Here is a 454,933-nt window from a genome sequence, read left to right as displayed (position 1 = left end):
TGGGACGACCCGGCCGCCGCGCACCGCGCGGCCCAGGACGCCCACACCGCCGCGCGCGAGCTGGCCGCGACGCACGCCGGCCGGGTCGGCGCGCTGGAGCGGCTGGAGCGCGCCGTGGAGGACGCCGACCGCAAGCGCACGCGGCTGGCCAAGGACACCGCGTCGTGGGAGGCCGAACGGGCCGAGGTGCTCGCCGTGGCCGCCGACCGCGAGGGCAGGCTGGCCGCCGCGCGCGCCGGGTTCGACTCGGTTGCCGAGCGCCGGGCGCACCTGCTGGCCCTCGGCGCGGCGCTGGACGCCGCCGCCGACGCGCGCTCGGCCGCGGCCACCGCCGAGGCGCGGGTCGCCGAGCAGCGCGCCGCCCTCGACGCCGCCGTGGCCGCCGCGGGCTTCGCCGACCTCGCCGCCGCGCTCGACGCCGCCCGCGAGGACGAGCTCATGGCCAAGCTGGACGACCAGCTCGCCGAGGCGCGCCTGCGCAAGTCGACCAACCTGGAGATCCTCGCCGACCCCGAGCTGTTCGGCGTGGACGGCGACACCGTCGTGGACCTGCCGCCGCTGGTCGAGGCCGCCGACGCCGCCCGGGTGCGTGCCGAGGAGGCCGTCGCCGCGGCACGGGTCGCCGGCGCCCGCGCGGACGCACTCGGCGAGCTGGCCGGGCGGCTGCGGGCGGCCTGGCGCGAACTGGTCCCGCTGGCCGAGACCTTCGCCGAGCTGGACGCGCTCACCGACGTGGTCAACGGCCGCGGCCAGAACACCGCGCGGATGTCGCTGCGCGCCTACGTGCTGGCCGCGCGCCTGGAGGAGGTGGCCATCGCCGCCACCGACCGGCTGCGCCGCATGTCCCAGGGCCGCTACGCGTTCGTGCACGCCGACGGGGCGGGCGCGCGCGGCACCCGCGGCGGGCTGGGGCTCGACGTGCTGGACGACTACACCGGCCGGGTGCGCTCGTCCAAGACGCTCTCCGGCGGGGAGTCGTTCGTGGCCTCGCTGGCGCTGGCGCTCGGCCTGGCCGACGTCGTGGCCGCCGAGACCGGCGGCGCGGTGCTGGACACGCTGTTCGTGGACGAGGGCTTCGGCGCGCTCGACGCCGACACCCTGGACGACGTGATGGCGATCCTGGACGAGCTGCGGGCGGGCGGGCGGGTCGTGGGGATCGTCTCGCACGTGGAGGAGCTGCGGCAGCGGGTGCCGGTGCGGCTGCGGGTCGGGAAGACCAGGGCGGGGCCGACGCTGGAGCTGGTGAGCGGCTGAACCGGCGCCGCCGCGGACAGGGGGGCCGCACCAGGTGTGGCGGCCCCGGGCAGGGCGTTGGAGCCCGGGACCGCCCGACCTGGCGCCGCGGCCGCTCGTGCCGTGTCCGGCCGGGACGCCCGCGGTGGTGGTGCCACCCGGGTGGCCGGCGGCGTGCAGGGTGCGCGGCCGGGTTCCGGGCGAATGGGACCTCCTAGACACTGCTGCGCCGTGACGGCCGCCACAAGTGCGTACCGCGGGCAAGCGGAGCGTTTCTCGCTCTTTACCCACAGGTAGCGGACGCATACTGTGAACATTCACACCCATTCACAGATGGCGGAACGTCGAAGGGCACTCGTGGACCAACTGGCCGACGCCCTGCGCCGGGGGCCGTTCCACACCGCGCTGCGCACGGCCATCCAGACGCGCGGGCTCTCCCTGGCCCGGCTGCGCGCGCACCTCGGGCGGATGGACGTGCGGGTCGCGGAGTCGACGCTGAGCTACTGGCAGCGCGGCGTGCGCCACCCCGACCCGCTGCACGCCCTGGGCACCGTGCGGGCGCTGGAGACCGTGCTGGGCCTGCCGCCGGACTCGCTGGTGGTGCTGGTCGGCCCGCCGCAGCGCGGCCGCGGCCGCAAGCCCAACGCCTCCTTCGCCGAGCTGATCACCGCCGGGCCGACGACCCGCGACCTGCTGCGCGAGCTGGGCGTGGACCCCGAACAGGTCAACGCCGACCTGGAGGTCCGGATGATCACCGAGCGGGTGACGATCGGGGCCGACCGCTCCCAGGGCAGGGTGGAGACGCTGAACGCCTCCGTCGCCCACGCCGAGGGCATCGACCGCTACGTCGCGGTCTACCACGGCGAGGTCGGCGGCGACGCGGAGAAGGTGCGGGTGAGCGCGGGCGACGGGTGCAGGCTGGGCCGCGTCCGGCGCGAGGCCCATGTCGTGGTGTTCGAGCTGGTCTTCGACCGGCGGCTGGCCAAGGACGAGACCGTGGTCCTGGGCTACACCGTCGAGGACGACACCGGCATGCCCTGCCCCGGCTACTACCGGCTCTTCCGCGCCCCCAGCGGCCCGTTCCTGCTGCAGTACCAGCTGCCGCCGGAGAACCTGCCCGCGCGCATGGTGCAGGAGGTGCGCAGCAGCGACGCGCTGCCGCCGTCGCTGTCCCGGGAGCTGTACTGCGACCGCGGCGGCGTGGTCAGCGCCTACTACCCGGGCATGGAACCGGGCATCGCGGGAATCGCCTTGGAGTGGGAGTGAGCACTAGGTTGATGCGGTGCGCTTCCTTCACGGCGATCCCGGCCACGACCTGACCTACGACGACGTCTTCCTGGTGCCCGGCCGCTCGGCCGTGGAGAGCCGCTTCGACGTTGACCTGTCCACATCGGACGGGACCGGCGCGACGATCCCGATCGTGGTGGCCAACATGACCGCGGTGGCGGGCAGGCGGATGGCCGAGACGGTCGCCCGGCGCGGCGGAGTGGTCGTGCTGCCGCAGGACGTGGCGGTCGAGGCGGTCGCCGACATCGTCGCCTGGGTCAAGTCCCGGCACACCGTGTGGGACACCCCGCTGGTGCTGACCGCGGGCGACGCCGTCGCCGACGCGCTGAACCTGCTGCCCAAGCGCGCCCACGGCGCGGTGATCGTGGTCGACGGCGACGGCAGGCCCGTCGGCGTGGTGGACGAGCACGCCTGCCACGGCGTCGACCGGTTCACCCGCCTCGGCGAGATCGCCGAGGACGTGCGCCCGCTGCCGCTGGACTCCGCGCCGCGCGCGGTGTTCGCGCACCTGGTCGAGCACCCGGCCAGGGTGGCCGTCGCGGTGGACGCGGGCGGCAGGCTGGCGGGCGTGCTGACCGAGAAGGGCGCGCTGCGCACCGAGATCTACACGCCCGCCGTCGACGGCGCGGGCAGGCTGCGCGTAGCCGCGGCGATCGGGGTCAACGGCGATGTCGCGGCGAAGGCGTCCGCGCTGCTCGCCGCGGGGGTGGACACGCTGGTGGTGGACACCGCGCACGGCCACCAGGAGAAGATGCTGGCCGCGCTGAAGGCGGTGCGGGCCATCGACCCCTCGGTGCCGCTGGTGGCGGGCAACGTGGTCACCGCCGAGGGCGTGCGCGACCTGGTCGACGCCGGTGCCGACGTGGTCAAGGTCGGCGTCGGACCGGGCGCGATGTGCACCACGCGGATGATGACCGGCGTCGGCAGGCCGCAGTTCTCCGCGGTGCGCGAGTGCGCCGACGCCGCGCGCGAGCTGGGCAAGCACGTGTGGGCCGACGGCGGTGTGCGCCACCCGCGCGACGTGGCGCTGGCGCTGGCCGCGGGCGCGGCGAACGTGATGATCGGGTCGTGGTTCGCCGGGACCTACGAGTCCCCCGGCGACCTGCTGCGCGACGAGGCGGGCCGCGCCTACAAGGAGTCCTTCGGCATGGCGTCCAAGCGCGCCGTCTCGGCCCGCACGCGCGCCGACAGCGGGTTCGACCGGGCGCGCAAGGGCCTGTTCGAGGAGGGCATCTCCTCATCGCGCATGCGGCTGGACCCGGCCGCGCCCAGCGTGGAGGACCTGATCGACGCGATCTGCTCGGGCGTGCGCTCCTCGTGCACCTACGCCGGGGCCCGCACCGTGGCGGAGTTCCACGAGCGGGCCGTGGTGGGCGTGCAGTCGGCGGCGGGCTTCGCCGAGGGCAGGCCGCTGCCCAGCGGCTGGTGAGCGGCCTGCCCCCGGCGGCTACATCGTGTGGTCCTCCAGCAGCTCGGTGACCAGGGCCGCGATCGGCGAGCGCTCGCTGCGGGTCAGCGTGACGTGCGCGAACAGCGGGTGGCCCTTGAGCTTCTCGATCACCGCGGCGATCCCGTCGTGGCGGCCGACGCGCAGGTTGTCGCGCTGGGCGACGTCGTGGGTGAGCACGACCCGGGAGTTGGTGCCCAGTCGGGAGAGCACCGTCAGCAGGACGTTGCGCTCCAGTGACTGGGCCTCGTCGACGATGACGAAGGCGTCGTGCAGGGACCGGCCGCGGATGTGGGTCAGCGGCAGGACCTCCAGCATCTCCCGGTGCAGGACCTCCTCGATGACGTCCTTGGAGGCCAGCGCGCCGAGGGTGTCGAACACCGCCTGCGCCCAGGGCTGCATCTTCTCGGTCTCGGAGCCGGGCAGGTAGCCGAGGTCCTGCCCGCCGACGGCGTACATCGGGCGGAAGACGACGACCTTGCGGTGCAGCCCGCGCTCCAGCACCGCCTCCAGGCCCGCGCACAGCGCCAGCGCGGACTTGCCGGTGCCCGCCCGCCCGCCGAGGGAGACGATGCCGATCTCCTGGTCGAGCAGCAGGTCCAGCGCGACGCGCTGCTCGGCGGAGCGCCCGTGCAGGCCGAAGGCCTCCCGGTCGCCGCGCACGAGCTGGACGCGCTTGTCGGAGGTGACCCTGCCCAGCGCGCTCTGCCCGCCCGCGTGCAGCCGCAGGCCGGTGTTGACGGGCAGGTCGACCTCGACGTCGAAGCCGACCGGGTCCAGGGAGTCCTCGGCGAAGAGGGCGTTGATGAAGTCCTGGCCGACGGAGAGGTCGGCCATGCCGGACCAGCCGGAGCTGACCACCTCGCCCGCCCGGTACTCCTCGGCGACGAGGCCGACGGCCGCGGCCTTGACGCGCAGCGGGATGTCCTTGGTGACCAGGGTGACGCCCGGTTCCTCGGCGGCCAGGTTCAGCGCGCAGGCGAGGATGCGGGCGTCGTTGGCGTCGGTGCGGAAGCCGGCGGGCAGCACCGACGGGTCGGTGTGGTTGAGCTCGACGCGCAGCGTGCCGCCGTCGTCGCCGACCGAGATGGGCATGTCGAGGCGGCCGTGCTTGACCCGCAGGTCATCGAGCAGGCGCAGGGTCTCCCTGGCGAACCAGCCGAGTTCGGGGTGGTGCCGCTTGCCCTCCAGTTCACTGATCACCACGAGCGGGATGACCACCGAGTGCTCGGCGAACCGGGTCAGCGACCACGGGTCGGACAGGAGCACGGAGGTGTCGAGGACGAAGGTGCGGGCTGGGCCGCCCTCCGCGTCGGACGACTCCCCCGCGGTGGTGCGGGACTGGCCTGAGGACTGGCTGGCAGTGCGCCTGGACGTAGCGGTCACGGCAAACTCCCTCGCGGACGCGGCACCGCGTCCACTCCTCGACGGGCCGGGCACCTGCCCCAGCGGGACCTACAACCGCGGTCCACGGGGGCCGGGTGCCTGCCCCCTCGCCAGTTCGCTCACGACCAGGGCCTCCCGGGTCGAACCGCAATGGTCACGGCCCGACACCACCAAAGCTACCTGCGAGGACCGACGATCGGCAGGCTGCCACACAGGTGGTTTCCGGTTTGTCCATCACGTGGTCGCGTGCACGCCAGGTGATCGCCCCAGGCAGCGCCCATTCTGGACACGTGACACGCAGGGTGAGCGTGGTCGTCACACGGTCGAGATGAGCACTCCGGCGTCAGCGCGACGTCAGCCGCGCAACCAGTCACGATGACTCGCACGCAGCGTTCGAGATGATCACCTAACGAGTAACGAGCAGGCCGCCGAGAACTCGAATAGGTGAACATGCTCAAAATCGGTAACACGAACGCGTTTTGGCCGGACGGCGCGATTGCGAACCTAGTAGCTTTGTCGGCGAACCCCAGATGCTCGTAATGCATGAAGGAGAAACACGTGCTGAAGAAGGCAGGATTCGTCGCTTCCGCCGCCATCGGGATGTCGCTGCTGGCCGCCCCGTTCGCCTCGGCCGACACCGCGGACTTCCCGGACCAGCCGGAGTTCGGCGACGCCGTTGAGCTGTTCACCGACGGTGGCGGCGCCCTGGGCTACGGTGCCGCGGCGGTCGTCGCCGGCGCCTACACCGGCGTCGCGCTGACCCCGGACCTGATCACCGAGTCCCTCTCGGACGGCATCTGAGTCGTGGGTCGCTGACCACACACGCCGAATAGCCCGCAGCGATCCTGCGGGCTATTCGGCTGCCATTTTCCTAAGAGCCGAAGCGCCGGTGCCGAATTCCGTAGGCACGCAGCGCGCGCAAGAAATCGGTGCGCCGGAAATCGGGCCAGTAGGCCTCGCAGAAGTGGAACTCCGAGTGCGCCGACTGCCAGAGCAGGAAGCCGGACAGGCGCTGCTCCCCCGAGGTGCGGATGACCAGGTCGGGGTCCGGCTGGCCTGAGGTGTACAGGTGCTCGGCGATGTGGTCGACCGTCAGCACCTCGGCCAGCTCCTCGATGCCGGTGCCCGCCTCCGCGTGCTGCTGGAGCAGCTTGCGCACCGCGTTGGCGATCTCGTGCCGCCCGCCGTAGCCCACGGCGATGTTGACCTCCATGCCGCTGCGGCCGTCCGCCCTGGTCCGCGCTGCCGCCGCGACCAGCCGCTCGGCGGTGTCCTTCGGCAGCATGTCCAGCGCGCCGATCAGGCGCAGCCGCCACGGCTGCCCCGGCTCGGCCAGCTCGTCCACGACGTCGCCGATGATCTCCAGCAGCGGCGCCAGCTCGGCGTCGGGCCGGTTGAGGTTGTCGGTGGACAGCAGCCACAGGGTGGCGACCTCCACCCCGAACTCCTGACACCAGCCGAGCAGGTCGGCGATGCGCTGCGCGCCCACCCGGTGCCCGTCGTTGACGTCGGTGAACCCGGCTTCCCTGGCCCACCTGCGATTGCCGTCGAGCATGACCCCGACGTGGCGCGGGACCCGCCCGCCGGTCTGCTGGAAGAGGCGTTTCTCGTAGAGGCCGTACACGACATCGGCAACGCGCCTGCGAAGACTCACGGCCTGCCAGCGTACCCCCGTCCGGTGCACACTGGACGACGTGCTCACCGCCTGGCAGGACCTCGCCGTCATCGAACGCCTGGTCCACGAGTCCCGAACCGTCGCCGTCGTCGGCCTCAGCGCCGACCCGCGCAGGCCCAGCCACGGAATCGCCCGCTACCTCCTCAGCGCGGGCCTGACCGTGCACCCGGTGAACCCGGGCATCGCGGAGTGGCAGGGCCTGCGGTCCTACCCCTCCCTGGCCGAGGTGCCCGGTCCGATCGACATCGTGGACGTGTTCCGGCGGCCCGAGCACGCGCCGGAGGTCGCCAGGCAGGCCGTGGCCGTCGGCGCGGGGGCGTTGTGGCTGCAGATGGGCGTCATCAGCGAAGAGGCGGCGCGGATCGCCGCCGACGGCGGCCTGGACGTGGTGATGGACCGCTGCCTGGCCGTCGAGCACCGCGAGGTCGCGGGCTGGTCCTAGGCTCAGGCGTACAGGGCGAACCAGATCGCCACGTAGTGGCACAGCGCGGCGAGCACGGTCGCGGCGTGGAAGAACTCGTGGTGGCCGAAGACCGTCGGCCACGGGTTGGGCCACTTCGTGGCGTAGAACACCGCGCCGACGGTGTAGAACAGGCCGCCGACGAGGATCAGCACCAGCGCCGCCACGCCCGCGTTGGCCAGCAGCTCGGGCAGCACGAAGATCGCCACCCAGCCCAGCGCGATGTAGATCGGCGTGCCGAGCCAGCGCGGCGCGTGCGGCCACAGCAGCTTCAGCGAGACGCCGAGGACGGCCCCGCCCCAGACGATGCCCAGGATGACGTAGCCCGTGGGCTGCGACATCGCCAGCAGGCTGAAGGGCGTGTACGTGCCCGCGATGAACAGGAAGATCATCGAGTGGTCGAGGCGCTTCATCCAGGTGTGCGCCGTCTGCGAGACCCACCAGCGGCGGTGGTAGAGCGCGCTCACCCCGAACAGGCCGAGCACCGTGGCGGTGTAGACCGACGTGGCCAGGGCCGCGACCGCGGAGACGGTGGAGGCGGCGAGGGCGATGAGCGCCGAGCCCGCCGCCATGGCGACGAAGAACGACCAGAAGTGGATCACGCCGCGCAGGCGCGGCTTGGTCGGGCGCGGTTGGTCGACGAGTGCGGCGGTCACGGCACCGAGGTTACGGCACCGTAGGCGCGCTGACCTGTGGCTGCGATCACGGGTGAGCGGGGGCTGGGCGTCCGGCCCCCCGCCGCCAGGTTATCGACTTGGCGAGGGGTGGGGACAGGTCCGGTTCAGGGGGCTGTGGACAGGGGTTTGCGGGCTTCGACCAGGACTCGGCGGCTGTGGGAGAGGAAGCTGCCGTGTTCGGTGATGTGGTCGTGCATGGCGCGCAGGCGGTCGTGGTGGCGGGCGACGGTGAAGTCGGGGACGGTCCAGATGACCTTGCGCAGGAAGTGGATGACGGCGGCGACGTCGAAGAACTCGACGCGACAGGTGGCCTCGGTGAGGGTGTGGACGTCGAGGTCGCCGAGGGTGCGCCGGCGGTCGTAGACCGTGGAGCGGGGTGGGGGCAGGGGGCCGAGGAAGAACTCGGAGAGTTCGCGGTTGGTGCCGTGGCCGATCTGCTGGGTGAGCACGGTGCCGCCGGGGCGCAGGACGCGGGTGATCTCCGGCCAGGGGGTGTAGGTGGGGTGGCGGCTGGTGACCAGGTCCAGCGAGGCGGTGCGGAAGGGCAGGGGCGAGTGCTCGGCGACCTGGACGACCAGCGCGCCGGGCAGGCGTCGGCAGGCCAGGGCGGCGTTGGGCGGCCAGGTCTCGGTGGCGAACTGGCGCGGGACGCGGGGTGCGGTCGCCACGACCTCGCCGCCGCCGGTCTGCAGGTCGGCGGCGGCGCTCGCGCGGGACATGCGGTCGGCCAGCAGGGCGGCGTAGCCCCAGCCGGGGCGCTGCTCGGTGGCGCGGCCCGCGAACCAGGAGAAGTCCCAGCCGTCGGTCGGGACGGACTCCCCCTCGGCGACGAGCTGCTCGAAGGTGGGCATCAGGCCTCCGCCCGACCGTGGGCGGCGGACATCAGCCGTCGACCAGTTCGCCTTCGAGCAGGCTCATCACGTAGACATCGTGCCACCTGCCGTCGCGGCGGAAGGCTTCGCGGAGCCTGCCCTCCTCCACGAAGCCGACCTTGCGGTAGACGTGCCTGGCCCGCTCGTTCTCGTCCACCACGGACAGCTCGATGGCGTGCAGGCGCATGAAATCGAAGCCGTAGCGGCACATGACGCGCATGGCGTCGGTGCCGTAGCCGCCGTTCCAGCAGTCCTTCTCGCCGATGTAGATGTCCAGCTCGGCGCGGCCGTGCTCGGGGGTGGCGTCGCGCAGGACGACGACGCCGATGAGCCGGGACTCGGCGCGGGTCTCGATGCCGAACACCGTGCGCTGGAAGCAGTTGGCCGGGCGGTCGGCCCAGCGCTTGCGGATGGCCGCGAGCGGCTCCGGGTAGCTCTCTTCCAGCCACCGCGTCACGTCCGGGTCGTTGTGCCAGCGCCAGACCGTGTCGGCCTCCTCGGGCTCGAACGGCCGCAGGCGCACGAGCTTCCCGATCAGCGACACGGCTTCACCCCTACAGGTCGGGTCCCTTGGCCCTCAGATCATCGACCTTCGACATCGCCGACCGCAGCTCATTTAGCCACTCGTCGGTGTGCTCCCCGACCAGGCGCACCGCCCAGGCCAGCGCGTCCGAGCGCGAGCGCGCGACGCCCGCGGCGACGAGGGTGTCGAGCACCTGGCGCTCGGGCTGGCGCAGCCGGGTCATCACCGGCACCGACAGGGTGGTGAACAACTCCTCGGTGCCGCCCAGGCGCGCGCCCCAGGCGACCTTGCGGCCGTAGCGGTGCTCGGCCTGGCGGGCGATCTCGATCCGCTCGTCGCGGGTCTCCTCGCGCCAGCGGCTGATCCGGCCGGACTCGGCGGCCGCGCGGGCGGCGTCGTCGGTGAACTCACCGTCGAGCGGGGACAGCTCCCCGATGACGGTGATCTCCTCCCGGTCGACGACCACATCGGGGGCGCCGGTGAACCAGGCGTCCGGCAGCCTGCCGGAGAACCAGGCCGCGGCGTCGTCGGCGGGCGGAAGGTCGGACTGCTGCCAGCCACCGCGCTGGCCCCATCGTCCTCGCATGGCGCACTCCTTGATTACATGATTACGTCGTTGCCGACGTTACGCCTGCGCACCGGAGCCGCGGGGTCCGTTCACCCAGGGCGAACGGTCAGGAGGGCGCGCAGCTCGTCGGCGGTGGTCACCGGCCGGTCGCAGACGTAGCCCCGGCACACGTACGCCGCCGCGCCGCCGCCCACCAGCGGCCGCTCGGCCAGCAGCGGCGCCGAGCCCGGCTCGCCCGCCACCACGACCGACCCGCCGGGCGCGTGCCGCACGGCCGCCTCGGCCAGCTCGCCCGTCCCCGCGACCGCGACCTGCACCGGACCCGCCGCCAGCGCCTCGGCGACGCCCAGCCAGTGGCCCGCGAACCGCGGGGCGCGGGCGGCCAGCGTCCCGGCCCGGCGCAGGGCGGCCTCGGCGGCCGGGCGGTAGAGGTCGGCCGAGCCGGTCAGCGCCGACGCGGTGAGCAGCGCCCCGGCCAGCGCGGAGGCCCCCGACGGGGTGGCGTTGTCGCCGGGATCACCCGGCCGCCAGACCAGGGCGTCGGCGTCGTCGGCGGTGTCGTGGAACGCGCCGGGGGCGTGCGGGTCGGCGAAGTGCGCCAGCGCGGTGTCCAGCAGCGCGGTGGCCGAGTCGAGCCAGCGCGGCGCGCCCGTGGCCTGGTGCAGGGCCAGCAGGCCGTCAGCCAGGCAGGCGTAGTCCTCCAGCACCCCGGTGGCGGTGCCCGCGACCCCATCGCGCGAGGTCCTGCGCAGCCGCCCGTAGACCAAGTGCAGCGACAGCAGCAGGTCGGCGGCGCGGGCGGCGGCGTCCACCCAGGACGGCTCGCCCAGGGCGCGGCCCGCCTCGGCGAGCGCGGCGACGGCCAGCCCGTTCCACGCGGTGACGACCTTGTCGTCGCGGCCGGGCTGGGGACGCCGCGCGCGGGCCGCCAGCAGCGCGGCGCGCACGCGCGCCCAGCGCTCGGGGTCATCGACCCGGCCGAGGCGCAGCGTGGACGCGCCCTCCTCGAAGGTGCCCTCCGGCGTGACCGACAGCAGCCGCGCCGCCCACGCGCCGTCGTCCTCCCCCAGAACCTCGGTGAGCTGCGCCGGGGTCCACACGTAGGTCAGCCCCTCGACGCCGTCGGTGTCGGCGTCCAGAGACGAGGCGAAGCCGCCCTGCGGGGTGGCCAGGTCGGCGAGCAGGAACCGGGCGGTGTCCGCGGCCACCTCGCGGTAGCGTGCCTCGCCCGTGCGGCGGGCCAGGTGGGCGTAGAGGCGCAGCAGCAAGGCGTTGTCGTAGAGCATCTTCTCGAAGTGCGGGACCACCCAGCCCGCGTCGACGCTGTAGCGGGCGAAGCCGCCCGCCAGCTGGTCGTTGAGGCCGCCGTCGGCCATCGCGCGGGCGGTCTCCTCCACGATGGACAGCGCCTCGACGGAGCCGGTGCGCTCGTGGTGGCGCAGCAGGAACTCCAGCACCATCGTCGGCGGGAACTTCGGCGCGCCGCCGAACCCGCCGTTGCGGCGGTCGTAGTCGCCCAGCAGGGAGGCCGCGGCGCCGGCGAGGACGTCGGCGTCGACCGGGGCGGGGGCCGGCGGCGCGGACTGCTCGCGCAGCGCCGCGACCACCTTCGCCCCCGACCCGCGGACCTCGGCGTCGCGGCTGCTCCACGCCTCGTGCACGGCCTCGAGGAGCTGGGTGAACGACGGCATCCCCGGCCGCGGGGTCGGCGGGGAGTAGGTGCCGCAGTGGAACGGCTCGGCGTCGGGGGTCAGGAAGCAGGTCATCGGCCAGCCGCCGTGACCGGTCATGGCCTGCGTCGCGGCCATGTAGACGGCGTCGACGTCGGGCCGCTCCTCGCGGTCGACCTTGACGTTGACGAACCACTCGTTCATCAGCGCCGCGGTGGCGGTGTCCTCGAACGACTCGTGCGCCATCACGTGGCACCAGTGGCAGGCCGCGTAGCCGACCGACAGCAGCACCGGCACGTCCCGGCGGCGGGCCTCGGCGAACGCCTCCGGGCACCACTCCCACCAGTCGACGGGGTTGTCGGCGTGCTGGAGCAGGTAGGGGCTGGTCGAGTCGCTGAGCCGGTTCGCCATGGGGCAAGCGTGCCAAATGCGGTGCCGTCCGGCCGAAGGTGCGCGACACTCGCGCCGTGCTGCTGACCCTCACCACCCGGATGACCGCGACCCGCGTGCCCGCGACCGACCTCGGCCACCTGCTGCACAAGCACCCGGACAAGGCGCAGACCTTCAGCACCTCCGCCGGTCCGGCGCACGTGTTCTACCCGCGCGCCGACGAGGACGTGTGCACGGCGGCGCTGCTGCTGGAGGTCGACCCGGTGGCGCTCTCCCGCGCGCACCGCGGCCGGGACACGGTAGTGGCCGACTACGTCAACGACGGCCCGTACGCGGCGGGGTCGATGCTGGCCGTGGCGCTGTCGCGGGTGTTCACGACGGCCATGAACGGCCGCTGCGACACCCGTCCCGAGCTGGCGGCCGGGCCGATCCCGCTGGCCGTGCGGGTGCCGTCCGCGCCCTGCCGGGGCGGGCACGAGCTGCCCGCGCGGCTGTTCGGGCCGCTGGGCTGGCGGGTCGAGGCCGCGCCGATCCCGCTGGACGCGCAGTTCGCCGAGTGGGGCGAGTCCCCGTACGTGGACCTGCGGCTGGAGGGCGAGGTCCGACTGGCCGACGCCCTGCGCCAGCTCTACGTGCTGCTGCCGGTGCTCGATGACGCCAAGCACTACTACGTCGGCGAGGACGAGGTCGACAAGTTGCTGCGCGCGGGCGGGGACTGGCTGGCCACCCACCCCGAGCGCGACCTGATCAGCAGCCGCTACCTCAAGCACCGCCGCACCTTCGTGCGCACCGCGCTGCAGCGGCTGACCGAGCTGGACGGCTCCCGCAGCGAGGACGCAGAGCGCGCAGAGCCCTCCGAGCACACAGAGCGCCCGCTGGCGGCCGTGCGCCGCGACGCCGTCGTCGCCGCGCTGCGCGAGGTGGGCGCGCGAACGGTGCTCGACCTGGGCTGCGGCGGCGGCGCGCTGCTGCGCGCGCTGGTCGAGGAGCCGTCGTTCACCGCGATCGTCGGCGCGGACGTCTCCCCGCGCGCGCTGGACATCGCCGCCCGCTGGCACGACCGGCTGCCCGAGCGCGTGCGCGAGCGGGTCACGCTGCGCCAGTCGTCGCTGGTCTACGGCGACACCTCGCTGCGCGGGCACGACGCGGCGGTGCTGATGGAGGTAGTCGAGCACGTCGACGCCGAGCGGCTGCCCGCCCTGGAGCGCTCGGTCTTCGGCGTCGCCCGGCCCGCGCACGTGGTGGTGACCACGCCGAACACCGAGCACAACGTGCGCTTCCCCGGCCTGGTCGGGCTGCGCCACCCCGACCACCGTTTCGAGTGGACGCGCGCGGAGTTCAGCGCCTGGGCCGAGGACGTCTGCGCCCGCTTCGGCTACACCGCGGCGCTGCGCCCGGTCGGCCCGGACGACCCCGAGGTCGGCCCGCCGACACAGCTGGCCCTGTTCAGCAGGACGGAGGACGTGTGATGGACCTGGCGATCCCCGACATGGCGCTGGTCGTGCTCATCGGCGCATCCGGCTCGGGCAAGTCGACCTTCGCCCGCAGGCACTTCGCGCCGACGCAGGTGCTCTCCAGCGACTTCTTCCGCGGCCTGGTCGCCGACGACGAGAACGACCAGAGCGCCTCCGCCGATGCCTTCGAGACCCTGCACTTCGTGGCGGGCAAGCGGTTGCGGGCCGGGCGGATCACGGTGGTGGACGCGACGAACGTGCAGCGGGAGGTCCGGGCGCGGCTGGTGCGCCTGGCGCGCGAGCACCACGTGCTGCCGGTGGCGGTCGTGCTCGACCCGCCCGAGTCGGTGTGCGTGGCGCGCAACGCCGAGCGCCCGGACCGCGACTTCGGCGCGCACGTCGTGCGCAGGCACCGCCAGCTGCTGCGCAAGTCCCTTCCCCACCTGGCGAAGGAGGGCTTCAAGCGGGTGCACGTGCTGCGCAATGAGTCCGAAGTGGAGGCTGCACGGTTCGTCGTCGAGCCGCTGCGCACCGACCTGCGGCACGAGAGCGGCCCGTTCGACGCGATCGGCGACGTGCACGGCTGCCGCGCCGAGCTGGAGGACCTGCTCGGCGAGCTGGGCTACGCGCTGGAGCGCGACGGCGAGGGCCGGGCGGTCGGCGCGCGGCACCCGGAGGGCAGGCGCGCGGTGTTCGTCGGCGACCTGGTCGACCGCGGCCCGGACACCCCCGGCGTACTGCGGCTGGCGATGGGCATGGTGGCCGCGGGCACGGCGCTGGCGGTGTGCGGCAACCACGAGCAGAAGCTGGCGCGCGCCCTGGCGGGGCGCAAGGTCACCGTCGCGCACGGGCTGGCCGAATCGCTGGCACAGCTGGAGAAGGAGCCCGAGGCGTTCCGCGTCGAGGTCGCGGCCTTCTGCGACGGCCTGCTCGCGCACTACGTGCTGGACGGCGGCAAGCTGGTCGTGGCGCACGCGGGCCTGCCCGAGCGCTACCACGGGCGCGCCTCCGGCGCCGTGCGCTCCTTCGCTCTCTACGGCGACACGACCGGCGAGACCGACGAATACGGCCTGCCGGTGCGCTACCCGTGGGCCACGGAGTACCGCGGCGCCGCGATGGTCCTTTATGGACACACGCCGACGCCGGAGGCGGAGTGGGTCAACAACACCATGTGCCTGGACACCGGCGTGGTCTTCGGCGGGAAGCTGACGGCGCTGCGCTACCCCGAGCGCGCGGTGGTCTCGGTGCCCGCGCACGAGACCTGGTACGAGCCCAAGCGCCCGCTCGGCGGCGCGGTCCGCGAGCCGGACTCCGTCGAGCTGACCGACGTCGTCGGCAAGCGGATCGTGGAGACCGGCTACGGGGACGTGACCGTGCGCGCCGAGCAGGCCGCCGCCGCGCTGGAGGTGATGAGCCGCTTCGCGGTGGACCCGCGCGCGCTCTGGTACCTGCCGCCGACCATGACCCCGCCGCCCGCCCACCGCGGCGGTGAGCTGCTGGAGCACCCGGCCGAGGCGTTCGCCGACTACCGGGAGCTGGGCGTTCGCGAGGTCGTGTGCGAGGAGAAGCACATGGGCTCGCGCGGGGTCGTGCTGCTGCGCCGCGACGGCTCGGGGGTCGCCCACACCCGCACCGGGCGCGCGTTCTTCGCCGACGCCGCCGAGGCCTCGGCCGTGCTCGCCCGCGCGGCCGAGGCGGTCACCGCGGCGGGCCTGTGGGCCGAGCTGGGCGCCGACTGGGTGCTGCTGGACACCGAGATCATGCCGTGGACGGCGAAGGCCTTGGACCTGGTCAAAGACCAGTACGCGGCCGTCGGCGCAGCGGCGGGGGCCGTGCTGCCCGCGGCGGTCGAGTCGCTGGCCGCCGCCGCCGAACGCGGCATCGATGTCGCCGACCTGCTCGCCAGGACCCGGCGGCGCGCGGGCAACGCGACCGCGTACCGCGCCGCCTACCGCCACCACTGCGCGGGCCCGGTGCGCATCGCGCCGTTCCAGCTGCTGGCCACCGAAGGCGCGACCTACCACGACCGGCCGCACCTGTGGCACCTGGAACTGGCCGACCGGCTCGTCGCCGCCGACCCGGAGACCTTCGCCACCACGCGCAGGCTCCTGGTCGACACCTCCGACGCCGACTCGGTCGCGACGGGGACGCTCTGGTGGACGGAGCTGACGGCGGCGGGCGGCGAGGGCATGGTGGTCAAACCCGCGGCGAACCTGGTCACCCGCGGCAGGCGGACCGCGCAGGCCGGGATCAAGGTCCGCGGCCCGGAGTATCTGCGGATCATCTACGGCCCGGACTACCCCGACCACCTGGACCGGCTGCGTGAGCGCAACCTCGGGCACAAGCGGTCCCTGGCGCAGCGGGAGTACGCCCTCGGCCTGGCGGGCCTGGAGCGCCTGGCGAAGGGGGAACCGCTGTGGCGGGTGCACGAGTGCGCCTTCGCGGTGCTGGCCCTGGAGTCCGAGCCGGTGGACCCGCGGCTGTGAGGACGACCATCCTGCTGACCGTGGTCGGCTCGCAGGCCTACGGCCTCGCCGGACCGGAGTCCGATGTGGACATGCGTGGCGTGTACGTGCCGCCGACGGAGGCGTTCTGGCGCTTCGACAAGCCGCCGACGAGCGTGACGGGGCCGGAGCCGGAGCGGCTGGACTGGGAGGTGGAGCACTTCTGCGCGCTGGCGCTCAGGGCCAACCCGACGGTCCTGGAGGCACTGGCCAGCCCGCTGGTGCGCGCGTGCACGCCGGTCGGAGCCGAGTTGCGCGGGCTGCTGCCCGCGTTCCTGTCGCGGCGGGCGGCGGACACCTTCGCGCACACCGCGCGCAGGCAGCTCGGCCGCGCGCTGGTCCCCGAGCGGCCCAAGCTCAAGCAGCTCATGCACGTCATCCGGCTCACCGAGGTCGCGCTGCGGCTGGTGCGCACGGGTGAGCTGTCGCTGCTCGCCGAGGACAGGGACGCCCTGCTCGCGGTGCGCAGCGGCGAGACCCCGCTGCCCGAGTCGGTCGCCCGCGCCCGCTCGCTGCTCACCGACCTCGCCGCCGCCGACAGCGGCCCCCTGCCCGCCGCACCCGACCGCGCGGTGGTGCAGGACTGGCTGGTGACGGTCCGCCGGAGGTTCCTGCCATGACCCGACCCCACCCGACCTGACCGACGTGGTCGCCACGCTGCGAGGCCCGCCGCTGTTCGCGACCGTCTCCGGCGCGCACCTGTACGGCTTCCCGCCGGTCGACTCCGCGGCTGCTGCTCAAGCCCACCGGCTACGTGCTGGAGCAGCTGCTCTCCCCCTTGTCGTCGGCACCGGGGACGTGCACGCCGAACTGGTGGCGCTGGCGCCCGCGCTGATCACCAGCGGGCACTCCCGGCACTACCTGGGCTTCGCCCGGAACCAGCGCAAGCTCTTCGCCCAGTCCGGCGAACTCAAGCCGTTGCTGTACGCCTTCCGCGTGCTGCTGACCGGCCACGCACCTCGCTCGCCGAGGTCCCCGGCGCACCGGTCGCGGCATGTCTCGGCGAGGACCTCGACCGGCTCGCCGCGATGCTGGTCGACGCCGCGGCGGGCAGCACGCTGCCCGCCGAGCCAACCGGGTTCGACGCGGTGGACGACCTGGTCGTGCGGGCCCGCCTAGGCCTTCGCCGGGGGCGGGCTGTCCGGGGCGTCGTCGGCAGGGGTGTCGAAGGACTGCGGGACGCGCTTGAGGTGCTTGGTCATCGAGCGGATCAGGAAAGCGACCGCGACGAAGAACAGAATGAGGATCAGGAAGCCCAGCGGGGAGGACTTGCCGAAGTCCTCCCCCTGGCCGCCGGGGTCGGCCGGGCCGGGGGGTGGCGGGGCGGGCTGCCCGGCGAGCGCGACCGTGCCCGCCGACGCGGGGTCGGCGGGCAGGTCAACGAAGAAGGTCACCAGGGCAGTTTAGACGGTGGCCCCGCTCACCCGAGCCGTGCACCGCGCGGTCGGACGGGCGGCGTCAGACGGCCGCCTTGGCCGAGATGCCGGAGAACAGGTCGTCCTCGGGGAGGGTGCTGTCGACCAGCGAGCGCACCAGCTCGTACTCCTCGTACGGCCAGACCTCGCGCTGCACGTCCAGCGGCACCGCGAACCAGCGGCTCTTGGGGTCGATCTGGGTGGCGTGGGCGAGCAGGGCGGCGTCGCGGGTCTCGAAGTGCTCGGCGCACTCCACCCGCGAGGTGACGCGGTGGGAGATGTCTCCGCGCTCGGGCTTCCAGTTCTCCAGCCACTCGCCGTAGGGCGACTCCAGGCCGCGGGCCAGCAGCGCCTCGTGCATCGCGACCAGGCGGGTGCGGGAGAACCCGTGGGAGTAGTACAGCTTCAGCGGTGTCCACGGCTCGCCCTGCTCCGGGTGCAGGTCGGGGTCGCCCGCGGCGTCGAAGGCCGCGACGGAGACCTCGTGGCAGCGGATGTGGTCGGGGTGCGGGTAGCCGCCGTTCTCGTCGTAGGTGACGATCACGTGCGGCTTGAACTCGCGGATGGCCCTGACCAGCGGCGGGACCGACTCCTCCAGCGGCACCAGGGCGAAGCAGCCCGCAGGCAGCGGCGGCAGCGGGTCGCCCTCGGGCAGGCCGGAGTCGACGAAGCCCAGCCAGCGGTGCTGCACGCCGAGGATCTCCGCCGCGCGCGCCATCTCCTGGCGGCGGACCGAGGAGATGTCGGCGGTGATCTCCGGGCGGTCCATGGCCGGGTTGAGGATGTCGCCACGCTCACCGCCGGTGCAGGTGACCACCATGACCTCGTGGCCGTCGGCGACGTACTTGGCCATCGTGGCCGCGCCCTTGCTGGACTCGTCGTCCGGGTGCGCGTGCACCGCCATCAGCCGCAGTGTCTCTGCCATGCCCGTACGGACCCCCTCCTGATAGACCCTCCGCCCCCAAAGCGGATACTCGCTTACGAGTAGTACGAACGCGCGTCCGCCTCTCCATTGTTCCCGGTGAGGCGCGGATCGGTGCAGGAGGGCCGTCGGTTGGGCACGTTGCCGGAAGGTCGCTACGGGAAGCGACCGTCTCGTCGCACTCCGCTCACGCGCGCGGTGATCGTGGCGGCGGCGCTGGCGGTCGGCATCGGGATCGCGTTCCTGGCCTACCTCAACCTGGGCTCGGCGCCCATCACCGCCGAGCGCGCCGGCTACGAGAGCCTGCCGGAGAACCGCATGCGCTTCGCCTTCGACGTCAGCCGGGACGAACCGGGCCTGCCGGTCGTCTGCGTGGTCCGGGTTCGCGAGATCAACGGCACGGAGACGGGCCGCCGCGAGGTCCTGGTGCCCGCGGGCGGCTCGCCGCAGCGCGTGGAGACCGTGATCACCGGATCGGCGGAACCGGTTACGGCAGACGTGTTCGGCTGCTCGTACCAGGTGCCGGATTACCTGTCCACCGAGGAGCGGCCAACGGGGTGAACTCCGAGGTGAATACCGGCTAATCGGACTTTTCGGGCGTCTTCGCACGTTCGTTCGTGCTACGCTCTGTCGACGCACGGCCCCTAGGAGGGCCGTGTTTTTTCACATTCCGGGTAGCGCGCGACGACCCGGGGCTGCCCGGCCCGCGCCCGCGGGCCCGGAGTACGACGAGGAGTTGGTGACCGTGAGCGACACCAAGGTGACCTGGTTGACCCAGGAGGCCTACAACCGGCTCAAGCACGAGCTCGACGAGCTCATCGAGAACCGGGCGGTCATCGCCGAGAAGATCAACACCAGCCGCGAGGAAGGCGACCTGAAGGAGAACGGCGGCTACCACGCCGCCCGGGAGGAGCAGGGCCAGCAAGAGGCCCGCATCCGCCACCTCCAGGAGCTCCTGCGCGGCGCGAAGGTCGGGGAGGCCCCCGCGGCCGACGGCACCGCCCGGCCCGGAATGGTCCTCACCGTCCGCTACGACGGCGACGACGACCACGAGAAGTTCTTGCTGGCCACGCGTGAAGAGGGCGGCAGCGAGGGCGAGTTGGAGGTGTACTCCCCCGAGTCGCCGCTCGGGAAGGCGCTGATGGGCGCCAAGGAGGGCGAGACCAGGGAGTACGAACTGCCCAATGGGCGCAACCAGAAGGTCGTGCTGGTCAAGGCTGTGCCTTACAGCAGCTGAAACGACTGGGTCTTCGGCGAGGCGGCTCCCGGGCGGGGAGTCGCCTCGTCGGCGTTTGCGGACGGAGGTTCGGCCCCGGCGGGACCTCAGCGGAGCGCGCGTTCCAGCAGGGGGCGGACTCGCGTCGGGACAGGAGTGGACAGGGCGATCGTCGTTGAGGTCCGGCGGACCCATTCGACGTCCACCACGCGGTCGATGACCCTTTGCAGGTCGTCGTTGTCCCGGGCAACCATGCGCACCAACAGGTCGCCCTGCCCCGTCGTCGCGTGCACCTCGCACACCTCGTCGATCGCTTCGAGCAGGGTCGCCACCTCGGCGCGCCGCCCCTGAGCGATCTCCAGCACCGCGAACGCCGTCAGCCCGTATCCCATCGCCGCGAGGTCGATGGCCGGGGGAAAGCCGCCCAGGACCCCGCGACGCTCCAGTCTGTCCAGTCGCGCCTGGACGGTTCCCCTGGCGACGCCCAGGCGGCGGGAGCACTCCAGCACGCCCAGGCGGGGTTCGTCGGTGAGCAGCAGGAGCAGGCGGGAGTCCAGCTCGTCAATCTCCACGGCGGCCTGCCTCCTGTTCAGGGTGTCCACTTTGCCGAGCCGATTCGGTCATTACCTAGTCAGGTTGTCCTGTGAACAAGCCGAGTGTTGCACAGGATGCCCGGTGCTCTCCATCCTCGGAGCTACCGCGAACGCCTAGGAGGATGCGATGACGGGGACGCTCGGCACCGGGATGGACGAGGTCAGCTACGACCAGTTGCGGCAGCTCGTCGGGCTGGTCGACTACGACGAGACGCGCGACCCGTTCCCGGTGAAGTCGATGGACGCCGTCGTCTTCGTGTGTGGCAACGCCACCCAGACCGCGCTGTTCTACCAGGCCGCGTTCGGGATGGAGCAGATCGCGTACTCGGGGCCGGAGAACGGCAACCGCGACCACAAGGCGTTCGTACTGAAGTCCGGGTCCGCGCGGTTCGTCATCAAGGGCGGGGTGACCCCCGACAGCCCGCTGCTGGACCACCACCGCGAGCACGGTGACGGCGTGACCGACCTGGCGCTGGAGGTCAGCGACGTCGACCGGTGCGTCGAGCACGCCCGGGCGCAGGGGGCGACGGTGCTGGAGGAGCCGCACGACGTCTCCGACGAGCACGGCACGGTCCGCATGGCCGCGATCGCCACCTACGGCAAGACCCGGCACAGCCTGATCGACCGCTCTCGCTACAACGGCGTCTATCTGCCCGGCTACGTCGCCAAGAAGGGCAACTACGTCAAGCCAGAGGGTGCGCCCAAGCGCGTCTTCCAGGCCGTCGACCACTGCGTCGGCAACGTCGAGCTGGGCAAGATGGACTACTGGGTCCAGTGGTACAACCGCGTGATGGGCTTCGTGAACATGGCGGAGTTCGTCGGCGACGACATCGCCACCGAGTACTCGGCGCTGATGAGCAAGGTCGTGGCCAACGGCAACCACCGGGTCAAGTTCCCGCTCAACGAGCCCGCGATCGCGAAGAAGAAGTCGCAGATCGATGAGTACCTGGAGTTCTACGGCGGGCCCGGCTGCCAGCACATCGCGCTGGCCACCAACGACATCATCGCCACCGTCGTGGCCATGCGGGCGGCGGGCGTGGAGTTCCTGGACACCCCGGACTCCTACTACGAGGACCCCGAGCTGCGCGAGCGCATCGGCGAGGTGCGAGTGCCGATCGAGGTGCTCAAGGAGCACCGCATCCTGGTCGACCGCGACGAGGACGGCTACCTGCTGCAGATCTTCACCAAGCCCATCGGCGACCGGCCGACGGTCTTCTACGAGATGATCGAGCGCCACGGCTCGCTCGGCTTCGGCAAGGGCAACTTCAAGGCGCTGTTCGAGGCCATCGAGCGCGAGCAGGAGCGGCGCGGGAACCTCTGACCGGTTGCCCGCCCAACCGGGCGGGCACTCAGCGGGCGCTCAGGTGGACCCGCCACTGCCCAGGTACGCTCAGTGGCGGGTTCACCGTCGTCTCACGTTAGGCACACACGATGGCTGTCGGCAGCAGGTTCGCGGGCGCGGCCTCCCTCGCGGGCGCCGTCCTCGCCGCGATGACCCTGACCGGCGTCGCCGTCTTCACCGTGCAGGCCGCGACCTGCGACGACTCCGGCCACTACGTGCGGGTCGACGGCCAGACCACCCTCGTCGGCGGCTGCCTCGACCCCGAGGACCTGCCCGCCGCCCCGGCCACCGAGCCCGCCGAGGAGCCCGGCGCGGGCGCGGGCTCCGGCGTCGACGGGCTGCACAAGCGGCCCTGAGGGCTCAGCGCTTCGCCACCGGCTTGAGCTTGTCGGTCTCCAGCGCCGCGGGTGAGTCCGGCGCCAGCTCCGCCTCCCCCTCCAGCGGCTCCAGCAGCTCCGAACTCCGGGTGATCAGCTCGCTGGTCCCGCGCAGCCGCGTGGCCAGCTGCTCGCGCAGCGCCGTCAGCCGCTCCACCTGGCTGGTCGCCGAGGCGATCCGGCGCTCGGCCTCGGCGGTCGCGTCGGCGACGATGCCGCGGGACTCCTCGGCCACCCTGGCCCGCTCGGCCTCGATCTCCTTGGCCAGCTCGGCCCGCTTGGCGGCCATGTCCTCGTCGAACTGGCGCTGGACCCGCTTGCGCTCGGCCTCGGCCTTGTCGTCCAGGTCCTGCCTGCGCTTGTCGGCGGCCACCGTCATCTCGACGGACTTCTGGCGCACCCCGTCCATGATCTTCTTGTGGTCGGTGTGCAGTTCCTGGTGCTGGCGGTCCAGGTCGGCGAGCATGCGGCGGTAGCGGTCGCGCAGCGACGTGCTGGCCTCCTCCGCGCCCGACCACGCCGTCTCGGCAGCCGCCCTGGCCCGCGCGGTGATCTCCGCGGCCTGGGTGCGGGCGGTCTGCAGGGTCCGCTCCGCGTCGGGGGCGTCGGAGGCCGACAGCTGGTCGAGGCGGGCGCTCAGCGCGGTGATCTCGCGGCGGGCGATCTCCAGCTCGCCGGAGACCTCGGCCAGCCGCGAGCGGGTCTCGTCGCGCTCGGCGGCGGCGCGGATGGCCTCGTCCTCGGACTGCCGCAGGAAATCGTCGACCTGGGTGCGGTCGTAGCCGTGGCGCACCACGGAGAAGCCCGCCGAGCGACCATCGTGCGGTGTGACCATGGTCGGGACGTTACCAGTGCGATCACCCGCGCAGCCCACCGAAACACCGCGCGCGGCAAGCGCGCTCGACACATCGCCCCGACCAGGGGAAACCACTACCAGTGAAACCCCTTCGTCAGGCGGGACAGGGCCTTGGCCGCCGCGGTCAGGTTGCGCTCGCCCTTGCCCAGGCGCAGCCTGCCGCCGCCGCCCGCCGCCGCGGAGTCGGGGAAGATCCGGTAGCCCTGGTAGGCCACGGCGTCGACCAGGCCGGGTGCGAGGGCGTAGGCGGCCTGGATCAGGTAGCCGGTGGGGGTCCCGATGTGCTTGGGGCGGTCGGTGAGCGCGCGCACGACCATGGCGGCGGCCTGGTCGGGCGACTTGGCCGGGAACGCGTCGTAGATCTTGGTCGGGCGGATCATCGGGGTGCGGACCAGTGGCATGTGGACGGTCGTGAAGGTGATCCCGGCGCCGTGGGTCTCGGTGGCGACGATCTTGCTGAAGTAGTCCAGCGCCGCCTTGGACGCCACGTAGGCGCTGAACCGCGGCGCGATGCCCTGCACACCGATCGAGGAGACGTTGACGATGTGGCCGAAGCGCCGCTCGGTCATGTGCGGCAGCAGGGCCAGGATCAGCCGGACGGGGGCGAAGTAGTTGATGGCCATCGCCCGCTCGTAGTCGTGGAAGCGGTCGTAGGACAGCCGCACCGAACGGCGGATCGAGCGCCCGGCGTTGTTGACCAGCATGTCCACCGACGGGTGGTCGGCGAGCATGGCCTCGACGGTCTTGGTGACGGAGTCCTCGTCGGTAAGATCGCACGGGTAGGAGTGCGCCTCGCCGCCTTGGGCGGCGATCTCGGTGCGCACCTCCTCCAGCTCTGCCTCGCGCCGGGCCACCAGCAGCGGGATGCCGCCCGCGGCGGCGACCTTGAGCGCGGTGGCCCTGCCGATGCCCGAGGACGCCCCGGTGATCACCACCCGGCGCCCGCGCAGCGACTCGCCCGCGGCGCGGGCGCGGAACGGGTCCAGGTGCTCGGCCCAGTACCGGAAGAGGACGTCGGCGTAGTCCTCCAGCCTGGGCACCTCGACCTCGGGGATGAGGGCGCGGGTCTTGGTCGCGTCGAAGCGGGGCGCGAAGGTCAGCGTGGTCAGCAGGACCGACGGGATGCCCAGCCGGTCCAGGCCCGCGTCGAGGGCCAGCGACACCCCGGGCACGTTCTCGGCGAAGCGCAGGGCTCCCAGCAGCGGCTGCGACAGCGCGCGGGGCAGCTCGGCGGCGACCCTGGGCGCGCCCGCGGCCCTGGCGAAGGCGTCGTAGACCTCGCGCGCGGACTGCGGGCGCGGGTTGACCAGGTGGAAGGTCCGCCCGTTGAGGCCCGGCTTCGGCACCAGCGCCGCCATCGCCTTGGCGACGTAGTCGACCGGGACGATGTTGGTGTCGCCGATGTCGGGGAAGACGACGGGCACCGCCTGCACCGCCTCCAGCCTGGTCAGGGCCGGGAAGAAGTAGTACGGGCCGTCGACCTTGTCCATCTCGCCGGTCTCGGAGTGCCCGACGACGATCGCCGGCCGGTAGACCCGCCACGGCACGGCCTTCTGGGTGCGCACGATCCGCTCGGACTCGAACTTCGTCCGGTGGTAGGCGGTGGCCAGGCGCTGGCCCGCGTCGAACATCTCCTCGGTGTAGCGGCCGCGGTAGTCGCCCGCGACGGCCACCGAGGAGACGTGGTGCAGGCAGCCCGCGCCCAGCTCGGCGGCGAGGTCGAGGACGTTCTGGGTGCCGCCCACGTTGGCGGCGATGCTGGTCTCGTCGTCGGCGGTGACGTCGTAGAGGGCGGCGAGGTGGACGACGTTGTCCACTCCGCGCAGGGCGCCCGGGTCCGCGATGCCCAGGCCGGGCAAGGAGACGTCGCCGGTCACGGTGGTGATCCGCTCGGCGTCGGGCCAGCCCCGGGCGGCCCGCTCCAGGCGTTCCCGGGACTGCTCGCGGACCAGCAGCCACACCCGGTCGGTGTCCGGCCGGGCGAGCAGCTCGCGCACGAAGTGCCTGCCGATGAGTCCAGTGGCCCCAGTGACCAGGTATGTCGCCATAGGACCGAGCATGCCTAACCGACGGGGACGGGTCCAGGCAGGTAGTCGGGATCGATCTGTTCGGCCAGGTCGCGGCCCGCCTTGGCGTTGGCCCACGCGCGGGCGTAGCGGGTGTGGAACTCCTCGGCCTGGCGCTGGTAGCGGGGCCAGTCCTTCTCGACGGCGTCCACCAGGGTCCGCATCCCGGCCAGCGCCGCGCGGTTGTGCGGCTCCAGCAGCCCGATGGGACGGACGTCGCCGCGCTCGGCGGCGCGCACGTGCTGGGAGCGCCCGACGCAGGTGAGCAGGTCCTCGCCGACGTGCTCGCGCAGGAACTCCAGGTCCTCGGCGTCGCTGATCTTGTTGCCGACGACGGCGATGCGCACGCCGAAGTCCGCGGCGTAGTCGCGGTACTGCTTGTAGACCCCGACGCTGCGCACGGTCGGCTCGCAGACCAGGAAGGTCACGTCGAAGCGGGTGAACAGGCCGGAGGCGAAGGAGTCGGCGCCCGCGGTCATGTCGACCACGCAGTACTCGCCGGGGCCGTCGACCATGTGGTTGAGCAGCAGCTCCACCGCGCCGACCTTGGAGTGGTAGCAGGACACGCCCAGGTCGGACTCGGCGAACGGGCCGGTCACGGCGAGCCGGACGCCGTCCACGGTGCGCACGCAGGCGTCGTAGACCGGGTTGTCCTCGTCCACGCGGACCAGCCGCGAGCCGCGGCCCGGCGGCGTGGTCTTGAGCATCTCCTCGGTCGAGCGGATGCGCGGGTTGTCGCCGCGCAGGTGCTCCTTGATCAGCGGCAGGTGCGCGCCCAGGGCCGGGTGGACGTGGTCCTCGTCGGCGCCGAGGGCGACGGCGAGGTGCTGGTTGATGTCGGCGTCCAGGGCCAGCAGGGCGGGCGCGGGGGACTCGGCGGCGAGATGGCGCAGGAACAGCGAGGCCAGGGTGGTCTTGCCGCTGCCTCCCTTGCCGACGAACGCGATCTTCACGGCGGACAACTCTCGTGCGGGGGCGGATGGTGAAGCCTAGTGATAGCGGTTTTCATTATCCATCGCAACCACACGATCGGGTGGAGTGGGTCGATCAGGGCATCGGGACCTGCGCGTTCGGCATCGATCGGTACTTGTCGAGCACCGCCTTGTCCTGCATCCCCATCCACTGGATGACCTCGGAGTAGGTCGCGCAGACCGTCTCCGGCCTGCCGCAGACCTCGCCCATGAACCGCTCGGTCGCCCGGGTGAAGCCGCCGCCGGACCACTCGTTGAAGTGGTTGCCGATGACCAGCGGCGCCCGGTTGCCGTCGAAGGCGGCGGCGTAGGCGGCCTCGTAGGTCCCCAGGGTCACCTCGGCGAACTCCTCGGCCCGCCCCGGCTCGTTCCTGGCCTGGTTCTGGATGTACCAGAGGTTGTAGTCCATCATGATCGTCTTCTTGTGGCCGACGCCCGGCACGCGCACCGTCGGCATCGGGAACTGCCAGATGCCGTGCTCGCGGAAGGGCCAGGCGATGCCGTCGGAGACGCCGCTGGAGTCGTAGCTCATCCCCCGCTTGGCCAGCACCGGCCCGTAGACCTCGCGCTTGCCCTCCAGGCACGGCGTGCGTCCACCCTGGACCTTCTTCGGGTCGAGCTTGAGCCCGTGCGCGCGGCCGTCGGCCACGAAGGCGAAGAACTGGTCCAGCTCGGAGTTCCACTGCGCGGTGTTCCACTCGCCGACGCCCAGCGCGGTGCCCTGGCAGAAGTGGCCGTTGTAGTGGGTGCCGATCTCGTGGCCCTGCTCGATGCCCTGGTTGAGGTCGGCGATGAGCGTGCCGACGTCCGCCGCCGAGCCGCCGAAGCCGATGGACGCCTTGCCGGGCCGGTGGCCGGGACCGGTGTACTCGGCGCGGCGGTCGTCGGTCAGCAGGTAGATGCCGGACAGGAAACCGGAGAAGTGCGCACCGTTCTCCTTGGCGATGCCCATGAACCGCTGCCAGTGCTCATGGGAGCCGCCGCCGTCGAAGGAGAAGAGCACGAACTGCGGCGGCTTCTCCCCCGGTTCGAGCTTGCGCAGCCACGGGTCTGGCGCGTTGGCCGCCTGGGGCACCGGGGCCGCGGCCACCGGGACACCGGTGACCTCCGGCCGGACAGTGCCGAGTACCAGCAGAACCACGAACGTCAGAATCAGCGCGACGCCGAATCCGATCTTGTCCCATCGCCTGCGGGTCATGCCGAACCCCTCCCCGATCCGTCCTCCCCGAACTACTTCCAAGACGTGTGTGATGGATGGCCGTTGCTCGACCACCCGTTGCACACCGTAGAACGAGAGTGTCCGTCACGGAGTTGTAGACACGGGCAGGGAATCACCGGATCGAGCGACATCTCCCCGCCCGGTGATCATGCGGGAACGGCGACCACGATGCGGTTGGACTCATAGCCGTCCGAGCCGCCGACCCACCGCCCGCCGCAGGTCACCAGGACCAGGCGGTGCTCGCCGGACTGGCCGAAGAGGGCCTCGGCGCGGGCGGGCAGCTCGTCCTTGCCCAGGGTCACGACCTCGCTGACCTGGTACGACCAGTTCTTGCCCGCCGGGTCGACAACGGACACGTGATCACCCACGCGGGCGTCCCACAGCTCGGCGAACGGTCCGGTGCGCCCGCGCCAGTTCACATGGCCCGCGAGCACCGTCGCCCCCTCGTCCGCGGCGAGGTCGGCGCCCCACCAGGTGGCCTCGCGCAGGCTCTCCGGCACCGGCAGCGTGGCGTCGGGGCCCAGCTCGGTGCGCACCAGCCGCGCCTCGCCGCCGCCCCGCAGGCGCACCGTGCCCGCCGCCTGGGACTTCGGCGCGGCCGGGCGCTCCGGGGCGGCGGCCTTGGGCGGCGACGACGGCTTGGGCGCCGCGGGCGCCGTCGTCGTCGTGGGGGCCGCGGCGGGTGCGGCGGCGGGCAGGGCGGCACCCGCCGCCCCCGCGGCGCTCACCGGGGGCGCTGGGGCCGCGACGGGGGTGCCCGGCACGGCGGCGGTCCCGCCGAAGAGCGCGGCGACCGCGGCCAGGGCGAGCGCGCTCACCCCGGCCGCGACCACCGGCCTGCCTCGCACGGCGATCAGTAGCCCCAGTCCCGCTGCATGCCCCGGCTGACCACCTCGCGCCTGCGGCGGGCCTGGTGGACCAGCAGGCCGAGCGCGGCGACGAGCAGCGCGGCCAGCGCGCCGATGCCCGTCAGCAGCCCGGTGGACGGGCCGCCGTCGCCGCTGGTCAGCGCGGCGGCGGCGGGCTCGTCACCGGCCGGGATCGTGCGCGGCACGGTGGGCTTGTTGGGCACGTTGGCCAGCTTCAGGGTCACCGTGTCGCCGGGCTCGACCACCCCGCACGCCGACGGCGGGTTGTCCGGGTCGAAGGCGTCGTCGTAGCCCGGCGGCGCGGCGACCTCCACGACGCAGACCTCCTGCGGGGTGCGCAGGTTGTCGACCTCGGCGGTGCCGTCCTCGCCGGTCACCAGCACCACGGGCTTGTCGTCGGGGCCGACGAGCGGCTCGCCGTCCTGGTCGAGGGCGGGCGAGGTCTTGTCCGCGCCCGTCAGCCGCAGCGAGACGCCCTTGATGGCCTTGCCGGTCTTCTTGTCGACCTTGGCGACGGCGACGCCGCCAGGCGGGGTCACCGCGGTGACCGCCTTGCTCGCCGTGAGCTCCTTCTCCCCGCCGGTGCTGACCACGCGCTGGATGTCGACCTGCACGGCCTGGCGCACGACCGGCCGCTCGGCCGGGCTGAGCAGCGACACCGAGACCTTCGGGTCCGGCCCGGTGGGGGTCACCTCCAGGGCGGCGGGAGTGCCGTCCGCGCCGGTGGAGACGGTCGCGGTGGTCTCGCCGTCGACGGTGGCGTCGGTCAGGGTGACGGTGATCTCGACGTCGGCCACGCCCCGGTCGCGGGCGTTGCGCACGTCGACGGTCCAGGTGTCCGGGGTGCCGATGACCTGCGGCGCGGTGGGCGCGGTCACGGCGGCGGTCCAGGGGCCGCGGTTGGCGGCGGCGTCGGCCTTGAGGTCGTCGACGGCCTTGCGCGCGCCCGCGGGCAGCTTGGACAGGTGGAAGGGGGCGTCGTAGGCGATCTCGCGGAAGCCGTTGGACGGGTCGAGCTGGCCTGCGTTCTGCGGGCTCGCCGTCCACGTGTGCAGCAGGTGCGCCAGGGCCGCGGCCTCGTCGCGGCTCTCGGTGGTGGTGTAGCGCAGCAGCAGGTAGGAGATGTCGGCGGCGACGTCGGCGGGCAGCGCCGTGCCCCACTTCGTCTTCAGCTGCTCGCCCGGCCGGTACTGCTCGTCGCTGTCCGGGGCGGTGTGGGCGTACTGCACGCACCACACCTGCTCGCCGTTGACGACATAGGAGCCGAGCCAGTCGTAGGCGTCCTGGTTGCCTCGGTAGGGCTGCGCCGGGGTGGTCCGGTGACCGAGCCCCTCCTTGACGGCCGCCGCCGCCGCGGGGGCGGTGACGACGGTGGTGACGCACGCGATGACCGCGGCGCTCGTCAGGGCTGCGGCCAGCCGGGCGCCGATCGGGGTCCGGGCCATGGGGTGGGGGCTCCTCAAGCGCCGTGGGCAAGAACAAAAAGACACACCTCGTACGAGCCTGGTTTCTCCGAGTGATCGACGCAATCCGCCATGGGGGCGACCTGGGCGGGCACGGAGTGTGTCGCGTTATCGTTTCGACGGCGCCAAGCCGATCGACAAGTACCGCCGCCAGGTGGGTAAAGTGGCTTTTACCCAGCGGGAACCAACTGGCTCGCCCGAGCGTTGAAACCCGTGAAGGCGCCATTCAGGCCCAGGAGGATCAGGTGCGTTCTACCAGCAATCCCGCGTTCAGGAACCTGCCGGTCGGCGGGGGCCACGCGGGCTTCCAGCCCCAGGCCCAGGGTTACGGCCAGCCCGGCATGCCGGGCATGCCCGGCGGTCCGGGCTACCCGGCGCCGCCCACCGCGGGCGACCGGCCCATGACCGTGGACGACGTCGTCACCAAGACGGCGTTCACCCTCGGCACCGCGCTGCTCACCGGCGTGATCACCGCCATCGCGGTGCTCAGCGGCAGCATCTCGCCGTACCCGCCGATGATCGGCGGTCTGATCATCGGCCTGGTGCTCTCGCTCGTCGTCATCTTCAAGAAGACCCCGAACCCGGGCCTGATCCTGGCCTACTCGGCCGCCGAGGGCGTGTTCCTCGGTGCGATCACCGGTGTGTTCGAGGCGCTCGTCCCCGGCATCGCCCTGCAGGCGATCCTGGGCACCGCGCTGGTGTTCATCACCATGCTGGTCGTCTACCGCACCGGCGCCGTCAAGGTCACGCCCCGCCTGACCAAGTGGATCATCGGCGCGACCGTCGCGGCCGCCGGTCTGATGCTGGTCAACCTGCTGCTGTCGTTCATGGGCATCGACCTGGGCATCCGCGAGGCGGGCCCGCTGGGCATCGGCATCAGCCTGCTGTTCATCGGCATCGCCGCGTTCAACTTCCTGCTCGACTTCGACATGGCCGACCAGATGATCCGCTCCGGCACCCCGTCGAAGTGGGCCTGGTACGTGGCCTTCGGCCTGATGACCACCCTGGTCTGGCTGTACCTGGAGATCCTGCGCCTGCTCTACATGCTGCAGAGCTCCGACTGACGCAAGCCCGTCCACGAGCCGAGAACGCCCGCCCCCGCACGGGGGCGGGCGTTTTCGCGTCCCGACTCCTCGTAGGCTGGTCCAATGGCAGAAGACACCGGGCGCTGGGGCTTTGAGACCAAGGCCATCCACGCGGGACAGGAGCCGGACCCGCGAACCGGGGCGGTGATCGTCCCGATCTACCAGACATCGACCTTCGCCCAGGACGGCGTCGGCGGGCTGCGCGAGGGCGGGTACGAGTACTCCCGCACCGCCAACCCGACCAGGACCGCCCTGGAGGAGGCGCTGGCCGCGCTGGAGGGCGGGCGGCACTGCCTCGCCTTCGCCAGCGGCATGGCCGCCACCGACGTCGCGCTGCGCACGATCTGCCGCCCCGGCGACCACGTCGTCCTCGGCAACGACGCCTACGGCGGAACCTTCCGCATCCTGGACAAGGTCCTGACGCTGTGGGGTGTGGAGTACACCGCCGTCGACCTGTCCGACCTCGCGGCCACCCGCGCCGCCGTGCGGCCGAACACCAAGGTCATCTGGTCGGAGACCCCGACGAACCCGCTGCTGGGCGTGGTCGACATCGCCGCGCTCGCCGGCGTCGCCGCCGAGGCCGGGGCGCGGCTGGTCATCGACAACACCTTCGCCACCCCGTACCTGCAGACCCCGCTGGCGCTGGGCGCCGACGTGGTCCTGCACTCGACCACCAAGTACCTCGGCGGGCACTCCGATGTCGTCGGCGGCGCGCTGATCACCAACGACAGCGAGCTGGTGGAGGGCCTGGCGTTCCTGCGCAACGCCGCGGGCGCGGTCCCCGGCCCGTTCGACTCGTGGCTGGTGCTGCGCGGGGCCAAGACGCTGGCCGTGCGCATGGAGCGCCACTGCGACAACGCCGAGCGCGTGGTCGAGGCGCTGTCCGGGCACCCGAAGGTCACCAGGGTCCTCTACCCCGGCCTGGCCGAGCACCCCGGCCACGACGTCGCCGCCAAGCAGATGCGCCGCTCCGGCGGCATGGTGTCCTTCCAGGTCGCCGGCGGCCAGCAGGCCGCGCTGGACGTGGTCGCGCGCACCGAGCTGTTCACCCTGGCCGAGTCCCTCGGCGGCATCGAGTCGCTGATCGAGCACCCGGGCAAGATGACCCACGCCAGCACGGCGGGCTCGCTGCTGGAGGTGCCCGCCGACCTGATTCGGCTCTCCGTCGGCATCGAGTCGGCCTCGGACCTGGTCGCGGACCTGCTGGCCGCGCTGGGATAGCGGCTTGGGCACCGAAAGGGCCCCGTGGACGGTGTCCACGGGGCCCTTTCGGCGTTCTGCGCTAGCTCACCACTGCTGGGGCGGCTGCTGCTGGCCGGGGTAGCCGCCCGGCTGCGGCTGCTGGGGCTGGCCGTAGGGGTTCTGCGGCTGGCCGTAGGGCTGCTGGGGCTGGCCGTAGCCCTGCGGCTGCTGGCCGGGGAATCCGCCGCCCTGCGGCTGCCCGTACTGCTGGGGCGGCTGCTGGCCGTAGGGGTTCTGCGGCTGCCCGTACGGGTTCTGCTGCGGCTGCTGGCCGAAGTGGCCGGGGCCGCCGTAGCCCGCCGGACCCGCCGGGGCGGCGCCGGAGAACAGGAACTGGCGCGCACCGGGGATGAGGCCCAGCGAGCCCGCCGCCGCGATCAGCAGGCCGAAGATCAGGAAGAAGATGACCCTGGCCGACTCGCCGCCGCCCTCGATCATCAGCAGGATCGCCGAGAGCAGCAGGGCCGCGCCGCCGCCCACCGCCAGGAAGTGCGCGTAGGAGCGGTTCTTCAGGAACAGCAGCACGCCGCCCGCGATGGCCGCGCCCGCGCCCACCAGGGCGAGGATGCCGTAGAACCAGTAGTAGCCGGGCAGGAACGAGCCCGCATCGCCGAAGTCGACCAGCAGCGTGATCGCCATGATCAGCGTCACCAGGCCCATGACCGCGATCGCGCCCTGCACGATCATCGGGATCATCGCCTGGGTGCCCGCGCCCGCCGCGGCGGGCGGGCCGTAGCCGGGCTGGCCCTGGGGCGGGTAGCCGGGCTGGCCCTGCGGCGGGCCGTAGCCGGGCTGCGGCTGGCCGTAGGGCTGCTGGTGCTGCTGGCCGTACGGGTTGTGCTGCTGCTGGTGGCCGGGGAACCCGCCACCGGGCTGCTCGCCGCCGGGCTGGGCGTACGGCGGGGTCTGCGGCACCGAGCCGGGCGCGACCATCTGGGTGTGGTCGGGCACCGGGGCGGGCGAGGCGCCCGCGCCGGGCCGCACGACCTGCGTGCGGTCGGCGTTGTCGTCAGTGCCGGCCGCGCTGCCCGCCGAGCCGCCCCCGACGTCGGGGAGCGACTGGCCGGGCTGGATGGCCTGGGTGCGCTCGACGCCGTCGGCGCCGGTGTCGGCGGCCGGGATCGGGCCCGAGTCCGGCGCCGGCCCGCCGGGCTGCCACGGCTGGTTCGGTGGCTGGGGAGCGCTCATCGGGTTTCCCACCCCTTATTGACCTGATTTGTTGCCTTGCGACGGCCACGCTATCGGATGAGGGTTACCCCCGCCGGGCTTGGGGCGATCACGCTCACTTGCCCGCGAGGAACCCCAGCAGGTCCTGTCGGGTGACCACGCCCGCAGGCTTGCCGTCCTGCAGCACCAGCGCGGCGTCGGCCGAGGCCAGCGCCGCCATCGCCGAGGTGACCTGCTCGCCGGAGCCGATGGTCGGCAGCGCGGGCGACATGTGCAGGTCGAGGCGGTCGGCCAGGGCGGCCTTGCCGGTGAACAGCGCGTCGAGCAGGTCGCGCTCGTTGACCGCGCCCACGACCTCGGCGGCCATCACCGGCGGCTCGGCGTTGACCACCGGCATCTGGCTGACGGCGAACTCGCGCAGGATCGCCACCGCGTCGGCCACGGTCTCGGTCGGGTGGGCGTGGATGAAGTCGGGCAGGCCGCCGCCGGTGGACTTGCGCCGGAGCACGTCGCCGACGGTGGCGCCGGAGTGGTCGGCGGGCAGGAAGCCGTACTGCGACATCCAGGAGTCGTTGAAGACCTTGGACAGGTAGCCGCGGCCGCCGTCGGGCAGCAGCACGACCACCACGTCGTCGGGGCCGAGGCGCCGGGCCAGGCGCAGCGCGGCCGCGGCCGCCATGCCGCACGAGCCACCGACCAGCAGGCCCTCCTCGCGGGCGAGCCTGCGGGTGATGTCGAAGGACTCCGCGTCGGAGACGGCGATGATCTCGTCGGCGACCTCGCGGTCGTAGGCGCTGGGCCAGAAGTCCTCGCCGACGCCCTCGACCAGGTACGGGCGGCCGGTGCCGCCGGAGTAGACCGAGCCCTCCGGGTCCGCGCCGATGACCTTGACCCGACCCTCGGAGGCTTCCTTGAGGTAGCGGCCGGTGCCGGAGATGGTGCCGCCGGTGCCGACGCCGGCCACGAAGTGGGTGATCCGGCCCTCGGTCTGGCGCCAGAGCTCGGGGCCGGTGGAGTGGTAGTGGCTGGCCGGGTTCTCGGCGTTGGAGTACTGGTCGGGCTTCCAGGCGCCCTCGATCTCGCGGACGAGGCGGTCGGAGACGTTGTAGTAGGAGTCCGGGTGCTCGGGCGCCACCGCCGTCGGGCAGACGACCACCTCTGCGCCGTAGGCGCGCAGCACGTTGCGCTTGTCCTCGCTGACCTTGTCCGGGCAGACGAAGACGCACTGGTAGCCCTTGCGCTGGGCGACCATGGCCAGGCCGACGCCGGTGTTGCCCGAGGTGGGCTCGACGATGGTGCCGCCGGGGCGCAGCGCGCCGGAGCGCTCGGCCGCCTCGATCATGCGGACCGCGATCCGGTCCTTCACGCTGCCACCCGGGTTGAAGTACTCGACCTTGGCCAGCACCAGCGGAGCGAGGCCCTCGGCCAGGTTGTTCAGCTTCACCAGGGGGGTGTCGCCGACGAGGTCGATGACGTGCTCGACGTAGTCCACCGGATGCTCCTTGTCTCACAGCGTGGAACCGCGCCCCAACCCTATCCCGCCTGCCGTCTTCGAGGCTGCCGTCAGCGCTGCCAGGTACAACAAAGCAGGGTGACGTGCGATTACCAGTCCGCACGGGGGCACAGTGGGTGCCTGGTGCGGGAGTGCCCGGCGAGAGGGGACGACGATGTCCGAGCAGGTGGCGCCGACGAAGGGTCTCGCGGCCGCTCTGCGCGCGGTCGCCGTCGCCATCGGGTCGGTGGGCGGGCTGTCCGCGGGGGCCTACGGACTGCTGAGCACCCAGTCGAAGCGGGCGCGGACGGTGATCGGGGTCCCGCGCGAGCGCCCGCACAACGCCGACGGCGTGTACCTGCCGAACGGCGCCGGTCCGGTGGCCAGGGGCGAGGCGCTGGTGTTCGCGGTGTTCGGCGACTCCACCGCGGCCGGGCTGGGCGCGGAGTCCGCCGACCGGCTGCCCGGGGTGGTGCTGGCCCGCGGCCTGGCCGAGGAGCTGGGCTCCGCGGTGCGGCTGGTGACCCACGCCGTCAGCGGCTCGCGGACCACCCACCTGGCGGGTCAGGTCGACGCCGCGCTGACCGACCCGCCGCACGTCGCGCTGGTCCTGGTCGGCGGCAACGACGTGACCGCGCGGCTGGGCATCGGCGAGTCGGCGGCGCTGCTGGCCGCGCAGGTGGACCGGCTCGTGCGGGCCGGGGTGGCGGTGCTGGTGGGCACCTGCCCCGACCTCGGCACGGTCCGGCCGCTCCCGCAGCCGCTGCGCGAGGTGGCCCGCCGCTACAGCCGGGCGCTGGCCAGGGCCCAGGCGAAGGCGCTGATCGGCTCGGGCGCCCGGGTCGTGCCGATGGCCGCGCTGCTCACCGCGCACTTCCGCGAGCGCCACGACGAGCTGTTCAGCCCGGACCGCTTCCACCCGAACGGGGCCGGGTACGCGCTGGCGGCCGATGTGCTGCTGGCTCCGCTGTGCGCGGCGACGGGCCTGTGGGAGGGTCGGACCGGCTGAGCCTTGCCCGGCTCGGTCCCGGAACCTAAGCTACCGCTTAGTAACCACCCGAGTCAGGAGTCCGCCATGCCCGAGGCCGTCATCGTCTCCGCAGTCCGCTCCCCCATCGGCCGCGCGGGCAAGGGCTCGCTGGTCGACCTGCGGCCCGACGAGCTGACCGCCCAGATGGTGCGCGCCGCCCTGGACAAGGTCCCGGCGCTGGACCCGAAGGACATCGACGACCTGATGCTCGGCTGCGGCATGCCCGGCGGCGAGGCCGGGTTCAACATGGGCCGCATCGTCGCCGTCCTGCTCGGCTACGACCACCTGCCCGGCTGCACCGTGACCCGCTACTGCGCCTCCTCGCTGCAGACCACCCGCATGGCGCTGCACGCCATCAAGGCGGGCGAGGGCGAGGTCTTCATCTCCGCGGGCGTGGAGGCGGTCTCGCGCGCGGCCAACGGCAGCTCCGACTCCTGGCCCGACACCCGCAACCCGGTGTTCGCCGAGGCCATGGCCCGCACCGCGGCGGTCGCCGAGACCGGCGCGGACTCCTGGCGCGACCCGCGCGAGGACGGCCTGGTCCCCGACGCCTACATCGCCATGGGCCAGACCGCGGAGAACCTGGCCCGGCTCAAGGGCGTGACCCGCGAGGACATGGACCACTTCGGCGTGCGGTCGCAGAACCTCGCCGAGGCGGCGATCAAGTCCGGCTTCTGGGCCCGCGAGATCACCCCGGTCACCCGCCCCGACGGCTCGGTGGTCGACACCGACGACGGCCCCCGCCCCGGGGTGACCTACGAGAAGACCGCCACCCTCAAGCCGGTGTTCCGCCCCGACGGCCTGGTCACCGCGGGCAACTGCTGCCCGCTCAACGACGGCGCCGCCGCCCTGGTGATCATGTCCGACACCAAGGCCCGCGACCTGGGCCTGACCCCGCTCGCCCGGATCGTCTCGACCGGCGTGTCCGGGCTGTCCCCGGAGATCATGGGCCTGGGCCCGGTCGAGGCCTCGAAGCGGGCCCTGGCGCGGGCGGGCCTGGGCATCGGCGACATCGACCTGGTGGAGATCAACGAGGCGTTCGCCGCCCAGGTCCTGCCCTCGGCCCGCGACCTCGGCGTGCCGGAGGACAAGCTCAACGTCAACGGCGGCGCGATCGCCGTCGGCCACCCCTTCGGCATGACCGGCGCGCGGATCACCGCGACGCTGATCAACTCGCTGCAGTGGCACGACAAGCAGTTCGGCCTGGAGACGATGTGCGTCGGCGGCGGCCAGGGCATGGCGATGGTGCTGGAGCGGCTGAGCTAGCGGGTGGGGCCCGCTCGCCTAGACGACGTACTGGTCGTGGCGGGCCCACAGCTCTTTCCACTCCTCCGGCGAGAGCTGTAGCCCGGAGTCGGCGACCTCGGCCAGCTCCTGGAAGTAGCGCTCCCTCGGCGAGCCCGGCGAGAACAGGATCAGCATGTCGGCGGGCTCGTCGGAGTCGTTGCGGAAGGCGTGCACCCCGCCCTCGGGGACGAACAGGAAGTCCCCGGCGGTCGCGTCGACCCACTTGTCTCCGTTGAACAGCCGCACGGTGCCGTCGACGACGTAGAAGGACTCCGAGAACGTCCGGTGGAAGTGCGCGGCGGGCCCGCCCGCGTGCGGCGCCATCTCCCAGCGGAACAGCCCGAAGCGCCCGTCGGTGACCTCCCCCGGCGCGACGAAGCTGGACGTCGTCGCGGGCCGCACCAGCTTCTCGACGCTGTCTGCGGGCCGGTAGACGGCGCTGACCTCGCCGGTGTCGCCGAGGAACGGGTTCGGGTTGTCGGCCGCGGAGTGCGTTCCGAGGTAGGACATGGGACCCCCTGTGCGTGGAAAGCTCACATTCTGCACCTCGGAACGCCCGCTCCCGGGACTAGACTTCCGGCGCGTGCGCACCCTGATGGCGTGGCTGCTCGGTCTCGCGGGCCTGGCGGCGGTCGGCTACGGCACGTTCCGGCCGTGGCACGACGGCCGCGCGGCGACCGAACTGCCGATCGCGGACCTGTTCTCCGGCATCCACCCCGACCCCTCCGCCCTGCTCGCCTCGATGGCGGTGCCGCTGCTGCTGGGCGGGCTCATCGCCCTCATCGGCCTGCTGCTGTCGGCCACGGCGCTGCGCGCGGGCGCGGCCGTGCTGCTGCTGGCCGTGCTGGCCTGGCTGTTCCAGTACGGCGGGATCGACGGGCTCCAGGTGGGCTACTGGAACACCGCGTTCGGCACGCTGCTGGTGCTGGTGTCGGCGGCCGTCAAGCCCTGACGGCAGGTGGACAGGATCACCTCGGCGACCGCGGCCGGGTCGTCGCCCATCGGGACGTGCCCGCAGCCGGGCAGCGGGACGTGGCGGGCCGAGGGCAGGATCTGCGCGCAGCGGCGGGCCTGGCGCGGCCACAGGATGCGGTCGCGCGAGCCCCACGCGATCGTCGTGGGCACGGCGGGCTCGGGGCTCATGAAGTAGTAGTCGCGCCCGCCCGCGGCGACGACGGCGTCGAAGCCGGGCGCGGCGGCCATCGCGGCCATGTCGGCGAGCATGATCTCCGCGGTCAGCCAGGACGTCTTGCCGAACAGCAGGCTGCCACCCGCGAACCGGGCCGCCCTGCGGCTGAACAGCGCCTGGTGCACGGCCGGGCCGAGCCGGGCGACGCGGCGGATTCCGGAGAGCGCCTGGATGGCGTAGGCGCGGTCGCGGGCGGTCCAGAACCCTGCCGGTGACAGCGCGGTGACCGAGCGGACCAGGTCGCGGGAGGCCAGTTCCAGGGCGAGCATGCCGCCCAGGGAGTTGCCCGCGATGTGCGGGCGGTCCAGGCCGAGGTCGTCGAACACCTCGGCCAGCGCCGCCACCGCGCCGGGCACGGTGTACGGGCGATCCACCGGCAGCATCGGGGACGCGCCGAAGCCGAACAGGTCGACGGAGTACACCTCGTGGCGCTCGGCGAGGCGGTCGATCACCGGCTCCCAGGCCTGCCAGCGGTGGCCGATCCCGTGCAGCAGCACCAGGGGCTCGCCCGCGCCGCGCCGGTCGTAGCTGACCTCGATCCTCGTCATCGCTTTCCCCTCACACGTCCAGCACGACGCGGCCGTCGGCCCGCGACACGCACACCAGCATCGAGTCCTCTTCGGATGGTCGGCGGCCCCGGTGCTCCACGCTCCCGGAGAGCACCCCGACCCGGCAGGTCCCGCAGAACCCCTGCCTGCACGAGTAGGCGAGGTCCGGCCGGGCCCGCCGCAGCGCGGCCAGCGCCGTCTCATCGGCCGCCACGGGCACGACCGGCCCGCCACGACCCAGTTGCAGCTCGAAGGGCCTGCCGTCGAGCACCGGCGGCGGCGAGAACCGCTCGACGTGCAGCGGTCCCGACCACGCCGCCTTCACGGTCTCGATCATCGGCACCGGTCCGCAGCAGTAGACCGCCGCCCCGTCGGGGACCCCGGCCAGCAGCGCGTCGGCGGTGGGCGGGCCGTGCTCGTCGTCGGCCAGGACGGTGACCCGACCGGCTTCCAGCGAGGCCACTTCGCCGAGGAACGGCATGGCCGCCCTCGTCCGTCCTGTGTAGACAAGACGCCAGTCGCGGGCGGCGGCCCGCGCCATCGGCAGGATCGGCGTGATGCCGATGCCCCCGGCGATGAACACGCACGGTCCCGTGCCCAGGAACGGGAAGGCGTTGCGCGGCCCGCGCAGCACCAGCCTCGTGCCCACGACCAGCCCGTGCGCCTCGGCCGAGCCCGCGCCGACCCGGCGCACCGCGATCCGGTAGGAGCGCCGCTCGCGCGGGTCGCCGCACAGCGAGTACTGGCGCAGCGTCCCCGACGGCAGCAGCACGTCGACGTGACAGCCGGGCCGCCAGGCGGGCAGCGCCGACCCGGCGGGGTCGGCCAGCACCAGGCTCACCACGCCGTCCGCCTCGGCGGTGACCGCGCGCACCTCGACGGCGAGGTCGCGGTCGACGGCGCGCACCGGCGGCTGCCCGCGCGTCCCGCGCGCCGAGAGCCCCCGGTAGGCCGCCACGACCGGGACGAGGGCGCGGAACAGCCGGTCCGGCCGGGCGCGGCCGTAGAGGTCGGGCGGCGGGGGGAGCACGGCGGTCACGACGCGGCCCGGGCCGCGGGTGAGGACGCCAGGTAGGCCACGGCCTTGGCGGTGTCGCCCTCCTGGCTCGGGTGGTAGCCGCGCGGCAGGTAGCGCCACACCGCGGGCAGCAGCTGCCCGGGGCTCGGCAGGCGGCCCGCGCGGGCGGCGCGCAGGTAGTCGCGCCAGCGCGGCCTGCCCGGCCGGGTCGGGTCGTGGGCCATCAGCCAGCGGGTCGAGCGGACGAACAGCCAGCCCAGCACCGGCGCGACGACCAGCATGGTGCGGATGCGGCGCGGGTAGCGGCCGTCGAGGTGCATGTAGAGGTCGTAGGCGACGCTGCGGTGCTCGACCTCCTCGGCGCCGTGCCAGCGCAGCAGGTCCAGCATGGTCGGGTCGGCGCCCGCATCGTCCAGGGCCGTCGAGTCGAGCACCCACTGGCCCAGCACGGCGGTGAAGTGCTCGATCGCCGCGACCACCGACAGCCGTTCCAGCAGCCACTGGTGGCGCTTGGCCGGGGTGCCGTCGCGGTCGGCGAGCAGCGCGCGGAACAGCCACTCGATCTGGGCGGTGAACCGCGCCGGGTCGACGCCGAGCGCGGCGAGGTGGGCGGCGGCGCCGTCGTGGGCGTCGGCGTGCACGGCCTCCTGGCCGATGAAGCCCAGCACCTCCTCGCGCAGCTTCGCGTCCTGGATGTGCGGCAGCGCCTGGCCGAACACCCGCACGAACCAGCGCTCCCCCTCGGGCAGCACCAGGTGCAGGGTGTTCATGGCGTGCGTGGTCACCGGGTCGCCGGGCACCCAGTGCAGCGGCACGCCCGCCCAGTCGAAGCGCACGTCGCGGGCCTGCAGGACCAGACTCTCCTCGGGGGTCATCGCGGCCTCCGTCACCGGGTCACGTCCAGGCGGGCGATGCGGCGCATCAGGCCCGGGGCCAGCCGGGAGGCGACCCTGGCCAGCCGCGCCTCCGGCGTCACCGGAAGCACCGCGACGCCGGTGCGCACCGCGCGCAGGATCTCGGCGGCGACCTTCTCCGGCCCGTAGCCGCGCCTGGCGTAGGCGGCCGTGGCCTTGCGGCGCAGCCGGTCCTCCTCGGCGGCGCCGGTCCCGGCGAAGCGGGTGCTGCCGGTGATGCCGGTGGCCACGATCCCCGGGCACACGGCGGTCACCGCGACGCCCTTGTCGGCCAGCTCGGCGCGCAGGCAGTCGGAGAGCATCAGCACCGCGGCCTTGCTCGACGCGTACGCCGAGAGGGTCCGGCTGGGCGTGTACGCCGCGGCCGAGCTGATGTTGACGATGTGCCCGCCCTCGCCGGACTCGGCCATCAGCGCGCCGAAGGAGCGGCAGCCGTGCACGACGCCGAGCAGGTTGACGTCGACGACCCGCCGCCAGTCCTCGGCGGTGGTGTCCAGGAAGCTGCCCGCCAGGCCGATGCCCGCGTTGTTGACGACGATGTCGGGCACCCCGTGCTCGGCGGCGACCTCCTCGGCGAAGGCGGCCATCGCCGCCTCGTCGGCCACGTCGACGGCATAGGGGTAGGCGGCCGGACCGATCTCGGCGGCCGAGCGCTTGGCGGCGACGGCGTCGATGTCGGCGACGACGACCTCGGCGCCCGCGGCGGCAAACGCTTGCGCGGTGGCCTTCCCGATGCCGCCGCCCGCCCCGGTGACCACGGCCAGCGCGCCGGTGAAGCCGGTCGCGCCCGCCCTGGCGCGCTGTAGGCCACGGGTGGAGGGCCTGCCGCCGACGTGCTCGACGAACTCCTCGACCATGCGGGCGACGACGTCCGGGTGCGAGACCGGCACCCAGTGCCCGGCGACGACCGGCCGCCGCCACAGCCGCTCGACCCAGCGCTCCAGGTCCTCGGCCAGCGCCGGGGTGACGAAGCGGTCGCGGGTCGGCACGAGCACCTGCACCGGCACCGCGGTCGGCCGGGGCCGCGGCCTGCCGAAGCGGGTCAGGAAGTTGGCCCGGTACAGCCGCACCCCGCGGGCGGCGTCGCGGCCGATGGTGGCGACCGGGTGCCCGGCCACCGGGGGCACGCCCTCGATCCTCTCCAGCAGCGCCGACCAGCGCGGGCCGATCAGCGTCCGCCAGGCCAGAGCGGGCAGCACGGGGATGTGGAAGGCGTAGATGTACCAGGAGTGCGCGAGCTGGCTGAGCACCGCGCGCAGGTTGGCCGGGGTGGGCCGGGCGAGCCTGCGGCGCATCCAGTGCGCGACGTGGTCCAGGCACGGGCCGGAGATCGAGGTGAAGGAGGCGATGCTCGCGCGCGCGGCGGGGTCGGTCACCGCCTCCCACGCCTGGATGGAGCCCCAGTCGTGGGCCACGACGTGCGCGGGCCCGTCGGCGACGGCGTCGAGCACGGCGAAGAGGTCCTCGGCGAGGCGTTCGGTGCGGTAGGCGGCGATGGCCCGGGGCGCGCTGGAGGCGCCCGCGCCGCGCACGTCGTAGCGCACGACGTGGTAGTCCTCGGCCAGCCGGTCGGCGACGCCGTCCCACATGCGGTGCGTGTCCGGGTAGCCGTGGACCAGCAGGACCGTCGGCGCGGCCGGGTCGCCCTGCTCGACGACGGCCAGCTCCACCTCGCCGGAGCGGACCGTCCTCGGCCTGGCGGCCAGGTGCCGGGCCGGGAAGCGCAGCGGTTCGGTGGCCATCGGCGACTCCTGGGCGTCGGGTCACCGCCCGCGGGCGGATGAAGACCGTGTTACCTGCCAATGGCGAACGTTACAACGGACATTGTCACGGTACAAGGGCGGCGCCGCGCCGGGGGTCAGGCCCGAGGCCCGTCGCCTCTTTTCGCCTTCTCCACGATCGCGACCAGCCGGTCGCCCATGACCTGCGGGATCACCCGCTGCGCCGAGCGGTCCACCGCGGCCGACAGCGCCGACATGACCAGCGGGTGCAGGCGGGAGAGGACGTCGGCGAAGTGCGGCAGCTCCTCGCCGCTGGGCAGCCAGTCCGGCCCCTTGGGGTCGAGCACGTACTGGCGGACCAGGCCGACCAGCAGGCCGGTGATCCGGTCGGTCTCGCGCTGCAGCTCCGCGGCCAGGGTCAGCGCCTCGGCCAGCGGGACACCCAGGGTGACCAGCTCGCGGCCCGCGTCGAGCAGCTTGGGGCTGGGCGCGACGAAGTGCGCGCCGCGGCGCTCCAGCACATGCAGCTCCAGGGCCCGGCGCACGGTCGCCGGGGTGATCTGGGAGCCGAACATGCGCACCAGGTCGGCCATGCGCACCACGGCGGGCTGCTCGTGCGACCACGCCGCGCCGGTCGCCTCCTCCAGGCCCAGCACGTCGGCCAGCGAGTGCCCGGCCTGCCAGGCGTCGAGCATCTCCTTGATCTGGGCGAAGGCGTAGCCGCGCTCCAGCATGGCCAGGATCAGCCGCAGCCGGGACAGGTGGGCGTCGCTGTAGATCGCGGTGCGGCCGCGGCGGACAGGCGGCTGCAGCAGCTCGCGGTCCTGGTAGACGCGCACGTTGCGCACCGAGGTGCCCGCCGCCCTGGCTAGGTCATCGATCCGGTACTCCGCCACCCCCGCAGCTTAGAGTGCCGGTCCGACTGCCGGGCGTTCGTCCACACCGGACACCGGCCAGCGCCTGCCTACTGCTGAGTCGGTTCCGAAAAGGACCAACAGACCTGCGCGGTTGGCGATCGACACACCAGAGCCGCCCGACGGCGGAAACCCTTGTGTAGCCGCCGGATGACACTCCGTTGACACAGCACTGCGTCAGCCCCGCCACAGCGCTGACGCAGGGTCGACACGCCGCTGATTGGTGCCCCCGACCGGATTCGAACCGGCACTACACCCCTTTTAAGGGGGCTGCCTCTGCCTGTTGGGCTACGGGGGCAGCCGCAGCCTAAGGCGCGATAGCGCAGCTCGGGATGGGTTTCCGCGGTTTCCCTCCGGCTGGCCCAGTCGCTTTGGACCGTTTGCCGTCAGCCCTTGGACACCCGAGCGAACTCCGCCTTCGGGTCGTTGATCTGACCCATGGAGATGACCTCGCGCCGGAAAAGGCCGCCCGTTAACCAGTCCAGGGTGATGCGGACCTTGCGGTTGAACGTCGGCATGGCCTTGACATGGTACGCGCGGTGCATCGACCAGGCGATGAAGCCCTTGGCCTTGAAGTTCATGATGTCGCCGACGCCCTGGTGCAGACCGAGGCTGGCCACCGAGCCGAGGTTCTTGTGGTAGTAGTCCTTGGGCTCGTTGCCGCGCAGCGCCGTGACGATGTTCTTGGCCAGCAGCCGAGCCTGGCGAACAGCGTTCTGGGCGTTCGGGGCGCAGATGGCCGTCGGGTCCTCCGGGGTGCGCGAGAGGTCGGGCACCGCGGCGCAGTCGCCCGCCGTCCAGGCGTCGGTCAGCCCCTCGACGCGCATCGACGCGCTCGCGCGCAGCCTGCCCTGCTTGGTCAGCGGGAGGTCGGAGTTGGCGAGCACCGGGTTGGACTTGACGCCTGCCGTCCACACGATGGTGTCGCTGTCGAACTCGGTGCCGTCGGAGAGCACGACGTGCCCGTCCTCGAACGACTTGGCGAGAGTGGACAGGTAGACCTCGATGCCGCGCTTCTCCAACTGCATCACGGTGTAGACGCCCAGGCTCTCGCGCACCTCGGGCAGCACCCGCCCGGCCGCCTCGACCAGCACGAAGCGCAGGTCGTCGGCGGAGATGTTCTTGTAGTACTGGGTGGCGAAGCGGGCCATGTCCTCCAGCTCGCCGAGCGCCTCGATGCCCGCGAAGCCGCCGCCGACGAAGGTGAAGGTCAGCAGCTTGCGGCGCAGGTCGGGGTCGAGCGTGCTGTCGGCCTGATCCAGTTTGGTCAGCACGTGGTTGCGCAGGTAGATGGCCTCGCCGATGGTCTTGAACGAGACGCCGTGCTCGGCCAGGCCGGGGATGGGCAGCAGCCGGGCGACCGAGCCGAGCGCCACGACCAGCACGTCGTAGCCCAGCTCCTCCTGGTGCCCGTCGCCCGCCTCGATGGTGACGACCTTGCGCGCGTGCTCGACCTTGGTGGCGCGGGCGGTGATCACGTGGCAGCGCTTGAGCGTGCGGCGCAGCGGCACGACCACGTGCCGCGGCTCGATCGCGCCCGCCGCGGCCTCGGGCAGGAACGGCTGGTAGGTCATGTGCGGCTGCGGGTCGATGACCGTCACCGACGCCTCGCCGGAGCGCAGCTTCCGCTGTAGCCCCAGCGCCGTGTACAGCCCGACGTATCCACCACCGAGGATCAGGATCCTGGTGGGCTCCGCCTTCGTTCGCGCCATACCTCAATGGTGGCACCGACCGGGGGCGCCCGCGAGGCGCCCCCACCTTGGTGTGACCGGTGTCGCGCCGCTGTTTTCGCAGGTGTGACGGGGATCGCGGCGCGGGGCGGGGCGGACGGGGGTCGGCGGCCGGTCAGCTACGGGATCGTTCAAGCAGGATCACGGCGAGTGCCATCGCGGCGCTGGAGAGTAGTGCGACGAACTCCACTCCCGGGGCGGTGCGGCCCGCGGGCAGGAAGCTCGCGCCGACGGCCATCAGCCCGACGGCGAGCTGGATCGCCGCGGCCCGGCGCAGCGGCGCGCGGAAGGCGGCCGGGCTGACCCTGGCTCCCGCGGGGAGCACGGCGGCGAACCCGCAAGCCAGGTGCAGGGCGTGCGCCAGCGGGACGAGCACAAGCACCGCCGCGGAGAACGGCTCCGGCGCACTGAGCGCCGCGGACGACGCCGCCAGCACGATCAGCACCAGCGGCACCGGCGAGGCGGGCAGCAGCGGGCACAGCAGCGCGAGCACCGCGGCGATCCCGTAGACGGGCGCGGGCGCGCCCGCCAGCACCAGGTCGGCGGTGATGGCCGCGCCAAGGAGTCCGACCGCCGCGCGCAGCCACAGCGCGCTGACCCCGCGACCGACCTCCAGCGCGTCGTTCACCGGCGCCTCCGCAGCCTGCGCAGGGCGTCGACCACGACGGGACCGGACCACCCGAGCACCGCGATCCCCTCGCCGCGCAGCGCTGCCGCCCTGGCCCGGTGCTCGGCCAGCACGATGCGGCGCACGACCGCGCCCCACTCGGTGTCGGGGTCGGCGACGAGGTCGGCGGGCAGCACGTCCACGGCGACCACGGCGACCCCGCGGTGGGCGGCGCGCACCAGGCAGTCGACCACCGCGTCGTCCAGCAGCGGGGTCAGGGCGATGACGACCGAGCCCGCGGGCGCCTGCCGGGGCAGCAGCACCGGCCGGGGCGCCCAGCCCGCCGAGCGGGAGCAGGCGACCAGCTGGTGGCGCAGGCGCAGCAGCTGGCGGCGGCCGACCCCCGGGGACAGGCCCAGCTGCGGGCGCCCGATGTCGATGAGCCCGACCCGGTCGCCCTGGCGCAGGTAGCCCGCGGCCAGCGCGACCGCGGCGCGCACCGCGGTGTCCAGGCTGCCGCCCGGGCGCACCGCGACGCCGTCGGCCGGAGTGGACCACTCGGCGATCTCGCGGCCGACGTCGACGCGCGAGTCCACGGCGAGCAGCAGGTCGGCGTCGGCCTCGGCGTGGTGCTCGCGCACGTGCGGCGTGCCGAGCGGCAGGCCGGTGGCCGCGCCCGCGCGCAGGGTGGCGCGCCAGTCGACGCGGCGGACCCGGTCGCCGGGCTGGAACGGGCGCACGGCCCGGTGCTCGGTGCCCTCGCCCGGCCTGCGGGCGCGGTGCACGCCGACGAGCCCGGCGGCGCGCGGGGGCAGCGGCCCGGGGCGCACCGGCTCGGCGGTGGGCAGCACGGTGCGCCTGCCCTCCGGTCCGGTGACCGGGCCGCTGATGAGCAGCGCGTCACGGCTCGCGGCCAGGTGGTCGGGGCGGACGTCGACGCCCTCCCCCCAGGCGTCCCAGCGCAGCCGCGTGGCGTAGCCGGGTGCGCTCGGCAGCAGGTGCACCGGCCCGGGACCGCGCGCGTCGGGCGCCGGCAGCCGCACCGCCATCACCTCCACACCGGGATCGGCCTCGACCTGGACGGTCAGCGGGCCGGAGTCGCCGGTCTCGACCGCGCGCGGCAGCCTGCCCGCGCGCACCTCGGGCACCCTGCCGGGCGGCACGGCCAGCGCGACCACGGTGCCCAGCAGCAGCGGCGCGCCCACGAGCACCAGGTCCACCCGGTGCAGCAGCACCCCGCCCGCGACGAGCCCGACTCCACCGAGCGCACCGCGCGCCAGTGCGTCGGTGCGCCGCCAGCCCGAGGTGCGCACCGCCTTGCGCGCGGTGATCCAGTCCAGGACCCGGTTGCTCATCGGCTGCTGGGCGGGCCCGGCACCGAGCCCAGCAGGCCGCTCACCACCTGCTCGGCGGTGACCCCGGAGCTCCAGGTCTCCGCGCGCAGGGTGAGCCGGTGGGCCAGCGCGGCGACGGCGCACTCCTTGACGTCCTCGGGCAGCACGAAATCGCGCCCGTCGAGCACGGCGAGCGCGCGGGCGACGAGCACCAGCGCCTGCGAGCCGCGCGGCGACGCGCCGACCTCGACGGCGGGGTGCGCGCGGGTGGCGCGGGCCAGGTCGACGCAGTAGCGCAGGACGTCCTCGTCGACCGGGACGCGCTCGACCCCGGCTTGCAGCGCCAGCAGCTCGCCCGCGCCGATGACGGGGGCGAACTCGGCGTCCTCGCGCTGCCGGGCCAGCCTGCGGCGCAGCACCTCGACCTCGTCGTCGGCGGGCGGGTAGCCGATGTCGACGCGCAGCAGGAACCGGTCGAGCTGGGCCTCGGGCAGCGGGTAGGTGCCCTCGTACTCCACCGGGTTCGCGGTGGCCAGCACGTGGAAGGGGCGCGGCAGGGCGAAGGTGCGGCCCTCGACGGTGACCTGCCGCTCCTGCATGGCCTCCAGCAGCGCCGACTGCGTCTTCGGCGGGGTCCGGTTGATCTCGTCGGCGAGCAGCAGCCCGGTGAAGACCGGCCCGTGGCGGAAGCGGAACTCGCGCTCGACCGGGTCGAACAGGAACGAACCGGTGAGGTCGGCCGGCTGCTGGTCCGGGGTGCACTGCACGCGGGCGAAGTCGAGGCCGACGGCGGCGGCGATGCCCCGCGCCATCAGCGTCTTGCCGAGCCCGGGAACATCTTCCAGCAGCACGTGCCCGCCCGCGAGCACGGCGGCCAGCGCCAGGCGCAGCGTGCGCTCGCGCCCCACCACCACCGCGCCGATGGCCTCGCGCACCCGCGCCGCCGTGGCGGCGACGGCGGCGACGGCGGCGATGTCCGTGGCATCCGGCGTGTCCGCGATGGACACAGCTGGTTCCGGGGGCACCGGGGTCACACGTCCTCCAGTCGGTCGAGAAGGTCGGCGAGCGCCCGCGGGGTGGGCATGGCCTCGCCGGTGAGCACGGCGTGGTGCCCGCCGAGCGCGGCCCGCGCCCTCGGGTCATCCACATCGGACAGATCGGGCCAGCGCTCGCGGAGGCGGGCGGCGGCGAGGGCGCGCAGGCGGGGCCGGACCCTGGTGCGGAAGCGGTCGGGGTCGGCGGCGGCCTCGGCCAGGCGGGCGGTCAGGGTGGCGGCGCGCAGCTGGGCCGGGGCGGAGTCGGCGCTGGGCACGGCCGTCCACAGTGGTTCGAGCGCACCGGAGAAGCGGGTGCCGACGGCGGTCAGCGCGGCGACCGGGACGCCGAGGGCCACCGCCCAGAACACCGGGACACCGCCCGGCCACGCCGCGACCGCGGCCATCGCCGCGCCCGCGAGCACGGCGAGGATGACGACCTTCACCGTGCTCATCGGGGCACCGCCGCGATGGTCTCCTCGATGCGGGCCAGCGCGGCGCGGGCCGCGGCGGCGTCGGCGGCGGTGGCGACGCGGGCGAAGCGGGCGCGGTGGTAGCGGGCGCGCAGGTCGGCCAGGGCATCGGGGTCGACGGCGTGGCCCGCCAGGACGCGGGCGGTGAACTCCGAGGCCGTCTCGGCCGCCGAGCGGCGGGTGCCGCAGGAGGCGGCCGCGGCCTCCAGGACGAGCCAGGCCGAGATCACCGCGTCACCGGGCGGACCGCCCTCGCGGACGGCCTGCGCCCCGCCGCGCACGGCCGCGCGCAGCGCGGTGGCCGTGATGGCCGCGTCGTCGGCGGGCGGGTCCGCCTCGCGGTCGCGGACCGGAATGGACGGGCGCGCGCGGCGGCGCCTGCCACCGAGGCCGAAGGACACCAGCACGCCGAGCGCGCCGAGCAGGACCAGCACGCCGACCACGGCCAGCAGCAGCCCGGTGCCGATGCCGCCGATCATGTCGATGACGGAGTCCGTGTCGGCGATGCTCTCGGTCTCGCGCCGCTCAACGGGCTCGGTCTGGTCGAAGCGCCACCCGCCGCCGGGGTCCGACGGGATGGCCGATCCCCCGGCCGCGGCCACCGCGGCGACCGCGATGAGGGCGGCGACCACCAGCACGACCCGGCGTCGGGGCGGGATGCGCGGCGGCCACATGGCAGCGAGCATGCCACGGCGGCCGCGGCGGGCGGGACGTTCAGCGGCGGCCGATCACGACACCACCGCGCCCTTGACGTAGGCGACGAACCCCGCGCCGACGGCGGGGGCCATATCCAGAATCCGGCTCGGATTCTTCGAGTCGCGGATGCGGACCCGCCCGGCTGCGGCGCGCAGTTCGACGCAGTCGTTATTCACACTGCACCTGCTTCTGCGCCATTCGCTGGAGACAGCGGACACCGCTCCCCCTATCCATGGTGAGTATCGGGACATAACGCGCCGATTATTCCGGTTCTGAACTCCTGTCTGAATCCGCTGCCCGGGTGCGGACGATCGCCCGGATGCCGGAGGTGGATTCCCGGTCACTCTGCGCCACCGATCAAATCATCCGTCCGTGCGCTGGACCAATTCAGCCTCGCCGAGAGGTGAAAGCCCAGGCAGCAGCGTGCTAGTTTGCCACCAGCCGTGCGGCGGTCGGCCACATGGCGACTCGCCGTCAGACGTTCAGCCGTATGGATGATCACCAGTTAGGCTGAGACCTGCTCCCCACTCAGCGGAGGACACCCCCATGGCCCGTCGAAGGCAGCCGGACCCCAAGGTGCAGCGCAGACGGCTCGGTGACACCCTGCGTGTCGAACGGGAGCGGGTCGGCATGACCCAGGCCGAGGCCGCGCGCGCGGTGGACTGGTCGCTGTCCAAGCTCCTGCGCATCGAGAACGCCTCGGTCGGCATCTCGACCTCCGACACCAGGGCCCTGCTCGCGGTGTACGGGACCGCCGACGACGTCGCCGAGGAGCTCGTCGCCGTGGCCAGGGAATCGCGACGTCCGTCCTGGTACGCCAAGTACCGCAAGGTGCTCAGCCCCGAGTACCAGACGCTGCTGTCCTACGAGGATTCCGCGATCGCGATCCGGCACGTGCACCCGTACCTGGTGCCGGGCCTGCTCCAGACCCCCGGCTACGCCCGCTCGCTGCTGGGCGCCGCGCACACCGGGGAGAAGCTCGACCAGCTCATCGCCGCCCGCGTCGACCGGCAGGCGATCCTGCACGAGGACCCCGGCCCGGAGCTGTCCTTCCTCATCGACGAGGGCGCGATGCACCGCATGATCGGCGGGCCGCAGGTCATGCGCGAGCAGCTGCGGCACCTGCGGCACCTGTCGGACCGGCGCAACATCGACATCCGGGTGATCCCGTACGAGGCGGGCGTGCACCTGGGCCTGTGGGGCCCGTTCGTGGTGATGGCGCTGGAGGGCTCCACGATCGTCTACGTGGAGAACGCGGGCGCGGACTACGTCGTGCGCGACGGTTCGCCCCGCATCGGCGAGTTCGCGGGCAGGCTGGCCGCCACCGCCGAGGTCGCCTACTCCGCGAGCCAGACCAAGGACTTCCTGGAGGACCGCATCGCGCACCTGGTGGCGAAGCCGACCGGTCCCAGGTGGTCGCGGGCCCGCTAGGCCATCGCGGCGCGCGGCTCAGGGCCGCGTGCGGCGCACGACGCGCGATGCCCTCGCCGGCGGCCTGACGGGCCGAGGCTGGCGCCTGCGCGGGGCGGGCCTGCACGGCCGCCGGGGCACCGCCACGGCGAGCAGCGGTTCGGCCACCACGGTGACGGCGAGCGCGACACCGGCCCCGACCAGCAGCGGCGGCCACATCCCGGAGTCGCTGACCCGCAGCACGACCAATGTCGAGATGACCGCCGCAATTGTCGACCAGACAACGACCACCGCTGGGCCCAATACCATTCCGGCCCGCTCACGCATCACATTGCCGATCCTCCCACAGCTCCGCCGAGGCCGCCCATTCCGGGCGGTCGGTTTTCTTCGGCTTTATTGACGGATTCTCATTTATGCCGGATTTCGGCGGCGTCGGCGGCGGTGGCCAGCACTTCTTCCACCATCGCGGGTGTGAGTTTCCCGGTGAAGGTGTTCTGCTGGCTGACGTGGTAGCAGCCGAACACGTGCAGCGGATCACCGCCGTCGTGGGCGGCGAGGGTGTGCCGCACGCCGTGGCCGAAGGCGGGCCGCGGCACCGGCACCCGCCAGAACGCCGCGAGCACCGGCAGCAGCGCCTGCCAGCCGAACGCGCCCAGCACCACCACCGCGCGCAGCGTCGGGCGCAGCAGCGCCAGCTCGGCCTCCAGCCACGGCCTGCACCGGTCGCGCTCGGCGGGCGTGGGCTTGTTCGCCGGCGGCGCGCACTTGACCGGCGCGGTGATCCGGGTGCCGTACAGCTCCAAGCCGTCATCGATGCGCGTCGAGGTCGGCTGCGAGGCCAGGCCGACGGCGTGCAGGGCGGCGTAGAGGACGTCGCCGGAGCGGTCGCCGGTGAACATGCGCCCGGTGCGGTTGGCCCCGTGCGCGGCCGGGGCCAGCCCGACGACGGCCAGCCCCGCGTCGGCGGGCCCGAAGCCGGGCACCGGCCTGCCCCAGTAGGTCTCGTCGCGGAACGCGGCGCGCTTGACCCTGGCGACCTCTTCGCGCCACTCCACCAGGCGCGGGCACGCCCGGCACCCGGCCACCCGCCGGTCGAGTTCGGCCATCGGCATAGCCGGACGCTACCCCGGCGATCACCCCGTAGGGTCGGCGACATGGCTCCCACGGACACCGCCGACGAGAAGAAGCCGGACCAGCCCGACCAGGCCAAGCCGGACCCGACCGACGACCTGGTCACCACGCAGCACGTGCTGGCGGTCGGCCGCCGCAAGCTCCGCTACACCGCCGACACCGGCCGCGTCGTGATCCGGCAGGAGGTGACCGCCGACGGGAAGTTCACCGGCCACGTGCCGAAGGCGTCGGTCTTCATGACCGCCTACACCCTCGACGACGCCGACCCGGCCACCCGCCCGGTCACCTTCGCCTTCAACGGCGGTCCCGGCTCCTCCAGCACCTGGCTGCACCTGGGCCTGTTCGGCCCGCGCCGGGTCGTCTCCGGCGACGCGGGCTCCCCCGCCGCGCCGCCCTACGAGCTGACCGACAACGCCGAATCCCTTCTTGCTCACAGCGACCTGGTCTTCATCGACCCGATGTCCACCGGCTACACCCGCCCGGTCGAGGGCGAGGGCGCCGAGGACCACCTGGGCTTCACCGGCGACATCGAGTCCGTCGGCGAGGTCATCCGGCTGTGGACGACCCGCAACGGCCGCTGGCTCTCACCGAAGTTCCTCGCCGGCGAGTCCTACGGCACCACCCGGGCGGGCGGCCTGGCCCAGCACCTGCAGCAGCGGCACGGGATGTACCTCAACGGCCTGATCCTGGTGTCCTCGGTGCTGGACTTCCGCACCCTGCGCTTCCAGGAGGGCAACGACCTCCCGTACGCGCTGTTCCTGCCGACGTACGCGGCCATCGCGCACTACCACGGCAAGCACGGCAAGCGCCGCCTCGCCGACGTCCTCGCCGAAGCCGAGGCCTTCGCCGCCCGCGACTACCCGTACGCGCTGGCGCAGGGCGCGCGGATGAGCGCCGAGGAGCGCGCCGCCGCGGTGGCCAAGACCGCCGAGCTGACCGGCCTGTCCGCCGACTACGTCGACCGCGTGGACCTGCGCATCGAGCACATGCGCTTCTTCACCGAGCTGCTGCGCTCCGAGCGCCGCACCGTCGGCCGCCTCGACGGCCGCTTCACCGGCTGGGAGGGTGACTACGGCCGGGAGCGGATGTCGGAGGACCCCGCGGGCGCGGCCATCACCGGCGCGTACACGGCGGCCATCAACCACTACCTGCGCGCGGAGCTGGAGTACACCAGCGACCTGCCGTACGAGGTCATCAGCTTCGACGCCTTCAAGGCGTGGTCGTACAAGGACTTCGAGGGCTCCCACGTCACCGTCACCGACCGCCTGTCCGCGGCGATGCGCACCAACCCGCACCTGAAGGTGCACATCGCCTCCGGTCACACCGACGGCGCCACGCCCTACTACGCCACCGAACACTCCGTCGCCCACCTGGCGATCCCGGACGAGCTGCGGGGCAACATCGAGATCAAGTACTACCCGGCGGGGCACATGATGTACGTCCACGAGCCGTCGCGGGTGCAGCAGTCCAAGGACATCGCGGCGTTCGTGAAGGCGGCCTCCGGGAGCTAGTCCGGCCGGCGCCGGGAGACCGGCGGTGGGTGGGACGTCTCGCTGGGCGGCCCCACCCACCTGCCCGCCGCGGGCCCGACAGGTCGCGGCGGGAGCGGGCCGCGTCACTCCTGCTCCGGGAAGTCCCGGGCCTTCAGCTTCGCCATGCGACCGTCCGGGTGGTGCCACACGATGCCCTCGTGGGCCGAAGGCGGCCAGGAGCCCCTTCACGCCGTCGAAGTCGCGCGGCGCGTCGAACACCGGATGCTCGCCGTGCTTGCGCAGTTCGTGCTGGCACAGCCCCTCCGGGTTCCCGTTGACCTCCGGGCTCGGCCTTGCCGGGCTTGACCTCGCGGCGCGCCCACCACCGTCCTCCATCGTCCAGCCGCACACAGGTCCCGTCCCACGTGCGCGTGGGGAGCCCCTCGCCGTCGAGCACCCACTGGCAGTCCGGGTGCACCTCGGGCAGGACCCGCTTCCGGTCGGCGGGATCGCGCTGGAACAGCGTCGGGATCTTCTTCGTCGGCTCTCCGGCTCGCTCGTAGCTGAGCCGCACTCTTCCGGCGGCGATCTCGCGGCCGGGTGCCGGCACCGCCGAGGTCGCGGCAGGCGCGGACCGGGCCACCCCTACGGCTTGCCCCGGGTGACGGCGTTCCAGGCGTCGACGATGCCGTGCCCGTGGAAGGAGTTCAGCTCCGTGGTGCCCGTGCAGGTCGCGGTGTACTCGGCGGGGCGGTCGACGTCGGCGTAGTCGACGGTGGCCGGGACCGGGCACGCCAGGGGGGCGGCGGTCGATTCCAGGATTCGGCGCACCGAGGCGGGGGGCATGCGGACGTCGTCGGGGCGGTAGGCGCCGAACTCGGCGACGATCAGGGCGGCGACGCCGGAGGCGTGCGGGGCGGCCATCGAGGTGCCCTGGAGGTATTGGTAGTAGCCGCAGGTCCCGTCGTCGCGGCAGGCCTTGCGGACGCCGAGCGCGGCGCCCTCGGTGGTGATCTCGCCGTCCGCGCCGACCGCGCCGTCGCGCACGGCGACCTCGCGCGGGTAGGCGGAGAGGATCAGGTTCTCGTTGGTGCGGTACCAGTCGGTGCCGAGCCCGTCGCGGAAGTAGCCGCCCGGCGCGGTCACCACGACGCGCTCCGCGCCGTGGTTGGCGTAGTCGGCCTTGGCCATCGTCGGACCGACGGCGGCGACGCCGATCGCGTGCTCGTTCTCGACCGGCAGCACGAAGCAGGTGTCGTTGTCGATCTCGCGGTCGTGCTCGCTGCCGGGCGGGAAGTTCGGGCTGTCGGCGTCGCGGCCGGGAGCGCCGAGGTCGGTGTGCTCGTTGCCCACGGAGACGATCATCGTGACGCCGCGGTGGTCGGCGTAGGCCATCGCGCGGCGCACCGCCCGGATCGCGATGCGCTGCTGGATGCGCTGATCAGGGGTGTCGGCGGTGCTGGATTCGCAGTGGTAGAGCCACGGGTCGATGTAGAAGCTCATGTTGAGCACATCGATCCCGGCGTCGGCGGCGTAGGTGATGCCGTCGATGACCGGCTGCAGGAAGAAGTAGCCGGAGTCCTGACCGCCGCGGATGTTCACAATGGACACATTGGGCGCGACGCCGGAGATGCCGAACCCGTCGGCGGGCGCGGCGATGGTCGCCGCGACGTGGGTGCCGTGCCCGTTCTCGTCCACGTCGGCCGGGTCGACGCAGCCGCGGGCCTCGCAGGGGCCGTCGATGGGCACGCCGTTGTCGTCGGCGGGCAGGTCGCGGGCGAAGTTGCGGGAGCGCTGCCGGTCGAAGTTCGCGGCGATGTCGGGGTGGGCGGCGTCGACCCCGGTGTCCAGGACGCCGACGCGGACGCGCTTGTCGCCGGGCTGCTCGGTGCGGGCCAGGTGGGAGCGGACCGCGGTGAGGCCCCAGAGTTCGGTGTCGAGGGGGTCCATGGCGGCTGCGCCGGGCCGGGGGTTGCGGCCCGCCCTCGCCAGGTGGTGCTCGCGCTCGACCGACCGCAGCGCCGGCGCCTTCGGCGCCTGCCCGATCGGCCTGCTCCTGGCGACGGCCTCCACCCCGGGCGTCTTGTCCACAATGGATGAAAGGTCCGCGCTGGCGGTCGCGGTGACCAGGCCTGCGGGCGCGTTGGCGCTGATCACCGTGCCGCCCGCCGCGACGACCGCGCGCACGGCGGGCCCCGGGTCGGCGCCCTCGGCCAGCAGCACGGAGTACTCCACGGGCGGCGCGGCGGCGGCGGGCAGCGCCGGGATGGCGGCGGCCACGGCCAGGACTACGGGGATCACGGCAGCGCGGGCACGCCTCACGCGGGACTCCTCGGCTCGGGGTACCGACCTTCGCAACGTGGCACGACGGCAGGTCGCCCGCCAAGTCGATCTACCCGATCGTGTGATCCGCCCCCGCCGCCAGAGGCGGTCGTGGCGTCCTCAGAAGACAGTCCGGTTCACAGCAGGGACAGGGCGATCCCGTCGAGGATGTCGTGTTCGGAGACGACGAGGTCGCTGATCGGGGTCTCGGCGAACAGGCGGTCGGCGAGGACGCGGAGGATGACGGCCCCGCCCGCGATGACGTCGACGCGGCCGGGGTGGATGACGGGGTTGGCGGCGCGCTCGTCGTGGGGGGCGCTGAGCAGGGTGGTGGCCAGGGTGGCGATGTCGGCGGGGGCGAGGCGGCTGAGGTGCACGGCGTCGGAGTCGTATTCGGGGAGGTCGAGGGCCAGTGCGCCCAGGGTGGTGACCGTGCCCGCGACGCCGACCCAGGTGCGGGCCTTGGCCACCGGGACGGCGGCGAAGGCGGGGGCGAGGGTGTCGGCGGCGAGGGCGTCGGCGGCGGCGGTCTCGGCCGGGGTGGGCGGGTCCGAGCGCAGGGCGCGCTCGGTGATGCGGACGCAGCCGATGTCGACCGAGCGCGCTGCCTCGACGGTGGCGGTGGTGCCGTCGAAGGCGCCCAGCACCAGTTCGGTCGAGCCGCCGCCGATGTCCACGACCAGGAACGGACCGTCGTCGGGGTCCAGGCCCGCGACGGCGCCGGTGAAGGACAGGCGGGCTTCCTCGTCGCCGCTGATGACCTCGGCGGGAGCGCCGAGCAGCTCGGCGGTCATGGCGAAGAACTCGTCGCGGTTGGCGGCGTCGCGGGTGGCCGATGTGGCGACCATGCGGACCTTCTCGGCGCCCTTGCGGCGCAGGATGGCGGCGTAGTCGGCGAGGGCGGCGCGGGTGCGCTCCAGCGCCTCGGGGGCGAGCACGCCGGTGGCGTCGACGCCTTGGCCGAGGCGGACGATGCGCATCTCGCGGTGGACGTCGCGCAGCCAGTGGCTGCCGTCGTCGCGGGTGGTGGCGTCGGCCACCAGGAGCCGGATGGAGTTCGTTCCGCAGTCGATCGCCGCCACACGGGTCATGGCCGCAGCTTAGTGAAACGCGGCCAGACGCGTCGGTGTCCGCGTGCGGACTGGGCCGGGGGCGGGTATCCGGCCCCCCGCCGCCAGGTTATCGAGGTGGTGGGGGCCGGCGCCGCTGGTGTTTTCGCGGGTGTGGACAACGAAGGCGTCGTGAGGTGGGGACAGCGCTGCCCCGCGACGCCGAAGCGTGGCGGGGCAGCGGTGACGTCGTGGAACCTGGCCTACGTGGCGGTGGGCGTCACCGAGATGCTGGGCGGCGGGGACGCCGACTCCGTGGTCTCGGACTCCGGGGCCGTGGGGCCGTCGGTGGGGTCCGGGGCGCAGGGGTCGTCGGCGGGTTCCGTTGTCGTGGTGGGGGTCGTCGTCTCCGCGGTCGTCGTCGGAGTCGAGGTCTCGCAGGTCGGCGACGGGGTCGTGGTGGTCGTCGTCGTGGTGGTCGTGCTGCCCCAGGACGGGTTGGGCGAGGTCGGGGCCAGGGTGGGCCTGGTCGTCGTGGGCTTCGGCGACGTGGTGCCCGTGGGCTTCGGGGTGGTCGACGCGGGGGGCTTGCTCGGCGGCTGGGTCGGGGTCACGCCGGGGGGCGGGACGACGCCGCTGTCGCCGTTCGACGGGGGGATGACCGGGACCGGGATCTGGCTGACCGGGGTCGTCGGCAGCGGGTGCACGCCCCTGGCGTAGGAGTTCGCCCAGAGGATCACCGTGCGGACGTAGCTGTCGGAGTTGTTGTAGCGGAAGATCGCCGTCGCCATCTGCCGCGGGTCCGACAGGTCCAGCCCGCCCGAGCACAGGTACTTCCCGGCGCCGAGGGCGGCGTCGAAGATGTTGTTCGGGTCGGTGAGGCCGTCGCCGTTGCCGTCGGAGGCGTAGCCCGCCCAGGTCGACGGGATGAACTGCATCGGGCCGACCGCGTGGTCCCAGACGGTGTTGCCGTCGTAGCGGCCGCCGTCGGTGTCGGCGATGGCCGCGACCGGGCCCGCGCCGTTGAGCTCCAGGCCGAGGATGCGCTTCACCGTGGTGCCGTTGGCGTCGGCTTTGCCGCCGTAGGCGTGGTTGGACTCGATGCGCCCGACGCTGGCCAGCAGCGGCCACTTCAGGTTGCAGCCGGGCGTGGTGGCCGCGAGCGTCTGCGCGGCGCGCATGTACGCGGTGAGCATGTTGCCGGGGATGCCCAGCGGGCCGACCGGGTAGCCGGTGCCGGGACCGGCGGTGAGGGCGAGCTTGTCGGGGTTGCCCGCCAGCTCCAGGATGCGCGGGCCGAGTTCGGCGTTCTCCGGCTTGGAGCCGTCGGCGCCCAGGGTCCTCGGGTCGTCCAGCTCCACGGGGGCGCTGTCCGCGGCGTAGGCGACATCGCCCGCGGTGCCGAGCCACGGCGCCGGTTCCCCGGCCACCACGGCCGGGACCAGCAGCATCGCGCCCGCCGCCGCCACCGCGCTGCGCCGCTTCCCCCGGTCGCCTCGCCGCTTGCGGTGCTGTCCGCCTCGCTTCACACCCACTTGCTCGGCCACCCCTCCGTCAAGTCCGCAAGTCCGCAAGTCCGCAAGTCCGCCACCATCAGGTGACCGCTAGCACTCTCGGCCACCTACCATGCCTCATCCGCTGCCGAGAGTCACCGAATCTCGGCAAAATCTCAGGTACGCCGCCCAAAGGGTCGGTTGCCAGTTGCCCTTTGGTCACCTGAGTTGTCATCTAACGCGCAGCTGAACACCCTGTTCCCGCCGGCCCGGGGGCCGTCACCGCGAGGCGCAGTCCCCCGTAGGCCACTCGTCGGCCAGACGGGCCAACGCCTCGTCGCCGAACGGGTTCACCCCCGTGCCCTTGGCCAGGGCGTGCGCGACGTGCACGTGCAGGCACTTGACCCGGGTCGGCATGCCGCCCGCGGTCACCTGGGTGCCCAGCGGCTCGATCGCGTCGCGCTCGGCGAGGTAGGACTCGTGCGCGGCCAGGTAGCGCGAGGACAGCGCGTCGTCCTCGGCCAGCCGGTCGGTCATCTCCTTCATCAGCCCCGTCGTCTCCAGGGTGCTCACCAGGGAGTTCAGCCGCGGGCAGGTCAGGTAGTAGAGCGTGGGGAACGGCGTGCCGTCGGGCAGGCGCGGGTCGGTCTGCACCACGCTCGGATGGCCGCCGGGGCAGCGCGCCGCGATCGCGCGGACCCCGCGCGGGGTGCGGCCGAGCTGCTCGGCGACGACGGCGATATCGGCTTCGGCGATCATCCCGCCATCTGCTCCCACAGGTTCTGGTACCACGCTTGATCGGGCACCGGCGCGGTCGGCGCCTGCTGGGCGCCGTCGCCGGGCAGTTCCACCACGTAGGGCACCTCGCCCGGCATGACGAACCGCAGCCGGGCGCGGGCCTCGGCCTTGATCTGCTCCGGGTCGGCCAGCTCGGCGCGGCGGCGCTCCAGCTCGTCGACCTCGGCGCGCAGGTCGGCCTGCTTCTGCTCCTGGATCTCCACGTCCGAGCGCTGCGACAGGTACGTGCGCAGCGGCACGGCCACGCTCAGCGCCAGCGCGCAGACCACGGTGACCAGGATCGCCGCACGCCGGGTGGTGGAGATCCCGAACGGCAGGCTCAGCTTGGCGATGCGCTGGGACAGGCCGCGGACCGTCCCGCGCGCGGACGAGCGCCGCGCGCGGGAGCGGTCCGGGCCCGCCACGTCAGGACTCCGAGGAGAAACGCGGGAAGGCGAGGTCGCCCGCGTAGCGCGCGGCGTCGCCCAGGGTCTCCTCGATGCGCAGCAGCTGGTTGTACTTGGCGACGCGCTCGCTGCGGGCCGGGGCGCCGGTCTTGATCTGGCCGACTCCGGTCGCCACCGCCAGGTCGGCGATGGTGGTGTCCTCGGTCTCGCCGGAGCGGTGGCTCATCATGCTGCGGTAGCCGTACTGGGTGGCCAGGCCGACCGCGTCGAGGGTCTCCGACAGGGTGCCGATCTGGTTGACCTTGACCAGCAGCGCGTTGGCGGCGCGGCGGGCGATGCCCTCCTCCAGCCGGTCGGGGTTGGTGACGAACAGGTCGTCGCCGACGATCTGCACGCGCTCGCCCAGCTCGGCGGTCATGCGCACCCAGCCGTCCCAGTCGTCCTCCGACAGCGGGTCCTCGATGGAGACCATCGGGTAGGCGTCGACCAGGGTGGCGTAGTAGGCCGACATCTCCTCGGCGGACTTGCGCGCGCCCTCGAAAGTGTAGGCGCCGTCGGAGAAGAACTCGGTGGCGGCGACGTCGAGGGCCAGCGCGATGTCGCGGCCGACGGTGTAGCCCGCCTTCTCGATGGCGACGACGATCAGGTCCAGCGCCTCGCGGTTGCTGCCCAGGTTCGGCGCGAAGCCGCCCTCGTCGCCCAGGCCGGTGGCCAGGCCCTTGCTCTTCAGCACGGACTTGAGCGAGTGGTAGACCTCCGCGCCCCAGCGCAGCGCCTCGCGGAAGGAGTCCGCGCCGATCGGCGCGATCATGAACTCCTGGATGTCGACGTTGCTGTCGGCGTGCGAGCCGCCGTTGAGGATGTTCAGCATCGGCACCGGCAGCACGTGCGCGTTCGGGCCGCCCAGGTAGCGGAACAGCTCCAGGCCGCTGGACTCGGCGGCGGCCTTCGCGACGGCCAGCGAGACGCCGAGGATGGCGTTGGCGCCCAGGCGGGACTTGTCCGGGGTGCCGTCGAGGTCGACCAGCTTCTGGTCGACGATGCGCTGGTCGACCGCGTCGATCCCGACCAGCTCGGGGCCGATCTCGTCCAGCACCGCGGTGACGGCCTTCTCGACGCCCTTGCCCAGGTAGCGGTTGGGGTCGCCGTCACGCAGCTCGACTGCCTCGTGCTCACCGGTCGACGCCCCGGAGGGCACGGCCGCGCGGGCCAAGGTGCCGTCGTCGAGCGCCACCTCCACCTCGACGGTGGGGTTGCCGCGGGAATCCAGGATCTCCCGTGCGCCGACCTGCTCGATGACAGCCACGTCTGCTCCTCAGAAAGCGTCCTTCGTGTCGGCACCGAGCCTAGCGGGACGCTTGTCCCGACAGTGCCTTGGCACGCTGTGACGATGTCGGGTGCGGTCGGTTGGCTCGCCGGTCACCTCAGGTTCGTCACCGTGTTGCCTGTCGAGGAACACGCTGTGTGCGCGTACTGTTGAGCGGACCATGAGCCAGGACGCCGAGAGCACCTTCGCCGCGTTCCGCCAGGCGGAGCACTTGGTCGAGCAGCGCAGGCCGCTCGACGCCCTCGCGGCGCTCGGCCCCGTGCTGGAGGCCGAGCCGAACTCCCCGTCGGTGCAGCTGCTCGCGGGCCGCGCCTACCTCGGCTCCGCGCAGCTGCGGCGCGCCGAGGCCGCGTTCGAGCGGGTCATCGAGCTGGACCCGACCGACCACTACGCGCGGTTCGCGCTGGCCAGGGCTCTGCAGCGGCAGAGCAGGCTGGAGGAGGCGCAGACCCAGCTGCGCATCGCCGTGGCGATGAACCCCGCGCCGGAGTACCAGGAGGCCTACGGCGAGGTCTCCGCGCGACTGGCGGTCGAGCGCGACCGCTGAGGCCCGGGGTGATCAGGGGCCGTTGACGCGGGAGTAGGCGTCGGCGCCGGAGTAGACGTCGCGGCCGTAGCGGGTGGAGCGGTTGTAGGTCAGGACCGCTTTCCACCAGCCCTCGCCGGTGGCCAGGTCGCCACCGCTGGCGCACAGGTAGCGGGCGGCGGTGAGGGTGGCGTCGTCGATGTTCTGCGGGTCGGCGGGGACGCCGTCGGCGGTGGCGCGTTGGGACCAGCGGGCCCAGGTGGTCGGCAGGAACTGCATCGGGCCGACGGCGCGGTCCCAGCGGGTGTCGCCGTCGAGGCGGCCGCCGTCGGTGTCGGGGATGGCCTTGACGCCCGGGGAGCCGTCCAGCGGGATGCCGATGATCGGCTTGGTCAGGCCGCCGTCGGGGTTGACCCGGCTGCCCGCGTAGTGGCCGTGGTGGGACTCGACGCGGCCGATGCCCGCCAGCGTGGTCCAGGTGATGTTGCAGCCGGGCACGGCGCGGTTGGTGGCCTGCTCGGCGTTGACGTAGGCCACCAGCGTGCGGGCCGGGATGTCGGTGATCGCGGCGAACCGGTCCGCCCAGGCGGTCAGCTCGGCGGGGGGCGGGGCCGGGCGGCCCTGCGGCGCCGCCGAGCCCGGCTCGACGTCCAGGGCGGCCACGGTGAACGTCGCGCGCTCGGAGCGGGGCGCGGGGCGGTTCGCCAGCTCGACGGCGACCAGCCCGGCCCCGCCGAGCACGGCGACCGCCCCCACGGCGGCGAGCCGCCGCAGGTTGCGGCGGGGGCGCGGGGTCCGGGGCGGGTCGGCGGTGAGCATGTCGGCCACGAACCCAGGCTACGTGTCCGCGGACCGCCGGGGGTGGCCGCGGGCCGGGCAGGGCCCGGTCCGCGCAGGTCAGGACTTCACGGCGCGCAGCGCGTAGAGCAGCGGTAGGCGCGGGGCGGAGTCGGGCAGCCGGTGCCAGACGCCGCCGACGCACTCCATCGACTCCCACCGCTTCCACGGGATCTCCGGGGTCTCGCGCAGCAGATCGATGCGCAGGCCCGCGCCGATCAGCGCGGTGACGACCTCGGCCAGGCTGTGCCGCCACTCGAAGTACCCGGGCGAGCCGGGCACGGTCGGGCCGTCGGTGTAGGTGTAGGTGCCGTCCACGGCGACCGCGCCGCGGCCGGGCAGGTAGTCGTCGATGACCGTCAGGGTCTCCTCGCCGGTCGGGATGAGCCCGAGGGTGTAGAGCACCGGGTGGAACTCCACGAGGTAGAGGAAGCCGCCGGGGCGCAGCAGTGCGGCGACCTGCTCGGCCCACTTGTCGACGTCGGGCACGAAGACCAGCGCGCCCTTGCCGGTGTAGACGACGTCGAAGCGCTCGCGGCCCAGCGCGTCGGCGGCGTCGAACACATCGGCCCGGACGTAGGAGATCGCGGGCTCAACACCCGCCGAGTCCGCCCGCGCCGCCTCGATCGACGCGCCGGAGATGTCCAGGCCGGTGACCCGCGCCCCGCGCTGGGCCAGTGCCTTGGTCTCGCTGCCGATGTGGCACTGCAGGTGGGCGACCTCGCGCCCGGTCAGCTCGCCGAGGTCGTCCCACTCGTGCGGGGCGAACCAGGCGGCGGGCTCCTGGGCGTAGAACGCGCTGGCCACGTGGATCGGCGTGCGCGCGTCCCAGTTGACCTCGTTGGCCCTGATCATCGCGGAGGTGTCCATGCCCATGATCTTGCCCGTGGAGACGCGGGGTCTCCACGGGCAAGATCCGCCTCAGCCCAGCGGCGGGATGTCCGGCGGGGTCAGCGCGGGCCGCTCGGCCAGCGCGTCGAGCGCGATGCGCACGGCGGTGTCCAGCTGCGGGTCGCGGCCCGCGGCGTGGTCCTGCGGGGTGATCGGCACCTCGACGTCGGGGTCGACGCCGTGGTTCTCCACGCCCCACTCGTAGCCCTGCATCCAGGTGGCGTACCGGGGCTGGGTGACGAGCGTGCCGTCGATCAGCCGGTACCTCATGTCGATGCCGACGACGCCGCCCCAGGTGCGGGTGCCGACGATCGGCCCGATGCCCAGGGCCTTGATCGCGGCGTTGACGATGTCGCCGTCGGAGCCGGAGAACTCATCGGCGACGGCGACCACCGGACCGCGCGGCGCGTCGGCTGGGTAGGTCTCCAGGTAGTAGTCGTCGCGGGCGCGGCCCCAGCCGACGATGCGCCGGGCCAGCTTCTCGATGATCAGCTGCGAGAGGTGCCCGCCGCGGTTCTCCCGCAGGTCGACCACGATGCCCTCGCGGCGCATCTCCATGCGCAGGTCGCGGTGGAACTGCGCCCAGCCGCTGGCGATCATGTCCGGCACGTGCAGGTAGCCGACCCTGCCGTCGCTGGCGGCGTGCACGTGGGCGCGCCGGTCGGCCACCCACGCCTGGTAGCGCAGCGGCTCGTCGTCCAGCAGCGGCTCGACCACCACGCGGCGCACCGAGCCGCCGTCCCTGGGGGTGACGGCCAGCTCGACCGGCTTGCCCGCGGTGCCGACCAGCAGCGGGGCCGGGCCGCGCAGCGGGTCGACCGGGCGCCCGTCGACGGCGGTGATCGCGTCGCCCGCGCGCACCGCGACGCCGGGGGCGCGCAGCGGCGAGCGGGCCCGCGGGTCCGAGCTCTCGCCGGGCACGACCCTGGTGATCCGCCAGGCGCCGTCGGCGTCGCGCTCCAGGTCGGCGCCGAGCAGGCCCAGCCTGCGCCTGCTGTCGCCGCCGGAGCCCGCGGGCATGACGTAGGCGTGCGAGGTGTCCAGCTCGCCCTGGACCTCCCACAGCAGGTCGACCAGGTCGTCGTGCGAGCCGAGGCCGTCCACCAGCGGGCGGTAGCGGTCCAGGACCGCGGTCCAGTCCTTGCCGCCGAGGTCGGCGCGCCAGAAGTGGTCGCGCATGAGGCGGCCGTTCTCGTCGAACATCTGGCCCCACTCCGCCGGGGGGTCCACCCGCACGCGCACGCGGCCGAGGTCGACGGTGACGTTGTCCTCGGAGCGGTCGTCGGAGTCGGCCTTGCGGTCGGCGGGGACCACGCGCAGGGCGTGGCCGTCCTTGACCACCAGGCGCTGCCCGTCGCCGCTGGGCCACACCTCGTCGAAGCCGTCGACCAGGGTGTCGATCTTGAGCTTGGCCAGGTCGAAGCGCTCCAGCACCGCGCGCGGCTCGGACTCGCCGAGCACGTCGAGGTCGTCGCCCAGGGAACCGGTGAGCGGGTCGCGGCGCCACAGCACGCCGCCCTTGGCCGCCCACAGCCCGGAGAAGCGGGCCGCGGGCACGGGGAAGGCGACGACCCGGTCCTCGATGCCCTCGACGTCCACGGCGGTGCGCGGGGTCTTCTCCTCGTCGCCGTCCTCGCCCTTGCCGTCGGAACCGTCCTTGCCCGACTTGTCCGAGTCCTTGTCCTCGCCGAAGGACCTGCCCTCGCGCAGCGGGGCGAACGGCGACGGGGTGGTCGCGGCCAGCGGCACCAGGTAGGGCCGGGTTCCGTTGGCGAAGGACAGGTCGAAGACGTGCACGTCGTAGATCGGGTCGAAGCTGCGCGCGGACAGGAACGCGATGTGCTTGCCGTCGGCGGTGAACGCCGGGTCCCAGTCGGCGAAGCGCAGCGGCGTGACGTCCACGACGGACAGGTCGGTGGTGTTGACCATCCTGATGTGGCGCAGCGGGTCCGGGCCGGGGTGCGACCAGGCCAGCCAGGCCGAGTCCGGGGAGAACACCAGGCCGGTCGGGTCGCCCTCGGTGGCGCGGGCGACCTCGCGGACGTCGGCGGTCCCGGAGTCCGCGGCGCCGACGAGCAGCAGCCTGCCGTCGTGGGTGGTCAGCCCGACGCGCTTGCCGTCGGGGGAGGCGACCAGCTCCAGCACCCTGCCCAGCTCGCCGAGGCCGACCCGGCGCGGGGTGGCGCCCGGCTCGACCCCGGTGGCCGGGGCGAACTCCAGGGCGTCCTCGCCGTCGACGTCGGTCACCCAGACCACGCGGCCGGTGTCGCCGAGCACGCGGGGCAGCCGCCCGCGCACGCCGTCGGCGACCGACAGCGCGCGCACGGGGCCGTCGCGGTGGGTCAGCCAGTGGATGGTGCCGCGCACCTCCACGACGCTGGCCCGCCCGGTCTTGTCCGGGCAGGCATCGGTCAGGTGCGGGCCCGCCGAGACGTGCTTGACCTGGCGCGAGACCCGCGGGCCGCCGAGCCGGATGTCGATCTCGCGGGGCGCGGCGTCGAGGTCGTCGTGCACCCAGATCCGCCCGGCCCGGTGGTAGACGACGCGCTCGCCGTCGGAGGCGGCGTTGCGGGCGTAGAAGTCGGTGTGCTCGGAGTGCTTGCGCAGGTCCGAGCCGTCGGGCAGGCAGGAGTAGAGGTTGCCGGTGCCGTCGTGGTCGGAGAGGAAGGCGATCCGGCCGCCGACCCACAGCGGGGACTGCAGGTTGCCGTCTACTTCGGACAGGATGCGGGTGAACTCGCCGTCGCCGTCGGCGTCGACCCAGATCTTGCCCGCCGTGCCGCCGCGGTAGCGCTTCCAGTGGGCGGGCTCGCGGCTGTAGACGCTGCCCATGACCACGGCGCCGTCGTCGGTGATGTCGACCTCGCCGACGTGGCCGTAGGGCAGGCGGGTCGCGGGCGAGCCGTCGGTGGGCACCGCGTACGCCCAGGTGCGCGAGCGCGACGCCTGCCCGGTGGCCGAGGTGGCCAGCACGTCGCCGCCGGGCGTCCAGCCGCGCACGGTGGTGCGCAGGTCGCCCCAGTAGGTCAGCCGCTCGCTCGGGCCGCCGTCGACCGGTGCGAGGTGCACCTCGGGCTCGACGTCGCGGTTGCTGCGCCAGGCGATGGACGTCCCGTCGCGGGACAGCCGCGGGTTGGCCGCGGGCACCTGGTCTGCCGACACGCGCCAGGCGCGGCCCCCGGTGACGGGCGCCAGCCAGACGTCGTCCTCGGCGACGAACGTGATCAGGTCGTGGCGCACATGGGGGAATCTCAGGTAGGCGTCAGTCACCCTGCCAAACTAGTCATCCGCGACGCTCCGCGGATGATGTTTACCGGCCCGCGAGACCGATGAGGCCCGTCAGCCCGGCCCAGACGTCGACCACGTGGCCCGCGCCGGCAGGCTCCGCCTTGGGGGTGAAGGGCGGGGGCAGCACCTGGGCCGAGGCGTGCGCTCCACCGAGGGTGACGAGGGCAGCGCAGGAAGCAACAACAACGAACATTCGACGCACGGAAACTCCCAAAACTGAGCGGTTGGGCCTCAGTGTGCGCCGGGGTTTAGCGGAATGAATCAGCCAAATGGCCGCTATTTGGGCCAGTGGGTGTGCCACTCGTCTCCGGTCATGCTGTCCAGGCCTGCCGCCTTGGCGGATGCCTCCGCGGCGCGGACGTCGCGCGCGAAGGCGCGGGCCACCGCGCGCAGCTCGCCCTCGGGGTCCTGGCCCGCGAGCTTGGCCAGCGCCGCGATGTCGAAGAGCCGCGCGCCCGGCGAGCCGCCGGCGGGCAGCAGGTCCGCGGGCAGGCCCGCGCGGGCGGTGCGCTGGGCGAGCTTGGCCGCCAGCGCGAGCGCGGGCTGCCCGAGCGCCACGCCGTCCACACTGGACTCGCGGCGCTTCTCGTCCTGCTTGAGCTCCTCCCAGCGCTTCTCCTGGGAGCGCGCGTCGCGCACGGCCGGATCGCCACCGGCGAACACGTGCGGGTGGCGGCCGACGAGCTTGTCGACCAGACCCGCGGCCACGTCGTCGACGCCGAACGGGTCGGTCGGGTCCTCCTCGGCCACGCGGGCGTGGAAGAGCACCTGGAGCAGCACGTCGCCCAGCTCCTCGCGCAGCGCGGCGCGGTCGCCGTCCTCGATGGCCTCCAGCAGCTCGTAGCACTCCTCGACCAGGTACTGGCGCAGCGAGTCGTGGGTCTGCTCGGCGTCCCACGGGCAGCCGCCCGGCGAGCGCAGCCGGTCCATCACCCGCGCGGCGTCGAGCAGGCGCGCGCCGGGGGTGGCATAGAGCGGGACGCCGTCGGCGAGCATCGTCTCGGCGAGCGGGACGGAGAGGTCGTCGGTCAGCAGGACGACTGAACCGTCGCCACCGCCACCGCCAACGCCACCGCCACCGCCATCACCCCCAGCAGCGGCGAAGACCGGGTCTACCCCGCCCGCGATCTCCACCCGGGCCGCCGACCGCAGCAGCGGCAGCGCCTCGACCGGGACCGTGCCGCCGCGGACCAGGACGACCGCGGAGTCGGTCACGGCTTGGCCGCGCCCTCGGCCATCGGCACCACGAAACCGGCCGTCTCGGCCGCACTGGGCGCCACGCCCATGGCCCCGATGTCCCACACGCCGTAGCGGGGGCTGATCGTGACGCCGACCTGGTCGACCAGCGGCTGCAGCAGGCGCGGGCCGAGGGCGGTGGCCAGCCGCGGGTCCTGCGCGGCGCTCGGGTCGGGCTCGGCGTCGGTGGAGCGCCCGGTGACCACGGCGACCACCCAGAGCGCCTGCTCGGCGCTCGGCTGGAAGCCGATGACATTGCCGACCGGGGTGCCGTAGATGAGCGTCCCGGCGATGCTGGGGTCCGCCGACGGGGTGAACTTCTGCGCGGTCATCGCCTGGCCGCCCGCCTGGATCTCCTCCTGGAAGACCGCCGCCGCCTGCTCGGGCCCGGCCGCGAGCCGCTTGGCCAGGTCCTCGGCCTTGCCGCGCAGCGACCCGGTCGGCTCCTCGGGCCCGCCCGGCGCGAGCACGATGTAGTCCATGGTGACCTCGAGGGTCGGCGCCGCCTGCTGGCCGAGCTTGAGCTGGAGCAGGTAGTCCTTGGCCAGGACGGTCGGGTCGATGACCTTGTTCACCGCCTGCTGCACGATGATGTCGGCGGTGACCGACCCGTCGGTGGGCAGCGGCTGCAGCGACTCGGAGAGCTGGCGGGACAGCTGGCCGACCTGGCCGGAGTCGACGGTGATCCCGTTGTCCCTGGCGTAGGTCTCCAGCAGCTCGTGGGTGACCAGCTGCTTGAGCACCGCGCGCGAGAGCAGGTCGAGCTTGCGCTGGTCGGCGAGGACCTTCGCGGCGGGCTCGGCCTCCACGGCCTTGCGGGTCAGCTCCTGGACCTGGTCCACCGTGATCGTCTTGTCGCCGACGATGGCCGCGGCGTTGACCTGGCTGGGGCCGGTCGAGCAGGCGCTGAGGACCAGCCCCACCACGGCGGACAGCAGCACGAGGCCGCGACGGCGACGGCGGGCGGAAGACATGGCAGCGGTCACAGTGGTGCAGCCTGCCATAACGGGTGACCGGCGATGACGACCACCCGTCCGGGTGAGGCTCGGCGGGACCGCTTGGACGGGCTGGGCGGGCTAGCCGACCGGGACCGGGCTGGCGGCCAGCGACTCCAGGAACTTCGCGCACCAGGCCAGCAGCTCGCGGTCGCGCAGCAGCGGGGCGCCCATCCGCCCGCCCGCCGCGCCCTCCGTCGGGCGGGGCACCGAGACGGTGTTGGTGACCGCCTTGTGCACGGCCCTCGGGTGCAGCCGCTTGAGCCGCACCAGCTGCGAGTCGCGCAGCGGCATCGGGGCGAAGCGGATCGCGCTGCCCTGGGTGACCGCCTCGGTGACGCCGTGCGCGCGGCACAGCTGGCGGAAGCGGGCCACGGCCAGCAGGTTGTCCACCGGCACCGGCGGCTCGCCGTAGCGGTCCACGAGTTCCTCGCGCACCGCGGCCAGGCCGTCGTCGTCGGTCGCGGCGGCGATCTTGCGGTAGGCCTCCAGCCGCAGCCGCTCCCCCGGCACGTAGTCGTGCGGCAGGTGCGCGTCGATGGGCAGGTCCACCCTGACCTCGGCCAGCTCGTCCTCGTCTTCGGTCCCGGGCGCGCCCGCGTGCTTGCGGAAGGCCTCGACGGCCTCGCCGACCAGGCGCACGTACAGGTCGAAGCCGACGCCGGCGATGTGGCCGGACTGCTCGGCGCCCAGGATGTTGCCCGCGCCGCGGATCTCCAGGTCCTTCATCGCCACCGCCATGCCCGCGCCCAGCTCGGTGTTCTGGGCGATCGTGGCGAGGCGGTCGTGGGCGGTCTCGGTGAGCGGGGACTCCGGCGGGTAGAGGAAGTAGGCGTAGCCGCGCTCGCGGCCTCGGCCGACGCGCCCGCGCAGCTGGTGCAGCTGGGCCAGGCCCAGCATGTCCCCGCGCTCGACGATCAGCGTGTTCGCGTTGGAGATGTCCAGGCCGGTCTCCACGATCGTCGTGCACACCAGCACGTCGTGCTCGCGCTCCCAGAACCCCTGGATGATCTTCTCCAGCCGGTCCTCGTTCATCTGGCCGTGCGCGGTGACGATCCGCGCCTCGGGCACCAGCTCGCGCAGCCGCCGCGCCGCCTTCTCGATGGAGGAGACCCGGTTGTGCACGAAGAACACCTGGCCGTCGCGCAGCAGCTCGCGGCGGATCGCGGCGCCGACCTGCTTGTCGTCGTAGGCGCCGACGTAGGTCAGGATCGGGTGGCGGTCCTCGGGCGGGGTGAGGATGGTCGACATCTCGCGGATGCCCGCCAGCGACATCTCCAGCGTGCGCGGGATCGGCGTGGCCGACATCGTCAGCACGTCGACGTGGGTGCGCAGCGCCTTGATGTGCTCCTTGTGCTCGACGCCGAAGCGCTGCTCCTCGTCCACGATCACCAGGCCGAGGTCCTTGTAGCGCAGCCCGGTCTGCAGCAGGCGGTGCGTGCCGATGACGATGTCGACGCTGCCGTCGGCCAGGCCCGCGACGGTCGCCTCGGACTCCTGGGCGTCGGTGAAGCGCGAGAGGCCCTTCACCGTGACCGGGAAGGAGTGCATCCGCCCGGCGAAGGTGTTGAGGTGCTGCTGGGCCAGCAGCGTCGTCGGCACCAGCACCGCGACCTGCTTGCCGTCCTGCACGGCCTTGAACGCCGCGCGGACCGCGATCTCGGTCTTGCCGTAGCCGACGTCGCCGCAGATGACCCGGTCCATCGGGACCGCGCGCATCATGTCGCCCTTGACCTCGTCGATGGCGGCCATCTGGTCGGCGGTCTCGGTGAACGGGAAGGCGTCCTCCAGCTCGCGCTGCCAGGGGGTGTCGGCGCCGAAGGCGTGGCCGGGGGCGGCCTGGCGGGCGGCGTAGAGCTGCACCAGCTCCGCGGCGATCTGCTTGACCGCCTTGCGGGCCTTGGCCTTGGTGTTCTTCCAGTCCGAGCCGCCGAGCTTGTTCAGCGAGGGCAGCTCGCCGCCGACGTAGCGGGAGATCTCGTCCAGCTGGTCGGTGGGGACGAACAGCCGGTCGCCGGGCTGGCCGCGCTTGGAGCTGGAGTACTCCAGCACCAGGTACTCGCGGGTGACCGAGCCGCCCGCCGGGTCCTTGACCGCGCGCTGGGCCATCTCCACATAGCGGCCGATGCCGTGCTGCTCGTGCACCACGTAGTCGCCGGGCTTGAGCGCCAGCGGGTCGACGGCGTTGCGCCGCCGCGAGGGCATCTTCACCGACATGTCCCGGGTGGACGTGCCGTGCCTGCCGCCGGTGACGTCGGCCTCGGTGAGCACGGCCAGCGCCCGGCCCGCGGCGGTGAAGCCGTCGTCCAGGCAGCCGCGCACCACCGTGACCAGGCCCTTGGCGGGCTCCCCGCGCAGGCCGTCCTCGGCGAACACGGCGGCCACGTCGACCTCGGCGAGCTGCTCGACGGCGCGCTGCGCGGTGCCCTGACCGGGCACGACCAGCACGGCCGCGCCGCCGGCGGCGGTGTGGGCGCGCAGGTCGGTGAAGGCGCGGGTGATGTCGCCGCGGTAGTTCTCCACCGGCTTGAGGTCGATGTGGTGGGCCTCGCCGGTGGTCAGCTGGCTCAGCGTCCACCACGGGTGCTCGGTGTCGCGGGCGTGCGCGGCGATGTCGCCGAGGTCGCGGTAGGCCGAGGCGCCGAGGTCGATGGGCGCCTTGCCGCCGCCCGCGGCGGCCATCCAGGAGGCCTCCAGGAACTCCTGGCCGGTGCGGACGAGGTCGTGGGCGCGGGTGCGGATCTTCTCCGGGTCGTTGAGCAGCACGTGCGCGCCCGCCGGGAGGACGTCGGTGAGCAGCTGCATCTCACCGGGGCACAGCGCCGGGATCAGCGCCTCCATGCCCTCGACCGGGATGCCCTCGGCGAGCTTGGTCAGCATCTCGTGCAGGTGCGCGTCGGACTCGTGCAGACCGGCCAGCGCGGCGGCGCGCTCCTTAACCGCGTCGGTGAGCAGCAGCTCCCGGCACGGCGGCGCGACGACCGAGCCCAGCTCCCCGGGCAGCGAGCGCTGGTCGGCGACGGCGAAGGCGCGGATCTCGGTGACCTCGTCACCCCAGAACTCCACCCGCACGGGGTGCTCGGCCGTCGGGGGGAACAGGTCGACGATGCCGCCGCGCACGGCGTACTCGCCGCGCTTCTCGACCATGTCCACCCGCGCGTAGGCCAGGTCGGTGAGCCTGATCAGGGTCTGCTCGAAGTCCGACTCGCTGTTGACCACCAGGTGCACGGGCGCCAGCTCGCCGAGACCGGGCGCCATCGGCTGGATCAGGCTGCGCACGGTGGAGACGACGACCTTGACCTGCCCGTGCTCGTGCTCCTCGGGGTGGGCGAGCCTGCGCAGGATCTCCAGCCGCCGCCCGACGGTGTCCGCCCGCGGGGACAGCCGCTCGTGCGGCAGCGTCTCCCAGGACGGGAAGTTGACGACCTTCTCCGGCCCGATCAGGTCACCGAGCACGGCGGTGAGGTCGTCGGCCTCCCGCCCGGTCGCGGTGACCGCCAGCACGGCCTTGTCCGCGGCGGCAAGCGCGGCCACCACGAGCGGTCGCGCGGCGACGGGCCCATCGATGGACAGCGACCCGGCCCCGGCCGCGTCCACGACGGCGGCGATGGAGGGGTCGTGCAGCACGGATTCCAGAAGCCCACTGAGCGGAGCCTTCGACACGGGGATTCCCTCTTCGGTGCGCGGACGCGGACAGACCCCTGCCCGGGACTGGCCGCCTCCGTCAGGGGTTGCGCACCCAGCCTACGCGTCACCCAACTGTGTCAGACGTCGAACCACCAAAACTAGCGTTTCGCGTTATGGGCTGTTTCGCATGCGGAGAAACAGTTCGGAACACGAAATACTACTGGTCAAGGCCGTAGAGAGACTGCAATCCGTACTCCCTCCTGGCTGGGATGCAACCTTCTCAGAGGACGCGGCGGGCGGCCGACGAGCAGACGGCCTCCTCACCGTGCGAAACGGCTCAGGCCATACGGCGCACTACGTCATCGAGTCCAAGCTCACGTCCGTCTCGAACTCGAACGTGATCAACCAGTTGCTCGCGGTGCGAGGAACCACCGAGTTGCCGGTCATCTTCGTGACCGAGTACGTCAATCCCGCGCTTCGCGCGGCTTGCCAGGACAACGGGTTCAGCTACCTCGACACTACGGGTTGGGTACACATCACTCACGAGAACCCGCCACTGCTGATCCGTCTGGACGGCGCACAACGGCCTCCGAGACCACGCGGCAACCAGGCGACGACCCGGTTGAACGGTCCGGCCGCGGGACGAGCAATCCGCACGCTGCTGGAGACGACCCCTCCGATAGGCATCCGAGAGCTGGCTCAGCTGGCGACGAGCAGCCCGGCCGCTGTGTCGAAGGTGATGCCCGCGCTGGCCTCCGCAGGCGCGGTCGAGAGGGACGAGACTGGAGCCGTCGTGCGCGTTCGACGCCGTTCGCTGTTGGAACGCTGGACGGCCGACTACCGCTTCACCAGCACGAACAGCGTCACGTTCGACTACCTCGCCCCACGGGATTGCCCCACCTGCTGGCGAGGCTGAGCGGCCGCGACGACATCTGTGTCACCGGTTCCCCCGCCGCACGGCACTACCTTCCGGTGTCGGCCACATCCGTGATTCCGGTGCTGTTGGCACCCGTGTACGCAGCAGACCCACAGACCCTCGCGGACCAGCTCAAACTCGTCCGGACAGGCAGGGAAAGCAGCAACGTGATCATCACGACACCGCGAGACAAGACACTGCTGGCCGTCCAAGAGTTCACCGCGTCCGGCCTGCCTGTAGCCCCGCTGGGGCAGGTGCTGGCTGACCTCCTCACCTTACCGGGCCGCTTCGCACAAGAAGCAGACCAACTTATCGACCACCTCGGCCGAACTGACCCGGACTGGAGCGAGTAGATGACCTATGCCGCCGAGTACATCGCTGCCCGAACCGTTCTGCTGGACGCACTCACCGCGCTTCACTAACACCTCGACAACCTGATCCTGGTCGGTGCACAGGCGGTGTACGTGCACACAGGCCAAGGCGATCTGGCGCAGCCACCGATGACGACGGATGCTGACCTGGCTTTGAACGCCTCCACACTCGCGGCCGACCCCGAGATATGCGCGGCGCTGGTGAGTGCGGGCTTCTCCGTCGGCGACAATCCGGGAAACTGGAGGTCGGAGAACGACATCGCGGTGGACATCATGGTCGTCCCCCACCAAGCGGCACCGCCAGGCGGGGAGCGCGCGCTGCCCGATTGGCAGGGCACGAGCGCCCCGCGGCCCGCATCACCGCCGGCCTGGAACCCTCCCTGGTCGACAACGCGCCGCTCCTGCTGACCAGCTTCAGCGAAGAGGACATCCGGGAGTTCACGTTGCGAGTGGCAGGTCCAGCCGCCTTGCTTGCCGCCAAGGCAGTCAAGATCGGCGAGCGGCTGAAGGACGCGGAAGCGGGTCGCGCGGATCGGGTGAAGGAGAAGGATGCCCTCGACATGTTCCGCCTGCTTCAGGCCACAGACACCGAATCACTGGTCGAAGCGATCACCCTGCACACCGCCGACCCGCATGCGAAGCCAACGACTCAGCGCGCCCTCCAAGTCCTGAAGGCACACGGAACAACCGTCTCCGGCGTCCTCCCGGCGCTCGCCACCACTGCCGCTGGGGGAGATCCGGTGGTAGCTCCGAGCTTCGTGGCCTTGGTCGACGAGCTTGTTGACGCGCTGTCCTCGGCCTGCCCGCAGCTCACGCTGGCGTGATCTTGAGGAGTTTGTCGTTCTCGCCGTTGGAGGTGGTCACGTACAGCGCCCCGTCCGGGCCGGTGCGGGCGGCGCGGAGGCGGCCGAAGGTGTCCTTGAACTCGTCGGGGATGGCGACTGAGGTGACGTCGCCCGCCTCGGAGAGGGTGAAGATCATCAGTTTGGCGCCGCGCAGGGCGGTGGCGACGAGGGCGCCGTTGAGGTCGCCCCACTGGTCGCCGTCGAGGAAGGTGACCGCGCAGATGGCTTCGGTGGTGTCGCCGGACTCCCACTTGGCGGGGACGGCGTCGGGGAAGCGCTGGAGGTCGGTCATGGGGACGTCTTCGTCGTAGCCGTCGACGGTGCCGCCCTGGGACGGGTCCCAGCCGTAGTTGCCGCCGGGGACGACGAGGTTGATCTCGTCGTTCTTGTCCGGGCCGTGTTCGGCGGTGAAGACCTGGTCGGTGCCGGGGCGCAGGGCGATGCCCTGGATGTTGCGGTGGCCGTAGGTGAGCACGCGGGAGGCGGGGTCCGGGTTGTCCTGCAGGGGCTCGCCGGTCTTGAGGTCGACGCGCAGGACCTTGCCGCCCAGGCTGGCGCGGTCCTGGGGGACCTCGCCGCGGGCGGCGTCGCCGGTGCCGACGAGCAGTTCGCCGTCGGGGCCGATGGTGGGGCGGCAGCCGGAGTGCCTGCCGGAGGAGGCGGTGGGCAGGCCGGTGACGAGTTCGCGGACGCGGGTCGCGGTGGTCTCGTCCTCGGTCAGGCGCCAGGTGACGACGCGGACGTCGGCGGGTTGGCCGTTCTCGGTGTGGTTCTGGCAGGTGGTGAACTCGCGCGAGGTGGCGAAGTCGGGGTGCACGACCAGGCCCATCAGGCCGCCCTCACCGCCGACGGCGACCGAGCCCAGGTCGGCCTTCAGCTCGGTGACCTGACCGCCGGAGACCAGGGCGAGGACTGCGTTGCGCTGGCTGACCAGCAGCTTGCCGTCCGGCAGGAAGCCGACGTCCCAGCCGTGGGTGAGCCCGCTGGCCACCTCCTCGACCACCAGCCGGGGAGCACCGGCCTGCGTCGGGGTCGCCGCCGCGCCCCCCGACGACGGCGCGGGGACGCGTCCCGTCTCGGCGGAGGAGGTGCAGGCCGACGCGGCCAGTGCAGCCGCCGCAACTACAACGAGAGCGCGCATGCCGTCCAGTATGTCCGGCTCAGCGTGTGGCCGCCGTCTCGCGCCGCCAGGTGCGCATCGCGGTTACGGTGACCGGCGTGCATCTCGTGCTGACGACCGACGGCCCGGTGGCCACCCTGACCATCGACCGCCCCGCCAAGCGCAACGCGCTCAGCTACGACATGTGGGCGGCGATCCCGGGCATCGTGGAGTCGGTCGCCGCCGACGAGGCGGTGCGGGTGCTGGTGATCCGGGGCGGCGAGCACTTCTCGGCCGGAGCCGACATCAGCGAGTTCACCTCCCTGCGCCGCGACGCCGACGGCGCCCGCCGCTACCAGGTCGCCATCCACGCGGCGACCTCGGCGCTGGTGTCGCTGCCCAAGCCGACGGTCGCGGCCATCACCGGCTTCTGCATCGGCGGCGGCTGCGAACTGGCCCTGGCCTGCGACCTGCGCCTGGCGGCCGACGACGCGCGCTTCGGGATCACCCCGGCGAAGCTGGGGATCGTGTTCAGCCTGCCCTCGACCAAGCAGCTGGTGGATGTCGTGGGACCGGCGTGGGCCAAGCAGATCCTGTACTCCGGCGAGATCGTGGACGCCGCGACGGCCCTGCGCATCGGCCTGGTGAACGAGCTGCACGCGCCGTCGTCGCTGGAGAAGCGGGTCGGGGAGCTGGCCGAGGTGATGGCCTCGCGCTCGCAGGTGACGATCAGGGGGGCGAAGGCGATCGTCGGGCGGATCGTGGAGGGAGCGGTGGCCGAGGACGCGGCGGTGCTGGCGCTGTACGAGGGTTCGGTGAACAGCGCGGACTACGCCGAGGGAGTCGCTGCGTTCCTGGAGAAGCGGACGCCCAGGTTCTAGAACCGCTTGGCGGCGGCGATCAGGAACGCACGTCGACGGCGAGGGGGGCGACGGGGTTCTTGGAATCCCGAACGGCACCGGACGCGACCTCGACAACGATCTCGATTGGCGCAACTGCTCCACGGCCACCTCGGGGCCGCCGATGTCCTGGCAGAGCGCGCTGTGCCCGACCAGCGCGAGGAGCGTGGCGGGCTTCGGGCGGGTGATCACGTTCCGCCGACCGATGCGGATGGCCACCCGCGCGGCGATCTCGGACTTGGGCACGCCACCGGCGTTCATGATCGCGCGGATGGTGTCGTTGGTCTGGAGCAGGCCCGGGATGATCAGCGGCGCCATCTTCGCGATGCCCGTCGCGTTCTGCGGCCGCCGTCGAGGCGTGCCTGCCGGGGCTCAGCCGAGCGCCATGGATCGGCGAGGACTGTGCGATGTCCTACACGCGCAACGCCGACAACGAGGTCGAGATCCTCTTCGGTGGCCACCTCGACGGCTTCGAGCTGATCGTCCCGGAGAACGCCATCGCCCGCCTGGCCGAGTCGGCCAAGCGGGCGATGGAGGAAACAGCCTAGGCGTCGCCGTCGAAGAGGCTCGTCACCGAGCCGTCCTCGAAGACCTGCTGGATGGCGCGCGCGAGCAGCGGGGCGATCGACAGCACCGTCATGCCCGGGAAGCGCTTGTCCTCCCCGATCGGCAGCGTGTTGGTGAAGATGACCTCTTTCGCGCCGCAACCGGACAGCCGCTCACGCGCGGGGCCCGACAGCACGCCGTGGGTGGCGGCCATGACGACATCCGAGGCGCCCTCGTCCAGCAGCTGGTGCACCGCCTTGGCGATGGTGCCGCCGGTGTCGACCATGTCGTCGATGACCACGCACAGCCGCCCGCGCACCTCGCCGACCACGCGGTTGGCCACAACCTCGTTGGGGCGCAACGGGTCGCGGGTCTTGTGGATGAACGCGATCGGGGTGCCGCCGAGGTCGTTGGCCCACTTCTCGGCGAGCTTGGTGCGGCCCGCGTCCGGGGAGATGACCGTGATGTTGTCGGCGGAGTAGTTCTCCTTGACGTAGCGGGAGAGCAGGGTCTGGCCGAAGAGGTGGTCGACCGGGCCGTCGAAGAAGCCCTGGATCTGGGCGGTGTGCAGGTCGACGGTCATGATCCGGTCGGCGCCCGCGACCTTGAACAGGTCGGCGATCAGGCGGGCGGAGATCGGCTCGCGGCCCTTGTGCTTCTTGTCCTGCCGGGCGTACGGGTAGTACGGCATGATCACGGTGATGCGCTTGGCCGAGGCCCGCTTGAGCGCGTCGACCATGAGCAGCTGCTCCATGACCCACTGGTTGATCGGCGCGCTGTGGCTCTGCATGACGAACGCGTCGCAGCCGCGCACGGACTCCTCGAACCGGACGAACGTCTCGCCGTTGGCGAAGTCGTAGGCCGACTGCGGGGTGATCGTGACGTTGAGGTGCTTGGCCACCTCCTCGGCCAGCTCCGGGTGCGCGCGACCGGAGAACAGCATCAGGCTCTTCTTGGGAGTACCCGACTTCGCGTTCATGACTGCCCTTCGCTCTCGTCCCGCTGCGCGTCCTTGGCCGACTGCGCGGCCTCGGCCGCCGCCGTCCCGGGCCGCATCCGCAGCACCCAGTCATCGATGTTGCGCTGCGGCCCGCCGCTCACCGCGAGCGCGCCCGGCGGCACGTTGCGCCGCAGGACCGTACCCGCCCCGCTGTACGCGCCGTCGCCGATCGTGATGGGCGCTACATACATGTTGTCCGACCCCATGCGCACGTGCGAGCCCACGATCGAGCGGTGCTTCTTGACCCCGTCGTAGTTGACGAAGACGCTCGCCGCGCCGATGTTGGACTGCTCGCCGATCGTGGCATCGCCCACATAGGACAGGTGCGGGATCTTGGACCCGGCGCCGATGTCGGAGTTCTTCACTTCCACAAAGGTGCCGATCTTGCCCTTGGCGCCCAGCGTCGTGCCCGGCCGCAGGAAGGCGAACGGGCCCACCGACGCGCCCGCGCCGATCTCGGACTCCGAGCCGTGGGTGCGCACCACCGACGCGCCCGCGCCGACGATCACGTCGGTGAGGGTGGTGTCCGGCCCGACGACCGCGCCTTCGCCGAGCGAGGTGGCCCCGCGCAGCTGCACGTTCGGCTCGATGACCACGTCGCGGGCCAGCGTCACGTCCTGGTCGATCCAGGTGGTGGCCGGGTCCACCACGGTCACGCCCTCGCGCATCCAGCGCTCGACGGTGCGCCGGTTCAGCTCCGCGCCCAGCTTCGCCAGCTGCACGCGGTCGTTGACGCCCTCGACCAGCCACGGGTCGGCGCACACCAGCGCGCCGACGCGGCGGCCGTCGCCGCTGGCGATGCCGAGCACGTCGGTCAGGTACAGCTCGCCCTGGGAGTTGTCGGTGGACAGCCGGGACAGGCCGTCGAGGAGCACCTCGGCGTCGAAGGCGTACACCCCGGAGTTGACCTCGGTGATGGCGCGCTGCTCGGCGGTGGCGTCCTTGTGCTCCACGATCCCCCGCACGGAGGCATCCGACGAGCGGATGATCCGGCCGTAGCCGGTCGGGTCGGCGACCGAGGCCGTCAGCACGGTGACCGCGTTGCCCTGCTCGGTGTGCGCGTCCAGCAGCGCGGCGAGGGTGTCGGTGTCCAGCAGCGGCACGTCGCCGTAGGTGACCAGGACGGTGCCGGTCAGCCCGGAGGGCAGCACCGACAGCCCGCACGCCACGGCGTGCCCGGTGCCGTCCTGGGTCTCCTGGACCGCGGTGGCCACCCCGTCGAGCGAGGCGAGGTGCGCGGCGACGGCGTCGCGGCCGTGGCCCAGCACCACCACCAGGTGCGCGGGCTTGAGACCGGCGGCGGCGCGCACGGCGTGCTCGACCAGCGGGCGACCGCCCACCGGGTGCAGCACCTTGGGCGTCGCCGAGCGCATCCGGGTGCCCTCCCCCGCGGCCAGCACCACCGAGGTCAGAGTTGCGGACATCGCACTCCCTAGCGTCGTGAACAGCGGCGGCGCGGGTCGACGCGGGGATTCCGGCGCGACTCCGGCCGGGTCACGATCCTACGTGGTCTCCGGCAGCGCCCACGCGGGGTCGTCGGCCTGCTCGTCGGGGGTGCCGACCACGTCGTCGGGCTCGCCCGCGCGGATGGCGACGATCCCGTTGCCACCGCGCCGCTTCGCCTGGTACATCGCCGCGTCGGCGCGGGCCAGCGCGCGCACCGCGGTCTCGTGGGGACGCAGCGCGACGACGCCGATGGACAGCGTCACCCCGTGCGAGAGGTCGTGCGGCAGGTCGGCCACGGCGGTGAGCGCGCGGCGCAGCGCGGCCTCGGCGGCGGCGAGCGGGGCGCCTGCCAGCAGCACGATGAACTCGTCGCCGCCGTAGCGGGCGACCATGTCGCTGCCGCGCAGCGCGTCGCGCATGGTGGCGGCCACGACGCGCAGCACGTCGTCGCCCTCGGCGTGGGACATGCGGTCGTTGACGCCCTTGAACCCGTCGAGGTCGACCAGGGCGATGGCCAGCGGGTGGTTGGTGGGGTTGCCCGCCAGCGCCTCCAGCCGCTCGTCCAGGGCGCGGCGGTTGGGCAGGCCGGTGAGCGGGTCCTGCAGGGCTTGGCGGGCGATCGCGCCGTGCATGCGGGACAGGCGCTCGTGCTCGCGGCGGGTGTTGAGGGTGGCGATGCGCGACTCGCGCATCTCCCACAGCTGGTTCTCCAGCTCCGAGGCGTAGTGCTCCAGGGCGCTGGTGGTGCGCTCGCCGCCGTCGGGCCCGGAGAGGCGGGCGTACTCGCGGATCAGGCACAGCCGCAGGGTCGGCTCGGAGGCGTCGTCGTACATGGCGCTGCGGGCGTCGTCGAGCACCGCCAGGGCCTCGTCGTCGCGGCCCTCGTACTCCAGGCACCGGGCCAGGGCGATCGCGGCGATGATCAGCTCGCGCGGGTAGTGCACGGAGTCGATCAGCCCCCGCAGCCGCTTGACGTGCACGCCGGAGGGGTGGGCCAGCGCCAGCGCCGCGCCGATGATCGGGTTCTGGTCGGCGGCGGGGCGGGTGGCGTCGCGCGGGAACAGCGACTCGCGGAAGGGCGCCTCGACGGCGACGGCGATCGCGGCGGCGGTGGCGAAGCGCTCGGCGGCGCGCTCGTCCTCGCCGATGCGCTCCAGCCGCAGCCCCCAGCCGATGAGCAGGCGGCAGCGGTTGATCAGGTGCACCGAGATCAGGTGCGGGCCCGCCGAGGCGCGGATGCACTTGTGCGCCCGGGTCATCACCTGGTCGGCGACCTCGTAGACGCCGAGCTGGGTGAGCACGCTGCCGATGTCCAGCAGCGTCGAGGCCATGATCATGTCCCAGACGCGCCCGCCGAGCATGACGTCGGGGGTGATGTCCTCGTCCAGCATGGCCAGGGCGACGGCGGCCTCGGTGAGCGCGGCGTCCTCGGCCCCGGCGATGAGCAGGCGGCGCCCGCGCAGGGCGTGCGCGTCGGCCTGGAGCACGACCAGGCCGTGGCGGCGGGTGTGGGCGAGCATCTCGTCCAGCAGCGGCTCGGCGGAGTCGGCGGTGTCGGCGTTGACCACCCGCACGGCGACCGCCGAGCGCAGCAGCTGGGCGACCATGCGCGGCTCGCCGCGGTGCTGGGCCTCGGCGAGGAGGCGGTCGACCTCGGTGGTGTGCCTGCGCCGCTCGGCGGCGGGGCTGGTCTGGATGATCGCGAGCAGTTCGCGGGCGCGCCCCACCAGCCAGGCGTCGGAGCGCTCCTCCAACGCGGGCAGGTCTGCCTCGTCCCGCTGCTCGGCGTCCACGTGCGTCGCTGCACCCCTTGGCGAGTTGGTGGGGGTTCCTCCGTGCTCCGCCGCCAGGATTCGAACCTGAACCATTGGAACCAAAATCCAAGGTGCTGCCATTACACCACGGCGGAACGCTCGGGCCCGGGGCCCGAACGCGGGCACCATCGTGGCACGGACAGGCGTCCGGGAGCACCAGGACCCGGGCGATTGGCCTCCGGTCGCGTCCGATCGGGTGTTACCGGCGTCACATGATCGTCGGCCGTGCGCACGCATCCGGCTCGGCCGAACGCGCTGCGTTCACCTGCGCGCGCGGGGCGCGGCATCCGGGTGGCAGGGACCACCGATTGCCATATGTCGTTCCCACCCCGTTTCCGCCTACGCTGGCGAAGGTTACGCAACCGTAGGCGAGGCTGCCCTTACCGGCGCCCGGCGCGAAAGGGAAGACATGACAGCCACCGTCGGCGCGGGCCCCCGGCCCATCATCGACGGCCAGCGGAACCTGGCCACCCGGATCGGCGTGTACGTCTTCGTACTGCTGCCGTTCGCCGCCCTCATCGCGGCCGTCCCGCTGGCGTGGGGGTGGGGCCTGACCTGGCTCGACGTCGCCCTCGCGGTGTTCTTCTTCTACTTCTCCGGCCTCGGGGTGACCGTCGGCTACCACCGCCTGTTCACCCACGGCTCGTTCAAGGCCAACCGGCCGCTCAAGATCATGCTGGCGGTCATGGGCAGCATGGCGGTGCAGAGCCCGCCGATCACCTGGGTCGCCGACCACCGCCGCCACCACGCCTTCTCCGACCGCGAGGGCGACCCGCACTCGCCGTGGCTGTTCGGCACCTCGCCGATGGCGCTGGCCAAGGGCTTCTGGCACGCGCACATGGGCTGGCTGTTCGACCACGACGTCACCAGCAAGCAGCGCTTCGCCCCCGACCTGCTCGCCGACCGCGACATCGTCCGGGTCAACAAGCTGTTCCCGCTGCTCACCGCGGCCACGCTGCTGCTGCCCGCGCTCATCGGCGGACTGCTGACCTGGTCGTGGTGGGGCGCGTTCACCGCGTTCTTCTGGGCCGGGCTGGTGCGCGTGGCGGTCCTGCACCACGTCACCTGGTCGACCAACTCGATCTGCCACATGATCGGCGAGCGGCCCTTCGCCAGCCGCGACAAGGCCGCCAACTTCTGGCCGCTGGCCATCCTCAGCTTCGGCGAGTCCTGGCACAACCTGCACCACGCCGACCCCACCTGCGCCCGCCACGGCGTGCTGCGCGGGCAGATCGACACCTCGGCGCGGCTGATCTGGCTCTTCGAGAAGTTCGGCTGGGCCACTGACGTGCGCTGGCCCACGCCGCAGCGGCTGGCCAAGATCTCGGCCAAGTAACCCGGGCCGGGCGGCGCGACTAGGCTGCCCGGGTGGAGCGGGGAGTCGGCCGAGCGACGCCGCGGGTACCGGAGCGGAGGTGCCCGGGGTGGCCCGCGTGCGCATGAGCGGCAGGGAGCGGCGCGAGCAGCTGCTCGACGTTGCCCGAGCCCTGTTCGCCGAGAAGGGCTTCGACGCCGCCTCGGTGGAGGAGATCGCGCACCGGGCCAACGTCAGCAAGCCGGTGGTCTACGAGCACTTCGGCGGCAAGGAGGGCATCTACGCGGTCGTCGTCGACCGGGAGATGCGCACGCTGCTCAACGGCATGACCGCGGCGCTGTCGGAGGACGCCCACCCCAGGCTGCTGCTGGAGCGCGCCGCGGGCTCGCTGCTGGACTACATCGAGGGCTCCACCGACGGCTTCCGCATCCTCGTGCGGGACTCGCCGGTGGCCACCTCGACCGGCACGTTCTCCAGCCTGCTCAACGACATCGCCAGCCAGGTGGAGCACATCCTCGGCGTGCAGTTCAGCAAGCGCGGCTACGACTCCAAGCTGGCCCAGCTCTACGCCCAGGCGCTCGTCGGCATGGTCGCGCTGACCGGCCAGTGGTGGCTGGAGGCGCGCAAGCCCAAGAAGGGCGAGGTCGCCGCGCACCTGGTGAACCTGGCCTGGAACGGACTGTCCAATTTGGAGGGCAAGCCCTCACTGAGGGAGCGTTCATGAAGCTGCTGGGGCCCGTCGAGATCCGCGGGCTCGCCGAGTCCCTCGGGGTGCGTCCGACCAAGAAGCTCGGGCAGAACTTCGTCCACGACCCCAACACCGTGCGCCGCATCGTCGCCGCCGCCGACCTCGCCGCCGACGACGTCGTGCTGGAGGTCGGGCCGGGCCTGGGGTCGCTGACCCTGGCGCTGCTGCCCGCGTGCGCGGCCGTGGTGGCCGTGGAGATCGACCCGGTGCTGGCGGCGCGGCTGCCCGCCACCGCCGCCGAGCACGCCCCGGAGCTGGCCGACCGGCTGACCGTGGTGCAGGCGGACGCGATGAAGGTCACCGAGCTGCCGGTGGCGCCGACGGCGCTCGTGGCCAACCTGCCCTACAACGTCGCAGTCCCGGTCGTTCTTCACCTGCTGGCCGCCGTTCCGACGCTGCGGCGGGTGCTGGTCATGGTGCAGGCCGAGGTCGCCGACCGGATGGCCGCGGGCCCCGGCGGGCGCGTCTACGGGGTGCCCAGCGTCAAGATCGCCTGGTACGCCTCGGCGAAGCGGGTCGCCACCGTGCCCAGGGCGGTGTTCTGGCCGGTGCCCAACGTCGACTCCGCGCTGGTCCTGCTGGAGCGCAGGGACACCCCGGACGCCGACCGCGAGGCCGTCTTCGCCGTCGTGGACGCGGCGTTCGCCCAGCGGCGCAAGACGTTGCGGGCGGCGCTGTCCGGCTGGGCGGGCTCCCCCGCCGCCGCCGAGGCCGTGCTCACCGCCGCGGGCGTCGACCCCGGCGCGCGGGGCGAGCAGCTCGCCGTCGGCGACTTCGTCCGGATTGCTCAGCGCGCCCATACCGGCCGGTAGTGGGCCGTTCGGGCCTCTCCGAGCACTCCGGGAGTGTGACGTTGCGAACGGTCCGGCTTAACCTGCCCTAACAGGCTTGCGCGACGGGCAGGACATCGGGTTAGCTCAGGTCAGCTATCCATCAGGAGCGGCCGAGAGACCTGGCTCTGTGACGCCGCAGCAACCACCCTCGCGGGCAGGTGCTACCGCCAGGACCGATGGAGGAGAACGAAATGGGCATCCTCACCCGCAGGCGGGTCATAGACGAGTGCAGGCGCACCGTGACCGGCTGTCGGCGAATGTGCGTATCCGGCTGATCCAGCCGAGTTCCGCCCCGCCGCCATCCCTTTAGGACACACCTCAGCCGCACCGCCGCGCGCCGACGCGCGCCGGGCCGCGGCACTCACGCCTGCCTGGAGCCAAGCCATGATCACGGTTGAGAACGCCACCAAGACCTTCTGGACCGACAGCGGCCAGGTCGTCGCCATCGACGACGTCAGCATCGACCTCGCCCCCGGCGCGATCACCAGCATCGTCGGACCGAGCGGCTCGGGGAAGTCCACCCTGGCCAGACTCGTCTCCCTGCAGGAGCGCCCGGACAGCGGCGTCGTCCGCGTCGAGGGCTACAACACCGCCTCGCTGGACCAGCGCCGCCTGCGCGCCGCCCGCCGCCGCATCGGCGTCGTCGGCCACGAGGAGCTGCTGCCGCAGCGCACCGCGGCGGGCAACATCGCGATGCCGCTGGAGCAGGCGGGCATCGACGGCCCGCAGCGCCGCGAGCGGGTCGGCAAGCTGCTGGACCTGATCGGCCTGACCGCGCGCGGCAACGCCCTGCCCGCCGACCTCACCGCGGGCCAGCGCGCCCGGGTGCAGATCGCCCGCGCCCTCGTCGGCGACCCCGGCCTGCTGCTGGCCGACGACCCCACCCACGGCCTCGACGGCGACGGCGCGGCGGGCGTGCTCGCCGTACTGGACCGCGCCCGCGGCGAGCTGGGCTCCACCGTGCTGGTCACCACCAGCGACTCGACCGTCGCGCGCCGCATCGCCGACGACGTCGCCCTGCTGGTCGACGGCCGCGTCGCCGACAGCGGCTCGGTGCTGTCGCTGATCCAGGACCCGACGAGCCTGGTCGCCGACGCGCTGCTGCCCGCCATCGACACCCCCGACTCGCTGCGCGCCCGCCACGACCGCATCGCCGAGGTCGTGCTGATCGGCTTCTCCGCCGTCGGCGCGCTGCTGCCGGAGGCCAGCGGCCGCTTCGGCACCGACGTCTCGGTCATCGGCGGCGGCCTGACCAGGGTCGGCGAGACCCCGGTGGCCCGCTTCCTGCTGGGCGTCTCCGGCCCGCAGGCGGAGTCGACGCTGTCCTGGATCCGCGAGCGCGGCGGCGTCGTCAAGCGCCCGGTGCGGGGCCCGGAGGGCATCGCGGCCTGACCCGTAGGCTGGTCGGGTGCTCGCTGTCGTCCCGCAACCGGTCACCGTCCGCGTGCCGTCCAAGGTCAATCTGCACCTGGCGGTCGGCGACGTTCGGCCGGACGGCTACCACGACCTGACCACCCTGTTCCAGGCGCTGTCGCTGACCGACGAGGTCACGGTGGCCATCGCCGACGAGCCCGGCGTCGAGGTGCTCGGCGAGGGTGCCGACTCGGTGCCGACGGGGCCGTCGAACCTGGCCTGGCGCGCGGTGCAGGAACTGGCACGCTTCTGCGGCCGCGACCCCGACGAACCCAGGGTGCGGGTGGTCATCCGCAAGGGCATCCCGGTCGCGGGCGGCATGGCTGGCGGCAGCGCCGACGCCGCGGCCACCCTCGTCGGCCTCGCCGCGCTGTGGCGGCTGGAGGTCACCCGCGACGACCTGGCGGGCCTGGCCGCCCGAATCGGCAGCGATGTCCCGTTCACCCTTTACGGCGGCACCGCATTGGGCACCGGACGCGGCGAGCGATTGGTGCCGGTGCTCGCCCGGCACACCTATCACTGGGTATTGGCATTCGACCGCCGCGGATTGTCGACTCCGACAGTATTCACCGAATTGGACCGCCTCCGCGTCGATGGCGACCCACCGCGCGCGGGCGCCGTCGAACCGGTCCTCGAAGCCCTTTCCACCGGCGACCCGCGCCAGCTGGCCCTGCTGCTGGGCAACGACCTGCAGGCCGCCGCGGTGTCCCTGCGCCCCGGCCTGCGCCGCACGCTGCGCGCCGGGGTGGGTGCGGGCGCGCTCGCGGGCATCGTCTCCGGCTCCGGCCCGACCTGCGCCTTCCTGTGCGAGGACGACACCGCCGCCCTGCGCGTGGCCGCCGAACTGGCGGGCGCGGGCGTCTGCCGCACCGTCCGCGTCGCCCACGGCCCGGTCCCCGGCGCCCGCGTCATCGGCGGCGAGGAGGCCCCCCGGCCGGTCCCGCCCGAGGTGCACGCCTAGGACCGCGGTGGGACGCCCGGCGGGCGCCCCACCGCGGGGTCGATCAGACGTCTTGCAAGCAGGTCATGTAGGTGAACCCGATGACTCCGGTGCTGTTGAACTTGATCAGAATCCACCCGTTGGCATTGGACACGCCACAGGCGGTGTACCGGTCACCCAAAGCGTAGTAATCGACCACACAATCGTACTGGTATCCCATCTGCGCGGTCGTGATAAGCGCAGCACTGTGCAACGGCTCCGTGCGAATGGGAAGGTTGTTGGCGATCGACTTCACTCGGCCGGTCGCACAGAAGTCAGAGTAGGCCGCCACTCCCACAGTGCCGCCGACCTGCGCAGATGCCATCGCAGGCTGGAGCGAGAACGCGGCAGCGACACCGAACACCACAGACAAAAAACGCACGGCGAAACGACGTGAAAACATTGAATAAATCTCCCCTCAGACGTCTGCGGATGCAGACGGAAGCGACGCTACCGCACCAGATACTCGCCCGACGGAATCGTCCCTCGAAATCATCCTGAAGGAGCAGCCGTCACCATCGCGGCCCGCTGCCTAGAACTGCCAGTGCCAGCCCTTGATGTCGGCGGGCAGGTTGTGCGGCCGGTAGATCAGGGTGCCGTGCTCGGCGGCGGCGTCGATGAGGATCTCGCCGTAGTAGCCGGAGTCGGTCAGGTAGAAGTCGTCGGACAGGTAGCGCGAGGGCGACAGGCACGAGGTGTTCAGCCCCTGGCCGATGACCTCGCCGTCGGCATCGACGGCGAGGAAGTCCTCGGCGCTCATCCACCAGCCCCAGTTCGGCTCGTACTGCTCGGTGGTCTGCAGCACGATGCGCGCGGCGAGGAAGTGGCCGCGGTTGGGCGGCAGGCTGCCCGGCTCGGTGCAGGTGACCTTGTCCACGCCGTCGAGCCAGAGCGTCGCGAGCACGGGGCTGCCGCTGGAGCGGATCTGGATCTGCCGACCGAACTCCGACGGGACCGTCTCCTCGGCGGCGGGGGTGCCGCAGCCGGCGAGGACGAGCAGCAGAGCGGCAGCGATGACGCGGGACATCTCGACCTCCAAGACAGCAAAACCAAGTCGTAGTTAGTCGGGATTCGCGCCATTGTCAAAATGGTCAACGGAGGGTATTCGAGCCATCGCCGAACGGTCTATTAACAGTGAAAAGCGGGTGACTGAAGCCACTCGGTAAGCTGGTGCGGTCTGTGCAAGCCCCGGCCGAAGGTGCGTGAATGGCCAACCTGGTCAATCTGGAGAAGGTCAGCAAGAGCTTCGGCGTCCGCCCGCTGCTCGACGAGGTCTCGCTCGGCATCGGCCGCGGCGACCGGGTCGGGGTCGTCGGGCTCAACGGCGGGGGCAAGACGACGCTGCTGGAGGTGCTGGCCGGCCTGGAGCCGCCCGACGGCGGGCGGGTGAGCCAGGTGCGCGACCTGCGGATGGCCGTGGTCACCCAGCGCACCGAGCTGGCGCCGGGCTCGACGGTGCGCGACGCGGTGCTCAGCGGGTTCGACGCCGAGCACGAGTGGGCCGCCGACGCGCGGATCAGGTCGGTGCTCGACGGGCTGGGGCTGACCGCGCTGGGGATGGACAGCTCGGTGGACACCATGTCCGGCGGCGAGCGGCGGCGGGTCGCGCTGGCCGCGGCGCTGGTGCGCGAGCTGGACCTGGTCGTGCTGGACGAGCCGACCAACCACCTGGACATCGAGGGCGTGCAGTGGCTCGCCGACCACCTGCTGGCCGCGGGCACGGCGCTGGTGGTCGTCACCCACGACCGGTGGTTCCTCGACACCGTGTGCACGCGCACGTGGGAAGTCGTCGGCGGGCGGGTCGAGCAGTACGAGGGCGGCTACGCGGACTGGGTCTACGCCCGCGCCGAGCGCGCCCGCCTGGCCGACACGCTGGAGGAGAAGCGCCGCAACCTGGCCCGCAAGGAGCTGGCGTGGCTGCGCCGCGGCGCCCCGGCCCGCACGTCCAAGCCGCGCTACCGCATCGAGGCCGCCGAGGCGCTGATCTCCGACGTGCCCGCCCCGCGCGACTCCGTGGAGCTGCTGGCCTTCGCCAAGCGCAGGCTGGGCCGCACGGTGGTGGAGCTGGAGGACGTCTCCGTCGACGCGGGCCCCAAGCCGATCCTGCGCGAGGTCACCTGGCGCATCGGCCCCGGCGACCGGGTCGGCCTGGTCGGGGTGAACGGCTCGGGCAAGTCGACGGTGCTGCGCCTGCTGGCAGGCGAGAGCGAGCCGAAGTCCGGCAAGCGCCTGCAGGGGCAGACGGTGCGCCTGGCGCACCTGAGCCAGGAGCTGCACGACCTGCCGCCCGCGCTGCGCGTGCTGGAGGCGGTGGAGGAGGTCGCCCGGCGGGTGGTGCTGGGCAAGCAGGAGATGTCGGCCTCGCAGCTGGCCGAGCGCTTCGGCTTCCCCGCCGCGCGCCAGTGGACCCCGGTCGGCGACCTCAGCGGCGGCGAGCGGCGCAGGCTCCAGCTGGCCAGGCTGCTCATGGCCGAGCCCAACGTCCTACTGCTCGACGAGCCCACCAACGACCTGGACATCGACACCCTGCAGCAGCTGGAGGACCTGCTGGACTCGTGGCCGGGCACCCTCGTGGTGGTCTCCCACGACCGCTACCTCGTCGAGCGCGTCTGCGACTCCGTGCACGCCGTGCTCGGCGACGGCGGCGTCACCCACCTCGTCGGCGGCATCGAGGAGTACCTGTCGATCCGCGCCCAGCAGCTCGCGGGCGCCGGGAAGCTCCCCTCCCCCGCCGGTCGGCACAACCCGCCCACCCAGGGGGCAGACCCCCATGGGTCCAAGCCCACCGGCGAGGACCGACAGTCTCCGGACGACAGCGCGGGCCTGCGCGCGGGCTCGGCCGAGCACCGCGCCGCGCAGAAGGAGCTGGCCCGCCTCGAACGCCGCCTGCAGACCCTGACCGACCGCGAGGCCAAGCTCAACCACGAGGCCGCCGAAGCCGCCGACCACGACCGCCTCGCCCGGCTCGACGCGGAATTGCGGCAGGTCGGCGCGGAGAAGGAGGACGTGGAGACGCGCTGGCTGGAGCTGGCCGACGCGCTGGAGTAGTGCCCGCGCGGGCAAACACTAGGCTGCGCTCATGAGCCGGTTTGTTGACCTGATGCTGGAGTCCGCCCGCGGTGAGCGCGGCGAGGCGAAGGGCATCACCACGGGGGAGCCGAAGGCACCCGTGCGCCACACCTGGGGCCAGGTGCACGAGCGCGCCGCGCGGATGGCGGGGGCGCTGGTCTCCGGCGGGCTCGCCCGGCACGGGGCGGTGGCGGTGCTGGCCGCCGAGCCGGTGTCGATCGCGCCCGCCGTGCAGGCGGTGTGGCTGGCGGGCGGCAGCATCACCATGCTGCACCAGCCGACCCCGCGCACCGACCTCGCCGAGTGGGCCGCCGACACCGTCCGCGTGCTGGCCATGATCGACTCGAAGCTGGTCCTGCTCGGCTCGCCGTTCGAGCCCGTCGCCCCGGTGCTGGAGGAGCACGGCGTCGCCTACCGCCTGCTCGCCGACCTCGAGGACGGCGAGCCGCTGGCCGAGCCGGTCGATGTCGACGAGGACGCGCCCGCGCTGCTGCAGCTGACCAGCGGCTCCACCGCCGACCCGAAGGCCGTGCGCATCACCCACGGCAACCTGTACAGCAACCTCACCGCGATGGCCGAGAAGGCCGAGCTGGACGTCGCCACCGACATCATGGTGTCGTGGCTGCCGCTGTTCCACGACATGGGCATGGTCGGCTTCCTGACCGTCCCGATGACCGTCGGCATGGAGCTGGTGAAGGTCACCCCGGTCGAGTTCCTGACCGGCCCGCTGCTGTGGGCCGACCTGATCTCCCGCCACGGCGGCACGATCACCGCGGCCCCGAACTTCGCCTACGCGCTGCTCGGCCGCCGCCTGTCCAATGTGGACGACGAGGGCACGTACGACCTGTCCTCGCTGCGCATCGCGCTCAACGGCGCCGAGCCGATCGATGAGGCCGCGGTGGCCGCGTTCGTCAAGCAGGGCACCCGGTTCAAGATGGACCCGAACTGCGTCTTCCCCGCCTACGGCATGGCCGAGACGACGCTGGCGGTGTCGTTCGCCCCACTGGGCACCGGCCTGACCCTCGACCAGATCGACGCCGACCTGCTGGAGTCGGACAACCGCGCCGTCCCCGACCCCGACGGCACGCGCGCCTTCGCCATCCTCGGCGAGCCGCTGCCGGGCCTGGAGGCCCGCATCGTCGGCGAGGACGGCGCGGTGCGCGGCGAGCGCGAGGTCGGCGAGATCCAGCTGCGCGGCGAGGCCGTCACCCCCGGCTACCTGACGGTGAACGGCCCGGTGGCCACTCAGGACGCCGACGGCTGGCTGTCCTCAGGGGACATCGGGTACCTCGTGGACGGCCAGATCGTCATCTGCGGCAGGCAGAAGGACGTCATCATCCTGGCAGGCCGCAACATCTACCCGACCGACATCGAGCGCGCCGCGAGCGTGGTCGAGGGCGTGCGCGCGGGCAACGCCGTGGCCGTCCGCCTGGACGCCGGGTCGCGCCGGGAGCGCTTCGCCGTCGTGGTGGAGTCCCGCTCGGCGGGCGACGCCGATGAGGAGAAGCGCATCAAGCGCGAGGTCGGCTCCCGGGTGTTCGAGGCGGTGAACGCCCGCCCGAGCGCGGTCCTCGTCCTGGCGCCGGGCACCCTGCCCAAGACCCCGTCCGGCAAGCTGCGGCGCGCGGCGGCGGGCCAGCAGCTCGCGGGCGGCCTGGCCGAGGAGGAGAGCTGACCGCCGCGGCGTTCACCGCCCGGCTGCGGGCCCTGGCCACCCCGGTGGACCAGGGCAGGCAGCAGGACCACTTCCGCACCGACGCCGAGTTCTGGGGCGTGCGGATGGGCAGCGTGTTCGCCTTGGCCAAGGAGTTCATCGGTCTCCCGATCGCGGAGATCGATGAACTCCTGCGCAGCCCGGTGCACGAGGTGCGCGTCGGGGCGCTGAGCGTCATGGGCAAGCGCGCCTCGGCGAAGAAGACCACCGAGGCCGACCTGGCGGCGCTCTACGCGCTCTACATGGCCCGCATCGACCTGATCAACACCTGGGACCTGGTCGACCTCTGCGCCCACCACGTCGTCGGCCGCCACCTCGCCGACAGGCCCCGCACGCCCCTGTACGACCTCGCGGCCTCCCCGGACTGGTGGAAGCGCCGCATCGCCATCTTCGCCACCCTGCACTTCATCCGCGAGGGCGACCTGACCGACACCTGGGCCCTGGCCGACCTCCTGGCCCACGACCCCCACGACCTGGTCCAGAAAACAGTCGGCGGCCTCGCCCGCGAGGCGGGCAAACACGACCCCACCCGCCTCCACACCTTCCTCGACACCCACGCCGCGACCGCCCCGAAGGTGATGCTCACCCAGGCGATGGAACACCTGGACCAGCCCACCAAAGCCGCCTACCGCGCCCGCCGCTGACCTCCTGGGCCGCCACCTGCTCACACTTGTCCACAGCCACGACTTCGCTGTGGATATGCCACTCCCCGCCTGGATAACCTGGCGGCGGGGGGCCGGGCACTCCGCCGACGATCATGCTCGGCAGGCCGCCCCCGAGCGGTGGCCGCCGAGCCGGCGGATGTCCAGCCAGCGGTCATCGCCGGGCCGTCCGAGACCGCGGCTGTCAGGGTGAGTCGAGGGTGGATTCCAGGCGGTCCAGGAACACGTCGACCGCGACCTCGTGGTAGCCGAGGCCGCCCGGCGGGGGCGCGCCGAAGGCGGCGTGGCGGATGTCGTCGGCGGTGAGGGTGTCGGCGCCGTCCAGGGTGGCGGCGGCCCGGGTGAGCAGGGCGTCGACCTCGGAGGCGGTGTAGCCGCGCCTGCCTTCGGGGACCGGCGGGAAGCGCGTCGCGCGGATCTCCTCGGCGGTCAGCGGGCTGGTGTCGCTCTGGCGCGGAATGGCCGCGATGGCGGCGGCGGCCCTGTCGAGCAGATCGTCTACTTCGGACTCACGATAGCCCCGGCCCACGGGGGACCTGCCGAAGCGGACGTCCTCGATGTCGGCGGGGGTGAGGTCGTCCTCGCCCGACTCGGTCGCCCTGACCCTGGCCAGGAACGCGTCGACCTGCGCCTTGTCGTAGCCCGCGCTGCCCGAGCGCGGCTTGCTGAACTCGAAGGTCATCTAGGCCTCTCGGCGGCGCAGTTCCGCTGTCCAGGCCGCCACCAGCGCGTCGACGGCGCGGGGGTCGTAGCCCTGGCCGACGAAGTAGGTCATGGTCAGCCGGAGCTGGCCGAGCTGCGCGGCTGTCGGCGTCTGCAGCGGGTCCTCCACCGCGGCCGACAGCAGCCGGGCCAGGCGCGCGACGTCGTTGGGGCGGTAGCCCCGGACTCCGGGCGGCGCGGGCGGCAGCGGCAGGAACGGCACGTCGGTTTCCGGAGGTGGCGGCGGGATGTGGTCCCGGCCATCTTCCGGCGGCTCAGCGCCGCGCACCGGCCCGAACCCGGGTCTTTCACCCGATCCGGGCTCCCGCTCCGCCAGCGCGGCGACGACGGCGTCGAGGAAGTCGTCGACCTGGTCCTCGTCGTAGCCCCGGCGCAGGCGCGAGGCCGAGTCGAACACCGCGTTGCGGACGTCGTCGGGGCTCAGGTCGGCCTCGCCCCGCAGCGCGGACTCGACCAGGTCGAGGAAGTCGTCCACCTGGTCCTCGTCGTAGCCGCGCCTGCCGAGGGCCGCGCGGTCGAAAGCGACCTCGCGCACCCGCTCCGGGGTCAGCGACATGCCCGTTCCTCTCCTGGTGAGAGGGCGAGTTTAGGGCACGTGGAAAGAGTTCTGGGCGGCGATGAGACCGTGCTGCACGAGCGCCTCCACCGCGTCGGCGCAGCGATCGATCTCCAGCGCCAGATCCTTGCGCTCGGTGGTCGAGAAGTCGCGCAGGACGAAGTCGGCCGGGTCCATCCGGCCCGGCGGTCGGCCGATGCCGAAGCGCACCCGGACGTACTCCTTGGTGCCCAGCGACTTGGTGATCGCGCGCAGCCCGTTGTGGCCGTTCTCGCCGCCGCCGAGCTTCAGCCGGACCTGGCCGAAGGGCAGGTCCAGCTCGTCGTGCACGACGGCGACCTGGTCCAGCTCGGGCTTGAAGAACTTGACCACCGACGCCACCGGCCCGCCGGAGACGTTCATGAACGACCGCGGCTTGGCCAGCACGACGCGTCGGCCCGCGAGCCGCCCCTCCAGCACGTCGGCGCCGGACTTGTGCGCCTTGAGCTTGCCGCCCATGCGCGCGGCCAGCTCGTCAACGACGAGGAAGCCGATGTTGTGCCGGTTGCCCTCGTACTTCGGCCCCGGGTTGCCCAGGCCCACCACGACCGCCGGTGCGTCCATCTCCACCCCTCAAGCATGGCGATGCCCCGGGCGCGTCTCGCACCCGGGGCATCGCGCGGAGGACTCAGTCCTCGGTGTCGCTCTTCGGCTCCTCGACCACACCGGCGCCCTCGGTGTCGATCTCGGCCTCCATCTGCTCGGCGGTCGGCGCGGCGTTGACCGCCACGACCAGCGCCTCGGCGTCGGTGACCAGGCTCGCGCCCTTGGGCAGCGTGATGTCGCCTGCCAGGATCTGCGTGCCGACGGCGGCGTCCTCGATGGAGACCTCGACGCCGTCGGGGATGTTCAGGGCCTCGACCTCGAGCTGCACGGTGGTCAGCTCCTGGTTGACCAGGGTGCCGCTGGCGGCCTCACCGGTCACGCTCACCGGGACGTCGACGGTGACCTTCTCGCCGCGCTTGACCAGCAGCAGGTCGACGTGCTCGATGTAGTTCTTCAGCGGGTGGTGCGTGACCGTCTTGGTCAGCGCCAGCTCCGAACCCGAACCCAGGTCCAGCGTCAGCACGGCGTTGTGCCCGTGCTCGCGGACCACGCGGGCGAACTCGATGGCCGGGAGGGACAGGTGCTTGGGGTCGGAACCGTGGCCGTACAGCACGGCGGGGATGCGCCCCGCGCGACGAGTGCGGCGTGCGGCGCCCTTGCCAAACTCCGTGCGCTGCTCGGCGGCCAGACGTACCTCGGACACGGTGGAACTCTCCTTGTTTACTCAAACGCGGCGGGGGCGCTGGGTTCTGGGCGCCTGCGGCGAAGGGGCGCGGAGAGCATGAACACGCGCGACTGGATTACAGCCGACCACGTCGATCACGCTGGCGCTTGGCCCGCCTCGCCGAGGCAACCTGGGTAGCTTACGCGCGGGGGTCGGGGCGGGTTCGGTGGGGGTGGGGACGGGGTTGTCCACAGGCTGTCCACAGGGTGGGGCTTGGGGGTGTTGACACGGTAGGGGCGTCGGTAGCGTGGAAAGACAGGGCTGGATCGACCCCCGGATTGGGGCGGGGCGTGTCCTGCGCGCGAGGGGTGGGGCAAGCAAAGTCGCTGTGCGCGGGACGGCAGGTGGTCCTGCGGCGCGGGCATTGCCTGGGAGCCGGCCACTGCGCGTGCGGAACCAGCCAGACCGACGGAGAGCCCGCGAGCGGCTGCTGCGGGATCAGCCCCGCGTGCGCGGGGACGACACACGATAAGGCTGACTCCAGCGTCACTTCTCGGCCACCGCCAGCCTCACCCCAACCGAAAGCCCCGGTGATCCGCGTGGCGGTGCGGATCACCGGGGCTCAAGGTCGAGAAGGCTAGCGGGGCAGGCCCAGCTTGCGGGAGCACGACGGCCAGGCGCCGTACCCGCCGCGGTCATCCCGCAGCTTCGTGGCGATGGCGATCTGCTGCTCGCGCGAGGCCTGGTGGGGGTACTCGGCGTACTGCTGGCCGCCGTAGGCGTCCCAGGTGCCCTTGTTGAACTGCAGGCCGCCGTAGTAGCCGTTGCCGGTGTTGATGGACCAGTTGCCGGTGGCCTCACACTGGGCCAGCCGGTCCCAGACCTGGCCGTCGGGGATCACCGGGACCGGGGGCTTCTTGGTGCCGACCTTGATCTTCTTGGCCTTGGGCTCCTTGAGGACCTTGGAGCCGATCTCCTCGCGCTTGACCTCTTTGCCGTTCTTGGAGGTGACGCGGAGGGTGGCCATGCGCTCGCCCGCGACGCCGGGTTCCACCACGACGGTCTTGCCCTGGTCGAGGTTCGGGTCTTCGACCTTCTCGACCGGGGGTTCGATCTTGACCTTCTGGTTGACCACGGTGACGCCGGTCCGGCTGATGCGGATCTCGGCGCCGTCGCTGAGCTTGGTGTCGGCCTTCGGGGTGACGGCGTCGTCCTTGCCGACGGTCAGGCCGAGTTCGGTGAGCAGTTCGCTGACGGTCACCGCGTTGGTGCTCATCGGGGCGGGGACCTTGCCGCCGTCGAAGAGGGTGATGGCCTTGACCGTCTTGATCTCGACGGCCATGCCCTCGAGGGGGACCGCGGAGTCCGACGGGGCCGAGACCCAGGAGCCCTCCATCGGGGCGTTCGCCTGGCGCAGGGCCTCGCCGAGGGTGGTGGCGCGGACCCAGGCCTCGGTGCGCTCGCCGTCGACGGTCATCGTCAGCGGCCTGCCGCGCTGGAGCACGATGCGGCCGTCGTCGTTGATCTCGGCGGCCGGGGAGGGGCTGATCAGGTCGTGCTGACCGACCGAGATGCCCTCTTCCTGGAGCACCTCGCCGACGGTGTCGGCGTAGGTGTTGACCTCGACGGTCTTGCCGTCGACTTCCAGGGTCACCGAGTTGTTCATGGCGATGGCCGCCGCGCCGCCGCCGACCAGCGAGGTCAGCACCGCGGCGATGGTGGCCTGCAGGAAGGTGGACTTCCAGCGCTTGACCGCGGTCACCAGGCCGGGCGCGGCCTTGGGCTCGGCCTGCGGCTCGCTGGCGACCTCGTCCGGGATGACCGGCAGGACCGTCGTCTCGGCGTTGATCAGCCGGATGAGCTCGTCGACGTCGACACCCGCGGTCGCCATGATCTCCTCGGCCTGGGGGCCGAGGGCGTGGCGCACGTCGTGCGGGGTGACGGCGAGGGAGTCGGAGTACCCCGTGTCGTAGTCGAACTCGGGGAACTGGGAGCGCCAGGCGCGGAAGTCCGCCTCGTGGCTGTCGGCGCCGCCGGGCTGGACCGGGGTGAACCAGTCCGTGTCGGCGGGGCCGCCCTGCTCAAGGCGGTCGAAACCGCTGTTCTGTTTACCGCTCACTGGGGGTGTCCTCCAAGGCGGAACCACGTGCTCATTCGCGCCTCTTCGTCTCTCGGACCCGCAGCCTGTGCCACCCCGACAGTGAACGCTGGCTTGCTTCGGGTTGCCCTGGGCATCTCTACCCCGGGCGGTACGGTCACGGGACAGTAACGAGGGCGCGGGGGTTGCGCAAATACATCCGGCAATGTCGTGAGTCCTGTCACACCACAGAGTGACGAACACGCTCGCCCATTCATCGCAATCTCTCACCCCTTGAATCCTGGGATGTCACGCTGCGCAGCGAGAACAGGCGGTCCGCGGTCGCCGAGACCGCCGATGCGAACTCGCCCACATCCATGCCGCGCACCTCCGCCATCCGGCGTGTCGTGTACGCGACGGCGTAGGGCTCGTTGGGCCGCCCCCGGAACGGGTGCGGGGTCAGGTAGGGCGCGTCGGTCTCCACCAGGATCTGCGCGAGCGGGACGTGCGCGGCGGCCTCGCGCAGGGGTGCGGCGTTGGTGAACGTCACCGCCCCGGCGAAGCTGAGCACGAACCCGCGGTCGGCGCAGCGCCGGGCGAACTCCAGGTCGCCGGAGAAGCAGTGGAAGACCACGTCCTCGGGCGCGCCCTCGGCGTCGAGGACGTCCAGGATGTCGTCGTGGGCGTCGCGGTCGTGGATCATCAGCGGCTTGCCGACGCGCTTGGCCAGGTCGATGTGCCAGGCGAAGGCGTCCTTCTGGGCCGCGGGCGGGGAGTAGTCCCAGTAGTAGTCCAGGCCGGTCTCCCCCACCGCGACCACGCGCGGCTGCCGGACCAGCTCCTCCAGCACCGCCTTGTCCGCGTCCCCGAAGTCCGCGGTGCGGGTCGGGTGCACAGCGCAGGCGGCGAAGACGCGCTCGTCCCACGTGGCGGCCTCGGCGGCCCACCGGGCGGCGGCGAGGTCGTCGGCGACGGTGATGACCCGGTCGACCCCGGCCGCGCCCGCCCGCTCCAGCATCTGCGCCACCGCGGCGGCGTCGGCGGGCACCCCGGCGCCCTGGGCGCAGGCGTCGAGGTGGGTGTGCGCGTCGACGATCGGCACGGGCAGGGCTTCGGGGACGGGCGGGCGCTCTCCTCGGCGCGGGGTCACCTGCGGATCACTCCGTCACGATCGGCGCCCACTCGGGGCCGGTCTCCCCGAGCGCGGCGTCGAGCTTGGCGAAGAGCGGGGACGGCTTGGCCAGCGGCTTGCCGACCTCGATGTCCACCTGCTCCCACTTGGCCTGCTCGGCGGCGTAGTCGCCGGTCAGGATCGGGTACTCGCGCTCGGGCACGTCGAGGTCGGTGACCTCATCGATGCGCGGCTGCGCGGCCCACACGCCGGCGCCGCCGAGCGCCTCGTGCACCTTCTGCGCGCTGTGCGGCAGGAACGGCGTCAGCAGCGTGTTGGCGTCGGAGACGACCTGCAGGGCGGTGTGCAGGATGGTGTCGCGGCGCTCGGGGTCGTCCTTGCGCTTCCACGGCTCCTGGTCGGAGAGGTACTTGTTGGCCGCCGAGACCACGCGCATGGCCTCGCCGACGGCCGCCTTGAACCGCGAGCGGCGCAGGTTGTCGCCGACGATGCCGAAGGCCGCCTTGGACTGCGCCAGCAGCGCGGCGTCCTCGGCGGTCGGCGCGGTCGGCTTGGGGATGGCGCCGACGTTCTTGTGCGCCATGGAGACCGACCGGTTGACCAGGTTGCCCCACTCGTTGGCCAGCTCGAAGTTCGTCCGCCGGACGAACTCCTCCCAGGTGAAGTCGGTGTCCTGGTTCTCCGGGCCCGCGACCGAGATGAAGTAGCGCAGGGTGTCGGGGCCGAACTCCTTGAGGAAGTCGCGCACGTAGATGACGGTGCCGCGGGAGGTGGAGAACTTCGACCCGCTCATCGTCAGGAACTCGCTGGAGACGACCTCGGTGGGCAGGTTCAGCGCGCCGAACGCGCCCGCCTGCCCGCCCTTGTCGCCCGCGCCGTTCTGGCCGAGCAGCAGCGACGGCCAGATCAGCGAGTGGAAGACGATGTTGTCCTTGCCCATGAAGTAGTAGCCCTGGGCGTCGCCGGTCCAGAACTCCTTCCAGGCGTCGTCGTCGCCGGTGCGCCGGGCCCACTCCACCGACGCGCTCAGGTAGCCGATGACCGCGTCGAACCAGACGTAGAAGCGCTTCATCGGCGCGTCACGCCAGCCGTCGAGCGGGACGGGCACGCCCCAGTCGAGGTCGCGGGTGATCGCGCGCGGGCGCAGGTCGTCGACCAGGTTCCTGCTGAACTTCAGCACGTTGGGCCGCCACTCGGTGCGGGTGGACAGCCACGAGCCCAGCGCCTCGGTGAAGGAGGACAGGTCCAGGAACAGGTGCTCGGTCTCGATGAACTCCGGCACCTCGCCGTTGATCTTCGAGCGCGGGTTCTTCAGGTCGGCGGGGTCGAGCTGGTTGCCGCAGTTGTCGCACTGGTCGCCGCGGGCGCCGTCGTAGCCGCAGATGGGGCAGGTGCCCTCGATGTAGCGGTCGGGCAGGGTGCGCCCGGTGGACGGGCTGATCGCGCCGAGCTGGGTCTTGGCCTGCACGTAGCCGTTGCGCCAGAGGGCCAGGAACAGGTCCTGCACGACCTGGTAGTGGTTGCCGGTGGTCGTGCGGGTGAACAGGTCGTAGGACAGGCCGAGGCCCTGCAGGTCCTCGGCGATGACCCGGTTGTACTTGTCCGCGACCTGGCGGGTGGTCAGGTTCTCCTTGTCGGCCTGCACGGAGATGGGCGTGCCGTGCTCGTCGGTGCCGCTGACCATGAGCACCCGGTTGCCCGCCATGCGCATGTAGCGGGAGAAGACGTCCGAAGGGACACCGAAACCGGAGACGTGACCGATGTGGCGCGGGCCGTTCGCATAGGGCCAGGCGACCGCGGTCAGCACTGAGGTGCTCATGGCGGACTAGCGTACGGAGGTCGCTTCCGCCCCGTCGCGGCGCGGTGCCTGCGGCGGGGCCAAGGGACGCCAGGCGAGGTATGGAAAAGGCGCAATTCGCAGAATCGCGCCTTTTCGCATTCCTTGGCGCCAGATCGATCTCAGATCCGGCAGGCGATCTGTCAGGAGATCCGGAAAGAGTTGGCGCGGTCGTTCAACGCCCCCACGTTGCCGTTGTCGAGCCAGGCGCTGGCGTCACCGGTGAGATTGTTCCCGTCGAAGAGCCGGACGTCGCAGGAGTTGTACGTCCGCACCGAACTGATCTGGTTGGCCGAGGCGCCGAGGTTGGCCCCGCCCTCGTTGTCGGTGGTGCCGCCGGTGCAGCCGACCTGGTAGGCGGGGTTGAAGACCACCACCTGCGAGCCGCTGGCCCCCGTGCCGTAGTAGAGCCGGGCCACCACCAGCCCGTCGCCCGGAGTGCCCTGCTGACACCCGAAGGTGTTGTCCCGGACCGCGCAGTACAGGGTCGCGGTGGTGCCCAGGTGCCCGAGGCGGGCCAGGTCGGACACCGTGACCGGTGTCGCACTGACGAACCGCTCGACCCGGACCGTCGACGCTGCCGGTTCCGCCGAGGCCTGCGAGCCCACCAGTCCCATCGCGCCCACCGCCAGCACCACGGCCGCGACATGCCTTTTCCCGATCATGCGAACATTCCCCCTAAGATCAGATTCCCCAGTACATCCCCACCTGACCTATTGAACCGGAAATTCGCCGCCGCGGGTTACCCATTTCGGGGGTTGCTTCCACGCATTCTCTACACCGACAGTGCGCGTCGGCGGGCAAACGGTGAACCCCGCACAACTGGTGTCAGCTGACGGCCGCGTCGTACAGGGCCTTCTTGCCGACCCCGGTCTCGGCGGCGATCGTTGCCACCGCTTCCTTGAGCCGCACGCCCGAGGCGGCCAACTCCTTGGCCCTGGCGACCAGCGCGGCGAAGTCGGGCGCGTCGGGCTCCGCGCCCGCCAGCACGACGGTGATCTCGCCCTTCACGCCCGCCTCGGCCCAGGCGGCCAGTTCGGCGAGGGTGCCGCGGCGCACCTCTTCGTAGGTCTTGGTCAGCTCCCGGCAGACCGCCGCGCGGCGGTCGCCGCCGAGCAGGTCGGCGGCGTCGGCGAGCAGCCCGGCCACCCGGTGCGGGGACTCGAAGAACACCGCGGTGCGCGGTTCGGCCTTCAGCGCCGCCAGCCACTTGCCGCGCTCACCGGGCTTGCGGGGGGCGAAGCCCTCGAAGCAGAACCGGTCGCACGGCAGCCCGGACAGCGCCAGCGCGGTGGTCACCGCCGACGGACCGGGCAGGCAGGTGATCGGCAGATCGCGGGCCACGCAGGCGGCGACGAGGCGGTAGCCGGGGTCGGACACGCTGGGCATGCCCGCGTCGGTCACCAGCAGCACGGTCCTGCCGTCCTCGATCGCCTCGACGAGCCCGTCCACGCGCTGGGCCTCGACGGCGTCGTAGAAGCTGACGTAGCGGCCTGCGGGCGCGACCTGCAGCGCCGCGGCCAGCGTGCCCGTGCGGCGGGTGTCCTCGGCGGCGATCAGGTCGGCGGTGGCCAGGGCGTCGCGCAGCCGGGGCGAGGCGTCGGCGGCGTTGCCGAGCGGGGTGCCCGCCAGCACCAGGCGGCCCTCAGCCACGGGTGGCCCGCTTGACCGCGTCGTGGATCTCGGTGGACTTCCAGTCGGTGACGAAGTCGGCGACGACGACCATCCGGTCCGCGCCGTTGCGGCGCATGCGGTCGAGCACCCGCTCGGCCACCGGCTTGTCCTGGTCGGCCGGGGACAGCTGGCCCTTGCTGAACACCAGCTCGTCGCGGCGCAGCAGCCCGGTCTGGCGGACTTCCTCGAAGTCGCTCCAGCGCAGCAGGGTCCGCACCCGGTCGCGGACGACGACGATGCCCTCGGGCACCAGGGTCAGCGAGCGGGAGCGCACCGAGCCCGCGGTGACGCCGGTCAGCAGCAGCACCACGGCCATCGAGGCGAACACGGCGCTGTTCGGTTCCCACCTGCCGGTCACCGAATCGATCACCCAGTGCACCCCGAGCACGGCGAGCCCGCCGGCAACGCCCGTGGTCAGGCCGTAGATCAGGGTGAAGGCCGGGGTCGGCCGGAAGGTAGTCGCCACAGCGGGCCAGGGTACGCGCGCGGTCGGAACACCGATCGCACACCGGGAGCCCTACCATCTCCCCTCGTGAGCGTCCTGGTGGCCGATGAGTCGGCTGAGCGGGCGGCGGCTCCCGAGCCGCGCGGGCCCGACGCGCTGGAGCGGGCCCGGCTGCGGGTGACCGGGCGGCCCATGCCCATCGACAGGGCGCGGGCCTGGCTGGTGACCGCGGTCATCGGGATCATCGGCGGCATCGTCCGGTTCCAGAACCTGGGCTTCCCGGACGACAAGGGCACGCCCGTCTTCGACGAGAAGCACTACGTGCCGCAGGCGTGGGAGTGGCTGCGCAACGGCGGCTTCGAGAACAACGCGGGCTACCGGCTCACCGTGCACCCGCCGCTGGGCAAGTCGCTGATCTCGGTCGGCGAGTGGCTCTTCGGCTACAACGGCTGGGGCTGGCGGTTCACTGCGGCGCTCGCGGGCGCGCTCATGATCGTCCTGGTCGTGCGGATCGCGCGCAGGCTGACCCGCTCGACGCTGCTCGGCGCGATCGCGGGCGTGCTGCTGATCGCCGACGGCATGTCCCACCTGCAGTCGCGGATGGGCATGCTCGACATCTTCCTGGCCTTCTTCGTGCTGGCCGCGTTCGGCTGCGTGCTCGTCGACCGGGACCAAGTGCGGTCGAGACTGGCCACGGCGCTCAGCGAGGGCTGGGTGGCCGAGTCGCGGTTCGGCCCGCGCCTGGGCGTGCGCTGGTGGCGGCTGGGGGCGGGCGTCATGCTCGGCCTGGCCTGCGGCGTGAAGTGGTCGGGCCTGTACTGGATCGCCGCGTTCGGCCTGCTGACCGTGCTCTTCGACGCGACGGCGCGGCGCGCGGCCGGGGTGCGCAGCCCGTGGCTGGGCTCGCTGGTGCGCGACACGCTGCCCGGCATCGCGGCGCTGGTCGTGGTGGCGATGGGCGTCTACCTGGCCACCTGGTGGGGGTGGTTCGGCGGGGAGACCTCGCTGGACCGCTACCTGGTGCCCGCGGACGGGCCGGGGGTCTTCTCGGCGGTCAAGGCGGCCTTCGGGTCGCTGCTGAGCTACCACGAGAGCGTCCTGACCTTCCACAGCGAGCTGGTGACCAAGCCGGGTGAGGCGCACCCGTGGGAGTCCAAGCCGTGGACGTGGCCGATGGGCCTGCGGCCGATGCTCTACTACTACGAGGGCTCCACCACCGGCTGCGGTGAGCTGACCTGTGTGTCGGCGACGATGCTGATCGGCACCCCGGCGCTGTGGTGGCTGGCGCTGCCGATGATCGCCTTCAGCGCCTGGCGGATGTTCGCCCGCCTGGACTGGCGCTACGCCGCGGTGATGGTCGGCTACATGGCGGGCCTGCTGCCGTGGTTCATCAACATCGACCGGCAGATGTACTACTTCTACGCCACGCCGATGGCGCCGTTCCTGGTCCTGGGGATCACCCTGGCGCTCGGGCACGTGCTCGGGTCGAGCAGGGCGGGCCCCGAGCGCCGGGGCACCGGCCTGCTCGCCGTCGCGCTGTACATCGGGCTGGTCGTGGCGAACTTCATCTGGCTGTGGCCGATCCTCAACGGCGACTCGATCACCGAGGCCCGGTGGCAAGCCGAGCTGTGGTTGCCCTCCTGGCGCTGAGGCCCCGGTGGCGGGTCAGCGGCCTGGCGGTGGCCAGTTCGGCGCGGGTGCGAGCCCAGTCGCGGTCGTCGGCGTCGGTCGAGCCCGCCAGGCGCGAGCCGGGCCGCGGGTGGTGGTTGCGGTCGAGGAGGACGGTCAGGACCAGGGCGAGTGCTACGAGCATCAACATGGCACTAAGTTTGCGCTGAACTAAATCCTGCCACGAGTGGCAGATGTGCCCTTGTGGCACAAAATCCTGCCAGCTACCGTGGCGGCATGCTCTCCACCGTCGCCGCCCTGGTCATCGACCACGTCGCGCCCTTCGAGTTCGGCGTGGTCAGCGAGGTCTTCGGCATCGACCGCTCCGACGAGGGCGTGCCACCGTTCGAGTTCCGGGTGTGCGGTCCGGTGGCGGGCGAGCCCATCTCGACCACGGTCGGCATGAAGCTCATCCCCGAGCACGGCCTCGACGGGCTCGCGGGCGCCGACCTCGTGGCGATCCCGGCCTGCGCCATCCGCGAGGAGTACCCGCCGGAGGTCCTCGCCGCCCTGCGCGCGGCCCACGAGGCGGGCGCGACGCTGCTGTCGGTGTGCAGCGGGGCGTTCGTGCTGGGCGCGGCGGGCCTGCTCGACGGGCGGCCCTGCACCACGCACTGGCACCACGCCGACGCCTTCGCCGAGCGCTTCCCGTCGGCCCTGCTCGACCCGGACGTGCTGTTCGTCGACGACGGCTCGGTCGTCACCAGCGCCGGGACGGCCGCAGGCATCGACGCCGCCCTGCACCTGGTGCGCCGCGAGCTGGGCTCGGCGGTGGCCGTGGCCATCGCCCGGCGCATGGTCGTCGCCCCGCAGCGCGACGGCGGGCAGCGCCAGTTCGTGGACCTGCCGGTGCCCGAGTGCAAGGCCGACAGCCTCACCCCGGTGCTCACCTGGATGCTGGAGAACCTCGCCGACGAGCACACCGTCGGCGCGCTCGCCAAGCGGGCGGCCATGTCCGAACGCACCTTCGCCCGCCGATTCGCCGCCGAGACCGGCACCACCCCGCACCGCTGGCTGTCCACCCAGCGCGTCCTGCACGCCAGGACCCTGCTGGAGGAGACGCACCTGTCGGTGGACGAGGTCGCCCGCCGCTGCGGCTTCTCCACCGGCGCGCTGCTGCGCCACCACTTCCAGAAGCTGGTCGGCGTCGCCCCCGCCGACTACCGGCGCACCTTCGCGGGCCGCCCGGCCTGAACCGGAAACCGCCTCGACCTGAGAATCCCCGCCGGACCTGCCAGACTCCCGCTGTGCCAAGGATCACCGACGAAACGCACGGCACCGTCGTGGTGACCACCACCGACACGCGCGTGCTCGCCGCCGTCGCCGGCTCCGCCGCCGAGATCAGCAGGCGCGGCGACGAGGTCAGCCCGGACGTGCCCATCGGCACCCGCGACCCCGAGCGGCTGACGCTGGTCGTCGACGGCGCGCGGGCCCGCATCGCCCCTGGCGCGGGACGGCTCAGCAGGCGCTCGTTCCGCGTCGAGGCCTGGGTGGACGAGGTGCGCTACACGCTGCGCCCGGAGGACGACGGCAGCGCCCTGAGCGTCGACGGCGCCGAGCGCGCCTTCTTCCCCGGCGTGGACATCCCGGCCGTCTGGCTGCCCGGCTCGACCCCGCGCGACGCCGCCGTCGGCTACGCCCTGGCCGCCGCCTTCGGCGTCCGGGCGCGCAGCGTCTACGACGCGGTGTTCTCCGTGGCGCGCGACCCGGTGGTCGGCAGCCAGCGCAACCTGCCCTAGCGCTCCAGGTCTCAGCGCATGGGCCGGGTGCGGTCGGCGCCCTCGATGTCCTCGCGGCGCACGATCTGGGTGACCGGGCCGGTCTCGGTGTGGCCCTCGCGGGAGAGCCAGTCGCTGAGCTGCTTGCTGACCGCCTGCAGGGTCGGCCTGCGGCGCGGGTCGTTGTCCAGCGCGGCGGTGAGCAGGCGCAGGTGGGCGCTGTTCTTGGGCAGCTCGCTGGTCACCTCGCCCTTGGCCGCGGCCATCAGGGCGGCCATCGCGTTCTCGCGGGAGCCGCGCGGGGGCTTGCCGGTGAGGGCGTAGCTGACCGTCGCCGCCAGCTGCCAGGCGTCGGAGGCGGGGGTGGCGTTGGCGCCCGCGGCCGTCTCCGAGGCGAGGAAGTCCGGGGTGCCGACCATCATGCCGGTCGCGGTCAGCGTCGAGTCGCCCTTGGAGCGCGCGATGCCGAAGTCGATCAGGTGGGCGTTGCCGTCCGGGTCGAGGATGATGTTGGAGGGCTTCACGTCGCGGTGCAGCACGCCCTTGGCGTGGGCTGCGGCGAGCGCGCCCGCCATGGTGATCCACAGCCGGGCCGCGGCGACGTCGTCCAGCGCGCCGCCGCCGGTGACCCGGTCGGCCAGCGGCTGGCCCTCGATGTACTCCATGACCAGGCCGAGGCCCTCGGGCTCGGAGACGATGTCGTAGACGCGCACGCAGTTCGGGTGGTGCACGGCGGCCAGCGCGCGGGCCTCGCGCAGCATCCGCTCCTCGGTCTCGGCGTCGGGCGCGTGCGCCATCTTCACCGCGACCGTGCGGTCGAGCTGGGTGTCCACGGCCAGCCACACGGTGCCGAACCCGCCGCGGCCCAGCGCGCGCACCTTGCGGAAGCGGCTGCCGGAGGGGCGGATCGGCGGCGCGGGGGCGGCGGCGCCGCGCGGGGTGAACGGCAGCGGGCCGGGGTCGGCGGCCAGCATCTCCGGCTCGCCGTGCAGGGTCGGCGGGTGCGCCGGGCGCGCGGGCTGCTCGGTGGGCGGGCGGTAGGCCCCGTCGGGCTTGTAGGCGGGCAGCGGCGCGGGCGGCTGGTAGGTCGGGGGCTGGTAGGGCGGCGGCTGCTGCTGGCCGGAGAGCAGCGGGGCCTGCTGGCCCGAGAGCAGCGGCTGGCCCGGTTGGCCCGCCACCGCGGTCGGCGGGTTCTGCGTCTGGTGAGCGGGCGGCTGCTGCGCCTGGTGGGAGGACGGCTGCTGGCCGAGCTTGGCCTGCTGGATCGCCAGCTGGTTGTCGACCCTGGTGGCCATCGGCGGGGCGGCCGGGCCTGCGGGGCGGATCTGCTGGGGCGCGGGCCGGTGCGGCTCGGGCGGCGGCGGGACGGGGTCCGGGCGCGCCGGCTCGGGCTTCTGGTGGCTGCGCTCGACCACGGCCCAGCTCGGCGGGCCGATGACCAGCACCGGGATCAGGCCGAGCACGACCATCGGCAGGAATCCCGCCCACAGGTGCGCGGCGGTGTTGGCCTCGACCGGCAGGGTCAGCAGCGCCATCAGCAGGAACGGGCCCCACAGCAGCCTGCCCGGCCACTTCGGGCCGCGGCGCAGCGCGAGCCTGCCCTGCATCAGCACGAAGAGCAGGCACAGGCCGGGCACGATGACCAGCATCAGCAGCCGCAGCAGGTACATCGGCGTGCTCTCGAAGGGGTGGAACAGCACCTCGTAGGCGTTGGCGCGGCCGCCCAGGTACTCGGCCTGGTTGTCCACCCAGCAGGAGCCGGTGCCGAAGGTGGCCAGCTCGGCCTTGCTCAGCGGCACGGTCTCCTTGGCGAACACCCGCACGTAGACGCTGCCGACGCCGTTGAACAGCAGCCACGGCAGCAGGAACGCGAACACGCCGCCGATCGCGGCGAACGCGGTGATCGTGGCGGCGTTGTACCGGCTGCCGGTGAACTTGCGCACGACGGCGATGAGGATCGCTCCGAGCGTGGGCAGCAAGCCGATCAGGGCCCCTGCCGTGCTCGTTGCCCACACCCAGTCACCGGGGCAGATCCCCGGGCCGAAGATGCGGTGCGCGAACGACAGCAGCGAAGCGGCCATGTCGAGCACTGCGTCCACTGCTCCTCTCTGTTCCGCCGGATGTTGCCGACCAGCCTAATGCCGATCAGACAGCGACCGGCCCTCATCCAGTGGGACGTTTCGGACCGGCCGGGGTTGCCGGGCGGTGGCAAGGTAGCGGCTAACGGTCAGCACACCGCGATGGAGGTGGCCATGGGCCCCTGGGCAGAAGCGCACCGGCGCGGCACCGACGATCCGGAGGGCTTCTGGCTCGACGCCGCCGCGGCCGTCGACTGGACGCGCGAGCCCACCCGCGCGCTGGACGACTCCGCCGCGCCGCTCTACCGCTGGTTCCCCGACGGCGAACTGAACACCTGCCACAACGCCCTCGACCGGCACCTGGCCACCCGCGCCGAGCAGCCCGCCCTGGTCTACGACTCCCCCGTCACCGGCACCAAGCGCACCTACACCTACGCGGAGCTGACCGACCGCGTCGCCCGCTTCGCCGGGGTGCTGCGCGGGCTCGGCGTCGGCGCGGGCGACCGGGTGATCGTCTACCTGCCCATGGTGCCGGAGGCGGCGATCGCGATGCTGGCCTGCGCGCGGCTGGGCGCGGTGCACTCGGTGGTCTTCGGCGGGTTCGCCCCGCGCGAGCTGGCCTCGCGCATCGATGACGCCGCCCCGAAGGCGGTCGTGGCGGCCACCGGCGGCATCGAGCCCGCGCGCGTGGTGGCCTACCGGCCGATCCTGGCCGAGGCGCTGCGGCTGAGCACGCACCGGCCCGAGCACGTGGTGGTGCTGCGCCGCCCGGAGGTCCCCGACGACGAGCCGCTGCCCGGCGAGGTCGACTGGGCCGATGCGGAGGCCGCCGCCGAGCCGGTCGGCTGCGTGCCGGTGAAGGCGACCGACCCGCTGTACGTGCTCTACACCTCGGGCACCACGGGCAGGCCCAAGGGCGTGGTCCGCGACAACGGCGGGCACGCGGTGGCGCTGGCCTGGTCGATGCCCAACATCTACGACATCCACCCCGGCGAGGTGTTCTGGGCGGCCTCCGACGTCGGGTGGGTGGTCGGCCACTCCTACATCGTCTACGCGCCGCTGCTCGTCGGCGCGACGACGGTGCTCTACGAGGGCAAGCCGGTCGGCACGCCGGACGCGGGCGCGTTCTGGCGGGTCATCGCCGAGAGCGGCGCGAAGGCGCTGTTCACCGCGCCGACGGCGTTCCGCGCGATCAAGCGCGCCGACCCGGAAGCCGCGGAGCTGGCCAAGTACGACCTGTCGCGGTTCTCCACGCTGTTCCTGGCGGGCGAGCGGCTGGACCCGGAGACCTACCACTGGGCCTCGGAGAAGCTGGGCGTGCCGGTCATCGACCACTGGTGGCAGACGGAGACGGGCTGGCCGGTGTGCGCGAACCTGCGCGGCCTGGAGCCGATGCCCGTCAAGCCGGGCAGCCCGACGGTGCCGGTGCCCGGCTTCGACGTGCGGGTGCTGGGCCCGGACGGCTCGCCGGTGCCCGCCGGGACCGAGGGCGCGATCGCCATCGCGCTGCCGCTGCCGCCGGGCACGCTGCCCACGCTCTGGGGCGACGACCAGCGCTACATCGACTCCTACCTGACGGAGTTCCCCGGCTACTACCTCACCGGCGACGGCGGCCACTTCGACGCTGATGGCTACCTCTACGTCATGGGCCGCACCGACGACGTGATCAACGTGGCGGGCCACCGGCTCTCCACCGGGGCGATGGAGGCGGTGCTGGCCGCGCACCCGGCCGTCGCCGAGTGCGCGGTGATCGGCGTCCGGGACTCGCTGAAGGGCCAGCTGCCGCGCGGTTTCGTGGTGCTCAAGGCGGGCGCGTCGGTGGACCCCGGGGCGCTGCGCGATGAGCTGGTGGCCTCGGTGCGCGCCGAGATCGGCCCGGTGGCCGCCTTCCGTGAGGTGTCCATCGTGGACGGTCTGCCGAAGACGCGCAGCGGCAAGATCCTGCGCCGGACCATGCGCGGCATCGCCGACGGCCGCGACGAGCCGGTGCCCTCCACGATCGAGGACACCGCCGTGCTGGAGGCGCTGCGGCCCATCCTGCGCGGCCAGGAGTAGCGAAAGGGCCGCCCGGTCATCCCGGGCGGCCCTCTCACCACGTCTCCTACTGCTGCTGCTCAGCCTCGGCGATCTTGGCCCGAACCTCGCTCATGTCGACGGCCTTGACCTGGGTGATCAGGTCCTCCAGCGCGGCGGCGGGCAGCGCGCCGGGCTGGGCGTAGAGCACCACGCCCTCGCGCACGGCCATCACCGTCGGGATGGACGAGATGCCGAACGCCTGGGCCAGCGCCTGCTGGGCCTCGGTGTCGACCTTGCCGAAGACGACGTCGTCGTGTTTGTCCGACGCGGCGTCGTAGACCGGGGCGAACTGGCGGCACGGTCCGCACCAACTCGCCCAGAAGTCGACAAGGACGGTCTGGCCACCACCCACGACCTCGTCGAAGTTCTCGGTGGTCAGCTCGACGGTTGCCACATGGCCTCCCTGGGTTCGGCTGTCACCTAGACTAACCATCCGGGGCTGTTTGGCTATTCCCCGTCTTGCGGGGTCAGCAAACGCGAGCGGAGGAGGAACCGCACGCCCTCGGGGGCCTCCAGCGAGAAACCCGCGCCCCGACCAGGGACGACGTCGATGGTCAGGTGGGTGTGGCGCCAGTACTGGAACTGCGCGGCCGACATCCACACCGGCACCGGCTCGATGCCCTCGACGGCCAGGTCGCCCAGGTGCACGTCCGAGCCGCCGGTGCGGAACTCCCCCGCCGGGTAGCACATGGGAGCGCTGCCGTCGCAGCAGCCGCCGGACTGGTGGAACATCAGCGGGCCGTGGTCGGCCCGCAGGCGGCGGAGCAGCTCCGCCGCCGCCTCGGTGGCCGCCACCCGCATCAGAAGAACCCGAGGGCCTTGTCGGAGTAGCTGACCAGCAGGTTCTTCGTCTGCTGGTAGTGCTCCAGCATCATCCGGTGGTTCTCCCGGCCGATGCCGGACTGCTTGTAGCCGCCGAAGGCCGCGTGCGCCGGGTAGGCGTGGTAGTTGTTCACCCAGACCCGGCCGGCCTGGATCTCCCGGCCCGCCCGGTGCGCGGTGGAGCCGTCGCGGGTCCAGACGCCCGCGCCGAGGCCGTAGAGGGTGTCGTTGGCGGTCTTCATCGCGTCGGCGTAGTCGTCGAAGCGGGCCACGGAGACGACCGGGCCGAAGATCTCCTCCTGGAAGATCCGCATCTTGTTGTCGCCCTCGAACACCGTGGGCTCGACGTAGAAGCCGCCCGACAGCTCGCCGCCGAGGTCGGAGCGCGAGCCGCCGGTGAGCACCCGTGCGCCTTCCTGCTTGCCGATGTCGATGTAGGAGAGGATCTTCTCCAGCTGGTCGTTGCTGGCCTGCGCGCCGATCATCGTGTCGGTGTCGAGCGGGTGGCCCTGCTTGATCGCCTGGGTGCGGGCGACCGCGTCGCCGAGGAAGTCGTCGTAGATGCTGGACTGGATCAGCGCGCGCGACGGGCAGGTGCAGACCTCGCCCTGGTTGAGGGCGAACATCGTGAAGCCTTCGAGGGCCTTGTCGTAGAAGTCGTCACGCCGGCTGGCGACGTCGGCGAAGAAGATGTTGGGGCTCTTGCCGCCCAGCTCCAGGGTCACCGGGATCAGGTTCTCGCTGGCGTACTGCATGATCAGGCGGCCGGTGGTGGTCTCGCCGGTGAAGGCGATCTTGCGGATGCGCGGGCTGGAGGCCAGCGGCTTGCCCGCCTCCACGCCGAAGCCGTTGACCACGTTGAGCACGCCGGGCGGGATGAGGTCGCCGATGAGGCTCATCAGCACGTGGATCGACGCCGGGGTCTGCTCGGCGGGCTTGAGCACCACCGCGTTGCCCGCCGCCAGCGCGGGGGCGAGCTTCCACACGGCCATGAGCAGCGGGAAGTTCCACGGGATGATCTGGCCGACGACGCCGAGGGGCTCGTGGAAGTGGTAGGCGACGGTGTCGGCGTCGATCTCGGAGATGCCGCCCTCCTGGGCGCGCAGGGCGCCCGCGAAGTAGCGGAAGTGGTCCACGGCCAGCGGCAGGTCGGCGTTGAGGGTCTCCCGCACGGCCTTGCCGTTGTCCCAGGTCTCGGCCACGGCGAGGGCTTCGAGGTTCTGCTCGATGCGGTCGGCGATCTTGTTGAGGACGTTGGCCCGCTCGGCGACCGAGGTGCGGCCCCACGCGCCTGCCGCGCCGTGCGCGGCGTCCAGGGCGGCCTCGACGTCCTCGGCGGTGCCGCGGGCGATCTCGGTGAAGGTCTCGCCGGTCACCGGGGTCGGGTTCTCGAAGTAGCCGCCCCTGGCCGGGGCGACGTACTCGCCGCCGATGTAGTGGTCGTAGCGCGGCTCGAAGCCGACCACGCTGCCGTCAGCGCCCGGGGCTGCGTACTTCGCCATCATTGGCCTCCCGATGAGGTGTGGGTCACAGCCGACGCTAGGGAGGCGGAGGTTGCAGCGGCGTTGCAACGGTTGCCGCGGCGGTGCGCGCGGGCGCATCATCGGGGTCGGATGACCGACACCGCGCTGGCCCGCGCGCACGACGCGGCACTCAGCGGCGACGCCCCCACCGCGCCGCCGCGGCCGGTCGTGTCCGAGTCGTGGCGGCGCAGCCTGGCCGTGGGCGTGGACCCGGAGGCCGACGTCGCGCCCACCGTGTACGCCGAGGGCGACGTGGCCGCCGTGCGCGCCGAGCACCCGCTGGCCGAGGTGCTGCCGGTGCTGCGCTCGACGCTGGTCAGCAGCGCCGACGAGGCGATGCACCTGATGATCGTCACCGACGTCGAGGGCTGCATCCTCTGGCGCGAGGGCTCGACCGACGTGCGGCTGCGCGCCGACCGGGCGGGCCTGGCCGAGGGCACGCGGTGGAGCGAGGACGCGATCGGCACCAACGCGATGGGCACGACGCTGGCCCTGGACCGCCCGGTGAGCATCCACTCCGCCGAGCACCTGGTGCGCGCCTACCACGACTGGACCTGCTCGGCGGCGCCCGTGCACGACCCGGAGACCGGCGCGCTGATCGGCTCGATCGACATCACCGGGCCGACGTCCTCGCGCCACCCCTCGACGCTGGCGCTGGTCACCGCCGCCGCGCAGCTCGCCGAGAACGCGCTGCGCCAGCGCATGGCCGCCCAGGACACCGCCCTGCGCGACCGCTACCTGCCGCGCCTGCTCGGCGGCGGCGCGCTGCTGAGCCCGTCGGGGCGGGTGCTGGCGTCGGTGGGCATGAGCCTGCCCGCCAGGGTGGACCTGCCGTCCATCCCGGACGGTCTGCTGGAGCCGCTGGGCACCGGCTTCCTGCTGCGGCCGGGCGGTGCGGGCCGGGTGGTGCTGGACTTCCTCGGCGCGGTGCGGCCGGTGGCCGTGGTCGACGGCCGGGTGTGCCCGCTGAGCCCCCGCCACGCCGACATCCTCGCCGTGCTGGCCCTGCACCCGCGCGGGCGCACCGCCGAGCAGCTGGCGCTGGACGTGCACGGCGAGCGCGGCAACGCGGTGACAGCGCGCGCCGAGGTCCACCGGCTGCGCGCCGCGCTCGGCGAGGACGTGGTCCGCACCCGCCCGTACCGCCTGGCCACCGACGTCGCCGCGGACTTCCTGGCCGTGCCCGGCCTGCTGCGCGCGGGCAGGCTCGCCGACGCCGCGTCGGCGGGGCCGCTGCTGCCGCTCTCGGAGGCGCCCGCGGTGCGCGAGCACCGGCTGGCCCTGCAGGGCATGGTGCGCCGCGCGGTGATCGACCGCGGCGGGCCGGACGACCTCTGGGCGCTGGCCGAGGCCACCGGCGACGTCGAGGCCTGGGAGCTGGTGAGCGGCCTGCTCCCGTGGGACGACCCGCGCCTGCCGATCGCCCGCGCCCGGGTCGACCTAGCGCGGCCGGTACGCGGTCACGGTCACCGACGCGGTCACTGACACCCGCGCGGGCAGCCCGGCGACGCGCGCCGAGCGGTCGCCGTGGAAGGCGTTGGGCCCCATGCCGACCAGTGCGCGCACCGCGTCGTGGTCCAGGCGCATGGGGAAGGCGACGGGCAGCCGCTTCGCGACGGTGAAGTGCTCGGCCATGCGGGCGTCGACCTTGTCCTGCTTGCCCTCCTCGACGGCCATGAGGTCCAGTGTGGACACCAGCTCGCCGAGGTGGTCGGCGGCCGGGGCGACCAGCAGCAGCACGCCGTCCTCGCGCAGCACGCGGCGCAGCTCGGCCGGGACGCGCGGGGCGAAGACGTTGAGCACCACGCCCGCGACGCCCGTGCGCACGGGCAGCGGCTGCCAGAGGTCGCAGGCGACCGCGCCGATCGCCGGGTGCGCCTTGGCCGCCTTGCGCAGCGCGGGTTTGGAGGAGTCCAGCGCGAGACCGACCCCGTCCACGCACTCCAGCAGGTGGGCCAGGTAGTGCCCGGTGCCCGCGCCCGCGTCGAGCACCGGACCGGGACCGGCGAGGCTGGCCAGGGCGTCGGCGATCGGCGCGTAGTGCCCGGCGTCGAGGAACGCCGCGCGGGCCGCCACCATCTCGGCGGTGTCGCCCGCGGCGGGCTTGCCGCGCACCAGCGTCACCACGCCCTGCTTGGCGATGTCGAAGCTGTGCCCGCCGGCGCAGCGCAGCACGGAATCGCCCTGCTCCAGGGGGTTGGCGCAGTTCGGGCAGGCCAGCAGCGGCAGGACGTGGGCGAGCACTAGCCGAGGTCGTCCAGCGCGGCGGAGATGGCGCGGTGGAACGTCGGGTAGGCGAAGATCATCCGGCGCAGCGACGACACCGGCACCCGGCCGTGCACGGCGACGGCCAGCGCGCCCAGCACCTCGCCGCCCGCGGGCCCGGCCGAGGTCGCGCCGACGAGCACGTCCCCGTCGGCCACCAGCTTGATGAACCCCTCGTTGCCCGTCTTGTGGATCCACCCCCGCGAGGACGACGGGATCGGCGTCGACCCGGTGCGCACGGACCGGCCCTGCGCCCGCGCCTGCTCCTCGGTCAGGCCGACCGCGCCGACCTCGGGGTCGGTGAAGGTGACCCGGGGGACGGCGCGGTAGTCGGCCTCCAGCGGCTCGCCGAGCAGGTCGGCGACGGCGATGTCGGCCTGGTACATGGACATGTGGGTGAAGGCGCCCTCGCCGGTGACGTCGCCGATGGCCCACAGCCCGTCGGCGGCGCGCATGCGGGCGTCGACGGCGATCCCGCGCGCGGACTCGTCCAGGCCGTAGGCACCCACGCCGAGCGCGGCCAGGTCGGTGGTGCGGCCCGCGGCGATGAGCAGCCGCTCGGCACGGACGTCCCCACCGTTGATGGTGACCGTGAACGCCTCGCCGTCGTGGGCGACGCGCTCGACCTTGGCACCGGTGCGCACGTCGATGCCCTCGGCGGCGAAGCGCTCGGCGATCAGCCCGCCGGCCTCCGGCTCGTCCCTGGGCAGCAGGCGTTCGCCGGACTGCACGAGGGTGACCCGGCTGCCGAAGCGGGCGAACACCTGCGCGAACTCGCAGCCGACCGGTCCACCGCCGACGACCACCAGCTCGGCGGGCGCGACCGTGGCCTTCACGGCGTCGCGGTTGGTCCAGAACGGGGTGCCCGCGAGGCCCGCGACCGGCGGCACGGCCGGGTCGGTGCCCGGGTTGAGCACGATCCGGTCGGCCTCGATGACCGTGCCGCCGACGTCGAGCACGCCGCGTCCGGTGATCCTGGCCCGCCCGCGCACGAACTCCACACCCGCGCTGGTCAGCCGTTCGACGGCGACGGTGTCGTCCCAGTCGTCGGTGGCCTCGTCGCGGATGCGGGCGGCGACCGGCGAGAAGTCGGCGCGCACCTCGGCGGTGCCCGCCAGCTCGCCGACCCGGCGGGCCTCGGCGAGCGCGTCGGCCGCCCGGATCATCATCTTGGTGGGCACGCAGGCGTAGTAGGGGCATTCGCCCCCGACCAGCCGCGCTTCCACCGCGGCCACCCGCAGCCCGGCCCCGGCCAACCGCGTGGCCACGACCTCCCCGCCCGGCCCCATGCCGACCACCGCGACGTCCACGCGCACCGGCGCCTCCTCTCGACGCCCCAACTCTGCCACCCCGACCGGGTCAGCCGCGCGCCGCCGCGACCACCTCGCCGTCCGGGTGACCGTCGGCGATCACCGCCAGCAGCTCCGCGCGGTCCGGATGCGCACCCGTCGCGAGAGTCCGCACGATCGCGATCTGCTCGTCGACGGGCCGCGTGGTCAGCTCGGTGATGAGTGCGTCGTCATCGGAGAGGACGGCGAGGTGCTCGCCGAGCGCAAGCGCCATCTCGGACTCGGCGACCGACTCCGACGCCAGCTCGCCACCGCGCAGAAGCCACTCCGCGGCCATGGCGCCCGGAAGGCCGCCCTCGGCGCGCAACCGCCGCGCCTGGTGCACGCCAGCGGCGGCGGTTCCCCCCAGCGCGCTCCACGCCAGCATCCGATGCGCGCGCGATCGACCGTGCGCGCAGACCTCGGCCAGCTCGGCCGCCGCCTCGGCGGTCTCCCGCTCCGCCAGCCAGGCCGCCACGGCCGCCTCCACGACTTCGGGAGCCGCCTCGCGCACCACATCGCACAGCGACTCCCACGGCTGGTCCGCGAGGTCACCCGCCAGCGGGACGACAAAGCCCGCCTCGGCCAGCACCTCACGCGCCGCCCAGAGCCCGAGCGGGGTGAGGCGGGCGAAGGTCATGTCGGGGTCGGGCCTGCCGGACAGCTCCGCCAACCGGTCCCGGTCGTGCTCGTCGTCGGACGCGGTCAGCTCGATCGCGCCAGCCGCCGCGAGCGCGGCCAGCACGCCGGCGAGTTCCTCACGCCACAGCACCTCGCGGAAGCCGAAGACGGTCGCGTCGATGTCGTAGCCGTAGATGTCGGAGACGGTCTCGGCGGTGATCTCGGCGAGCAGCTCCACCGGCACCTTCCCGCCCGCGGCCGGGTACAGGCTCAGCCAGAGCTGGGAGACGACCTCGGGCAGGACCGGCCCGAGGACCGGGGCGCCGGCGTCGCGGCTCTCGGGCAGGCAGCCGGCGGGGCCCACCTCACCGAAGGCCAGGCACGCCCGCCGCCACAGCGGCATGGGCCGCTCCAGCACGCCGACCGCGCTCTTCACGGGCACCAGGCTGCCCTTGACCGTGCGCACCAACCGGGCCGCGCGCGCCCACGCCACCCACAGCGACACGCCCGGCAGCTGCGCGCTGCTGCGCGCCGACTCGGCGCGGTCGGCGTCCACGCCGAGCAGCGCGGCCAGCTCCCGGCCGTCGCCCACGCGCAGCTGGTTGGCGGCGGTCAGCGCGCGGCCCGTGCCCAGCCACTCAAGCAGCGTCCGGAACCGGACGACCAGGGCGCTGCTCCGCGCCAGGTCGGCCAGGTCGGATTCGGCGAGCAGGGCCACCGGCGGCAGCGGCGGCGGCGCGCTCCTCTCGGCCTGGCGGCGCATGATCTCGGCCAGCACCTCGCCGTCGTACTCGATCTCGCCCCTGTTCACCGCCGCGGTGAACGTCTCCACGGCGGCCGCGTCGTCGGCGTCGACGCCGTGTTCCTCCATCCGGGACACCCAGAACTTCGCGAGTCCGAAGTTGCGCTCGTCGGCCATCCGCTCGGCGAACGCCTCGGCGTGCCGGTCGATCGCGGCCAGCACGGCGGCGGGCTCCCGCACCGCCGCCTCGTCGGCGAGGAAGCCGACCCAGCGGCGCAGCGCGTCCAGCGCGCCGGGCAGCTCGGAACGGTCCAGGGTGACCTGGCGGGGAAACCACGCGGTCAGCAGCACTTCGACGTCATCCGGGCTCAGCGCGGCGGGATCGCCTCGCTCGGCGAGGCGCCAGTCGAGGACGGCGTCGGCGACGAACAGGTCGATGTCGGTCGCCGCCCCTTCCTCGAACCGGGCGAGCAGGATCTCAGCGCGGTGCTCCGCCGTGGTGCTCATGGCCTCATGGTTCCGCACCGGTGGCGAACCCCGGCCCCGGGCAGCGGGACCGGGGCCGGGCCGGGTCAGGAGGGCTGGATGGCGGAGTTGACCCGCAGCGTCTGCGTGAAGTTCACGTCGCTGCAGAGGTAGTACGCCTGGTCGGAGTGGCTGGCCTGCCAGATGGTGAAGACGACGTGGCGACCGGTGCGGCTGCCCGCGTTGACGTCCACGGCGTAGTTGTTGGACGGCGCGTACCGCCCGGTCGTGGCGACCCGCTCGATGTCGCTCCAGCGCAGCCGCTGGGTGAGCGGGTTGAAGCCCTGCTTGGTGACGTACACGTGCAGGTAGTCGGCGCCGTGGCTGGCCTGGTCGTAGATGTTGAGCCGGAAGCGCTGCGGCTTGGTCGTGGCCCGCCAGTTGCCCGGCGTGTCCATCGACCGGTAGCGCCCGCCCTCGGTCTGCCCGCCGCTGCACAGCGTGCCGTCCGGCACGGCCCGCTGATGGTTGCCCCCGACACCGTCGCGGTACAGCCCGTTCCAGTTCCACATGGCATTGGTGTTGTCCTGCCACGCCTGCCAGCACATGGGGTCCTGGGTGGCCATGGCCGGGTTCTGGAAGTCGCTTCCCCAGCGCTGCCAGCACCCGTAGTTCCGCGACACCGGGTCGCTGGTCGACCCGTGCGCCTGCGCCGCGCTCGGGAACGCGACGAACAGCCCCACGACCACCGACGCCAGTGCGAACAAGCTCCTCTTGCGCGCCACATCGCCTCCACGTTGAGGAATCACCTGATGTTTGGGAGCGCTCTCAGCATCACTGTAGGGCGACATCGCTAGCCTTGTGAACCCCCACCACCCAGTTGTCACAACGGGGTGCTTGTCCACCGGCCGCGACATCCGACCGGCACATCCGACCACCGGATCACGGGTCGGGCGGAACCCCGAGGTCGCGGAAGATCGCCTCGGCTGCCGAGGCGGCCAGAGCCGAACCGCCGGGGTCGCCGCAGGCGGCGTGGACCCGCGCGGACACGAGCAGGGCGCGCGCCTCGCCCAGCAGCCTGCCGTCCTCGCGGGCGCCGGCCAGGGCGCGCTCGACCTGCCGGGCCGCGCCCGCCCGGTCCCCCAGCGCCAGCAGCGCCGCCGCCCACTCCGTGCGCGCCGCGCCGTCGAGGACGCGCATGCCGGTCTCGTCCATCGCCGCCAGCGCCCGCTCGGCGTGCGCGGCGGCCTCGGCCGGACGGCCCGCGGCGCGGTGCGCGGCGGCCAGGCCGATGAGCGTGGACACCTCGCCGTAGCGGAAGCCGATCTCGCGGGCGAGGTCGAGCGCGGCGGTGTAGCCCGCCACCGCCTCCTCGACGCGCCCCTGCCGCCGGGCCGCGGTGGCCAGGACCTCCAGCACCCCGGACTCGTGGCGGCGCTCGCCGATCTGCCCGCCCGCCTCCCGCGCGCGGTGCGCCGCGGCCTCGGCCTCGGCGTGCTCGCCCAGGTCGCACAGGGTCTCGGCCAGGCATACCAGGGCGGTCGCCTCGTAGTGGCGCAGCCCCCACCGCCGACAGATCTCGACGCACTCGCTGTGGTGGGCGGCGGCCTCGGGCATCCGGCCCGCCGTCCAGTGGGCCAGGCCGAGGCCGTTGAGCGCCAGCAGCCGCACCTGTGGGCTGCCGAGACGCGCGCTCAGCTCCACCGCCTTGGCGTGGCAGGCGATCGCGCTGCCCACCCGGCCCTGCGACAGCAGGGCCACGCCGATGTAGTTGATCTCCCTGGCCTCGTTGGGCTCGTCGCCGGTGCTCCTGGCGATGGCCAGCGCGCGCTCGTGGTGGCGCATCGCCTCGCGCGGCAGGCCCAGCTGCGCGCAGCCGCGGCCGAGGGCGTGCCTGCACTCGGCCTCGGCGGCCTGATTCTGTCCACAGAGGTCCAGCGCGCTGGTGGCCCAGGAGATCGCGGCCGGGTAGTCGCTGGCGTTGTAGGCGACCGTGCCGCGCAGCAGCAGCGCGACGACCTCGGCCAGCCGGTCGTCGTCCTCCTCGGCCGCGCCCGCGGCCGCCGCGGCCAGCGCCAAGGCGTCGCGCGGATAGCCGTACCCGGCGACGAAACCGCGCAGCGCGTCGGCGATCCCGCCGCAGTGGCGGCGCAGCACCGCCGAGGACGTGGCGTGCTCGGCGGCGGCGACCAGGTTGGCCCGCTCGTCCTCCAGCCAGCGCAGCGCCGTGTCGTCGTCGGCGAAGGCGGATTCGGCTCGGGGGACCGCGATGAGCAGGCGGGCCGTCGGGTAGAGCCGCGCGGAGGCCGCCGCCGCCGTGCCGAGGTAGTGGTCGTAGAGGCGGGCGTCGGCGGCGGCCAGCTCGCCGGGCAGGTCCTCCACACGGGCGCGGGCGACGGCGTCCTCGCGGACGCCGTCGGGCACGCCGTAGCGGTCGGGGCCGGGGCGGGTCAGCAGTCCGGCGTCGGCGAGCCGGTCCAGGCAGGCGCGGGTCCGCTCGCCCCGGCCTGCCAGCGCCGCCGCGGCGGCCACGGCGAACGTCGGGCCGGGGAACCTCCCCAGAAGCCGGTACAGCGACCTGTCCTGCTCATCCAGGTCCGCATAGGACGGAGCCGGAGGCTCGGCGCGCGATCTGGCGACCGCGGGCGGGTCGTCGCCGAGGACTTCGGCGAGGGCGGCGCGCAGCAGCGGCCCGGGCTCGACGCCCAGTTCGCCGACCAGCATGCCGCGCACCGTGCGGTAGGCCTCCAGCGCGTCGGCCCGCCTGCCGCAGCGGTGCAGGGCCCGCACGAGCAGCGCCCACAGCGACTCCCGCCACGGGTGCTCCGCGGTGAGCGCGCGCAGGTCGGCGACCGCCCCGGCGGGCTCGCCCAGCGCGATGCCGACCTCCAGGTAGCGCTCGTGGGCGCTCAGTCGCTCCTCGGCCAGACCCGGGCCCGCCTCGCGCAGCAGCGCCTCGGAGGCGACGTCGGCCAGCGCGTCCCCGCGCCAGCAGGCCAGCGCCTCGGCCAGCAGGGCCCGCGCGGCGGCGGGCTCGGCCGCCCGGGCGCGGGCGACGAGGTGGCGGAAGCGCAGCAGGTCCAGCTGGTCGGGGTCCAGGCGCATGCGGTAGCCGTCGGTGCGGGTCTCCAGCGCCGCCGCCCCCACGACGCGGCGCAGCCGCACCACGTGCAGCTGGGCGGCCTTGCGCGCGGAGGCGGGCGGACGCCCGCCCCACAGGTCCTCGGCGAGCTGGTCGAGGGTGACGGTGGTGTTGGCGCGCACCAGCAGCGAGGCCAGCACGACCCGCAGCTTCGGCCCGACGACGGCGAGCCGCCTGCCGTCCCTGGCGATGTCGAGCGCGCCGAGGACCCCGAAGCGCAGCCCGGACCTGTCCACGTGTCTCCCCCTGGCCTGGCGCCGGGTGGAATCCGGCGTCCCCACGGGCACCCAGGATAGTCCTCCGGTACGACCTTCCGGTGCCGTTGGCCGCAGCCGCGCTCGACCGTCCGGATCAGTGGCCCGCCTGCTCGCGGGCCAGCTCCGCGAGGTGGCCGAACCCGCAGGCCGTCGCCGCCTCCAGCGCCTCGGCGGCCAGCTGGGCGGCGGTGTCCGGGGCTTCGGCGCGGTGCGCGCCCGCCAGCCCGATCAGCGCCTCGACCTCGGCGTAGCGGATGCGGTCGCGGCGGGCTGCCGCCAGTCCGCGCTCGTAGCCGCGCACGGCCTCCCAGTGGTCGCCCAGGCGCAGCTGGACACTGGCCAGGGCCAGCGTCGTGGCGACCTCGGCCCTGGGATTGCCCAGTTCGCGGGCCAGCTCGGCGGCGGCGCTGGCGCAGGCCAGCGCAGCGGGCAGGTCGCCGCGGTCGCGCTCGGCGGCGGCCAGTTCCTCCAGCGCGTTCACCTCGCCCGCGCGGTTGCCGATCTCGCGGTGCAGGGCGAGCGCGTCGGTGAGGTGGCCGATGGCCGCCTCGACGCGGCCGAGGGCGCGGTGGGTCGCGCCGATGGAGATCAGGCTGAACGCGCGCTCGGCGGTGACCCCGGTGGCGGAGTGCAGCTCCAGCACGCGGGTGTGCTCGGCCAGCGCGTCGTCGAAGCGGCCCATCTCCCGGTAGATCAGCCCGAGGTTGGCACGCACCGTCGACTCGGCCAGACCGTTGCGGCGCTTGATGTCCAGCGCCTCGCGCAGGTGTGCCGCCGCGGCGTCCAGCTCGCCCTGCTCGCGGCACACCGCGCCGATGTTGATCAGCAGTCCGGAGTGCCGCTCCGGGCTGCCCGCCACGCGGCAGGCGTCGATGGCGGGCTTGTACTCGGCGGTCGCCTCCTCGTACTGGCCGAGGCTCCAGTGCGCGTCGCCGAGGCAGTGCCTGGCCAGGATCACCCCCGACGGGTCGCGGAAGGCGGTCGCCGCCGTCACCGCGGCGGTGGCCACGGCGAGCCATTCCGGGGTGCAGCGGCGCAGCCAGAAGTAGCCGCGCAGCTGGTCGGCCAACTGCCAGGCGATCGGCAGGGGACCGTGCTCGGCGGCGTCGACCGCCGCCCTGACGAGGGCGTCGATGTTGTCGTCCAGCCAGGCCAGTGCCTCGGCGTGTCCGGCGAAGCGCAGGGCGGGCGGGCCGCCGTCGACGGCGACCGGCTCGCGGGCCATCGCCCAGCCGAGCCGGTCGACGGCGGTGGCGGCGTCGGCGAGGTGGCAGCGCAGCAGCCTGCCGCGCTCCTCGTGCGCGGCAGGCTCCTCCAGCGCGGCCTTCTCCCCGGCGTAGACGGCGAGCAGGTCGTGCATGCCGTAGCGGTCCGGTCCCCGGCGCTCCACCATGCTGGCCGCGACCAGCCCGCCGACAAGCCCGGCCGCGGTCTCCGGCGCCACGTCGAGCAGGGCGGCGGCCGACCGCGCGGTGAACGTCGGCCCCGGCGCGAAGGACAGCAGCCGGAACAGGCGGCGCACGTCGTCGGCCAGCAGCCGGTAGGAGGCGTCGAACATCGCCCGCACGGTGCTCGGGCGCTCGTCGACGGACAGCAGGTCGAGGCGGGCGTCGGCCAGCTCGGCGACGTAGCCTGCCAGCGAGCCGCCCGAGGTGCTCACCCTGGCCGCGGCCAGGCGCAGCGCCAGCGGCAGGTGCGCGCACAGCTCGCCGAGCGCGGCGGCGGCCTCGGGCTCGGTGAGCACCCGCTCCTCGCCGAGCACCGCGCTCAGCAGCCTGCGGGTGTCCCTGGGGTCCAGCCCGTCGATGGGCAGCAGGTCGGCGCCGTCGACGGCGACCAGGTCGGTGAGCCGGGCCCGGCTGGTCACCAGCACCAGGCAGCCCGGCCCGCCGGGCAGCAGCGGGCGGACCTGCTCGGCACTGCCCGCGTTGTCCAGCAGGACCAGGGTCCGGGTGCCCGCGAGCATGGAGCGCAGCGCGGCTGCCGCGCTCGGCTCGTCGGCGGGGATCTGCTCATCGCGCAGGCCGAGGGCGCGCAGGAACGAGGTCAGCACCTCCAGCGGGGCCGCCGGGGTGCCCGCGCCGTAGCCGCGCAGGTCGGCGTGGAGCTGGCCGTCGGGGAAGTGCCCGGCGGCGGTGTGCGCCCAGCGCACGGCCAGCGCGGTCTTGCCGGTGCCCGCCGAGCCGACGACCGCAGTGAGCATCAGCGCGCCGGAGCGCACCTGCCTGGCCAGCGCCGCGTCCAGCCACGCCAGTTCGGCGGCGCGGCCGGTGAAGGCGCGGGCCGCGGCGGGCAGCTGACGAGGGGGCGCGGCGGGGCGGGCCGCCTGCGCGGGCGCGGCGGCGGCGTCCACCTCGGCGCGCAGGGCGTCGAGGCCGGCCAGGTCATCGGCCATGGACCCGGGCACGGGCAGGCCGGTGAACACCGGCCCGCGCCAGAGCGCGCGGGCCTGGGCGAGCAGGTCGGCGGCCAGTTCGGCGCGGCCATCGCCGTGCGCCGCCAGTCCGCGCGCGGCGAGGCCGCGGAAGTCGAGCACGTCCACGTCGGCGAGGTCGAGCAGGTAGCCGCCGTCGACCGCCTTGATGGAGACGAGCTTGCGCAGCTCGGAGACGTAGGTCGAGAGGTTGGCCGCGGCCGAGCGGGGCGGGCTCTGCCCCCACAGCCCGGCGATGAGGGTGTCCCTCGGCACCGCGGCGCCCGCGCGCAGCGCGAGCATCGTCAGCAGGACCCGCTGCTTCACCCGGCCCAGCGGCAGCGGTCGGCCGTTCCCGTCGAGGATCTCCACCGGTCCCAGCACACGCACACGCACGCGCTCACTATGCCGGAAAGACCAGCTCAGACCCCACCTCGGCGGGCAAGGGGAGAGCACCGTCATACGTCGCGTATGACGCGTGCGGCCCGGGGCGAAGCCGGGCGCGCGCGGGTGAAGCCGGCCTGAAGCCCGGCGCGGATATCCATCCGGGTGGCTCACGCGCTCTTTCGAGGACCGGGATCGGCCCGCGGCGCGTGCGGAGGGGGATCTGATGAGGCTGGGGAAGAGACGGGCCGCGCGCACGGCGGCCGCCGTCGCGCTCGCGAGCGCCGCGGTGGCGTCGGTGCTGACGTTCGTGCCCTGGGGCGCGCCGCCCGCGCCGCCGCCGGTGCCGCTGGCCGAGGCCGCGGACGGCGCGACCGCCGCGTTCGCGGCGCGGCAGCAGGGCACCCGCGTCGAGGTGGCGAGCGAGCGGACCACGACCAGGACCGTGTACGCCAACCCCGGCGGCACGATGACCGCCGAGCTGTCGCCGGTGCCGGTGCGCGTGCGGCGGGGCGCGTCGTGGACCGATGTCGACACCGCGCTGGGCCGCCGCGCCGACGGGCGCATCGCGCCCAAGGCCGCCGACGGCGACCTGACACTCTCCCCCGGCGGCAAGGACGCGCCGCTGCTGACCCTGAGCCGCGCGGGCCGCACGCTGGCCCTGCACTGGCCCACCGCGCTGCCCGAGCCGGTCGTGGCCGACAGCGCCGCGACCTACCCCGACGTGCTCCCGGGCGCCGACCTGGTGGTCCACGCCGAGCCCGGCGGCTACCGCCAGCACCTGGTGGTCAGGGACGCCGCGGCGGCGAAGAACCCGGCGCTGCGCGCGATCCGCATGCGGATCGAGGCCGACGGGCTCGCCGTCAAGGCCGACAAGCAGGGCGCGCTGACCGTGGTCGACGGCACGGGCGAGGCCCTCTTCACCTCGCCGCCGTCGAGCATGTGGGACTCCGCGGGCAAGATCACCCGCTTCGGGGTGTCCGTCGCCGAGGGCCACCTGGTCCTCAAGCCGGACGCGAAGTTCCTGGCCGACCCCAAGCTCACCTTCCCCGTCACCATCGACCCGGTCCTGACCACCGCGCACCGCTCCGCGTGGGCGACGGTGCTCTCCGGCAAGGCGGGAACGGCCTACTGGAACACCAGCGGCGACGGCACCTACGCCCAGGTCGGCCAGTGCCCGAGGGACCTGCCCGGCGGCTGGTGCAACGGCATCGGCGAGGCGTGGGCGTACTTCCAGTTCGACACCGGCTTCCTCAGCGACAAGGACGTGCTCGGCGCGACGCTCAACACCACCGTCGCCTCCAGCCCGGGGTGCGCCGACCGCGTCCACGAGCTGTACCACGCCGGGCCGCAGATCTGGAACGGCATGACCTGGAACAGCAGGCTCTCCGGCAACTGGGTCGCCGAGCGCTGGATGCCCTCGGTGCACAGCGCGTGCTCGGGCTGGAAGGGCGCGGGCATCGACGTCGCGACCCACCACATCGAGAAGTCCGAGCCCACGGTGCTGTTCTTCAAGGCCAAGGATTCCGGCGACCAGTACGCCTGGCGCAAGCTCGACCCGGGCCAGACGAACCTGCTCATCACCTACAACCGCGCGCCGTACCCGCCCGCGCACCTGGGCACCGACCCGCCGCTGCCCGCGCCGTGCGGGCACTGCGACGGCAAGCCCTACCTCGCCGACACCTCCGTCCGGCTGATGGCGACGCTGTCGGACCCCGACGGCGACCCGATGGACGTCAACTGGCGGATCAGGACCAACGGCGTCGACGCCGACACCGGCTGGATCGGCAGCGGCCTGGCCTCCGGCGCGGTGCACAGCCACACGCTCGACCTCACCGCCCAGGACGGCAAGACCATCGGCTGGGCCGTCGCGGGCGGCGACCGGACCGCGGCGAGCGCCTGGGCTAACGGCCCCAGCCAGTTCGTGGTGGACCGCGTCGGCATCACCGTGCCGCCGACGGTGGCCAGCGAGCTGTACACACAGGACGACCGCTGGCACGGCGGCGCGGACGTGCCCGGCGTGTTCACCTTCGGCAGCAGCGGGGTCGGCGATGTCGACCACTACCTCTACGGCTGGCAGGACCCGCCGACCACCAAGGTCCAGGCCTCCGCCCTCGGCGGTCCGGCCGAGGTCACGCTCACCCCGCCCGGCGACGGGCCGCGCGAGCTGTACGTGCGCAGCGTGGACCGGGCCGGGCACAAGAGCCCGGCGCGCGTGCACCGCTTCTACGTCCGCGCGGGCAGCGGCCCGCTGGCGCAGTGGTCCTTCGACGGCAACGCCCAGGACACCGCGTTCCTCGGCGACCGGCACGGCACCCTCGGCGGCGGCGCGACCTACACCGCCCAGGGCGCGGTCGGCGGCGCGGTGCAGCTCGACGGGGTCGACGACCACGTCTCCGCGCCGAACGCCATCCGCAACGGCGCGGGCTACTCGGTGTCGGCGTGGGTGAAGCCGACCAGGGCCGACGGCGCCAGGGCGGTCCTCAGCCAGGACGGCGCGGTCATGCCGGGGTTCGCGCTCTGGTACCGGGCGCAGGCCGACGGCAGCTCCCCCTACTGGGCCTTCGGCGTGCCGAACTCCACCGCGTCGGACAAGGGCGCCCAGATCGCGCGCTCGCCGATCGGCATGCCGGAGCTCAACACCTGGACCCACCTGACCGGGGTGTACGACCCGGCGGCCAAGCAGGTCCGCCTGTACGTCAACGGCGCGCTCGCCGGCAGCGTCGCGCACACCGCCAAGCCCGAGTTCGCCGCGGGCCCGGTCCGGATCGGACGCACCATGTGGTCCGGCACCGCCGCGCTCGACCACTGGCGGGGGGCCATCGATGAGGTGCAGATCCACGACCGCGTGCTGACCCCGGCCGAGATCGCCGCCACGGTGGGCGGCAGCAACGTCCAGGTCGCGCACTACAAGTTCGACGACGGTTCCGGCACCACCGCGCGCAACGCCTCGGGCACCGCGCCCGACGGCGTGCTGGAGGGCGGCGCGGCCTTCATTGCCGACGGGGCCAGCGGCGGCGGCGTGCGCCTCGACGGCGTGGACGACGGCGTGTCGACCACGACCCCGCTGGTGCGCACCGACCAGAGCTTCTCGGTCGCCGCGCAGGTCAGGCTCGACCGCGCCGACAATGGCGTCTACACCGTGCTCAGCCAGGACGGCGAGCACAGCTCGGCGTTCTACCTGCAGTACCAGAGCAACCGCTGGATCTTCGTCCTGCCCAGGACCGACGAGCCCGCGCCCGCCCACCACGACTGGGTGGGCACCGAGCCCCAGCCCGCCCCGGGGGTGTGGACGCACCTGGCGGGTGTCTACGACGCCGCGACCGGCAAGATCCGCCTCTACGTCGACGGCGAGCTGATCGGCGAGACGACCCGCACCACGCCGTGGCATGCCCGGCGCGCGTTCCGGATCGGGCAGTCGCTGCTGGGCGGCGAGCTGGGCCAGCGCTTCCCCGGCTCGGTGGACGAGGTCCGCGTGTACAGCAGGGCCGTCTCCCAGGACGAGGTCCGCGGCCTGCTCAGCACCGACGGCGTCACCGCGGGCACCTGGCGCCTCGACGGCACGGCCGAGGACGCCAACGGCGCCCTGCACGGCACCGCCGCCGCGGGCGCGGACTGGGCGGCCGGGCAGGTCAGCCTGCCCGACCCCGGCGACCTGGCGGTGCGGCTCGACGGCGTGGGCGGGCACATCAGCACCGCGAAGGCCGTCGACACCGACAAGAGCTTCTCGGTTGCGGCGTGGGCGCGGCTGGACAAGGCGGGCGGCCAGGCGACCGTGCTGTCGCAGGACGGCGGCGCGGTCAGCGGGTTCATGCTGCGCGCGGTCTCCGGCCGGTGGTCGCTGCTCGCGATGCCCACCGACGCCGTCGGCACGGGGTCCCAGGCGCTGGGCCCGCCGGTGCAGCCAGGCATCTGGACCCACCTGGCGGGGGTGTACAGCCGCGACCGCGGGCGCATCGAGCTGTACGTCAACGGGGTCCTGGCGGCGAGCGCGCCGCACGCGGGCGGTTTCGCCGCCGGCGGCGGGTTCCAGATCGGCCGGGGCAAGTGGGGCGGCGCGTCCGCCGACTTCTTCACCGGCGCCATCGATGACGTCGCCGTGTACCGCAGGACGCTGTTCGCCGGCGAGATCCAGACCATGGCCGGGCGCGACCTCGGCCTGGGCCACAACTGGACGCTGGACGAGGGCCGCGGCGGCACCGCAGGCGACTCGGCGGGCGCGCGGCAGGCGGCGCTGAGCGGCGGGGCGGCCTTCACCAGGGGCCGGGTCGGCAACGCGGTGAGCCTCGACGGCGTGGACGACGCGGTGTCGGCCCCCGGCGTCGACGTGCGCACCGACTCCAGCTTCAGCGTCTCCACCTGGGTGCGCCTGCGCGGCAACGACTGCGACATGGACCTCACCCCGCGCTGCCTGGCCACCGCGGTCTCCCTCGACGGCGGCGTGTCCGGCGGGCAGGAGCGCGGGCACAGCAAGTTCCGGCTGGGCCACGTCAAGGACGACAACGAGGGCTTGGCGGGCAACTGGGTCTTCGAGATGCCCGAGGAGGGCGGCGCGGTCACCAAGGCGGCCGTCGAGGTGATCCCCGGCGACCTGGACAACTGGGTGCACCTGGTCGGCGTGTACGACGCGGGCGCCAAGGCGATCTACCTCTACGTCGACGGCACCCGCCGCGACGACGGCACGCTGCTGACCCCGTGGCAGGCCACCGGCGCGCTCCAGCTCGGCCGCGGCCAGGCGGGCGGCGCCTACACCGGGCACTGGCGCGGAGACGTGGACGACGTCCGGATGTACAGCGGCGCGCTGACCGGCGACCGCGCCTACGCCCTCTTCCGCGGCTACCCGGCCGAGCAGGGCTCGACGGAGCTGCCGACGCCCGACGCGGGCGAGTGGACCTTCGACGACAACACCGGCACGACGGCGGCGGACTCCTCCAGCCGCGGCCGCCACGCCACCCTCTCGGCGGGCGCGGGCTGGCACCCGGGCCGCGACCGCACCACCGGCTGGTTCGACGGCGCGTCCGGCCACGCCGAGACCGCCGCCGCGGTGGTCGACACCGGCAGCGGCTTCTCGGTCGCGGCGTGGGCGTACCTGCGCAGGGACGACCGCCAGGCCGCCGTGTTCGGCCAGGACGGCGCGCGGACCAGCCCGTTCTCCGTGCAGTTCGACCCGGCGGCGAAGAAGTGGGTCGCCTTGGCTCCCACGGCCGACCAGGCGGACTCCCCGGCGCACCGCGTGCTGTCCTCCGAGCCCGCCGAGGTGGGCGCCTGGACGCACCTCACGCTCGTCTACGACGGGCAGCTGGGCCAGCTGCGCCTGTACGTCAACGGCCTGATGTCCGGGGTGCTGACCGGGGTCGCGGTGCTGCCCGCCCCCGGCAAGTTCGCCATCGGCCGCTGCAAGCGGGGCGAGGCGGGCGGCTGCTTCTTCCCCGGCGGCGTCGATGAGGTGCGCGCGTTCGGCAAGGCGCTCTCCGACGGCGAGGTGCGGCGCCTGCACGACGACGTCCCGCCCGCGCTGCACGGGTACTGGCGCTTCGACGACGGCAGCCCGAAGGACTACTCCCCGCGCGCCCTCGCCACGACCGCGACCGGCACCCCGTCCTATGTGGATGGCGTGGTCGGCAGGGCCATGGTGTTCGACGGCAGCACGTCGCTGGCCGCGTCCGGGCCGGGCGTGACCATGCGGGACAGCTTCACCGTCGCCGCGTGGGCCAGGCTCGGCCGCGCCGACCGGGTGGCCACCGTCCTCGGCCAGGACGGCACCCGCAACAGCGCGATCCTGCTGCAGTACCGGCCCGAGGTCGGCCGCTGGATCTTCGGCGCGGCCGCCCACGACGCCGACCAGGCCGAGTCCACGCCGCTGCGGCACGCCGCGTCGCTGCGGGCGCCGGTGCTCAACACCTGGACGCACCTGGCCGGGGTGTACGACGCACCCGCCCGGCAGCTGCGCCTCTACGTCGACGGCGAACTGGCGGGCACCCGCGACGGGGTGCTGCTGTGGTCGGGGATGGGCTCGCTCACCGTCGGCCGGGGCAAGGCCAACGGCCAGCCCACCGGGCTGTTCACCGGCGCGCTGGACGAGGTCACCACCGACCTCGGCGTCGCCTCCGATGAGGAGATCCGGGCCCGCGCCGGCTCGCCGGTCCCGGCGGGCGGGCAGTTGGCCCGGTTCACCTCGCCGACCGACCACCGCAGCGCCTACGCCGCCAACGGGGTCAAGGAGCGCTTCCCCGGCGCCCCGGCGGGCTACCGGTTCGAGACGTCGCTGGGCGGGATGCTCAAGGCCGAGGTGCCGGGCTCGCGGCGGCTCTACAGCTGCCTGATCAACGACGTCGACGCGTTCACCTCGATGGACGCCGCGTGCGAGGGCCACACCAAGCTGGCCGACCTCGGCTGGGTCTACGTCGAGCAGCCGTCGGGGGTGGCCACGCTGCCGCTGAACCGGTGCGTCAGCGGACAGCAGCGCTTCGATTCCAATTCCGCGACCTGCGAGGGCAAGACCGTCGACGGGCTGCTCGGGTACGTGCTGGCCTACGCGCCGCTCACCCGGTACTACCACCCGCGCATCGGCGAGCACGCCGTCTCCACCTCGGCCGTGCCGAGGGGCTACCGGCACGAGGGCACCTTCGGGGTCGTCCCGATGACCGAGGAGCCGGGCACCGTGCCACTCATGTCCTGTGTGGATGGAATCGACCGGTTCCTGTCCACCGACACCGGCTGCGCCGGCAAGACTGTCGAGGTGCGCCTGGGCAGCATCTGGGCGCAGGCGCCCGCGGGCAGGCCCAGCACGGCGCTCTACCAGTGCTCAATGGACCACGGACCGTCGGCGGGGCAGCTGTTCATCTCCGCCGAGCCCGGCTGCGAGGGCCAGACCGTGCGCGGCCCGTTCGGCCACGTCCTCACCGCCCAGCCCGTCGGCTGAACCACGACCTCCTAGGGGAACCGCAGTGCGAAACAGAACGAGACCGAGGCGCGCGTTGACCGCCGTGCTCGCCGGGCACCTCATCGCCGCCCTGCTACTGGGGGTGGGCACGCCCGCGGCGTCGGCCGCGGGCGTGCCCTCCGTGCCGCTGCCGGACGTGCCCTCCACGCCGGTGCAGAAGTCGACCAGGACCGCGCCCGCGCAGGACCAGGCCTCGGCGTCGGCGCTGAGCGGCAACCAGCCCGCCCGCGCGGCCCAGGAGGGCGGAGGCACGGCGACGGCGACGTCGCTGTCGCCGTCGGCCTCTTGGTCGGTGGCCACCCACACCGGCGACTTCACCTGGTCCTACCCGCTGCGGGTGCCGCCCGCGCCGGGCGGCCTGCAGCCGGACCTGGCGCTGTCCTACCGGTCCTCGGCCGTGGACGGCAGGACCAGCGCGACCAACAACCAGCCGTCCTGGGTCGGCGACGGCTGGGCGCTGTCGTCGGGCTACGTCGAGCGGACCTACGCCTCGTGCGCCGAGGACGAGGAGGGCTCGGCCAAGCCGACCACCGGGGACCTGTGCTGGCGCAGCGACAACGCCACCGCCTCCTACGGCAGCGGCGGCGGCAGGCTGATCCGCGACGACGCCACCGGAGCCTGGCGGGCCGAGGAGGACGACGGCTCGCGCGTCGAGCGCCTCAGCGGCGCGGACAACGGCGACGACAACGGCGAGCACTGGCGCATCACCACCGTCGACGGCACCCAGTACCACTTCGGGTCCGACCCCACGTCGGCCTCCACGTGGACGGTGCCGGTGTTCGGCGACGACGCAGGCGAGCCCTGCAACGGCGCGTCCTTCGCGGCGTCGCGGTGCACGCAGGCCTACCGCTGGAACCTGGACAAGATCGTCGACCGCAACGGCAACGTGATCCGCTACCACTACGCGACCGAGACCAACTCCTACGGCGCCAACCGCGGCGACGCCGCCGTCCCCTACGTCCGCGGGGGCACGCTCGCCCGCATCGACTACGGGCTGCGCGAGGGGGTGTCCCAGCCCAGCGGCCGGGTCCTGTTCGCCGTGGCCGACCGGTGCGTGCCGGGCAGCGACTGCGTGCAGAGCAAGCCCGACAACTGGCCGGACGTGCCGTGGGACTCCCACTGCGCGGCCTCGACCTGCGCGGGCAAGCACGCGCCGACGTTCTTCTCCACCAAGCGGCTGGCCTCGGTGACCACCCAGGTCCGCCGCGGCGAGGAGTTCACCGACGTCGACCGCTGGGACCTCGACCAGCAGTACCCCGACCCCGGTGACGCGGAGAAGGCCGCGCTGTGGCTCAAGGGCGTCAAGCACACCGGCCTCGTCGGCGGGTCGGCGGCGGCCACGTCGATGCCGTCGGTGACCTTCGAGGGCACGGCGCTGCCCAACCGGATCGCCACCCCGGGCGACGGGATCGCGCCCCTGATGCGCTACCGGGTCACCGGCGTGGTCTCCGAGAGCGGCGGCATCACCTCGGTGGACTACGCCTCGGAGTGCAAGATCGGCGAGCGCATGCCCGCCAGCCCCGAGACCAACACGCTGCGCTGCTTCCCGGTCCGCTGGGCCAAGAAGAACTTCGCCGAGCGCACCGACCACTTCCACAAGTACGTCGTGGCCAGGGTCACCAGCTCCGACCGGCTCAAGGTCGACTCGGTGCCGTCGTCCACCTTCGCCGAGCAGGTCACCACCTACGAGTACCTCGACGGCGCGGCGTGGCACTGGGACACCTCGGAGTTCACCAAGGCCGAGCGCAGGACCTGGAACGAGTTCCGCGGCTTCGGCAGGGTCCGCGTCCGCTCGGGCACGCCGAACGACCCCTCGGGCCCGGTCACCATGACCGAGCAGCGCTTCCACCGGGGCATGGACGGCGACAAGCTGCCCTCGGGCACCCGCTCGGTCTCGGTCACCGACTCCGAGGGCGGCACCCGCGCCGACGCCGACTGGCTCAGCGGCTTCCGCTACGAGACCGCGACCTTCGAGCACGAGGGCCGCTCCGACCAGGCCGACCCGCCGCGGGTCAGCAAGGTCATCTCCACCCCGTCGGTGCAGGGGCCGACGGCGACGCGGGGCTCGTTCAAGGCCCACATCGTGCGCGCGGGCACCCAGCGCCGCTTCACCCTGCTCGCCGCGGGCGGGCACCGGGTCACCGCGACCGCGGCCCACTACGACGACCGCGGCCTGGTCACCAGGGTCGACGACCTCGGCGACGAGGCCACCGCGGCCGACGACCGGTGCACCCGCACCGAGTACGCCCGCGACGAGGACAAGTGGCTGCTCAGCCTGCCCCGCCGGGTGCAGACCGTGGCCGTGAACTGCGACGAGGACGCCGAATTCCCCGCCGACGCGCTCGCGGACACCCGCCTCACCTACGACGGCAATGGCAACGCCACCAAGACCGAGATCGCCCGCGCCCGCCCGGCCTCGGGCCCGGAGTACGTCGTCACCGGCACGACCGCCTACGACGCGCACGGTCGGCCCACCTCGTCCACCGACGCACTGGGCAACACCTCGAAGACCGCCTACACACCCGCTGTCGGCGGCCCGCTGACCCAGCTCGCGGTCACCGGCCCACCGACGGCGGCGGCCCCCGCCGGGATGGTCGTCACGACCACGCTGGAGCCCGCCTGGGGCGCGACGACGCTGGTGCTCGACGCGAACAAGCGCAGGACCGAGTCGGTCTACGACGCGCTCGGCCGCAAGACCGCGGTCTGGCTGCCCAACCGCCCGCGCGCGTCCAACCCGACGCCGAGCACGCGCACGGCCTACCTGATCCGCAACGACGCGCCGTCGGCGGTGAGCAGCACGCGCATCGGGCCGCGCGGCACGGAGATCACCGCGACGGCCCTCTACGACGGCCTGCTGCGGCCCCGCCAGACGCAGACGCCCGCCCTGGGCGGGGGACGGCTGCTCACCGACACCCGGTACGACTCGCAGGGCCGGGCGTGGAAGACGACGCAGCCGTACTTCACCGACAGCGCCGTCGACACCGAGCTGTGGGTGGCCTCCGACGCCGACGTCGCGAGCCACACCCGCACCCTCCACGACGGCGCGGGCCGCCCCACCGCGTCGGTGTACTTCACCGGCGCGAACGAGAAGTGGCGCACCACCACCGCCTACGGCGGCGACCGGGTGCACGTGACCCCGCCCGCGGGCGGCACCGCGACGACCACGGTCAGCGACGCGCGCGGGCAGATGGTGGAACTGCGCCACCACCACGGTCCGACACCCGAGAGCGGCTTCGACGCCACGAAGTACACCTACACCGCCGCGGGCAGGCCGGCGACGATCACCGACCCGATCGGGGCGGTGTGGAGGTTCGGCTACGACCTGCGCGGCCGCAAGACCACCAGTGAGAGCCCGGACAGCGGCGTGCTGACGGTGACCTACGACGACGCGGACCGGCCCGTCACCCAGCGGGATGCGCGCGGCGACACCATCGCGATCGCCTACGACGCGCTGGGCCGGGTCACCGGCACCTTCGACGGCGAGGTCGGCGGCCCCAAGCTGACCGAGGTCGTCTACGACACCGTCGCCAAGGGACTGGGGCAGCTCGCGTCGGCCACCAGGTGGGTCGGCTCGACGCCCTACACGCACAAGGTGTTGACCTACAACGCCCTCTACCAGCCGACGGGGACGTCGGTGGTCATCCCGGCGGCGGAAGGGCTGCTCGCGGGCACCTACACCAGCTACGCCGGGTACAACCCGGACGGCAGCTCCTCCAGCGAGTCGTTCCCGGCTGCGGGCGAGCTGCCCGCGGAGACGGTCAACCGCGTCTACCACGACCTCGGCCCGGCCCGCTCCAGCTCGGTCGCGGGCACCGGCCCGACGAGGGAGCTGGCCACCGAGACCGAGTACACCCGCTACGGCGAGGTGGCCAGGGTGCACCTGGGCGCGGGCGCCAAGCGGGTGTGGCAGTCCTGGTACTACGACGCGGGAACCCGCCGCCTGGACCGCACCGTCGTGGACGCCGAGGTGCCCACGCCGATGCAGTCCGACGTGCGCTACGGCTACACCCCGGCGGGCACCATCACCTCGATCGCCGACGCCCAGCCGGGCGCGGTCGACCTCCAGTGCTTCCGGATGGACGGCCTGCGCCGCCTCACCGAGGCCTGGACCCCGGCCGAGGGCTGCGCGGAGGCCCCCGCGGTGGCGGGCCTGTCCGGTCCCGCGCCGTACTGGCACTCCTACACCTACGACAAGGTCGGCAGCCGCGAGACCGAGACCCGCCGCGACCCGTCGGGCACCGCGGTGCGCACCTACGCCAACGACGTGCCCGGCAAGCCGCACGCGCTGGGCTCGGTCAGCACGGCGGGCGGCGGCGTGGACACCCACGCCTACGACGCGTCGGGCAACCTCACCGCCCGGACGGTGGCGGGCCGCGCGCAGGAGTTCACCTGGGACGTCCAGGGCGCGCTGACCGCGGTCGGCACCGAGGACGGGGAGACCTCGTTCGTCTACGACGCCGCGGGCAACCGCCTGATCCGCCGCGCCCCCGACGCCACCACGCTGTACCTGGGCGGCCAGGAGCTGCGGCTGGCCAAGGCGGGCGGCACTCCCAGCGTCACCCGCTACTACCGCCACGCCGGCCGCGAGGTCGCCGTCCGCCAGGGCGCGGGCGCGTTCACCTGGCTGACCTCCGACCACCAGTCCACGGCCCAGATCGCGATCCGCTCGGACACCCTCCAGGTCACCAAGCGCCGCCAGCTCCCCTTCGGCGGCCCGCGCGGCGCGGCGGTGTTCCCCGGCGAGCGCGGCTTCGTCGGCGGGGTCAAGGACGCGAGCACCGGCCTGACCCACATCGGCGCCCGCCAGTACGACCCCGGCACGGGCCGCTTCATCTCCCTGGACCCGCTGCTCAAACCGACCGACCCGCAACAGATGCACGGCTACAGCTACAGCGACAACAACCCGATCACCTTCAGCGACCCGTCAGGCCTGTGGCTGGTCGGCGGCGACGACGGCCACGGCGGCCAGTACGGCTACGACGCCGACCGAGGCATCGTCATCGGCAACGACCCCAACCCGTCGTCCTACACACCACAGCCGTCCTCCCCGAGCAAACCCGCCGCGACGGGCTGGCGCACCACCGGCAAGAAGGTGTCCCCGCGCACGGTGTCGCTCAAGGACCAGCAGGACACCGAGATCGCCCCGACCTACGAGACGTGGGTGATCGACGACATCTGCGGCGGCGACCCCGGCTCCGCCATCGCGGGCGACAACCTGACCTGCATGCTCGCCTACGGCCAGTTCCAGTCCGCCAAGGCCTACCGCTCCGCCAAGAAGCAGTCCGACGAACTGTCGCCCGACAACCAGCCAGGATGGTGCCAAGGGCCGTTCAACTGCGTGTGGAAAGCGGTCTGGAAGGGATCGGTGTCGCTCAACCACGTGACCAAGACCCTCGACCAGAACCTCTCCCGCGCGGGCATCGACACAACTCCGGACTTCGTCGTAGTCGACGCCAGCGCCTTCGCCCCGATCGGCCTCGCAGGCGCGGGCGTCGGCGCGAGCGCGGGCATCACGGTCACCAGCCACGGCCAAGTGACCCTGAACGCCCCCGACGCCCCCGGCATGGGCTCCCCCGGCCTCAGCGCGGGCATCCGCCAGGGCTGGATCATCGGCGCATCGGACAAGGAGAGCATCAACGGCTTTGTCCAAGGCCAAGCCACCACCGCCGACGTCTACATCCCCGTCCGAGGCCCCTTCGGCATCAACGGCGCCGTCACCGGCTCCGGCGGCGACCCCAGCTCAGGCCCCGCCATCGAGCTGGGCCTAGGCGTAGGCAAAACCCCCTCCTGGTCGGTAACCCAAACCTACGGCCACCTCTGGGAGGGCTTCTGACCCACACTCTGGTCCGCCTGCCCGCCCCGGCAGGCGGACCTCTTTTCCACCCCTGAAACCCCCACACCCCGACTCACCGAAACCGGCACACTGAGCCCACCGAGGCCTCCGGGCCCGGCGAAAACAGCGATGGCCGCCAGTCAGGAATCCACTCTGTGACTGGCGGCCATCGCCGTTGTCAAAGCCCCATTCCGACAGCACGGAACAGTCAACCAACCGACGCTTGCGGCCTTGGCCCTCACGCCGGTTCGGGAGATCCCGCAACCGTGGGGGGCTGGGGGTCGCCCCCAGACAAAACGACGACCGACCTGTGATCGCGCTTTCCGCGAACACAGGTCGGTCGAGGTGGTGGAGCTGAGGGGAATCGAACCCCTGACCTTCTCGATGCGAACGAGACGCGCTACCAACTGCGCTACAGCCCCGTGGTGGTGCGCGGAAAGCATAGCAAGGGGTTCCGCGCACCCGACGGCGGGGGTCTACTCCCCGACCGCCCTGCGGTACGTGAGTTCTCGCGGGTCGCCGAGGTCGTCGAACCACGGGTCCTCGTCGTCGATGTCGACGACGACGGCGCCGGGGTGCAGCGGCCTGGCGGCTCGGACGGGGGCGTAGTCCTCGGCCGGGCGGGCGTGGTGCCTGCGGGCGGCCTGCATGCGGGCGAGGCGCCTGCGGCGGATCTCGTCTTCGATGCGGACCTGCCTGCGCAGGTAGCTCAGGTAGCCGACCAGCGCGAGGTCGATCGCGCCGTGGGCCCACCACAGCCAGGTCAGCGCGGTCGCCGCGGTGACCGCCGTCGCGACGGCGGCGACGATCAGCAGCAGGACGATGCGCTGGCGGAAGGCGTACTTGGCCCTGGCCGCGCGGGCCGCGGCGTCCGGGTCGAAGCCGCCTCGGCCGGGGCGGTAGCGGCGGGGCTCGAAGTCGTCGTCGTACTCGTTCACGGCGACCTCCTCCTCGTCCTCCACCTCATCATCGACCTCGTCGGCGATGTCGTCTACGGCGTTCTCGGGCGCGTCGTCCGCCGGGCGGACCACGCGGCCCGCCAGGGTGGACTCGGTCGTGCGGGCGATCTCCTGCCGCCTGCGCACGACCATCGGGACGAGAACGACAAGCCAGGCCACGACAAGCGCGACCACGATCAACGAGCTGGGCATGCCCCGGTACCTCCCCCTGTCCGTTCTCCCACGATCCGCCCTTCCATCGCCACGTTAGTCACAACAGTCACACGTGTGGCGGAGGCGCGCCGCGCGTTATCGCCCATTTGGGTGTCGTGACCGCACCATTCCCCGTAACGGGGGAGATCAAACTTTTTGCTTAGGCGAGCGACGCTCGACCTTCGGCGAGAAGGCGTTCCACCAGGCCACCAGGGGCGTCCTCTGTGGTCAGCGCGAGGCACTGGTGATCGCGCCAGTCGCCATCGACGTCGAGGTAGCGGCGGAAGATTCCTTCCTGGCGGAAACCGAGCTTCTGCAGCACGCGCAGGCTGGCCGCGTTCTCCGGGCGGACGGTCGCCTCCAGCCGGTGCAACCCGCCGACGCCGAAGCAGTGGTCGACCAGCATCGCCACGGCCGCGGTCGCCACGCCGCCGCCCGCGACGTGGGTGCCGACCCAGTAGCCGACCCAGCCGGAGCGCAGCGCGCCGCGGACGATGCCGCCCACGGTGATCTGGCCGGCCAGCTCGCCGTCGACGGTGATGACGAGCGGGATGGACGCGCCGCGCCGGGCGAGTCCGCGCAGGGTGCCCCACTGCGGCAGCCAGGCCAGGCCCGCGTTGCGGTCCTCCCAGGTGCCGGGGGCGACGGGCTCCCACTGCTCCAGGTAGCGGCGGTCGCGCAGCCTGATCCGGCTCCACGCGCCGCCGTCGAGCAGTCGCGGCGGGCGCAGCGCGACCTCGCCTGCGGGGACTCGGAGCGGACCTATGCGCACGGGCCAGCCTGGGTGCCGCTCAGCCACGCTGGGCGAGGAAGCTGACCTGGACGCGCTCGCCCGCGCCCACCTCGGTGGTGTCCTCGTCGATCAGGACCAGGCAGTTGGCCTCGGCGAGGGAGGCGAGCAGATGCGAGCCGGAGAGCCCCAGCGGCTGGACGAGGTAGTCGCCGGAGTTCTCGTCGCGCAGCAGCTGCCCGCGCAGGAAGCCGCGGCGGCCCTTCGTCGAGCTGACGGGGGAGAGCAGCGTCGCGGTGACGACGCGGCGGTGCGCGTTGCGCTTGCCCTGCGCGGCCCTGATCAGGGGGCGGACCAAGACCTCGAAGACGACCAGCGCGCTCATCGGGTTGCCGGGCAGCAGGAACGTCGGCACCGCGTCGGGGCCGAGCCTGCCGAAGCCCTGCACCGAGCCGGGGTGCATGGCGACCCTGGTCATGTCGATCTCGCCGAGGTCGACCAGCGCGGCGCGGACCTCGTCGGCGAGGTCGCCGCCGACGCCGCCCGCGATGACGACGATCTCGGAGAGCAGCAGCCTGCTCTCCACGACCTCGTGCAGCCGCCGCGGCTCGGTCGCGACGATGCCGACCCGGTTGACCTCGGCGCCCGCGTCGCGCGCGGCGGCGGCGAGGGCGTAGGAGTTGACGTCGTAGACCTGGCCCTGGCCGGGCGCGCGGTCGATGTCGACCAGCTCGTCGCCGATGCTGATGATCGAGACCCGCGGCCTCGGGTAGACCAGCACCTTGGAGCGCCCGACGGCGGCGAGCAGGCCGACCTGCGCGCTGCCGATCACCGTGCCGCGGCGGACGGCGACGTCGCCGGTCTGCACGTCCTCGCCGGTGCGCCGCACGAAGCCCGCCGACGGGACCTGCTGGTGCACGGTGACCCGCGCGTGGTGTCCGTCGGTGTAGCCGGTGGGCAGGACGGCGTCGGCCAGCGTGGGCAGCGGCGCGCCGGTCGCGATGCGCACCGCCTGCCCCGGCTGGAGCCTGCGCGGCTGGCGCGAGCCCGCGGCGATCTCGCCGACCACGGGCAGCACCACCGGCTCGTCGGAGGCGGACTGGGTGTCGACGCTGCGGACGGCGTAGCCGTCCACAGCCGCTTGGTCGAAGCCGGGCAGCGCGCGCTCGGCGACGACCTCCTCGGCGCAGAGCAGCCCCTGCGCCTCGGAGATGGCCACCCGCACCGGCGCCGGCCGCACCGCGGCCGCCAGCGCCCGCTCGACTTGCTCGTCGACAGACCTCATCCGCACTCCCTGGCCCCCTTGATCACGCGAGCCGTTCGGTCAGCCACGCGCGCAGGTCGTGCCCATACTCCGGATGGTCGAGTGCAAAGTCCACGGCGGCGCGCAGGAAACCGCCAGGATTCCCCAGGTCATGTCGTCCGCCGCGGTGCACGACGACGTGCACGGGGTGGCCTTCGGCGATCAGCAGGGCGATCGCGTCGGTGATCTGCAGCTCGCCGCCCGCGCCCGGGGTGATGCGCTTGATCGCGTCGAAGATCGCCCGGTCGAGCAGGTAGCGGCCCGCCGCGGCGTAGGTCGACGGGGCCTGGTCGGCGGGGGGCTTCTCGACCATCCCGTTGACCTTGTGCACGTCGGGGTCGCCGGTCTCCTCGACGTCGAAGACGCCGTAGGCGCTGATCTGGTCCTTGGGGATGTCGAAGGCGCAGAGGACCGTGCCGCCCTTCTCGGCGCGCACGGCGGCCATGCGGGAGAGCACGCCGGAGGGCAGGACGAGGTCGTCGGGGAGCAGGACGGCGACCGCGTCGTCGTCGCCGCGCAGGTTGGCCTCGGCGCAGCCGATGGCGTGGCCGAGGCCGAGCGCCTGCTCCTGCAGCGCGGTCTCGACCTCCAGCAGCGCGGGGGCCTCCTGGACCTTCGCGAGCAGGTCGCTCTTGCCCCGGTCGCCGAGGGTCTTCTCCAGTTCCGGCTGCGGGCGGAAGTAGTCCGCGACCGCGTCCTTGCCCGGCGAGGTGACGATGACCAGGCGCTTCGCGCCCGCCTCTGCGGCTTCCTTGGCGACGTAGTGGATGCCCGGGGTGTCGACGACCGGGAGCAGTTCCTTGGGAACCGACTTGGTCGTCGGGAGGAACCGGGTGCCCAGACCCGCAGCGGGCACGATGGCGGTGGTGAATGCGCTCGACGCGTTCATGGACAGTAAGCCTAACCTCGACACGTGGCCGGCTCTGGACGTGATCTTGACGCGACGCGGGCGTGGACGAAGGACCAATGGCGCAGGGCGCTGCTGAGCGAGCGGCGCCGGGTCCCGGCGAGCGCGCGCTTCGCCGAGGCGATCAAGCTCGGCGGGCGGCTGGCGGAGGGCAGGATCGTGCGCCGCGGCGAGACGCTGTGTGGGTACGTGCCGGTCGGCTCGGAGCCGGGTTCGTGGCGGATGCTGGACGAGGTCGCGGCGCTGGGCGTGCGCATCCTGCTGCCGATCGTGGTGGGCCGCGAGCCGCTGGACTGGGCCTGGTACGACGGCCCGGACTCGCTGCGGCCAGGTCCGTACGGGCTGCTTCAGCCCATCGGCGAGCCGCTGGGGCCGACGGCCCTGCGCATCGCCGACGCGATGCTGGTGCCCGCGCTCGCGGTGGACCGCACGGGGGTGCGCCTCGGCCGCGGCGCGGGCCACTACGACCGCTCGCTGGCTCTGGCCGCGCCGGGCACGCCGATGGTGGCGGTGGTGCGCGACTCGGAGGTGTTCGACCAGCTGCCCGCCGAGGGCCACGACGTGCGCATGACGGCGGTGCTGACCCCGGAGAAGGGGCTGCGGCAGCTCGGGACATGACGCAGGTCACTTCCGGGGCCGTGCTCCGCTGTTTGCGCTCACGCCGCCCGGTGGAGCATCATGGTTTGGCACTCTGCCCAGACGAGTGCCAGGTTTGACTGGAGAGGAAACGCGGTCGTGCCCACGTATCAGTACGCCTGTACGGCCTGCGAACACCGCTTCGAGGCGGTCCAGAAGTTCACCGACGCCTCGCTGACCGAGTGCCCGGAGTGCACCGGCAAGCTGCGCAAGCTGTACGGGTCGGTCGGTGTGGTGTTCAAGGGCAGCGGCTTCTACCGCAACGACAGCCGCTCGAAGTCCAGCTCCGCGGTCTCCTCCTCGGACGCGGGCAAGTCCTCCGGCGAGTCGAAGTCCTCGGACGCGGGCAAGTCCTCGGACTCGGGCGCGTCGTCGGACTCCTCGTCGGGTTCGGGGTCGTCCCCGAAGCCCGCGGAGTCCAAGCCCGCGGCTGCCAAGTCGACATCGACCACCACCGCCAAGGCCTCCTGACCAGGCCTTTCCCAAGTTGTCCACAGCCGCCACAACTTCCGTGGCGGCTGTCCGGCGCCAGCTCCTAACGTCGAAGGGGTACTGCCCCCGACCCCTGGGAGCCAGCGATGGCCCGCTTCACCGTTCCCCCGCTGACCCGGCGCTCCACCGCGTCGTCGCCTCGGCCCGCCTACGCGGTTGCGCCTGGCCGCCGCGCCGTCTCGGTGCTGACACTGCGCCGGGTCGCGGCCGCCCTCCTGGTGCTGGCGGCGGCGGTACTCGCGTTCCGGCCCTCGGCGCGCGGCACTCCCGTGCTGGTCGCCGCGCGTCCGCTGCCGCCCGGCGCGGCGCTGTCGGCCTCGGATGTGCGGGTGGCGTTCGTCCCCCCGGAGCTGGCCCCGGCGGCGGTTCTGAGCGACCCGGCCGCCGTGCAGTCGGCTGTCCTGGTCGCCGCCGCGTCCCCCGGCGAGCCGATCACCTCGACCCGCCTGCTCGGCCCCGAGCACGTCCGCCTGGCGGCGGGCCCCGGCCACGGCGCCGTCCCCCTGCGCCTCGCCGACCCCGGCGTGGCCCGCCTGCTGCGCCCCGGCACCGAGGTCGACGTCGTGGCCGCCGACCCGCACGAGGTCCTGGCCCGCTCCGCGCTGGTCCTGGCCGTGCACCCGGAGACGTCCTCCCGCGACGGCCCGGTCGTCGTCCTGGCCCTGCCCACCGACACCGCGACCCGCGTCGCCTCGATCACCCTGGACCGCCCGGTCGGCGTCACCCTGCGCTGACGCGCCCACTCCGCACAACCCGCCCGCACACCGCAGCCGATCGGATTCGCCGTGCCGACCTCCAGACCGTCCCCGCGACGCCCGCCCGCTCCGCGCCCCTGGTCCCCGCCGCGCGCTCGGAGACCTCCACTCGGCGCGGGTGCCGACCAGCACCTCGGCACAACCTCTGGAGCGCCGGGCATTCGCCTGGCCACGAAGCCGCAGCCATTGGGCCAACTCGACCTCAGACCCGACGCGCCCACAACGCACTCGGCCGCCGACTACCCATCACCTGCCATCACCTGACTGACCACCTGAGCATCAGCGGGTCACGAGCCAGTACAGCAAGCGCGGCCGGGGGTCGCGCAGGTACCGGGCCTGTGTTCGCGATGGCGGGCCCGGAGCCGGCGCGGTGGCGTCCTCGGGACGACGCGGGACGGCCCCGCGCGGTGTGCTCGCGCGGGGCCGTCCGGTGGTGGGGAATCAGGGGTTGTCGATCTTCAGGGTGTACGCGCCGGAGCCGCCGTAGGCGTAGACGAGCCAGCGGTAGTAGCCGGAGGTGCCGCTGTACTCGACCTTCTCGCTCGCGGCCGGGGTCTCACCCGCGCGGACGTTGACCCAGCCCGCGCCGTTCCACTTCTGCAGGTACAGGTCGAAGTCGGAGCCCGCGGGGCCGGTCAGGCAGCCGCGGTGGACGCCGGAGGTGTTCGAGGCGTAGTAGCTGCCGTTGGGCTGCACGGCCGTGGCGCCGCGGTTGAGCGAGCCGTTGTACGTGGCCTCCGAGCAGGCGCTGGGCTCGGGCTCCGGGTCGGGGTCCGGGCCGGGTCCGGGGTCGCCGCCGCCGATGAATCCGGTGTAGAGCAGCTTGTTCGGCGAGCCGGTGCCGGGGTTGCGCACGGCGTTGGAGGTGGCGTTGCCGACCAGCGCGTTCACGACCGCCGACGGCGAGGCCGACGGGTTGGCGTGCAGGTAGAGCGCCACGGCGCCGGCGACGTGCGGGGTGGCCATCGACGTGCCCGACATGGAGCCGGAGCCGCCGTTCTGCGTGGTGGAGGTGATGCTGGTGCCGGGGGCGAAGATGTCGGTGCAGCGGCCGTAGTTGGAGAAGCTCGACCGGTTGTCCGAGCTGTCGGTCGAGTTCACCGTGATCGCCTCGGGGACGCGCGCCGGGGAGGTGTTGCACGCGTCGCGGTTGTCGTTGCCCGCGGCGACGGCGGCGGTGACGCCGGAGGCGACGAGGCGCTTGATCGCGTTGTCCACCGAGGTGTCCGCGCCGCCGCCCAGGCTCAGGTTCGCCACGGCGGGCTTGCGGGCGTTCTGGGCGACCCAGTCGATGCCGGAGATGATCTGGGAGTACTGCCCGGAGCCCTGGCAGTTGAGCACCCGGACGGAGACCAGCTTGACCTTCTTCGCCACGCCCCAGGTCTTGGAGCCGACCGTGCCCGCGACGTGGGTGCCGTGGCCCTGGCAGTCCGAGGCGTCGGCGTCGTTGTCGATGAAGTCCCGGCCGCTGGTGGCCCGGCCCTCGAAGTCCGCGTGCCGCATGTTGATGCCGGTGTCCAGGATGTACGCGGTGACCGCGGAGCCGTCGTTGGCGTAGGTGTAGGAGCGGCTCAGCGGCAGGGTGCGCTGGTCAACGCGGTCCAGGCCCCAGGTCGGGTTCTGCTGGGTCTCCTGGATGGTGGCGATCCCGTCCTGCTGGACGTAGGCGACGGCCGGGTCGGCGGCCAGGCGCTTGGCAGCACTCTCGCCGACGCTGATGGAGAAGCCGCGGATGGTCGCGGAGTAGGTGTGCTTGACCTTGCCGCCGTAGCGCTTGGTCAGGTCCGCCGCCCTGCTGTTCACGGCGGAGGCGGTGGCCTGGGCGTCCTTGAACACGACGATGTAGCTACCCGCGACCGGGGCGTCCGCGGCGAGGATGCTCCCGGTGGCTTCCTGGGCGCCCGCGGTCGCGGTGCCGACGGCGGCGGCGAGGGCGCAGGCGCCTGCCACGGCAGTCGCCACCACCACGCGGCGGGACGTGCGTTGGTTACGCATTCCGAGTTTCTCCGTTCCACTCCACCAGGTGGGTGAACCCCTGGCGGTGGCTGTCGGGCAGGGGGGTCACTGACAGCCACTGCGGACACGATCGGACGAACCGGATACCAATACAATCCGGACAACGATAAGTAGACCCCTACGTAGAAAATCCTCGAAGGCGGTCCGGGCATACGTAAACCACCGGCCGAGGGTCCGGGTGGGTGACCCTGGTATCGCCCGGCGGGGGGATTCGCGGGTGTGGATCGCGTCGGTCGCGGGGGATCGGGCCGGGGGCGTTACCCTGCGCTGGTGGTGATCGACGCAGTGTCGCGATTCCGCTGGTCAGGGCCGCGTTCCGGCGGCCGACGGCGCACCACGGCCACCCCCGACCCGTGGACGCCGCCGTCCACCGCCTGAAACGGAGCAGGTCATGCTGAAGGGCTTCAAAGACTTCCTGATGCGCGGCAACGTCGTGGACCTCGCGGTCGCCGTCATCATCGGCGCCGCGTTCACCACCATCGTCACCGCCTTCACCAACGGTCTGATCAAGCCGCTGATCAGCACGGTCGGCGGCAGCGACGCCGCGCAGGGCCTGGGCTTCCGCATCCTGTCGGCGAACCCGGCGACCTTCATGGACTTCGGGTCGGTCATCAACGCGATGATCAACTTCGTGATCGTCGCCGCGGTGATCTACTTCGTGATCGTCCTGCCGGTGAAGACCATCCAGGATCGCCGCAAGCGCGGCGAGGAGGCGGGCCCGGCCGAGCCGACCGACGTCGAGCTGCTCATCGAGATCCGCGACCTGCTGCGCTCCCAGCAGCTCCAGCACCAGTCCCACTCCCAGCAGGCCCACTCCCAGCAGGCCCACCCGCAGCAGGCTTACCAGCAGCAGCCCCACCCCCAGCAGCAGCGCCCGCAGCAGCAGTACCCCCAGCAGCAGCCGCCGCAGAACCCGCAGCAGCGCCCGTACGACCGCTAGCCCGATCCCCTGCCACGATGGTGGGCATGCCCCACCCCGACGAGGCCGCCGACACCCCGGACCAGCCCCGAGCCGCGACACCCGAGGCCGAGGCCCGGCGCCGGGCCGCCCTGGACCGCATCTTCGGCGACGTGCTGCCGGACACCACGCGGGACGAGCGGACGGAGAAGGAGCCGGACGGGGACGACTGGTACACCCGCAACCGTCCCCCGCACCACGGCGGCTGAGAAGTCACCCGGTTGCCGACCGGCCTGCTCGGACTCCGCGCGGCGGTAGAGCCCCGGCCATCCCCAGCGCCGTCCGATCAGGACGGATTCCTCCGGCGTCCTCGGACGCCTCGGCCCGGCCGGCCGCCCCCGCGGCTCGGTTCGGGCGCGGGAGGGTCAGGTGGCGTAGAGGTCGGAGAGTTCGCCGATCACGTACGGCACGAGGGTGGACAGGGTCGCCATGCCGTCGCGGACGGCGCTGCGCGAGCCCGCCAGGTTGACGACCAGGGTGCTGCCGGAGATGCCGACGAGGCCGCGGGAGATGCCCGCGTCGACCGCGCCCGCGGCGAGGCCGGAGGAGCGCAGCGCCTCGGCGATGCCCGGGATGGGACGGTCGAGAACTCCCTGGGTGGCGTCCGGGGTGACGTCGCGCGGGGAGACGCCGGTGCCGCCGACGGTGATCACCAGGTCGGCCCCGCCGATGACGGCGGTGTTGAGGGCGTTGCGGATGGCCACGGTCTCGCCCTCCACGAGGACGACACCGTCGACGATGAAACCTGCTTCCTCCAGCAGCTCGGTGACCAGCGGGCCCACGGGGTCGCCCTGCTCCCCGTGCGCCAACCGGTCGTCCACGATGACGATGAGTGCTCTGCCCAGCTGCGCGCTGCGTTCCATGCCGCCAACCGTAGTCGGATCGGGCGGCCTCGGCTGCGGTTGGTGATCCGTGTCTTCCCGGGCGGCCGACTGACGGCCGGCCGACGGCGGATCGACGGCCTGCCGGTGACCGATCAGTGGCCCTGGCAGAGGAACTCGCCGTTGCCGCGCATCCAGCCCCGGTAGACCGACTGGAACCAGAGCTTGTCGTAGATGAGCGAGTGCGTGCACTTGACGTTGACCTTGAAGGGCAGCTCCACGACCCGCTCGTCGCGGTCGTGCCAGCGGCCCTTGCCCGGGAAGGTGATCTTCCACTCCCAGGCGATCTGGTCGGAGGCCAGCGGGCTGCGCACGTCGGCTGAGGCGTCGAGGATGTAGGCGCTGGTGCCGTTGTCGCGGACGTTGTACTTCCAGCTGAAGACCAACTCCCACTGCCAGGCCGCCCCGAGGAAGCCGCCGAGCGTGTCCCCCAGGTAGGCCTTCTGCGTCTCCCCCGCGTACTGGGAGGTGACGGCGACGATCGCGGCGTCCTCGCCCGCGTCGAGGTCGCTGTCGGAGACGCCGTCGGGCAGGCACTTGGCGAAGCCGCCCTCCACGACGGTCAGCTCGGCGCGCGGGCGCAGGACCAGCCGGATCGTCTCGACCCCCTTGTTGATGACGTCGAGCGCGGCGCCCGCGGTGCCCAGGACTCCCTCAGCCATTGCGTTCCTCCTAAACCGTGCCCGACGGGGTGACCTGGATCGACTGCGCGATGACCTCCTGGAACAGCTCCGGGGTCAGCTCCTGCGGCGGGTTCGCCCGCCACTGCTCGCCGTCCCACACCCACTGCCCGTCCTCGGACACCAGACCCGGCTCAGCGGCGGACCGGTGGTCCTCGCTCGCGGTGTGGTCCTGCTCCGGCTCGGCCTGGTGAGCGGGAACCCAGTCCTGCCCGCTCCAGCGCCAGTGCCCGTCCTCGGACAGGTCACCGGTGTGGAGCCCGCCCGCTTCCTGGTCGACGGCCTGAGCGGCGTCCCCGGCACCGAGCGTCCCCACGTCCTCCCAGGTCCGCTCTCCCACCACGCCGTCCTCGATGAGGCCGCGCTCGCGCTGGAACTCGCGGACGGCGGCCTCTGTGGACTCGCCGTAGACGCCGTCAGGGGCGTCGTGGAGGTATCCGTGGTCGGTCAGGCGCTGCTGCAGCGCCAGCACGTGGTCGTTCGCATCGCCAGGGCGCAGTGACTCCCCGGCGGACAACGGCGGCAAGTCGGTCATCCCTCCACCCTGCTGCGCCCCGGCCCGCCGGGTCATCGCCCGCCGGGCGGCCGAGGGGGAACCACCCCCCGCCCTTTCGCGCGAGGCCCCGCTGCTCCAACCGAGTGATCTCCGCAGCGCCGCCGACACACGGCGGCGGGACGGGCGAATACGCATCCCAAGTGGATGATCACGTGGACTGGAGGAGCGGATGGGCACCGGCTACGCCGTGATCGATGTCGAGACGACCGGGCTCTCGCCGGGCAGGCACCACCGCGTCGTCGAGGTCGCCGTGGTCCTGACCGACGCGCGCGGGCGGGTCACCGACGAGTGGTGCACGCTGGTGAACCCCGAGCGGGACCTCGGCCCCCAGCACATCCACGGGGTCTCGGCGGCCGAAGCCCGCACGGCGCCCCGATTCGCCGACATCGCGGGCCAGGTGGTGCGACTGCTGGCCGGGCGGGTGCTGGTCGGCCACAACGTCTCGTTCGACGCGCGGTTCCTGGAGGCCGAGTTCGCCCGGCTCGACGTGGAGCTGCTGATGACCCGGATGCCCGCCCTGTGCACGATGCGCCTGGCGGAGGCGTTCCTCACCACCGCGGGCCGGTCCTTGGCGGCGTGCTGCGAGGCCGCCGGGATCGAGGCGGGCACGGCGCACTCGGCGCTGCACGACGCGCGGGCGACGGCGGGGCTTCTGGCGCGCTACCTGGACTTGGCGGACGTGGCCGCCGAGGTCGTGCGGGAAGCGGCCGGGTGGCCGTGGCCGGAGCTGCCGTGCGTCGACGTGCGCACGGTCGCGCGGGGCCAGGCGTCGCCGCCCGAGCAGCACTTCCTGGCCAGGCTCGTGGGCCTGCTGCCCCGGGTGGCCCGGCCGAAGGCCGACGAGTACCTGGCGGTGCTGGACCTGGCGCTGGTGGACCGGCACGTGTCCCGGGCCGAGCAGGACGAGCTGCTGGAGACGGCGCGCGACCTGGGTCTCGGCCTGCCCGAGGTGCTCGCGCTGCACCGGGCCTACCTCGCCGACCTGGCCGACGCGGCGTGGGCGGACCACGTCGTCACGGACGCGGAGGCGGCTGACCTGCGGCTGGTCGCCTCCCTGCTGGGCGTTGACGGCGGCGAGGTCGGCGTGCTGCTGGAGCCGGGCGGGCGGGTCCGGCTCGCGGCGGGCGATGGGGTGGTGTTCACCGGCCAGACACGGGAACCGCGCGACGTGCTGGAAGCGCGGGCGACCGCCGCCGGTCTGGTGGTTGTCCCCGGCGTCTCGAAGCGCCGCACCCGCGTGGTCGTGGCCGCCGACCCGGACACCATGTCCGGCAAGGCGGCCAAGGCGCGGGCCTTCGGCATCCCGGTCGTGTCCGAGCAGTCCTTCGCCGGACTGCTCTCCGGCTTCACGCCGCCGGGCTGAGGCCGGGACGGGCGGAGGCCGCGGCTGGTGGGCCGCGGCCTCCGGTGCTCCCGTCCCAGGAGCGTTCCGGCTCGGGGGCAGACGAGCCGGACGGGGGGTTAGTTGGGATCGACGGGCTGGCCGCCGAGGGTGGCTTCGATGGTGCGCTCGCCGTCGCCGATGACGAGGGTGACCTTGGTGCCGGGGGCGTGGGAGCGCACGGCGGCGACCAAGGCGTCGGCATCGTCGATGCGGCGGTCGTTGAGGCGGGTGACGATGTCGCCCTTCTTGACGCCCGCCTTCTCGCCCGAGCCGCCCGCGGAGACCTCGTTGATGAGAGCGCCGATGCCCTGGGGGTTGTCGCGGACTGTCACGCCGAGGATGGTCTGGGTGGCCTTGCCGGTCTTGACGATCTCGTCGGCGGTGCGGCGGGCCTGGTCGATGGGGATGGCGAAGCCGATGCCGACGCTGCCCGCGTCGCCGCTGCCCGCGCCGGGGCTGTAGATCGCGGAGTTGATGCCGATGACCTGCCCCTGCATGTTGACCAGCGGTCCGCCGGAGTTGCCGGGGTTGATGGCGGCGTCGGTCTGGACGGCGTCGAGGACGGTGGCCTGGCTGCCGTCGGCGCCGCCCGCCCGGGTGGGGCGCTGCAGGGCGCTGACGATGCCGGAGGTCACGGTGCCCGCCAGCTCGAACGGCGACCCGACGGCGACGACCGCCTGACCGACGCGCAGGTCGTCGGAACGGCCCAGCTCGGCGACGACGAGGCCGCCGATGTTCTCGGCGCGGACCACGGCCACGTCGGATGTGGGGTCGCGGCCGACGATGGCGGCCTTGGCGGTGCGGCCGTCCTGGAAGACGGCGGTGATCTGACCGCCGTCGGCGGCGCCTTCGATGACGTGGTTGTTGGTGACGATCAGTCCGTCGGCGCTGATCACGAAGCCGGAGCCCTCCCCGGCCGACGACCGGCCGCGGACCTGCAGCTGCACGACCGACGGGAGCACCTTGTCGGCCACTGCCTCGACGGAGCCGGGCGGCGCCGGGGTGTTGGCCTGCTGGGCGGGCTTGGGCTGGTCGAGCGCGGTGGTGGAGGAGCCGCCGCCCGCGTTGTCGGCCACGAGGTAGCCACCGACGGCTCCCGCGCCACCGCCGACCAGCAGCGCCAGCACCGTCACGCCGGCGACCAGCGCGCCGGAGCGCTTCTTCGGTTCGCCGGAGACGCGCTGGGGCTGGGCCTGGACGTGGGTGGCGAACGAGGGGAACTGGCCGGACCCGGGCTGGGCGTGCTGCCCGGTTGTCGAGCCGGAGTAGGAGCCTGTGGGGGACGCGGCCTGGTGCCGGTCGGTGGCGTACCCCGCGTAGGGGCTGTGGCTCGCCGCTCCCGACTGCGTGGGCGGAGCGGCGCTGCCGAACAGGACCTGCTGGTGGGCGCCGGACGGGGTGCGGTCGGTGTGGCTCGGGCGGGCCCACTGGTGGTGGGGGGCCGCGCCCGGGTGCTGCGCGGACTCCGTCGCCGAGGAATCGGAGAAGGGCGAGGCCGAGGAATCGGCGGATGACGTGGAGGGGGAGTCGGACTCCGACCAGGACGAGCCCGGGTGGGTGGGTCCGGAGACCGCGGACGCGCCGGGAGTGGCCACCTCGGCCGCTGACCAGTCGACGCGCTCGGGCGGTGCGGCGGGTCGCGCCGCCGCGGGGGGCTCGGTGGCCACCCCGTCGGCGGGCTGGAGGGCCTCCCCTATCGAGGGCTGTGAGAAGCCCTGGGCGGGGGTAGGCGGGTCGGTGTCCCCGGCGGCGGACGGCTGGTCCGCTGACCGCTGGCCCGCGGACTCCTGACCCGCGAGCTGGGGGTCTGCGGGTCGGGGGTCTGCGCCGTGGCCGGAGGGGTGCGCCACCGCGGGGGGCTGCTGAGCAGCCTCCCCGGCGGCGGGCTGGGTGGGAATTCCGTGGGCGGGGGTGGGCGGGTCCTCGGGGCCCTGCTCCCCAGAGGACGCCGCCGCACTCGCCGCGTTCTCGGCGTCCGGGTGGTCGGGGCCCTGCTCCCCGACCACCCGGTCGCCGGATGTCGGCTGTCCGGGGCCCTGCTCCCCAGACGAACCGAAGCTCATGTCCGGGGAGTTCCCCGGAGTCTGGCGGGCAAAACCCGGTGTCTCGTCGGGCTTGTTGTCCGTCATGCCTCCACCTTGCGCTCCATCACTGAGAAGCACCTGAGTAAGGCCTGTGCACCCGCCTAGAAGCCGTACCGTTATCCGGCAGGTTCCTCGAAGCCGTAGCGGGCCGGGGCCGCACGGAGGCGGTCGGCCAGGCTCTCGGGGGTGACGTCGTTGATCCAGACGGCCATGCCGGATTCGGACCCGGCCAGGTACTTCAGTTTGTCGGCGCTCCGAAGTATGGAGAAGACCTGCAGGTGCAGCCACGCGAGGTCCCGGCCTTCGGACACCGGCGCCTGGTGCCAGGCGGCGATATAGGGCAGCTCGCGGTCGTGGAGTCCGTCCAGCCTGCCCAGGACCTTCAGGTACAGGCGGGAGAAGTCCGCGCGCTCTTCAGGCGTCAGCGCGGGCAGGTCGGGCACGCGGCGGTGCGGGACCAGATGGACCTCGACCGGCCAGCGGGCGGCCTCGGGGACGAAGGCCGTCCAGTGCGCGGACTCGGCGATGACGCGTTTGCCCGAGGTGCGTTCGGCCGCCAGCACCTCGCCCATGACCGGACCGCCCGCGGCGGCGGCCACGGCGAGCATCTTCTCCGTGCGGGGGGTGATGAACGGGTAGGCGTAGATCTGACCGTGCGGGTGGCCGAGTGTGACGCCGATCTCGTCGCCGCGGTTCTCGAAGGGGTAGACCTGGGCCACGCCCGGCAGCGCGCTGAGGGCTTCGGTGCGATCGGCCCACACGTCGACGATCAGGCGGACGCGCTCGGGGCTCAGCTCGCCGAAGGACGTCTGGTGGTCAGAGGTGAAGCACATCACCTCACAGCGGCCCCGGCCGCCGGAGAACGACGGGAAGCGGTTCTCGAAGACCACCACGTCGTAGGCCGACTCCGGGACCTCGGTCGGCCTGCCCGGCACGGAAGGACACAATGGACAGAGGTCGGCGGGCGGCTTGTACGTGCGGGTCTGGCGGTGGGCGGCGAGGGCGACCCACTCCCCGGTCAGCGGGTCGCGGCGGATCTCCGAGGCCGGGTCCCGCGGCGGGAGGTCGCGGGTGTCGACGGCGTCGCGGTGGGTGTCGCGCTCGTCGTAGTAGTGGATCTCCCGGCCGTCGGCCAGGTGTCTGACGGCGTGCCTCACTCGGCTACCCGCGCGTTCTCTCCGACGTCGGCGACCATCAGCTCGCCGACGCGCTCGGTCAGGACTTCGGCGGCGTCGCGGGCGATGCCGTCGTCGGTGACGACGACGTCGGCTTCGTCCAGGGCGGCGATGGTGGAGATGCCGACGGTGCCCCACTTGGTGCAGTCGGCGAGCACGACCAGCCTGCCGCCCGCGTCCACCAGGGCGCGGTTGGTCTCGCACTCGTTGAGGTTCGGGGTGGTGAAGCCGGGGCCGTCGGCCATCCCGTGCACGCCGAGGAAGACCACGTCCAGGTGCAGCGACCGCAGCGACTGCACGGCGACCGGGCCGACCAGGGCGTCAGACGGCGTGCGGACGCCGCCGGTCAGCACGACTGTCCTGTCTGGGCGGTCGAGGCGGCGCAGCTCGTCGGCGACGCGGATGGAGTTGGTGACGACGGTCAGGTCGGGCACGTCGTGCAGGTACCGGGCGAAGGTCCAGGTGGTGGTGCCCGCGGACAGGCCGATCGCGGTGCCGGGGCGCACGAGGGAGGCGGCCAGCGCGCAGATGGCCTCCTTCTCGGCCTGCGCGCGGACGGACTTGGCCTCGAAGCCGGGTTCGTCGGTGCTGCGGCCGACCACGGCGGTGGCGCCGCCGTAGACCTTCTCGACCAGGCCGCGTTTGGCGAGCACGTCGAGGTCGCGGCGGATGGTCATGTCCGAGACGCCCAAACGGCCGACAAGGGCGTTGACCTGGACGGCTCCGCTGCGGCGGATCTCGTCCAGGATCACCTCCTGGCGCTGTCGGGCGAGCACAACACAATCGTACACACTCAAACGGTTGATTTTGTTGTTGTCACCCGGGGTGACCAGGCAGTCGCATCGCCATCAGCGCGCCGCCGTCGACCGAGCGCCCCGCGTACACGCTGCCGCCGTGCCGCTCGGCCGCCTGCTTGACGATCGCCAGGCCGAGCCCGGAGCCGGGCAGCGTGCGGGCCTCCTCGGAGCGGTAGAAGCGGTCGAAGACGAGTGGGAGGTCGGCGTCGCTGATACCCGACCCCTGGTCCCCTACCTGCAGGAATGCGTAGCCGGTGCCCGCGTCGTCCAGGGTCACGCGGACCGTGCCGCCGGGCGGGCTGAACTTGACGGCGTTGTCGAGCAGGTTCAGCACCGCGCGCTCCAGCGTGGCCGCATGGCCGATGAGGTGCCAGGGCCGCAGGTTGACCTCGAACCGCACGTCACCGGCCCGCCTGCGCGCCCGGTCAAGCGCTTGCTCCACGACGTCGGTCAGCTCGACGTGCTCGTGGACGTCGATCGCGGCGTCGGCGCGGGCCAGCTCGACCAGGTCGCCGATGAGCTGGGTCAGCTCGTCCAGCTGGCCGCGCAGATCGGCCTGGATCTCCTCTTTGTCCTGGTCGGAGAGGGTGGGCGCGCCGGGGCGCTCGGAGGCCAGGAGGAGTTCGAGGTTGGTGCGCAGCGAGGTCAGCGGGGTGCGCAGCTCGTGGCCGGCGTCGGCGACCAGGCGGCGCTGGCGCTCCTGGGCCTCGGCGACCGCGCCCAGCATGGTGTTGAAGCTGTGGGTGAGCCGGGCCAGTTCGTCGTCGCCCGCGACGGGGATCGGCCGAAGATCACCCGTATAGGTGACGTGTTCGGTGGCCGCGGTGAGCCGCTGCACCGGGCGCAGACTGCCGCGCGCGACGGCGAGCCCGGCCAGGGCTGCCACGATGATCCCGGACCCGCCGATGACGATCAGCACCACCGACAGCTTGGCCAGGGTGTTCTTGGTGCCCTCCAGCGACTGGGACAGGACGAGGGCGGTGTTGGGCAGCGGCGGGTAGCGCACGGCGTAGACGCGGCTGTCGGTGCGGGTGTCGGTGCGCACCGAGGAGTCGATGGTCCCCTGGGCGACGCTCAGCTCGGTCTCGCTGATCGCGGGCCTGGTCAGGGGCCGGTCGATGGCCGAGGAGCCCGTCGGGCTGATGACGTCGAACTTGATGTCGGCCAGTTCGAGGAAGAAGACGGGGATCTCGGCGCGGCCCTCGGTGATCAGCCGGGTGTTGACGACGAGGGCGTTGGCGCGGTCGGCGAGGTTCTCGTCCACCTGGTCGTGCAGGCCGCGGTAGACGGTGATGTAGGCGCCGAGCGAGACCAGCGCGACCGCGCCGCCCACGCACAGCGCCGCCAGCAGGCTGATCCGGGACCGGATGGTGACGCGCTGGCGGGTGCCGGTCGGAGCGATCATCAGGGCGGGGTCTCCCGCAGGACGTAGCCGACGCCGCGCACGGTGTGGATGAGGCGGGGCTCGCCCTCGGCCTCGGTCTTGCGGCGCAGGTAGCCGATGTAGACCTCCAGCGCGTTGCCGGAGGTGGGGAAGTCGTAGCCCCAGACCTCTTCGAGGATGCGGCTGCGGGTCAGCACCTGCTTGGGGTGGCTGAGCAGCAGTTCGAGCAGGGCGAACTCGGTGCGGGTGAGGCTGATGGCCCGCTCGCCGCGCACGACGTCGCGGGTGCCGGGGTCCATGCGCAGGTCGGCGAAGGACAGGCCGGCGTCGGCGGGCTGGCCGGTCTCGGGCTGGGCGCGGCGCAGCAGGGCACGCAGGCGGGCCAGCAGCTCCTCCAGGGCGAAGGGCTTGGGGAGGTAGTCGTCGGCCCCGGCGTCGAGCCCGGCGACGCGGTCGGAGACCAGGTCACGGGCGGTGAGGACGAGAATCGGCAGGTCGTCGCCGACGCCGCGCAGGCGGCGGCAGACCTCCAGGCCGTCGAGGCGGGGCATCATCACGTCGAGCACCATGGCGTCGGGACGGCTGCCCGCGTCGAAGACCAGCTCCAGGGCGGCCTGGCCGTCTCCGGCGAGGTCCACCTGGTAGCCGTTGAACTGCAGCGACCGACGCAACGAGTCGCGCACGGCCCGATCGTCATCGACCACGAGAATGCGCATGCGGGTCAGTCTTCACCCTGCTGCTGAGACGCGCCTGAGAGAGGTTATGCCTGCTTGAGGTGGTCGATGAGGCGGCGCACGTCGGCGGGGAGGGTGGGGGCGGCCGGGTTCTTGGAGTCACGCAGGGCGGACAAGTCGGCACGGACCTCGACGCAGTCGCCCCCGTTGCTGCTGAAGCTGGACTTGCGCCACATGTGAGACCTCTTTCAGTCAAGCGCCGCCAACCGCTGCTTGATCAGCCGCGCCGACTGCGCGTGGGACAGCGCCGCGGCTCGGACCTGCTCGGCACTGCGCAGGTAAGTATCCACCTGGCGCTGATCTTGCACATAGACCGCGTCGTCGGGAATCTCGACGAATGCGATCGTCTGGGCCTGCTTGCTGCCGTCGTCGTTGCGGAAATGCAGGAGCGTGAACTGACCTTCGAGGCCGTCGTGCCTGCCTGCGGAGGTGGGCACGACCAGGATCTCCACGTTGTCGCGCTTGCCGAGTTCGAGGAGGTAGCGGAGCTGGGCGCGCATCACCTCGACGGTCCGGTTCCCGCCGATCGGCCGGTCGAGGACGGACTCCTCGAACATGGCGGTGAGCTGAAGGGGCTTGTCGTCGGCGAGTACTCGCTTCTGCCGCTCCATGCGCAGCCCGACCAGCCGCTCCAACTGGTCCGGGCGGACCCGGGCACTCGGCGCGGTGACGCCGGCTGAGTACTCGCGGGTCTGCACGAGGGCGTGCAGAAGCTGGGGCTTGTAGGTGACGACATGCGAGGCGAGCCCTTCCAGCCCGGCGTAGGTGCGGAACCAGTCGGGGATGACATCGCTCCATCGGGCGAGCCAGCTTCGCCGGTCGGCTCGGCCCGCCAAGCACGCCAGACGATCGATGTCGTGCGGGGGTGCGCCGTAGAGCCGCAGGAGAATCGCCACCTGCTCCGGAGAAGGGAAGTACCGCCCGCTCTCGAAGTGGGTGACCATCGGTCCCGTGACACCGAGGGCTTTCGCCGCTTCGACCTTGTTGAGGCCTGACTGGGTCGAGCGAGGGGGGAGAGAGGTCTGAGCATTTGAAAGTGTTCGCGGGGCTGGTGGTCGGGGATGCGGAGCTCGCGTTCATTCCGGTCAGTCTCGCCACCTTCGTCAGGCTGGGAGAGGAGGCGTTGGCGACCGCCTAGAACTCGTCGGCCATTCTGACCAGGCGCCGGCCTCCGGTGAGGGTGTCCAGGCCGTCCGCCGGGCCGCCGGTGAGCAGGCCCGCTCGGCGCAGGGTGTGGGTGTCGGCGGCGCAGGCGAACCAGGCCGCCAGGCCGCGGGGGCCCAGTCGCACGTCGCCCGAGCCGCCGGGTTCGCAGGTCACCTTCTCCCCGTCCCACACCAGGCGGTGGCGTCCGGCGTGCCAGGGTGCGTCGGAGTCGGTGATCTCGATGTCCACCGCGAAGGGCCTCGCCGAGGAGACGGCGGGCCAGCCGCGGGCGGCGACGGCGGCGGGCAGGTCGACCACGCGCAGCATCCACGGGTGCACGTCGATCGCCGTCGCCGTGCGCGCGAGGAGCAGCTCGACGGCTGGGTCGATGAGGCGCAGGGTGACCTCGGCGGCGACCGAGGACCAGGAGCCGAGGCTGGCCAGCAGGGCTGTGGCCGTCGTGGCGTCGTCGGCGATCACGTCGTGGACGACCAAGGCGTCGCTGCGCCTGTCCGCGGTCAGGTAGCCGCGCAGGCCGGTGCGGCCCTCGACCACGTGCACGAAGTCGAGGTCCAGCACGTCGCCCAGGGTGAAGGCGGGGCCGCAGCGGTCGAGCATGCCGTCGACCCTGGCCGCTGTGCGCAGGTAGGCGGCGTGCAGGGCGGGCAGGTCGGACTCCGCCGCCGGGCGGACCGGCAGCTCCGGGCGCAGCCGGGTCAGCACGTCGATCGGGACGGGCAGGCGCTCCAGCGCGCCGACCTGCTCCCAGCCGTGGCGCTGGTAGACCGCAGGCACCGTCGGGTACAGGGCCGAGACCGGCTGACCGGCCTCGCGCATCATCCGCACGGATGCGCGCAGCAGGTCCCGCGCCACCCCCTGCCCGCCGACGTGCGGCAGCACCACGACGCTGGCCACTCCCCCGCACGGCACCGCCCGGCCGCCGAAGAACTGCCGGTAGTCCCACGCGCGCAGCGCGCCCACCACACCCGAGGCGTCCTCGGCGACCAGGCCCGACCACGCCTGTGGCGAGCCCAGGCCGTCGGTGGCGCTGAAGGCGAGCCTGCGCAGCCGCTGGAAGGCGTCGGTGTCGGACTCGGCGAAGGGGCGGACGCTCACCACGTGAAGAAGCCCTGACCGCTCTTGCGGCCCAGCTCGCCGCGCGCGACCTTCTCGCGCAGCAGCGCTGGCGGGGTGAACCTCGGGCCCAGCTCGCGCTCCAAGTGCTCGGCGATGGACAGACGCACGTCCAGGCCGACGAGGTCGGTCAGCGTGAGCGGACCCATCGGCCAGGCGTAGCCCAGGCGCATGCCGGTGTCGATGTCCTCGGCGGAGGCGACACCCTCCTCCAGCATGCGGATCGCCTCCAGACCGACGGCGACGCCCAGGCGCGAGGTCGCGAAGCCCGGGGAGTCGCGGACCTCGATGACCGTCTTGCCCAGCGCCTCCGCCCAACTCCGGACCGTGGCCAGGACGTCCGCGCCGATGCCGGCGTGGTGGACCAGCTCGACCAGGGCCTGCACCGGGACCGGGTTGAAGAAGTGCATGCCGATCACGCGCTCGGCGGGCAGGGCCTCGGCCAGCTTGGTGATCGACAGCGACGAGGTGTTGGAAGCCAGGACCGCCTCCGGGCAGGCGGCGGCGACCTGGGAGAGCACGGCCTGCTTGAGCGCCAGGTCCTCGGGCACGGCCTCGATGACCAAACCGGTGTCGGCGGGCACAGCGGACAGGCTGTCCACAGTGGTCAGACCAGTCAGCGCGGCCTCGGCGTCGGCGAACCCGGCGGGGAGCTTTCCGCGCTCCTGGGCCTTGCGCAGAGACGCCGCAACCGCTTGCGCGCCCGCCGCCGCGCGCTCGGCGTCCGCCTCGGCCAGCACAACGCGTGACCCCGCCGCCAGGAAGATGTGGGCGATCCCAGCGCCCATCGTTCCCCCACCTACCACAGCCACGGTCTGAGGGACGCTCACAGTAGTTCTCCTTTAGTCCTTGGCGGTGCTTCCACCCTATTGACCTGCCACCGGGTGGCCACAACCGGCAGTATGGAGGGGTGCGGATCATTCTCCTGCGGCACGCGGAGAGCCTCGGCAACATCGATGAACTCGCCTACTGCCGCATCCCCGACCACGCCCTCCCGCTCACCGAGCGCGGCGAGGGCCAGGCCCGCGCGGCCGGGGAGCAGCTGCGGGCGCTGCTCGGCGACGAGCGGGTCGCGGCGTACGTCAGCCCCTACGTGCGCGCCGTGCGGACCTTCGAGCTGCTCGGGCTCGGCGAGCGGATCGAGCGGCGGGTGCAGGAGCCGAGGCTGCGCGAGCAGGACTGGGGCAACCTGCAGGACCCGGTCGAGCAGGAGGTGCAGAAGCGCAAGCGCCACGAGTTCGGGCACTTCTTCTACCGGCTCGCGCACGGGGAGTCCGGGGCCGACGTGGACGACCGGGTCGCCAGCTTCCTCAACGAGCTGGAGCAGCGCGTCGAGTACGACACCGCGCACCCCAAGACGGCGCTGGTCGTCTCGCACGGGCTGACCACGCGGCTGCTGTGCAGGCGGATGTTCTCCTGGAGCATCGACCTGTTCGAGTCGCTGTCCAACCCGACGCACTGCGAGCACCGGGTGCTGACCTACGCGGGCGGGCGCTGGAACCTCGACAAGCCCTTCGCGCAGTGGCGTGAGTCACCCGACGGCTCCACGCAGGTCTGAAGCGCTCGCAGGCACCTAATACCATCTCTCCAGGTAGCCCCTACTTGAAGAGAGACCAGCAGATGAGCGACCAGCAAGTGGTCCGACCGGCACCGATCAGCGGCTTCAGCGAGTGGCTGCCCGAGGTCCGCCGAGTCGAGCTGCATTGGCTGGACCGCATCCGCGAGACCTTCGAGCGCTACGGGTTCGCCAACATCGAGACTCCCGCCGTGGAGTCCTTGGACGTGCTCACCGCCAAGGGCGAGACCTCTCAGGAGGTCTACACGCTGCGGCGGCTGCAGGCCGACCCCAAGGACGGCAGCGATGCCAAGCTCGGCCTGCACTTCGACCTGACGGTGCCCTTCGCCCGCTACGTCGCCCAGCACTTCAACGAACTGGACTTCCCCTTCAAGCGCTACCAGATGCAGCGCGTCTGGCGCGGCGAGCGCCCGCAGGAGGGGCGCTTCCGCGAGTTCACCCAGTGCGACATCGATGTGATCAACGTCGATGACGTGCCGCTGCACTTCGACGCCGAGATCCCGCGCATCATCCACGAGGTGCTGACCAGGCTCGGGCTGCCGCCGTGGTCGCTGAACATCAACAACCGCAAGGTGCTCCAGGGCTTCTACGAGGGTCTGGGCATCGAGGACCCGATCGCGGTCATCCGCATCGCCGACAAGATGGACAAGGTCGGCGCCGAGGGCGTCGGCGAGCTGCTGCGGCAGGCCGGGCTCAGCGCCGAGCAGGCGGGCGCGGTGCTGGACCTGGCGCGGATCCGGGGCGGCGACGCGGGCGTGGTGGACGAGATCGGCAAGCTCGGGGTCGAGTCGCCGCTGCTCAGCGAGGGCCTGGACGAGCTGGGCTTCGTGATGGCGTCGCTGGCCGACCTGCCCAGCGGCAGCGTCGTGGCCGACCTGTCCATCGCGCGCGGGCTGGACTACTACACCGGCACCGTCTACGAGGGGAAGTTCCTCGACTGGCCGGGCTACGGCAGCATCTGCTCGGGCGGGCGCTACGAGAACCTGGCCGGGTCGTTCATCCGGCGCAAGCTGCCCGGCATCGGCCTGTCGATCGGGCTCACCCGCATCTTCGCGAAGCTGCTGGCCGAGGGGCTCATCGAGACCGGGCCCAAGTCGCCGACGGCGGTGCTGGTCGCGATCCCGTCGCAGGAGCGGCGCGGGGAGTCGATCGCGACGGCGGCGGCGCTGCGCGCGCGCGGGATCAACACCGAGGTCTACCACCAGGCCAGCAACCTCAAGAAGCAGCTCAAGTACGCGGAGAAGAAGGGCATCCCGTTCGTGTGGTTCCCGCCATTCGAGGACGGCAAGGCGCACGAGGTCAAGGACATGGCCACCGGCGCGCAGACCGAGGCGGACCCGGGGACGTGGTCGGCGTGAGCGAGCTTCAGCAGCTGCTGGGCAGGCGGGTCGCCGACGCGCTGGCGACCACGGGCGTGGACATCACCGCCGATGAGGCGCTGATCCGGCCATCGGGCCGGGCGGGCGCGGACTACCAGTGCAACGCGGCGATGAGCCTGGGCAAGAAGCTCGGCAGGCCGCCGCGCGAGGTCGCCCAGGCCATCGTGGACGCCCTCGACGCGCCCGAGGTCGCCGCGAGCGAGGTGGCCGGGCCGGGGTTCATCAACTTCACCCTGGACACCGCGTGGCTGGCCGGTGCGCTGGACGGCCTGGACGAGCGGCTGGGCGTGCCTGCCACCGCCGAGCCGCGCCGCTTCGCCCTCGACTACTCCAGCCCGAACGTGGCCAAGGAGATGCACGTCGGGAACATGCGCTCCACCATCATCGGCGAGTCGCTGCTGCGGCTGCTGCGCTACGCCGGGCACGAGGTGATCCCGCACAACCACCTCGGCGACTGGGGCACCCCGTTCGGGATGCTGATCGAGCACCTGACCGACCTCGGCGGGGCGGGCGAGCACTCCATCGGCGACCTCGACGGCTTCTACCAGGCCGCGCGCAAGAAGTTCGACGCCGACCCCGACTTCGCCGACCGCTCCCGCCTGCGCGTGGTCGCCCTGCAGAGCGGCGACGAGGCGACGCTGGCGCTGTGGCGGGACCTGGTCGCGGAGTCGGCGCGGCACTTCGGGAAGGTCTACGGGCTGCTCGGCACGTCGCTGACCGACGAGGACATCTACGGGGAGAGCTTCTACAACCCCTACCTGGCCGAGACCATCGCCGAGGTGGAGGCGCTGGGCATCACCTCGGTCAGCGACGGCGCGGTGTGCGTGTTCCCGCCCGGCTTCGCCAACCGCGACGGCGACCCGCTGCCGCTGATCCTGCGCAAGCGCGACGGCGGCTACGGCTACCCGGTCACCGACCTGGCGACCGTGCGGTACTGGGTCCGCGAGCGGGGCGTGACCGACCTGCTGTACGTGGTCGGCCTGCCGCAGAGCCAGCACTTCCAGATGGTGTTCTCCGCCGCCGCGATGGCGGGCTACCTGGAGACCGGGCACTCGGCCGTCCACATCGGATTCGGCACGGTGCTCGGCGCGGACGGCAAGACCATCCGCACCCGCTCCGGGGGCACGATCAAGCTCGTCGCCCTGCTGGAGGAGGCCGTGCAGCACGCCGCGAAGCTGGTCGCCGAGCGCTCCCGGCTCGACGCCGACGCCCAAGCCGAGGTGGCGCGCGCGGTGGGCCTGGGCGCGGTCAAGTACGCCGACCTGTCCGGCGACCGGGAGAAGGACTACACCTTCACCTGGGAGCGGATGCTCTCCACCGAGGGCAACACCTCGGTCTACCTGCAGTACGCCAACGCTCGCATCCACTCGATCCTGCGCAAGGCAGGCGACACCGCGCCCGGCCCGATCCGGCTGCAGGAGCCCGCCGAGCGCGCGCTGGGGCTCAAGCTGGCGCAGTTCCCGTCGGCCGTCGCGGCGGCGGTGGAGGGCTACGCCCCGCACAAGGTCTGCCAGCACCTGTTCGAGACCGCGACGGCGTTCACCGGCTTCTACGAGAACTGCCCGATCCTGGCGGAGTCGACCCCGGCCGAGGTGCGGGCCTCCCGGCTGGCGCTGGCGGCGCTGACCTCGGCCGTGCTGACCCGGGGCCTGGAACTGCTGGGGATCGACGCGCCGACGCGTATGTGACCGTCCACTGGGGATCATCAGATCGGGTTGTCCGGCCGCGTCCAGCCAGCGGCGCGGCCGGGCGGCTGGCGATCATGGCGGGCATGGACATCGCGCTCCCCAGGCAGGCCCGCCGCGACGCCGTGCGGGCCGCCGTCATGGACCTGCGGGCGGGCAGGCCGGTGATCGTCGTCGACGACGAGGACCGGGAGAACGAGGGCGACCTCGTCATGGCCGCCGAGCACGCCACCACCCAGGCACTCGCCTTCTACATGCGCCACACCAGCGGACTGGTGTGCGCGCCGATGGCCCCCGAAGTGGCCGACCGGCTGCTCCTGCCGCCGATGGTGGCGCGCAACGAGGACCCCGAGCAGACGGCCTACACGGTCTCGGTCGACGCCGCCGACGGCATCGGGTCGGGCATCTCCGCCGCCGACCGCGCCCACACCCTGCGCCGCCTCGCCGACCCGGCGATCGAGCCCGCCGGGCTGCGCAGGCCGGGCCACGTGTTCCCGCTGCGCGCCCGGTCCGGCGGGCTGGCCGAGCGGCGCGGGCACACCGAGGCGTCGGTGGAGCTGATGCGGCTGTGCGGGCTCGCGCCGGTCGCGGTGATCAGCGAGGTGTGCGAGGAGGACGGCGACGTCGCCAGGATGGCGGGGCTGCGGGCGTTCGCGGGCAGGCAGTGGCTGACGATCGTCTCCATTGAGGAGATCGCGGCGGTGTCCCGGGTGCCCGAGGCCGCGGGCGGGGTCCGCTGATGCTCGCGGCCACGGTGTTCGACCTGGACGAGACCCTGGTCGACAGCGCGGGCGCATGGCAGCGGGCGCTCGGGTCCGTGGCCGCGCGCCATGGGCACCGCTGGACGGCCGAGGACTGGGCGGCGATCCAGGGGCGCAGCACCGCCTTCTGGAGCGGGTACCTGGCCGACCGCTGCCCGGGGCTCACCCCGCAGCGCGCGGCGTCGGCCTGCGTGGACGTCATGGTCGCGGCGATGGCCGAGGGGCGCTTCGGGCTGCTGCCGGGGGCCGACGACCTCGTCGCCACCGCCGCCGGGCTGGGGCCGGTCGGGCTGGTCTCGGCGTCCCCGGCGCGCTACGTGCGGGCCGTCGCGCTCGCCTTCGGGCTGCTCCCGCGCCTGCGCGCGGTGGTGACCGGCGACGACGTGCGCCACGGCAAGCCCGCGCCCGACCCGTACCTGCTGGCCGCGCACCGCATCGGGCTGCCGCCCGCGCGCTGCCTGGCCGTGGAGGACTCCGCGGCAGGCATCCGGTCGGCGCACGCGGCCGGGATGACCGTCCTGGCCATCCCGAGCCCCGCGACGGCCCTGGACATCGACGTCCTACGCCTGGCCACCCACCACGCCGTGGACGCCTACGTCGCGGCGAAGGAGATCCCGGCGCTGGTCAGCACGCGGCGACCGGCCCCGCGTAGTGCACCCCCGCTCGGCCGATGACGGTCTCGTCGTGCAGCTCGGTGTTGGCCCCGCGCCGGACGTAGCAGGCGTAGCGGTGCTGGTTGATCACTTCCAGGTGGATGTGCGCGCCGCTGTCGCCGTTGACCTGGTAGCACGAGGAGTAGCGGAAGCGGCCCGTCTCGCCCAGCTTCGTCCACGGGCCGACGACCGCGCCGACCCCGATCGAGGCGGGCTTGTTCGCCACGTGCATGACGTCGGCGCGGCCGAGGACCTGTCCGGTGGTGTCGTCGCGGGCCTCCAGGCCGATCCGGTAGCCGCCGTCGGCCAGGGAGCCGGTGGCGCAGCCCGGCTGGACGGTGACCACACGCACCGACACCGGGTGCCCGGAGGCCGTCCTGGAGCCGAACGGCGAGACCACGGTGGCCCCGGGGTGGCGGTAGATGTCGACCGACCAGTCGTTGCGGTAGCCCCAGTTGAAGAACACCCGGTGGTGGCTGTGCGGCCCGGACTGCCCGAAGCGGTCCCAGGTCGAGGCGCCCTGGATGGGCGGGTACACCGCGACGTTGTCGGCGTCGGGGTGCGCCGACGCGGCGGGCTGGACCACCAGGCCCAGCACCGCGACGAACACCGCGACGAACACCGTGACGACGGCCGCCCTGGCACGCGTGAAGGTCATAGGGACGATTCACTCACACCAAAGCCACCCGGGGAATCTTCCACTTGGATCAACGCGCTGCTCCCCATCGGACCGTCCCCGGCCCCCGGCCGCCGGAGACCGCCTCGCCCGTGCCCACCGCGACCGACCACGCGCCGGTGGACTGGACCGCCGTGGCGAGCAGCGCGCTCCCGGAGCGGCGCACGGTGAAGACGGCGGCGACCTCCCCGGTGGGCGAGGGAACCGTCACCACGCGGTCGACGCCCTCGGGGAGGGCTTCGGGGGCGAACACACGCAGGACGCCGTCGGCGAAGTCGTGGTCGAAGGGGTCCTCCCGGGCGCCGAACGGGATGACCGCGCCGGGACGGGCCAGGACGGGGACGCTGCGCACGTCGTGGGTCTCGGTGCGCCAGGCGGGGCCGAGGGTGGGGGACCTGGAGATCCGGGTGACGGGGGCCGACGTCGCGTCGGTGCGGGTGGCGACCAGGAACTGATCCCCGGAAAAGATCTCGGCGGAGGTGTCGATTCCGGCGCGGCTGCTTCGACCCCTTGGTGAGACCCGAGGTTGAGAGCAGCCCAGGAGGACGACATGACCGCCACCCGCCAGAGCACCCCCGACCAGACCAGCACCGTCCCGGCGACCCCCGCCCGCCCGAACGGCGTGGTCGAGCGCGTCCGCGCCGCCGCCACCTCCCAGCGCACCACCCAGCTCGTCATCGCGGCGTTCCGCGTGGTGGTGGCGTTCCTGTTCGGCTGCCACGCGCTGGTCGGCTTCGGCTTCCTCGGCGGCATCGACGGCCAGGGAACCGCCGTCGAGTTCGGCTCCTGGCCGGGCTGGTGGGGCAGCGTCATCCAGCTGATCGGCGCCACCCTGCTCCTACTCGGCGTCCGCACCCGCACCACCGCCATCGCCCTGTCCGGCGTCATGGCCTACGCGTACTTCACCGTCCACCAGTCGATGGCCCTGCTCCCCCTGCACAACATGGGCGAGCCCGCCGCCCTCTACTGCTGGATCTTCCTCCTCATCGCCGCCATCGGCCCCGGCCGCTTCCGCCGCTGACCTGGGCTCCGTGCTCAGGGCAGTGATCCGCTCCTGGTGACGCTGTGGAGTACCGCGCGAATCCCCTTCGCGGCGACAGCCGCGCGGACCGCCCGGTACCCCGCTCCGTAGACCGGGTCCGGATTGGCGGCCATGGCGTCGCGCAAGCTCGCGGCGAGCGGGTCGGGGCGTCGTTTCAGCCACGCGCCGGCGAACACCTCGCACACCCCCTCCTCAAGCAGCGGGGAGATCACGTCCGCTGTGCGCTCGGCGAGCCAGGCGTGGCCGATCTCGTGGGCCAGGGTGGCGCCGAAGTGGGTGGGGGTCAGACCGCTCGCGATCTCGATGGCGACCGTGGCGAAGCCCGACGGGCCGCCGAGCTGGTGGGTGAGGCCGAGGACACCTGGCGGAGCGTTCGGGGTCCGCGACAACTTGGCCGGGTCGGCGAGGGTGACGCGGACCCTCCGGGTCAGCGCGATCCCGATGTCGGCCATGGCGGCCCGGACGACGGGTATCCGGGCGCGTGCGTCGTGCTGAGTCTCGATCGCGCCCGCCGAACAACGCGGGCAGCGGGACCCGATGCCCCAGCCGCTCCACCCGGAAGCGCCCATCCCGGGCCCAGGACGGGCGCACAGCGCGCAGCGGGACACGACGGGGTGGGAGGCGCAGGTCGCTTCTCCGTGCATCGACAGCTCGTAGGAACCCGCCGGCGGGAGCGAGCACAAGGTGCAGAGCAACGCCATCAGCCCTCCCGCACCCACGTCCCGCCTGGACCGCGCCGCCACGACGCCGTCGTCGTGGCCTCCGGTTCAGGCGGCCTCCCGGCGAGCACCCTGTCGAAGTAGCGGCCCCAGACCCTGGCGGAGGGCCGCACCGCGGGATCGCGACCGAGCGCGGCCGCCAACAGCGCGCGTCCCTCGCGGTCGAGGACACCGGCGACGCGCGTCCGATCGCGCGAGACGGACCCGCCATCGCCCGGAGCCAACAGGCGCAGCACGACCAGACCGAGCTTGTACAGGTCGGTGGCCTGGCTGGGACGCGGCTCGGGCGCATCCCAGTCGGGCATGTCGAGTTGGGCGACGACCGCGACCGAGCCGCGCAGCCGAACGGCGTCGCAATCGACGAGCATCGCCGTGGGTCTGCGGTCCAGCCGGTACACCGCGTTCTTCGGGTTGATGTCGCCGATGACGACACCCTCGTCGTGCAGCAGGTGCACCGCCGCGGCAAAGTCGCGGCACACCAGCGCCCGCTGCACCTTGGTGGGCGCGGGCATGCCCAGCCGCCGCGCCCGCTCCGGGTCGATCAGCAGATGCTGGAACTCCCGCAAGGACCGGTCCGGAGTGCCGCTGGGCAGCAGCCGTTCCTCGAAGTACGAGTCCGGGATCAACCGGACCAGCACGCCGTGCACCGCTGTCGCATCGGCGACGACCCGAAGCGGCCACGCGGTGAGGCTGTCGAGCCTGCCGCGCTTGAGCGGGTCGAGCCGAAGCCTGCGGGCGACGAGCTTGTCCAGCCCGCCTGGCGGGTTGTGGCCTGGCCGGTACTTCTTGTAAACCACCGGCCACGGCACATCCCGCAGCACCACCTCCGGAGCGGCGTAGACAAACGCCTGCCCACCCTTGCCGAGCAGAGGTCCGAGCGTGCCGAGCGCGGACGGCGGGATGGCCGTCGCCGTCACGGCACGCAGGGCCAGAGCGCGACGACCGTGCGGTCGTCGTCGTAGGTCTTGCGCGCGAAACTGACCTGCGCGGCGAAGTCCAGCTCGTGCGGCGGAGTGCGCCACAGCTCGCCGAGCCGCTTGCCCACCTCGCCCGTGCCGTGGCCAAGGGGATCGCCCACCCCGTCGGTCATCACCAGCAGCGCGTCTCCCGGACCGACCCGCGCCGTCGCCACCAGCGGTTCGGCCGACAGCGGCACGGCTTTGGTCGCCGAGCTGTGCAGCTCCGCGCCGTCGTTCTTCACCGGCTGGGTCGGACGCCAGCGTCCTTCACGCTCCAACACCCAGGTGGAAGTGTCGCCGATCGACCCCGTGGTCACGGGATGCGCTCCGTCGACGGGAATCATGTCCAGGACCGCGAAGGACGCCGTCGCCGCCATCAGCGCGGCAACCTCCGCCAGTGAGAGGGTGTCGGCTTGGGCATATGCCCGCTCTCGAAGGTCCCTGCGGCAGTTGCGCTCCACGGCTTCGACCAGACAGGAGAAGAAACGACTCCAGTCGACCGCGCGCCGCTCGTCGGCGAGCGTAGCGCTGAGCAAGCTGATCCCCTCCCCGACCACGGCCTCCGCGGCGATGTGAGACAGCTCGCCAGAAGACAGCCCGTCGGCCACGGCCACGATGAGGTGCCTGCCGTCCTCGGTGACCCGGACGCCATAGGCGTCTTGGCGGACATTGCCGTAGGCCCGGTGCGAAAGACCGCGCACACTGGCCGCCCGGACCTGCACGGCTGTCCCGGGCACGGGACCGTCCACCCGGAAACCGTCGACCTCGGTGTCCTTGCGGTTCCACAGACGCGCCTTGACCCTCGGCACGACCAGACCCGGCGCGCGACCGGGCTCGCCGATCACGTACGGCCGGTAGCCGGATGTCTCGTCGGTCAGCACGCCGGTCACACGAAGTCGTCGTCGGAGCCGAACGACTTCACCCCGCCCGGGAGGTCGTCGTCCGGGGGCAGCAGGATGCCGGAGTTGCCTGCGGCCATGCTTTGCCCGGACATCAGGATGCTGGAGATGAGGATCTCGGCCATCGCCGTGATCGCACTCCCCGGGTCCTGGCCGTGGTCGGAGAGGAACATGCGCATCGGCTTGGTCCCGGTGGCCGGGTGAATCATCTGCTGGAGCTTGTGCGGATTGGCGCCGTCGACGCCGAACGGGATCACGTTGGGGTACATGGAGAAGCCCTGCTTGGTCGCCTTGTCGTAGAAGACGAGGTCGGAGAAGGCAGCCTGCCACACCGAGTCGGCCTCGGTCGGCTCGCCATCGCTGAGGAAGAAGACGGCGGGCCGGTGCACGGCGAAGCCGTCGGCCTTGAGCTGCTTGATGTTCGACTCGATCTCGGCGCGCAGCAGCCGCAGCGGCGCGGAGAAGGACGTCGAGCCCCGCACCGACAGCGACGGGATCACCATGTGCTCGTCGAGCAGATCGCACAGCGGCAGCCGGACCTGGGCGTCGTCGGAGAAGTCGATGAGCGCGAAACGCACCTTGTCCGACAGGATCGGCGCCTTGGCGAGCGCGTCGATGATGGTCGGCACGATCTGAGCGACGGCGTTGAGCTTGCTGCCCTGCATCGAGTACGAGACGTCCACGACAAGGTAGAACGGGAGCAGTTTCCCGCGTTCGGTCTCCACGGCTGTCCTCCTAGGGACGGTAGGTCGAGTGGTTGGCGCCGTTCACCGGCTGGTAAGGGGCTGTCGGGCCGACGCCGGGTATGGTCACCGGCCGGACCCGGATGGTCGGGGCGTTGGGGTCGACGCCTGCTGTCCGCGCGGGCACGGGCCCGAACCCGTTCACCTGGGCGAGGTTGCGCTGGTACCACTCGGTGAGCTGCTCGTCGGTGCGCAGCATCGCCAGTTCGGCCCACACCTCCACCGAGCGCAGCGCGATACCGGTCTGGCGGTCGACCAGTTCATCGGTGGTCCGCCTACCGACCTCCAGCTGGGCGTCGACCCGCTGCTGGGCGAGATCCATGCGCGCCTTGTCCTCCATGTCGCGCTGGGCCCGCTGGACGCGCGCCTCCCGCTGGTCGAGGTCGTCGGCGTCGTCGTCGGCCCGCTCGACCATGCGGTCGTACAGCGACTTCGTGCCGAACGACGTGATCAGCTTGACCAGCACGGGGAGGATCTCGATGCACAGGAACAGCAGGAAGAGGAACAGGTGCGCGGTGGCGGCGCTGTCGTTCTTGTCGCCGAGGCGGTCCAGCGCGGTCATCCTCGCCATCAGGCCGGTGTTGCCGCTTTCTGCTTCCGACGCGTCGGTCTCCGCGGCGCGCTTGCGCTCCTGGGCCACCCGGAGGTCGCTTTGGACGTCGGGCAGTTTCGCCTGCGCGGCTTCCACGGCGCTGGCTTGACCGTCCGAGATGCGTCGCTCGGCCTCCGCGGTGACGCGGTCGAGGTCGGCGAGGGCTCGGTCCCGGTCGGCTTTGGCCTCGTCGGCCTCGCGTTGCTTCTGGCGCTGGGAGTCGCCGACGCCGGGCACCCCCGTGCCGCAGGTGCCGTCGAGTTCGCACTCGGCCTGCTGCTGGGCCTTGCGGTAGGTCTCGTCCGCGGCCTCGTAGCGCTCTTTGGCCGCCTTCACGTCCGAGTCGGCCGACACCGCGGTCGGGTTGCGGCCCTCGATGGTGGCGCGCAGGTCCGCCTCCTGGACGGTGAGGTCCTCGATCTGCTTGAAGGCCGCGTCCAGCTCGCGGTTGCTGCGCTCCAGCGCCTCGGCCCGCATGCTCACCAGCTCGGACTCGATCTCCGGCTGGAAGACCCGCAGCACCAGAGGCGTGGACACGACCGCCCCGATCACCAGCGCCAGCATGATCCTGGGCAGGGAGAGGAAGAAGCGCTGCCAGCCGCCGCTCACCGCGTTCATGCCGATCACGAGCAGCCGGTCGAGGTTGAGCACGATGATCGCCCAGACCAGGGCGGCCGCGAGGCTGGCGGTGACCGACAGGTCCAGCGCCGAGTACAGCGCGAAGAACGCCGACACCCCTGCCAACCCCGACGTGGTGAGCAGGACGCCTCCCATCGCGGCGTGTTTCATCCGGTCGCCCGGGGCGTTGCGCAGCACGTGCGGGCGCGCGCCCGCCAGCCGGGCAAGCAGGAGTGGGGCGCTCATGGGGCCTCTTCCGCTGGGGTCGTTCGGTCGAAGGAGAAGACGGGGCCCGCACCGATGATCTCGCTGGTGGAGAACGGCGGGGCCAGCGCGACGCGCATGCGCAGCGCCGTGGCGGCCTGCGGTTCCGACACCGCGATCGCGGGCGGCGGGAGCAGTGCGGGGGCAGGGGGCTCCGGAAGCGAAAGTACCGGCATGGCGTCATCGAGCTCGGGGAAGACCACCGGCGGCAGCAGGACAGGCATGCTTGTCTGCTGCGGCGGCTCAAGCACCGCGACCGGGCCGAGCAGCGTGGTGTCCTCACCGACGTCGTTGCGAGCCCGGACCTGGATGAAGCCGGTGCTGAGCAGGTCGACGGCGATGGTGCCCGAACCCGCGCGCCCGTCGGAGGTGACCGAGCGGCCCTCGGCGCGCACTTCGATCTCGACCGCTCGCCGCGCGGTCCACGCGATCTCGACGGGCTGTCCACGCAGCACGAACCGCCGGGTGGTCTTGGCGTCGGTCAGCTCCGGCGGATCGTCGTAGTCCCCGAGCACCGTGTTGAGGTAGCTCCGCCAGCGGGCCGCCGTCGGCCGGGCGGCAGGCACCGCGCCGAGGGCGTCTCGCAGCAGACTCTGCCCTTCCTGGTCCAGCACCCCCGCGGCCGCGCCCGGGTCCACTTGGGCCGCGCCGAACGCACCCGGCGCCAAGCAGCGCAGCACGAACAGGCCCAACTTGTAGCGGTCGGTCTCCGGGTTGAGGACGCCGCCTTCCGGGGGAACCCAGTCGGGGGTGTTGAGCTGCTTGTGCATGGTGACGACGCCGCGGGGCCGGACGCCGTCGCAGTCGATGAGCAACACGCCGGTCTTGGGTCCCAGTCGGTACAGCTCGTTGGCGTGGTTGATGTCGCCGAAGGCGACGTCCAGTTCGTCGTGCAGGAAGGCCAGCGCGGCCGCGAAGTCGCGGCACACGGAGATCCGCTGTTCGTCGGTGGGAACCTGGTGCTTGAGCCGCGCGGCCAAGCGGGGAGCGATGAACAGGCTCTCGACATCACGCGGGAACCTCAGTCGCTTGCCCGTCGGGCTGAGCACGTCGGCGAAGTAGTCGTCGGGGATGCGTGGCATAACAAGGCCGACGACGTCGCCCGCGTCCTCCACCACCCGAAGCGGCCAGGCCGCGATGCGGTCCAGCACGGCGCGGCGCGCGGGTGTCAGCTGCTCGCGCAGCCGGACGATCTTGCGAAGTCGAGCCGGGTCCTCGTGCGGTCTGCGATATTCCTTGTAGACCAACGGGCCTTTCCACGTCGGCACGGAGAAGTGCGACAGTTCTCGAACGGTGGCCTCTCCACCGCGCCCGAGCGGCGCGCCCCGCTTCCCGAGCGCGGACACGTCGACCGACACCGCGACCGGGGCCGCACCCGCCGAGGTCATCCTGAAGCCTCTCCACTTCCGCGCACGGCAAGCAGCCGCGCACCTGGCGCGGGACTCCCGTGATTGGCCGACACCGCACGAACTCCGAGGCTCGCGCTTGACTTGATCAGAGTATCGACGAACGGCGGCACGCGTTACCGCTTCGTCGGCGCAGATTGCCCCCAAGAACCTGTCAAAAGCGTGACACGCGAACGATACTCAGAAGTAGTGGTCAGCGGTCTGGGCAGTGATGTCCACTTCTCATCCGAGAACGGCGTTCACCGACGTCCAGCATGGATGATCGACATCGGCGCGGCGCTCCCAACTGGACAATTCTGTTCAAACTGACTGCGCGGCACAGAGTCGCGGTTCGAGGCTCCGCCTTCATCCGACGACGTACTCCAAGGCGGCCCGCGCGGCCTTGGGGTTCTCGTTCGCGGTCAGCAGAGCGGCGCGCCAGGCCGCGGCCAGGACAGTGGCCGTGGGTGGGGTCGGCACCAGCGGGTGCAGGGCGTCGGCGATCGGGTCCGGGTGGTTGGCGGGGGTGGGTTCGGCGAGGATTCGGCAGACGCTGAAGTGGACGGCGGCGTCGAAGGCGACCAGCAGGGCCGCGGCGATGCGGGCCCGGCCGTCGGGGGCCACGGCGACCGCCCCGGCGATCCGGTCCACGACGCGGCGCTCCATCTCCTCGCGGACCACCTGGTACAGGCCGAGTTTGGAGCCGAAGTGGTGGTAGAGGGCGCCCGTCGTCACCTCGGCGTCGGCCGCCAGCGCGGCGACGGCGGCGGCCTCGAACCCGTCCGCCTCGAAACGGCGGATCGCGGCCGAGACGAGTCGGGCCTTCGCGGTCCCGGGGACCGGTATCCAGTCGCGCATCGGGCGGATCATAACGCGTTGACGGTTTGCCGTAATCGGATTACGGTCCTGCCATGAAGCTCGCGTTCCTGTACCAACCGGTCAACGACCTCCCCGCCGCCGTCGCCTTCTACCGCGACGTCCTCGGCCTGGACGAGTCCTGGCGCGAGGGCGAGACCACCGCCGCCTTCCGCCTGCCCGGCACCGAGGTCGAGCTGATGCTCGACATCCCCCCGGACGACGGCCCCCAGTGGCGACCCGGCGGCTTCTACCAGGTCGACAGCGTCGACCGGTTTCTCGCCGAGCACCCGCAGATCACCCTGGCGGGCGAAGTGATCGACATCCCCGGCGGCCGCTCGGCGTCCTTCCTCGACCCGTCGGGCAACGTCATCCACCTGCTGGACGAGACCGGGGCCCAGGAGTCCTGACCGACGCCGCCCGGCACAGGTGGTCGGCGGCGCGGGTGGTCTCCGGCTGGCGGTGGCGGCGGGCCAGGCGCAGGACGAGGCCGGTCGCGGTGTCGATGTCGATGAGGTGGCCGACGGAGACGAAGACCGGCTTCACGCCGTCCTGGGTGCGCAGGGCTCGGCCCACCTCGTCGGCGTCGAGGGTCAGGGGCGTCCACGAACCCCGCTCCCGGGCGGGCGGGGAGTACTCGCCCAGGGGGTTCTTCGCGACCCCGACGGCGGGGATGCCGGTGACCACGCCGAGGTGGCAGGCCAGGCCGAAGCGACGGGGGTGGGCGATGCCGTGGCCGTCGCAGATCAGGACGTCGGGGGACGCGGGGAGAGCGGCGAGCGCGTCCCGCAGGGCGGGCAGCTCGCGGTAGGCGAACAGACCCGGGACGTACGGAAAAGCGGTGCGGCCCTCGACCACGGCCGAGTCGAGCCGCTCGCCGGTCTCGATGTCCACGCAGGCCGCGGCGGCCACGAGCCGGTCACCGTCGTAGGCGACGTCAAGGCCGGCCGCGACCCGCGGCGCGAACCCCTCCGCCGCTCGCGGCACCACGGACGGGGCCAAGCGCAGCTGCTCGGCGACGGCTTCCTCCGGCGTCATGCGCCCAGCCTCCCACTGACGGCGACGCGGCCGACTCCACGCAAGAAGATGCGAGGATTATGCAATCCATCGGCCGCTCCAGAAAGCTGACGCAAACGTTCGCAAGCGGATGTCGTACTGTTGCCGACCATGAAGCATCGACGTCTGGCTGAAGTGGCCGCCAAGGTGGGCGTGAGCGAGGCGACCGTGAGCCGGGTGCTCAACGGGAAGGCCGGGGTGTCGGAGACGACCCGCTCAGCGGTCCTGACCGCGCTCGACGTGCTCGGCTACGAGCGGCCGACGCAGTTGCGGGGCGAGCGGGCGCGGCTGGTGGGACTGGTGCTGCCCGAGCTGCAGAACCCGATCTTCCCGGCGTTCGCCGACGTCGCGGGCAACGCGCTGGCCCAGCGCGGCTTCACCCCCGTGCTGTGCACGCGCACGGCGGGCGGGGTGTCCGAGGCCGACTACCTGGAACTGCTGCTCGAACAGCACGTCTCCGGGATCGTCTTCGCGGGCGGGCAGTACGCCCAGGCCGACGGCGCCCACGACCACTACCGGCAGATGATCCGCCGCAAGCTGCCCGCGGTGCTGATCAACGCCGCCGTCGACCACATCGGCTACCCGCGCGTGTCCTGCGACGACGCGGTGGCCATCGAGCAGGTCTTCGCCCACCTGACCTCGCTGGGCCACACGTGCGTCGGCGCCGTGCTCGGACCGACCGACCACGTGCCGAGCAGGCGCAAGCTCGACGCCCTCACCGCCTGCGCCGAGCAGGCCGGGGTCGACCTCGTCGCCGAGCACGCCATGTTCTCCCTGGAAGGCGGCCAGGCCGTGGCCACCCGGCTGCTCCAGCGCGGGGTCACGGCGATGGTGTGCTCCAGCGACCCGCTGGCCCTGGGCGCGATCCGGGCGGTGCGGCGCAGGGGGCTGCAGGTCCCGAAGGATGTCTCGATCGTCGGCTATGACGACTCGGCCTTCATGACCTGCACCGATCCGCCGCTGACAACGGTTCGGCAGCCGATAGAAGCGATGGGGCGCGCGGCCGTCGAGCTGCTCGCCAGTCAGATCGCGGGCAAGCCGGTGGTGAACGAGGAGCTGCTGTTCGAGCCCGAGCTGGTCGTGCGCAGCTCAACAGGCCCCGTTAGTAACTAAATTGCATTCTCTCGTGAGAATCTTGCGTCGTCTCGGTCGCGAGTCCTACTGTGTGCGCCAACACACTTTGCGACTAGGACCGGAGCAAGACATGGGAACGTCACGAACCTCCGCTCGGGTGGTGACCGCACTCGTGGCCGCCGCCACCGTCACGACCGCGTGTTCGTCGGAGCCGGAGGAGCCGCAGACCGCCGACGGCAAGGTGATCGTCCGCGTCGCCCAGAACGCGGGCCTGGAGAAGGCCGCCATCGAGGCGTTCAACGAGCGCGTCGCCCAGTTCGAGCAGGCCAACCCCGACATCGACATCCAGCCCCAGGAGTACACCTGGACGGCGACGACGTTCACCGCGCAGCTGGCAGGCGGCACCATCCCGGACGTGTTCAACGTGCCGTTCACCGACGGCCGCGGCCTGATCGAGCGCAAGCAGATCGCCGACGTCTCCGCCCAGGTCGCCGCCCTGCCCTACGCCGCGGCGTTCAACCCCAACGTCGCCGCCGCCGGGCAGGCTCCCGACGGCAAGCAGTGGGCCGTGCCGATCGCCGCCTACGGCCAGGCCCTGCACTACAACCGGACCCTCTTCACCGAGGCGGGCCTGGACCCCGACAAGCCGCCGACGACGTGGGCCGAGGTCCGCTCGGCCGCCAAGCAGATCGCCGAGCGCACCGGCCAGACCGGCTACGCCCAGATGACGCAGGGCAACACCGGCGGCTGGATCCTCACCACGCTGGCCTACGCCCAGGGCGGTCGCACCGAGAAGCTGGCGGGAGAGAAGGCCGAGGCCACCATCGACACCCCGCAGATGACCGAGGTCCTCACCTCGCTGCGCGCGATGCGCTGGGACGACAACGCCATGGGCGCCAACTTCCTGCTCGACTGGGGCACCATCAACCAGGAGTTCTCCGCGGGCAAGGTCGGCATGTACGTGACCGGCTCCAACGTCTACAACAACCTCGCCACGCAGAACGGCCTCAAGCCCGCCGACTACGGCGTCACCACCCTCCCGCTGGCCGACTCCCCCGAGGCGGGCGTGCTCGGCGGCGGCGACCTCGCCGTGGTGAGCCCGCACGCGGGCGACCGGGTCAAGGACGCCGCGGTGAAGTGGATCGACTTCTACTGGCTGGGCAGGCTCACCAACCAGGAGGCCGCCGCCCTCGACGCCAAGACGCAGAAGGCCTCCGACCAGCCCGTCGGCGCGCCGGAGCTGCCCGTGTTCGACCGCGCCACCCACGAGAACCGGCAGAAGTGGATCGCCGAGTACGTCACCGTGCCGACCGAGCAGATGGCGCCCTACACCGCCAAGATGTTCGACCAGCCGCTGGTCACCGAGCCGACCCGCTCGACCCAGGACGTCTACGGCATCCTCGACACGGTCGTGCAGACGGTCCTCACCGACCGCGACGCCGACATCCCCGCGCTGCTCAAGGGCGCGGACGCCGAGGCCCAGGCCCTGCTCGACCGGGGCTGAGGCGTGAGCGTCGACGTCAGTCGCGCTGCGGTGGCGGCCTCGGCCGCCACCGCTGTGCGCGTCAACCGCAAACGGCCCTCCCCCGCGTCCTGGGTGCGCGACGGGGGGCTGAGCACGCTGGTCTTCCTGCTGCCGACGCTGGCCGTGTTCGCCGTGTTCTCCTGGGGCCCGATCGCGCAGGCGGTCGTCATGAGCTTCCAGCAGACCAACCTGGTGGGACCGGCCGAGTTCGTCGGCCTGGAGAACTTCGAGCGGGTGCTCGGCGACCCCCTGCTGTGGACAGCGGTCGGCAACACGCTGTGGTTCGCGCTGCTGGCGCTGGTCTTCGGCTACCCGATCCCGCTGGTCGCCGCCGTGCTGATGAGCGAGGTCCGCAAGCGCAGAGGCCTCTTCGCGGCACTGGCCTACCTGCCGGTGGTCGTGCCGCCGGTGGTGGCGGTGCTGCTGTGGAAGTTCTTCTACGACGCCAGTCCCACCGGCGTCTTCAACACGATCCTCGGCTCGGTCGGCATCGGCCCGCTGCCCTGGCTGCAGGACGCCGACCTCGCCATGCCCGCCCTGGTGCTGGAGGCCACCTGGGCCGCCGCGGGCGGCACCGTGATCATCTACCTGGCCGCGCTGGCGGGTGTGCCGCCGGACCTCTACGAGGCCGCCGACATCGACGGCGCGTCGGTGTGGCGCAAGATCTGGCACATCACCCTGCCCCGGCTGCGCGGCGTCCTGTTCATCACGCTGATCCTCCAGGTCATCGGCACCGCCCAGGTGTTCATCGAGCCGTTCCTGTTCACCGGCGGCGGGCCCGCCAACTCCACGATGACCATCCTGCTGCTGATCTACGACTACGCCTTCGCCAACAGCCTCGGCGGCGACTACGGCGCGGCGACAGCGCTGAGCATCATGCTCGCCGCGGTCCTCGCCCTGTTCTCGGCGCTCTACTTCCGGCTGACCAAGAAGTGGGGGGACGCATGAGCTCCGAGCGCGGTCTGCTCTCCTCGGCCGACTGGCGCGACCGCGGCGTGCGGCGGGTCGTGCGGGTTCTCCAGAGTGCCCTGCTGGCGGCTCTGCTGGTCGCCGGACTCGGTCCGATGCTGTGGTTGGCGAAGGCGGCTGTCACTCCGACGCAGGACACTCTGCGCCAGCCGCTGGCGATCTTCCCCAACGGCATCGACCTGGAGAACCTGGTCACCGCGTGGACCCGGGTCGAGATCGACAAGCACTTCTTCAACACGGTCGCGCTGGCGGCGGGGGCGTGGTTCGTGCAGCTGCTGGTCGCCACGACGGCGGGCTACGCCCTGGCCATCCTGCGGCCTCGGTACGGGCCCATCGTCACCGGGCTGGTGCTGGGGACGTTGTTCGTGCCGTCGATCGTGTTGCTGGTGCCGCTGTACCTGACGGTGGTGGACGCGTCGCTGATCAACTCGTTCTGGGCGGTGTGGCTGCCTTCCGGGGCCAGCGCGTTCAACATCCTGCTGGTGCAGCGGTTCTTCGCGAACCTGCCGCGGGAGTTGTTCGAGGCCGCCCGGGTCGACGGGGCCGGCTCGTTCCGGATGTTCTGGTCGGTGGTGCTGCCGCTGTCGCGGCCGATCATCGGGGTGGTGTCGGTGTTCGCGGTGGTGGCCAGCTGGAAGGACTTCCTGTGGCCGATGCTGGTACTGCCTGAGCCGGACATGCAGCCGTTGTCGGTTCGGCTGCCTGCTTTGCAGCGGTACATCGAGTTGGACGTGTTCCTGGCCGCGTTGGCGATCTCCACGGTGATTCCGGTGGCGATGTTCCTGGTGTTCCAGCGGTTGTTCCTGCGGGGCGGGGCGCTGACCGGGGCGGTCAAGGGGTAGGTGCGTTGGTCGGTGAGCCCCCTCGGAATCGAGGGGGCTCTCGGCGTTGCCGGGTTCGTGGCAGATCTCCGGTTCCTTCCCTGCCAAGCAGTCGGCGGGGTGGGTGTCCGATGGGGTGGAGTCGTTTCGCAGGTGCTTGGCGGCCGAGGTCTGGGGCCGGAGGTCTGGCGGCTGGACACCGGGGCAGCTGGACACCGGGGCGGCTGGAGGTCTGGCGGCTGAAGATCAGGGGGGCTTGGGCCGGACATGAGTGTGGCCACGCGCACCTGGCGGGGTGCGCGTGGCCACGGTGAGGTGCGTGGTGTTGCTACCTCTGTACCAGCGTGAACGTCGGGGTGTTGCAGCGGACGTTCTCGTCGTTGTTGCCGAAGGTGGTGCCGTTGAAGGTCGCGGTGCCTCGGGCGGGGCCCTGGCCCTGCTCGGCGGCCTCGATGCACCAGATGCCGATGCCCGACTTGTTCGCGTACGCGTCCAGGCTTCGGCGGGCGCCGTCGATCGTGACGTTGGTGAAGATCGTGTCGGCGACGGGGAACTGGGGCTGTTGGCCGACATAGTTGGTCTGGAACATCACGCCGCTGTAGGTCGGGGAGATGATGTCCACATCAGACACCCTGATGCCCTGGAATACCTTCGACGCCGAGAAGATCCAGATGCCCGCGAAGGTCTGGCCGTTCCAGAACGTCCCGCCGGTGCGGACCAGGGAGATGTTCTCGAAGCGGGTGGGCGGGTCGGCGCCGAAGCCGTTCATCGGGTAGCCGAAGTCCAGGGAGCTGATGGTGATGCCCGAGTACGTCAGCGTGTCGGCCACGTAGATGTTGCGGAACACGTTGTTGTACCCGCCGTAGACCGCGATGCCCGCCGCGCGCCAGGTCAGGATCGCGGTCAGGTTCTCGTAGACGTTGTCCTTCATGTCCGCGCCGCCGGCGTCGATGGCCGAGAACAGGGCGAAGCTGTCGTCGCCGGAGGCGCGGGACTCGTTGTTGACCACCCGGTTGCCGGTGCTGCCGTTGGTCATGTTCACCGCGTCGGCGAACAGGTTGCGGCTGCGGGTGTCGCGGATGACCATGTTGTCGGTGTTGGCGCCCCAGTAGAGGCACACGAAGTGCTCGGCCCAGATGTGCTCGATGGTGATGTTGGCGACGTTCTGGAAGTCGAACACCTTGCCGGGGCCGTCGATGCGCCTGGTGTAGTTGCCCCACAACGAGAAGTGCGCGAAGCGGGAGCCGTTTGCGGTGGCGTCGGCGCGGAAGCCGACGTCGGTGTTCTCCTGGCCCGCGCCGGCGATGAAGCGGGTGAACCAGACGCCCGCGCCGACGATCTGGACCGGCTTGCCGTAGACCTGGAACTTGGAATTGGTGTCGTAGCTGCCCTTCGGCAGGTAGACACCGACGAGGGTGCCGGTGGTGTCCATGCGGACCCGGTCCATCGCCGCCTGGACGGCCTGGTGGGTGAAGCCGGTCGGCTGCGCGTAGCGGGCCGGGTCGGGGTTGGGGAGTTCGGTGGCCAGCTCGGTGCTGATGAAGTCGACGGCGAAGGTGCCGGTGTTCTGGGCGTCCTTCTGCAGCTTGATCTTGCTGCCCGCCGGGAACGTCGAGTCGAGCATGATGTTCGCCTCGTCGTAGATGTGGCGCTGCTGGCCCGGGATCGGGTCGTTGCCGGGGCTGTGCTCGGGGCCGTAGAGCCAGGCGTACTTCGCCGTCAGCGGGATCGCCTTGTGGAAGGCGCCGTTGACGTAGATGTTGAGCGTGGTGTTGGTGCCGTCGGGGATGGAGAAGCGGGTCACCAGGGTGTTGGTCGGGGCCCGGGTGGTCCACTCCACCGACGCGCCGTTCTGGTTGAGGGTGACGGCCTTGCGCCCGGACGCCTCGCCGTTGATCGAGCCGATCTGGCGGTCCCAGTTCGGGTTGTCCGGCAGGCGGTAGAGGGCAGCGCCGCCCGCGAGGGTGCCGTCCTCGGCCTCCAGGATGTCGAAGGGCATGTTCGCGCCGCGCCCGGCGAACAGCGAGGTGGTCACCGTGTTGTTGGCGCGCTTGACTTCCAGCTCGTTGGCGTCCGCGGCGACGGTGGTCTCGACGGTGTGCCTGCCCGCGACGGCCGTCCAGCTGCCGAGGGAGACCGCGGGCGAGGTCGTGCCCGCGGCGATGGCGCCGGTGTAGGTGCCGGTCAGGGTGCGCACGACCGTGCCGGACGGGCCGAGGACCCGCACCGTGATCGGGTGCGCGCCGCCCGCCGAGGCGATGGTGCCCTGGTTGCGCAGCGCCACCGAGAAGGTCACCGGCGAGCCCGGGTTGGGCACGTTCGGCGCGTAGGTCAGCACCGGGACCAGGTCCGAGCTGGGCACCGGGGTCACGGTGATCGTGGAGCCGACGAAACCGTTGTTGGTCTCGTTGGATTCGGTGACCGCGTTGTTCTCGTCGACCTTGGCGCTGATCTGGTACTGCCCGGCGTCGTGGGCGCCGAGGGCGGCCTGGACGGTGGCCGAGGCGCCCGCGGCGAGCGCGCCCACGGCGGCGGTGCCCGCGAGGTCGTCGCCGAGGTAGACGTTCACCGTGGTCGCGGGGGCGGCCAGCGCGCCCGCGTTGCGGACGGTCACCGAGGCGGTGATCGGGGAGGTCTCGACCGGGGCGGCCGGGGACGAGGTCAGCGCGGTGATCACGAAGTCCGGGTTCGGCGCGGAGCGGCCCATGACCTCCAGCTCGGCGACCTGCCCGCCGGGAGCGCCGGTGTTGGCGGTGAAGCGCAGCTGCACGTCGGCGGCGGTGGCGGTCACCGGGATGCGGACGACGTTGCTGCTCGCCGGGCTGAACGAGTACTGGCGCGCGGCCACCAGGCTGCGGAACGCCGATCCGCCCTGGTCGCGGCCGAGCACCTCGATGGTCTGCGTGCGCGGCCCCCACGCCGCGTCCGGGTTGAGCCGGACGACGACCGAGCTGAGGATGCTGTTGGCCCCCAGCGGCGCGGTCAGCGTCGCGGGCTGGCCGTTGCCCTCCCAGTAGGTGGCGACGTTGCCGTCGTTGGCGTTCTGCGCGCGGAACTCCCAGACGTGGCCAGAGGCGGTCAACGTCTTGCCCTGCGCCAGGTTGCGGTCATTCTCCCCCGACCCGCCCCGGGTGACCCGGTTGCTGTCGGCCGAGGCGTTGCCCGCGGCGTCCTTGGCCCGCACGGTGTAGGAGACGATCGCGCCCGCGGGCTGGGTGTCGGTGAAGGTCAGCACGTTCGCGCCGACGCTCGTGCGCACCGCGCCGTTGGCGTAGACGTCGTAGCCGGTGACGCCGACGTTGTCGGTCGAGGCCGTCCAGCTCAGGCGGACCTGGTTGGGGGCGGGCTCGGTGAACGCCAGGTTCCCGGGCGCGGTGGGCGCCTGGGTGTCGCCGCCGTTCTGCGGCCCGTAGGCCTCCAGCTCGGCGAGCTGCCCGGCGGGCCAGCCGGTGTTGGCGGTGATGTTCACCCTGATGAAGCGCGTCGGGGCGGCGGGGAAGTCGATGGTCACGGTGTTCTGCCGCGCCGGGCTGAACTCATAGCCCCGCGACGGCACGATGTCGGCGAAGCTCGACCCGTTCTCGCTGCCCTGGACGGCCAGCGTCTGGGTCCTGGCTTCCCAGCCCGCGGGCAGCTTGAGCACGACCCGCTCGACCGGGACGGCCGCGCCGAGGTCGGCCTGGGCCCACTGCGGGAAGGCGTTGTTGCGGCTCTCCCAGTAGGTGCCCTGGTTGCCGTCGCGCAGGTTCCCCGACCCGTAGACGTCGTTTGTGCTGCTCGTGCTGACCGTCGCGCCGGCGACGAGGTTGGGGCCTCCGGGGGCGGCCTGTGCGGTGAGTCCAGGAACCCCTAGCAGGGGCGGTATGAGCGCAGCCGCGACAACCGCGACTGACAGGTGACGCGCTCTCATCCGATCTCCAAGTTGCCGTCAGACTGTTGCTGAATTGCAGGGCCTTGTAGAGTTCTTGCAGACGGTGTGAGCAGAGTTACAGACTTGCTACAGGCAAGTCAAGGACGAACTCCCAGTTCAGGGCCAGACCCACCAGGACCGGCGTCTACGCGCATCACGGCTCGGCGAGCGCGGGGCGGGGTTGCCGTTCGCCCGGCGACGCGAACGGGAAACCCCGGCCTACGGCCGAATGTCGGAGTTGATCACTACAGTTCCGTGCGACCGAGCGACCGAATGGAGTCATGGCGCGCGATGCGAGTGTTCATCAACTACCGGACCGGGGACAGCAGGGGTGCTGCGGTGCTGGTGTCCACCTTCCTCAGCGAACGCCTTGGCGAGGACAACGTCTTCCTCGACGGGCGTTCGATCGAGCCCGGCACCCTCTTCGACCACGAGCTGCTCCGCCGCGTCTGGCGCAGTGACGTCCTGGTGGCGGTCATCGGGCCGAACTGGCTGACCGCGAAGACCCGCGGCGGCCTGGACATCACCCACGAGGACGACTGGGTGCGCAAAGAGCTGGCGGAAGCCTTCTCCCACCAGGTGAAGGTGATTCCCGTGCTGGTGGACGACGCCCAGCTGCCCCGGCAGCAGGACCTGCCCGACGCGATCGCCGATCTCGCCCGCTGCCAGTTCATCCGCCTCGACCTCGTCCACTCGGACAGCGCGTTCCAGCGGCTCGCCGCGGCGGTCGGCGCACCCGAGCGCGCCGCAGCCCGGGCGACACCCGCCCCGCCATCAGGCGGTGGGACCACGGTCACCGGGACAGCCACCGTCACCGGGGACCGCAACACCACGATCACCGGGGTGCACATCGGCGACGGGGGACGGTGGCGGTGACCGCCGAACTGGTCGCCGGGATCAGCGAGGTCTTCGGCGACGGCAACGTCACCGTCACCGGCGCGACCGGCCCGGTCACAGTCCACATGGGACTTGGCGCGGCCCAGGCCGCCCCTCGGTACCGCAGGCCGCTGCCCGTGGAACTCGTGCGGGAGCTGGAACGGGTCTTCGTGCCCGGACCGGGCCACGGCGGGGTCGAGCGGGCCCTGCGCGCTCCCGGCACGGTCGTGGTGTCCGGACCGCCCGGAGTCGGTCGGCGCACGTCGGCGCTCGTGGCGCTGGGCAACTCCGGCACGCCGAACGCGGGTTTCCGCGAACTGCCCGACGACGGGGCCGACAGCGGCCCGCGCTTCGACGCCGAGGCGATCGAACCGGGCGAGCGCCTGCTCCTGGACCTCTCCGCCGACACCCCGCCGCTGACGGACCGGATCTGGGCCGACCTCGCCTCCTACCGGGCCGCGGTGATCCAGAACGACGCCTACCTGGCGATCGTCCTTCCCCGGCACGTGCAGTTCGCCGACATCGGCACCCGGGTGGAACTCGGCAGGCCCAACGGCAGGCAGGTGCTGCACCGGCACCTGCATGCTCTGTCGATCCCCGAGCCGGACCCCACCCCCGCCGCGCTGGCCAGGCAGGCCGAGCACGAGCCGATGCGCGAACTCGCCGCGCTCGCCCTGCGCGTCAAGCGGGTGCACGCGGCGATGTCGGGGGCGGGCGGGTGGCCGGCGTGGCTGGCGCCCGCGCTCGACGCCGCCGAAGCCCACCGCGACGTCGTCGCCGAGCGGGTCGGCGCGCTGGACGACGGGCGCGGCCGGGCGCTGCTGCTGGCCGCGGCCGTGTTCGACCGCTCCCGACCGGAGGTCGTCGCGCTGGGCGCGGCGAGCCTGCTGGCGGCCGTGGACTACCCGGAACCCGATGGGCACCGCCTGGACCGCCCGGACCTCGGCGCGGCGCTGCGCCCGCTGCACGCGAGCATCCAGGACGGCCAGGTGCGCTTCGACTCGCTCACCTACGCCGAAGCCGTGCGCACCCACTTCTGGACCACCTTCCCGGACCTGCGCCCCCACCTGCGCACCTGGCTCGACGGCTTCCTGCGCGGGCGGGACGCGGCCGAGGACCGGCTGCGGGCGACCCGCCGGGTCACCCGCAGCCTGCTCGCCACCGGCTTCCCGGCGGACGTGCTCGACCTCGTCGAGGCGTGGGCGGGCCACCCGCACATGGCCGAGGCGTCGTCGGCGGCGCTGGCCTGCGGGCTGGAGGACGACCGGCACGGCAGGTTCTTCCGCCAGCGGGTCTACGGATGGGCCATCCAGCCCGCGCTGACCCCCCTGCTCGGCGGTCTGCTCGTCCGGCTCTGCGCGGACATCATCGCCCCCGCCCGGCCGCAGCAGGCACTCGTGCGGCTGCGCCACCTGGCCCGCAACCAGCACGCGGTGGTCGCCGACGCGGCGACGGCCGCGCTGTCGGAACTGGCCGACCGCGACGGGCACTTCGCCCGCCGCCTGCTGCACCTGCTGCACGACGACCTGACCGGCGAGGTCCGCCGGGCGGTCAACCCGGCCCACTTCCTCGCCGCCGCCGACCCGGCGCGCCTGACCGGGCAGTCGCGGGCGCACCCGCGGCTGAGCGAGCGGCACACCCGCGCGCTCGTGACCGGGTGCTGGTCGGCGCTTCTGGACAGCACACCGGCGACAGGGCTCACCGACGTCCTCCACCGGTGGCTGGAGCTCGGGCGGGCCCCGCTGACCGACTGCCTGGCCGACGCCGTCCGCGGCAGGCCCGTCCTGGTGGCCCGCCTCTACGCGGCCACCCGCGACTGGGCGCTGTCGGCGACCGACCCGGACGACACGCAACGCCGGACCACCACCGCGGCTCTGCTGCGCCGCGCCAGCACCGAAGGGAACACCCCGTGAGCAACAGCGATCGCACATTCATCGGCGTGGCCGTCATCATCACCGCCGCGCTCACCGTCCTGCTGACCCTGCTGGGCAACCCGTTCTGGCTCGGTCCGGTGCTGTTCGTGCCGATAGCGGTCGGCGGGTTCATGCTCAAGGTGCGCTTGGAGGAGAAGCCTCAACCGCAGGTCTACGCCCCGCCGCCACCCCCGCCGCCCGCTGCGCCCGCACCGCCTGCGGGTGAGCACATCCAGAACCAGCCGGTGCCCAGCGCCGACCGCGACTACCGGTTCCTGCTGCACGGCCACGTCCGCTGGCGCCCGCTGGGCGGCGACAGCTACCCCTCGTCGGCGGTGGCGGTCAACGCGCTGCTGCAGCGGGCGGGTGCGATCACCGCGCAGCTCAAGGCCGCCGACCACGACCTCCTGCGCCCGCGCCTGGCCGCCGAGCTGGGCTCCCCCGCCCCCGACCCCAACGGCCGCGTCGAGGCCTGGATCGAGGACCTCGCCGTCACCCTCCCCGACGCCGACTTCCAGCGCCTGGCCCGCCTCGCCGCCGTCCGCAAGGACGAGGAGGTGTGGGAGCACGAACGCGCCCACGAGCGCAACGTCCGCGCCTACCTGCGCGACGACGTGCTCCAGTCCCCCGGCAGCGCCGCGGTGTGGTGGCTGGCCAAGGACACCACCAAGGTCGAGGAGACCATGCGCCTGGCGGACTGCCTGACCAGGCTCTCCGCGGTGGCCCACGACCGCCCGCTGCCCGTCTTCGAGCCCGCGCCTGTCGATGCCGCGCCCGCGACCAGCACCCGAGCCCGCGTCGACGCCCTGATCGACACCATCAAGCCCGCGGCTGAGGAACCGATGCGCGCCGAGATCGCCGACCGCCTCGCCACCGTCGCCACGTCGGTCGGCGCCCACGAGGTGGCCCGCGAGATCCGCCTGGACTTCAACGCACCCGACCTGTCCACCGTCCTGGACCCCGAACCGCCCACCCAGGCCGACTGAGTCCTCCGACGGCCGGGCGGGTGCGCGCCCGGCCGTCCACACTGCCGACCGGCCCGTCGTGGACAGTCCCTAGACTGCGCGCGCGAAGCAGCGTGGCTTCGCGGAGGAGGCGACGGACGATGCCCGGTCTGGATGAGAAGCTGGCCGACACCTACGCTGAGGTGCTGCGCCGCAACCCTGGGGAAAGCGAGTTCCACCAGTCGGTGCACGAGGTGCTCGACAGCCTGGGCCCGGTGGTCGCCAAGCACCCGGAGTACGCCGACGCCGCGGTGATCAACAGGCTGTGCGAACCTGAGCGCCAGATCATCTTCCGGGTGCCGTGGGTGGACGACAGCGGCAACGTGCAGATCAACCGCGGGTTCCGAGTCGAGTTCAACTCCGCGCTTGGGCCGTACAAGGGCGGATTGCGCTTCCACCCGACGGTCTACCTGGGAATCGTCAAGTTCCTCGGATTCGAGCAGATCTTCAAGAACGCGCTCACCGGCATGCCGATCGGCGGCGGCAAGGGCGGGTCGGACTTCGACCCGAAGGGCCGCTCCGACGGCGAGGTGATGCGCTTCTGCCAGGCGTACATGACCGAGCTGTACCGCCACATCGGCGAGTACACCGACGTGCCCGCCGGGGACATCGGCGTCGGCGAGCGCGAGATCGGCTACCTGTTCGGCCAGTACAAGCGCATCACCAACCGCTACGAGTCCGGTGTGCTCACCGGCAAGGGCCTGGCCTGGGGCGGCTCCCTGGTCCGCCGCGAGGCGACCGGGTACGGGACGGTGTTCTTCGTCGAGGAGATCCTGCGCCACCGCCACGACAGCTTCGACGGCAAGCAGGTGGTCGTCTCCGGCTCCGGCAACGTCGCCGTCTACGCGATCGAGCGGGTCCAGCAGCTCGGCGGGATCGTGGTGGCGTGCTCGGACTCCGGTGGCTACGTCTACGAGGAGAAGGGCATCGACCTCGACACCCTCAAGCACGTCAAGGAACAGCGCCGGGGCAGGCTGCTCGACTACGCCACCGAGCGCACCGCCACCTTCGTGGAGAACCGCCCGATCTGGGAGGTTCCCTGCGACATCGCCCTGCCCTGCGCCACCCAGAACGAACTGAACGGCACCGACGCGGCGACCCTCGTGCGCAACGGCTGCACCGTGGTCGCCGAAGGCGCCAACATGCCGTGCACCCCGGAAGCGGCCCGCGTCTTCGCCGAGGCAGGCACCGTCTTCGCCCCCGGCAAGGCGGCCAACGCGGGCGGAGTGGCCACCAGCGCTTTGGAGATGCAGCAGAACGCCTCCCGCGACTCCTGGACCTTCGACCACACCCTCGACCGCCTCGGCGACATCATGCGCGGCATCCACGAGCGCTGCCTCACCACGGCCGACGAGTACGGGGCGCCGGGGAACTACACGGCTGGGGCGAACATCGCCGGCTTCACCAAGGTCGCCGACGCGATGCTGGCCTTGGGCGTCATCTAACCGCTCGAACGCCACCTGATCAGGTCGCTGCGGCGACCTGATCAGGATGCCGCGAGTGGCTCTGCCCGCGCCTTCGGCCAGACCACGACCGAGCCGACCCCGCCGGACGTGCAGCGGAAAGATGTCGAGGACGACCTGAGCACCGTCGCCAACTTCAGCGCCGCCGGGGCAGGCGCGATCATCGGTATCGGGAGGGTCGCCGCGAAGCGCATCTTCGGGGGAGAACCAGGAGTGGACAGGAAGAACCGGGTGGGCATGATCGTGGATGCGGTCGCCCTCCTCCTGCTCGTCGGAGCGGGCGCCTACACCCTTGAACAGGCCACCGGCCAGAGCTTCATCAAGTACCTCGCGCCTGCCGTCGCCATCATCCCGATGGTGGTCGTCTTCCCGCGCTCCAGTCTCATGGCACCACGCGGGTAGCAGCCTGCCGAGGCTCGAAGCGGCCCCCTCGCCGCCAACCATTCCGCCACCTCGGCGGCCACACCCTCCGCAACGGCACCACTTACCCCGGCTCCGTCGCCAAGCTCGGTCGAGATGGTTCACGGCAGCTACTCGGCAGGTGCCGGTCGGATCAAGGCCGCCACGGCCGCACCCAGCCGAACACGACAGAGACCACAGGATCAATCCGAACTGACGAGAACCAGGGTCTGACCTGCGGAAACGCAAGAGAACAAGAGTGCCCCCGGCAGGAATCGAACCTGCGACACACGGTTTAGGAAACCGATGCTCTATCCCCTGAGCTACGAGGGCCTGCGGCCGTCAGCCTACCGCACCTACCTGCGCGAACGTCACCGGTATCCGATGACGGCGTTGACCTGCGGGGAGGCGGATGGGGGCCTTTCACCCACTTCTCGGCACAGGCTCGTGCGTCGGGGACAGTGGACGGGTGGGTGACAACCGGTCCCTCGGACCGTCGCTGCGCGAATCCGGAGTGGGCCCGGTTTGTCCATTAGGGGTTCTTCCGGATGTACCGGACCTCCACCCGGGGCAGGATGGCACCCACCGGGTGCGCCCGGGGTGAGGTCGATGAGGGGAGAGCGGAATGGGTCGCCGACTGGAGATCGATGGGATCTCCAAGAGGTACGGGGACGTCGTCGCGTTGCGGGAGATGACGTTTGAGGTGCGGGCTGGTGAGCTGTTCGGGTTCGTGGGCAGCAATGGCGCGGGCAAGACGACGACCATGCGCATCGCGCTGGGCGTGCTGGCCTCCGACGGGGGCGAGGTGCGCTGGGACGGCGCGCCGATCACCCCGACGACGCGCAGGCACATCGGGTACATGCCGGAGGAGCGCGGGCTCTACCCGAAGATGAAGGTGGGCGAGCAGCTGGTCTACCTGGCCCGCCTGCACGGGCTCTCGCCGAAGGCCGCCGAGCGGTCGGTGGCCGAGTGGACCGAGCGTCTCGGGGTGGCCGAGCGGCGCGGCGATGAGGTGCAGAAGCTCAGCCTCGGCAACCAGCAGCGCGTGCAGCTGGCCGCCGCGCTGGTGCACGACCCGCAGATCCTGGTGCTGGACGAGCCGTTCTCCGGCCTGGACCCGGTCGCGGTGGACGTGATGAGCACCGTGCTGAAGGACAAGGCGCGCGAGGGTGTGCCCGTGGTGTTCTCCAGCCACCAGCTGGACCTGGTCGAGCGGCTGTGCGACCGGGTCGGCATCGTCCGCAATGGACGGATGGAGGCGTGCGACACCGTGGCGGCGCTGCGCGAGAGCGGCACCGTCCACCTTGTCGTGGACGCCCCGGGCGCCCAGCCCGGGTGGGCCGACGCGCTGGCGGGGGTCCGGGTGCACTCCCACGACGGCGAGCGGACCGTGCTGGAGCTCGGGCCCGGCGCCGACGACCAGACCGTGCTGCGCGCGGCCCTGGCCACCGGTCCGGTGACCGAGTTCAGCAGGCGGCGCCAGTCGCTGACCGAACTGTTCCGCAACGTGGTGACCGGGGGTGCGGCGTGAAGGACGTGCAGCTGGGCAACTGGCAGGCGGTCAGCCTCGTCGCGGGCCGCGAGATCAACACCAAGATCCGCTCGAAGGCCTTCATCGTCGCGACCGGGGCCACCCTCGCGCTGATGATCGGCTTCGCGCTCGTGATGAAGCTGATCGGCGGCGGTTCGGACGCGACCGTGGGGCTGGTGGGGCAGACCAGCTCCCTGGAGCAGCCGCTCAAGGCGACGGCGACGAGCATCGGGGAGTCCGTCGACACCCGGGCGGTGGCCGACGAGGCCGAGGCGAAGGCGAAGCTGGAGTCCGGCGAGCTGGACGCGGTCCTGGTGCCCTCGGGCGCGGGATTCGCCGTGCTGGTCCAGCAGGACCTCGACGGCTCGCTGAAGAACGCCCTGACCGTGCTCGCCCAGCAGAACGCCTTCAATGCCGAGATCAGCAGCCGCGGCGTCGACCCGGCCGAGGTCAACGCCGCCGTCGCCCGCGCCGACCTTGAGGTGCGCGCCAGCGAGCCGCCACAGGAGTACGACGGCCAGCAGCTCATCATCGGCATGGTCGCGGGCATCCTGATCTACATGTCGCTGCTGCTCAACGGCCAGATGGTGGCGACCGGCGTGGTGGAGGAGAAGTCCAGCCGCGTGGTCGAGCTGCTGCTGGCGACGATCCGGCCGTGGCAGCTGATGGCGGGCAAGGTGCTCGGCATCGGCGTCGTCGGCCTGGTGCAGATGGCGCTGATCGGCGGGGTCGGGATAGCCGCGGCCTTCGCCTTCGACGTGCTGACGATCAGCGTCTCCACGGCGGTGAGCACCGTCGTGTGGCTGGTCGTGTGGTTCCTGCTCGGCTTCCTGCTGTACTCGCTGATGTTCGCCGCGCTGGCGGCGCTGGTGTCGCGGCAGGAGGACGTCGGCGGGGTGATCACGCCGCCGCTGATGTTCGTGATCCTGGGCTACGTGCTCGGCATCTCGGTGCTGCCCGCCGACCCGGGCAGCAAGCTGGTGGAGGGGCTCTCGCTGGTCCCGCTGTTCTCCCCGACGCTGATGCCGATGCGCCTGGCGATGGGCGGGGTGCCCGCGTGGCAGGCGATCCTGGCCGTGGTGCTGACCGCGGCGCTGATCCCGGTGCTGGTGTGGCTCGCGGGCCGGGTCTACCGCAACGCGGTGATGCGCAGCGGCGGCAAGGTCAAGCTGCGCGAGGCGCTGCGTCCCGCGTAGGGGTTCTCGGCGAGGGGCGCGTCCGGCAACCGGGCGCGCCCCTTCCCGCGTTCAGGGGACGGTGTTCAAGGGACTGCGCCGAGGCGGGCGTGCAGGTCGGCGGTGGTCGGGGAACCCAGGTCCTCGCAGATCTCCAGGGCCGTGGCCCAGGCGGTGCGGCCCGCCCGGGTGTCGCCCCGGGAGTGCAGCAGGTCGCCGAGGGTGGTGAGGGTGCGCGCCTCGTACCAGCGGTCGCCGACGGAGCGCCATTGGCTGAGGGCGGAGGCGTAGCCGGTGAGGGCGGAGGCGGGGTTGCCCGCGTCCAGATGCGCGTCGGCCAGGCTCAGGGTGGTGCGGGCCTCGCCCCAGGCGTCGCCGATGGCGCGGCGGACCGTGAGTGCCCGGTCGAGGTAGTCGCGGGCCTCGGGAACGCGGCCGAGTCGCCTGCAGGACTCGCCGAAGGAGAACAGCGCCTGACCGAGGCCGTGCTGGTCGCCAATGGACTCGAAGACAGTCAGGGACGCGTGCGAGCAGGCCAGGGCGGCGTCGAAGCGGGCGGTCTCCAGCAGGGCGACGCACTTGCTGCCCAGCGTCCAGCCGAGGCCGTACTCGTCGCCGACGCGGTGGCAGATGTCCAGGGCATCGTCGAAGTGCGCCAGGGCCTCGTCGTAGCGGCCCAGGTCGCGCAGGGCGATGCCGAGGCCGCTGAGCATCCGCGCCTCCCCGACGGCCTCGCCGGTGCGCCGCGCCGCGCCGAGGCCGAGGCGGTAGGTGGTGATCCAGTCGACCCACGGGGTGCGCAGGGTGAAGTAGCCCCACAGCGCCAGCGGCAGCTTCCAGGCGATCTCGTCGTGGCCGTCGTGGACGGCCTGGCGCACCGCCCACACCAGGTTCGCCTGCTCGACCTCGCACCAGCGGATCGCGTCGACGGGGGTGCCCAGGCCGACGGCGTCCTCGCGGCGGGCCAGCGGCACGCGCCTGCGCTGCGGGCTCAGCATCCGGTCGGCGGCGTCGGCGGCGCGCAGGTACCAGGCCAGCACCCGGGTGCGCGCGGCACGCAGGTCGTCGGGGTGGTCGTCGGCGACGGCGCGCTCGATCGCGTAGACGTGCAGCAGGTCGTGGCAGCGGTAGCGGTCCCCGCCCGCGCGGGAGCGCGGCGGGCCCGCCTTCTGCAGCAGGTGCGCGTCGGCGAGGGCGGCCAGGAGCCGCCGGGTCGCGGCGAGCGGTTCGCCGAGCAGGGCGGCGGCCGCCTGCTCGCCGATCTCCTCCCCGCGGTGCAGGCCCAGCAGCCGGAACACCCGGCGGGCCTCGGGCGAGAGCGCCTGGTAGGACCAGCGGAAGACCGGGCGCACGGCGGCGGTCTCGTCCTCGGCGATGGCGAGCAGGTCGAGCCGGTCGCGCTCGTCGGCCAGCTCGGCGGCGAGGTCGGCCAGCGGCGCGCCCTCGTCGTCGGCGGCGCGCTCGGCGGCGATGCGCAGCGCCAGCGGCAGGCGTCCGCACTGGCGCACGATCTCCTCGGCCGCCGCCGGCTCCGCCGCCACCCGCTCGTCGCCCATCACCTCGCCCAGCAGCCCCAGCGCCTCGGCGGCCTCCAGCGGCCGCAGCGTGTGCCGCACCGCCCCGGCCCGCACCAGCAGCGCCCCGAGCCGGTTGCGCGAGGTGATCAGCGTGAAGCACGACGAGGACCCGGGCAGCAGCGGCAGCACCTGCTCAGCCGAAGCGGCGTTGTCCAACAGCACCAGGATTCGCTTGCGCGCCAACAGGGACCGGTAGAGCGCGCTCTGCTCCGCCACCGCTGTGGGCATCTCCTCCCACGGCACCCCGAGCGCGCGCAGCACGCGCTCCAGCACCCGCTCCATCATCACCGGGGGGCTCCCGCCGAACCCCTGCAGGTCGACGTAGAGATCCCCGTCGCTGAAGGCGTCCCGGTTCTGGTGCGCCCACCGCACCGCCAGCGCCGTCTTGCCCACCCCCGGCGGCCCGACGAGCACCGCCACCGCGGCCCGCCCGGCACCGCGCACCTGGCACAGCTGGCCGTCCAGCCACGCCGTTCCGGGCTCGCGCCCGGTGAAGTACCCGACGCTGGCGGGCAGCTGCCGCGGCACCGGCCCCGGCCGCCCACCCCCGTGCAGGTGCACCTGCCCGTCCCCACCTACTTGGACGATGGTGCCCGCCGACCCCTGGATCTCGTTGCGCCGTCCCACCACGCCCCCCTCGGGTCGCAGCCAAGGCCCCCGCAGGACGCGGAAGTACAGTGAAACGGCCGCACGTGGTTTGCGCGCTCCGCCGTCCGGATGACGCGCCTGCTCCTATCCGGTGACGGTCCTGCCTAATATCGGATTGTGGCCAAGGCATTGCTCGTGACCGGTGTGGTGGGTGTCGGCAAGACGTCGGTGACCGGGGCGGTGGGGGAGGTGTTCCGGGCCGCGGGGGTGGCGCACGGGGTGATCGACGTCGACTGGCTGGCGTTCTGCTGGCCGACTCCGGCGGAGGACCCGTACAACACGCGGCTGCGCGAGGGGAACCTGCGGGCGGTGGCGGGCAGCTTCCTGGCCGCCGGGGCGCGGCGGCTGGTGGTGGCCGGGGTGGTGGAGAGCCGGGAGGAGCGGGCGCGGTACCAGCGGGCGCTCGGGTGCGAGGTGACCGTGTGCAGGCTTCGGGCATCGGAGGAGACGGTGCGGGGCAGGCTGGCCGGGCGCTTCGGCGGGCGCGACGCCGAGGGGCTGCGGTGGCACGTGCGGCGGATCGGGGAGCTGGAGCGGGTGTTCGAGGCGGCCGGCGTGGAGGACTTCGCCGTCGACGCGGAGCCGGGACTGGACGCGGTCGCGGCCGAGGTGGTGTGGCGCTGGGACGAGTGGTCGGGGGCGCGGTGACCGCGCCCCCGACAGCTCGGCCTAGTGCGCGTAGACCTCCATCTCCCACAGCGAGTACCCGTGGCTCGTCCCGCGCGTGACGCCCTGCATGCGGACGAAGCGGGCGTCGGTCGCGGCGAAGACCGCGGTGTCCAGGCCGCCGTCGCCCGCGGTGGTCGACCAGGCCGTGCGCCACGTCGCGCCGTCGCTGGAGACCTCGATGCGGTAGGAGCGGCCGTAGGCGGCTTCCCAGTGCAGCCGGACCCGCGAGACCGAGCGCACCGCGCCGAGGTCCACGGTCAGCGACTGGTTGTCGCCGCGGTTGCTGGCCCAGCGCGTCGACGGGTTGCGGTCGACGGCCTGGCGGGCCGGGTAGCTGGCGAACAGCCCGCTCTCGTGGCTGGACGCGGTCGCCGTGGCCGAGAGGTTCGCGATGACGTCGCCGCGGCGGGCCGGGAACTCGACCAGCTGCTGGTAGGTCGGGCGGTTCTGGGTGGTGATCGGTTCCTGGGTGATGCCGCCGAGCGCGTTGTGGATGATCGCGTCGGCGCACCACTGGTCACCGGCGGCGCAGTCGCCGTCGCCCGGGTAGACGGTGGTCGCCGGGGTGGCGGCCGCCGTGCGCAGGGAGTCGACCAGGGTGGCGCGGCACTGGCCGAGGTTTCCGCCGCCGCAGTAGCGCGCGCCCAAGGGCGCCTGGACGGGATCGCCGAGCACCGAGCGCAGGTCCTTGTGGACGTAGCCCCACCAGCCCGCCTGGTAGGACGAGCCGCGGTGGCCGGTGGTCGAGGGGGCCTCGTCGACCTTCAGCACCCGGGTCAGCTCGGGGTAGGCCGGGCCGAGGCCGGGCTCGAACTGGGCCTTGACCAGCACCGGCCACCACGCGTCCATGATCCGGATCGCGTCGGCGTGGTGGTAGGCGCGCGCACCGCGGGCGGTGGGGGCGCGCAGGCCGCCGTCGGCCAGCCACGCGCGCAGTGAGCGCAGGGCCGCGTCCACGTTCGCGTCGCCGGTCGACTCGCCGATGACGCGCAGCAGCAGCGGCAGCACGCGTTCGGCGCGCAGGTCGGCCAGCGCGGCCTCGGCCATCGCCTTGGTCATGCCGACCCGGTCGACCTCGCCCGCCGAGATCAGCTCCCGCACGCGCGCGTCCAGCAGGTCGCCGCGGTGCACGGCGCCGCGCTCCAGACCGGCCGCCGCCGTGCCGGGCGCCTGGTTGTTGTTCCAGGAGATCAGGTAGTCCTGGTTGACGACCTGCGGGTGCGACTCGTAGGAGGTGTAGGCGGCGAGGTTGGTCTCCGGGTTCCACCCGCGCCAGTCGAAGCCCGCGTTGGCCAGCACCGGCATCCCCGGGTCCACCGACGGTTCGCGGACGGGGTTGTTCCCGGAGTTGTAGTAGGCGATGTCGTCGGCGTCGGCGTAGAACCAGTTGAACGTGTAGCCGATGTGCGAGGCGGCGCGCTGGAAGTCCGCGGCCGAGGTGATCGCCGACGGGTCGTTGAACTCCTGGAAGCCGATCACCGAATCCAGCTCGTGCAGGAACGTCGAGCGCAGGCGGGTGTAGGCGACGGGCTTGCCGCCGATGGTGGCGCGGTGGGTCACCGAGCCGTACGTGGTCCGGTAGACCCGCAGGGTGTAGGAGCCTGCGTCGACCGGGCTGCCCACCGACCGGTACCAGGAGTTGCGGCGCTCGATGACCTCCATCGGCAGGCACTGCCCGCGGTGCAGGTAGTGGGTGCTGTCGATCGTCGGCGCGCCGCTGGGCGAGCACAGCTCCACGGCGTAGGTGTCGATGATGTCCTGTGAGGAGGTGGTCGCGCTCCAGGCGTAGTCCTGGCCGCGGCCGAGGAGCACGTAGAAGCTGATGCCCGCGAACGACGCGCCGCGCGCGCTGATCCCCGGGCCCTGCAGCTCCTGCAGCATCAGCAGCTGCGGGGCGAAGTAGCCGGTCTGCGGCCCGAACAGCGCGATCGGGTGGCCGCTGGCGGTGTGCTCGCCGGAGACCAGCAGCGCGTTGGACATGCCGTGCTTGTTCTCCAGCAGGTCGCCGGGGAGCACGCCGTCGGCGAGGATGCCGCGCGCGGCCTCGGTGGTCAGCGGGCCCGCCTTCGGCTCGGCGAGGTCGGTGCGCTGCACGGCTTTCGCCTGCGCGCCCGCGCGGTCGAACACCATCGGCTGGGCCTTGACCGAGCCGCGGTCGGGCATCGCCGCGCCGCGCGGGTTCGCGGGCGGCAGCGCGTAGGGGAAGCGCTGTCCGTTGTGGACCGTCTGGATGTGCTCGGGGTCGTCGGCGGATCGGAAGGACTGCCAGACCCGTTCGCCCTCCACGACGCCGTAGCGCTCCTGGATGGCCAGTTTCGCCACAGCGGCCTGCACTTCGCCGCCGCCGCCGGAGCCGAACTGCGCGCCGATCACCGCGGCGATCACCGCGAGGTCGGTCATCTGGAACGGCGTGATCTCCCCGGCGTTGGTGATCGCGTCGACGTGGCCGAGCAGCACGTACTCGCCGGGGAAGTAGCGCCCGGACTTCGCCTGCCGGATGTAGGTGTTGATGCCCTCGACGTAGTCGCGCGCGTCGGCCATCGCCTGCGCGCCGCGCGGGCCCTTCGCCGCGGCCGTCTCGATCTGGCGCTGCAGGTCGGCCTCGGTGTACGGGGCGTCGGCGAGGAAACCCTGCTCCAACTGCTGGTTGGCGGCGGCGCCGCCGGCGAACGGGGTCAGCTGGCCGCGGCCGACGCGGCGCAGCACGTCCATCAGGAACAGCCGGTCCTGGGCGGCGGCGTAGCCCGCGCCGAACATCGTCCCGGAGCGGGTGGTGCCGGTGATGTGCGGTGTGCCCGTGGCCTTGTCGCGCACGATGGTGACGTCCGCGCGCGGGCGGGTCGTGCTCTCCACCTGGCTGGGCGCGACCCCGAACGAGGAGTCGTTGAAGAACTGGGAGATGGTCTCGGTGCTCAGCCCGCCGTAGCCGGTGGCGAGGGCGTCGTAGCGGCCGATCTGGTCGTCGGCGTGCTTGGGACGGGTGCCGAAGACCTGGTGGGCCAGGATCTCGGCGAGCGTGGCGCTGCCGTTCTGGCCGGGCGGGTTGATGTCGGCGCACTGGCCGACGCAGTAGTCGTTGGCGGCGAAGGCGGCGGTGGGCGGCAGCACTTGGGCTTCGGCGGGCTCGGGGGCCGCCAGCAGCGAGGCGATGACCGTCACACACGTCGCCGCAGGGATGAGGACGCGCATCCGATGAGCTCCTCTCGCGACGTGACGTTGGGTCACGCTACCGCCGCGCGGCGCATTCACGAAAGCCTTTCAGCTTTCTTGTTCCGAACGATCGGTGTCCGATTCGCTAAACTCGACGGACCGGCACCCTTTCGGGGAGGGCGCATGCTGAAAGTGATCGTCGCCGACGACGAGGACCTGGTCCGCTCCACCCTGCGGACCATTCTGTCGAGCGCGCCCGACGTGGAGGTCGTCGCCGAGTGCGCCGACGGCCACCTCGTCGCCGAGGCCGTGCGCCTGCACCGGCCGCACGTCGTGCTGCTCGACATCCGCATGGGCGACACCGACGGCATCACCGCCCTGCGCGCCATCACCGCGCTGGCCGACCCGCCCGCGGTGTGCATGCTCACCACCTTCGACATGGACGACTACGTCCGCGCGGCGCTGCGCACCGGGGCGTCGGGCTTCCTGCTCAAGGACGTCGACCCCGTCTACCTGCTCAAGGCCGTGCACGACCTGGCCACCGGCGGCGTCGTCCTCGACCCGACGGTCGCCGCGCGCGTCGTCGGCGCGCTCAACTCCGGCGAGCAGGTCGCCGAGCCCGCCCGGGAGGCGCTGTCGTCGCTGTCCGGCCGCGAGCGCGACGTCGTCGCGCTCATCGGGCGCGGGCTCTCCAACGCCGAGATCGGCCAGGAGCTGCACCTGTCCGAAGCGACGGTCAAGGGGTACGTCTCGGCGGTGCTGGGCAAGATCGGCGCCAGCAACCGGGTGCAGGCCGCGCTGGTGGCCTACCGCGGCGGCTTGATCGCGTAGGACTCCTCGACCGAGGAGTGCACCTCGACCCGGTTGCGCCCGCGCCGCTTGGCCCGGTAGAGCGCGATGTCGGCGTTGGCGAAGAGCTTCTCCAGCGTGTGCGGTCCGGTCGCCACGCCCACGCTGACCGTAGGGCGCTGGGTCGTGCCCAGGACCGCGGTCCAGTCGTGCTGGTCGACAGCCGTGCGCACGCGCTCGGCCACCGAGACCCCGACCGGCACGCCGGGGGCGTGGTCGGCGGGATTGTCGGTGATCAGCACGACGAACTCGTCGCCCGCCCAGCGCGCGATCAGGTCGCCGACGCGGCACTCGGCGCGCAGCACCTGGGCGATCTCGCGCAGCGCGGCGTCGCCCGCCGCGTGGCCCGCGGCGTCGTTGACGCCCTTGAACCAGTCGACGTCGATGAGCACCAGCCACGGTGTGCGGCCGCTGGCGACGGCGTGCTGCAGCAGCTCAGGGGCGGTGTGCTCCAGTCCGAGCCGGTTGGACAGCCCGGTCAGCGGGTCGCGCGCGGCGGCCTCCTGGGCGGCCATCGCCAGGCGCTGCGCCCGGATGGCCAGGCGGCGCTGCTCCAGCGCCTGCCCCAGCCCCTCCTGCAGCGTCTCCACCGCGGTGCGGCGGGCCAGGACGGTGCGGCGCAGCGCGGCGGCCTCGCCCGCGGAGTCGCCGTTGTCGCGGCAGATGTTGGACAGGTCCTCGGAGTAGCGCTGCAGCAGGGAGGTGTCGTTGATCTGCTCGGCGCACTCGACGGCGGTGATGCCGTACTGGGTCGCCTCGTCGAGGTGCCCGGTCTGCCAGCGGATGCGGGCCAGCACCCAGGTGCCAACCGACTCGGCCCACACGTCCGGCACGGCGTCGGGGCCGATGCCCGCCTCGGCCAGCGCCAGCGTCCGGTGGGCGATCCGCTCGGCCTCCGCCAGCTCGCCGATCCCGGCAAGCGAGGCGCCGTAGGCGGCGAGCAGGGCCAGGTGGATACGGCCCTCGGTGACCAGGCCGAGGCCCTCCTCGAAGGCGGCGATGGCCTCGCGGTAGCTGGCCTCGGCCTCGGCGGCGGGCTGGTCGCAGGCGCGGAAGTTGAGTGTGCCGCCGAGGTTCTGCAGGGCGTGGGCGAGGATCTCCACGTCGTCGCCCTTGCGGGCGACCTCGACGGCCACCCTGGTGATGTCCAGCGACGCCCTGCGGTGCCCGATGCCCTCCAGCAGATAGCCGAGCCGGTGCAGCGTGTCCGCGGCGAAGGAGCCGCGCGGCTGCTCGGCGTCGATGTCGCTCCAGCCCTCGGCGGCCAGCTCCAGGGCCAGCGGAATGCGCCGCAGCCGCCACGCCGAGACCGCGCGCCGCGTCAGGATCGCGGCGCGCGTCCAGGGTGCGAGGCCGGGCGGGACTTTGGCGAGCAGCTGGTCGAACAGCGCGTTCGCCTCATCAGCGCGGCCCGCGTCGATGAGCAGCCGCACTTCCCGGTCGGCCCGCAGCGCCTCCGCGGCGGCCAGTTGGTCGTCCTGTCCCACACCGTCCTCGGTCTTGGTCCTGGCCTTCCCGCGCAGGTGGGAGAGCCGTGGTCTGAGACACTATCCCGCCTCCCCGAGTTTATCTGTAGGGGTCGCGCGAATCGGCACGGTCCAGGTGGCCCGACGGCCGCGATCGGTGCCGCCCCAGCCTCTTGGCGTGGGTGAACGGTGTACTGGTTTACCGGCTGGACTTGCTCACGCCGGGCACCCGCTTGAGCGCGGCCCGGCGCTCGGCGTGGTGGGCCACGACCAGCGTGCGACGCTCGTTCTCGGCGATCTTGGACCGCTTGGCCATCAGCGCTCCTCCTCGACCTCGACGCGCTTCCTGAAAATGAGATCCGTTTTCATCTCGGCGTCCGACAAGGTAGCGTCTGCGACGGTCAGATGGAAATCGTTGTCAACAGGGAGGTCGCCAGTGGACAGGACCCGGCTGGTGGTCATCGCCGGTCAGCCCCGGGAGGCGGCGGGCCAGGTCGCCACCCGGCTGCTCGGGCCGGACACCGCCGTCGTGCACCACGACCTGCGCCGCGTCGCCGACGGCATCCTCCGGCGCAGGCTGCGCACGGCGGGCTCGGACGTGACCGCGGTGCTGGAGATGGCCCACGGCTGCGTGTCGTGCGCGCTGCGGGAGGACGTGCTGCCGCTGCTGGAGCGCCTGGACGGGCAGGTCGGCACGGTCGTGCTGCACCTGGACCCGATGGTCGAGCCGGAACCGGTGTGCCAGCTGGTCGACGTCGACCTGGTGGTGACGGTGGTCCACGAGCCCAGCTGGCTCACCGACTGCACCGGCGACGAACCCGTCCCGCACTCCCCCGAGCACGACGACCGCACCCTCGCCCAGGTCACCGTCGGCCAGACCGAGTGCGCCGACCTGCTGGTGCTCGCCGGCGTCGCCGAACCGTGGACGGCCGCGCGCACCGCCGCCGCGCTTGAGCGGCTCGCGCCGGGGATCGGCAGGCAGCGGCTCACCGACTTCGGCCCCGGTTCGCTGGTGGGCCCGCGACGCGGCGAGCTGATCGACATCCACGGCCAGCTGCTGCGCGGCCAGCCGCCGCTGGGCTCGGACTGCGGCGTCGCGGTGACGCTGTTCCGCGAGCGCAGGCCGTTCCACCCCGAGCGCCTGCACGAGGCGATCGACGTGCTGCTGGACGGCGTCATCCGGGCACGCGGCCGGGTGTGGGTGGCGACCCAGCCGGACGTCGCCCTGTGGCTGGAGTCCGCGGGCGGCGGCCTGCGCGTCGGCGACGCAGGCACCTGGCTGGCGGCCCTGGACGACGCGTCCTGGGACCGCGCCCCGGCCGACCGCCGCGCCAAGGCCGCCCTCGACTGGCACCCCCGCTACGGCGACCGCGTCCAGGAGATCGCCATCCTCACCCACGACGCCGACCCCGAACACCTCCACGCGGTGTTGTCCCGAGCCCTGCTCACCGACTCCGAACTCGCCTCCGACTGGTCGAGCCTGACCGACCCCTTCGCCATCGCCGCCTCGGCGAACTCCGGGCCCGCGGACAACCGGGGGCGGAGCTGATGGCCGTCCCCAAGCGAAAGAAGTCCCGCTCGACCACCCGCCACCGCCGCGCCCAGTGGAAGGCGACCGCACCGGAGCTGGTGGAGGTCCGCACCCCGGACGGCACCCGCGTGCGGGTTCCGCGCAGGCTGGCCGCGGCGGCGAGGCGCGGGCTGCTCTAGGCCGTTCGGGACGGTTCGGCTGACCCGGAGTCGATCATCGACTCTCCGAACGGGTTAACCGTGTTCACGATGGTGTTCCTCCCCTAGGCACCGGCGGACCCCGGCTGATTGCCTGTCCCGGCAGGTCGATCCGCCGGTGCGCGGCGGGGGAAGCGAGTCGTCGTGGCGCAGCCGTTCCAGTTGCCCGAGTTCTACGTGCCCTATCCGGCGCGGCTGAATCCGAACCTCGAGGCGGCGCGGGTCCACACCCGGGAGTGGGCCCGGTCCATGGACATGATCGATGTGCCGCAGAACGGCGTGCACATCTGGGACATGGACGACCTCGACGCGCACGACTACGCGCTGCTCTGCGCCTACACCCACCCCGACGCCGACGAGCGCAACCTCAACCTCGTCACCGACTGGTACGTCTGGGTCTTCTACTTCGACGACCACTTCCTGGAGCTGTACAAGCGCCCCCGCGACATCGCGGGCGGCAAGGCCTACCTGGACCGGCTGGCGCTGTTCATGCCCGCCGACGGCGAGATCACCGCCGAGCCGACGAACCCGGTCGAGCGCGGCCTGATGGACCTGTGGAACCGCACCGTCCCACACCGCTCGGACAACTGGCGGGCGAGGTTCATCGACAGCACCACCGCGCTGCTCGACGAGTCGCTGTGGGAGCTGGCCAACATCAGCGCCGAACGGGTGTCCAACCCGATCGAGTACATCGAGATGCGCCGCAAGGTCGGCGGGGCGCCGTGGTCGGCGAACCTCATCGAGCACGTCTGCGACGCCGAGGTGCCCGCCACCGTGGCCGCGTCCCGCCCGATGCTGGTCCTGCGCGACACCTTCGCCGACGCCATCCACCTGCGCAACGACCTGTTCTCCTACGAGCGCGAGGTGATGGACGAGGGCGAGCTGTCCAACGGCGTCCTGGTCTTCGAGAAGTTCCTCGGCATCGGCACACAGGAGGCCGCCGACCGGGTCAACGACCTGCTGACCTCGCGGCTGCACCAGTTCGACCACACCGCCGTCACCGAGGTCCCGGCGATGGCCGAGGAGTCCGCGCTGGACCCGGTGGAGAAGCTGGACCTGCTCGTCTACATCAAGGGCCTGCAGGACTGGCAGTCCGGCGGCCACGAGTGGCACCTGCGCTCCAGCCGCTACATGAACGCCGAGACCCGCTCGGACGCCCTGTCCGGCCCGCTCGGTCTGGGCACGTCGGCGGCGCGCATCCTCCCGTCCCTGCTCTCCCCCGCCCGCTTCACCCGCTTCTCCCACGTCCCCTTCACCAAGGTCGGCCACGTCCCGCCCCCGCCGATCACCATGCCGTTCCCGCTGACCCTGAGCCCCCACCTGGACCGCTCGCGGGAGAACACGGTGACCTGGGCGGCGTCGGTGGGCATCCTGTCCGAGGGCGTGTGGGACGAGACCAAGCTCCGCGCCTACGACCTGCCCCTCTGCGCGGCGGGCATCCACCCCGACGCCTCCCCCGAGGCCCTCGACCTCTCCTCGGACTGGCTCACTTGGGGCACCTACGGCGACGACTACTACCCGATCCTCTTCGGCCGCGCCGCGAACCTGCCCGCCGCGAAGGTCCTCACCGAACGCCTGAAGACCTTCATGCCCTTGGACGACAGCGCGCCGCCGCCCGCCTCCAACGGCCTGGAACACGGCTTGGCGGACCTGTGGGCGCGGACGTCGGCAGGCATGAGCACGGAGAACCGGGCCGCCTTCCGGCACACGGTCGAACTGATGCTGGACAGCTGGCTCTGGGAGTTGGGCAACCAGGCCCAGAACCGCATCCCGGACCCCGTCGACTACATCGAGATGCGCCGCCGCACCTTCGGCTCCGACCTGACGATGAGCCTCTGCCGCATCGGCCACGGCCGCGTCGTCCCCCCGGAGATCTACCGCAGCAGGCCGGTCCAGGCCATGGAACACGCGGCGATGGACTACGCGTGCCTGATGAACGACGTGTTCTCCTACCAGAAGGAGATCGAGTACGAGGGGGAGATCCACAACGCGGTGCTGGTGGTGCAGAACTTCCTGGGGCTCACGGCCGAGCAGGCGATGGGGGTGGTGGGGGATCTGATGGACGCGCGGCTGGCGGAGTTCCAGCGAGTGACGTCGGTGGATCTTCCGGTGCTGTTCGAGGACTTCTCGCTGTCGGAGGAAGCTCGGGAGACGTTGTCTGGGTATGCGGGGGAGTTGCGGAACTGGATGGCGGGGATTCTGTCGTGGCATGAGGGGTGCCATCGGTACCATCCGGAGGCGTTGCGGGAGCATGCGGCTCCGGCGGGGGTGAAAGGGTTGCTGGGGGCGGGATCGGGGACTGGCACTGGGATGGGCGCGGGTGTGCAGGGGCTTGGCGTGCAGGGGCTTGGCGTGCAGGGCCTGGGCATCGGGCCTGACCGGTTGGGCCTGTCGGCACTTCGAGTCACTGCACGCTAAGCAAAGAACAGAACCACCAGCCCTTCCACCGCACCCACCACACAGGACACCCGACCTTCGGGCGTGCCAGCCATCCACCCCGGCTCCACACCCTCACCTTGGCATGCCGACCACCCACCCACGCGAAACGACTCCACCCCATCGGACACAAACCAGACGCGCGTGGCGTTGGGAGGGTGGTTGGCAGCCAAGGCCCGGAGGTCGGCAATCCAAGGTGGCGTTCAGTGGGTGACTGGCTAGTGGGGCAAGGAGTCCAGGTACTCGGTTAGGGCGGTGTTGAAGGTGTCGGGGCGCTCAAGGTTGGGCATGTGGGCGGTGTCTTCGATGATGGTGAGGGTGGTGTTGGGCATCGCCTCGGCCATCTCTCGCGCCACCGGGACCGGGGTGAACTCGTCCTCGGTCCCCACCACGACCAAGCCGGGAACCGTCGCCCCCGCCAAGCTTTCCACGTAGTCAGGCCGATCAGCCCGTCCCCGCTGCGCTGCGGCAGCCCCCGCCGCGGGCGCGTCCAGCATCATCTGCAGGACGACCGCGCCCACCTCGGGGTTCTTCGGGGACACCATCTTCCAGATGACCTCGTCCGCGTACCCCTTCATCCCCTCCCGGTCCAGCTGATCCGCCATCGCCATGCGGTTGCGGCGTGACTCCTCGGTTTCCGCGTGGGGGGTCGTGTCGACCAGGGCCAGGCCGCGGACCCGGTCCGGGTGGCGGAGGTGGAAGTCCATCACGAGTTGGCCGCCCATGGAAAGTCCACACAGGACCACCGCGCCGACTTCCAGGTGGTCCAGCAGCTCCACCAGGTCGTCGATGTGCCGAGAGAACGGAACGGTCCCCGGGGTCACCGGGCTTTCGCCGTAGCCGCGCAGGTCGGGGGCGATCGCGCGGTAGCCCGCGGCGGGGAGGGCCATCAGCTGCGGGGCCCACATGGACCGGTCGAAGGGGTGGCCGTGGACCAGGAGGACCGCGGGGCCGGTTCCGATGTCGTCGTAGGTCAGCACTCGTTCGACACTAGTCGGGTTTGGTCACCAGTCCCACCGCAGCAGGTAGCGACCGGGTTCGGCGTCGACGGTGGTGGCTTGGGCGCTGTGGGAGTGGGTGGTGTGGGAGGTGTCCAGGCGCAGGGGGCGGGTGGTGGTGTCGGTGGGGGTGCGGTGTTCCCACTGGCAGCGGGTGGGGCGGGCGGTGCGGTCGAAGACGACTTCGACGTGCATGTCGCGGACCGGGTAGCGGAGTTTGCGCTCGTAGCAGGTGGCGCGGGTCGGGGTCGGCGGGCAGTGGATCTCGTACTCGACCAGGATGGCCTCGCCGCGGGCCAGCTCGCGGTCGAAGGACAGGGCGGCGACGAGTTTGCCGCGGGTGGGGTCGTAGACCGAGCGGGCGACCTGGCAGTGGCGCAGGGGGCGCAGGCGGGGGCCCGCGCGGTGGGGGGTGTCCAGGCCGTAGGCGACGAGGACCTCGCGCAGGCCCGCCCGTTCGGCGCGCAGGACCTGGCGGACGCGGGCCAGGCGTTCGGTCCGGTCCGGGCCGATGCGGACGAGGTCGTGCTGGCTGAGTCTGGTCAGGTGGCGGTCGTGGCCGGTGTCGACGCGGCCGAGCAGGTCGGGCATCGCGGCGTCGCCGGGCCAGACCGCCTCCAGGGGCAGGTCGGAGCGCCTGCGCCTGCCGCGCGGGCGCGGCGCGCCGAGCAGGCCGACCAGGGCGCCGCCGGGCACGGCGAGGACGTCTTCCAGAACGCCGAGGGCCACCAGGGACTCCCGGCGCTCGGGTCTGCTGCGGCCGGACTGCCAGTGGCTGAGCGCGGCCACGCTCACCGGGCAGCCGTGCCGGGCCAGCTGGGCCCGGACGCGCTCCAGGCTCAGCCCGCTGCGGTGGATGGCCGTGCGCAGCGCCACCTCGAACGGACCTGTGGCGAGCACGTCGGCGAGTTCCCGATCTTCGATCGGCATAGCATCCCCGCCTCGGCCTTCCCACAAGCGAATCGGACGGCGAACTGTAGCCCGACACCACATCCGGGTGTCGATAGGCCGTTCGTGCCGTGGTTTGTCCGGGCGCAGGTAGTTCGGGGTGCGCTCACCTTTCGAGGAATTCCACAGACAACGCCGCGGTCAGGAAGTCACCAGGACCACCGGATTCCGGTGATCCCGGGCGGGACGTCGCCGCAGACGATGTGCGGCGCGCGGGTGCGCTCCAGCGGGTGCTCCTCGTCGTCGCGGTACTCCGCGCACATCGATGGCGCCGCGCCCGGGTCGAACACCACCTGGAGGACGTAGTTCTGCGCGCTGCGGGCGAAGCGGCGCTCGAAGTAGGTCGAGGGCTCTGTCGGCGCGGTCGCCATGACGTAGTCCACGACCGCGGTCTCCCCCGGGCGCAGGGCGCGGCCGAACAGGATCTGGGCGTTGAGCAGGCCGCTGTCCTCGTGGGTGCGGACGCCGCCGAGCCAGCCGGAGACGACCCGCTCGAAGCGCGGGAACTCGCGGTCGGTCGGCTCGCAGGCCGCGGTGACGTGCAGCCGGTCGACGCCGGGCACCTCGGCGCGCACCACGATCCTGGAGTGCACCCGCCGCGCGAGCCCGTCGCGGTCGACGAACTGCTGGTCGTGCACCGACAGGTACGACAGCCGCCGCGGCGGCGGCGGGCCGAGGTCGCCGACGACCTCCGGCAGCTGGTCGGGGTCGACGTTCCACAGCCGGTCGAAGGAGATCACCCCGCTGCGGTCGGCCGCCCACCGCCCGCGCGGGCGCTTGGGCCCCAGCAGCGCGACGAGCCCGCCGGGGCGCACGTTGAGCATCGCCTCCAGCTCGCGCACCGCGCGGATTGACGCGGGCCGCTCCGGCCTGCTGCGCCCCCGCCGCCAGTAGCTCAGCGTCGACAGGCTGACCTCAAGGCCCTTGGTCCGCAACCGCTCCCGGATGCGGTCCAGGGTCAGCCCGCTGTCGTCCACGGCGCGCGAGAGCGCCGCGGCGAACCGGTCAGGGTGGCGCCTGCCGGAGTCCATCTCGTTCCTCTCCCCCGCCGGGGTGGCCCGGCCTGTAAGTGCGGCACAGCATGCCGGAAGGGAGCGAAGTCCGTAGTGACCCAGAGCACAGGCTAGATCGAGGCGGCGAGCCGGGTCCCCTGGTCGATGGCGCGCTTGGCGTCCAGCTCTGCGGCGACGTCCGCGCCGCCGATCAGGTGCACGGGGACGTCGCCGAGCTGCCCGGCCAGCTCGCGCACCGATTCCTGGCCCGCGCACACCACGACGGTGTCGACCTCCAGCACGCGCGGGTCGCGCCGCTGCGGGCCGAAGCTGATGTGCAGGCCCGCGTCGTCGACGCGCTCGTAGTTGACGCCCGCGATCTGCTCGACGCCCTTGCTCTTGAGCGCGGCCCTGTGCACCCACCCGGTCGTCTTGCCCAACCCCGCGCCGATACGGGAAGCCTTGCGCTGCAACAGATACACCTTGCGCGGCGAGGCCGCGGGCGTCGGCGTGACGAGGCCGTCGCCGCCGACGCCCCACTCGGCCTTCCAGGCCGCCAGGTCCAGCGCGGGCGACTCGGCGTGGGTGAGGAACTCGCTGACGTCCACCCCGATCCCGCCCGCCCCGATCACCGCGACCCTGGCCCCCACCGGCTTCCCGTGCCGCACGACATCCACATAGGACAGGACCTTGGGATGGTCGATGCCCGGGATGTCCGGCACCCGGGGGGCGACCCCGGTGGCCAGCACGACCTCGTCGTAGCCGCGCAGGTCCGCCGCGCCCGCCCGGGTGCCCAGCTTCACGGCCACGCCGGTCAGCTGGAGCCTGCGCTCGTAGTAGCGGATGGTCTCGGCGAACTCCTCCTTGCCGGGGATGCGCCGGGCGATGTCGAACTGCCCGCCGATGTGGTCGGCGGCCTCGAACAGCTCCACCCGGTGCCCGCGCTCGGCCAGGGTGACCGCGGCGGAGAGCCCGGCCGGGCCCGCGCCGACGACGGCGACCCGCTTGGCCCGCCGCGCCGGGGAGAGCACCAGCTCGGTCTCGCGCGCCGCGCGCGGGTTGACCATGCAGGTGGCCCGCCGGTTGCCGAAGATGTGGTCCAGGCACGCCTGGTTGCAGGCGATGCAGGTGTTGATCTCGTCGGCGCGGCCCTGCTCGGCCTTGCGCACCCAGTCGGGGTCGGCGAGCATCGGCCGGGCCATCGAGACCAGGTCCGCGCCGCCGCCGGCCAGGATCTCCTCGGCGACCTGCGGCATGTTGATCCGGTTGGTGGCCACCACCGGGATGCCCACGTGCGGCTTGAAGGCCCTGGTGACGTCGGTGAACGCCGCCCTGGGAACCGAGGTGACGATGGTCGGCACCCGCGCCTCGTGCCAGCCGATGCCGGTGTTGATGATGGTCGCGCCCGCCGCCTCGACCTCCGTGCCGAGGGCGACGATCTCCGCCCAGGTCTGCCCGCCCTCGACCAGCTCGGCCATCGACAGCCGGTAGACGATGATGAAGTCCGGCCCGACCGCCTCGCGCGTGCGCCGCACGATCTCCACCGCCAGCCTGCGCCGGTTCTCGGGGCTGCCGCCCCAGCGGTCGGTGCGCTTGTTGGTGCGCGGGGCCAGGAACTGGTTGATGAAGTAGCCCTCCGAGCCCATGATCTCCACGCCGTCGTAGCCGGCCTCGCGGGCAAGCACCGCGCAGCGCACGAAGGCGCGGATCTGCGCGCGCACCCCGTGCTCGGAGAGCGCGCGCGGGCGGAACGGGTTGATCGGGGCCTTGATCGCGCTCGCCGAGGCGCTGAACGGGTGGTAGGCGTAGCGGCCCGCGTGCAGGATCTGCAGGGCGATCTTGGCGCCCTCGGCGTGCACCGCGTCGGTGACCGGCCGGTGCCCGCGCGCCTCGGCCGAGGTGGTCAGCTTGCCGGAGAACGGCTTGAGCCAGCCGGTGCGGTTGGGCGCGTAGCCGCCGGTGATGATCAGGCCGACGCCGCCGCGGGCGCGCTCGGCGAAGTAGGCGGCCAGCTTGGGCACGTCGCGCGCGCTGTCCTCCAGGCCGGTGTGCATGGAGCCCATGATCACGCGGTTGCGCAGGGTGGTGAAGCCGAGGTCGAGCGGGGAGAGCAGGGTCGGGTAGCTCATGGCGTCTCCAAGGCGCTGGTGACCTCGTCGCACCAGGCGACGAAGGCGGTCTCGGCGGCGATGCCGCCGCGCAGGACGAGGTACTGGTGCAGCGTCGGGCCGGTGTGCGCGGCGCGGTCGGGGAAGTCGGCGGCCTCGATGGCGCGGTAGGCGGCCAGGCGCTCGGCGTGCGCGGCGCGGTGGCGCACGACCTCGGCGAGCACGGCGGCGAGGTCGCCGAACCCGGCGCCGCGGATCTTCACGGCGAGGTCGGTGCGCAGGTCGGCCGGGTCGCCGGGCTCGGCGATCCAGCGGGCCAGCTCGGCACGGCCGTCGGGGCTGACCGAGTACACCTTCTTGTCCGGCTTGCCGTCTTGGGCGACGTGCTCGACCGACACCCAGCCCTGCTCCAGCATGCGCTTGAGGACGCGGTAGATCTGCTGGTGGGTGGCCCGCCAGAAGAAGCCGATGGACTTGTCGAAGCGCCGGGTCAGGTCATAGCCGGACGCGGCCCGCTCCCCGAGCGAGACCAGGATCGCGTGCTCCAGCGCCATGTACCGGAGAGTAGCTATGACGCCAGGTAATGTGCAACCAGGTGCATATGGCCTCGGTCACCGCACCACGGCGAGCACCCGGGCGGCGGCCTCGGCGGGGTCCTCGTGCTCCCACACCCGCACGACCCGCCAGCCCGCCTCGGCGAAGCGCGCGTCGGTGTCGCGGTCGCGGGCCCGGTTGCCCTCGATCTTGGCCCGCCAGAACTCGGCGTTGTTCTTCGGCCAGGTCGCGTGCTCCGGGCAGCCGTGCCAGAAGCAGCCGTCGACGAACACCGCGACCCGCGCGCCGGGGAAGACCACGTCCGCCTCGCGGCGCACACCCGCCACCGGGCGGCGGTGCACGCGGTAGCGCAGCCCCAGGGCGTGCAGGGCCCGGCGCAGGGCCATCTCGACGGCGGTGTCGCGGGACTTCTGCCTGCTCATCCGCCTGCGGACCGGCTCGGTCGCGTCCATCGCCCACCTGTCCACACCGGACACCACGGACCCCCGCGGGTGACGCCGGATTAAGTTCCGTACCCCTACGGATACGTGCCCTGATTGTTCCTCACCGGGCGTCACCCGAAAGTGACGAGCAGCGAGTAGCCGTCGACCCCTGCCTAGAGGCGGCTGTTCCTGACCCGGAAAGGAACCATCGTGAAACGTACACCACGGTCTTGGGGCCTGGTGGCCTTGGCCGCGGCCACGGTGCTGGTGCCGCTGGGCACGACCATCGCGCTGGCCGCGGAGGAGAGCGGCGCGAACGCCCCCGCGGCGAACTACGAGGGTGGCGACGGGAGCGAGCCGCCGGGAGCCGGGGCGTTCTTCTACAACGGCCAGAACGCGACCGTCGGCGAGTTCCCCGGCGTCATCGCCGGCATCCGGGAGGGCGGTCCGCGTCCGCAGGGCCAGTCCTGCTCCGGCACGCTCGTGGCCCCCCGCAAGGTGCTCATCGCCGCGCACTGCGCCGACTCCAGCGGCACCAAGCGCTTCGTCTACGGACTCAACGACCTCAACGAGTGGAACGGCGGCAGCGGACCCGGCACCGTCGCCAACGTCGTCTCGTACAAGAAGCACCCGCAGTACGTCAACTTCGACCAGGGCTACGACGTCGCCGTCGTCACCCTCGACCGCGACGTCCCGCTGCAGGGCGGCGCGGCCTACCCGAAGTTCGCCACCTCGGCCGACTCCGGCATCGCCGCCCCCGGCAAGAGCGGGCTCGGCTTCGGCTACGGCAAGAAGAACCACGCCGACAGCCCCGCCGACGTCACCCTCGACAAGGCCACCCTGCCGATCGTCAACGGTGACTCCGTCTGCCAGGGCGTGGGCGCGGGCTTCAAGTCCGCGACCATGATCTGCGCGGGCTACTCCGACGGCCGCACCACCATCCTGCAGGGCGACTCCGGCGGACCGTTCATCGTCGACGGCAAGATCGTCGGCGTGGCGTCCTGGAGCCGCTCGGACTTCAGGTGGTACAGCATCTACGGCAGGCTCGACAACGCCATGGGCGACTGGGTCGCCCAGGAGGTCGGCACTCAGCCCGAGCCGCCGGACGGCGAGTTCGGCGTGGAGCTCAAGCCGTCGTCGGGCTCGGTCGCGGCGGGCAGGCACCTGTCGGTCGAGGTCGACACCAACGAGGGCGACCTCGGCGCGGTGGACGCCACCCTGTCGGCCACCGGGGTCCCGTCCGGTGTGCAGGCGGTGTTCCAGTCCAGCGAGATCACCCTCGGCGAGTCGGTCAAGCTGACCTTCGACGCCTCCGCGCAGGCGGCCAACGGCACCCACGAGGTGACCGTGAACGTGCGCACGGCGGGCGGGCAGACCTCCTCGGCGCGCTTCTCCCTGACCGTCACCGGCGGCGGCGACCCCGAGCCGGGCGACTTCACCCTGGGCGCGTCGCCCAACTCGGTGACCGTGGGCGCGGGCAAGACCATCTCGACGACGATCACCAGCCAGGGCAGCGGTTCCGGCATCAACCTGACCGCCTCCGGCGTCCCGTCCGGCGTGCAGGCCGAGTTCCAGCCCAGCACCATCACCGGCGGCGGCAACGCCAAGCTGTCCTTCACCGCGGGCTCGTCGGTCACCACCGGCACCCACACGGTGACCGTCACCGGCCGCGACAGCTCCGGCAAGACCGCCACCACCACCGTGACCCTGCGGGTCGAGGGCAGCGGCAACCCGCCGGTCGGTGACGTCCGCGTGACGGCGAACCCGTCCAGCGGCACCGGCACAGCGGGCCAGATGGTCCAGACCTCGGTCACCGCCTCCGGCGGCACGGGCAGCCTGCGGCTCTCGGCGACCGGCGTTCCGGCGGGCACCCAGGTCTTCTGGAACCCGCAGTCCATCGGCCAGGGCGGCACCAGCAACGTCTGGTTCTTCACCAACTTCCAGACGCCGGTCGGCACCCACACGGTGACGATCACCGCCACGAGCGCGGACGGCAAGTCCGGCTCGACCGCCTTCCAGCTGACGGTGACCCGCTTCGGGTACTCCGTCGGCGGGAACACCTCCCAGGCCTGGTAACGGCCCGTTCCACCTGAGACGGCAGACCCGCTGACCCGGGTCTGCCGTCTTGGCATTCAGGAGCAAGCGATGAACCTCGACACCTTCCCGTCCGTCCTGGACCGCACCATCGAACGCAGCGGCATGAGCCTGGAACACCTGCAGCGGCGGCTCTCCGCCCGCGGCGTCCGGGTCAGCCTGTCGACGCTGAGCTACTGGCGGCGGGGGCGGACCAGGCCGGAGCGGCCGGAGTCCATGAAGGCCGTCTCGGCCATGGAGGACGTGTTGGAGCTTCCTCGGGGGCACTTGGCGGAGCTGCTGCCGCCGCGCAAGCCGAGGGGGCGGTGGGCGTCGCGGGCCGGGGAGACACGGCAGCCGGACGTGCTGTGGCGTGATCCGACGGGTCTGGCGGCGGCGCTGTCGGCGCTGGAGGAGCCCTCGCCGGGGACGCTGACGTACCTGTCGATCCACGACCACCACCGGCTGGACTCGATGCGCCGGGACGCGAGCACGACTGTTCGGATGGTGTTGCGGGCTGAGGCCGATGGGGTGCGGTCGTGTGTTGTGCTGCATCGGGCCGAGGACGGGGATACGGCGCTGCCGGTGGTGGTGGCGGGGTCGGGGTGTGCGGTGGGGCGGGTTCGGTCGCAGCCGGGGAACCGGTTCGTGGTCAGCGAGATCCTGTTGGACCGGACGCTGTCGGTGGGGCAGACGGCGTTGGTGTCGTACGAGGTTCGGTGGTTCGGGACTGTTCCGGCGCTGCGGTACAGCCGGGCGTTGCGGCGGGCTCCTCGGTCGTATCTGGTTGAGGTTGGGTTTGATCGGTTGGCGGTTCCTGCGGAGTGTCATGCGTTCACGCAGGGGGATGCCTGGGCGGCCGAGCGGGGTGGGGGGCGGTTGCGGGTGGGGGCGTTCGGCGGGGCGCATCATCTGGTGAGTGATCCGCAGGAGCCGATCGTGGGAGTGCGCTGGGTCTGGTGAGTTCGTGGGCTGTGGCTTGCCTGGGTCCGCGTGTTGTCCGATGGGGTGGATTCGCCTCGGACACTTGTGCGGGCCTGTCGCGTCTCGCGGTCCATGCCATGCCGGCGGGCCCGTACCCGCCCGCGGCTGAGTCCACCCTCGCCCATCCGCCCATGCGGGCACACGAAAGCGCGGCCCCGGGGAGAGGGAACCCCGGGGCCGCGCCGTCACCGATCAGCTCAGAAGGTGAGCGTCCAGGTGTCGATGGTGCCGGTGTCGTGGCGGTAGATGTCGGTCACCCGCAGCTTCCAGGTGCCGTTCTTGGTCTCCGAGGAGGCGTCCACCGTGAAAGTCTGGTGGATGCCCGCCGCCGAGCCGATGCCCGCCGCGGCGTGCAGCAGGTAGGCGCGGCCGGAGGGGCCGACCAGTTCGACCTTCAGGTCGGCGGTGTAGGTGTGGTTGATGTCGACCTTCACCGAGGTGGTGGAGTCGGCGTTGCCGGTGCAGCCGGTGACCGCGACGTCGGAGGTGATGGCGGTGTTGGTGTCGGGGATGGTGACGTCGTTGGCGTTGGAGCCGCCTTCGCAGGTCGGGGGCTCCGGGTCGGGGCCGCCGCCGCCGATCAGGCTGTAGAGGAGCTTGTTCGGGGAGCCGGTGCCGGGGTTGGTGACCTTGCCGCTGGTGGCGCCGTTGACCAGCGCGTCGCGCAGGGCCTGGGGGGAGGCCGTGGGGGCGCCCGCCAGGTAGAGGGCGGCGACGCCCGCCACGTGCGGGGCAGCCATCGAGGTGCCGGACATGTTGGTGGCGCTGCCCGACAGGCCCAGCGAGGTGATGCCGTCGCCGGGGGCGAAGATGTCGGTGCAGGTGCCGAAGTTGGAGAAGCTGGCGCGGGCGTCGTTGCGGCTGGTGGCGTTCACCGTGATGAGTTCGGTGATGTTGGCCGGGCCGGTGCTGCACGCGTTGGTGCTGGAGTTGCCGGAGGCGGCGACCATCTGCACGCCCGAGGCGAGCATGCTGGAGATGGCCTGGTCGCCGATGTCGGCGCTGTCGAAGGTCCACGACGCGTTGACCACGGCGGGCTTGACGGCGTTGGCCGTGACCCACTCGATGGCCTGCACGCCGTCGGAGTCCGGCGCCGAGGAGCTGCAGTTGTCGCCGAGCATCTTGACCGAGACCAGCTTGACCTTCTTGGCCACGCCGTAGGTCTTCGACCCGATCGTGCCCGCCACGTGGGTTCCGTGGCCGTTGCAGTCCTGGCCGTCCTCGGTGACGAAGTCCGCGCCGACGGTGGCGCGGCCCTCGAAGTCGGCGAGGTTGGTCTTGATGCCGGTGTCGGTGACGTAGACGGTCACGTTCGAGGCGGTGGTGTTGTAGTTGTACTTGGTGTCCAGCGGCAGGTCGCGCTGGTCGACGCGGTCGATGCCCCACGTCGCGTTGTTCTGCACGTCGGCGGCGCGGATGGTGCCGGTCTGGAAGACCTTGGACACCTTCGGGTCCGCGGCGAGCCTGCGGGCCTCCTGGGGGCTCATGTCCCAGACCACGAAGCCCTTCATCGACACCGACAGCGATGCCTCCAGCTCGCCGCCGTAGATCGACGACAGCGACTCCGCGGTCTGCTGCACGGCCGAGGCGGACGCCGTCGCCGGGCCCGACTTCAGCGCGACGACGAAGCCGCCGCCGGGCCAGGGGTTCTTGGCGGGTACGAATGGCGCCTCGGCCGCGGCCGCGGTGCCCGCGCCTGCCAGCAGCGCCGCCGCGACGGACGCCGCGCCGACGGCCGCCAGCGCGACCCGCCCGTACGAGCGGGACTTTCCTTGCATGACTTGGTCCTTCCGCGAAGGTCGACAGCCGTCCCGGGCGAACGGCCGACAGGGTTTCGACTTGCGGGCCGGGCCGTCCCGCGCGATCGCACCGCGCGGGACGGCCCGGAGTCCTACGGGGTGAGCGTCCAGGAGGTCAGCGAGCCGCTGTCGTAGCGCCACATGTCGGCGACCTGGAGCTTCCAGGTGCCGTTGCGGGCCTCGCCGGACAGGTCGACGGTGTAGGTCTCGTTGAGACCGCCGTTGCCCTTGCCGCCACCGGCCTTCTTCAGGTTGTAGCTGGTGCCGTCCGGTGCGATCAGGTCGACCACGAGGTCACCCACGTAGCTGTGGGTGATGGCGACCTTCACCGTGGCGTTGGCCGAGCCGTTGCCGGAGCAGTTCGCGATCGCGACGTTGTTGGACACGGCGGTGCCGTTGTCCGGGATCGCCAGCGTGTTGTTGTTGCTGGCGGGCGAGCAGGTCGGGTCCGGCGGGTTGCCGCCGCCGATGAACCCGGTGTAGAGCAGCCGGTTGGGCGAGCCCTGCACGTCGGTGATCTTGTTCGGGGTGCTGTTGTTCACCAGCGCGTCGCGCACCTGCTGGTTGGTGGAGTTGGGGTTGGCGTTCAGGTACAGCGCCGCGGCGCCCGCGACGTGCGGGGTGGCCATCGACGTGCCGCCCATCTCCTGGGTGCCGCCGCCGTTGCGGGTGGAGAGCACGTTGGAGCCGGGGCCGAAGATGTCGACGCAGGTGCCGAAGTTCGACGAGCCCGAGGAGTAGATCGAGCGCTTGTCGTTGCGGTCGCTGGCCGCGACGGTGATCGCGGCGGGGACGCGGGCCGGGCTGACGTTGCAGGCGTTCTGGCCCTCGTTGCCCGCGGCGACCGCGGTGGTGACGCCCGCGTTGATCAGCCGGACGATGGCCTCGTCCAGGCTGGACGTGGCGCCGCCGCCGAGGCTCAGGTTCGCCACGGCGGGCTTGCGGGCGTTCTGGGCCACCCAGTCGACGCCGCCGATGATCTGCGACCACTGGCCCGAGCCCTGGCAGTTGAGCACCCGGACCGCGACCAGCTTGACCTTCTTGGCCACGCCGTAGGTCTTGGACCCGACGGTGCCCGCGACGTGCGTGCCGTGGCCCTGGCAGTCCGAGGCGTCGTTGTCGTTGTCGATGAAGTCGCGGCCGCTGGTGGCCCGGCCCTCGAACTCGGTGTGCCGCATGTCGATCCCGGTGTCCAGGATGTACGCGGTGACCGCGGAGCCGTCGTTGGCGTAGGTGTAGCTGTTGCTCAGCGGCAGGTCGCGCTGGTCGACGCGGTCGATGCCCCAGGTCGGGTTCTGCTGGGTGTCCTTGATGGTCGCCACGCCGTCCTGCTGGACGTAGGCGACGGCGGGGTTGGCGGCCAGTCGCTTGGCGGCGGCCTCGTTCATCGACACCGAGAAGCCGCGCAGGGCGGCGGTGTAGGTCAGCTTGACCGAGCCGCCGTACTGCTTGGCCAGGTCGAACGCCTTGTTGTTCACTCCGGGGGCGCTGGCCTGGGCGTCCTTGAGCACGACGATGTAGCTACCCGCGACCGGGTTGGGCGCCGCGAGGATGCTGCCGGTCGGCTGCGCGGCGCTCGCCGGGCTGGCCACCGCCACCGCGGCCAGGGCGCAGGCGCCGGCCGCGAGCCCGGCAACGGCGACCCGGCGGGTCTTGCGATCATGTCGCATCTGGGCTTCTCCATTCACTCCACCGGGTGGGGAACACCAACCGGAGGTGTGGCTGTCGGGCAGGGTTGAATTACTGACAGCCACTCGATCTCACAATCGGGTGGAGGTGCAGCCCGAACAATCCGGGTTTCGGTACGTAGGGATACGGCTCTTTCACTTAAGATCAACTTCCGGCGGCGTCCGCTCCAGGAGTTTCCGAACCCCGTTCGAGCGGCCTAGGCTGCGAGACCAGCCACAGCGAGAACGCGGGGGTGTCGATGATCCGACGGGCGGCGGACCCTCGAATCCGCACCAGCTCACCGGTCCTCGTGGGCCGTGACGAGCAGTTCGCGTCGCTGCGCGCGGTGACCGCGCTGCATCCGGCCGTCGTGCTCATCGAGGGCGAGGCGGGCGTCGGCAAGAGCAGGCTCATCGCCGAGCTGCTCGCCTGCGACCTCGGCCCGGCGCTGCCCCTGGTGGGCACCTGCGCGCAGGTGGGCGAGCCGTTCCCGTACGGCGCCGTGCTGGAGGCGCTGCGCGGGGCCAGGACCCGCCTGGCCGCCAGGCCCGCGCTCTCCCCGGTGACCGGCGCGGTCGCGCCGCTGCTGCCCGAGATCGGCGAGCACCTGCCGCCGCCCCCGGTGCCCATCGGCGACCCGCGCGCCGAGCGCCACCGCCTCTTCCGCGCCGTGCGCGAGCTGCTGGGCGCGGTGGGGCCCGTGCTGCTGGTGGTCGAAGACCTGCAGTGGGCCGACGACGGCACCCGCCAGCTGCTGCGCTTCCTGATGAGCGACCCGCCGTCGTCGCTGACCACAGTGGTCACCTACCGGCGCGAGGACGTCCCCGGCGGGCTGCCGCTGGGCACCGCCTACCGGCCGCCGACCGGGGTGGTGAGCGTGCTGCTGGAGGTCATGCCGCTGAAGGTGGAGGACGTGCGCGGGCTGGCCGAGGCCATCCTGGACGAGGAGTCGGTGTCGGCGGAGTTCGCCGCCCGGCTGCACGACCGCACCGCGGGCATCCCGTTCGTCATCGAGGAGACGCTGCGCGCGCTGCGCGTCTCGGCGGGCGGCTCCCCCATCACCGCCCACGCCGACGGCGCGAGCGCACGGCGGCTGCTGGACTCCGTCGAGGTCCCGGTGCTGCTGCGGGACGCCATGGCGGAACGACTGGGAGCGCTGCCAACCGCGGCGACGCGGCTCGTGCAGGCCGCCGCCGTGCTCGGCTCGCCCGCGCCCGCCGAGCTGCTCGGCGAGGTGTCCGGGGTGCCCGAGCCGCGGCTGCGCGCCGCGCTGACCCACGCGCTGGCCGGGCACGTGCTGTACGAGGTCGACGGCGGTCGCTACGGCTTCCGGCACGCGCTGGCCCGCCAGGCCGTCTACGACACCCTCGGCGGCCCGGACCGCATCCACCTGCACAACCGGGCCATCGACGCGCTCGACCAGGTCGACCCCCGGCCGCTGGTGCAGCTCGCCGAGCACAGCGAACGGGCCGGGCGGGTCGCCGCCTGGCTGCACTACGGCGAGGCCGCCGCGGACCGGGCGAGCGAGGTCGGCGACGCCGCGACCGCGACATCGATGCTGCAACGGCTGCTGCGCGAGCCGTCGCTGCCCGCCGAGCACGTCGACCGGCTGGCCATCAAGCTCGGCCAGGTCGCGCACACCGGCCTGGACCAGCGCGACCCCGTCGAGCTGCTGGAGCGGCTGCTCAGCGACCACCGGCTGTCCACTTCGGCCCGTGGCGAGGTCCGGCTCTACCGGGGCCTGCTGCTGCTGCGCGGCGCGGGCGGCATCGTGGAAGCGCGCAGCGAGGTCGAACGGGCCATCGCCGACCTCGGCGAACGCCCCGACCTGGCGGCCAAGGGCACCTCGGTGATGGCGATGCCCTACGTGGGCATGTCGACCCTGGCCGAGCTGGAGCCGTGGCTGGCGCGCGCCGAGGAGTACCGGGCCTCGTGCGCCGACGGCGAGCTGCGGCTGTCGCTGCTGGCCAACGAGCTGGGCTCCAAGCTGCTGCTCGGCGACCCGCACGTGCTCAGCCGCATGTCGGAGCTGCCGGAGTACGTCGAGACCGTCGGCGAGCAGCGGCAGCTGGCGCGCTCGTGGTGCAACCTGAGCGACGGCGCCACCGTCGTCGGGCACCTGCGCCTGGCCAACGAGCTGCTGCGCTCGGGGCTGCGGCTGGCCGCCGACTGCGGGGCGACGTTCGTGGTCAGCACCGCGCGGGCCACGCAGGCCAGGGTGGACTGGTTCACCGGCCAGTGGACCGGGCTGGCCGAGCGCACCTCCCGGCTGCTGGACGAGTACCGCGACCTGTTCCCGGTTGCCAGTGAGCTGGCGCTGGTGCTCGGGTCGCTGGCCGTGGCCAGGGGGGAGTGGGCCGAGGCGACGAGCTGGTTCACCGAGACCGGGGCGTTCGCACCCGAGGAGGCCATCTCGCAGATCGCGATCGCGGGGTGCGCGGGGCTGGCGTGGAGCCAGCTCTCGCAGGAGGACCCTGAGCGGGCCTGCGCGGACGCCGACCGGGGGGTGGAGATCCTGCGCGCCAAGGGGGTGTGGGCGTGGAGCGGGGAGATCGCGGGGATCGCGGTCGCCGCCTACCTGGCCGCCGGGCGGGCCGACGACGCTCGGAAGCTGGTGGCGGACATGGCTGACGGGCTGGCCGGCCGGGATGCTCCGCTGGCTCACGCGGCATTGGCCTTGGCGCTGGGGCGGATCGCCGAGCACGACGGTGAGTTGGATGTGGCGCTGCGGCACTACCGGGATGCCGGGGCTCGGTATCGGTCGATGCCTGCTCCGTACGCGGCTGCCAACGTTGCCGAGCGGGAGGCGCTGTGTCTGCTTCCTGATGACCCGGAGGGGGCTACGGCGTTGCTCTCCGAGCAGGTGGACACCTTCGATCGGCTTGGGGCCACGCGGGATGCGGCGCGGTGTCGGCACCATCTGCGGGGGGTTGGTGGGGCGAAGCCGTCTCGGCGGGGTCGGCGGGGGTATGGGAACGAGTTGTCGCCTCGGGAGTTGGAGGTGGCTCGGCTGCTGGCGGGGGGGCATACGAACCGGGAGATCGCTGAGGTGTTGTTCCTGTCGCCTCGGACGGTGGAGCAGCATGCGGCTCGGGTGTTGCGGAAGTTGGGGGTGGGGTCGCGGACGCAGCTGCACGCTGAGGATCTGGTGTAGGCCCGTGGCTGGTTCCGGTGGTTCCGCGGCGGTGTCTTGTGGTGGGTCCGATGGGGTGAAGCCGCTTCGGACAGGTGGCACAGGCCCCTTGCGTTGCGGGGGTGGCGACCTGGCGTGGCTTCACCCAGGCGGGTTGGCGGTAGTGCGGCACCACCCTTTCCCGGACCTTGGCGCCCCCCAGCCTCATGCTCGTTGTGGCAGATGGGTGAACTCCCCTGCCGGCTCGGGGTGGCGGCGGTGGGGTGGGGCGGCTTCGTCCGGACAGCAAGACGACGGGAGCGCGCCTGGGCCGCCGCTGGCCTGGCACGCTCCCGTCGGGGGTGGATCGCGAGGGTCGAGCCGCCCCCTGCGGTGCAAGCGGCTCGAACTGGGCGGCCGGTGCCGATGCGGCCGCTGGTGCGCGATCCCTCCTGTGGGGCGGGCGATGAGGGGCGCCCGCTGTGTCTTGTGGACGGACGGGGAGGGGCTGTGGTGGCGCCCCTCCCCGGTCCGGTCCGGCTTCGGTCGTCCGGCAGGGGGTGAGACGTTCGGGCGACCGGGGATGACGATGCCAAGTCGGGCAGAGCGGAACAATCGCGGCACCGATAGGTAGGGCTACCTATTTATTACGCCGCCGTGTCAGCTGGGAAATGGGAATGACGCCCTACGACCGCAGCCTTGTGGCCGATCGATGCGCGGGTCACTATTCGACCTGCCAGAGCCTGTCCGAGTGGTCGTGAGGGCGCCCGTTGGGTTCGATCACGAGGATGGGCACAACTAAACCTCCAGCGCCGACCGGCGCTCCCTGCAGGAGGCACGCGTGAAACGCAAACGCCTGTCCGTAGTGGTCGGGGCGGCGGCAGCCGTCGCTCTGATCGCGACCACCAACCAGAACGCGGCCGGTGGGGACACCGCCGCTGCCGCCCCTCGGGCATCGGCCGAGTACCACGTCCTCGGGGTGAACTCCGCCCAGCAGCGCACGGCGATCAGCAAGACCGGCGCCGCGATCAACGGTGTCGAGGACAGCCGGACGATGATCACGGCCACCGACGCCGAGGTCGCCAAGATCCGCGGGCTCGGGTTCCGGGTCGAGGCCGAGGCGGCACCCGACGTGCACATGCACGGGGCCGCCGAGGTCACCCCGATGGACTTCCCGTCCACCCACTCGGACTATCACAACTTCGCCGAGATGACGGCCGTCATCGACCGCGCGGTGGCAGACCACCCGGGGCTGATCACCAAGCAGGTCTACGGCAAGTCGTACCAGAACCGCGACCTGTACGCGATCAAGATCTCGGACAACGCGGGCACGGACGAGAACGAGCCCGAAGTGCTGTTCACCCACCACCAGCACGCGCGCGAGATCCTGACCGTGGAGATGGCGATCTACCTGATCAACCTCTTCACCGACAGCTACAACAGCGACTCGCAGATCAAGAACCTGGTGGACAACCGCGAGATCTGGATCCTGCCGAACGTCAACCCCGACGGCGGCGAGTTCGACATCTCCACCGGCAGCTTCCAGGGCTGGCGCAAGAACCGGCAGCCCAACTCCGGCAGCTCGGCCATCGGCACCGACATGAACCGCAACTGGAACTACCAGTGGGGTTGCTGCGGCGGGTCGTCCACCTCGCCCAGCTCGGAGACCTACCGCGGCCCGCGCGCGGAGTCCACGCCCGAGGTCAAGGCCATCGCCGACTTCGTGCGCAGCCGCAACATCGGCGGCAAGCAGCAGATCACCGTGGGCATCGACTTCCACACCTACAGCGAGCTGGTGCTCTGGCCCTACGGCTACACCTACAACGACACCGCGCCCGGCCTGACCGCCGAGGACCAGCGGGTCTTCTCCACCATCGGCCGCGCCATGGCGCAGACGAACGGCTACACCCCCCAGCAGTCCTCCGACCTGTACGTCACCGACGGGTCGATCGATGACTGGCTGTGGGGCGCGGAGAAGATCTACGGCTACACCTTCGAGATGTACCCGGGCAGCGGCGGCGGCCTCAACGGCTTCTACCCGCCCGACGACGTCATCGCCCGCGAGACCTCGCGCAACAAGGCCGCCGTGGTCTACCTGCTGGGCCTGGCCGACTGCCCGAAGCGCTCCATCGGCCTGACCTGCTCCGGCGGCGGCGACCCGAACCCGCCGGGCGGCACGTTCGAGAACACCAACGACGTGGCGATCCCGGACGCGGGCGCGGCGGTCACCAGCTCCATCGCCGTCACCGGCCGCACCGGCAACGCGCCCGCGAACCTGCAGGTCGGCGTCGACGTCCGGCACACCTACCGCGGTGACGTGGTCCTAGACCTCATCGCCCCGGACGGCACCGCCTACCGGCTGAAGAACTCCAGCTCCAGCGACTCTGCGGACAACATCATCACCACCTACACGGTGAACGCCTCGTCCGAGGTGGCGAACGGGACCTGGCGCCTGCAGGCCCGCGACGTCTACCGCAGCGACACCGGCTACATCAACAGCTGGAAGCTGACGTTCCCCTAGCCAGACCCGCTCCACCCCCTAGCGACGCCCCGGCCCGCGTGACCTCCCTGCTCCGCGGGCCGGGGCTTCGTCCACGGATTTCGGCCGCCACCCCCTGCGAGGCGCACACCGCGCCAGGCGGTCGAGGAAGGAACGAACCATGACAGAGGGCAAGTGGTTCAGGCGCGCCGCGCTCGGCGTGCTCGGCGCCGCGGTCACGATGACCGCCGCGATCGGGCAGGCCGCGTCCGCGGCGCCGCCGTCGTCGGAGCCGGGTGACATCACCCCGCAGGTCGTCGGCGGCACCCGCGCCGCCCAGGGCGAGTTCCCCTGGATGGTGCGGCTGTCGATGGGCTGCGGCGGCGCGATGTACACCGAGTCGCTGGTGCTCACCGCCGCGCACTGCGTCAACAGCACCGGCAACAACACCGGCATCACCGCCACCTACGGCGTCGTCGACCTGCAGAGCAGCAGCCGGGTCACCCGCACGTCGAACTACGTCTACCGCAACCCCGGCTACAGCAGCTCCGCGGGCGGAGACTGGGCGCTGATCCGCCTGTCGCAGCCGATCAGCGGCGCGGCCACCCTGCCGATCGCCACCACCACCGCCTACGACAACGGCACCTTCACGGTGGCGGGCTGGGGCGCGGCGTCCGAGGGCGGCGCGCAGCAGCGCTACCTGCTCAAGGCCGACGTCCCGTTCGTGCCGGACTCGACCTGCCGCTCGGCGTACCCGTCGATGAAGACCGCGGTCGAGATCTGCGCGGGCTACCCGCAGGGCGGCACCGACACCTGCCAGGGCGACTCCGGCGGCCCGATGTTCCGCAGGGACAACGCGGGCCAGTGGATCCAGGTCGGCATCGTCTCCTACGGCCGCGGCTGCGCCCGCCCGAACTACCCGGGCGTGTACGCCGAGGTCAGCGCGCTGTCGGGCGCCATCCAGGCAGCGGCCCGCGACCTGGGCGGCGGCGGCACCGACCCCAACCCGCCGGGCCGCACCTTCGAGAACGCCAACAACGTGAACATCCCGGACCTGGGCGCAGGCGTCACCAGCAACATCGCCGTGTCCGGCCTGACCGGCAACGCCCCCTCCGGCCTGCAGGTCGGCGTGGACATCAAGCACACCTACCGCGGCGACCTGGTGATCGACCTGGTCGCGCCGGACGGGTCGCTCTACCGGCTGAAGAACTCCAGCGGCTCGGACTCGGCCGACAACGTGATCGCCACCTACACGGTGAACGCGTCCTCGGAGGTCGCCAACGGCACCTGGAAGCTCCAGGTCCGCGACGTGTACTCCGGCGACACCGGGTACATCGACAGCTGGAAGCTGGTGTTCTGACGGCCAACCGCCGTTGATCCGGCATCATCACTCTGGGTAACGGCCCCGATCAGGTGCGCGAAGTCGCCTGGTCGGGGCCGTTTCCTGCCCGTGACCTGGCATTCGACCGGTATCTTTTGCGCCCACCCTCTGGCCGAAGCGGACATCGGCAGGCAAGATACCCGGCAAAGTTACCGATAGGTAGCGGCCGTGTGCACCGGGCGCTGCCTGCGTGTCTCGCCGAGGAGCAGATCATGCGCGAATTCGCCGTCCCCGCCGTGGAGAAGCGCGCGGAGGCGGGTGGTCTGGCCGACCTTGTCTTCACCAACGCCACCGAGGCCCCCACCCATGTGCAGTTCCGGCGGCGCGCGGGCTCCGGCTGGTCCGACGTCACCACCACCCAGTTCCGCGACGAGGTCGTCGCCGCGGCCAAAGGCCTGATCGCCTCGGGCGTCGGCGCGGGCGACCGGGTCGCGATCCTCGCGGCCACCCGCTACGAGTGGACGCTGCTGGACTTCGCCATCTGGGCGGCGGGCGCGGTGACGGTGCCGATCTACGTGACCTCCTCCGCCGAGCAGATCCAGTGGATCCTGTCGGACTCCGGCGCGGTCGCGATCATCGCCGAGACCGACGAGCACCTGGCCCGCGTCGAGCAGGTCCGGCCCGCCGTGCCACAGCTGAAGAACGTCTGGCGCGTCGACGACGTCGACAAGATCGTCGAAGCGGGCAAGGACGTCGACGCCGCCGAGGTCGAGGCCCGGCGCACCGCGGTGACCGCCGCCGACGTGGCCACCCTGATCTACACCTCGGGCACCACCGGCCAGCCCAAGGGCTGCGTGCTGACCCACGACAACTTCTTCCACGAGTGCGCCTCGGCCACCACCACGCTGGCCCCGCTCTTCCGCGGCGTCGGCAGCACCGAGGAGCCGACCACGCTGCTGTTCCTGCCGGTCGCGCACGTCTTCGGCCGGATGGTGCAGGTCGGCTGCGTGTACACGCGGGCGACGATGGGCCACGGGCCCGACGTCAAGAAGCTCATGGACGACCTGGCCACCTTCCAGCCGACGTTCATCCTCTCGGTGCCCTACGTGCTGGAGAAGGTCTACAACGGCGCCCGGCAGAAGGCGCACGCGGGCGGCAAGGGCAAGATCTTCGACGCCGCCGCGGCCACCGCGATCGCCTACAGCGAGGCGGGCGGCAAGGCCGGGCTGGGCCTCAAGCTCAAGCACGCCCTGTTCGACAAGCTGGTGTACTCCAAGCTGCGCGCGGCCCTGGGCGGCAAGACCAAGTACGCGATCTCCGGCGGCGCGGCGCTGGGCCTGCGGCTGACGCACTTCTACCGCGGCATCGGCCTGACCGTGCTGGAGGGCTACGGCCTGACCGAGACCACCGCGGCCTCCACGGTCAACGCCCACGACGGCTTCAAGGCGGGCACCGTCGGCCGCCCGATCCCCGGCATGGCGGTGCGCATCGCCGACGACGGGGAGATCCAGGTCAGGGGCCCGGTGGTGTTCAAGGGCTACTGGAACAACGACGCCGCCACCGCCGAGGTCATCGACGCCGACGGCTGGTTCTCCACCGGCGACCTCGGCGCGCTGGACTCCGAGGGCTACCTGTCGATCACCGGGCGCAAGAAGGAGATCCTGGTGACCTCCGGCGGCAAGAACGTCGCCCCGGCGGTCATCGAGGACCGCATCGCCTCGCACCCGCTGGTCGCCCAGGCCATGGTGGTCGGCGACGGCCAGAAGTACATCGCCGCCCTCATCACGCTGGACCCGGAGTACTTCACCTACTGGAAGACCACCGTCGGCAAGCCCGCCGACGCCACGATCGCCGCCTTGGTGGACGACGCCGACCTGCTCGCCGAGGTGCAGAAGGCCGTCGACGAGGGCAACTCCGCGGTCTCCACGGCCGAGTCGGTGCGCAGGTTCCGGGTGCTCTCGGCGGAGTTCACGCCCGAGACCGGGCACCTGACGCCGTCGCTGAAGCTCAAGCGCCGGGTCATCATGAAGGACTTCCAGTCCGAAGTAGACAGCCTGTTCGGCTGAGCGATGGGTCGGCACTCGACACCGGGACGGCGCCGCGGCGGCGTCGGCAAGCCCGTCGTGATCACGGCCGGGCTGCTGGCGCTCGCCCTCGTCGGGTGGCTCGGCTACGGGTTCGTGGCCGAGCGCCTCGGCGGGCCGGACTGCGCCGGGGCGCAGCCGCTCGCGGTGTCCGCGGCGCCGGAGATCGCCTCGGTGGTCGACGCCGCCGCGCGCCGCTTCGCCGAGGCCGACCCGTGCGCGAAGGTCGTGGTGAGCAGCCGCGCGTCCTCGGTGGTGGCCGAGGAGCTGGTGGTCTCGGAGTCCGGGGAGTACCCGGACGTGTGGATACCGGAGTCGGCCCGCTGGCTCCAGCACGCCCAGAGCAGCGGGGCGTGGGACGTGCCGGTCACCGGCACGTCCGTGGCGTCCTCGCCGGTGGTGCTGGCCGTCATCGAGGACACCGCGCGCGAGCTGGGCTGGCCGGACACCGCGCTGACCTGGGAGTCGGTGCTGAGCGCCGAGCAGGGCTCCGTCGGCCTGCCCGACCCGTCGTACGACCCGGTCGGGGTGTCCGCGCTGCTGGGCATCCAGACCATGACCTCGACGCAGGCCAACCCGGGCGCGGCGGCGACGGCGCTGATGCGCGCGCTGTCGCCGAACACGCTGCCGAAGACGGCGGACCTGTTCACCCGGCTGCCCGGCGGCGGCAGCGAGGCCAAGTCGCTGACGGCGTTCCCGTCCTCCGAGGTCTCGCTGATCAAGCACAACGCCCGGCAGGGCTTCGCGCCGCTGGTCGCCGCCTACGCCGAGGTCCCGGCGCTGGACTTCCCGTTCACCGTGCTGCCGCGCACCGCCCCGGCGGGCCGCGACCTCGCCCAGCGCTTCCTCGGCGCGCTGGTCGACCCGGCAGGCGAGGTCACCTTCGCCGACGCGGGCTTCCGCTCCCCCTCCGGAGCGGCGCTGCGCGACCGCTCGCAGGACGAGCGCACCACGGCGGTGCCCCAGGACCCGGTCGCCCTGCCCGCCCCCGACGACGTCGACGTGCTGCTCAACCGGTGGGCCGGGGTGAACAAGAGCGCCCGCGTCCAGGTGCTGCTCGACGTCTCCGGCTCGATGGCCGAACCGGTCCCCGGCACCGGCACCGACCGCATGGGCATCACGCTGCGCGCCGCCGAGCTGGGACTGAAGCTGTTCAAGCCCACGACCCGCTACGGCATGTGGCTGTTCTCCACCCGCCTCGACGGCGACCGCGACTACCGCGAAGTGATCCCGATGGCCACCGTGGGCGACCACCTCGATGGTGACGCCGTCCAGACGCTGCGCGGGGTCAAGGCGCTGGAGAACGGCGCCACCGGCCTCTACGACAGCGTGCTCGCCGCCTACCGCTCCTCGCGGCAGAACTGGGAACCGGGCCGCATCAACCTGGTCATCGTGCTGACCGACGGCAAGAACGAGGACAGCGACGGCATCTCCCGCCAGGCCCTGCTGGCCGAGCTGGCCAAGCTCCAGGACCCGCGCCGCCCGCTGCAGATCATCGGCATCGGCATCGGCCCGGACATCGACTCCGCCGAGCTGAAGTCCATCGCCGAGGCCACCGGCGGCCAGGCCTTCACCACGCCGGACCCGACCAAGATCGGCGACATCTTCTACGCGGCACTGGCGAAGCTGTCCGGCTGAGCTGGTCGGGCGGGCGGAGACATCCGGCCCCCGCCGCCAGGTCATGCCGTCGCGGGTGCGGGGTTCCACGTCGATGTCAGGGGGTGTGGACAGGGCGGTCGTCCTCGGGCTCGGGGGGCCAGTCGAGGCAGGCGGCGACCACGGCGGCCACGGCCAGGAGCAGGGAGCCCTGGGCGAGCCAGCCGTAGGCCCAGTCCTGGCCGTGGCCGCTCAGCCTGCCGATCACGGCCACGACGGCGGCCGAACTCGCGCCGGTGAGGGCGATCCAGGTGGGGGTCTGCCGCCAGAGGGACTTGGCCAGCAGGCAGACGAGCAGGGCCACCACCGACGGCATGCCGCCCAGGGCCACCACGAGCCCGGCGAGGGCCACCTGCACCCCGAGCCCACCCACCCGCGAGCGCACCGACAAGGTGACGACCTGATCGCGGGCCAGGGGTGCGGCGGCGGGATCGCGGCGGCGGACCGGGAGGGCGGTGACGACCAGGGCCGCCAAGGCCGCCAGCGCGCCGAGGGCGAGGCCGAAGCGGTACTGGCGGTCCGGGATGAACTCCAGGCGCACGGCGGTCTCCCCGCCCGCCGGCAGCCGCCACGCCTGCTGCCAGCCGTCGACCCTGGTGCGCTCCAGGACCTGGCCGTTCGCGGTGGCCACCCAGCCGGGGTTGGCGTTCTCCGGCACGGCGAGCACCGCGGCCGGGCCCGCCGCGACGGTGACGGCGCGCGAGGTGGGCTCCCACTCGTCCACCCGGACGTCGCGGGCACGGGTCGGGCCGGGGGGCGCGCTGCTGAGCCACAGGTCCTGCACGACGAAGGACGCCGACGGGGCGGTGCTCAGCTCGTGCTCGCCCGCCGGGAGCTCCAGGCCCGGCCAGCACACCCGCAGCGGCAGCGGGCGGTGGGCCACCACGTCGGCGTGGGTGCCCGCCACGGCGGTGTCGTAGCGCTTGCCGTCGACGGTGACCGCGGGCCCCTGTCCGCAGGGCAGCGAGAACGGCGTCGACGGGGTCACCGCGGGCAGCTCCGCGCCGGTGACCTCCAGGTCGCTCACCCCGACCAGGCCGTCGCCGGGCGGCAGGAGCACCAGTTCCAGGAACCGGGTCCGCGCGGCCAGCTCCACCGACCCGGTGCGGTCCAGGGCGACGCGCTCGCGGCCCGCGTCGGTGCGGACCTCGATCTCCGCGGGGCGGACCGCGGCCCTCGGGTCGGTGCTCAGGCGCAGGCCGGTGATGTCGCGCGGTTCGTCCCAGACCACCCGCAGGGTGGGGCGCAGGTCGCCGATGCCCGCCACCCACGTCGAGGTGACCGAGTCGTCGATGGCGGCGCTCGCGCCGACGGCGGGGTCGCCGCCCAGTGACGACGACGCCGTCACCGCGGTCACCGGCGAGACGCCGCCGGGACGGGGCAGGACGGTGCCGCCGACGGTGTAGGTCGCCCCGGCCGAGGTGCTGAAGAGGCGGTGCAGGCCCGCGGGCTCCTCGCCGGTCCTGGCCAGCGCCCGGTCGCAGCGGGGCGCGCCGTCCTCGGTGACGCACGGATACCGGGGCAGCGGGCCCCGGGTGAAGGCGAAGGCGACGCCGTCGGCGGGCACCTTCAGCGCCCGCTGCGCGGTGACCCCGGGGATGGCCAGCTCGGCGATGCCGACGTTGCCCTCGGTCCGCCCGCCCGCCACCGCGACCACGGTCACCCGCACCGAGCTGGTCAGCCCGCCCGCCGTCGGCAGCGCCACCTGCCCGGGGCGCAGGTCGTGCTCGACGGCGCCGGTGTCGGTCTCGACGCGCACGCGGGTGACCGGCCAGCCGACGCCGAGGTCGGCCACCGTCGTCAGCGCCACCTCCTCGACCACCCTCGGGGTGTCCAGCTCCACGCGCAGCCACTGGCCGACCGGGCCGGTGTAGGACGAGGAGTGCCACGCCGTGGCCGGGTCGCCGTCCACCGCGGCGAAGGGCAGCCGCGACGGGTCGCTCGCGCCGACCGCGTCGGCGAAGGCGGCCGAGGTGGACGCGGTGACCGAGCGGATGCCGCGCAGCACGGCCACGGTCTGGTCCTGCTGGAACGGCAGCAGGTCCAGCGAGCGCCGCGGCAGCCTGCCCCCCTCGGCCTCGGTGAGGGTGTGGCTGAGGTTGTCGTGCACCGAGCCGACGTCGCGCTCGCGGCGGCGCAGCCCATCGGTGGCCACGACCGCGCCGTCGCCGCCGTCGCCCGCCAGCACCGCGGGCGCGGCCGGATCGATGAGCCCGGCGTCCAGCAGCGGCAGCAGCGACTCCGGGCCGCCCGCGACCGTCGGCACGTCGGCGGCGGCCACCGCGCTCGCGCGCGGCACCGCGCCGCGCACCCGGTAGACCTCGACGGCCCGCACGACGCCGCCGTCCACCGGCGAGGCACCGGTCACCGCGGCGGTGTCCACCCCCGGCCCGAACTCGGCCACCTTCTCGATCCCGGGCGAGGCGGCCAGCCCGGCGCGCAGCAGCGCGATGGGCGGGGTGCCCGGCGGGGTGCGGTCGATGTCGTTGCGCAGCAGCACGAACCGGTGCCCGGAGCGGGCCAGGAACGGGGCGAGGCCGGGTGAGCCGCGCCCGGAGCCCACCGCGTCGGAGACCGCGTCCATGACCCGGGTGTTGCCCTCCGAGCCCAGCGGGATCTGCCCGCGCACCGCCCACGGCGCGCTCGCCAGGGCCTGCGCGGGCTCGTCCACGGTGCGGCCCCAGGTGTACTCGCCGAAGGAGGTGGCGGGCAGCAGCAGGGTGCGGGCGCCGGGGTCCTGGGCGGCCACCCAGTCCAGCGCGCTCGGCCAGTGCTCGGGGATCTCGTCCCAGCCGGGGCCCGGCCGCAGCGTCAGCAGCCACGCGGGGGCGGCGATCGCCACCACCAAGCCCGCCGCGACGGCGGTGCGCGCGCGCCGCGGGGCCACCGCGCGGGTGGAGACGGCGTGCATGAAGGCGAGCATGAGCGGCAGCCGCAGCACGGGCTCGAACTTGTGCACGTTGCGCAGCGGCGCCAGCGGGCCGTCGAGCAGACCGCGCACCACGGCGGCGAACGGGCTGTCGAGGGTGCCGACGTAGCCGATGCTCAGCAGCGTCAGGGCGGTGACCACCGACAGCACCAGGAAGCGGCGCTCGGGCAGTCCGCGCAGGGTGAGCCCGTAGAGCCCGACAGCGGCCACGAGACCGGTGACGAGCATCAGCGCGGGGTGGTCGATGAGCAGGAACCCCGATGGCCACCACGGTTCGCCCTGCACGACGTAGGCGACCCACTGGTTGGTGCCGCGCAGCGCCTGGAACAGCGACACCGGCGCCGTCGTGTTCGCCGAGGACTCGATGTAGTCCAGGAACGGCAGGCTGTACTGGCCGAGCAGCAGCAGCGGCAGGATCCACCACAGGCAGACGGCGATGACGAACCCGCACCACCACAGCACCAGCGCCACGTGCCGCCTCGTCCACGCGCGGGTCAGCAGCCACAGCCCCGGCAGCACCAGCGCCATGACGACCATCGCGCCGTTGATCCCGCCGACGCAGAGCACCGCCAGCGCCGAGAGCCCGGCGGCCCGGCGCGGCGAGCCGATCCGCTCGGCGCGCACCAGCGGCAGCATGATCCACGGCAGCAGGACCGCGGGCAGCATCTCGGCCGAGACCGGGCCGATCTCGGTGAGCATGCGGGGGGCCAGGGCGTAGCCGAACGCGCCGAGGTAGCGCGCCAGCGGCGTGCCGATCCGCATGGCCCGCGCCAGGGCGAGGGCGCCGCCGAAGGCCACGCACAGCAGCAGCGCGCACCACAGCCGCTGCGCGATCCACGGCGGCAGGCCCAGCGCGTCGCAGGCGGCGAAGAACGGCCCCATCGGGAACAGGTAGCCGTAGGCCTGGTTCTGGATCTCCCCCGCGGTGGACTCCGGATTCCACAGGCGCAGCGCCCTGAACAGGAAGCCGAGCGGGTCGACGGCGAGGTCGAGCTTGGTGTCGAAGGTGGTGCGGCCCGGTCGCTGCAGGAACGCGACCAGCACCAGCAGGGCCATGCCGATGACGGTGGGGTTGCGGTGCGGGGCGGCGAGGGCCCCGGTGCGGTGGCGGGTCAACCGACCCTCGGCTGTCCTACTTGGATGGTCGCCGCGCACAGGGCGGCGGCCTGGTCGGTGCGGCGGATGTCGACGCGGCTGAACGACCCGGACACCGCCAGGGTCATCCGGTGCAGCCCGGCCTCGACGCGCACCAGCTGCTCGACGCCGCCGGTGGTGACCGCGACCTCGCCCGCGTCGGCGGTGTAGTAGCCGATCACCAACAGGTTGCGCCCGCGCACGGGCTGGGCGAGCGGGACGGCGGTGGTCTCGTCGGTCACCGCGTAGCCGCAGTCGGCGACGGGCCCGAGGTCGCCCTCGACCGGCCGGTCGAGCCGCTCGACCGGCCGCGGCGCGCCCCGCTCGTCGACGACGTGCAGGGTGTCGGCCGGTTCGTCGTAGCGGGCGGGCAGCCCCAGCAGCGGGGTCAGCCGGGAGAGCATCGCCTCGTCGCCGAAGCCCCAGAGGACCATCGTGTGCGCGGGCAGGCGGGTGTCGTACAGCGGCAGGCCGGGGTCGGCGGTCAGCGCCGCGCGCACGCCGTCGACGTAGGCGCGGCTCTCGGTGAAGCGGGCGGCCGGGGCGAGCGACACCGTGCTGAACACCGCGCTCACCGCGACCATGGCGGTGACGGCGGTGGCGAACCCGTCGAAGCGGACCCGGCCCCGGCCCGGCTCGCCCAGGGGAGGCAGGAAGGCGAAGGCGCCCATCAGGACCGCGACGGGCACGGCGTCGACCAGGAAGCGCGGGTCGTTGCCGATGAGCACACCGAACTGCGGCAGCCGGTTCAGCGCCACCAGCACGAGGTCCACGGCCAGGTATCCGCCGAGCGCGGCCCAGGCGAGCAGCGCCCGGCGCCGCGACACCAGCACGCCGCCCACCAGCACCGCCAGCGCGGCGACCGCGACCGCGACGCGGGCGAGCAGGGGCGGGTCGGCCCAGGTCATGCCGGTCGCGGAGGCAGGCCACGGGCCGCCGAACAGACCGGGCAGGAAGGTGTCGAGCACCGCGCGCAGCACGTAGTCGACGGTGTCGGGGACCTCGGCCTGCTCCGGGGCGGGCGGCGAGGAGGTGGCGGCCAGGTAGATCACGACGTAACCCGCGATCAGGGCGGCGTGGCAGGCCCACAGCACGCGGTGGCCGGTGACCGCCGTCCGCACACCGCCGGAGATCAGGGCGGTGACGGTGACCATCAGCGCCGGGATGAGGATCGCCTTCTCGTAGAAGGCCAACCCGAACAGCAGCCACAGGGCGGCCCCGACGGCGTACCCGACGCGGCCGGTGCGCAGGTAGCGGACGTGGCAGTCCAGCGTCGCGGCCATCGCCAGCAGCAGCGGCACCATCTGCACGGCGAAGGCCCACCACAGCGTGCTGAACAGCACGATCGGCGACACCGCGAGCACGGTGAAGGGCACCAGCACCGCCCGGCGCGCGCCGAAGCAGACGACCAGCAGGCGCCAGAAGGCCAGCAGCGCGCCTGCGTGCGCGAGCAGCAGCGGAGCCGCGGCCAGCGGGTAACCCAGCGGCGCGATCGCGGTGACCACCCAGGCGAGCAGGAACATGCCCGGCGCCAGGTGGCCGTTGTAGTCCTGCAGGAGGTAGGCCGGGTCGTACGGCGCGGCGGCCGCGGCCCGCTGGATGATGACGAAGTCGTCCTGCCAGAAGAACCCCTGCAGCACGGTGACGGCGTGCAGCCCGACCGCGGCCGCGCCGATCAGCAGCGCCACCAGGCCCAGGCGCGCGTGCGTCCTGGGCAGCGGCGCGCGGTCAACGACCGCAGCGTCGTCGCTGTCGTCGCTGTCGTCGCTGTCGTCGCTCGGTTCGTCGAGCAGCACCGTTCACCTCCACCCGACGACCGACACCCGGACTGCGCGCATCTTGCCAAACCCGGTTACCAATCGGTAGTAATCGCGGCGCCGACCTCTTCCGAGCACAGACAGGTGCACCCTGATGGCTGATCCGTTCGACCACGCGTGGTCCGCCGCCGATGCCGTCCCCGGCTGGACGACGCGCGAGCAGGGCCGCGCGCTGTGGGACGCCGTGCACCGGTTGGCCCCCGGCGCGACCGTGGTGGAGATCGGCAGCCACCAGGGCCGCTCCACGATCGTCCTCGGCCACGCGGCGCGCTCGGTCGGCGCGCGGGTGGTGGCCATCGACCCGTTCCTCGACGGGCCGCCCTACGGCGGGCAGCGCACCCGCGACGCGTTCGAGGCCAACATCGCGGCCAACGACCTCGGCGGGGTGGTCGAGCTGGTCGTGGGCTACAGCACCAAGCTGCGCCCCACCTGGGACCGGCCCGCCGACCTGCTGTTCATCGACGGCAAGCACGACTACTGGACCTACACCGACGACCTGCGCTGGTCGGCCTTCCTGCCCGGCGACGCCGAGGTGCTGGTGCACGACTGCTTCTCCTCCGTGGGCGTCACCAGCGGCACGGTCGCCAAGGTGCTGCCCGGGTCGCGGCTGTCCTACCGCGACCGCGTCGGCACGCTGGCCCGCTTCACCGTGACCCCGCCGACGCGCCGCGACCGGCTGCGGCTGGCCCGCGAGCTGCCGTGGTTCGCGCGCAACGTCCTGGTGAAGGCGCTGCTGCGGCTGCGGCTGCGGCCGATCGCGCGCCTGCTCGGGCACCACAGCCCGGTGGACCCGTACTAGAGCGGCTTGCCGACCACGTAGGTCGTCAGCCGCCAGTGGGTCGAGCGGTCGTCCTCGGCCCGCTTGGACAGCACCGTCCCGCCCGCGGCGCGCACCAGCTCCTCGACGCGGCGCTCGGGCAGCGCGGTCATCCGCATGGGCGCCGGGTAGCCGAGGAAGAGCCGCTGCCCCAGGCCGATGAGCCGCGACGGCGCGAGCCGCCAGATCGTCCCCTTCACCGTCCACAGAGGGCTTGTCGAGCAGTGCAGGACGCCCGTTCCGCCAGGGGCGAGCACGCGCACGAACTCCGGCAGGTAGCCCTCGATCACCGGGCGCGGCAGGTGCTGCAGCACGAGTGCGGTGTAGACGAGGTCGAACGAGCCGTCGGCGAAGCGGCGCAGGTCGGGGGCGTCGTTGAGGACGAACTCGCAGCGCCCGCCGGAGCGGTCCAGCGAGCGCGCGGTGGCCAACATGGGCGCGGAGACGTCCACGCCGACGACAGACCCCGCGTGCTCGGCCAGCGCCTGGGAGAGCCTTCCCGCGCCGCAGCCGAAGTCCAGCGCGCGCTCCCACGACGTCGGCCTGCCCAGCTCGGCGAGCCGGGCGCGCTCGGCGGCGACGTCGGCGCGGCCGAGGGCGAGGAACTGCTCGACGTCCCAGCGGCCGCCGCGCTTGCCCGGCGCGACGTACACCGCCCACAGCGGGTCGCTCTCGCCGAGCAGCGTCCAGTCCCGCCGCACTTCCTCGAAGCTCATCGCCGCGAACCTACCCCCGGCCCGCGTTGGCGCGGACACAAAGCCCGTTGTCCCGGCGGACAAACCCGCGCCACTCCACCGCCGCGCCCGCGACGACGAGCAGACCGGTCGCCACGACCGCGGCGGTGACGACCTCGCCGACGTCGCCGTGCAGGACCGCCGCCACCAGGGCGACCTCGGCGGCGACGGCGAGCCAGATCAGCCGTGCCGAGCGGCGGTCGCCGGTGGCGATGCGGGAGAACAGCAGGATCTGCACCAGCGCCAGCAGGCTGCCGACCGCGGCGAAGCGCCACATCGGCAGGTCCGCTCCCGCGTAGGCCTGCCCGCCGATGAGCACGGCGAGTTCGGGCCCGAAGCAGGCGGCGGCGACCACGACCACCGCGTCGAGCCCGGCGCAGACGGCCAGCGCCAGGCCCACGGTCCGACCCCGGCCCGCGGTGGCGGCCAGCCGGGGCAGCACCAGCACCCCGACGGCCGACGGCAGCCAGAAGGCGATCTTGGTCAGGGTCGCGCCGACGGCGTACTCGCCCGCCTCGGGCGCGGAGAGGAAGTACCGGGCGAGCACCAGGTCGAGGTTGACCAGCAGCACCAGCGCGAGCATGGCCTGGGCGGCGTGGACCACCGCCCCCGCCCCGCGCACCGAGCCCTCCGGCCGCGGCGACCCGCACGCCACCCAGCCCGCGACCGCCACGACGGCCGAGCCCAGCGCGATCCCGGCGACGGTCGCCGACGTGGTCCCGAAGACCACCAGCCCGACCAGACCGCCACCGGCCTTGCCCAGCGCCTCCAGGCCGATCATGCCCGCGAGCCGGTGGAAGCGGCCGGTGCCCTGCAGGATGCCGTGGAACAGCCCGAGCAGCGACAGCGGCGCCAGCGACAGGGCCAGCCAGAGCGCCTGCCCGACGCCGTCGAGGCGCAGCACGACCGCCACCACCGGCGACAGCGCCGCCGCCGAAACGGTCACCGCGGCCGTGGTGGTCAGGCCGAGGGTGAGCACCCGGCCCAGCCGCACGGTCCCGCCGTCGGCGCGCTCGGCCGCGACCCGCAGGGCCACGACCGTCTGCAGGCCCATCGCGGGCACGACGCCGATGACCATGAGCGCCAACAGCGCGCCCAGCTCGCCGAACAGCGACGGTGAGAGCAGCCGCGCGGCGATCACGGTCAGCAGGTAGCTCGCGGCGTTGTTGGCGGCCAGTGCCGCGGAGACCAGCAGGGCTTGGACGCGGAGGCGGGAGGTGGTGGTGCCGGTGTGCGACAACGGAGCCTCCCCGCGGTGGATTACCGGACGGTAACTTGGCCGGACTGTAGCGTCCGGGCGTCAGGGGAGGAACCGCGTCGCATGGCCACCGCAGAGCGGACGCAGACCGGCCGGGCCGGGTGGGCGGCCGGGTGGGCGCTGCCCGCCGTGGCCGCCCTCGTCGCCCTCGCGGTGCTCGCCCCGCTGCTGGGCCGGGGGTTCGTCCTCGGCTACGACATGGTCTTCACCCCGCGCCTGTGGCTGACCCCGGACGCGCTCGGGCTCGGCTCCTCGCTGCCCCGCTCGGTCCCGGTCGACGCCGTGGTCGCCCTGACAACCGTGGTTGTCCCCGGTGACATCGCGCAGAAGGCGGCGCTGGCGGCCGCGCTCTTCGGCGCGGTGCTGGGCGCCGGGCGGCTCGTGCCGACCGAGGTCACCGGGGCCAAGATCGTCGCGGGCCTCTTCTACGGCTGGTCGGCCTACGTCGCCGAGCGACTGTTCATCGGGCACTGGGTGCTGCTGCTCGCCTACGCCGCCCTGCCGTGGGTGGCGCTGGCGGCGCTGCGCCTGCGCCACGGGACGGGCCGCCCCGCGCGGGACCTGGCCGCCCTGGTCCTGGCCTGCGTCCCCGCCGCGCTCACCCCGACCGGCGGCATCCTCGCCGCGGGTGTGGCACTGGCCTGCGCGGGCAGGCGGCGGGCTGCGGTGGTGGCGCTGCTGTCGGCGGCGCTCAACGCACCGTGGTGGGTGCCCTCGCTGCTGCACGCCGGCGGCGGGCTGTCCGACCCGGCGGGCATCGCGGCCTTCGGCGCGCGGGCGGAGAACTGGGGCGGGCCCGTGGTCGGCGTGCTCGGCCTCGGCGGGGTGTGGAACGGCGACGTCGTCCCCGGCAGCCGGGCGAACCCGGCGCTGCCGGTGCTGGTGCTCGTCGTGGTCGCGGTGGGGCTGTGGGGGATGCGCGCGATGGCGCTGCGCTGGCGGACGACGGCGCCGATCGCCCTCGGCGCGCTCGGGGTGCTGCTGGCCGCGCTCCCCGCGCTGCCGCTGGGCGTGGACCTGCTCCGCTGGGTGATCGAGGTCGTGCCGGGCGCCGGGCTGCTGCGGGACTCGCAGAAGTGGGTGGCCTGGTGGGCGCTGCCGCTGGCCGTCGGGGTCGCGCTGGCGGTGGAGCGCGCCGGGCGGCTCGTGCTGCTCGGGGTCGCCGCCTTCCCCGTCCTGGTGATGCCGGACCTGGCGTGGGCGGGCTGGGGGCGGCTGGCCGCGGTGGACTACCCGCCGGACTGGGACCGCGTCGCGGCGATCCTCGCCGAGGACCGGCGGCCGGGGGACGTGCTCGCCCTGCCGCTGTCGGCGTTCCGCCGGTTCGCCTGGAACGAGGGGCGCACGCAGCTGGACCCCGCGCCGCGCTACCTGCCCCGACCGGTCGTCATCGACGACACCCTGCACGTCGGCGGCCGACCGGTCGCGGGCGAGGACGCCAGGGTCGCGGCGATCCGCGCGGACCTGCCCGCCTCGCCGGGGCGCCACGGCATCGGCTGGGTGCTGGTGGAGCACGGCACGCCCGGCCTGGTCGACCCGGCGCTGCTGCGACGCCTGGAACCGGTGCACACCGGACCGTGGCTGACGCTGTATCGGGTTCCCGACCACCAGGAGCCGACCCGGCCCGGCCCGCACCCGCTCCCGGTGCTGGTCGCGGACTTCGCCGCGCTGGCACTGGTGGGCGGCGCACTATTGTGGCGCGTGTTACCGGGCGGTAGATTGTCGCCCAGTCGTCCCGGCCGATCCGAGGAGTAACCAGGTGGTCAAGCTGATCGTCGGAGCGTTCGCCGCGGTGTTCATCGCGGGCGCAGCGGCCACCGGTGTCACCTACGCCCTCGTCGCGGCCAAGGCGCCGGACAAGAGCGTGGACTTCAGCCCCATGGCGCCGGGCAGCTCCAGCACCGTCGTCAACTACGGCAACCCGTAAGCGGCCCTCAGCGCAGCCCGCGCCTGCGCGGCACGGGCATCGAGACGACCTCGCGCAGCGCGGACTCGAACCCGGCCACCGTGTTGTCCCAGTGCATCCCTCGCGCGCGCACCTGCCCGGCCCGCCCGAGCGCCAGGCGCTCCCCGCGCTCGGCCAGCAGTCGCTCGGCGTGCGCGGCGAACTCGGCGTAGTCGTCGGCGAGCAACCCCGTCTCACCCTCCACGATGGACTCGGCCACCCCACCGGCGGCGCGGTAGGCCACCGACGGCACCCCGTGCGCGGCCGCCTCCACGATCGCGATGCCCCACCCCTCCTTGACCGACGGGCACAGGTGCACCCAGGAGCGCGCGAGGATCTCGTGCTTGCGCTGCTCGTCCACCCAGCCGTGGAAGACGACCCGGTCGGCCACACCGCGCGCGTGGGCGTGCTCGCGCAGCTTGTCCAGCCACCACCCCGTGCCCACCACGTCCAGCCGCAGCCCCGGCCAGCGCTCGCCCAGCCCGGCGAGGACGTCGACGGCGTGCTCGATCCGCTTGTGCGGCACCACCCTGCTCACCACGACCAGCGACGGCTCCGCGCTGCGGCCCGACCGGGTGCGCGGCACCGCGTCCAGGCCGTTGGGCACCACGCGAGTGCGCTCCTCGGCGACCCCCAAGCCCGCCAGCTCGCCGCGGGTGACCTCGGAAACCGCTATGTAGCGGCATTTGCGGTGCACCTTGGGAGCCAGCCAGGACTCGATCCACCACCCCAGCCTGCCCGCCCACGGACCGACGGCGGAGCGCCACTGCTCGCGGTGCACGTGGTGCACCAGCACCATCACCGGGCAGCGGGCGACGAGCCTGGCGAAGAACGGCATCCCGTTCTGCACGTCCACGATCACGTCGGGCCGCCCGCGCAGCACCGAGAGCAGCGCCAGCGGGTACACCGTCAGCCTGCGGCCGCGCCTGCGGAAGCGCACCCCGGCCACCCACTCGCCGGAGGCGGCCCCGGAGTAGGCCGAGCACTGGATGGTGACCCGGTAGCCGCGCGCGGCGAGGCCTTGGGCGACCCGCTCGACGTAGCGCTCGGAGCCGCCGCCCTCGGGGTGGCCGGTGTCGCGCCAGTTGAGCAGGAGGATCTCCGGCCGGTGGTCGGATTGCACTGGGAGCACTCCATGCCGTCGCGGAAAGGTGCTAGGTTGCCGGGGTTACCGATGGGTACAGAGTAGAACGCGGTCCGGCGAAAGTGAATCCCCGATGACGATCGCACCACCCCGGGAAAAGGCGAGCCTGAGCCGTTCGGTCCGGCTGTTCCGCGCATTCCTGCGCGAGCAGTCCGATCCCGATCACTTCTACCGGGTGCTCGCCGAGGACTCGGTGCGCCAGCTCGGCGAGTACGCCACCCTGCGCGGCGCCGCCGTGCTCGACGTGGGCGGCGGGCCGGGCTACTTCGCCGACGCCTTCCGCGCCGACGGGGCCTTCTACCTGGGCTTGGACCCCGACGTGGGCGAACTGTCCGCCCGCGGCGCGCCCGCCGCCGGGATGATCAGGGCGAGCGGGACGGCGCTGCCGGTGCGCGACGGCGCTGTGGACGTCTGCTACTCCTCCAACGTCCTGGAGCACGTCGTCGACCCGAAAGCGATGTTCGCCGAAATGGTCAGGGCGACCCGCTCCGGCGGCACGGTCTTCCTGTCCTTCACGCCCTGGTATTCACCGTGGGGCGGTCACGAAACGGCACCGTGGCATTACCTCGGCGGGCAATTCGCGCGCAGGCGCTATCGACGCAGGAACGGCAGGGAACCGAAGAACAGGTTCGGCGAGAGCCTGTTCCCGGTCACCATCGGCCAGGCGCTGCGCTGGGCCAGGACCTGCCCGTCGGCCGAACTCGTGCGGGCGCTGCCGCGCTACCACCCGTGGTGGGCGCAGTGGGTGGTGCGCGTCCCCGGACTGCGCGAGGTCGTGTCCTGGAACCTGGTCCTGGTGCTGCGCAAGCGCTAGCGCCTCACCGCCGCCGGGCGCCGCCCCCGGAGCCTTCCCGCCGGACGAGCGCGAGCAGCACCACCCCGACCACCAGCACGGCGCCACCGGCGATCCAGAGGATCAGCGGGAACGTGGTGAGCAGCCACAGGCTCGACTTGTTGTCCGAGGCGGCGGCGACGTTCGCCGTGACCGTCTTGTCGTCGAACTCCAGGGTGCCGTCGAAGACCAGTGTGCCGCCGCCCTCGGGCTGGTCGAAGGTGCGCAGCTCCTGCTTGCGCTCCTCGCTGCCGTCGATGATCTGGCCGGTGACCGGCTCGACCCACATGGTGCGGCGGTTCTCGTAGTAGAGGTCGGCGCGCACCATCGGCTCGGACTTGCCGATCAGCGCGCCCGGCACGTCCCGCTCGCCGATCTTGCTGCGCGGGATGACCTGGACGAAGCGGTAGACGGCCAGCCCGTCGATCTCCTCCTCGCCCTGGAAGGTCGCGTCCACCGGCGCGCGCAGGGCGACGTCGTACATGGGGTAGTCGCGCTGTTCGGTGCCGAAGGGGAACTTCAGGCTCAGGCCGGGCTGCTGGACGTCGGTGTCGCGCTGGCCCTCGGCCTGGTCCTCGATGTACTGGTTCTGGCAGGGCGTCACGCCCATGTTGGTCGCCCGGTCGAGGCAGACCTCGCGGACGCTGGCGGAGACCACCGTGCCGGTGTCGTCGTCGGTGACCCTGGTCGCCTCGACCCAGGCGGCGATGTCGCCGTCCTCCTGGACCTCGGGCGCGCGCAGGTCACCGGTGACGAACCGGGTGGAGGTGAGGTTGAGGCCGGTGCGGATCTGCGGGTTCGGCACGCCGTTCTCCCGCAGCACCAGCAGCGCGGTGACGTCCTTGCCCACCGCGACCGATGTCGTCTCCGGCTTCACCGGCGCCTTGGCCAGGGACGGGTACGCCCACGCCCGCAGCAGCACCCCGAGGACGACCGCGAACACCCCGACGAACACCAGGGTGAAGCCCACAATGCGCCGCAACGCTCCTCCAACACGAGACGCAGGTCACATCGACCTGGGTTACCCAACGGTAGTCTCACACCCCGACCATGGAGAAGTGACCGGGCTCACTCGACCGGCAGTTGTGCCGCCGACCGTGGGCCATCAGGGCGAACAGCGCGGAGAACTGGGCCGTTCGGCGTAGCGCGACAAGCCGTTCTGTCCCCTGGAACAACCGAGTCGGGCACAAGATGTGCCGGGACAACAGAACTGCCGCCCGGTACTACCGCCCAGTACAGACGATTAGCACGACCACCCAAGTACGACCGATCGGTCCCCGCCGACCAGGAGGAGCCGCCGTGCCGCTGCGGATCGGGGTGCACCACCACGTCGCCCGCGCCACCCCCCGGGCGCGAACCGCGGTCGAGGACGTCGCCGCGCTGCTGTCGCTGCACGGCCACCGGGTCGTCGACCTCGCCGACGGCCACACCCTGCGGAGCAGGGTGTTCCGGCGGCGACCGGCCACCGACAACCTGCACGTGCTCATCCACACCGATCCGGTCGGCGCGGACTTCCCCTGCGCGGCAACGGTTCCGGTGGACTGCGCGGACGGGCACACCATCCACATCCGACTGTCTGGTCGCGCCGGACTCGCCTGCGAGGTCCGCGAGCTGGTGCGCCTGGTCCTGCTCGACCAGCCCGCCGCCGCCGAAGCGACCGCGTGATGGGCGCGGTCACCGCGGCGGTCTCCAGGCTGGCCGCGCTGGCGCCGGACCGGGTGGTCACCGCGGCGCTGTCGGCGACCTACCCGCGCTTCGAGCCGGAACTGGCCCGCCTGGCGGACTTCTGCCCGCCGCGCGGCACCGCCCTGGACATCGGGGCGTGGTACGGCCCGTGGTCGCGGGCCCTGGCCCGCCGGGTCCCCCGGGTGGTCGCGGTCGAGCCCAACCCCGCCGTCGCCGCCGTCCTGTCGCGCACCGCCCCCGGCAACGTCGACGTCGTCCGCGCCGCCATCACCGACGCCGCAGGCCCCGGCGTGCTGTACGTCCCCGAGACCGGACGCGGCACCGAAGCCGTCGCCTCCATGGCCACCCGTGTCGGCTCCGCGGTCCCGGTCACCACCACGACGATCGACCGCATCGCACCCCCGGACGTGTCGTTCATCAAGCTCGACGTCGAAGGCATGGAAGCCACCGCCCTGCGCGGCGCGACCGACGTCCTCTCCACCCGCGCCCCGGTCCTGCTGATCGAACTGGAGTACCGCCGCTCCCCCGTCGACGAGGTCGTCGACCTCCTGGCCGACCACGGCTACACCGCGGAGATCCTTGAGGACGGGCACTGGCGCCCCCTCACCGGTTTCGACCTCGCCACCCACCAGGAACGCGCACTGCCCGAAGTAGACGGACGAGGCTACTTGTCCAAAGTGCTCTTCGGCGGCCCGCGCTACATCAACAACGTGCTGTTCAGGAAACCCTCCGCGGGCTGAACTACAGAAGAGGGCCGGCACCTGTCCAGGGGTCGAGGAGAGCACCCAATCGGAGCCACCGGCGTTCTTGGGCGCTGTCGCCACGGCTGAACTCGGCCTGCACCCACTGTCCGCGCCAGAAGCCTCGCACCCGTGCCGCCCCGGGGCCGCCGTAGTACTCCAGGGATCCCGTCGCGCCGACGGGGTCGAACGGATTGATGTCCTGGGGCATGTCCCGCAGCACCGCCCAGGCGCGGCCCAGAGCGGGATGCGTGCCGATGGCCGGTTCCCCCGCGATCCACCACACGTGGGTGGGTTCGCGGTGGTCCCGCTGAACCTCCAGCACGAGCAGTGTGTCGGCTCCGTCGGGGTCGATCGCGCCGCGTGGGGCGCCGTCGCGGGCGGGCTGTGCCAGCACCGGACCGCGCCAGTCCCCGCCGGGACGCCCAAGGCTCAGTTCCAGGGGGATGTCGAACTCGTCGGCCACGTCGAACAGCACACGGAGGCCGTCGCGGGTCGCTCGACCCAGGTCCGCGAACTGCAGGTACCAGGTGCGCCGCATGTCGTTCCAGCGCGCGATCTCCTGCACCCGGTCGACGTGCGGGTACTGGTTGGGTCCGAAGCCCTGGGCGGGTTCGGTCTCCCGGATCGTGACGGTCACGAGGAGCGGGCGGCCGTCGGGCTCGGTGGTCACGGGAGGGAGTCTAGGAGCCCACGTCGCTCAGGCGGTGGGTCTCGATGGCCAGGTACAGCTCCGCGGCGGCGCGCGGGTCCGTCAGGTCGCGTTTGGTCAGTTCCTGGATTCGGCGGATGCGGTAGCGGACCGTGTTCGGGTGGACGAACAGGCGCTCGGCGGCGTCCTTGGCCGATCCCTGCTCGGCGAACCAGACCTGGAGGGTCTTGAGCAGCACGTCGCGTTCGGCGGCCGGGAGGGTGAGCAGGTCGGCGAGGATGTCGCGGGTCAGTTCTCTGGCCAGCGTGCCCGCGCCGGCCACGAGTGTCGTCAGTGGACGGTCGGCGAAGGCGACGACGCCGTGTTCGCCGGCGGCCAGGCAGCGGCGGGCGATGTGGGCGCGGCGCAGGGCGGCCGGGAGGAGGTTGAGGCCGGAGACCGGGGGGCTCATGCCGACGCCCGCGGCGAGGCGGTCCAGGCTCTGGCGCAGGCCGCGCAGGTCCACGGCGCGGGCGACGACGACCACGCCGACCTCGGCCTCGGGGGTCGAGCGCCAGACGGCGCGCCAGCGGGCGGGGTCCAGCACGGTCGACGGGCCGGGGTCGCCGGGGTCGGAGACCAGGACGACGAACGGGCCGGACGGGGGCAGGCCGAGGCCGCGGGCGGCTTCGTCGAACTCGGCCTGGCGGGTGAAGCGGCCTTCCAGCAGGCCGTCGACCAGGGCGGAGCGGGCCTTCTCGTCGTAGTGGGCGCTGTCGGCGGTCACCTCGGTGTAGGCGGTGGCGATGGCCTCGGAGTAGGCGTCGATGATGCGCCAGATGGTGTTGCTGACCGGCAGCAGCTGCTCCGGGGTGATCGTGCCCGGCGGGATGGCCCGCTCCACGATCGCCTCGTAGGAGAACGTCCCGGCGATGCGGAAGGCGCGCAGCACGGCGGGCAGCGGGATGCCCAGCCGGGCCTGCGCCCTGGCCGTTTTCCGCGCGCATTCCAAATCGACGTCGCGGGCTTCGATGAACGCGTGGAAGGCGTTGCGGAGATTGACCTCGCACACCTTCCGCAGCTCGGCGGGAGCGCTCTCGTCAATCCTGCGGTAGAACTCCTCCTTGTCCCGCAGGACGGAAGCGAGTTCGTCGGCAAGCGCCTGCAGCTGCCCGAGCTGGCCTTTCGCGACCTCGGCCAGCTCCGGCGGCAGCGGCGACATGATCGTCGGAGCGCCCATCGCATGACTGTAACGCGGACATTGCCATTTCCGTACCGGCCAGTAGGACGGTAGTTGTCACTCCGGATCGATTCCGAACGCACCGAGCAAGGTCGCGAATTTCGCCGTCGTCTCGGCCAGCTCGGCGGCCGGGTCGGACGCGGGCATGATCCCCGCCCCGGCGAACAGCCGCATGCGCGCGCCCGCCGCCTCGGCGCAGCGGATCGCCACGACCCACTCGCCGTCGCCCGCCGCGTCGCACCAGCCGACGGCCCCGCTGTAGAAGCCGCGGTCGAAGGGCTCCAGCCCGCCGATCACCGACAGCGCGGAGTCCGTCGGCGTGCCGCAGACGGCCGGGGTGGGGTGCAGCGCCGAGGCGAGGCGCAGCGACGACACCTCGGGGTCGGCGACCGTCCCGGTGATCGCGGTCGACAGGTGCCACACGGTCGGCGTCTCGACCAGCTCCGGTTCGGCGGGCACGGTGAGCGCGGCGCAGAACGGCCGCAGCGCCTCGGCGACGGCGTCCACCACGACCCGGTGCTCGGCGCGGTCCTTGGCCGAGGCGAGCAGCCCGGCGGCGGCCGCCCTGTCCAGGCCGGGGTCGGCGGAGCGGGGCCGGGTGCCCGCCAGCGGGTTGGCGGCCACGACCCGCCCCCGGCGCGAGAGCAGCAGCTCGGGGGTGGCCCCGAGCAGGGTCGCGCCCGGCAGGCCGACGGCGAAGGTGTACCCGTTCGGGTTGGCCGCGACCAGGCCCGGCAGCAGCGCGGGCACGTCGATCGGGGCGGCGAAGTCCAGGTCCAGCGCGCGGGCGAGGACTACTTTCCGCAGACCGGACCCATCACGCAGCGTGCGCACCGCGGTCGCGACCGCCTCGGCGTAGGCCGCGCCCGCGGGCACCGGCCTGCGCGCGACGGGCACCAATCCCGATCGGCCCGCGCGGCCCGACCGGACCCGTCCGGCGCGGACCGCCGTGTCCGGGATCACCACGTGCGGGGCCGCGTCGGGCCGGAAAGGGAGCGCGCCCGCGGCCAGCGGGGCGCCGGTGTCGGCCAGGAGCTTGGCGACGCGGCCCGCCAGCTCGTCGGGGTCGGGGTCGGCGACCACGGCGGCCGCGCCCGCGGCGCGCACCGTGCCCGATGGGCCTGCGAGCAGGAAGTCACCCGGCCGGTAGTCGGCTACCAGCCCGGCGGGGTCGGGGGCGTCGTCCACACCCCCATCATGCACACGGCCCACGGGTGTCCGCCGGGTGTGCTTGACCACGAGAAGCCGCAGGTGGGCACCCATACGGGTGCCCACCTGCGGGAAGGACCTAGGTCCTGTTCTAGCCGAGCGCCTCGATCAGCGCGGCGCGCTGGCGGTCGCCGAGACCGGCGGCGCGGCGGTCGGGGTCGATGCCCGCCTGCTCCAGCAGCGCGGCGACCTTCACCTGGCCGAGGCCGGGGACGGCCTTCAGGAGCGCGGCGACCTTCGTCTTGCCGATGGTCTTGTCGTCCTTGGCCTTGCCGAGCACGTCGGCGATGGTCTTGTCCCCCGCCTTGATCGACGTGAGCAGTTCCGAGCGCGCCTTGCGGGCCTCGGCTGCCTTGGCGAGCGCCTCGGCGCGCTGCTCGGGGGTCAACGTGGGCAGAGCCAACGTATTAGTCCTTTCCTTCCACCCCCGCCGCGGCAGCGGCGGGTCCAAGTTTGCGCGCGGCACCGCGACTACCGACGGTCACCACGTGAGGCGTCGTCGCACCTCGTGGTTCCCGGTCGGCCCGGGTGCCTTTCGCCAGTAAACGACACCTCAGGACGGAACATACCCCCGACACGCGGAAATCTCCTGTGGAGCATGGCGTCAGCGGGTGACGACGGAGCGTGACAGCATGATCAACTCCGATTCGGGAGGTGTCCTGAGCCACAGCGGCGCACTAGGCTCTACCCATTACTCACGGGTAACGGTCGGGGACTACGCCAGGGAGCTTGGACGACGATGTTGAGCACCATGCAGGACGGCAACCTGTCCATCGGAACGCTGCTGCGGCACGGGGCCAGGGTGCACGCGGGCAGCACCGTGCGCACCTGGACCGGAGACGGCGCGCGGACGGCGACCTTCGCCGAGATCGGCGCCGAGGCCGCCCGGCTGGCCAACGCGCTGCGCGGCCTCGGCGTCACCGGCGACCAGCGGGTCGCCACCTTCATGTGGAACAACGCCGAGCACCAGACCGCCTACCTGGCCGTGCCCGCCATGGGCGCGGTCCTGCACACCCTCAACCTGCGCCTGTTCCCCGACCAGCTGACCTACATCGCCAACCACGCCGAGGACAAGGTCGTCATCGTCGACGCGACCGTCGCGCCGCTGCTGGCGAAGGTCCTGCCGACGTTCACCACCGTCGAGCACGTGATCGTCGCCAACGGCCCGGCCGAGGCCATCGCGGCCCCCGACGGCGTCCAGGTGCACGCCTGGGCCGACCTGCTCGCGGGCCAGTCGGCGGAGTTCGACTGGCCGGACGTGGACGAGCGCGAGGCCGCGGCCATGTGCTACACCTCCGGCACCACCGGCAACCCCAAGGGCGTCGTCTACTCGCACCGCTCGATCTGGCTGCACTCCATGCAGGTCTGCATGAGCGACGGCCTCGGCCTGTCCCCCGCCGACACCTCGCTGGTGATCGTCCCGCAGTTCCACGCCATGTCCTGGGGCATGCCGTACGCGGCGTTCATGTGCGGCGCGTCGCTGATCATGCCCGACCGGTTCCTGCAGCCGGAGCCGCTGCTGGCGATGATCGAGGCGCTCCGGCCGACGCACTCGGCCGCGGTGCCGACCATCTGGCAGGGCGTGCTCGCGGCGCTGGAGGCCCAGCCGCGCGACATCTCCAGCCTGCGCGAGGTCGTCGTGGGCGGCTCGGCCTGCCCGCCGTCGATGATGCACACCTTCGCCGAGAAGCACGGCGTGCACATCATCCACGCCTGGGGCATGACCGAGACCTCGCCGTTGGGCTCGGTGTGCCGCCCGCCCGCCGGGCTCTCCGACTCCGAGACCTGGGCCTACCGCTACACCCAGGGCCGCATGCCCGCGGGGGTGCGGGGCAGGCTCGTCGGCGACGACGGCGCGGAGGTCCCGTGGGACGGGGAGAGCGTGGGTGAGCTGGAGGTCCGCGGGCCGTGGATCACCGGCTCGTACTACCGGCTGGAGGAAGAGGGCGAGGACTCCGACGGCGCGGCGAAGTTCGACGACGGCTGGCTGCGCACCGGCGACGTCGGCACGCTGACCCCCGACGGCTTCCTCACCCTGACCGACCGCTCCAAGGACATCATCAAGTCCGGCGGCGAGTGGATCTCCTCGGTGGAGCTGGAGAACCACGTGATGGCCCACCCCGCCGTCGCCGAAGCCGCGGTGATCGGCGTGCCGGACGCCAAGTGGGACGAGCGCCCGCTGGTCACCGTCGTGCTGCGCGACGGCGCCACCGCCGAGCCCGCCGAGCTGCGCGAGTTCCTCGCCGACAAGGTGGCCAAGTGGCAGGTGCCGGAGAACTGGGCGTTCATCCCCGAGGTGCCCAAGACCAGCGTCGGCAAGTTCGACAAGAAGGTCCTGCGCGCCCAGCACGCCGAGGGCAGGCTCGACGTCACGCGCCTGGACTAGCCGCCTCGGCCCGGCCCGGCCCGCGCGGGGCCGGGCCGGGCAGAGCGGGTGGGTCCGGGCGGAGCGGGTGGGTCCGGGCGGAGCGGGTGGGTAGTGTGCACCTGACCCGGCGAACGAGGAGGTGACCGGGCCTGCCGACCGAGAAGGGCAAGCGCCCCCGAAAGCTCACCGCGACGTCCTATGTGGTCCTGGGGATGCTCTCCTACGCGCCCGCCACGAGCTACGAGCTCAAGCAGCGGGTGGGCATGACTATCGGGAACTTCTGGGCGTTCGCGCACTCCCAGCTCTACGACGAGCCCGCGCGCCTGGCCGACGACGGCCTCGTCACCGCCGCCGTCGAGGAGGGCGGCAGGCGCAAGCGCACGTACTCGATCACCGACGCGGGCCGCGCGGCGCTGGCCGGGTGGCTCGCCGACGAGAGCCGGGAGCAGACCGAGGTCCGCGACATCGGCCTGCTGAAGCTGTTCTTCTCCTCCATGGGCGGGCCGGAGGACCTGCGCGCGCTGGCGGTGCACCGCTACGAGTCGCACAAGGCGCGGGCCGACAACTACCTCGCCCAGCGCGAGCAGATCATCGACTACGCCGACCGCTGGCAGGTCAAGACCCTGGAGCTGGGCATCCGGTTCGAGCGCACAGTCGAGGAGTTCTGGGCCGAGTTCCTCGCCGAGCTGGACGGCGAGCCGACCTGACCGGTCCGATGTGGAGGGTTCGGTGCCCGCCGAGTTCACCGACGCCGAGTACCCGGCCGCGCCCTATCCCGGTGCCCGGCCAGACTTCTCCTACCTGCACGACGACGGCCGCGGCCACCGGCTGACCCCGGCGCGCGAGGCGCGCTCGGGCTGGCGGGTCCACGGCGGAGAGCCTGCGGTGGACCTGGACGGGTGGCTGGTCGAGCGGGGGCACCCGCCGCTGGCCGAGCGGGTTCCCCTGCTGTCCTACGGGTCCAACCCGTGCCCGGCCAAGCTCACCTGGCTGCGCGCCCGGCACGGGCTGTCCGGCCCGGTCGTGGTGCTGCGGGCGCGCTGCGCCGGCCTCTCGGCGGTGTGGGCGGCCGGGCTGCGGGTGGTCGACGACCAGCGGCCCGCCGTGCTCGCCGCCGCGCCGGGCGCCGTCGAGCAGCACGCGGTGATCATGGCATCGGCCGGGCAGGTGCTCGCCTTCGACCGCTGCGAGGGCCGCGGTGACCGCTACCGGCTGGCGTCGGTCTCGACCGGCTCGGTCACCACCGAGGACGGCGGGACGTGGGGCGCGGTGCTGGCCTACCTCGGCGCGCGGGACACCCGCCGCCCGCTGCTGGTGCACGGGGCCCCGGTGGCCTGCGCGGACGTGCCGCGCTCGGCGGCGGCGCACCTGGTCGGCGCGCCCGCCGACGGCGACGGGCTCGACGCCGCCGAGGTGAGCGGGCCGCCCGACCCGCGCGCGCTGCCCGGCGAGCTGTTCGTCTACGGCACCCTGCAGCCGGGCGCCTCGCACTGGCGGCTGCTGGCCCCGCACGCCGCGGGCCCGGCGCGGCCCGCCGCGCTGGCCGGGTCGCTGCACGACACCGGCCGGGGCTACCCGGCGCTGGTGCTCGGCGACGGGCCCGGCGTGCGCGGCTGGTCGGTGCCGCTGCGCTCGGGCGCGGCACTGGCCGGGCTGGACTCCTACGAGGGCCCGGAGTACGACCGCGTGCGCGTGGTGCTCGCCGACGGGTCCGTCGCCTGGACCTACGTGTGGCTGCCCACCGTCGACGGCATGCCGCTGCTGCGCGAGCCGTGGCCCGCCACCACCTCGCCGGAGTGAGTCAGCGGACCTTGCGCCGGGGCATGTCCGACGGCTTCGGCCCGCGCTGGGCGGGGACCGGCGCGGGGGCGTCGGGCAGGCCGTAGTGGCGGAACAGCGCCACGGCGGCGTCGTCGTCGGGCAGCGGGGCCTGCGGAGCGTCCTTGACCGTGGCCATCGGCACGCCGACCCGCAGTCCAGAGTGGTCGTTGCTGGCGCCGCGCAGCGGCACGAACGTCTCCCTCGGCCCGAACAGGCCGGTGCGGACGGTCACCCACTGCGGCTCCCGGGTGGACCCGTCGACGTACACCGCGCCCACCTGGCCGATGCGCTGGCCCTCCGGGTCGTAGACGTCGTGTCCGATCAGGTCCTGGGGGTTCATGTGACCAAAATCGCGCCCTGACGGGCGGGGAGCAACCTCGGTCACCCGAAGGTGGGACGGTTCACCTGACCGGGCCCCGGGGTTTCTCCGCGCGCGTCAGGACAGCAGGATGGCCGCACCCACTCCCGCCGAAGGGCCAGGCCATGCCGCTCGCCGCGCTGCTCGCCGCCATCCCCGACCACGCCGAGGACGTCCGGCGGTCGCTGGCCGCGGTGCTGGCGGACTCGCCGCTGACCGACCAGCAGCTCTGGGGCACCGCGCTGGCCTGCGCCGTGGCCGCCCGCGAGCCCGCGGTGACCGCCGTGTTCGCCACCGAGGCCGAGCGCAGGCTGGCCCCGGCCGCGGTCGCCGCCGCCAAGTCCGCCGCGGCCGTCATGGCGATGAACAACGTGTACTACCGGGCCAAGCACCAGCTCGGCCCGGACTACGACGGGCTGCCCGCCCGGCTGAGCATGCGGGTCACGGCCCGCCCGGGGGTCGACCGCGCCGACTTCGAGCTGTGGGCGCTGGCGGTCTCGGCGATCGCGGGCTGCGAGGTCTGCCTGCGCAACCACGACGGCAAGCTGCGCGCCGCCGGGGTCGAGGTCGCCACCGCGCACGAGGCGCTGCGCGTCGCGGCGGCCGTGCACGCCGCCGCGGTCGTGCTGGGCGCGGAGCGGGCCACCCGGGAATCCCCTGGTCTTCCCCCGATCGGATGACAAAGCCGCGGGCGATGGGCCACCCTCTGCGTCATGACCACCGACCCGCTGGACCAGATCACCCTCACGCCGCGGGGCTTCGGCGCCGTGCTGGCGCTGCTGGCCATGCTGGTCGGGCTCGTCCTCGCCGTCGTGCCGGTGGGCGTCGCGCACCCCGACCCGGCCAGCGGGCACGGCGTGACCTGCGGCAACGCCATCGGCGGCGCGGAGACGGACTGGATCGTCGAGGACCTCGGCTACAACGTGCAGACCACGACCGTGGCCTACATCGCGCTGTGCGAGGAGGCGACCTCCGCGCGCGCGACCAAGGCGTGGCTGCTCTTCGCCGGCGGCCTGGTGGGGGTTCTCGCGCTCGGTGCGCTCAGGCGTCCCCTACCAGCTTCCCCGGGTTCAGCACCCCCGTCGGGTCCAGCTCCCGCTTGACCGCGCGCAGCACGTCCACGCCCAGCTCGCCGATCTCCTCGGCGAGGTAGGGCGCGTGGTCGACACCGACGGCGTGGTGGTGGCTGATGGTGCCGACACCCGCGATGGCCTCGCACGCGGCCCGCTTGGCCGCCGTCCACTGGCCGACGGGGTCGGCCGAGCGCGGCACGAGGACGGTGAAGTAGAGCGAGGCGCCCGTCTCGTAGCTGTGCGAGATGTGGCAGGCCACCACCGGGGTGCGCTCGGCGGTGGTGAGGCTGTCGAACAGGGCCGTGCGGACCGCCTCGCGCAGCTCGTCGAGCCTGCTCCAGCGGGTGGCGGTCTCCAGGGTCTCCACGCACACGCCGACCTCCATGAGGGCGTCGCGCTGGCGCGGTCCGGCGAAGCGGCCGTGCCGCCACGCCTCGCCCACCGGGGTGCCCAGCGCCACCTTCGGCAGCCCGCGCAGCGCCCGCAGCGTCGCGCGGCGCCGGGCGGCCAGGTCGGCCTTGTCGCGGCCCTCCCAGCCCAGGACCAGCAGGCACGGCTCGGCCACGCCGCGGGCCCGCAGGTAGCGGCGCACGACACCGGTCTTCCAGCCGCCCTTGAGCGCGAAGCCGACCTCGGTCTCCTGGGGGTCCGAGAGCCGGACCACCGTGCCGCGACCGCCGTCCTGGGCGAGCCTGCGCACCGCGTCGGTGCCCGCGGCCCAGCCGTCGAGCACGAAGCCCTCGTAGCGCCGTGCCGCGGGCTCGCGGCGCACGCGCAGCGCGACCTCGGTGATCACGCCGAAGGCTCCCTCGCTGCCCACGACCAGGTGCCGCAGGTCCGGCCCCGCGGCGGAGGCGGGCGCGACACCCAGGCGCCACTCCCCGCGCGGGGTGGCCACCCGCAGGCGCTCGACCATGGCCTCGAAGCGGCCGTAGCCCGCGCTGGCCTGCCCGGAGGAGCGGGTGGCCGCGAAGCCGCCGATCGTGGCGCGCTCGAAGGACTGCGGGAAGTGGCCGAGGGTGTGCCCGCTCGCGCCCAGCATCCGCTCGGCCTCGGGGCCGGTGACGCCCGCCTGCAGCACGGCGACACGCGAGACCGGGTCGAGCGCGACGAGCTTGTCCAGCCGGGTCAGGTCGAGCACGACGACGGCGCTCTTGCCTGCCCGCAGCGCCTTCACCCCGCCGACGACGGAGGTCCCGCCGCCGAACGGGACCAGGCCGACGTCGTGCTCCACACAGGACTCGATGAGGCTCTGCACCTGCCCGGGGTCCGCGGGCCGCAGCACCGCGTCGGGGACGACGACCTCGCCGCCGCGCCAGCCGAGGAGGTCCAAGTAGGACAGACCGCCTGCGCGGCCGAGCCGGTCGTCGCCGAGGACGAGCACGTGCTCGGGCCCGACGATGGCGGCGAAGGCAGCGCGCGCGGCCTCCGGCAGCGCGCTCTCGGGCACGGCGACCTCGGTGACCGGGGTGGCCGAGGGCCGCAGTCCGGTGCGCTCCCGCAGCCAGGCCAAGGCGTCGGCGGGCAGGTGCGCGCCGCCCCCCGCGGTCCAGGTGGCGCGGAGTCCGGGGTCGATCTGGTCGGGAGTGCTGGTCACGCGCTAGAGTGTGACACATGACGGCCAAACGTCACACCCCACCCACGACCCGGGTGGCCGACCGGGTGCTGCTCGACGCCGCCCGGGAGTGCGTCCTCGAACAGGGCGTGCGCCGCACCACCCTGACCGACGTCGCCCGCCGCGCGCAGGTCAGCCGCATGACCCTCTACCGGCGCCACCCCGACGTCCGGTCCCTGCTCGGCGCGCTGATGACCCGCGAGTTCGGCGAGCTGATGACCCGCGCGGCGGCCGGTGTCATCGACGGTCCCACCGCGCGCGACCGCCTCGTCCGCGGCGCGGTCGCCGGGGTGCGCGCGATCACCGCCGACCCGGTCATGCGCACCGTGCTCGACCGCGACGGCGCGATGGTCCTGCCCTACATCGTCGAACGGCTCGGCAGCACGCAGAAGATCGCCGAGGCCTACCTCGTCGGCCAGCTCACCGCGGGCCACGCCGACGGCTCCATCCGCAGGGCCGACACCGCCGCCCAGGCCCGCGCGCTGCTGCTGACCGTGCAGTCCTTCGTGCTCTCCCTCGCCCCCGCCACCGCCGACGTCCCGGTCGAAGACCTGCTGGCCGAGCTGACCCACCTGCTGGAGGCGTCGTTGCGCCCGGAGCACCCGTGAGGCGCACGGCCATCAACGCCGCCCGCCGCGCCGCCGAGCTGGCCGGCCTGGCCGGGCGCGCGGTCGACGTGCTCGTGGTCGGCGGCGGGGCCACCGGGGCCGGGGTGGCGCTCGACGCGGCCTCGCGCGGGCTGTCGGTCGCCCTGGTGGAGGGCGAGGACCTCGCCTTCGGCACCTCGCGCTGGTCCAGCAAGCTCATCCACGGCGGCCTGCGCTACCTGGCCAAAGGCGACATCGGGCTGGCCGCGGAGAGCGCGGCCGAGCGGCACGTGCTGCTCACCCGCACCGCGCCGCACCTCACCAGGGCCCTGCCGCAGCTGGTGGCGCTGACCCCGCACGTGTCGCGCCAGGCGGCCGCCCTGACCTACGCGGGGCTCGTCGCGGGCGACGGGCTGCGCCGGGCCGTCGGGACGCCGTCGTCGGTGCTGCCCGGTCCGCGCCGGGTGTCCGCGCAGGAGGCGCTGGCGCTGGCTCCGGGCCTGGACCGCGCCGGGCTGCGCGGCGGTCTGCTGTCCTTCGACGGGCAGGTCGTGGACGACGCCCGGCTGGTCGTCGCCATCGCCCGCACCGCGGCCGGCCGGGGGGCGGCCGTGCTGACGAAGGTCCGCGCGCTGTCGGTGGACGGCTCCGGGGCGCGGGTGCGCGACGAGCTGACCGGCGCCACGCTGCGCATCGACGCCAGGGCCGTGGTCAACGCGACCGGCGTGTGGGCCGACGGGCTCGCCCCCGACGTGCGCCTGCGCCCCTCGCGCGGCTCGCACCTGGTGCTCGACGGCGCGTCGCTGGGCATCGGCGGCGCCGCGCTCACCGTCCCGGTGCCGGGGCAGTTCGGCCGGTTCGTGCTGGTGCTGCCCCAGCCCGACGGCCGCGTCTACCTCGGCCTGACCGACGAGCCGATGGACCACGTCCCCGACGTTGCCGCGGTACCGGAGTCCGATGTGGACTTCCTGCTGTCGGTGGCGGGCACCGCGCTGGCCGCCCCGCCGACCCGCGCCGACGTGCTCGGCGCGTTCGCTGGCCTGCGCCCGCTGCTGGACACCCCCGGCGAGCGCTCGGCGGACCTGTCCCGCCACCACGCGGTGCTCACCGCCGCCGACGGCGTGGTCACCGTCGTCGGCGGCAAGCTCACCACCTACCGCAAGATGGCCGCCGACGCCGTCGACGCCGCCGCCCGCGCCGCCGACCTGCGGGCGCCCCGCTCCCGCACCCGCGACATCCCGCTGGTGGGCGCCGCCCCGCGCCGCAGGCTGGCCGACCTGGCGGCCCCGCCGTGGCTGATCTCCCGCTACGGCACCGAGGCCGAGACCATCCACGCCCTGGCCCAGGTCGACCCGGACCTGGCCAAGCCGGTCACCCCCGGCAGCCCGGTCACCGGCGCGGAAGTCGCCTGGGCGGTCCGCACCGAGGGCGCCCTGACCCCCGAGGACGTCCTCGACCGCCGGACCCGCGTCGGCCTGGTCGCCCCCGACCGCGAAGCCGCCCTCCCCCGCGTCACCGACCTGGTGGAACGCGCCCTCGCGGGACTGCGCTGAGCCGGCCGCGAACGCCCGCGGCCGCCCTGGCGTGGTCCAGGGCGGCCGCGGGCGTCGTCCGGTCGCGCTAGGCGGTCTGGGTGGTGAAGGCCGGCTGGGCCTCCATCGCCTGCATCAGGGTGCCGAACTGGGCCAGCATGTAGAGCACGCCCGCCAGCAGGTTGTCCACCGGCTCCCAGATGTTGCCGTGGCCGGGAACCTGGTGCTGGGCGAACTGCGGGTCCGTGATCTGCATCAGCCCCTTGGGCGGGTAGCCCTCCGCGGCCGACGGGGCGCCGGTGTTCATCGCGTGCGGGTTGCCCCCGGAGACCCGGTCGACGATCTGGGCGATCTCGCCCGGGTTGATGCGCTCCGGCGGAACGCCGTGGCTGATCAGCATCTCCACCGCGCTGCCGATCCAGCGGGCCCGGTCGACGCGGGAGGCAGGGGCGCCCGGGTCCGGCGGTGGGCCGCTCGGGCCGTACCCGCCGCCGCCGGTGGGGCCGGTGACGGTGGACGGGCGGCCGGGAGGCGGGGGTGTCTGGTAGCCGGGCCGCTGGCCGCCGCCGCCCGCGGGCAGGGTCTGGAAGCCGCCGTAGGACGGCGGGGGCGGGTTCTGGCCGTAGGACGGTCCGCCGGTCGGCTGGCCGGGGCGGTACTGGTCGTAGCCGTAGTTCGGGGTCGCCGCCTGGGCGTAGGTCGCGCCGTTGACCTGGCCGGGGTTGGTGTAGCGGGCGTCGGCGGCCGCGTCGATGCGGGAGGTGTCGATCGGGGTGTTGTGGGTGCCCTGGGCACGCGGGGAGGTGTTGGCCCGGCCGCCGATGGTCTCCAGCAGCTGCTTGACCGTCTTGGCCAGCTCCACCACCTTCTTGATCGTCGAGATGATCTTCTGCAGCTTGGAGACGAACTGCTGGACCTTGCTGACGATCTTCTGCGCCGTCTGCACCGCGGTCGCCACCGACTGGGCGATGCCCTGGGCGATGCTGGCGCCGAAGCTCAGCCAGGACGAGGCCAGTGCCTGGATGATGATCTGGATGACCTTCATCACGCACTTGTTGATCATTTCCAGGACGGTCTTGCGCACCTCGGCCAGCATCTGGCCTGCGGACTGGATCGCCTGGCCGATGGCGCGGCTCACCTGGGCCAGCGCCTCCAGGCCCTCGGCCTGGGTCTCGCTGGCCCTGCGGTAGGCGTCACCCGCCGTGCCGCGCCAGTTGCAGGTCTCCTGCTGCGAGGCCTGGCGGTAGCGCTGGGCGGTCGCGTCCAGCTCACCGCCCGCCCTGGTCCAGCTCTGCGCGCCGCCCATGATCGAGTTGGCGTCGCCGAGCAGGGCGTCGAAGGGCTCGCGCAGGAACGAGATGTGCTCGATGATCCAGCCGAACCCGGCGCTGGCCGCCGCGCCCAGCGGGTCGCCCGCGATGTTGATCACGTCCATGGCCACGTTCGTGACCGCCGAGGTGGCTTCGAGCCAGTCGCCGGACTCGATGGCGCTCTTGGCGGCGCGGACGTTGCCGCCGATGCTCTGCGCGGCCTGCTCCCCGTTGCCCTCCGGGGTGAAGCTGACCACCGTCGCGCCAGTGCTCGGGTTCGTCGTGCTCGGGTTCGTCGTGCCCGGGTTCGTCGTGCTCGGGTTCGTCACTGCCCGACCCTCCCGCCGAACGTCCTGGCGTTGCCCAGGTCGATCGACTCGTAGTCCTCGGCGACGGCTTCCAGGCCCTGCCGGACGTCGTCGATCGCGGTGGCGACCTTCTGGAAGCCCTCCAGCACGTCGCCGCAGGCGGAGAGGATGAACGAGGCGAAGAAGCTCCCGATCAGCCCGTAGGCGTCCTGCCCGACCTGCTGGGTGATGCCCTGCGCGCTGTGCACCTGCGCCGAGCAGTCCGAGACGGTGCGGGCGTGGCCGCGCATCTCGGCGATGTTGACGTTGAAACCGTCTCCCATGAGAGCCGCTCCTGTTTAGTTGACGACTTCCGGCGGGTTGTCGAAGTACTCGTCGTCGGACCGCTTGTCCCGATGCTTGACCAGGTCCATCGGCTCGTCGGCCCCGTCACCGCGGAAGCCCTCGGGCAGGTGGCTCTTGACGACGTCCAGCGCGGGCCCGTCCCCTACCAGCTCGCGCATGGTGTCGACGACCTTGGCGGCCGCGTCGCGCTGGGCCTGCCTGGTCACCTCCATGATCGTCCTGGCGAGCTGCTCGGGCTCCAGGTCGCGCACGCCCGGCCGCAGCACCAGACCCGTGGTGGCCCCGTTCGCACTGACCCGCACCGTGATCTCGCCGTCGGACGAAGTCGCCGCGCCGCCCACCTCGCGCAGCGCCTGGTCGGCCTTCTGCGCGCTCTTGGCAGCCGCCTGGAGTTTCTCGTCGTACTGCGCAAGCCACTGCTCGGGCTTCATCCGGTCCCTCCCATGGTCCAACCCGGATCATCGTCTTGGACGGAGCATGTCCCGCCCGGTTCCCGCGCGGGAGTGATTCGGCCAACTCGTTTGCAGGCGCACCCGACCACCCGGGCGCGGGCGGGTCCGAGATAATGGTCGCGCACAGCCGACCCCGGGGGCGCGAGGGGAGAGCGGGGCAGGAGAGGGGGGAGACGAGTGAGCCCGACCAGCACGGTGTGGCTGATCGCCCGTCGCGAGATCGACTCCCGCCTCCGCACCCGCTCCTTCGCGGTGAGCACCGCGGTGGCCGCGCTCCTGCTGATCGTCGTGGTCCTGATGCAGAGCTCCCTGTTCGCCGCGGCCGAGCGCAGCCGGGTCGGCCTGGTCGGGCAGGCCGCCGCCATCGCGGGCCCCCTCGTCACCCAGTCGGCCGCCCGCGGCCTCGACGTGGAGACCTCGCTGGTCCCCGACGTCGCCGCGGGCGAGGCGATGGTCGCCGGCGACGACCTCGACGTCCTCGTCAGCGGCTCCCCCTCCTCGCTGCGCGTCGTCGTCCGCGACGGCCTGGACGAGGACCTGCGCAAGGTGCTGAACAACCTGGTCCAGGACCAGGTGCTGCGGGCAGAACTCGCCGCCGTCGAGGACCTCGACCCCAACCGCGTGCTGTCCTCGGTCGCCGACGCCACCATCGACGTGCACTCCCAGTCCGCGCCCGACCCGGCCAGGGGGCAGCGCCTGGCGGTGGCCGCGGTGGTGGTGGCGCTGCTGTACCTGGCACTGCTGTTCTACGGCTCGACGGTGGCCCAAGGCGTGGTGGAGGAGAAGTCCAGCCGGGTCGTGGAGGTCCTGCTGGCGGCGGTGCGGCCGTGGCAGCTGCTGGTGGGCAAGGTCATCGGGCTGGGGCTGGTCGGGCTGGTCCAGTTCGCGGCCATCACCGCGGTCGGGCTCGGGCTGGCCCTGCTGACCGACGTGCTGACGATCCCGGGCCCGGCCATCGGCACGCTGCTCTGGGGCCTGGTCTGGTACCTGCTGGGGTTCCTGTTCTACGCCATGGTGTTCGCCACCGCCGGGTCGCTGGTGTCGCGGCAGGAGGAGACCCAGGCGGTGCTGCTGCCGATCACCATGGTGCTGGTGATCGCCTTCGTCCTCGGCTTCGGCCTGCTGACCCGCTCGCCGAACGACGGCCTCACCACGACGCTGTCGCTGTTGCCCCCGCTCTCGCCGATCATGATGCCGGGCCGCATCGCGCTGGGCGCGGTGCCGTTGTGGCAGATCGTCCTCGCCCTGGTGCTGACCTCGGCGAGCGTCGCCGTCCTCGCCTGGCTGGGCGCGCGCGTCTACAGCCGCTCGGCCCTGCGGACGGGCCCGCGCCTGGCGCTGCGCGAGGCCCTGCGCTGAGCGCTCAGAGTTCGGCGTAGCGGTCCAGGGCGACCTTGCGCTCCTCGGCGTGGTCCACGATCGGCGCGTGGTACCCCGATGCGCCCTTCGGCTCGTGGACGTCGCCGTCGTGGTCGCGGAGTTCGGGGACGTAGCGGCGGATGTAGGCGCCGTCCGGGTCGAACTTGCGGCCCTGGGTGGTGGGGTTGAAGACGCGGAAGTAGGGCGCGGCGTCGGTCCCGGTGCCCGCCGTCCACTGCCAGCCGTGCTGGTTGGAGGCGAGGTCGCCGTCGACCAGGTGGGTCATGAAGTGCCGTGCGCCCAGCCACCACGGCACGTGCAGGTCCTTGGTGAGGAAGCTCGCGGTGATCATCCTGACGCGGTTGTGCATCCACCCCTCCGCCAGGAGCTGGCGCATGCCCGCGTCGACGATCGGGTAGCCCGTCTCCCCCGCGCACCAGGCCTCGAAGCGCGCGGCGGCGGCCTTGCCGGTGTCGTGGCGCAGGGCGTCGAACTTCGGGTTGAAGTTCTCCCTGGCGCTCTCCGGCCGGTGCCACAGGACATCGGCGTAGAACTCGCGCCAGGCCAGTTCGGCGCGGTAGGTGGTGTCGCCGGGGCCGAGGTCGGCGAGCAGCGTGCGCGGGTGCACGCAGCCCCAGCGCAGGTAGGCCGACATCCGGCTGGTGCCGTCGAGGTCCGGGCGGTCGCGCCGCTTGGCGTAGTCGGGCAGCTTCTCGTCGCGGAAAGCCTCCCACGCGGCCAGAGCGGCGTGCTCGCCCGCCTCGGGCAGGGCCGCGTCCACGGCGGGACCTTCCGGAATCCGGACCCGACGAGGACCGCCATCCTTGGTGGACGGATCAATCCAGTCCACTGTGGACGCATCGGTGTCGGCGGGCTTGCGCCAGCCGTGTTCGGCCCACGCCCTGCTGAACGGCGTGAAGACCTTGTACGGGGTCCCGTCGCCCTTGGTGACCCGGCCCGGGGTGACCGCGTACGGCGAGCCGGTGCGGACGAACTCCACATCGGACAGAGCGGCCTCGACGGCCTTGTCGCGCTCCCGGCCGTAGGGGCCCGCGTCCGCCGAGACGTGGACGGAGTCCGAGCCGAAGGCGGCGGCGACCCTGGGCACGACGTCGACCGGGTCGCCGCGGACGACCAGCAGCCTGCCGTCCAGCTGCTCGTCCAGCGCGCGCAGGCAGGCGTGCAGGAACGCCAGGCGGGGTTTGCCCGAGCGGTCCCCCAGCCGCTCGTCCAGCACGTAGAGGGCCACCGCGGCCGAGTCACGCTCGGCGGCGGCGAGAAGCGCGGGGTGATCGCCCAGCCGCAGGTCGCGGCGGAACCACATGATCGACGGTGCCACGGCGGACAACGCTACCCCCGGACGCCGGAAGGGGCCGCCCCAACTCGGGGCGGCCCCTTCCGGGAGGGAGATCAGCGCTCGCTGAGCGACTTGTAGTCGCGCGCGGTGTGGCCGGTGTAGACCTGCCGCGGGCGGCCGATCTTGGTGGCCGGGTCGTTCATCATCTCGCGCCAGTGGGCGATCCACCCGGGCAGGCGGCCCAGGGCGAACAGGACCGTGAAGAACTTGGTCGGGAAGCCCATGGCCCGGTAGATCAGGCCGGTGTAGAAGTCCACGTTCGGGTACAGCTTGCGCTCGACGAAGTAGTCGTCGGAGAGCGCGTGCTCCTCCAGCTGCTTGGCGATGTCGAGCAGCGAGTCGTCGCCGCCGAGCTTGCCGAGGATGTCGTCGGCGGTGCGCTTGATGATGGCGGCGCGCGGGTCGTAGTTCTTGTAGACCCGGTGGCCGAAGCCCATCAGCTTGACGCCGTCTTCTTTGTTCTTGACCTTGCGCACGAAGGCCTCGACGTCGCCGCCGGAGTTGCGGATGCCCTCCAGCATGTCCAGCACCGCGCTGTTGGCGCCGCCGTGCAGCGGGCCGAACAGGGCGTTGATGCCCGCGGAGATGGAGGCGAAGAGGTTGGCCTCCGAGGAGCCGACCAGGCGCACCGTCGAGGTCGAGCAGTTCTGCTCGTGGTCGGCGTGCAGGATGAACAGCAGGTCCAGCGCCTTGACCAGGGCCGGGTCCAGCTCGTAGTTCTCCGCCGGGAACCCGAAGGTCATCCGCAGGAAGTTCTCCACCAGGCCCAGGGAGTTGTCCGGGTAGAGGAACGGCTGGCCGACCGACTTCTTGTACGCGTAGGCCGCGATCGTCGGCAGCTTGGCCAGCAGCCGGATCGTGGAGATCTCCACGTGGTTGGAGTCGAAGGGCTTGAGGCTGTCCTGGTAGAAGGTGGACAGCGCCGAGACCGCCGAGGACAGCACCGGCATCGGGTGCGCGTCGCGCGGGAAGCCGTCGAAGAAGCGCTTGAGGTCCTCGTGCAGCAGGGTGTGCCTGCTGATCTTGTGGGTGAACTCCTCCAGCTCCGCCCGCGACGGCAGCTCCCCGTAGATCAGCAGGTAGCTGACCTCGGAGAACGTCGACTTCTCCGCGAGCTGCTCGATCGGGTACCCGCGGTAGCGCAGGATGCCCTCGTCACCGTCGATGTAGCAGATCGCGGACGAGCAGCTGGCGGTGTTGACGAAGCCGGGGTCGAGGGTGACCAGGCTCGTCTTGGCCAGGAGCTTCCCCAGATCGACGCCGGAGGTGCCTTCGGTGGCCGGGACCACCTTCATCTCGTGCTCACCACCGGGGTGGTGCAGGGTGGCGGTCTGCTCGGTGCCGGTGGGCACAGCCGTCCCGTCGGGCATGCAAGTACCTCTCACACTCGTCAGGGCGGTCGGTCGGCCGAGCCGGTGCAGGCCTGGTCGGGCGCATCCGCGGCAAGGTCGCCGCCGCGGCGCAGCACCGCCCCGTTGGGGTCCTGAGCCCCCTACGCTAGTGCTCCACGCGCAATCCGGACACCCGTGGACCCGGCCTTCCGGCAGCGTTGGGACAGGCATCACAAGGGTTCACGGCGTGTCCGGGCCCCCGGAGCGCGCCAGGCCGCCGAGCAGCAGGTCGGACAGGGCCGCGAAAGCCTCGGCGTGCGAGACGTCGGCGCGCCTGCCGAGCACCCCGGTCTGGATGCCCTCGATGAGCCACCCGGCCATCTCGCCGACGAGGCGGGCGTGCACCTCGCGGAAGATCCCCTCGGCCACGCCCTCGGTGATGAAGGCGCGGATGCGGGCCGCCGCGGCCTGGGCGTTGCGCTCGTAGACGGCCTGCGTGGGGGCGTAGGCGGCGATGTCGGCGAGGAAGCGGTCCGAGGCCGGGGTCAGCTCGTCGGCGGCGCCCTGCAGGTAGGACGCGATCCGCTCGCGGGCGTCGGCTGCGGTGGCGACCCGCTTCTCCACGTGCTCGGTCGCGGCGCGGAAGAACCGGCTGACCACCCGCCTGGCCAACTGCTCCTTGCTGGGCGCCAGGGCGTAGAGGGTCGACTTGGAGCAGCGCAGGCGGGCGGCGAGGTCGTCGAGGGTGAACTGGGCGAAGCCCTCGCGCAGGAACAGCGCCAGCAGCTCGGCCATCAGAGCGGCCTGGCGGGCGGTCGGCGCTGGTCTGGTCACCCCACCAGCGTGCCACGGTACTCTGAGGTGTCCCACAGTACTGTTGGCAGTATCCCCAGCATCCCCCTGATCGGAGGATCACCGTGCCCGCTGAGCGTCTGCTCCCCTCCACCGAGGCCGAGGACCTGCTCAAGCTCACCCGCGAGATCGCCCGCGACGAGCTGGCCCCGCTGGCCGCCGCCTACGAGGAGGAGTCCCGCTTCCCGCGCGAGCAGTTCCGGCTGCTCGGGCGCAGCGGCCTGCTCGGGCTGCCGTATCCGGAGCGGTGGGGCGGCTCAGCGGTCTCCTACGAGGTGTACCTGCAGGTCGTCGAAGAGATCGCGGCCGCGTGGATGTCGGTCGGCGTCGGGCTGTCGGTGCACACGATGTCCTGCTACGCCCTGGCCGAGCACGGCACCGACGAGCAGCGGGAGCGCTGGCTGCCGGACATGCTCGGCGGCGAGCTGCTGGGCGCCTACGCGCTCTCGGAGATGCACGCGGGCTCGGACGCGGCGGCGCTGTCGACCAAGGCGGTGCTGGACGGGGACGCCTACGTCGTCAACGGGGCGAAGGCGTGGATCACCCACGGCGGCCAGGCCGACTTCTACACCACCATGGTGCGCACCGCCGACACCGGCGCGAAGGGCATCAGCTGCCTGCTCGTCCCCGCCGGCGCGCCGGGCTTCTCCGCCGCGCCGCCGGAGAAGAAGATGGGCCTGACCGGCTCGCCGACCACGCAGCTGCTGTTCGAGTCCGCGCGGGTGGACGCCGACCGGCTGCTCGGCGCCGACGGCGAGGGCCTCAAGATCGCGCTGACCTCGCTGAACTCCGGTCGTCTCGGCATCGCGGCGTGCGCGGTCGGGCTGGCCCAGGCCGCGCTGGACGAGTCCGTGGCCTACGCGAAGGGCCGCAAGCAGTTCGGCAGGGCGATCGCGGACTTCCAGGGCGTGGAGTTCCTGCTGGCCGACATGGCCGCCGCCGTGGAGTCGGCGCGGGCCACCTACCTGGAGGCCGCCCGCAGGCGCGACCGCGGGCTGCCCTTCGTCCGCCAGGCCTCGATCGCCAAGCTCGTGGCCACGGACGCGGCGATGAAGGTGACCACCGACGCCGTGCAGGTGCTCGGCGGGGCCGGGTACACCCGGGACTTCCCGGTGGAGCGCTACATGCGCGAGGCGAAGGTGCCGCAGATCTTCGAGGGGACCAACCAGATCCAGCGCGTGGTCATCGCCAAGGAGCTGAAGAAGGGCTGAGGCCTCAGCGCGCGTCGGCGAGGGTGTGGTTGACGATCCAGAGGACCGCGGCGAGGGCGGGCAGGATGATCAGGGTGAAGATCAGCACCCGCTTGATCGTGCGCAGCTGGAGCAGCTGGAGGTAGGCGACCTGCAGGCGGGCGGCCTCGATCGAGGCCGCCGAGGTGATCTGGCGTTCCCACGCCTCGACGATCAGCGGGGCCTTGGCGCCTCGGTAGGCGGAGTGCAGCGGGATCTCGGTGGCGTTCTCGTCCGGCATGCCGGGGATTGTCGCAGGCCAGCGCCTTCCGGGCGGCGCGTTCGGCGAACGCGCCGCCCGTCGGGTCAGCGCTCGCGGTAGTACGGGTCGGCGGTGACGCCGCGGCCGGCGGACTCGTCGTAGTGGTAGACCTCGCGGCCGTCCACGAAGACCCGCAGGGCCCGGCTCATGACGTCCAGCGGGTCGCCGGACCACAGGACGACGTCGGCGTCCAGGCCCGGGGCCAGGGCGCCGACGCGGTCGTCCAGGCCGAGGATGGCGGCCGGGTTGACGGTGATGGTGCGCAGGCCCTCGGCCGGGTCCAAGCCCTCCTTGACCGCCAGGGTGACCTGGTGGACCAGGAAGTCGATCGGCACGACCGGGGCGTCGGTGGTGATGGCGAGCTGCACCCCGGCGCGGGCGAGGATGCCGGGGTTGCGCAGGTGGCGGTTGCGCAGCTCGACCTTGGAGCGGGTGGTGAACAGCGGGCCGATGATCACCGGGATGCCGCGCTCGGCGATGGCGTCGGCGATCAGGTGGCCCTCGGTGCCGTGATTGAGCACCAGCTTGTAGCCGAACTCGTCGGCCAGGCGCATCGCGGTGGCGATGTCGTCGGCGCGGTGGGCGTGCTGGCACCAGGGCAGCGAGCCGTCGAGGACGTTGGCCAGCGCCTCCATCGTGAGGTCGCGGTCGAAGGGCTTGCCCTCCTCGGCGGCGTGCGCGCGCCGGGCGGCGTAGTCCTGGGCCTTGGTCAGCTGCTCGCGGATGACCGCCGCGACGCCCAAGCGCGTCGACGGCATGGTCTTCTTCTCGCCGTAGACGCGCTTGGGGTTCTCGCCGAGGGCGCTCTTCATGCTCACCGCGTCGCGGATGAGCATGTCGTCCACCGTGCGGCCCCAGGTCTTGAGCGCCACGGTGTGCCCGCCGATGACGTTGCCCGAGCCCGGCTTGACGACCACGGTCGTCACGCCGCCCGCGAGCGCGTCGCGGAAGCCCTCGTCGGCGGGGTTGACGGCGTCGAGGGCGCGGACCTTGGCGGTGACCGGGTCGGTCATCTCGTTGGTGTCCTGCCCCGCCCAGCCCTCGGCCTCCTCGTGCACGCCGAGGTGCGCGTGCGCCTCCACGAAGCCGGGCAGCACCCAGGTGCCGGAAGCGTCGACGATGTCGGCGCCGTCGGGGATGTCGACGTCCTCGGCCGTGCCGACCGCGACGATCTTGCCGCCGTCGATGAGCACCGTCCCGCCGTCGATCGGGTCGCCGCCGACGGGAACCACATATCCACCAGTAATCGCGATCGTCACGACAAAGACCTTAGCAAGGCGAAAGACCCCAGGACGCCGACCAGGTCGCGCCGGGGGCCAGTTCCAGCAGGTCGACACCGGAGTTGAGGGCGTCCGGCGGGCAGGTCATCGGCTCGATGGCAACGGCCTGGCCGTCGTTGCCGGGGAAGCTCGGCGGGGTGAACACCTGCACCCAGCCGAAGACCGCGTCGGCCCAGACGAGCACGCCGCCGTCGTCGCCGCGCAGCCAGTGCCGCACGACGCCGTCGCTGTCGGGCGCGCAGCCGCCGAAGGCGCTGTCCAGGCGCACCTCGCGCAGCGCGACGCCCTCGGCCAGGCGCGGGTCGATCGGCTCGACCGCGCCGGTGGGCAGCAGGCGCTCGGCGTCGACCGGCAGGTGCGTGGTCGCGGCCAGCGTCAGCAGGCACTCCCCCGCGTCGGCCTTGCCCGGCCGCGGGTACGGGTGCACGCCGACGCCGAAGGGCATCGTCTCGGTGCCGGTGTTGGCGACCTCGTGGGTGACGGTCAGCCCGGCGGCGTCCACGGCGTAGGTGATGGCCGTGCGGAACGGGAAGGGCCAGCCCGGCCGCGTGCCGACCTCGGTCTCCAGCCGCACCGCCGACCCGTCGTGCGAGGCCACTGCCCACTCCTGGTGCCGGACGAGGCCGTGGATGGCGTTGTTCCGCGCGCTCTCGGTGATCTCCAACTGGCCGCCGCGCCAGCGTCCGTCGGCGACCCGGTTGGGCCACGGCACGAGCACCGCCCCCGAGCCCAGGGGCGGGGCCTCGCCCTCGGCGAAGGTCTCGGAGTAGAGGACGCCCGCGACGGAGAACTCCCGAAGCGTCGCCCCCGTGGCGGTCACGACGGCGCGGACGTCGCCGTTGGTGATCACAAGTGCGGTCATGGTCGCACCATACGGCCAGATCCGACCGCCTTCCCCGGCACCGCACCGTTTCACCCGAGCGCGCGGGCCGACGATCCGATGACCGGTTCAGCGCCGCGCGCGGTCGCGGCGCAGCACCAGCTGGTTGACCCCCCACAGCAGCAGGCCGACGCCGAGCAGGATCGCGGCGATCCCGTACTCGCGCGCCGGGCGCCCCGACAGCGGGCTGGCCAGGAACGCGCAGGTGATGGCGCCGACGACCGGCAGCGCGGTCGGCGCGCGGAAGTGCTTGTGCTCCACCGGGTCGCGGCGCAGGACCAGCACCGCGACGTTGACCACGGTGAACACGATGAGCAGCAGCAGCGAGGTCGTCCCGCCGAGCACGGTGATGTCGACGGTGGCCACCAGCACCATGGCGATGGCGGTGGTGAACAGGATCGACGCCCACGGGGTGCGCCGGAACGGGTGCACCGTGCCGAAGACCTTCGGGATGATCCGCTCGTTGGCCATGCCGTAGACCAGGCGGGAGGCCATCAGCATGTTGATCAGCGCGGAGTTGATGACGGCGAGCAGGCCGATCAGCGCGAACACCCACAGCGGGAAGCCGGGCGCGCCCGCCGTCAGCACCTTCAGCAGCGCACCGCTCTTGGCCTCGGCCAGCTCGTCGGCGGGGACCAGCAGCGAGGAGGTCACCGCCACCAGGACGTAGATCGCCGCGGCGATGCCCATGCCCAGCAGCATGGCCTTGGGGAAGATGCGCGACGGCTCGCGGCACTCCTCGGCCATGTTGACCGAGTCCTCGAAGCCGACCATGGCGAAGAAGGCCAGCGCCGTCGCCGAGGAGATGGCCAGCCAGGGCGCCTGGCTGGCGGTGTCGATCTCGGTCAGCCGCGACGGCTCGCCCTGCCCAGAGGCCACGGCGTAGAAGCCGACCACGATGATGATCAGCAGACCGGTCAGCTCGATGATCGTGAGGACGACGTTGGCCCACAGCGACTCGGCCACGCCGCGGAAGTTGATCCCGGCCAGCAGCACCATGAAGCCCAGCGCGATCCACACCGTCGGCACGACGAGCGAGTCGCCCATCAGCTCGCGCAGGTAGGTGTTGCCGAAGGCCTGGGCGGCCGAGGACGCCGAGGTGATCCCGGAGCTCATGACCGTGAAGGCGACCATGAACGTCAGGAACTGGATGCCGAACGCCTTGTGCGTGTACAGCGCCGCGCCCGCGGCCCTCGGGTACTTCCCGACCAGTTCCAGGTAGCTGAACGCGGTCACGAAGGCCACCGCGAACGCCAGCAGGAACGGCAGCCACAACGCGCCACCGATGCGCCCGGCGACCGTCCCGGTCAGGGCGTAGACGCCCGTGCCGATGATGTCCCCCACCACGAACAGCAGCAGCAGCCCGGGGCCGATGACCCGCTTGAGCTGCGGCTGCTCCGCTTCCTTCGTCACCTCGGCCATAAGATCGAAGTGTCATGGATCACAGGCGTTCAGACAACCCGAGGAACGTACTTGTAGCGCCAGAAGGACGGCACGAACGCCACCGTCACCACGGTCAGCACCACCACCAGCACCCCGCCCGCGGTGGCCGCGAGCGCCGGGCCGACGGCCGCGCCGCCCCAGCCGTGCAGCAGGTCGGCGATGCGCGGCCCGCCCGCCACGACGACGGTGAACACCCCCTGCATGCGCCCGCGCATCTCATCCGTCGCCTCGGTCTGCAGCATCGAGGAGCGGTGCACGGCGCTGATCAGGTCGGCGCCGCCGCCGATGGCCAGCAGCACCACCGCCACCCACAGCGACGAGGTCAGCCCGAACAGCGCGATGGACACACCCCACAGCACGATCGAGACGGTGATCACCGCGCCCTGCCGGGTCATCCGGGAGAAGTAGCCGGAGAAGACGCCGAAGAGCGCCGAGCCGATCGGGATGGCGGCGAAGAGCCAGCCGAGGGCGACGCCGCCGCCGGGCGGGTCGCCGAAGGTGCGCTCGGCCATCTCCGGGAACAGCGCCCGCGGCATGCCCGCCACCATGGCGATGATGTCGACCAGGAAGCTCACCAGCAGCAGCTTGCGCGCGCTGAGGTAGCGGAAGCCGTCGACGATGTCGCGCAGCCCGGCCTTGCGCGAGGCGCCCTCGCCGGGCTCGATGGCGGGCAGCAGGCAGACCATGCTCAGTGCCAGCACCAGCGCGACCGTGTCAATCAGATACAAAGTGGACAGACCGAGCAGCGGGATGAGCGACCCGGCGGCCAGCGGACCGAAGACCATGCCGAAGGTGAAGGTCGTGAAGTTGAGCGCGTTGGCGGACGGCAGCAGCTCCGGCGGCACGAGCCGGGCGATGGCGGCGCTGCGGGTGGGCATGTTGACCGCCACGAACGCCTGCTGCATGCCCAGCAGCGCGAGCACGACCCACACCGAGTCGAAGCCCGCGAACGCCTGCAGCCAGAACAGCGCCGAGGTGACCGCTACGCCGGTGTTGCTGATGATCAGCACCTTGCGCCGGTCGAAGGCGTCGGCGATCGCCCCGCCCCACAGCCCGAACACCAGCAGCGGGACCAGCCCGACCGCGCCGGTCAGCCCGACCCAGGCCGAGGAGCCCGTCAGGTCGTAGATCTGCTTGGGCACCGCGACCGCGGTCAGCTGGCTGCCGATGGCGGTGATCGCCGTGGACGTCCACAGCCGCCGGTAGTCCTTGATGCGCAGCGGTCGGGTGTCGATCAGCGCCCTGCTCAGCAGTCCCTTGGGGCGCTCCTCCACCGTCACAACTGATTAGCTTAGCTCAGCTAACCAGTTGGGACGGCCGGATGTGACGTCCTGAGCAGCGGTGATGCCCGTCACGGGCCGAGGCGCTCCAGCTTCCAGCCGTCACGGGTCAGCTTGAAGCGCAGGCGGTCGTGCATGCGGTCGCGGCGGCCCTGCCAGAACTCCACCAGCTCCGGCTGGATGCGCCAGCCGCCCCAGTGCGGCGGCACCGGCACGGTCTCGGCGTCGGCGAAGCGGCGCTCCACATTGGCCAGCGCGTTCTCCAGCGCCGAGCGCCCGTTCACCACGATCGACTGCGGGGAGGCCCAGGCGCCCAGCTGCGAGCCGCGCGGGCGCTTGGCCCAGTACTCGGCCGTCTCGGCCTGGCTGACCTTCTCCACGATGCCGCGGACGGTCGCCTGGCGGTGCAGGCCGTACCAGGGGAACGTGGCCGAGGCGTAGCGCGAGGCGGACAGCTCGTGGCTCTTGGCCGAGGTGTAGTTGGTGAAGAAGACCAGGCCGCGGTGGTCGAGGCCCTTGGCGAGAACGGTGCGCGAGGACGGCATGCCATCGGCGCCCGCGGTGGCCAGCACCATGGCGTTCGGCTCGGCCAGGCCGGCCCGCCGGGCCTCGTCCAGCCAGTTCTGCAGCTGCTCGTGCCAGTTGCCCGCCAACTCGCCCTCGTTGAGGGCGCCGGTCTCGTAGGAGACCCGCATCGTCGGGAGTTCCAGCGTGATGTCCGCCGCGATGTCCGCTACGTCGTGGCCGTCCGCCATCGGCTTCTCCATCCCGAGAGTGGGGGTTCTCCGCACGCGAGGCCGACGGTACGGGGATTCCAGGTGAACGGGAACCGCCCGGACGGTGACACCGCCCACCTGGGGAAGCACCGGGCCACTGGATCGTTCCACTGGATCGTGACCGAAGACACCGGCGTGAACGATTGCTAACCTCGCGGCCGGGGAGCAGTGTGGCCGGACAGCCGCGCGACCCGCCGTCGGCGAACCCGGCGGGCGGTGCCGCGCGAGCGCGAGTCGGGGCTTGGCGCGAAAGGCGGACCACATGCACAACGCAGTGCAGGAGACAGCGGCGCGGACGGCCGAGGCCGTGCTGGACGACGGCTTCCGCGCCGGGCTGGAGGGCGTGGTCGCCTTCCGCACCGAGATCGCCGAGCCCGACCGCGACGGCGGCGCGCTGCGCTACCGCGGCGTCGACATCGAGGACCTCGCGGGCCGGGTCACCTTCGGCGACGTGTGGGCGCTGCTGGTCGACGGCCGCTTCGGCTCCGGTCTGCCGCCCGCCGAGCCGTTCCCCATCCCCGTGCACTCCGGCGACGTCCGCGTCGACGTGCAGGCCGGCCTGGCCATGCTCGCCCCGATCTGGGGCTACCGGCCGCTGCTGGACATCACCGACGAGGAGGCCCGCGGCCAGCTCGCCCGCGCCTCGGTCATGGCGCTGTCCTATGTGGCGCAGTCCGCGCGCGGCCTGCACCAGCCCGCGGTCTCGCAGCAGCGCGTCGACCAGTGCTCCACGATCACCGAGCGCTTCATGACCCGCTGGCGCGGCGAGCCCGACCCGGCCCACGTGAAGGCCATCGACGCCTACTGGGTCTCCGCCGCCGAGCACGGCCTCAACGCCTCCACCTTCACCGCCCGTGTCATCGCCTCCACCGGCGCCGACGTCGCCGCCTCGCTCTCCGGGGCCATCGGCGCGATGTCCGGCCCGCTGCACGGCGGTGCGCCCGCCCGCGTGCTGCCGATGATCGACGAGGTCGAGCGCACCGGCGACGCCCGCGGCGTGGTCCGCGGCATCCTCGACCGCGGCGAGCGCCTGATGGGCTTCGGCCACCGCGTCTACCGCGCCGAGGACCCGCGCGCCCGCGTGCTGCGCCGCACCTGCCAGGAGCTGGGCGCCGCCCGCTACGAGGTGGCCGCCGCGCTGGAGCAGGCCGCCTTGGCCGAGCTGCGCGAGCGCCGCCCCGACCGGGCGATCGAGACCAATGTGGAGTTCTGGGCCGCGGTCATCCTCGACTTCGCCGAGGTCCCGACCCACATGATGCCCGCGATGTTCACCTGCGCCAGGACGGCGGGCTGGTGCGCGCACATCATGGAGCAGAAGCGCACCGGCAGGCTCGTGCGCCCCTCGGCCTCCTACATCGGACCCGGTCCGCGCACGCCCGACGCGGTCGACGGCTGGGCCGCGGTGACCCCGCTCGCCTAGGCCGGGGATTCGCTGAATGGGGTGTCGGTCTTATCGGCTTGTTTTATGACCGACAATTCCCCTCATGCTGCAGACCACTGAACTCGCCCTGCTCCGCAGGATCGCCGCCGAGCAGGCCGACAGCCGCGCGCCCTCGCTCACCGCGGGCGTGGTGCGCGAGGGCGGTCTGGCCTGGTTCGGCGCGCGCGGGCGGGTCGACGGGGCCGCCCCGACCCGGGACACCCAGTACCGGATCGGGTCGATCACCAAGACGTTCGTCGCGGTGCTGGTCATGCGGCTGCGCGACGAGGGCAAGCTGGACCTCAACGACCCGCTGGACAAGCACGTGCCGGGGACGTCGTTCGGCGCGGTCACCGTCGCCCAGCTGCTCGCGCACACCGGCGGGCTGACCTCGGAGTCGCCCGGCGACTGGTGGGAGCGCGCCCCCGGCGGCGACTGGGCGGCGCTGGAGCGCAGCCTGGCCGAGAACGCCCTGCGGCACCGCTCGGGCGCGCGGTTCCACTACACGAACGTGGGCTACGGCGTGCTCGGCGAGCTGGTCGCCCGGCTGCGCGGGCACTCGTGGCTGGAGGCGCTGAACGCCGAGATCCTCCAGCCGCTGGAGATGAAGCGCACGACCCCGCACCCGCAGGCGGCCGCGGCGCCGGGCTGGGCGGTGCACCCGTTCGCCGACGTGCTGCTGCCCGAGCCCACCCCGGACTCCGGCGCGATGGCCCCGGCCGGGCAGCTCTGGGCGACCGCGGACGACCTGGCCCGCTGGACGCGGCTCATCGCCGGCGACACCGGCGGCGTGCTGCACCCGGACACCGTCGCCGAGATGCGCGAGCCCGCCCACGTCGACGACGCCGACGAGTGGACCACCGGCTACGGCCTCGGCCTGCAGGTCATGCGGATGGGCGGGCGCAGGCTGGCGGGCCACGGCGGCTCGATGCCCGGGTTCCTGGCGATGGTGCTGGCCGACGAGCGCACCGGCACCGGCGCGTTCGTCGCGGCGAACTCGACCTCCGGGGTGGCCGTGGGCACCGTGGCCTTCGACCTCATCTCGACCGTCGAGGCGCACGAGCCCGCGCTGCCGACCGAGTGGCTGCCGCTGACCGACCACGACCCGGCGCTGCTGGAACTCACCGGCCTGTGGCACTGGGGGCCGACCCCGTACCTGCTCAAGCTGCTCGGCGACCGCTGGCTGAACCTCGCGCCGGTCTCCGGGCGCGGACGCCAGTCGCGCTTCCGCCCGGCCGGTCCCGACAGGTGGACGGGCCTGGACGGCTACTACGCGGGCGAGACCCTGGAGCTGCACCGGGGCGCCGACGGCGCGCCTTCGCACTTCGACCTGGCGACCTTCGTCTTCACCCGCGAACCGTACGGCGTACCGGAGGCCATCCCGGGCGGCGTTGACGGGAAGGGCTGGCAGTCGGGCATCAGGTAGCGGTGCAAGACTGTGCGGGCCGCCGCCAACGCCGCCGGGGCCTGCACAGTCGACGCATGCGAAAGGCGCACCAGATGACCCAGACCGCCGACCCGAGCACGCTGCAGCTGCCCGCCGAGCTGCGCCCGTCCGACGGCCGCTTCGGCTGCGGCCCGTCGAAGGTCCGCCCCGAGCAGGTCGCCGCGCTGGCTTCGGCGGGCGCGGAGCTGCTGGGCACCTCGCACCGCCAGAAGCCGGTGAAGTCGCTGGTCGGCCGCGTGCGCTCCGGCCTGCGCGAGCTGTTCTCGCTGCCTGATGGCTACGAGGTCGTGCTGGGCAACGGCGGCACCACCGCGTTCTGGGACGCCGCCGCGTTCGGCCTGGTGCGCGAGCGCTCGCAGCACTTCACCTACGGCGAGTTCTCCGCGAAGTTCGCGAAGGTGACCAAGGGCGCGCCGTTCCTGGCCGACCCGATCGTCGTCTCGGCCGACCCGGGCGGCGCCCCGGAGATCGCCTACGCCGAGGGCGCCGACCTGGTCGGCTGGGCGCACAACGAGACCTCCACCGGCGTGGCGGTGCCGGTGTCGCGGCCCGCGGGCTCCGACGGCGCGCTGGTCGCCATCGACGCCACCTCGGGCGCGGGCGGCCTGCCGGTCAAGGCCGAGGACTTCGACGTCTACTACTTCGCCCCGCAGAAGTCCTTCGCCTCCGACGGCGGCCTGTGGCTGGCGCTGATGAGCCCGGCCGCGCTGGAGCGCGTCGGCGAGATCGGCGCCTCCGACCGCTGGGTTCCGGAGTTCCTGTCGCTGCCGGTGGCCCTGGACAACTCGGTCAAGGACCAGACCTACAACACCCCGTCGGTCGCCACGCTGTTCCTGCTCGCCGAGCAGATCGACTGGATGCTGGCGAACGGCGGCCTGGACTGGACCGTCGCGCGCACCAAGGACTCCTCCGACCGGCTCTACTCTTGGGCGGAGAAGACCTCCTACACCTCTCCGTACGTGGCCGACCCGGCCCACCGCTCCCAGGTCGTCGGCACCGTCGACTTCGCCGACTCGGTGGACGCCGTCGCCGTGGCCAAGGCGCTGCGGGCCAACGGGGTCGTCGACGTGGAGCCCTACCGCAAGCTGGGCCGCAACCAGCTGCGGGTCGCCATGTTCCCGGCCATCGACCCCGCCGATGTGACCACCCTCACCAAGGCCATCGACTGGGTGGTCGAGCGCCTGGGGTGACCCACCTCCCCCGATAGGGGATGCGGGCGGGGCGTCGGATACGGCAAGATCACAAGGTGATGTCACGGGGATCGCGGCGCGCCTAGCGCGTCAGGCCACTTCGCCGATTTACCGTGGGACGCTGACGAGTGATGTCTGCTCACGTCGTACGGGAGGTTCGCGATGCGCGCGCTGCGGGTCGTCGGACTCGCTGATGGCGGCAAGACCGTCATCTGCGAGGACCCGGCGCGCGGTGAGCGCTTCAGCCTTCCCGCCGACGAGCGGCTGCGGGCCGCGGCCCGCGGGGACGTCACCCGACTCGGCCAGATCGAGATCGAGCTGGAGAGCCAGATGCGTCCTCGTGAGATCCAGGCCCGCATCCGCGCGGGCGAGTCCGTCGAGCAGGTCTCCGAGGCGGCCGGGCTGCCCACCGCCAAGGTCGAGCGGTTCGCCTACCCGGTCCTGCTGGAGCGCTCGCGCACCGCGGAGCTGGCCCAGCGCGCCCACCCCGTCCGCGAGGACGGCCCCGACCTGCAGACCCTCGGCGAGATCTGCCTGCACGCGTTCACTCTGCGCGGGCAGGACTACGCCGTGGCCGAGTGGGACTCCTGGCGCGGCGAGGACGGCAAGTGGACCGTCCAGCTGTGCTGGACGGCGGGCCGCTCGGTCAACCGCGCGCACTGGGCCTTCCACCCCGGCGCGCGCGGCGGCACCGTCACCCCGCTGGACGAGCACGCCCACGACCTGCTGGACCCCCAGCCCTCCCGGCCGCTGCGCACGGTGCGGCCGGTCACCGAGCTGGCGCAGGCGGCGCTGAACATCGATCCGGCGCTGCTGCCCGCCCGCCCGGAGCCCGCCGCGCTGGACGCCTCGCCGCTGGAGCTGGGCGACTTCGCGCCGCCGGTCGCGCCGGTGCCCACCGCGGTGGTCGAGCCCGCTGTCGAACCCGCTGGGGTGGCGTCGGCCGTGGTCGAGCCTGTTGAGCCCGCCGTGGTCGAGCCCGCCGTGGTGGAGCAGGCCGCGGTCGAGCCCGCTGTGGTGGAGCAGGCCGCGGTCGAGCCCGCTGTGGTCGATCCTGCTGTGGTCGTGCCCGGGGACCCGGCGGCCGAGCCCGCGGCCCGCACCCAGCAGGACTTCGTCGAGGACTTCGAGCTGACGGGGCCCGCCGACCAGGAGAGCCCCGACCAGGCCGCCCTGATCGATGAGCCTGCCCGCAAGTCCGAGCCGCCCCGGCGCGGCAAGGGCAAGAAGGCCCGGCCGATCGTGCCGTCGTGGGAGGACGTGCTCCTGGGCACCCGCTCCAACCGCGGCTGAGCAGACGACGAACGCCCGCCGAGACCACGGTCTCGGCGGGCGTTCTCCTGTTCGCGGAGGTGGGCAGGGCGGACATCCGGCCCCCCGCCGCCAGGTTATCCGGGCGCGCGGGGACGGGGCAGGCTCGGATGGCGGGCTGTGGACAACCCGCTACTCGGCGCGCCAGAGGGCGGGGACGTTGGGGGGCTCCCAGCCCGCGTGGGCGGTGTGGGCCTGGAGGCAGACGTAGCCGCGGCCGCCGTAGGTGACGCGGGAGCCCACCGGGTAGGTGGTGCCGGGGGTCCAGGTGCCGCCGCCGGGGGAGGTCGTGGTGGTGGTCGGGCGGGTCGTGGTGGTGCCGGGGGCGCCGGGGACGTTGAGGACGAAGTCGAAGGCGGCTTCGCGGCCACCGCCCGCGTTGCGGACGGTCATCAGCAGGCGGGGGTCGTAGAGGGAGTCGGTGTTGTTGCGGGGTTCGCCGGGGAAGTAGAGCTGGGTGGTGAGGACGGGGCGGCCGGGGGCCTGGGCCTTGACGTGGATGTGGCGGGTGCGGCCCGGGTAGAGGCCGGGGACGATCGTGGTCAGGGAGAACGCGCCCTGGGCGGTGGTGAACTGGTGGCCGCGGAAGCGGAAGCGCACGTTGTCGTAGGCGCCGTTGGTGTCGGCCTGCCAGAAGTCCAGCAGGACGCCGGAGAGGGGCTGGCAGGCAAGGCCGAAGACGTAGCCGGAGACGGTCAGCCGGGTGCCGGGTCCGTCGCCGACCATCGACGTGCGCTGCGGGGAGTTCGGCTTGAAGTACGGGCCCTCCATCTGCGGCGGGGTCGGGTCGTCGCCGTCGTCGCACATCGGGGTCGGCTCCAGGGCCGGTCCGTCCGCCCGGGTCCTGGCCAGGGCGGGCGCGGCGACGAACGCCGCGGGCACCGCGACGCCCGCGGCCAGCGCGGCGCGCAGGACGGTCTTGCGGCTGAGGTTGCGGTCCTCTTCCATCAGGGCTCCTTGTTCGGGACTCCCCCGAAACTACGAAGCCGCCGCGCCCGCCGACGATGGACTAATCGCGGCCGTCGTGGTGAAAACCGTGGTTGCCGTTCCCAGCCCGGAAGGCACCGGGGCTCACCCCGGTCTCGCGCCGGAAGAACCGGCAGAAGTAGGCGGGGTCGGCGAACCCGACGCGCGCGGCGACCTGGCGCACGGTGAGCCGGGTGCCCGCCAGCAGCCGCTTCGCCTCCCGCACCCTGGCCTCCCTGACCAGCTGCGACGCCGGCCGCCCGGTGGCCGACTTGACCGCCTGCGTCAGGTGCCCCGGCGTGACCCCGATGCGCCCGGCGTACGCGGCGACCGACCACAGCGGCGCCCGGCTGCGCAGCCGGGCGAACTCCTCGGCGACGGCTCCCGGCCGGGACGGCCCCCGCGGTGCGCCGATCCGCGCGGCGCGCACGAGCAGCACGTGCAGCAGGGCGCGCAGCACCGAGTCGGTGTCCTCGGCGCGGGTGACGTACTCACGGTGCAGCTCGGCGACGAGGCCCGCGGTGGCGGCGTGTGCCTGCTCGTCGAGGGGCAGGCCGGGGTGGGCCGACAGGGCGCGCAGGAGGGCGGCGTCGCCGGGGTGGTCGAGGAAGTCGTCGGTGAAGAGCAGCACGTGCCCGGCCAGGCCGCTGGCGTCCCAGTGGTGCACTTGCCCGGCTTCGATGACGCACAGGTGCGGCGGGCGCAGTTCCGCTCGCGTCAGGTCGACTACGTGGGCTCCTTGGCCGCCGGTGAGGTACACGATCTCGTGGAAGGTGTGGCGGTGGGGGAAGTCGGCGCGGGACAGGGGGCCGATGGTGTCGAAGGTGCCGATCGCGAAGGGGAGGGTGGTGGGGGTTTCCAGGCGGTGCATGGGTAGGTCGTTGGTGGGTTCGCAGGGGGTGCCGGGGGGCACTGTGGTTCCGCGCATCGGGGCTCCCATGGTCTGGACCAATCCACGATGGCACGGGGGGTGCCGGAAGGGAACGCGGTGTGATCAGACGGGTTCCGTGGCGTTGGGGTGGGTCCGATGGGGTGGAGCATTGCTTTGGTGGCAAAGAGCCTCTCCGCCCTCGCCCCTGGCCGCCTGGCTCTTCCATCTCTCCTGCTCGCGGGCAGGTGGGGGCAAGCGCACGGCCGGCACCGCCCCCAGGGGCGAGCGGACTGGCAGCGGGCAGAACGGTCAGGCTCGGGGGACGGTGTCGAGGAGGGTGGGGGGCCAGCCTTCGCGTTCCAGCCAGTCTTCGGCGTCCTCGTGGGTGAGCCAGGTGGCGCCTGCGGGCCTGCCGCGGCCGAGGCGGGTCCAGCCGTCGGGGGCCAGGACGTGCAGCTGGGCGTCGCGCAGGGCGAGGAGGCGGCCCTCCGGGTAGGCCATGGTGGGTTCGGTGCGCAGGAACCGCACCGGCTCCGGTCGCGTCATGGGGTCAGTTTAGCGCGGCTTGCCAAGTCCACAGTGGATCTTCGTGGCGGGGGCTTGACCTCTACCGCGGTGCAGGTCCGAAACTCGGATGACGTTCGTCGGCGGGCGGCGTAGCGTCGGTCGCCGACCTGTCCTGGGGGTGCCTTGAACGACCTGGAGAGCGATCCGAAGCGCGGTGGCCTGCGGCACATCGTCCGGCTCGGGCCGTACCTGCGGCCGGTGCGGGGCCGGGTCATCGGGTCCGGTGCTGCTGTGCTCGTCTCGATGATGTGCGGTCTGGCGATCCCGCTGGTGATCCAGCGCATCCTCGACGGGCCGGTCGCCGAGGGGGACGCGCCGGGGCTGCTCTGGCCGGTGGTCGCCGTCGCCGTGCTCGGGGCGACCGAGGCGCTGCTGTTCTTCACGCGGCGCAAGCTCATCGCCGGGCCGAGCACCGCCGTCGAGGCCGATCTGCGGGCCGACCTCTACGCGCACCTGCACCGGCTGCCGATCGCCTTCCACGACCAGTGGCAGTCCGGCCAGCTGCTCTCCCGCGCGGTCTCGGACCTGTCCACGATCCGCCGGTTCATCGCCTTCGCGGGCATCTTCCTCGTGGTCAACTCGCTGACGATGGTCATCGGCCTCGGGGTGCTGTTCTTCCTCGACCCGGTGATCGGCGCGATCACCCTGGCCTGCTCGCTGCCGCTGATCGCGATCAGCACGGTCTTCGAGTCCCGCTACTCGGTGCTCTCCCGCCGCTCGCAGGACCAGGAGGGCGACCTGGCCACCACCGTCGAGGAGTCGGCGCTGGGCATCCGGGTGCTCAAGGCGTTCGGCCGCGGGCCCGAGCTGGCCCGCCGCTTCGCCGCCGAGGCGCGCGAGCTGCGCGGCACCGAGCTGGCCAAGGTCCGGGTGCTGGCGCTGCTGTGGGGCTCGATCATCATGCTGCCCGAGCTGGGCATCGCGCTGCAGCTGCTGGTCGGCACGTTCGGCATCGCCAACGGCACGATGACCATCGGGACGCTGGTCGCCGGGGTCACGATCGCCACCTACCTGCGTTGGCCGGTGGACTCCATCGGCTGGCTGCTCGCCGAGACCAACCAGACGGCGACCGCCGCCGAGCGCTACTGGGAGGTCCGCGACGCCGAGGTCACCATCACCGACCCGGCCGAGCCCCAGCGCCTGCCCGCCGATGGCGCGGGCCTGCTGCGCTTCGAGGACGTGCGCTTCGCCTACCCCGCCACGGGCGGCGAGCGCGGCGGCGAGGTGCTCTCCGGCGTCGACCTGGAGGTCCGGCCGGGCGAGACCGTCGCCCTGGTCGGCCCGACCGGCTGCGGCAAGACGACGCTGACCGCGCTGGTAGCGCGGCTGGCCGACGTCACCGGCGGCCGGGTCACCGTCGACGGCGTCGACGTGCGCGACCTGCGGCTGGAGGAGCTGCGGGCGGCCGTCGCCACCGCGTTCGAGGACGCCGTGCTGTTCTCGGCCAGCGTCGCCGAGAACGTGCGCCTCGGCGCGCCGGAGGCCTCGATGGAGGACGTGCGCACCGCGCTGCGGGTCGCGCAGGCCGAGGAGTTCGTGGACGCGCTGCCCTGGGGCCTGGACACCCGCATCGGCGAGCAGGGCCTGTCGCTCTCCGGCGGCCAGCGGCAGCGCCTGGCGCTGGCCCGCGCGGTAGTCGGCAAGCCGAAGGTGCTCGTCCTCGACGACCCGCTCTCGGCGCTGGACGTGCAGACCGAGGCCGAGGTCGAACACGCGCTGCGCAGCGTGCTCTCCGGCGTGACCGCGCTGGTCGTGGCCCATCGGCCGAGCACCGTGCAGCTGGCCGACCGGGTCGCCCTGCTCGACGACGGCCGCATCACCGCCGTCGGCACGCACAGCGAGCTGCTGGCCACCAACACCGCCTACCGCACCCTGCTGTCCACTCTGGATGACGCGGGCGCGGACTCGGAACGGACGAGGGTATGAGCACCGCCGAAGAGGAGTGGCGCGGCGTCGCCGCCGAGGACACCGAGACCCTGACCCAGCGGGCCACCCTGCGCCTGCAGCGCCGCTCGCGGGCCCTGCTGGGCTCGCTGCTGCGGCCGCACTCGCGCATGGTCGCCCTGGCGCTGGCGCTGGTGGTCGCCGAGAACGCCGCGTCGCTGGCCGGGCCGCTGATCATCGCCATCGCCATCGACAGCGGCATCCCCGCCGCCGTCGGCGGCGACCCGTCCACGCTGGCCTGGTGCGTCGGCGGCTACCTCGTCGCGAGCCTGCTGTCCTCCGGCCTGCGCTACCTGTTCCTGCGGCTGGTCGGGCGCATCGGCCAGGACGTGCTGCTCGACCTGCGGCAGCGCATCTTCCGGCACGCGCAGCGGCTGTCGCTGTCCTTCCACGAGAACTACACCTCCGGCAAGGTCATCTCCCGGCTGACCAGCGACGTCGACTCCCTGGACGACCTGCTCGACAACGGCGTCGACGGCCTGCTCTCCGCGGCGCTGTCGGTGACGGGCATCGCCGTGCTGCTGGTGGTGCTCGACCCGCCGCTGGGGGTGTTCGTGCTGGCGGGCTTCATCCCGCTGGTGCTGGCGGCGCGCTGGTTCTTCCGCAACTCCAACGCCGCCTACCGCGGCACCCGCGGGGCGATCGCCAAGATCATCGTGCAGTTCGTGGAGACGATGAACGGCATGCGCGCGGTGCAGGCGTTCCGGCGCGAGCAGCGCAACGAGTCGATCATGAGCGGCCTCAACGGCAGCTTCCGCGACGCCAACCGCAGGGCGCTGGACGTGGTGGCCGTGTTCACCATGACGGTGCGCATGGTCGGCAACATCAGCCTGGCCGCGGTGCTGCTGATCGGGGCCTGGCGGGTGGTCGGCGGCGGACTGGAGCTGGGCGTGCTCACGGCGTTCCTGCTCTACCTGCGGCGCTTCTACGACCCGCTGGACGAGATGGCGATGTTCGCCAACGCCTACTCCTCGGCGACGGCGGCGCTGGAGAAGATCTCCGGCCTGCTGGAGGAACAGCCCGACGTGCGCGAACCGGAGTCACCGGTGGACCTCCCCGCCTCCGACCGCGGACGCGCGGTGACCTTCTCCCGGGTGGCGTTCCGGTACTCGGCGGACGGGCCGGTGGTGCTGCCCGAGTTCGACCTGGCCATTCCGGCGGGGCAGACGGTGGCGCTGGTGGGGCCGACGGGGGCGGGGAAGTCGACCCTGGCGAAGCTGGTGGCGCGGTTCTACGACCCGAGTTCCGGTTCCGTGCGGCTTGACGGGGTGGACCTGCGGGAGCTTTCCGACTCGGCGCTGCGGGCGGCGGTGGTGATGGTGACGCAGGAGAACTTCCTGTTCTCCGGGTCGGTGGCCGACAACATCGCGCTCGGGCGGCCTGGGGCGAGTCGTTCAGAGATCGAGTCGGCCGCTGGGGCCGTGGGGGCGCACGAGTTCATCTCGCGGTTGCCCGAGGGTTATGGGACTGACGTGCGCAAGCGTGGGGGGCGGCTGTCTGCCGGGCAGCGGCAGATGGTGGCTTTCGCGCGGGCGTTCCTGGCTGATCCGTCGGTGCTGGTGCTGGACGAGGCTACGTCTAGTTTGGACATTCCTACTGAGCGGGCGGTGCAGGGGGCGTTGGAGTCCGTGCTGGCCGATCGGACGGCGTTGATCATCGCGCACCGGCTGTCGACGGTGTTGATCGCTGATCGGGTGTTGGTGATTGATGATGGGAGGGTGGTGGAGGACGGGTCGCCTGCTGAGCTGATCGCCGAGTCTGGGCGGTTCGCCGCGTTGCACTCGCGGTGGCGCGATTCGTTGGTGTGATGGGTCCGTCGGTCCGTGGCGCTGGTGGCCGGTCCGATGGGGTGGCGAGGGTGGCGACAAAACCGCGATCTAGCTGAAGATCACGAACGGCAGGGCGACCCACCCTGCCGCGATGCCCGCGCCCACGCCGAAGGCCACCCAGCGCCAGATCGGGACGCCTCGGGCTAGCCAGACCGAGGGGAGTAGGCCGCCGGTGACGACGACGTTGGCGCCGATGGCCAGGAGGGGGGAGTTCTCGTTCAGGGTGGCGGCGAGGGTGCCGATGGCGAAGACGACGAGGGTGAAGGCGAAGGCGGCTACCAGGAGGCCGGTGCCCCACGGTGTGGGCTCGGTGGGCTCGGTGGGGTCGGGGGTCTGCTCTGGTTCGGCGTCGGCCACGAGGAGGGGGGAGGTGGGATTGACCACCGATGCCTCGCCGGTCAGGGGATCGACGTAGGTGATCGGGGTTGTGGTGGCGTCGGCCAGGCGCAGGGCCAGTTGGCGGCCCCGGCGGGAGACGACGGGGGCGGCGGTGGGGTCGGCGGCTCGGGAGACGGCGGTGGCTACGCGGGCCCATTCGTTGAGGTCTTCGGTGAGGGCGGGGTCCAGCGGGAGGGTGTCGGGGTCGATGTCGCCGTTCTCGGTGACGAGGACGGGGCGCTCATCGCTGGCGCGCAGTTCCACCGGGGGCTCCTTCGGTGAGGGCGTAGAACGCGACCGCGGCGGCGGTCGCCACGTTGAGGGAGTCGACCGCCCGGGTCATGGGGATGCGGACGGGGGTGTCGGCGGCGGCGATGGCCTCCTCGGTGAGGCCGGGGCCTTCCGAGCCGAGGAGCAGGGCCACCCGGTCGCCGCCGCGGGCCAGCTCGGACAGCGGTACCGCGTCGGGGCGGGGGGTCATCGCCAGGACGCGGAAGCCCGCCGCGCGCAGCAGGTCCAGGCCGCCGGGCCACGGGTCGAGGGGGGCGAAGGGGACGGCGAGGACGTGGCCCATGGAGACGCGGACGCTGCGGCGGTACAGGGGGTCGCTGCAGCCGGGGCCGAGCAGGACGGCGTCGACGCCCAGGGCGGCGGCGTTGCGGAACAGCGCGCCCAGGTTCTCGTGGTCGCCGACGCCCTCCAGGACCACGACGGTCCGCGCGGTGGCCAGCAGGTCCGGCACCGGCGCGGGGGCGGCGCGGTCGGCGGCGGCGAGGACGCCGCGGTTGAGGTGGAAACCGACGGTCTCGGCCATCACCTCGGCGGGGACGGCGTAGGCCGGGATGTCGTGGTCGGCGAGGTCGGGGGCCAGGGCCTCGATGCGGCGCGGGACGCCGAGCAGGGCGCGGACCGGGTAGCGGGAGGCGAGCAGGCGCTGCACGACCACCACGCCCTCGGCGATCACCAGACCGCGGCCACCGGGCCGGTCCGGCCTGCGGTCGGCGGTGGTGAGGTCGCGGAAGTCGTCCAGCCGCGGATCTGCCGGGTCCGCCACGTCGATCACCTGCGCCACCCGCGCAGTGTCGCACGCCATAGCGGGCGCGCCCAGGCGTCCCCGGCGCTTGCGCTGCGTTACCCCGGGATAACGCACGGCACCAATTTGGGCGCTAGCAAGCAAGTCCGCCCTATGCCAACGTTGGCCTCCCGCGCATGTTCCGGCTGACGAGCCGGATGGACGGGAGGGCGTGTCATGGGGCAGAACGTGGTCATCGCATCCGACGGTCTCGACAGGCAGCGCTACCGGGCGAAGATGCGCCGGTGCCTCGACGCGCTGGGCCGGATGCTGACCGAGGGCGGCTTCGACGCGGCGCCGCCGCAGATGGGGATGGAGATCGAACTCAACCTCGTCGACGACGGGCTCGGTCCGGCAATGCTCAACTCCACGGTCCTGGAGAAGATCGATGACCCCTGCTACACCCTCGAACTGGGCCAGCACAACCTGGAGCTGAACGTGCGGCCGCGTCCACTGGGCGGGACGCAGTCCATCGAGCTGGAGGACGAGCTGACCGACTCGCTGGCGGGCGCCTCGGCCAAGGCGCGCGACGCGGGCGCCCGGCTGGTGATCATCGGCACGCTGCCGACGCTGCGCCCGGAGCACATGGACATCCGGTGGCTGACGCAGAAGGCGCGCTACCGCAGGCTCAACGACCAGATCTTCGCCGCACGCGGCGAGGAGCTGGTGCTGAACATGGAGGGCACCCCGCTGCCCGGCCGCCGTGCCGAGAAGCTGCGCAAGATGCAGGACTCGATCCTGGCCGAGGCGGCGTGCACGTCCACGCAGCTGCACCTGCAGGTGGCTCCCGAGCAGTTCGCGGCCAACTGGAACGCCGCGCAGTGCCTGGCGGGGGTGCAGGTCGCGATCGCGGCGAACTCGCCGTTCCTGCTGCGCAAGGCGCTCTGGCACGAGACGCGCATCCCGCTGTTCCTGCAGGCGACCGACACCCGGCCCGAGGAGCTGAAGAACCAGGGCGTGCGGCCGAGGGTGTGGTTCGGCGAGCGGTGGATCACCTCGATCTTCGACCTGTTCGAGGAGAACGTGCGCTACTTCCCCGGCCTGCTGCCCGAACTCGACGACGAGGACCCGCTGGAGGCCCTCGACCGCGGGCGCCCGCCGCGGCTGAGCGAGCTGCGCCTGCACAACGGCACGATCTGGCGCTGGAACCGCCCGGTCTACGACATCAGCGACGACGTGCCGCACCTGCGCGTGGAGAACCGGGTCCTGCCCGCGGGCCCGACGGTGGCCGACATGGTCGCCAACGCCGCGTTCTTCTACGGAGCCCAGCGCGCACTGGCCACACAGGACTATCCACTGTGGACGCAGATGTCGTTCCAGGCGGCCGAGGAGAACCTGCACGCGGGCGCTCGGCACGCCTTCGGCAGCCAGCTGTACTGGCCGGGGGCGGGCTGGGTCCCGCCGGATGAACTGGTGCTGCGCAAACTCCTGCCCATGGCGCACGAGGGACTGGCCGACTGCGGGGTCGCCGACTCCGCCCGCGAGCGCTACCTGGGCATCATCGAGCGGCGCTGCCTGGCCCGGCGCACCGGCTCGTCGTGGCAGCGGGAGTCGGTGGCCACCCTGGAGGCGAGCGGCCTGGACCGGGAGGCGGCGCTGACCTCGATGATGCGCGCCTACGTCGAGCTGAGCGAGTCCGGGGAGCCGGTGCACACCTGGCCGTCCCTCTGACGGGTGCCCCGGGCCGGGCCGGAGTACTGTTGCCAGAGAATTGCAGTAGCGACTGCCTGGCACCACCACGAGGAGAGAGCGCGTGGCCCCGTACGTCCTGCCCGACCTCGACTACGACTACGGCCAGCTTGAGCCGGTGATCATCGGCGATATCAACGAGCTGCACCACAGCAAGCACCACGCCGCGTACGTCAAGGGCACCAACGACACGCTGGAGAAGATCGACGCCGCCCGGGACAAGGGCGACTTCGGCTCGATCGTCGGCCTGGAGACGTCCCTGGCGTTCAACCTCGCCGGGCACACCCTGCACGCGATCTGGTGGAAGAACCTCAGCCCGGACGGCGGCGACAAGCCGACCGGCGAGCTGGCGGCGGCCGTCGACGAGCACTTCGGCTCCTTCGACGGCCTGCGCGCGCAGATGAACGCCGTCTCCGGGACGATCCAGGGCTCCGGCTGGGGTGTGCTGGCCTGGGACCCGATCGGCTCGCGGCTGGTCACCCAGCAGCTCAAGGACCACCACTCGAACCTGTCGATCGCGACCACGCCGCTGCTGGTGTTCGACACCTGGGAGCACGCGTACTACCTGCAGTACAAGAACGTGAAGACCGACTACATCGACAAGCTCTGGAACATCGTGAACTGGGCCGACGTGACCGCCCGGTTCGAGGCGGCCCGCGCGGGCGAGAACGGCCTGCGCCCGCCCGCCCCGAAGGCGTAGCGCACAGGACTTCGGCGGGGATGCTCCGACAAGCCCCCCTGCCGGATATGAATGGCCCCCGCTTCCGGACGCTGGGAAGCGGGGGCCATTCGGTTCCCGAACTGACTGCCGCTCCCACCACGAAGCGGACAAGACTTAGGTTAGCCTTACTTCATTCCCCTCGCAAGCCCCACGATCGGGTGACGCGCACCACTCGCCCCCGAACGCGCGGCGGACCCCTCCCGCACCGGGAGGGGTCCGCCGCGACCAGGGGTTTCAGCGCACGCGCTTGACGCCGTCGCGGCGCAGGACGCGCAGCCGCGTCCAGTTGGCGGGCGAGAGGCGCACGCCGCCTCGGCGCACGAGCACCAGGCCGCAGACGATGGCGGTCAGCGCGGCGACCGCGCCGCCGACGATGAACGGCGAGCGCCCGCCGAACTCGTCGGCGAGCCAGCCCGTCATCGGCGCGCCCAGCGGGTTGCCGCCGACGAAGACCAGCATGTAGAGGCCCATGACCCGCCCGCGCATCTCCGGGGCCGCCGCGAGCTGCACCGTCGAGTTCGCCGCGGTCATGAAGGTCATCAGCGCGAAGCCGACCGGGATCAGGCCGACGGCGAACAGCCCGTAGGAGGGCAGCAGGCCCAGCGCGACCTGGAGCACCCCGAACGCGAGCGCCGAGCCGAGCAGCAGCCGCGTCCTCGGCTGCCCCTTGGAGCTGCGCCGCGCGGCCAGCAGCGCACCGCACAGGGTGCCGACGGCCAGCATCGTGGAGAGCAGGCCGTAGCCGCTGGCATCCTGGTGGAAAACGTTTGCGGCGGCGACGGCGAGGGTCACGAAGAACGTCATGCCGAACGTGCTGACGAAGAACACCATCACCATCACGGTGAGGATGTCCGGGCGTCCGCGCACGTAGCGCAGGCCCTCCACCAGCTGGCCCCGGCGCGCCTTGACCCTCGGCGACGGCCGCAGCTCGCCGACCCGCATGGCGATCAGGCCCGCGATGACCGCGCCGGTCAGCACCGCGTTGGCCAGGAACAGCCAGCCGGTGCCGATCAGGGTGATCATCACGCCGGCGATGGCCGGGCCGACGATCCTGGCGAGGTTGAAGTTGGTCGAGTTGAGCGCCACGGCGTTGGTCAGCTGCCCGCGCCCGACGATCTCCACCACGAACGACTGCCGCACCGGCACCTCGACCGCGGAGAACGCGCCGAGCACCGCGCACAGCACGTACACGTGCCAGAGCTGCACGGCGCCGGTCACGTCCAGCACGCCGAGCACGACCGCGCTCAGCGCCATGCCCGTCTGCACGGCGATCAGCAGCTTGCGCTTGTCCATCCGGTCGGCGAGCACGCCCGCCCACAGCGACAGCAGCAGCGTCGGCAGGAACTGCAGCGCCGCGGCGATGCCGAGGGCGACGGGGTTGTTGTCGGTGAGGACAAGGACCAGCCAGTCCTGGGCGATGCGCTGCATCCAGGTGCCGGTGTTGGACAGCAGCGCGCCCCCGGCGAAGATGCGGTAGTTGCGCACGCGCAGGGACGAGAACATCCCGTCCTGAGTAGACGGAATCGGCGGACTGGGCGGCGGCTGTGCGGGGGTGGCCTTGGACTGCTGCTGCCTGATTCCCGCTTCCGCCGTCACTAGTCCGCTTTACCTGCCATCCTGTCGATGATCTCGGCGGCGCGGTCCAGGATCTCCCGTTCCTCGTCGTCGAGCTCGTTGAGCCGCCGGTCCAGCCACGCCTCGCGCGCGGTGATCTCGCCCTTGATGTGGACGAGGCCGATCTCGGTCAGCGCGACGATCGCCTGCCTGCCGTCGCTGGGGTGCGGCCGCCGCGAGACGTAGCCCATGTCCTCCAGCGCCGCGATCACCCGCGTCATGGACGGGGGCTGCACGCCTTCCTTCGCCGCCAGCTCGCCCGGGGTCAGCGGCCCGCACTTGTGCAGGCACGACAGGGCCGAGATCTGGGTCAGCGAGACGCTCTCGGTGGTGCGCTGGGCGCGGAGCCTCCGATTGAGCCGCACGACGGCGAGCCGCAACTTGCCGGTGAGGGACGATTGCTCCGCGGACACGATCGTTAGCATACCTCACTAAACGGCCCGGGGCCACGGTCGATCAGGTCACAACGCCTGAATCGGACCCATCGCGAAGTAGACGACGAAGGCCGCCGACACGATCCACATCAGCGGGTGCAGGCCCCGGGCGCGCCCGGTGACCAGGCGCAGCACGACATAGCTGACGAAGCCCGCGCCGATGCCGTTGGCGATCGAGTAGGTGAACGGCATGACCACGATGGTCAGGAACGCGGGCAGCGCGATGGTGAAGTCGCTGAAGTCGATCTCGCGGATCTGGGCCATCATCAGCGCGCCGACGACCACCAGCGCGGGGGCGGCGGCCTCGATCGGCACCACCTGGTAGAGCGGGGTGAAGAACATCGCGGCCAGGAACAGCAGGCCGGTCACCACGTTGGCCAGGCCGGTGCGCGCGCCCTCGGCGATGCCGGAGGCGGACTCGATGTAGACGGTGTTCGAGCTGGTCGACGCCGCACCGCCGGCGACCGCGCCGAGGCTGTCGACGAACAGCGCCTTGCCGGTGTTGGGGAGCTTGCCGTCCTTGTCCACGAGCCCGGCTTCCCTGCCCAGACCGGTCATCGTGCCGATGGTGTCGAAGAAGTCGGTCAGCACCAGGGTGAACACCAGCAGTGCCGCGGTCAGCGCGGGCACCCGCCACCACGCGCCGAAGGAGACCTCGCCGAGCAGGGACAGGTCGGGGATGCCGAAGACCTGCTCGGGCAGCGCCGGGTAGCCCAGGTTCCAGCCCTTGGGATTGACGCCCAGCGAGGGGCCCGCGTTGACCAGGGCCTCGATGGCGATGGCCAGGACGGTCCCGACGGCGACGCCGATGAGGATGGCGCCCTTGACCCGCTTGGCCACCAGGATCGAGGTCAGCACCAGCCCGACGACGAACACCAGCGTCGGCCAGGACGCGATCGAGCCGTCGATGCCCAGGCCCACCGGCACGGTGGTGCCCGCCGCGTCCGGGACGCGCCGCACGAACCCGGCGTCGACCAGGCCGATCAGCGCGATGAACAAGCCGATGCCGACCGCGATCGCCGACTTGAGCGCGGCCGGGACGGCGTTGAACACCGCCGTGCGCACGCCGGTGACGACCAGCAGCAGCACCACGATGCCGTTGACCACCACCAGGCCCATGGCTTCCGGCCAGGTCATCTGCGGGGCGATGGACACCGCGACCAGGGTGTTGATGCCCAGGCCGGTGGCCAGCGCGAACGGGAAGTTGGCGACCAGGCCGAACAGGATGGTGATGGCCCCGGCCACCAGCGCCGTCGCCGCGGCCACCTGGTCGACGGGCAGGATGCCGCCGAAGAGGTCGGTGTGCGCGCCGGTGTCGTCGGCGGCGAAGCTGCCGATGATCAGCGGGTTCAGCACGACGATGTAGGCCATCGTCACGAACGTGACCAGCCCGCCGCGCACCTCGCGCCCGACGGTCGACCCGCGCTCGGAGATCTTGAAGAACCGGTCGAGCCCCGACCGGCCCGCGGCGCCCGCCGCCACCGCTCCGCCGTTGCCCTGATCCGCGCCCCGGTCGGTGTCCCGGGCGGTGTCCCGGTCGGCACTCTGGTCGGCACCGCCGCCGGTGGTCCCCGCTGCCTCGTCCGCCATTGCCGTAGCCTCCCAGCTGTGTCTGAACCAGTCGGGCCCGCACCAGCCGCTCCGTTGCGCCCACCGCCGCCGCTGCCGCCCCGGCTGCTGGCGCTCGCGCCGATCGTCCACGTCGGCACCGGGGTCTGGCTGGTGGCGGCCCTCGCGCTGGCCATCGCCCACTACGGCTACAACGCCACCTCCGCGGTGTGGCTGTGGACGTCGGTCGCCGGAGCGGGCTTGGGAATCCTAGGCGCCGGGGTCATCGCCTGGCAGCGCCACGCCGCCGCGCGCGGCAGCCGGGGCGCCCAGAAGGTCGACTGAGCCCGGTCAGGTCCACGGGGCCACCGGGTACCAGGAGATCAGGTCGAGGAACTGCAGCAGCCGGACGTCCCAGTACAGGACCAGGAAGACCCCGGCGCTGACCAGCGACACCGCAGTGATCTTGGCGGTCCTGGTCGGCTCGGCCGACAGCCAGCGCTGCATCCGCGCGCCGAGGAAGTACGTCAGCGCCAGGAACAGCACGGCGAGCACGATGATGTTGCCGATGGACTGGAGGCTGAAGGCGGCCGCCCCGTAGAGCGGGTTGCCGCTCTCGGCGGCGTCGCGGAACATCTGGCGGAACAGCGGGTAGGGCCTGCCGACCAGGAACAGGCCGATCAGCACGCCCATGACGACCATCGGGGCGTTCGGCCACCGGCGGGTGAGCGGGCCGAGGGGGTCGCGGGCGACCCCGGCCGCGGCGAGGCCCAGCCAGAGCATGAACAGGCCGATCAGGCCGTAGACGACCATCGACTGCACCAGGAAACCGGGGATGGTCCCGGGCACCCTGGTCGTGGCGAACTGCGGCATGCCGGTGCCGACCAGCCCGACGAGCGCGCCGTAGACCACCGAGACGGCGAGCATGCCCGCCGACAGCCACCCCAGCGGCGGCAGCGCCCTGCGGACCCGTTCACCGCGGCCTGCGTTGTCCCCGAGCAGCGGCGCCACCGCGCCGAAGGCGGCGATGTTGCACGCGGTGAACGTGCCCGCGAGCCCGGAGACGAACGCGAACAGCGTGCCCGCCAGGACCCCGGTGATCGGCGTGGCCTTGGCGTCGTGGCCCAGGATGGTGTTGGCGACGCTGTCGCCGATGACGTGGTCGACGAACTCCGCCGACCACACCACGGTGAGCAGGAACCCGATCAGCGCGCTGACCGCGATCACCCTGCCCTTGTGGCGCGGGAAGTGCCCGTGGACGAACCCCGCCCTTCGAGCCGGGAGGGCCTGCTCGCCGAGCGCGGGATCGACTGCCTGGTTCTGGGTCATGAGTGATCCCTACCGGCCTGGACCGGAGGCACACAATCGGCTGATTGCGCAGGTCAGCACCGCATGCGGCCGAATGGTCGGCGCCGCTGGGCCTAGCGCAGGTACAGCGCCGGGTCCTCGATCAGCGCGGTGAAGGTGTGCCGCTCGGCCCAGCGGTCGGTGGTCCAGGCCAGGGCGCGGGCCAGCGCCTCCGGGGTGTCGGCGCAGTGCGCGACCCCGGCGTCGGTGACCCACCAGGACACCGGGTGGTCGCCGCCGTCGGTGCGCACGACGAGCTTGTCGTGCACGACCGCGCCGCCGGGCGGGACGGCCTCGCCGAGCAGGTCGCAGGCCGCGGCGACGGCGCCGAGGTCGGCCCACGGCACGTGCTCGCCCGCCGAGACCGGCTCGCCGAGGACCTCCTCGGAGGCCAGCGGCAGGTCGAGCAGGTCGGCCAGGGTCTCGGCGGCGGCGACGTCCGGGCCCGCCGAGATGACCTCGTCCTCGGCCAGCACCGCGAGCAGCCACGGGCCGTCGAGCACGGCGCAGTCGTCGGTGACCGGCCCGGCGACGGTGCGGAACTCCTCGGGCGGGTGCACGTCCTCGACGTCGAAGAGGTCGTCGCGGACCGCGTCGGCCAGGGCGCGGTGGGCGCGCAGGACGACGCCCTGCGGGATGTCGCGCTCGGGGTCGGCCAGGCGGCGCAGCAGGTCCTCGGCGTCCTCGGCGGTGTGCACGGCCAGCTCGGTGCGCACGCCGACGGCGATGAGGATGCGCGGGTCGATGCCGGTGTCGGGCAGCGGGTCGTAGAGGCCCGCCAGAGCGTCGGCGTCGGGCATGCGCCAGGTCGTGGGCGCGGCGCCGTGCAGGCGGGCGTGGCGCCCGACCCACCAGGCCGGGTAGCCGATCGGGTCGACCAGCGCGCGCCAGGTGTCGGGCTCGGTGGCCAGCAGGCGCAGCGCGGTTGGCCAGGCGTCGGCGGCGACCAGGTCGAGGTCGCGGATGCCGACCAGCCGGGTGGGCGGGGTCGGGTAGGAGTCCCACCAGGCGGCCTCGTCGTCGAGGTCGTGGTCGGGGCCGGTCGGGTTCTCGTCCACGACCACGGCGAACGCGTCGAGCACGCCCGCGGCGGTGAGCACGTGCCGGGGCCAGGCGTCGGCGACCTCGGCGGAGAGCACGCCGACGGGCGAGTCCGGGTCGAGCACGTCCAGCAGCGGCGAGCCGGGCACGGCCAGCTCGTCGGCGCGGCGCAGGTCGCCGACGGCGTCGGGCAGCGCGAGCGCGCCCAGCCACGGCCGCGGGTGCGCGCCGGAGTCGCGCAGCAGGCGCAGCACGACCGGGGCCAACCCGCTGACGTCCATCCCGGACTCGTGGTCGTCCACGCTGCGCTCGACGGCCTCCTGGAGGCTGTCGAGCAGGTCGGCCGCGGTGCCGGTGCGCGCGCCGAGCCGATCGAGGATCGGGTGCGCGGCCTCCGGGTGCACCACCCGCAGCGCGCCGACGTCGGCGCGGGAGAGCAGGCCCAGCAGCTCGGGGTCGCCGTCGTAGCGCACCGCGCCGCGCGGTCCGGGCAGGGTGCGGCCGTCGGCCAGCGGGACGGGCAGGCCGCCCAGCTCCTCGCGCGCGGTCGAGTCGGCGTCGGCGACCGGGGCCAGCGCGGTGTAGAGGCGGTGCCACCACGCGGGCGGGTGCGAGGTGCCGGTGATCGCGGCGACGGCCTCGGCCAGGCGCAGGCGCGGCACGTCCAGCGCGGAGAGCGCGCCCGCGTGCGCCGGGTCGGAGAGCGCGCCGTCGGCCAGGTCGGGGATGACCTCGGCGAGCAGGTCGGCCAGGCCGGGGGCGGCGACGTCGAGGACGCGGGCGCGAGCCGGGGTCAGCCAGCCGGACCCGGCGGCGGGCAGCCACTCGGCGCGGCGCAGCGCGGCCAGCACCAGACCGCGCACCCTGTCGTCCACTTCAGACAGCGGGAAGCCGGTGCGGGGCACCAGGGCGGTGCGGCGCTTGGCGGGCAGCTTGGCGATGAGGCCGGGGTAGGCCGCGCCCGCGGCGGCGAGCACCTCGTCGGCGGCGGGGCCGAGCCGGGCGCGGCGGCGGCTGGGCTCGATCGGCACGGTGGCGACCAGGCGCGCGGGCAGCGACATGCGCTCGTCGGTCGGGGTGGGGGCGTGCAGGACGTCCTCGGCCAGCGGGTGCGGCGCGCCGTCGGCGTCCAGCCGCAGCGCCCATGTGACAGTCCACTGAGGACGTTCGCGGGCCTCGACGCCGAGCGTGGCGAGCACGTCGGCCGACAGCTCGCCGGTGGCGCGGTGCACCAGCCACGCCTGCGGCTCGCCGGGGCCGTGGATGGTGAGCCGGTCGTCCTCGTCGGTGCGCTCCCACACCGTGCCCGCGATCTCGACACGGGACAGCGAGGACAGCGCCAGCAGCAGGTCCGGGGCTTCCTCGGCGAAGCGGGCCAGCAGGGCCTCGCCGTCGACGTCGGCGCGCAGCGGCAGGCGGACCTCGGTGGCGAACCCGGCGGGCGGGGCCTCGTCGGTCGGCCACACCAGGCGCAGCACCGGAACCCGGCCGCCGCGCTCGGCGGCCCGCGCGGCCAGGTCGGGGTGGTCGGCGATCGCCGAGGTCGTGTCCGCGGCCGAGAACGCGACGCCGCCGGTCTCCGACACCACGCGCGGGGCGTCGGTCACCGCGAGGACCGCGGCGAAGCCGAGGCCGAACTGGCCGACCCCGCGCTGCTTGGCCGAGGCGCGCAGCGACGACAGCGCCGCCACGCCCTGGGCGTCCAGCGGCCTGCCGGTGTTGGCCGCGCGCAGCTCGCCGTCGACCAGGGTGACCCGCAGCGTGCCGCCGGACCCGGCGGCGTCGGCGGCGTTCTGGGCCAGCTCGACCAGCAGGCGGTCGCGGTAGCCGCCGAGGTAGAGGTCCTCCTCGGCGTTGGCGTCCTCGCGGAAGCGCGTCGGCGAGGACATCCACGCCGCCAGCACCGAGGCGCGCAGGGCCGCGGTCTCGAACGGGTCCCGGCTCACCCTTCGGCGCCGGGTGCCTGCTCGGCGGCCTCGGCGTCGGGGGCCTCCAGCGCGGCGGCGGCGGAGTCGGCGGGCTCGGGCTCGGCGGCGCTGTCGGACCCCGGCTCGGCGGCGCTGTCGGCCTCCGGCTCGGGCTGCGAGACCTCCAGCTGGGCGTCGTCGTAGATCAGGTCGGCGACGAGGACCGGGGAGATCTGCTCGACCTCGGCCTCGGAGTGCGCGCCGCAGCCGTACTCGGCGTGCACGACCCGCGCGTCGGCCGGGGCGATCTCGTTGCCGCAGACGCCGAACGCCGCGCCGAGCAGGCCGGCGACCGGCAGGTAGAAGCCGCAGGTGCCGCAGTGGGCGGGCGCGCCGCGGGCCATGTCGGCGCCGGGACCGAACTCCCCGCCCGTCCAGCGGTCGGCCGCGTCCAGCCTGCCCTCGCGCGACATCACCCGCTTCCTGCCGAGTCCGACCTCCAGCGCCAGGTCCTCGACAGCGGGGTCGTCGGAGGCGGCGTAGCCCGCCACCAGGCGGTAGTCGTCGGCCGCGGTCGGCAGCAGGTCGCCGACGCCGAGGTCGCCCGCGCGGACCCGGTCCTGCCACGGCACCCAGGCGGGCGCGACCAGCGCGGCCGAGCCGGGCAGCAGCACGACCTCGCTGACGGTGACCGGATACCCGGGCGCGCGGGCCACGGTGACCGCCCAGCGCCAGCCCGCGTAGCCGGGCTTGTCCGCATCGAACAGGTGCGTGGCCGCGTGCGCGTCCTCCGCGGTGACGGCGACGTGCGCGCCCACCTCGTCGCCCGCCTCCTCCTGCGCCGCGGCGCGGGCGAGGTCGACGGCCGCGAGCAGCTCGGGGTCGGTCACGTCCTGGGGTGCGGGAGTCGGCGTCATCACCAGGGAGATTGTGCCGCACGCGCTGTGCGCCGCCACGCGCGCGTGCCAGGCTGGTCCGGTGCGCCCGCTCGCCCTGCTCCCGCTCGCCCTGCTGCTCGCCGCCTGCACGTCCGAGCCGCCCGCCCCCGGCGTCGTCGAGCTGCGGGTCGACGTGGTCGCCGAGGTGCCGCACGACCCGACGGCGTTCACCCAGGGCCTGGAACTGGTCGACGGCGTCCTCTACGAGGGCACCGGCCTGGTCGGGCGCTCCGAAGTGCGCGCGACCGACCCCGAGACCGGCGAGGTGCGCGCCCGCACGGCGCTGCCCCACGACATGTTCGGCGAGGGCATCACCGTCGTCGGCGACCGGATCTGGCAGCTGACCTGGCAGCACGGCATCGCCATCGAGCGCGACCGGGAGAGCCTGGCCGAGCTGCGCAGGGTCGGCTACCCCGGCGAGGGCTGGGGGCTGTGCCACGACGGCGGGCGGCTGGTCATGAGCGACGGCAGCGCCACCCTCACCTTCCGCGACCCTGCGACGTTCGAGCCCGTCGGGACCGTGGAGGTGACCGAGGGCGGCGAGCCGCTGCTGCGGCTCAACGAGCTGGAGTGCGTCGACGGGTCGGTGTACGCCAACGTGTGGCAGACCGACCGGATCGTGCGCATCGATCCGGACTCCGGCGCCGTGGTCGCCGCCGCCGACCTCTCCGGTCTGCTCAGCGCCGACGAGCGGGCGGCCACCGACGTCCTCAACGGCATCGCGCACGTGCCGGGGACCGAGGAGTTCCTCGTCACCGGGAAGCTGTGGCCGACGATGTTCCGGGTGCGCTTCGAGCAGGCGGACGGGTAGCCACGGCGGCGGGGCGGAGCGCTATCTCGCACATCCCGCCGGTGTCAAGACCTCGGATACGGCAGGATGGGTGGTGTGATTCGGTCCGGCTCCCCCGATCAGCCCCCGCGCCGCGGCAAGCGCGGGCGCAAGGGCTGGACGGACGCGCCGCAGCCGGAGTGGCGTCCCAGCGAGCCGCCGCCGCGCAAGCGGCCCACCAAGCCCTACGGGCAGGCCGAGGAGCGCCCTGACCACCGGCACGACGAGCCGGAACTGGAGACCTTCGGCGACCGGTACCCGCACGACTACCCGTCCGGCCCGCGGCCCCGGCCGCCGTGGCGGGAGGACGAGCGCTACCCGCGGCGGTACGCCGACCAGCACGAGGACCGTCGGCCGTCGCGGCCCAGGGAGTCGCGGCACTGGAGCGACGGGCCGCCCGCGCGGCGCTGGGACGAGGCCGGGCGCGGCGAGCGCGACCACGGGCCTTCCCACCGGGGGCCTTCCCACCGGGAGCCTTCCCACCGGGAGCCTTCCCACCGGGAGCCGCCGCGCCGCGAGTCCGCCCGCTACGAGCAGCCTCGCTACGACGGCGACCACGGCGACCACGGCAACTACGGCGACTACGAGCCGCGCCGCCGCCCGTCCCGCTACGACGAGGACGGGCACGACGACCACCTCCCCGCCCGCCCCGGCGACCGCGCCGACCCGTCCGATCGGCCGACCGACGAGGTTCCCGGGTCGCCGCGGTACCCCAAGAAGCTGACGGTCACCCGGGTCGCGGCGCTGCGCAGCAAGCAGCTGACCACGCAGGCGGTCACCGCCTTCCGCAAGGCGGCAGGGGCCGACGGCGCGGAGAAGTCCGGGCTGACCGCGCTCACCTACGCCACGATGTTCAACTACGCCAGCGACGCGGCGATGGCCGTCGCGCTGGCCAACACGCTGTTCTTCTCCGCGGCCAGCGGGGAGAGCAAGGGCAAGGTCGCGCTCTACCTGCTGATCACCGTGGCGCCCTTCGCGCTGGTCGCCCCGATCATCGGGCCCGCGCTCGACCGCATCCAGCGCGGGCGCAGGCTGGCCATGTGCGCGGTGTCGGCGGGTCAGGCGCTGATGTGCCTGATCATGGCGCTGAACTTCGAGACGTGGCTGCTCTACCCGGCCGCGCTCGGCAAGATGGTGCTGTCCAAATCGTTCACCGTGCTCAAGGCCGCGGTCACGCCCAGAGTGCTGCCACCGGAGATCACCCTCGCCAAGACCAACGCCCGGCTGACGGTGTTCGGTCTGTTCGCCGGCGGGGTGTTCGGCGCGGTGGCCGTCGGGCTGACCAATCTGTTCGGCTCGCCGGGCGCGCTGTGGTTCACGGTCGTGGTCTGCCTGGTCGGCGCGGCGCAGGCGCTGCGCATCCCGGCGTGGGTCGAGGTCACCGAGGGCGAGGTGCCCGCCTCGATCAAGGCGCACCCCGGCAAGGCGCACCGACAACCCATGGGCAGGCACATCGTCGTCGCCCTGTGGGGCAACGGGACCATCCGGGTGCTCACCGGCTTCCTGATGATGTTCGCCGCGTTCGCCGTGCGCGCCGAGTACGAGGCCGAGGCGTTCCAGCAGGTGCTGCTGCTCGGCGTCATCGCGGGCGCGGCGGGCCTGGGCAGCTTTGTGGGCAACGCCGTCGGCGCGCGGGTGCACGTCGGCAAACCCGAGCAGGTCGTCATCGGCTGCGCCATCGCCGCGCTCACCTCCACGGTCGTGGCGACCTTCGCCGCGGGCATCACCACCGCGGCCATCGTCGGCCTCGTCGGGGCGATCGCCAGCGCGCTGGCCAAGAACAGCCTCGACGCGGTCATCCAGGACGACCTGCCCGAGGCGTCGCGGGCGTCGGCGTTCGGCCGCTCGGAGACGGTGCTCCAGCTCAGCTGGGTGCTCGGCGGCGCGACCGGCGTGCTGCTGCCGCCGATGTGGTGGCTGGGCTTCCTGGTGGTGTCGCTGCTGCTGGGCGTCGGCATCGCGCAGACGCTGCTGTCGCGGCGCGGGCAGTCGCTGATCCCCGGCCTGGGCGGCGAGCGGCCGATCCGGCCCGACCAGACCGGCGCGCTGCCGGTGCAGAAGCCGCCCGCGGGCTGGCGGGCGGCACCACTGCACGAGGGTCCGCCGCCCGGACCCGCCGACCGGGCCCCGTAGGGTCTGGGTCCGTGCGCACGTCCACCAAGCTCCTGGCCGTCCTCGGCGCGGCGCTGGCCGCCCTCGCCGCGGGATGCGGCGCGGTGCCCCCGCCCGAGGTGACCTTCTACGCCGACGGCGCCGCCGTGCGCGCCCACCCGCAGATCCTCTGCGACCTGGCCACGCTGACCTGCGACGAGGACGAGGACGCCGTCGTCACCCTGGACATCCGCCCCGGCTACCCGGTGCAGATCTCGGTGCCGCCGTCGCTGGCCGCCGAGCCGTGGGGCGTGGTGTTCTCCTACCTCGACCGCGACGGCGAGCGCGTCGACGGCAGCAGCAAGCTGTTCGTCCCCGGCCAGTTCAAGCAGTTCGCGTACACGCTGGAACTGCCGAACGAGGGCGACCGGCTCCTCTTCGCCGCCGTGCAGCGCCTGGCGATCGTGCAGGGCGAGACACCCGTCCCCACGGGCTACTGGGTGCTGCAGGCAGGCGAGCCGCCCGCGGCGTAGGCACTTCCGGTTACGGGTCCAGCTCCCGCGCGACGGCGCGGACCACCTCGGCGACCCGCTTGACCACCTTGCGGTCGGGGTAGCGGCCGCGCTGCAGGTCCGGCTGCACCGTCGACTCCAGCATCTTGATCATGTCCTCGACGAGGCCGTGCAGCTCCTCGGCCGGGCGCCTGCGCGCCTCGACCACCGACGGCGGGGCGTCGATCAGCCGCACCGACAGCGCCTGCGGACCGCGGCGGCCGTCGGCCACGCCGAACTCGATGCGCTGGCCCGCTTTGAGCCCGGTGACACCCGCGGGCAGCGCGGAGGCGCGGACGTAGACGTCCTCGCCGCCGTCCTGGGTGACGAACCCGAAGCCCTTCGCCGTGTCGTACCACTTGACCTTGCCGGTCGGCACCGCACTCACCATTCCCTCGTCGTCTTCCCCAACCGCCGTGCGCGGGCGGATCGCCACCCCCGCAAGACGAACGCGTCCTGGGCACCAGCCGGGACGCGTGCTGTCCAGACTAAGCCGGCAGGAGCGCGATCGGCTCGTCCCCCTCCCGGTATCACCGCGCGGGGGCTACGCCCGCAGCGAACTATCCTGCTGGCATGACCGCCCCCCGGACGATGACCGTCGCCGTCGCGCTGTTCGCCATCGGCTTGCTGGCGGTGATCTCCATCTTCGTGCTCGGCGCGCTCGACCGGCAAGCCAGTTGGCTCTGGGCGGTCACCATGGCGCTGCCGATCGGCATGGGCGTCGCCGTCGTGCACGCGGTGCGCAAGCGCTAGCTCTGGGCCAGGAACGCCTTCAGCCAGTCCGGGAATTCGGTCAGGTCGGCCAGGACGACGTCGGCGCCCGCGGCCAGCAGCATGTCCGCGTCGCACGGCCCGGTGGGCACCGCGACGGCGAGCGCGCCCGCCGCCTTGGCCCCCAGCACGTCGCCCTCGTGGTCGCCGACGTAGACCGCCGCGCCGTGCTCGCGCAGCACGTCGCCCTTGGCCGCGGCCCACAAGCCGCCCACGACGACGTCGACCCGCCAGCCGAAGTGCTCGACGTGCAGGCTCGCGTTGGGCCCGTGCTTGCCGGTCACCACCATCGTCCTGCCGCCCAGCGCGTGCACCGCCGCCAGCGCGTCCGCCGCGCCCGGCATCGGCGTCGTGGCCGAGATCACCACCCGCGGGTACAGCTCGCGCCAGCGCGCCACCAGGGCGGGGATGCGCTCCTCGGGGGCCTCGAAGCCGCGCAGCACCTCATCCAGCGGCGGGCCGAGGTTCGCGCCGAAGTGCTCGGCGTCCAGCGGCAGCCCGCTCTCCTCGGCGAGGGTCCGCATCACCGCGACCATGCCGGGCCGGGCGTCGATGAGGGTCATGTCCAGGTCGAAGCCGACCACCAGATCGCGCACACCGCCGAACCTACCCGCGCCCGTCCGCCGGGAGGTCCAGGATGTCCAGGGCGGCGGCGCGCATCTCCACCTTGCGGACCTTGCCGGTGACCGTCATCGGGAACTCATCGACCACGTGCACGTAGCGCGGGATCTTGTAGTGGGCGAGCTTGCCGGAGCAGAACTCGCGCACCGCCTCGGCGGTCAGCGGCTCGGCGTCCGGGCGCATCCGCACCCACGCCATCAGCTCCTCGCCGTAGCGCTGGTCGGGCACGCCGATCACCTGCGCGTCGAGCACGTCGGGGTGGGTGTAGAGGAACTCCTCGACCTCGCGCGGATAGATGTTCTCGCCGCCGCGGATGACCATGTCCTTGATGCGGCCGGTGATGCGCACGTAGCCGTCGTCGTCCATCACCGCGAGGTCGCCGGTGTGCATCCAGCGCGCGGCGTCGATCGCCTCGGCGGTCTTCTCCGGCTCCTCCCAGTAGCCGAGCATCACCGAGTAGCCGCGGGTGCAGAACTCGCCGGGCTCGCCGCGCGCCACGGTGCGCCCGGTCGCCGGGTCGACGATCTTGACCTCCAGGTGCGGGTGCACCCGCCCTACCGTGCCGACGCGGCGCTCCACGGAGTCGTCGGCGCGGGTCTGGGTGGAGACCGGGGAGGTCTCGGTCATGCCGTAGCAGATGGTGACCTCGGTCATGCCCATCCGGTCGATCACCTGCTTCATGATCTCCGCGGGGCACGGCGACCCCGCCATGATCCCGGTGCGCAGCGAGGACAGGTCGTGCTCGCCCAGTTCGGCCAGCATGGCGATGAACATGGTGGGCACGCCGTAGAGGGACGTGCAGCGCTCCCGCTCGCAGGCGCGCAGGCTGGCGACCGGGTCGAAGGCGGGCGCGGGGATCACCATGCACGCGCCGTGCGAGGTGGCCGCGAGGTTGCCCATCACCATGCCGAAGCAGTGGTAGAAGGGCACCGGCAGGCAGATCCGGTCGGCCTCGGTGTAGCCGCACAGCTCGCCGACGAAGTAGCCGTTGTTGAGGATGTTGTGGTGCGACAAGGTCGCGCCCTTGGGGAAGCCGGTCGTGCCCGAGGTGTACTGGATGTTGATCGGGTCGTCGGCGGAGAGCTCGATCGCCGCCAGCGCGGCCGGATCTCCGTCGCGCGGCAGATCGGCGAAGTCGGCGCCGATCAGCACCACATCGCGCAGCGCCGGGCAGGACGGGCGGACCTGCTCGACCATCGCCCGGTAGTCGGAGGTCTTGAACGACTCGGCGGCCACCAGCGTGCGCACGCCCGCCTGGTTGAGCACGTACTCCAGCTCCGAGACCCGGTAGGCGGGGTTGATGTTCACCAGCACCGCGCCGATGCGGGCGGTCGCGTACTGCGTCAGCGTCCACTCGGCGCAGTTGGGCGCCCAGATCCCGACCCGCTCGCCCACACCGACGCCCAGCGCCAGCAGGCCGTGGGCGACCCGGTCGACCTCGGCGGCGAACTCCGCGTAGGTCCAGCGGCGGCCGGTGGCGCACTCCACGAGCGCGTCGCGGTCGGGGTGGCGGGCGGCGGTGGCCGCGAGGTTCGCCGGGATGGTCTCGCCGAGCAGCGCGGCGGTGGAGGTCCCGGATGCGTAGCTGATCATCGGCCGTCCCTTCGCTAAGCGGACCGCGCTCACGCGGGCACCTGCCAGCTTCCTGGACAATGGGGACATGCGCACCCTGCTGAACCTGATCTGGCTGGTCCTGTCCGGCTTCTGGATGTTCCTCGGCTACGTCCTCGCCGGGATCATCTGCTGCGTCCTGATCATCACGATCCCGTTCGGCATCGCGTCGTTCCGGATCGCCAACTACGCGCTGTGGCCCTTCGGCCGCACCATCGAGGTGCACCGCGAGGCGGGCGTGGCCTCAGCCGTCGGCAACGTCGTCTGGATCATCTTCGCGGGCTGGTGGCTGGCCATCGGCCACATCGTCAGCGGCATCGCGCTCTGCGTCACCATCATCGGCATCCCGCTCGGCATCGCCAACTTCAAGATGATCCCGGTCTCGCTCATCCCGCTCGGCTCCCGGATCGTCCCCGCAGGCTGACCCGGCCGGCGCGTCCGGGCCCGGGTCGAGCCGGACCACCAGGCACGGACCGCCGACGAACAGCCCGGCGTCCACCCCCAGGACCTTGCCGCCCGCGTAGGAGTACGGGCCGTCGATGTCGGCGGGCAGGACGCCGAGCTGGTCGGCGATCACGCTGTGCCCGTGCACCACCCGGCTCCCGCCGAGCGCGGCCAGCACCTCGTCGGCGATGTCCTCGCCCTCCGGGCCGCGGAAGGCGTAGCGGGTGGTCATCCGCCGCCACACCTCCCACCACTCGACGATGTCGTCACCGCGCAGCACCTCCTGGATGCCCGCGTTGATCTCCTCGATGCCGGCGCCCCAGGCCAGGTACTCCAAGGTGTCGGAGTGCATGAGCAGGTCCTCGCCCACCAGGGCGAGCACCGGCCGCGACACCAGCCACTCCACGTGCTCGGCGGTCAGGCCGTCCTGGTCGGAGCGCAGGCCGCCGTTCATCTCCCAGCTGCGGGCGAAGCTGCGCGGGCCGAAGTCCGACGGCACCTCGGTCTCGCCGAAGCGGTGCATGCCCAGCAGCAGGATCTCGTGGTTGCCCAGCAGCGTCTCGACTTTGCCGCCCGCCGCCTCCGCCTGCGCGGACAGGCCCATGACCAGGTCGATCACGCCGATGCCGTCCGGGCCGCGGTCCACGAAGTCGCCCAGGAACCACAGGTGCGCCGTCCCGCCCGCCCAGGCGTCGTCCAGGTCGAGCAGGCCGCGTCCGCGCAGCGCGTCGGCCAGCGCGGCGCGGTGGCCGTGCACATCCCCCACCACGTAGGTCGGCCCTGGGATCGGCTGCACGGCACTGACCCTAGGCGAGCGAACGCTCACGCGCCCTCGCCCAGCGGATCGTGGGACCGGCCGACCAGCTCGGCGACCGAGTCGATGACCCGGTTCGGCCGGTACGGGTACAGCTCGGCGGTGTCGCGGGTGGAGATGCCGGTGAGCACCAGGATGGTCTTGAGCCCGGCCTCCAGGCCGCTGCGCACGTCGGTGTCCATCCGGTCGCCGATCATGAGCGTGGTCTCCGAGTGCGCGCCGAGGGAGTTCAGCGCCGAGCGCATCATCAGCGGGTTGGGCTTGCCGACGAAGTACGGGGAGCGGCCGGTGGCGCGCTCGATCAGCGCGGCGACCGAGCCGGTGGCGGGCAGCGAGCCCTCGCGGCTCGGGCCGGTGGCGTCGGGGTTGGTGGCGATGAACCGCGCGCCCTCCTCGACCAGCCGGATGGCTCTGGTGATCGCGGTGAAGCTGTAGGTGCGGGTCTCGCCGAGCACGACGTAGTCGGGGTCGCGGTCGGTGAGGACGTAGCCGATCTCGTGCAGGGCGGTGGTCAGCCCGGCCTCGCCGATGACGAACGCCGAGCCGCCGGGGCGCTGCGTCTGCAGGAAGCGGGCGGTGGCCAGCGCGGAGGTCCAGATGGCCTCCTCGGGCACGTCGAGCCCGGTGCGCAGCAGGCGGGCGCGCAGGTCGCGCGGGGTATAGATGGAGTTGTTGGTGAGCACGCGGAACGGCGTGCCGCTCGCCGTGAGCTCGGCGACGAGCTGGTCCGCGCCCGGGATCAGGTGCTCCTCGTGCACGAGCACGCCGTCCATGTCCATCAGGTACGCCCACATGGTGCGCAGGCTACCGAGTACAGGTCCGCCCGGTGACCGCCGCGTGGAACCGGTTCCTGGCGAGCGCTCGCGGATCGGATACCAGATCCGGTGATGCGGACCTGTCACCCTCGGAAAGCCGCATCCGCGCCATAGTGGAGACCCCTGAACCGCAAACGCTTGCCATGCACTGCCGCCGAGCGGCCCACGACACACCCGACCGCTCTTTCCCCGGACTACGCTTCAAGGGGTGACCTCAGTCGACCTCGGACTCCCCGCCGTTCCCGGCCGGACGACGCCGGGGCGGGCGGACGCGGCGGACCGGCCGGACGCACCCGGGCTGGTGGACCGCTTCGGCCGGGTCGCCACCGACCTGCGGGTCTCGCTCACCGACCGGTGCAACCTGCGCTGCACGTACTGCATGCCCGCCGAGGGCCTGAACTGGATGCCCGGCGAGGAGATGCTCACCGACGCCGAGCTGCTGCGCCTGCTCGGCATCGCCGTGACCCGCCTCGGCGTCACCAACGTCCGGTTCACCGGCGGCGAGCCGAGCCTGCGCAAGGGCATCGGCGGCGTCATCGCCGCGACGGCGGCGATGGACCCGCGGCCGACGATCTCCATGACCACCAACGGGATCGGCCTCGCCCGCCGGGCGCAGGAGTTCGCCGCGGCGGGCCTGGACCGGGTCAACATCTCGCTGGACACCCTCGACCGCGACCGCTTCGCCGCCCTGACCCGCCGCGACCGCCTCGCCGACGTGCTGGCCGGGCTGGCCGCCGCCCGCGACGCCGGGATGACCCCGGTGAAGGTCAACGCCGTGCTGCTGCGCGGGGTCAACGACGACGAGGCCGTGCCGCTGCTGCGCCACTGCCTGGACAACGGCTACCACCTGCGCTTCATCGAGCAGATGCCGCTGGACCCCCAGCACGGCTGGGACCGGGCGAACATGGTCACCGCCGAGGAGATCCTGGGCCTGCTGGCCGAGGAGTTCTCCCTCAGCGAGAGCCCGCGCCCGCGCGGTGGCGCCCCCGCCGAGCGGTGGCTGGTCGACGGCGGGCCCGCCGAGGTCGGCGTGATCGCCTCGGTCACCCGCCCGTTCTGCGCCGACTGCGACCGCACCCGGCTGACCGCCGACGGCGCGCTGCGCTCGTGCCTGTTCAGCCAGCACGAGACCGACCTGCGCGGCCCGCTGCGCGCGGGCGCCTCCGACGAGGAGGTCGCCGAGCTGTGGCGCACGGCGATGTGGGGCAAGCTGGCGGGCCACCGGATCAACGAGGCGGGCTTCGCCCAGCCGATCCGGCCCATGAGCGCGATCGGCGGCTGAGGCGGTGACCCCGGTGGGTTCGGTGACGGTGCGGGTGCGGTATTTCGCGGGTGCGCGCGCGGCCGCGGGCGTCGCGGAAGAGGATGTGGCGCTGCCCGCGCCCGCGACGGTGGCCGAGGCCATCACCGCGCTCGGCGACCGGCACGGCCGGGCTCTGGAGAAGGTGCTCGCCGCCGCGAGCTTCCTGCTCAACTCCGTCGCCGTGCGCGACCGGGAGCACCCGCTCGGTGAGGGCGACGGCCTCGACGTCCTCCCGCCGTTCGCGGGAGGGTAGTCGCTGGATCGGCCCAGCGCTCGGCCGAGACGTGACCCAAACCTCACTTAGAGTGAATTATCTCGGGTAGGACACAGCCGCATCACGGCGCCCTTCAGAACGCTCCACCTGCGGGTTTAGCTGCGATCGACGCAAGTTGCCTGCCGTTACCGTGACCACGGACACATTCTCTTCGATTTCCGCAACCCCCGACGGTTACGTACCGTCGCTTCCGGTTGGTCCCCGAACCAGCCGAGCACCACCCGGGAGACCGTGGCGCCGAGCCCCTGTCCGGCGGCCTCCTGGGAACCAACCCCGAGCGAAAGCGAACTTCCGGGCAGGGAACGAGGGACCACGACGAGCGGGCCGCGACGGCCGCGAGGCGTGGCGGCCGGGACGGCGGTCCCGGACGGGTCACGAGTGCGGACCCGCCCGCCAGCACGGAGGCGCGGGAGGAGAGACGGCAATGGGTTATCAAGGTAAGCACCGCAAGTCGTCCGTCAAGCGCACCCTGGCCCGCGTCGTCGTGGCCGGTGTCGCCTTCGGCGCCCCGATGGCCTTGGCCGCGAGCCCCGCTTCCGCCGACAGCGTCAACTGGGACGCCATCGCCCAGTGCGAGAGCGGCGGCAACTGGGCCATCAACACCGGCAACGGCTACTACGGCGGCTTGCAGTTCCTGCCGAGCACCTGGCGCGCCAACGGCGGATCGGGTATGCCCCACCAGGCCTCTCGCGGCGAGCAGATCCGCGTGGCCGAGAACGTGCTGCGCACCCAGGGCATCGGCGCGTGGCCGTCGTGCGGCAAGCGCGGCGGTTCGGCGGCCCCGGTGCAGAAGAAGACCTACAGCCAGCCCCAGCAGCGGTCCACGGGTCAGCAGAGCCGGCAGACCCAGCAGGCGCCGCAGCAGCAGCGCAGCTACACCCCGGCCCCGGTGGCCGTCGTCGCCAAGAACCACCCCAAGGGCGACTACACGGTCAAGGCGGGCGACTCGCTGTCGAAGATCGCCGGTGAGCTGAAGGTCGAGGGCGGTTGGGCCGCCCTGCACGAGAAGAACAAGGACTACATCGGCGACCCGAACCTGATCCTGGTGGGTCAGAAGATCGCCACGAAGTAGTTCGCGCGCCCTTCGGGGCGGTGAAGCTCCGGACCCCACCCGCAGTCCCCCGGCGGGTGGGGTTCGGCCTTTCCTACTCCTCGACCAGCGCGACCGCGGCGATGCGGTGCAGCGGCAGGCGGTGCGTCTGCTCACCCGCCACCCCCTCCACCACCCCGGCGCCGACCCGCGTCGGGGTGATGACGTGCCTGGACGCCATGCCGTGCCCGTCCACCAGCGACACCACGACCCGCTGCCCGGAGCGCGCGGCCTCGGTCAGCACCGCGACCGTGCTCGCCGACGTGCCGCCCAGGCCCGCGCCCGGGGTGACCGCGCGCCCGTGCCGCGCGGACGCGGCCTGGTCGCCCAAGCGCATCAGGCGCACCAGCTCGGCCAGCGCCTCGGCGTCGACGGCGCGGGGCGCGGCGGGGCGCCGGGCCGCGCGCGGCGGCACCGCCACCCGCCGCCCGGCGGGCCGCAGGTCGACCACCTGGCCCTCGGTGTCCTCGGCGGCGGGGGCGAACCCGGCCGCCCGCAGCTCCTCCAGCACATCCAGCAGCGGGGCCTGGCTGACCACGACCGTCGGCGCGATGCGGCGCAGCCGCAGCGCGATCAGCAGCGGGTTGGCCAGGACCTCGGTGAGCAGCGCGGGGTCGTCGCAGCGCAGGAAGCAGGACGCCGCGCCGCCGCGCAGCCTGCCGTGGCGGCGGGCGACATCATCGATCAGGTAGCTCAGGCCCTGCGGGACCGGGGTGCGCGAGCGGGTGCGGAACAGCTCGTGCAGGTCCTCGGCGGTGCGCCCGGCGTCCAGCGCCCTGCGCAGCGAGGTCTCGGTGACCCGGTAGACCGACGCGCCGCCCGCGGACTCCAGCTCGGCGGCCTCGGCCACCCGCACGGCCAGGTCCGGCTCCAGCGGGCCGGGGGCGACGACGGTCAGGTCGGCCTGCACCAGGACGTGGTCGACGGGCTCGGGCATGGCCGCGGCCATCCGCTTGGCCGCGGCGGCGACGTCCTCGTCCAGCAGCGCCCGCCCCGGGTCGCTGAGCGCGCCCAGCGCCACGACCCCCAGCGCGGTCGCCTCGGCCACCGTCCAGCGCACCACGTCGTCGCGCAGCCGCCCGCCGCGGCGCGGGGCGCGCCAGGCCAGCACGGCGGCCAGCTCCTCGGCCGAGACGACCCCGGTGCCGGGCGGCAGCTCGGCCAGCGCCCGCAGCACCCTGGTGCGCTCCAGCGGCGCGGGCGGGCGGCGCAGGTCGTCCGACAGCGGGGCCAGCAGCTTGTCCTTGCCGTCCTTGCGGCCCGCCAGGCCCGGCAGCCTGGGCAGGTCGACCCAGCCCGCGGCGAGCGCGGCCCAGCGGTTGGCCTGGCCCGCGGTCAGCCACGAGTCGGCCAGCGTCGTCGGGGCCCACTCCGGCTCGGCCTCGCCGCTGTCGCCGACCAGGCCCGCCGCGGCGGCCAGCTCGACCAGCAGGGCGGCCCTGGCCTCGGTGACCTCGGCGGCCTTGGCCACCCTGCGGATCTCGCGCACCCCGAGCCCGCCCGCCTTGCGCACCGGCGCGGGCTCGGCCGACCACAGCCGCAGCAGCGCCTCGACGTGGCGGACGACCTCCAGCGCCTCGCCCGCCGCGGTCGCGTCGACCGAGGTGCGGGCCGCGGTGCGCAGCGGCGGCTCGGCCAGCGACGTGGGCGCCCCGCGCACGGCGACGGCCACCTGGCCGGGCATCACCACCGTCTCGTCGTCGCGGCGGACCAGCAGGCCCTTGGCCATCAGGCGCTGGATGGGCGTGATCGCGTCCTCGGCCGCCCCGGAGAAGGCCGCGTCCCTGGTGCGGCCGACGCCGGTCCCGGTGGCCAGCGCGCCGAGCACCTGGCGCTCCTCGGGGGCCAAGGCCGCCAGCAGGTCGGGCACCGACTCCGGGCGCGGCTCGGGCGTGGCGGGCGGCAGGTCGCCGATCTCGCGCGCCGCGGGCACCAGCGCGACCGGCGCGTCCGGCCCGTCGCGCCAGGCCAGCGCCAGGCCGCAGAGCACGCCGACGGCGTCATCGACCCGCTCGGGCGCCAGGCCGACGCCGAGCGCGGAGAGCGGGACCGGGCCCGCGTCGGCCCCGGCGACGAGGAGGGCGTCGAGAACGGCCAGCGTGGCGGTGTCCAGGCCGTCGGCCGCGCGCGCGACCGAGGCCCGGCTGGCCGCCCGCGCCGCGAGCACCGTGGTGTCCGCCGGGCGCGGCGTCGCCAGGTCCGGCCGGGCGCGCAGCAGCGCGACCACCCGGGACTCGTCCGCGGCGCGCAGCCACTCGGTGAGGGTGGACACGCTGACCACGGTATACGCACCTCCGGTAACCTCGGGTACTGCCGCTCAGCCGAGGAGGAACAGTGGGCAAGGCCGCCAAGTCCGACCGCATCGACCCCAGCTGGAAGGCCGACGACGACAACGGCGCCCACCCGGTGTCCGAGCTCGTCGCCGACCGCCAGGGCGCTCTGTCCCCCTACGGCGACGTCACGTTCCCGCTGGAGTCGGTGCCCTACGTGCACCCGAGCACCGAGATCAACCGGCAGAGGTAGGGTCGGCGGGCCGCACAGTCCACTTCGGAAGGCCCTCCGCCATGCCAGTTCCCGGCCCCGGTTACTCCATCACCATCCGCGTCGATGCCCCGCCGTCGGCGGGCGTGGCCGGGGACCTCACCAGCGCGGTCGGCCGCGCGGGCGGTGTCATCACCGCCTTCGACGTCGTCGACTCGCACACCGACAGCGTCGTCATCGACATCACCTGCAACGCGCTGTCGGCCGACCACGCCCGCGACATCACCGACGCCGTCGGGGCGCTCGACGGCGTGCACGTGCGCAAGGTCTCCGACCGCACGTTCCTGGTCCACCTCGGCGGCAAGATCGAGATCAGCGCCAAGGTCGCCCTGCGCAACCGCGACGACCTCTCCCGCGCCTACACCCCGGGCGTGGCCCGCATCTGCCAGGCCATCGCCGACAACCCCGAGGACGCGCGCCGCCTGACCATCAAGCGCAACACCGTGGCCGTCGTCACCGACGGCTCCGCGGTGCTGGGCCTGGGCAACATCGGCCCGGCCGCCGCGCTGCCGGTGATGGAGGGCAAGGCCGCGCTGTTCAAGAAGTTCGCGGGCGTCGACGCCTGGCCGGTGTGCCTGGACACCCAGGACACCGAGGAGATCATCCGCACCGTGGAGCTGATCGCCTGCGTCTACGGCGGCATCAACCTGGAGGACATCGCCGCGCCGCGCTGCTTCGAGATCGAGCGGCGGCTGCGCGAGAAGCTGGACATCCCGGTCTTCCACGACGACCAGCACGGCACCGCCATCGTCGTGGTCGCCGCGCTGCGCAACGCGCTGCGCGTGGTCGGCAAGTCCATGGCCGAGGCCAAGATCGTGGTGTGCGGGGTGGGCGCGGCCGGGTCGGCGATCATCCGGCTGCTGCTGCAGCGCTCCCCCGCCGACATCATCGCCGTCGACGTCGACGGCATCGTGCACGGCGGCCGCGGCGACACCGACGCCAACCTGCGGTGGGTGGCGTCCAACACCAACCGTGACGGCCGCACCGGCAGGCTGCACGACGCGCTCGTCGGCGCGGACGTCTTCATCGGCGTCTCCGCGCCCAACCTCTTCGGCGCCGAGCAGGTCGCCACCATGGCCGACAAGGCGATCGTGTTCGCCCTGGCCAACCCGGACCCGGAGATCGACCCGCTGGAGGCGCAGAAGCACGCCGCCGTGGTCGCCACCGGCCGCTCGGACTACCCGAACCAGATCAACAACGTGCTGGCCTTCCCCGGCGTCTTCCGCGGCCTGCTCGACGCCCAGGCCCACTCCATCACCGACGCGATGCTGCTGGCCGCCGCCGACGCCATCGCCGACGTGGTCGACGGCGACAAGCTCAACCCGTCGTTCATCGTCCCCTCGGTGTTCGACGCGGCGGTGGCGCCCGCGGTCGCCGAGGCCGTCCGCAAGGTCGCGGGATCGCAGTAGCCGTAGCATTTCGACCGTGGGTGAGCTGAGCCACGTCGACGAGTCCGGGGCAGCCCGGATGGTCGACGTCTCCGGGAAGGCGGTGACCGCGCGCGCGGCGGTCGCCACGGGCACCGTGCGCACGACGCCGGACGTGGTGGCGCTGCTGCGCCGCGACGGGCTGCCCAAGGGCGACGCCCTGGCCACCGCGCGCATAGCCGGGATCATGGCGGCGAAGAAGACCCCCGAACTGATCCCGCTGTGTCACCCGATCGCGCTGTCCGGGGTGAAGGTGGAGTTCGAACTCGGCGAGTCCGACGTCGTCATCACCGCGACGGTGCGCACCAACGACCGCACCGGCGTGGAGATGGAGGCGCTGACCGCGGTCGCCGTCTCCGGTCTCACCCTGCACGACATGATCAAGGCGGTGGACCCGCGCGCCGTGCTCGACGGCGTGCGGGTCGAGCACAAGCACGGCGGCAAGAGCGGGGAGTGGGACAGGTGAGCCGCACCGCGCGCGTGGTCACCGCGTCCAACCGGGCCGCCGCCGGGGTCTACGAGGACACCACCGGGCCGCTGATCGTGGCGTGGCTGCGCGGGCGCGGCTACGCGGTGCCCGACGCCGACGTCGTCCCCGACGGCGACCCGGTGGGGGCGGCGCTACGCGCGGCCGTGGGCGCTGGGGTGGACGTGGTGGTGACCACCGGCGGCACCGGCGTCACCCCGACCGACCGCACCCCCGAGGCCACCCGCGCGGTCCTGGACTACGAGATCCCCGGCCTGGCCGACGCGATCCGCGCCGCGGGCCTGCCGAAAGTCCCCACCGCGGTCCTGTCCCGCGGCCTAGCGGGCGTGGCGGGCCGCACGCTGGTGGTGAACCTGCCCGGCTCCCGCGGCGGGGTGAAGGACGGCATCGGCGTGCTCGACGGCGTCCTCGACCACGCCGTCGACCAGCTGCGCGGCGGCGACCACCCGAGGCCCGCCGCTGTACCCGACGAGCGGCCCGCCGCTGTACCCGACGAGCGGCCCGCCGCTGTACCCGACGAGCGGCCCGCCGCTGGTTCCGATGAGCGGCTCGCCGCTGGTGCCGATGAGCCGCGGGCTTTGGTCTTGCGCGCGGACGTCACCGACGCGCCCATCGAGGTCGCCGCGCACGCGGAGCTGGTGGAGCACGCCTCGGCGGGCGCCGTGGTCACCTTCGCCGGGGTGGTGCGCGACCACGACGGCGGGCGCGGGGTCACCGCGCTGGACTACGAGGGCCACCCGAGCGCTCAGGAGGTCATCGCCGCCGTCGCCGCCGACATCGCCGCCCGCCACCGCGGCCTGCGGGCCCTGGCGGTCTCGCACCGCGTCGGCCCGCTGTCCATCGGCGACACCGCCCTGGCCTGCGCCGTCTCCGCCGACCACCGCGGCGCCGCGTTCGCCGCCTGCGCCGACCTGGTCGACGAGGTCAAGGCCCGGCTGCCGATCTGGAAGCACCAGCGCTTCACCGACGGCACCGACGAATGGGTCAACTGCCCCTGATAACGCGCCCTTCCGCGCACCCCTTCGGGCGGTGCGCCGCCACCGCGGCGCGCGCATGCTTGGCCGACTGTGGCGGGGCCTGACGTCGGGGGTGGGTCCCCTGAGACGGAAGGCGCGGGGCGATGGCGGGAGACACCGGTTTATCCGAGCGGGCTGTGGTGGGGGCGCGGGAGCTGCCCAGCGCGGTGGTGGCGCACGAGTACGGACCCAGGGTGGTGGTCGGGGCGTTCCCCGCGGGCGCGACGCCGCCCGCCGCCGAGCACGCCGACGACCTGGACGAGACCGGAGCGCTAGGCCTGGCCGCCTTCGCGCTGCGCTCCTCCGATGAGTACGCCGAGGCGAAGGCGAACCGCCCGCTGGACGGCGCCGACTGGGGCGACGCCGACGCCCCCGACCACTTCGACGGCGACCCCGGCGATCCCGACGCCCCGGGCCCCGAGGACGCCGGGGCCGCGCTGAGCGCCCGGCTGACCGGCCGCGTCGCCGTCGGCGTGGTGATCGTGGAGGGGCCGACCGCCGACCTGCGGTTCAGCCAGGACGAGCGCACCAAGGTCGTCGCCGAGGTGCAGAACGGCCTGAGCTGGCTGGGCGCGCAGAGCTCCCCCGGCGGCGTGACCTGGGTACACAGCATCCGCGTGGTGACCCTGGCGGTGACCCCCGACCCGAACGCCACCGACGCGGAGAAGGAACCGCTGTGGCGCGACCCGGCGATGGCCGCCCTCGGCTTCGGCGCGGGCCTGGCGGGCGTGAGCGCCTACGCGGAGTCCCTGCGCACCGGGCTGAGCACGGACTGGGCGTACGTGGCGTTCTTCACCAAGTACCCGCTCAAGCACTTCGGCTACGCCTCCATCGGCGGTCCCCGCCTGGTGATGGCCTACGCCAACAACGGCTGGGGCCCGGACAACATCGACCGCGTCTTCGCCCACGAGACCGGCCACATCTTCGGCGCGCCCGACGAGTACGCCTCCTCCGGCTGCACCTGCGGCGGCTCCTGGGGCTTCTTCGGCAAACCGAACGCCAACTGCGACAACTGCGCCACCGGCCCAGTGCCCTGCATCATGAAGCAGAACAGCTGGGAGATGTGCGACCACACCCCGTACCACCTGGGCTTCCCCCAGGGCCAGCGCTACTCGGGCGTCTTCACCGCGGGCACCGGCGGCTACGGCCTGTGGGTGAACGCGGACTGGAACGCGTTCGTGGCCAAGTGGCAGCAGTGGAGCGCGGCGGGCCTGCGGCTCGACGAACTGGAGGTCAGCAGACCGGGCGGCCAGCTGCGCTACTCCGGGGTGTTCACCGCGGGGACGGGCGGCTACGGGCTGTGGGCGCTCACGGACTGGAACAGCTTCGTCGGCAAGTGGCAGGAGTGGTCGGGCCAGGGCCTGCGCCTGGTGGACCTGGACATCACCGACGTGGGCGGCCAAGCCAGGTACTCGGGGGTGTACCGGGCCGGCTCGGGCGGGTACGGGCTGTGGGTGAACGCCGACTGGAACAGCTTCGTGGCCAAATGGCAGGAGTGGAGCGCCGCCGGGCTGCGACTGGACGACCTGACGATCACGACCTTCGGTGGCCAGGTGCGCTACTCCGGGGTGTTCAACGCCGGAGCCGGGGGCTACGGGCTGTGGGTGAACGCGACCTGGGAGAGCTTCGTGGCCAAGTGGCAGGAGTGGTCGGGGCAGGGGCTGCGGCTCGTGGACCTGGACATCGCGGAGATCGGCGGACAGCGGCGGTACTCGGGGGTGTTCCGGGCCGGGGCGGGCGGGTACGGGCTGTGGGTGAACTCGGACTGGTCGAGCTTCCTGGAGAAGTGGCAGCAGTGGAGCGGAAACGGGCTACGGCTGGTCGACTTCGACGTGACACTGACGGGGATCGAGGCGTTCGCGGAGGCCGCTGGGTCTGTTGTGGACGGAGAGGGCGGGGTGGAGGTGCTTGACCTCATACCGGAGGGGATGGGGTTCAGTTCGCTGGCGCCGGAGATCGCTCTGGTGAGCGAGGCTTACAACGGGTCTGATGATGGGTCCGGGGAGGTTTCGGTGGGGAGCGGGTTCTTCTCGGAGGGCGTGGTTTCCGGCATGGGCGAGAGCGTGCTCAACGGGACGCCCGGGCCGGTTGAGGCGGGATTGGGGGCCAGGTCGGCGGATTGACCCCACCTTGCCCACCTTCCTCCCTGCCCTCACTGCCCAGGCCCACTCAACCGACCACCCTCCACACGCGACACGACCAGAGAAGTGCCGATGGGTGAAGTGGGGAGGGTGGTCGGCAGCCTGGCCCGGAAGTCGGCTGACCACGGTGGCGGCCGGAACCAGCGAGGCCGCCCCCCACACAGGGGAGGCGGCCTCGGAAGCTGGGCGGGAAGAGGTCAGCCCGCGCGGGACATGCGCTGCTGCATGGCGTGCTCGACCAAGGTGATGAGGACTTCCTTGGTGGATTCGCGGTCCCTGGCGTCCGTAGTCACTATCGGGACGCTCTTGTCGATCGTGAGGGCTTCGCGGACGTCGTCGATGCGGTGGTGCAGGACGCGGTCGAAGCAGTTCAGGGCGATGATGTAGGGCAGGCCTCGGTCCTCGAAGAAGTCGATCGAGGCGAAGGCGTCGGCCAGGCGGCGGGTGTCGACCAGGACGACGGCGCCGATGGCGCCGCGGACGAGGTCGTCCCACATGAACCAGAAGCGGTGCTGGCCGGGGGTGCCGAACAGGTAGAGGATCAGGTCGGAGTCCAGGGACACGCGACCGAAGTCCATGGCGACGGTCGTGGTCACCTTGTTCGGGGTCGACGAGAGGTCGTCGACGTCCACGCTGGCCTCGGTCATGACGGCCTCGGTGGTCAGCGGGACGATCTCGGAGACCGACCCGACCAGCGTCGTCTTGCCCACGCCGAACCCGCCGGCGACCACGATCTTGGCCGAGGTGGTGGGCTGCGGCGCCGCGCCGCGCGCGCTGAGGGGACTAGAGCCTGCGGAGCCCACTGAGCACCCTTTCCATGAATTCGATCGAAGGCCGGTCACCGACGACCATGCCGCTCTGGTGGATGGAGACCAAGCCGAGTCCGGCCATGTCGCCGATGAGCACCTTGGCGACGCCGAGCGGCAGCCGCAGGTGCGCGGCGACCTCGGCGACCGAGCGCGTATCCAAGCACAGGCCGCAGATGGTGCGGTGCTCGGCGCGCACGTTCGGGTCGGGCATGCGGCCGCGGTCGCTGGTGGAGACCAGGGCCTCGATGGCCAGGTCGTAGTCCGAGCGGGTGCGGCCACCGGTCTTGGTGTACGGGCGGACCAGCGAGCCGGTCTCGTGCGGCGCCGGTTCCTCCGGGTCGGGCAGCGGGTCCGGCTCGATGGCCGGGATCTCCTTGGAGTCCCAGTCCGACTGGGCCGGGATGCCGGAATCGCCGTACAGGGTCGCTCCCGGACCACCGAACAGCCTGGCTTGGAATCCGTTGATGTCGAACCTGTTCGGTGGCTCGCCGTGCTCCGGCAAGTCCTCCCAGCCGCGCTCCGACATCTCGGTCCTCCGCTCGTCCGGGCTGGGGTGGTCCGGTCCGGTCTCGGCGTCGAACAGGTCCCGGTACGGGTAGTCCTCCTCGGCGCGCCTGCCGGCGGCCCTACGACCCGTGGTCATCGACCGCCCCTTACCTGCGCTGGGTGCCCTGTAGCTGCGCGCGCAGCTCCGGCGTCATCTGCTGGCCGACCCGCTCGACGAGCAAGGTCATCTCGTAGGCGACCAGCCCGATGTCGCAGTTCGGAGCGGCGAGCACGGCCAGACAGGAGCCGTCGGAGATGGACATCAGGAACAGGTAGCCCCTGTCCATCTCCACCACGGTCTGGTTGACCCCGCCCGCCTCGAAGCAGCGCGCCGCGCCCTGGGTGAGGCTGACCAGGCCGGAGGCCACGGCCGAGAGCTGCTCGGCGCGGTCCCTGGGCAGGCCTTGCGAGCTGGCGAGCAGCAGGCCGTCCGCCGACACCACGACGGCGTGCGCGACGCCTGGCACCTGGCGGACAAAATCGGTGATGAGCCACCCGAAACTGCCGGGCTGCTGTGCGGACGCGGTCACTCCTGCTCCTCGTCTCGGCGGCTCTCGTCGGAACCGTTCTGGTCACCAGCGTAAGCGTCGATGAGCGCGTGTCGACCTCGGCGCACCCCCTGCTGGAAGCTGGACATGCGGCCGCGAATCGCGTCTGCGGTGCGCGGGGGCAGCGGGGGCAGCAGCGGCTCGGCCGTGCCGCCTTCCTGCTGCGTCTCTCGGGGCGCTGCCGACCCGGGAACCAGGTGCTGCTTGGGGACGCGCTTGGGCAGGCCCGCCGTGGTGCTGGCGGTCTCCGGCGGCGAGTCCAGCAGGGCGCGGGCGCGCTGCCAGCCGTCGTCGCCGGGGGAGGTCCACGCCGCGGCGCGGGTCTCCTCGGGCTCCTCGGCGGGCTCGGTCGCCGCGGGTGCGGCTTCCTCGGCGGGGATCGGGGGCTCGCCGGGGCCGTCCTGGCCGCCGTTCTCGCCTGCCTCGAACCACTGCGACAGGACGGCCTCGTAGATCGGCAGCCGCTCGGTCGGGGCGTCCACGACCTGGTCGGGCGGCCGGATGAAGGCCGTCGCGGTGCCGTTGGACCCGGACGCGGGCGCCGAGTCGGCCGGGGTGTCCATCGGGGCGCCGAAGAGCAGGTGGGCGTCCTCGTTGTCGACGAGGTGGCCGTTGAGCCGGGCGCGGATCTCCTCGGGCGAGGCGGGCGGGCCCCAGCCCCCGGTGTCCTCCGGGTCGTCGTTGACGGTGAACGGCGGGAACCCCGCGACCTCGTCGGCGTGCCGGTCGACCTGGGACTCGCTGAGGAAGCCGCCCTCCGTGCGCACCCTGGGCACACCGCCGGTGAAGGCGCCCGCGATGCCGCTGGCCTTGGCCGCGGTCTCGCCCACCTCGCCCGGCCGCTGCGGCAGCGGGAAGCCGCCGGACGGGGTGGCGGGCGCGATCGGCGAGGACAGCGACAGGCTCGACAGCGACTGCCCCGACAGCGAGGACTCCGACGGCGAGGCCGCCGACAGCGACGCCGAGGTCGCGGAGGTGGCCGACGGCAGCGGTGACATCGACGACATCGACGACAGGGAGGTCATCGTCGGGTGCTGGCCCGCGGTCGGGCTGCTGTAGACCAGGGCGGCGGGGACGGTGATCCGGGCGATGAGGCCGCCCTCGATGTCCTCGTTCTCCCGGAGCCTGACCTTGATGTCGTGCCGCTTGGCCAGCCGCGCGACCACGTACAGGCCCATGCGCCTGGTCACGGCGACGTCGAGGTCCGGCGGGTCGGCCAGGCGGGTGTTGGCCGCGTCGATCTCCTCGGCGGTCATGCCGACGCCGGAGTCGGTGATCTGCACGGCCAGCTCCCGCTTGCGGGTCACCGCCATGCGGACGTAGACCTTCTTGTCCGGCTCGGAGAACGACGTGGCGTTGTCCAGCAGCTCGGCGATGAGGTGCACGAGGTCGGAGACCGCGCGGCCCTGGACGGAGATCTCGGGGGCGGAGAGCACCTCGATGCGGGCGTACTGCTCGACCTCGGAGACCGCGGCGCCGACGACCTCGGAGGCCGGGACCGGGCGCGAGAGCTGGCGGGAGAGGCCGGAGCCGGAGAGCACCAGCAGCGACTCGGAGTTGCGCCGCATGCGGGTCGCGAGGTGGTCGAGCTCGAACAGCGAGGCCAGCTGGTCGGGGTCCTGCTCGTCCTGCTCCAGCCGGTCGATGAGGGCGAGCTGGCGCTCGACCAGGGTCTGCGACCGGCGGGACAGGTTGACGAAGATGCTGTTGATGTTGTCGCGCAGCAGCGCCTGCTCGGTCGCCATGCGGACCGCCTGGTCGTGCACCGCGTCGAAGGAGCGGGCCAGCTGGCCGGTCTCCTCCCTGGTGAACACCGGCACCGGCTCCACCGCGTTCTTCGCGGCCTCGACGGGGTCGGGGTCGGCGAGGATGCGCTGCACCGTCTCCGGCAGCCGCCGGTTGGCCACGTCCAGGGCGTCGCGGCGCAGCACGCGCAGCGGCACCAGCAGCGAGCGGGCGACGACGAAGGTGACGACCATGGCGGCCAGCACGGCCAGCAGCACGATGATCGCATCGCGCCAGGCGTTGGCCAGGGCGTCGTCGGCGGCCTCCAGCGCGGACTCGCGCAGCCGGTCGAGCAGGGCGATCTCGACCTTGCGCAGGGCCTCGCTGGCCGCGCGGGCGGCGGCGTTGAAGTCGTTGCGGTCGATGCCCAGGCTCAGACCGCGCTCGGAGCGGCTGATCGCGGTCAGCTTGAGCCGCTCGCGGGAGTCGATCTCGGCGCCGGTGAAGGTGTCGGCGAAGAACTGCGCCTCGGCGGGCTGGGCGTTGGCCCGGAAGTTGGCGACCGAGGCGGCGAAGCTGGCGTCCGCGGCACGGGTCAGGTCCAGGAAGCCGGGCGGGAACGCGTTGCGCTCGATGGCGATGGTCAGCGCGGCGTTGCCCTGGCCGAGGAACTCCTTGGCCTCGACGATGGCCAGCGAGGCCGCGCCGAGACGCGACAGCTCGGGCTGCACCAGCGACGAGGTGAACTCCACGCCCGCGGAGAGCACCGTCTCCAGGAGGCTGGTGTAGGAGCGGTAGACACCGACGTCGGGGTAGTCGCTGTTGACCGCGGCCTCGCGCACCGAGGCGATGGCGCCGAGGCGGTCGCGCAGCCGGACCAGCAGGTCGCCGCGCTCGGTGGAGACGTTCTCCACGGCCTGCTGGAGCCTGCCCAGGCTGGCGTTGGTCCGCTGGATCTGGCCCTGCATGGGGCCGGTGTCGCCGGTGCGGCCGCCCGCGACGAAGGCGACGACGAGGTTGCGCTCGTTCTGCAGGTCGTGCACGAGGGCGACGACGTCGAGCGTGGCGGTGACGCTGGTCGCGGCGTCGTCGAAGGTCTGCGCGCGGTCGAGCTCGTTGGTGGCGCGGAGCACACCGAGCGCGATGGCGGCCATGACGGGGATCAGCAGAACCGCGATCAGCTTGGTCCGCAGCCGCCAGTTGCGCAGCTTCCAGCGCGAACCGCCCTCGACGGTCCTGCGGGCAGGCGAGCGGGGCGCGGGCGCGCTCGTCTCTATCTCGGACACGGCGACACCGTCTTTCCCTCGGCCTGCGTCGACCCCACCGGGGTGGTCGGGCACTGCATGCGCACTCCCTGCATCTGAGCCGTGCCCGTTAGTCGGTGTTCAGCTCTAACCGGTCAATCCACGCGGACGCCCCCGGCGCTCCATGATGCAGCACGCCGCCGGCCCCCTCGGGACCGCCGTGGTCTGCGCGCATCACGACCGCTCCTACCGCTGCAGGGCGGGCGCGCTCCCAGCGCGCACCCACACTGTGGACACAGAAGGTAGCGAAGTCTAGGCCACGATGTAACCCTTCCAGGGCATCATCACAGGCCGTATCAGGTAGTTAGCCTCTGCAAGTTTCTCTGTCAGTGATCCATTTACCGGAATTCCGACGTCATCCTTCACTCCAATGGCGGCATTGTGAACGGCCGTTCACTGAACCGGTCACGGACGGTAAACCCCAGGTCAGCAGCGCCCGGTAATTGCGCCAAGTGGGCCAACGACATCCACTGATTCAGTGAGAGAGTTCACCGCGTGGAGAGCCCTGCGCACTCATTGTGACTGTGGTGCTAAGTCTCTAGAGTGCATGCTGGTGCCAGGGGGGCCCACAACCTCGACAATTGCCAACCTCCTACGAGGAGAGCTTCATGCTCCGAAGCGTTACCAGGCGGACTGCCCGCGTCCGCCTGCCGATCGCCGGCCTCGCCGTCGCGCTGGCCGCGACCCTGACCGGCTGCGGTCTGCTCGGCGGAGACGACGAAGGTGCCGCCCCCGCTTCCGGGGCGGGCGGCCTGGAGAAGACCAAGATCAAGGTCGGCACCATCCCCGTCGTCGACGTCGCGCCGCTGCACTACGCGATCGAGCGGGGGTACTTCAAGGAGGAAGGCCTCGAGGTCGAGACGGTCGTCCAGCCCAACGGGCAGGCGGCGGTCGCAGGCATCATGAACGGCAGCCTGGACATCACCTTCTCCACCTACGCGGCGACGTTCACCGCGCAGAGCCAGGGCGTGGCCGACTTCAAGATCGTGGCCGACGGGCTCTCGGCCAAGGCCAACCACCTGATGGTCGTGGCCACGCCGAACTCCCCGGTCAAGAAGGCCACCGACCTGCCCGGCAAGAAGATCGCCATCACGGCGAAGAACACCTTCACCGACCTCGCCCCGATGGCCGTGATGAAGGTCCAGGGCATCGACTACAACGAGATCGACTGGATCCCCATGGCGCTGCCGGACATGCTCGGCGCCATGACCAAGGGCGACGTCGACGCCGCCGTGGTCGTTGAGCCGTTCGTCACCATGGCCATGAAGGAAGCGGGCGCCGTCCCGGTGCTGGACGCAGCCTCCGGCCCGACCGCCGAGCTGCCCATGTCGGGCTACATCGCCGTCGGCGGCGCGGGCAAGTTCGCCTCCTCCTCGCCCAACACCATCGCCGCGTTCCAGCGCGCGATGGCCAAGGCGCACTCGGAGTCCAGCGACCGCACCAAGATGGAGCCGATGTTCGTCAAGTACGCGCGGCTGGACGAGAACACCGCGAAGCTGGTGACCATCTCGACCTACTCCACGCGGCTTGAGGCCAACCGCATCCAGCGCACGGCCAACCTGCTGCACGAGTTCGGCGCGATCCAGGCACCGCTCGACGTCGCCCCGATGATCGTCAGCTCCCCGGCGACCGGCTGATTCAGGAGGTGGGCCCCGGGGCGTCGCCCCGGGGCCACGCGCAGTGAAACACCTTCTCCGCTTGGTCCCGCCGGGGCTGGTCGGGGTGGTGGGCCTGTTCGCCGTGTGGGAGCTGGCCAGCCGCACCGACCTCGTTCCGAGCAACTACCTCGTCCCGCCCAGCGTCGTCCTGCCCACCATGGTCGGGCTCCTCGGCGACGCCGAGTTCCTCCGGGCCCTCATCGCCACCACGCTGGCCACGCTCATCGCCGTCGTCATCGCGGTCTGCGTCGCCGTGCCCGCCGGGCTGCTGCTGGGCAGCGTCTCGGCCGTGCGCAGGGCCGCCATGACCCTGGTGGAGTTCCTGCGGCCGATCCCGTCGGTCGCGCTGATCCCGCTGGCCGCGATGACCTTCGGCACCGGGCCCGACACCAAGATCATCCTGGCGGTCTACGCCGCCGTCTGGCCGATCCTGTTCAACACCATCTACGCCCTCGACGAGCTGGACCCCCTGCACGTCGACACCGCGCGCGCCTTCGGCACCAGCCGGGTGGGCGTGCTCGGCCGGGTGGCGCTGCCCAGTGCGGCGCCGTTCGTGCTGACCGGCGTGCGGCTCTCCACCGCCATGGCCCTGGCCGTGGTGATCAGCGCCGAGCTGTTCGCGGGCGGGTCGCTGGGCATCGGCCAGTTCATCATGCTGGCGGGCAGCGGCGGGGCCTACATGGACCAGGTGCTGGCCGCCACCGTGCTCGCCGGCCTGATCGGCTACGCGGCCAACGCGGGCCTGGAGCGGCTGCACCGTCGGCTGTTCTTCTGGACCGCGCCGAAGGAGGCGGACCGATGAGCGCCCGCGCGCGGACCTGGCTCACCGGCGTGACGCAGCGCTGGGCGGTGTTCCTCGTCGCGGTCGCGGCCTGGGAGCTGGCCACCCGACTGGCTGAAGACGTGTTCTTCCCGCCGCCGACGACCATCGTGCCGACGATGCTGGAGCTGTGGTTCTCCTCGGCCTTCGGCGACCACATGGTCCCCGGTGTCGGGCGCATGCTGCTCGGCTGGGCGCTGGCGGGCGTGGCGGGCGTCGCGCTCGGCATCCTGCTCGGCCGTTCGGCGCGGGCCATGTCCTATCTCGGCCCGCTGTTCAACTTCCTGCGGTCGGTGCCCCCGCCGCTGCTGGTACCGTTCTTCGTCGCCTCCGTCGGGGTGACGAACATGCAGCTGCCGACGATCATCTTCGGCGCGCTGTGGCCGGTGCTGCTCAACACCGTCGACGGCGCCCGCGGCGTCGACGCGACCAAAGTGGCGACCGCCGAGGTCTTCCGGCTCACCCCGGTGCAGTGGACGTTGGGCGTCGTTCTGCCCGCCGCGCTGCCCAAGGTGTTCGCCGGACTGCGGCTGAGCCTGTCCATCGCGGTGATCGTCATGGTCATCTCGGAGCTGGTCGGCTCGGTCAACGGCATCGGCTACCTGCTGGTGCTGGCGCAACAGAGCTACGCCATCCCGGAGATGTGGGCGTGGATCATCACCCTCGGCGTCCTCGGGCACCTGTTCAACTCGCTGCTGCTCATCGCCGAACGCCGGGCGCTGGCGTGGCAGCCCCGGCACTCCCTCGAAGCCCAGACCCTGGCGACTGGAGGATGACGTGAGCCCCATGCTTGAGGTCACCGGCCTCGGACACACCTATCAGGGCAAGGACGGCGCGCACACCGCGATCTCCGGCCTGTCCTTCACCGTCGCCGAGCGCGAGCTGCTGTGCGTGGTCGGCCCGTCCGGCTGCGGCAAGTCGACGCTGCTGCGCACCATCTCGGGGCTGATCCGGCCCACCGAGGGCAGCGTCAGCCTGCACGGCACCCCGGTCGACGGCGTTCCCTCGGACCTGGCGGTGGTGTTCCAGGACTACAGCCGCTCGCTGTTCCCCTGGCTGAGCGTGCAGCGCAACGTCGAGTTCCCGCTGCACGACCTGCCCAAGGCCAAGCGGCGCGAGCGCGCCGACGAGGCGCTGGCCGCCGTGGGCCTCTCGGCGGCGGCCCGCAAGCACCCGTGGCAGCTCTCCGGCGGCATGCAGCAGCGCGTCGCCATCGCCAGGGCGCTGGCCTACCGGCCCGCGCTGCTGCTGATGGACGAGCCGTTCGCCTCCGTCGACGCGCAGACGCGCTTCGAGCTGGAGGACCTGCTGCTCAAGGTCCGCCGCGAGCAGCAGACCACCGTGCTGCTGGTCACCCACGACATCGACGAGAGCGTGTACCTCGGCGACCGGGTGCTGGTGCTGTCCAAGTCCCCGGCCACCGCGGTCGCCTCGCTGGAGGTGCCGCTGGGCGCCGAGCGCGAGCAGATCGCGACCCGCGCCTCGGAGGAGTTCGTGGAGCTGCGGGCCAAGGTCGCGGGCCTGCTGCAGAGCAGGGAGCCGGTCCAGGCATAGCGAAGGGGTGGGGAAGCGCGCTTCCCCACCCCTGTCCGCCCGGTCTCAGACCGTCTTGGCGCAGATGATCATCGCGGGCTCGCTGTAGCCCATCGCCGCGGTCGCGCCCTCAACGCCCTGGCACTCGTTCGGGTCGGTCTTGCCCGCCATGACGTCGAGGATCTCGACCTCGACGCCGCTGTCGTCGCACGCCACCTTCCTGGCTTTGTCCGCAGCGTCGGGCTGCGACAGGCAGTCGCCCTTGGCGACGTTGTAGACCAGGCAGAGCGTGAAGTCGGTGCCGCTGCCGGACTGCATGTAGCTGACGTAGTCGCCGTCCGGGCACGTCGCCGAGGCGCTGTCCAGCTTCTTGCCGACCTTGAAGACCGCCTCGGGGCCCGCGCAGTCGATCTTCTCGACGTCGGCGTCGTTCTCCTCGGCCTTGTTGACCTTGATGCAGTCCCCGGCCTCGGCGCTGGCGGGCGAGATGTTGAAGAAGTAGAAGCCGACGCCGCCGACCACGAGCAGCGCCACGATCACCGCGATCGCGCGGACCTTGACGTTCGACTTCTTCTGCGGCACGCCCTCCGGCGCAGCGGCCGGGAAGGGCTGCCCCTGCTGGCCGTAGGGCTGCTCACCCTGGGGCTGCCCGCCGTAGGGCTGGCCCTGCGGCGGCGGACCACCGTAGGGCTGGCCCTGCTGGCCGTAGGGCTGCCCCTGCGGCGGGGTGCCGGGGAACGGCTGGCCCTGGGGCTGGCCCTGCGGCGGGGTGCCCGGGTACGGCTGGCCCTGCGGCGGCGTGCCGGGGAACGGCTGGCCCTGCGGCGGGGTGCCGGGGAACGGCTGGCCCTGGGGCTGGCCGTGCGGCGGCGTGCCGGGGTGGGGCTGCCCGTGCGGCGGCTGCTGGCCGTAGGGCGGCTGCTGGCCGTAAGGCGGCTGGGGGTTGGACATCTGCGGCAACTCTCTGTGGGGGCCCTCAAATCGCTCACCGCCTCGCGGCGGCGCTGCAATCTAACCCGCGCTTGACCCGTGCGTCGGCTGTTCGGACCGATAGGCGCGTCGTCACTCCGCGCTGGGTGTCTCGATGCAGAAGACGACCGGCGGGTCGGGGTAGCCCAGCCCGCTGCCGTCCGGGCAGCCCGACGGGTCGGTGGTGCCCTCGATCACCTCGGAGATCCGGATGGCGACCTCGTCGGCGCAGTCGCCCGCCTTGAAGCCCGCGTTGGGGTCGTCGGGCACGTAGCAGGTGCCCGCGACGAAGTTCGGCATCAGGCACAGCAGCTCCGAGTCGGTGCGCACCTCGCGGTAGGCGCCCTCCGGGCAGCCCGCGTCCTCAAGGTCGAGGGCGGAGGCCAGCTTGAAGCCCGCCGTCGGGGCAGCGCAGTCGACGACCTCGGTCTTGGCCGCGTCGTCGACGCCGGTCACCGCGACGCACTCGCCGGAGGCGCTGCTCGCGCCCGGGGCCACGGCCTTGTAGATCGCGAACCCGCCCGCGCCGAGCAGCACGGCGACGACCGCGACGAGCGCCCACAGCGGCAGGCCGACCACCTTGCGCGTCCAGGTCCCGGCCGCGCCGTCGGCCCGCACCGCCGCCGGGGTCTCCTCCGGCGCGTCCGCCCCGGTGTCGGCCCGCTTGTCCTGCTCGCTCATTGGTCGCCTCCGGTGGCTGATCGGGGGTGCGCCGGGAGTGGGGTGGCGCGGCCGGCAGGACGGTACCCGATGCCCCCGGCCCGCTCCTGGGACAATGGCGGGATGACCGACGGACCGCTGATCGTGCAGTCGGACAAGACCCTGCTGCTGGAAGTCGACCACCCCCGCTCGGCCGACGCGCGCACCGCCATCGCGCCGTTCGCCGAGCTGGAGCGCGCGCCCGAGCACGTGCACACCTACCGCGTGACCCCGCTCGCGCTGTGGAACGCGCGCGCCGCCGGGCACGACGCCGAGCAGGTCGTGCACGCCCTGACGACGTACTCGCGCTACCCGGTGCCCCAGCCGCTGCTGATCGACGTGGTCGACACGATGGCCAGGTTCGGGCGGCTGAGCCTGCACAACCACCCGGCCCACGGCCTGGTCATGTCCACCACCGACCGCGCGGTGCTGGAGGAGGTGCTGCGCAACAAGAAGGTCGCCCCGATGATGGGCGCGCGCATCGACCCCGACACCGTCGTCGTGCACCCCAGCGAGCGCGGGCGGCTCAAGCAGGTGCTGCTCAAGGTCGGCTGGCCCGCCGAGGACCACGCGGGCTACGTCGACGGCGAGGCGCACCCGATCGAGCTGCAGGAGGACGGCTGGGAGCTGCGCGAGTACCAGCGCCAGGCCGCCTCGGCGTTCTGGGACGGCGGCTCCGGCGTGGTGGTGCTGCCCTGCGGGGCGGGCAAGACGCTCGTCGGCGCGGCGGCCATGGCGCACGCCAAGGCCACCACGCTGATCCTGGTGACCAACACCGTCGCGGGCAGGCAGTGGAAGCGCGAGCTGATCGCGCGCACGTCGCTGACCGAGGAGGAGATCGGCGAGTACTCCGGCGAGCGCAAGGAGGTCCGCCCGGTCACCATCGCGACCTACCAGGTGATCACCCGCAAGTCCAAGGGCGAGTACAAGCACCTGGAGCTGTTCGACTCCCGTGACTGGGGCCTGGTGGTCTACGACGAGGTGCACCTGCTGCCCGCGCCGGTCTTCCGGATGACTGCCGACCTGCAGTCCCGGCGCAGGCTGGGCCTGACGGCGACGCTGGTGCGCGAGGACGGCCGCGAGGGCGACGTGTTCTCCCTCATCGGTCCCAAGCGCTACGACGTGCCGTGGCGCGACGTGGAGGCCCAGGGCTGGATCGCCCCGGCCGAGTGCACCGAGGTGCGCGTCACCCTCACCGACGCCGAGCGCCTGGAGTACGCCACGGCCGAGCCGGAGGAGCGCTACAAGCTGTGCGCCACCGCGCGCACCAAGATTCCGGTGGTGCGCTCGATCCTCGACCGCCACCCCGGCGAGCCCACCCTGGTCATCGGCGCCTACCTGGAACAGCTGGCCGAGCTGGGCGAGGCGCTGGACTGCCCGGTCATCCAGGGCTCGACCCGCAACGCCGAGCGCGAGCAGCTCTTCGACGCCTTCCGCTCCGGCGAGCTTCCGCGCCTGGTGGTCTCGAAGGTGGCGAACTTCTCCATCGACCTGCCCGAGGCGTCGGTGGCCATCCAGGTCTCGGGCACCTTCGGCTCCCGCCAGGAGGAGGCCCAGCGCCTCGGCCGCCTGCTGCGCCCCAAGGGCGACGGCAGGCAGGCCCACTTCTACTCGGTCGTCTCCCGCGACACCCTCGACACCGACTACGCCGCGCACCGCCAGCGCTTCCTGGCCGAACAGGGCTACGCCTACCGCATCTGCGACGCCGACGACCTGCTCGGCCCGCTGCCCGAGGTCGGGTAGGACCCGGGCGGCGCGGGTCAGCCGCGCAGTTCGGCCAGCACGGCGTCGGTGAACGGGGGCCACGCCTCGACGGCCCAGTCGCCGAAGGGGCGGTCGGTGAGCACGACGCAGGCGGCGCCCGCGTCCGGGTCGACCCACAGGAACGTGCCGGACTGGCCGAAGTGGCCGTAGGTGCGCGGCGAGCTGGTCGTCCCGGTCCAGTGCGGGGACTTGCCGTCGCGGATCTCGAAGCCCAGTCCCCAGTCGTTGGGCTTCTGCATGCCGTAGCCGGGCAGCACGCCGTTGAGGCCGGGGTAGGCGACCGAGGTGGCCTCGGCGAGGGTCTCGGCGCTGATGAGCGTCGGGGTCTGGAGTTCGGCGGCGAAGCGGGCGAGGTCGGCGGCGGTGGAGACCGCGCCCGCGCCCGCGCTGCCCGACAGGCGGGTGGAGGTCATGCCCAGGGGGCCGAAGACGCCTTCGGCCAGGTAGTCGGCGAAGGCGATGCCGGTGTTCTTGTAGAGGTGGTCGGCGAGCACGGCGAACCCGGTGTTGGAGTAGATGCGGCGCGCGCCCGGCTCCGCCTGCCGGGCGTCGGTGTCGAAGGCCAGCCCGGAGGTGTGCGCGATGAGGTGGCGCACGGTGGCCGGTCCCGCCTCCTCGTCCCACTCGACGGCGCCCTCCTCGACGGCGAGCAGCACCCCGTAGGCGGTCAGCGGCTTGGTGACCGAGGCGAGCCCGTACTCCCGCCCGGTCTCCCCGCGCTGACCGACGATGGACCCGTCCGCGGCGACGACAACGGCGGCGACGTGGTCGACGGGCCAGTCGCTGAGGAGACGCAGGCTCTGCATGCCAGAACCCTATGCGCTCACCCTGGCACCACCGCTGATGGGCGATGTGTAACGAGCGTGATCATTCCCCCGGTTTCCCCTCAGTGACACGCGTGGGTGTCACTGAACCCTATGGATGGGGTGGGCTTGTGTTACTCGGAGGAAAGTCCAGACGGATCGTCCCGGCTGTCATCGCCTGTCTGGTGGCCGGTCTGGCGGTGACGGGCTCGACGCCCGCGGTGGCCGCGGTGCCCGCCGACTTCACCGACACGGCGGTGATCAGCGGTCTCACCATGCCGACCAACGCGGCGTTCGCCCCCGACGGGCGGGTGTTCGTCGCCGAGAAGAGCGGGCTGGTCAAGGTCTTCGACTCGCCGTCGGACACCACCGCGACGGTGTTCGCGGACCTGCGCCCGCAGACGCACGACTTCTGGGACCGCGGCCTGCTGGGGCTGGCCGTCGACCCGCGGTTCCCGGCCCGGCCCTACGTCTACGTCGGCTACACCCACGACGCGCTGCCCGGGGGGACGGCGCCGCAGTGGGGCGACCAGTGCCCGACGCCGCCGGGCGCGACCGACAAGGGCTGCGTGGTGACCGCGCGGCTCTCGAAGCTCGTCATGGGCTCGGGCGGCACCGCCGTGCAGGAGCAGCCGCTGATCACCGACTGGTGCCAGCAGTACCCGAGCCACTCCATCGGCAGCGTGGTCTTCGGCCCCGACGGCATGCTCTACGTCGGCGGCGGTGACGGCGCCAGCTTCAACTTCGCCGACTACGGCCAGGTCGGCAACCCGTGCGCCGACCCGCCGTCGCCCGCCGGGGTCACCCTGTCCCCGCCGAACGCCAAGGGCGGCGCGCTGCGCTCCCAGTCGGTCCGGCGGCCCGCGGGCGAGCCGGTCTCCCTCGACGGCACCGTCATCCGCGTCGACCCGGACACCGGCGCGGCGGCCCCCGGCAACCCGTTCGCGGCCGGCGCCGACGCCAACGCCCAGCGGATCGTGGCCTACGGGCTGCGCAACCAGTTCCGCTTCGGCTTCCGCCCCGGCACCGACGAGCTGTGGCTCGGCGACGTCGGCTGGGGAACCTGGGAGGAGATCAACCGCGTCCCGAACGCCACCGACGCGGTCGCGGAGAACTTCGGCTGGCCCTGCTTCGAGGGCAGCGCCCGCCAGTCCGGCTACGACGGCGCGAACGTCACCGTGTGCGAGTCGCTGTACTCCTCCGGCGGGCAGAGCGCGCCGTACTACGCCTACAACCACGCCTCGAAGGTCGTCGCCGGTGACGCCTGCCCGACCGGCGGCTCGTCGGTCTCCGGCATCGCCTTCGAGGACGGCACCAGCAACTACCCGGCGGCCTACCGCGGCGCCCTGTTCTTCGCCGACAGCTCCCGCGGCTGCATCTGGGCCATGCGCCTGGGCCCGAACGGCCAGCCCAACCCCAACGACATCGTGGCATTCGTGACCGGTGTGAACGCCCCGGTCCAGCTCCTCACCGGCCCCGGCGGCGACCTGTACTACATCGCGCTCGGCGCGGGCCAGCTGCGCCGCGTGTCCTACGTCGGCGGCGGGAACCGGCCGCCGACCGCCGTCGGCACCGCGACCCCGTCCTCGGGCCCGGCCCCCCTGTCAGTCCAGTTCGACGCGAGCGCCTCCACCGACCCCGACCAGGGCGACACCCTCACCTACGCCTGGGACCTCGACGCCGACGGCCAGTACGACGACTCCACCGCCGCGACCCCGACCCGCACCTACCTGAGCACCGGCGTCGTCGAGGTGGGCCTGCGCGTCACCGACCCCGACGGCGCCTCGTCCACCACCGCCGTCCCCGTCACCGTCGGCGCACCCCCCGGCCAGGACCCGGTCCCCCACATCGACACCCCGACGACCGCCCTGCGCTGGACCGTCGGCCAACCCCTGACCTTCTCCGGCCAGGCCGTCGACCCCCAGGACGGCCCCCTGCCCGCCTCAGCCCTGACCTGGCGCCTGACGATCCAGCACTGCTCCACCCAGGGCTCCTGCCACGAACACATCGTGCAGAACTGGAACGGCATCTCCTCGGGCTCCTTCATCGCCCCCGACCACGAATACCCCTCCCACCTAGAACTCACCCTCACCGCCGAGGACTCCACCGGCCGCACCGCGACGAAGACCCTCGCCCTGATGCCCAAAACGGTCGACCTGACCTTCACCGCCAACCCCTCAGGCGCGAAACTGGTGGTCGGCGGCATCCAGTCGACAACCCCGTTCACCCGCACGGTGATCGCGGGCAGCAACAACTCGATCAGCGCGCCCAGCCCCCAGAACTACGGCCTGCTGAACCTCAAGTACAAGTACACCGGCTGGTCACACGGCGGCGCCCAGTCCCACAACATCGTGGCACCGTCCACAAACACCACCTACCGCGCCAACTACACCATGTGCTGGCTACTGAACCCCTGCTAACCCCAACACACCCATAACGAACGTCAGGCGGGGACAGTCCACCCGTCCCCGCCTGACACCAACAACACCACCACCAACTACCACCTACCAACAAGTTCCTTTAAGGACAAACGCACCCCCAGCCCCCGCCCCACGCAAGGGGTCACTGCCAACTGTCCGATGGGGTGGAGTCGTTTCGGTGGGGGAGAAGAATCGCCGCTGAACTGGCGTGCGTGAGACCGGCTCGCCGATCCCACGCTTTGTCTCACGCAGCGGCGATTCTTCGTAGGGGCCCCACCGAAACGACTCCACCCCCATCGGACCACCCCCGCCAACCGCCACGGAACCCTCACGGAACCCGCTGAACCCTCGTGGAACCGCGGATCACACAGGCGGATGTATCCCCGAGAAGTGCCCCTCTTTGTCGCACATCCCACATGGCGCCCCGTTGTCCACCAAGCGGGGCACCCCACCAATCACCGCCAACACCGGATTGGCCACCGACCCCGACCCCCCACACCGGTGGCAGATCGTCTGCAGCGTGGGCGGAACCCCCCGCGAGTCGGAATCGGAATCAGAGTCGGGATCGTTCACCACAAGCCCCTGTGCAGGGCGAAGGCCCGACCCTCCGAAGAGGACCGGGCCTTCGCGGCGTACCTGGCGCGGATCAGAAGTCCATGCCACCGGTCGGGTCGCCACCCGGAGCGGCCGCGGCCTTCTCCGGCTTGTCGGCGACGACGGCCTCGGTGGTGAGGAACAGCGCCGCGATGGAGGCGGCGTTCTGCAGCGCGGAGCGGGTCACCTTGGTCGGGTCGAGGACGCCGGCCTTGACCAGGTCCTCGTACTCGCCGGTGGCCGCGTTGAGGCCGTGGCCCGCGGGAAGGTTCTTGACCTTCTCCACGACGACGCCGCCCTCAAGACCGCTGTTGACGGCGATCTGCTTGAGCGGGGCCTCGACGGCGACCTTGACGATGTTGGCGCCGGTGGCCTCGTCGCCGGTCAGCTTCAGGCTCTCGAACGCGGTCTTGGACGCCTGCAGCAGGGCGACGCCACCACCGGCGACGATGCCCTCCTCGACGGCGGCCTTGGCGTTGCGCACCGCGTCCTCGATGCGGTGCTTGCGCTCCTTGAGCTCGACCTCGGTCGCGGCGCCCGCCTTGATGACGGCGACGCCACCGGCCAGCTTGGCCAGGCGCTCCTGCAGCTTCTCGCGGTCGTAGTCGGAGTCCGACTTGTCGATCTCGGCGCGGATCTGGTTGACCCGGCCCTCGATCTGCTCCGCGTCGCCCGAGCCCTCGACGATGGTGGTCTCGTCCTTGGTCACGACGACCTTGCGGGCGCGGCCCAGCAGGGAGATGTCGGCGTTGTCCAGCTTGAGGCCCACGTCCTCGCTGATGACCTGGCCGCCGGTGAGGATGGCCATGTCCTGCAGCATCGCCTTGCGGCGGTCGCCGAAGCCCGGGGCCTTGACGGCGACGGACTTGAAGGTGCCGCGGATCTTGTTGACGACCAGGGTCGCCAGGGCCTCGCCCTCGACGTCCTCGGAGATGATCAGCAGCGGCTTGCCCGACTGCATGACCTTCTCCAGCAGCGGGAGCAGGTCCTTGACCGAGGAGATCTTGGAGCCGAACAGCAGGATGTACGGGTCCTCAAGGACCGCTTCCTGGCGCTCGGGGTCGGTCACGAAGTAACCGGAGATGTAGCCCTTGTCGAAGCGCATGCCTTCGGTGAGCTCAAGCTCCATGCCGAGGGCGTTGCTCTCCTCGACGGTGATGACGCCTTCCTTGCCGACCTTGTCCAGCGCCTCGGCGATGAGCTCGCCGATCGTGGAGTCACCGGCGGAGATCGAGGCGGTGGCCGCGATCTGCTCCTTGGTCTCGACCTCGGAGGCGTTCTTGTGCAGCTGCTCGATCACGGCCTCGACGGCCTGCTCGATGCCGCGCTTGAGCGACAGCGGGTCGGCGCCGGCGGCCACGTTGCGCAGGCCCTCGCGGACCAGCGCCTGGGCCAGCACGGTGGCGGTGGTGGTGCCGTCACCGGCGACATCGTCGGTCTTCTTGGCGACCTCTTTGACGAGCTCGGCCCCGATCTTCTCCCACGGGTCCTCGAGCTCGATCTCCTTGGCGATCGACACACCATCGTTGGTGATGGTCGGCGCGCCCCACTTCTTCTCGAGCACGACGTTGCGGCCACGCGGGCCGAGCGTCACCTTGACGGCGTCGGCGAGGATGTTCAGGCCGCGCTCGAGGCCGCGGCGCGCTTCCTCGTCAAACGCGATCAACTTGGCCATTGGGGTGTAGTCCTCCGTACGGGTGGAAACACGAGTGGCCAGGCTCGGTGCCCGCGACGGACGGCCCGCTCATCGCGCGAGCCTCACCGTCCCGACCTCATTGGCACTCGATGAGCCCGAGTGCCAATGTCGTGTTTAGCACTCTGGGGCGGCGAGTGCAAGCGAATGTCAGCCGGCCGTGGTGGTGACGATGGGGATCGACGGCAGGGTCGCGCCGGTCGGCAGGGTGGGCCGCGGCGCGGTCGTCGTCGCCGTCACCCCGCTGCCCTGCGGGCCGACCGGGATCGACGGGTTGGTCGTCGGCCCGGGGCCCGGGCCGGGATCGCTCTGCGAGGTGAGGATGAGCACCACCGCGACGATGATCGCGATGGCCACCGCGCCCACCACGGCGGGAGCGACCCAGCGGGTGCCGGACTTCTCCTCGCGGAAGGCCGACGCGCCGATCGCCGCGGGCGGGCGCAGCCGCACCGGGTCCGCCGGCGCGGGCGGCCGGGGCGGCTGGTGCGGCGGCTGCTGGTGGGCCTGCGGCTGGTGGCGCACCGGCGGCGGGGGCTGCGGCGGGCGTGGACCCGCCGGGCGGCGGCCGGGCGGCACGGTGGACTGGGCGGCGGCGCCGAGGGCGTGGCGGGCGGCGGCGACCAGCTCGCGGCAGTTGCCGTAGCGCCCGCCGGGGGTCTTGGCCATGCCCCTGCGGATCACCTCGTCGATGCCCGGGGGCAGCACGACCTGGTCGGTGACGGCGGGCACGTCGCGGTGCAGGTGGCCCTGGATGACCTCGGGCACCTGGCCGGTGAACGGCGGCCTGCCGGTGAGGCAGGCGAAGATCACGCAGGCCAGCGAGTAGGCGTCGGTGCGGCCGTCGACGGGCTCGCCGCGCAGGTGCTCGGGGGCGGCGTAGGTGGGCGAGCCGAGGAAGTCGCCGCCGCGGGTGCGGTGGCCGGTCGCGCCGCGGCGGGTCAGGCCGAAGTCGGCGACGTAGACGTGCTCTTGGGTGGACTCGCGCGCGGTGACCAGCACGTTCGCCGGCTTGACGTCCAGGTGCACGAGACCGCGGTCGTGCAGGTTGTCCAGCGCCTCGGCGACCTGGGCGAGCAGGGCGAGCGTGCGCTGCGGGGAGAGCGGGCCGTCGGAGATCAGGCTGGCCATGTCGGAGCCGTCGACCAGCCGCATGGCGATGTAGAGCAGGCCGTCGACCTCGCCGAAGTCGTAGAGCGGGACCACATTCGCGTGGTCGATGGCCGAGGTGTTGCGGGCCTCGTCGACGAAGCGCTCGCGGAACTCCGGGTCGGCGGTCAGGTGCTCGGCGATGACCTTCAGCGCCACCTTGCGGCCGAGCCGGACGTCGGTGGCCCGGTACATGACGCTCATGCCGCCCTTGCCGAGCACGCCGTCGATCCGGTAATGGCCGAGGCGTCGCCCGGTGAGATCCTCCGACACGTCCGGCAGCGTAACGGCTCAGGCCCCGGCCGCCGGGCGCGGCCTGCGGGTTTGCACCAGCACCCGGCCCGGTCCGGCCAGGTCGAGCAGCAGACCCGCGCCGGTGCGCAGCGACTGCGGTCCGGCCGGGTCGACCGCGCGCAGCCGGACCTGGGTGGTGTCGGTGTAGGCGAGCAGGTGCGCGGGGTCGACGGTGATCGCTTCGCCGGGCTCCAGGGCCACGGTGTCGAGCGCGCCGCAGCAGGCCAGCACGGTCACCCCGACGCCGGAGACGTGCTCAAGGAAGCCGTGCTCGGCGCCGAAGAGCGGGTGGAAACGCGCCCAGCCCGGGTCGGCGCGCAGCGTGGCGGGCAGGGCGAGGCGGGCGCCGCGGGCCACGCACCAGCCGGAGGTGCCGTCGAACTCCAGCACGTGCGCGTCGCCGGGCAGCTGCGGCGCGACGTCCACCCAGCCGCCCTCGGCGGGCGCGGTGAACACCGCCGGCCGCGAGCGCCCCCGGCCGCGGCCGGAATCGATGAGCACGCCGTAGCTGGTGGAGATCATCGAGTCGTAGTCGGCCTGGACGGTCTCCCCCGGGGCGAGGACCAGGCGCGCGACCGCGAACGTCGGCGTGTGCCGGGTGCGGACCTGCACGGGCTCCTCTCCTCCCCCGGCTCCCCCGAGCCGGATGCGCGGTGGAGTCTCGCACGGGGGCAAGATGGCCGGGTGACGAGGAGCCGGGAGATCAGCCTGTGTTGGAGCGCGGCGTGCTGAGCGCCGAGCAGTACCGCGAGCGGGTGGCCGGACTGGTCCCGCCGATGCCGGTCGTGCGGCTGCCCCTGGACCGGTGCGCGGGCCTGGTGCTGGCCGAGGACGTGGTGGCCGGGGTGTCGCTGCCCCCGTTCGACAACTCGGCGATGGACGGCTACGCGGTGCGCGCCGCCGACCTGGCGGGCGAGGAGACGGTGCTGCCGGTCGCCGACGACATCCCGGCCGGGCGCACCGACGTCGCCCCGCTGGCCCCCGGCACCGCGCACCGGATCATGACCGGCGCGCCCATGCCGCCGGGGGCGGACGCCGTCGTGCAGGTCGAGCTGACCGACGGCGGCACGGAGGGGACCGTCGTCATCCGCGCCACCGTCGAGCCCGGCAGGCACGTGCGCCGCACCGGTGAGGACGTCGTCGCGGGCACCGTCGTGCTGCGTGCCGGAACCCCGCTGCGGTCCGCCCAGCTCGGCCTGGCCGCCGCGGTCGGGCTGGCCGAGCTGCCCGTGCGCCGCGCGCCCCGCGTCGTGGTGCTCTCCACCGGAACCGAGCTGACGCCGCCGGGCGAGCCGCTGGCGCCGGGGCGCATCTACGAGTCCAACAGCGTCCTGCTCGCCGCCGCGGTCCGCGAGATCGGCGGCGAGGCGAGCGTGCTGCGCGCGGTCAGCGACGACGTCGAGGCGTTCCTGGCGACGCTGGCCGGGCTGGACGGAGCCGACCTGCTGATCACCTCCGGCGGGGTGAGCGCGGGCGCCTACGAGGTGGTCAAGGACGCGCTGGCCGACCGCGGTGTCGAGTTCCTCAGGGTGGCCGTGCAGCCGGGCGGGCCGCAGGGATCGGGCCGGGTGGCGCTGCCCGGCGGCGCGGAGCTGCCGGTGGTGGCGCTGCCGGGCAACCCGGTGAGCGCGGCGCTGTCCTTCGAGCTGTTCGCCCGGCCCGCGCTGCTGGCTGCCATGGGGCACACCCGCCTGGACCGCCCGCGCGCGACCGCCAGGACCGTCGAGCCGCTGTCCTCGCCCGAGGGCAAGGAGCAGTACCGGCGGGGCCGCCACGACGAGGGCGTGGTGGAGGTGGTGCCCGTCGGCGGGCCCGGCTCGCACCTGCTGGCGTCCTTCGCCGAGTCCAACTGCCTGATCGTGCTGCCCGTCGGGGTGGCCGACGTGGCGGGCGGCGACCTCGTGGAGCTGATCCTCCTCGACTGATCGCCGCAGGTCAGCGGGGCTGTCGTCGCACATCGTGGTCGGCGGCCGCGGCGTGGTCGTTCGCCGAGCGTAGAATCGGCGGTGTCGTCCGGGCACCGCGTGCGACGTCGGGGGCGCACGCGTTGCCCGGGCCCTCCCCGCGTACCGTGGATGGCATCTCGGGCCCGGACAAATCAGGCCCGGACCACCCGCTCGCTCAAGACCAACGGGGACCAGCCAGCCGATGAGCGCCGCACCTGAGAAGACCTCCGCTCTGTCCCACGCCGTCGCGCTGGCCAAGAGCGTCGTCCCGCCCTTGCACCCCGCGGGCAGGCCGTTCGTCGCGGGCGGCGCGCTCGCGACGCTGCTGATCCGCGCCAAGTCCCGCAAGCTGGGCGTCGTCGTCGGTCTGCTCACCGGCTGGCTGGCCTGGTTCTTCCGCGAGCCGGTGCGCGTCACGCCCAAGCGCCCCGGCATCGCCGTGGCCCCGGCCGACGGCGCCGTCTCGCACGTCGTCGAGGCCGCCCCGCCCGCCGAGCTGGGCCTGGGCAGCGACCCGATGCTGCGGATCAGCGTGTTCCTGTCCGTCTTCGACGTGCACGTCCAGCGCGCCCCGGCCACCGGCCAGGTCGTGCGCGCGGTGCACGTGCCCGGCCAGTTCCTCTCGGCCGACTTGGACGAGGCCAGCGAGGTCAACGAGCGCGTCAGCGTGCACGTGCGCTCCGACGACGGCCACGACCTCGCCGTCGTGCAGATCGCCGGGCTGATCGCGCGCCGCATCATCTGCTCGGTCGCCGACGGGGAGAAGGTGCTGGCCGGCCAGACCTACGGCCTGATCCGCTTCGGCTCCCGCGTCGACCTCTATGTCCCGCTGGGCAGCCGCGTGCTGGTCGAGCCGGGCCAGCGCACGGTCGGCGGCGAGACCGTGCTCGCCGAACTGGCGCGCTGATGGCCCCGGCCGGGCCCGGCGTGCGGCTGCTGCCGAACGCCATCACCGTCCTGGCGGTGTGCGCGGGCCTCTCGGCGGTGCACTTCGCGCTGAACAACCAGCCCGCCGCCGCCATCACGGCCATCGCCGTGGCCGCCGTCCTCGACAGCCTCGACGGCCGCATCGCCCGGCTGCTCGACGCCACCAGCAAGATGGGCGCCGAGCTGGACTCCCTGGCCGACGCGATCTCCTTCGGCGTCGCGCCCGCGCTGGTGCTCTACATCTGGAAGTTCGAGACCTACGACCGCTTCGGCTGGGTCGTCGCGCTGATCTTCGCCGTGTGCATGATCCTGCGCCTGGCCAGGTTCAACACCCTGCTGGACGACACCGAGCAGCCCCCGTACGCCAAGGAGTTCTTCGTCGGGGTGCCCGCGCCCGCGGGCGGCCTGCTGGTGCTGCTGCCGCTGATCCTGGCCATCCAGGTCGGCGGCACCGACCAGTGGTGGCAGTCCGAGGCGGTCGTGAGCGTGTGGACGGTCGCGGTGTCGATCCTGCTGATCAGCCGCATCCCGACGCTGTCGGTGAAGACGACCAGGGTGCCCGCGCGCGCCGTGGCCCCGCTGCTGGTCGGCGTCGGGCTGCTGGCCGCCGCGGTGATCACCTACCCGTGGATCGCGCTGTCGGTCGTGCTGGTGCTCTACCTGCTGCACATCCCGTACGCGGTCCGGCGCAAGCACTGGCTGGCCGGGCACCCCGAGGCGTGGGACGTGCCGCCGCGCGAGCGCCGCGCCATCCGCCGCGCCCACGGCAGGCGCCTGGGCCTGCGCCCGCCCGGCCTCGCCCGGGTCTCCGGCGCGGCCCGGCGCGCGGTCGGCAGGCGCGGCGACCGGCTGCCCGAGACCCGCACCCCGGTGCGCCGCTCGTGGCGGCGCACCGGCATCCGTCGGACGCACCGGCCCTCGGACCAATAGCCTGGACGGGTGAGCGCACAGATCACCCTGACGGTCCGGCTGTCCCCGTCCGCACTCGACAGCAGGCGCGGCGTCGTCCGGCTGCACCCGGAGGTCCTGGACGCCCTCGGGCTGCGGCCGTGGGACGGCGTGCGGCTGACCGGCGCGCGGATCAGCGCCGCGCTGGCCGCCGAGGCCGGTGTGGACACTCCGACCGGGGTCGTGCTGCTCGACGACATCACCATCTCCAACATCGGCGTGGCCGAGGGCGGCGAGGTCGTCGTCACCCCCGCCGACGTGCTCCCGGCGAAGTCGGTGACCGTCGCCGGGTCGCGGCTGGCGGGCACGTCGCTGCCACCGGAGACGGTGCGCCTGGCGCTGGTGGGCAAGGTCCTGACCGTGGGCGACGCGGTGTCGCTGCTGCCCCAGGACCTCGCGCCGCCGCCGGGAGCCGACCTGACGGCGGTGCGCGGCAAGCTGGCCCGGGCCATCGGCACGACCTGGACCAACGAGCTGCTGACGATCACCGCGACCGAGCCGGCGGGCGCGGTCACCGTGCACCCGTCGACCGTCGTCGGGTGGCGCGACGGGGCCAGGACGGGCGAGCGCGCGGCGGTCGCCGTCGGCGGGCCCGCGCTGCTGCGGCGCGAGACCCCGGCCCACGGTGACGTGCTCGGTGACGTGCTTGACGACGTCCTCGACGCCGAGGTCGTGCCCGACACCCCGACGGCCGAGACGCCGATCCCGCTGACGGACCTGGTCGGCTCGCGGGAGGCCGCGCGCACGCTCGGCGAGTGGCTGGAGCTGGCCTTCACCCGCCCCGAGCTGCTGCGGCGCCTCGGCGCGGCGGCCCGGCTGGGCGTGCTGGTCACCGGGCCGGAGGGCGTCGGCAAGTCGTCGCTGGTGCGGTCGGTGGCCGACGCCGCCGACGCCGAGGTCGTGGAGCTGACCGCCCCGACGGTGGCGGTGCTGGAGCCGAACGCGGCCGCGGCCAGGGTTCGCTCGGCGATCGATGCGGCGACGGCGGCGAGCCCGTCGGTGCTGCTGATCACCGACGTCGACGCGCTGCTGCCCGCCGCCGATCCGCCGCCGGTCGCCCCGGTGGTGCTGGAGGCGCTGCGCGCGGCGGTCGAGCACCCCGGCCTGGCCCTGGTGGCGACCACCGCGCACCCGGAGGGCGTCGACCGGCGCCTGCGCGGCCCCGACCTCATCGACCGCGAGCTGTCCCTGCCGCTGCCGGACGCGCGCGGGCGCACCGAGCTGATGCGCGTGCTGTTCCGGGACGTCCCGGTGGAGTCTGATGTGGACTTCGGCGCGCTGGCCGAGCGCACCCCCGGCTTCGTCGCCGCCGACCTGATCGCCGTGCGCCGCGAGGCCGCCATCCGCGCCGCCCTGCGCGACCGCGACGCCGAGGACCCCAAGGTCGTCCAGGCAGACCTGCTGGGCGCGGCCCAGTCGGTGCGGCCGACGTCGATGTCCTCCAGCCTGAACACCGGCGGCATCGCGCTGGAGGACGTCGGCGACATGGTCGAGACCAAGCAGGCCCTCACCGAGGCGGTGCTGTGGCCGCTGCGCTACCCGGACTCCTTCGCCCGCCTCGGCGTCGCCCCGCCCCGCGGCGTGCTGCTCTACGGCCCGCCCGGCGGCGGCAAGACGTTCCTGGTGCGCGCGCTGGCGGGCACCGGCCAGCTCAACGTGTTCGCCGTCAAGGGCGCCGAACTGATGGACAAGTGGGTGGGCGAGTCCGAACGCGCCGTCCGCGACCTCTTCCGCCGCGCCGCCGACGCCGCCCCCGCCCTGGTCTTCCTGGACGAGATCGACGCCCTGGCCCCCCGCCGCGGCCAGTCGTCGGACTCCGGCGTCGCCGACCGGGTCGTCGCCGCCCTGCTCACCGAACTCGACGGCGTGGAGCCCCTCCGCGACGTCGTGGTCGTCGGCGCCACCAACCGCCCCGAACTGGTCGACCCTGCCCTCCTGCGCCCCGGCCGCCTGGAGCGCCTGATCTACGTCCCCCCGCCGGACACCGAGGCCAGGACCGCCATCCTGACCGCCACCGCCCGCAACACCCCGCTGGCCGACGACGTGGACCTGGCCGCCTACGCCGCTGCCCTGGAGGGCTACTCCGCCGCCGACTGCGCCGCCCTGATCCGCGAGGCCGCCCTCACGGCCATGCGCGAATCCCTGGAGGCCTCCGTGGTCACCGCCGCCCACCTGGAATCCGCCCGCGAGCGCGTCCGCCCGTCCCTGGACCCGGCCCAGCTGGCGGCCCTGGAGGCCTACGCCAATCGCGACTGAGCACTCGGCCCCGGACTTGTCCACACCCCCGAAACTCCAGCCGCACCCCCACTGCCGCACCGACAACCTGGCGGCGGGGGTCGGGGATACGTGCCTCAGTGCCTCAGTGCCTAATGCCTCAGTGCCTTAATGCCTCAGTCGCCGAACGGATCCGCACTGGTGGCCGGGTCCCAGGACAGCCCCGGCACCCCCCACCGATTAGCCTTCAACATCCTCTTCGCATCCCGCGAGTTCCGCCCGATCAACCGATCCAGGTACAGGTACCCATCCAGATGATCGGTCTCGTGCTGCAGGCACCGGGCGAAGAACCCCGTCCCCTCGACCTCGATCGCGTTGCCGTCGGAGTCCTGCCCGCTCACCTTCGCCCACGCCGCGCGCCCCGTCGGGAACGCCTCGCCGGGCGCGCTGAGGCAGCCCTCCATGTCCTCGTCCGGGTCGGGCATGTTCTGCGGGATCGCGCCGGTGGTCAGGGACGGGTTGACCACGTGGCCGACATGGCGGACGCCCTCGTCGTCCGGGCAGTCGTAGACGAACACCCGCAGGTCGACGCCGATCTGGTTCGCCGCGAGGCCGACGCCGCGGGCGGCGGCCATGGTCTCGAACATGTCATCGATGAGCGCCTTGAGGGCGGCGTCGAAGGTGTCCACCGGCTTCGTCGGGTTGTGCAGGACCGGATCGCCCGCGATGCGGATCGGGTGAACTGTCATACCCGCAGGGTAGAGAAGCAGAAGTCGGGGACTCGCCGAGGGACATGACGATCTCCACGGGCCATCACGTGGTGTAATGGCCGCACGCGCAAGAGCAGTTGCCGCGAGGAGCGAATGGACGCCGCCGAAGTGCCAGACGAGCCCGCCGGACTCACCGAACGGGACCGAGCCTTCCTCGCCTTCGAGCGCCAGTGGTGGAAGGCGGCGGGGGCCAAGGACCAGGCCGTCCGCGAGCTGTTCGACATGTCCAGCACGCGCTACTACCAGCTGCTCAACGCCCTCATCGACACCCCCGAAGCCCTCGCCGCCGACCCGATGCTGGTCAAGCGCCTGCGCAGGCTCCGGGCGAGCAGGGCCCGCGCCCGCGGCGCCCGACGGCTGGGATTGGAGCCCCGATGACGACCGAACCGATGCGGCCCGCCCGGATCGCGGGCCTGGCGCTGCTCGGCGTGGCCGCGGTCGCCACGGTGCTCGGCGTGGTCACCCTCATCGGCGGCGACGGCGACAGCCAGGCGGGCCAGACCACCCCGCCCGCGGCCACCACCACCGCCACCGCGCCCCCCGCGGACACCACGACCAGCGCCCAGGCGCCGACGACGACCGCCCCGCCCACCACCACGACCACCACGACCACCGAGGCCCCGGCGACCACCACCAGCGAGCCCACCGCCAAGCCCACCACCCCCGGCGGCGGCGCACCGTCCTCTCAGGACGAGCCGGTGCGGGTCTACAACAACAGCACCGTCAAGGGCCTGGCGGACAAGGCGAAGGCCGACCTTGAGGCCGCGGGCTGGGAGGTGGTCGAGGTCGGCAACCACCAGGGCCGCCTGTACGAGACCACTGTGTACTTCCGCCCCGGCACCGGCGAGGAGGCCGCGGCCAGGGCCCTCGGCAAGCAGTTCGACCTGCGCGTCGAGCCGCGCTTCGACGGCATCGCCGACGCCAGCCCGGGTGTCATCGTGATAGTGACCAAGGACTGGTCCGGCACCCCCAACGACAAGGGCTGACGCGCGCGGATACCCCATCCAGACTAGATTCCTACTCCTAACAGAGTAGTGACTGGTCGGAGGGCTCATGCGCGTGGGTTTCGCGGCGCTCGGCGCCGGGATCGCGGCCGCGGTGGTCGCGGTCGGGCTCGCGGTGGCCGCGCCCCTGCCGGGCGGCCTCGGCCCCTGCGTCCCCGGCGACTGCCCCGACCCGTTCCCGCCGGTCGGCAATGGCGGGTTCGCGGGCCGCGACAACGCGGTGAACACCTTCGTCGGCGGCGACATGCGCGTGCGCGGCAGCGCGGCGGAGGCCGAAGGCCGGGTGGTCGTGCTCGGGTCCTTCGACCAGAACAAGGCCGCGGGCGGCTCCAACCGCTACAACATCGGCGTCGCGGGCGTCGGCTCCCGCGTCCCGCCCCCGGACGGCGCCGACTTCCTCACCACCGGCGGCGGCGTGACCGTCGCGGGCGGCCAGGTGCTCGACGCCGTCGGCGACTCCGCGGGCGGCGTCGTCCGGCACGCGGGCCCGGCGAGCGGCACCATCGACGGCACCGTCGTCCAGGACGAGGACGCCGCCACCCCGTACGCGGGCCTGCGCGCCCAGTTGACCACCGCCAGCCAGTGCTACGCCCGCCCCGACGGCGCCGACCCGCGCACCCCGACCGGCACGGCCGTCAACCAGGGCTACCAGACCCTCTTCACCGGCGACGGCACCAGCCCCCTCCAGGTCTTCACCGTCGACTTCCCGATGCGCAACGCCTCCGGCGGCGCCCAGGACATCGTCTTCACCGGAATCCCCGACGGCGCGACAGTGCTGGTCAACGTCCTCGGCCCCACACCGATCATCAACACCACCGCGGGCTCCTTCGACGACACCCACCCCTTCAACCGCCTGCGCGACCGCCTCCTCTGGAACCTCCCCGACGCCACCACAGCCACCTTCACCGGCGGCGCCCAATTCCAGGGCAGCATCCTCGTCGGCAACCCCACGAGCACCACCACCGTCGACATGCCCGGCGTCAACGGCCGCTTCTTCACCACCGGCGACCTGACCCACACCTCCCCCGGCAACACCACCAGCACCGGCACCGAAATCCACGCCTACCCCTTCAACGGCGACCTTCCCGACTGCGCCCCCACCCCCACCAGCACCACCACAGTCACCACCACCACCCCGACATCCACCACCACAGACCAAACAACGACCACAGACCCGACAACTACCACCGACCAGACCACGACCACGACCACGACCACGACCACGACCACGACCACGACCACGACCACGACCGGGCCTACTACGACCACCACCGAAGTCACCACAACGACCGAGCCCACAACCACCACCGACCCGACCTCGTCCACAACGGACACCAGCACCACCACACCGACTTCCACTACACCCACCGGCCCCACCTGGCCGACCGGCCCCACCACCACGGACACACCCGGCCCAGGCCCGTCGCCAGACCTGCCCGACACCGGCCCGAACGTCGGCCCCGCCGTCGCGGCGGGCGCCCTTCTCCTCACCGCAGGCACCGCCCTCCTCCTCATGGTGCGTCGCAGGAACACCTGACCGGCCCTGCCCCCGCCAGGAACCTGCCCGGCCCGTCGCCCGATCAGCCGTGAACGTTGCCCCGGGCGCCCCGACCTCCCCCCAGGCACCCCACCCCCGACTGGCAAACTCGGTTTACCGCCCCCTCCCCCGCAGGCACCATCCCGGCATGACCGGTTCCAGCGTCGTGGCGTTCCTCATCGCCTCGTTCACCCTGGCCATGGTGCCGGGAGCCGGGACGGCGACGCTGCTGCGACAGTCCGCGCGCGGGGGTCGCAGGGCGGCGGTGGCCACGGTGGCGGGGTTGGAGGTCGGGGTCGCGGTGTGGGCGGTGGCGGCCGCGCTCGGGCTCTCCGTGGTGCTGGTCGCCTCCGAGGTCGGCTACCAGGTGCTGCGGGTCGCCGGGGTGGTCGTGCTGATCGGGTTCGGGGTCAAGGCGCTCGTCGGTCGGAGTGGGCCGAAGGCGGGGGCGCCGCGCGGCGGGGGGTTTCGGTCGGGGCTGCTGGTCAACCTGGTCAACCCGAAGCTCGCCGTGTTCGCGGTGTCCTTCCTGCCGCAGTTCGTCTCCCCCGGCGCCGGGCGGTGGGTGCTGGTGCTGCTCGCCGTCGCGTGGGTGGTCGTCGACACGATCTGGTACCTGCTGGTCCTCGCCCTGCTCGCCACGCTGGCGGACGTGCTCGGGCGGCCCCGTGTGCGGGTGGTGCTGGAGCGGGTCTCCGGGGTCGCGCTGGTCGGGCTCGGGGTGCGGTTGGCGGTGGCGGGTTAGCCGCGCCAGGGCAGGTCGGGCAGGGCGGTCATCTCGGCGTAGCCGCGCGCCTCGGCCAGTTCGTCGTAGCGCCCGGCGAGCAGCAGGGTCTTGATCCGGCGCGCCTGCGCGGTGGTGAAGGTGTCGCCGACCAGCAGGAACGGCAGGACGAGGCGCCAGAACGACACCACCGTCGAGCGCCTGCGGGTGCTCGCGCGCAGGATCGCGACGGCCATCCGCAGGGCGTGTTCGTTGGCCGTCATCGCCTTGGGCATGCCGCCGTGGTCCCAGGCCCAGCGGGCCTGGTCGGCGCGCGAGCAGGTGAGGCAGCCCGCGTCGCCGGTGGCCAGCTCCACCCGGCAGGCCGGGCAGGGGACCAGGCGCAGCGCCCAGTCGGTGCACGTCCACGGGTAGACGCCGGCGACCTCGGCGAGCACGGCGGCGGCGAGCTCGCGCTCGTCGTCGTCGCCGCGCAGGGCGTCCCAGTCGGCGCGCCAGTAGGCGTCGACGGTGTCCGCGCAGGTCGTGCAGCCCGGGTAGCCGCGCCCCAGCGGGTCGCCGCAGGACGCGCACGCGCGCACCACCTCGGGTCGGGCCAGGAGACGCGCTCCGGGCGGGTACGGACGCACCATGGTCGACAACCCTAATGCTCACTTGGCAGCCACGCCCCCGCGAACTAGGGTCGAGTTCCGGTAGAGAAACACCTCACCGCGGGAGCTCGCGCCATGGCGGGCTGAGAGGGCGGCCGGAAACGGTGCCGCCGACCGTTGAACCTGACCGGGTAATGCCGGCGTAGGAAGGAATACCGTGACCGCTCTCGACGACCGTTCCGTGCGCCCTGCCGTCACCACGGGACCGATCGAAGGCTCCCACAAGCGCTATCTCGACGCGGACGGCCTGCGCGTCCCCGTCCGCCGGGTCGAGCTGACCAACGGCGAGCACGTCGACCTCTACGACACCTCGGGCCCCTACACCGACGACACCGCCGCCGTCGACGTCCACTCCGGACTCCCGAAGCTGCGCGCGCCCTGGATCGCCGCGCGCGAGCCCGTCGGCGGCGCGGTGACGCAGCTGGCCTACGCCAAGGCGGGCGTGATCACCGACGAGATGCGCTTCGTCGCCGCGCGCGAGGGCGTCGAGGCGGAGCTCGTGCGCCACGAGGTGGCCATCGGCCGGGCCGTGATCCCGGTCAACCGCAGGCATCCCGAGGTCGAGCCCGCCATCATCGGCAAGAAGTTCCTCGTCAAGATCAACGCCAACATCGGCAACTCGGCGGTGACCTCCTCCATCGAGGAGGAGGTCGAGAAGATGGTGTGGGCGACCCGCTGGGGCGCGGACACGATCATGGACCTGTCCACCGGCAAGCGCATCCACGAGACCCGCGAGTGGATCATGCGCAACTCCCCGGTGCCGGTCGGCACCGTGCCGATCTACCAGGCGCTGGAGAAGGTCGGCGGCGACCCGGCGAAGCTGAGCTGGGAGGTCTACCGCGACACCGTGCTCGAACAGTGCGAGCAGGGCGTGGACTACATGACCGTGCACGCGGGCGTGCTGCTGCGCTACGTGCCGCTGACGGCCAAGCGGGTCACCGGGATCGTCTCGCGCGGCGGGTCGATCATGGCGGCGTGGTGCCTGGCGCACCACCGGGAGTCGTTCCTCTACACGCACTTCGAGGAGCTGTGCGACATCCTGCGCGCCTACGACGTCACCTTCTCCCTCGGCGACGGCCTGCGCCCCGGCTCCATCGCCGACGCCAACGACGCCGCCCAGTTCGCCGAGCTGCGCACGCTGGGCGAGCTGACCCACATCGCCCGCGCCAAGGACGTGCAGGTGATGATCGAGGGGCCCGGCCACGTGCCGATGCACAAGATCGCCGAGAACGTGCGGCTGGAGGAGGAGCTGTGCGGCGAGGCGCCGTTCTACACCCTCGGTCCACTCGCGACGGACATCGCGCCCGGCTACGACCACATCACCTCGGCCATCGGCGCCGCGCAGATCGGCTGGCTGGGCACGGCGATGCTCTGCTACGTGACGCCGAAGGAGCACCTGGGCCTGCCCAACCGCGATGACGTCAAGACCGGCGTCATCACCTACAAGATCGCCGCGCACAGCGCCGACCTCGCCAAGGGGCACCCGCGCGCCCAGGAGCGCGACGACGCGCTGTCCAAGGCGCGCTTCGAGTTCCGCTGGACCGACCAGTTCAACCTGGCGCTGGACCCGGACACCGCGCGCTCCTTCCACGACGAGACACTGCCCGCCGAACCGGCCAAGACCGCGCACTTCTGCTCGATGTGCGGGCCGAAGTTCTGCTCGATGAAGATCACCCAGGACGTGCGGCGCTACGCCGAGGAGCACGGCCTGGACTCCGCCGAGGCGATCGAGGCGGGCATGGCGGCCAAGTCCACCGAGTTCGGCGAGCAGGGCGGCAAGGTCTACCTGCCGATCGTGCCGTGACCCCACCGCGCGTGCTCACCATCGCCGGGTCGGATTCCGGCGGCGGCGCCGGGCTGCAGGCCGACCTGCGCACGTTCTTCGCGTGCGGGGTGCACGGCATGACGGCCGTGACGGCGGTGACGGTGCAGAACTCGGTGGGCGTCAGCGACTACCACGTCATCCCGCCGGAGGTGGTGGCCGCGCAGATCCGGGCGGTCGCCACCGACATCGGCGTGCAGGCGGCCAAGACCGGCATGCTGGCCACCGCCGAGACCATCGCCGCGATCGCCGACGCGCTCGACCAGGTCCACATCGGACCACTGGTGGTCGATCCCGTGGCCGCGTCGATGCACGGCGACCAGCTGCTGCGCGACGAGGCACTGGACGCGCTGAAGTCGCTGCTGTTCCCGCGCGCGGAGATCGTCACGCCGAACCTGGACGAGGTCCGGCTGCTCACCGGGATCGACGTCACAGACCGCGTCCGGCAATACGCGGCGGCGGAGGCTCTGCACGCGATGGGCCCGAAGTGGGTGCTGGTCAAGGGCGGGCACCTGTGGACCGATCCGTCCTGTGTGGACCTGCTGTTCGACGGCGCGGAGTTCACCGAGCTGGACGGGCCGAGGTTCGACGTCAAGGACACCCACGGCAGCGGCGACACCCTCGCCTCGGTGATCACCTCGGCGCTGGCGAAGGGCAGGACCGTTCCCGAGGCGGCACGCCTGGGCAAGGCGTTCATCGTGGAGTCGGTGCGCGCGGCCTACCCGCTGGGCGCCGGTGTCGGGCCGGTTTCACCGCTGTGGCGGCTGCCGGACGCCGAGACGTTCCTCCATATGGAGTAATGTTCCGGCGGTGATCAGTCGCTCCGCAGCCCGGTCGTTCGTCGAACGCCCCCGGTTCCAGCAGGTCGTCATCGGGGTGATCGTGCTCAACGCGGTCACCCTGGGCCTGCAGACGTCCCGCTCGGTCACCGCCGAGCACGGGGAGCTGCTCATGGCGCTCGACCGGGCCGCGCTGGTCTTCTTCGTGACGGAGATCGCCGTGCGGCTCTACGCCCACGGCCGCGAGTTCTTCCGCGACCCGTGGAGCCTGTTCGACCTGGTCGTCGTCGGCATCGCGCTGATCCCGGCGGTGGGCCCGTTCGCCGTGCTGCGGTCGTTGCGCGTGCTGCGGGTGCTGCGGCTGTTCACCGCGATCCCGGCGATGCGCCGCGTCGTCGGCGGGCTGCTGTCGTCGCTGCCCGGCATGGCCTCGATCATCGTGCTGCTCGGCCTCGTGCTGTACGTGGCGGGCGTGCTGGCGACGACGCTGTTCGGCGCGGTGCGGCCCGAGGAGTTCGGCTCGCTGGACCACTCGCTGTTCACCCTGTTCCAGATCATGATCGGCGAGGTCGGCATGGACGTCGCCAAGGACGTCATGGCCGCCGAGCCGCTGGCCTGGATCTTCTTCGTGGTCTACATCGTGGTGTCCAGCTTCGCGGTGCTGAACCTGTTCATCGGCGTCATCGTCTCCAGCGTCGAATCCGAGTTCACCCGCGAGCAGTTCGCCGCCGAGGAGCAGCGCGACGCCGAGGAGACCGTCGTCGTGGCATCGATCCTGGCCGAGCTGAAGGCCCTGCGCGCCGAGGTCGCCGACCTGCGCGGGGTCACTCGGGAAGAAGCGTCTCCAGGACGGGGATAGCCGCCATCAGCAGCGCCCGCTCGTCCTCGCCGAGCCGGTCCAGGCGCCGCCCCAGGTCCTGCACCCGGCTCGACCGCACCCCCGAGACGACCCGCTCCCCGTCCTCGGTGGCGCGCACCAGCCACGCCCGCCGGTCGGCCGGATCGGGCTCGCGGAGCACGTATCCGGCCTCCACCAGCCCGGCCACGACCCGCGACATCGTCGGCGCGGCCACCCCTTCCTTCGCCGCGAGGTCTCCGAGCCGCTGCTCCCCGGCATGCACCAGTGTGGACAGTGCCGACAGCGACCCGTGCCCGATCCCGGCGCCGCCGGAGCGCCGCAGCGAGCGCGAGAGCCTCCCGATCGCCAGGTAGAGGCGGGCGGCGATGTCGGTCTCCGCGAGGGCAGGCGCGGCGGGGTCCACCGGGTTCGGGTCCGCCGGGCCAGAGTTCACCGGGCCAGAGTTCACCGGGCCAGAGTTCATCGGGACATTGTCGCCGAATCCGGACAGCCGCCCAACGCCCACCCGGGCGTTGGGACGGCCTCAGCGCGGCGGGCTGGACGCCTGGGCCCAGAAGCGCTGGGGAATCCGGCCCGCCGACCGGGCGAGGCGGCCGGCGATCACGGCGTGGCGCATGGCAGTGGCCATCCGCTCGGGGGATTCGGCCCGGGTGACGGCGGTGGCGAGGAGGACGGCCGCGCAGCCGAGTTCCATGGCCAGGGCCGCGTCGGAGGCGGTGCCGATGCCCGCGTCCAGGATCACCGGGACGGCCGCGCGGGCGACGATCAGCTCGATGTTGTGCGGGTTGCGGATGCCGAGGCCGGTGCCGATCGGCGAGCCGAGCGGCATGACGGCGGCGCAGCCCGCTTCCTCCAGCCGCAGCGCCAACACCGGATCGTCATTCGTGTAAGGGAGAACGACGAAACCGTCCTCGACCAACGTGTGGGCGGCTTCCAGCAGCTCCACCGGGTCGGGCAGCAGGGTGCGGTCGTCGGCGACGACCTCCAGTTTCACCCAGTTCGTGCCGAGGGCCTCGCGGGCGAGGCGGGCGGTGAGGACGGCCTCGGCTGCGGTGCGGCAGCCCGCGGTGTTGGGCAGCGGGTCGATGCCGGTGCGGCGCAGCAGGTCCAGGACGCCGGTGCCGGTCCCGGCGTCGACCCGGCGCAGGGAGACGGTGGTCAGCTCGGTGCCGGAGGCGAGCAGGGCGCGTTCCAGCACGGCCAGGTTGGCCGCGCCGCCGGTGCCGGTGATCAGCCGCGATGAGTACTCGCGGCCGGCGATGACGAGTGGGTCGTCCACGGTCAGCCTCCCTGCACGGCGGTCAGCACTTCCAGCACCGCACCCGGCGCCACCACGGCCGTCGCGTGCGCCGCCCTGGGCACGACGGCCCCGTCGACGGCGACGGCGACCCCGGCCGACGGCAGCCCGAGCCCGGCCAGCACCGCCGCCACCGTCGCGCCGTCGGCGACCTCGCGGTCGACCCCGTTCACGGCGATCCTCATCGGACTCCTTCCCTGACCAGCTCCAGCACCGCGTCCGCCGTGGTGGGCGCGAGGAGCAGGCCGTTGCGGTGGTGGCCGGTGGCGGCGATGACGCCCGGTTCCAGCCACCCGACCTTCGGCACGTTGTCCGGGCTGCCCGCGCGCAGCCCGGCGGCGGACTCGACCAGCGCGTACTCGCCGACGCCCGGCAGCACGACCTCGGCGTCGGCGATCAGGTCGCGCACGCCGCCCGCGGTGACCTCGGTGTCGTAGCCGACCTCGTGCTGGGTGGCGCCGAGCACCAGCGACCCGTCGCCGCGTGGCACGAGGTAGACGGGGCGCCCGGACACCAGCGCGCGCACGGTGCGCGTGGGCGGGGGCAGGACCCCCGGGCGGGCGCGCAGGCGCAGGATCTCGCCCTTCACCGGCCGGACGAACCCGCTCAGCGCCGGGTGCAGGTCCCGGCTGCGGGCCCCGGCCGCGACGACCACCGCGTCACACTCCACAGTAGACTTATCCGGCGCTTCCGGGGCAGGGTCGGACAATTCGACCACTCCGGGCCGCACGGCGGTCGCCGGCGCTGTGAGAAACCGCACACCCCCGGCCGCGCACGCACGGAGCAGCGCGCCGATCAGCTCGCGGTTGTCCACCGCCAGGTCGCCCGGCACGGACAGCCCCGAACGGACCCGCGGCCCCAGGCACGGCTCCAGCCGCCGCGCCGCCCGCCCGCTGATCCGCTCGACCTCGCGCCCACGCCCGGCCAGGTACCCGGCCAGCGCCGCCAGCACCGCCGCGTCGGCCGGGTCCACCGCCAGCACCAGCGTCCCCGCGCCGAGCAGCCCGACGCCCAGCTCCTCGGCGAAGGACGGCCAGCGCTCCAGCGCGGCGGAACCCAGCTCCAGCGCCGCCTCCTCGCCCGGCCACGACTCGGTGACCGGGGCCAGCATGCCGCCCGCCACCCACGACGCGCCCCGGCCGGGTTCGGGATCGATGAGCCGCACGGCGTGCCCGGCGGCGGCCAGCCGCCACGCGCACGCCAACCCGATGACACCGCCACCCACGACGGCCAGCTGTCCCACTTGTCCCACGCTCCCTGCGCCGGCATGACCCGGATCAGGTTCGACGGTCGGAGCGCGCCAGCTCCCTCTCAGCCCGTACCCGGACTCCCGTGCGACCAGACCCCAACCGTAGCGTGCGATCCATGCCCGGACTAGACGCCGCCCAGATCCGCGCCCGCCTGGCCTCGGCGCGGCTGTACCTGTGCACCGGGCTGCGGCCCGACCTCGCCGAGTTCGTCGACGCCGCGCTGCGCGGCGGCGTCGACATCGTGCAGCTGCGGGAGAAGGGCCTGGAGGCCAGGCCGGAACTGGCCGCGCTGGAGCCCATCGCGCAGCTGTGCGCCGAGCACGGGGCGCTGCTGGCGGTCAACGACCGCGCCGACGTCGCGCTCGCCTCCGGCGCCGACATCCTGCACCTCGGCCAGGACGACCTGCCGGTGCCGCTGGCCCGCCGGGTCGCGGGCGCGGACATCGCCGTCGGCCGCTCCACCCACGACCTCGCCCAGGCCCGCGCCGCCGCGGCCGAGCCGGGCGTGGACTACTTCTGCACCGGCCCCTGCTGGCCGACCCCCACCAAGCCCGGCAGGCCCGCCCCCGGCCTCGACCTCGTGCGCGCCACCGCGGCGCTGGGCCAGGACCGTCCGTGGTTCGCCATCGGCGGCATCGACGCGGCCAGGATGGGCGAGGTCACCGCGGCGGGCGCGGAGCGCGTCGTCGTCGTGCGCGCGCTGACCGAAGCGACCGATCCCACTGCCGCGGCACGCGACCTGCGCGCCGCGCTGGGGCAGACTGGCTGACGTGGACCTGGTCACCCTCGCCGACATCGAAGCCGCCGCCGGGCGCGTCGCCGGAACGGCCGTGCGCACCCCGCTGCTCCCCTGCCCGTGGGCCCCGCGCAGCCCGCTGTGGCTCAAGCCGGAGAACCTGCAGCCCATCGGCGCCTTCAAGATCCGCGGCGCGTACAACGCCATCGCCCGGCTGACCGACGAGCAGCGCGCCCGCGGCGTCGTCGCCTACTCCAGCGGCAACCACGCCCAGGCCGTGGCCTACGCCGCCCGCGAGTTCGGCATCCGCGCCTGGATCGTGGTGCCGAAGGACACCCCGGTGGTCAAGATCGAGGCGACCCGCTCGCACGGGGCCGATGTGGTGCTCAGCGAGGTCGGGCAGCGCGAGGCGAAGGCCGCCGAGATCCAGGCCGAGACCGGCGCGGCGCTGATCCCGCCGTTCGACCACCCGGACGTCATCGCGGGCCAGGGCACCATCGGCCTGGAGATCGCCGAGGACCTGCCCGAGGCCGACGTGGTGCTGGTGCCGGTCAGCGGCGGCGGCCTGATCTCCGGGGTAGCCACCGCGATCAAGCACCGCTCGCCGAAGACGCAGGTGTGGGCCGTGGAGCCGGAGCTGGCCGCCGACACCGCGGCGAGCCTGGCCGCGGGCGAACTCGTCGACTGGTCGGTCGCCGACCGCAACCGCACCATCGCCGACGGCCTGCGCAGCCAGCCGTCCCCGCTCACCTTCGCCCACCAACAGGCCTATGTGGACGGCATCGTCACGGTGTCGGAGGCGGAGATCCGCGCGGCCGTGGCGCTGCTGGCCGAGAAGGCGAACCTGGTGGCCGAGCCCAGCGGCGCGGTCTCCGTCGCCGGCTACCTCAACCGCGACCTGCCCGAGGGCAGGACGGTCGCGGTGATCTCCGGCGGCAACATCGACCCGGCGGTGTTCACCGAGATCCTGGCCCGGTAGCGGCCAGGACGTTGCCGCGCACGCCGACGGCCATCAGCCCGCCGAGGGCGGCCATCACCGCGCAGATGACCAGCGTGGTCTTCCACGCCGCGGTGAGCGCGACCGGGTCGGCGTAGGCCGCGCCGGAGAGCCCGGCCGCCACAGGCAGCACGGCGACGGCCAGCAGGCTGCCGGTGCGCGCCACCGCGTTGTTGACCCCCGAGGCCACGCCCGCGTACCGGTCGGGGGCGGCGGCCAGCACGGTCGCGGTCACCGGGGCGACGACGACGGAGAGCCCGAGGCCGAAGAGCACCACGCCCGGCAGCACCCCGCCCAGGTAGGACGCCCCGGGCACGGCCCTGGTGAGCAGCAGCATCCCGGTGGCCACCAGCAGCGGCCCGGTGACCAGGAACCAGCGCGGCCCGACCCGCGCGGCCCACGCGCCGAAGCGCGAGGACAGCAGCAGCATGAGCACGGTGATCGGGGCGCCCGCGACTCCGGCGGCGGTCGGCGGGTAGCCCAGCGAGGTCTGTAGTTGCAGGGCCATCATCAGCGTGACCCCGCCGAGCGCGCCGTAGACGACCAGCGTCAGCGCGTTGGAGATGGTGAAGGTGCGGTCGGCGAACAGCGACGGCGGCACCAGCGGCTCGCTGTCGCGGCGCAGGTGCACGACGAAGGCGGTCATCGCGACCACGCCCAGCACGCCGGACCCGACGACCAGCCAGTCCGCGCCGCGCACGGGGGCCTCGACCAGGCAGGTGGTCAGCCCGGCGAGGCCGAGCGCGCCGATGACCGAGCCGCGCACGTCGATGGCGGTGTCCGAGCCGCGGGTCTCCGGCACGCAGCGCAGCGCCAGCACGACGCAGACCACCGCGATCGGAATGTTGATCAGGAAGACGAGCCGCCACGACCACGCCTGCACCAGCAGGCCGCCGACCAGCGGACCCGCGGCGGCGGCGATGCCGGACAGGCCCGACCACGCGCCGATGGCCCTGGCGCGGTCGTCGTGGGAGAAGGTGGCCTGGATGATCGCCAGCGAGCCGGGGGTCAGCAGCGCCCCGCCGACGCCCTGCAGGACGCGGGCCACGATGAGCGAGGTCGGCGACCAGGCCAGTCCGCAGAGCACGGACGCCGCGCCGAACCAGACGACCCCGACGAGGAAGACCCGCCGCCTGCCGAAGCGGTCGCCGAGCGCCCCGGCGACGAGGATGAGGGCGGCGAGGGCGAGCAGGTAGCCGTCGACGATCCACTGCAGGTTCGCGACGGAGGCGTCCAGCTCGGCGCCGATGCGCGGGAGCGCGACGTTGACGACGAAGCCGTCGAGCATGGCCATCGCGGAGCCGAGGATGGCCGTGGTCAGGATGCCGCGGGCGACCGGTGTGCCCCACCGGACCGCGGTGGTCACGGGCGGTTCAGCGTGGCGACGAACTTGTACCGGTCGCCGCGGTAGGTGGAGCGCACCCACTCGAACGGGCGCTCTTCGACGTCGAAGGAGTGCCGCGACAGCAGCAGCATGGGCATGCCGACGTCGGCGCCCAGCAGCTCGGCCTCGTGCGGCCCGGCCAGCGCGGTCTCGATGGTCTCCTCGGCGTGGCCCATCTCGACGTCGAAGCGCTCGCGCAGGATCTGGTAGAGCGACCCGCCGGAGCTGACGTAGCGGCGCAGCCCGCGGAAGCGGCCCAGCGGCAGGTGGGTGGTCTCCATGGCCATGGGCTCGCCGTCGGCCAGGCGCAGGCGGTGCAGGCGCAGCACCTTGGCGCCCGCGCGGATGCGCAGCAGGCGGGCCAGCTCGGCCTCGGCCGGGATCTCGGAGACGTCGAGGAGCTTGGAGGACGGCTCGCGGCCCTGGGCGAGCATGTCCTCGGTGTAGGAGGACAGCTGCAGGCGCTGGGCGACCTTGGGCTCGGCGGCGAAGGTGCCCTTGCCCTGCACGCGCAGCAGCCTGCCCTCGACGGTCAGCTCGGCCAGCGCCTGCCGGACGGTGGTGCGGGAGACGTCGAACTCCGTCGCCAGGGAACGCTCGGTGGGGATGGGCGAGCCCGGTGGCAGGCTGCCCAGCAGGTCCAGCAGGTGCCGCTTCAGCCCCCAGTACTTCGGCTCCCGCTGCCCCCTCGCCACCGAACCATCGACGGCGGACATCTCCAGCATGGTGTCCTCCTGTGTCTCGCTCCCGGATACAGAATGCCCTGTCCAGGCCCCTCTCCGCGATCACACCCCCGGTGAACGGGCATGAACGGTTGTGAACCACCCCCGATCTGCGCGCCGATCGAGCGGTCCACGCGCTATGATTGGTCTAGACCTTAACGCGTGAGGAGCCGTGGATGACCAACCCGCCCCCCGGTGAGCGGATGCGCGCCGAGATCGCCGCCCAGCCCGACGTGCTGGCCGGGCTGGTCGAGCACCGCTCGGCGCTCGCCGAGGTCGCGGCCAGGATCGCCGCGGCCAAGCCCCGGTTCGTGCTGTTCGCCGCCCGCGGCACCAGCGACCACGCCGCCCTCTACGCCAAGTACCTGACCGAGGTCCACCTGGGCCTTCCGGCGGGCTCGGTGTCGCCGTCGACCACCACCCTCTACGGCGCCGAGCCCGACCTCACCGACGTGCTGTACGTGACGGTGAGCCAGAGCGGCGGCTCCCCCGACCTGGTCGAGGCCACCCGCTCGGCCAAGGCGCGCGGCGCGCTGACGGTCGCGGTGACCAACACCGGCGACTCGCCGCTGGCCGAGGCGGCAGAGCTGGCCGTGGACGTGGCCGCCGGGCCCGAGGTCGCCGTGGCGGCCACCAAGACCTACACGGCCACGCTGCTGTCGCTCTACCTGCTCATCGACGCCGTGCGCGGCGGCACCGCCGAGGCCGTCGCCGACATCGGCGAGCTGGCCGCCGCGGCACTGGCCGCCGAAGGCGTGGACGAGGCCGTCGCCCGGCTGCGCTTCGCCGACCGGGTGCTCACCACCGGCCGCGGCTACTCCTCGGCCACCGCCGCCGAGGCCGCGCTCAAGCTGGCCGAGACCAGCTACCTGCCCGCCCGCGCCTACAGCGCCGCCGACCTGCTGCACGGCCCGGTGGCCGCCGTCGACAAGGACACCGCCGTGGTCGCGGTGGCCAGCGCCGGACGCGGCGGCGACGCCGTGCGCGAGGCGCTGGAGGTCGTCGCGGGCAACGGCGCCGACATCATCGCCGCCGGGTCCGCCGCCGCCGACGTGCCCGCCACCCTGCGCATCGGGCTGCCCACCACCGCCGAGGAGATCGCGCCGATTCTGGAGATCCTGCCGCTGCAGCGCCTGGCCCACGGCCTGGCCCTGGCCCGCGGCGGCGACCCGGACGCCCCGCGCGGGCTGAGCAAGGTGACCCGCACCCGCTAGCCGGAGCCGTTCGGTAGCCGTTCGGTCGCTGTGCGGAAGGTCACGGCCTCCCTAGACTGGACCGATGCGGAGGACGTCGTTCGCGCGCTGGCCCTGTTCCATCGCCCGGACGATGGACCTCATGGGCGACCAGTGGACGCTGCTGGTCCTGCGCGAGTCCTTCTACGGCACCCGACGCTTCGACGCGTTCCAGGCGGCACTGGGCATCGCCAGGAACACCCTCACCGAGCGGCTCGACCGGCTCACCGGGGCAGGCCTGCTGACCAGGGTGCGCTACCAGGAGCGCCCGACCCGCTACGAGTATGTGCTGACCGACATGGGCCGCGACTTCTTCCCGGTGCTGGCCGCGATCATCCGCTGGGGCGACGCCTGGCTCGGCGACGGCCCCGACGCCCCGCTGGTGCTGCGCCACCGCGCCTGCGGCCACCCGACGGCCGCGGTGGTCAACTGCGGCGAGTGCGGCGGCGAACTGACCGCGGGCGCCGTCGCCGTCGAACCCGGCCCCGGCATGCCCGCCGACGAACGCGCCCGACTGGCCGGAGCATGACCGATGTCCCGCCCGCACGCCCTGCGGGGATGTCGAGGTCAGAGCCGAGCCGCTCCGCATCCGCACCCAAGGGGACCGACCCGCGACTGACCCACGGGCGCCCCGTCGACCGGCTGGTCGAACCCGACGCGACCACCATGGAGAGGGCCGGGGAGGCGGGCAGCCCGCTCCGTCGAGGGGGTGGGACGGAGCGGGCCACCCCCGATGCTACGCCGAATGGAGCAGCGGGGGCAGGCGCGGGTCCGGTCGCCGTCGGCGTGGACGCCGGAGGGTCGAGCACAAGGGCCGTCGCCGTGGACGCTCACGGGGCCGTGGTGGGTCGCGGCTCCGCGGGTGGGGCGAACCCGAACTCCAACGGGCTCGCCGCCGCGGCCTCCAACGTCGCCGCGGCCGTGGCGGCCGCGCTGGACGGGCGGGTGTGCGCCGGGGTCGTGCTGGGCATGGCCGGGTCGTCGAAGCTGCTGGCCGAGCCCGCCGCCATGGAGCGCTACGCCACCGCGCTGGCCGGGGTGGGCGCGCCGCGCCCGCGGGTGGTCTCCGACGCCGAGGTGGCGTTCGCCTCCGGGGCGGCGGAGGCCGACGGGGTGGTGCTGATCGCCGGGACCGGGTCGATCGCGATGCGGATCACCGGACACCGGCGGGCCGCGGTCGCGGGCGGCTACGGGTGGCTGCTCGGCGACGAGGGCTCGGCGTTCTGGCTCGGCCGGGAGGCGGTGCGGGCGGCGTTGGCCGCGCTGCTGGCGGGCGACGCGACCGGCCCGCTGGTGCGCGCCGTGCTGGACGACACGGGCGCAAGCGCTTTCGGCGAGCTGATCACGGTGGTCAACAACCGTCCGCCCATCGCACTGGCCCAGCTGGCCCCGCTGGTCAGCGCGCACGCGGGCGACCCGGTGGCCGACGACATCGCCGAGCGGGCCGCGACCGGCCTCGCCGGGCTGGCCCGGCAGGTGTGGCGGGGCGGGCCGGTGGTGCTCGCCGGGTCGGTGGCCGGGCCGGGCACCCCGGTCGGCACCCGGCTGCGCAGGCTGCTGGACGGCTTCGACGTGCGCACCGCCGACAACGGCGTGCTGGGCGCGGCCCGCCTGGCCGCGGTCGCCGCCTTCGGCGAGCGGGTCGGGCGAGCGGTCACCAGGGCTTGAGCTAGGCCTGTCCGGTGGCGGAGACTTCGACGCGCGGGTGTCGGATGCCCGGGTGGTCGGCGGGCAGCGAGCGGTGCAGCACGACCGCGCTGGCGGCGAGCACGGCGGCGATCAGCGGCCAGGACAGCGCGACCTGCGCCACCGTGAGCCACCACACCGACCCCGACCACCACAGCAGCGCGAACACCGCCGAGCGCAGCGTGTACTGGCCGAGCACCCACACCCAGCTGGCCCGCCCGTAGGCGCGCACCAGGTCGGGGTCGCGTCGCCAGCGCGCCTTCTGCCCCAGCACCGCGCCCACGACCACGCCCAGCAGCGGCCAGCGCACCAGGACGCTCACCGCCCAGGCCAGTCCACTGGCCACATTGGACAGCAAACGGATGAGGAAGAAGTCCTCGGCCCGTCCGGTGTAGAGGACCACGAGCGCCGCGGCGGCCACCGCGGCGAGGCTGCCCAGCACGGCCGTCGCCTTGCCCCCGGTGGCGACCCGCCACCCGGCGATCACCAGCGCGACCGCGCACGCCGCCGCCGCCGCCCACCCGATCGAGTGACCCGGCAGCAGCCAGACGAGACCGAACGCGACCGGCGGCGCGGTGGCGTCCAGGGCGCCGCGCCTGCCCCCGAGGAGGTCGGCGAGGGAGTCCCGCCGGGCCGCCTTCCCGGATTCACCCGTGCTGGTCACCCCACCAGCCTGCCTTACCGCGCTGAGGTTAGGTAGCCCTAACCGGGAATGCCGTCGGGCCGAACCCGGTTGGCCCCGAAAGGCGTCGACTCTACGCTGGGGCCGACCGACGGTGGCGTACCTCCGACTCGGCTTGAGATATTGGTCGAGTTGGTTGGGGAAGCCAACGGGTTCGAGGGGAGGGCCGTGCGGTGTCCGTCTGGGAGAGCTGGATAGCGCTGGGGGACAGCTTCACCGAAGGGGTCGGCGACGATGGGCCGGACGGCTGCATAGGCTGGGCCGACCGGCTCGCCGCCGCGCTGGCCGAGCAGTACCCGCGGCTGCGCTACGCCAACCTGGCGCTGCGCGGCAAGATGCTGGCCGAGATCGTGGACGAGCAGGTGCCGGTCGTCGAGGAGCTGCGCCCCCAACTGGTCACCCTCTGTGGTGGCGGCAACGACATCATCACCCCGGGCAGTGACGTGGACGACGTCGCCGCGCTGTTCGAGTCGGCCGTGCGCAGGCTGCGCGCCGCGGGCTGCGATGTGGTGATGTTCACCGGGCCGGACCCGCGCGTGCAGCCGCTGCTGCGCCGGGTGCGCGGCAAGGTGGCGATCTACAACGGACACCTGCGGGCCATCGCCGAGGCGCACGGCGCGATGGTGGTCGACCTGTGGTCGATGCGCGTGCTGCACGACCGGCGCTCCTGGTGCGAGGACCGCCTGCACTTCTCCACCGAGGGCCACCGGCGCATCGCGCTGCGCGCCGCCGAGGTGCTCGGCGTGCCCGGCCAGGCCGACTGGCGCGAGCCGCTGCCGCCGGAGCCGCCGCAGCACTGGCTCAACGAGCGCCGCGCCGACCTCGCCTGGACCACGACGCACCTGCTGCCCTGGGTCCGCCGCCAGCTGACCGGCGAGTCCCTCGGCGACGGCCTGCAGCCCAAGCGCCCCGAGCTGACCCCGATCCGGCTGCGGTCGCGGTCCTGAGCGGACGGACGCCGGAGAGGAAAATGCCGGCCGGCGCCATCCCCCTCCAGGCGCCGACCGGCGGGGCCGCGCGGAGCTCCCCCACCGCGGGCCGCGTCCCGAAGGACACGGGCGAAGCCTGCCGGCCCGCGGGCCGCCACGGCTAAACGCCGGCTAAACGCGGGTCGGCGGCGAGTCGGGCGGCAGTGAGTCGGGCGGCAGTGAGTTGAGCGCAGCGACGGCGGACTCGGCCAGCGGGGAGCCCACCTGCTCGTAGAGCGCCACGGCCAGCTCAAGCTCGCGCCTGGCCGAGGTGATGTCGCCCAGATCACGGCGCACCCTGGCCAGCACCTCGCGGCCGAAGGCCTCGGTCAGCGTCTGCCCGTTCAGCTCGGCCAGCGACACCGCCTCGTCGGCGTGCGCCGCGGCGGCGGCGAACTCGCCGGTGGCGTGCTCCAGCTCGGCCAGGTTGGCCAGGGCCAGGCCCACGAAGCCGAGGTCGCCCACCTCCCGGTAGGCCGCGACGGCGGCGCGCTGCGGCGCCACGGCGGCGGCCGGGTCGTCCAGGTTGAGGTGCGCCTGGGCGATGTTGTTGAGCAGGTTGGCCTCGGTGCCGCGGTTGCCCGCCCGCTGGGCCAGCTCCAGCGCGCGCTCGTAGCCCGCGAGCGCCTCGCGGTAGCGGCGGGCGGTGAAGTGCGCCGAGGACAGGCCGTTGTAGGCCATCGCGAGGATGTGCGGGTCGTCGAGGTCCGCGGCGATCGTGACCGACCGCTCGGCGTCGGCGACGGACTCCGGCCCCGCGCCGAAGCGGCTCAGCATGACCAGGCGGTTGAGCAGCACCAGCACCTCGCCGCGCCCGTCGCCTGCGGCGCGGGCGCTGTCGAGGCCGACGCCGACCAGCCACTCCCAGTCGTCGCGGCGCGGGCGGACCCTGCGGTACTCGCCCGCGATCCTGGCCAGCCGCCACACCAGGTCGTGGCAGCCCGCCTCGGCGCCCGCCGCCGCGCAGGCCAGCAGGGTCGGCCACTCGCGCTCGAACCAGTCCAGCGCGGCCGCGCGGTCGGGCAGGTCGGGGCGGGCGAGGTCGGGGAAGTCGGTCGCCGGGGTGAGTCCGTCGGGGATCGTGCGCAGGTGGCGGCGGGCGGAGTCGGCGGCGACCAGGTAGTAGCGCAGCAGCTCGCGCAGCGCCGCGACCGCGTCGACCGGCTCGCCCGCGCCGTCGAGCTGGTCCCTGGCGAACAGGCGCACCAGGTCGTGCACGCCGAAGAGGTCGGCGTCGACCTCGACCACCAGGAAGGACTCGGCGAGCCCGTGCAGCCGCTCGCGCGCGCCCGCGACCGTCGTGCCGCAGAGCGCGGCGACGGCGTGCACGTCGAACCACTGGCCGGGGAACACCCCGAGCAGGGCCAGCGCGCTCCCCTGCTCGGGGGCGAGGCCGCGGACGGTGACGTCGAGCGCGGCGCGCACACCGGTCTCGTCGTCGAGGCCGAGGCCCGCGAGCCTGCCGCGCTCGTCGGCCAGCTCGGCGACCAGGTCCGTCGTCGTCCACTGCGGACGGACGACGAGCCGGGCCCCGGCGATGCGCAGCGCCAGCGGCAGGTAGCCGCACAGCTCGACCAGCCGGGCCCTGGCCGCGGTCTCCTCGGCGTCGCGCGGGGCGCCCGCCACGTGCTCGACCACCCGTTCGGCCGCCGCGGCGGACAGGATGTCCAGCACCAGCAGCCTGGCGCCGTCGGCGACCAGGCCGTCGAGCCTGCGGCGGCTGGTCACCAGCACCAGCGACGTGCCGCCGCCGGGCAGCAGCGGGCGGACCTGCTCGGCGTCGCGGGCGTCGTCGATGACGACGAGCACGCGCCTGCCCGCCAGCAGCGTGCGGTAGAGCGCGGCGCGGTCGCCGACCTCGGCGGGCACGTCGTGCACGGCGACGCCGAGGGCGAGCAGGAAGCGCGCCAGCGCCTCGGCCGGGTCCAGCGGAGGGCGGCGCGGATCGAAGCCGCGCATCGCCACGTGCAGCACGCCGTCGGGGAACAGCTCCGCGTTGCGCGAGCCCCACAGCACCGCCAGCGCGCTCTTGCCGATGCCCGCGGGTCCGGCGACCACGCCGATCACCGGCGCGGTCCCGTCGGCGCTGGTGCGCAGGCCGTCGAGCCAGGCCAGCTCCGGCTCGCGCCCGGCGAAGCCGCGCGGCGGGGCGGGCAGCTCGGCCGGGGTGAGCAGGCCGACGCGCGGGGTCACCACCGTCGGCTGGCTCAGCAGGCCGGTGTCGTCGCGCAGCACCCGGCTGTGCAGCTCGCGCAGCGCGACACCGGGCTCGATGCCGCGCTCGGCGGCCGCGCGGCGGGCGAAGCGCTGGTAGACCTCCAGCGCCGCGGCCCGCCTGCCGCCGCGGTAGAGCGCCAGCACGAACTGCGCGGTGAAGTGCTCGCGGAAGGGGTAGGTGTCGACGAGGGCGGCCAGCTCGCCCATCACCTCGTCGTGGCGGCCGAGGTCGAGGTCGGCGTCGATGCGCGCCTCGATGACGGTGAAGCGCAGCTCGGTCAGCTCGGGCGCGCGGACCCTGCGGTCGATATCGGAGAGCTCGGGGCCGCGCCAGAGCGCCTGGGCCCGGCCCAGCAGCTCGGCGCGCTCGGCGGAGCCCCGGCCGCGGGCCCTGGCCAGCAGCGAGCGGGCCAGCGTCACGTCCACCCGCCGCGGGTCGACCACCAGCCGGTAGTCCGAGCCCTCGGTCTCGATCACCGCGCCGCCAGGGTCCACATCGGACAGCCACTTGCGCAGCCGGGAGATGTAGCCCTGCACGATGGTGCGCGCCGTCGTCGGCGGCTCGTTGTTCCACAGCACGTCCACGATGCGGGCGATCGGCACCGACTGGCCCGCGTCGAGCAGCAGCATGGCCAGCAGCGCCCGCGCCCCCGGCCCGCCCACGGCGTGCACGGTGTCGCCGCGGGTCGCGCACACCGGGCCGAGAACGCGGAACAGCACCTGTTCCGCGCTCTCGGGTGTTTCCGTCTCCACCACGTCATCCCCCTTGTGCGGCTCCTCCCCGAGCGCGCAAAGGACAATTTAGCGGCAACACGTCAACGGTCGGCCCAATTGGTGATTTCCCGTCGAACCCACCCGAATGGCGTAGGCATTACTAACTCACGGTTAGCGCGAAAGAGGTGTGAACGTCCGCGAGGCAACGAAGTCCGGCCGCGGACTCGGCGCGGCGTACGGCTCCACAAGGGAGTTCTCCACGCTGTTGAACACCACGAAGATGTTCGACCTCGGGAACGGGGTGATGTTGTTGCCCGAGCCGTGCATGATGTTGGAGTCGAACAGCAGCGCCGATCCGGCGGGCCCGGTGAACTGGTCGATCCCGTAGGTCTGGGCCAGTTCGGCGATGTGCTCGCGGCTGGGCACGCCGATCTCCTGCTCCTTGAGCGAGGCCTTGTAGTGGTCGGCGGGCGTTTCCCCCACGCACGGCACGAATGTGCGCTGCGAGCCCGGCATGACCATCAACCCGCCGTTGAACGGGTAGTTGTCGGTCAGCGCGATCGACATCGACACCGCGCGCGGCAGCGGCATGCCGTCCTCGGCGTGCCAGGTCTCGAAATCGGAGTGCCAGTAGAAGCCCTTGCCCTTGAACCCGGGCATGTAGTTCACCCGGCTCTGGTGCACGTACACCTCGGAGCCGAGGATCTGGCGCGCGCGGTCGAGCACCCGGGGATCGGCCACCAGCTCGGCGATCAGCTCGCTGATCCGGTGCACCTCGAAGATCGAGCGGACTTCGGCGGACTCCTTCTCCACGATGGTGCGCTCGTCGGCCTTGACCTTCTCGTCGGCGGCCAGACGGGCCAGCTCGTCGCGGTACGCGCTCACCTCGTTGGGCGACAGCAGGCCGGCGTACTGCGAGTAGCCGCGCGCCTCGTGCCCGGCGAGCGTGGCCGCGTCCAGCGGGCCGTCGGCGCCAGGCCAGACGGTCGGCTCCACCCGCTCGATGAGCCCGGTCGGCTCCGGGGTGCGGGTGCGGTAGCGGTCTTCTGTCCGCACGTCGGTCAGGGTCATGGGTCCTCCTCGATGTCCCAGCGGTGACGTCCCCAGCGGTGGCGTCCCCAGCGGTGGCTGCCCGGGCCGTCAGGACGCGGCGGGCTCGGTCACCAGCGGGTAGACACCGTTCTCGTCGTGCACCTCGCGGCCGGTGACCGGCGGGTTGAACACGCACACCGTGCGCATCAGCGTCTTCGGGCGCAGCTGGTGGCGCTCGTGGCCGTCGAGCAGGTACATCGAGCCGGGGGTGAGCCGGTGCGTCTCGCCGGTCTCCTTGTCCAGCAGCTCGCCCTCGCCCTCGACCACGAACACGGCCTCGACGTGGTTGGCGTACCAGAAGTCGTTCACGGTCCCGCCCTGCAGCACGGTCTCGTGCAGCGAGAACCCGACCCCGTCGCCCGCCAGGATGATCCGCTTGCTGCGCCAGTTCGGCGTCGTGATGTCGCGGTCGGTGCCGGTGATGTCCTCCAGCGTGCGGACGATCATGCGGTTCCCTTCCCCACCACGGCGCGGACGGATTCGGCGAACACGGCCAGCCCGTGGGTGATCTCGTCGTCGGTGATGGTCAGCGGCGGCATCAGCTTGGCCACCTCGCCGTCGGGCCCCGCGGTCTCCAGCAGCAGGCCGCGCTCGAAGGCCGCGCGGCACACCGCGTCCGCGGTCTCGCCGTCGGCGAACTGCAGCCCGCGGGCCAGACCGCGGCCCTTGGCCTTGAGGTCGTGCTCCTCGGCGAGGTCGGTCAGCGTGCGGCCGACCTGCTCGCCCTTGGCCAGGGTGCTCTTCTCCAGCGTGTCGTCGGTCCAGTACTCGCGCAGCGCGGCGGTGGAGGCGACGAAGGCGGGGTTGATGCCGCGGAAGGTGCCGTTGTGCTCGCCGGGCTCCCAGACGTCCAGTTCCGGGCGCAGCAGCGTCAGCGCCAGCGGCAGGCCCATGCCGCCGATGGACTTGGACAGGCAGACGATGTCCGGGGTGATCCCGGCCTGCTCGAAGCTGAAGAACGGACCCGTGCGCCCGCAGCCCATCTGCACGTCGTCGACGATCAGCAGCATGCCGTGGCGCTCGCACAGCTCCGCCAGGCCGCGCAGCCACTCCGGGCGCGCGGCGTTGATGCCGCCCTCGCCCTGCACGGTCTCCACGATCACCGCGGCGGGCTCGTTGAGGCCGCTGCCGCTGTCGCCGAGCAGCCGCTCGAACCACAGGAAGTCCTCGACGCGCCCGTCGAGGTAGTTGTCGTAGGGCATCGGCGTGGCGTGCACCAGCGGGACGCCGGCGCCGCCGCGCTTCATCGAGTTGCCGGTGACCGACAGCGCGCCGAGCGTCATGCCGTGGAAGGCGTTGGTGAAGTTGATGACCGACTGGCGCCCGGTGATCTTGCGGGCCAGCTTCAGCGCGGCCTCCACGGCGTTGGCGCCCGCCGGGCCCGGGAACATGACCTTGTAGTCGAGTTCCCTCGGGGCGAGCGCGACGTCCCGGAAAGTCTCCAGGAAATCGCGCTTGGCCACGGTGTTCATGTCCAGCGAATGGGTCACTCCGTCGGCCATCATGTAGTCGATGACGGCTTGTTTCAGCACCGGGTTGTTGTGCCCGTAGTTCAGCGCTCCCGCGCCCGCGAAGAAGTCCAGGTATTCGCGGCCGGATTCGTCGTACAGGTGCGCGCCGACCGCCCTGTCGAACACGACGGGCCAGCTGCGGCAGTAGCTGCGCACCTCGGATTCGGTCGTCTCGAAGACGTTCACTCACTCACTCCAGGGTTTCGGCGGGCGTTTCTCAGACCGGCACGGCGGCAGGCAGCAGGGGGCCGATCCGGTGCAGGTCCTCGCGGTCGTGGTCATCGGGGAAGGCGTCCTCGGCGAACAGCGCCGTGGCCTCCCGGCGCGCGCCCCAGCGTCTGGCCAAGGCCTCGAACAGGGCGATCGATGCGGAGTTGTCGGGGGTGATGGTCGTCTCCACGTAGCGGACGCCGTTCTCGGAGAGCCGCTCGGCCAGGTGGTCGAGCAGTTTCCCGGCGAACCCGCGGCCGCGCTGGGAGGCGTCGACGGCGATCTGCCAGACCACCACGGTCGCCGGGTCGGCCGGTCGCACGAATCCGATGACGAATCCCACGACCTGCCCGTCCACGCGCACTACGGCGGAAGTGTCGGCGAAATCGCGGCACCACAGCAGATATGCATAGGAGGAGTTGAGATCCAGCTTCCCGGAATCCCTCGCGATTCGCCACAGCGCGGAGCCGTCCCCCGCGGACGGCTTTTCGATCAGGTGTTTTCCGGACATACTCAAGCAACGTAACAGGGATGTTTCTCGGATACCGGTCCTGACATCCGCGCCACCCCCGTCCACCAGGGGATACACAGAACCCCCGGTGAGGAGTACAACAGTACGGTTGCCGCTGCTTCGAGCGCTGTGCTACCGAAAGGGCGGGCGTCCGCGCTCAGCGGGAAAGGTGCTCCACGAGGATCACCTGAAGCTCGCCGACGCCGAAGCCGAGCACCGCGCCGACGGTGATCAGAATCCACTCGTCGGCCTCGAACGCCGGGCGGATCAGCGCCTCGAACTCCTCCTCGGTCAGCTCCTGCATCTTGGCCACGAGGGTGTTGCGGATGTCCATGGCGTCGGCGGCGTAGTCCTCGATGTAGGACATCGTCTCCGGCAGCCGCTCGATCACCTTCACCGCGATCGATTCCTTGATCTCGCGGTAGCGCCCGCTGCCCACGGCGAGCACCACGAGCGGGCGCGCGGGCCCGGCCTGGCGGTCCAGCGTCTGGCGCACCTGCCGGGAGACCATGGCGAAGAGACGGTCCGACAGCGGGCCGCGCAGCACCGCCTCGATCACGTTGTGCGGGGTGATGATCTCCTTGGCGATCAGCTCGCCGTAGTCGGCGGCGACCTCCTTGCGCCGCTTGAGGAACAGGCCCTGCCATTCGAACAGCCCGAGGTAGCGCGTGGGCTGCTTGGGATTGAAGATCATCTTGAGCGCGAGCCAGTCGGTGAACCAGCCGGTGAGCCCGCCGAAGATCGGCATGACCCACGGGTTCTTCAGCGCCGCCCACGCCAGCATCTGCACCAGGCCGATGGCGAACCCGAAGTAGATCCCCGAGTGCGCGATGAACCGGAACTCCTTGCGCCCGGCCTGCTGGAAGATCCGGTTCAGCAGCGCCTTGTCCTTCACCAGGTTGGTGACGACCATGTCCTTGAGGTCGAAGACGTTGTCGACGTCCTCCTTGACCATGTCCAGCAGCTCGCGCACGACCGAGGGCGCCTCGTCCTGGATGCGCCGGATGATCCGCCGCCGCACCTGCTCGGGCAGCGACTCCCACAGCCCGGGTTGGTACTCGGCGGCGATCTCCTCGGCGATCTCGGCGATCCCCGCCCGCAGCGGCGCCTCGATCTCCTTGACGATCCGCTCGGCGTCCAGGCGCGCGACCACCTCGCCCGCGGAGATGAGCCGGTCGGTCATCGTGTCGCAGGCGATCGCCGCCATCCGCGCCGCGCGCCGGGGCACGATGCCCTGCCAGCCGAAGAACGGCTTGATCCCCTTGAACTCCACCGGCTGGAACATCATCCGGATGGCGACGATCTTGGTGCCGTAGCCGATCAGCGCCGCGATCACCGGCATGGAGGCGTAGACGGGCCAGTTGACGGCGAAATCGCGCAGGATCTCCCCGATCACCGGCCCACCCCGCGCGCGGACGGGTCGCTCGCCGCCCAGAACTGGGCGCCCAGCTCCGAGATGTGCAGCGAGAGGCGCACCACGCGCGGGCCGAGCCTGCCGCCTTCGAGCGCGCGCACGCGCTCGTCGGTGAGCAGCAGCTCGTACTGGGTGGCCAGGCCGGCGACCTCGTCGCCCACCTCGGCCAGGCCGAACTGGATCAGCCGGGTCACGTAGAACGGCACCAGTCCGGGCTGCACCACGCCCGCGGCCCGGCCGACGGTGGAGGCGTTCTCCAGCAGGTAGCGGGTCGGGCCGGACAGGCCGGTGCGGGCGGCCAGGTGCGCCAGCGGAAAGACCGCGCCGTCGGACAGGGCGGCGAGGATCCTGGCCTCGTCGGGCAGCAGCTGGCGCATCACCAGGGCGAAGTAGTACTCGCGGGAGGCCTCGCGGCTGTCGGTGACCGAGCGCTCCAGCAACTCGGCCATCGCCGCGCGCAGCGGCTCGCGCGGGGACTCCCCCGCGGTGATCACCCGCCGCAGCTCGGTCGGGCCGTCCTCGTCCAGGCGCTTGCGGACCTCGTCGACCACCGCCCGCTCCACCCGGCGGGCCTGGCGCTCCACGGCCTCCCCGCCGGGCAGCCTGCGCGCGACCTCCCAGCCGCCGCGGTACAGCCACCCGAGCACCCGGCCCGCCTGGCCCACCAGCTCGGCCGCCGGATCGCCGGGACCGTTCGCGCGCTCGTCCATGGCCCTCCCCCGATAAGGGTTACTGGTGTACCACAACGAGCGACGTAACCGCTGGTCACGCGCGTCCCGAGACCACCCCCAGCGGCCTCGGGCGGCGCCGTCAGAGACCGGCCAGCAGATCCGTCTCGGTGATGCCGGGACCCGCGCCCCTGCGGATGTAGAACTCGGTGCCGAAGGCGATGGCGAACGCCTCGTCCGGCATCGCCAGGAAGAAGGAGTCCTCGGCGATCTGGCTCGGGTGCGCGCGCATCGCCGCGCGCTTGGCCGCCAGGTGCGCGCGCACGTCGACCGCGGCGGTCAGCTCGGCCTCCGGCTTGCCGATCTCCAGCTCCTCCGGCGGTCCCCAGTCGTGCTCGCCGCGCTCGGCGGCGGCGCGGGCCTCGGCCTGGAGCTGGTCGCGGTTCATCGTGCTCTCGTAGACGCGCGGTGTGCCCGCCAGCTCGGCGGCGCGGTAGCCGACCCGGTGGACCTGGATGTGGTCCGGGTGGCCGTAGCCGCCGTTGTCGTCGTAGACGGTGAGGACGTCGGCCTTCTCATCGATCAGGATGTCGGCCAGCTTGCGGGCGGCGTCCTCGACGTCGGCGCGGGCGAAGGCGCCGGGGTGGTCGTTGTCCTCGGTGCCCGCCATGCCGGAGTCGCGGTAGCCGAGGAACTCCACGCGGGCCACGCCCAGCACCTCGGCGGCGGCGTTGGTCTCGGCGACGCGGCGCTGCCAGAGCTGCTCGCCCTCGTCCAGGAAGCCCTCGGGCACCTCGCCGACCTCCCCGCGCGTGGCCACCACCAGCACGACGCGGTGGCCCTCGTCGGCGGCCTTGCGCATCACGCCGCCGCAGGCGATGCACTCGTCGTCCGGGTGGGCGTGGAAGGTGACAAGGGTGGCCATGGGGCCGAAGCTACGCGTGGGCCCCGACAGCGCGCACCGGAGTTCGCTGAGGGCGAGAACCTGTGAGCAGCGACTGCAGGATCTCCCCGACCCGCACCGCGGTGTTGGACAGCAGCGTGGAGGTCAGCCCGTGCGAGTGCTCGGTGCCGCCTTGCAGGTAGATCCCCGCGGAGACGGCGTCGGCGGTGCGCGCGCGGTGGTCGCGCTCGACCACCGGCAGGCCCGCCGCGTCGCGCTCGACCAGCGCGCCCGCGCGGCCCAGCAGCGAGAACACGTCGCCGGGGCGGTAGCCGGTGGCGTAGACGACCGCGTCGCAGCGCAGCGTCTCCACCGCGCCGCTCGGCAGGTGCTCGACGGCGGCGTAGACGGCCTCGTCGGTCTCCCTGACGAACTGCAGCCGCGACGCCGGGCGGATGTCCAGGCGGCGCCTGCCCGCCACCTTCTCCCGGTACTCGCGCCGGTACAGCTCCTCGATCAGGTCCAAGTCGACCACCGAGTAGTTGGTGGCGCGGTGATAGCCCATGAGCATCGCCTTGACCTCGGCGCTGGCGCCGTGGAAGTCGTCCACGGCCGCCGGGTCGAAGATGCGGTTGGCGAACGGGCTGTCGTCGGCGGGGGTGTAGCCGTACTTGGCGAAGACCGCGGTGACCTGGGCGTCGGGCAGCGCCGAGTGCAGCTCGGCGACGGTCTCGGCGCCGCTCTGGCCCGCGCCGACGACGAGCACGCGGCCCGCGCCCTTGAGGTCGCCGACGCGGTGCATCAGTTCGATGTTGTGCCACACCCGGTCAGTGATCTCGGCCTCGGCAGGCAGCACCGGGGACAGACCGGTCGCCACCGCCAGGTTGCGGGTGCGGAAGGTGGTCACCGCGTCGGTGCCCGCGGGCCGGGCGACGACGTCGAGGTGCGCGACCTCGCCGTCGACCTCCACCGGGCGCACCGAGATCACCTCGACGCCGTAGCGGACCTGGTCGGCCACCCGCGCAGCGGCCCACTCGAAGTAGTCGTGGAACTCGGTGCGCAGCGGGAACATCGTCTTGTGGTTGATGAAGTCGACCAGGCGGTCCCGCTCGCGCAGGTAGCACAGGAAGCTGAAGTCGCTGGCCGGGTCGCGCATGGTGACCAGGTCCTTGAGGAAGGACACCTGCATCGTGGCGTCCGGGATCAGCATCCCCCGGTGCCAGCCGAAGCGCGCCTGGCGCTCGCAGAACAGCGTGCGCAGCGCGCGCTGCGGGTGCCGGCGGTTGTGCTCGTCGACGGCGACCGCCAAGGCGAGGTTGGATGGGCCGAACCCGATCCCGACCAGGTCGTACACCTCAGTGGTCACGTCAGCCCCTCCGTCGTGGACACAGCACTCTGGTCACCGGACCAGTCGCAGAACCAAGGGAAGGCTAACCTAACGACCGTCCCGCGGGGAGTGGTCTGCGTCTCTGCTCAGGGGTGCGCGGTGAGGTATCCGCCCATGTGGGCGAAGTACTGGTGCGCGGACAGCTCAGTGCCGTCGTCCATGCGGACCTTCGTCACCAGCAGCGCCTTGCTCTTGCCGCGCCGCGCCTCGGCGCCCGCCACGACCGCGACGCCGTCGCCCTCGCGGTAGAACACCCGGCCCGGGGTGCCGCCGTAGACGGCCTCGGAGACCTGGGCCTGCACGATCTCCAGCCTGCGGCCGCGGTGGAAGGTGAACGCGCTCGGGTACGGCGCGCACTGGGCCCGCACCAGCCGGTCCAGCTCCTCGGCGGTCCAGGTCCAGTCGATCAGCAGGTCCCGCTCGGCGCGCTTGTGGAAGAAGCTGGCCTTGGAGCGGTCCTGCTTGACGAAGTCGGTCTCGCCGTCGGCGATGCGCTTGAGGCCCTGGACGGTCAGCGTGCCGAACAGCGGCAGCGTCTTGTCGAACAGGTCCTTGGTGGTGTCGCGCGGGCCGATCTCCACGGCCTCCTGGGCGACGATGTCACCCGCGTCGAGGGTCTCGTCCATCATGTGCGCGGTCACGCCGACGTGCGACTCGCCGTTGATCAGCGACCAGATGAGCGGGGAGAACCCGGCGTAGGCGGGCAGCAGCGAGTCGTGCACGTTGAGCGTGCCCTTGGGCGGCAGGGTGAACACGCGCGGCGGGATCCAGGTGCGCCAGTTGGTGGCGACGATGACGTCGGGCGCGGCGTCGGTGAGCGCCTGGAGCAGCTCGTCGTCCTCGGCCTTCTCCCGGATGAGCACGGGGATGCCGTTCTCCTTGGCCAGGTCCTCGACCGAGTCGGCGAAGATCTTCTCGTAGGCGCCCTCGCCGCGTGGGTGCGTGACCACCATGACCACGTCGTGCTCGGATTCCAGCAGCGCCGTCAGGGTCGTGTGGCCCCAGGTCTGAAAGCCGAACATGACGACGCGCATGAACCTTCTCCTCGGTTAGGTAAGGGTTACCTAGCCCGAGGCTAGCGGGTCACCCCGCCAGATCCACAACCACCGCTGTGACGTTGTCGCGCCCGCCCGCGGCCACGGCCAGCTCCACCAGCCGCTCGGCCGCGGCCTCCGGGTCGTCGGTGTCGCCGAGCACACCGGCGATCTCGGCGTCGGCCAGCTCCAGGGTCAGCCCGTCGGAGCAGATCAGGAACCGCGCGGGGGCCGTGGCCGGGAACACATCGATGTCCGGCTCGGGCGCGGGCGCCATCCCCAGCGCCCTGGTCAGCACATTGCCGAGCGGGTGGCCCCTGGCCTCCTCCTCGGTCAGCTCGCCCGCGGCGACCATCTCGGCGACCTCGGTGTGGTCGGTGCTCAGCTGCGCGACGGCCCCGTCGGCGTAGCGGTAGACCCGCGAGTCGCCGACGTTGAACAGCACCCAGTGCGGCGCGCCCTGGAAGTCGACCAGGCACAGCCCCGTCAGCGTCGTCCCCATCCCCCGGTTGCCCGGCTCGCGGCGCGCCGCCGCCAGGATCGCCGCGTTGGCCTCCAGCACCACGGCCCGGACGTCCTCCGGCTTGACCGCCCGCCCGCCCAGCCCCTCGGCGACCTGCACGGCGATCCCGCTGGCCACCTCGCCCGCCGCGTGCCCGCCCATCCCGTCGGCGACGGCGTACACCCCGTCGGCCACCAGGTGGGAATCCTCGTTGCCCGCCCGCACCGCCCCCACGTCGCTCGCCGCACCCACGTTGATCACGACCCCGGACACCCCGCCTCCCCGTCCCACCGATCCCCCGGACGCCGCCACGAGTATCCCCCGCGAACCTGCCCGCGGCGACCTCTAATGATCGGCGGCCAGGAACCGGTCGAGCGACGCCGCCATCCCGGCGACGAACTCCTCGCGGACGCGGTCGGGGACCAGGCCGAGGGACAGGAAGGGATTCAGGTCCTCCAGCTCGACCAGGAGGAGCCCGCCATCGCCCGTGCGGCAGGCGTCGACGCGCTGGATGCCGTGGTCGAGGGTGTTCCAGTCGATGAAGCGGCGGGCGAAGTCCAGGTCGGCGCCGGTGGCCTGGTAGGGCTGAAGGTCCCAGCGGCGCGCGGGATCGGGGGCGTGGAGGGCGTAGTGGAAGGTGTCGTCGATGAAGTAGAAGGACACCTCGTAGCGGAAGTCCACGCGCGGCTGCACCAGGAGGTCGCCGTAGGCGAGCCCGGCCAACCGCTCCGGCGGCAGGAACTCCAGGCCGATGGAGTCCGACCCCGCCTTCGGCTTGACCGCGTACTGCCCGGCATCGGGCAGCAGGCGCAGGTCCTCGGCCCGGTCGACGGTCGGGATGACCGGGAACCCGGCGGCGGTGAGGTCCAGCAGGTACCCCTTGCCCGCCATGTCACCGCGCCCGGTCAGCGGGTTGTAGACCGCGGCCCCACTGGCGGCGGCCCGCTCCCGGAAGGCGCGGTAAGCCTCCTGGTACCCCAGCACGGGACCGCTGTTGCGGACCACGACCCCGTCGAAGGCGTCCATCAGCGCGGCGGCCTGCATCGGGTGGCAGAGGGCGATGTCGAAGTCCTCGCGCAGCCGCGAGGTCAGGAAGATGTCCTCATCGCCGTAGCGCCGCCCCCGCGCCTGGTAGGCGAGATCGGTCACGTACAGCACCTTCCGTCGGTCGGACACCGCACGCCTCCCCGGTCGCCTGGCGCGGCGGGTTCACCGCGCACTGCCCAGAGTGAACTCGACCAGCAGTTCGGCCATCGCGGCGGCGTCCCAGATGTGGTTGCGGCCCGCCACCACGCCGGTGTCACCGCGGGGCGCGGCGGCGGCGACCGCGGCGGCGGCCTCGGCCATGCCGGGGAAGGTCTCGGCGCCGACCAGGGTCAGCACCGGCGCCGCGATCGGCCGCAGCAGCCGCGCCCAGGGGGCCGAGCCGGTCCACACCAGCGCCTCGCCGTCGGCGCGGTAGCTGACGACGCCGTCGACGATCTGCCGGTAGGACGGGTCGCGCCGAGCGCCGTCGAGCCACTCGGGCGGCATGTCCCTCATGTACTGGGCGAGCGCGCCGTCGAGGTCGCCCGCGTCGAGCAGGCGCTCGAACTCGCCGATCCAGGCCCGCACCTGCGCACCGGGCAGCGTGAACGGGGCCTCGAACAGCACCAGCCCGGTCACCGGCAGCCCGGCCGCGGCGGCCGCGAGCGCGATCGCGCAGCCCGAGGAGTGCCCGACGAGCACCGCGCTCCCGCCCGCCGCGTCGATCACCGCGCGCAGGGCGGCCAGCTCCCGCGCGAGGTCGATCCGCCCGGCGGCGGCGCTCTCCCCGCGACCGAGCCGGTCGGGGACGGCGGTGCGGACACCGCGCCGCGCGGCGAGTTCGGCGGTCTCGGTGGTCGTCGGGTCGACGGCGCGGTAGGGGCCCGCACCGGCCACGAACACGATTGCCGGTCCGGTGCCGCGCAGGTCGAAGGCGACCGTGTCGCCGAGGGCCGTGGTCGCCAGTTCGCTCATCGTCCTCAGTGCTTCCGGTCGAGACGGATGCGGACCACGTCGCCGTCGCCCTTGTCGACCAGCGCCCGCAGCGCGGCCCTTACCGGGACCATGTGCGTCCCGTCGCCCATCGGCAGCAGGGTGGCGTCGAACCGGTGCCCGTCCATGAGCCCGGACACCTTCACCGGGCGCCGCGTGCCCAGCAGCGCTCCGGACCCGGGCAGGACCGCGATCGTCCACGCCCCTTTCCCCTCGTCCCGCCGCAGCGGGACCTCGAACTCGTGGTCGAGCGGAGTCATCGCGTCCCCAAACTGAACTAATCGGTGTAGTTTGGATGAAACTAAACCGTTCAGTGTTATCGTGTCAACGTGGTCGTCCCGCAGATCTCGCGCTCCGAGCGCAAACGCGCCGACATCCTCACCGCGGCGCGGGAGCTGTTCCTCGCGCACGGCTACCTCGGCTCCAGCGTCGATGACGTGGCGAGCCGCGCCCGCGTGTCCAAGCCGACGGTGTACTCGCACTTCGGCAGCAAAGAAGCCCTGTTCGTCGCGGTCGTCTCGACCATGACGAACGAGGCGAGCGACCAGGTGCGGCGGCTCCGACCAGAGCAGCACACCCACCCGGACAGCGACGTGTCCGGCTTCCTGCGCGCCTACGGCCTCCGCCAACTCCAAGTCGTGCTCGACCCCGCACTGCTGCGACTGCGGCGACTGGTCATCGGCGAGGTGTCCCGCTTCCCGGACCTGGCCCGAGCACTGTTCGACGGCGGCCCCGCCCGCGCGATCACCGAACTCGCCACCATCCTCACGACCTTCACCGAACGCGGCCTGCTCCACGTCGCGGACCCCCGCACGGCCGCCACCCACCTCAACTGGATGATCATGGGCGGCCCCCTCAACGAGGCCATGCTGAGCGCCGACGGCCCAACCGACGAAACGGCCTTGCGCCACCACGTCGACGAAGCGGTTCGCATCTTCCTCGCCGCGCACAGCTGACAGCGCGCCTCTCAGGCCGCGGCGGGAGATCAGCCGAGCGACCCGCGGAACCGAACCAGATCTGAGCCGGCAGCGGGACTTGAACCCGCAACCTTTCGCTTACAAGGCGAGTGCTCTGCCAATTGAGCTATGCCGGCGCGGCCGCCCCCAGGCGGCCCGGGACCATCCTAGGCGGTCCGGGGTTGCGGGCACCCGGGGATTCCCCCACGGTCGGAACAAGATCTGCAACGCGGACGTGGGTTCATCCGATGACACCGCCAGGAGGTGGTAGCCGTGTGGTTCGCTCAGCGGGGGCGGGCGAATGGGAGCTGGTGGCAGACGAAAGCCGAGCCGGTGGCCTGGGGCGCGATGCACGGGCCGGAGCTGCCCGACGACCGGACCGTCAACGTGGTGCTCGACCTGGCGCTGCGGGTCGGGGACGTGCAGATGGCGTCCGGGGCCGGGGCGGCCGACGTCACGGCGACGATCCTGGCGGTCGCGGAGGCCTACGGGCTGCCGCACTGCGAGGTGGACGTGATCTTCACCTCCATCACCGTCGCCTGCCACCGGGGCACCGAGATGTCGCCGGTCACGTCCTTGCGGGTGGTGCGCTCGCGCAGCCTCGACTACACGCGGCTGGCGCACCTGGAGAACCTCGTGCGCGACATCACCGCGGGCCGCATCCCGCTCGCCGAGGCGCACACCGAGCTGGACCGCATCGTCGCGGCGAACCACCCCTACCCGCGCTGGGTGGCGACGCTGGCCTGGGCGGGGATGGCCGCGGCCGTCACCATCCTCATCGGCGGGGTGCCCGCGATGGCGGCGTGGGCGGCCCTGATCACCGCGGTCGTGGACCGGGTCGGGCGGCTGCTCAACCGGCGGGCGCTGCCGTTCTTCTTCCAGCAGGCCGTCGGCGGCGCGCTGGCCACCGGCGGCGCGCTCGCGCTGCTGGCCAGCGGGGTCCTGCCCGCGGCGAGACCCACCGTGTTGGTCGGCGCGGCGATCACCGTGCTGCTGTCCGGGCTGAGCGTGGTCTCCACCGTGCAGGACGCGATCTCCGGCTACAACGTCACCGCCGCCGGCCGGGCGATGGAGGTCTCGCTGATGACAGCGGGCCTGATCGCGGGCGTCGTGCTCGCGCTGAACGTCTCCGTCGCCCTCGGCATGCCGTACCAGCCGCTGGCCGACCCCCTTCCCCAGACAGCGCTGCGACTACCCGTGCAAGCCCTGGCAGGCGCCGCGGCGGCAGGGTGCTTCGCCCTGGCCAGCTACGCCACGCCCAAGGCGCTGCTCATCGCCGCCGCCGCGGGCGGTCTCGGCACGGCTTCCTTCGGCGCTCTGGCGCTCAGCGGGGCGGGCGCGCTGACGGCCAGCGGCGGCGCGGCGGTCGCCGTCGGGTTCGCGGGCGGGCTGATCGCGCGCAGGCTGCGGATGCCCCCGCTGATCATCGCGGTGTCCGGCATGGTGCCGCTGCTGCCCGGTCTGACCACCTACCGCGCGCTGTACGAGCTGGCCATCGAGAAGTCCACCACCGGCATCCCGACCCTGATGACCGCCGCCGCCATCGCGCTGGCGCTGGCCGCGGGCGTGGTGCTCGGCGAGTTCCTCGCGCAGCCGGTGCGCACCGGCCTCGGCAGGCTGGAGCGCAAGATCGCCGGGCCGCGGATGTCGGGCCCGCTGCGGCCGATGTGGCGGCGCCTGGAGTGAACGTTCGGGGTAAACGTGAGGGTTGCCACGCCTCGTGCCCACCAGACGCAGGACGCGGGACGCGCGGCGGCCAACTAGCCTCGAAGCAGACGATCCGCTGAGGAGGCTACCCCGCGTGAGCAGCAGAAACGGCTCGGACTTCATCGTCGTGGCCAACCGTCTGCCGGTGGACCTCGAACGCCTTCCCGACGGGTCCCAGCGCTGGAAACACAGCCCCGGTGGACTCGTCAGCGCGCTGGAGCCGTTCCTGCGCAACCACAAGGGCGCCTGGGTCGGCTGGCCCGGCGTGCCCGACGCCGAGGTCGACGACTTCGAGGAGGACGGCCTGCGGCTGCACCCGGTCACCCTGACCGGCGCCGAGGTCCGCGACTACTACGAGGGCTTCTCCAACGGCACCCTCTGGCCGCTCTACCACGACGTCGTCGCCCCGCCGGTGTTCGACCGGACCTGGTGGGACGCCTACGTCAAGGTCAACCACCGCTTCGCCGAGGCCACCGCCCAGGCCGCCGCGCCCAACGCCACCGTCTGGATCCAGGACTACCAGCTGCAACTGGTGCCCGCGATCCTCCGCGAGGCGCGCCCCGACCTGCGCATCGGCTTCTTCCTGCACATCCCGTTCCCGCCCACCGAGCTGTACATGCAGCTGCCGTGGCGCGCGGAGATCGTGCGCGGCCTGCTCGGCGCCGACCTCGTCGGCTTCCACCGGCCCGGCGGCGCGCAGAACTTCCTGTGGCTGGCGCGGCGCCTGCTCGGCCTGGAGCCCACCCGCGGCGCGGTCGGCGTGCGCACGCGGCCCGGCGTCATCCAGGTCGGCGACCGGGCGGTGCGGGTGGGCGCGTTCCCGATCTCGATCGACTCGGCGGGCCTGGACACCCTGGCCCGCAAGCGCGAGACCGTCGCCCGCGCGCAGCAGATCCGCGCCGACCTCGGCAACCCGAAGAAGATCATCCTGGGCGTCGACCGGCTCGACTACACCAAGGGCATCGACCTGCGGCTCAACGCTCTGCGCGAGCTGCTCACCGAGGGGCGGGTCGATCCGTCCGAGGTGGCGATGATCCAGCTGGCCACCCCCAGCCGCGAGCGCGTAGAGCACTACCAGCGCATGCGCGACGAGATCGAGCTGACGGTCAGCCGCATCAACGGCGAGTTCGCCAGGGTCGGCCACCCCGTCGTGCACTACCTGCACCAGTCGGTCGACCGGGCCGAGCTGGCCGCGTTCTTCTCCGCGGCGGACGTGATGCTCGTGACGCCGCTGCGCGACGGCATGAACCTGGTCTGCAAGGAGTACGTGGCGTGCAGGCACGACCTCGGCGGCGCGCTCGTGCTCTCGGAGTTCGCGGGCGCGGCCGCCGAGCTGACGAGTTCCTTCCTCGTCAACCCGCATGATCTCGACGGTGTCAAGAACGCCATGCACGCCGCCCTCACGATCGATCCAGCAGAGGGCCGCCGTAGGATGCGCGCTCTGAGGCGCCAGGTCCTCACCCACGACGTCGACCGCTGGGCTCGATCGTTCCTCGAGGCCCTGGACCCCGAGCACCACCACTAGTTCCGCCACTAGTCCGCACAGCCCCAAGGAGAAGGCGTTGACCGCCGAGGCCCTCCCCGCCGAGCTGCGGCGCGCGATCGTCCAGATCGCGCGCACACCCCGTCTCCTGGTCGCCTGCGACTACGACGGCACGCTGGCGCCCATCGTCGAGGACCCCGAGCAAGCCCGCCCGCTCCCGGAGGCGGTGCACGCCCTGCGCGCGCTTGCCGGGCTGCACGAGACCACCGCCGCGGTGATCTCCGGGCGCGCGCTGCGCGACCTGGCCACGCTCTCCCGGCTGCCGTCGGAGGTGCACCTGGTCGGCTCGCACGGCTCGGAGTTCGACGTGGGCTTCGTGCACGCGCTCGACGCCGAAGCCCGCCGCCTGCACCGGCGGCTGGAGTCGGATCTGTCGATCCTGACCGACGGCGCCGAGGGCGTGACGCTGGAGACCAAGCCGGCGAGCATCGCCGTGCACGTGCGCCGCGCCCCCGCCGAGGTCGGCGAGCGGGTGCTGGCCGACGTGCGCAAGGGCCCCTGCACCTGGGACGGCGTGCACGTCACCGAGGGCAAGGCGGTCATCGAGCTGGCCGTCATGGAGACCAACAAGGGCCACGCCCTGGACGTGCTGCGCCACCAGGCGGGCGCGACCGCGACGGTGTTCGTCGGCGACGACGTCACCGACGAGAAGGCCTTCGCCCGCATCAGCGGCCAGGACCTGGGCGTCAAGGTCGGCGACGGGGAGACCCTGGCCGGCCTGCGCATCGACGACCCGGCCGCGGTCGCCACCATGCTGGCCTTCCTGCTGGAGGAGCGCCGCGCCTGGCTCTACGGCGAGCAGGCCGTGCCGATCGAGCGGCTGACCATGCTCGCCAACGAGCGCTCGGTCGCCCTGGTCACCCCCGACGCCCGCCTGACCTGGCTGTGCCACCCCGAGCCGGACTCGGCCTCGGTGTTCGCCGACCTGCTCGGCGGGCCGGGCGCCGGCCACTTCAGCGTCAGCCCCGAGCGCGGCGGCCTGCCGCTGGGCCAGCGCTACCTGCCGGGCACGATGACCGTGGAGACCCGCTGGTCGGGCCTGCTGGTCACCGACTTCCTCGACAACGACGCCGACCCGTTCCGCACCGACCTGACCCGGGTGCTCACCGGCAGCACCGCCGCGCTGGTCGAGTTCGCGCCGCGCCCGGAGTTCGGCCAGGTGCAGGTGCGCCTGGAGGCCCGCCCCGACGGCCTGCTGGTGCAGGGCACCGGCGACCCGATCGCGCTGCGCTCCCCCGGCGTGGCCTGGGAGATCGTCTCCGACGGCATGCACGACACCGCCCGCGCGCGCGTCGAGCTGACCGCCGAGGAGCCGGTGGTCTTCGAGCTGCGCTGCGGCACCGCCGACCTCTCCGCGAGCTCGACCACCGTCGAGGACCGCAAGGCCGTCGCGGGCTCCTACTGGTCGACCTGGCTGGACCAGCTGGTGCTGCCGCCGGTGGAGAAGGACCTGGTCGCCCGCTCGGCGCTGACCCTGCGCGGCCTGTGCCACTCCGAGACCGGCGCGATCATGGCCGCGGCCACCACGTCGCTGCCGGAGGAGATCGGCGGCATCCGCAACTGGGACTACCGCTACTGCTGGCTGCGCGACGCGTCGATGACCGCCAAGGCCCTGGTCACCCTGGGCTCCACCGCCGAGGCCGAGGCGCTGCTGCGCTGGCTGCACGCGGTGCTGGCCACCCTGCCCGGCCCCGAGCGCCTGCACCCGCTCTACACGATCGCGGGCACCACGCTGCCGCCCGAGGCCGTCATCGACACCCTCCCCGGCTACGCGGGCTCGCGCCCGGTGCGCGTCGGCAACCTCGCCAACCAGCAGGTCCAGCTCGACGTCTTCGGCCCGGTCGTCGACCTCGTCGCCGCCCTGTCGGAGGTCCGCGGCTCCCTGACCGACGACGACTGGCGCATGGTCCACGCCATGGCCGAGGCCGTCTCCCGCCGCTGGCACGAGCCCGACCACGGCATCTGGGAAGAGCGCCACCGCCCGCGCCACCACGTCTACTCCAAGGTCATGTGCTGGCTGACCATCGACCGCGCGGTCAAGCTCGGCAAGACCTACGGCCGGGACCTGGACCCCACCTGGGAACCCCTGCGCGACGAGATCGCCGCCGACGTCCTGGCCAACGGCTGGAACGACGAGGTCCAGTCCTTCACCACCGCCTACGACGGCACCGACCTCGACGCCGCCACCCTGCTCATCGGCATGGTCGGCCTCATCGACCCGACCGACCCCCGCTTCCAGGCCACGGTCACCGCCACCGAAGCCGAACTCCGCTCCGGCTCCACCGTCTACCGCTACCACCGCGACGACGGCCTCCCCGGCGACGAGGGCGGCTTCCACCTGTGCGCCGCCTGGATGATCGAGGCCTACCTCCTCACCGGCAGGCGCACCGAGGCCGAAGACCTCTTCGCCCAGATCGTCAACGCCGCGGGCCCCACCGGCCTGCTCCCCGAGGAGTACGACCCCGTCGCCGAACGCTCCCTCGGCAACCACCCCCAGGCCTACTCCCACCTGGGCCTGATCCGCTGCGCCCAACTCCTCTCCGCCTGATCAGCCGGAACCCGCCCCGCCCCGCCGCCGTCCAACGGCTGTGCGGGGCGGGCCCCGTTTACCGGAAGCCTTCATGCCCGCCGCGCCCGATAGGTAATCTGTCGGCTGGACACAGGCGTGTGATGGGGAGGCATGGCCATGCCGGACGGGACCGGTACCGAACCGACTGAGCAGCCTGCGGGCTCTGACGAGCAGATCGACCAGCAGGTCACCACGGTCGAGTTCATGGAGAACATGCCGTTCTTCGGCACCTTCTTCTCCAACGGCTACCAGTCCGGCGGCGGCGGCGAGGGCGGCCACTTCGCCATCTCCAGCCTCGCCGAACTGGACGCGCTGATCGCCCGCTGGGAAGGCATCATCGAGAAGATCGACTCCAGCGGTCGCAAGCTCGACGCCGCTCTGCAGTTCGTCCGGCCGCCCGCCCAAGACGGGCCTAGCCAGACCGAAGCGGAGAAGACGCGCAATAGCCTCATCGCCGCGCAAGACCACAATCTGACGATGGGCGAGTACGCCCTCAACTACGTCAAGAAGCTCAAGGCCGCGCGTTCTGACTACGCGACTACCGAAGACGTGAACACGTCCACGGTCAACAACTCGGGAGACTGACCGAATGTCCACTCGGTTCGCAGGTGCGGTAGCTATCGCAGCGTGTGCGGTCGTGCTGAGCGCGTGCAGCGAGAGCGGCACTCCCGTTCCCGGTGGGGCGCCGGAGACAACCACGACGGACGCGACACCGCCCACAACCACGAGCTCAGCTCAGGACGATCGCTTCGGCGCGCCCGATGTCGAGAGCCCTCTCGACGCGGCCAAGCAGCTCGATGACCCGTGCACCTCCCTCACCAGCTCTCAGGTAAGCGGTCTCGGCCTCCGTGAACCCGCGATCCCCGGCGACAAAAGCTCATTCGATGATCTCGGGCCGTACTGCTCTTGGCGGGACACCGCGAATGAAGTCGACTTCACCGTCGCCTACATCGTGCCGAACCAGAACGGCCTCGCGGATCTGTATCGAGGCCAGGAAACAGGCCAGTGGGCCTATTGGGAGCCCACGACCGTCAACGGTTATCCCGGTGTCTTCCAAGCGGCGGCTGACCAGCGCCAGCGTGGTCAATGCACTGTTTCCGTCGGTGTCAACGACGAACTCCACTTCTCGGTCACCAGTCGCCGAGGGGATCCGGACAAGGCTTGCGACCAGGTCAAAGACATCGCGTCCGCGGTTGTGGACACGTTGAAGGGTGGGGGTTGATCCGCGATGACGACGTCTTACCAGAACCAATGCATGACCGGTGAGGCCATCTACAGCAACTTCCAGAACGGCCAAGGGGGGCAGGGTCTCTCGCAGGCCGCGCAGAAGGTCAGCGAGGCCAAGGACGAGTACGACCTGCTCGCCACCGACATCCGGCAGCTGACGATGGACATGGAAGCCATCTGGCAGGGGCCGTCGGCGGGGGCGGCTCAGCGGGGGGCTGGGCCGTTGGCGGTGGAGCACGAGTTGGCGCAGCCGGAGCTGCACAACGTGCATGATCTGACCAATCGGCAGGTGGAGTCGTACAACGACGCCAAGAACCGGGTGCAGCCGATTCCGAACGTGCCTGAGGAGCCTGGCTTCTGGGACAACGTGTGGAGCTTCGGTGGGGCCGGGGACGACTACGAGCGGCAGGTCGAGGCCAACCGGGCGGCGAACCAGAACAACGTCGAGGTCATGCAGACCTACGACAAGGCCTCGACCTACAACGGCGAGAACATGCCCACGTCGTACGGGCAGATGCAGGCCGACAACTCCTCGATCGTGGTGGGCCCGGTCGGGCCGGACGACGGTGACGGCAACGGGAACGGGAACGGCAACCGGCAGGTGACTCCGCCCGGCGGGGGTGGGGACGGGCGCAACCCGGGCAGTGGGTACGCCGCGACGCCGACCACCCCCAGCGGGTACGACCCCACCAACCCCAGTGGCCTCCAGCCCGGGGGCGGCGGGGGTGGCGGCGGGAACAACCCGCCCGGCGGCGGTGGCGTTGTCTACCCGCCAGGCGGCGGTGGCGGCTACCCGCCCGGTGGTGGCGGCGGTTACCCCTACCCGCCCGGCACGGGTCCTTACCCGCCCGGCACCGGTCCTGGCGGTCCTGGTGGACGCAATCCCGGTGGTTTCCCCGGTGGTAGGCCGCCGGGCTTCCCTGGTGGCGGGGCAGGCGGCATGCGGCCCGGCGGACCCGGCGGACCCGGGGGCTACGGCCCCGGCGGTGGCGGACCGGGTGGCGGGGCGGGCGGTTCTGGCAGCGGTGGCGGGCCCGGCGGCATGCGTGGCGGAGCCGGGTCCGGCTTCGGGCCCGGGGCCGGGATGGCCATGGGTGCCGAGGAAGGACGGGCCGGGGCGCGCGGCGGGTTCGGGCCCGGCGGTGTCGCCGCGGGTGGGGCCGCCGGTGGGGCCGGGGGGCGTGGTGGTGCCATGGGTGGCATGGGCGCGGGCGCCGGGGCTCGGGGCGGGGAGGACGAGGAGCACACGCGGGCGTCCTTCCTCGTGGAGGACGACCCGGACGCGCTGTTCGGGACCGACCAGGTGACAGCACCGCCCGTCATCGGCGAGTAGTGAGCGCGCATCGCGGTGGTCTGGCCGGGTAGCACCGGGGCGGACCACCGCGGTGGTGTCTCCGGGGCGGGTCAGCCGCCGTGGCGGGGTGCGGCGGCTTAGAGTGCGGGGGCAGACGCAGCGCCGCGTGGCGGCGGGAGGGCAGGGGGTTCGGGTGCTGGACAGGCCGCTCAAGCTGTCGGTCGACACCATCGCGCGGACGGTCAAGGCCGAGCGGTTGGGTGAGTTGCACCTGACGGTGGCGCCGGAGGCGCTGTGGTTCCCCCGCGACGAGGACGAGCGGGCCGAGCGGGCCGCGCGCGAGGAGCTGGCCAGGGCAGGCGGGGTCGACGGGCGCGGGCGCGTCGACGCGGACATGGTCGCCCTGCTGGCGATGCTGTGCTCCCCGCGCGCGGAGTTCTACGGGTGGGTCAGCCACCAGAAGCAGACGCGGGGGGTGCTGGTCGCGGTCACCGGGCGCACGGCGCTGCTGGTCACCCAGGACAGCGGAGTCGTCACGATCGCGCCGGTGAACCCCGACGCGCCCGCGGAGGCCCTGGTCGCGCAGGCGCCCGAGGTGCCGCCCGGGCGCGGCCAGGTCGTCACCGTGTTCACCGAGGACGTGCGCAACTCCGCGGGCGGACGCCAGCGGACGGCGTCGGGGGTCGGCACCCGGCAGGCGCCGCCGGAGGTGCGGGAGGTGCAGCGGATCTCCTCGCTGCGCACGACCGGGGGCGGGCAGCTCTACACGGCGCTGCGGGGCAGCACCGGGCGGCGGGTCGGCGCGCCGCACCCGCTGCGCTACGCCGACACCGACCAGGGGCGCTACCTCAACCTCTCGCTGCCCGACGGCCGGGTCATGGTCGGGCCCGCCGACCGCAGGGCGCTGGCCGGGCGCCTCTACGAGATGCACCGCGCGCTGCCGCGCTGAGGTCGCGATTCAGCCACTTCCGCGCGGACACGCACCGTGATCCCCTACGGTGTCGGCTGATTCAGCCAATCGGTAAGGGGTCGCAAGTGGACGGGCTCGTCATCGTCCTGGTGGTCGTCGTGGCCGCCGCCGTGGGCGCGCTGGTCGCGGGACTGGTCCTGCGCAAGCGCAGGCAGAAGCCACCGCAGCCACCGTCGCCGAAGGACCCCTTCGCCGACGACGACCACCACGCCGTCTACGGCGACCCGCGCGCGCTCAAGGCGGGCGACCTGGTCGAGCTGCGCGGCGTCTCCTACTCGGTGCGCGGCTCGCTGCGCTGCGACGAGGGCGGGTGGACCTGGTCGGAGCACCTGCTGGAGACCGCCGCCGAGGAGCGGGTGTGGCTCTCCGTCGAAGAGGACCCCGACCTGGTCATGGTCGCCTGGACCGAGGTGGACACCGAGCTGACCCCGGGCGCCAAGGAGCTGACGGTGGACGGCCTCGCCTACCGCTCCGACGAGAAGGGCGCGGCGACCTTCCGCACCGAGGCCACGACCGGCCTCAAGGACGGCTCCGTGCGCTACCACGACTACAAGGCGGGCGGCGGCAAGCGGCTGTCCTTCGAGTCCTACGGCGACGCGCCGTGGGAGGCCTCGACAGGTGAGCGGCTGTCCACCTACGACGTCAAGATCTTCCCGGCGGCGACGGCATGAGCACCAAGACCGCCCCCAAGACCTGGTTCTGGATCGCGGGCATCTTCGCCGTGATCGCCGGGATCATCGCGATCGTGATGGTGGCCCGCGGCACCTCGGTGCGCGACTACGTGGACGACTCCTACAGCCGCGCGGCCAACCTCGACCGCGACGAGGAGATCGCCTACACCAGCACGCAGGCGCCGAGCGCGGTCACCGCGGCGATCGTGGGAGCCTGGAAGCCGGTGTCGCAGTACGCCGACGCCAGCGGCGTCTACCTGCGCTACAACGACGACATGGTGCTCGTGCGCCCGGAGGGCCGCGGCAGCGTGATCCGCGTGGACGACGTCGACCGCGCCTACCGCCACTACCACTCGCACGTCGGCGGCGTCTGGGGCTGGACGTCCGGCCACGGCGAGTCCTTCCGCGGACGCGGACCGGGAGCGGGCAAGTGACCCAGCCGCCGCACAACAAGCCTCCGCACGGCAACCAGCCCCACCGGAACCCGCAGCGCAGTAACCCGCAGCGCAGTAACCCGCAGCGCAGTAACCCGCAGAAGAACCGGCCGCAGCACTCCGGTCAGAAGAACCCCGGCGGGCCCAAGGGCCCGGGGCAGAAGAACCAGAACCAGCAGAACGGCGCCACCCCGCCGAAGAAGGGCGCTGGCTTGGGCTGCGCCATCGTGCTGGGCGTCTTCGTCCTCGTCATCGGCCTGCCGGTGTTCTTCGCGGGCCTGGACGAAGGCTGGTTCGAGTCCTCCGGCGACTCCGACATGACGATCACCACGCCCACCCAGCAGGAGGCCGCCGACCTGGTCGCCCAGCTCGCCGAGGCCGAGAAGGCCCACGGCATCTGCTACGGCTGGCGGCTCAAGGACCTCAACGACCACCAGTCCGACGAGCCGCTCAGCCAGGGCTCCAGCAGAGGCGTGGGTGTCGAGGCGAGAACCTGCGAGCGCTGGGCGCAGGTGGAGGTCGACATCGACTACGCCTCCCCCAGCAGCAGCCTGGAGGACAGCGCCTACGTGCGCGTCAACACCTCCACCGACCTCGACCCGAACGCGCCGTCCACCGTGGACCTGGACCGCATGGGCGTGTCCACTCAGGCCGCGATCGACGACCCGGCCGCCGCGGTCGGCATGGGCGCGCTGGCGGTGCCGCTGCTGATGGTCGAGGCGGGCGTCGCCGAGGCGCTGCCGCTCCCCGAGGCCACCGGCGCGCCCGCGACCGCGATCTCGCGCCCCGGGTCGGACTTCGCCAGCAACAACTCGGGCTCGCTGATCGCGCTGGGCATCATCGGCGGGATCACCGTGCTCTGTCTCATCATCGGCATCATCGTGCGCAAGCGCGCCGGAAAAGCGAGGTAGCGAACCGTGACCGAGTTGCTCAACGGGCTGCTGGGCACCCTGGCCTACGGCGGTGCCGGGCTGGTGCTGATGGCGCTGGGCTACGTGCTGGTCGACGTGGCCACGCCGGGCAAGCTGGCCGACCTGATCTGGGTCGAGCGCAACCGCAACGCCGCGATCCTGCTGTGCTCGGGTCTGCTCGGCGTCGGGGTCATCCTCACCACGGCCGTGCTGACCAGCGACGACAACCTGGGCACCGGCCTGGCCAACACCGCGGTGTACGGCCTGCTCGGCCTGGCGATCATGGCGCTGTCGTTCATCGTGATCGACGTGCTCACCCCCGGCAAGCTCGGTGAGGTGATCTGCACCGAGGAGAACCACCCCGGCGTGTGGGTCTCGGCGGTGGCCCACCTCGTGGTGTCCGTGGTGATCGCCGCCGCGATCACGTGAGCGCCCGCCCGGCGCGGCTGGCGCTGCTGGCGACGGTCTTCATCTGCGCCGCCTGCGGTCTGGTCTACGAGTTGGCGCTCGTCGCGCTGGGCTCCTACCTGATCGGCGACACCGTCGGCCAGGCCTCGATCGTGCTGTCGCTGATGGTCTTCGCCATGGGCATCGGCGCGCTGGTGGCCAAGCCGCTGCAGAAGCGGGCGGCGGTGTCGTTCGCGATGATCGAGCTGGTGCTCGCCCTGCTGGGCGGGTTGAGCGTGCTGCTGCTGTACGCGGCGTTCGCGTGGCTGAGCCTGTACACGCCCGCGCTGATCGCGATGGCGCTGGCGCTGGGCGTGCTGATCGGCGCGGAGATCCCGCTGCTGATGGAGCTGCTGCAGCGGATCAGGGCGCAGGCGGCGGGCTCGGCGGTGGCCGACCTGTTCGCCGCGGACTACGTCGGCGCGCTGCTGGGCGGGCTGGCGTTCCCGTTCGTGCTGCTGCCGGTGTTCGGCCAGATCGAGGGCGCGATCGTGGTCGGGATCGTCAACGCGCTGGCCGGGCTGGGCCTGGTGCTGGTGGTCTTCCGCGAGGAGCTGGGCAGGCGGGGCAAGGCGCTGCTGTTCGGCGGCGCGGTGGTGGTCTTCGGGGTGCTGGGCGGGGCGTACGCGCTCGCCGACGACTTCGAGGTGACCGCCCGCCAGGCGCTCTACGCCGATCCGGTGGTGCACGCCGAGCGCACGCCCTACCAGGACATCGTCATCACCGAGTCGTTCGCGCTCTCCGGCGACCGGGACGTGCGGCTGTTCCTCAACGGCGACCTGCAGTTCAGCTCGATCGATGAGTACCGCTACCACGAGGCGCTGGTGCACCCGGCGATGGCGGGCCCGCGCCGCGACGTGCTGATCCTCGGCGGCGGCGACGGCCTGGCCCTGCGCGAGGTGCTGCGCCACCCCGACGTCGCCTCGGCCACCCTGGTCGAACTGGACCCCGCTGTGATCGCCCTGGCCAAGACCGACCCGCTGCTGCTGGAGTCCAACGGCGGGGCCTTCGCCGACCCGAGGGTCACCACGCTGACCCAGGACGCCTTCAGCTGGCTGCGGGGCGCGAGCACCGACTACGACGTGGTCATCGTGGACATGCCCGACCCGGACTCCACGGCGACGGCCAAGCTCTACAGCGTCGAGTTCTACGGCCTGCTGGAGCGCGTGCTGCGCGCGGACGGCCGGGTGGTGGTGCAGTCGGGCTCGCCGTTCTTCGCCCCGCACGCCTTCTGGTGCGTGGAGTCCTCGCTGCGCGAGGCCGGGTTCTCGACGCTGCCGTACCAGGTGAACGTGCCCGCCTTCGGCGAGTGGGGCTTCCACCTCGCCGCCCGCATGCCCCCTCGGCTGGAGCTGCCGGACCTGCCGCTGCGCTCGCTGGACGAGACCAGCCTGGGCGCGGCCGCGGTGTTCCCCCCGGACCGCCGCAAGCCCGCCGACGTGCGCTCCTCGACGCTGATGGACCCGGTGATCATGCGCTACTCGCGCCAGGAGTGGACCAACTACTGACTATTGCTCGACAGTTCCGCAACTCTTAGGCTCGCTCGCTGGGAGCGCTCCTAATCTCCCTAGCGATCGAGGTCCCATGAAGTTCAGAGGCAAGGCGATGCGGTTCGCCGCCGCGGCGACGGCCCTGGCCGCCGCGGCCGTCGCCGCTGTCGTCACGACCGGCCCCACCGCGGGCGCGGCGGCGCCGACCGAGGACTGGCTGCACGTCGAGGGCAATCAGATCGTCGACGAGGCGGGCAACCGCGTCCGGCTCACCGGCACGAACTGGTTCGGGTTCAACGCCACCGAGCGGGTGTTCCACGGCCTGTGGTCGGGCAACATCACCGAGATCAGCAAGGCGATGGCCGACCGCGGCATCAACATCGTCCGCGTGCCGATCTCCACCCAGCTGCTGCTGGAGTGGAAGAACGGCCAGGCGGCGATGCCCAACGTCAACACCTACGCCAACCCCGAGCTGACGGGGAAGAACAGCCTCCAGGTGTTCGACTACTTCCTGGAGCTGTGCGAGCGCTTCGGCATGAAGGTCATGATCGACGTGCACAGCGCCGAAGCCGACAACTCCGGGCACACCTACCCCGTCTGGTGGAAGGGCGCGATCACCACCGAGCACTTCTACCAGGGCTGGGAGTGGATCACCGCCCGGTACCGCACCGACGACACCGTCGTCGCGATGGACGTCAAGAACGAGCCGCACGGCACCCCGAGCGACTCGCCGCGCGCCAAGTGGGACTCCACGACCGACCAGGACAACTTCAAGCACGTCTGCGAGACCGCGGGCAGGCGCATCCTGGCGATCAACCCGAAGGTGCTGATCCTGTGCGAGGGCATCGAGGTCTACCCGCGCCCTGGTAAGAACTGGAGTTCGCCCAACACCAACCCGGACCTGTCGCCGAACTACTTCTCCACCTGGTGGGGCGGGAACCTGCGCGGCGTCGCCGAGCACCCGGTCAGCCTCGGCGCCAACCAGGACCAGCTGGTCTACTCCCCGCACGACTACGGCCCGCTGGTGTTCGACCAGCCGTGGTTCCAGAAGCCGTTCACCAAGGACAGCCTGACCACCGACGTGTGGCGGCCGAACTGGCTGTTCATCCACGAGCAGGGCATCGCGCCGCTGCTGATCGGCGAGTGGGGCGGGCGCCTCGGCCAGGACGAGCGCCAGGACCGCTGGATGACCGCGCTGCGCGACCTGATCGCCGAGGAGGGCCTGCACCAGACGTTCTGGGTGCTCAACCCGAACTCCGGCGACACCGGCGGCCTGCTGCTGGACGACTGGCGCACCTGGGACGAGCAGAAGTACGCGCTGCTCAAGCCCGCGCTGTGGCAGCACAACGGCACGTTCGTCGGCCTGGACCACCAGATCCGCCTCGGCGGTGCGGGCAGCACGACCGGCATCAGCCTCGGTGAGCGCTACTCCGGCTCCGGCCCGGTCGACACCACCGCCCCGTCCGTCCCGAGTGGACTCGCCGCGGGCACGGCCACGGCGGCGTCGATCCCGATGTCGTGGACCGCCTCGACCGACAACGTCGGCGTGAGCGGCTACGAGGTCTACCGGGGCACGACCAGGGTGGGCACCACGGCGTCGACCTCGTTCACCGACACCGGCCTGACCGCCGACACCGCCTACAGCTACACGGTGCGCGCCCGCGACGCGGCGGGCAACGTCTCGGCGGCGTCGACGGCCGTCACCGCGCGCACCGCCACCGGGGGCGGCAACGGCGCGCAGGGCTGCCGCGCCGCCCTGCGCACGGTGAACTCCTGGCAGGGCGGGTTCCAGGCCGAGGTGACGGTGACCAACACCGGCACGGCCGCGATCCGCGGCTGGTCGGTCGACCTAGCGCTCGCCGGCGGCACCACGGTGGGCAGCCTGTGGAGCGGCGTGCTCTCCGGGACGAAGGTGACCAACGCAGGCCACAACGGCGCGCTGGCCGCCGCGGCGAGCACGACGTTCGGCTTCGTCGGCAACGGCGCGCCCAGCGGCGTGACCGTGAGCGGCTGCACGGCCTCCTGAGCCTCCGGTGGTGGCGGGCGGCGACCCGCCACCACCGGGCTCAGCCGCGCAGCACCTGGAGGTTGTTCATGGCCGAGCCCAGGTCGCGCACGATGCGCACCTGCAGCCCGTCGGGGACGTCGCCGCAGTCGGGCGGGATCAGCGCCTTGGTGAAGCCCAGGCGCAGCGCCTCGGCCAGCCGGGTCCGCACCCCGCCGACCCTGCGCACCTCGCCCGCCAGCCCGACCTCGCCGAGCACGACCAGGTCCGGCGGCAGGGCGACGTCCTTGGCCGCGGTGGCCACGGCCAAGGCGACGGAGAGGTCGGCGACCGGCTCGCCGACCTTTATGCCGCCGACGGTCGCGGCGAAGACGTCCTTGTCGCCGAGGCGCACGCCACCGCGGCGCTCCAGCACCGCCAGGATCATCGCCACCCGCGCCGAGTCCAGGCCGCTGACGGCCCGCCTGGGGGTGTTCAGCGGGCTGTTGGCGACCAGCGCCTGCACCTCGACCAGCATCGGCCGCTTGCCGTCCATGGCGACGGTGACGGCGGTGCCGGGCACGCCGACGTCGTGGCGGTTGAGGAACAGCCCCGAGGGGTCGGGCACGTCCACGATGCCGCGGTCGACCATCTCGAAGCAGCCGACCTCGTCGGCCGGGCCGTAGCGGTTCTTCACCCCGCGCAGCATGCGCAGGCTGGAGTGCCGGTCGCCCTCGAAGTGCAGGACCACGTCGACCAGGTGCTCCAGCACCCTCGGCCCGGCGATCGCGCCCTCCTTGGTCACGTGCCCGACCAGGATGACCGGCAGCCCCCGGTCCTTGGCCAGGGCGACCAGCGCGGCGGTGACGGCCTTGATCTGGGTGACCCCGCCCGCGGCGCTGTCGGCCTCGGGCGAGGACATCGTCTGCACCGAGTCCACGACCAGCAGGCCGGGCTTGATGTCCTCGACGTGGCCCATCAGCGCGGAGACGTCGCTCTCGGCGGCCAGGAACATGCCGGGGTCGACGTTGCCGGTGCGCTCGGCGCGCAGGCGCACCTGGCCCGCCGACTCCTCGCCGGTCACGTACAGCGTGGGTCCGCCCGAACCGCGGGCCCACTGGTAGGCGACCTCCAGCAGCAGCGTCGACTTGCCGACCCCCGGCTCGCCGGCCAGCAGCACCACGACGCCGGGCACCAGCCCGCCGCCGAGCACCCTGTCCAGCTCGCCGACCCCGGTGCTGCGCGCGCGGGCGGACTCGACGTCGACCTCATCGATGCGCCGCGCCGGGGTGCTGGGCGCGCCCGCGGCGACCTTGCCCGGCCGCCCGGCCGCGACCTCGCGCAGGGTGTTCCACGCCTGGCACTCCGGGCAGCGGCCCACCCACTTGACCGCGGTGGTGCCGCACTCGTCGCAGCGGTAGGCCGAGCCCCGCTGGGAGGAAGACTTCGTCGCCACGGCGGCGACGCTATCGGTGGGTACCGACGGTCAGTGACCGCCGCCGCCCGAGCCCTCCTCGGCGACGCGCGGCTCGCTCGGGGACGCGATCGGCAGCTGCACGGTCACCGAGCCCGCGTTGGCGAAGACGAAGGTGACCGGGTGCACGGTGCCGGGGTAGATGTCCCCGGAGAGGCCCTTGAGGGTGATGGTGAGCTTGCCGAGGGTGATGGCCGCGGTCGTCGTCGGCGCCGCGGTGGTGGTCGCGGTGGTCGTGGCGGGCGCCGTCGTGGTGCTCGCGCCCTCCTCGCCCTCGGTCGTGGTGGTCGGCGCGGTGGTGGTGGTGGTTGTCGTGGTCGCGGCGGCGCTCTCCTCAGCGTGGAACTCCGCGCCGGGCTCGCCGATGGCCAGGGCGACGCCCGCGGGCAGCGCGGTGTCGCCGGTCACCACGACCTCTTCGGCCAGTGGGGAGCTCACCTCGACCAGGGTGTCCGCGCCGGTGCCGGTGTTGACGACCGTGCCGAACAGCACGGCGTCACCGCCCTGGGCGTAGTGGCCCTCGTGCGGGTAGGCGAACTGCACGTCGCGGATGGCGATGGGGCCGACGCCCACGTTCGCGCCGTTGACGGCGGGCAGCTGGGAGTCGGTCTGCGTGATCTGCCCCGCACCGCAGGCGGTGGCGGCCAGGAGCGCGGCCAGGCCGATGGCCAGGGGCGCGCGGCGCAGCCGACCGGACGAGTTCTGTGCACGGCTCACGGGTGGGCTCCTGCGGTTGTCTCTGCCAATCTGCCTTCTCCGGACCGAAGAGTAGCCGCCGCAATGGCGCGCGCCCGCGCGTGGTGGGGGAAAGCACCCCGAAGATCACGTCCTTTGTGGAGATATTCGCCCACCCCGCCGGAGCGGCGTGAGCACGCCCGAAGGGGCGTTGTCAACCCCCGATGGTACGACCATCTGGCCTGTGACCTGCGAAGACCGAATCAGGGTCGCGCTGTTCGGGAGTGCGAATCGTGTTAAGATGGAGGGAGCGAAAGGGGCAGAGGACACATGGTTTTCAAGGTCGGAGAGACCGTCGTCTACCCGCACCACGGTGCCGCACTCATCGAAGCGATCGAGACCCGCGTGATCAAGGGCGAGGAGAAGAAGTACCTCGTCCTCAAGGTCGCGCAGGGCGACCTCACCGTACGCGTCCCCGCTGACAACGCCGAGATCGTGGGTGTTCGGGACGTCGTCGGTCAAGAGGGCCTCAACCGCGTATTCGATGTGCTGCGCGCTCCGCACACCGAGGAGCCGACCAACTGGTCGCGTCGGTACAAGGCCAACCTGGAGAAGCTCGCGTCGGGCGACGTGAACAAGGTTGCCGAAGTGGTGCGTGACCTTTGGCGGCGGGAGAAGGACCGCGGCCTGTCCGCGGGCGAGAAGCGGATGCTGGCCAAAGCCCGGCAGATCCTGGTCAGCGAGCTGGCGCTGGCCGAGGGCACCGATGAGGACAAGGCCGAGGTGCTGCTGGACGAGGTCCTGACGGCAGCCACGGTCTAACCTGCCGTTTGTGGCACAACTCAATGCGGCCGTAGCACTCGTGCCTGCGGCCGGTCGCGGGGAACGTCTCGGTTTCGGGATTCCCAAGGCTCTCGTTCCTGTCCGCGGCGCACCACTTTTGCTCCATGCCGTGCGTGGCCTGCTTTCCGCGGGCCGCGTGCGGCATGTTGTGGTTGCGGCCCCGGCCGAGGCGCTTGAGCAGGTGTCTTCCCTGCTCAGCGGCCTGCCGGTGGACGTCGTCGCGGGTGGGTCCGACCGGACGGAGTCGGTGGGCCTGGCGCTGCGGCACGCGCTGGCGGTCGTCCCGGGCGCGCGCATCGCGCTCGTGCACGACGCCGCCCGCGCGTTCACGCCGCCCGAGGTGGTGGCCAGAGTCGTCGACGCGGTCGCCGCGGGTGCGCGCGCCGTGGTGCCGGTCTTGCCGATGGCCGACACGGTCAAGCTGGTCGACGCCGACGGCGTGGTGCTCGGCACACCCGATAGGGCGGCGCTGCGGGTGGTGCAGACCCCGCAGGGCTTCGATGTGGAGACGCTGGTCACCGCGCACCGCTCCGGGCTCTCGGCGACCGACGACGCCGGGCTGGTCGAGGCGCTCGGGGTGCCGGTGAACACGGTGGACGGCCACCCGAACGCGATGAAGGTCACGACCCCGCATGACCTGGCGGTGGCGGAGAAGGTGCTGGTGGAGGGCTTGTGAGGGTCGGAATCGGCACGGACGTGCACCCGGTGGAGGCCGGTCGGGACTGCTGGGTCGCCGGGCTGCTCTGGGAGGGCGTCGACGGCTGCGCGGGCCACTCCGACGGCGATGTCGTCGCGCACGCGCTCTGCGACGCGCTGCTGTCGGCGGCGGGTCTCGGCGACCTGGGAGCGGTGTTCGGCACCAGCGACCCGCGCTGGGCGGGCGCCAGCGGTGTGGTGCTGCTCACCGAGGTGCGCAGGCTGCTGACGGAGGCCGGGCTGCGGGTCGGCAACGCCGCGGTCCAGGTCGTGGGCAACCGGCCGAAGGTCGGAACCCGGCGCGCCGAGGCGCAGGAGGTGCTCTCGGCCGCGGTCGGCGGGCCGGTCACGGTCTCGGGCACCACCACCGACGGGCTCGGCCTCACCGGACGCGGCGAGGGCATCGCCGCGATCGCCACGGCGCTGGTCGTGGATCTGGCCTGAGTCATCGATCTCACACGGTGGAAGGGCGTATACGGTGGAAGGCGTGGCCATCCGCGGAGTCCTCTTCGACTTCTCCAGCACGCTGTTCCGGCTGGAGCCGGACGTGTCGTGGCTGGAGGACACCGGCCTGGACCCGCACGAGATGGCCGAGATCATGGTCCAGCTGACCCTGGCCCCCTCCCGGCACCTGCCCGACGACCTGCGCCCTGAATGGGACCGCCGCGACGTCGACCCCGAGACGCACCGCCGGGTCTACCTGGCCGCCTACCGCTCCGCGGGGCTGGACGCCCGCCCCGGCTTCGCCGAGCGGTTCTACGACGGCATGCTCGTCCCCGAGGCCTGGAAGCCTTACCCGGACACCGCCGAGGCGCTGCGCATGGCGCGCGCGGCCGGGCTGCCGGTGGGCGTGCTCAGCAACATCGCCTGGGACATCCGGCCGACCTTCGCGCTGCACGGGTTCGACGTCGACGCCTTCGTCCTCTCCTTCGAGGAGGGCGTGGTCAAGCCGGAGAAGAAGATCTTCGAGATCGCCTGCGAGCGCATCGGGGTCGCCCCGGCCGAGACGCTGATGGTCGGCGACAGCGAGGAGGCCGACGGCGGCGCCACCGCGCTGGGCTGTCGGTTCGCGCGGGTGGCGCCCGTTGCCCCGAGCGAGCGGCCGGACGCGCTGGTCAAGGCCCTGATCGCGCACGGCGTCGCGGGCTGACCAACCGCCCGCACTACCATCTCCCCTTTACAGCGGCTTCCCTAGTACAGCGGCTCCCCGACATCCGGAGTTCCCGTGGCACTGCACCTGCACGACACCGCGACGCGCACGACGCGCGAGTTCACGCCGATCACGCCCGGCAAGGCCTCGATCTACGTGTGCGGCGCGACGGTGCAGGGCGTCCCGCACATCGGGCACATGCGCGGCGGGCTCAACTTCGACGTGCTGCGCCGCTGGCTGACCCGCGGCGGCCTGGACGTGGCGCTGGTGCGCAACGTCACCGACATCGACGACAAGATCCTCACCAAGGCCGCCGGGGCGGGCAGGCCGTGGTGGGAGTGGGCGGCCACCCACGAGCGGGCCTTCCAGGAGGCCTACGCGCTGCTGGGCTGCCTGCCCGCGTCGGTGGAGCCGAGGGCGACCGGGCACATCACGCAGATGGTCGCGCTGATGGACCGGCTCATCGAGGGCGGGCACGCCTACGCCGCCGACGGCAACGTGTACTTCTCCGTTGCCTCCTTCCCCGACTACGGGGCGCTGTCGGGGCAGAAGCCCGATGAGTGCCAGCAGGGCGAGGACAGCGCCTCGGGCAAGCGCGACGCGCGCGACTTCACGCTGTGGAAGGCGGCCAAGCCGGGCGAGCCGTCCTGGCCGACGCCGTGGGGCGACGGGCGGCCGGGCTGGCACCTGGAGTGCTCGGCGATGGCCGGGGCGTACCTGGGCGCGGAGTTCGACATCCACGGCGGCGGCATCGACCTGATCTTCCCGCACCACGAGAACGAGGTCGCGCAGTCGCGCGCGGCCGGTGACGGCTTCGCCCGCTACTGGCTGCACAACGCGTGGGTCACGATGAGCGGCGAGAAGATGGCCAAGTCGCTCGGCAACACCGTGTCGATCCCGGAGATGCTGCGCCGCGTGCGCGCGCAGGAGCTGCGGTACTACCTGGTGGGCCCGCACTACCGCTCCAACATCGAGTACAGCGAAGAGGCGCTGGGCGAGGCCGAGAAGGCCTACCAGCGCGTGGAGTCGTTCATCGGCAAGGTGACCGCGCGGACCGGCGCGGTCGAGCTGGGCGAGCTGCCGCCGGGCTTTACCACGGCCATGGACGACGACCTGGCCACGCCGTCGGCGCTGGCCGAGGTGCACAACGCCGTGCGCGCGGGCAACCGCGCGCTGGACTCCGGCGACGACGCGCAGGCGCGCGCGTTCGCGGCCGCGACGCGGTCCATGATGGACGTGTTCGGCCTCGACCCGCTCGCCTGGTCGGATTCCACTTCGGACTCCGGCCTGCACGCGGCGCTGGACGACCTGGTCGGCGGCTTGCTCGCCGAGCGCCAGTCGGCCCGCGCGGAGCGTGATTTCGCCCGCGCCGACGCCATCCGCGACCGGCTGCTCGGCGCGGGCGTCACCGTCGAGGACACCCCCGACGGTCCGAAGTGGACTTTGAAGGACGAGTAGACGTGGCAGGCAACTCCAAGCGCCAGGGCGCCACCCGCAAGACCGGCTCCAAGAAGGGCATGGTCATCGGCTCCGGTGGCCAGAGCAGGCGCGCGCTGCGCGGCAAGGGCCCGACGCCGAAGGCCGAGGACCGCGTCGGCCACGTCGCCTACAAGCGCAAGAACGCGGCCACCAAGCGCGAGGCCGCGCGCGGCAAGGACAAGCAGGCCAACGAGCTGGTGGCGGGCCGCAACCCGGTCGCCGAGTGCCTGCGCGCGGGCGTGCCCGCCACGGCGCTGTACGTGGCGATCGGCATCGACGCCGACGACCGGGTCAAGGAGTCGGTGCACATGGCCGCCGACCGCGGCGTGTCGGTGCTGGAGGTCTCCCGCCCCGAGCTGGACCGGCTCACCAACGCCGCCATGCACCAGGGCATCGCCCTACAGGTCCCGCCGTTCGAGTACGCCCACCCCGATGACCTGCTCGCCGCCGCGTCCGACACCGGCGAGCCCCCGCTGATCGTGGCCCTCGACGGCGTCACCGACCCGCGCAACCTCGGCGCGGTGATCCGCTCGGCGGCGGCCTTCGGCGCCAACGGCGTGCTGCTGCCCCAGCGGCGCAGCGCGGGCATGACCGCGGTGGCCTGGCGGACGTCGGCGGGCACCGCGGCCAAGCTCCCGGTCGCCATCGCCACCAACCTCACCAGGCAGCTGCGCGCCTACGCCGACGAGGGCCTGATGATCGTCGGCCTGGACGCCGACGGCACCATGCCCTTCGACGACTTCGGCCTGGCCACCTCGCCGCTGGTCGTGGTGGTCGGCTCCGAGGGCCGCGGCCTGTCCCGCCTGGTCAAGGAGGCCTGCGACGCGACGATCTCGATCCCGATGTCGGCGGGCGTGGAGTCGCTCAACGCCTCGGTCGCCGCGGGCGTCGTGCTGGCCGAGGCCGCGCGCAGGCGGCGGGCGGCGGGCCGAATCTAGGTAGCCGGGTCTAGGTCACCGCGCGCAGGGCGGGCCGTTCGACCAGGCCCGCCAGCGCGTCGGCCGTGCGCTCGTCGGCGGGCAGGTAGGTGATGATGCGCAGGTCGGCGCTGTCGGGGAAGGTCAGCGTCTCGTAGGTCAGCGTCAGCGGGCCCGCGGCGGGGTGCTCCCAGCGCTCGGTGCCGAAGCGGGCGGGGAGCTGGGTGACCGCGGCGAAGCGGCCGGTGAACGGAGCGCCCGCGGTGATGGCCAGTTCGTCGGCCAGGCCGGCGACGTGCGGGTCGGAGCGGTGGGTGTCGCCCTTGAGCTGGGCAACGTGGTGGTCGGCCATGCGCTCCCAGTCGGGGAAGGCGGCACGCGCGGCCGGGTCGGTGAACAGGAAGCGCAGCAGGTTGCCCGCCTCCAGCAGGCCGATCGGGGCCGCGACGCGGGCGTAGCCGGGGGTGTGGGCGAGCACGTCGCCGAGGCGGTTGAGGACCACGGCCGGGTCGAGTCGTTCCAGCACCGCGAGCACCGTGGGGGTGATGGCGCGGTCGGGGACGCGGTCGGCCGAGGGGCACAGCGCGGAGTCCTTCTCGCGGAAGATCAGCATGCGCAGCTGGGCGCGGTCCTCGGCGGAGAAGCGCAGCGCGTCGGCCAAGGCCCCGAGGATCTGCGCCGAGGGGTGGCGGTCGCGGCCCTGTTCGAGACGGGTGAGGTAGTCGACGCTGACGCCCGCGAGCGTGGCCACCTCCGAACGGCGCAGCCCGGGGGTGCGTCGGCGCGGGCCCGACCGCAGGCCGACGTCGGCGGGCGCGGTGGCCTCGCGGCGGGCGCGCAGGAAAGCTCCCAGCTCGGTCACCGCACCCACGCTACGCGGCGCGGGGCCGCCTAGCGTGGCCGTCCCAAGGCTAGGCTGAGCACGGTCTCCCCAGGCCCGGCGCGGCGGGCGATGGTGGTTCCCATGACCGATCTTCGACTCGCGGTGATCACGGCCAGCGTCCGCCAGGGGCGGTTCGGGCCGGTGGTCTCCCGGTGGTTCTCCGACGTCGCCACGCAGCACGGCCGCTTCGCGGTCACCGACATCGACCTGGCGGGCGTGCCGCTGCCGCTGGAACTGCCCCCTCAGGACGCCTGGGTGGCCCCGGCCGGGCTCGTGCCGGTGACCGAGGCCCTGGAGGCCGCCGACGCCTTCGTGGTGGTGACGCCGGAGTACAACCACAGCTTCCCGGCCTCGATCAAGGCGCTCATCGACTGGCACTACACCCAGTGGCAGGCCAAGCCCGTCGGCTTCGTCTCCTACGGCGGCTTCGCGGGCGGGGCCCGCGCGGTCGAGCAGCTGCGCCAGGTCTTCGCCGAGCTGCACGCGGTGACCGTGCGCGACGGGGTGTCCTTCGACCGGTTCTGGGAGCGCTTCGGCGAGGACGGCAAGCCCATCGACGCCGACACCGACGCGGCCGCGAAAGTCATGCTCGACCAGCTCGGCTGGTGGGCGTCCGCACTCGCCGCGGCGCGGCCGTACGTATCGGCCTGATGGAGCAGCGGGCCGGATAGAGTCTCCCCCCGGAAGGGGGATGGATGTCGTTCGCGAGCCCGCTGTTCCTGTGGTTCTTCACGCCACTGGTCCTGCTCGCGATCCTCGTCGCCCCCCGCACCTGGCGCAACGGGATCGTGGCCTTCGCCAGCCTGCTGTTCTACACCGTCGGCGCGGGGCCCAGCACCGTCCTGCTGCTGCTCTGCATGGTCGTCAACTTCCTCGCCGGGCCGTACCTGGAGCCCGACGAGTGGGACGTCAACCGGGGCAGGCGGCGCAGGCTGCTGTGGGGGATCGTCGGCTTCGACGTGCTGGTGCTGGTGGTGTGGAAGTACGCCGGGTTCGCCACCGAGCAGATCGCGGGCTTCATGCGCCTGTTCGGCGGCGACTTCCCGGTGATCGAGCTGCTGCTGCCGATCGGCATCTCCTTCTACACCTTCCACCACATCTCCTACGTGGTGGACATCTACCGCGGCGAACGCCCGGCCCTGCGCCAACCGGTCGCCTTCATCACCTACATCGCGATGTTCCCCCAGCTCGTGGCCGGCCCGATCGTGCGCTACCGCGAGATCGCCGACCAGCTCCCCCAGCTGCGCACCCACCGCCTGGACGACATCGCCGCGGGCTTCCCCCGCTTCGCCCTGGGCCTGTGCAAGAAGGTCATCATCGCCGACTCGCTGAGCCCGGTGGTCGAGGAGTGCTTCTCGACCCCATCCGGCGAGATGACCTTCGCCATCGCCTGGCTGGGGGCGATCGCGTACACGCTGCAGCTGTACTTCGACTTCTCCGGCTACTCCGACATGGCCATCGGCCTGGGGCGGATGCTGGGCTTCCGGCTGCCGGAGAACTTCGCCCGCCCGTACTCCTCGGTCACGGTGACGGAGTTCTGGCGCCGCTGGCACATGTCCCTGTCCCGCTGGTTCCGCGACTACGTCTACATCCCCCTGGGCGGCAACCGCGCGAGCGCCGGGCGCACCTACCGCAACCTGTTCACGGTGTTCGTCCTGACGGGCCTGTGGCACGGCGCCAACTGGACGTTCCTGGTGTGGGGCCTCTTCCACGGCGCCCTGCTGATCGTCGAACGCGGCTTCGGCTGGGAATCGGCCCCCACCTCCCGCCGCGCCCGCATCGGCAGGCGCGCGTTGACCCTGCTGCTGGTCACCGTGGGCTGGGTGTTCTTCCGCGCCGCCGACGTCGGCCAGGCCCTGGTGATGATCGGCCACATGCTCCTGCCGGACTTCACCGGCCTGACGACCGAAGTGGACGCCGCCCTGACCAACCAGGCCCTGGCGACCCTCATCGTCGCCCTGACCGTGGTCTTCCTCCCCGCCTCCCCCGTCACCGGCCCCATGCTGGAGTCCTCCCGCACCCGCACGGCCACCGCACTGCGCGTGGCGATCATGGTCCCCGGGATGCTCTGGGCCGCCACCCTCGTCGCCACCGGCACCTTCAGCCCGTTCCTGTACTACCAGTTCTAGTTCCAGGGTCTCCGCGGCCTTGAGCGTTCTTGGCGATATAGCCTCTGACCTGGACTGATAGTGCTCGACGTTTGTCAGTCGCTTTCGACCGCTTCTGATCCCTCACGGCCTGGCGACGGCCTGATCTTGGTCCGGGCTACCTCGCGTCCCCTCCCCCAACCCCACAGTGCGATCCGCGCCGACGATATGAGCACCACGCTCGACTGTCGGCGCGGATCGTGCTGTGGGCTCCCAGGGGTCCAGGGGCAGGGTGCCCCTGGTACCCGACGACCGGGCTCCGCGGCTTCTCCCCCCGCCCCATGCGCTCCGGTTTGCGGCCCCCATGCCCGCGGCCTGCTCATTCGTGTCGAACTGACCTCGACCGTGCTCCCCAGCCCTGATCCCGGCCGCGCCGCCTGCGTGGTGCGGCGCGCACTGGACCAGCTCCGCCGTGGCCTGCCACGCGCCAGCGCGGGCGTGAGCGAAGCGGGAGCCCGCGCCTTGGCGCGATGACCAGGCCACCCCGCTGCCAACCCAACAGGCCAACTCGCGCCGCGCCGCGCAGGCGGCGCGGCCTTGATCCCATAGAGGTAGTTTCTGCAGTACTAGCTTGCGATGACCCGGATCTACCTCTTAGCTATGGAGACCATGAAGGGAGCAGAAATTGAGGATCGAGCGCATCGAGGTCCAAGAAGGCTTTCTAGATGGGCTGGATCTTCGGCTTCACCCAGGACTAAACGTCATTATCGGCGCCCGCGGAGTTGGTAAAACGAGCATCCTTGAACTAGTGCGGTACGCTCTCGACGTTCCACATATAGACAAGCGTCGCTCTTTGCAGTCTCGACTACACGCCGAGGCAGTCCTTGACGGAGGACGCGTTACAATTGGATTGGAGCACGAAGGCCGGTCCTTTGTAATCTCGCGATCCCAAGAAGATACTCCCGATATTGAAGAAACGGCCCGCAAGAATCTTCCAGCCATGCTCGGGCAAAACGAGCTCGAAGGAATTGGACTTGATGCAGCAAGCCGCCTTCGACTATTCGACACTTTCGCGGGTATACCGACTGACTCAATCGCGCGCCAACTCGCATCTCGAAACAATATTGTCGAGGAGATCACCCAACAGCTTCGAACGTTGATTCGAGAACGTGATGCACTGTTGCAGTCCGAGATGATGCGCGCGGCGGTTCTGGGGCAACTTCGTGAAGCAATCGCCACCGAGGATGAGCTAACTGCGACAGCCAGTGACGAAATGACCGAGATTCGCATGCACCTCGCCTCGGCAAGCAGAGGAATTGCAGAGAAGAGAGCGCGGATCGACCGTCTAGAAGAGATAACGGCCGTCTCAAAGAGCATCTCTTTGGACGCCGATCGATTCTACCAGCAGTTGATGTTCTTAGCCGAGGAGACCCGGTCTATACCGGATATGCGAGAAGCCTCGAACCTCGACCTCGCTATTGACTTGTACATCTCCGGCCGGCACGAACTAGGCCAGTTCGTAGGAGTAACTCTTGAAGTAATCGACCGGCTGCGAACCGAGATCACTTCGATAGATGATTCTATTCGACCCCTGCGTATTCAGTATGATCGCTATCAGGCTGGAGCTAGCGCGGCAGCACAGAGAACAGCCCGTCTTGAGCAACAACTGACAGAGATCGATACTCGCATAGCGGAACGAGGAGTGCTTGAAGAACGAATTCGCAGCCTCCGCACTCGTCGGGCAGAAACACTTCGCGAGATCGATGAGATTCGAGAGAAAGCATGGCGTTCACGGGTGACAATTGGCGACAAGATGTCGTCTCGATTTGCACCCAGGATTCGGATCGCTATGGAGCATTACGGTGATCGAACCGCATACCGAGAAGCGATTGCCGCTGCGCTAGCTGGAAGCGGGATGAAGTTTAACCAGTTGGCTGGGTACCTCGCAGATAACCTGACGCCACAAGAACTGGTGACTGCGGTCGAGGATCGAGACTCAGCCCATCTGGCCACTGTGGGCAACCTAACCCGTCAGCGGGTTGATCGTCTAGTGACCCATCTTGCACTATCAGAAAGCCTTGGAAGCATCCTTACTGCACCCATCGAAGACACAGTCGACTTCGAGCTTCTTGTAGGGCGCGGTTATAGGAAGACAGAAACTCTCTCCACCGGTCAAAGGTGTTCCGTAGTTCTGCCGATTCTTCTAGCCGACGATAGGCAAGCACTGCTGCTCGACCAGCCAGAAGATCATCTTGACAATGCGTACCTAGTTGAAAGCACAGTAGAGATACTCCGCGCACGTAAGGCAGCTTCTCAAACAATCGTCGTAACACACAATGCAAATATTCCCGTGCTCGGCGACGCCGATCTTGTAGTTGCGATGGCCAGCGATGGCCGTCGCGGATATGCCCGAGATACTGGCGCCCTGACTGACTCGCCAGTAGTACGCGCGATAACAGATCTAATGGAGGGCGGTGCCGAGGCGTTTGCCCGACGGGCTCGGTTCTACGGTGGACTTCAATGAACCGCGACTCGGCCTTCGTTCGACTAGCCAGTGGAGTTCCCTCCGAACGCCTCGAAGCTGCTAGGTACTTGCAGTTCTGGGCAGTTCCAGCCGACATACCCGAGCTTAGGTCGGCCATCAGCGCTGAACCAATCCAGTGGATTCGCGGCGCGCTCGAGTCCGCACTTGCCCGTCTTGGGGACGAAAGCAGTCATAAGATTGCTACAACTACAGGCCCATTGACAATCTCTGGACCTAAGGTTATCGAAGCAGAACCGCTGACGCGCGCTAACATAGCCCGAGCGCTAGTGCACGAGTTGGGAACTTCAATAGCTTCAATTTACTACAACATAGAGACAGAATGGATTGAGTTTGATCAGAGTAGGACAAAGATTGACCTGGACAGGTTGAAGAGATTCCTTGAATCTATCGCGGCTCTCGCTCAAGTATCGGAGAGCGCATCGCCCGAGAACTTCGAGCTGTCTCTTCTAGCCGCATCGGTGGCTGAGTCGGCCCAAAGGCAGTTTGGTATTCAGATCGCGGTAGACGGGCCTAGTCCACTTGAACTGAACTCAGATCGCGGCCTGGTAGAAATAATTCTGCAGAACGCACTAAAGAACGCCTGCGAGGCGGCCATAGCGAACACGCAATCGCCGATCGTGTCTCTCGTCTTTAATCGAAGTGACAGGGAAACTTGGATCGCGGTGCGCGATAACGGAGGGGGCTTACCCCCTGGAGGCGCAACCAACCTATTTCAGATTGGCCTAACCACTAAGGACGGGCATTCAGGAATTGGGCTTCCTATTTGCATAGAAGCCGCCCGAAGTTTGAGTGCTCAGATCTTCCTTGAAAGTGAAGCCGAGGGCACACGTTTTGAGCTTCTGATAAGCAGGAAGACTGGTGAAGCATGAATCTACTGCTAGTAGAAGATTCCCCGCAGATTGTCGATGTCTTTGAGCACTTCTGCCGTAAGAATAGTATTGATCTCACCGTCACACGCAGTCTTCTCTCCGCCAGCAACGCAATTCGCGACAAGGAAATTGATCTTGACGCGGTCATCTGCGATCTGAAGATTCCCTCCGAGGATCATTCGGTCGACCTTGAGGACGCTCACGGTCTGTTGGTAGTCGACTTGCTTGAGAAGGAAATCCCCGGGGTTCCCGTTCTAGTGCTATCCGCGTTCGGCAGCGTTCCTTTGCTTTCCCAGATGCTCGTGAGAGCCCGCCGAGCTGACATCCTCGGAACTGGCACGGATACTCCGATGCTCCGTTTTGTCGACAAACCGAATCTAAAGGAGGCCCACGACTTTCTAATTGAGATCAAGTTGGGGCTCGATCAGCTTGCGCAGATTGAACTGATCGGGTGCGAGAATCTAACGCCACATCAATGCAGAACGATTAAGATCTTCGCGAGACCTCGGCGGGGTGCCATTGCCCGGTTTCAGACGCTGGCAGGAGGGTTGTCTGGAGCTCAGACTGGTGTGCTGACAATTGATGACGAGTCTGGTTCCCGCGTGGGTCACGTAGTTGCAAAGATTACCACTAACGAACGTGCGGTAGAGGAAGAGGGACGGTACAGTAGTTCGATTTCATCTCGTTTGGGCGCCGGCACTTATGCCGATCTTGGCGCCCGAGTTACATCTGGATGTGGCCGGGCGGCGGCCCTCTTTTACAGCGTCGCAGATACTTATCGTTCCGACTTGTTTGGGCTTCTTAACGAGAACTCCGCGCGAGCTGCAAGTGCCGTAGCGCAACTCCAGAACTACTTGGTGCCATGGACGCATGCTGTGCCACACACCAGCCGGTCCTGGCTTGACGTCCGTCGAGAGCTAATCAATGATGAGGACAACGACAGTATCGGCGAACGTTACGACCTTGTAGAGATTGACGACACAAGGCGTTTTCAGGCCGTTTGGTCGACCGTGCACGGAGACTTGCACGGGGCCAATGTTCTAGTCGACAGCACTGACCGTCCTGTCCTAATCGACTATGGGCGGTCGGGACTGGGGCCGAGTTGCCTTGATCCCATCACTCTAGAACTATCTATACTTTTTCACAAAGATTCCAAACTAAAGGCAAACCCATGGCCAAGTGTCGAACAACTACAGAGATGGGGAGATATTGACAGCTATGTTATTGATTGCCCTTACGGTGAATATCTACGTGCATGCCGTTCGTGGACGACAGATGTGAGTGCTGCGACTCGCGATGTCTGGGCGACCGTAGCAGCGTACTGCAGACGTAATCTGCGCTACGACGACATAGACAACGAACGCGCTGTGACACTACACAACTATGCGGCAACCAAACTAAATGAGTCTTTCAGTTAGCTGCTTGGAAAAATGGTTACGCCATCGTGTGCACGAAAGCGTGCTCGTCCACTGAACGCATCTCGCACTCTAACAAAATAGACAGGCGGCACCATCAGAGCAGCTTCGTCAAGAGTCGCCCAATTTAGACGTTTGACCTCGTCGGTCGGACTTAGGCTTCCTGCCCGCGGGGTGCACCTAAAGACTACGGCCACGATTCCTCGGGCCATGTTTTTGTACACTCCTGTTAGCTGATCGACGCTTACATGCAAACGTGTTTCTTCGAGAACCTCACGCCGTAGTCCCTCTTCCATCGTTTCATTTAGCTCCAGAACGCCACCAGGTGGCTCCCAGTTGTCATTATCCCGTCGCTGAGTCAGGAGAACCCTGCCATCTTGGTTCACAATAATTCCGGCGACACTAACGGAGTGCTTTGGCGCAGACATGGCCCGCTTTCCCTTTTCCGCTGCTTATGAGACGATAGGGCTCGTCTAGTCGTCTACAGGAGTGACATGGTTGACCTAGGTTTGATCGACAGGGCCGACGACAGGCCACCTTATCGTCAGATCGCGGCTGCGCTGCGACGGCTGATCGCAGCGGGTCGGTTGCCGCCCGGGGAGAAGCTGCCGTCAGAGACTGAGTTGATCGCGCACTATGGGGTTGCGCGGATGACGGTGCGGCGGGCGTTGCAGGAGCTGCGTGGTGAGGGCTTGGTTGTGGCTGAGCACGGTAAGGGTGTGTTCGTGCGGTCCAGTCCGCCGGTGCGGCGGTTGGCGTCGGACAGGTTTGCGCGGGCGCATCGGAAGCAGGGGAAGGCGGCGTTCTTGGCGGAAGCCGAGGTCAGTGGGCACAAGGCCGCGGTGGATCAGATCTCGGTGACTACTGAGCGGGCGTCGGCGGAGGTTGCGGAGCGGTTGGGGTTGGGTGGGGATGGGCGGGTGGTGATGCGGTCTCGGCGGTACCTGGCCAATGGGGTGCCAGTGGAGACTGCCGTGTCGTATGTGCCGGAGTCGATCGCAGCGGGGACTGCCATCGCCAGCTTGGACACGGGGCCTGGGGGGATCTATGCGCGGATCGAGGAGCAGGGGCATCAGCTTGGGCGGTTTACCGAGGAGGTGACGGCTCGGATGCCTACTCCGGAGGAGCGGAAGGCGTTGGAGATCGGGGCTGGGGTTCCGGTGATCACGTTGGTGCGGACGGCCTTTGATCTTGATGATGTGCCGGTGGAGGTGTGCGAGACGGTGAAGGTGTCGCATGCGTTCGTGTTGGAGTACGACTTCCCGGCTCGGTAGGTAGGGCTTCGCTAAAGCGAAGGATCAGCGGTGTCGATTGAACTCCTCTAGACGTCTATGTAGCTTCGACTTGTCTAGAGGAGATGGCCCGGAGAGGGTCTGACGAGAGAGGCGACGGCAGTGGCGATCAGCAAGGGGCACAGGTTCCCCGTCAGCTTTGAGGCAGCGTTCCCGAATGGGCTGGTCATGACGGGTGTGGTGATGCCGGACAACGAATACCAGACGCGGGAGGAGAGGGCGGCGGGGCGGCCAGTGCGGCAGCGGGTGGATGAGGGCACGGGGCTGCGGCAGTGGAAGGTCATCGTGATGGATCTTGGGGAGACGAACGCTAAGCGGGCGTCGTTTGAGGTGACGTTCTTGGCTGAGGTGCAGCCGGTGCCGACTACGAACGAGGTCGTGCCGGGGATGCGGCCGGTGGAGTTGGACGGGTTGACGGCTGAGCCGCGTGTGGCTGGGAATGGGGAGTTCAAGTACCTGTCGTACGTCTACCGGGCGTCTGGGTTCCGGGCGGTTGGAGCTTCGGCGCCCTCGGGCTCGACGCGGCGGGGTGCGGACAAGGGTGACGGCGCGGACAAGGCTGCGGCCTAGCCGTGAGGGGTGTTGAGGGTGGCCCGGTCGTGGCGGCTTCGGCGGTCGGGCCTGTGCTGGACGGGACCGTGGCGCGGCGGGTGCTGGGGTATGAGCTGACTCGGCTGTTGGCGGATCGGGCTGTGACGCATGGGGAGATGGCTGAGCGGCTTGGGGTTTCGCGGGCCTCGTTCACTCAGGCGGTGAGTGGGAAGACGCTGCTGAGCAGGGCTTCTCTGGAAGTGGCGCTTGCTCACCTGGGCGCGGTTGAGGTGCTTCCTCGGCTACTGCATCTGTTGCGGATGGCGCGTAGGTCGTCGTCTCGGCGGGCGGTGGGTGACCGGGAGTTGGTCACGGGGCTTGAGGCGTTCGCGTCGCGGATTGAGCTGTATGACGTGGCGCGGTTCGGGGGGCTTGTCGGGGATGAGCGGTGGCGGGTGCTGGCGGGTGAAGGCGCTCCTGAGCTGGTGTGGCTGGTGGAGGAGCACCTAGCCAATCGGCGGCAGTCCACGAGTGTGCGGGAGCAGGTTCGGCGGGTTCTGGGGCTGGCGAACGTGACCGTTCAGGTGGTGCCGGTGGGGCTGGCTCCTGAGCTGGCGTTGTCTGGCGGGTTCGAGATCGTGCACGGCCCGGCTGGGGTCGTTGTGTGCGAGGAAGCGCGTAGCACCAACCACTACCACGACAGCGGAGCGGCGGTCGCCGAGTTCCGGCAGGCGTTCACGGCCTTGCGGATGGCGGCCTATCCGCCTGAGCAGTCGCGGGTCTTGCTGGCTGACACGTAATCCAATCTATGTGCGCAGAGGAGGAGGTCCCGTGACTACTTACATGTCACGCAGGCCGCCGGTTATCTGGCTTACCTGTCTCGACGGGCATGACCATGCCGTTCGGGACGGCATACAGCCGGGAGGGCTGTACGAAGCGGCCTGTGGGGTGCAGGTGTTGCCTGAGGCGTCGCAGGAGCCGCCGTTCCCGAAGTGTGCGGTGTGTCTGCGGTTCACGGTGGCCTGGCAGCACGAACGCTCCGTCGAACAGCGTCTTGGGCACCGCACGAGTCACGCACGGCCGGGCTGGTGGCGGCGTGTGCTCTGTCGGCGGGGTGCACGATGAGCGCCCTCGTGGGGCGGATGGTCCCCTATATCGCGGCGTGGAGCGATGAGAACAGGCTGCCGGCGGTCGCTGTCGCGTCTCCGATGGGGCGGCTCCGGTACGTGGACGAGTCCGAGGCTGATCGGGACAGCAACGGCGTGCTCTGGGTTCGGCACGATGACCAGCCCGGTGCGGGGGTACCGGTCTTCGATGAGGTCCACCCGCTGCGTCAACGCCATGCGATGCAGAATCTTCTGTGCCAGGTGTGTGCGCAGGAGCCTGACCGTAACGCTGATGGCGTGTTGTGGGTGATGGTGGACAACCGTGACGACTGGTCGAAGTGGCCCAACCGCATGCTCACCTACGACGCCCCCGTATGCGCTCCCTGCGCCCGCATCGCGTCCCGTTCGTGCCCGGCGCTACGGAACCGGAAAGTGCTCATCAGGTCCCGGACCCACCCCGTCATGGCGGTGAAGGGAGACATCTACGCCCAGTCGCCTGCCGGACTAGTGGTGACGGGACGGGACATGGTCATGCTCGACCACCCCATGATCCGGTGGACCGTCGCACACCAACTACTGAGGCGGCTGAGCGGCTGCGTGATCGTCGGAACGAGCGTGGACGACCTCTGAGCGGATCGCTCCACGAGTACGCGAGATCAACAATCGAATAGCGCTGGGGCGACAGGAACACGAGGGCATCGAAGCGCGCTCTCGTGGTTCCTGCGTGCCCGTAACTCTCTTTACCGGTAACAGAAGTAGGTGGGAGCGGCCATCATGGTTGGTCGCCGGTTCGGCCGCTCCCCCTGTCCTACAACGGAAGTTGATAAGACATGACAAGCGTAAGGCACGACAGTGCACCCAACGCAAGGGGCATCGGCCGGGGAGGAAACCGGTGTGCCGAGTGCAGGCGGTTCGCTCGGCTGCTGCCTGGTGAGGACAAGTGCTCGACCTGCTCGGGGACGTTGGGCTTGGAGTTCGGTGTCATCGCCGTCGCCGAGGACGTCACCGCGCGGGGTGGTTGGTGATGGGGAGGGACGGCCGGTGGGTTGACCCGGCTCCGCTTGAGGTGGCTCGTCCGCGGCTTCCGTGGTGGACGTTGTTGCCGTGGAAGGCCAAGCTGCTGCTCTCCCCCATCGCTGCGTCTTGGCTGCTGGCGTGGGGTGTGGGCAGGGTGGTTCGGCTGGTGTGGTTCTACCCGGCCTTGACCGTGCTCGCAGTGGTCTTGGCCCTCGTGGGGGCGCCGCTGTACGGGGTCGGTGGGTGGTGGCTGCTCGGGGGCCTGGCCCTCGTCGTGGTCGTGGTCTGTGGGTGGGTGTGGCGGCGGAGCCCGGATCGGTTTCTGACTCGGGTGCGGTGGGTGCGCACGGAGTTGCGGCGGGCCAGTGTCTACGCCTCCCAGTGGCGCACGGTGACTCGTTTGGCTGGGCTGTGCGGGGATGCGAAGGGGCGGGAGTACCGGCCCAGGCTGCGGCGGACTCGGTCGGAGTGGTGGCGGGATCGGGTGCGGGTTCGGATGATCCCGGGGCAGGCTCCGGAGCAGTGGGAGCTGCGGGCGTCGGGGCTGGCGCACTCGTTCGGGGCTCGGTCGTGTCGGGTGCGGGAGGTCAAGCCGGGGTCGATCGAACTCGACTTCGTGCACGCTGACCCCCTCGCTCGGCCGTTGCCGGTGCCTGAGCTGGGTGGCTCGGTGGATTTGAAGCGGGTGCAGATCGGGCGTACTGAGACCGGGAGGCCGTGGGCGCTGCGGTTGCTGGGTGGGCAGTTCCTGGCGGTGGGTGTGCAGGGGGCGGGGAAGGCGTCGGTTTTGTGGTCGCTGCTGCGGGCGTTGGCACCGGCGCTGCGCTCGGGGCTGGTGCGTGTGTACGGGATTGACCCCAAGGGTGGGATGGAGCTGGGGCAGGCCCCGGAGCTTTTCCACGATGGGCCGGTCTACAGCAACGGGGCGGCGGCGGTAGAGCTGCTGGAAAAACTCGCTGAGGAGACCCGGGCTCGGGCGGCACGGTTTCGGGGCATCCTGCGTGGCTGGACCCCGAACTGTGGGGAACCGTTCCTGCTCCTGGTGCTCGATGAGCTGGCCGACATCATCGCCTACCAGACCGATCGCAAGCTCAAGGAACGCGCGGCGGCAGCCCTGCAAACGATCACCTCACAGGGGCGCGCGCCCGGGGTCGCGGTACTCGGTCTGGTCCAAGATCCGCGTAAGGAGATCATCCCCTTCCGCAACCTGTTCACCACTCGCATCGCGCTGCGTCTTGATGAGGCTGCGCAGGTGGACATGGTTCTTGGGGACGGTGTGCGGGCTCGGGGCGGCGGCGCGCACGAGATCCCAGAGAGCACGCCGGGTGTCGCCTGGGTTAAGGAAGACGGCAGGCGTGACCCGGTGCGGGCTCGGGCCTTCCACGTGACCGATACCAACATCATCGAGCTTGTCCACTACGTGACGGGCACCTCGGCGACTGTTCATGCCTTTCCTGAGCTGCACGCTGCGGATGGCGGTGAGGCGGCATGAGCGCGCCTGTGAAGGTCCGGCCGCCGTTGGCTCTCGATGTGGTGACCGCGACTGCGGAGCAGCACGGCGTCTGCGTACGGCCGTTCACGATGGAAGTCGGCGACATCAGCACCGGGGCTCTGCGGTATGTCGGTGTGCCGTGTGGGTCGACGGTGGAGAGCGTCTGTGGGCCGTGTGCTCGCAAGGCTCGGGCGTTGCGGATGACCCAGTGCCGGGAAGGCTGGCACCTGTCGGCTGAGCCGGTGGACGTTCGGCGCGCCCCCTCCAATGAGCAGAAGGCCCTGCTTGAGCTGCGGGCCGACCTCGTGGCCGCCTACCAACGGGCTGACGCGGCCGGGGACGTCGACGCGGACGAACTCCGTGAAGACATCCGCGCGGTGGATGAGGAGCTACACGCCTCCGGGATCACCGGCAGGTTGCCCAACCCGGACGGGCCTGGGGCGAAGGTGGCTCCCAAGAGGTCGACCAGGCGCAGGCAGGACGCGCCTGATCTGCCTCGGCGGCGGGTGGAGAAGCGCACCGTGGGACGCGAGTTCGCCGGGGGCTACCGGCCGTCGATGTTCGTCACCCTCACCTGCGACACCTACGGCCCCGTCCGCGACGACGGCACCCCACGCGACTTCGCCACCTATGACTACCGGCGGGCCGCTCGGGACGCGGTGCACTTCGCCTCCCTGGTCGATCGGTGGTGGCAGAACCTCCGCAGGGTCGTCGGGTGGGACGCTCAGTACTTCGCCACCGTCGAACCGCAGAAGCGCACAGCCCCGCACCTGCACACGGCTATCCGCGGTTCGATCCCGCACGAGGTCATCCGGCAGGTCACCGCAGCTACCTACCTACAGATCTGGTGGCCCGCCCATGACCACCTTCTCTACGGGAGCGGGCACCTGCCGGTGTGGGACGGAGAACGGTTCGTGGACCCCGGTGACCGGCGCCCACTCACCCCCTGGGCGGACGCTCTCGAACAGGTGGAGGAACCGGCGCACGTCGCCAGGTTCGGGACTCAGGTGCACTCCAAGGGCATCCTCGGCGGCTCCGACGAAGCAGGACGGCACATCGGCTACCTGACCAAATACCTCACGAAGTCGACCGGCGAGGTGATCACCGCCGCGACGGACCGGCAGCGCGAACACCACGAACGGCTTCACGCCGAACTCGCGGTGACGCCGTGCTCGCCTCGGTGCGCGGTGTGGCTGCTCCACGGAATCCAGCCGCTCGGGGCGACCTCGCGGACCACACCAGGGCACTGCAAGGGCCGGGCGCACCGACGCTCCACCCTCGGCCTGCCCGGACGGCGGGTGCTGGTCTCGCGGAAGTGGTCGGGCAAGACGGTGGCTGAGCACAAGGCCGACCGGAGGGCGTTCGTGCTCTCGATGCTCGAAGGCGTTGGCATCAGGCCACCGGAGCGGGACCCGGAACAGCTCGTGTGGCGCAAGCTCGCGCCCGGGGACACCAACGCACCTCCCAGAGCGCACCTGCTCATGCACGCGATCTCGGAGCGGATCAGGTGGAGAGCGGAGTACGACACGGCGCTACTTGCGGCCGGGATCAGTCGGCCAGATGTTTCAGCAACTCAACCGCTAGCGGCCTGACCAGGGGGAACGTGTCATGAGCAAGCAGACAGAAGCGCTGTGGACTGTGGATGAGGTGGCGACGTACCTGCGGGTTCCGGTGGCCACCATCTACCAGTGGCGGACTCGGGGATACGGGCCTGCGGGGTGTCGGGTGGGGCGGCATCTGCGGTTTCGGGCTGGGGACGTGCTGCGGTGGGTGGATGGGCTGGCTGAGGGGCGGGCGGCCTGATGGGGCACATTCAGGACCGGTGGTTTCGGGACAAGGTTGATCCCGAGACGCGGAGGCCGGTGCTCAACGCGCAGGGGCGGACGGTGCGGGAGCGGACGGAGTTGTACGGGCGGGGTGATCGGTACCGGGTTCGGTATGTGGATCACTCGGGGCGGGAGCGGTCGAAGTCGTTTCCGGACAAGCAGAAGATGCGGGCTGAGGCGTTTCTCGGGGAGGTGCAGACGGAGCTGCGGCGGGGGACCTATGTCGACCCGGATGCGGGGAAGGTGGCGTTCGAGGTCTACGGGCGGCGGTGGTTGGCTTCTCAGGGGTTTGAGGAGTCGACTCGGGAGGCGGTGGCGCAGCGGCTTCGGTTGCACGTGTTCCCGCATCTGGGGCACCGGAACTTGGATTCGCTGCGGCCCTCGGACATCCGGGAGTGGTTGAAGGCGTTGCTGGACAAGAAGCTCGGGGACAGCTACCGGCAAGTGATCTTCGTCCACGCGCAGACGATCCTGAACGCGGCTGTGGATGACGAGCGGATCAGGAAGAACCCGTGCAACGCCTCGTCGGTGCAGAAGCCGCAGATCGCGGCTCGGAAGGTCGTCCCGTGGACGGCTGAGCGGGTGCACGCGGTTCGGGAGGCGATGAACGAGCGGTTCCGGGTCACGGTGGCGCTCGGGGCCGGGTTGGGGCTGCGGCAGGGGGAGGCGTTCGGGCTGAGCCCGGATGACGTGGACTGGGAGCAGGGGGTGGTGCATGTTCGGCGGCAGGTGAAGCTGGTCGGTGAGCGGCCGTGCTTCGGGTTGCCCAAGCGGGGGAAGACGCGGGAGGTACCGCTCCCAGAATCGGTGGGTCGGGAGCTGCGGGCGCATATGGAGGTGTATCCGCCGCTTGAGGTGACGTTGCCGTGGCAGTCGCAGGGTGGGGAGCCGGTGACGGCGCGGGTGGTGGTGTGGAGCCGGGAGCGGACGGTGGCGTGGCGGCCTGTCTACAACCAGAACGCGTGGGCGACGGCGCTCAGGCGGGCGGGGGTAAGGCCGCTCCCCCGGGTTGACGGGTTTCACGCGCTTCGGCACTTCTACGCCTCGACGCTGCTGGACGCCGGAGAGTCGATCACGGCGCTGGCGTCCTACCTCGGGCACGCCGACCCGGGGTTCACGTTGAAGGTCTACACGCATCTGATGCCGTCGAGTAAGCAGCGGACACAGAGAGCAGTCGACGCGGTGTTCGGCGGCCCGGAGCTGCTCCACGGCCTGCGGACGGCCTGATCATGGGCCATGCTCGTAACGGCGCAGGTCGGGCCAGCGAGACTGTCGGTACTACCAGTTCTGAGTCGAGCGTCGCTCAGCTCCACTATCGGCCGCGCGCCTACAAGGCAACCCCTACGCGTTGTGAAGACCTTTCACGTTGCCGTTAGGGGTGGGTGAGTCTTTTCGGAGTATCGCATTGCCCCGCTATAGCAGAGCGGACATACCGGGCGCGACCATTGATTCGTCAAACACACCCGTGAACCGTGAACAACAGCAGGTAAATCCCAACCGACAGCGGTCCCACCTGCGTATGGGCTGTGCTAAAAGGAGGGCACTGAGAGTACGCACGTACTCCGATAACCACATCTTCATCATTACCCCTCAAGAGCTGAGACCGTGCTATAAACCAGCGACGGACCTGCCTAAATCGTCCATAAGAGACTGCTCGGCCACAGGCCACAAGGGGGCATGTCGAATGGTACAAACGGACCACGGCGAGGCGCTGGCCGAGCTCACGGGCCTGTTCGGCGACACCCAGGCCGGACACGGCAGGCTGGCGCTCGTCTCCGGTGGTCTCGCGAGCGGCAAGACGCTGCTGCTCAACCAGCTCTACGCGCACGCCCGCTCGGCCGGGGCGCTGGTGCTGACGGCGACGGGGTCGCGGGCGGAGCGGGCGTTGCGGGCGGGGGTGCTGGATCAGCTGTTCCACGGGGCGGGGTTGCCCCCTGCCGTGGCCGATCGGATGTCGCGGCTGATCTCGCCGGAGGCCGATGAGGAGAGCGGGTCCGACGCGCGGACGATGCGGCAGGGCTGCGCGATGATGGTGCACGAGGTGTGCGGGGTCATCCTGGAGCTGTCGCGGGAGCGGCCGGTCGTCATCGGGGTTGACGATGTGCAATTTGCTGATTCGTCGTCGTTGCAGTTCATCTTGTACTTACGCAGGCGGATGGCGTCCGCTCGCATTCTGATCGCGCTGACGGAGTGGGACCAGCCGCAGCCCACGCTGCCGCTCTTCCACGCCGAGGTGACCCGGCGACAGCACACCCGGATCGCGTTGGCCCCGCTGAGCGTCGGTGCGATCGCGGCGATGCTGAGCGAGCGCACCCAGGACGCCGACGAGCTGGCCCCGGTGTGGCACCGGATCAGCGGTGGGAACCCGCTGCTGGTCCACGCCATGGCCGACGACCTCGACGCGGGCGTCACCGCCGACGACGGGCACGCGGGCCCCGCCTACGCGCGCGCCGTGCTGTCCTGCCTGCACCGGTGGGAGTCCTACCTGCTCGACATCGCCCGCGCGATCGCCGTCGCGGGCGGCAGCCCGTCCGACCTCGTCGCCCGCCTGGCAGGCACCACGCCGGACGTCGCCGACCGCGCCGTGGAGATCCTCACCGGGTCCGGGCTGCTGGCCGACGGGAACTTCCGGCACGCCGCCGCCGCGTCCGCGGTGCTCGACGGGATGCCGGTGGCGCAGCGGTCGATGCTGCACACGGTGGCCGCCGAGCTGCGCTACCAGCGCGGCGACGAGCCCGCCGCCGTGGCCGCGCACCTGCTGGCCGCCGACCGGGTCGTCGAGGGCTGGTCGGTGCCGGTGCTGCTGGAGGCCGCCGAGCAGGCGCTGACCGGCGACGACGCCACCACCGCCGTGCGGCTGCTCGAGCTGGCGCTGCGCGGGGCCGACGGCCACCAGCGCGTCGCGGTGACCCGGGCGCTGGTGCGCGCCCTGTGGTGGACCAACCCCTCGGCCGCCGCCGCCCACATCGGACCCCTGCGGGCCGCGGTGTGGGCCGGGGAGCTGGCCGGGGAGGACGCGGTCGCGCTGGTGCGCCACGCGCTCTGGACCGGGGACCAGGAGACCGCGCTGCGCGCGCTCGGCACCCTCGACCGCGGCGAGCTGGACCCGCGCAGCGCCGCGGAGCTGCTGGTGATCTCCCAGTGGTTCCACGGGCTCGGCCCGGTCGCGCGCGCCGCGGAGGCGCTGGCGCCGGAGGGCGACGACCCGTGGGCGGTCACCGCGCGCAAGCTCGGCCGGGTGTGGTCGGGGGCCTCGGAGCCGGAGACGGTCGCGGCCGCCGAGCTGATCCTGCGCAACTGCTGGCCCGGCCACAGCGCCCCGGAGATGGTGGCGACCGCGCTGCTGATCCTGGTGCACGGCCGAGCGGGCGAGCAGGCCGCCGACTGGTGCGAGCGGCTCTCGGCCGAGGCGGCGCGGCGCGGGGCGGCGACCTGCCAGGCCATGGTCGAGGCCGTCAGCGCCGACATCGCGCTGCGCAAGGGCGAGGTCGTGCTGGCCGCCGCGCGCGCGGACTCGGCGATGCGGCTGCTGCCCGCGCAGGGCTGGGGTGTGTCCATCGGCTACCCGCTGTCGGTGCTGATGGCCGCCAACTCCGCGCTGGGCAGGCACCGCGTGGTCGAGGAGCTGGTGCGCCTGCGCGTGCCCTCGGGCATGTTCGAGACCCTCGCCGGTCTGCGCTACCTGCACGCGCGCGGGCGGGCGCTGCTGGCCACAGGCAAGGTCCTCGCCGCGATCAGCGACTTCCAGAACTGCGGGCAGCGCATGCGCGCCTGGGGCGTCGACCTGCCCGCCCTGGTGCCGTGGCGCACCCAGTTCGCCGAGGCGAACCTGATGCTGGGCAGGCCGGACGTGGCCGCCGCACACCTGTCCGAGCAGCTGGGCATGCCCGGCTGCGACCGCCGCACGCGCGGGGAGTCGCTGCGCCTGCTGGCCGCCGCGCGCGAGCCCGTCGAGCGGCCCCGGCTGCTGCGCGAGGCCGTCGACAACCTGCGCGGCGACCGGGCCGCGGCCGCCCGCGCGCTGGCCGACCTGGCCACCGCGCTGCGCGACCTCGGCCGCGACGCCGAGGCCGACCAGCTGGCCAGGGAATGCGCCGCGGAGACCAGGGCCAGCTACTCCGGGGCGCTGCCGCTGCCGGTGGACTGGCCCGGCGAGGCGCCCGCGCTCAGCGACTCCGAGCGGCGGGTGGCCGAGCTGGCCGCGACCGGGCACACCAACCGCGAGATCGGGCGGGCGCTCTACATCACGGTCAGCACCGTGGAGCAGCACCTGACCCGCGTCTACCGCAAGCTCGGGGTCAAGAGTCGCGCCGACCTGCCGCACCGGCTCGCCAAGGGGCACTCGCCCGTGCGCGTGCGCGGCTGACCCTCCCCCACCGATCCCCCTGTCGAGAGCGTCGAGTTCAACCATGAGAAGGGCCGCCGTATGACCAGCGAGTGCCGCATCTGCGCGGGCGTTGTCGCCGAGTTCCTCGACCTGAGCCGCCAGCCGCTCTCGGACGCGTTCCGGCGGCCGGAAGAGACCAGTCCCGAGTTCTTCTACCGGCTCGCGGTCGGCGTGTGCGAGACGTGCACGATGGTGCAGCTGATGGAGGAAGTGCCGCGCGAGGCGATGTTCCACCAGGACTACCCGTATGTCAGCCAGGGCTCCTCGGTGATGCGCGCGCACTTCACCGCGCTGGCGCAGCGGTTCCTGGAGACCGAGCTGGCCGACGACGGTTTCGTCGTGGAGCTGGGCTGCAACGACGGCACCATGCTGCGCACCATCGCCGCCGCGGGCGGGCGGCACCTGGGCGTCGAGCCGTCGGGGGGTGTCGCGGACCTGGCCGCCGAGTCCGGGGTGCGGGTGCGCAAGGACTTCTTCGAGGAGTCCACCGCCCGCGACATCCTCGCCACCGACGGGCCCGCCGACCTGATCTACGCGGCCAACACCGTCTGCCACATCCCGTACATGGGCTCGATCCTGCGCGGGGTGGAGGCGCTGCTCTCCGAGCGCGGGGTGTTCGTGTTCGAGGACCCGTACCTGGGCGACATCGTGGAGAAGACCTCCTTCGACCAGATCTACGACGAGCACTTCTTCCTGTTCTCGGCGCGCTCGATCGATGAGATGGCGCGCAGGCACGGCCTGGAGCTGGTCGACGTCGAGCGGCTTCCCGTGCACGGCGGCGAGGTCCGGTACTGGCTGGCGCGGCCGGGCGCGCGCGAGCGCACCGCCGCGGTGGCGGCGCTGCTGGCCGAGGAGGCCGAGCGCGAGCTGTCCTCGCGGGTCACCCTGGACGCCTTCGCCACCCGCGTCGGCAAGATCCGCGACGACCTGACGGCGCTGCTGACCGAGCTGAAGGAGCGCGGCGAGCGCGTCGTCGGCTACGGCGCGACGGCCAAGAGCGCGACCGTCACCAACCTGTGCGGCATCGGGCCGGACCTGGTCGAGTTCATCTGCGACACCACCCCGGCCAAGCAGGGCAGGCTCGCGCCGGGCTCCGGCATCCCGGTGCGCCCGCCCGCCGCCTTCGCCGAGGAGCACCCCGGCCACGCGCTGCTGTTCGCGTGGAACCACGCCGAGGAGATCATGGCCAAGGAAGCCGAGTTCCGCGCGGGCGGCGGCAAGTGGATCTTGTACGTGCCCGAGGTGCGGGTTGTCTGAGGACCTCCGTCGATGAGGGTGGCGGTGCTGGGCGGCTCCGGGTTCGTCGGCACGGCGGTGGCGGCCCGGCTCGCCGCCGCCGGGCTGGCGGTCCGGGTCGTGGCGCGCGATCCCGACGGGGTGCCGCACTCGGCTGTGCGGGCGGATCTGACCGAGCCGGGGCAGGTGGCGGCGGCGGTCGAGGGTGTGGACGCGGTGGTGTCGCTGGTGCTGCACACCGGGAGCGGGTCGTGGCGGGTGCTGCCGGAGCAGGCCGAGGAGGCCGCGGCGGTGAACGTCGGGATCGCGCGGGCGGCGGCGGGCACGGGGCTGCCGGTGGTGCTGGCGGGGTCGACGTCGCAGGCGGGACCGTCGGCGGGCGAGCGCCTGGTCGGCGGGGAGGTCGACGCGCCGGAGTCGGAGTACGACCGGCAGAAGCTGGCCGCTGAGCGGATCGTGCTGGCCGCGGGCGGGGTGTGCCTGCGGCTGCCGACGGTGTACGGGCCGGGGCCGCTGGACCGGGGGGTGGTCTCGGCGATGGCCCGGCGGGCGCTCGGAGGCGAGGCGTTGACGGTGTGGGGCTCGGGGGGCATGCGGCGGGATCTGGTGCACGTGTCGGACGTGGCTGAGGCGTTCCTGGCGGCGGTGCGGCACTTCGCGGCGCTGGCGGGGCGGAGTTGGGTGATCGGGTCGGGTTCGGGGGTGTCGGTGCGGGAGTTGTTCGAGATGGTGGCGGCGGCGGTGGGGCGGCGGACGGGGGTGGTGGTTCCGGTGCTGTCGGTGGAGCCGCCTGGGCATGCGACGGAGGGGGATCTGCGGGGGCAGGTGGGGGATGCGGTGCGGTTCAGCGGGGTCACGGGGTGGCGGGCGTCGGTGGGGTTGGCCGAGGGGGTGGAGTCGGTGGTGGCGGGTTTGGCTTGGGAGGGGACTTCGGGAGTTGTCCACAGGGGCTGAAGTTCACCCTCTTGACACGGATGGTTGTGGCGTAGCCTTGAAGGAGTAGGGCGGAGTGACCCCCGGATTGGGGCGGGGCGTGTCCTGCGCGAGGGCGGGCGGGGCGGGGAAGCGGCGGTGGGTGGGGCGGGATGCGGTGGCGGGCGGGAACAGGAAGCGGCGGTAGGTGGGGCGGGGAAGCGGCGGCGGGCGGAAGTGGTCTCGGTGTGGGTGGGTCAGATGCCGAAGGCGCTGGGGTAGCGCACTGTGCCGGTCGGGATGGGGTGGTCGGGGTGGGTGAGCAGGGCCAGGAAGGCGGCGTCGGGGACGTCGAAGGGGGCGTGGATTCCGAAGGTGGAGGCGGGGGTGAAGCCGAAGCGGGGGTAGTAGTCGGGGTGGCCCAGGACGATGACCACCGGTTCGGGGTGGGTGCGGGCGGCGGCCAGGCAGGCGCGGATGGCGGCGGAGCCCGCGCCCGCGCGTTGGTGGGCGGGGAGGGTGGCGCACGGGGCCAGGGCGAGGGCCGGGGTGTCGTCGATGTGGCAGCGGGTGATGAGGGCGTGGGCGGTGATGACCCCGTCGGGGGACTCGGCGACGGTGGAGAGTCCGTCGATCCAGGCTCGCGGGTCCGCGCGCAGGGCGTCGACCAGGGCGGCCTCGTCGGGGTGGGGAAGGCGGCGGTGACCAGTGCGCGGATGGCGGGGACGTCGTCCGGGGTTTCCGGGCGGGTGGACCACATGCGGGAGCCTCTCGGGTCAGGGGGCTCGACGCTATCTCGCGCGGGGTCGGCGGGCATCCCGGTTTCGGTCCTCCACAAGGGAGCGAGCCAACCCCCTAACCTGCGGGCGTAGGGGTTTACCCCCGCGCCGCGGCGGCACGAAGCTGACCAGGTGAAAGCGCGTGAACTCGGTCTGGGGGGCGCGTGGGCGTTCACCCCGGAGACGCACCGCGACGACCGCGGGCTGTTCGTCTCGCCGTTTGAGGAGTCGGAGTTCTCGGCCGCGGTCGGGCGGTCGCTGTTCCCGGTGGCACAGGTCAGCACGAGCGTGTCGGGCCAGGGCGTCGCCCGGGGCGTCCACTACGCGCGGACGAAGCCCGGGTGTGCCAAGTACGTGCACTGCGCGACGGGGCGGGTGCTCGATTTCGTCATCGACCTGAGGGTCGGGTCGCCGACGTACGGGCAGTGGGACAGCGTCGAACTCGCGGAGATGCAGGCCGTGTACCTGCCCGCCGGGCTCGGCCACGCGTTCGTGGCGCTCGAGCCCGACTCCACCGTCTGCTACCTGCTCTCCCGCGGCTACATCCCCGCGGACGAACTGGCGGTGTCGCTGCTCGATCCCGAGCTGGGCCTGCCGATCCCCGATGGCGCCGTGCTCTCCGCCCGCGACCGGGCCGCGCCGACCCTCGCCGAGGCGAAGGCCAACGACCTGCTGCCGCACTACCCCTAGGGAGGCCCGGTGTCCGCACCCACCCGCAACCTCGCCGATCGGCTGGCCGAGTCCACGCGCCACGACGCCGGGGGCACGGCGGACGTGCTCGCCTGGCTGGACGGCCTCGCCGACCGCTGGTGGATGCGGGTCGACCGGGTCGACCTGGGCGCGCTGGACGGGTGGGAGGTCGAGCGCGGCACCGGGAACCTGCGCCACCACACCGGCAAGTTCTTCACCGTCGAGTCCCTGGCCGTCGACCTGGCGGGCGCGCCGGTGCCGCGGTGGGAGCAGCCGATCATCGTCCAGCCCGAGATCGGCATCCTGGGCATCCTGGTGCGCGAGATCGACGGCGTGCTGCACTGCCTGATGCAGGCCAAGCACGAGCCGGGCAACCCCAACGGGTTGCAGATCTCGCCGACGGTGCAGGCCACGCGCAGCAACTACACGCGGGTGCACAAGGGCAAGGAAGTCCCCTACCTGGAGTACTTCCGCGACACCTCGGCGCACCGGGTGGTCATCGACATCCGGCAGTCGGAGCAGGGCGCGTGGTTCTACCAGAAGCGCAACCGGAACATGGTTGTCGAGGTGGACGGGGAGGTCGAGGTCCGCGAAGGGTTCCGGTGGCTGACGCTGGGGCAGGTCGCGGAGCTGATGTCGGTGCCCGACCTGGTGAACATGGACGCCCGGACGGTGCTGGCGTGCCTTCCCGGCGGGGGTGCGGCGCTGGCCGGCGCCGGGGTGGACGAGTTCAGCTCGGCGCTGGTGCGCTCGGCCGATCCCGGTTCCGTTTCGGCGCACGGGATCGGGGATGTGCTGAGCTGGATCACCGAGGTCCGGACGCACACGGATCTGAAGGTGGTCCGGGGGGCGCTGGCGGGGCTGCCGGACTGGGCCTACGACGACGGGCGGATCGCGCACCGCAGTGGCGGGTTCTTCTCGGTGGTGGGGGTCCGGGTCGAGGCCGGGGGGCGTGAGGTCGCCTCGTGGTCGCAGCCGATGCTGGAGCCGGTGGGGACCGGGGTCATCGCGTTCGTGGTGCGCAGGATCGGGGGCGTGCTGCACGTGTTGACCCATGCCCGGACCGAGCCGGGGTATGCGGATGTGACCGAGTTGGCCCCCACGGTGCAGTGCGTTCCGGAGAACTACGAGCGGCTGCCGGAGAGGCCCCGGTTCCTGGATGTGGTGTTGGGGGCTGAGCGGGTCTGGTTCGACACGGTGCTGTCGGAGGAGGGCGGGCGGTTCCTGGGCGCCCGCAACCGCTACATGGTGGTGGAGGCCGACGTCGAGGTGGGTGGGGACGACCCGCACTACCGGTGGCTGACGCTGGCGCAGTTCGAGGAGCTGCTGCGGCACTCGTTCTACGTGAACATCCAGGCCCGCAGCCTGGTGCTGTGCCTGCGGAGCCTGGTGCCCCGGGGGTAGCCCCGGTCCGGCACACAGACAAGCCCACCCGCACCACGGGTGGGCTTGTGTGTACCAGCTCTAGAGCAACGTGCGCAGGACGTCGATCACCCGGGTCTGCACGTCGACCGGCAGGGAGGGGTACATCGGCAGGGAGAAGATCTCCTCGGCCGCGGCCTCGGTGACGGGCAGGCTGCCGGTCTGGTAGCCCAGGTGGGCGAAGCCGGTCATCGTGTGGACCGGCCACGGGTAGCTGATGTTCAGGGCGATGTCGTGCTTCTTCAGCTCGTCGAGGATTCGGTCGCGCTCGGGGTGGCGGACCACGTAGACGTAGTAGACGTGGGTGTTGCCGGGGGCGGTGGCGGGCAGGATCAGCTCGGTGTCGCCGAGGCCGTCGAGGTAGCGGGCGGCGATGGCCTGCCGTCCGGCGATGTACTCGTCCAGGCGGGTGAGCTTGCGGCGGAGGATCTCGGCCTGGACTTCGTCCAGGCGGCAGTTGTGGCCAGGGGTTTCGACGACGTAATAGGTCTTCTCCATGCCGTAGTAGCGGTGGCGGCGGAGATTGGCGTCGATGGCGGCGTCGGTGGTGATGGTGGCGCCGCCGTCGCCGTAGGCGCCGAGGACCTTGGTGGGGTAGAAGGAGAAGGCGGCGGCGTGGCCGGTCGCCCCGGCGATGGCGCCGTGGTGGCGGGCGCCGTGGGCCTGGGCGCAGTCCTCGATCAGGTGCAGGCCGTGCTTGTCGGCCAGGGCCTTGAGGGGTGCCAGGTCGACGCACTGGCCGTAGAGGTGCACCGGCAGCAGGCACTTGGTGCGGGGGGTGATGGCGGCCTCGACCTGGGCCACGTCCATCAGGTAGGTGTCGGCGTGGACGTCGACGAACACCGGGGTCGCGCCGAGGGCGTCGATGGCCAGGACGGTGGGGGCCGCGGTGTTGGAGACCGTGATGACCTCGTCCCCTCGGGTCACGCCGACGGCCTGCAGGGCGAGGCGGATGGCGTTGGTGCCGTTGTCGACGCCGACGCAGTGGTCCACGCCGTGGTAGGCGGCGAACTCCGACTCGAACCCGGACACGCTCGGGCCGAGCACCAGGCGGCCGGAGGAGAACACCGTCTCCACGGCGTCGAGGATGTCCTTGCGCTCTGCCTCGTATTCGCGCGTGTAGTCCCAGACGAGTGTGGTCATGGGCGCCAGCGTAGGGCGGGCCCCAGGCCCGGGTAACCCCTATCAACGCAGGTCAGACCCCGCGCGGTGAACCTCTGACCGCACCTTCCGCTAGGCCGTTCGCAGGGAATCCCCAACAGGTCCCCGTAGGGGTCCGGTAGGGGTGTCCTGGCCTGCGGAGATCGACCTACGGTGGCGGCGATCGCCTACCTCCGAGGGATCTCCAGGGGACCAACGCATGCCACGACACTTCCTGTTCCTGTGCCACCCCGACCACGGCCACGTCATCCCGAACCTGGCGATGGTGGCCGAGCTGACCCGCAGGGGGAACCGGGTCACCTACATCACCGCGGAGAGCATGGCCGGGATCGTCACCGACGCGGGGGCCACCGCGGTGGCCTACGACTCGCGCTACCGCGACGCCGACTTCCTCAAGGTCGCCGAGGACCCGGGCTACCTGATGGACCTGCTGCTGGACGAGAGCGCGGCCATGCTGCGCAAGGCGAGCGAGGACGGGGCGATCGAGAAGCCCGACGTCATCGTCTACGACACCTCGATCCTGTTCGCCGGCCGCATCCTGGCGCGCAAGCTGGACGTGCCCGCCGTGCAGGTGATCCCGGTGTTCGCCTCCAACGAGCACTTCTCCTACCTGCAGGCCATGTACAACCCCGACCAGCCCGCCTCGGAGAAGCCCGCCGAGCCGCCCGCCTGGGTGATGAGCACGATGCACCGCATCGGCGCGCTGTGCGCCGGGCACGGGGTGGCCGCCGCGCCGCCGGAGCTGTGGTTCGAGGTGCCGCCGCTGAGCCTGGTCACCGTGCCGCGGGAGTTCCAGTACGCGGGCGAGACCTTCGACGAGCGGTTCGCCTTCGTCGGGCCGTGCGTCGGGGACCGGGCGTTCCTGGGGTCGTGGTCGCCGCCGGAGAGCGGGCTGCCGGTGGTGCTGGTGTCCCTCGGCGCGGTGTTCAACGAGCACGCCGACTTCTTCCGCACCTGCGTTGAGGCCTTCCGGGGCAAGCCGTGGCACGCGGTGATGACCGTGGCCGACGGGCTCGACCCGGCGTCACTGGGCGAGCTGCCGTCCAATGTGGAGGTGCACAGGTTCGTGCCGCACGTCGCGGTGCTCGAGCACGCCTCGCTCTGCGTGACGCACGCGGGCATGGGCACGGCGATGGAAGCGCTGCGGGCGGGCACGCCGATGGTGTGCGTGCCGACCTCGGCGCTGGACCGCCCGACCGCCAAGCGCATCGCCGACCTCGGCCTGGGCGTCGCGCTCGATCCGGCGACGGTGACCGGCGAGGACCTCATCGCCGCGATCACCTCGGTGCTGGAGGACCCCGGCTTCACCGCGCGCGCCGCCGACATGGCCAAGGCCGTGGACGCCGCGGGCGGGGCGGGGCGGGCCGCCGACGAGATCGAGCGCCGATGACGGTCATCGCGATCGGCGAGGGAGGCGGGCCCGCCATGACCCCGGACAGCCCCATGACCCCGGACATCGGAGTGCTCGGGCCGGTGCGGGTGGTGCGCGGCGGGGCCGAGCGGCACGTGGGCGGGCCGCGCGAGCGGGCGGTGCTGGCCAGGCTGGCGCTCGACGCAGGCCGGGTGGTCAGCGTCGAGCGGCTGATCGATGCGGTCTGGCAGGGCGAGCCCCCTGCCAGCGCCCGCGGCCAGGTGGCGATCTGCGTGTCCCGGCTGCGCAAGGTGCTGGGCGCCGAGGTGATCGCCACCGCCAGCCCCGGCTACCTGATGCGCGTCGGCGAGGACGGCTCGGACTGGGCGCGGTTCAACGCGCTGCTGGGCCGCTCGCGCGCCCGCTCGTCGGTCGGCGACCGGGCGGGCGCGGTCGGACTGCTGCGCGAGGCGCTGGCACTCTGGCGCGGGGTGCCGTTCGAGGACGTGCCGGGCCTGCGCGCCGACGCCGCCCGGCTGCAGGCCGCGCGGCTGGACGCCGCGGAGACCTGCGCGGAGCTGGAGCTGGAGCTGGGCCTGCACGACCGGGTCAGCAAGGAGCTGGCCGTGCTGGTCGCCGAGCACCCGCTGCGGGAGCGCGCGCGGGCCCAGCTCATGCTCGCCCACTACCGGGCGGGCAGGCGCGCGGAGGCGCTGCGGGTCTACCAGGACACGCGGCGGGCGCTGGTCGAGCAGATCGGCCTGGAGCCGGGGCCGCAGCTGCGCGGGCTGCACGAGCAGATCCTGCGCGACGCGATCCCCGCGCCCGCCCCGGCCGACGCGCCGTCGCAGCTGCCCCGCCAGCCGCTGCCCTTCGCCGGGCGCGACGAGGACCTGCTCGCGCTCGACGAGGTGCTGGGCGACGGGCTCTCGGCCGACGCGCCCGGCACGGTGGTGCTGTGCGGGCCGGGCGAGGTGGGCAAGTCGACGCTGGCGCTGCGCTGGGCGCACCAGCGCGTCGACTGGTTCCCCGACGGCCAGCTGCACGCCGACCTCGTCGGCGTCGACGGCGCGCCGGTCTCGCCCTTCGTGGTGCTCGACCGGTTCCTGCGCGCGCTCGGCGTCCGCGCGATCCCGGAGGACCCCGGCGAGAAGGTGGCGCTATACCGCAGCGCGGTCGCCCGCCGCAAGCTGCTGGTGGTGCTGGACGGCGCCGTCGACAGCGCGCAGGTCGCGCCGCTGCTGCCGGGCGGCCCGCACACCAGGGTGATCGTCACCAGCCGCGATCCGCTGGACGAGTTCGCCGCCCGCTTCGGCGCGGTGCAGCACACCGTCGAGCCGCTGGCGGTCGAGGAGAGCCGCTCGCTGCTGTCGATGCTGCTCGGCGCGGACTGGCTGGCCGCCCAGCCGCAGGAGGCCGCGCGCATCGCCCGCCAGGCGCGGGGCTTCCCGCTGCCGGTGCGCAGGGCCGCGGCGCTGCTGCGGCGCACGGGCTGCCTGCGCAGAGCCGACCTGGTGCCCGCCTGAACGACCAGTGATCCACAGGGTTGTCCACAGCTGTGGTCAACAGGCCGCGAGGGCTCGCCCGCCCTTACTGCCGCTGTGGATTCCCCGGCCCGCCTCACGCGTTGCGGGCCAGCACGGTGTCGACCGCGCGGCGGAGCGTATCCGGGGAAGCCTGGCCGTCCGCCACGCGCCAGGCGACGTGCCCGTCCGGGCGCACCAGCACGGCGCCGGTGGGGCCGAGCCCGTACTCCTTGGCCCAGGTCGGGGAGACCAGCGCGCCCGCGCCGTCGGCGGAGATCTCCGCGGCGGGCAGGCCCAGCTCGGCGGCGGCCCGGGACCAGCCGCTGCCCGCGGGCGCCAGCAGGGTGAAGCCGGGGCCGAGGAGGTCCAGTGTGGACAGCTCGCGGCCCTCGCGGCTGAGCCAGACGTGCGGGGCGCGGTGCCCGGGGCGGGCGCAGGGCACGTAGGTGCGGTAGGGGTCCTCCGGCGCGGGCGCGGGGGACCCGTCGGGGAGCACGGCGGAGGAGTCGTAGTGGAAGCCCAGCACCAGGCCCTCGGAGCTGCGGCGGCCCGCCTGCTGCTCGATGGACTCCTTGAGCGTCAGCTCGCCCTCCATCATGCGGAAGGTGATGAACGCGTTCGCCAGGCTCTCCTCGACCGTGCGCGCGCCCACCGGGTGGCGCTCGGCCTCATAGGTGTCCAGAAGGGACTCACCGGCCTTGCCGCGCAGTACGGCGGCCAGCTTCCACACCAGGTTGTGCGCGTCCTGGATGCCGCAGTTCATGCCGAAGCCGCCCTGCGGGGTGGACACGTGCGCGGCGTCGCCCGCCAGGAAGATCCGCCCGGAGCGGAAGCGCTGGGCGGTGACGGCCTGCTGCAGCCACGGCATGATGCCGACCAGCGACACCTCCAGGTCCGGCACGCCGACGGCGGCGCGCACGACCTCCACGCAGAACTCCGGGGTGAAGTCCTCGGCGCTGCCGCCCTCGGCGGGGTCGTAGCCGGTCTGGATCATCCAGCGCCGCTTGTTGTCCACCGCCTCGACCGCGCACGGGATCGCGCTGCGGATGAAGTAGAGCGCGCACATGCGCCCCTCCAGCAGCGGAACCAGGTCGGCGTCGAACATGACGCTGATCATGTGCCCGATCGGCGGCGGCCCGTCGACGCCGATGCCGAGCGCGTCGCGCACCCCGCTGCGGGCGCCGTCGGCGGCCACGCAGTAGCGCGCCCGCACCGACTCGCCGGTGGACAGCTCGGCGGTCACGCCGTCGGCGTCCTGGGTCAGGCCGACCATGCGCACGCCGAAGCGGATGTCGGCGCCCGGCTGGGACTCCGCGTGCGCCTTGAGGATGACCTCGAACTTGTCCTGGGCGCAGATGTAGGCGTAGGTCGGGCTGTGCGGGGCGTCTTCGGCGATGGCGGCGCCCTGACGGCGGAAGTCATCGGCGATGAGCGAGGAGCCGACGCCGACGGCGAGGCTGTCCTCGCGCGGCAGGCCCGCCGCCTCGACCTCGTCCTGCAGCCCCCAGGCGCGCACCAGCTCCATCGTGCGGGTGGTGACCAGGCGGGCCTTGGGGAAGATCGAGGTGCCGGGGTGCTTCTCCACCAGCACGCAGGTCAGCCCGTGTCGGGCGCACTCCACCGCCGTGGCCAGCCCGACCGGTCCGCCACCCACGATCAGCACGTCCACAGCGTCGCCCATGACCGCCAGCCTCAGTCATGCGCGCCCGCCGGTCAATGCCGTGGATATCCGATTGATAAGGGAAAGAAAACGCAGGTCAGTAGCGTTGCCGTGCACGCTCGCGAGTGGTCTAGACACAGGGAGACGTCCATGTTCAGCGAAGGCGCGGTTGCCCTGGTGACCGGTGGCTCACGCGGTATCGGACGCGCGGTGGCCGTCGACCTGGCGGCCCAGGGGGTGCACGTGGTGATCAACTACGCGCGCTCGGAGTCCCAGGCCAAGGAGGTCGCCGCGCAGATCGAGGCCGACGGCGGCAGCGCGAGCATCGCGCAGGCCGACGTGACCGACGAGGCCGCCGTGCGGGAGATGTTCCGCGCGCTGCGCGCCGAGCACGGCCGCCTCGACGTGCTGGTCACCAGCGCGGGCGTGACCAAGGACCGGCACCTGATCGCGATGAGCACCGAGATGTTCACCTCGACCATGGACACCAACGTGCTCGGCACGTTCCTGGCCTGCCGCGAGGCGATGCGCATCATGCAGCACCAGCGGCGCGGGTCCATCGTGTGCGTCAGCTCCTCCAGCGGCATCGACGGCGGCTTCCCCGGCCAGACCAACTACGTCGCCTCCAAGGGCGCGATCATCGCCTTCGCCAAGGCGCTGTCCAACGAGGCCGCGCCGCACGGCGTGCGGGTCAACGTGGTCGCCCCCGGCTTCGTGCACACCGACATGATCAAGGGAATCCCGGAGAAGCTGCGCGCCGACTACGCCTCGCGCATCCGCATCGGCCGCATGGGCGAGCCCGAGGAGATCGCCCACGCGGTGACCTTCCTGGCCTCGGACAAGGCCTCCTACATCTCAGCGGCCACCATCGTCGCCAACGGCGGCGGGCTGGCCTGAGGGTCCACAGAGAACAGACGAGGGAGCACACGTGAGCATCGACGAGCTTCGCGCCGCGGCGTCGGCCCGCCGGGAGACCTGCGCGCAGATCAAGAAGATGATCGTCTCCCGGCTCGACCTGCCGATCGAGCCGGAGTGGATCACCGACGACCAGCCGCTGTTCGGCCGCGGCCTGGAACTGGACAGCCTGGACGTGCTGGAGCTGTACGTGGCGATCGAGGCTGAGTTCGGCGTCGCGCTCTACGACAGCGACATGTCGGTCTTCGGCTCGGTCTCGCGCCTGGCCACGCACGTCAACCCGGCGCTGGAGCTGGAGAAGACCCCGGCATGACCGCGACCCTGCCCGAGGCGAAGGGACCCGGCGCCACGGCACCGGCCGCCAGGACGAACCTCTCCCACGACGAGGTGCGCGAGATCCTGCCGCACCGCTGGCCGATGCTGCTGCTCGACCGGGTGGACAAGGTCGAGCCCGGCGTCAGCGGCACCGCGGTGAAGAACGTCGCGGGCACCGAGCTGTGGTTCCAGGGCCACTTCCCCGGCGAGGCCGTGCTGCCGGGGATCGTCGTCATCGAGACGATGGCCCAGCTCGCGGGCGTGGTCTTCGCCCTCGCGGGCGCGGGCAAGATCAGCTACCTGGCGGGCGTGCGGTCGATGCGCTTCCGCCGCCCGATCGTCCCCGGCGACCAGCTGGTGCTCACCGCAGAGCGGTCCGCGGGTGGCCGCGGCTTCGGCGAGTACAAGGTCACCGCCCGCGTCGACGGGCAGGTCGTCGCCGAAGGCTCCATCAGCATCGCAGACCCCGCACACGGAAAGGCCTGACATGGAATCCCCGATCTCCCAGCCCGACGGGACCGTTCGCGGCGAGATCCTGGAGGCGACGGTCGCCCTGCGCTACACCACGCTGGCCGACGAGTACGCCGCGATCCGCGACCGCGCCGCCCTGGTGGACCTCTCCGGCGCGCGCATCATCGAGATCTCCGGCGGCGACGCCACCGACTTCGCCCAGCGCGTGCTGGCCCGCGACGTCGAGTACCTGACCGCCGAGCGCTGCATGACCAGCCTGGTGCTGGACGAGGCGGGCCACGTCGTGGACACCGTCGTGGTGTGGGGCCGCGAGACCGGCATGCTGCTGGAGAGCTCCGTCGGCGGCGGCGCGCGCCTGCTGGAGCACCTCAAGGGCCAGGTCGGCGACGCCGACGTGGAGGTCGCCGACCGCTCCGAGGAGCACGTCCTGTTCGGGCTGGAGGGCCCGTACTCGTGGGGCGTCGTCGGCCGCCTGATCGACAGCGAGCTGGCCGCGCTGCCCTTCGAGTCCGTTGTGGACACCGAGTGGGACGGCACGCCGATCATCTTCGCGCGCACCGGGTTCACCGGCGAGTACGGCTACAAGGTGCTGGTGCCGCGCGCCGAGGCGCAGCGGCTCTGGGAGGCCGCGGCCGCCGAGGCCGTCCCGGCCGGCCAGGAGGCCCTGGAGCTGGCGATGCTGGAGGTCCGCCAGCCGCTGGTGCACCGCGAGGCCGGTGCCGTCGACATCCTGGAGATGGGCGCCAACTGGCTGGTGGACGTCACCAAGGAGGAGTTCGTCGGGCGCGAGGCCGTGCTCGCCGCCTTCGAGGGCCCGGCCGGGCTGCGCACCATCGGCTTCACCACCCCGGGCGAGGCCCCGGCGGCGGGCACGCCGGTCACCGTGGACGGCGAGCGCATCGGCGAGGTCGTGCACGCGGTGCACAGCGTCGGCCTCGACGCCGCGCTTGGCCTGATCAGGGTGCCCGCCGACCTGGCGGCCGCCGGTCTGCGGGTGAGCGTGGGCGAGGCCGAGGCCACCACGCTGACCAGCCCGTATGTCACCCCGAAGTCCTGGAGCACGCCGATCATCTGATCCGCTCGCGGATCGTCTCGTCAGGGAGGAACGAAGCCATGGCGCTGCGCCCAGTGGTCATCACGGGTGTCGGGGTGATCTGCGCGGCGGGTCGCGACCCGGAGGAGTTCTGGGCGCGGCTCACCGCGGGCGAGAGCGGGATCACCGCCGTCGCCGACCAGCGGTTCACCGCCTTCGAGGCGCGCTACGCGGGCCAGGTGCCCGCGGCGTGGATCAGCGAGCAGCTGCCGCCCGAGGACGGCATGCTCGACCGCACCGCCCGGCTCGCGCTCGTCGCCGCGCGCCAGGCGCTGCGCCAGGCCGGGCTCGCCGACGGTGCCGACGGTGCCAGTGGGGATGCCGTGCCGGGCGAGCGGTTCGGCCTGGTGCTGGGCAAGTGCCAGGCCACCCCGGACGAGACGGGCGGCTACCAGCCCATCTACGCCACCGGCGACATCGTCGCCGCGAAGCTGGGCATGCGCGGCCCGCGCATCCTGGTCTCGACGGCGTGCGCCGCGGGCGGCAACGCGGTGGGCCTGGCCAAGGACAAGATCCTCACCGGCGAGGCCGACGTGGTGCTGGCGGGCGGCGTCGACCCGCTGCTCTTCGGCACCTACGCCGGGTTCGCCGGGCTGCAGGCGCTGAGCACCGGCCCGTGCGCCCCCTACAGCCGCTCGGACGGACTGAACCTGGGCGAGGGCGCGGCGTTCGTCGTCGTCGAGCCGCTGGACCGGGTCCTGGCCAGGGGCGGGACCCCCCTGGCCGAGGTCGCGGGCTACGGCCTGTCCGCCGACGCCTACCACGCCACCGCGCCGGACCCGACCGGCCGCGGCGGCGTCAGCGCGATGCGCAGGGCGCTGGCCGACGCCGACCTGACCACCGACGACGTCGACTACGTCAACGGCCACGGCACCGGCACCCCCGCCAACGACGCCATGGAGAAGAAGGTCATGCGCGCCGTCTTCGGCGACCGCGCGCCGCAGGTGCCGACCAGCAGCATCAAGAGCTTCATCGGCCACACCCTGGGCGCGGCGGGCGCGGTGGAGGCGGTGGCCAGCGTGATGGCGCTGCGCACCGCGACCGCGCCGCCGACCATCGGGTTCACCGAGGAGGCGATCGAGGCCGCGGCGCTGGACTTCGTCCCCAACACCGCGCGGCAGCTGCCGATGTCGGTCGTGGTGTCGAACAACTACGCCTTCGGCGGCAACAACGCCGCGCTGGTGCTGCGTACCCCCCGCGAGGGCATCGAGGGCGCCGACGGGCTGCCGGAGAAGGACGTGGTGATCACCGGCCTCGGCCCGGTCACCGGTCTGGGCACCGGCATCGCCGAGGTCTCCTCGGCGATCGCGGCGGGCCAGGCCAGCACGGCCGCGCCGTCGCTTGAGGGCCGCACGTTCGCGCCGCGCTCGCTGTGGCGGCACATGAACACCCTCTCCCGCATGGCCATCGCCGCGTCCCGGCTGGCCTGGGAGGACGCCGGGCTCAAGCTCAACCGCGCGGCCAGCGACAACGTCGGGGTCATCTTCGCCACGGCGGCGGGGTCGGTGGAGAGCACCCACGGCTTCGACGAGAGCGTGCTGTCCAACCCGAACAAGCCGGCCGTGCTCAGCTTCTCCAACGTGGTACTCAACGCCACCGGCGGCGCGGTCTGCCAGACCCTGGGCCTGCGCGGGCCGACGACGACCATCTGCAACGGCGGCGCGTCGGCCTCCATCGCCCTGGACTGCGCGGTCGAGACGATCCGCGCGGGCAAGGCCGAGGTGGTCATCGTCGTGGCCGCCGACGACGCGGGCGCGGGCGGCGACCTCTCCGGCGTGACCCCCTACGACCGCGCGACGGGAGCGGCCCCCGCCGCGCCCGCCTCGGTCGCCCTGGTGGTCGAGTCCGCCGAGCACGCCGCCGCGCGCGGCGCGACCCCGTACGCGCGGGTCGTGGCCAGCGCCCACGCAGGCTCCGGCGAGGACACCGAGCGCGACCTGGTGGCGCGCGGGCTCAGCGCCCTGCCCGCCGACGTCGACCTGGTGATCGGCTCGGCCACCGGGCACGCCACCGACGCCGACGAGGCCGCCGCGGTGCTCGCCGCGCTGCCCGGCAGCAGGCTCACCGCCTCCACCGGGCTGACCGGCGACTGCGGCTCGGCCACCGGCGCGCTCAACCTGGCGCTGGCCGCGCTGGCGGTGCGCGACGGCGTCGTGGCGGCCATCCCCGGCCTGGAGAACCCGGTCGCGGGCAGCGTCGAGTCCTATGTGGCCAAGCCGGTGCTGTCCGGGCCCGTCCGCCGGGCGCTGGTGCTCAGCGCGGCGCCCGGCTCGGTGCGCGGCGGAACCGTCCTGGGGGCGGTGTGACCACAGCGCGGTCGGGCTCCCAGGAGGTCTCGTCAGGGACGCCGTTCGACCTCCTGGAGACCGACCGGCTGCTGACCACCACCCGCTCGGTGCGCAAGCGCCTCGACCTCGACCGCCCGGTGCCCCGGGAGGTCATCGAGGAGGCGCTGGAGGTCGCGGTGCAGGCGCCGACGGCCAACAACCAGCAGAACTGGCGCTGGCTGATCGTCACCGAGGCCGAGGTCAAGGAGCAGCTGGCCCACATGGTCATGCAGGCCTGGCGCTTCCACGAGCGCGAGGTCTGGGCCCGCTCCGGCCGCAGGCGCACCGACGTGCAGGCCAAGCGCAACCACGAGTCCTCCAAGCTGCTGGTGGAGAACCTGGGCCGGGTGCCCGCCCTGGTGATCCCGTGCGTGCTGGGCAGGCCGCCGGACATCGGCGAGATCGACCGGCAGTGGTCGGAGTCGCACTCGGCGAAGCTGCTCGTCGGGACGTGGAAGGAGGGCTCGCTGCTGGGTGCCATGCGGGCCAGCAACTTCTACGGCTCGATCTACCCCGCGATCTGGTCGTTCCAGCTGGCGCTGCGCAGCCGGGGCCTCGGCAGCACGATCACCGGCATGCACCTGGCCTTCGAGCGCCAGATCGGTGAGCTGCTCGGCATCCCGGCGGGTGTCAGCCAGATCTGCCTCGTCCCCGTCGCCTACACCATCGGCACCGACTTCCGTCCGGCCAACCGGCACGCGGCGAAGGAACGCACGTATTGGGAGAGGTGGCAGGCATGAGCACTAACGGTGCCGTCGGCCCTGGTGCCGTTGATGTCGTGGTCGTCGGCGGTGGGATCGCGGGGGCCTCGGCCGCCTCCTACCTCGCCATGAACGGGCTGTCGGTCGTCATGCTGGAGAAGCAGGAGGCCTACACCGACATCGTGCGCGGCGAGTGGATCGCGCCGTGGGGCATGCGCGAGGCGCAGCTCCTCGGCGTCGAGGACGCCTTCGGCCTCGGCGGCGCGTGGGAGATCCGCGAGTGGACCCAGTGGGACGAGACCACCGACGACCCGCACACCGCCGAGACGGTGGACATGACGCGGTTCGTGCCCGGGGTCGGCGGCCCGCTGTCCTTCCCGCACCACACGGTGTGCGAGCTGATGGCCGTGCAGGCCGTCGATTACGGCGCCACCGTCGTCATGGGCGTGCAGAAGGTGCACGTCACCAAGGCCGAGAAGCCCGGTGATCTGCCGGCGGTGCGCTTCACCACCGCCGACGGCGCCGACCACGAGCTGCGCCCGCGCATGGTGATCGGCGCGACCGGGCGCGGCTGCACCATCGGCCGCCAGATCGGCGTCAGCATGGCCACCTCGGTGCACCACTGGGGCGGCGGCCTGCGCGTGGAGGGCCTGCACGACTGGCCGATGGACGTGCAGGCGATGGGCACCGAGGGCGAGAAGATGTTCATGGTCTTCCCGCAGGGCGACGGCGCGGCCCGCCTCTACATCAACTTCCCCACGTACAACAAGCACCGCTACAAGGGCGCGGGCGGCGTCGAGCGCTTCATCGCCGACTTCGAGCTGGACTGCCTGCCCGACCGGGGCAAGTCCGTCTACGCCGCCGCCACCCCGATCGGCCCGCTGAAGGTGTGGCCGTCGGTGGCGATGTTCCCCGAGCAGCCGATCGTCACCGACGGCGTGCTGCTGGTCGGCGACGAGGCGGGCAACGCCGACACCGTGCTCGGCACCGGCCTCTCGTGCAGCCTGCGCGACACCCGCACGGTCTGCGAGATCCTGGTGGAGTCCCAGGACTGGTCGCCGAAGGCGTTCGAGCCCTACCTGGCCGAGCGCAAGTTCCGCATGGAGCGCCTGCACTTCGGGGCCAGCATCATCGCCAAGCTGCACTGCGAGTTCGGGCCCGAGGCCGCCGACCGGCGCCGCCGCGTGCGCGAGCTGATGGCCGACAACTTCGCCGCGCAGGTGACCGGCCTGCTCAACATGGTCCCGCCGGAGGAAGTGCCGGACTTCGGTTTCAGCGAGTTCTTCGCCGAGAGGCTGTTCAGGGAGAAAGTATGACCACGCTCAACTCGTCGTTCTCCGGATCGACGCTGTCGGGATCGTCGCTGTCGGGATCGACGCTGTCCGGATCGACGCTGTCCGGCTCGTCGCTGTCCGGATCGTCGCAGCGCGACAGCCTGCTGACCGACGTCGCGCACGTCAACGGCGTCGACATCGCCTACGTCGACAAGGGCGAGGGCACCCCTGTCGTGCTGCTGCACGGCTTCCCGGACTCGCACTACCTGTGGCGCCACCAGATCGACCCCCTGGTGGAGGCCGGGTTCCGGGTCATCGCGCCCGACCTGCGCGGCTTCGGCGGCTCCAGCAAGCCGCAGGAGGTCGAGGCCTACGACATGCGCACGATCGTCAACGACGTCGTGGGCCTGACCATGCACCTGGGCATCCAGCGCGCGCACATCGTCGGCCACGACTGGGGCGCGGCGATCGCGTGGATGTACGCCTTCCTCATGCCGCGGCGGGTGGACCACCTCGCGGTGTTCTCCGTCGGGCACCCCGGGGTGTTCTCCACGCCATCGATCGAGCAGCGCCGTGCCAGCTGGTACATGCTCTTCTACCAGTTCCCGGGCGTCTCCGAGCAGCTGCTGCGCCGCAACGGCTGGCGGCTGTTCAAGGAGATCATGGGCACCGAGGGCGACTACCAGCGCTACCCGCGCGAGCTGGCCAAGCCGGGCGCGCTGACCTCGGCGCTGAACTGGTACCGCGCCAACCGCTCGCCAGAGTCCGAGCTGCGCGTCGAGAGCAACTTCCCGCCGGTGCTGGCCCCGACGCTGGGCGTGTGGTCCACCGGGGACCAGGCGCTGCTGGAGGAGGGCATGACCGGCTCGGTGAAGTTCGTCAAGGGGCCGTGGCGCTACGAGCGCGTCGAGGAGGCCAGCCACTGGATCCCCCTGGACCAGCCCCAGCGGGTGACCGAGCTGCTGCTGGGCTTCCTCGGCACCGAGCAGGCCGCCTCGGCGCCCTCCCGGCGTCGCAGGCTCTGAGCAGGCACTCCCGCGCTGAGAAGCAAGCCCGCGCGCTGAAACAAGGAGGTCGGGCGTGATCGCGTTCGTGTTCCCCGGGCAGGGCACCGTCCGGGTCGGGATGGGCGGCTGGCTGCGCCGCGACCCGGTGGGCGCCGCGGTCGTCGCGCGCGCCGACGAGGTCATGGCCGACGTCCTCGGCGAGCCCGTGTCGCAGCTGTGCGCGCGGGGTCCGGCGGAGAAGCTGGTGGCCACCGACGGCGCGCAGCCGGCCGTCACCGCGTGCAACCTCGCCGCGCTGGCCGTGCTGGCCGAGCGCGGCGTGGTCCCGGACGTCGTCGCCGGGCACAGCGTGGGCGAGCTGAGCGCGCTGTGCGCGGCGGGCGTCCTGGACGTCGAGGCGACCCTGCGCCTGGTCGGCGTCCGGTCCCGGCTGATGGCCGCGGTGCCCGGCACCGGCGGCATGACCGCGGTGATGGGCCCGGAGCCCGCGCAGGTCGCGGCCTGGGCCGCCGAGGTGTCCACCCCGGAGGAGCCGCTGGTCGTCGGCCTGGAGAACGCGCCGGACCACACCGTGGTCTCCGGGGCGTTCCCGGCGATCGAGCGGGTGGTGGCGCTGGCCTCGGAGTTCCCCGCGACGCGCAAGGTGGTGGCGCTCAAGGTCGGCAACGCCTTCCACTCCCCGCTGATGGCCCCGGCCGCCGACGCCTGGGCCGAGGCCGTGCGCGCGGTGCCGATGGCCGAGCCCCGGGTGCCGGTCATCCCGAACACCACCGCGGAGCCCACCACCGACGTCGCCGTGCTGCGCGAGGCGCTCATCGAGCAGCTGACCGCGCGCGTGCGCTGGAGCGAGACGATGCGCGCGCTCGCCGACGCCGACACCTGCGTCGAGGTCGGCGACAGCAAGGTGCTCGCCGGCCTGATGCGCGCGGTCGGCACCCGCTGCGTGAGCCTGGCCGATCCGGCCGCGGCGCGCAGGCTGGAGCCGGTCGGATGAGCCGCTGGGGCAGCGCGGTCGTGGCCTTCCGCGGCCTGTCGGACCCGGCGCAACTGGTCGCGCCGATGTCGCTGGACTCCGTCTACACCCGCGCCGAGCGGCTGCGCTCCGGCGAGGGCAGGACTTTGCAGCACTGGGCGGGCAGGCTGGCCGCCAAGCACGCCGTGCTGCGGCTGCTGGGCGTGGCGGCCACCCCGGAGTCCCTCGGCGGGGTGGAGGTGCTGCCCCGGCCGTCGGCGATGTGCGCGCGCGGCGCGGCCTGCCAGCACGGCCACCCGCCCGAGGTCCACCTGCGCGCCCCGCTGAGCGCCGAGGCCGACACCCGCATCCGGGTCTCGGTCAGCCACACCGCCGACCTCGCCGTCGCCGTGGCCCTCTCCGCCGCCACCCTCCCGGAGGACCAGTGACCCCCGCCGAGCGGTACCTGGCCGCGTGGCGCGACGGCGACCCCGACGCCGTCGCCGCCGCGGTCGCCTCCTTCACCGACCCGGACACCGACAAGCCGCTGGCCGGCCATGCCCTGGCCGCGCACGCCCGCGAGTGGCTGGCCCGCTTCCCCGGCGCCTTCGAGTCCGACGTGGACGGCCCGGTGGCGAGCTGGACGCTGACCGCCGCGCAGCGCGGCTCCTACCTCGGCATGCCCGGCACCGGCGGCGAGCTGGTCGTCACCGGGGTCGACGTGCTGAGCGAGCGCGAGGACGGCCTGCACGTGCGCCGCGTCTTCGACCGCCTCGCCGTCGCCGACGCGCTGGGCTACGCGCCCAAGTTCGTCCCGCGCGAGGACGGCGAGCGCGAGTTCGGCGTCAGCACCCGCACCCCCGGCAGGCCCGGCACCCCCGGCGCGATCACCCTGACCTGGCTGGACGTCCGCGACGGCGACGAGGGCGCCGACGTCGACCTGCTCAGCGTGGAGGTGGTGAAGTCGCTGCGCGCGTCCAAGGGCTTCCTCGGCGCGAGCACCTTCGACATCGGCAACCGCAAGTACACCCTGACCGCCTTCGACAAGCCCGAGTCCGTGCGCGCCGTGCACGCCCGCGCCCACCAGCGGGCCATGCGCCGCTTCTTCAAGGGCGGGCTGTGCACCGGCGCGTACACGAGCGTGTGGACGCTGGCCAGGGAGAGCCACTTCGCCCGCTGCGGCGGCTGCGAGGCCATGGTCGCCGCGGGCAAGAACTGCGACTGCGGCTGGACCCCCGACCCCGAGACCCTGTTCTAGACCGAGGAGAACCGATGACGGTCTTCACCGCCGAGCACAAGCCCGGGAACGAGGGCAGGCCGCTGGTGGCGTTCATGTCCGCGCTGTTCGCGGGCGGCTGGATCTGGGACCACCCGTTCGCCGCGCTGACCGAGAAGGGCTGGCCGGTGCTGCGCACCACCGAGCCCATCTGCGCCCTCGACAGCAAGGTGGCGGGCTCCATCGAGCGCCTCGGCGACGCGCTGGTGGCCGCCTGCGACGAGGTCGGCGCCGAGAAGCTGGTGGTGTGCGCGAACTCCCTGGGCGGGCTGGTCGCCATCGACCTGGCCGGGCGCATCCCCGACCGGGTCGCCGCGATCGTGGTCTCCGGCGCGCCCGGTCTCACCCCGGACCCGGACGTGGGTCTCAACATCGACCGGCGCGCCGACGTGCGCCCGTCCGGCCCGGAGTTCCAGGCCCGGATGCTGGCCGCGCTGTTCCACGGCGAGCCGCTGTTCACCCAGGAGCAGATCGACTCCGTCGGCGAGGTGCTGCGGCAGGGCCCGGCGATGGTGGCCATGGCGCGCAGCATCCGCGCCACCCGGACGTACAAAGTGGACCCGGCGATGGCCAAGGTGGAGTGTCCCTCGCTCTACGTCTGGGGCCGCCACGACAAGATGACCCCGATCGACCCGTGGCTGGAGGCCGTCCCCCGGCACCCCGGCACCGAGTTCATCACCGTCGAGGACTGCGGCCACATCCCGATGATCGAGGCGGCCGAGGAGTACAACGGACACCTGCTGCGGTTCCTGGACCAGGTGGCTAGGTGATCGCGCCCCCGGTGCTGATCGGCGTCGACGTCGTCGAGGTCGACCGGATCAGCCGGGCCGTCGCCTACAGCGGCCCCGCCTACGCCCGGCACGTCATCGCGCCGGGCGAGCACCCCCTGCACGAGGACCCCGACCTGGCGACCGCGGCCAGCGTGGCCATCAAGGAGTGCCTGGTCAAGGCGCTGGGCGGGCGGCCACCGGGGTTCTCCTGGCACGACTTCACCGCCCTCGGCGACGTGCCCGTCGCGGGCGCGGACTGGACGCGCGGCCTGCTGGACGACGCCGTGCCCGAGGTGGCCGGGACCGTCGACGTCGCGCTCACCGACTTCTGCGCCTACGCCGTCGGCGGGGCCAGCCTGGCCGCCGCCCGCACCCGCTTCCCGGACGGCGCCGCGGGCGTCGCGGGCGCCGCCCGGTGGGGATGGCGGGGAAATCTCATCGTCGCTCTTGCCATACTGACAACGTTCCCGGAAGGAGCGCTCTGATGCCGTTGACCGACACCGAGACCGAGGTCACCGTCTTTCCGGGAGAGTCCATCCAATCGGCGCTTGACAGCGGTGCCCGATTCATCCGTTTAGCCGAAGGTGTGTATACGGGCGGTGTCGTCCTCCCCGATGGTGTGCGACTCCTCGGCGCGGGCTCGGGCAAAACCGTCCTCACCCCGGGTGCGGTGCAGGACAGCGGCATCCCCGCGCTGCACGACGCGCCCGCCGCCGTGGACCACGCCATCACCGCGCACGCCGTCTCCGACATCGCCGTCGAAGGGCTGACCCTGCGCGGCTTCTCCGGCGCCGGCGTCTACGCCCACACCGTCACCGGGCTGCGGCTGACCGATGTGGAGTCCGACGGCAACCGCGTCTGGGGCATCTACTTGCGCGAGTCCACCGCGCTGGAGGTCACCGGCTGCCGCGCGTCCGGCAGCCAGTACGGCGGCATTGCGCTCGCCTTCTGCTCAGCGGCCGAGGCCGACATCGTCGACTGCGAGGTCACGGGCAACGCCTTCGGCGTGTTCGTGGACAACTCCAGCCGCGCCCGCGTGCGCCGCGTCCGCAGTCACGGCAACGCCGCGGGCGTGCTCATGCTGCACCAGACCTACCCCGGCGAGCCCGAGGGCGGTGTCACCGACTGCCTCGTCGCCGACTGCGACCTCACCGGCAACTCCCTCGCCGCCGGCGGCGACGACCCCGACGCGCTCGGCGCGGCCGGACCGCCCATGTCCGGCATCGGCCTCGCGATGATCGGCGTGCAGCGGGTGGCCGTCGTCGGCAACCGGATCACCGGCAACCACCCCGGCGGGCCCTCGGTCATGGGGGCGGCGTTCGTCGTCGGGTCCTCAGCGGACTTCGGCGGCTCCGCCTCGGCGGACAACACCGTCGAGTGGAACACGATCTCCGGCAACACCCCGGCCGACGTCCAGGCGGACGAGTCCGGGCTGCGGATGGTGAACAACGTGATCGGCGAGCCTGAGGAAGCCACATGAGCCCTGCCCTGGTGTGCGAGAACCTGGTCAAGCGCTACGGCGACAAGACCGTCGTCAACCACGTCGGCTTCCACATCGAGGAAGGCGAGGCCTACGGGCTGCTCGGCCCCAACGGGGCGGGCAAGTCCACCACCATCTCGATGATCGTCGGACTGCTCGCCCCCAACGAGGGCACGGTCACCGTCGGCGGCATCTCGATGGCCGAGGACCCCCAGGCCGCGAAGCGCTTGATCGGGTACGTGCCCCAGGAGATCGCGCTCTACCCGGAGCTGACCGCGCGGGAGAACCTGCGCTACTTCGGCCGCCTGTACGGCATCCCGCGCAAGGAGCTGGCCGCGCGGATGGCCGAGGTGCTGGAGATGGTCGACCTGACCGACCGCGCCGAGGACCGCGTCGAGACCTACTCCGGCGGCATGAAGCGGCGCACCAACATCGCCGTCGCGCTGCTGCACAAGCCCCGGCTGCTGATCCTGGACGAGCCCACCGTCGGCGTCGACCCGCAGAGCCGCGTCGCCATCCTCGACGGCGTCGAGAAGCTGGTGAACGAGGGCATGAGCCTGCTCTACACCTCCCACTACATGGAGGAGGTCGAGCGCATCGCCACCCGCGTCGGGATCATCGACCGCGGCGAGATCAAGGCCGACGGCAGCAAGCGCGAGCTGGTCTCCGAACTCGGCGGCACCGACCGCATCGAGCTGACCCTCGACGGCGACGTGGAGTCCACCGCGGAGAAGCTGCGGCTGGTCGAGGGTGTCTCCGAGGCCGTGGTGACCGGCCCGCAGTCCCTGCGGCTGCTGGCCAAGGGCGGGCGCCACCTGCTGCCCGCGATCATCGACGCCGCCTCCGGCACCGCGGCCATCACCGGCGTCGAGGTCATCGAGCCCGACCTGGAAGCGGCGTTCCTGCACCTGACCGGCAGCACCCTGCGCGACTGACGGGACCTGACCCCATGCGACCCCTGCTCGTCGTCGGCGGCCGCGAACTCGCCGCCCGGCTGCGCGACGGCACCGCCGTGCTCATCGCGCTCGTCGCCCCCATCCTGCTGGCGACCATGTTCGGCTTCGCCCTCGGCGGCGACGACGACCCGCCGCTGAAGGCCACCATCGGCGTCGTGGACTACGACGGCGGCGAGTTCCCCGCCAGCGTGCAGCGCGAGGCCCTCAACACCGAGGAGCTGCGCGGAGTCCTGACCTTCACGGCCTACCCCGACGAGGCTGCCGCCCGCGCCGCGCTCGACGCGGAGCAGGCGGGCGCGGCGATCGTGTTCCCGGAGGGCTTCAGCAAGAGCGTCGGCGACGGCCGCGGCGGTGAGGTCACCGTGCTGGAGTCCAACGACTCCCCGCTGGCCGGGGTGATCGCCCGGAGCATGGTCGACCGGATCTCGGCGCTGGTGGAGGCCCGCACGCTCGCCGTGCGCGCGTCGCTGCGGGCCGGGGTGGCGCCGGAGGAGGTGAAGGTCTTCGTGGAGACCAACGGCGCCGAGGGTCCGTCGCTGGCGCTCTCCAGCGACCCGGTCAGCGGCGGGGCGGTCGACCTGGCCGTCTACTACGGCTCCGGCATGGCGGTGATGTTCGCGTTCTTCGTCGTCGGGTCCTCGGCGCGCAGCCTGCTCACCGAGCGGCAGAACGGCACGCTGGCCCGCATGCGCGCCGCGCCGATCCCGGCGTGGACGGCGGTGGCGGGCAAGGGCGGCGTCGGCTTCCTGCTCGCGGTGATCAGCATGGTCGCCACCTGGCAGACCTCCGAGCTGATCTTCGGATCGAGCTGGGGGGCGCCGCTGGGCGTGCTGGCGCTGATCCTGGCGCACGTGTTCGCCGCCACCATGATCATCATGCTGGTGGCCAGCGGCGCCAAGACCGACGCGCAGGCCGACGGCTACACCCTGGGCGTCGCGTTCGTCTTCGCCTTCCTCGGCGGGAGCCTGGTCCCCGTCTACAACCTCCCCGACTTCCTGCAGTCGGTCTCCCTGGCCACGCCCAACGGCTGGGTCTCGGCCGGGCTGACCGAGCTGGCGAGCGGGAGCGGCCTCGGCGCGATCGTCACCCCGGTCGCGGTGGTGGTCGGCATCGGCCTGGTCGCCGGGACCCTGGCGACCCTGCGCTTCCGGAAGGGACTGTTCGCATGAGGCCACGGCCGATCAGCGCGCTCGTGGTGGCCAACATCAAGCGCCAGACCCGCGACCGGGTCGGACTGTTCTTCATGGTCGTCATGCCGTTCGTGACGATCATGTTCGTCGGCCTGGCGATGGGCGGCGCCGACGACAAGATCCCGGTCGCCGTCGTCGCCCAGGACTCCGACCCGACCGCGCGGGCGGTGCTGGAGCAGCTGGAGAAGAGCCCGTCGCTGGAGGTGCGCCGCGCCGACTCCGCCGACGAGGTGCGCACCGACGTGCGCCGCGGCACCGTCGCCGCGGGCCTGGTGATGACCCCCGGCTCGACCGAGTTCGACCTGGTGCTCACCCAGACCAGCGGCAGCGGCATGGCCGCCCGCAGCGAGATCGACGTCGCCATCGGCAAGGTCTCGGCCGTCCAGGAGGCGACCAGGGCCGCGGAGAAGGCGGGCGCGACCCCGCAGCTGGCCGAGCAGTACGTCGCCGAGGCCCAGGCCGAGGGCGGCGCGGTCGCCGTGCGCAACTCCGGCGGCGACGACGGCACCCCCAGCGGCTTCGCCTACACCGCGCCGGCCAACCTGCTGCTGTTCACCTTCATCAACTCGATGGCCGTGGCCGCCGCGCTGGTGGAGAGCCGCCGCATCGGCATGGTCCGCCGCACCCTGGCCGGGCCGGTCAGCAAGGGCGTCGTGCTGCTCGGCGAGGGCCTGAGCAGGCTGCTGGTGGCCGCCGCGCAGGCGGTGATGATCATCATCGTCAGCTCGCTGATGTTCGGCGTCAGCTGGGGCGACCCGCTGGGCGTCGGCATCATCGTGGGCCTGTTCTGCCTGGTCGCGACCGGCGCGGCGATGCTGGTCGGGGCGCTGGTGAACAACCCGCAGCAGGCCCCCGCGATCGGCCCGCCGCTGGGCATCGTGCTCGGCATGCTGGGCGGCTGCCTGTGGCCCAAGGAGGTGGCGGGCGAGGTGCTGGCCACGGTCGGCTACGCCTTCCCGCACGCCTGGGCGATGGACGGCCTGCTCGCGCTCACCCGGCCGGGCACCGGCATCGGCGCGGTGTGGCAGGAGGCGGCCGTCCTCGCGGGAATGGCGGCCCTGAGCCTCGGTGTCGCGGTGGTCGTCTTCCGGCGGCGGGCGCTCCAGGCCGCCTGACGGGCAGTAGCCTACTGCCCAGTCAGGGACTGGGAGGGCCACAGTGGAGCGCGTACTCGCCGACATCGCCGAGCACTGGCCCCTCTACGCCGTCATGCCCGTGGTCGCGGCGGTCATCGGCTACGTGACCAAGCGGGTCGCCATCGAGATGATGTTCCGCCCGCTGAAGTTCATCGGCGTCGCCAAGCCCTACCTGGGCTGGCAGGGCGTCGTGCCGCGCAACTCCGCGCGAATGATCAGGGTGTCGACCGAGCTGATCACCTCCCGCCTGGTCGACGCCCGCCAGATCGCCGAGCGCCTCGACGCCGACGAGCTGGCCAAGCAGATCCAGGGCCCGCTGCTGCTGATCATCGACGAGGTCACCCGCGACGTCATCGCCGAGCACCACCCCGGCCTCTGGGAGACCCTGCCGACCTTCGCCCAGGACCTCATCGTCAAGCAGGCCCAGGCGGGCGCCCCCGCGATGATCCGCCAGATCGTCGCCGACCTGCGCGCCAACATCGACGACGTGCTGGACGTGCAGCAGGTGGCGAGCAGCGCGCTGGAGCGCGACAAGCAGCTGCTGGTCCGCCTGGTGCGCGACATCTCCCGCCCGGAGATGGCCTTCATCGCCCGGTGCGGGATCTACTTCGGCTTCGCGCTCGGCGTGGTGCAGACGGTGGTCTGGGCGATCACGAAGGAACCCCTGGTCCTGCCGATCTTCGGCGGCCTGATCGGCTGGTTCACCGACTGGCTGGCCATCAAGCTGGTGTTCTTCCCCCGCGAGCGCACCAGGATCCTGGGCCTGTTCCCCTTCCAGGGCGTGTTCCAGCGCAGGCGCAAGGAGGTGGCCCGCCAGTACGGCGACATCGTCGCCCGCGAGGTGATGACGGTGCCCAACATCATCAACGGCATCTTCACCGGCCCCCGCTCCGACCGCGTCATGGCGATGATCCAGCGCACCGTGACGAAGGTGGTGGACGAGCAGGCGAGCCTGGCCAAGCCGTTCGTCGCCGTCGCGGTCGGGACCAGGCGCTTTCAGCAGATGAAGCACGCCGCCGCCGACAAGGCAATGACCTACTTGGACGAGACCGCCCGCCTGGCCGCCCCCTACGCCAGCGAGCAGATCAACCTGGGCCAGGTCATCGCCGCCAAGATGGACAAGCTGACCCGGGTGGAGTACGAGGGCCTGCTGCGCCCGGCTTTCCGCCAGGACGAGTGGAAGCTGATCGCGGTGGGAGCCATCATCGGAGCGCTCGTCGGCGAACTCCAGGTGATCGTCTTCTTGTCCTCGGGGCTGTTCTAGCTATCGTACGAGGTCGCTGCCACAGTCCCACCGAATGATGGCTAGGATTCCGCGGTGCGGCTGATCTATGTGGACGAAAGCTACTGCAAAGCCTGCTACTACGTTGTGGCCCTACTGGTTCCTGAGACGAGTGTGCGCCCCTTGGGCGCCGCGTTGGACACTGTTGTCATCGATGCCTCTTGGGGCTACGGCGGTATCAATTCCCAAGCGGAATTGCACGGGTACGACCTCTTTCACGCCCAGCGCGACTGGGAGCCGCTCAAGACGATGGCCCGAGCGCGCATTGGTATCTATGGCAAAGCTCTCCAGGCCATCGCCGACCACGACGTGCGAGTGATCATCCGCGGCGTGATGAGTCGGCGCTTGGTCCAGCGATACGGCGAACGCGCGTCACACCCGCATTCGGTGACGTTGTGGCACCTCTTGGAGCGCTGCGACGAGTACCTCGAACAGGTCGGGGACGTCGGCTTGGCCATCGCCGACGAACCAGGTCAGGCAGACCAGCAACCGGAGTACCGGAAGAGCCTCCGCGACTTCCAATTGACCGGTACTCGAGGTTACCGGTCAAGGCAGATCACCAGGATCGTCGACACCATCTACTTCGCCCCGTCCACGGCGAGTCGACTGGTCCAAGCCGCTGACCTGATCGCGTTCCTACACCACCGCATGGAGACCGAAACCAACACCGACACCCGAGTGGTCAAGGCGAACAACGCGCTATGGGCGCGGATCGCGCCGCGAGTCATCCATTCGCGCTGCTGGATTCCCTAAACGCACGAGAGCCCCGCTCGAAGGCGGGGCTCAAGGCTCGCAGGAGTTTCCTCCTACCAGCATCATAACACGGTTCGATGCTGGTGAGACGCGATGCGTTTCCTTCAGGTTGGGCAGGCGAGTGATTAAGCGCGGGCAAGACCCCTGGCTCGGCCCAGCACCCAGCAGACGACGTAGATGACGAACGAGATCGCCGTGACGAAGGCGCTGATCGGAGCCCCCGGCGCCAGCGACAGGACGATGCCGCCGACCGCCGACACCAGCGCGAAGGTCACCGACAGCAGGGTCGCCTTGAGCGGGCTGGCGGTGACCCGGCAGGCCGCGGCCGCCGGGGTGACCATCAGCGCCAACACCAGGAGCGCGCCGACCGTGCGGACGCCCAGCGCCGTCGCCACGCCGACCAGCACGGCGAACACCAGCGACAGCGCCACCACCGGAACACCGCGGGCCTTGGCGACCTCCGGGTCCACCGAGGCGAACAGCAGCGGTCGGTAGATCAGCGCCAGGACGGCGAAGACCCCGGCCGCGCAGCTCATCAGCAGGGCGAAGCTGGCGAAGTCCTGCCCCACGATCTGGCCGGTCAGCAACCCGAACTTGTTCGCCGCGCGCCCTTTGTAGAAGTACAGCATCAGCACACCGACGCCGAGGCCGAAGGCCAGCACGACCCCGATCACCGAGTCGTACTCCGAGGAACGGCGGGAAAGCAGGCCCAGCACGAGCGCGGCGACGATGGCCCCGGCCAGGGCCCCGTTGCCGACGTCCCAGCCCAGCAGCAGCGCCGCCGCCCCGCCGGTGAAGGCCAGTTCGCTGGTCCCGTGCACCGAGAACGCCATGTTGCGGCTGACGATCAGCGGCCCCAGGACACCGGCCAGCAGCCCGAGCACGACCGCCACCACCAGCGCCAGCTGGACGAACGGCAGCGCCAACAGATCGACCGTCAGGCCGAAGTCGAAGAACCCCTCCACCTCAGCTCCCGGGCCCGCGGTCACGCGGTTCGTCATGGTGGTGCGGGTGGTCCTCGCACAGGTCGCTGTGGGCGCCGACGATGTGGATCTGGCCGCGCACCCTGATCACCTCGATGTCGGTGCGGTAGAGCGAGGACAGGGTCCGCGAGGTCATCACCTCGTCGGGGGTGCCCGCCCGGAAGCGGCCGTCGACCAGGTACAGGATGCGGTCCACCAGCGGCAGCACCGGGTTGATCTCGTGGGTCACGAACAGCACCGCCGTGCCCGAGGCGCGGCGGCGCTCGTCGATGAGGGTGCTGACGGCGCGCTGGTTGGCCAGGTCGAGGGAGAGCAGGGGCTCGTCGCAGAGCAGGACCGCCGGGTCGCCGACCAGGGCCTGGGCCACGCGCAGGCGCTGCTGCTCGCCCCCGGAGAGCAGGCCGACCGGGCGGTCGGCGAAGTCCCCGGCGTCCACCGAGGCGATCGCCGCCGCCACCCGCTCGGCGCGGTCGCGGCGGCCGGTGAAGCCGATGCCCCAGCGGTGGCCGTCGAGGCCGAGGCCGACCAGGTCGCGGCCGCGCACGGCCAGCGCCGGGTCCAGGGCGCGCTGCTGCGGGATGTAGCCGACGCCGCGGTTGCCCCGGCCGGGCACCGAGCCCGCGACCCTGACCGTCCCGGCCGTCAGCTTCTGCAGCCCCAGCAGCACCCGCAGCAGGCTCGTCTTGCCCGAGCCGTTCGGGCCCAGCACCGCGACGAACTCGCCGGGGGCGACGTCGAAGTCCAAGCCGTCCCACAGCACCCGGTCGCCGTAGGCGAGGCGGGCGCCGGACAGCGACACCGCGCCGCCCGTGCGGGGCGACGCGGTGTGCTGCTGGGGCCGGACCGTCATCCCGTGACGGCGGCGGCGAGGCTGTCGACCTGCGTGGTCATCCACTCAAGGTATCCGGTCGCGTTCTCCGGCAGCGTCTCGGACACCCCGACGACCGGCACGCCCGCGCGCTCCGCGGTCGCCTTGACCGCCTCGGTGACGGGGGTGGCGGTCTGCTCGTTGAACAGCAGCGCGACGACCTGCTTGTCGGTGAGCAGCTTCTCGGTCGCGGCGCGGGCCGCCGCCGAGGGCTCGGACTCCTCCGCCACGGCCTCGGCGAAGTCCGCCGGGGTGGCGTCGGCCAGGCCCGCGGTCTCCAGCAGGTAGGCGGCGACCGGCTCGGTGGCGACGACCTTCGCGCCGGGCTTGGCCTTGCCGATCTCCTGCGCCTTGGCGACCAGGCCGTCGATGCCTTCGCCGAAGGCCTTCACGTTGGCCTCGAAGGCGCCGATGTTGGCCGGGTCGATCACCGACAGCTCGGAGGCGATGCTCTCGGCGACGGAGTGCACGGCCTCCAGGTCGTACCAGATGTGCTCGTTCTCGCCGTGGGCGTGGTCATGCCCCTCCTCGCCGTGCCCCTCTTCCTCGGCGTGGCCTTCCTCTCCAGCGTGGGACTCCTCAGCGTGGGACTCCTCAGCGTGGGACTCCTCGGCCGCCGTGGTGGTCGGCGCGGCGGAGCCCTCCTCGGCGTGGGAGTGGCCCTCGGCGGCCTCGACGGCGACGACGCGCTTGAGGTCGCCGCCCGCGGCGTCGGCCAGGCCGGTGAAGAAGTCGTCGTAGCCGCCGCCGTTGGACACCGCGAGCTTCGCGCCGTCGAAGGCGACCGCGTCGGCGGGCTTGGCCTCGTAGCCGTGCGGGTCGGCGGCGGCGTCGATCAGGATCGGCCGGACCTCGACGTGGTCGCCGCCCACGGCCTTGACCACGCTCGCCCACACGTTGGTCGAGGTCACGACCACGGTGGCGTTCGGCGCGGCGCCCGGCTCGGTCGGCTCCTGAGGTGATTCGCCACACGCGGTGAGACCGAGCAGCAGCGTCGCGGCGGCTCCGGCGATCGCGGGCGCCTGCCAGCGGCGGTCCTTGGTCATCTGGTGCTCCTGCTGGGCGTCTGCCGGCCGTGGCCGACAATGGTAACCGTTGTCGAGTTCAGTTTACGCCACGTTCGAGGCCCCGATTCACTCGACCGGGTTAACGATCGTTCATCGGCACGCAGTCTCGGACTTCTGCAATTGGTTCTGAACCGTTACGGTCAGATCATGGCGCGGTCTATTCACGTCCGGCGACCGGCGACACTGGCGTCGCTGGCCGCGGAACTCGGGGTCTCCAGGACCACCGTCTCCAACGCGTACAACCGTCCTGACCAGCTCTCCCCCGAGCTGCGCAGGCGCGTGCTGGAGACCGCGCGCAGGCTCGGCTACCCCGGTCCCGACCCGGTGGCCCGCTCGCTGCGCACCCGCAAGGCAGGGGCTGTCGGCCTGCTGCTCACCGAGAACCTCTCCTACGCCTTCCGCGACCCGGCCGCGCTGGGCTTCCTGGAGGGCCTCGCCCTGGCGTGCGAGGGCGCGGGCCAGGGCCTGCACCTGGTGCCGGTGAACCCCGAGCGCGAGGACGTCGCCGCGGTGCACCGGGCCGGTGTCGACGGTTTCGTCGTCTACTCCGTGCCCGACGACGACCCGCACCTGGCCGCCGTGCTGTCGCGGCCGGTGCCCACCGTCGTCGCCGACCAGCCCAACGTCGAGGGCGTCGACCAGGTCGGCATCGATGACCGCGCCGCCATCACCGCCCTCGCCCAGCAGCTGATCGACCTCGGCCACCGCCGCGTCGGCGTCCTCTGCATGCGCCTGTCCCGCGACCGCAACGACGGTTTCGCCAGCCAGGAGCGGCAGAGCACCGCCCACTTCCACGTTCAGCGCGCCCGGCTCAACGGCCTGGCCGACTCCTTCGGCAAGGCGGGCGTCGACTGGGCGAGCGTGCGGGTGGTCGAGCGCTTCGACCACACCACCGCCAGCGGCGCCTCCGCCGCCGCGCAGCTGCTCGACGCCGACCCGCAGATCACGGCGCTGGTCTGCACCTCCGACATCCTCGCCCTCGGCGCGCTGACCGAGGCCCGCCGCCGCGGTCTGCGGGTGCCGCAGGACCTGACCGTCACCGGCTTCGACGGCATCGCCGAGGCCGACCGGGTCGGCCTGACGACCGTGCGCCAGCCGGTGCTGGAGAAGGGCCGCGCCGCGGGCAAGCTGCTGCTCGGCGCCCCGGACCCGACCCGGCCGCGCCAGGTCATCCTGGACACCGAACTGGTCCTGGGCGCCACGTCCGCGCCGCCCAGGACCAGCGAGGAGCGCTGGTTCGGTCCCTGAGGGCCCGCCTAGCGGCGCAGGGTCAGCGGGACCGGCTCGCCGGTCACCGCGCCCAGCTTCGGCGTGACGGTGTACTCCCCGGCGCCCGCGTCCGCGCGGCTCGTCGGGCAGCCGGGCGACGAGGTGCGGCCCGACCAGCGGACCTCGTACTGCTGCTTCGCGCGCGGGGCGAGCACGCGCGGGAAGGCCTCCCGGGTGCCGAAGTAGCAGTCGTTGCTGGACCACACGCGCTCCCCGCCCTGGGCGACGACCAGCTCGCGCTTGGCCCTGCTGATGTCGTAGGTGCACGGCACCGGCCCGATGTTGCTGATGACCAGGCGCAGCAGCGGGCGCTCGGTCGCGTGGTAGGCGCGCTGGCCGGTCTCGGCGGTCACCGCGACCGAGCTGTCGGGGCAGGGCGCGGACGGGTCCGGCGGCACCTGCTCGGGCGCGCGCGGTGCGGGGCTCGCCGTCGCGGCCATGCGCGAGGTCGGAGCCGCTTTGGACGGTGCTCCCCTCGACGGCGCCGCGGCCTGGGAGGAGGGCGCCGCCTTGGACACCGGCGGCGGTGTCCGCTTCGGCAGCGGGGAGGACGCGGCGACGCCCTGGATCGGCTCCTCGCCGCCAGAGCCCATGAGGCCGTCGACCAGCCAGATCAGCGCGACCAGCGCGAGCACCGATCCGGCGAGCGCGCCGACCCGGCGGCGGAAGTACACGCCACGGGGCAGGTGTGGGTCGTCCATAGCACTTGACGGTAGCCGCGCGAACACGAACCGTTGCGGCGGCGGACGTCGCTCGTTCGGGCGATACTTTCCCGCGGCGCCGCGTCAGCGACACATGCCACAGTGAGTTTCATTCCAGCCCACTTGTCCGGGACCTGGGACACCGGTTCCAATCAGTGATCCAACCGACCGACCGCCGGAGGCAGGCCCGTGACCGCCATCGACGATCTGCTGCAGCGCCACATCGATGGGCCCGACCTCGGCGCCCCCGACATCCCGACCCCGGTGCCCTCGCTGCACCTGGCCGTGGTGACGTGCATGGACGCGCGGATCAAGGTGTTCGACGTCTTCGGCCTCACCCACGGCGAGGTGCACATCATGCGCAACGCGGGCGGCGTGGTCACCGACGACATCATCCGCTCGCTGTCGATCAGCCAGCGCAAGCTGGGCACCCGCGAGGTGATCGTCATGCAGCACACCTCGTGCGGGCTGGCGACCATCACCGACGACGCGTTCAAGGACGAGCTGGAGGACGCCACCGGCCTGCGCCCGCCGTGGGCCGTCGAGGCGTTCCGCGAGGTCAAGGACAGCGTCCGGCAGTCGGTGGAGCGGGTGCGGCGCAGCCCGTTCGTCCTGCACACCGACAACGTGCGCGGGTTCGTCTACGACGTGCAGACCGCGGCGCTGGAAGAGGTTCACTGATCGCTTAGAGTCGCGCACGATGGACGTGCGCGCGGTGGTCGACTGGTTCGACGAGGTCAAGCGGGACCTGCCCTGGCGGTCCCCGGACCGGACCGGCTGGGGGGTGCTGGTCAGCGAGGTGATGCTCCAGCAGACCCCGGTCGCCAGGGTGGAGCCGGTGTGGCTGGCCTGGATGGCGCGCTGGCCGGTGCCCTCGGCGCTGGCGGCGGAGTCCAAGGGCGAGGTCGTGCGGGCCTGGGGCAAGCTCGGCTACCCGCGCCGCGCACTGCGCCTGCACGAGGCCGCCGCGGCGATCGCCGCCGAGCACGGCGACGTCGTCCCCGCCGACGTCGACACCCTGCTCGCGCTGCCCGGCATCGGCGCCTACACCGCCCGCGCGGTGGCCGCGTTCGCCTACGGCAAGCGCTGCCCGGTGGTCGACACCAACGTCCGCAGGGTCATCGCGCGCGCGGTGCACGGCGCGGGCGAGGCCGGACCGCCGTCCACCACGAAGGACATGGCCGACGTCGAGGCGCTGCTGCCCAAGGAGCCCGCCGACGCCGCGCACCTGTCGGCGGCGCTGATGGAGCTGGGCGCGCTGGTCTGCACGGCCCGCACGCCGCGCTGCCGGGACTGCCCGGTGCTGTCCACCTGCGCCTGGCAGCGCGCGGGCAGGCCCGCCTACCAGGGGCCGGTCAAGGCGGTGCAGAAGTTCGCGGGCACCGACCGCCAGGTCCGCGGCCTGCTGCTGGACGTGCTGCGCGGCTCGGCGGCCCCGGAGCCGAAGGCGAAGCTGGACGGGGTGTGGTCCGACGCCGCCCAGCGCGACCGGTGCCTGGACTCGCTGCTGGTCGACGGCCTGGTCGAGCAGACCGCCGACGGCCGGTTCGCCCTGCCCGGGGAGGGCTGATGGCCCAGGGCGTCGCGGTGTTCTTCGACGACGCGGCCGACAGCGCGGTGCGGAAGCTGTGGGCGCGTCTGGACGCGGCCGGGCTGCCGTCCGAGCGGGCCTTCCCGCCGCACCTGAGCTTCGCGCTGGCCTCGGACATCCCCGCGAAGACCCGCGCGGCGCTGCGGGCGGAGTTGCGGGTGCTGCACGTCCCGTCCCTGCAGTTCGCGGCGCTGTCGACGTTCGCGACGACCGAGAACGTGCTGATGCTCTCCGCGGTGACCGACCCGGAGCTGCTGGCCGTGCACTCGGCCGTCCACGACGTGCTCGCGGGCCGCGTCCGCAATCCGAGCGCCTACTACATGCCGGGCTCGTGGGTGCCGCACTGCACGCTGGTGCACGAGGTCTCCGACGACCAGCTCGTCCGCGGCTTCGGCGCGGTCTTCCCGGTGCCCCAGCTGCGGGCCCGGGTGGCCGCGGTGGCCGTCATCGACACCGCGACGGGGGAGATCGACCGGCTGACCTAGGCCAGGTCGGTGTCCAAACCGGCCAGGAACGCTTCCACCGCTCCCCTGTAGACAGCGGGGGCCGAGGCCTGCACCAGGTGCCCCGCGCCCGCCACGACGATGTGCGCGCCGCCGGCGCGGGCGGCGATCTCGGCCTGCTGGCCGGGCGGCATCGCGGTGTGCTCGGCCTCCACGACCAGCATCGGGCAGCGCACGGCGTCCACCCAGGACCAGTACTCGCGCTCGCCCCACTCCGCGGCGATGGCGAACAGGTCATCGACGTCGGAGAGCAGGTGGTAGCCGTCCTCGCGCTCCTCGACGCACTCGGCGAAGTACGGGCCGACGACCGGGCCGAAGAACTCGTGCAGGTGGGCCAGTGAGCGAAACGGCACCGGCCAGGCGTCGAACAGCCCGCGCCACTGCTCCACCGTGCGGCCGCGCAGGTCCACGGCCATGTCCTCGACAACCAGGCCGGTGACCAGCTCGGGGTGCAGGGCGGCGGCGCCCAGGCCGTGCAGGGCGCCCATCGAATGGCCGACCACCACGCCGGGGCCGTGCTCGGCCAGCACGGCGGCCACGTCGGCGACGAAGTCCGGTGTGCGCCAGTGCGGGCCGCGATGCCCGCTGCGGCCGTGGGAGCGGGCGTCCAGGGCCAGGACCCGGCCGTGGCGGGCCAGCCAGCGCGCCTGGGGCCACCAGGTCGTGGCACGGCCCATCAGGCCGTGCAGCAGCAGGATCGTCGGCCCGTCCCCGCCGAAGTCCACGACATCGCGCATGGGGGCCGAGTCTGCCCGAAACCACCCTGGCCACACAGGTCGGGAGTCATGATGGCGGGGTGCGTCGAGCTCCCGTGATCTGCGCGGTGGTGGCGGCGGGCGCCTTCAGCGCCTGCACGTCGGCCCCCGACACCACTGCCCCCGCCGAACCGCCACCCCCGCCGGTGGTCGACGGGGTCGGCGCGGACGGCATCGGCGACCCGTACTACCCCCAGGACGGCAACGGCGGCTACGACGTCACCGCCTACGAGGTCTCCATCAGCTACGACCCCGCAAGCCGCGAGCTGACCGGCGACACCGTGGTCAAGGCCACCGCGACCGCCGACCTCAGCCGCTTCAACCTGGACCTGACCGGCTTCGACGTCTCCGCCGTCGAGGTCGACGGAGCCGCCGCCGAGCACACCCGCGAAGGCGAGCAGGAGCTGGTCGTCACCCGGGCCGCGCCGCTGCGCGCCGGCCAGGAGTTCGCCGTGCGGGTGCGCTACGCGGGCGAGCCGCAGAACGAGCAGGACGGCCCGCTCGGGGCGGGCGGCTGGCAGATCAGCAAGTCCGGCGGCGCTTTCGCCGCGGGCGAGCCGCACAGCGCCAGCAGCTGGTTCCCGGTCAACGACCACCCGCGCGACAAGGCCACCTTCGCGCTGTCCGCGCGCGTGCCGGACGGCTGGAGCGTGATCTCCAACGGGGTGGAGGAGCCCCCGGTCGCCGAGGGCGGCTGGACCACCTACCGCTGGGTGGAGCCCAACCGCATCGCCACCTACCTGACCACCATCGGCATCGACAAGTGGACCTTCGAGCGCTCGAAGCTCGACGACGGCACCCCGGTCGTCAACGCCTACGCCCCCGGCGCCGAGGACAAGAAGGCCGTGCAGGCCCGCATGCCGCAGATCCTGGACTTCCTCGTCGCCGAGTACGGCCCGTACCCGCAGAGCGCCGCGGGCGGCATCTACCTCAACGAGAACATCGCCTTCTCCCTGGAGACCCAGGGCAGGCCCATCTACGCCAAGTGGGCCGAGGTCGACGTGGTCGTGCACGAGCTGGCCCACCAGTGGTGGGGCAACAGCGTCTCGGTCGACACCTGGGCCGACATCTGCCTCAACGAGTGCTTCGCCTCCTACGCGTCGTGGCAGTGGGACGAGCACCAGGGCGAGGACCTCGACGCCCGCTACCGCACCCAGGTCGCCCGCACCTTCGACCGGGCCCGCTACTGGAACCGCAAGCTGGTCGACATGGGCGCGGGCAACGAGTTCACCGCCGTCTACGACAAGGGCCAGCTGGCCCTGCACGCCCTGCGCCGCAAGATCGGCGAGCCCGCGTGGGACAAGGTGACCCGCGAGTGGCTGGGCACCCACGCCGACGGCAACGCGTCGTGGTCGCGGTTCGAGGACCTCGTCGCCGCGACCGCGGGCGAGGACGTCCGCCCGTTCCTGGACGCCTGGTTCCGCCAGGCCTCCCGCCCGGCCGACGAGCACCTCTACCCCGGTCCGCTCGCGCGGTAGTTTGGCGTCATGGCAATCGTGAAGATCAATGCGATCGAGGTCCCCGACGGGTCGGGACCGGAGCTGGAGAAGCGGTTCGCGGCGCGGCTGGGGGCGGTGGACGGCCAGCCCGGGTTCCTCGGGTTCGAGCTGCTGCGGCCGACCGGCGGGGAGACCCGCTACTTCGTCTACACGCGGTGGGAGTCCGAGGAGGCGTTCCAGGCGTGGATGGGCGGCTCGGCGAAGGAGGCGCACGCCGGGGAGCGGGCCAAGCCGGTCGGGACCGGGTCGGCGCTGCTGGAGTTCGAGGTCGTGCAGAGCGCGGGGCCGAGTGCGGGAGCTTGACGAGGCCGCCGCGCTGATCGCCGGGGCGGACGCCGTCCTGGTGTGCGCCGGTGCGGGGATGGGCGTGGACTCGGGGCTGCCGGACTTCCGCGGCGACACCGGGTTCTGGGCCGCCTATCCCCCGTACCGGCGGCTCGGCCTGAGCTTCGTCGAGCTGGCCGACCCGGTGCACTTCGCCGCCGACCCGGCGCTGGCGTGGGGCTTCTACGGCCACCGGCTCGCGCTGTACCGCGCCACGGAGCCGCACGCGGGCTTCGCGGTGCTGCGCGAGCTGGGGGCGGCCGTCTTCACCTCCAATGTGGACGGCCAGTTCCAGAAGGCGGGCTTCGCCGAGGTGGCCGAGGTGCACGGGTCCATCCACCACCTGCAGTGCCTCACCCCCTGCTCCAGCCGCGTCTGGTCGGCCGAGGACGTGCAGGTCACCGTCGACCCGGAGACGATGCGGGCCGTCGGCGAGCTGCCGGGCTGCCCGTCGTGCGGCGGCCTGGCCCGGCCGAACATCCTCATGTTCGGCGACGCGACGTGGGTCCCCGACCGCGGCCAGGCGGCACTCGACGCGCTGCACGCCTGGCGGCGGAGCGCGGGCAGGCTCGCGGTGCTGGAGATCGGCGCGGGCAAGGCGGTGACCACGGTCCGCAGGATGGCCGAGCTGGCCAGCGCGGCGTCCGGGGCGCTGGTGCGGATCAACCCGAGGGAGCCGGAAGTCCGCCACGGCCGCGGCGTCGGCGTGCCGCTGGGCGCCTTGGAAGCGCTCACCGGCCTCCGCGCACGACTGGCCACCGCGTGACCGGCAGCGCGGATCCCCCACCGGGGTAACCCGTTCACGCGATCTCCACAGAACCTCCCGCCCACGTCCCCGCTCCATCGCCGCCGGTCAGGCATGCTGGTGTCATGCGCACGGCCGAGATCGACGCCGCCCCGGCACCCGAGGACCCGCCCCGCCGCCGCAGGCGGCGCTGGGTCACCGTCCTGCTGACCGTGCCCGTCCTGCTGGTGGCGACGACAGCGGTCCTGCGCCTGGTCGGCGTCGACGGCCCGTGGTTCGTGGTGGCCCTGCTCGCCCTCACCCCGTACGTGGCCGCCTTCGGCCTCCTGGTCACCCTGATCACCCTGGCCGCAGGCAGGCGCCTGCTGATGGTGCTCGCTCTGATCGCGACGGTCTCCCTGGGCGCCATCCTCGTCCCGCGCAGCCTCGGCGACGGCGACCCCGGCGGCGGCGGCCAGCGCATCCGGGTGATGACGGCGAACCTGCTCGGCGGCAAGGCCGACGCCGAGGCCCTGCTCGCCCTGGCCCGCGACTCCCGGGTCGACATCCTCACCATGCAGGAGCTGACCCCAGCCGCCGTCACCGCCCTCGACGCGGCGGGCATGCGCACGATGTTCCCCTACCGCGTCTTCCGGGACGAGCCCGGCGGCTCGGGCAGCGGCATCGCGGCCACGGTCCCGCTGCGCCAGATCGTGCTGACCGAGGAGTTCACGTTGGAACAGGTCACCGCCGTGGCGGACCTGTCCGGCGGCGCGGACGTGGAGATCATGTCCGTGCACGTGCTGCCGGGGGTGCTGAACTCGCGGGCCCGGGTGACGTGGGAGCGGGAACTGGGCGCGCTGCCGCCGCCGGACCCGGCGGGGCGCCCCCGCATCCTGGCCGGCGATTTCAACGCCACCGCCGATCACGCGGCGTTCACGCGGCTCATCGATCGCGGGTACTCCGACGTCGGGGAGATGACGGGCGAGGGGTTGCGCCCGACGTGGTCACAACCTCCGTTCGGACCGCCGGTGACCATCGACCACGTGCTGGTGGACCGCCGCATCCAGGCGGCGTCCCTGGCGGTCTACGACCTCCCCGGCAGCGACCACAACGCCGTGGTCACCGAGCTGGTCCTGCCTGGCTGACAGCCTCTTGAGCGACTGCTCAAAGGGAGTCATGGGCCACCGCGCGCCTACTGGCCGCGGCCGAGGAAGGTGCGGGAGACCGCGTGCGGCTGAGCGCTGGCCCTGCGCTTCCCCGCCGAGGACCTGGCGGGGCTCACCCCCGGGAACGGCCACCGCCCGCGACAGCCGGGGTGAACCAGGCCCTGGTCTTCTACCACTTCGGCACCGTGCACGACCTGCTCAACGCCGCCTGCACGGCCACGACGCGAGCCCGGGTGGACGCCGTCGCCGAGCGGCTCGACACCGTCTCCGACCTGCGGGGACTGCTCGCGGCGGGCCGCGCCCCGCACGAGGAGGAGCGGGCGCGCGGCAACGTCATGGTCCTCGCGCAGATGCTCGCGGGCGGTCAGCGCGGGGTTCGTCGGGTTCGAGCTGGCCGGCGGGGTGGACCCGGAGGGCGGGGCCGCCGCGCTGGGCGCCTTGGAGCGCCTGGGCGTGCTGGTGGCCGTGGTCGAGGACCTCGGCCCCGTCGCCCGGCGCGCGGTCCGGGCGAAGCCGCGCGGCGTCCGATCCTCAGTGGACTGACCGGGCCCGACCGGAATCGCCCCTCGACAACGAGAACCGCCCCCGATCTCTCGGGGGCGGTTCTCCTCAGTTCCGATCAGCAGGCCTGGTCAGCTCACCAGGTCAGTCGGCCGACTCGGCCGACTCGTCGCCGCCGGTCGCGGCCACCTCGACGGGCGGCGCGTCCGGGACGCGGTCGCGCTTCTCGCCCCGGAAGACGAACCTGGCCTTGTCGGCCGAGGCCTCTTCGCCGTCCCAGCCCTCGACGTCGGTGATGATGATCTGGCCGGCCGCGATCTCGCCGAACAGGATCTTCTCCGACAGCTGGTCCTCGATCTCGCGCTGGATCGTGCGGCGCAGCGGGCGGGCGCCCAGCACCGGGTCGAAGCCGCGCTTGGCGAGCAGCTTCTTGGCCTTGTCGGTCAGCTCAAGGGCCATGTCCTTGTTCTTGAGCTGGGTCTCCACGCGGGCGATCATGAGGTCGACCATCTTGATGATCTGGGCCTCGTTGAGCTGGTGGAAGACGATGATGTCGTCGATGCGGTTGAGGAACTCCGGGCGGAAGTGCTTCTTCAGCTCGTCGTTGACCTTGTTCTTCATCCGCTCGTAGTTCGAGCCCTGGTCGGCGCCGGAGGTGAAGCCGAGGCCCACCGCCTTCGAGATGTCCTGGGTGCCCAGGTTCGAGGTGAAGATGATGACGGTGTTCTTGAAGTCCACCGTGCGGCCCTGGCCGTCGGTCAGGCGGCCGTCCTCCAGCACCTGCAGGAGGGTGTTGTAGACCTCCTGGTGGGCCTTCTCGATCTCGTCGAAGAGCACCACCGAGAACGGCTTGCGGCGGACCTTCTCCGTCAGCTGGCCGCCCTCCTCGTAGCCCACGTACCCGGGAGGGGCACCGAAGAGGCGCGAGGCGGTGTAGCGGTCGTGGAACTCGCCCATGTCGATCTGGATCAGGGCGTCGTCCTCGCCGAAGAGGAAGTTCGCCAGCGCCTTGGACAGCTCGGTCTTACCGACGCCAGACGGGCCGGCGAAGATGAACGAGCCGGACGGGCGCTTCGGGTCCTTGAGGCCGGCCCGGGTGCGGCGGATCGCCTGGGAGACGGCCTTGACGGCGTCCTCCTGGCCGATGATCCGCTTGTGCAGCTCGTCCTCCATGCGCAGCAGGCGGGAGGTCTCCTCCTCGGTCAGCTTGAACACCGGGATGCCGGTCCAGTTGGCCAGCACCTCGGCGATCTGCTCGTCGTCGACCTCGGCGACGACGTCGAGGTCGCCGTCCTTCCACTGCTTCTCCCGCTCGGCCTTCTGGCCCAGCAGGGTCTTCTCGTTGTCGCGGAGCTTGGCAGCGCGCTCGAAGTCCTGCGCGTCGATCGCGGACTCCTTCTCCCGGCGCACGTCGGCGATCTTCTCGTCGAACTCGCGCAGGTCCGGCGGCGCGGTCATCCGGCGGATGCGCATGCGCGCGCCCGCCTCATCGATGAGGTCGATCGCCTTGTCCGGCAGGAAGCGGTCGTTGATGTAGCGGTCGGCCAGGGTCGCGGCGGCCACCAGGGCGGCGTCGGTGATCGTGACGCGGTGGTGCGCCTCGTACCGGTCGCGCAGGCCCTTGAGGATCTCGATGGTGTGCTCCAGCGAGGGCTCGCCCACCTGGATCGGCTGGAAGCGGCGCTCCAGGGCCGGGTCCTTCTCGACGTACTTGCGGTACTCGTCCAGCGTCGTCGCGCCGATGGTCTGCAGCTCGCCGCGGGCCAGCATGGGCTTGAGGATGGAGGCCGCGTCGATGGCGCCCTCGGCCGCGCCCGCGCCGACGAGGGTGTGGATCTCGTCGATGAACAGGATGATGTCGCCGCGGGTCTTGATCTCCTTGAGCACCTTCTTCAGGCGCTCCTCGAAGTCACCGCGGTAGCGGGAACCGGCGACCAGCGAGCCGAGGTCGAGGGTGTAGAGCTGCTTGTCCTTGAGCGTCTCGGGCACCTCGCCCTTGACGACCATCTGGGCCAGGCCCTCCACGACGGCGGTCTTGCCGACGCCGGGCTCGCCGATGAGGACCGGGTTGTTCTTGGTGCGGCGGGACAGCACCTGCATGACCCGCTCGATCTCCTTGGTCCGGCCGATGACCGGGTCCAGCTTGCCCTCGCGGGCGGACGCGGTGAGGTTGCGGCCGAACTGGTCGAGCACGAGCGAGGAGGACGGGGTGCCCTCGCCGCGGCCGCCGGTCTCGGTCGACTCCTTGCCGGTCTGGTAGCCGGAGAGCAGCTGGAGCACCTGCTGGCGGACGCGGTTGAGGTCCGCGCCCAGCTTGACCAGCACCTGCGCGGCGACGCCCTCGCCCTCGCGGATGAGGCCGAGCAGGATGTGCTCGGTGCCGATGTAGTTGTGGCCGAGCTGAAGCGCCTCCCGCAGGGAGAGCTCCAGCACCTTCTTGGCCCTCGGGGTGAACGGGATGTGCCCGCTCGGCGCGTGCTGGCCCTGGCCGATGATCTCCTCGACCTGCTGGCGCACGCCCTCCAGGGCGATACCCAACGACTCCAGCGCCTTGGCGGCGACACCCTCACCCTCGTGGATCAGACCCAGGAGGATGTGCTCGGTGCCGATGTAGTTGTGGTTGAGCATCCGGGCCTCTTCTTGGGCCAGGACGACCACCCGCCTCGCGCGGTCGGTGAACCTCTCGAACATTCTCACTCCCTGACTGCTGCGCCGGAGGCCCTTCTCCACCCTTCGCGGTGGATTCAGCACCGTGGGACCACTGTAGTAGGCCGCGCTGCCATGCTCAGGCCGCAAGGCGGCTCAACACGGCAACATCAGCCGGACGGAGGCCCCGTCACCCTGTCCAACGTGCGGAGACCTGGTCGGATTCCGCCTTCCGCTGTCCGCGAACACCCCTACCACGTCTGTGGTGCATCCCACGTGTTGGCCCCGACAGGCGAATGTCAACGCGCCTCGGTAAGGTTAGGCATGCCTTATCAGTCGGACGGGTTCCGGGACGCACCCGGATGGCGCAGCGGAGCGCGCCGATGACCCTCGACTACAGCATCCGGCCCGCGGCCCGTCCGAGCCACCGGACGTTGGCCGAATCACTCACCGCGGTAAACGCCCGCCAGGAGCGCGTCGAGGTCCGCCACGGCATGCCCGCGACCCCGGGCTGGGTCACCTGCGCCAGTTTCCTCGCCACCCCTGACGCGTTCGCCCGCTGGCGCGCCGGGCTGGCCCGCTGGCTGCGCACCGAGTACGACGAGAGCCCGGACCAGACCACCGCCGGCTACGTCATGACCTGGTACATGACGATCCCGGCCTACGTCGCCGCGCTGCTGTTCCA

Annotated in this window: 403 protein-coding genes, 5 tRNA genes, 5 pseudogenes and 2 riboswitches (2 of these 415 only partly in view); of the genes and pseudogenes, 207 read left to right on the top strand and 206 right to left on the bottom strand. The window is 72.3% G+C overall.

Translation table 11 applies throughout. The features are described from left to right. The 3 genes from ACFPM7_RS09170 to guaB1 form a co-directional block, all read left to right on the top strand. Positions 1–1,254: the final stretch of an AAA family ATPase gene (locus ACFPM7_RS09170; protein ID WP_378245923.1), read on the top strand. The gene continues 1,662 nt to the left of window position 1, outside the view; only the last 1,254 of its 2,916 coding nucleotides appear in the window; the start codon falls outside the window, past its left edge; it ends in the stop codon at positions 1,252–1,254. Positions 1,255–1,566: 312 nt separating this feature from the next. Then, positions 1,567–2,499, top strand: a complete 933-nt coding sequence (locus ACFPM7_RS09165; protein ID WP_378245921.1) for a hypothetical protein — start codon at positions 1,567–1,569, stop codon at positions 2,497–2,499. Between the two features lie 16 nt (positions 2,500–2,515). Then, positions 2,516–3,949 (top strand): GMP reductase, encoded by a 1,434-nt coding sequence (gene guaB1, locus ACFPM7_RS09160; RefSeq protein WP_378245919.1) that lies wholly within the window; start codon positions 2,516–2,518, stop codon positions 3,947–3,949. 18 nt (positions 3,950–3,967) lie between these two features. Here guaB1 and ACFPM7_RS09155 read toward each other — a convergent pair whose 3' ends face one another. Beyond that, a complete protein-coding gene (locus tag ACFPM7_RS09155; protein ID WP_378246339.1) occupies positions 3,968–5,236 on the bottom strand; it encodes a PhoH family protein in 1,269 nt (422 codons plus the stop codon). 675 nt (positions 5,237–5,911) lie between these two features. Here ACFPM7_RS09155 and ACFPM7_RS09150 point away from each other — a divergent pair. Next, complete coding sequence (locus ACFPM7_RS09150; protein ID WP_378245917.1) at positions 5,912–6,154, top strand: hypothetical protein; 243 nt, start codon at positions 5,912–5,914, stop codon at positions 6,152–6,154. A gap of 70 nt (positions 6,155–6,224) precedes the next feature. Here ACFPM7_RS09150 and ACFPM7_RS09145 read toward each other — a convergent pair whose 3' ends face one another. Continuing rightward, positions 6,225–7,007: an isoprenyl transferase gene (locus ACFPM7_RS09145; RefSeq protein ID WP_378245915.1), complete on the bottom strand. Its 783-nt coding sequence runs from the start codon at positions 7,005–7,007 to the stop codon at positions 6,225–6,227. 40 nt (positions 7,008–7,047) lie between these two features. On the opposite strand from ACFPM7_RS09145, the gene ACFPM7_RS09140 reads away from it, so the two are divergent. Next, on the top strand, positions 7,048–7,470 hold the full coding sequence (locus ACFPM7_RS09140; protein WP_378245913.1) for a CoA-binding protein: 423 nt from the start codon (positions 7,048–7,050) through the stop codon (positions 7,468–7,470). A 2-nt stretch (positions 7,471–7,472) separates the two neighbouring features. On the opposite strand, the gene trhA is transcribed toward ACFPM7_RS09140, so the two are convergent. The 5 genes from trhA to ACFPM7_RS09115 form a co-directional block, all read right to left on the bottom strand. After that, the gene (gene trhA / locus ACFPM7_RS09135) at positions 7,473–8,144 is read right to left on the bottom strand and encodes a PAQR family membrane homeostasis protein TrhA (protein ID WP_378245911.1); all 672 of its coding nucleotides are present in this window, start codon (positions 8,142–8,144) and stop codon (positions 7,473–7,475) included. 125 nt (positions 8,145–8,269) lie between these two features. After that, positions 8,270–9,016 (bottom strand): methyltransferase domain-containing protein, encoded by a 747-nt coding sequence (locus ACFPM7_RS09130; RefSeq protein ID WP_378245909.1) that lies wholly within the window; start codon positions 9,014–9,016, stop codon positions 8,270–8,272. Positions 9,017–9,047: 31 nt separating this feature from the next. Further along, on the bottom strand, positions 9,048–9,581 hold the full coding sequence (locus tag ACFPM7_RS09125) for a GNAT family N-acetyltransferase (protein ID WP_378245907.1): 534 nt from the start codon (positions 9,579–9,581) through the stop codon (positions 9,048–9,050). 10 nt (positions 9,582–9,591) lie between these two features. After that, positions 9,592–10,146, bottom strand: a complete 555-nt coding sequence (locus ACFPM7_RS09120) for a hypothetical protein (protein WP_378245905.1) — start codon at positions 10,144–10,146, stop codon at positions 9,592–9,594. A 71-nt stretch (positions 10,147–10,217) separates the two neighbouring features. Further along, a complete protein-coding gene (locus ACFPM7_RS09115; protein ID WP_378245903.1) occupies positions 10,218–12,209 on the bottom strand; it encodes a thioredoxin domain-containing protein in 1,992 nt (663 codons plus the stop codon). 56 nt (positions 12,210–12,265) lie between these two features. Between ACFPM7_RS09115 and ACFPM7_RS09110 the strand changes: the two genes are divergently transcribed. The 4 genes from ACFPM7_RS09110 to ACFPM7_RS09095 are packed head-to-tail and all read left to right on the top strand — an operon-like array spanning position 12,266 to position 17,265. Beyond that, positions 12,266–13,657: a 3' terminal RNA ribose 2'-O-methyltransferase Hen1 gene (locus tag ACFPM7_RS09110; RefSeq protein ID WP_378246337.1), complete on the top strand. Its 1,392-nt coding sequence runs from the start codon at positions 12,266–12,268 to the stop codon at positions 13,655–13,657. Next, positions 13,657–16,128 carry a polynucleotide kinase-phosphatase gene (locus ACFPM7_RS09105; protein WP_378245901.1) on the top strand — a complete coding sequence of 824 codons (2,472 nt, stop codon included), beginning with the start codon at positions 13,657–13,659 and terminating at the stop codon, positions 16,126–16,128. Before ACFPM7_RS09110 ends, ACFPM7_RS09105 begins: the two co-directional genes overlap by 1 nt. After that, positions 16,125–16,766 carry a nucleotidyltransferase domain-containing protein gene (locus ACFPM7_RS09100; protein ID WP_378245899.1) on the top strand — a complete coding sequence of 214 codons (642 nt, stop codon included), beginning with the start codon at positions 16,125–16,127 and terminating at the stop codon, positions 16,764–16,766. The genes ACFPM7_RS09105 and ACFPM7_RS09100 overlap by 4 nt, the downstream gene beginning before the upstream one ends. Before the next feature lie 25 nt (positions 16,767–16,791). After that, positions 16,792–17,265 carry a DNA polymerase beta superfamily protein gene (locus ACFPM7_RS09095; RefSeq protein ID WP_378245897.1) on the top strand — a complete coding sequence of 158 codons (474 nt, stop codon included), beginning with the start codon at positions 16,792–16,794 and terminating at the stop codon, positions 17,263–17,265. Here the strand turns inward: ACFPM7_RS09095 and ACFPM7_RS09090 are convergent. Together ACFPM7_RS09090 and mca are read right to left on the bottom strand one after the other, a co-directional pair. Next, a complete protein-coding gene (locus ACFPM7_RS09090) occupies positions 17,262–17,522 on the bottom strand; it encodes a hypothetical protein (protein WP_378246335.1) in 261 nt (86 codons plus the stop codon). The genes ACFPM7_RS09095 and ACFPM7_RS09090 overlap by 4 nt on opposite strands. Positions 17,523–17,604: 82 nt before the next feature. After that, positions 17,605–18,486: a mycothiol conjugate amidase Mca gene (gene mca / locus ACFPM7_RS09085; protein WP_378245895.1), complete on the bottom strand. Its 882-nt coding sequence runs from the start codon at positions 18,484–18,486 to the stop codon at positions 17,605–17,607. 96 nt (positions 18,487–18,582) lie between these two features. Between mca and ACFPM7_RS09080 the strand changes: the two genes are divergently transcribed. Together ACFPM7_RS09080 and greA are read left to right on the top strand one after the other, a co-directional pair. Continuing rightward, entirely contained in the window at positions 18,583–19,044 is a 462-nt protein-coding gene (locus ACFPM7_RS09080; protein ID WP_378245893.1) for a DUF4307 domain-containing protein, read from the top strand. 175 nt (positions 19,045–19,219) lie between these two features. After that, positions 19,220–19,720: a transcription elongation factor GreA gene (greA, locus tag ACFPM7_RS09075; RefSeq protein WP_378245892.1), complete on the top strand. Its 501-nt coding sequence runs from the start codon at positions 19,220–19,222 to the stop codon at positions 19,718–19,720. Positions 19,721–19,806: 86 nt separating this feature from the next. On the opposite strand, the gene ACFPM7_RS09070 is transcribed toward greA, so the two are convergent. Then, positions 19,807–20,271, bottom strand: coding sequence for an Lrp/AsnC family transcriptional regulator (locus ACFPM7_RS09070; protein ID WP_378246333.1), 465 nt, complete (start codon positions 20,269–20,271; stop codon positions 19,807–19,809). 148 nt (positions 20,272–20,419) lie between these two features. On the opposite strand from ACFPM7_RS09070, the gene hppD reads away from it, so the two are divergent. Beyond that, positions 20,420–21,613, top strand: coding sequence for a 4-hydroxyphenylpyruvate dioxygenase (hppD, locus tag ACFPM7_RS09065; RefSeq protein ID WP_378245890.1), 1,194 nt, complete (start codon positions 20,420–20,422; stop codon positions 21,611–21,613). A 110-nt stretch (positions 21,614–21,723) separates the two neighbouring features. After that, positions 21,724–21,990 carry a hypothetical protein gene (locus ACFPM7_RS09060; RefSeq protein ID WP_378245888.1) on the top strand — a complete coding sequence of 89 codons (267 nt, stop codon included), beginning with the start codon at positions 21,724–21,726 and terminating at the stop codon, positions 21,988–21,990. Between the two features lie 4 nt (positions 21,991–21,994). On the opposite strand, the gene ACFPM7_RS09055 is transcribed toward ACFPM7_RS09060, so the two are convergent. From ACFPM7_RS09055 to ACFPM7_RS09030, 6 genes are all read right to left on the bottom strand, one after another. Continuing rightward, entirely contained in the window at positions 21,995–22,846 is an 852-nt protein-coding gene (locus ACFPM7_RS09055) for a DivIVA domain-containing protein (RefSeq protein WP_378245886.1), read from the bottom strand. Between the two features lie 95 nt (positions 22,847–22,941). After that, positions 22,942–24,915: an SDR family oxidoreductase gene (locus ACFPM7_RS09050; protein WP_378245884.1), complete on the bottom strand. Its 1,974-nt coding sequence runs from the start codon at positions 24,913–24,915 to the stop codon at positions 22,942–22,944. Between the two features lie 14 nt (positions 24,916–24,929). Beyond that, positions 24,930–25,886, bottom strand: a complete 957-nt coding sequence (locus ACFPM7_RS09045) for an ATP-binding protein (protein WP_378245882.1) — start codon at positions 25,884–25,886, stop codon at positions 24,930–24,932. A gap of 94 nt (positions 25,887–25,980) precedes the next feature. After that, positions 25,981–27,102: a polysaccharide deacetylase family protein gene (locus ACFPM7_RS09040; RefSeq protein WP_378245879.1), complete on the bottom strand. Its 1,122-nt coding sequence runs from the start codon at positions 27,100–27,102 to the stop codon at positions 25,981–25,983. 167 nt (positions 27,103–27,269) lie between these two features. Further along, positions 27,270–27,971: a class F sortase gene (locus ACFPM7_RS09035; protein ID WP_378245877.1), complete on the bottom strand. Its 702-nt coding sequence runs from the start codon at positions 27,969–27,971 to the stop codon at positions 27,270–27,272. 5 nt (positions 27,972–27,976) lie between these two features. Continuing rightward, positions 27,977–29,437 (bottom strand): MSCRAMM family protein, encoded by a 1,461-nt coding sequence (locus ACFPM7_RS09030; RefSeq protein WP_378245875.1) that lies wholly within the window; start codon positions 29,435–29,437, stop codon positions 27,977–27,979. Between the two features lie 263 nt (positions 29,438–29,700). On the opposite strand from ACFPM7_RS09030, the gene ACFPM7_RS09025 reads away from it, so the two are divergent. Further along, positions 29,701–30,519, top strand: coding sequence for a Bax inhibitor-1/YccA family protein (locus tag ACFPM7_RS09025; RefSeq protein WP_378245872.1), 819 nt, complete (start codon positions 29,701–29,703; stop codon positions 30,517–30,519). 84 nt (positions 30,520–30,603) lie between these two features. Beyond that, positions 30,604–31,761, top strand: a complete 1,158-nt coding sequence (locus ACFPM7_RS09020) for a cystathionine gamma-synthase (RefSeq protein ID WP_378245870.1) — start codon at positions 30,604–30,606, stop codon at positions 31,759–31,761. 66 nt (positions 31,762–31,827) lie between these two features. Here the strand turns inward: ACFPM7_RS09020 and ACFPM7_RS09015 are convergent, their stop codons facing one another. Together ACFPM7_RS09015 and ACFPM7_RS09010 are read right to left on the bottom strand one after the other, a co-directional pair. Continuing rightward, on the bottom strand, positions 31,828–32,970 hold the full coding sequence (locus tag ACFPM7_RS09015) for a hypothetical protein (RefSeq protein ID WP_378245868.1): 1,143 nt from the start codon (positions 32,968–32,970) through the stop codon (positions 31,828–31,830). Between the two features lie 94 nt (positions 32,971–33,064). Continuing rightward, positions 33,065–34,441 carry a cystathionine beta-synthase gene (locus tag ACFPM7_RS09010; RefSeq protein ID WP_378245866.1) on the bottom strand — a complete coding sequence of 459 codons (1,377 nt, stop codon included), beginning with the start codon at positions 34,439–34,441 and terminating at the stop codon, positions 33,065–33,067. A gap of 175 nt (positions 34,442–34,616) precedes the next feature. Between ACFPM7_RS09010 and ACFPM7_RS09005 the strand changes: the two genes are divergently transcribed. Both ACFPM7_RS09005 and ACFPM7_RS09000 read left to right on the top strand, forming a co-directional pair. Further along, entirely contained in the window at positions 34,617–35,450 is an 834-nt protein-coding gene (locus tag ACFPM7_RS09005; RefSeq protein ID WP_378245864.1) for an SGNH/GDSL hydrolase family protein, read from the top strand. Positions 35,451–35,516: 66 nt separating this feature from the next. Further along, a complete protein-coding gene (locus tag ACFPM7_RS09000; protein WP_378245862.1) occupies positions 35,517–36,737 on the top strand; it encodes an acetyl-CoA C-acetyltransferase in 1,221 nt (406 codons plus the stop codon). 18 nt (positions 36,738–36,755) lie between these two features. Here the strand turns inward: ACFPM7_RS09000 and ACFPM7_RS08995 are convergent, their stop codons facing one another. Further along, entirely contained in the window at positions 36,756–37,268 is a 513-nt protein-coding gene (locus ACFPM7_RS08995; protein ID WP_378245860.1) for a cupin domain-containing protein, read from the bottom strand. Positions 37,269–37,341: 73 nt separating this feature from the next. Between ACFPM7_RS08995 and ACFPM7_RS08990 the strand changes: the two genes are divergently transcribed. After that, on the top strand, positions 37,342–37,710 hold the full coding sequence (locus ACFPM7_RS08990; protein WP_378245858.1) for a hypothetical protein: 369 nt from the start codon (positions 37,342–37,344) through the stop codon (positions 37,708–37,710). Here ACFPM7_RS08990 and ACFPM7_RS08985 read toward each other — a convergent pair. From ACFPM7_RS08985 to ACFPM7_RS08925, 13 genes are all read right to left on the bottom strand, one after another. After that, positions 37,650–38,495: an alpha/beta fold hydrolase gene (locus ACFPM7_RS08985; RefSeq protein WP_378245856.1), complete on the bottom strand. Its 846-nt coding sequence runs from the start codon at positions 38,493–38,495 to the stop codon at positions 37,650–37,652. The two genes, ACFPM7_RS08990 and ACFPM7_RS08985, sit on opposite strands and share 61 nt — an antisense overlap. Before the next feature lie 10 nt (positions 38,496–38,505). After that, positions 38,506–39,534 carry a PDR/VanB family oxidoreductase gene (locus tag ACFPM7_RS08980; protein ID WP_378245854.1) on the bottom strand — a complete coding sequence of 343 codons (1,029 nt, stop codon included), beginning with the start codon at positions 39,532–39,534 and terminating at the stop codon, positions 38,506–38,508. Next, the gene (locus tag ACFPM7_RS08975) at positions 39,531–40,388 is read right to left on the bottom strand and encodes a metal-dependent hydrolase (RefSeq protein ID WP_378245852.1); all 858 of its coding nucleotides are present in this window, start codon (positions 40,386–40,388) and stop codon (positions 39,531–39,533) included. The genes ACFPM7_RS08980 and ACFPM7_RS08975 overlap by 4 nt, the downstream gene beginning before the upstream one ends. Before the next feature lie 11 nt (positions 40,389–40,399). Further along, entirely contained in the window at positions 40,400–42,169 is a 1,770-nt protein-coding gene (locus tag ACFPM7_RS08970) for an SDR family oxidoreductase (protein WP_378245850.1), read from the bottom strand. Between the two features lie 116 nt (positions 42,170–42,285). Continuing rightward, positions 42,286–43,044 carry a MerR family transcriptional regulator gene (locus ACFPM7_RS08965; RefSeq protein ID WP_378245848.1) on the bottom strand — a complete coding sequence of 253 codons (759 nt, stop codon included), beginning with the start codon at positions 43,042–43,044 and terminating at the stop codon, positions 42,286–42,288. A 239-nt stretch (positions 43,045–43,283) separates the two neighbouring features. After that, positions 43,284–43,360 (bottom strand) — tRNA-Leu (locus ACFPM7_RS08960). An 88-nt stretch (positions 43,361–43,448) separates the two neighbouring features. Beyond that, positions 43,449–44,774: an NAD(P)/FAD-dependent oxidoreductase gene (locus tag ACFPM7_RS08955; protein ID WP_378245846.1), complete on the bottom strand. Its 1,326-nt coding sequence runs from the start codon at positions 44,772–44,774 to the stop codon at positions 43,449–43,451. Between the two features lie 133 nt (positions 44,775–44,907). Further along, entirely contained in the window at positions 44,908–45,420 is a 513-nt protein-coding gene (locus ACFPM7_RS08950) for a hypothetical protein (RefSeq protein ID WP_378245844.1), read from the bottom strand. Further along, positions 45,417–46,754, bottom strand: a complete 1,338-nt coding sequence (locus ACFPM7_RS08945; RefSeq protein ID WP_378245842.1) for a DUF58 domain-containing protein — start codon at positions 46,752–46,754, stop codon at positions 45,417–45,419. Before ACFPM7_RS08945 ends, ACFPM7_RS08950 begins: the two co-directional genes overlap by 4 nt. Continuing rightward, positions 46,751–47,740, bottom strand: a complete 990-nt coding sequence (locus tag ACFPM7_RS08940) for an AAA family ATPase (RefSeq protein WP_378245840.1) — start codon at positions 47,738–47,740, stop codon at positions 46,751–46,753. The genes ACFPM7_RS08945 and ACFPM7_RS08940 overlap by 4 nt, the downstream gene beginning before the upstream one ends. Before the next feature lie 23 nt (positions 47,741–47,763). Further along, a complete protein-coding gene (locus ACFPM7_RS08935) occupies positions 47,764–48,222 on the bottom strand; it encodes a hypothetical protein (protein ID WP_378245838.1) in 459 nt (152 codons plus the stop codon). Next, positions 48,219–48,914, bottom strand: a complete 696-nt coding sequence (locus ACFPM7_RS08930) for a DUF4129 domain-containing protein (RefSeq protein ID WP_378245836.1) — start codon at positions 48,912–48,914, stop codon at positions 48,219–48,221. The genes ACFPM7_RS08935 and ACFPM7_RS08930 overlap by 4 nt, the downstream gene beginning before the upstream one ends. A gap of 54 nt (positions 48,915–48,968) precedes the next feature. Beyond that, positions 48,969–49,187 (bottom strand): DUF397 domain-containing protein, encoded by a 219-nt coding sequence (locus tag ACFPM7_RS08925; RefSeq protein WP_378245834.1) that lies wholly within the window; start codon positions 49,185–49,187, stop codon positions 48,969–48,971. A 295-nt stretch (positions 49,188–49,482) separates the two neighbouring features. On the opposite strand from ACFPM7_RS08925, the gene ACFPM7_RS08920 reads away from it, so the two are divergent. Then, the gene (locus tag ACFPM7_RS08920; RefSeq protein ID WP_378245832.1) at positions 49,483–50,367 is read left to right on the top strand and encodes a helix-turn-helix domain-containing protein; all 885 of its coding nucleotides are present in this window, start codon (positions 49,483–49,485) and stop codon (positions 50,365–50,367) included. Positions 50,368–50,385: 18 nt separating this feature from the next. Here ACFPM7_RS08920 and ACFPM7_RS08915 read toward each other — a convergent pair whose 3' ends face one another. Both ACFPM7_RS08915 and ACFPM7_RS08910 read right to left on the bottom strand, forming a co-directional pair. Next, on the bottom strand, positions 50,386–50,637 hold the full coding sequence (locus ACFPM7_RS08915) for a hypothetical protein (protein ID WP_378245830.1): 252 nt from the start codon (positions 50,635–50,637) through the stop codon (positions 50,386–50,388). A gap of 116 nt (positions 50,638–50,753) precedes the next feature. Next, the gene (locus tag ACFPM7_RS08910) at positions 50,754–51,458 is read right to left on the bottom strand and encodes a uracil-DNA glycosylase (RefSeq protein WP_378245828.1); all 705 of its coding nucleotides are present in this window, start codon (positions 51,456–51,458) and stop codon (positions 50,754–50,756) included. Between the two features lie 42 nt (positions 51,459–51,500). Here ACFPM7_RS08910 and ACFPM7_RS08905 point away from each other — a divergent pair, with 42 nt between their 5' ends. Then, positions 51,501–52,988, top strand: a complete 1,488-nt coding sequence (locus ACFPM7_RS08905) for a S10 family peptidase (protein WP_378245826.1) — start codon at positions 51,501–51,503, stop codon at positions 52,986–52,988. Positions 52,989–53,594: 606 nt separating this feature from the next. On the opposite strand, the gene ACFPM7_RS08900 is transcribed toward ACFPM7_RS08905, so the two are convergent. The 6 genes from ACFPM7_RS08900 to eno all read right to left on the bottom strand — a co-directional run bounded on the left by ACFPM7_RS08900 (position 53,595) and on the right by eno (position 60,303). Then, entirely contained in the window at positions 53,595–55,271 is a 1,677-nt protein-coding gene (locus tag ACFPM7_RS08900; protein ID WP_378245824.1) for a S8 family serine peptidase, read from the bottom strand. 137 nt (positions 55,272–55,408) lie between these two features. Further along, positions 55,409–56,362, bottom strand: coding sequence for a Ppx/GppA phosphatase family protein (locus ACFPM7_RS08895; RefSeq protein ID WP_378245821.1), 954 nt, complete (start codon positions 56,360–56,362; stop codon positions 55,409–55,411). 221 nt (positions 56,363–56,583) lie between these two features. Then, positions 56,584–57,849, bottom strand: a complete 1,266-nt coding sequence (locus ACFPM7_RS08890) for a lytic transglycosylase domain-containing protein (RefSeq protein WP_378245819.1) — start codon at positions 57,847–57,849, stop codon at positions 56,584–56,586. A 243-nt stretch (positions 57,850–58,092) separates the two neighbouring features. Further along, positions 58,093–58,572: a DUF501 domain-containing protein gene (locus ACFPM7_RS08885; RefSeq protein WP_378245817.1), complete on the bottom strand. Its 480-nt coding sequence runs from the start codon at positions 58,570–58,572 to the stop codon at positions 58,093–58,095. Further along, a complete protein-coding gene (locus ACFPM7_RS08880; RefSeq protein ID WP_378245815.1) occupies positions 58,569–59,015 on the bottom strand; it encodes an FtsB family cell division protein in 447 nt (148 codons plus the stop codon). The genes ACFPM7_RS08885 and ACFPM7_RS08880 overlap by 4 nt, the downstream gene beginning before the upstream one ends. A gap of 1 nt (position 59,016) precedes the next feature. After that, positions 59,017–60,303 carry a phosphopyruvate hydratase gene (eno, locus tag ACFPM7_RS08875; protein WP_378245813.1) on the bottom strand — a complete coding sequence of 429 codons (1,287 nt, stop codon included), beginning with the start codon at positions 60,301–60,303 and terminating at the stop codon, positions 59,017–59,019. A gap of 181 nt (positions 60,304–60,484) precedes the next feature. On the opposite strand from eno, the gene ACFPM7_RS08870 reads away from it, so the two are divergent. Then, positions 60,485–60,871, top strand: a complete 387-nt coding sequence (locus ACFPM7_RS08870) for a tetratricopeptide repeat protein (protein ID WP_378245811.1) — start codon at positions 60,485–60,487, stop codon at positions 60,869–60,871. A gap of 12 nt (positions 60,872–60,883) precedes the next feature. Here the strand turns inward: ACFPM7_RS08870 and ACFPM7_RS08865 are convergent, their stop codons facing one another. From ACFPM7_RS08865 to mfd, 7 genes are all read right to left on the bottom strand, one after another. Beyond that, positions 60,884–61,669: a lytic transglycosylase domain-containing protein gene (locus tag ACFPM7_RS08865; RefSeq protein ID WP_378246331.1), complete on the bottom strand. Its 786-nt coding sequence runs from the start codon at positions 61,667–61,669 to the stop codon at positions 60,884–60,886. Between the two features lie 78 nt (positions 61,670–61,747). Next, positions 61,748–62,557, bottom strand: a complete 810-nt coding sequence (locus tag ACFPM7_RS08860; protein WP_378245809.1) for a class I SAM-dependent methyltransferase — start codon at positions 62,555–62,557, stop codon at positions 61,748–61,750. 51 nt (positions 62,558–62,608) lie between these two features. After that, positions 62,609–65,848: a S41 family peptidase gene (locus tag ACFPM7_RS08855; protein ID WP_378245807.1), complete on the bottom strand. Its 3,240-nt coding sequence runs from the start codon at positions 65,846–65,848 to the stop codon at positions 62,609–62,611. Positions 65,849–65,888: 40 nt separating this feature from the next. Further along, the gene (locus tag ACFPM7_RS08850) at positions 65,889–66,059 is read right to left on the bottom strand and encodes a hypothetical protein (RefSeq protein WP_378245805.1); all 171 of its coding nucleotides are present in this window, start codon (positions 66,057–66,059) and stop codon (positions 65,889–65,891) included. An 83-nt stretch (positions 66,060–66,142) separates the two neighbouring features. Continuing rightward, positions 66,143–67,081 carry a nucleoside triphosphate pyrophosphohydrolase gene (locus tag ACFPM7_RS08845; protein WP_378245803.1) on the bottom strand — a complete coding sequence of 313 codons (939 nt, stop codon included), beginning with the start codon at positions 67,079–67,081 and terminating at the stop codon, positions 66,143–66,145. Beyond that, entirely contained in the window at positions 67,078–68,088 is a 1,011-nt protein-coding gene (locus tag ACFPM7_RS08840; RefSeq protein ID WP_378245801.1) for a SurA N-terminal domain-containing protein, read from the bottom strand. Before ACFPM7_RS08840 ends, ACFPM7_RS08845 begins: the two co-directional genes overlap by 4 nt. 90 nt (positions 68,089–68,178) lie before the next feature. After that, a complete protein-coding gene (mfd, locus tag ACFPM7_RS08835) occupies positions 68,179–71,760 on the bottom strand; it encodes a transcription-repair coupling factor (RefSeq protein WP_378245799.1) in 3,582 nt (1,193 codons plus the stop codon). Positions 71,761–72,049: 289 nt separating this feature from the next. Between mfd and ACFPM7_RS08830 the strand changes: the two genes are divergently transcribed. From ACFPM7_RS08830 to ACFPM7_RS08820, 3 genes are all read left to right on the top strand, one after another. After that, positions 72,050–72,640: a hypothetical protein gene (locus ACFPM7_RS08830; protein WP_378245797.1), complete on the top strand. Its 591-nt coding sequence runs from the start codon at positions 72,050–72,052 to the stop codon at positions 72,638–72,640. A gap of 95 nt (positions 72,641–72,735) precedes the next feature. Then, the gene (locus tag ACFPM7_RS08825; RefSeq protein ID WP_378245795.1) at positions 72,736–72,993 is read left to right on the top strand and encodes a hypothetical protein; all 258 of its coding nucleotides are present in this window, start codon (positions 72,736–72,738) and stop codon (positions 72,991–72,993) included. A gap of 344 nt (positions 72,994–73,337) precedes the next feature. Beyond that, complete coding sequence (locus tag ACFPM7_RS08820; RefSeq protein WP_378245793.1) at positions 73,338–73,835, top strand: hypothetical protein; 498 nt, start codon at positions 73,338–73,340, stop codon at positions 73,833–73,835. On the opposite strand, the gene ACFPM7_RS08815 is transcribed toward ACFPM7_RS08820, so the two are convergent. Beyond that, the gene (locus tag ACFPM7_RS08815) at positions 73,822–74,997 is read right to left on the bottom strand and encodes a PQQ-dependent sugar dehydrogenase (protein ID WP_378245791.1); all 1,176 of its coding nucleotides are present in this window, start codon (positions 74,995–74,997) and stop codon (positions 73,822–73,824) included. The genes ACFPM7_RS08820 and ACFPM7_RS08815 overlap by 14 nt on opposite strands. A gap of 77 nt (positions 74,998–75,074) precedes the next feature. Here ACFPM7_RS08815 and ACFPM7_RS08810 point away from each other — a divergent pair, with 77 nt between their 5' ends. Beyond that, positions 75,075–75,836, top strand: a complete 762-nt coding sequence (locus tag ACFPM7_RS08810; protein ID WP_378245789.1) for an enoyl-CoA hydratase/isomerase family protein — start codon at positions 75,075–75,077, stop codon at positions 75,834–75,836. An 87-nt stretch (positions 75,837–75,923) separates the two neighbouring features. Here ACFPM7_RS08810 and ACFPM7_RS08805 read toward each other — a convergent pair. Further along, positions 75,924–76,184, bottom strand: a pseudogene (locus ACFPM7_RS08805) (Scr1 family TA system antitoxin-like transcriptional regulator); the annotation flags it as partial. Between the two features lie 77 nt (positions 76,185–76,261). On the opposite strand from ACFPM7_RS08805, the gene ACFPM7_RS08800 reads away from it, so the two are divergent. Continuing rightward, on the top strand, positions 76,262–76,402 hold the full coding sequence (locus ACFPM7_RS08800; protein WP_378245787.1) for a hypothetical protein: 141 nt from the start codon (positions 76,262–76,264) through the stop codon (positions 76,400–76,402). On the opposite strand, the gene ACFPM7_RS08795 is transcribed toward ACFPM7_RS08800, so the two are convergent. The 4 genes from ACFPM7_RS08795 to ACFPM7_RS08780 all read right to left on the bottom strand — a co-directional run bounded on the left by ACFPM7_RS08795 (position 76,399) and on the right by ACFPM7_RS08780 (position 80,755). Beyond that, the gene (locus ACFPM7_RS08795) at positions 76,399–77,379 is read right to left on the bottom strand and encodes a ribose-phosphate diphosphokinase (RefSeq protein ID WP_378245785.1); all 981 of its coding nucleotides are present in this window, start codon (positions 77,377–77,379) and stop codon (positions 76,399–76,401) included. The genes ACFPM7_RS08800 and ACFPM7_RS08795 overlap by 4 nt on opposite strands. Then, on the bottom strand, positions 77,376–78,824 hold the full coding sequence (gene glmU / locus ACFPM7_RS08790; RefSeq protein ID WP_378245783.1) for a bifunctional UDP-N-acetylglucosamine diphosphorylase/glucosamine-1-phosphate N-acetyltransferase GlmU: 1,449 nt from the start codon (positions 78,822–78,824) through the stop codon (positions 77,376–77,378). The genes ACFPM7_RS08795 and glmU overlap by 4 nt, the downstream gene beginning before the upstream one ends. Positions 78,825–78,902: 78 nt before the next feature. After that, positions 78,903–80,639: a GGDEF domain-containing protein gene (locus ACFPM7_RS08785; RefSeq protein WP_378245781.1), complete on the bottom strand. Its 1,737-nt coding sequence runs from the start codon at positions 80,637–80,639 to the stop codon at positions 78,903–78,905. A 45-nt stretch (positions 80,640–80,684) separates the two neighbouring features. After that, positions 80,685–80,755 (bottom strand) — tRNA-Gln (locus ACFPM7_RS08780). A gap of 314 nt (positions 80,756–81,069) precedes the next feature. On the opposite strand from ACFPM7_RS08780, the gene ACFPM7_RS08775 reads away from it, so the two are divergent. The 5 genes from ACFPM7_RS08775 to ACFPM7_RS08755 all read left to right on the top strand — a co-directional run bounded on the left by ACFPM7_RS08775 (position 81,070) and on the right by ACFPM7_RS08755 (position 85,930). Then, positions 81,070–81,996: an acyl-CoA desaturase gene (locus ACFPM7_RS08775; protein WP_378245779.1), complete on the top strand. Its 927-nt coding sequence runs from the start codon at positions 81,070–81,072 to the stop codon at positions 81,994–81,996. Positions 81,997–82,099: 103 nt separating this feature from the next. Then, on the top strand, positions 82,100–82,699 hold the full coding sequence (locus tag ACFPM7_RS08770; RefSeq protein ID WP_378246329.1) for a TetR family transcriptional regulator: 600 nt from the start codon (positions 82,100–82,102) through the stop codon (positions 82,697–82,699). Continuing rightward, on the top strand, positions 82,696–83,535 hold the full coding sequence (gene rsmA, locus ACFPM7_RS08765; RefSeq protein WP_378245777.1) for a 16S rRNA (adenine(1518)-N(6)/adenine(1519)-N(6))-dimethyltransferase RsmA: 840 nt from the start codon (positions 82,696–82,698) through the stop codon (positions 83,533–83,535). The genes ACFPM7_RS08770 and rsmA overlap by 4 nt, the downstream gene beginning before the upstream one ends. 115 nt (positions 83,536–83,650) lie before the next feature. Beyond that, positions 83,651–83,739: riboswitch (SAM riboswitch) on the top strand. 201 nt (positions 83,740–83,940) lie between these two features. Continuing rightward, positions 83,941–84,948 carry a methionine ABC transporter ATP-binding protein gene (locus tag ACFPM7_RS08760; RefSeq protein ID WP_378245775.1) on the top strand — a complete coding sequence of 336 codons (1,008 nt, stop codon included), beginning with the start codon at positions 83,941–83,943 and terminating at the stop codon, positions 84,946–84,948. A 16-nt stretch (positions 84,949–84,964) separates the two neighbouring features. Then, positions 84,965–85,930: a 4-(cytidine 5'-diphospho)-2-C-methyl-D-erythritol kinase gene (locus ACFPM7_RS08755; protein ID WP_378245772.1), complete on the top strand. Its 966-nt coding sequence runs from the start codon at positions 84,965–84,967 to the stop codon at positions 85,928–85,930. Positions 85,931–85,973: 43 nt separating this feature from the next. Here ACFPM7_RS08755 and ACFPM7_RS08750 read toward each other — a convergent pair whose 3' ends face one another. Further along, entirely contained in the window at positions 85,974–86,351 is a 378-nt protein-coding gene (locus ACFPM7_RS08750; RefSeq protein WP_378245770.1) for a hypothetical protein, read from the bottom strand. A gap of 129 nt (positions 86,352–86,480) precedes the next feature. Beyond that, positions 86,481–86,975 carry a hypothetical protein gene (locus ACFPM7_RS08745; protein ID WP_378245768.1) on the bottom strand — a complete coding sequence of 165 codons (495 nt, stop codon included), beginning with the start codon at positions 86,973–86,975 and terminating at the stop codon, positions 86,481–86,483. Positions 86,976–87,154: 179 nt separating this feature from the next. On the opposite strand from ACFPM7_RS08745, the gene ACFPM7_RS08740 reads away from it, so the two are divergent. Genes ACFPM7_RS08740 through ACFPM7_RS08730 form a run of 3 tightly spaced genes read left to right on the top strand, consistent with a single transcriptional unit; the run spans position 87,155 to position 91,375 of the window. After that, positions 87,155–88,996, top strand: coding sequence for an ABC-F family ATP-binding cassette domain-containing protein (locus tag ACFPM7_RS08740; RefSeq protein ID WP_378245766.1), 1,842 nt, complete (start codon positions 87,155–87,157; stop codon positions 88,994–88,996). A gap of 31 nt (positions 88,997–89,027) precedes the next feature. After that, positions 89,028–90,692, top strand: a complete 1,665-nt coding sequence (locus tag ACFPM7_RS08735; RefSeq protein WP_378245764.1) for a fatty acyl-AMP ligase — start codon at positions 89,028–89,030, stop codon at positions 90,690–90,692. Then, positions 90,689–91,375, top strand: coding sequence for a DNA alkylation repair protein (locus ACFPM7_RS08730; protein WP_378246327.1), 687 nt, complete (start codon positions 90,689–90,691; stop codon positions 91,373–91,375). The genes ACFPM7_RS08735 and ACFPM7_RS08730 overlap by 4 nt, the downstream gene beginning before the upstream one ends. A 202-nt stretch (positions 91,376–91,577) precedes the next feature. On the opposite strand, the gene ACFPM7_RS08725 is transcribed toward ACFPM7_RS08730, so the two are convergent. The 10 genes from ACFPM7_RS08725 to ACFPM7_RS08680 form a co-directional block, all read right to left on the bottom strand. Then, entirely contained in the window at positions 91,578–92,075 is a 498-nt protein-coding gene (locus tag ACFPM7_RS08725) for a DivIVA domain-containing protein (protein ID WP_378245762.1), read from the bottom strand. Next, positions 92,076–92,672, bottom strand: a complete 597-nt coding sequence (locus tag ACFPM7_RS08720) for a DivIVA domain-containing protein (RefSeq protein ID WP_378245760.1) — start codon at positions 92,670–92,672, stop codon at positions 92,076–92,078. A 30-nt stretch (positions 92,673–92,702) separates the two neighbouring features. Continuing rightward, on the bottom strand, positions 92,703–93,275 hold the full coding sequence (gene pth / locus ACFPM7_RS08715) for an aminoacyl-tRNA hydrolase (RefSeq protein WP_378245758.1): 573 nt from the start codon (positions 93,273–93,275) through the stop codon (positions 92,703–92,705). 64 nt (positions 93,276–93,339) lie between these two features. Further along, a complete protein-coding gene (locus ACFPM7_RS08710; RefSeq protein ID WP_378245756.1) occupies positions 93,340–93,960 on the bottom strand; it encodes a 50S ribosomal protein L25/general stress protein Ctc in 621 nt (206 codons plus the stop codon). A gap of 598 nt (positions 93,961–94,558) precedes the next feature. Beyond that, positions 94,559–96,040, bottom strand: coding sequence for a transglycosylase family protein (locus ACFPM7_RS08705; protein ID WP_378245754.1), 1,482 nt, complete (start codon positions 96,038–96,040; stop codon positions 94,559–94,561). A 232-nt stretch (positions 96,041–96,272) separates the two neighbouring features. Further along, on the bottom strand, positions 96,273–97,148 hold the full coding sequence (locus ACFPM7_RS08700) for a TatD family hydrolase (RefSeq protein WP_378245752.1): 876 nt from the start codon (positions 97,146–97,148) through the stop codon (positions 96,273–96,275). A 7-nt stretch (positions 97,149–97,155) separates the two neighbouring features. Next, the gene (gene metG / locus ACFPM7_RS08695; RefSeq protein WP_378245750.1) at positions 97,156–98,949 is read right to left on the bottom strand and encodes a methionine--tRNA ligase; all 1,794 of its coding nucleotides are present in this window, start codon (positions 98,947–98,949) and stop codon (positions 97,156–97,158) included. A 161-nt stretch (positions 98,950–99,110) separates the two neighbouring features. Further along, a complete protein-coding gene (locus tag ACFPM7_RS08690; protein WP_378245748.1) occupies positions 99,111–99,632 on the bottom strand; it encodes a hypothetical protein in 522 nt (173 codons plus the stop codon). A 163-nt stretch (positions 99,633–99,795) separates the two neighbouring features. Beyond that, entirely contained in the window at positions 99,796–100,620 is an 825-nt protein-coding gene (gene rsmI, locus ACFPM7_RS08685; protein ID WP_378245746.1) for a 16S rRNA (cytidine(1402)-2'-O)-methyltransferase, read from the bottom strand. Further along, a complete protein-coding gene (locus tag ACFPM7_RS08680; protein ID WP_378245744.1) occupies positions 100,613–101,107 on the bottom strand; it encodes a hypothetical protein in 495 nt (164 codons plus the stop codon). Before ACFPM7_RS08680 ends, rsmI begins: the two co-directional genes overlap by 8 nt. Before the next feature lie 66 nt (positions 101,108–101,173). Between ACFPM7_RS08680 and ACFPM7_RS08675 the strand changes: the two genes are divergently transcribed. Beyond that, on the top strand, positions 101,174–102,736 hold the full coding sequence (locus ACFPM7_RS08675) for a dolichyl-phosphate-mannose--protein mannosyltransferase (protein ID WP_378245742.1): 1,563 nt from the start codon (positions 101,174–101,176) through the stop codon (positions 102,734–102,736). On the opposite strand, the gene ACFPM7_RS08670 is transcribed toward ACFPM7_RS08675, so the two are convergent. Continuing rightward, positions 102,687–102,905, bottom strand: coding sequence for a hypothetical protein (locus ACFPM7_RS08670; protein WP_378245740.1), 219 nt, complete (start codon positions 102,903–102,905; stop codon positions 102,687–102,689). The genes ACFPM7_RS08675 and ACFPM7_RS08670 overlap by 50 nt on opposite strands. Positions 102,906–102,991: 86 nt before the next feature. Between ACFPM7_RS08670 and ACFPM7_RS08665 the strand changes: the two genes are divergently transcribed. Together ACFPM7_RS08665 and ACFPM7_RS08660 are read left to right on the top strand one after the other, a co-directional pair. After that, entirely contained in the window at positions 102,992–103,948 is a 957-nt protein-coding gene (locus ACFPM7_RS08665; RefSeq protein ID WP_378245738.1) for a GlxA family transcriptional regulator, read from the top strand. 53 nt (positions 103,949–104,001) lie between these two features. Beyond that, the gene (locus ACFPM7_RS08660) at positions 104,002–104,493 is read left to right on the top strand and encodes a hypothetical protein (protein ID WP_378245736.1); all 492 of its coding nucleotides are present in this window, start codon (positions 104,002–104,004) and stop codon (positions 104,491–104,493) included. A gap of 11 nt (positions 104,494–104,504) precedes the next feature. Here the strand turns inward: ACFPM7_RS08660 and ACFPM7_RS08655 are convergent, their stop codons facing one another. Next, a complete protein-coding gene (locus tag ACFPM7_RS08655; protein ID WP_378245734.1) occupies positions 104,505–106,571 on the bottom strand; it encodes a serine/threonine-protein kinase in 2,067 nt (688 codons plus the stop codon). A gap of 153 nt (positions 106,572–106,724) precedes the next feature. Between ACFPM7_RS08655 and ACFPM7_RS08650 the strand changes: the two genes are divergently transcribed. Beyond that, complete coding sequence (locus ACFPM7_RS08650) at positions 106,725–108,605, top strand: propionyl-CoA synthetase (RefSeq protein ID WP_378245732.1); 1,881 nt, start codon at positions 106,725–106,727, stop codon at positions 108,603–108,605. Positions 108,606–108,651: 46 nt separating this feature from the next. Here ACFPM7_RS08650 and trxA read toward each other — a convergent pair whose 3' ends face one another. The 3 genes from trxA to adh are packed head-to-tail and all read right to left on the bottom strand — an operon-like array spanning position 108,652 to position 110,950. Beyond that, positions 108,652–109,020 carry a thioredoxin gene (gene trxA, locus ACFPM7_RS08645; RefSeq protein ID WP_378245730.1) on the bottom strand — a complete coding sequence of 123 codons (369 nt, stop codon included), beginning with the start codon at positions 109,018–109,020 and terminating at the stop codon, positions 108,652–108,654. Positions 109,021–109,073: 53 nt separating this feature from the next. Further along, a complete protein-coding gene (locus ACFPM7_RS08640) occupies positions 109,074–109,427 on the bottom strand; it encodes a DUF779 domain-containing protein (protein WP_378245728.1) in 354 nt (117 codons plus the stop codon). Next, a complete protein-coding gene (adh, locus tag ACFPM7_RS08635; RefSeq protein WP_378245726.1) occupies positions 109,427–110,950 on the bottom strand; it encodes an aldehyde dehydrogenase in 1,524 nt (507 codons plus the stop codon). Before adh ends, ACFPM7_RS08640 begins: the two co-directional genes overlap by 1 nt. A 111-nt stretch (positions 110,951–111,061) precedes the next feature. Here adh and ACFPM7_RS08630 point away from each other — a divergent pair, with 111 nt between their 5' ends. Then, positions 111,062–112,456, top strand: a complete 1,395-nt coding sequence (locus ACFPM7_RS08630; protein WP_378245721.1) for a GAF domain-containing protein — start codon at positions 111,062–111,064, stop codon at positions 112,454–112,456. Here ACFPM7_RS08630 and ACFPM7_RS08625 read toward each other — a convergent pair. The 6 genes from ACFPM7_RS08625 to ACFPM7_RS08600 all read right to left on the bottom strand — a co-directional run bounded on the left by ACFPM7_RS08625 (position 112,412) and on the right by ACFPM7_RS08600 (position 122,600). Then, on the bottom strand, positions 112,412–113,215 hold the full coding sequence (locus ACFPM7_RS08625) for a putative RNA methyltransferase (RefSeq protein WP_378245719.1): 804 nt from the start codon (positions 113,213–113,215) through the stop codon (positions 112,412–112,414). The two genes, ACFPM7_RS08630 and ACFPM7_RS08625, sit on opposite strands and share 45 nt — an antisense overlap. After that, entirely contained in the window at positions 113,215–114,552 is a 1,338-nt protein-coding gene (locus ACFPM7_RS08620; RefSeq protein ID WP_378245717.1) for a dihydrolipoyl dehydrogenase family protein, read from the bottom strand. Before ACFPM7_RS08620 ends, ACFPM7_RS08625 begins: the two co-directional genes overlap by 1 nt. 43 nt (positions 114,553–114,595) lie before the next feature. Further along, entirely contained in the window at positions 114,596–116,434 is a 1,839-nt protein-coding gene (locus ACFPM7_RS08615) for a hypothetical protein (protein ID WP_378245715.1), read from the bottom strand. A 65-nt stretch (positions 116,435–116,499) separates the two neighbouring features. Beyond that, positions 116,500–117,177 (bottom strand): lytic polysaccharide monooxygenase auxiliary activity family 9 protein, encoded by a 678-nt coding sequence (locus ACFPM7_RS08610; protein ID WP_378245713.1) that lies wholly within the window; start codon positions 117,175–117,177, stop codon positions 116,500–116,502. Between the two features lie 157 nt (positions 117,178–117,334). Next, positions 117,335–119,770, bottom strand: a complete 2,436-nt coding sequence (locus ACFPM7_RS08605; protein WP_378245711.1) for an AfsR/SARP family transcriptional regulator — start codon at positions 119,768–119,770, stop codon at positions 117,335–117,337. A gap of 115 nt (positions 119,771–119,885) precedes the next feature. Next, positions 119,886–122,600 (bottom strand): ATP-binding protein, encoded by a 2,715-nt coding sequence (locus tag ACFPM7_RS08600; RefSeq protein WP_378245709.1) that lies wholly within the window; start codon positions 122,598–122,600, stop codon positions 119,886–119,888. A 214-nt stretch (positions 122,601–122,814) separates the two neighbouring features. Here ACFPM7_RS08600 and ACFPM7_RS08595 point away from each other — a divergent pair, with 214 nt between their 5' ends. Further along, positions 122,815–129,510: a LamG domain-containing protein gene (locus tag ACFPM7_RS08595; protein ID WP_378245707.1), complete on the top strand. Its 6,696-nt coding sequence runs from the start codon at positions 122,815–122,817 to the stop codon at positions 129,508–129,510. A 64-nt stretch (positions 129,511–129,574) separates the two neighbouring features. Beyond that, positions 129,575–135,364 (top strand): RHS repeat-associated core domain-containing protein, encoded by a 5,790-nt coding sequence (locus ACFPM7_RS08590; protein ID WP_378246325.1) that lies wholly within the window; start codon positions 129,575–129,577, stop codon positions 135,362–135,364. 346 nt (positions 135,365–135,710) lie between these two features. On the opposite strand, the gene ACFPM7_RS08585 is transcribed toward ACFPM7_RS08590, so the two are convergent. The 5 genes from ACFPM7_RS08585 to ACFPM7_RS08565 all read right to left on the bottom strand — a co-directional run bounded on the left by ACFPM7_RS08585 (position 135,711) and on the right by ACFPM7_RS08565 (position 139,437). Further along, positions 135,711–135,786, bottom strand: a tRNA-Ala gene (locus ACFPM7_RS08585). Between the two features lie 54 nt (positions 135,787–135,840). Continuing rightward, positions 135,841–136,515, bottom strand: a complete 675-nt coding sequence (gene sepX / locus ACFPM7_RS08580) for a divisome protein SepX/GlpR (protein ID WP_378245705.1) — start codon at positions 136,513–136,515, stop codon at positions 135,841–135,843. 160 nt (positions 136,516–136,675) lie between these two features. Further along, positions 136,676–137,287: a GNAT family N-acetyltransferase gene (locus tag ACFPM7_RS08575; protein WP_378245703.1), complete on the bottom strand. Its 612-nt coding sequence runs from the start codon at positions 137,285–137,287 to the stop codon at positions 136,676–136,678. A 19-nt stretch (positions 137,288–137,306) separates the two neighbouring features. Next, positions 137,307–138,530 (bottom strand): molybdotransferase-like divisome protein Glp, encoded by a 1,224-nt coding sequence (glp, locus tag ACFPM7_RS08570; RefSeq protein WP_378245701.1) that lies wholly within the window; start codon positions 138,528–138,530, stop codon positions 137,307–137,309. Between the two features lie 22 nt (positions 138,531–138,552). Then, positions 138,553–139,437: a UTP--glucose-1-phosphate uridylyltransferase gene (locus tag ACFPM7_RS08565; protein WP_378245699.1), complete on the bottom strand. Its 885-nt coding sequence runs from the start codon at positions 139,435–139,437 to the stop codon at positions 138,553–138,555. Positions 139,438–139,461: 24 nt separating this feature from the next. On the opposite strand from ACFPM7_RS08565, the gene ACFPM7_RS08560 reads away from it, so the two are divergent. The 3 genes from ACFPM7_RS08560 to ACFPM7_RS08550 all read left to right on the top strand — a co-directional run bounded on the left by ACFPM7_RS08560 (position 139,462) and on the right by ACFPM7_RS08550 (position 141,317). Beyond that, on the top strand, positions 139,462–140,073 hold the full coding sequence (locus tag ACFPM7_RS08560) for a 5-formyltetrahydrofolate cyclo-ligase (protein WP_378245697.1): 612 nt from the start codon (positions 139,462–139,464) through the stop codon (positions 140,071–140,073). Between the two features lie 117 nt (positions 140,074–140,190). Then, complete coding sequence (locus ACFPM7_RS08555) at positions 140,191–140,562, top strand: FmdB family zinc ribbon protein (RefSeq protein ID WP_378245695.1); 372 nt, start codon at positions 140,191–140,193, stop codon at positions 140,560–140,562. A gap of 107 nt (positions 140,563–140,669) precedes the next feature. After that, on the top strand, positions 140,670–141,317 hold the full coding sequence (locus ACFPM7_RS08550; protein WP_378245693.1) for an SAF domain-containing protein: 648 nt from the start codon (positions 140,670–140,672) through the stop codon (positions 141,315–141,317). 462 nt (positions 141,318–141,779) lie between these two features. Here the strand turns inward: ACFPM7_RS08550 and ACFPM7_RS08545 are convergent, their stop codons facing one another. Continuing rightward, on the bottom strand, positions 141,780–143,333 hold the full coding sequence (locus tag ACFPM7_RS08545; RefSeq protein ID WP_378245691.1) for a S8 family peptidase: 1,554 nt from the start codon (positions 143,331–143,333) through the stop codon (positions 141,780–141,782). A 412-nt stretch (positions 143,334–143,745) separates the two neighbouring features. Here ACFPM7_RS08545 and mscL point away from each other — a divergent pair. Both mscL and ACFPM7_RS08535 read left to right on the top strand, forming a co-directional pair. After that, positions 143,746–144,174, top strand: a pseudogene (gene mscL / locus ACFPM7_RS08540) (large-conductance mechanosensitive channel protein MscL); the annotation flags it as partial. Positions 144,175–144,320: 146 nt separating this feature from the next. Next, positions 144,321–144,521: a hypothetical protein gene (locus ACFPM7_RS08535; RefSeq protein ID WP_378245689.1), complete on the top strand. Its 201-nt coding sequence runs from the start codon at positions 144,321–144,323 to the stop codon at positions 144,519–144,521. Positions 144,522–144,677: 156 nt separating this feature from the next. Here ACFPM7_RS08535 and ACFPM7_RS08530 read toward each other — a convergent pair whose 3' ends face one another. The 3 genes from ACFPM7_RS08530 to ACFPM7_RS08520 all read right to left on the bottom strand — a co-directional run bounded on the left by ACFPM7_RS08530 (position 144,678) and on the right by ACFPM7_RS08520 (position 146,408). After that, on the bottom strand, positions 144,678–145,175 hold the full coding sequence (locus ACFPM7_RS08530) for a MogA/MoaB family molybdenum cofactor biosynthesis protein (protein WP_378245687.1): 498 nt from the start codon (positions 145,173–145,175) through the stop codon (positions 144,678–144,680). 113 nt (positions 145,176–145,288) lie between these two features. Then, a complete protein-coding gene (locus ACFPM7_RS08525) occupies positions 145,289–145,855 on the bottom strand; it encodes a hypothetical protein (protein ID WP_378245685.1) in 567 nt (188 codons plus the stop codon). A 10-nt stretch (positions 145,856–145,865) separates the two neighbouring features. After that, the gene (locus ACFPM7_RS08520) at positions 145,866–146,408 is read right to left on the bottom strand and encodes a peptidoglycan-binding domain-containing protein (protein ID WP_378245683.1); all 543 of its coding nucleotides are present in this window, start codon (positions 146,406–146,408) and stop codon (positions 145,866–145,868) included. Positions 146,409–146,598: 190 nt separating this feature from the next. On the opposite strand from ACFPM7_RS08520, the gene ACFPM7_RS08515 reads away from it, so the two are divergent. Continuing rightward, positions 146,599–147,792 (top strand): exonuclease domain-containing protein, encoded by a 1,194-nt coding sequence (locus ACFPM7_RS08515; protein WP_378245681.1) that lies wholly within the window; start codon positions 146,599–146,601, stop codon positions 147,790–147,792. Positions 147,793–147,890: 98 nt separating this feature from the next. Here ACFPM7_RS08515 and ACFPM7_RS08510 read toward each other — a convergent pair whose 3' ends face one another. The 10 genes and pseudogenes from ACFPM7_RS08510 to ACFPM7_RS08465 all read right to left on the bottom strand — a co-directional run bounded on the left by ACFPM7_RS08510 (position 147,891) and on the right by ACFPM7_RS08465 (position 157,055). Beyond that, positions 147,891–149,186, bottom strand: a complete 1,296-nt coding sequence (locus ACFPM7_RS08510; protein WP_465251837.1) for a S1C family serine protease — start codon at positions 149,184–149,186, stop codon at positions 147,891–147,893. Positions 149,187–150,013: 827 nt separating this feature from the next. Then, positions 150,014–151,054: a galactose-1-phosphate uridylyltransferase gene (gene galT, locus ACFPM7_RS08505; RefSeq protein ID WP_378245677.1), complete on the bottom strand. Its 1,041-nt coding sequence runs from the start codon at positions 151,052–151,054 to the stop codon at positions 150,014–150,016. Next, complete coding sequence (locus ACFPM7_RS08500) at positions 151,051–151,848, bottom strand: DeoR/GlpR family DNA-binding transcription regulator (protein ID WP_378245675.1); 798 nt, start codon at positions 151,846–151,848, stop codon at positions 151,051–151,053. The genes galT and ACFPM7_RS08500 overlap by 4 nt, the downstream gene beginning before the upstream one ends. 40 nt (positions 151,849–151,888) lie before the next feature. After that, complete coding sequence (locus tag ACFPM7_RS08495; protein ID WP_378245673.1) at positions 151,889–153,274, bottom strand: sensor histidine kinase; 1,386 nt, start codon at positions 153,272–153,274, stop codon at positions 151,889–151,891. Next, positions 153,274–153,969, bottom strand: a complete 696-nt coding sequence (locus ACFPM7_RS08490) for a response regulator transcription factor (RefSeq protein ID WP_378245671.1) — start codon at positions 153,967–153,969, stop codon at positions 153,274–153,276. The genes ACFPM7_RS08495 and ACFPM7_RS08490 overlap by 1 nt, the downstream gene beginning before the upstream one ends. A gap of 44 nt (positions 153,970–154,013) precedes the next feature. Next, positions 154,014–154,163 carry a DUF397 domain-containing protein gene (locus ACFPM7_RS08485; RefSeq protein WP_378245669.1) on the bottom strand — a complete coding sequence of 50 codons (150 nt, stop codon included), beginning with the start codon at positions 154,161–154,163 and terminating at the stop codon, positions 154,014–154,016. Positions 154,164–154,175: 12 nt separating this feature from the next. Beyond that, the gene (locus tag ACFPM7_RS08480; RefSeq protein ID WP_378246323.1) at positions 154,176–154,823 is read right to left on the bottom strand and encodes a DUF5753 domain-containing protein; all 648 of its coding nucleotides are present in this window, start codon (positions 154,821–154,823) and stop codon (positions 154,176–154,178) included. Between the two features lie 18 nt (positions 154,824–154,841). After that, positions 154,842–154,973: pseudogene (locus ACFPM7_RS08475) on the bottom strand (helix-turn-helix domain-containing protein); the annotation flags it as partial. 148 nt (positions 154,974–155,121) lie between these two features. Further along, complete coding sequence (locus tag ACFPM7_RS08470; RefSeq protein ID WP_378245667.1) at positions 155,122–156,249, bottom strand: GNAT family N-acetyltransferase; 1,128 nt, start codon at positions 156,247–156,249, stop codon at positions 155,122–155,124. After that, positions 156,246–157,055: a 3-hydroxyacyl-CoA dehydrogenase family protein gene (locus ACFPM7_RS08465; RefSeq protein ID WP_378245665.1), complete on the bottom strand. Its 810-nt coding sequence runs from the start codon at positions 157,053–157,055 to the stop codon at positions 156,246–156,248. Before ACFPM7_RS08465 ends, ACFPM7_RS08470 begins: the two co-directional genes overlap by 4 nt. Before the next feature lie 122 nt (positions 157,056–157,177). Between ACFPM7_RS08465 and ACFPM7_RS08460 the strand changes: the two genes are divergently transcribed. The 5 genes from ACFPM7_RS08460 (at position 157,178) to ACFPM7_RS08440 (ending at position 162,342) form a co-directional block, all read left to right on the top strand. Then, on the top strand, positions 157,178–157,825 hold the full coding sequence (locus tag ACFPM7_RS08460) for a histidine phosphatase family protein (protein WP_378245664.1): 648 nt from the start codon (positions 157,178–157,180) through the stop codon (positions 157,823–157,825). Positions 157,826–157,887: 62 nt separating this feature from the next. Beyond that, positions 157,888–159,201, top strand: coding sequence for a histidine--tRNA ligase (gene hisS / locus ACFPM7_RS08455; RefSeq protein ID WP_378245662.1), 1,314 nt, complete (start codon positions 157,888–157,890; stop codon positions 159,199–159,201). Further along, entirely contained in the window at positions 159,189–160,910 is a 1,722-nt protein-coding gene (argS, locus tag ACFPM7_RS08450; RefSeq protein WP_378245660.1) for an arginine--tRNA ligase, read from the top strand. The genes hisS and argS overlap by 13 nt, the downstream gene beginning before the upstream one ends. Positions 160,911–160,993: 83 nt before the next feature. Next, complete coding sequence (ribB, locus tag ACFPM7_RS08445; protein ID WP_378245658.1) at positions 160,994–161,647, top strand: 3,4-dihydroxy-2-butanone-4-phosphate synthase; 654 nt, start codon at positions 160,994–160,996, stop codon at positions 161,645–161,647. Further along, the gene (locus tag ACFPM7_RS08440) at positions 161,647–162,342 is read left to right on the top strand and encodes an HAD family hydrolase (RefSeq protein ID WP_378245656.1); all 696 of its coding nucleotides are present in this window, start codon (positions 161,647–161,649) and stop codon (positions 162,340–162,342) included. Before ribB ends, ACFPM7_RS08440 begins: the two co-directional genes overlap by 1 nt. Here the strand turns inward: ACFPM7_RS08440 and ACFPM7_RS08435 are convergent. After that, the gene (locus tag ACFPM7_RS08435; protein WP_378245654.1) at positions 162,293–162,979 is read right to left on the bottom strand and encodes a hypothetical protein; all 687 of its coding nucleotides are present in this window, start codon (positions 162,977–162,979) and stop codon (positions 162,293–162,295) included. The two genes, ACFPM7_RS08440 and ACFPM7_RS08435, sit on opposite strands and share 50 nt — an antisense overlap. Before the next feature lie 49 nt (positions 162,980–163,028). Then, the gene (locus ACFPM7_RS08430) at positions 163,029–163,349 is read right to left on the bottom strand and encodes a hypothetical protein (protein WP_378245652.1); all 321 of its coding nucleotides are present in this window, start codon (positions 163,347–163,349) and stop codon (positions 163,029–163,031) included. 198 nt (positions 163,350–163,547) lie between these two features. Here ACFPM7_RS08430 and ACFPM7_RS08425 point away from each other — a divergent pair, with 198 nt between their 5' ends. Further along, positions 163,548–164,018 (top strand): DoxX family protein, encoded by a 471-nt coding sequence (locus ACFPM7_RS08425; RefSeq protein ID WP_378245650.1) that lies wholly within the window; start codon positions 163,548–163,550, stop codon positions 164,016–164,018. Positions 164,019–164,032: 14 nt separating this feature from the next. On the opposite strand, the gene ACFPM7_RS08420 is transcribed toward ACFPM7_RS08425, so the two are convergent. The 7 genes from ACFPM7_RS08420 to ACFPM7_RS08390 form a co-directional block, all read right to left on the bottom strand. Further along, positions 164,033–164,683: a protein DA1 gene (locus ACFPM7_RS08420; protein WP_378245648.1), complete on the bottom strand. Its 651-nt coding sequence runs from the start codon at positions 164,681–164,683 to the stop codon at positions 164,033–164,035. A 56-nt stretch (positions 164,684–164,739) separates the two neighbouring features. Then, a complete protein-coding gene (locus ACFPM7_RS08415; RefSeq protein ID WP_378245646.1) occupies positions 164,740–165,675 on the bottom strand; it encodes a hypothetical protein in 936 nt (311 codons plus the stop codon). Next, entirely contained in the window at positions 165,672–166,607 is a 936-nt protein-coding gene (locus ACFPM7_RS08410) for a protein phosphatase 2C domain-containing protein (RefSeq protein WP_378245644.1), read from the bottom strand. The genes ACFPM7_RS08415 and ACFPM7_RS08410 overlap by 4 nt, the downstream gene beginning before the upstream one ends. Further along, positions 166,604–167,341: a vWA domain-containing protein gene (locus ACFPM7_RS08405; protein WP_378245642.1), complete on the bottom strand. Its 738-nt coding sequence runs from the start codon at positions 167,339–167,341 to the stop codon at positions 166,604–166,606. Before ACFPM7_RS08405 ends, ACFPM7_RS08410 begins: the two co-directional genes overlap by 4 nt. A gap of 10 nt (positions 167,342–167,351) precedes the next feature. Next, entirely contained in the window at positions 167,352–168,815 is a 1,464-nt protein-coding gene (locus tag ACFPM7_RS08400; protein WP_378245640.1) for a DUF4407 domain-containing protein, read from the bottom strand. After that, a complete protein-coding gene (locus ACFPM7_RS08395; protein WP_378245638.1) occupies positions 168,812–170,221 on the bottom strand; it encodes a hypothetical protein in 1,410 nt (469 codons plus the stop codon). Before ACFPM7_RS08395 ends, ACFPM7_RS08400 begins: the two co-directional genes overlap by 4 nt. Positions 170,222–170,584: 363 nt before the next feature. Further along, the gene (locus ACFPM7_RS08390; protein WP_378245636.1) at positions 170,585–171,076 is read right to left on the bottom strand and encodes a TetR/AcrR family transcriptional regulator; all 492 of its coding nucleotides are present in this window, start codon (positions 171,074–171,076) and stop codon (positions 170,585–170,587) included. A gap of 53 nt (positions 171,077–171,129) precedes the next feature. Between ACFPM7_RS08390 and ACFPM7_RS08385 the strand changes: the two genes are divergently transcribed. Beyond that, positions 171,130–171,483, top strand: a complete 354-nt coding sequence (locus ACFPM7_RS08385; protein ID WP_378245634.1) for a VOC family protein — start codon at positions 171,130–171,132, stop codon at positions 171,481–171,483. On the opposite strand, the gene ACFPM7_RS08380 is transcribed toward ACFPM7_RS08385, so the two are convergent. Beyond that, on the bottom strand, positions 171,443–172,111 hold the full coding sequence (locus ACFPM7_RS08380; RefSeq protein WP_378245632.1) for an endonuclease V: 669 nt from the start codon (positions 172,109–172,111) through the stop codon (positions 171,443–171,445). The genes ACFPM7_RS08385 and ACFPM7_RS08380 overlap by 41 nt on opposite strands. Before the next feature lie 129 nt (positions 172,112–172,240). Here ACFPM7_RS08380 and ACFPM7_RS08375 point away from each other — a divergent pair, with 129 nt between their 5' ends. The 4 genes from ACFPM7_RS08375 (at position 172,241) to ACFPM7_RS08360 (ending at position 176,539) form a co-directional block, all read left to right on the top strand. Further along, the gene (locus ACFPM7_RS08375) at positions 172,241–173,242 is read left to right on the top strand and encodes a LacI family DNA-binding transcriptional regulator (protein WP_378245630.1); all 1,002 of its coding nucleotides are present in this window, start codon (positions 172,241–172,243) and stop codon (positions 173,240–173,242) included. Between the two features lie 121 nt (positions 173,243–173,363). Next, entirely contained in the window at positions 173,364–174,707 is a 1,344-nt protein-coding gene (locus ACFPM7_RS08370; protein ID WP_378245628.1) for an ABC transporter substrate-binding protein, read from the top strand. A 3-nt stretch (positions 174,708–174,710) separates the two neighbouring features. Next, the gene (locus ACFPM7_RS08365) at positions 174,711–175,676 is read left to right on the top strand and encodes a carbohydrate ABC transporter permease (protein WP_378245626.1); all 966 of its coding nucleotides are present in this window, start codon (positions 174,711–174,713) and stop codon (positions 175,674–175,676) included. After that, complete coding sequence (locus ACFPM7_RS08360) at positions 175,673–176,539, top strand: carbohydrate ABC transporter permease (protein WP_378245624.1); 867 nt, start codon at positions 175,673–175,675, stop codon at positions 176,537–176,539. Before ACFPM7_RS08365 ends, ACFPM7_RS08360 begins: the two co-directional genes overlap by 4 nt. Positions 176,540–176,846: 307 nt before the next feature. Here ACFPM7_RS08360 and ACFPM7_RS08355 read toward each other — a convergent pair whose 3' ends face one another. Beyond that, positions 176,847–180,428 carry a CARDB domain-containing protein gene (locus tag ACFPM7_RS08355; RefSeq protein WP_378245622.1) on the bottom strand — a complete coding sequence of 1,194 codons (3,582 nt, stop codon included), beginning with the start codon at positions 180,426–180,428 and terminating at the stop codon, positions 176,847–176,849. A 291-nt stretch (positions 180,429–180,719) separates the two neighbouring features. Between ACFPM7_RS08355 and ACFPM7_RS08350 the strand changes: the two genes are divergently transcribed. The 5 genes from ACFPM7_RS08350 (at position 180,720) to ACFPM7_RS08330 (ending at position 186,086) form a co-directional block, all read left to right on the top strand. Next, a complete protein-coding gene (locus tag ACFPM7_RS08350; protein ID WP_378245620.1) occupies positions 180,720–181,304 on the top strand; it encodes a toll/interleukin-1 receptor domain-containing protein in 585 nt (194 codons plus the stop codon). After that, positions 181,301–183,217, top strand: a complete 1,917-nt coding sequence (locus tag ACFPM7_RS08345) for a hypothetical protein (protein ID WP_378245618.1) — start codon at positions 181,301–181,303, stop codon at positions 183,215–183,217. Before ACFPM7_RS08350 ends, ACFPM7_RS08345 begins: the two co-directional genes overlap by 4 nt. After that, complete coding sequence (locus ACFPM7_RS08340) at positions 183,214–184,203, top strand: hypothetical protein (protein ID WP_378245616.1); 990 nt, start codon at positions 183,214–183,216, stop codon at positions 184,201–184,203. Before ACFPM7_RS08345 ends, ACFPM7_RS08340 begins: the two co-directional genes overlap by 4 nt. 119 nt (positions 184,204–184,322) lie before the next feature. Beyond that, the gene (gene gdhA, locus ACFPM7_RS08335) at positions 184,323–185,666 is read left to right on the top strand and encodes an NADP-specific glutamate dehydrogenase (protein ID WP_378245614.1); all 1,344 of its coding nucleotides are present in this window, start codon (positions 184,323–184,325) and stop codon (positions 185,664–185,666) included. Positions 185,667–185,774: 108 nt separating this feature from the next. Further along, positions 185,775–186,086 (top strand): hypothetical protein, encoded by a 312-nt coding sequence (locus ACFPM7_RS08330; RefSeq protein ID WP_378245612.1) that lies wholly within the window; start codon positions 185,775–185,777, stop codon positions 186,084–186,086. A 257-nt stretch (positions 186,087–186,343) separates the two neighbouring features. Here ACFPM7_RS08330 and ACFPM7_RS08325 read toward each other — a convergent pair. Then, positions 186,344–186,416: transfer RNA gene (locus tag ACFPM7_RS08325), tRNA-Arg, on the bottom strand. A 292-nt stretch (positions 186,417–186,708) separates the two neighbouring features. On the opposite strand from ACFPM7_RS08325, the gene ACFPM7_RS08320 reads away from it, so the two are divergent. Both ACFPM7_RS08320 and ACFPM7_RS08315 read left to right on the top strand, forming a co-directional pair. Further along, a complete protein-coding gene (locus tag ACFPM7_RS08320) occupies positions 186,709–187,614 on the top strand; it encodes an ABC transporter ATP-binding protein (protein WP_378245610.1) in 906 nt (301 codons plus the stop codon). A 5-nt stretch (positions 187,615–187,619) separates the two neighbouring features. Continuing rightward, the gene (locus tag ACFPM7_RS08315; RefSeq protein WP_378246321.1) at positions 187,620–188,810 is read left to right on the top strand and encodes an ABC transporter permease; all 1,191 of its coding nucleotides are present in this window, start codon (positions 187,620–187,622) and stop codon (positions 188,808–188,810) included. A 65-nt stretch (positions 188,811–188,875) separates the two neighbouring features. On the opposite strand, the gene ACFPM7_RS08310 is transcribed toward ACFPM7_RS08315, so the two are convergent. Further along, complete coding sequence (locus ACFPM7_RS08310) at positions 188,876–190,993, bottom strand: ATP-binding protein (RefSeq protein ID WP_378245608.1); 2,118 nt, start codon at positions 190,991–190,993, stop codon at positions 188,876–188,878. A 138-nt stretch (positions 190,994–191,131) separates the two neighbouring features. Here ACFPM7_RS08310 and ACFPM7_RS08305 point away from each other — a divergent pair, with 138 nt between their 5' ends. Beyond that, positions 191,132–191,662: a hypothetical protein gene (locus ACFPM7_RS08305; RefSeq protein ID WP_378245606.1), complete on the top strand. Its 531-nt coding sequence runs from the start codon at positions 191,132–191,134 to the stop codon at positions 191,660–191,662. Positions 191,663–191,683: 21 nt separating this feature from the next. Here the strand turns inward: ACFPM7_RS08305 and ACFPM7_RS08300 are convergent, their stop codons facing one another. After that, positions 191,684–194,872 carry a penicillin acylase family protein gene (locus ACFPM7_RS08300; RefSeq protein ID WP_378245604.1) on the bottom strand — a complete coding sequence of 1,063 codons (3,189 nt, stop codon included), beginning with the start codon at positions 194,870–194,872 and terminating at the stop codon, positions 191,684–191,686. Positions 194,873–195,016: 144 nt separating this feature from the next. On the opposite strand from ACFPM7_RS08300, the gene ACFPM7_RS08295 reads away from it, so the two are divergent. Next, positions 195,017–195,664, top strand: a complete 648-nt coding sequence (locus tag ACFPM7_RS08295) for a response regulator (RefSeq protein WP_378245602.1) — start codon at positions 195,017–195,019, stop codon at positions 195,662–195,664. Here ACFPM7_RS08295 and ACFPM7_RS08290 read toward each other — a convergent pair. Then, positions 195,640–197,169 carry a GGDEF domain-containing protein gene (locus ACFPM7_RS08290; protein ID WP_378245600.1) on the bottom strand — a complete coding sequence of 510 codons (1,530 nt, stop codon included), beginning with the start codon at positions 197,167–197,169 and terminating at the stop codon, positions 195,640–195,642. The genes ACFPM7_RS08295 and ACFPM7_RS08290 overlap by 25 nt on opposite strands. A gap of 415 nt (positions 197,170–197,584) precedes the next feature. On the opposite strand from ACFPM7_RS08290, the gene ACFPM7_RS08285 reads away from it, so the two are divergent. From ACFPM7_RS08285 to ACFPM7_RS08275, 3 genes are all read left to right on the top strand, one after another. Continuing rightward, positions 197,585–198,697, top strand: coding sequence for a GTP-binding protein (locus tag ACFPM7_RS08285; RefSeq protein ID WP_378245598.1), 1,113 nt, complete (start codon positions 197,585–197,587; stop codon positions 198,695–198,697). After that, entirely contained in the window at positions 198,697–198,858 is a 162-nt protein-coding gene (rpmF, locus tag ACFPM7_RS08280) for a 50S ribosomal protein L32 (RefSeq protein WP_378245596.1), read from the top strand. The genes ACFPM7_RS08285 and rpmF overlap by 1 nt, the downstream gene beginning before the upstream one ends. Positions 198,859–199,020: 162 nt before the next feature. Then, positions 199,021–201,294, top strand: coding sequence for a terpene synthase family protein (locus ACFPM7_RS08275; RefSeq protein ID WP_378245594.1), 2,274 nt, complete (start codon positions 199,021–199,023; stop codon positions 201,292–201,294). A 236-nt stretch (positions 201,295–201,530) separates the two neighbouring features. Here the strand turns inward: ACFPM7_RS08275 and ACFPM7_RS08270 are convergent, their stop codons facing one another. From ACFPM7_RS08270 to ACFPM7_RS08245, 6 genes are all read right to left on the bottom strand, one after another. Further along, complete coding sequence (locus ACFPM7_RS08270) at positions 201,531–202,292, bottom strand: alpha/beta fold hydrolase (RefSeq protein WP_378245592.1); 762 nt, start codon at positions 202,290–202,292, stop codon at positions 201,531–201,533. 24 nt (positions 202,293–202,316) lie between these two features. Further along, a complete protein-coding gene (locus ACFPM7_RS08265) occupies positions 202,317–203,240 on the bottom strand; it encodes an XRE family transcriptional regulator (RefSeq protein ID WP_378245590.1) in 924 nt (307 codons plus the stop codon). Between the two features lie 167 nt (positions 203,241–203,407). Beyond that, positions 203,408–204,289 carry a hypothetical protein gene (locus ACFPM7_RS08260; protein WP_378245588.1) on the bottom strand — a complete coding sequence of 294 codons (882 nt, stop codon included), beginning with the start codon at positions 204,287–204,289 and terminating at the stop codon, positions 203,408–203,410. Between the two features lie 92 nt (positions 204,290–204,381). Continuing rightward, positions 204,382–206,379, bottom strand: coding sequence for an FAD-dependent oxidoreductase (locus tag ACFPM7_RS08255; RefSeq protein ID WP_378245586.1), 1,998 nt, complete (start codon positions 206,377–206,379; stop codon positions 204,382–204,384). After that, a complete protein-coding gene (locus tag ACFPM7_RS08250; protein WP_378245584.1) occupies positions 206,376–206,912 on the bottom strand; it encodes a PadR family transcriptional regulator in 537 nt (178 codons plus the stop codon). Before ACFPM7_RS08250 ends, ACFPM7_RS08255 begins: the two co-directional genes overlap by 4 nt. Positions 206,913–206,969: 57 nt before the next feature. Further along, positions 206,970–207,365, bottom strand: coding sequence for a very short patch repair endonuclease (locus tag ACFPM7_RS08245; RefSeq protein ID WP_378245582.1), 396 nt, complete (start codon positions 207,363–207,365; stop codon positions 206,970–206,972). Between the two features lie 180 nt (positions 207,366–207,545). Here ACFPM7_RS08245 and ACFPM7_RS08240 point away from each other — a divergent pair, with 180 nt between their 5' ends. Together ACFPM7_RS08240 and ACFPM7_RS08235 are read left to right on the top strand one after the other, a co-directional pair. After that, positions 207,546–209,411 carry a trypsin-like serine protease gene (locus ACFPM7_RS08240; RefSeq protein WP_378245580.1) on the top strand — a complete coding sequence of 622 codons (1,866 nt, stop codon included), beginning with the start codon at positions 207,546–207,548 and terminating at the stop codon, positions 209,409–209,411. Positions 209,412–209,480: 69 nt separating this feature from the next. Continuing rightward, a complete protein-coding gene (locus tag ACFPM7_RS08235; protein ID WP_378245578.1) occupies positions 209,481–210,371 on the top strand; it encodes a hypothetical protein in 891 nt (296 codons plus the stop codon). A 218-nt stretch (positions 210,372–210,589) separates the two neighbouring features. Here the strand turns inward: ACFPM7_RS08235 and ACFPM7_RS08230 are convergent, their stop codons facing one another. Continuing rightward, positions 210,590–212,170, bottom strand: coding sequence for a S8 family serine peptidase (locus ACFPM7_RS08230; RefSeq protein ID WP_378245576.1), 1,581 nt, complete (start codon positions 212,168–212,170; stop codon positions 210,590–210,592). A gap of 113 nt (positions 212,171–212,283) precedes the next feature. Next, positions 212,284–213,861: a S8 family serine peptidase gene (locus ACFPM7_RS08225; RefSeq protein ID WP_378245574.1), complete on the bottom strand. Its 1,578-nt coding sequence runs from the start codon at positions 213,859–213,861 to the stop codon at positions 212,284–212,286. A 257-nt stretch (positions 213,862–214,118) separates the two neighbouring features. On the opposite strand from ACFPM7_RS08225, the gene ACFPM7_RS08220 reads away from it, so the two are divergent. From ACFPM7_RS08220 to ACFPM7_RS08195, 6 genes and pseudogenes are all read left to right on the top strand, one after another. Continuing rightward, positions 214,119–217,013: an ATP-binding protein gene (locus ACFPM7_RS08220; RefSeq protein ID WP_378245572.1), complete on the top strand. Its 2,895-nt coding sequence runs from the start codon at positions 214,119–214,121 to the stop codon at positions 217,011–217,013. 799 nt (positions 217,014–217,812) lie between these two features. Next, positions 217,813–219,492 (top strand): M14 family zinc carboxypeptidase, encoded by a 1,680-nt coding sequence (locus ACFPM7_RS08215; protein WP_378245570.1) that lies wholly within the window; start codon positions 217,813–217,815, stop codon positions 219,490–219,492. A 139-nt stretch (positions 219,493–219,631) separates the two neighbouring features. Further along, a pseudogene (locus tag ACFPM7_RS08210) lies at positions 219,632–220,432 on the top strand (S1 family peptidase); the annotation flags it as partial. 57 nt (positions 220,433–220,489) lie between these two features. Further along, positions 220,490–220,810, top strand: coding sequence for a proprotein convertase P-domain-containing protein (locus ACFPM7_RS08205; RefSeq protein ID WP_378246319.1), 321 nt, complete (start codon positions 220,490–220,492; stop codon positions 220,808–220,810). Positions 220,811–221,043: 233 nt separating this feature from the next. Continuing rightward, positions 221,044–222,837: an AMP-dependent synthetase/ligase gene (locus ACFPM7_RS08200; protein WP_378245568.1), complete on the top strand. Its 1,794-nt coding sequence runs from the start codon at positions 221,044–221,046 to the stop codon at positions 222,835–222,837. A gap of 3 nt (positions 222,838–222,840) precedes the next feature. Next, positions 222,841–224,493 carry a substrate-binding and VWA domain-containing protein gene (locus ACFPM7_RS08195; RefSeq protein ID WP_378245566.1) on the top strand — a complete coding sequence of 551 codons (1,653 nt, stop codon included), beginning with the start codon at positions 222,841–222,843 and terminating at the stop codon, positions 224,491–224,493. A 76-nt stretch (positions 224,494–224,569) separates the two neighbouring features. On the opposite strand, the gene ACFPM7_RS08190 is transcribed toward ACFPM7_RS08195, so the two are convergent. Together ACFPM7_RS08190 and ACFPM7_RS08185 are read right to left on the bottom strand one after the other, a co-directional pair. Next, positions 224,570–228,556, bottom strand: coding sequence for an alpha-(1->3)-arabinofuranosyltransferase domain-containing protein (locus ACFPM7_RS08190; protein ID WP_378245564.1), 3,987 nt, complete (start codon positions 228,554–228,556; stop codon positions 224,570–224,572). After that, positions 228,553–230,370: a hypothetical protein gene (locus ACFPM7_RS08185; protein WP_378245562.1), complete on the bottom strand. Its 1,818-nt coding sequence runs from the start codon at positions 230,368–230,370 to the stop codon at positions 228,553–228,555. The genes ACFPM7_RS08190 and ACFPM7_RS08185 overlap by 4 nt, the downstream gene beginning before the upstream one ends. 115 nt (positions 230,371–230,485) lie before the next feature. On the opposite strand from ACFPM7_RS08185, the gene ACFPM7_RS08180 reads away from it, so the two are divergent. Further along, complete coding sequence (locus ACFPM7_RS08180) at positions 230,486–231,190, top strand: class I SAM-dependent methyltransferase (protein ID WP_378245560.1); 705 nt, start codon at positions 230,486–230,488, stop codon at positions 231,188–231,190. Here the strand turns inward: ACFPM7_RS08180 and ACFPM7_RS08175 are convergent. Together ACFPM7_RS08175 and ACFPM7_RS08170 are read right to left on the bottom strand one after the other, a co-directional pair. After that, the gene (locus ACFPM7_RS08175) at positions 231,187–231,924 is read right to left on the bottom strand and encodes a class I SAM-dependent methyltransferase (protein WP_378245558.1); all 738 of its coding nucleotides are present in this window, start codon (positions 231,922–231,924) and stop codon (positions 231,187–231,189) included. The two genes, ACFPM7_RS08180 and ACFPM7_RS08175, sit on opposite strands and share 4 nt — an antisense overlap. Before the next feature lie 10 nt (positions 231,925–231,934). Further along, positions 231,935–233,182 (bottom strand): polysaccharide biosynthesis protein, encoded by a 1,248-nt coding sequence (locus tag ACFPM7_RS08170; RefSeq protein ID WP_378245556.1) that lies wholly within the window; start codon positions 233,180–233,182, stop codon positions 231,935–231,937. An 81-nt stretch (positions 233,183–233,263) separates the two neighbouring features. On the opposite strand from ACFPM7_RS08170, the gene ACFPM7_RS08165 reads away from it, so the two are divergent. After that, positions 233,264–234,955, top strand: a complete 1,692-nt coding sequence (locus ACFPM7_RS08165) for an MmpA family trehalose lipid delivery protein (RefSeq protein WP_378245554.1) — start codon at positions 233,264–233,266, stop codon at positions 234,953–234,955. 4 nt (positions 234,956–234,959) lie between these two features. Further along, complete coding sequence (locus ACFPM7_RS08160) at positions 234,960–235,127, top strand: hypothetical protein (RefSeq protein ID WP_378245552.1); 168 nt, start codon at positions 234,960–234,962, stop codon at positions 235,125–235,127. Positions 235,128–235,134: 7 nt separating this feature from the next. On the opposite strand, the gene ACFPM7_RS08155 is transcribed toward ACFPM7_RS08160, so the two are convergent. Continuing rightward, a complete protein-coding gene (locus ACFPM7_RS08155) occupies positions 235,135–236,268 on the bottom strand; it encodes a glycosyltransferase family 4 protein (protein WP_378245550.1) in 1,134 nt (377 codons plus the stop codon). 94 nt (positions 236,269–236,362) lie between these two features. Here ACFPM7_RS08155 and ACFPM7_RS08150 point away from each other — a divergent pair, with 94 nt between their 5' ends. Continuing rightward, complete coding sequence (locus tag ACFPM7_RS08150; RefSeq protein WP_378245548.1) at positions 236,363–237,103, top strand: class I SAM-dependent methyltransferase; 741 nt, start codon at positions 236,363–236,365, stop codon at positions 237,101–237,103. A gap of 4 nt (positions 237,104–237,107) precedes the next feature. On the opposite strand, the gene pgfA is transcribed toward ACFPM7_RS08150, so the two are convergent. Next, on the bottom strand, positions 237,108–238,103 hold the full coding sequence (gene pgfA / locus ACFPM7_RS08145) for a cell envelope lipid trafficking protein PgfA (RefSeq protein WP_378245546.1): 996 nt from the start codon (positions 238,101–238,103) through the stop codon (positions 237,108–237,110). A 317-nt stretch (positions 238,104–238,420) separates the two neighbouring features. Between pgfA and ACFPM7_RS08140 the strand changes: the two genes are divergently transcribed. Both ACFPM7_RS08140 and ACFPM7_RS08135 read left to right on the top strand, forming a co-directional pair. After that, positions 238,421–238,786, top strand: coding sequence for a hypothetical protein (locus tag ACFPM7_RS08140; protein ID WP_378245544.1), 366 nt, complete (start codon positions 238,421–238,423; stop codon positions 238,784–238,786). Continuing rightward, complete coding sequence (locus tag ACFPM7_RS08135) at positions 238,786–239,547, top strand: FkbM family methyltransferase (RefSeq protein ID WP_378245542.1); 762 nt, start codon at positions 238,786–238,788, stop codon at positions 239,545–239,547. The genes ACFPM7_RS08140 and ACFPM7_RS08135 overlap by 1 nt, the downstream gene beginning before the upstream one ends. A 1-nt stretch (position 239,548) precedes the next feature. On the opposite strand, the gene ACFPM7_RS08130 is transcribed toward ACFPM7_RS08135, so the two are convergent. The 4 genes from ACFPM7_RS08130 to mihF all read right to left on the bottom strand — a co-directional run bounded on the left by ACFPM7_RS08130 (position 239,549) and on the right by mihF (position 243,030). After that, on the bottom strand, positions 239,549–240,220 hold the full coding sequence (locus ACFPM7_RS08130; RefSeq protein WP_378245540.1) for a hypothetical protein: 672 nt from the start codon (positions 240,218–240,220) through the stop codon (positions 239,549–239,551). Between the two features lie 10 nt (positions 240,221–240,230). Beyond that, positions 240,231–241,418 carry a PucR family transcriptional regulator gene (locus ACFPM7_RS08125; protein ID WP_378245538.1) on the bottom strand — a complete coding sequence of 396 codons (1,188 nt, stop codon included), beginning with the start codon at positions 241,416–241,418 and terminating at the stop codon, positions 240,231–240,233. Positions 241,419–241,475: 57 nt separating this feature from the next. Then, entirely contained in the window at positions 241,476–242,606 is a 1,131-nt protein-coding gene (locus ACFPM7_RS08120; protein WP_378245536.1) for an isochorismate synthase, read from the bottom strand. A gap of 112 nt (positions 242,607–242,718) precedes the next feature. Next, positions 242,719–243,030, bottom strand: a complete 312-nt coding sequence (gene mihF / locus ACFPM7_RS08115) for an integration host factor, actinobacterial type (RefSeq protein WP_378245534.1) — start codon at positions 243,028–243,030, stop codon at positions 242,719–242,721. 336 nt (positions 243,031–243,366) lie between these two features. Between mihF and ACFPM7_RS08110 the strand changes: the two genes are divergently transcribed. The 3 genes from ACFPM7_RS08110 (at position 243,367) to ACFPM7_RS08100 (ending at position 246,795) form a co-directional block, all read left to right on the top strand. Beyond that, positions 243,367–245,013 carry a long-chain fatty acid--CoA ligase gene (locus ACFPM7_RS08110; RefSeq protein WP_378245532.1) on the top strand — a complete coding sequence of 549 codons (1,647 nt, stop codon included), beginning with the start codon at positions 243,367–243,369 and terminating at the stop codon, positions 245,011–245,013. Positions 245,014–245,207: 194 nt separating this feature from the next. Further along, a complete protein-coding gene (locus ACFPM7_RS08105) occupies positions 245,208–245,702 on the top strand; it encodes a PadR family transcriptional regulator (protein ID WP_378245530.1) in 495 nt (164 codons plus the stop codon). A 22-nt stretch (positions 245,703–245,724) separates the two neighbouring features. Then, on the top strand, positions 245,725–246,795 hold the full coding sequence (locus tag ACFPM7_RS08100; RefSeq protein ID WP_378245528.1) for a gamma-glutamylcyclotransferase: 1,071 nt from the start codon (positions 245,725–245,727) through the stop codon (positions 246,793–246,795). 1 nt (position 246,796) lies between these two features. On the opposite strand, the gene ACFPM7_RS08095 is transcribed toward ACFPM7_RS08100, so the two are convergent. Continuing rightward, positions 246,797–247,156, bottom strand: coding sequence for a PRC-barrel domain-containing protein (locus ACFPM7_RS08095; RefSeq protein ID WP_378245526.1), 360 nt, complete (start codon positions 247,154–247,156; stop codon positions 246,797–246,799). A gap of 143 nt (positions 247,157–247,299) precedes the next feature. Between ACFPM7_RS08095 and ACFPM7_RS08090 the strand changes: the two genes are divergently transcribed. Both ACFPM7_RS08090 and ACFPM7_RS08085 read left to right on the top strand, forming a co-directional pair. Next, a complete protein-coding gene (locus ACFPM7_RS08090; protein ID WP_378245524.1) occupies positions 247,300–247,854 on the top strand; it encodes a carboxymuconolactone decarboxylase family protein in 555 nt (184 codons plus the stop codon). Positions 247,855–247,887: 33 nt separating this feature from the next. Then, positions 247,888–248,277 carry a hypothetical protein gene (locus ACFPM7_RS08085; RefSeq protein WP_378245522.1) on the top strand — a complete coding sequence of 130 codons (390 nt, stop codon included), beginning with the start codon at positions 247,888–247,890 and terminating at the stop codon, positions 248,275–248,277. Here ACFPM7_RS08085 and ACFPM7_RS08080 read toward each other — a convergent pair. Further along, positions 248,216–249,844 (bottom strand): FAD-binding oxidoreductase, encoded by a 1,629-nt coding sequence (locus tag ACFPM7_RS08080; protein WP_378245520.1) that lies wholly within the window; start codon positions 249,842–249,844, stop codon positions 248,216–248,218. The two genes, ACFPM7_RS08085 and ACFPM7_RS08080, sit on opposite strands and share 62 nt — an antisense overlap. 17 nt (positions 249,845–249,861) lie before the next feature. Between ACFPM7_RS08080 and ACFPM7_RS08075 the strand changes: the two genes are divergently transcribed. Beyond that, the gene (locus ACFPM7_RS08075; RefSeq protein WP_378245518.1) at positions 249,862–250,470 is read left to right on the top strand and encodes a TetR/AcrR family transcriptional regulator; all 609 of its coding nucleotides are present in this window, start codon (positions 249,862–249,864) and stop codon (positions 250,468–250,470) included. After that, positions 250,467–252,002 carry a glycerol-3-phosphate dehydrogenase/oxidase gene (locus ACFPM7_RS08070; protein ID WP_378245516.1) on the top strand — a complete coding sequence of 512 codons (1,536 nt, stop codon included), beginning with the start codon at positions 250,467–250,469 and terminating at the stop codon, positions 252,000–252,002. Before ACFPM7_RS08075 ends, ACFPM7_RS08070 begins: the two co-directional genes overlap by 4 nt. Positions 252,003–252,069: 67 nt before the next feature. Here the strand turns inward: ACFPM7_RS08070 and ACFPM7_RS08065 are convergent, their stop codons facing one another. From ACFPM7_RS08065 to ACFPM7_RS08055, 3 genes are read right to left on the bottom strand one after another with little or no spacing between them, the layout of a single operon-like run. Beyond that, complete coding sequence (locus ACFPM7_RS08065) at positions 252,070–253,620, bottom strand: WXG100-like domain-containing protein (protein WP_378245514.1); 1,551 nt, start codon at positions 253,618–253,620, stop codon at positions 252,070–252,072. Continuing rightward, positions 253,617–253,922, bottom strand: coding sequence for a WXG100 family type VII secretion target (locus tag ACFPM7_RS08060; protein WP_378245512.1), 306 nt, complete (start codon positions 253,920–253,922; stop codon positions 253,617–253,619). The genes ACFPM7_RS08065 and ACFPM7_RS08060 overlap by 4 nt, the downstream gene beginning before the upstream one ends. Before the next feature lie 15 nt (positions 253,923–253,937). Continuing rightward, entirely contained in the window at positions 253,938–254,375 is a 438-nt protein-coding gene (locus tag ACFPM7_RS08055) for a YbaB/EbfC family nucleoid-associated protein (protein ID WP_378245510.1), read from the bottom strand. A gap of 198 nt (positions 254,376–254,573) precedes the next feature. Between ACFPM7_RS08055 and ACFPM7_RS08050 the strand changes: the two genes are divergently transcribed. Beyond that, a complete protein-coding gene (locus ACFPM7_RS08050; RefSeq protein WP_378245508.1) occupies positions 254,574–255,755 on the top strand; it encodes an ABC transporter permease in 1,182 nt (393 codons plus the stop codon). 4 nt (positions 255,756–255,759) lie between these two features. Here the strand turns inward: ACFPM7_RS08050 and ACFPM7_RS08045 are convergent, their stop codons facing one another. From ACFPM7_RS08045 to ACFPM7_RS08035, 3 genes are all read right to left on the bottom strand, one after another. Continuing rightward, a complete protein-coding gene (locus tag ACFPM7_RS08045) occupies positions 255,760–257,103 on the bottom strand; it encodes a cryptochrome/photolyase family protein (RefSeq protein ID WP_378245506.1) in 1,344 nt (447 codons plus the stop codon). Between the two features lie 62 nt (positions 257,104–257,165). Beyond that, on the bottom strand, positions 257,166–258,482 hold the full coding sequence (locus ACFPM7_RS08040; RefSeq protein ID WP_378245504.1) for a citrate synthase: 1,317 nt from the start codon (positions 258,480–258,482) through the stop codon (positions 257,166–257,168). A 201-nt stretch (positions 258,483–258,683) separates the two neighbouring features. Then, positions 258,684–259,238 carry a TetR/AcrR family transcriptional regulator gene (locus ACFPM7_RS08035; protein WP_378246317.1) on the bottom strand — a complete coding sequence of 185 codons (555 nt, stop codon included), beginning with the start codon at positions 259,236–259,238 and terminating at the stop codon, positions 258,684–258,686. Between the two features lie 122 nt (positions 259,239–259,360). Between ACFPM7_RS08035 and ACFPM7_RS08030 the strand changes: the two genes are divergently transcribed. Beyond that, the gene (locus ACFPM7_RS08030) at positions 259,361–260,506 is read left to right on the top strand and encodes an acyl-CoA dehydrogenase family protein (RefSeq protein ID WP_378245502.1); all 1,146 of its coding nucleotides are present in this window, start codon (positions 259,361–259,363) and stop codon (positions 260,504–260,506) included. 4 nt (positions 260,507–260,510) lie between these two features. Here the strand turns inward: ACFPM7_RS08030 and ACFPM7_RS08025 are convergent, their stop codons facing one another. The 6 genes from ACFPM7_RS08025 to pdxH all read right to left on the bottom strand — a co-directional run bounded on the left by ACFPM7_RS08025 (position 260,511) and on the right by pdxH (position 266,424). Then, positions 260,511–260,765, bottom strand: a complete 255-nt coding sequence (locus ACFPM7_RS08025; protein ID WP_378245500.1) for a hypothetical protein — start codon at positions 260,763–260,765, stop codon at positions 260,511–260,513. A gap of 65 nt (positions 260,766–260,830) precedes the next feature. After that, the gene (locus ACFPM7_RS08020) at positions 260,831–262,045 is read right to left on the bottom strand and encodes an amidohydrolase (RefSeq protein WP_378245498.1); all 1,215 of its coding nucleotides are present in this window, start codon (positions 262,043–262,045) and stop codon (positions 260,831–260,833) included. A 10-nt stretch (positions 262,046–262,055) separates the two neighbouring features. Then, positions 262,056–262,928, bottom strand: coding sequence for an aldose 1-epimerase family protein (locus ACFPM7_RS08015; RefSeq protein WP_378245496.1), 873 nt, complete (start codon positions 262,926–262,928; stop codon positions 262,056–262,058). Positions 262,929–263,015: 87 nt separating this feature from the next. Beyond that, positions 263,016–264,368: an APC family permease gene (locus ACFPM7_RS08010; RefSeq protein ID WP_378245494.1), complete on the bottom strand. Its 1,353-nt coding sequence runs from the start codon at positions 264,366–264,368 to the stop codon at positions 263,016–263,018. A gap of 29 nt (positions 264,369–264,397) precedes the next feature. Then, positions 264,398–265,669, bottom strand: coding sequence for an MFS transporter (locus ACFPM7_RS08005; RefSeq protein ID WP_378245492.1), 1,272 nt, complete (start codon positions 265,667–265,669; stop codon positions 264,398–264,400). A 71-nt stretch (positions 265,670–265,740) separates the two neighbouring features. Then, positions 265,741–266,424 carry a pyridoxamine 5'-phosphate oxidase gene (gene pdxH, locus ACFPM7_RS08000; protein ID WP_378245490.1) on the bottom strand — a complete coding sequence of 228 codons (684 nt, stop codon included), beginning with the start codon at positions 266,422–266,424 and terminating at the stop codon, positions 265,741–265,743. A gap of 283 nt (positions 266,425–266,707) precedes the next feature. Between pdxH and ACFPM7_RS07995 the strand changes: the two genes are divergently transcribed. From ACFPM7_RS07995 to sepH, 4 genes are all read left to right on the top strand, one after another. Then, complete coding sequence (locus ACFPM7_RS07995; protein ID WP_378245488.1) at positions 266,708–267,865, top strand: citrate synthase 2; 1,158 nt, start codon at positions 266,708–266,710, stop codon at positions 267,863–267,865. A gap of 64 nt (positions 267,866–267,929) precedes the next feature. Further along, positions 267,930–269,291: a serine hydrolase domain-containing protein gene (locus ACFPM7_RS07990; RefSeq protein ID WP_378245486.1), complete on the top strand. Its 1,362-nt coding sequence runs from the start codon at positions 267,930–267,932 to the stop codon at positions 269,289–269,291. A 74-nt stretch (positions 269,292–269,365) separates the two neighbouring features. Beyond that, positions 269,366–270,502: a phosphoserine transaminase gene (gene serC / locus ACFPM7_RS07985; protein ID WP_378246315.1), complete on the top strand. Its 1,137-nt coding sequence runs from the start codon at positions 269,366–269,368 to the stop codon at positions 270,500–270,502. Positions 270,503–270,664: 162 nt separating this feature from the next. Then, positions 270,665–271,795 (top strand): septation protein SepH, encoded by a 1,131-nt coding sequence (gene sepH / locus ACFPM7_RS07980; protein ID WP_378245484.1) that lies wholly within the window; start codon positions 270,665–270,667, stop codon positions 271,793–271,795. 150 nt (positions 271,796–271,945) lie between these two features. Here the strand turns inward: sepH and ACFPM7_RS07975 are convergent, their stop codons facing one another. The 3 genes from ACFPM7_RS07975 to ACFPM7_RS07965 form a co-directional block, all read right to left on the bottom strand. Further along, complete coding sequence (locus tag ACFPM7_RS07975; protein ID WP_378245482.1) at positions 271,946–272,761, bottom strand: dioxygenase family protein; 816 nt, start codon at positions 272,759–272,761, stop codon at positions 271,946–271,948. Positions 272,762–272,822: 61 nt separating this feature from the next. Continuing rightward, on the bottom strand, positions 272,823–273,650 hold the full coding sequence (locus ACFPM7_RS07970; protein WP_378245480.1) for a helix-turn-helix transcriptional regulator: 828 nt from the start codon (positions 273,648–273,650) through the stop codon (positions 272,823–272,825). 309 nt (positions 273,651–273,959) lie between these two features. Beyond that, positions 273,960–274,196, bottom strand: a complete 237-nt coding sequence (locus tag ACFPM7_RS07965; protein WP_378245478.1) for a hypothetical protein — start codon at positions 274,194–274,196, stop codon at positions 273,960–273,962. Positions 274,197–274,340: 144 nt separating this feature from the next. Between ACFPM7_RS07965 and ACFPM7_RS07960 the strand changes: the two genes are divergently transcribed. Together ACFPM7_RS07960 and ACFPM7_RS07955 are read left to right on the top strand one after the other, a co-directional pair. Continuing rightward, the gene (locus ACFPM7_RS07960; RefSeq protein WP_378245476.1) at positions 274,341–276,143 is read left to right on the top strand and encodes an ABC transporter ATP-binding protein; all 1,803 of its coding nucleotides are present in this window, start codon (positions 274,341–274,343) and stop codon (positions 276,141–276,143) included. Further along, complete coding sequence (locus ACFPM7_RS07955) at positions 276,140–277,969, top strand: ABC transporter ATP-binding protein (protein ID WP_378245474.1); 1,830 nt, start codon at positions 276,140–276,142, stop codon at positions 277,967–277,969. Before ACFPM7_RS07960 ends, ACFPM7_RS07955 begins: the two co-directional genes overlap by 4 nt. A gap of 69 nt (positions 277,970–278,038) precedes the next feature. Here the strand turns inward: ACFPM7_RS07955 and ACFPM7_RS07950 are convergent, their stop codons facing one another. Together ACFPM7_RS07950 and ACFPM7_RS07945 are read right to left on the bottom strand one after the other, a co-directional pair. After that, on the bottom strand, positions 278,039–278,632 hold the full coding sequence (locus ACFPM7_RS07950) for a DUF2537 domain-containing protein (protein ID WP_378245472.1): 594 nt from the start codon (positions 278,630–278,632) through the stop codon (positions 278,039–278,041). After that, positions 278,610–279,461 carry a TrmH family RNA methyltransferase gene (locus ACFPM7_RS07945; protein ID WP_378245470.1) on the bottom strand — a complete coding sequence of 284 codons (852 nt, stop codon included), beginning with the start codon at positions 279,459–279,461 and terminating at the stop codon, positions 278,610–278,612. Before ACFPM7_RS07945 ends, ACFPM7_RS07950 begins: the two co-directional genes overlap by 23 nt. A gap of 156 nt (positions 279,462–279,617) precedes the next feature. Here ACFPM7_RS07945 and ACFPM7_RS07940 point away from each other — a divergent pair, with 156 nt between their 5' ends. Together ACFPM7_RS07940 and ACFPM7_RS07935 are read left to right on the top strand one after the other, a co-directional pair. Continuing rightward, complete coding sequence (locus ACFPM7_RS07940; protein WP_378245468.1) at positions 279,618–281,111, top strand: glutamate-cysteine ligase family protein; 1,494 nt, start codon at positions 279,618–279,620, stop codon at positions 281,109–281,111. Between the two features lie 82 nt (positions 281,112–281,193). After that, positions 281,194–281,829, top strand: coding sequence for a superoxide dismutase (locus tag ACFPM7_RS07935; protein WP_378245466.1), 636 nt, complete (start codon positions 281,194–281,196; stop codon positions 281,827–281,829). A 255-nt stretch (positions 281,830–282,084) separates the two neighbouring features. Here ACFPM7_RS07935 and ACFPM7_RS07930 read toward each other — a convergent pair whose 3' ends face one another. The 3 genes from ACFPM7_RS07930 to ACFPM7_RS07920 form a co-directional block, all read right to left on the bottom strand. Next, the gene (locus tag ACFPM7_RS07930; RefSeq protein ID WP_378245464.1) at positions 282,085–283,353 is read right to left on the bottom strand and encodes an MFS transporter; all 1,269 of its coding nucleotides are present in this window, start codon (positions 283,351–283,353) and stop codon (positions 282,085–282,087) included. 92 nt (positions 283,354–283,445) lie between these two features. Continuing rightward, positions 283,446–283,877, bottom strand: coding sequence for a MarR family winged helix-turn-helix transcriptional regulator (locus tag ACFPM7_RS07925; protein WP_378245462.1), 432 nt, complete (start codon positions 283,875–283,877; stop codon positions 283,446–283,448). Positions 283,878–283,925: 48 nt separating this feature from the next. Beyond that, positions 283,926–285,488: an NCS2 family permease gene (locus tag ACFPM7_RS07920; RefSeq protein ID WP_378245460.1), complete on the bottom strand. Its 1,563-nt coding sequence runs from the start codon at positions 285,486–285,488 to the stop codon at positions 283,926–283,928. An 18-nt stretch (positions 285,489–285,506) separates the two neighbouring features. Here ACFPM7_RS07920 and ACFPM7_RS07915 point away from each other — a divergent pair, with 18 nt between their 5' ends. Further along, positions 285,507–285,791: a DUF2530 domain-containing protein gene (locus ACFPM7_RS07915; protein WP_378245458.1), complete on the top strand. Its 285-nt coding sequence runs from the start codon at positions 285,507–285,509 to the stop codon at positions 285,789–285,791. A 6-nt stretch (positions 285,792–285,797) separates the two neighbouring features. Here ACFPM7_RS07915 and ACFPM7_RS07910 read toward each other — a convergent pair whose 3' ends face one another. The 3 genes from ACFPM7_RS07910 to ACFPM7_RS07900 all read right to left on the bottom strand — a co-directional run bounded on the left by ACFPM7_RS07910 (position 285,798) and on the right by ACFPM7_RS07900 (position 290,658). Further along, positions 285,798–286,775, bottom strand: a complete 978-nt coding sequence (locus ACFPM7_RS07910; protein WP_378245456.1) for a hypothetical protein — start codon at positions 286,773–286,775, stop codon at positions 285,798–285,800. A gap of 92 nt (positions 286,776–286,867) precedes the next feature. Then, a complete protein-coding gene (locus tag ACFPM7_RS07905; protein WP_378245454.1) occupies positions 286,868–289,780 on the bottom strand; it encodes a sacsin N-terminal ATP-binding-like domain-containing protein in 2,913 nt (970 codons plus the stop codon). Beyond that, positions 289,777–290,658 carry a DUF3027 domain-containing protein gene (locus ACFPM7_RS07900; RefSeq protein WP_378246313.1) on the bottom strand — a complete coding sequence of 294 codons (882 nt, stop codon included), beginning with the start codon at positions 290,656–290,658 and terminating at the stop codon, positions 289,777–289,779. The genes ACFPM7_RS07905 and ACFPM7_RS07900 overlap by 4 nt, the downstream gene beginning before the upstream one ends. Before the next feature lie 61 nt (positions 290,659–290,719). Here ACFPM7_RS07900 and ACFPM7_RS07895 point away from each other — a divergent pair, with 61 nt between their 5' ends. From ACFPM7_RS07895 to ACFPM7_RS07885, 3 genes are all read left to right on the top strand, one after another. Then, entirely contained in the window at positions 290,720–291,490 is a 771-nt protein-coding gene (locus ACFPM7_RS07895) for a glutaminyl-peptide cyclotransferase (protein WP_378245452.1), read from the top strand. A gap of 75 nt (positions 291,491–291,565) precedes the next feature. Further along, the gene (locus tag ACFPM7_RS07890; protein WP_378245450.1) at positions 291,566–293,641 is read left to right on the top strand and encodes an MFS transporter; all 2,076 of its coding nucleotides are present in this window, start codon (positions 291,566–291,568) and stop codon (positions 293,639–293,641) included. A gap of 11 nt (positions 293,642–293,652) precedes the next feature. Then, positions 293,653–294,132, top strand: coding sequence for a DUF2771 family protein (locus ACFPM7_RS07885; protein ID WP_378245446.1), 480 nt, complete (start codon positions 293,653–293,655; stop codon positions 294,130–294,132). A gap of 10 nt (positions 294,133–294,142) precedes the next feature. On the opposite strand, the gene ACFPM7_RS07880 is transcribed toward ACFPM7_RS07885, so the two are convergent. Next, on the bottom strand, positions 294,143–294,529 hold the full coding sequence (locus tag ACFPM7_RS07880) for a cold-shock protein (RefSeq protein ID WP_378245444.1): 387 nt from the start codon (positions 294,527–294,529) through the stop codon (positions 294,143–294,145). A gap of 194 nt (positions 294,530–294,723) precedes the next feature. Between ACFPM7_RS07880 and ACFPM7_RS07875 the strand changes: the two genes are divergently transcribed. Beyond that, a complete protein-coding gene (locus ACFPM7_RS07875; protein WP_378245442.1) occupies positions 294,724–294,903 on the top strand; it encodes a hypothetical protein in 180 nt (59 codons plus the stop codon). Here ACFPM7_RS07875 and ACFPM7_RS07870 read toward each other — a convergent pair. Continuing rightward, on the bottom strand, positions 294,900–295,508 hold the full coding sequence (locus tag ACFPM7_RS07870; protein WP_378246311.1) for an HAD family hydrolase: 609 nt from the start codon (positions 295,506–295,508) through the stop codon (positions 294,900–294,902). The two genes, ACFPM7_RS07875 and ACFPM7_RS07870, sit on opposite strands and share 4 nt — an antisense overlap. A gap of 19 nt (positions 295,509–295,527) precedes the next feature. After that, positions 295,528–297,135: an AMP-binding protein gene (locus tag ACFPM7_RS07865; protein ID WP_378245440.1), complete on the bottom strand. Its 1,608-nt coding sequence runs from the start codon at positions 297,133–297,135 to the stop codon at positions 295,528–295,530. Between the two features lie 67 nt (positions 297,136–297,202). Between ACFPM7_RS07865 and ACFPM7_RS07860 the strand changes: the two genes are divergently transcribed. Beyond that, entirely contained in the window at positions 297,203–297,577 is a 375-nt protein-coding gene (locus tag ACFPM7_RS07860; protein WP_378245438.1) for a YccF domain-containing protein, read from the top strand. Between the two features lie 12 nt (positions 297,578–297,589). Here ACFPM7_RS07860 and ACFPM7_RS07855 read toward each other — a convergent pair. Continuing rightward, positions 297,590–298,384: pseudogene (locus ACFPM7_RS07855) on the bottom strand (metallophosphoesterase); the annotation flags it as partial. A 35-nt stretch (positions 298,385–298,419) separates the two neighbouring features. Continuing rightward, complete coding sequence (locus ACFPM7_RS07850; protein ID WP_378245436.1) at positions 298,420–299,205, bottom strand: HAD-IIA family hydrolase; 786 nt, start codon at positions 299,203–299,205, stop codon at positions 298,420–298,422. Between the two features lie 229 nt (positions 299,206–299,434). On the opposite strand from ACFPM7_RS07850, the gene moaA reads away from it, so the two are divergent. The 3 genes from moaA to ACFPM7_RS07835 all read left to right on the top strand — a co-directional run bounded on the left by moaA (position 299,435) and on the right by ACFPM7_RS07835 (position 301,875). Next, positions 299,435–300,508, top strand: coding sequence for a GTP 3',8-cyclase MoaA (moaA, locus tag ACFPM7_RS07845; protein WP_378245434.1), 1,074 nt, complete (start codon positions 299,435–299,437; stop codon positions 300,506–300,508). Positions 300,509–300,530: 22 nt separating this feature from the next. Next, positions 300,531–300,782 (top strand): MoaD/ThiS family protein, encoded by a 252-nt coding sequence (locus ACFPM7_RS07840; protein WP_378246309.1) that lies wholly within the window; start codon positions 300,531–300,533, stop codon positions 300,780–300,782. A 445-nt stretch (positions 300,783–301,227) separates the two neighbouring features. Further along, on the top strand, positions 301,228–301,875 hold the full coding sequence (locus ACFPM7_RS07835) for a transglycosylase family protein (protein WP_378245432.1): 648 nt from the start codon (positions 301,228–301,230) through the stop codon (positions 301,873–301,875). A 73-nt stretch (positions 301,876–301,948) separates the two neighbouring features. Here the strand turns inward: ACFPM7_RS07835 and ACFPM7_RS07830 are convergent, their stop codons facing one another. Further along, positions 301,949–304,165, bottom strand: a complete 2,217-nt coding sequence (locus tag ACFPM7_RS07830) for a helicase-associated domain-containing protein (RefSeq protein ID WP_378245430.1) — start codon at positions 304,163–304,165, stop codon at positions 301,949–301,951. A gap of 62 nt (positions 304,166–304,227) precedes the next feature. Between ACFPM7_RS07830 and ACFPM7_RS07825 the strand changes: the two genes are divergently transcribed. The 5 genes from ACFPM7_RS07825 (at position 304,228) to ACFPM7_RS07805 (ending at position 309,487) form a co-directional block, all read left to right on the top strand. After that, the gene (locus ACFPM7_RS07825; protein ID WP_378245428.1) at positions 304,228–304,416 is read left to right on the top strand and encodes a hypothetical protein; all 189 of its coding nucleotides are present in this window, start codon (positions 304,228–304,230) and stop codon (positions 304,414–304,416) included. Between the two features lie 41 nt (positions 304,417–304,457). Further along, positions 304,458–305,843 (top strand): NAD-dependent malic enzyme, encoded by a 1,386-nt coding sequence (locus ACFPM7_RS07820; RefSeq protein ID WP_378245426.1) that lies wholly within the window; start codon positions 304,458–304,460, stop codon positions 305,841–305,843. A 16-nt stretch (positions 305,844–305,859) separates the two neighbouring features. After that, positions 305,860–306,327, top strand: a complete 468-nt coding sequence (gene moaC / locus ACFPM7_RS07815; RefSeq protein ID WP_378245424.1) for a cyclic pyranopterin monophosphate synthase MoaC — start codon at positions 305,860–305,862, stop codon at positions 306,325–306,327. Further along, positions 306,324–307,346 (top strand): molybdenum cofactor biosynthesis protein MoaE, encoded by a 1,023-nt coding sequence (locus ACFPM7_RS07810; RefSeq protein WP_378245422.1) that lies wholly within the window; start codon positions 306,324–306,326, stop codon positions 307,344–307,346. Before moaC ends, ACFPM7_RS07810 begins: the two co-directional genes overlap by 4 nt. Positions 307,347–307,468: 122 nt before the next feature. Next, complete coding sequence (locus tag ACFPM7_RS07805; RefSeq protein ID WP_378245420.1) at positions 307,469–309,487, top strand: hypothetical protein; 2,019 nt, start codon at positions 307,469–307,471, stop codon at positions 309,485–309,487. 215 nt (positions 309,488–309,702) lie between these two features. Here the strand turns inward: ACFPM7_RS07805 and ACFPM7_RS07800 are convergent, their stop codons facing one another. From ACFPM7_RS07800 to ACFPM7_RS07785, 4 genes are read right to left on the bottom strand one after another with little or no spacing between them, the layout of a single operon-like run. Then, on the bottom strand, positions 309,703–310,308 hold the full coding sequence (locus ACFPM7_RS07800; protein WP_378245418.1) for a GTP-binding protein: 606 nt from the start codon (positions 310,306–310,308) through the stop codon (positions 309,703–309,705). Then, the gene (locus ACFPM7_RS07795) at positions 310,289–310,957 is read right to left on the bottom strand and encodes a DUF742 domain-containing protein (RefSeq protein ID WP_378245416.1); all 669 of its coding nucleotides are present in this window, start codon (positions 310,955–310,957) and stop codon (positions 310,289–310,291) included. The genes ACFPM7_RS07800 and ACFPM7_RS07795 overlap by 20 nt, the downstream gene beginning before the upstream one ends. A gap of 10 nt (positions 310,958–310,967) precedes the next feature. After that, on the bottom strand, positions 310,968–311,390 hold the full coding sequence (locus ACFPM7_RS07790) for a roadblock/LC7 domain-containing protein (RefSeq protein WP_189208627.1): 423 nt from the start codon (positions 311,388–311,390) through the stop codon (positions 310,968–310,970). Then, positions 311,387–314,419: a sensor histidine kinase gene (locus tag ACFPM7_RS07785; protein ID WP_378245413.1), complete on the bottom strand. Its 3,033-nt coding sequence runs from the start codon at positions 314,417–314,419 to the stop codon at positions 311,387–311,389. Before ACFPM7_RS07785 ends, ACFPM7_RS07790 begins: the two co-directional genes overlap by 4 nt. Positions 314,420–315,045: 626 nt before the next feature. Between ACFPM7_RS07785 and ACFPM7_RS07780 the strand changes: the two genes are divergently transcribed. The 4 genes from ACFPM7_RS07780 (at position 315,046) to ACFPM7_RS07765 (ending at position 318,469) form a co-directional block, all read left to right on the top strand. Beyond that, positions 315,046–316,074, top strand: coding sequence for an ABC transporter substrate-binding protein (locus ACFPM7_RS07780; RefSeq protein WP_378245411.1), 1,029 nt, complete (start codon positions 315,046–315,048; stop codon positions 316,072–316,074). A 61-nt stretch (positions 316,075–316,135) separates the two neighbouring features. Next, positions 316,136–316,897 carry an ABC transporter permease gene (locus ACFPM7_RS07775; protein WP_378245409.1) on the top strand — a complete coding sequence of 254 codons (762 nt, stop codon included), beginning with the start codon at positions 316,136–316,138 and terminating at the stop codon, positions 316,895–316,897. Further along, positions 316,894–317,691, top strand: coding sequence for an ABC transporter permease (locus ACFPM7_RS07770; RefSeq protein WP_378245407.1), 798 nt, complete (start codon positions 316,894–316,896; stop codon positions 317,689–317,691). The genes ACFPM7_RS07775 and ACFPM7_RS07770 overlap by 4 nt, the downstream gene beginning before the upstream one ends. A 1-nt stretch (position 317,692) precedes the next feature. Further along, a complete protein-coding gene (locus ACFPM7_RS07765; RefSeq protein ID WP_378245405.1) occupies positions 317,693–318,469 on the top strand; it encodes an ABC transporter ATP-binding protein in 777 nt (258 codons plus the stop codon). A 45-nt stretch (positions 318,470–318,514) separates the two neighbouring features. On the opposite strand, the gene ACFPM7_RS07760 is transcribed toward ACFPM7_RS07765, so the two are convergent. Both ACFPM7_RS07760 and ACFPM7_RS07755 read right to left on the bottom strand, forming a co-directional pair. Continuing rightward, the gene (locus ACFPM7_RS07760; protein ID WP_378245403.1) at positions 318,515–319,399 is read right to left on the bottom strand and encodes an LppU/SCO3897 family protein; all 885 of its coding nucleotides are present in this window, start codon (positions 319,397–319,399) and stop codon (positions 318,515–318,517) included. 111 nt (positions 319,400–319,510) lie between these two features. Beyond that, on the bottom strand, positions 319,511–320,098 hold the full coding sequence (locus tag ACFPM7_RS07755) for an LppU/SCO3897 family protein (protein ID WP_378245401.1): 588 nt from the start codon (positions 320,096–320,098) through the stop codon (positions 319,511–319,513). 102 nt (positions 320,099–320,200) lie between these two features. On the opposite strand from ACFPM7_RS07755, the gene ACFPM7_RS07750 reads away from it, so the two are divergent. Next, a complete protein-coding gene (locus ACFPM7_RS07750; RefSeq protein WP_378245399.1) occupies positions 320,201–321,859 on the top strand; it encodes a DNA repair helicase XPB in 1,659 nt (552 codons plus the stop codon). Positions 321,860–321,876: 17 nt separating this feature from the next. Here the strand turns inward: ACFPM7_RS07750 and ACFPM7_RS07745 are convergent, their stop codons facing one another. Beyond that, positions 321,877–322,686 carry a serine hydrolase domain-containing protein gene (locus ACFPM7_RS07745; RefSeq protein ID WP_378245397.1) on the bottom strand — a complete coding sequence of 270 codons (810 nt, stop codon included), beginning with the start codon at positions 322,684–322,686 and terminating at the stop codon, positions 321,877–321,879. 182 nt (positions 322,687–322,868) lie between these two features. Between ACFPM7_RS07745 and ACFPM7_RS07740 the strand changes: the two genes are divergently transcribed. Then, positions 322,869–325,103: a PQQ-dependent sugar dehydrogenase gene (locus tag ACFPM7_RS07740; RefSeq protein ID WP_378245395.1), complete on the top strand. Its 2,235-nt coding sequence runs from the start codon at positions 322,869–322,871 to the stop codon at positions 325,101–325,103. Between the two features lie 646 nt (positions 325,104–325,749). Here ACFPM7_RS07740 and groL read toward each other — a convergent pair. The 3 genes from groL to ACFPM7_RS07725 all read right to left on the bottom strand — a co-directional run bounded on the left by groL (position 325,750) and on the right by ACFPM7_RS07725 (position 329,442). Then, positions 325,750–327,372 carry a chaperonin GroEL gene (gene groL, locus ACFPM7_RS07735; RefSeq protein WP_378245393.1) on the bottom strand — a complete coding sequence of 541 codons (1,623 nt, stop codon included), beginning with the start codon at positions 327,370–327,372 and terminating at the stop codon, positions 325,750–325,752. Positions 327,373–327,540: 168 nt separating this feature from the next. After that, the gene (locus tag ACFPM7_RS07730; RefSeq protein WP_378245391.1) at positions 327,541–328,809 is read right to left on the bottom strand and encodes a serine/threonine-protein kinase; all 1,269 of its coding nucleotides are present in this window, start codon (positions 328,807–328,809) and stop codon (positions 327,541–327,543) included. 18 nt (positions 328,810–328,827) lie between these two features. Then, complete coding sequence (locus ACFPM7_RS07725; protein ID WP_378245389.1) at positions 328,828–329,442, bottom strand: AIM24 family protein; 615 nt, start codon at positions 329,440–329,442, stop codon at positions 328,828–328,830. Positions 329,443–329,555: 113 nt separating this feature from the next. Between ACFPM7_RS07725 and ACFPM7_RS07720 the strand changes: the two genes are divergently transcribed. The 4 genes from ACFPM7_RS07720 (at position 329,556) to ACFPM7_RS07705 (ending at position 334,907) form a co-directional block, all read left to right on the top strand. Continuing rightward, a complete protein-coding gene (locus ACFPM7_RS07720; RefSeq protein ID WP_378245387.1) occupies positions 329,556–330,755 on the top strand; it encodes a molybdopterin molybdotransferase MoeA in 1,200 nt (399 codons plus the stop codon). A gap of 223 nt (positions 330,756–330,978) precedes the next feature. After that, a complete protein-coding gene (locus ACFPM7_RS07715; RefSeq protein ID WP_378245385.1) occupies positions 330,979–331,683 on the top strand; it encodes a phosphatidylserine decarboxylase in 705 nt (234 codons plus the stop codon). Further along, complete coding sequence (pssA, locus tag ACFPM7_RS07710) at positions 331,683–332,633, top strand: CDP-diacylglycerol--serine O-phosphatidyltransferase (protein WP_378245383.1); 951 nt, start codon at positions 331,683–331,685, stop codon at positions 332,631–332,633. Before ACFPM7_RS07715 ends, pssA begins: the two co-directional genes overlap by 1 nt. A gap of 9 nt (positions 332,634–332,642) precedes the next feature. Beyond that, positions 332,643–334,907, top strand: coding sequence for an AAA family ATPase (locus ACFPM7_RS07705; protein WP_378245381.1), 2,265 nt, complete (start codon positions 332,643–332,645; stop codon positions 334,905–334,907). A gap of 134 nt (positions 334,908–335,041) precedes the next feature. Here ACFPM7_RS07705 and ACFPM7_RS07700 read toward each other — a convergent pair whose 3' ends face one another. Beyond that, entirely contained in the window at positions 335,042–335,614 is a 573-nt protein-coding gene (locus ACFPM7_RS07700) for a peptide deformylase (RefSeq protein ID WP_378245379.1), read from the bottom strand. Positions 335,615–335,728: 114 nt separating this feature from the next. Here ACFPM7_RS07700 and ACFPM7_RS07695 point away from each other — a divergent pair, with 114 nt between their 5' ends. The 4 genes from ACFPM7_RS07695 (at position 335,729) to ACFPM7_RS07680 (ending at position 338,921) form a co-directional block, all read left to right on the top strand. After that, positions 335,729–336,013, top strand: a complete 285-nt coding sequence (locus ACFPM7_RS07695) for a DUF3263 domain-containing protein (protein WP_378245377.1) — start codon at positions 335,729–335,731, stop codon at positions 336,011–336,013. Beyond that, positions 336,010–336,621, top strand: a complete 612-nt coding sequence (locus ACFPM7_RS07690; RefSeq protein WP_378245375.1) for a LytR C-terminal domain-containing protein — start codon at positions 336,010–336,012, stop codon at positions 336,619–336,621. The genes ACFPM7_RS07695 and ACFPM7_RS07690 overlap by 4 nt, the downstream gene beginning before the upstream one ends. A gap of 67 nt (positions 336,622–336,688) precedes the next feature. Further along, positions 336,689–338,176, top strand: coding sequence for a choice-of-anchor A family protein (locus tag ACFPM7_RS07685; protein ID WP_378245373.1), 1,488 nt, complete (start codon positions 336,689–336,691; stop codon positions 338,174–338,176). Between the two features lie 148 nt (positions 338,177–338,324). After that, a complete protein-coding gene (locus ACFPM7_RS07680) occupies positions 338,325–338,921 on the top strand; it encodes a LysE family translocator (RefSeq protein ID WP_378245371.1) in 597 nt (198 codons plus the stop codon). On the opposite strand, the gene ACFPM7_RS07675 is transcribed toward ACFPM7_RS07680, so the two are convergent. Then, on the bottom strand, positions 338,918–339,532 hold the full coding sequence (locus ACFPM7_RS07675) for a hypothetical protein (protein ID WP_378245369.1): 615 nt from the start codon (positions 339,530–339,532) through the stop codon (positions 338,918–338,920). The genes ACFPM7_RS07680 and ACFPM7_RS07675 overlap by 4 nt on opposite strands. A 175-nt stretch (positions 339,533–339,707) precedes the next feature. Here ACFPM7_RS07675 and thiC point away from each other — a divergent pair, with 175 nt between their 5' ends. Genes thiC through ACFPM7_RS07660 form a run of 3 tightly spaced genes read left to right on the top strand, consistent with a single transcriptional unit; the run spans position 339,708 to position 343,010 of the window. Next, a complete protein-coding gene (thiC, locus tag ACFPM7_RS07670) occupies positions 339,708–341,354 on the top strand; it encodes a phosphomethylpyrimidine synthase ThiC (protein WP_378245367.1) in 1,647 nt (548 codons plus the stop codon). Continuing rightward, positions 341,351–342,172: a bifunctional hydroxymethylpyrimidine kinase/phosphomethylpyrimidine kinase gene (thiD, locus tag ACFPM7_RS07665; RefSeq protein WP_378245365.1), complete on the top strand. Its 822-nt coding sequence runs from the start codon at positions 341,351–341,353 to the stop codon at positions 342,170–342,172. Before thiC ends, thiD begins: the two co-directional genes overlap by 4 nt. A gap of 10 nt (positions 342,173–342,182) precedes the next feature. Beyond that, entirely contained in the window at positions 342,183–343,010 is an 828-nt protein-coding gene (locus tag ACFPM7_RS07660; RefSeq protein WP_378245363.1) for an ion transporter, read from the top strand. On the opposite strand, the gene ACFPM7_RS07655 is transcribed toward ACFPM7_RS07660, so the two are convergent. From ACFPM7_RS07655 to thiO, 4 genes are all read right to left on the bottom strand, one after another. Further along, complete coding sequence (locus ACFPM7_RS07655; protein ID WP_465251836.1) at positions 342,976–343,413, bottom strand: MarR family winged helix-turn-helix transcriptional regulator; 438 nt, start codon at positions 343,411–343,413, stop codon at positions 342,976–342,978. The two genes, ACFPM7_RS07660 and ACFPM7_RS07655, sit on opposite strands and share 35 nt — an antisense overlap. 120 nt (positions 343,414–343,533) lie before the next feature. Next, a complete protein-coding gene (gene thiG, locus ACFPM7_RS07650; protein ID WP_378245359.1) occupies positions 343,534–344,289 on the bottom strand; it encodes a thiazole synthase in 756 nt (251 codons plus the stop codon). A gap of 2 nt (positions 344,290–344,291) precedes the next feature. Next, complete coding sequence (thiS, locus tag ACFPM7_RS07645; protein WP_378245357.1) at positions 344,292–344,492, bottom strand: sulfur carrier protein ThiS; 201 nt, start codon at positions 344,490–344,492, stop codon at positions 344,292–344,294. Beyond that, positions 344,489–345,550 (bottom strand): glycine oxidase ThiO, encoded by a 1,062-nt coding sequence (gene thiO, locus ACFPM7_RS07640; protein ID WP_378245355.1) that lies wholly within the window; start codon positions 345,548–345,550, stop codon positions 344,489–344,491. The genes thiS and thiO overlap by 4 nt, the downstream gene beginning before the upstream one ends. Then, positions 345,545–345,651: riboswitch (TPP riboswitch) on the bottom strand. (Overlaps the previous gene by 6 nt.) A 21-nt stretch (positions 345,652–345,672) precedes the next feature. Between thiO and thiE the strand changes: the two genes are divergently transcribed. Together thiE and ACFPM7_RS07630 are read left to right on the top strand one after the other, a co-directional pair. Beyond that, positions 345,673–346,326: a thiamine phosphate synthase gene (thiE, locus tag ACFPM7_RS07635; RefSeq protein WP_378245354.1), complete on the top strand. Its 654-nt coding sequence runs from the start codon at positions 345,673–345,675 to the stop codon at positions 346,324–346,326. 1 nt (position 346,327) lies between these two features. Then, positions 346,328–347,272: a threonine ammonia-lyase gene (locus ACFPM7_RS07630; protein WP_378245352.1), complete on the top strand. Its 945-nt coding sequence runs from the start codon at positions 346,328–346,330 to the stop codon at positions 347,270–347,272. Here the strand turns inward: ACFPM7_RS07630 and ACFPM7_RS07625 are convergent. Continuing rightward, positions 347,250–348,584, bottom strand: a complete 1,335-nt coding sequence (locus tag ACFPM7_RS07625; protein WP_378246307.1) for an MFS transporter — start codon at positions 348,582–348,584, stop codon at positions 347,250–347,252. The genes ACFPM7_RS07630 and ACFPM7_RS07625 overlap by 23 nt on opposite strands. 68 nt (positions 348,585–348,652) lie before the next feature. Next, complete coding sequence (locus ACFPM7_RS07620) at positions 348,653–349,399, bottom strand: GntR family transcriptional regulator (protein WP_378245350.1); 747 nt, start codon at positions 349,397–349,399, stop codon at positions 348,653–348,655. 173 nt (positions 349,400–349,572) lie between these two features. On the opposite strand from ACFPM7_RS07620, the gene ACFPM7_RS07615 reads away from it, so the two are divergent. From ACFPM7_RS07615 to ACFPM7_RS07605, 3 genes are all read left to right on the top strand, one after another. Then, positions 349,573–350,610, top strand: coding sequence for an SIS domain-containing protein (locus tag ACFPM7_RS07615; RefSeq protein ID WP_378245348.1), 1,038 nt, complete (start codon positions 349,573–349,575; stop codon positions 350,608–350,610). 64 nt (positions 350,611–350,674) lie between these two features. Continuing rightward, a complete protein-coding gene (locus tag ACFPM7_RS07610) occupies positions 350,675–351,157 on the top strand; it encodes a winged helix-turn-helix transcriptional regulator (protein WP_378245346.1) in 483 nt (160 codons plus the stop codon). A 257-nt stretch (positions 351,158–351,414) separates the two neighbouring features. Further along, positions 351,415–352,296 carry an N-acetylglucosamine kinase gene (locus tag ACFPM7_RS07605; protein ID WP_378245344.1) on the top strand — a complete coding sequence of 294 codons (882 nt, stop codon included), beginning with the start codon at positions 351,415–351,417 and terminating at the stop codon, positions 352,294–352,296. Between the two features lies 1 nt (position 352,297). On the opposite strand, the gene ACFPM7_RS07600 is transcribed toward ACFPM7_RS07605, so the two are convergent. Beyond that, complete coding sequence (locus ACFPM7_RS07600; protein ID WP_378245342.1) at positions 352,298–352,978, bottom strand: DUF3159 domain-containing protein; 681 nt, start codon at positions 352,976–352,978, stop codon at positions 352,298–352,300. Between the two features lie 191 nt (positions 352,979–353,169). On the opposite strand from ACFPM7_RS07600, the gene ACFPM7_RS07595 reads away from it, so the two are divergent. After that, the gene (locus ACFPM7_RS07595; protein ID WP_378245340.1) at positions 353,170–353,943 is read left to right on the top strand and encodes an SGNH/GDSL hydrolase family protein; all 774 of its coding nucleotides are present in this window, start codon (positions 353,170–353,172) and stop codon (positions 353,941–353,943) included. Between the two features lie 153 nt (positions 353,944–354,096). On the opposite strand, the gene ACFPM7_RS07590 is transcribed toward ACFPM7_RS07595, so the two are convergent. From ACFPM7_RS07590 to ACFPM7_RS07525, 14 genes are all read right to left on the bottom strand, one after another. Beyond that, positions 354,097–356,937: an AfsR/SARP family transcriptional regulator gene (locus ACFPM7_RS07590; RefSeq protein WP_378245338.1), complete on the bottom strand. Its 2,841-nt coding sequence runs from the start codon at positions 356,935–356,937 to the stop codon at positions 354,097–354,099. Positions 356,938–357,066: 129 nt separating this feature from the next. Next, entirely contained in the window at positions 357,067–357,966 is a 900-nt protein-coding gene (thpD, locus tag ACFPM7_RS07585; RefSeq protein ID WP_378245336.1) for an ectoine hydroxylase, read from the bottom strand. Positions 357,967–358,035: 69 nt separating this feature from the next. Next, the gene (locus ACFPM7_RS07580; RefSeq protein ID WP_378245334.1) at positions 358,036–358,434 is read right to left on the bottom strand and encodes an ectoine synthase; all 399 of its coding nucleotides are present in this window, start codon (positions 358,432–358,434) and stop codon (positions 358,036–358,038) included. Continuing rightward, positions 358,431–359,684, bottom strand: coding sequence for a diaminobutyrate--2-oxoglutarate transaminase (gene ectB, locus ACFPM7_RS07575; RefSeq protein ID WP_378245332.1), 1,254 nt, complete (start codon positions 359,682–359,684; stop codon positions 358,431–358,433). Before ectB ends, ACFPM7_RS07580 begins: the two co-directional genes overlap by 4 nt. 31 nt (positions 359,685–359,715) lie before the next feature. Beyond that, positions 359,716–360,219 (bottom strand): diaminobutyrate acetyltransferase, encoded by a 504-nt coding sequence (gene ectA / locus ACFPM7_RS07570; protein WP_378245330.1) that lies wholly within the window; start codon positions 360,217–360,219, stop codon positions 359,716–359,718. A 157-nt stretch (positions 360,220–360,376) separates the two neighbouring features. Continuing rightward, entirely contained in the window at positions 360,377–361,561 is a 1,185-nt protein-coding gene (locus ACFPM7_RS07565) for a DUF445 domain-containing protein (RefSeq protein WP_378246305.1), read from the bottom strand. A 50-nt stretch (positions 361,562–361,611) separates the two neighbouring features. Continuing rightward, positions 361,612–362,343 carry an Abi-alpha family protein gene (locus ACFPM7_RS07560; protein ID WP_378245328.1) on the bottom strand — a complete coding sequence of 244 codons (732 nt, stop codon included), beginning with the start codon at positions 362,341–362,343 and terminating at the stop codon, positions 361,612–361,614. Between the two features lie 100 nt (positions 362,344–362,443). Next, complete coding sequence (locus ACFPM7_RS07555) at positions 362,444–363,226, bottom strand: PIG-L family deacetylase (protein ID WP_378245326.1); 783 nt, start codon at positions 363,224–363,226, stop codon at positions 362,444–362,446. A gap of 10 nt (positions 363,227–363,236) precedes the next feature. Then, entirely contained in the window at positions 363,237–364,550 is a 1,314-nt protein-coding gene (locus ACFPM7_RS07550) for a lysine N(6)-hydroxylase/L-ornithine N(5)-oxygenase family protein (RefSeq protein ID WP_378245324.1), read from the bottom strand. Between the two features lie 107 nt (positions 364,551–364,657). Continuing rightward, positions 364,658–365,605 (bottom strand): methionyl-tRNA formyltransferase, encoded by a 948-nt coding sequence (locus ACFPM7_RS07545; protein WP_378245322.1) that lies wholly within the window; start codon positions 365,603–365,605, stop codon positions 364,658–364,660. A 49-nt stretch (positions 365,606–365,654) separates the two neighbouring features. After that, entirely contained in the window at positions 365,655–366,380 is a 726-nt protein-coding gene (locus ACFPM7_RS07540; RefSeq protein WP_378245320.1) for a PP2C family protein-serine/threonine phosphatase, read from the bottom strand. 72 nt (positions 366,381–366,452) lie between these two features. Then, a complete protein-coding gene (locus tag ACFPM7_RS07535) occupies positions 366,453–367,283 on the bottom strand; it encodes an ATP-grasp domain-containing protein (RefSeq protein ID WP_378245318.1) in 831 nt (276 codons plus the stop codon). 33 nt (positions 367,284–367,316) lie between these two features. Continuing rightward, complete coding sequence (locus tag ACFPM7_RS07530) at positions 367,317–368,108, bottom strand: alpha/beta hydrolase (protein ID WP_378245316.1); 792 nt, start codon at positions 368,106–368,108, stop codon at positions 367,317–367,319. Positions 368,109–368,113: 5 nt separating this feature from the next. Then, positions 368,114–368,386: a DUF1905 domain-containing protein gene (locus tag ACFPM7_RS07525; protein ID WP_378245314.1), complete on the bottom strand. Its 273-nt coding sequence runs from the start codon at positions 368,384–368,386 to the stop codon at positions 368,114–368,116. Between the two features lie 69 nt (positions 368,387–368,455). On the opposite strand from ACFPM7_RS07525, the gene ACFPM7_RS07520 reads away from it, so the two are divergent. Next, on the top strand, positions 368,456–369,082 hold the full coding sequence (locus ACFPM7_RS07520; protein WP_378245312.1) for a TetR/AcrR family transcriptional regulator: 627 nt from the start codon (positions 368,456–368,458) through the stop codon (positions 369,080–369,082). 64 nt (positions 369,083–369,146) lie between these two features. Here the strand turns inward: ACFPM7_RS07520 and ACFPM7_RS07515 are convergent. Next, a tRNA-Thr gene (locus ACFPM7_RS07515) sits at positions 369,147–369,219 on the bottom strand. Between the two features lie 211 nt (positions 369,220–369,430). Between ACFPM7_RS07515 and ACFPM7_RS07510 the strand changes: the two genes are divergently transcribed. The 13 genes from ACFPM7_RS07510 (at position 369,431) to ACFPM7_RS07450 (ending at position 384,371) form a co-directional block, all read left to right on the top strand. Beyond that, positions 369,431–370,768: a threonine/serine exporter family protein gene (locus ACFPM7_RS07510; RefSeq protein WP_378246303.1), complete on the top strand. Its 1,338-nt coding sequence runs from the start codon at positions 369,431–369,433 to the stop codon at positions 370,766–370,768. 115 nt (positions 370,769–370,883) lie between these two features. Next, complete coding sequence (locus ACFPM7_RS07505) at positions 370,884–372,314, top strand: alpha,alpha-trehalose-phosphate synthase (UDP-forming) (protein WP_378245310.1); 1,431 nt, start codon at positions 370,884–370,886, stop codon at positions 372,312–372,314. A 37-nt stretch (positions 372,315–372,351) separates the two neighbouring features. Continuing rightward, positions 372,352–374,880, top strand: coding sequence for a trehalose-phosphatase (gene otsB / locus ACFPM7_RS07500; RefSeq protein WP_378245308.1), 2,529 nt, complete (start codon positions 372,352–372,354; stop codon positions 374,878–374,880). A gap of 132 nt (positions 374,881–375,012) precedes the next feature. Then, positions 375,013–375,486, top strand: a complete 474-nt coding sequence (locus ACFPM7_RS07495) for a hypothetical protein (RefSeq protein ID WP_378245306.1) — start codon at positions 375,013–375,015, stop codon at positions 375,484–375,486. 52 nt (positions 375,487–375,538) lie between these two features. Next, positions 375,539–376,123 (top strand): DUF3558 domain-containing protein, encoded by a 585-nt coding sequence (locus ACFPM7_RS07490; RefSeq protein ID WP_378245304.1) that lies wholly within the window; start codon positions 375,539–375,541, stop codon positions 376,121–376,123. A 33-nt stretch (positions 376,124–376,156) separates the two neighbouring features. Further along, the gene (locus tag ACFPM7_RS07485) at positions 376,157–377,461 is read left to right on the top strand and encodes a hypothetical protein (RefSeq protein WP_378245302.1); all 1,305 of its coding nucleotides are present in this window, start codon (positions 376,157–376,159) and stop codon (positions 377,459–377,461) included. A 154-nt stretch (positions 377,462–377,615) separates the two neighbouring features. Beyond that, complete coding sequence (locus tag ACFPM7_RS07480; protein WP_378245300.1) at positions 377,616–378,371, top strand: ESX secretion-associated protein EspG; 756 nt, start codon at positions 377,616–377,618, stop codon at positions 378,369–378,371. 86 nt (positions 378,372–378,457) lie between these two features. Then, positions 378,458–379,063: a DUF4178 domain-containing protein gene (locus ACFPM7_RS07475; protein ID WP_378245298.1), complete on the top strand. Its 606-nt coding sequence runs from the start codon at positions 378,458–378,460 to the stop codon at positions 379,061–379,063. Continuing rightward, a complete protein-coding gene (locus tag ACFPM7_RS07470; RefSeq protein ID WP_378245296.1) occupies positions 379,060–379,497 on the top strand; it encodes a DUF4247 domain-containing protein in 438 nt (145 codons plus the stop codon). The genes ACFPM7_RS07475 and ACFPM7_RS07470 overlap by 4 nt, the downstream gene beginning before the upstream one ends. Beyond that, complete coding sequence (locus tag ACFPM7_RS07465) at positions 379,494–380,408, top strand: hypothetical protein (protein ID WP_378245294.1); 915 nt, start codon at positions 379,494–379,496, stop codon at positions 380,406–380,408. The genes ACFPM7_RS07470 and ACFPM7_RS07465 overlap by 4 nt, the downstream gene beginning before the upstream one ends. Before the next feature lie 6 nt (positions 380,409–380,414). Continuing rightward, positions 380,415–380,837 carry a DUF350 domain-containing protein gene (locus ACFPM7_RS07460; protein ID WP_378245292.1) on the top strand — a complete coding sequence of 141 codons (423 nt, stop codon included), beginning with the start codon at positions 380,415–380,417 and terminating at the stop codon, positions 380,835–380,837. Then, positions 380,834–382,363 carry a polyamine aminopropyltransferase gene (locus tag ACFPM7_RS07455; protein ID WP_378245290.1) on the top strand — a complete coding sequence of 510 codons (1,530 nt, stop codon included), beginning with the start codon at positions 380,834–380,836 and terminating at the stop codon, positions 382,361–382,363. Before ACFPM7_RS07460 ends, ACFPM7_RS07455 begins: the two co-directional genes overlap by 4 nt. A gap of 76 nt (positions 382,364–382,439) precedes the next feature. Then, positions 382,440–384,371, top strand: a complete 1,932-nt coding sequence (locus ACFPM7_RS07450; protein ID WP_378245288.1) for a cellulase family glycosylhydrolase — start codon at positions 382,440–382,442, stop codon at positions 384,369–384,371. Positions 384,372–384,411: 40 nt separating this feature from the next. On the opposite strand, the gene radA is transcribed toward ACFPM7_RS07450, so the two are convergent. Together radA and ACFPM7_RS07440 are read right to left on the bottom strand one after the other, a co-directional pair. After that, positions 384,412–385,785, bottom strand: coding sequence for a DNA repair protein RadA (gene radA / locus ACFPM7_RS07445; protein WP_378245286.1), 1,374 nt, complete (start codon positions 385,783–385,785; stop codon positions 384,412–384,414). A gap of 30 nt (positions 385,786–385,815) precedes the next feature. Beyond that, positions 385,816–386,520, bottom strand: a complete 705-nt coding sequence (locus ACFPM7_RS07440) for a copper chaperone PCu(A)C domain-containing protein (RefSeq protein WP_378245284.1) — start codon at positions 386,518–386,520, stop codon at positions 385,816–385,818. A gap of 288 nt (positions 386,521–386,808) precedes the next feature. On the opposite strand from ACFPM7_RS07440, the gene ACFPM7_RS07435 reads away from it, so the two are divergent. The 6 genes from ACFPM7_RS07435 to rlmB all read left to right on the top strand — a co-directional run bounded on the left by ACFPM7_RS07435 (position 386,809) and on the right by rlmB (position 391,584). Beyond that, positions 386,809–387,300, top strand: coding sequence for a CarD family transcriptional regulator (locus ACFPM7_RS07435; protein ID WP_378245282.1), 492 nt, complete (start codon positions 386,809–386,811; stop codon positions 387,298–387,300). A gap of 10 nt (positions 387,301–387,310) precedes the next feature. Then, a complete protein-coding gene (gene ispD / locus ACFPM7_RS07430) occupies positions 387,311–387,997 on the top strand; it encodes a 2-C-methyl-D-erythritol 4-phosphate cytidylyltransferase (protein ID WP_378245280.1) in 687 nt (228 codons plus the stop codon). Then, positions 387,994–388,461, top strand: coding sequence for a 2-C-methyl-D-erythritol 2,4-cyclodiphosphate synthase (ispF, locus tag ACFPM7_RS07425; RefSeq protein WP_378245278.1), 468 nt, complete (start codon positions 387,994–387,996; stop codon positions 388,459–388,461). The genes ispD and ispF overlap by 4 nt, the downstream gene beginning before the upstream one ends. Before the next feature lie 43 nt (positions 388,462–388,504). After that, positions 388,505–389,167: an HAD family hydrolase gene (locus ACFPM7_RS07420; RefSeq protein WP_378245276.1), complete on the top strand. Its 663-nt coding sequence runs from the start codon at positions 388,505–388,507 to the stop codon at positions 389,165–389,167. A 75-nt stretch (positions 389,168–389,242) separates the two neighbouring features. Beyond that, entirely contained in the window at positions 389,243–390,625 is a 1,383-nt protein-coding gene (gene cysS, locus ACFPM7_RS07415) for a cysteine--tRNA ligase (RefSeq protein ID WP_378245274.1), read from the top strand. Between the two features lie 2 nt (positions 390,626–390,627). Then, entirely contained in the window at positions 390,628–391,584 is a 957-nt protein-coding gene (gene rlmB, locus ACFPM7_RS07410; RefSeq protein WP_378245272.1) for a 23S rRNA (guanosine(2251)-2'-O)-methyltransferase RlmB, read from the top strand. A gap of 10 nt (positions 391,585–391,594) precedes the next feature. Here rlmB and ACFPM7_RS07405 read toward each other — a convergent pair whose 3' ends face one another. Further along, positions 391,595–392,425, bottom strand: a complete 831-nt coding sequence (locus tag ACFPM7_RS07405) for a helix-turn-helix transcriptional regulator (RefSeq protein WP_378245270.1) — start codon at positions 392,423–392,425, stop codon at positions 391,595–391,597. Between the two features lie 102 nt (positions 392,426–392,527). Here ACFPM7_RS07405 and ACFPM7_RS07400 point away from each other — a divergent pair, with 102 nt between their 5' ends. The 5 genes from ACFPM7_RS07400 (at position 392,528) to ACFPM7_RS07380 (ending at position 399,365) form a co-directional block, all read left to right on the top strand. Further along, positions 392,528–393,097 (top strand): NADPH-dependent FMN reductase, encoded by a 570-nt coding sequence (locus ACFPM7_RS07400; protein ID WP_378245268.1) that lies wholly within the window; start codon positions 392,528–392,530, stop codon positions 393,095–393,097. 44 nt (positions 393,098–393,141) lie between these two features. Beyond that, the gene (locus ACFPM7_RS07395) at positions 393,142–394,575 is read left to right on the top strand and encodes an MBOAT family O-acyltransferase (RefSeq protein WP_378245266.1); all 1,434 of its coding nucleotides are present in this window, start codon (positions 393,142–393,144) and stop codon (positions 394,573–394,575) included. Positions 394,576–395,218: 643 nt separating this feature from the next. Beyond that, a complete protein-coding gene (locus tag ACFPM7_RS07390) occupies positions 395,219–397,057 on the top strand; it encodes an AAA family ATPase (protein WP_378245264.1) in 1,839 nt (612 codons plus the stop codon). Next, positions 397,054–397,947: a sensor histidine kinase gene (locus tag ACFPM7_RS07385; protein ID WP_378245262.1), complete on the top strand. Its 894-nt coding sequence runs from the start codon at positions 397,054–397,056 to the stop codon at positions 397,945–397,947. Before ACFPM7_RS07390 ends, ACFPM7_RS07385 begins: the two co-directional genes overlap by 4 nt. Then, positions 397,944–399,365, top strand: a complete 1,422-nt coding sequence (locus tag ACFPM7_RS07380; protein WP_378245260.1) for a phosphotransferase — start codon at positions 397,944–397,946, stop codon at positions 399,363–399,365. The genes ACFPM7_RS07385 and ACFPM7_RS07380 overlap by 4 nt, the downstream gene beginning before the upstream one ends. Here ACFPM7_RS07380 and ACFPM7_RS07375 read toward each other — a convergent pair. Then, on the bottom strand, positions 399,362–399,790 hold the full coding sequence (locus ACFPM7_RS07375; RefSeq protein WP_378245258.1) for an NUDIX hydrolase: 429 nt from the start codon (positions 399,788–399,790) through the stop codon (positions 399,362–399,364). The genes ACFPM7_RS07380 and ACFPM7_RS07375 overlap by 4 nt on opposite strands. Before the next feature lie 66 nt (positions 399,791–399,856). Between ACFPM7_RS07375 and ACFPM7_RS07370 the strand changes: the two genes are divergently transcribed. From ACFPM7_RS07370 to ACFPM7_RS07320, 11 genes are all read left to right on the top strand, one after another. Continuing rightward, positions 399,857–400,636, top strand: a complete 780-nt coding sequence (locus tag ACFPM7_RS07370; RefSeq protein ID WP_378245256.1) for a GntR family transcriptional regulator — start codon at positions 399,857–399,859, stop codon at positions 400,634–400,636. A 120-nt stretch (positions 400,637–400,756) separates the two neighbouring features. After that, a complete protein-coding gene (locus ACFPM7_RS07365; protein WP_378245254.1) occupies positions 400,757–401,224 on the top strand; it encodes a hypothetical protein in 468 nt (155 codons plus the stop codon). A gap of 29 nt (positions 401,225–401,253) precedes the next feature. Next, positions 401,254–401,985 carry a Scr1 family TA system antitoxin-like transcriptional regulator gene (locus tag ACFPM7_RS07360; protein ID WP_378245252.1) on the top strand — a complete coding sequence of 244 codons (732 nt, stop codon included), beginning with the start codon at positions 401,254–401,256 and terminating at the stop codon, positions 401,983–401,985. Between the two features lie 321 nt (positions 401,986–402,306). Next, a complete protein-coding gene (locus ACFPM7_RS07355) occupies positions 402,307–402,921 on the top strand; it encodes a hypothetical protein (RefSeq protein WP_378245250.1) in 615 nt (204 codons plus the stop codon). A 964-nt stretch (positions 402,922–403,885) separates the two neighbouring features. Continuing rightward, positions 403,886–404,800, top strand: a complete 915-nt coding sequence (locus tag ACFPM7_RS07350; RefSeq protein ID WP_378245248.1) for an FtsK/SpoIIIE domain-containing protein — start codon at positions 403,886–403,888, stop codon at positions 404,798–404,800. Continuing rightward, a complete protein-coding gene (locus tag ACFPM7_RS07345) occupies positions 404,797–406,392 on the top strand; it encodes a replication initiator (protein WP_378245246.1) in 1,596 nt (531 codons plus the stop codon). The genes ACFPM7_RS07350 and ACFPM7_RS07345 overlap by 4 nt, the downstream gene beginning before the upstream one ends. Positions 406,393–406,408: 16 nt before the next feature. Further along, on the top strand, positions 406,409–406,603 hold the full coding sequence (locus ACFPM7_RS07340) for a helix-turn-helix transcriptional regulator (protein ID WP_378245244.1): 195 nt from the start codon (positions 406,409–406,411) through the stop codon (positions 406,601–406,603). Beyond that, a complete protein-coding gene (locus ACFPM7_RS07335; protein ID WP_378245242.1) occupies positions 406,603–407,853 on the top strand; it encodes a tyrosine-type recombinase/integrase in 1,251 nt (416 codons plus the stop codon). Before ACFPM7_RS07340 ends, ACFPM7_RS07335 begins: the two co-directional genes overlap by 1 nt. A gap of 457 nt (positions 407,854–408,310) precedes the next feature. Beyond that, on the top strand, positions 408,311–410,992 hold the full coding sequence (locus tag ACFPM7_RS07330; RefSeq protein ID WP_378245240.1) for a helix-turn-helix transcriptional regulator: 2,682 nt from the start codon (positions 408,311–408,313) through the stop codon (positions 410,990–410,992). A 60-nt stretch (positions 410,993–411,052) separates the two neighbouring features. Then, on the top strand, positions 411,053–412,270 hold the full coding sequence (locus ACFPM7_RS07325) for a methyltransferase domain-containing protein (protein ID WP_378245238.1): 1,218 nt from the start codon (positions 411,053–411,055) through the stop codon (positions 412,268–412,270). A 12-nt stretch (positions 412,271–412,282) separates the two neighbouring features. Further along, positions 412,283–413,203 carry an NAD-dependent epimerase/dehydratase family protein gene (locus ACFPM7_RS07320; protein WP_378245236.1) on the top strand — a complete coding sequence of 307 codons (921 nt, stop codon included), beginning with the start codon at positions 412,283–412,285 and terminating at the stop codon, positions 413,201–413,203. Between the two features lie 215 nt (positions 413,204–413,418). On the opposite strand, the gene ACFPM7_RS07315 is transcribed toward ACFPM7_RS07320, so the two are convergent. Further along, positions 413,419–413,919 (bottom strand): GNAT family N-acetyltransferase, encoded by a 501-nt coding sequence (locus tag ACFPM7_RS07315; protein ID WP_378245234.1) that lies wholly within the window; start codon positions 413,917–413,919, stop codon positions 413,419–413,421. Between the two features lie 153 nt (positions 413,920–414,072). Here ACFPM7_RS07315 and ACFPM7_RS07310 point away from each other — a divergent pair, with 153 nt between their 5' ends. After that, positions 414,073–414,630, top strand: coding sequence for a dTDP-4-dehydrorhamnose 3,5-epimerase family protein (locus ACFPM7_RS07310; RefSeq protein WP_378245232.1), 558 nt, complete (start codon positions 414,073–414,075; stop codon positions 414,628–414,630). A gap of 9 nt (positions 414,631–414,639) precedes the next feature. After that, positions 414,640–416,034, top strand: coding sequence for an NDP-hexose 2,3-dehydratase family protein (locus tag ACFPM7_RS07305; RefSeq protein ID WP_378245230.1), 1,395 nt, complete (start codon positions 414,640–414,642; stop codon positions 416,032–416,034). A 60-nt stretch (positions 416,035–416,094) separates the two neighbouring features. Here ACFPM7_RS07305 and ACFPM7_RS07300 read toward each other — a convergent pair whose 3' ends face one another. Beyond that, positions 416,095–417,195, bottom strand: coding sequence for a DegT/DnrJ/EryC1/StrS family aminotransferase (locus tag ACFPM7_RS07300; protein WP_378245228.1), 1,101 nt, complete (start codon positions 417,193–417,195; stop codon positions 416,095–416,097). A gap of 217 nt (positions 417,196–417,412) precedes the next feature. On the opposite strand from ACFPM7_RS07300, the gene ACFPM7_RS07295 reads away from it, so the two are divergent. Next, the gene (locus ACFPM7_RS07295; RefSeq protein WP_378245225.1) at positions 417,413–418,603 is read left to right on the top strand and encodes a macrolide family glycosyltransferase; all 1,191 of its coding nucleotides are present in this window, start codon (positions 417,413–417,415) and stop codon (positions 418,601–418,603) included. Further along, positions 418,600–420,090 carry an AfsR/SARP family transcriptional regulator gene (locus tag ACFPM7_RS07290; protein WP_378245223.1) on the top strand — a complete coding sequence of 497 codons (1,491 nt, stop codon included), beginning with the start codon at positions 418,600–418,602 and terminating at the stop codon, positions 420,088–420,090. Before ACFPM7_RS07295 ends, ACFPM7_RS07290 begins: the two co-directional genes overlap by 4 nt. Positions 420,091–420,184: 94 nt before the next feature. On the opposite strand, the gene ACFPM7_RS07285 is transcribed toward ACFPM7_RS07290, so the two are convergent. After that, the gene (locus ACFPM7_RS07285) at positions 420,185–421,771 is read right to left on the bottom strand and encodes an FAD-dependent oxidoreductase (protein ID WP_378245221.1); all 1,587 of its coding nucleotides are present in this window, start codon (positions 421,769–421,771) and stop codon (positions 420,185–420,187) included. A gap of 129 nt (positions 421,772–421,900) precedes the next feature. Between ACFPM7_RS07285 and ACFPM7_RS07280 the strand changes: the two genes are divergently transcribed. The 19 genes from ACFPM7_RS07280 (at position 421,901) to ACFPM7_RS07190 (ending at position 439,648) form a co-directional block, all read left to right on the top strand. Beyond that, entirely contained in the window at positions 421,901–422,647 is a 747-nt protein-coding gene (locus tag ACFPM7_RS07280; protein WP_378245219.1) for an SDR family oxidoreductase, read from the top strand. Between the two features lie 31 nt (positions 422,648–422,678). Then, positions 422,679–422,978 carry an acyl carrier protein gene (locus ACFPM7_RS07275; RefSeq protein WP_378245217.1) on the top strand — a complete coding sequence of 100 codons (300 nt, stop codon included), beginning with the start codon at positions 422,679–422,681 and terminating at the stop codon, positions 422,976–422,978. Further along, on the top strand, positions 422,975–423,466 hold the full coding sequence (gene fabZ / locus ACFPM7_RS07270) for a 3-hydroxyacyl-ACP dehydratase FabZ (RefSeq protein ID WP_378245215.1): 492 nt from the start codon (positions 422,975–422,977) through the stop codon (positions 423,464–423,466). The genes ACFPM7_RS07275 and fabZ overlap by 4 nt, the downstream gene beginning before the upstream one ends. 1 nt (position 423,467) lies before the next feature. Then, entirely contained in the window at positions 423,468–424,526 is a 1,059-nt protein-coding gene (locus tag ACFPM7_RS07265; RefSeq protein WP_378245213.1) for an aminomethyl transferase family protein, read from the top strand. 38 nt (positions 424,527–424,564) lie between these two features. Then, positions 424,565–426,850: a beta-ketoacyl synthase N-terminal-like domain-containing protein gene (locus ACFPM7_RS07260; RefSeq protein WP_378245211.1), complete on the top strand. Its 2,286-nt coding sequence runs from the start codon at positions 424,565–424,567 to the stop codon at positions 426,848–426,850. Beyond that, complete coding sequence (locus ACFPM7_RS07255) at positions 426,847–427,611, top strand: nitroreductase family protein (protein WP_378245209.1); 765 nt, start codon at positions 426,847–426,849, stop codon at positions 427,609–427,611. Before ACFPM7_RS07260 ends, ACFPM7_RS07255 begins: the two co-directional genes overlap by 4 nt. Further along, positions 427,608–428,888 (top strand): FAD-dependent oxidoreductase, encoded by a 1,281-nt coding sequence (locus ACFPM7_RS07250; RefSeq protein WP_378245207.1) that lies wholly within the window; start codon positions 427,608–427,610, stop codon positions 428,886–428,888. The genes ACFPM7_RS07255 and ACFPM7_RS07250 overlap by 4 nt, the downstream gene beginning before the upstream one ends. After that, positions 428,885–429,871, top strand: coding sequence for an alpha/beta fold hydrolase (locus tag ACFPM7_RS07245; RefSeq protein WP_378245205.1), 987 nt, complete (start codon positions 428,885–428,887; stop codon positions 429,869–429,871). Before ACFPM7_RS07250 ends, ACFPM7_RS07245 begins: the two co-directional genes overlap by 4 nt. Positions 429,872–429,926: 55 nt before the next feature. Then, complete coding sequence (locus ACFPM7_RS07240; protein ID WP_378245203.1) at positions 429,927–430,847, top strand: ACP S-malonyltransferase; 921 nt, start codon at positions 429,927–429,929, stop codon at positions 430,845–430,847. Beyond that, positions 430,844–431,254, top strand: coding sequence for a holo-ACP synthase (locus ACFPM7_RS07235; RefSeq protein WP_378245201.1), 411 nt, complete (start codon positions 430,844–430,846; stop codon positions 431,252–431,254). The genes ACFPM7_RS07240 and ACFPM7_RS07235 overlap by 4 nt, the downstream gene beginning before the upstream one ends. Next, entirely contained in the window at positions 431,251–432,063 is an 813-nt protein-coding gene (locus ACFPM7_RS07230) for a nuclear transport factor 2 family protein (RefSeq protein ID WP_378245199.1), read from the top strand. Before ACFPM7_RS07235 ends, ACFPM7_RS07230 begins: the two co-directional genes overlap by 4 nt. 14 nt (positions 432,064–432,077) lie before the next feature. Further along, a complete protein-coding gene (locus ACFPM7_RS07225) occupies positions 432,078–432,851 on the top strand; it encodes an alpha/beta fold hydrolase (RefSeq protein WP_378245197.1) in 774 nt (257 codons plus the stop codon). Continuing rightward, complete coding sequence (locus ACFPM7_RS07220; RefSeq protein ID WP_378245195.1) at positions 432,848–433,336, top strand: holo-ACP synthase; 489 nt, start codon at positions 432,848–432,850, stop codon at positions 433,334–433,336. The genes ACFPM7_RS07225 and ACFPM7_RS07220 overlap by 4 nt, the downstream gene beginning before the upstream one ends. A gap of 134 nt (positions 433,337–433,470) precedes the next feature. Further along, the gene (locus ACFPM7_RS07215) at positions 433,471–434,331 is read left to right on the top strand and encodes a right-handed parallel beta-helix repeat-containing protein (RefSeq protein ID WP_378245193.1); all 861 of its coding nucleotides are present in this window, start codon (positions 433,471–433,473) and stop codon (positions 434,329–434,331) included. After that, positions 434,328–435,266 (top strand): ABC transporter ATP-binding protein, encoded by a 939-nt coding sequence (locus tag ACFPM7_RS07210; RefSeq protein ID WP_378245191.1) that lies wholly within the window; start codon positions 434,328–434,330, stop codon positions 435,264–435,266. The genes ACFPM7_RS07215 and ACFPM7_RS07210 overlap by 4 nt, the downstream gene beginning before the upstream one ends. Positions 435,267–435,280: 14 nt before the next feature. Continuing rightward, entirely contained in the window at positions 435,281–436,456 is a 1,176-nt protein-coding gene (locus ACFPM7_RS07205; protein WP_378245189.1) for an ABC transporter permease, read from the top strand. Next, complete coding sequence (locus ACFPM7_RS07200; RefSeq protein ID WP_378245187.1) at positions 436,453–437,592, top strand: ABC transporter permease; 1,140 nt, start codon at positions 436,453–436,455, stop codon at positions 437,590–437,592. Before ACFPM7_RS07205 ends, ACFPM7_RS07200 begins: the two co-directional genes overlap by 4 nt. 43 nt (positions 437,593–437,635) lie before the next feature. Next, positions 437,636–438,877, top strand: coding sequence for a DUF445 domain-containing protein (locus tag ACFPM7_RS07195; RefSeq protein WP_378245185.1), 1,242 nt, complete (start codon positions 437,636–437,638; stop codon positions 438,875–438,877). A gap of 54 nt (positions 438,878–438,931) precedes the next feature. After that, complete coding sequence (locus ACFPM7_RS07190; protein WP_378245183.1) at positions 438,932–439,648, top strand: DUF3800 domain-containing protein; 717 nt, start codon at positions 438,932–438,934, stop codon at positions 439,646–439,648. 125 nt (positions 439,649–439,773) lie between these two features. On the opposite strand, the gene ACFPM7_RS07185 is transcribed toward ACFPM7_RS07190, so the two are convergent. Genes ACFPM7_RS07185 through ACFPM7_RS07175 form a run of 3 tightly spaced genes read right to left on the bottom strand, consistent with a single transcriptional unit; the run spans position 439,774 to position 442,545 of the window. Beyond that, complete coding sequence (locus tag ACFPM7_RS07185) at positions 439,774–440,613, bottom strand: metal ABC transporter permease (protein ID WP_378246301.1); 840 nt, start codon at positions 440,611–440,613, stop codon at positions 439,774–439,776. A gap of 1 nt (position 440,614) precedes the next feature. Continuing rightward, positions 440,615–441,481, bottom strand: a complete 867-nt coding sequence (locus ACFPM7_RS07180; protein WP_378245181.1) for a metal ABC transporter ATP-binding protein — start codon at positions 441,479–441,481, stop codon at positions 440,615–440,617. Next, positions 441,478–442,545 (bottom strand): metal ABC transporter solute-binding protein, Zn/Mn family, encoded by a 1,068-nt coding sequence (locus tag ACFPM7_RS07175; RefSeq protein ID WP_378245179.1) that lies wholly within the window; start codon positions 442,543–442,545, stop codon positions 441,478–441,480. Before ACFPM7_RS07175 ends, ACFPM7_RS07180 begins: the two co-directional genes overlap by 4 nt. A gap of 168 nt (positions 442,546–442,713) precedes the next feature. Between ACFPM7_RS07175 and ACFPM7_RS07170 the strand changes: the two genes are divergently transcribed. After that, on the top strand, positions 442,714–443,814 hold the full coding sequence (locus ACFPM7_RS07170; RefSeq protein ID WP_378245177.1) for a LacI family DNA-binding transcriptional regulator: 1,101 nt from the start codon (positions 442,714–442,716) through the stop codon (positions 443,812–443,814). Between the two features lie 8 nt (positions 443,815–443,822). Here the strand turns inward: ACFPM7_RS07170 and ACFPM7_RS07165 are convergent, their stop codons facing one another. After that, a complete protein-coding gene (locus tag ACFPM7_RS07165; RefSeq protein ID WP_378245175.1) occupies positions 443,823–444,536 on the bottom strand; it encodes a hypothetical protein in 714 nt (237 codons plus the stop codon). 189 nt (positions 444,537–444,725) lie between these two features. On the opposite strand from ACFPM7_RS07165, the gene ACFPM7_RS07160 reads away from it, so the two are divergent. Genes ACFPM7_RS07160 through ACFPM7_RS07150 form a run of 3 tightly spaced genes read left to right on the top strand, consistent with a single transcriptional unit; the run spans position 444,726 to position 446,612 of the window. Further along, positions 444,726–445,217: a beta-class carbonic anhydrase gene (locus tag ACFPM7_RS07160; RefSeq protein WP_378245173.1), complete on the top strand. Its 492-nt coding sequence runs from the start codon at positions 444,726–444,728 to the stop codon at positions 445,215–445,217. Positions 445,218–445,236: 19 nt separating this feature from the next. Then, positions 445,237–446,106 carry an HhH-GPD family protein gene (locus ACFPM7_RS07155; protein ID WP_378245171.1) on the top strand — a complete coding sequence of 290 codons (870 nt, stop codon included), beginning with the start codon at positions 445,237–445,239 and terminating at the stop codon, positions 446,104–446,106. After that, entirely contained in the window at positions 446,106–446,612 is a 507-nt protein-coding gene (locus ACFPM7_RS07150; RefSeq protein WP_378245169.1) for a 2'-5' RNA ligase family protein, read from the top strand. The genes ACFPM7_RS07155 and ACFPM7_RS07150 overlap by 1 nt, the downstream gene beginning before the upstream one ends. Here the strand turns inward: ACFPM7_RS07150 and ACFPM7_RS07145 are convergent. Beyond that, positions 446,609–447,367 (bottom strand): alpha/beta fold hydrolase, encoded by a 759-nt coding sequence (locus ACFPM7_RS07145; RefSeq protein ID WP_378245167.1) that lies wholly within the window; start codon positions 447,365–447,367, stop codon positions 446,609–446,611. The two genes, ACFPM7_RS07150 and ACFPM7_RS07145, sit on opposite strands and share 4 nt — an antisense overlap. Before the next feature lie 59 nt (positions 447,368–447,426). Between ACFPM7_RS07145 and ACFPM7_RS07140 the strand changes: the two genes are divergently transcribed. From ACFPM7_RS07140 to ACFPM7_RS07120, 5 genes are all read left to right on the top strand, one after another. Next, a complete protein-coding gene (locus tag ACFPM7_RS07140) occupies positions 447,427–448,863 on the top strand; it encodes a M1 family metallopeptidase (RefSeq protein WP_378245165.1) in 1,437 nt (478 codons plus the stop codon). A 9-nt stretch (positions 448,864–448,872) separates the two neighbouring features. Then, the gene (locus tag ACFPM7_RS07135) at positions 448,873–449,187 is read left to right on the top strand and encodes an antibiotic biosynthesis monooxygenase family protein (protein WP_378245163.1); all 315 of its coding nucleotides are present in this window, start codon (positions 448,873–448,875) and stop codon (positions 449,185–449,187) included. Continuing rightward, on the top strand, positions 449,174–449,974 hold the full coding sequence (locus tag ACFPM7_RS07130) for an SIR2 family NAD-dependent protein deacylase (protein ID WP_378245161.1): 801 nt from the start codon (positions 449,174–449,176) through the stop codon (positions 449,972–449,974). The genes ACFPM7_RS07135 and ACFPM7_RS07130 overlap by 14 nt, the downstream gene beginning before the upstream one ends. A gap of 104 nt (positions 449,975–450,078) precedes the next feature. Further along, positions 450,079–451,080 carry an endonuclease/exonuclease/phosphatase family protein gene (locus tag ACFPM7_RS07125; protein WP_378245159.1) on the top strand — a complete coding sequence of 334 codons (1,002 nt, stop codon included), beginning with the start codon at positions 450,079–450,081 and terminating at the stop codon, positions 451,078–451,080. A 423-nt stretch (positions 451,081–451,503) separates the two neighbouring features. Continuing rightward, positions 451,504–451,644 carry a hypothetical protein gene (locus ACFPM7_RS07120; protein WP_378245157.1) on the top strand — a complete coding sequence of 47 codons (141 nt, stop codon included), beginning with the start codon at positions 451,504–451,506 and terminating at the stop codon, positions 451,642–451,644. Between the two features lie 102 nt (positions 451,645–451,746). Here the strand turns inward: ACFPM7_RS07120 and ACFPM7_RS07115 are convergent, their stop codons facing one another. Then, the gene (locus ACFPM7_RS07115) at positions 451,747–454,293 is read right to left on the bottom strand and encodes an ATP-dependent Clp protease ATP-binding subunit (RefSeq protein WP_378245155.1); all 2,547 of its coding nucleotides are present in this window, start codon (positions 454,291–454,293) and stop codon (positions 451,747–451,749) included. A gap of 338 nt (positions 454,294–454,631) precedes the next feature. On the opposite strand from ACFPM7_RS07115, the gene ACFPM7_RS07110 reads away from it, so the two are divergent. Further along, a protein-coding gene (locus ACFPM7_RS07110) for a (2Fe-2S)-binding protein (RefSeq protein ID WP_378245153.1) crosses the window boundary here: on the top strand, positions 454,632–454,933 show its start. It continues 514 nt past the right edge of the window; 302 of the gene's 816 nt are visible here — the first part of the coding sequence; the start codon lies at positions 454,632–454,634; its stop codon lies off the right edge, out of view.

Origin of the sequence: Actinokineospora guangxiensis, assembly GCF_042657845.1 — a bacterium.
GTDB classification, from domain to species: domain Bacteria; phylum Actinomycetota; class Actinomycetes; order Mycobacteriales; family Pseudonocardiaceae; genus Actinokineospora; species Actinokineospora guangxiensis.
This window is presented reverse-complemented; position numbering and strand designations above follow the sequence as displayed.

What these genes read in the sequence shown, in the direction of transcription:
- ACFPM7_RS09165 (WP_378245921.1), top strand. Translation starts at nt 1,567, where the DNA reads ATGGCGGAACGTCGAAGGGCACTCGTGGACCAACTGGCCGACGCCCTG.
- ACFPM7_RS09130 (WP_378245909.1), bottom strand. Translation starts at nt 9,016, where the DNA reads ATGCCCACCTTCGAGCAGCTCGTCGCCGAGGGGGAGTCCGTCCCGACC.
- ACFPM7_RS09120 (WP_378245905.1), bottom strand. Translation starts at nt 10,146, where the DNA reads ATGCGAGGACGATGGGGCCAGCGCGGTGGCTGGCAGCAGTCCGACCTT.
- ACFPM7_RS09115 (WP_378245903.1), bottom strand. Translation starts at nt 12,209, where the DNA reads ATGGCGAACCGGCTCAGCGACTCGACCAGCCCCTACCTGCTCCAGCAC.
- ACFPM7_RS09105 (WP_378245901.1), top strand. Translation starts at nt 13,657, where the DNA reads ATGGACCTGGCGATCCCCGACATGGCGCTGGTCGTGCTCATCGGCGCA.
- mca (WP_378245895.1), bottom strand. Translation starts at nt 18,486, where the DNA reads ATGGCAGAGACACTGCGGCTGATGGCGGTGCACGCGCACCCGGACGAC.
- hppD (WP_378245890.1), top strand. Translation starts at nt 20,420, where the DNA reads ATGACGGGGACGCTCGGCACCGGGATGGACGAGGTCAGCTACGACCAG.
- ACFPM7_RS09060 (WP_378245888.1), top strand. Translation starts at nt 21,724, where the DNA reads ATGGCTGTCGGCAGCAGGTTCGCGGGCGCGGCCTCCCTCGCGGGCGCC.
- ACFPM7_RS09055 (WP_378245886.1), bottom strand. Translation starts at nt 22,846, where the DNA reads ATGGTCACACCGCACGATGGTCGCTCGGCGGGCTTCTCCGTGGTGCGC.
- ACFPM7_RS09050 (WP_378245884.1), bottom strand. Translation starts at nt 24,915, where the DNA reads ATGGCGACATACCTGGTCACTGGGGCCACTGGACTCATCGGCAGGCAC.
- ACFPM7_RS09040 (WP_378245879.1), bottom strand. Translation starts at nt 27,102, where the DNA reads ATGACCCGCAGGCGATGGGACAAGATCGGATTCGGCGTCGCGCTGATT.
- ACFPM7_RS09030 (WP_378245875.1), bottom strand. Translation starts at nt 29,437, where the DNA reads ATGGCCCGGACCCCGATCGGCGCCCGGCTGGCCGCAGCCCTGACGAGC.
- ACFPM7_RS09020 (WP_378245870.1), top strand. Translation starts at nt 30,604, where the DNA reads ATGGCAGAAGACACCGGGCGCTGGGGCTTTGAGACCAAGGCCATCCAC.
- ACFPM7_RS09015 (WP_378245868.1), bottom strand. Translation starts at nt 32,970, where the DNA reads ATGAGCGCTCCCCAGCCACCGAACCAGCCGTGGCAGCCCGGCGGGCCG.
- ACFPM7_RS09005 (WP_378245864.1), top strand. Translation starts at nt 34,617, where the DNA reads ATGTCCGAGCAGGTGGCGCCGACGAAGGGTCTCGCGGCCGCTCTGCGC.
- ACFPM7_RS09000 (WP_378245862.1), top strand. Translation starts at nt 35,517, where the DNA reads ATGCCCGAGGCCGTCATCGTCTCCGCAGTCCGCTCCCCCATCGGCCGC.
- ACFPM7_RS08995 (WP_378245860.1), bottom strand. Translation starts at nt 37,268, where the DNA reads ATGTCCTACCTCGGAACGCACTCCGCGGCCGACAACCCGAACCCGTTC.
- ACFPM7_RS08985 (WP_378245856.1), bottom strand. Translation starts at nt 38,495, where the DNA reads ATGACGAGGATCGAGGTCAGCTACGACCGGCGCGGCGCGGGCGAGCCC.
- ACFPM7_RS08975 (WP_378245852.1), bottom strand. Translation starts at nt 40,388, where the DNA reads ATGACCCCCGAGGAGAGTCTGGTCCTGCAGGCCCGCGACGTGCGCTTC.
- ACFPM7_RS08970 (WP_378245850.1), bottom strand. Translation starts at nt 42,169, where the DNA reads ATGGCCACCGAACCGCTGCGCTTCCCGGCCCGGCACCTGGCCGCCAGG.
- ACFPM7_RS08955 (WP_378245846.1), bottom strand. Translation starts at nt 44,774, where the DNA reads ATGGCGCGAACGAAGGCGGAGCCCACCAGGATCCTGATCCTCGGTGGT.
- ACFPM7_RS08945 (WP_378245842.1), bottom strand. Translation starts at nt 46,754, where the DNA reads ATGAGCAACCGGGTCCTGGACTGGATCACCGCGCGCAAGGCGGTGCGC.
- ACFPM7_RS08935 (WP_378245838.1), bottom strand. Translation starts at nt 48,222, where the DNA reads ATGAGCACGGTGAAGGTCGTCATCCTCGCCGTGCTCGCGGGCGCGGCG.
- ACFPM7_RS08930 (WP_378245836.1), bottom strand. Translation starts at nt 48,914, where the DNA reads ATGTGGCCGCCGCGCATCCCGCCCCGACGCCGGGTCGTGCTGGTGGTC.
- ACFPM7_RS08925 (WP_378245834.1), bottom strand. Translation starts at nt 49,187, where the DNA reads ATGTCCCGATACTCACCATGGATAGGGGGAGCGGTGTCCGCTGTCTCC.
- ACFPM7_RS08920 (WP_378245832.1), top strand. Translation starts at nt 49,483, where the DNA reads ATGGCCCGTCGAAGGCAGCCGGACCCCAAGGTGCAGCGCAGACGGCTC.
- ACFPM7_RS08910 (WP_378245828.1), bottom strand. Translation starts at nt 51,458, where the DNA reads ATGCCGATGGCCGAACTCGACCGGCGGGTGGCCGGGTGCCGGGCGTGC.
- ACFPM7_RS08905 (WP_378245826.1), top strand. Translation starts at nt 51,501, where the DNA reads ATGGCTCCCACGGACACCGCCGACGAGAAGAAGCCGGACCAGCCCGAC.
- ACFPM7_RS08895 (WP_378245821.1), bottom strand. Translation starts at nt 56,362, where the DNA reads ATGACCCGTGTGGCGGCGATCGACTGCGGAACGAACTCCATCCGGCTC.
- ACFPM7_RS08885 (WP_378245817.1), bottom strand. Translation starts at nt 58,572, where the DNA reads ATGATCGCCGAAGCCGATATCGCCGTCGTCGCCGAGCAGCTCGGCCGC.
- ACFPM7_RS08870 (WP_378245811.1), top strand. Translation starts at nt 60,485, where the DNA reads ATGAGCCAGGACGCCGAGAGCACCTTCGCCGCGTTCCGCCAGGCGGAG.
- ACFPM7_RS08865 (WP_378246331.1), bottom strand. Translation starts at nt 61,669, where the DNA reads ATGCTCACCGCCGACCCGCCCCGGACCCCGCGCCCCCGCCGCAACCTG.
- ACFPM7_RS08860 (WP_378245809.1), bottom strand. Translation starts at nt 62,557, where the DNA reads ATGGACACCTCCGCGATGATCAGGGCCAACGAGGTCAACTGGGACGCG.
- ACFPM7_RS08850 (WP_378245805.1), bottom strand. Translation starts at nt 66,059, where the DNA reads ATGTTCGTTGTTGTTGCTTCCTGCGCTGCCCTCGTCACCCTCGGTGGA.
- ACFPM7_RS08815 (WP_378245791.1), bottom strand. Translation starts at nt 74,997, where the DNA reads ATGCGCGCTCTCGTTGTAGTTGCGGCGGCTGCACTGGCCGCGTCGGCC.
- ACFPM7_RS08800 (WP_378245787.1), top strand. Translation starts at nt 76,262, where the DNA reads ATGTCCTACACGCGCAACGCCGACAACGAGGTCGAGATCCTCTTCGGT.
- ACFPM7_RS08795 (WP_378245785.1), bottom strand. Translation starts at nt 77,379, where the DNA reads ATGAACGCGAAGTCGGGTACTCCCAAGAAGAGCCTGATGCTGTTCTCC.
- glmU (WP_378245783.1), bottom strand. Translation starts at nt 78,824, where the DNA reads ATGTCCGCAACTCTGACCTCGGTGGTGCTGGCCGCGGGGGAGGGCACC.
- ACFPM7_RS08775 (WP_378245779.1), top strand. Translation starts at nt 81,070, where the DNA reads ATGACAGCCACCGTCGGCGCGGGCCCCCGGCCCATCATCGACGGCCAG.
- ACFPM7_RS08770 (WP_378246329.1), top strand. Translation starts at nt 82,100, where the DNA reads ATGAGCGGCAGGGAGCGGCGCGAGCAGCTGCTCGACGTTGCCCGAGCC.
- rsmA (WP_378245777.1), top strand. Translation starts at nt 82,696, where the DNA reads ATGAAGCTGCTGGGGCCCGTCGAGATCCGCGGGCTCGCCGAGTCCCTC.
- ACFPM7_RS08760 (WP_378245775.1), top strand. Translation starts at nt 83,941, where the DNA reads ATGATCACGGTTGAGAACGCCACCAAGACCTTCTGGACCGACAGCGGC.
- ACFPM7_RS08750 (WP_378245770.1), bottom strand. Translation starts at nt 86,351, where the DNA reads ATGTTTTCACGTCGTTTCGCCGTGCGTTTTTTGTCTGTGGTGTTCGGT.
- ACFPM7_RS08745 (WP_378245768.1), bottom strand. Translation starts at nt 86,975, where the DNA reads ATGTCCCGCGTCATCGCTGCCGCTCTGCTGCTCGTCCTCGCCGGCTGC.
- ACFPM7_RS08740 (WP_378245766.1), top strand. Translation starts at nt 87,155, where the DNA reads ATGGCCAACCTGGTCAATCTGGAGAAGGTCAGCAAGAGCTTCGGCGTC.
- ACFPM7_RS08735 (WP_378245764.1), top strand. Translation starts at nt 89,028, where the DNA reads ATGAGCCGGTTTGTTGACCTGATGCTGGAGTCCGCCCGCGGTGAGCGC.
- ACFPM7_RS08725 (WP_378245762.1), bottom strand. Translation starts at nt 92,075, where the DNA reads ATGACCTTCGAGTTCAGCAAGCCGCGCTCGGGCAGCGCGGGCTACGAC.
- ACFPM7_RS08720 (WP_378245760.1), bottom strand. Translation starts at nt 92,672, where the DNA reads ATGTCGCTGACCCCGGAGCGGGTGCGCGAGGTCGCTTTCGACCGCGCG.
- pth (WP_378245758.1), bottom strand. Translation starts at nt 93,275, where the DNA reads ATGGACGCACCGGCGGTCGTGGTGGGCCTGGGCAACCCGGGGCCGAAG.
- metG (WP_378245750.1), bottom strand. Translation starts at nt 98,949, where the DNA reads ATGAGCACCTCAGTGCTGACCGCGGTCGCCTGGCCCTATGCGAACGGC.
- ACFPM7_RS08690 (WP_378245748.1), bottom strand. Translation starts at nt 99,632, where the DNA reads ATGATCGGGAAAAGGCATGTCGCGGCCGTGGTGCTGGCGGTGGGCGCG.
- ACFPM7_RS08670 (WP_378245740.1), bottom strand. Translation starts at nt 102,905, where the DNA reads ATGTTGATGCTCGTAGCACTCGCCCTGGTCCTGACCGTCCTCCTCGAC.
- ACFPM7_RS08665 (WP_378245738.1), top strand. Translation starts at nt 102,992, where the DNA reads ATGCTCTCCACCGTCGCCGCCCTGGTCATCGACCACGTCGCGCCCTTC.
- ACFPM7_RS08650 (WP_378245732.1), top strand. Translation starts at nt 106,725, where the DNA reads ATGGGCCCCTGGGCAGAAGCGCACCGGCGCGGCACCGACGATCCGGAG.
- ACFPM7_RS08640 (WP_378245728.1), bottom strand. Translation starts at nt 109,427, where the DNA reads ATGCGGGTGGCGGCCACCGAGGCGGCGGCGGAGCTGCTCCGCCGCCTG.
- adh (WP_378245726.1), bottom strand. Translation starts at nt 110,950, where the DNA reads ATGGCGAAGTACGCAGCCCCGGGCGCTGACGGCAGCGTGGTCGGCTTC.
- ACFPM7_RS08630 (WP_378245721.1), top strand. Translation starts at nt 111,062, where the DNA reads ATGACCGACACCGCGCTGGCCCGCGCGCACGACGCGGCACTCAGCGGC.
- ACFPM7_RS08615 (WP_378245715.1), bottom strand. Translation starts at nt 116,434, where the DNA reads ATGAGCACCACGGCGGAGCACCGCGCTGAGATCCTGCTCGCCCGGTTC.
- ACFPM7_RS08595 (WP_378245707.1), top strand. Translation starts at nt 122,815, where the DNA reads ATGAGGCTGGGGAAGAGACGGGCCGCGCGCACGGCGGCCGCCGTCGCG.
- sepX (WP_378245705.1), bottom strand. Translation starts at nt 136,515, where the DNA reads ATGCCCAGCTCGTTGATCGTGGTCGCGCTTGTCGTGGCCTGGCTTGTC.
- glp (WP_378245701.1), bottom strand. Translation starts at nt 138,530, where the DNA reads ATGAGGTCTGTCGACGAGCAAGTCGAGCGGGCGCTGGCGGCCGCGGTG.
- ACFPM7_RS08565 (WP_378245699.1), bottom strand. Translation starts at nt 139,437, where the DNA reads ATGAACGCGTCGAGCGCATTCACCACCGCCATCGTGCCCGCTGCGGGT.
- ACFPM7_RS08550 (WP_378245693.1), top strand. Translation starts at nt 140,670, where the DNA reads ATGGCCCGCTTCACCGTTCCCCCGCTGACCCGGCGCTCCACCGCGTCG.
- ACFPM7_RS08545 (WP_378245691.1), bottom strand. Translation starts at nt 143,333, where the DNA reads ATGCGTAACCAACGCACGTCCCGCCGCGTGGTGGTGGCGACTGCCGTG.
- ACFPM7_RS08535 (WP_378245689.1), top strand. Translation starts at nt 144,321, where the DNA reads ATGCCCCACCCCGACGAGGCCGCCGACACCCCGGACCAGCCCCGAGCC.
- ACFPM7_RS08530 (WP_378245687.1), bottom strand. Translation starts at nt 145,175, where the DNA reads ATGGAACGCAGCGCGCAGCTGGGCAGAGCACTCATCGTCATCGTGGAC.
- ACFPM7_RS08525 (WP_378245685.1), bottom strand. Translation starts at nt 145,855, where the DNA reads ATGGCTGAGGGAGTCCTGGGCACCGCGGGCGCCGCGCTCGACGTCATC.
- ACFPM7_RS08520 (WP_378245683.1), bottom strand. Translation starts at nt 146,408, where the DNA reads ATGACCGACTTGCCGCCGTTGTCCGCCGGGGAGTCACTGCGCCCTGGC.
- ACFPM7_RS08515 (WP_378245681.1), top strand. Translation starts at nt 146,599, where the DNA reads ATGGGCACCGGCTACGCCGTGATCGATGTCGAGACGACCGGGCTCTCG.
- ACFPM7_RS08495 (WP_378245673.1), bottom strand. Translation starts at nt 153,274, where the DNA reads ATGATCGCTCCGACCGGCACCCGCCAGCGCGTCACCATCCGGTCCCGG.
- ACFPM7_RS08490 (WP_378245671.1), bottom strand. Translation starts at nt 153,969, where the DNA reads ATGCGCATTCTCGTGGTCGATGACGATCGGGCCGTGCGCGACTCGTTG.
- ACFPM7_RS08485 (WP_378245669.1), bottom strand. Translation starts at nt 154,163, where the DNA reads ATGTGGCGCAAGTCCAGCTTCAGCAGCAACGGGGGCGACTGCGTCGAG.
- ACFPM7_RS08465 (WP_378245665.1), bottom strand. Translation starts at nt 157,055, where the DNA reads ATGGGCGCTGGGATCGCCCACATCTTCCTGGCGGCGGGGTCACGCGTT.
- hisS (WP_378245662.1), top strand. Translation starts at nt 157,888, where the DNA reads ATGAGCGACCAGCAAGTGGTCCGACCGGCACCGATCAGCGGCTTCAGC.
- ribB (WP_378245658.1), top strand. Translation starts at nt 160,994, where the DNA reads ATGGACATCGCGCTCCCCAGGCAGGCCCGCCGCGACGCCGTGCGGGCC.
- ACFPM7_RS08440 (WP_378245656.1), top strand. Translation starts at nt 161,647, where the DNA reads ATGCTCGCGGCCACGGTGTTCGACCTGGACGAGACCCTGGTCGACAGC.
- ACFPM7_RS08435 (WP_378245654.1), bottom strand. Translation starts at nt 162,979, where the DNA reads ATGACCTTCACGCGTGCCAGGGCGGCCGTCGTCACGGTGTTCGTCGCG.
- ACFPM7_RS08425 (WP_378245650.1), top strand. Translation starts at nt 163,548, where the DNA reads ATGACCGCCACCCGCCAGAGCACCCCCGACCAGACCAGCACCGTCCCG.
- ACFPM7_RS08420 (WP_378245648.1), bottom strand. Translation starts at nt 164,683, where the DNA reads ATGCACGGAGAAGCGACCTGCGCCTCCCACCCCGTCGTGTCCCGCTGC.
- ACFPM7_RS08400 (WP_378245640.1), bottom strand. Translation starts at nt 168,815, where the DNA reads ATGAGCGCCCCACTCCTGCTTGCCCGGCTGGCGGGCGCGCGCCCGCAC.
- ACFPM7_RS08395 (WP_378245638.1), bottom strand. Translation starts at nt 170,221, where the DNA reads ATGACCTCGGCGGGTGCGGCCCCGGTCGCGGTGTCGGTCGACGTGTCC.
- ACFPM7_RS08390 (WP_378245636.1), bottom strand. Translation starts at nt 171,076, where the DNA reads ATGCGCGACTGGATACCGGTCCCCGGGACCGCGAAGGCCCGACTCGTC.
- ACFPM7_RS08385 (WP_378245634.1), top strand. Translation starts at nt 171,130, where the DNA reads ATGAAGCTCGCGTTCCTGTACCAACCGGTCAACGACCTCCCCGCCGCC.
- ACFPM7_RS08380 (WP_378245632.1), bottom strand. Translation starts at nt 172,111, where the DNA reads ATGACGCCGGAGGAAGCCGTCGCCGAGCAGCTGCGCTTGGCCCCGTCC.
- ACFPM7_RS08375 (WP_378245630.1), top strand. Translation starts at nt 172,241, where the DNA reads ATGAAGCATCGACGTCTGGCTGAAGTGGCCGCCAAGGTGGGCGTGAGC.
- ACFPM7_RS08360 (WP_378245624.1), top strand. Translation starts at nt 175,673, where the DNA reads ATGAGCTCCGAGCGCGGTCTGCTCTCCTCGGCCGACTGGCGCGACCGC.
- ACFPM7_RS08355 (WP_378245622.1), bottom strand. Translation starts at nt 180,428, where the DNA reads ATGAGAGCGCGTCACCTGTCAGTCGCGGTTGTCGCGGCTGCGCTCATA.
- ACFPM7_RS08350 (WP_378245620.1), top strand. Translation starts at nt 180,720, where the DNA reads ATGCGAGTGTTCATCAACTACCGGACCGGGGACAGCAGGGGTGCTGCG.
- gdhA (WP_378245614.1), top strand. Translation starts at nt 184,323, where the DNA reads ATGCCCGGTCTGGATGAGAAGCTGGCCGACACCTACGCTGAGGTGCTG.
- ACFPM7_RS08320 (WP_378245610.1), top strand. Translation starts at nt 186,709, where the DNA reads ATGGGTCGCCGACTGGAGATCGATGGGATCTCCAAGAGGTACGGGGAC.
- ACFPM7_RS08300 (WP_378245604.1), bottom strand. Translation starts at nt 194,872, where the DNA reads ATGCGCGTCCTCATCCCTGCGGCGACGTGTGTGACGGTCATCGCCTCG.
- ACFPM7_RS08295 (WP_378245602.1), top strand. Translation starts at nt 195,017, where the DNA reads ATGCTGAAAGTGATCGTCGCCGACGACGAGGACCTGGTCCGCTCCACC.
- rpmF (WP_378245596.1), top strand. Translation starts at nt 198,697, where the DNA reads ATGGCCGTCCCCAAGCGAAAGAAGTCCCGCTCGACCACCCGCCACCGC.
- ACFPM7_RS08265 (WP_378245590.1), bottom strand. Translation starts at nt 203,240, where the DNA reads ATGCCGATCGAAGATCGGGAACTCGCCGACGTGCTCGCCACAGGTCCG.
- ACFPM7_RS08260 (WP_378245588.1), bottom strand. Translation starts at nt 204,289, where the DNA reads ATGGACTCCGGCAGGCGCCACCCTGACCGGTTCGCCGCGGCGCTCTCG.
- ACFPM7_RS08255 (WP_378245586.1), bottom strand. Translation starts at nt 206,379, where the DNA reads ATGAGCTACCCGACCCTGCTCTCCCCGCTCGACCTCGGCTTCACCACC.
- ACFPM7_RS08250 (WP_378245584.1), bottom strand. Translation starts at nt 206,912, where the DNA reads ATGGCGCTGGAGCACGCGATCCTGGTCTCGCTCGGGGAGCGGGCCGCG.
- ACFPM7_RS08245 (WP_378245582.1), bottom strand. Translation starts at nt 207,365, where the DNA reads ATGGACGCGACCGAGCCGGTCCGCAGGCGGATGAGCAGGCAGAAGTCC.
- ACFPM7_RS08235 (WP_378245578.1), top strand. Translation starts at nt 209,481, where the DNA reads ATGAACCTCGACACCTTCCCGTCCGTCCTGGACCGCACCATCGAACGC.
- ACFPM7_RS08230 (WP_378245576.1), bottom strand. Translation starts at nt 212,170, where the DNA reads ATGCAAGGAAAGTCCCGCTCGTACGGGCGGGTCGCGCTGGCGGCCGTC.
- ACFPM7_RS08225 (WP_378245574.1), bottom strand. Translation starts at nt 213,861, where the DNA reads ATGCGACATGATCGCAAGACCCGCCGGGTCGCCGTTGCCGGGCTCGCG.
- ACFPM7_RS08220 (WP_378245572.1), top strand. Translation starts at nt 214,119, where the DNA reads ATGATCCGACGGGCGGCGGACCCTCGAATCCGCACCAGCTCACCGGTC.
- ACFPM7_RS08200 (WP_378245568.1), top strand. Translation starts at nt 221,044, where the DNA reads ATGCGCGAATTCGCCGTCCCCGCCGTGGAGAAGCGCGCGGAGGCGGGT.
- ACFPM7_RS08195 (WP_378245566.1), top strand. Translation starts at nt 222,841, where the DNA reads ATGGGTCGGCACTCGACACCGGGACGGCGCCGCGGCGGCGTCGGCAAG.
- ACFPM7_RS08180 (WP_378245560.1), top strand. Translation starts at nt 230,486, where the DNA reads ATGGCTGATCCGTTCGACCACGCGTGGTCCGCCGCCGATGCCGTCCCC.
- ACFPM7_RS08175 (WP_378245558.1), bottom strand. Translation starts at nt 231,924, where the DNA reads ATGAGCTTCGAGGAAGTGCGGCGGGACTGGACGCTGCTCGGCGAGAGC.
- ACFPM7_RS08165 (WP_378245554.1), top strand. Translation starts at nt 233,264, where the DNA reads ATGGCCACCGCAGAGCGGACGCAGACCGGCCGGGCCGGGTGGGCGGCC.
- ACFPM7_RS08150 (WP_378245548.1), top strand. Translation starts at nt 236,363, where the DNA reads ATGACGATCGCACCACCCCGGGAAAAGGCGAGCCTGAGCCGTTCGGTC.
- ACFPM7_RS08135 (WP_378245542.1), top strand. Translation starts at nt 238,786, where the DNA reads ATGGGCGCGGTCACCGCGGCGGTCTCCAGGCTGGCCGCGCTGGCGCCG.
- ACFPM7_RS08125 (WP_378245538.1), bottom strand. Translation starts at nt 241,418, where the DNA reads ATGGGCGCTCCGACGATCATGTCGCCGCTGCCGCCGGAGCTGGCCGAG.
- ACFPM7_RS08110 (WP_378245532.1), top strand. Translation starts at nt 243,367, where the DNA reads ATGTTGAGCACCATGCAGGACGGCAACCTGTCCATCGGAACGCTGCTG.
- ACFPM7_RS08105 (WP_378245530.1), top strand. Translation starts at nt 245,208, where the DNA reads ATGCTCTCCTACGCGCCCGCCACGAGCTACGAGCTCAAGCAGCGGGTG.
- ACFPM7_RS08095 (WP_378245526.1), bottom strand. Translation starts at nt 247,156, where the DNA reads ATGAACCCCCAGGACCTGATCGGACACGACGTCTACGACCCGGAGGGC.
- ACFPM7_RS08090 (WP_378245524.1), top strand. Translation starts at nt 247,300, where the DNA reads ATGCCGCTCGCCGCGCTGCTCGCCGCCATCCCCGACCACGCCGAGGAC.
- ACFPM7_RS08085 (WP_378245522.1), top strand. Translation starts at nt 247,888, where the DNA reads ATGACCACCGACCCGCTGGACCAGATCACCCTCACGCCGCGGGGCTTC.
- ACFPM7_RS08075 (WP_378245518.1), top strand. Translation starts at nt 249,862, where the DNA reads ATGACGGCCAAACGTCACACCCCACCCACGACCCGGGTGGCCGACCGG.
- ACFPM7_RS08060 (WP_378245512.1), bottom strand. Translation starts at nt 253,922, where the DNA reads ATGGGAGACGGTTTCAACGTCAACATCGCCGAGATGCGCGGCCACGCC.
- ACFPM7_RS08055 (WP_378245510.1), bottom strand. Translation starts at nt 254,375, where the DNA reads ATGAAGCCCGAGCAGTGGCTTGCGCAGTACGACGAGAAACTCCAGGCG.
- ACFPM7_RS08040 (WP_378245504.1), bottom strand. Translation starts at nt 258,482, where the DNA reads ATGCCCGACGGGACGGCTGTGCCCACCGGCACCGAGCAGACCGCCACC.
- ACFPM7_RS08035 (WP_378246317.1), bottom strand. Translation starts at nt 259,238, where the DNA reads ATGGCCGAGCTGCTGGCGCTGTTCCTGCGCGAGGGCTTCGCCCAGTTC.
- ACFPM7_RS08025 (WP_378245500.1), bottom strand. Translation starts at nt 260,765, where the DNA reads ATGCCGGACGAGAACGCCACCGAGATCCCGCTGCACTCCGCCTACCGA.
- ACFPM7_RS08015 (WP_378245496.1), bottom strand. Translation starts at nt 262,928, where the DNA reads ATGACCGCACTTGTGATCACCAACGGCGACGTCCGCGCCGTCGTGACC.
- ACFPM7_RS08010 (WP_378245494.1), bottom strand. Translation starts at nt 264,368, where the DNA reads ATGGCCGAGGTGACGAAGGAAGCGGAGCAGCCGCAGCTCAAGCGGGTC.
- pdxH (WP_378245490.1), bottom strand. Translation starts at nt 266,424, where the DNA reads ATGGCGGACGGCCACGACGTAGCGGACATCGCGGCGGACATCACGCTG.
- ACFPM7_RS07995 (WP_378245488.1), top strand. Translation starts at nt 266,708, where the DNA reads ATGCACAACGCAGTGCAGGAGACAGCGGCGCGGACGGCCGAGGCCGTG.
- ACFPM7_RS07990 (WP_378245486.1), top strand. Translation starts at nt 267,930, where the DNA reads ATGCTGCAGACCACTGAACTCGCCCTGCTCCGCAGGATCGCCGCCGAG.
- serC (WP_378246315.1), top strand. Translation starts at nt 269,366, where the DNA reads ATGACCCAGACCGCCGACCCGAGCACGCTGCAGCTGCCCGCCGAGCTG.
- sepH (WP_378245484.1), top strand. Translation starts at nt 270,665, where the DNA reads ATGCGCGCGCTGCGGGTCGTCGGACTCGCTGATGGCGGCAAGACCGTC.
- ACFPM7_RS07975 (WP_378245482.1), bottom strand. Translation starts at nt 272,761, where the DNA reads ATGGAAGAGGACCGCAACCTCAGCCGCAAGACCGTCCTGCGCGCCGCG.
- ACFPM7_RS07970 (WP_378245480.1), bottom strand. Translation starts at nt 273,650, where the DNA reads ATGCACCGCCTGGAAACCCCCACCACCCTCCCCTTCGCGATCGGCACC.
- ACFPM7_RS07965 (WP_378245478.1), bottom strand. Translation starts at nt 274,196, where the DNA reads ATGACGCGACCGGAGCCGGTGCGGTTCCTGCGCACCGAACCCACCATG.
- ACFPM7_RS07955 (WP_378245474.1), top strand. Translation starts at nt 276,140, where the DNA reads ATGAGCACCGCCGAAGAGGAGTGGCGCGGCGTCGCCGCCGAGGACACC.
- ACFPM7_RS07945 (WP_378245470.1), bottom strand. Translation starts at nt 279,461, where the DNA reads ATGGCGTGCGACACTGCGCGGGTGGCGCAGGTGATCGACGTGGCGGAC.
- ACFPM7_RS07940 (WP_378245468.1), top strand. Translation starts at nt 279,618, where the DNA reads ATGGGGCAGAACGTGGTCATCGCATCCGACGGTCTCGACAGGCAGCGC.
- ACFPM7_RS07930 (WP_378245464.1), bottom strand. Translation starts at nt 283,353, where the DNA reads ATGTTCTCGTCCCTGCGCGTGCGCAACTACCGCATCTTCGCCGGGGGC.
- ACFPM7_RS07920 (WP_378245460.1), bottom strand. Translation starts at nt 285,488, where the DNA reads ATGGCGGACGAGGCAGCGGGGACCACCGGCGGCGGTGCCGACCAGAGT.
- ACFPM7_RS07910 (WP_378245456.1), bottom strand. Translation starts at nt 286,775, where the DNA reads ATGACCCAGAACCAGGCAGTCGATCCCGCGCTCGGCGAGCAGGCCCTC.
- ACFPM7_RS07900 (WP_378246313.1), bottom strand. Translation starts at nt 290,658, where the DNA reads ATGACGCCGACTCCCGCACCCCAGGACGTGACCGACCCCGAGCTGCTC.
- ACFPM7_RS07875 (WP_378245442.1), top strand. Translation starts at nt 294,724, where the DNA reads ATGACCGCCCCCCGGACGATGACCGTCGCCGTCGCGCTGTTCGCCATC.
- ACFPM7_RS07865 (WP_378245440.1), bottom strand. Translation starts at nt 297,135, where the DNA reads ATGATCAGCTACGCATCCGGGACCTCCACCGCCGCGCTGCTCGGCGAG.
- ACFPM7_RS07860 (WP_378245438.1), top strand. Translation starts at nt 297,203, where the DNA reads ATGCGCACCCTGCTGAACCTGATCTGGCTGGTCCTGTCCGGCTTCTGG.
- ACFPM7_RS07850 (WP_378245436.1), bottom strand. Translation starts at nt 299,205, where the DNA reads ATGTGGGCGTACCTGATGGACATGGACGGCGTGCTCGTGCACGAGGAG.
- ACFPM7_RS07835 (WP_378245432.1), top strand. Translation starts at nt 301,228, where the DNA reads ATGGGTTATCAAGGTAAGCACCGCAAGTCGTCCGTCAAGCGCACCCTG.
- ACFPM7_RS07820 (WP_378245426.1), top strand. Translation starts at nt 304,458, where the DNA reads ATGCCAGTTCCCGGCCCCGGTTACTCCATCACCATCCGCGTCGATGCC.
- ACFPM7_RS07805 (WP_378245420.1), top strand. Translation starts at nt 307,469, where the DNA reads ATGGCGGGAGACACCGGTTTATCCGAGCGGGCTGTGGTGGGGGCGCGG.
- ACFPM7_RS07795 (WP_378245416.1), bottom strand. Translation starts at nt 310,957, where the DNA reads ATGACCACGGGTCGTAGGGCCGCCGGCAGGCGCGCCGAGGAGGACTAC.
- ACFPM7_RS07780 (WP_378245411.1), top strand. Translation starts at nt 315,046, where the DNA reads ATGCTCCGAAGCGTTACCAGGCGGACTGCCCGCGTCCGCCTGCCGATC.
- ACFPM7_RS07770 (WP_378245407.1), top strand. Translation starts at nt 316,894, where the DNA reads ATGAGCGCCCGCGCGCGGACCTGGCTCACCGGCGTGACGCAGCGCTGG.
- ACFPM7_RS07760 (WP_378245403.1), bottom strand. Translation starts at nt 319,399, where the DNA reads ATGTCCAACCCCCAGCCGCCTTACGGCCAGCAGCCGCCCTACGGCCAG.
- ACFPM7_RS07755 (WP_378245401.1), bottom strand. Translation starts at nt 320,098, where the DNA reads ATGAGCGAGCAGGACAAGCGGGCCGACACCGGGGCGGACGCGCCGGAG.
- ACFPM7_RS07750 (WP_378245399.1), top strand. Translation starts at nt 320,201, where the DNA reads ATGACCGACGGACCGCTGATCGTGCAGTCGGACAAGACCCTGCTGCTG.
- ACFPM7_RS07745 (WP_378245397.1), bottom strand. Translation starts at nt 322,686, where the DNA reads ATGCAGAGCCTGCGTCTCCTCAGCGACTGGCCCGTCGACCACGTCGCC.
- groL (WP_378245393.1), bottom strand. Translation starts at nt 327,372, where the DNA reads ATGGCCAAGTTGATCGCGTTTGACGAGGAAGCGCGCCGCGGCCTCGAG.
- ACFPM7_RS07715 (WP_378245385.1), top strand. Translation starts at nt 330,979, where the DNA reads ATGAGCGCCGCACCTGAGAAGACCTCCGCTCTGTCCCACGCCGTCGCG.
- pssA (WP_378245383.1), top strand. Translation starts at nt 331,683, where the DNA reads ATGGCCCCGGCCGGGCCCGGCGTGCGGCTGCTGCCGAACGCCATCACC.
- ACFPM7_RS07700 (WP_378245379.1), bottom strand. Translation starts at nt 335,614, where the DNA reads ATGACAGTTCACCCGATCCGCATCGCGGGCGATCCGGTCCTGCACAAC.
- ACFPM7_RS07695 (WP_378245377.1), top strand. Translation starts at nt 335,729, where the DNA reads ATGGACGCCGCCGAAGTGCCAGACGAGCCCGCCGGACTCACCGAACGG.
- ACFPM7_RS07690 (WP_378245375.1), top strand. Translation starts at nt 336,010, where the DNA reads ATGACGACCGAACCGATGCGGCCCGCCCGGATCGCGGGCCTGGCGCTG.
- ACFPM7_RS07685 (WP_378245373.1), top strand. Translation starts at nt 336,689, where the DNA reads ATGCGCGTGGGTTTCGCGGCGCTCGGCGCCGGGATCGCGGCCGCGGTG.
- ACFPM7_RS07680 (WP_378245371.1), top strand. Translation starts at nt 338,325, where the DNA reads ATGACCGGTTCCAGCGTCGTGGCGTTCCTCATCGCCTCGTTCACCCTG.
- ACFPM7_RS07675 (WP_378245369.1), bottom strand. Translation starts at nt 339,532, where the DNA reads ATGGTGCGTCCGTACCCGCCCGGAGCGCGTCTCCTGGCCCGACCCGAG.
- thiS (WP_378245357.1), bottom strand. Translation starts at nt 344,492, where the DNA reads ATGAGGATCGCCGTGAACGGGGTCGACCGCGAGGTCGCCGACGGCGCG.
- thiE (WP_378245354.1), top strand. Translation starts at nt 345,673, where the DNA reads ATGCCCGGACTAGACGCCGCCCAGATCCGCGCCCGCCTGGCCTCGGCG.
- ACFPM7_RS07625 (WP_378246307.1), bottom strand. Translation starts at nt 348,584, where the DNA reads ATGGCCATGCTCGACGGCTTCGTCGTCAACGTCGCGCTCCCGCGCATC.
- ACFPM7_RS07620 (WP_378245350.1), bottom strand. Translation starts at nt 349,399, where the DNA reads ATGCTGGAGATGTCCGCCGTCGATGGTTCGGTGGCGAGGGGGCAGCGG.
- ACFPM7_RS07615 (WP_378245348.1), top strand. Translation starts at nt 349,573, where the DNA reads ATGACCAACCCGCCCCCCGGTGAGCGGATGCGCGCCGAGATCGCCGCC.
- ACFPM7_RS07610 (WP_378245346.1), top strand. Translation starts at nt 350,675, where the DNA reads ATGCGGAGGACGTCGTTCGCGCGCTGGCCCTGTTCCATCGCCCGGACG.
- thpD (WP_378245336.1), bottom strand. Translation starts at nt 357,966, where the DNA reads ATGACCCTGACCGACGTGCGGACAGAAGACCGCTACCGCACCCGCACC.
- ACFPM7_RS07580 (WP_378245334.1), bottom strand. Translation starts at nt 358,434, where the DNA reads ATGATCGTCCGCACGCTGGAGGACATCACCGGCACCGACCGCGACATC.
- ectA (WP_378245330.1), bottom strand. Translation starts at nt 360,219, where the DNA reads ATGTCCGGAAAACACCTGATCGAAAAGCCGTCCGCGGGGGACGGCTCC.
- ACFPM7_RS07565 (WP_378246305.1), bottom strand. Translation starts at nt 361,561, where the DNA reads ATGCCGGTGATCGCGGCGCTGATCGGCTACGGCACCAAGATCGTCGCC.
- ACFPM7_RS07560 (WP_378245328.1), bottom strand. Translation starts at nt 362,343, where the DNA reads ATGGACGAGCGCGCGAACGGTCCCGGCGATCCGGCGGCCGAGCTGGTG.
- ACFPM7_RS07555 (WP_378245326.1), bottom strand. Translation starts at nt 363,226, where the DNA reads ATGGCCACCCTTGTCACCTTCCACGCCCACCCGGACGACGAGTGCATC.
- ACFPM7_RS07545 (WP_378245322.1), bottom strand. Translation starts at nt 365,605, where the DNA reads ATGCGCGTCGTCATGTTCGGCTTTCAGACCTGGGGCCACACGACCCTG.
- ACFPM7_RS07530 (WP_378245316.1), bottom strand. Translation starts at nt 368,108, where the DNA reads ATGAGCGAACTGGCGACCACGGCCCTCGGCGACACGGTCGCCTTCGAC.
- ACFPM7_RS07525 (WP_378245314.1), bottom strand. Translation starts at nt 368,386, where the DNA reads ATGACTCCGCTCGACCACGAGTTCGAGGTCCCGCTGCGGCGGGACGAG.
- ACFPM7_RS07510 (WP_378246303.1), top strand. Translation starts at nt 369,431, where the DNA reads ATGCACGGGCCGGAGCTGCCCGACGACCGGACCGTCAACGTGGTGCTC.
- ACFPM7_RS07495 (WP_378245306.1), top strand. Translation starts at nt 375,013, where the DNA reads ATGGCCATGCCGGACGGGACCGGTACCGAACCGACTGAGCAGCCTGCG.
- ACFPM7_RS07485 (WP_378245302.1), top strand. Translation starts at nt 376,157, where the DNA reads ATGACCGGTGAGGCCATCTACAGCAACTTCCAGAACGGCCAAGGGGGG.
- ACFPM7_RS07470 (WP_378245296.1), top strand. Translation starts at nt 379,060, where the DNA reads ATGAGCACCAAGACCGCCCCCAAGACCTGGTTCTGGATCGCGGGCATC.
- ACFPM7_RS07450 (WP_378245288.1), top strand. Translation starts at nt 382,440, where the DNA reads ATGAAGTTCAGAGGCAAGGCGATGCGGTTCGCCGCCGCGGCGACGGCC.
- ACFPM7_RS07435 (WP_378245282.1), top strand. Translation starts at nt 386,809, where the DNA reads ATGGTTTTCAAGGTCGGAGAGACCGTCGTCTACCCGCACCACGGTGCC.
- ACFPM7_RS07400 (WP_378245268.1), top strand. Translation starts at nt 392,528, where the DNA reads ATGACCGATCTTCGACTCGCGGTGATCACGGCCAGCGTCCGCCAGGGG.
- ACFPM7_RS07395 (WP_378245266.1), top strand. Translation starts at nt 393,142, where the DNA reads ATGTCGTTCGCGAGCCCGCTGTTCCTGTGGTTCTTCACGCCACTGGTC.
- ACFPM7_RS07385 (WP_378245262.1), top strand. Translation starts at nt 397,054, where the DNA reads ATGAACCGCGACTCGGCCTTCGTTCGACTAGCCAGTGGAGTTCCCTCC.
- ACFPM7_RS07380 (WP_378245260.1), top strand. Translation starts at nt 397,944, where the DNA reads ATGAATCTACTGCTAGTAGAAGATTCCCCGCAGATTGTCGATGTCTTT.
- ACFPM7_RS07375 (WP_378245258.1), bottom strand. Translation starts at nt 399,790, where the DNA reads ATGTCTGCGCCAAAGCACTCCGTTAGTGTCGCCGGAATTATTGTGAAC.
- ACFPM7_RS07370 (WP_378245256.1), top strand. Translation starts at nt 399,857, where the DNA reads ATGGTTGACCTAGGTTTGATCGACAGGGCCGACGACAGGCCACCTTAT.
- ACFPM7_RS07355 (WP_378245250.1), top strand. Translation starts at nt 402,307, where the DNA reads ATGAGCGCCCTCGTGGGGCGGATGGTCCCCTATATCGCGGCGTGGAGC.
- ACFPM7_RS07345 (WP_378245246.1), top strand. Translation starts at nt 404,797, where the DNA reads ATGAGCGCGCCTGTGAAGGTCCGGCCGCCGTTGGCTCTCGATGTGGTG.
- ACFPM7_RS07340 (WP_378245244.1), top strand. Translation starts at nt 406,409, where the DNA reads ATGAGCAAGCAGACAGAAGCGCTGTGGACTGTGGATGAGGTGGCGACG.
- ACFPM7_RS07335 (WP_378245242.1), top strand. Translation starts at nt 406,603, where the DNA reads ATGGGGCACATTCAGGACCGGTGGTTTCGGGACAAGGTTGATCCCGAG.
- ACFPM7_RS07330 (WP_378245240.1), top strand. Translation starts at nt 408,311, where the DNA reads ATGGTACAAACGGACCACGGCGAGGCGCTGGCCGAGCTCACGGGCCTG.
- ACFPM7_RS07325 (WP_378245238.1), top strand. Translation starts at nt 411,053, where the DNA reads ATGACCAGCGAGTGCCGCATCTGCGCGGGCGTTGTCGCCGAGTTCCTC.
- ACFPM7_RS07320 (WP_378245236.1), top strand. Translation starts at nt 412,283, where the DNA reads ATGAGGGTGGCGGTGCTGGGCGGCTCCGGGTTCGTCGGCACGGCGGTG.
- ACFPM7_RS07300 (WP_378245228.1), bottom strand. Translation starts at nt 417,195, where the DNA reads ATGACCACACTCGTCTGGGACTACACGCGCGAATACGAGGCAGAGCGC.
- ACFPM7_RS07295 (WP_378245225.1), top strand. Translation starts at nt 417,413, where the DNA reads ATGCCACGACACTTCCTGTTCCTGTGCCACCCCGACCACGGCCACGTC.
- ACFPM7_RS07290 (WP_378245223.1), top strand. Translation starts at nt 418,600, where the DNA reads ATGACGGTCATCGCGATCGGCGAGGGAGGCGGGCCCGCCATGACCCCG.
- ACFPM7_RS07285 (WP_378245221.1), bottom strand. Translation starts at nt 421,771, where the DNA reads ATGGGCGACGCTGTGGACGTGCTGATCGTGGGTGGCGGACCGGTCGGG.
- ACFPM7_RS07280 (WP_378245219.1), top strand. Translation starts at nt 421,901, where the DNA reads ATGTTCAGCGAAGGCGCGGTTGCCCTGGTGACCGGTGGCTCACGCGGT.
- fabZ (WP_378245215.1), top strand. Translation starts at nt 422,975, where the DNA reads ATGACCGCGACCCTGCCCGAGGCGAAGGGACCCGGCGCCACGGCACCG.
- ACFPM7_RS07265 (WP_378245213.1), top strand. Translation starts at nt 423,468, where the DNA reads ATGGAATCCCCGATCTCCCAGCCCGACGGGACCGTTCGCGGCGAGATC.
- ACFPM7_RS07260 (WP_378245211.1), top strand. Translation starts at nt 424,565, where the DNA reads ATGGCGCTGCGCCCAGTGGTCATCACGGGTGTCGGGGTGATCTGCGCG.
- ACFPM7_RS07250 (WP_378245207.1), top strand. Translation starts at nt 427,608, where the DNA reads ATGAGCACTAACGGTGCCGTCGGCCCTGGTGCCGTTGATGTCGTGGTC.
- ACFPM7_RS07245 (WP_378245205.1), top strand. Translation starts at nt 428,885, where the DNA reads ATGACCACGCTCAACTCGTCGTTCTCCGGATCGACGCTGTCGGGATCG.
- ACFPM7_RS07235 (WP_378245201.1), top strand. Translation starts at nt 430,844, where the DNA reads ATGAGCCGCTGGGGCAGCGCGGTCGTGGCCTTCCGCGGCCTGTCGGAC.
- ACFPM7_RS07225 (WP_378245197.1), top strand. Translation starts at nt 432,078, where the DNA reads ATGACGGTCTTCACCGCCGAGCACAAGCCCGGGAACGAGGGCAGGCCG.
- ACFPM7_RS07210 (WP_378245191.1), top strand. Translation starts at nt 434,328, where the DNA reads ATGAGCCCTGCCCTGGTGTGCGAGAACCTGGTCAAGCGCTACGGCGAC.
- ACFPM7_RS07205 (WP_378245189.1), top strand. Translation starts at nt 435,281, where the DNA reads ATGCGACCCCTGCTCGTCGTCGGCGGCCGCGAACTCGCCGCCCGGCTG.
- ACFPM7_RS07200 (WP_378245187.1), top strand. Translation starts at nt 436,453, where the DNA reads ATGAGGCCACGGCCGATCAGCGCGCTCGTGGTGGCCAACATCAAGCGC.
- ACFPM7_RS07180 (WP_378245181.1), bottom strand. Translation starts at nt 441,481, where the DNA reads ATGACGGTCCGGCCCCAGCAGCACACCGCGTCGCCCCGCACGGGCGGC.
- ACFPM7_RS07175 (WP_378245179.1), bottom strand. Translation starts at nt 442,545, where the DNA reads ATGACCAAGGACCGCCGCTGGCAGGCGCCCGCGATCGCCGGAGCCGCC.
- ACFPM7_RS07170 (WP_378245177.1), top strand. Translation starts at nt 442,714, where the DNA reads ATGGCGCGGTCTATTCACGTCCGGCGACCGGCGACACTGGCGTCGCTG.
- ACFPM7_RS07165 (WP_378245175.1), bottom strand. Translation starts at nt 444,536, where the DNA reads ATGGACGACCCACACCTGCCCCGTGGCGTGTACTTCCGCCGCCGGGTC.
- ACFPM7_RS07155 (WP_378245171.1), top strand. Translation starts at nt 445,237, where the DNA reads ATGGACGTGCGCGCGGTGGTCGACTGGTTCGACGAGGTCAAGCGGGAC.
- ACFPM7_RS07150 (WP_378245169.1), top strand. Translation starts at nt 446,106, where the DNA reads ATGGCCCAGGGCGTCGCGGTGTTCTTCGACGACGCGGCCGACAGCGCG.
- ACFPM7_RS07145 (WP_378245167.1), bottom strand. Translation starts at nt 447,367, where the DNA reads ATGCGCGATGTCGTGGACTTCGGCGGGGACGGGCCGACGATCCTGCTG.
- ACFPM7_RS07135 (WP_378245163.1), top strand. Translation starts at nt 448,873, where the DNA reads ATGGCAATCGTGAAGATCAATGCGATCGAGGTCCCCGACGGGTCGGGA.
- ACFPM7_RS07125 (WP_378245159.1), top strand. Translation starts at nt 450,079, where the DNA reads ATGCGCACGGCCGAGATCGACGCCGCCCCGGCACCCGAGGACCCGCCC.
- ACFPM7_RS07115 (WP_378245155.1), bottom strand. Translation starts at nt 454,293, where the DNA reads ATGTTCGAGAGGTTCACCGACCGCGCGAGGCGGGTGGTCGTCCTGGCC.